At 56.4% G+C, this 339,965-nt stretch carries 280 protein-coding genes and 41 pseudogenes; 187 read left to right on the top strand and 134 right to left on the bottom strand.

The features are described 5' to 3' along the window. Positions 1 to 394 precede the first annotated feature (394 nt). The 3 genes and pseudogenes from NGM29_RS19970 to NGM29_RS19960 all read right to left on the bottom strand — a co-directional run bounded on the left by NGM29_RS19970 (position 395) and on the right by NGM29_RS19960 (position 2,954). Entirely contained in the window at positions 395 to 1,699 is a 1,305-nt protein-coding gene (locus NGM29_RS19970; protein ID WP_254160943.1) for a tyrosine-type recombinase/integrase, read from the bottom strand. 251 nt (positions 1,700 to 1,950) lie between these two features. After that, positions 1,951 to 2,076, bottom strand: a pseudogene (locus NGM29_RS19965) (IS6 family transposase); the annotation flags it as partial. 89 nt (positions 2,077 to 2,165) lie between these two features. Further along, on the bottom strand, positions 2,166 to 2,954 hold the full coding sequence (locus tag NGM29_RS19960; RefSeq protein WP_254160941.1) for an MOSC domain-containing protein: 789 nt from the start codon (positions 2,952 to 2,954) through the stop codon (positions 2,166 to 2,168). A gap of 150 nt (positions 2,955 to 3,104) precedes the next feature. On the opposite strand from NGM29_RS19960, the gene NGM29_RS19955 reads away from it, so the two are divergent. Together NGM29_RS19955 and NGM29_RS21380 are read left to right on the top strand one after the other, a co-directional pair. Next, positions 3,105 to 3,743, top strand: coding sequence for an alpha/beta hydrolase (locus tag NGM29_RS19955; RefSeq protein ID WP_343233707.1), 639 nt, complete (start codon positions 3,105 to 3,107; stop codon positions 3,741 to 3,743). Further along, positions 3,740 to 3,991 carry an alpha/beta hydrolase fold domain-containing protein gene (locus NGM29_RS21380; RefSeq protein ID WP_343233706.1) on the top strand — a complete coding sequence of 84 codons (252 nt, stop codon included), beginning with the start codon at positions 3,740 to 3,742 and terminating at the stop codon, positions 3,989 to 3,991. The genes NGM29_RS19955 and NGM29_RS21380 overlap by 4 nt, the downstream gene beginning before the upstream one ends. Before the next feature lie 316 nt (positions 3,992 to 4,307). Here the strand turns inward: NGM29_RS21380 and NGM29_RS19950 are convergent, their stop codons facing one another. Both NGM29_RS19950 and NGM29_RS19945 read right to left on the bottom strand, forming a co-directional pair. Continuing rightward, positions 4,308 to 5,540, bottom strand: a complete 1,233-nt coding sequence (locus NGM29_RS19950) for a Zn-dependent hydrolase (RefSeq protein ID WP_254160939.1) — start codon at positions 5,538 to 5,540, stop codon at positions 4,308 to 4,310. A 244-nt stretch (positions 5,541 to 5,784) separates the two neighbouring features. Continuing rightward, a complete protein-coding gene (locus NGM29_RS19945; protein ID WP_254160937.1) occupies positions 5,785 to 7,134 on the bottom strand; it encodes an aspartate aminotransferase family protein in 1,350 nt (449 codons plus the stop codon). A gap of 211 nt (positions 7,135 to 7,345) precedes the next feature. Here NGM29_RS19945 and NGM29_RS19940 point away from each other — a divergent pair, with 211 nt between their 5' ends. Beyond that, positions 7,346 to 7,813, top strand: a complete 468-nt coding sequence (locus tag NGM29_RS19940) for an MOSC domain-containing protein (RefSeq protein WP_254160935.1) — start codon at positions 7,346 to 7,348, stop codon at positions 7,811 to 7,813. 81 nt (positions 7,814 to 7,894) lie between these two features. On the opposite strand, the gene NGM29_RS19935 is transcribed toward NGM29_RS19940, so the two are convergent. The 5 genes from NGM29_RS19935 to NGM29_RS19915 all read right to left on the bottom strand — a co-directional run bounded on the left by NGM29_RS19935 (position 7,895) and on the right by NGM29_RS19915 (position 13,024). Beyond that, positions 7,895 to 8,914: an LLM class flavin-dependent oxidoreductase gene (locus tag NGM29_RS19935; RefSeq protein ID WP_254160933.1), complete on the bottom strand. Its 1,020-nt coding sequence runs from the start codon at positions 8,912 to 8,914 to the stop codon at positions 7,895 to 7,897. A gap of 235 nt (positions 8,915 to 9,149) precedes the next feature. Continuing rightward, the gene (locus NGM29_RS19930) at positions 9,150 to 9,977 is read right to left on the bottom strand and encodes a nitrilase-related carbon-nitrogen hydrolase (RefSeq protein WP_254160931.1); all 828 of its coding nucleotides are present in this window, start codon (positions 9,975 to 9,977) and stop codon (positions 9,150 to 9,152) included. A gap of 94 nt (positions 9,978 to 10,071) precedes the next feature. Further along, complete coding sequence (locus NGM29_RS19925; protein ID WP_254160929.1) at positions 10,072 to 10,503, bottom strand: GNAT family N-acetyltransferase; 432 nt, start codon at positions 10,501 to 10,503, stop codon at positions 10,072 to 10,074. Between the two features lie 44 nt (positions 10,504 to 10,547). Then, entirely contained in the window at positions 10,548 to 11,621 is a 1,074-nt protein-coding gene (locus NGM29_RS19920; protein ID WP_256548195.1) for an MFS transporter, read from the bottom strand. 236 nt (positions 11,622 to 11,857) lie between these two features. Further along, entirely contained in the window at positions 11,858 to 13,024 is a 1,167-nt protein-coding gene (locus NGM29_RS19915; RefSeq protein ID WP_254160926.1) for an MFS transporter, read from the bottom strand. A gap of 453 nt (positions 13,025 to 13,477) precedes the next feature. On the opposite strand from NGM29_RS19915, the gene NGM29_RS19910 reads away from it, so the two are divergent. Genes NGM29_RS19910 through NGM29_RS19885 form a run of 6 tightly spaced genes read left to right on the top strand, consistent with a single transcriptional unit; the run spans position 13,478 to position 20,648 of the window. Further along, positions 13,478 to 14,353, top strand: coding sequence for a branched-chain amino acid ABC transporter permease (locus NGM29_RS19910; protein WP_254160924.1), 876 nt, complete (start codon positions 13,478 to 13,480; stop codon positions 14,351 to 14,353). Beyond that, positions 14,350 to 15,372 (top strand): branched-chain amino acid ABC transporter permease, encoded by a 1,023-nt coding sequence (locus tag NGM29_RS19905; RefSeq protein ID WP_254160922.1) that lies wholly within the window; start codon positions 14,350 to 14,352, stop codon positions 15,370 to 15,372. Before NGM29_RS19910 ends, NGM29_RS19905 begins: the two co-directional genes overlap by 4 nt. Next, positions 15,369 to 16,085, top strand: a complete 717-nt coding sequence (locus NGM29_RS19900; protein WP_254160920.1) for an ABC transporter ATP-binding protein — start codon at positions 15,369 to 15,371, stop codon at positions 16,083 to 16,085. The genes NGM29_RS19905 and NGM29_RS19900 overlap by 4 nt, the downstream gene beginning before the upstream one ends. Positions 16,086 to 16,092: 7 nt before the next feature. Continuing rightward, on the top strand, positions 16,093 to 16,827 hold the full coding sequence (locus NGM29_RS19895) for an ABC transporter ATP-binding protein (protein WP_425499274.1): 735 nt from the start codon (positions 16,093 to 16,095) through the stop codon (positions 16,825 to 16,827). 48 nt (positions 16,828 to 16,875) lie between these two features. Continuing rightward, positions 16,876 to 18,882 carry a hydantoinase/oxoprolinase family protein gene (locus tag NGM29_RS19890; protein WP_254160916.1) on the top strand — a complete coding sequence of 669 codons (2,007 nt, stop codon included), beginning with the start codon at positions 16,876 to 16,878 and terminating at the stop codon, positions 18,880 to 18,882. Continuing rightward, positions 18,879 to 20,648, top strand: coding sequence for a hydantoinase B/oxoprolinase family protein (locus NGM29_RS19885; RefSeq protein ID WP_254160914.1), 1,770 nt, complete (start codon positions 18,879 to 18,881; stop codon positions 20,646 to 20,648). The genes NGM29_RS19890 and NGM29_RS19885 overlap by 4 nt, the downstream gene beginning before the upstream one ends. Here NGM29_RS19885 and NGM29_RS19880 read toward each other — a convergent pair whose 3' ends face one another. After that, a complete protein-coding gene (locus NGM29_RS19880) occupies positions 20,649 to 21,413 on the bottom strand; it encodes an SDR family NAD(P)-dependent oxidoreductase (RefSeq protein WP_254160912.1) in 765 nt (254 codons plus the stop codon). It lies immediately after the preceding gene. 16 nt (positions 21,414 to 21,429) lie between these two features. On the opposite strand from NGM29_RS19880, the gene NGM29_RS19875 reads away from it, so the two are divergent. Then, positions 21,430 to 22,269, top strand: coding sequence for an SDR family NAD(P)-dependent oxidoreductase (locus NGM29_RS19875; protein ID WP_254160910.1), 840 nt, complete (start codon positions 21,430 to 21,432; stop codon positions 22,267 to 22,269). A gap of 1 nt (position 22,270) precedes the next feature. Here the strand turns inward: NGM29_RS19875 and NGM29_RS19870 are convergent, their stop codons facing one another. Both NGM29_RS19870 and NGM29_RS19865 read right to left on the bottom strand, forming a co-directional pair. Next, positions 22,271 to 23,584: an ABC transporter substrate-binding protein gene (locus NGM29_RS19870; RefSeq protein WP_254160908.1), complete on the bottom strand. Its 1,314-nt coding sequence runs from the start codon at positions 23,582 to 23,584 to the stop codon at positions 22,271 to 22,273. A gap of 156 nt (positions 23,585 to 23,740) precedes the next feature. Further along, on the bottom strand, positions 23,741 to 25,039 hold the full coding sequence (locus NGM29_RS19865) for an ArgE/DapE family deacylase (RefSeq protein WP_254160906.1): 1,299 nt from the start codon (positions 25,037 to 25,039) through the stop codon (positions 23,741 to 23,743). A gap of 351 nt (positions 25,040 to 25,390) precedes the next feature. On the opposite strand from NGM29_RS19865, the gene NGM29_RS19860 reads away from it, so the two are divergent. The 3 genes and pseudogenes from NGM29_RS19860 to NGM29_RS19850 all read left to right on the top strand — a co-directional run bounded on the left by NGM29_RS19860 (position 25,391) and on the right by NGM29_RS19850 (position 28,396). Then, entirely contained in the window at positions 25,391 to 26,224 is an 834-nt protein-coding gene (locus NGM29_RS19860) for a polysaccharide deacetylase family protein (protein ID WP_254160904.1), read from the top strand. A 481-nt stretch (positions 26,225 to 26,705) separates the two neighbouring features. Beyond that, positions 26,706 to 27,482 carry an IclR family transcriptional regulator gene (locus NGM29_RS19855; protein WP_254160902.1) on the top strand — a complete coding sequence of 259 codons (777 nt, stop codon included), beginning with the start codon at positions 26,706 to 26,708 and terminating at the stop codon, positions 27,480 to 27,482. A 296-nt stretch (positions 27,483 to 27,778) separates the two neighbouring features. Continuing rightward, positions 27,779 to 28,396, top strand: a pseudogene (locus NGM29_RS19850) (transposase domain-containing protein). Positions 28,397 to 28,681: 285 nt separating this feature from the next. Here NGM29_RS19850 and NGM29_RS19845 read toward each other — a convergent pair. Then, positions 28,682 to 29,848 (bottom strand): NAD(P)/FAD-dependent oxidoreductase, encoded by a 1,167-nt coding sequence (locus NGM29_RS19845; RefSeq protein WP_254160900.1) that lies wholly within the window; start codon positions 29,846 to 29,848, stop codon positions 28,682 to 28,684. 323 nt (positions 29,849 to 30,171) lie between these two features. On the opposite strand from NGM29_RS19845, the pseudogene NGM29_RS19840 reads away from it, so the two are divergent. Next, positions 30,172 to 30,847 (top strand): annotated as a pseudogene (locus NGM29_RS19840) (IS6 family transposase). Positions 30,848 to 30,887: 40 nt separating this feature from the next. On the opposite strand, the gene NGM29_RS19835 reads toward NGM29_RS19840, so the two are convergent. Next, positions 30,888 to 31,064 (bottom strand): hypothetical protein, encoded by a 177-nt coding sequence (locus NGM29_RS19835; protein ID WP_254160898.1) that lies wholly within the window; start codon positions 31,062 to 31,064, stop codon positions 30,888 to 30,890. 330 nt (positions 31,065 to 31,394) lie between these two features. On the opposite strand from NGM29_RS19835, the gene NGM29_RS19830 reads away from it, so the two are divergent. Next, positions 31,395 to 31,616: a ribbon-helix-helix domain-containing protein gene (locus tag NGM29_RS19830; RefSeq protein ID WP_254160896.1), complete on the top strand. Its 222-nt coding sequence runs from the start codon at positions 31,395 to 31,397 to the stop codon at positions 31,614 to 31,616. A 292-nt stretch (positions 31,617 to 31,908) separates the two neighbouring features. Here NGM29_RS19830 and NGM29_RS19825 read toward each other — a convergent pair whose 3' ends face one another. Together NGM29_RS19825 and NGM29_RS19820 are read right to left on the bottom strand one after the other, a co-directional pair. Next, positions 31,909 to 32,247, bottom strand: coding sequence for a DsrE family protein (locus NGM29_RS19825; RefSeq protein ID WP_254160894.1), 339 nt, complete (start codon positions 32,245 to 32,247; stop codon positions 31,909 to 31,911). A gap of 214 nt (positions 32,248 to 32,461) precedes the next feature. After that, complete coding sequence (locus tag NGM29_RS19820) at positions 32,462 to 33,292, bottom strand: IS5 family transposase (protein WP_254160595.1); 831 nt, start codon at positions 33,290 to 33,292, stop codon at positions 32,462 to 32,464. Positions 33,293 to 34,434: 1,142 nt separating this feature from the next. On the opposite strand from NGM29_RS19820, the gene NGM29_RS19815 reads away from it, so the two are divergent. The 3 genes from NGM29_RS19815 (at position 34,435) to NGM29_RS19805 (ending at position 38,600) form a co-directional block, all read left to right on the top strand. After that, positions 34,435 to 36,774, top strand: coding sequence for a PAS domain S-box protein (locus tag NGM29_RS19815; protein WP_254160892.1), 2,340 nt, complete (start codon positions 34,435 to 34,437; stop codon positions 36,772 to 36,774). A 196-nt stretch (positions 36,775 to 36,970) separates the two neighbouring features. After that, the gene (gene ddfA / locus NGM29_RS19810) at positions 36,971 to 37,258 is read left to right on the top strand and encodes a DdfA family disk-determining factor (RefSeq protein ID WP_254160890.1); all 288 of its coding nucleotides are present in this window, start codon (positions 36,971 to 36,973) and stop codon (positions 37,256 to 37,258) included. A 1,006-nt stretch (positions 37,259 to 38,264) separates the two neighbouring features. Then, entirely contained in the window at positions 38,265 to 38,600 is a 336-nt protein-coding gene (locus tag NGM29_RS19805; RefSeq protein ID WP_254160888.1) for a hypothetical protein, read from the top strand. A 597-nt stretch (positions 38,601 to 39,197) separates the two neighbouring features. Here NGM29_RS19805 and NGM29_RS19800 read toward each other — a convergent pair. From NGM29_RS19800 to NGM29_RS19785, 4 genes are all read right to left on the bottom strand, one after another. Beyond that, entirely contained in the window at positions 39,198 to 40,268 is a 1,071-nt protein-coding gene (locus tag NGM29_RS19800; RefSeq protein WP_254160886.1) for a M48 family metallopeptidase, read from the bottom strand. Positions 40,269 to 40,849: 581 nt separating this feature from the next. Beyond that, positions 40,850 to 42,496, bottom strand: coding sequence for an outer membrane protein assembly factor BamB family protein (locus tag NGM29_RS19795; RefSeq protein ID WP_254160884.1), 1,647 nt, complete (start codon positions 42,494 to 42,496; stop codon positions 40,850 to 40,852). Continuing rightward, positions 42,474 to 43,157, bottom strand: coding sequence for an alkaline phosphatase family protein (locus tag NGM29_RS19790; RefSeq protein ID WP_254160882.1), 684 nt, complete (start codon positions 43,155 to 43,157; stop codon positions 42,474 to 42,476). Before NGM29_RS19790 ends, NGM29_RS19795 begins: the two co-directional genes overlap by 23 nt. A gap of 423 nt (positions 43,158 to 43,580) precedes the next feature. Further along, positions 43,581 to 44,930, bottom strand: a complete 1,350-nt coding sequence (locus NGM29_RS19785; RefSeq protein ID WP_254160880.1) for a cytochrome P450 — start codon at positions 44,928 to 44,930, stop codon at positions 43,581 to 43,583. 136 nt (positions 44,931 to 45,066) lie between these two features. Between NGM29_RS19785 and NGM29_RS19780 the strand changes: the two genes are divergently transcribed. The 4 genes and pseudogenes from NGM29_RS19780 to NGM29_RS19765 all read left to right on the top strand — a co-directional run. Next, a complete protein-coding gene (locus tag NGM29_RS19780) occupies positions 45,067 to 45,696 on the top strand; it encodes a helix-turn-helix domain-containing protein (protein WP_254160878.1) in 630 nt (209 codons plus the stop codon). Beyond that, a pseudogene (locus NGM29_RS19775) lies at positions 45,696 to 46,122 on the top strand (hypothetical protein). The gene NGM29_RS19780 and the pseudogene NGM29_RS19775 overlap by 1 nt, the downstream one beginning before the upstream one ends. 221 nt (positions 46,123 to 46,343) lie before the next feature. After that, positions 46,344 to 47,381 (top strand): ATP-binding protein, encoded by a 1,038-nt coding sequence (locus NGM29_RS19770; RefSeq protein WP_254160876.1) that lies wholly within the window; start codon positions 46,344 to 46,346, stop codon positions 47,379 to 47,381. Between the two features lie 132 nt (positions 47,382 to 47,513). Next, a pseudogene (locus NGM29_RS19765) lies at positions 47,514 to 47,681 on the top strand (IS5/IS1182 family transposase); the annotation flags it as partial. 115 nt (positions 47,682 to 47,796) lie between these two features. Here the strand turns inward: NGM29_RS19765 and NGM29_RS19760 are convergent. After that, positions 47,797 to 48,609, bottom strand: coding sequence for a CPBP family intramembrane glutamic endopeptidase (locus NGM29_RS19760; RefSeq protein WP_254160874.1), 813 nt, complete (start codon positions 48,607 to 48,609; stop codon positions 47,797 to 47,799). 260 nt (positions 48,610 to 48,869) lie between these two features. Between NGM29_RS19760 and NGM29_RS19755 the strand changes: the two are divergent. Then, positions 48,870 to 49,709, top strand: a pseudogene (locus NGM29_RS19755) (IS5 family transposase). 99 nt (positions 49,710 to 49,808) lie between these two features. Here NGM29_RS19755 and NGM29_RS19750 read toward each other — a convergent pair. Then, positions 49,809 to 50,159 (bottom strand): DUF7979 domain-containing protein, encoded by a 351-nt coding sequence (locus NGM29_RS19750; RefSeq protein ID WP_254160872.1) that lies wholly within the window; start codon positions 50,157 to 50,159, stop codon positions 49,809 to 49,811. 962 nt (positions 50,160 to 51,121) lie between these two features. Here NGM29_RS19750 and NGM29_RS19745 point away from each other — a divergent pair. The 4 genes and pseudogenes from NGM29_RS19745 to ribH all read left to right on the top strand — a co-directional run bounded on the left by NGM29_RS19745 (position 51,122) and on the right by ribH (position 54,072). After that, positions 51,122 to 51,667, top strand: coding sequence for a cupin domain-containing protein (locus NGM29_RS19745; RefSeq protein WP_254160870.1), 546 nt, complete (start codon positions 51,122 to 51,124; stop codon positions 51,665 to 51,667). A gap of 413 nt (positions 51,668 to 52,080) precedes the next feature. Further along, positions 52,081 to 52,452 (top strand): hypothetical protein, encoded by a 372-nt coding sequence (locus tag NGM29_RS19740; RefSeq protein ID WP_254160868.1) that lies wholly within the window; start codon positions 52,081 to 52,083, stop codon positions 52,450 to 52,452. A 167-nt stretch (positions 52,453 to 52,619) separates the two neighbouring features. Further along, positions 52,620 to 53,478: pseudogene (locus tag NGM29_RS19735) on the top strand (IS5 family transposase). Positions 53,479 to 53,667: 189 nt separating this feature from the next. After that, positions 53,668 to 54,072: a 6,7-dimethyl-8-ribityllumazine synthase gene (gene ribH, locus NGM29_RS19730; protein ID WP_254160866.1), complete on the top strand. Its 405-nt coding sequence runs from the start codon at positions 53,668 to 53,670 to the stop codon at positions 54,070 to 54,072. A gap of 192 nt (positions 54,073 to 54,264) precedes the next feature. On the opposite strand, the gene NGM29_RS19725 is transcribed toward ribH, so the two are convergent. Continuing rightward, the gene (locus tag NGM29_RS19725; protein WP_254160864.1) at positions 54,265 to 54,477 is read right to left on the bottom strand and encodes a type II toxin-antitoxin system HicB family antitoxin; all 213 of its coding nucleotides are present in this window, start codon (positions 54,475 to 54,477) and stop codon (positions 54,265 to 54,267) included. 48 nt (positions 54,478 to 54,525) lie between these two features. Here NGM29_RS19725 and NGM29_RS19720 point away from each other — a divergent pair. The 3 genes and pseudogenes from NGM29_RS19720 to NGM29_RS19710 form a co-directional block, all read left to right on the top strand. Further along, positions 54,526 to 55,608: pseudogene (locus tag NGM29_RS19720) on the top strand (phage NrS-1 polymerase family protein); the annotation flags it as partial. Positions 55,609 to 55,704: 96 nt separating this feature from the next. Beyond that, the gene (locus tag NGM29_RS19715; protein ID WP_254160860.1) at positions 55,705 to 56,007 is read left to right on the top strand and encodes a hypothetical protein; all 303 of its coding nucleotides are present in this window, start codon (positions 55,705 to 55,707) and stop codon (positions 56,005 to 56,007) included. Continuing rightward, positions 56,008 to 56,526: a PIN domain-containing protein gene (locus tag NGM29_RS19710; protein WP_254160858.1), complete on the top strand. Its 519-nt coding sequence runs from the start codon at positions 56,008 to 56,010 to the stop codon at positions 56,524 to 56,526. It begins immediately after the preceding gene. 229 nt (positions 56,527 to 56,755) lie between these two features. Here NGM29_RS19710 and NGM29_RS19705 read toward each other — a convergent pair whose 3' ends face one another. The 3 genes and pseudogenes from NGM29_RS19705 to NGM29_RS21350 form a co-directional block, all read right to left on the bottom strand. Beyond that, on the bottom strand, positions 56,756 to 57,157 hold the full coding sequence (locus tag NGM29_RS19705; RefSeq protein WP_254160856.1) for a PIN domain-containing protein: 402 nt from the start codon (positions 57,155 to 57,157) through the stop codon (positions 56,756 to 56,758). Beyond that, positions 57,154 to 57,402, bottom strand: a complete 249-nt coding sequence (locus NGM29_RS19700; RefSeq protein WP_254160854.1) for an antitoxin VapB family protein — start codon at positions 57,400 to 57,402, stop codon at positions 57,154 to 57,156. The genes NGM29_RS19705 and NGM29_RS19700 overlap by 4 nt, the downstream gene beginning before the upstream one ends. A gap of 40 nt (positions 57,403 to 57,442) precedes the next feature. Next, positions 57,443 to 57,613: pseudogene (locus tag NGM29_RS21350) on the bottom strand (DUF3006 domain-containing protein); the annotation flags it as partial. 97 nt (positions 57,614 to 57,710) lie between these two features. Here NGM29_RS21350 and NGM29_RS19695 point away from each other — a divergent pair. After that, positions 57,711 to 57,983, top strand: coding sequence for a PadR family transcriptional regulator (locus NGM29_RS19695; RefSeq protein WP_254160852.1), 273 nt, complete (start codon positions 57,711 to 57,713; stop codon positions 57,981 to 57,983). Here the strand turns inward: NGM29_RS19695 and NGM29_RS19690 are convergent. Next, positions 57,980 to 58,189: a DUF7979 domain-containing protein gene (locus NGM29_RS19690; protein ID WP_254160850.1), complete on the bottom strand. Its 210-nt coding sequence runs from the start codon at positions 58,187 to 58,189 to the stop codon at positions 57,980 to 57,982. The two genes, NGM29_RS19695 and NGM29_RS19690, sit on opposite strands and share 4 nt — an antisense overlap. A gap of 260 nt (positions 58,190 to 58,449) precedes the next feature. On the opposite strand from NGM29_RS19690, the gene ddfA (NGM29_RS19685) reads away from it, so the two are divergent. The 5 genes from ddfA (NGM29_RS19685) (at position 58,450) to NGM29_RS19665 (ending at position 60,904) form a co-directional block, all read left to right on the top strand. Next, positions 58,450 to 58,698 (top strand): DdfA family disk-determining factor, encoded by a 249-nt coding sequence (ddfA, locus tag NGM29_RS19685; RefSeq protein ID WP_254160848.1) that lies wholly within the window; start codon positions 58,450 to 58,452, stop codon positions 58,696 to 58,698. Positions 58,699 to 59,018: 320 nt separating this feature from the next. Next, complete coding sequence (locus NGM29_RS19680) at positions 59,019 to 60,233, top strand: MFS transporter (RefSeq protein ID WP_254160846.1); 1,215 nt, start codon at positions 59,019 to 59,021, stop codon at positions 60,231 to 60,233. 113 nt (positions 60,234 to 60,346) lie between these two features. Then, positions 60,347 to 60,529, top strand: coding sequence for a hypothetical protein (locus NGM29_RS19675; RefSeq protein WP_254160844.1), 183 nt, complete (start codon positions 60,347 to 60,349; stop codon positions 60,527 to 60,529). After that, a complete protein-coding gene (locus NGM29_RS19670; protein ID WP_254160842.1) occupies positions 60,507 to 60,737 on the top strand; it encodes a DUF8150 family protein in 231 nt (76 codons plus the stop codon). Before NGM29_RS19675 ends, NGM29_RS19670 begins: the two co-directional genes overlap by 23 nt. Further along, positions 60,737 to 60,904 (top strand): hypothetical protein, encoded by a 168-nt coding sequence (locus NGM29_RS19665; protein ID WP_254160840.1) that lies wholly within the window; start codon positions 60,737 to 60,739, stop codon positions 60,902 to 60,904. The genes NGM29_RS19670 and NGM29_RS19665 overlap by 1 nt, the downstream gene beginning before the upstream one ends. A gap of 152 nt (positions 60,905 to 61,056) precedes the next feature. Here NGM29_RS19665 and NGM29_RS19660 read toward each other — a convergent pair whose 3' ends face one another. The 3 genes from NGM29_RS19660 to NGM29_RS19650 form a co-directional block, all read right to left on the bottom strand. Next, positions 61,057 to 61,869 (bottom strand): DUF6036 family nucleotidyltransferase, encoded by an 813-nt coding sequence (locus tag NGM29_RS19660; RefSeq protein WP_254160838.1) that lies wholly within the window; start codon positions 61,867 to 61,869, stop codon positions 61,057 to 61,059. Further along, complete coding sequence (locus NGM29_RS19655) at positions 61,866 to 62,789, bottom strand: ArsR family transcriptional regulator (protein WP_254160830.1); 924 nt, start codon at positions 62,787 to 62,789, stop codon at positions 61,866 to 61,868. The genes NGM29_RS19660 and NGM29_RS19655 overlap by 4 nt, the downstream gene beginning before the upstream one ends. A 144-nt stretch (positions 62,790 to 62,933) precedes the next feature. Further along, positions 62,934 to 64,190, bottom strand: a complete 1,257-nt coding sequence (locus tag NGM29_RS19650) for an RNA-guided endonuclease InsQ/TnpB family protein (protein ID WP_311136856.1) — start codon at positions 64,188 to 64,190, stop codon at positions 62,934 to 62,936. A gap of 682 nt (positions 64,191 to 64,872) precedes the next feature. Here NGM29_RS19650 and NGM29_RS19645 point away from each other — a divergent pair. Then, positions 64,873 to 65,721: a DNA-binding protein gene (locus NGM29_RS19645; protein ID WP_254160826.1), complete on the top strand. Its 849-nt coding sequence runs from the start codon at positions 64,873 to 64,875 to the stop codon at positions 65,719 to 65,721. A 192-nt stretch (positions 65,722 to 65,913) separates the two neighbouring features. Here NGM29_RS19645 and NGM29_RS19640 read toward each other — a convergent pair whose 3' ends face one another. After that, positions 65,914 to 67,002, bottom strand: coding sequence for an AI-2E family transporter (locus tag NGM29_RS19640; protein ID WP_254160824.1), 1,089 nt, complete (start codon positions 67,000 to 67,002; stop codon positions 65,914 to 65,916). Between the two features lie 351 nt (positions 67,003 to 67,353). Between NGM29_RS19640 and NGM29_RS19635 the strand changes: the two genes are divergently transcribed. After that, positions 67,354 to 68,172, top strand: a complete 819-nt coding sequence (locus tag NGM29_RS19635) for a helix-turn-helix transcriptional regulator (protein WP_254160822.1) — start codon at positions 67,354 to 67,356, stop codon at positions 68,170 to 68,172. A 25-nt stretch (positions 68,173 to 68,197) separates the two neighbouring features. Here the strand turns inward: NGM29_RS19635 and NGM29_RS19630 are convergent, their stop codons facing one another. Beyond that, positions 68,198 to 68,503, bottom strand: a complete 306-nt coding sequence (locus NGM29_RS19630) for a nickel-binding protein (RefSeq protein ID WP_254160820.1) — start codon at positions 68,501 to 68,503, stop codon at positions 68,198 to 68,200. A 513-nt stretch (positions 68,504 to 69,016) separates the two neighbouring features. Between NGM29_RS19630 and NGM29_RS19625 the strand changes: the two genes are divergently transcribed. From NGM29_RS19625 to NGM29_RS19615, 3 genes are all read left to right on the top strand, one after another. Beyond that, on the top strand, positions 69,017 to 69,841 hold the full coding sequence (locus NGM29_RS19625; protein WP_254160818.1) for a winged helix-turn-helix transcriptional regulator: 825 nt from the start codon (positions 69,017 to 69,019) through the stop codon (positions 69,839 to 69,841). Between the two features lie 150 nt (positions 69,842 to 69,991). Then, positions 69,992 to 71,851, top strand: a complete 1,860-nt coding sequence (locus tag NGM29_RS19620; RefSeq protein ID WP_254160815.1) for a sensor histidine kinase — start codon at positions 69,992 to 69,994, stop codon at positions 71,849 to 71,851. A 139-nt stretch (positions 71,852 to 71,990) separates the two neighbouring features. After that, positions 71,991 to 73,175, top strand: coding sequence for an ATP-binding response regulator (locus NGM29_RS19615; protein ID WP_254160813.1), 1,185 nt, complete (start codon positions 71,991 to 71,993; stop codon positions 73,173 to 73,175). Between the two features lie 57 nt (positions 73,176 to 73,232). Here the strand turns inward: NGM29_RS19615 and NGM29_RS19610 are convergent, their stop codons facing one another. From NGM29_RS19610 to NGM29_RS21620, 3 genes are all read right to left on the bottom strand, one after another. Next, entirely contained in the window at positions 73,233 to 74,459 is a 1,227-nt protein-coding gene (locus NGM29_RS19610; protein ID WP_254160811.1) for an RNA-guided endonuclease InsQ/TnpB family protein, read from the bottom strand. Positions 74,460 to 74,673: 214 nt separating this feature from the next. Continuing rightward, positions 74,674 to 85,455 (bottom strand): right-handed parallel beta-helix repeat-containing protein, encoded by a 10,782-nt coding sequence (locus NGM29_RS19605; RefSeq protein WP_254160809.1) that lies wholly within the window; start codon positions 85,453 to 85,455, stop codon positions 74,674 to 74,676. A 576-nt stretch (positions 85,456 to 86,031) separates the two neighbouring features. Then, a complete protein-coding gene (locus tag NGM29_RS21620) occupies positions 86,032 to 86,277 on the bottom strand; it encodes a DUF8154 family protein (RefSeq protein ID WP_484549581.1) in 246 nt (81 codons plus the stop codon). Between the two features lie 62 nt (positions 86,278 to 86,339). On the opposite strand from NGM29_RS21620, the gene NGM29_RS19600 reads away from it, so the two are divergent. Further along, complete coding sequence (locus NGM29_RS19600) at positions 86,340 to 87,596, top strand: RNA-guided endonuclease InsQ/TnpB family protein (RefSeq protein ID WP_254160807.1); 1,257 nt, start codon at positions 86,340 to 86,342, stop codon at positions 87,594 to 87,596. On the opposite strand, the gene NGM29_RS19595 is transcribed toward NGM29_RS19600, so the two are convergent. Together NGM29_RS19595 and NGM29_RS21545 are read right to left on the bottom strand one after the other, a co-directional pair. Then, the gene (locus tag NGM29_RS19595; protein ID WP_254160805.1) at positions 87,580 to 87,981 is read right to left on the bottom strand and encodes a DUF8154 family protein; all 402 of its coding nucleotides are present in this window, start codon (positions 87,979 to 87,981) and stop codon (positions 87,580 to 87,582) included. The genes NGM29_RS19600 and NGM29_RS19595 overlap by 17 nt on opposite strands. After that, positions 87,982 to 88,272 (bottom strand): nucleotidyltransferase domain-containing protein, encoded by a 291-nt coding sequence (locus NGM29_RS21545; protein WP_254161249.1) that lies wholly within the window; start codon positions 88,270 to 88,272, stop codon positions 87,982 to 87,984. 426 nt (positions 88,273 to 88,698) lie between these two features. Here NGM29_RS21545 and NGM29_RS19585 point away from each other — a divergent pair. Then, positions 88,699 to 88,809: pseudogene (locus tag NGM29_RS19585) on the top strand (transcription initiation factor IIB); the annotation flags it as partial. A 110-nt stretch (positions 88,810 to 88,919) separates the two neighbouring features. On the opposite strand, the gene NGM29_RS19580 reads toward NGM29_RS19585, so the two are convergent. Further along, complete coding sequence (locus NGM29_RS19580) at positions 88,920 to 89,324, bottom strand: TRAM domain-containing protein (RefSeq protein ID WP_254161247.1); 405 nt, start codon at positions 89,322 to 89,324, stop codon at positions 88,920 to 88,922. A gap of 169 nt (positions 89,325 to 89,493) precedes the next feature. Here NGM29_RS19580 and NGM29_RS19575 point away from each other — a divergent pair, with 169 nt between their 5' ends. Both NGM29_RS19575 and NGM29_RS19570 read left to right on the top strand, forming a co-directional pair. After that, a complete protein-coding gene (locus NGM29_RS19575) occupies positions 89,494 to 90,429 on the top strand; it encodes an ArdC family protein (RefSeq protein ID WP_254160803.1) in 936 nt (311 codons plus the stop codon). Next, a complete protein-coding gene (locus tag NGM29_RS19570; protein ID WP_254160801.1) occupies positions 90,419 to 90,562 on the top strand; it encodes a hypothetical protein in 144 nt (47 codons plus the stop codon). Before NGM29_RS19575 ends, NGM29_RS19570 begins: the two co-directional genes overlap by 11 nt. A gap of 42 nt (positions 90,563 to 90,604) precedes the next feature. Here NGM29_RS19570 and NGM29_RS19565 read toward each other — a convergent pair whose 3' ends face one another. The 7 genes and pseudogenes from NGM29_RS19565 to NGM29_RS19535 form a co-directional block, all read right to left on the bottom strand. After that, the gene (locus tag NGM29_RS19565; RefSeq protein WP_254160799.1) at positions 90,605 to 91,087 is read right to left on the bottom strand and encodes a hypothetical protein; all 483 of its coding nucleotides are present in this window, start codon (positions 91,085 to 91,087) and stop codon (positions 90,605 to 90,607) included. 173 nt (positions 91,088 to 91,260) lie between these two features. Next, positions 91,261 to 92,118: an endonuclease/exonuclease/phosphatase family protein gene (locus NGM29_RS19560; RefSeq protein WP_254160797.1), complete on the bottom strand. Its 858-nt coding sequence runs from the start codon at positions 92,116 to 92,118 to the stop codon at positions 91,261 to 91,263. Between the two features lie 233 nt (positions 92,119 to 92,351). Further along, positions 92,352 to 93,683: a hemolysin family protein gene (locus NGM29_RS19555; protein ID WP_254160795.1), complete on the bottom strand. Its 1,332-nt coding sequence runs from the start codon at positions 93,681 to 93,683 to the stop codon at positions 92,352 to 92,354. Positions 93,684 to 94,344: 661 nt separating this feature from the next. Next, a pseudogene (locus NGM29_RS19550) lies at positions 94,345 to 95,672 on the bottom strand (RNA-guided endonuclease InsQ/TnpB family protein). A gap of 152 nt (positions 95,673 to 95,824) precedes the next feature. After that, positions 95,825 to 96,076, bottom strand: coding sequence for a hypothetical protein (locus NGM29_RS19545; RefSeq protein ID WP_254161245.1), 252 nt, complete (start codon positions 96,074 to 96,076; stop codon positions 95,825 to 95,827). A 334-nt stretch (positions 96,077 to 96,410) separates the two neighbouring features. Beyond that, the gene (locus tag NGM29_RS19540; protein WP_254160793.1) at positions 96,411 to 96,983 is read right to left on the bottom strand and encodes a PH domain-containing protein; all 573 of its coding nucleotides are present in this window, start codon (positions 96,981 to 96,983) and stop codon (positions 96,411 to 96,413) included. A 13-nt stretch (positions 96,984 to 96,996) separates the two neighbouring features. Beyond that, positions 96,997 to 97,686 carry a PH domain-containing protein gene (locus NGM29_RS19535; protein ID WP_254160791.1) on the bottom strand — a complete coding sequence of 230 codons (690 nt, stop codon included), beginning with the start codon at positions 97,684 to 97,686 and terminating at the stop codon, positions 96,997 to 96,999. Positions 97,687 to 97,840: 154 nt separating this feature from the next. Between NGM29_RS19535 and NGM29_RS19530 the strand changes: the two genes are divergently transcribed. The 3 genes and pseudogenes from NGM29_RS19530 to NGM29_RS21615 form a co-directional block, all read left to right on the top strand. After that, positions 97,841 to 98,350 carry a hypothetical protein gene (locus NGM29_RS19530; RefSeq protein WP_254160789.1) on the top strand — a complete coding sequence of 170 codons (510 nt, stop codon included), beginning with the start codon at positions 97,841 to 97,843 and terminating at the stop codon, positions 98,348 to 98,350. Next, the gene (locus NGM29_RS19525; RefSeq protein ID WP_254160787.1) at positions 98,347 to 99,279 is read left to right on the top strand and encodes a DUF6036 family nucleotidyltransferase; all 933 of its coding nucleotides are present in this window, start codon (positions 98,347 to 98,349) and stop codon (positions 99,277 to 99,279) included. The genes NGM29_RS19530 and NGM29_RS19525 overlap by 4 nt, the downstream gene beginning before the upstream one ends. Before the next feature lie 196 nt (positions 99,280 to 99,475). Further along, positions 99,476 to 99,586 (top strand): annotated as a pseudogene (locus tag NGM29_RS21615) (DUF8129 domain-containing protein); the annotation flags it as partial. 9 nt (positions 99,587 to 99,595) lie between these two features. Here the strand turns inward: NGM29_RS21615 and NGM29_RS19520 are convergent. Continuing rightward, entirely contained in the window at positions 99,596 to 101,731 is a 2,136-nt protein-coding gene (locus NGM29_RS19520; protein ID WP_254160785.1) for a DUF262 domain-containing protein, read from the bottom strand. 58 nt (positions 101,732 to 101,789) lie between these two features. On the opposite strand from NGM29_RS19520, the gene NGM29_RS19515 reads away from it, so the two are divergent. The 6 genes from NGM29_RS19515 to NGM29_RS19490 all read left to right on the top strand — a co-directional run bounded on the left by NGM29_RS19515 (position 101,790) and on the right by NGM29_RS19490 (position 109,162). Next, positions 101,790 to 102,545 (top strand): DUF429 domain-containing protein, encoded by a 756-nt coding sequence (locus NGM29_RS19515; RefSeq protein WP_254160783.1) that lies wholly within the window; start codon positions 101,790 to 101,792, stop codon positions 102,543 to 102,545. A 248-nt stretch (positions 102,546 to 102,793) separates the two neighbouring features. Next, positions 102,794 to 103,255: a 6-pyruvoyl trahydropterin synthase family protein gene (locus NGM29_RS19510; RefSeq protein ID WP_254160781.1), complete on the top strand. Its 462-nt coding sequence runs from the start codon at positions 102,794 to 102,796 to the stop codon at positions 103,253 to 103,255. Next, entirely contained in the window at positions 103,255 to 104,031 is a 777-nt protein-coding gene (locus tag NGM29_RS19505) for a 7-carboxy-7-deazaguanine synthase QueE (RefSeq protein WP_254160779.1), read from the top strand. The genes NGM29_RS19510 and NGM29_RS19505 overlap by 1 nt, the downstream gene beginning before the upstream one ends. Before the next feature lie 141 nt (positions 104,032 to 104,172). After that, positions 104,173 to 104,871, top strand: coding sequence for a 7-cyano-7-deazaguanine synthase QueC (queC, locus tag NGM29_RS19500; protein ID WP_254160777.1), 699 nt, complete (start codon positions 104,173 to 104,175; stop codon positions 104,869 to 104,871). A gap of 671 nt (positions 104,872 to 105,542) precedes the next feature. Continuing rightward, on the top strand, positions 105,543 to 107,762 hold the full coding sequence (locus tag NGM29_RS19495) for an AAA family ATPase (protein WP_254160775.1): 2,220 nt from the start codon (positions 105,543 to 105,545) through the stop codon (positions 107,760 to 107,762). Positions 107,763 to 107,767: 5 nt separating this feature from the next. After that, positions 107,768 to 109,162, top strand: coding sequence for a hypothetical protein (locus tag NGM29_RS19490; RefSeq protein ID WP_254160773.1), 1,395 nt, complete (start codon positions 107,768 to 107,770; stop codon positions 109,160 to 109,162). Positions 109,163 to 109,225: 63 nt separating this feature from the next. On the opposite strand, the pseudogene NGM29_RS19485 reads toward NGM29_RS19490, so the two are convergent. Then, positions 109,226 to 110,043 (bottom strand): annotated as a pseudogene (locus NGM29_RS19485) (transposase). A gap of 374 nt (positions 110,044 to 110,417) precedes the next feature. Here NGM29_RS19485 and NGM29_RS19480 point away from each other — a divergent pair. Next, positions 110,418 to 115,169, top strand: coding sequence for a DEAD/DEAH box helicase (locus tag NGM29_RS19480; RefSeq protein WP_254160771.1), 4,752 nt, complete (start codon positions 110,418 to 110,420; stop codon positions 115,167 to 115,169). Between the two features lie 18 nt (positions 115,170 to 115,187). Continuing rightward, positions 115,188 to 116,120, top strand: coding sequence for a hypothetical protein (locus NGM29_RS19475; protein ID WP_254160769.1), 933 nt, complete (start codon positions 115,188 to 115,190; stop codon positions 116,118 to 116,120). Between the two features lie 21 nt (positions 116,121 to 116,141). Here the strand turns inward: NGM29_RS19475 and NGM29_RS19470 are convergent, their stop codons facing one another. Next, on the bottom strand, positions 116,142 to 116,825 hold the full coding sequence (locus NGM29_RS19470) for a hypothetical protein (protein WP_254160767.1): 684 nt from the start codon (positions 116,823 to 116,825) through the stop codon (positions 116,142 to 116,144). A gap of 193 nt (positions 116,826 to 117,018) precedes the next feature. Here NGM29_RS19470 and NGM29_RS19465 point away from each other — a divergent pair, with 193 nt between their 5' ends. From NGM29_RS19465 to NGM29_RS19430, 9 genes are all read left to right on the top strand, one after another. Further along, positions 117,019 to 117,882: a hypothetical protein gene (locus NGM29_RS19465; protein ID WP_254160765.1), complete on the top strand. Its 864-nt coding sequence runs from the start codon at positions 117,019 to 117,021 to the stop codon at positions 117,880 to 117,882. A 1-nt stretch (position 117,883) separates the two neighbouring features. After that, positions 117,884 to 120,796 carry an ATP-binding protein gene (locus tag NGM29_RS19460; protein WP_254160764.1) on the top strand — a complete coding sequence of 971 codons (2,913 nt, stop codon included), beginning with the start codon at positions 117,884 to 117,886 and terminating at the stop codon, positions 120,794 to 120,796. Beyond that, the gene (locus NGM29_RS19455) at positions 120,783 to 121,475 is read left to right on the top strand and encodes a hypothetical protein (protein WP_254160763.1); all 693 of its coding nucleotides are present in this window, start codon (positions 120,783 to 120,785) and stop codon (positions 121,473 to 121,475) included. The genes NGM29_RS19460 and NGM29_RS19455 overlap by 14 nt, the downstream gene beginning before the upstream one ends. A 661-nt stretch (positions 121,476 to 122,136) precedes the next feature. Further along, a complete protein-coding gene (locus tag NGM29_RS19450; protein ID WP_254160762.1) occupies positions 122,137 to 124,341 on the top strand; it encodes a queuine tRNA-ribosyltransferase tRNA-guanine transglycosylase in 2,205 nt (734 codons plus the stop codon). Positions 124,342 to 124,343: 2 nt separating this feature from the next. Beyond that, positions 124,344 to 125,045 carry a hypothetical protein gene (locus tag NGM29_RS19445; RefSeq protein WP_254160761.1) on the top strand — a complete coding sequence of 234 codons (702 nt, stop codon included), beginning with the start codon at positions 124,344 to 124,346 and terminating at the stop codon, positions 125,043 to 125,045. Positions 125,046 to 125,142: 97 nt separating this feature from the next. Then, positions 125,143 to 125,520: a DUF7344 domain-containing protein gene (locus tag NGM29_RS21540; protein ID WP_425499273.1), complete on the top strand. Its 378-nt coding sequence runs from the start codon at positions 125,143 to 125,145 to the stop codon at positions 125,518 to 125,520. Positions 125,521 to 125,747: 227 nt separating this feature from the next. After that, positions 125,748 to 126,782: a tRNA-guanine transglycosylase gene (locus NGM29_RS19440; protein WP_254160760.1), complete on the top strand. Its 1,035-nt coding sequence runs from the start codon at positions 125,748 to 125,750 to the stop codon at positions 126,780 to 126,782. Beyond that, positions 126,779 to 127,678, top strand: a complete 900-nt coding sequence (locus NGM29_RS19435; protein ID WP_254160759.1) for a hypothetical protein — start codon at positions 126,779 to 126,781, stop codon at positions 127,676 to 127,678. Before NGM29_RS19440 ends, NGM29_RS19435 begins: the two co-directional genes overlap by 4 nt. Continuing rightward, positions 127,675 to 128,832: a BREX system ATP-binding domain-containing protein gene (locus tag NGM29_RS19430; RefSeq protein ID WP_254160758.1), complete on the top strand. Its 1,158-nt coding sequence runs from the start codon at positions 127,675 to 127,677 to the stop codon at positions 128,830 to 128,832. Before NGM29_RS19435 ends, NGM29_RS19430 begins: the two co-directional genes overlap by 4 nt. Positions 128,833 to 128,886: 54 nt before the next feature. Here the strand turns inward: NGM29_RS19430 and NGM29_RS19425 are convergent, their stop codons facing one another. After that, positions 128,887 to 130,095 carry a hypothetical protein gene (locus NGM29_RS19425; RefSeq protein WP_254160756.1) on the bottom strand — a complete coding sequence of 403 codons (1,209 nt, stop codon included), beginning with the start codon at positions 130,093 to 130,095 and terminating at the stop codon, positions 128,887 to 128,889. Between the two features lie 125 nt (positions 130,096 to 130,220). Then, positions 130,221 to 131,408: a hypothetical protein gene (locus NGM29_RS19420; protein ID WP_254160754.1), complete on the bottom strand. Its 1,188-nt coding sequence runs from the start codon at positions 131,406 to 131,408 to the stop codon at positions 130,221 to 130,223. Between the two features lie 465 nt (positions 131,409 to 131,873). On the opposite strand from NGM29_RS19420, the gene NGM29_RS19415 reads away from it, so the two are divergent. Both NGM29_RS19415 and NGM29_RS19410 read left to right on the top strand, forming a co-directional pair. Beyond that, on the top strand, positions 131,874 to 133,430 hold the full coding sequence (locus NGM29_RS19415; RefSeq protein ID WP_256548193.1) for an RNA-guided endonuclease InsQ/TnpB family protein: 1,557 nt from the start codon (positions 131,874 to 131,876) through the stop codon (positions 133,428 to 133,430). Between the two features lie 75 nt (positions 133,431 to 133,505). After that, positions 133,506 to 133,724, top strand: a pseudogene (locus tag NGM29_RS19410) (toxin-antitoxin system TumE family protein); the annotation flags it as partial. Between the two features lie 72 nt (positions 133,725 to 133,796). Here the strand turns inward: NGM29_RS19410 and NGM29_RS19405 are convergent. From NGM29_RS19405 to NGM29_RS19395, 3 genes are all read right to left on the bottom strand, one after another. After that, positions 133,797 to 134,309 (bottom strand): PIN domain-containing protein, encoded by a 513-nt coding sequence (locus NGM29_RS19405; protein ID WP_254160752.1) that lies wholly within the window; start codon positions 134,307 to 134,309, stop codon positions 133,797 to 133,799. Continuing rightward, the gene (locus tag NGM29_RS19400) at positions 134,310 to 134,600 is read right to left on the bottom strand and encodes a UPF0175 family protein (RefSeq protein ID WP_254161241.1); all 291 of its coding nucleotides are present in this window, start codon (positions 134,598 to 134,600) and stop codon (positions 134,310 to 134,312) included. Positions 134,601 to 135,234: 634 nt separating this feature from the next. Continuing rightward, positions 135,235 to 136,422, bottom strand: a complete 1,188-nt coding sequence (locus tag NGM29_RS19395) for an orc1/cdc6 family replication initiation protein (protein WP_254160750.1) — start codon at positions 136,420 to 136,422, stop codon at positions 135,235 to 135,237. A gap of 462 nt (positions 136,423 to 136,884) precedes the next feature. Here NGM29_RS19395 and NGM29_RS21225 point away from each other — a divergent pair, with 462 nt between their 5' ends. Both NGM29_RS21225 and NGM29_RS19385 read left to right on the top strand, forming a co-directional pair. Then, on the top strand, positions 136,885 to 137,388 hold the full coding sequence (locus tag NGM29_RS21225) for a transcription initiation factor IIB (RefSeq protein ID WP_256548201.1): 504 nt from the start codon (positions 136,885 to 136,887) through the stop codon (positions 137,386 to 137,388). A 275-nt stretch (positions 137,389 to 137,663) separates the two neighbouring features. Further along, positions 137,664 to 138,284 (top strand): annotated as a pseudogene (locus tag NGM29_RS19385) (RNA-guided endonuclease InsQ/TnpB family protein); the annotation flags it as partial. Between the two features lie 608 nt (positions 138,285 to 138,892). Here the strand turns inward: NGM29_RS19385 and NGM29_RS19380 are convergent. After that, entirely contained in the window at positions 138,893 to 140,242 is a 1,350-nt protein-coding gene (locus tag NGM29_RS19380; protein ID WP_254160744.1) for a PD-(D/E)XK nuclease family protein, read from the bottom strand. 183 nt (positions 140,243 to 140,425) lie between these two features. Between NGM29_RS19380 and NGM29_RS19375 the strand changes: the two are divergent. Next, positions 140,426 to 140,757 (top strand): annotated as a pseudogene (locus NGM29_RS19375) (DUF6788 family protein). A 275-nt stretch (positions 140,758 to 141,032) separates the two neighbouring features. On the opposite strand, the pseudogene NGM29_RS19370 reads toward NGM29_RS19375, so the two are convergent. Continuing rightward, positions 141,033 to 141,289: pseudogene (locus tag NGM29_RS19370) on the bottom strand (ParA family protein); the annotation flags it as partial. Between the two features lie 310 nt (positions 141,290 to 141,599). Further along, positions 141,600 to 142,802 (bottom strand): Cdc6/Cdc18 family protein, encoded by a 1,203-nt coding sequence (locus NGM29_RS19365; protein WP_254160742.1) that lies wholly within the window; start codon positions 142,800 to 142,802, stop codon positions 141,600 to 141,602. A 566-nt stretch (positions 142,803 to 143,368) separates the two neighbouring features. Between NGM29_RS19365 and NGM29_RS19360 the strand changes: the two are divergent. Continuing rightward, a pseudogene (locus NGM29_RS19360) lies at positions 143,369 to 144,663 on the top strand (RNA-guided endonuclease InsQ/TnpB family protein). A gap of 221 nt (positions 144,664 to 144,884) precedes the next feature. Here the strand turns inward: NGM29_RS19360 and NGM29_RS19355 are convergent. Beyond that, positions 144,885 to 146,276 (bottom strand): ATP-binding protein, encoded by a 1,392-nt coding sequence (locus tag NGM29_RS19355; RefSeq protein ID WP_254160740.1) that lies wholly within the window; start codon positions 146,274 to 146,276, stop codon positions 144,885 to 144,887. Positions 146,277 to 146,568: 292 nt separating this feature from the next. Between NGM29_RS19355 and NGM29_RS19350 the strand changes: the two genes are divergently transcribed. The 3 genes from NGM29_RS19350 to NGM29_RS19340 all read left to right on the top strand — a co-directional run bounded on the left by NGM29_RS19350 (position 146,569) and on the right by NGM29_RS19340 (position 148,199). Continuing rightward, on the top strand, positions 146,569 to 147,129 hold the full coding sequence (locus NGM29_RS19350) for a hypothetical protein (RefSeq protein ID WP_254160738.1): 561 nt from the start codon (positions 146,569 to 146,571) through the stop codon (positions 147,127 to 147,129). Between the two features lie 253 nt (positions 147,130 to 147,382). Beyond that, positions 147,383 to 147,646 (top strand): hypothetical protein, encoded by a 264-nt coding sequence (locus NGM29_RS19345; protein ID WP_254161253.1) that lies wholly within the window; start codon positions 147,383 to 147,385, stop codon positions 147,644 to 147,646. 265 nt (positions 147,647 to 147,911) lie between these two features. Then, positions 147,912 to 148,199: an amphi-Trp domain-containing protein gene (locus tag NGM29_RS19340; protein ID WP_253432771.1), complete on the top strand. Its 288-nt coding sequence runs from the start codon at positions 147,912 to 147,914 to the stop codon at positions 148,197 to 148,199. 432 nt (positions 148,200 to 148,631) lie between these two features. On the opposite strand, the gene NGM29_RS19335 is transcribed toward NGM29_RS19340, so the two are convergent. Continuing rightward, positions 148,632 to 149,849 carry a CBS domain-containing protein gene (locus tag NGM29_RS19335; RefSeq protein ID WP_254160736.1) on the bottom strand — a complete coding sequence of 406 codons (1,218 nt, stop codon included), beginning with the start codon at positions 149,847 to 149,849 and terminating at the stop codon, positions 148,632 to 148,634. Positions 149,850 to 150,586: 737 nt separating this feature from the next. Between NGM29_RS19335 and NGM29_RS21535 the strand changes: the two genes are divergently transcribed. The 3 genes and pseudogenes from NGM29_RS21535 (at position 150,587) to NGM29_RS19325 (ending at position 151,632) form a co-directional block, all read left to right on the top strand. Next, positions 150,587 to 150,694, top strand: a complete 108-nt coding sequence (locus NGM29_RS21535) for a hypothetical protein (RefSeq protein WP_425499272.1) — start codon at positions 150,587 to 150,589, stop codon at positions 150,692 to 150,694. A gap of 109 nt (positions 150,695 to 150,803) precedes the next feature. Next, a pseudogene (locus NGM29_RS19330) lies at positions 150,804 to 150,995 on the top strand (RtcB family protein); the annotation flags it as partial. 226 nt (positions 150,996 to 151,221) lie between these two features. After that, the gene (locus tag NGM29_RS19325; RefSeq protein WP_254160728.1) at positions 151,222 to 151,632 is read left to right on the top strand and encodes a universal stress protein; all 411 of its coding nucleotides are present in this window, start codon (positions 151,222 to 151,224) and stop codon (positions 151,630 to 151,632) included. A 149-nt stretch (positions 151,633 to 151,781) separates the two neighbouring features. Here NGM29_RS19325 and NGM29_RS19320 read toward each other — a convergent pair whose 3' ends face one another. The 3 genes and pseudogenes from NGM29_RS19320 to NGM29_RS19310 all read right to left on the bottom strand — a co-directional run bounded on the left by NGM29_RS19320 (position 151,782) and on the right by NGM29_RS19310 (position 153,333). Continuing rightward, positions 151,782 to 152,186, bottom strand: coding sequence for a universal stress protein (locus NGM29_RS19320; RefSeq protein WP_254160727.1), 405 nt, complete (start codon positions 152,184 to 152,186; stop codon positions 151,782 to 151,784). Positions 152,187 to 152,363: 177 nt separating this feature from the next. After that, positions 152,364 to 153,185: pseudogene (locus NGM29_RS19315) on the bottom strand (HAD-IC family P-type ATPase); the annotation flags it as partial. After that, positions 153,145 to 153,333 carry a hypothetical protein gene (locus tag NGM29_RS19310; RefSeq protein ID WP_254160726.1) on the bottom strand — a complete coding sequence of 63 codons (189 nt, stop codon included), beginning with the start codon at positions 153,331 to 153,333 and terminating at the stop codon, positions 153,145 to 153,147. The pseudogene NGM29_RS19315 and the gene NGM29_RS19310, both read right to left, overlap by 41 nt. A 423-nt stretch (positions 153,334 to 153,756) precedes the next feature. Between NGM29_RS19310 and NGM29_RS19305 the strand changes: the two genes are divergently transcribed. The 3 genes from NGM29_RS19305 (at position 153,757) to NGM29_RS19295 (ending at position 156,556) form a co-directional block, all read left to right on the top strand. Continuing rightward, complete coding sequence (locus tag NGM29_RS19305; RefSeq protein WP_254160725.1) at positions 153,757 to 154,251, top strand: pyridoxamine 5'-phosphate oxidase family protein; 495 nt, start codon at positions 153,757 to 153,759, stop codon at positions 154,249 to 154,251. Positions 154,252 to 154,350: 99 nt separating this feature from the next. Next, positions 154,351 to 155,595: a glycosyltransferase gene (locus tag NGM29_RS19300; RefSeq protein ID WP_254160724.1), complete on the top strand. Its 1,245-nt coding sequence runs from the start codon at positions 154,351 to 154,353 to the stop codon at positions 155,593 to 155,595. A 67-nt stretch (positions 155,596 to 155,662) separates the two neighbouring features. Continuing rightward, positions 155,663 to 156,556: a universal stress protein gene (locus NGM29_RS19295; RefSeq protein ID WP_254160722.1), complete on the top strand. Its 894-nt coding sequence runs from the start codon at positions 155,663 to 155,665 to the stop codon at positions 156,554 to 156,556. 96 nt (positions 156,557 to 156,652) lie between these two features. Here NGM29_RS19295 and NGM29_RS19290 read toward each other — a convergent pair whose 3' ends face one another. After that, positions 156,653 to 157,627 carry a nucleotidyltransferase family protein gene (locus NGM29_RS19290; RefSeq protein ID WP_254160720.1) on the bottom strand — a complete coding sequence of 325 codons (975 nt, stop codon included), beginning with the start codon at positions 157,625 to 157,627 and terminating at the stop codon, positions 156,653 to 156,655. Positions 157,628 to 158,015: 388 nt separating this feature from the next. Between NGM29_RS19290 and NGM29_RS19285 the strand changes: the two genes are divergently transcribed. Next, positions 158,016 to 158,819 (top strand): class I fructose-bisphosphate aldolase, encoded by an 804-nt coding sequence (locus tag NGM29_RS19285; protein WP_254160718.1) that lies wholly within the window; start codon positions 158,016 to 158,018, stop codon positions 158,817 to 158,819. Positions 158,820 to 158,889: 70 nt separating this feature from the next. Then, positions 158,890 to 160,275, top strand: a complete 1,386-nt coding sequence (locus tag NGM29_RS19280) for an ADP-dependent glucokinase/phosphofructokinase (RefSeq protein WP_254160716.1) — start codon at positions 158,890 to 158,892, stop codon at positions 160,273 to 160,275. 443 nt (positions 160,276 to 160,718) lie between these two features. Here NGM29_RS19280 and NGM29_RS19275 read toward each other — a convergent pair whose 3' ends face one another. The 3 genes from NGM29_RS19275 to NGM29_RS19265 all read right to left on the bottom strand — a co-directional run bounded on the left by NGM29_RS19275 (position 160,719) and on the right by NGM29_RS19265 (position 166,516). Further along, positions 160,719 to 162,074, bottom strand: coding sequence for a sulfatase family protein (locus NGM29_RS19275; protein WP_254160714.1), 1,356 nt, complete (start codon positions 162,072 to 162,074; stop codon positions 160,719 to 160,721). Between the two features lie 506 nt (positions 162,075 to 162,580). After that, positions 162,581 to 165,325: a cation-translocating P-type ATPase gene (locus NGM29_RS19270; RefSeq protein ID WP_254160712.1), complete on the bottom strand. Its 2,745-nt coding sequence runs from the start codon at positions 165,323 to 165,325 to the stop codon at positions 162,581 to 162,583. A gap of 294 nt (positions 165,326 to 165,619) precedes the next feature. After that, positions 165,620 to 166,516, bottom strand: coding sequence for a universal stress protein (locus NGM29_RS19265; RefSeq protein WP_254161237.1), 897 nt, complete (start codon positions 166,514 to 166,516; stop codon positions 165,620 to 165,622). Between the two features lie 102 nt (positions 166,517 to 166,618). Here NGM29_RS19265 and NGM29_RS19260 point away from each other — a divergent pair. Beyond that, a pseudogene (locus NGM29_RS19260) lies at positions 166,619 to 166,930 on the top strand (DUF2267 domain-containing protein); the annotation flags it as partial. A 234-nt stretch (positions 166,931 to 167,164) separates the two neighbouring features. Further along, the gene (locus NGM29_RS19255) at positions 167,165 to 169,849 is read left to right on the top strand and encodes a cation-translocating P-type ATPase (RefSeq protein WP_254160710.1); all 2,685 of its coding nucleotides are present in this window, start codon (positions 167,165 to 167,167) and stop codon (positions 169,847 to 169,849) included. A 44-nt stretch (positions 169,850 to 169,893) separates the two neighbouring features. On the opposite strand, the gene NGM29_RS19250 is transcribed toward NGM29_RS19255, so the two are convergent. Next, on the bottom strand, positions 169,894 to 170,751 hold the full coding sequence (locus tag NGM29_RS19250) for a universal stress protein (protein ID WP_254161220.1): 858 nt from the start codon (positions 170,749 to 170,751) through the stop codon (positions 169,894 to 169,896). A 202-nt stretch (positions 170,752 to 170,953) separates the two neighbouring features. Here NGM29_RS19250 and NGM29_RS19245 point away from each other — a divergent pair, with 202 nt between their 5' ends. The 9 genes and pseudogenes from NGM29_RS19245 to NGM29_RS19205 all read left to right on the top strand — a co-directional run bounded on the left by NGM29_RS19245 (position 170,954) and on the right by NGM29_RS19205 (position 179,096). Continuing rightward, positions 170,954 to 171,382: a universal stress protein gene (locus NGM29_RS19245; RefSeq protein ID WP_254161218.1), complete on the top strand. Its 429-nt coding sequence runs from the start codon at positions 170,954 to 170,956 to the stop codon at positions 171,380 to 171,382. A gap of 132 nt (positions 171,383 to 171,514) precedes the next feature. Continuing rightward, entirely contained in the window at positions 171,515 to 173,695 is a 2,181-nt protein-coding gene (locus NGM29_RS19240) for a heavy metal translocating P-type ATPase (protein ID WP_254161217.1), read from the top strand. Between the two features lie 560 nt (positions 173,696 to 174,255). Continuing rightward, a pseudogene (locus NGM29_RS19235) lies at positions 174,256 to 174,954 on the top strand (DNA-binding protein); the annotation flags it as partial. Between the two features lie 180 nt (positions 174,955 to 175,134). Next, complete coding sequence (locus NGM29_RS19230) at positions 175,135 to 175,416, top strand: PadR family transcriptional regulator (RefSeq protein WP_254161215.1); 282 nt, start codon at positions 175,135 to 175,137, stop codon at positions 175,414 to 175,416. A gap of 228 nt (positions 175,417 to 175,644) precedes the next feature. Beyond that, positions 175,645 to 176,310 carry a RidA family protein gene (locus tag NGM29_RS19225; RefSeq protein WP_254161213.1) on the top strand — a complete coding sequence of 222 codons (666 nt, stop codon included), beginning with the start codon at positions 175,645 to 175,647 and terminating at the stop codon, positions 176,308 to 176,310. Positions 176,311 to 176,350: 40 nt separating this feature from the next. Beyond that, positions 176,351 to 176,452, top strand: a pseudogene (locus NGM29_RS19220) (DNA-binding protein); the annotation flags it as partial. 227 nt (positions 176,453 to 176,679) lie between these two features. Continuing rightward, a complete protein-coding gene (locus NGM29_RS19215) occupies positions 176,680 to 177,606 on the top strand; it encodes a transcription initiation factor IIB (protein WP_254161210.1) in 927 nt (308 codons plus the stop codon). Between the two features lie 88 nt (positions 177,607 to 177,694). Further along, the gene (locus NGM29_RS19210) at positions 177,695 to 178,579 is read left to right on the top strand and encodes a biosurfactant protein 1 (protein ID WP_254161208.1); all 885 of its coding nucleotides are present in this window, start codon (positions 177,695 to 177,697) and stop codon (positions 178,577 to 178,579) included. Between the two features lie 277 nt (positions 178,580 to 178,856). Beyond that, positions 178,857 to 179,096 carry a hypothetical protein gene (locus tag NGM29_RS19205; RefSeq protein WP_254161206.1) on the top strand — a complete coding sequence of 80 codons (240 nt, stop codon included), beginning with the start codon at positions 178,857 to 178,859 and terminating at the stop codon, positions 179,094 to 179,096. A gap of 177 nt (positions 179,097 to 179,273) precedes the next feature. On the opposite strand, the gene NGM29_RS19200 is transcribed toward NGM29_RS19205, so the two are convergent. Further along, positions 179,274 to 180,482: a CBS domain-containing protein gene (locus tag NGM29_RS19200; protein ID WP_254161204.1), complete on the bottom strand. Its 1,209-nt coding sequence runs from the start codon at positions 180,480 to 180,482 to the stop codon at positions 179,274 to 179,276. Positions 180,483 to 181,042: 560 nt separating this feature from the next. Next, positions 181,043 to 181,558: a hypothetical protein gene (locus NGM29_RS19195; RefSeq protein WP_254161201.1), complete on the bottom strand. Its 516-nt coding sequence runs from the start codon at positions 181,556 to 181,558 to the stop codon at positions 181,043 to 181,045. 280 nt (positions 181,559 to 181,838) lie between these two features. Here NGM29_RS19195 and NGM29_RS19190 point away from each other — a divergent pair. Further along, positions 181,839 to 181,940, top strand: a pseudogene (locus tag NGM29_RS19190) (bacterio-opsin activator); the annotation flags it as partial. Positions 181,941 to 182,250: 310 nt separating this feature from the next. Here NGM29_RS19190 and NGM29_RS19185 read toward each other — a convergent pair. Continuing rightward, positions 182,251 to 183,267 (bottom strand): DUF7972 family membrane protein, encoded by a 1,017-nt coding sequence (locus NGM29_RS19185; protein ID WP_254161199.1) that lies wholly within the window; start codon positions 183,265 to 183,267, stop codon positions 182,251 to 182,253. Next, the gene (gene sp36 / locus NGM29_RS19180) at positions 183,264 to 183,470 is read right to left on the bottom strand and encodes a Sp36 family protein (RefSeq protein WP_254161197.1); all 207 of its coding nucleotides are present in this window, start codon (positions 183,468 to 183,470) and stop codon (positions 183,264 to 183,266) included. The genes NGM29_RS19185 and sp36 overlap by 4 nt, the downstream gene beginning before the upstream one ends. 138 nt (positions 183,471 to 183,608) lie before the next feature. Here sp36 and NGM29_RS19175 point away from each other — a divergent pair, with 138 nt between their 5' ends. Then, entirely contained in the window at positions 183,609 to 184,010 is a 402-nt protein-coding gene (locus NGM29_RS19175) for a hypothetical protein (protein ID WP_254161195.1), read from the top strand. A 144-nt stretch (positions 184,011 to 184,154) separates the two neighbouring features. Here NGM29_RS19175 and NGM29_RS19170 read toward each other — a convergent pair. Continuing rightward, a pseudogene (locus NGM29_RS19170) lies at positions 184,155 to 184,466 on the bottom strand (hypothetical protein); the annotation flags it as partial. Between the two features lie 213 nt (positions 184,467 to 184,679). On the opposite strand from NGM29_RS19170, the gene NGM29_RS19165 reads away from it, so the two are divergent. The 7 genes and pseudogenes from NGM29_RS19165 to NGM29_RS19130 form a co-directional block, all read left to right on the top strand. Next, positions 184,680 to 186,515, top strand: coding sequence for a multicopper oxidase family protein (locus NGM29_RS19165; protein WP_254161193.1), 1,836 nt, complete (start codon positions 184,680 to 184,682; stop codon positions 186,513 to 186,515). Positions 186,516 to 186,551: 36 nt separating this feature from the next. After that, positions 186,552 to 187,207, top strand: a pseudogene (locus NGM29_RS19160) (MarR family transcriptional regulator); the annotation flags it as partial. Beyond that, positions 187,204 to 187,436: pseudogene (locus NGM29_RS19155) on the top strand (hypothetical protein); the annotation flags it as partial. The pseudogenes NGM29_RS19160 and NGM29_RS19155, both read left to right, overlap by 4 nt. 230 nt (positions 187,437 to 187,666) lie before the next feature. After that, positions 187,667 to 187,930 carry an AbrB/MazE/SpoVT family DNA-binding domain-containing protein gene (locus NGM29_RS19150; protein ID WP_254161191.1) on the top strand — a complete coding sequence of 88 codons (264 nt, stop codon included), beginning with the start codon at positions 187,667 to 187,669 and terminating at the stop codon, positions 187,928 to 187,930. Beyond that, the gene (locus NGM29_RS19145) at positions 187,927 to 188,340 is read left to right on the top strand and encodes a putative toxin-antitoxin system toxin component, PIN family (protein WP_254161189.1); all 414 of its coding nucleotides are present in this window, start codon (positions 187,927 to 187,929) and stop codon (positions 188,338 to 188,340) included. Before NGM29_RS19150 ends, NGM29_RS19145 begins: the two co-directional genes overlap by 4 nt. Positions 188,341 to 188,692: 352 nt before the next feature. Continuing rightward, the gene (locus tag NGM29_RS19135; RefSeq protein ID WP_254161187.1) at positions 188,693 to 188,971 is read left to right on the top strand and encodes a ribbon-helix-helix domain-containing protein; all 279 of its coding nucleotides are present in this window, start codon (positions 188,693 to 188,695) and stop codon (positions 188,969 to 188,971) included. Between the two features lie 86 nt (positions 188,972 to 189,057). After that, positions 189,058 to 189,383: pseudogene (locus tag NGM29_RS19130) on the top strand (DUF6166 domain-containing protein); the annotation flags it as partial. A 70-nt stretch (positions 189,384 to 189,453) separates the two neighbouring features. Here NGM29_RS19130 and NGM29_RS19125 read toward each other — a convergent pair. Both NGM29_RS19125 and NGM29_RS21220 read right to left on the bottom strand, forming a co-directional pair. Beyond that, positions 189,454 to 190,677, bottom strand: a pseudogene (locus NGM29_RS19125) (RNA-guided endonuclease InsQ/TnpB family protein). Further along, the gene (locus tag NGM29_RS21220; protein WP_256548198.1) at positions 190,678 to 190,800 is read right to left on the bottom strand and encodes a hypothetical protein; all 123 of its coding nucleotides are present in this window, start codon (positions 190,798 to 190,800) and stop codon (positions 190,678 to 190,680) included. A gap of 204 nt (positions 190,801 to 191,004) precedes the next feature. Here NGM29_RS21220 and NGM29_RS21530 point away from each other — a divergent pair. The 6 genes and pseudogenes from NGM29_RS21530 to NGM29_RS21215 form a co-directional block, all read left to right on the top strand. After that, positions 191,005 to 191,172, top strand: a pseudogene (locus NGM29_RS21530) (DUF7389 domain-containing protein); the annotation flags it as partial. Between the two features lie 53 nt (positions 191,173 to 191,225). Next, positions 191,226 to 191,885 (top strand): RNA polymerase subunit sigma-70, encoded by a 660-nt coding sequence (locus NGM29_RS19120; RefSeq protein WP_254161185.1) that lies wholly within the window; start codon positions 191,226 to 191,228, stop codon positions 191,883 to 191,885. A gap of 60 nt (positions 191,886 to 191,945) precedes the next feature. Next, the gene (locus tag NGM29_RS19115; protein ID WP_254161183.1) at positions 191,946 to 192,197 is read left to right on the top strand and encodes a ribbon-helix-helix protein, CopG family; all 252 of its coding nucleotides are present in this window, start codon (positions 191,946 to 191,948) and stop codon (positions 192,195 to 192,197) included. Beyond that, the gene (locus NGM29_RS19110; RefSeq protein ID WP_254161181.1) at positions 192,194 to 192,664 is read left to right on the top strand and encodes a PIN domain-containing protein; all 471 of its coding nucleotides are present in this window, start codon (positions 192,194 to 192,196) and stop codon (positions 192,662 to 192,664) included. Before NGM29_RS19115 ends, NGM29_RS19110 begins: the two co-directional genes overlap by 4 nt. A gap of 126 nt (positions 192,665 to 192,790) precedes the next feature. Then, positions 192,791 to 193,012: a DUF8129 domain-containing protein gene (locus tag NGM29_RS19105; protein ID WP_254161179.1), complete on the top strand. Its 222-nt coding sequence runs from the start codon at positions 192,791 to 192,793 to the stop codon at positions 193,010 to 193,012. A 54-nt stretch (positions 193,013 to 193,066) separates the two neighbouring features. Then, positions 193,067 to 193,195, top strand: a complete 129-nt coding sequence (locus NGM29_RS21215) for a hypothetical protein (RefSeq protein WP_256548197.1) — start codon at positions 193,067 to 193,069, stop codon at positions 193,193 to 193,195. Here the strand turns inward: NGM29_RS21215 and NGM29_RS19100 are convergent. The 6 genes and pseudogenes from NGM29_RS19100 to NGM29_RS19075 form a co-directional block, all read right to left on the bottom strand. Next, entirely contained in the window at positions 193,183 to 193,938 is a 756-nt protein-coding gene (locus NGM29_RS19100; RefSeq protein ID WP_254161177.1) for a plastocyanin/azurin family copper-binding protein, read from the bottom strand. The two genes, NGM29_RS21215 and NGM29_RS19100, sit on opposite strands and share 13 nt — an antisense overlap. A 25-nt stretch (positions 193,939 to 193,963) precedes the next feature. Next, a complete protein-coding gene (locus tag NGM29_RS19095; RefSeq protein WP_254161175.1) occupies positions 193,964 to 194,272 on the bottom strand; it encodes a thioredoxin family protein in 309 nt (102 codons plus the stop codon). Between the two features lie 170 nt (positions 194,273 to 194,442). Next, positions 194,443 to 194,796, bottom strand: coding sequence for an SHOCT domain-containing protein (locus NGM29_RS19090; RefSeq protein ID WP_254161173.1), 354 nt, complete (start codon positions 194,794 to 194,796; stop codon positions 194,443 to 194,445). Between the two features lie 6 nt (positions 194,797 to 194,802). Next, entirely contained in the window at positions 194,803 to 195,219 is a 417-nt protein-coding gene (locus NGM29_RS19085; protein ID WP_254161171.1) for a DUF302 domain-containing protein, read from the bottom strand. A 96-nt stretch (positions 195,220 to 195,315) separates the two neighbouring features. Continuing rightward, positions 195,316 to 195,405, bottom strand: coding sequence for an SHOCT domain-containing protein (locus tag NGM29_RS19080; protein ID WP_254161235.1), 90 nt, complete (start codon positions 195,403 to 195,405; stop codon positions 195,316 to 195,318). A gap of 33 nt (positions 195,406 to 195,438) precedes the next feature. Then, positions 195,439 to 195,861 (bottom strand): annotated as a pseudogene (locus tag NGM29_RS19075) (permease); the annotation flags it as partial. A gap of 320 nt (positions 195,862 to 196,181) precedes the next feature. On the opposite strand from NGM29_RS19075, the gene NGM29_RS19070 reads away from it, so the two are divergent. Continuing rightward, positions 196,182 to 196,481 carry a hypothetical protein gene (locus NGM29_RS19070; protein WP_254161169.1) on the top strand — a complete coding sequence of 100 codons (300 nt, stop codon included), beginning with the start codon at positions 196,182 to 196,184 and terminating at the stop codon, positions 196,479 to 196,481. Between the two features lie 45 nt (positions 196,482 to 196,526). Here NGM29_RS19070 and NGM29_RS19065 read toward each other — a convergent pair whose 3' ends face one another. Beyond that, on the bottom strand, positions 196,527 to 197,795 hold the full coding sequence (locus tag NGM29_RS19065; protein WP_254161167.1) for an RNA-guided endonuclease InsQ/TnpB family protein: 1,269 nt from the start codon (positions 197,793 to 197,795) through the stop codon (positions 196,527 to 196,529). 172 nt (positions 197,796 to 197,967) lie between these two features. On the opposite strand from NGM29_RS19065, the gene NGM29_RS19060 reads away from it, so the two are divergent. Next, positions 197,968 to 198,501, top strand: a complete 534-nt coding sequence (locus NGM29_RS19060; protein WP_254161165.1) for an SRPBCC family protein — start codon at positions 197,968 to 197,970, stop codon at positions 198,499 to 198,501. Between the two features lie 127 nt (positions 198,502 to 198,628). Further along, entirely contained in the window at positions 198,629 to 201,406 is a 2,778-nt protein-coding gene (gene acnA / locus NGM29_RS19055) for an aconitate hydratase AcnA (protein ID WP_254161164.1), read from the top strand. A 69-nt stretch (positions 201,407 to 201,475) separates the two neighbouring features. Here the strand turns inward: acnA and NGM29_RS19050 are convergent, their stop codons facing one another. Both NGM29_RS19050 and NGM29_RS19045 read right to left on the bottom strand, forming a co-directional pair. After that, a complete protein-coding gene (locus tag NGM29_RS19050) occupies positions 201,476 to 204,082 on the bottom strand; it encodes a heavy metal translocating P-type ATPase (RefSeq protein ID WP_254161162.1) in 2,607 nt (868 codons plus the stop codon). A 94-nt stretch (positions 204,083 to 204,176) separates the two neighbouring features. Beyond that, a complete protein-coding gene (locus NGM29_RS19045; RefSeq protein WP_254161160.1) occupies positions 204,177 to 204,767 on the bottom strand; it encodes an AsnC family transcriptional regulator in 591 nt (196 codons plus the stop codon). A 226-nt stretch (positions 204,768 to 204,993) separates the two neighbouring features. Here NGM29_RS19045 and NGM29_RS19040 point away from each other — a divergent pair. The 5 genes and pseudogenes from NGM29_RS19040 to NGM29_RS21610 all read left to right on the top strand — a co-directional run. Continuing rightward, a pseudogene (locus NGM29_RS19040) lies at positions 204,994 to 205,308 on the top strand (biosurfactant protein 1); the annotation flags it as partial. Between the two features lie 43 nt (positions 205,309 to 205,351). Continuing rightward, positions 205,352 to 205,624 carry a maltose acetyltransferase domain-containing protein gene (locus NGM29_RS19035; RefSeq protein ID WP_254161158.1) on the top strand — a complete coding sequence of 91 codons (273 nt, stop codon included), beginning with the start codon at positions 205,352 to 205,354 and terminating at the stop codon, positions 205,622 to 205,624. Positions 205,625 to 205,828: 204 nt separating this feature from the next. Continuing rightward, entirely contained in the window at positions 205,829 to 206,101 is a 273-nt protein-coding gene (locus NGM29_RS19030) for a PadR family transcriptional regulator (protein ID WP_254161156.1), read from the top strand. 267 nt (positions 206,102 to 206,368) lie between these two features. After that, on the top strand, positions 206,369 to 206,617 hold the full coding sequence (locus tag NGM29_RS19025) for a HalOD1 output domain-containing protein (RefSeq protein ID WP_254161154.1): 249 nt from the start codon (positions 206,369 to 206,371) through the stop codon (positions 206,615 to 206,617). Between the two features lie 112 nt (positions 206,618 to 206,729). Further along, positions 206,730 to 206,852: pseudogene (locus NGM29_RS21610) on the top strand (DUF8129 domain-containing protein); the annotation flags it as partial. Between the two features lie 32 nt (positions 206,853 to 206,884). Here the strand turns inward: NGM29_RS21610 and NGM29_RS19020 are convergent. Then, entirely contained in the window at positions 206,885 to 207,304 is a 420-nt protein-coding gene (locus NGM29_RS19020) for a winged helix-turn-helix transcriptional regulator (RefSeq protein WP_254161152.1), read from the bottom strand. Between the two features lie 128 nt (positions 207,305 to 207,432). On the opposite strand from NGM29_RS19020, the gene NGM29_RS19015 reads away from it, so the two are divergent. The 11 genes and pseudogenes from NGM29_RS19015 to NGM29_RS18980 all read left to right on the top strand — a co-directional run bounded on the left by NGM29_RS19015 (position 207,433) and on the right by NGM29_RS18980 (position 217,129). Beyond that, a complete protein-coding gene (locus tag NGM29_RS19015; RefSeq protein WP_254161150.1) occupies positions 207,433 to 207,891 on the top strand; it encodes a DUF6069 family protein in 459 nt (152 codons plus the stop codon). Then, a complete protein-coding gene (locus NGM29_RS19010) occupies positions 207,888 to 208,490 on the top strand; it encodes an NADPH-dependent FMN reductase (protein WP_254161148.1) in 603 nt (200 codons plus the stop codon). Before NGM29_RS19015 ends, NGM29_RS19010 begins: the two co-directional genes overlap by 4 nt. Before the next feature lie 8 nt (positions 208,491 to 208,498). Beyond that, positions 208,499 to 209,497 (top strand): WD40/YVTN/BNR-like repeat-containing protein, encoded by a 999-nt coding sequence (locus NGM29_RS19005; protein WP_254161146.1) that lies wholly within the window; start codon positions 208,499 to 208,501, stop codon positions 209,495 to 209,497. Between the two features lie 2,579 nt (positions 209,498 to 212,076). Next, a pseudogene (locus tag NGM29_RS21345) lies at positions 212,077 to 212,796 on the top strand (thermonuclease family protein); the annotation flags it as partial. Positions 212,797 to 213,153: 357 nt separating this feature from the next. Continuing rightward, entirely contained in the window at positions 213,154 to 214,164 is a 1,011-nt protein-coding gene (locus NGM29_RS18995) for a PKD domain-containing protein (RefSeq protein WP_254161233.1), read from the top strand. Between the two features lie 262 nt (positions 214,165 to 214,426). After that, positions 214,427 to 214,714, top strand: a pseudogene (locus NGM29_RS18990) (DUF7567 family protein); the annotation flags it as partial. Continuing rightward, positions 214,710 to 214,910: a helix-turn-helix domain-containing protein gene (locus NGM29_RS21525; protein ID WP_425499275.1), complete on the top strand. Its 201-nt coding sequence runs from the start codon at positions 214,710 to 214,712 to the stop codon at positions 214,908 to 214,910. The pseudogene NGM29_RS18990 and the gene NGM29_RS21525, both read left to right, overlap by 5 nt. A 53-nt stretch (positions 214,911 to 214,963) precedes the next feature. Further along, entirely contained in the window at positions 214,964 to 215,521 is a 558-nt protein-coding gene (locus tag NGM29_RS21520; protein ID WP_425499276.1) for a TrmB family transcriptional regulator sugar-binding domain-containing protein, read from the top strand. Then, positions 215,434 to 215,673: pseudogene (locus NGM29_RS21515) on the top strand (TrmB family transcriptional regulator sugar-binding domain-containing protein); the annotation flags it as partial. The gene NGM29_RS21520 and the pseudogene NGM29_RS21515, both read left to right, overlap by 88 nt. 252 nt (positions 215,674 to 215,925) lie before the next feature. Further along, on the top strand, positions 215,926 to 216,690 hold the full coding sequence (locus tag NGM29_RS18985) for a pirin family protein (RefSeq protein WP_254161144.1): 765 nt from the start codon (positions 215,926 to 215,928) through the stop codon (positions 216,688 to 216,690). Positions 216,691 to 216,781: 91 nt separating this feature from the next. After that, positions 216,782 to 217,129 (top strand): DUF8013 domain-containing protein, encoded by a 348-nt coding sequence (locus NGM29_RS18980; protein ID WP_254161142.1) that lies wholly within the window; start codon positions 216,782 to 216,784, stop codon positions 217,127 to 217,129. A gap of 80 nt (positions 217,130 to 217,209) precedes the next feature. Here the strand turns inward: NGM29_RS18980 and NGM29_RS18975 are convergent. Continuing rightward, a pseudogene (locus tag NGM29_RS18975) lies at positions 217,210 to 217,378 on the bottom strand (arsenic resistance protein); the annotation flags it as partial. A gap of 40 nt (positions 217,379 to 217,418) precedes the next feature. Here NGM29_RS18975 and NGM29_RS18970 point away from each other — a divergent pair. The 7 genes and pseudogenes from NGM29_RS18970 to NGM29_RS18940 all read left to right on the top strand — a co-directional run bounded on the left by NGM29_RS18970 (position 217,419) and on the right by NGM29_RS18940 (position 224,802). After that, positions 217,419 to 217,817, top strand: coding sequence for an arsenate-mycothiol transferase ArsC (locus NGM29_RS18970; protein ID WP_256548196.1), 399 nt, complete (start codon positions 217,419 to 217,421; stop codon positions 217,815 to 217,817). A gap of 122 nt (positions 217,818 to 217,939) precedes the next feature. Further along, entirely contained in the window at positions 217,940 to 219,028 is a 1,089-nt protein-coding gene (locus NGM29_RS18965; protein WP_254161138.1) for a putative sulfate/molybdate transporter, read from the top strand. A gap of 123 nt (positions 219,029 to 219,151) precedes the next feature. Next, positions 219,152 to 220,081, top strand: a complete 930-nt coding sequence (locus tag NGM29_RS18960; RefSeq protein ID WP_254161136.1) for an ImmA/IrrE family metallo-endopeptidase — start codon at positions 219,152 to 219,154, stop codon at positions 220,079 to 220,081. A 72-nt stretch (positions 220,082 to 220,153) separates the two neighbouring features. Beyond that, the gene (locus tag NGM29_RS18955) at positions 220,154 to 220,477 is read left to right on the top strand and encodes a DUF6788 family protein (RefSeq protein WP_254161134.1); all 324 of its coding nucleotides are present in this window, start codon (positions 220,154 to 220,156) and stop codon (positions 220,475 to 220,477) included. 447 nt (positions 220,478 to 220,924) lie between these two features. Continuing rightward, positions 220,925 to 221,406 (top strand): annotated as a pseudogene (locus NGM29_RS18950) (transposase domain-containing protein); the annotation flags it as partial. A gap of 213 nt (positions 221,407 to 221,619) precedes the next feature. After that, positions 221,620 to 222,378 (top strand): IclR family transcriptional regulator, encoded by a 759-nt coding sequence (locus NGM29_RS18945; RefSeq protein WP_254161231.1) that lies wholly within the window; start codon positions 221,620 to 221,622, stop codon positions 222,376 to 222,378. A gap of 1,662 nt (positions 222,379 to 224,040) precedes the next feature. Continuing rightward, the gene (locus NGM29_RS18940) at positions 224,041 to 224,802 is read left to right on the top strand and encodes an SDR family NAD(P)-dependent oxidoreductase (protein ID WP_254161229.1); all 762 of its coding nucleotides are present in this window, start codon (positions 224,041 to 224,043) and stop codon (positions 224,800 to 224,802) included. A 116-nt stretch (positions 224,803 to 224,918) separates the two neighbouring features. Here NGM29_RS18940 and NGM29_RS18935 read toward each other — a convergent pair whose 3' ends face one another. From NGM29_RS18935 to NGM29_RS18925, 3 genes are all read right to left on the bottom strand, one after another. Next, a complete protein-coding gene (locus tag NGM29_RS18935; RefSeq protein WP_254161132.1) occupies positions 224,919 to 226,202 on the bottom strand; it encodes a TRAP transporter large permease in 1,284 nt (427 codons plus the stop codon). Then, positions 226,195 to 226,629 (bottom strand): TRAP transporter small permease, encoded by a 435-nt coding sequence (locus NGM29_RS18930; RefSeq protein ID WP_254161130.1) that lies wholly within the window; start codon positions 226,627 to 226,629, stop codon positions 226,195 to 226,197. Before NGM29_RS18930 ends, NGM29_RS18935 begins: the two co-directional genes overlap by 8 nt. 73 nt (positions 226,630 to 226,702) lie before the next feature. Continuing rightward, positions 226,703 to 227,758, bottom strand: coding sequence for a TRAP transporter substrate-binding protein (locus tag NGM29_RS18925; RefSeq protein ID WP_256548200.1), 1,056 nt, complete (start codon positions 227,756 to 227,758; stop codon positions 226,703 to 226,705). Positions 227,759 to 227,922: 164 nt separating this feature from the next. On the opposite strand from NGM29_RS18925, the gene NGM29_RS18920 reads away from it, so the two are divergent. The 4 genes from NGM29_RS18920 to NGM29_RS18905 all read left to right on the top strand — a co-directional run bounded on the left by NGM29_RS18920 (position 227,923) and on the right by NGM29_RS18905 (position 232,668). Beyond that, positions 227,923 to 229,338 carry a 2-oxo acid dehydrogenase subunit E2 gene (locus NGM29_RS18920; protein ID WP_254161126.1) on the top strand — a complete coding sequence of 472 codons (1,416 nt, stop codon included), beginning with the start codon at positions 227,923 to 227,925 and terminating at the stop codon, positions 229,336 to 229,338. Positions 229,339 to 229,533: 195 nt separating this feature from the next. Further along, positions 229,534 to 230,577 carry a thiamine pyrophosphate-dependent dehydrogenase E1 component subunit alpha gene (locus tag NGM29_RS18915; RefSeq protein WP_254161124.1) on the top strand — a complete coding sequence of 348 codons (1,044 nt, stop codon included), beginning with the start codon at positions 229,534 to 229,536 and terminating at the stop codon, positions 230,575 to 230,577. After that, positions 230,577 to 231,584, top strand: coding sequence for an alpha-ketoacid dehydrogenase subunit beta (locus NGM29_RS18910; RefSeq protein WP_254161122.1), 1,008 nt, complete (start codon positions 230,577 to 230,579; stop codon positions 231,582 to 231,584). The genes NGM29_RS18915 and NGM29_RS18910 overlap by 1 nt, the downstream gene beginning before the upstream one ends. A gap of 1 nt (position 231,585) precedes the next feature. Then, positions 231,586 to 232,668 (top strand): zinc-dependent alcohol dehydrogenase, encoded by a 1,083-nt coding sequence (locus NGM29_RS18905; RefSeq protein WP_254161120.1) that lies wholly within the window; start codon positions 231,586 to 231,588, stop codon positions 232,666 to 232,668. Between the two features lie 22 nt (positions 232,669 to 232,690). On the opposite strand, the gene NGM29_RS18900 is transcribed toward NGM29_RS18905, so the two are convergent. Together NGM29_RS18900 and NGM29_RS18895 are read right to left on the bottom strand one after the other, a co-directional pair. Further along, a complete protein-coding gene (locus NGM29_RS18900; RefSeq protein ID WP_254161118.1) occupies positions 232,691 to 233,176 on the bottom strand; it encodes a Rieske (2Fe-2S) protein in 486 nt (161 codons plus the stop codon). A 3-nt stretch (positions 233,177 to 233,179) separates the two neighbouring features. Further along, a complete protein-coding gene (locus NGM29_RS18895; RefSeq protein ID WP_254161116.1) occupies positions 233,180 to 234,274 on the bottom strand; it encodes an amidohydrolase family protein in 1,095 nt (364 codons plus the stop codon). A 175-nt stretch (positions 234,275 to 234,449) separates the two neighbouring features. On the opposite strand from NGM29_RS18895, the gene NGM29_RS18890 reads away from it, so the two are divergent. After that, positions 234,450 to 235,622: an MFS transporter gene (locus NGM29_RS18890; RefSeq protein ID WP_254161114.1), complete on the top strand. Its 1,173-nt coding sequence runs from the start codon at positions 234,450 to 234,452 to the stop codon at positions 235,620 to 235,622. A gap of 20 nt (positions 235,623 to 235,642) precedes the next feature. Here the strand turns inward: NGM29_RS18890 and lpdA are convergent, their stop codons facing one another. Further along, positions 235,643 to 237,046: a dihydrolipoyl dehydrogenase gene (lpdA, locus tag NGM29_RS18885; RefSeq protein ID WP_254161112.1), complete on the bottom strand. Its 1,404-nt coding sequence runs from the start codon at positions 237,044 to 237,046 to the stop codon at positions 235,643 to 235,645. A gap of 126 nt (positions 237,047 to 237,172) precedes the next feature. On the opposite strand from lpdA, the gene NGM29_RS18880 reads away from it, so the two are divergent. The 3 genes from NGM29_RS18880 (at position 237,173) to NGM29_RS18870 (ending at position 238,815) form a co-directional block, all read left to right on the top strand. Further along, positions 237,173 to 237,604 (top strand): universal stress protein, encoded by a 432-nt coding sequence (locus NGM29_RS18880; RefSeq protein WP_254161106.1) that lies wholly within the window; start codon positions 237,173 to 237,175, stop codon positions 237,602 to 237,604. Positions 237,605 to 237,733: 129 nt separating this feature from the next. After that, complete coding sequence (locus NGM29_RS18875) at positions 237,734 to 238,474, top strand: AzlC family ABC transporter permease (protein WP_254161104.1); 741 nt, start codon at positions 237,734 to 237,736, stop codon at positions 238,472 to 238,474. Further along, positions 238,471 to 238,815 carry an AzlD domain-containing protein gene (locus NGM29_RS18870; protein WP_254161102.1) on the top strand — a complete coding sequence of 115 codons (345 nt, stop codon included), beginning with the start codon at positions 238,471 to 238,473 and terminating at the stop codon, positions 238,813 to 238,815. The genes NGM29_RS18875 and NGM29_RS18870 overlap by 4 nt, the downstream gene beginning before the upstream one ends. A 29-nt stretch (positions 238,816 to 238,844) precedes the next feature. On the opposite strand, the pseudogene NGM29_RS18865 reads toward NGM29_RS18870, so the two are convergent. The 4 genes and pseudogenes from NGM29_RS18865 to NGM29_RS18850 form a co-directional block, all read right to left on the bottom strand. After that, positions 238,845 to 239,465: pseudogene (locus tag NGM29_RS18865) on the bottom strand (IS6 family transposase). Between the two features lie 90 nt (positions 239,466 to 239,555). Then, complete coding sequence (locus NGM29_RS18860) at positions 239,556 to 240,785, bottom strand: hydroxyacid-oxoacid transhydrogenase (protein WP_254161101.1); 1,230 nt, start codon at positions 240,783 to 240,785, stop codon at positions 239,556 to 239,558. Between the two features lie 152 nt (positions 240,786 to 240,937). Further along, the gene (locus NGM29_RS18855) at positions 240,938 to 242,014 is read right to left on the bottom strand and encodes a cupin domain-containing protein (protein WP_254161099.1); all 1,077 of its coding nucleotides are present in this window, start codon (positions 242,012 to 242,014) and stop codon (positions 240,938 to 240,940) included. A 5-nt stretch (positions 242,015 to 242,019) separates the two neighbouring features. Continuing rightward, positions 242,020 to 243,090 (bottom strand): zinc-dependent alcohol dehydrogenase, encoded by a 1,071-nt coding sequence (locus NGM29_RS18850; RefSeq protein ID WP_254161097.1) that lies wholly within the window; start codon positions 243,088 to 243,090, stop codon positions 242,020 to 242,022. A 139-nt stretch (positions 243,091 to 243,229) separates the two neighbouring features. On the opposite strand from NGM29_RS18850, the gene NGM29_RS18845 reads away from it, so the two are divergent. Further along, a complete protein-coding gene (locus tag NGM29_RS18845) occupies positions 243,230 to 243,478 on the top strand; it encodes an SDR family oxidoreductase (RefSeq protein WP_254161095.1) in 249 nt (82 codons plus the stop codon). Between the two features lie 38 nt (positions 243,479 to 243,516). Here NGM29_RS18845 and NGM29_RS18840 read toward each other — a convergent pair whose 3' ends face one another. The 4 genes from NGM29_RS18840 to NGM29_RS18825 form a co-directional block, all read right to left on the bottom strand. Then, positions 243,517 to 244,932, bottom strand: coding sequence for a four-carbon acid sugar kinase family protein (locus NGM29_RS18840; protein ID WP_254161093.1), 1,416 nt, complete (start codon positions 244,930 to 244,932; stop codon positions 243,517 to 243,519). 22 nt (positions 244,933 to 244,954) lie between these two features. Continuing rightward, positions 244,955 to 246,241: a ribulose-bisphosphate carboxylase large subunit family protein gene (locus tag NGM29_RS18835; protein ID WP_254161091.1), complete on the bottom strand. Its 1,287-nt coding sequence runs from the start codon at positions 246,239 to 246,241 to the stop codon at positions 244,955 to 244,957. Between the two features lie 42 nt (positions 246,242 to 246,283). Beyond that, complete coding sequence (locus tag NGM29_RS18830; RefSeq protein ID WP_254161089.1) at positions 246,284 to 247,090, bottom strand: hypothetical protein; 807 nt, start codon at positions 247,088 to 247,090, stop codon at positions 246,284 to 246,286. 103 nt (positions 247,091 to 247,193) lie between these two features. After that, a complete protein-coding gene (locus NGM29_RS18825; protein WP_254161087.1) occupies positions 247,194 to 247,607 on the bottom strand; it encodes a VOC family protein in 414 nt (137 codons plus the stop codon). 310 nt (positions 247,608 to 247,917) lie between these two features. Between NGM29_RS18825 and NGM29_RS18820 the strand changes: the two genes are divergently transcribed. The 3 genes from NGM29_RS18820 (at position 247,918) to NGM29_RS18810 (ending at position 250,364) form a co-directional block, all read left to right on the top strand. Continuing rightward, positions 247,918 to 248,718, top strand: coding sequence for an SDR family oxidoreductase (locus NGM29_RS18820; protein ID WP_254161085.1), 801 nt, complete (start codon positions 247,918 to 247,920; stop codon positions 248,716 to 248,718). Then, positions 248,715 to 249,377: an aspartate/glutamate racemase family protein gene (locus tag NGM29_RS18815; RefSeq protein WP_254161083.1), complete on the top strand. Its 663-nt coding sequence runs from the start codon at positions 248,715 to 248,717 to the stop codon at positions 249,375 to 249,377. Before NGM29_RS18820 ends, NGM29_RS18815 begins: the two co-directional genes overlap by 4 nt. 108 nt (positions 249,378 to 249,485) lie before the next feature. Further along, positions 249,486 to 250,364, top strand: a complete 879-nt coding sequence (locus NGM29_RS18810) for an alpha/beta fold hydrolase (RefSeq protein WP_254161081.1) — start codon at positions 249,486 to 249,488, stop codon at positions 250,362 to 250,364. Between the two features lie 129 nt (positions 250,365 to 250,493). Here the strand turns inward: NGM29_RS18810 and NGM29_RS18805 are convergent, their stop codons facing one another. Next, positions 250,494 to 251,576, bottom strand: coding sequence for a cupin domain-containing protein (locus NGM29_RS18805; RefSeq protein WP_254161078.1), 1,083 nt, complete (start codon positions 251,574 to 251,576; stop codon positions 250,494 to 250,496). Between the two features lie 198 nt (positions 251,577 to 251,774). On the opposite strand from NGM29_RS18805, the gene NGM29_RS18800 reads away from it, so the two are divergent. Then, positions 251,775 to 252,872 (top strand): zinc-binding dehydrogenase, encoded by a 1,098-nt coding sequence (locus NGM29_RS18800; RefSeq protein ID WP_254161077.1) that lies wholly within the window; start codon positions 251,775 to 251,777, stop codon positions 252,870 to 252,872. A 38-nt stretch (positions 252,873 to 252,910) separates the two neighbouring features. Here NGM29_RS18800 and NGM29_RS18795 read toward each other — a convergent pair whose 3' ends face one another. Beyond that, positions 252,911 to 255,079: an acetate--CoA ligase family protein gene (locus tag NGM29_RS18795; protein WP_254161075.1), complete on the bottom strand. Its 2,169-nt coding sequence runs from the start codon at positions 255,077 to 255,079 to the stop codon at positions 252,911 to 252,913. A 370-nt stretch (positions 255,080 to 255,449) separates the two neighbouring features. On the opposite strand from NGM29_RS18795, the gene NGM29_RS18790 reads away from it, so the two are divergent. The 3 genes from NGM29_RS18790 (at position 255,450) to NGM29_RS18780 (ending at position 257,769) form a co-directional block, all read left to right on the top strand. After that, positions 255,450 to 256,340, top strand: coding sequence for an NAD(P)-dependent oxidoreductase (locus NGM29_RS18790; RefSeq protein WP_256548199.1), 891 nt, complete (start codon positions 255,450 to 255,452; stop codon positions 256,338 to 256,340). 64 nt (positions 256,341 to 256,404) lie between these two features. Then, positions 256,405 to 256,806: a VOC family protein gene (locus tag NGM29_RS18785; RefSeq protein WP_254161072.1), complete on the top strand. Its 402-nt coding sequence runs from the start codon at positions 256,405 to 256,407 to the stop codon at positions 256,804 to 256,806. A gap of 3 nt (positions 256,807 to 256,809) precedes the next feature. Further along, positions 256,810 to 257,769: a 3-hydroxyacyl-CoA dehydrogenase family protein gene (locus NGM29_RS18780; protein ID WP_254161070.1), complete on the top strand. Its 960-nt coding sequence runs from the start codon at positions 256,810 to 256,812 to the stop codon at positions 257,767 to 257,769. A gap of 108 nt (positions 257,770 to 257,877) precedes the next feature. On the opposite strand, the gene NGM29_RS18775 is transcribed toward NGM29_RS18780, so the two are convergent. Further along, entirely contained in the window at positions 257,878 to 258,288 is a 411-nt protein-coding gene (locus tag NGM29_RS18775) for a VOC family protein (protein WP_254161068.1), read from the bottom strand. A 166-nt stretch (positions 258,289 to 258,454) separates the two neighbouring features. Between NGM29_RS18775 and NGM29_RS18770 the strand changes: the two genes are divergently transcribed. Beyond that, positions 258,455 to 259,969 (top strand): aldehyde dehydrogenase, encoded by a 1,515-nt coding sequence (locus NGM29_RS18770; RefSeq protein WP_254161066.1) that lies wholly within the window; start codon positions 258,455 to 258,457, stop codon positions 259,967 to 259,969. A 130-nt stretch (positions 259,970 to 260,099) separates the two neighbouring features. Here NGM29_RS18770 and NGM29_RS18765 read toward each other — a convergent pair whose 3' ends face one another. The 6 genes and pseudogenes from NGM29_RS18765 to NGM29_RS18740 all read right to left on the bottom strand — a co-directional run bounded on the left by NGM29_RS18765 (position 260,100) and on the right by NGM29_RS18740 (position 265,050). After that, positions 260,100 to 261,116 carry an alcohol dehydrogenase catalytic domain-containing protein gene (locus tag NGM29_RS18765; protein WP_254161064.1) on the bottom strand — a complete coding sequence of 339 codons (1,017 nt, stop codon included), beginning with the start codon at positions 261,114 to 261,116 and terminating at the stop codon, positions 260,100 to 260,102. A 121-nt stretch (positions 261,117 to 261,237) separates the two neighbouring features. Next, positions 261,238 to 261,582 (bottom strand): cupin domain-containing protein, encoded by a 345-nt coding sequence (locus tag NGM29_RS18760; protein ID WP_254161062.1) that lies wholly within the window; start codon positions 261,580 to 261,582, stop codon positions 261,238 to 261,240. An 80-nt stretch (positions 261,583 to 261,662) separates the two neighbouring features. Then, positions 261,663 to 261,758 (bottom strand): annotated as a pseudogene (locus NGM29_RS18755) (SDR family oxidoreductase); the annotation flags it as partial. A 324-nt stretch (positions 261,759 to 262,082) separates the two neighbouring features. Next, on the bottom strand, positions 262,083 to 263,378 hold the full coding sequence (locus NGM29_RS18750) for a TRAP transporter large permease (RefSeq protein ID WP_254161227.1): 1,296 nt from the start codon (positions 263,376 to 263,378) through the stop codon (positions 262,083 to 262,085). Between the two features lie 11 nt (positions 263,379 to 263,389). Beyond that, complete coding sequence (locus NGM29_RS18745; protein WP_254161060.1) at positions 263,390 to 263,857, bottom strand: TRAP transporter small permease; 468 nt, start codon at positions 263,855 to 263,857, stop codon at positions 263,390 to 263,392. Between the two features lie 107 nt (positions 263,858 to 263,964). After that, positions 263,965 to 265,050, bottom strand: coding sequence for a TRAP transporter substrate-binding protein (locus NGM29_RS18740; protein WP_254161058.1), 1,086 nt, complete (start codon positions 265,048 to 265,050; stop codon positions 263,965 to 263,967). A 145-nt stretch (positions 265,051 to 265,195) separates the two neighbouring features. Here NGM29_RS18740 and NGM29_RS18735 point away from each other — a divergent pair, with 145 nt between their 5' ends. The 3 genes from NGM29_RS18735 (at position 265,196) to ilvD (ending at position 268,952) form a co-directional block, all read left to right on the top strand. Further along, complete coding sequence (locus tag NGM29_RS18735) at positions 265,196 to 266,548, top strand: NAD(P)H-dependent oxidoreductase (RefSeq protein WP_254161056.1); 1,353 nt, start codon at positions 265,196 to 265,198, stop codon at positions 266,546 to 266,548. 224 nt (positions 266,549 to 266,772) lie between these two features. Continuing rightward, entirely contained in the window at positions 266,773 to 267,222 is a 450-nt protein-coding gene (locus tag NGM29_RS18730) for a universal stress protein (RefSeq protein WP_254161054.1), read from the top strand. After that, complete coding sequence (gene ilvD / locus NGM29_RS18725; RefSeq protein WP_254161052.1) at positions 267,219 to 268,952, top strand: dihydroxy-acid dehydratase; 1,734 nt, start codon at positions 267,219 to 267,221, stop codon at positions 268,950 to 268,952. Before NGM29_RS18730 ends, ilvD begins: the two co-directional genes overlap by 4 nt. Positions 268,953 to 269,892: 940 nt before the next feature. Here the strand turns inward: ilvD and NGM29_RS18720 are convergent. Continuing rightward, the gene (locus NGM29_RS18720) at positions 269,893 to 270,651 is read right to left on the bottom strand and encodes an IclR family transcriptional regulator (RefSeq protein WP_254161050.1); all 759 of its coding nucleotides are present in this window, start codon (positions 270,649 to 270,651) and stop codon (positions 269,893 to 269,895) included. 1,234 nt (positions 270,652 to 271,885) lie between these two features. Here NGM29_RS18720 and NGM29_RS18715 point away from each other — a divergent pair. From NGM29_RS18715 to NGM29_RS18705, 3 genes and pseudogenes are all read left to right on the top strand, one after another. Beyond that, on the top strand, positions 271,886 to 273,088 hold the full coding sequence (locus tag NGM29_RS18715) for an orc1/cdc6 family replication initiation protein (protein ID WP_254161048.1): 1,203 nt from the start codon (positions 271,886 to 271,888) through the stop codon (positions 273,086 to 273,088). A 252-nt stretch (positions 273,089 to 273,340) separates the two neighbouring features. Continuing rightward, positions 273,341 to 273,948: pseudogene (locus NGM29_RS18710) on the top strand (transposase domain-containing protein). 476 nt (positions 273,949 to 274,424) lie between these two features. Then, positions 274,425 to 276,398, top strand: coding sequence for an archaea-specific SMC-related protein (locus NGM29_RS18705; RefSeq protein ID WP_254161046.1), 1,974 nt, complete (start codon positions 274,425 to 274,427; stop codon positions 276,396 to 276,398). A 142-nt stretch (positions 276,399 to 276,540) separates the two neighbouring features. On the opposite strand, the gene rdfA is transcribed toward NGM29_RS18705, so the two are convergent. From rdfA to NGM29_RS18690, 3 genes are all read right to left on the bottom strand, one after another. Beyond that, the gene (gene rdfA / locus NGM29_RS18700; RefSeq protein ID WP_254161044.1) at positions 276,541 to 277,158 is read right to left on the bottom strand and encodes a rod-determining factor RdfA; all 618 of its coding nucleotides are present in this window, start codon (positions 277,156 to 277,158) and stop codon (positions 276,541 to 276,543) included. Between the two features lie 356 nt (positions 277,159 to 277,514). Then, positions 277,515 to 278,285, bottom strand: coding sequence for an IclR family transcriptional regulator (locus tag NGM29_RS18695; RefSeq protein WP_254161042.1), 771 nt, complete (start codon positions 278,283 to 278,285; stop codon positions 277,515 to 277,517). A 571-nt stretch (positions 278,286 to 278,856) separates the two neighbouring features. Further along, positions 278,857 to 279,207: a cupin domain-containing protein gene (locus NGM29_RS18690; protein ID WP_254161041.1), complete on the bottom strand. Its 351-nt coding sequence runs from the start codon at positions 279,205 to 279,207 to the stop codon at positions 278,857 to 278,859. 210 nt (positions 279,208 to 279,417) lie between these two features. Between NGM29_RS18690 and NGM29_RS18685 the strand changes: the two genes are divergently transcribed. Next, positions 279,418 to 280,512, top strand: a complete 1,095-nt coding sequence (locus NGM29_RS18685) for a dipeptidase (protein ID WP_254161039.1) — start codon at positions 279,418 to 279,420, stop codon at positions 280,510 to 280,512. Positions 280,513 to 280,598: 86 nt separating this feature from the next. Beyond that, entirely contained in the window at positions 280,599 to 281,588 is a 990-nt protein-coding gene (locus NGM29_RS18680; RefSeq protein WP_254161037.1) for a DUF7260 family protein, read from the top strand. A gap of 36 nt (positions 281,589 to 281,624) precedes the next feature. Here the strand turns inward: NGM29_RS18680 and NGM29_RS18675 are convergent, their stop codons facing one another. After that, on the bottom strand, positions 281,625 to 282,401 hold the full coding sequence (locus NGM29_RS18675) for an SDR family NAD(P)-dependent oxidoreductase (RefSeq protein WP_254161035.1): 777 nt from the start codon (positions 282,399 to 282,401) through the stop codon (positions 281,625 to 281,627). A 255-nt stretch (positions 282,402 to 282,656) separates the two neighbouring features. Here NGM29_RS18675 and NGM29_RS18670 point away from each other — a divergent pair, with 255 nt between their 5' ends. Further along, positions 282,657 to 283,661, top strand: coding sequence for a D-2-hydroxyacid dehydrogenase (locus NGM29_RS18670; protein WP_254161033.1), 1,005 nt, complete (start codon positions 282,657 to 282,659; stop codon positions 283,659 to 283,661). 49 nt (positions 283,662 to 283,710) lie between these two features. Here the strand turns inward: NGM29_RS18670 and NGM29_RS18665 are convergent, their stop codons facing one another. Next, positions 283,711 to 284,502 (bottom strand): SDR family oxidoreductase, encoded by a 792-nt coding sequence (locus tag NGM29_RS18665; RefSeq protein WP_254161031.1) that lies wholly within the window; start codon positions 284,500 to 284,502, stop codon positions 283,711 to 283,713. A 134-nt stretch (positions 284,503 to 284,636) separates the two neighbouring features. On the opposite strand from NGM29_RS18665, the gene NGM29_RS18660 reads away from it, so the two are divergent. Both NGM29_RS18660 and NGM29_RS18655 read left to right on the top strand, forming a co-directional pair. Then, complete coding sequence (locus NGM29_RS18660; RefSeq protein WP_254161029.1) at positions 284,637 to 285,707, top strand: dipeptidase; 1,071 nt, start codon at positions 284,637 to 284,639, stop codon at positions 285,705 to 285,707. A gap of 58 nt (positions 285,708 to 285,765) precedes the next feature. Further along, complete coding sequence (locus NGM29_RS18655; RefSeq protein ID WP_254161027.1) at positions 285,766 to 286,725, top strand: acetamidase/formamidase family protein; 960 nt, start codon at positions 285,766 to 285,768, stop codon at positions 286,723 to 286,725. On the opposite strand, the gene NGM29_RS18650 is transcribed toward NGM29_RS18655, so the two are convergent. Continuing rightward, positions 286,726 to 287,658, bottom strand: coding sequence for an alpha/beta fold hydrolase (locus NGM29_RS18650; protein ID WP_254161025.1), 933 nt, complete (start codon positions 287,656 to 287,658; stop codon positions 286,726 to 286,728). Positions 287,659 to 287,765: 107 nt separating this feature from the next. Here NGM29_RS18650 and NGM29_RS18645 point away from each other — a divergent pair, with 107 nt between their 5' ends. The 4 genes from NGM29_RS18645 (at position 287,766) to NGM29_RS18630 (ending at position 292,888) form a co-directional block, all read left to right on the top strand. Continuing rightward, on the top strand, positions 287,766 to 288,560 hold the full coding sequence (locus NGM29_RS18645) for a cyclase family protein (protein WP_254161023.1): 795 nt from the start codon (positions 287,766 to 287,768) through the stop codon (positions 288,558 to 288,560). Between the two features lie 63 nt (positions 288,561 to 288,623). Continuing rightward, complete coding sequence (locus NGM29_RS18640) at positions 288,624 to 290,138, top strand: carboxypeptidase M32 (RefSeq protein ID WP_254161021.1); 1,515 nt, start codon at positions 288,624 to 288,626, stop codon at positions 290,136 to 290,138. Positions 290,139 to 290,192: 54 nt separating this feature from the next. Next, positions 290,193 to 291,335 carry a pyridoxal phosphate-dependent aminotransferase gene (locus NGM29_RS18635; protein ID WP_254161019.1) on the top strand — a complete coding sequence of 381 codons (1,143 nt, stop codon included), beginning with the start codon at positions 290,193 to 290,195 and terminating at the stop codon, positions 291,333 to 291,335. Positions 291,336 to 291,406: 71 nt separating this feature from the next. Continuing rightward, positions 291,407 to 292,888, top strand: coding sequence for a M20/M25/M40 family metallo-hydrolase (locus tag NGM29_RS18630; protein WP_254161017.1), 1,482 nt, complete (start codon positions 291,407 to 291,409; stop codon positions 292,886 to 292,888). 95 nt (positions 292,889 to 292,983) lie between these two features. On the opposite strand, the gene NGM29_RS18625 is transcribed toward NGM29_RS18630, so the two are convergent. After that, complete coding sequence (locus NGM29_RS18625; RefSeq protein ID WP_254161015.1) at positions 292,984 to 295,008, bottom strand: hypothetical protein; 2,025 nt, start codon at positions 295,006 to 295,008, stop codon at positions 292,984 to 292,986. Between the two features lie 116 nt (positions 295,009 to 295,124). Between NGM29_RS18625 and NGM29_RS18620 the strand changes: the two genes are divergently transcribed. The 7 genes from NGM29_RS18620 to NGM29_RS18590 all read left to right on the top strand — a co-directional run bounded on the left by NGM29_RS18620 (position 295,125) and on the right by NGM29_RS18590 (position 303,937). Further along, positions 295,125 to 296,969 (top strand): ABC transporter substrate-binding protein, encoded by a 1,845-nt coding sequence (locus NGM29_RS18620; protein ID WP_254161013.1) that lies wholly within the window; start codon positions 295,125 to 295,127, stop codon positions 296,967 to 296,969. A 133-nt stretch (positions 296,970 to 297,102) separates the two neighbouring features. Next, a complete protein-coding gene (locus NGM29_RS18615; protein WP_254161011.1) occupies positions 297,103 to 298,074 on the top strand; it encodes an ABC transporter permease in 972 nt (323 codons plus the stop codon). 84 nt (positions 298,075 to 298,158) lie between these two features. Then, the gene (locus tag NGM29_RS18610) at positions 298,159 to 299,061 is read left to right on the top strand and encodes an ABC transporter permease (RefSeq protein ID WP_254161009.1); all 903 of its coding nucleotides are present in this window, start codon (positions 298,159 to 298,161) and stop codon (positions 299,059 to 299,061) included. Next, positions 299,058 to 300,116: an ABC transporter ATP-binding protein gene (locus NGM29_RS18605; RefSeq protein ID WP_254161007.1), complete on the top strand. Its 1,059-nt coding sequence runs from the start codon at positions 299,058 to 299,060 to the stop codon at positions 300,114 to 300,116. The genes NGM29_RS18610 and NGM29_RS18605 overlap by 4 nt, the downstream gene beginning before the upstream one ends. Next, positions 300,113 to 301,552 (top strand): ABC transporter ATP-binding protein, encoded by a 1,440-nt coding sequence (locus tag NGM29_RS18600; RefSeq protein ID WP_254161005.1) that lies wholly within the window; start codon positions 300,113 to 300,115, stop codon positions 301,550 to 301,552. Before NGM29_RS18605 ends, NGM29_RS18600 begins: the two co-directional genes overlap by 4 nt. Then, positions 301,549 to 302,586, top strand: a complete 1,038-nt coding sequence (locus NGM29_RS18595; protein WP_254161003.1) for a hypothetical protein — start codon at positions 301,549 to 301,551, stop codon at positions 302,584 to 302,586. Before NGM29_RS18600 ends, NGM29_RS18595 begins: the two co-directional genes overlap by 4 nt. A gap of 40 nt (positions 302,587 to 302,626) precedes the next feature. Continuing rightward, on the top strand, positions 302,627 to 303,937 hold the full coding sequence (locus NGM29_RS18590) for an amidohydrolase family protein (protein WP_311136855.1): 1,311 nt from the start codon (positions 302,627 to 302,629) through the stop codon (positions 303,935 to 303,937). Between the two features lie 12 nt (positions 303,938 to 303,949). Here the strand turns inward: NGM29_RS18590 and NGM29_RS18585 are convergent, their stop codons facing one another. Next, positions 303,950 to 305,650, bottom strand: a complete 1,701-nt coding sequence (locus tag NGM29_RS18585) for a S9 family peptidase (protein ID WP_254161001.1) — start codon at positions 305,648 to 305,650, stop codon at positions 303,950 to 303,952. 491 nt (positions 305,651 to 306,141) lie between these two features. Beyond that, on the bottom strand, positions 306,142 to 307,635 hold the full coding sequence (locus NGM29_RS18580; protein WP_254160999.1) for a carboxypeptidase M32: 1,494 nt from the start codon (positions 307,633 to 307,635) through the stop codon (positions 306,142 to 306,144). A gap of 442 nt (positions 307,636 to 308,077) precedes the next feature. Between NGM29_RS18580 and NGM29_RS18575 the strand changes: the two genes are divergently transcribed. The 4 genes from NGM29_RS18575 (at position 308,078) to NGM29_RS18560 (ending at position 311,200) form a co-directional block, all read left to right on the top strand. Further along, positions 308,078 to 308,368 carry a TolB-like translocation protein gene (locus tag NGM29_RS18575; RefSeq protein ID WP_254160997.1) on the top strand — a complete coding sequence of 97 codons (291 nt, stop codon included), beginning with the start codon at positions 308,078 to 308,080 and terminating at the stop codon, positions 308,366 to 308,368. 93 nt (positions 308,369 to 308,461) lie between these two features. Further along, positions 308,462 to 308,644 carry a hypothetical protein gene (locus NGM29_RS18570; RefSeq protein ID WP_254160995.1) on the top strand — a complete coding sequence of 61 codons (183 nt, stop codon included), beginning with the start codon at positions 308,462 to 308,464 and terminating at the stop codon, positions 308,642 to 308,644. A 543-nt stretch (positions 308,645 to 309,187) separates the two neighbouring features. Beyond that, positions 309,188 to 310,570, top strand: coding sequence for an ABC transporter substrate-binding protein (locus NGM29_RS18565; RefSeq protein WP_254160993.1), 1,383 nt, complete (start codon positions 309,188 to 309,190; stop codon positions 310,568 to 310,570). Between the two features lie 147 nt (positions 310,571 to 310,717). Next, positions 310,718 to 311,200: a DUF7974 family protein gene (locus NGM29_RS18560; RefSeq protein ID WP_484549582.1), complete on the top strand. Its 483-nt coding sequence runs from the start codon at positions 310,718 to 310,720 to the stop codon at positions 311,198 to 311,200. A 13-nt stretch (positions 311,201 to 311,213) separates the two neighbouring features. On the opposite strand, the gene NGM29_RS18555 is transcribed toward NGM29_RS18560, so the two are convergent. The 4 genes from NGM29_RS18555 to NGM29_RS18540 form a co-directional block, all read right to left on the bottom strand. Next, positions 311,214 to 312,581 (bottom strand): ABC transporter ATP-binding protein, encoded by a 1,368-nt coding sequence (locus NGM29_RS18555; RefSeq protein WP_254160989.1) that lies wholly within the window; start codon positions 312,579 to 312,581, stop codon positions 311,214 to 311,216. After that, positions 312,571 to 313,719, bottom strand: coding sequence for an ABC transporter ATP-binding protein (locus tag NGM29_RS18550; RefSeq protein ID WP_254160987.1), 1,149 nt, complete (start codon positions 313,717 to 313,719; stop codon positions 312,571 to 312,573). The genes NGM29_RS18555 and NGM29_RS18550 overlap by 11 nt, the downstream gene beginning before the upstream one ends. A gap of 1 nt (position 313,720) precedes the next feature. Next, the gene (locus tag NGM29_RS18545; protein ID WP_254160985.1) at positions 313,721 to 314,701 is read right to left on the bottom strand and encodes an ABC transporter permease; all 981 of its coding nucleotides are present in this window, start codon (positions 314,699 to 314,701) and stop codon (positions 313,721 to 313,723) included. A 295-nt stretch (positions 314,702 to 314,996) separates the two neighbouring features. Next, positions 314,997 to 316,001 carry an ABC transporter permease gene (locus NGM29_RS18540; RefSeq protein ID WP_254160983.1) on the bottom strand — a complete coding sequence of 335 codons (1,005 nt, stop codon included), beginning with the start codon at positions 315,999 to 316,001 and terminating at the stop codon, positions 314,997 to 314,999. A 176-nt stretch (positions 316,002 to 316,177) separates the two neighbouring features. Between NGM29_RS18540 and NGM29_RS18535 the strand changes: the two genes are divergently transcribed. Both NGM29_RS18535 and NGM29_RS18530 read left to right on the top strand, forming a co-directional pair. Then, positions 316,178 to 317,110, top strand: coding sequence for an alpha/beta hydrolase (locus NGM29_RS18535; protein ID WP_254160981.1), 933 nt, complete (start codon positions 316,178 to 316,180; stop codon positions 317,108 to 317,110). A 154-nt stretch (positions 317,111 to 317,264) separates the two neighbouring features. After that, on the top strand, positions 317,265 to 317,714 hold the full coding sequence (locus NGM29_RS18530; RefSeq protein WP_254160980.1) for an amidohydrolase family protein: 450 nt from the start codon (positions 317,265 to 317,267) through the stop codon (positions 317,712 to 317,714). A 491-nt stretch (positions 317,715 to 318,205) separates the two neighbouring features. Here the strand turns inward: NGM29_RS18530 and NGM29_RS18525 are convergent, their stop codons facing one another. Both NGM29_RS18525 and NGM29_RS18520 read right to left on the bottom strand, forming a co-directional pair. Further along, positions 318,206 to 319,081, bottom strand: a complete 876-nt coding sequence (locus NGM29_RS18525; RefSeq protein ID WP_254160978.1) for an alpha/beta fold hydrolase — start codon at positions 319,079 to 319,081, stop codon at positions 318,206 to 318,208. A 3-nt stretch (positions 319,082 to 319,084) separates the two neighbouring features. Next, positions 319,085 to 320,260, bottom strand: coding sequence for a M24 family metallopeptidase (locus NGM29_RS18520; protein WP_254160976.1), 1,176 nt, complete (start codon positions 320,258 to 320,260; stop codon positions 319,085 to 319,087). A gap of 121 nt (positions 320,261 to 320,381) precedes the next feature. Here NGM29_RS18520 and NGM29_RS18515 point away from each other — a divergent pair, with 121 nt between their 5' ends. From NGM29_RS18515 to NGM29_RS18505, 3 genes are all read left to right on the top strand, one after another. Next, positions 320,382 to 321,260 (top strand): SDR family NAD(P)-dependent oxidoreductase, encoded by an 879-nt coding sequence (locus tag NGM29_RS18515; protein ID WP_254160974.1) that lies wholly within the window; start codon positions 320,382 to 320,384, stop codon positions 321,258 to 321,260. A 73-nt stretch (positions 321,261 to 321,333) separates the two neighbouring features. Continuing rightward, entirely contained in the window at positions 321,334 to 321,717 is a 384-nt protein-coding gene (locus tag NGM29_RS18510) for a Rid family detoxifying hydrolase (RefSeq protein ID WP_254160972.1), read from the top strand. Between the two features lie 485 nt (positions 321,718 to 322,202). Continuing rightward, positions 322,203 to 323,597, top strand: a complete 1,395-nt coding sequence (locus tag NGM29_RS18505) for a dihydroorotase (RefSeq protein ID WP_311136854.1) — start codon at positions 322,203 to 322,205, stop codon at positions 323,595 to 323,597. A gap of 53 nt (positions 323,598 to 323,650) precedes the next feature. Here the strand turns inward: NGM29_RS18505 and NGM29_RS18500 are convergent, their stop codons facing one another. Beyond that, positions 323,651 to 324,472 carry a fumarylacetoacetate hydrolase family protein gene (locus NGM29_RS18500; protein ID WP_254160970.1) on the bottom strand — a complete coding sequence of 274 codons (822 nt, stop codon included), beginning with the start codon at positions 324,470 to 324,472 and terminating at the stop codon, positions 323,651 to 323,653. Between the two features lie 7 nt (positions 324,473 to 324,479). After that, the gene (locus NGM29_RS18495; protein WP_254160968.1) at positions 324,480 to 325,256 is read right to left on the bottom strand and encodes an SDR family NAD(P)-dependent oxidoreductase; all 777 of its coding nucleotides are present in this window, start codon (positions 325,254 to 325,256) and stop codon (positions 324,480 to 324,482) included. 123 nt (positions 325,257 to 325,379) lie between these two features. Here NGM29_RS18495 and NGM29_RS18490 point away from each other — a divergent pair, with 123 nt between their 5' ends. Beyond that, a complete protein-coding gene (locus NGM29_RS18490) occupies positions 325,380 to 326,918 on the top strand; it encodes a carboxypeptidase M32 (RefSeq protein ID WP_254160967.1) in 1,539 nt (512 codons plus the stop codon). Between the two features lie 25 nt (positions 326,919 to 326,943). Here NGM29_RS18490 and NGM29_RS18485 read toward each other — a convergent pair whose 3' ends face one another. Continuing rightward, positions 326,944 to 327,927 carry an aldo/keto reductase gene (locus NGM29_RS18485; protein WP_254160965.1) on the bottom strand — a complete coding sequence of 328 codons (984 nt, stop codon included), beginning with the start codon at positions 327,925 to 327,927 and terminating at the stop codon, positions 326,944 to 326,946. A 117-nt stretch (positions 327,928 to 328,044) separates the two neighbouring features. Between NGM29_RS18485 and NGM29_RS18480 the strand changes: the two genes are divergently transcribed. Beyond that, on the top strand, positions 328,045 to 329,127 hold the full coding sequence (locus tag NGM29_RS18480; RefSeq protein WP_254160963.1) for a phosphotriesterase family protein: 1,083 nt from the start codon (positions 328,045 to 328,047) through the stop codon (positions 329,125 to 329,127). Positions 329,128 to 329,143: 16 nt separating this feature from the next. On the opposite strand, the gene NGM29_RS18475 is transcribed toward NGM29_RS18480, so the two are convergent. Beyond that, positions 329,144 to 329,947: a creatininase family protein gene (locus NGM29_RS18475; RefSeq protein ID WP_254160961.1), complete on the bottom strand. Its 804-nt coding sequence runs from the start codon at positions 329,945 to 329,947 to the stop codon at positions 329,144 to 329,146. Positions 329,948 to 330,058: 111 nt separating this feature from the next. Here NGM29_RS18475 and NGM29_RS18470 point away from each other — a divergent pair, with 111 nt between their 5' ends. After that, a complete protein-coding gene (locus NGM29_RS18470; RefSeq protein ID WP_254160959.1) occupies positions 330,059 to 331,507 on the top strand; it encodes an amidase in 1,449 nt (482 codons plus the stop codon). A gap of 1 nt (position 331,508) precedes the next feature. Here NGM29_RS18470 and NGM29_RS18465 read toward each other — a convergent pair whose 3' ends face one another. Next, complete coding sequence (locus tag NGM29_RS18465; RefSeq protein WP_254160957.1) at positions 331,509 to 332,282, bottom strand: SDR family NAD(P)-dependent oxidoreductase; 774 nt, start codon at positions 332,280 to 332,282, stop codon at positions 331,509 to 331,511. 98 nt (positions 332,283 to 332,380) lie between these two features. Here NGM29_RS18465 and NGM29_RS18460 point away from each other — a divergent pair, with 98 nt between their 5' ends. After that, the gene (locus tag NGM29_RS18460; protein ID WP_254160955.1) at positions 332,381 to 333,913 is read left to right on the top strand and encodes a carboxypeptidase M32; all 1,533 of its coding nucleotides are present in this window, start codon (positions 332,381 to 332,383) and stop codon (positions 333,911 to 333,913) included. A 574-nt stretch (positions 333,914 to 334,487) separates the two neighbouring features. On the opposite strand, the gene NGM29_RS18455 is transcribed toward NGM29_RS18460, so the two are convergent. The 3 genes from NGM29_RS18455 to NGM29_RS18445 form a co-directional block, all read right to left on the bottom strand. Then, a complete protein-coding gene (locus tag NGM29_RS18455; RefSeq protein WP_254160953.1) occupies positions 334,488 to 335,627 on the bottom strand; it encodes an MFS transporter in 1,140 nt (379 codons plus the stop codon). 129 nt (positions 335,628 to 335,756) lie between these two features. Continuing rightward, entirely contained in the window at positions 335,757 to 336,137 is a 381-nt protein-coding gene (locus NGM29_RS18450; RefSeq protein ID WP_254160951.1) for a RidA family protein, read from the bottom strand. A gap of 69 nt (positions 336,138 to 336,206) precedes the next feature. Next, complete coding sequence (locus NGM29_RS18445) at positions 336,207 to 337,199, bottom strand: alpha/beta fold hydrolase (protein ID WP_254160949.1); 993 nt, start codon at positions 337,197 to 337,199, stop codon at positions 336,207 to 336,209. A gap of 112 nt (positions 337,200 to 337,311) precedes the next feature. Between NGM29_RS18445 and NGM29_RS18440 the strand changes: the two genes are divergently transcribed. Next, positions 337,312 to 337,779 carry a GNAT family N-acetyltransferase gene (locus NGM29_RS18440; RefSeq protein WP_254160947.1) on the top strand — a complete coding sequence of 156 codons (468 nt, stop codon included), beginning with the start codon at positions 337,312 to 337,314 and terminating at the stop codon, positions 337,777 to 337,779. 433 nt (positions 337,780 to 338,212) lie between these two features. Here the strand turns inward: NGM29_RS18440 and NGM29_RS18435 are convergent, their stop codons facing one another. Together NGM29_RS18435 and NGM29_RS18430 are read right to left on the bottom strand one after the other, a co-directional pair. Further along, complete coding sequence (locus NGM29_RS18435) at positions 338,213 to 338,644, bottom strand: DUF8160 family protein (protein ID WP_254161251.1); 432 nt, start codon at positions 338,642 to 338,644, stop codon at positions 338,213 to 338,215. Positions 338,645 to 338,658: 14 nt separating this feature from the next. After that, entirely contained in the window at positions 338,659 to 339,570 is a 912-nt protein-coding gene (locus tag NGM29_RS18430; protein ID WP_254160945.1) for a ParA family protein, read from the bottom strand. Positions 339,571 to 339,965 lie beyond the last annotated feature (395 nt).

The raw sequence follows: 339,965 nt of genomic DNA, 5'->3' as shown, positions 1-339,965 counted from the left end.
ATTCAGTGTAACCCTATAGGATTCTTGGAATCAAAGATTCTGTGATTCAGCTATTCAAGACTCCATGTAGTCCCATACTCACTGAATTATTGATTCATGGATTCAGTGAATTAGTGTTATGGCGCTGCAGCTATCTCGGAATCAAATAGTCCATGACTCTGGTATTCTTGATATCATAGAATCATTGATTCTCTGATTCATAACTTCATGGACTAATGGACCAGTGGGGGAGTTTGCTATAGCATTCACTCCTCCTGAGGGTCCTCGATCCATTTATTCGACTTCCAGTATTCATGGATTCGAAGAATCACTGAATCTCTGATTCATCGATTCATGAACTCCCTGACCCAATATTCCATCAGAGACTTTATTTGGCCAAGAGTATCGAAAGCAATTATCTCCCGTGGAAGGCCGCGCTCAATTGTTTCTGCATGAACTCTCTGCGCACTCGCCGAGATCTCGAGTCTGAAAGATAGTTTTGCATAACCACACGAGGATCGTTACTCCCTTGCTCAGAAGCGATTTCGTCGACACCTTCGAGAACGCCCTCAAGGACTGTTGTATAGGTATCGTACCAGAAACGACGACAGAGCTGTGGACTCGGCCGTTCTCCTTGGATCCGGTCAGGGAGACTCGCCTTCGATGCAAGAGTTTGGAACCAGTTCCGGATCGTATCCCGCGTTACGTGTGGTGTTTTCCCCTGTGAAGATGGAAACAGGTACCCTGTCCACGTCTCATTGTCCGCTAGCTCATCGATTCGGGAGCCGAGCATGTCCATCCCGAAGAGTAGAGACACTTCACCAGGTCCGTTCTTGCGGTTCTCGAACGCGATGAAGGGGACGTCGTCTGCAGGGACGTTACGGTGGAACTGCGAGATATGGAGTGCAGCGACCTCGCTTGCTCGAAGTCCCCAACCCGCTAATGCCACTAGTAACAGCCGCTCTCGCGTCGACGTTGCCGCCTGCATCAGTTTCCGAATATGGTCAGCTGAAAGAGCTGGAGTCGAGGAATCTTCAGCTTCCCATTTGAATTCGTCGTAGAGGCCGCTCGCCGGATTTATCGAGGCAATACGTCGTCCCACCAGATGCTGGTACCAGGCGTCGACGACCCGTCGCACACGCTGGAGGGTCTGGCCACTGTATTCGTGTTCTGCTCCTTCGTTCAACCAGTCGAATGCTGCATAACACGCGTCAACGGCTTCGTAAGCTGGTGTCTCCCGATCCCGTTGAATCGGTGTGAGGAGGTCGTCTGTGTCGTTCGCTTTCCTGTAGGCACGAACGTAGAGGTTCAGCCGCGTTCGGAGCGCGTCGACGGATGACGTCGCTAGACTGTATCGGGATTTTCGGCGCTCGAGGAACTGTTCGAGAGCGTCGATTGTTGCTTCATCTGCGGTTGCCCACGAGTAACCCTCATCATCGTTACCAAGCCCGAGATCCTCTTTCCAGAACTCCCCGAAGGACCGGTCGTGATGGCGCCGGAGAGCTGCGAGAAATGCCCGTGCGTTGTGATCCCGAAACCATTGATGGGTGGGCTTCTCGCTCGTTGAATCGATCCCGTTTGCCTCGAGGCATGGGGCGATCTCGTCCCAGTACAGGTCTGTAAAGTCCTCGAGCGAACACGACGTCCATCGAATGTCCTCGAATGAAGGCGCCCGATCTACGTCGGTCTCCCCTTCCTGCTCGGCATCTAATTGGCTCATTGGAGCGTTCTCTGCGAGTGTCGGCTGCTCGTGACCGTACTGGAGAAGAATTCAGCTATAAGCCTTTTCGCGGTCCGGTATTGGGATTCTAAGCGTGGCATTTTCAGCGTGTTTAGCGTTTTAGTTGAAATTCTTATTAATCTGTGGGTTCGGCCGACTGGCAGAGTCTGCTAAACCCACGCCAAACCGGGTGAGAAAATACGACGAGTGAATAAATCCTATAACGCGATATATTTTCTACCCATCGATGATCGAAGCACGGTCCCGTCAACCGCAACGCGATTCGGGCTTCGACCGTCTGTGAGCTGTAGATCGGCCTTCTGCACCCAATCGTACACAGCTTTGCGTGAGCGTTCGACACCCAGGCTATCGAGGAGTTATCGACCATGAAAACGGATGGAATTACCATCAATCGGAAAGAGTCCGTTCCCGGCGTTCGAGCGGTCGCCGAACTGCTGAGTCGGGGTCACTTGTCGAGAATCGTGACCGAATCTCCGACTCGAAGCGCATGCTCGCTACCGTCCAGTACCGACAGGCCGACCGTCAGCGTGAAAAAGTGGTCGAAGACGTCCTCCGATGCCCACTCGGGGAACGTCGCCTCGCGGTTCTCGACGAATATCCGCTGGAATTCCTCGTACTGTTCGCCGGTGTGTGGGTGTCGTGCCGGAACGATACAGCGAGGAATCGGCTCGGTCGCCGCGAACGTGATGTCACCGATCTGGATCCGTCGTCCGTCACCGGTGACCAAGCGATCCTCCCAGAACGGAGGGGTATCCGAGACGACTAAGTTCGGGCGAAGCCGCAATCGCATCTCCTCGGGGTCGATTCCGTCGAACCACGACGCCACTTCGCGGAGGGTGGCTTCGCTGACAAGTGTCGGCCCTGTTTTCACGTCGCCCCCGTAGACGGCACCGTCTGTCAGTCCGCCGCCAGCCTCCCGTTCCAGCGACACCGACATTTCAAAGTACTCGGACAGCCAGGACTCGAATTCGTCATCGTCGTCTTCAAGGTCGAACCGTCGTTCCCGGGACTGGGGGGTGTGGAGGATGACCGTCCCATCGTCCAAATCGTACTCGGTCCGTAAGCGGTGAACGCGATCAGTACTCTTTCCGTTGATGTAGTTCCCGTCCTCGTCGACGAGGGCGTAGGTCCGGTCGTTTTCGAGTCCGCCGATGCTGCTGATTCCGCTACGGTTGAGTTCGGTCGGATCGAGCGCCTTTATTGGGAAGGCTGCAATCTCAGAAAGTGTTGTCATACACCACATATTATCCTGATCGTACATCGGCGTTTTGGTGCCACGCCGGTCGCTCGACAAGCCACCACTGTTGAGGCGTGAACTACCCGATATCTTGGTAGACGTGTAGCCATCCATGGGTGAACGAGTCGCGACCCAACCTGAGCCACAATGACAAACACGTTACACCCACAGGCCCGCGCCGCGCTCGACGAACGCGAGGACGCCGGCATTCCGCCGGGGTACGCTCTTTCGACGGCCTGCTATCGCGAGCAGTTCCGTGAATCGATGACCACTCAGTCGACCGTGCCAGTCAAGACTAGCGTCGACGTCTCTATTCCGGGACCGGCCACGGATATCCCCGTTCGCACGTACCATCCTGGGGGCGACGACTCACTACCTATCGTGGAGTTCTTCCACGACGACGGGTCGATGCTCGGCGACCTCGACTGCTTCGACAGCCTCTGCACGCGACTCGCCGACCAGTCGGGGTGTCTGATCGTTTCTATTGGATACCGGCTCACTCCGGAACATCCGTTCCGCGCGCCGCTCCGCGATTGCTACGCGGCAGTCTCGTGGCTCTCCGTACACGCTGCCAACATCGGCGGCGACCCGAACCGTATCGCCGTGAGCGGCACCTCCGCCGGTGCAGACCTCGCCGCCGCCATCGCGTTGCTCGCCCGGGACCGCGACGGCCCATGCATCAGCCACCAGGCCCTCCTCTACCCGCCGTCTCGCCGCACGGCCTGGTCGAATTCGAGGGCCACCAGACGTACGCGACGGGGTACGGACTCACTGCCGAGAGCATGAAGCGGTTCACGGAAGCGTACGCTCCAGACCAGCTCGACCGCCGCAACGCGTACGCGTTCCCGCTGCAGGCACACGACCTCTCAGGTTTCCCGTCGGCGACGGTCCTCACCGCGGAGTTCGACCCAGTTCGGGACGAAGCGTTCGCGTTCGCCGACCGGTTGACAGCGAATATCCCGGTCGGCCACCACCACTATGACCGGATGATTCACGGTTTCCTCAGCTTCCCCGACGCAATCGACGCGGCCTAGGACGGAATCGAGATAGTGGCCGCAGACGTGCGTGCAGCGCTCCAAGAGTCTTGACACAGGAGGGTCACGGTTCGGACGTGTAGGCCACAATGGACGTCGAAGCACCAACAAATGACGGTCCACGGCCGTCGTCTGGTCGGCAGCATCGGCCTGTGAACGGCTGCGTTCAAGCGTGTAATCTATGATGCTGCTTGCTATAGGAATTAGGTACCTGATATGACTGTCGACAAGATGGTGGAGCGATCTTACCGACGTGAGAGCGGTGTCGACGATCTAGCGTCTGCTGGTGACGCAGATATGCGGTCCACTGTCGACCTTACTCTGTTGCGAGTTCGAACGCTGCGTTTGCGAGCGTGTTCGCCGCTTTGTAACAGTCTGCCCAACTGGTGTACTCTTTTTCACTGTGGCTCTTGCCGTTTTCGGAGACGGAGAACACCATCCCGGTATCCATCAACTTGTGCATGTGCGTCGCGTCGTGACCGGCTCCACTGAAGATACGCATGCTATCATAGCCGAGTCGGTCTGTTGCGCCCGCTACAGCGCCGACACACTTATCGGCGAAATGAACGGGATCGGTCCACATACGATCCTCGTACTCCCAGTCCACCCCTTCACGTTCGCTGGCGTACTCGGCTTCGGTGAGTACACGCTCTCGTGCCGCTTCGATGATATCCGGATCCGGATCGCGAATATCCCAGGTGAACGTCACCTCTTCGGGGATGATGTTGATCGAGTTGGGCTTCGCGTCGATATAGCCCGTCGTTCCAACGGTGCGTTCTCCGAATGTGCCGGGGATACGCCTGATTTGGGTGATGACGTCTGCGGCGGCGACGAGCGCGTCACTTCGATAGTGCATCGGGGTCGGACCGGAGTGGTCGGCCTCTCCGCAGAACGTTATGGCTCCCCACGTGAATCCTACTATTCCCGTAACGATTCCCACCTCGGCGTCGTGCTCTGCCAGATATGGCCCCTGTTCGATGTGGAGTTCGAGATACGAATCGTACTCCTTCTGTGGTTCGGCCGGGACCGACCCCTTGTAGCCGATTCGCTCGAGCTCTTCCTCGAAGACGTTACCCTCGGCGTCAGTCTGAGCGTACTGTTCGTCCAAGGCGTGTTCTCCGGCCCACACGCCCGATCCTTGCATCGCAGGTTGGAATCGGGAGCCCTCCTCGTTCGTCCAGTTGACGATCTCGATCGGGCGTTCCGTTTCGATGTTCTCTTCATTCAGTGTACGAACCAGTTCGAGAGCAGCGACGACTCCCATCGCACCGTCGTAGATACCACCGTACGGCTGTGAGTCTAGATGCGAACCGACGAGAACGGTACCCGCGTCAGGGTTCCGCCCCTCTCTGTAGCCGAACATGTTGCCGAACTCGTCGACAGTGACGTCGAGATTCTCTTCTTCCATCTGCGTAGTGAACCACTCGCGGATACGCTTGTCCTCCTCGGAGAGCGTAAGCCGGTAGAGGCCGCCGTCCTCTGTCCCCCCGATATCTGCCTGTTCTTTCATCGTCTCTACGAACCGCTCTCTGTCTACGTCGATAGACATGTGTTTCAGAGATGGTGAGATATGTTATAAAATTCCCCCACACCCGGCCGTTATCTAGACCATATCTTGCATTTACTCGGTATCTGTGGGTCGACGGTCATGACATGAGCGTCGAGCGATCGGAGTCGATAACCCCCTCAGGTACCCACTGTACCATCTGCAGAGTTTCACTACTGTAACTTCCAACCACACGGAGCACTCGGCCGATGGACGCCGACTTGGGAGGTGCGTTCGGTGTGGGCAACTACTGTGGGTCGACTGCGGACCGTATCGCTTCGCAGATCACGTTCATAGCGACTTCCGTTTGCCGATCGGTGATTACGAGCGGCGGAATCATCCGAAGTACGTTTCCGCCCCGCCCCGCACTCCAGACGAGTACGCCGTTCTCGTAGCACCGTCGCTGGATTTCTTCAACCAGCTCGCCTGAGTCGCCTCGGGCCCTGAATTCGACGCCGACGAACAGTCCCCTGCCGCGGACGTCGGTTATTTCGGTGACGTCCTCTGCGAGTTCGTCGAACCGGTCGCGAATCTGCTCGCCGAGTGTCTGCGCGCGCTCGAGCAAACCGTTCTCCTCGATGTACTCGATGGCTCGAATACCGCCGACCATCGCGGGAACGTTCCCGCGGAACGTGCCGACGTGGCCACCGGGCCCCCACGTGTCGAACTTCTCGTGATACATCATCGCGCCGATGGGGAGACCTGACCCACCCAGTGACTTCGCCATGGTGATAGCGTCGGGAGTGACTCCGAAGTGGTCAGCAGCGAACCACTTACCAGTACGTCCGATACCCGTCTGAACCTCGTCGAAGATCAACATCGCGTCGTTGTCGTCGGCGACGTCACGGAGGCCCTTCAGGAACCCGTTTTGCGGGACGACGACACCGCCTTCTCCCTGGATCGGCTCGACCCAAATACCGGCCGGGGTCTCGTGACCACCGTATGGGTCCTCGAACTTTCGCGCCACTGCGTCGAGTGCTTCCTCGACTCCGACGTCGTTCGAAGGTGCCGGATACGGCGCATGAACCGTGTCTGGAAGTAAGGGTGCGTACCCCGCTTTGTATTTCTTCGCGGCTGTGAGTGTGAGCGCTCCCGAAGTCGTTCCGTGATAGGCCCCCTCGAATCCGAGCATGCCGTGGCGTCCCGTGTTGTGTTTCGCGAGCTTAATCGATCCCTCGATGGCGTCACTCCCGCTCGGTCCTCCGAAGATCACCCTGCTGTTTCCGCTTAGGTTGCCCGGCGCTATCGAATCGAGTTTATCGATGAGGTCAAGTCGTGCCTCTGTCGGGAAATCGACGGTGTGGGTGTACCGGTCGAGCTGTTCGTGAACTCCCTCCAGGACGTACGGGTTCGCGTGACCGACGTTGAGAACGCCGATGCCGGCGAAGAAGTCGAGGAAGACGTTCCCGTCCGCGTCACGGACTGTCGCCCCTTTCGCGTCTTTCAGAGCGATCGGTACGCGATTCGGGTACGCGACAGCGCTGCTGTCGATTTGCTTTTGCCGTTCGATCAACCGCTCGGAGTTCGGTCCAGGGACGGTGTTGACGTCGGGTTCCTCTGAAAAGTGCAGTTCCTCGATAGGTGGACCTATGGTCATATTAACCATTTCCCGCCACGTGCTATATACTTTTTCTTGTGTGTAAAATTCACACACGCATAAAATAAACGGACGGTTATCGGATATTAGACCGCTTCTGGTGTTTTACCCCCGACACCTCCCGCCTTCTATCGCCACCGTATTCATAGTACTCAGCTGGATACAAGTCCGAACCGGAAGAATTTATTCGTTTCGGCAACCATGAGTGACTATGAATGGTATAGGGACCGTTGAGGCGATACACACGGCTCCAGAAGCTGAGCATCCGATGGAGTCGAAGAACGTCGTCAGAGCGGTTGCCGAAAAGGGTCTCCGAGGTGATCGATACTTCAAGCAAGCGGGAACGTTCTCTGACGTGCCGCGCGGTGGACTAGAAATCACGTTCACCGAGGCAGAAGCTATCGAAGCAATCGTGCGCGAGGCCGACATAGCGTTGGGATTCGCCGACCACCGACGCAATATCACGACTCGTGATGCGGCGCTCAACCACTTAGTCGGAGAACGGTTCCGCGTGGGAGACGCCGTCTGTGAGGGTGTGCGTCTCTGCGAACCATGCGATCACCTCCGGCGGCTGACCGCCGACGGCGTCATCGAGGCCCTCGCTCATCGTGGTGGTCTCCGGGCGGAAATCGTCGAGAGCGGCACTATTCGAGTCGGTGACGCTCTTGAACCGCTCTAAAGCTGGCGAGACTCCTTCGACGTCCGCGGCAGTGAAGGGCATCGGTCCGCGACTCTCTCCTAACTGAACTGTTTGGCCGATTTATACTACCTTGTCGATGACTTCCTCGCCGAACAACTCGACCGACCGACGAAGCCGTTGTCCGGACAGCCCCGGGAGCGTCAACCGCGCGACGAGGCGATAGTCGTCTCCAAGGCGGTCACGGCGCTCTCTAACTTGATCGAGGACTTCCTCGGGGGATCCCACGAGACACTCTTCACGCAGGTCTCCTTCCTGTTCCGGAGGTAATTCGGCCGGTTGTGGAGTTCCAGTCGCCCACTCGATGTACTGGCGTTTGATGTACCACGCGTGCTGCTTCGCCTGCTCCCACGGTTCGGGTTCTTCTGTGACATACGTGTACCGCCACTCCGCGAATCCGGTCTCCTCGGAACTATCGGCTTCTTCCTGATAAAGCGATTGTCGGCGGCTTAGTTCGTCCAAGGACGTTGGGGTCGCAAAGTACCCGTTTCCTATCGTCGCCGCTCGTTTCACCGCAGCATCGACTGTGCCGGCGATCCAGATCGGAACGTGTTCTTGGACCGGCTTCGGACGGACGTCTACTCCGTCGTACTGGTGAATCTCCCCGTCGTACGAGATCGGCTCGTCGCTCCAAGCCTGCCGTAGGACGTCAATAAGTTCCTCCGTATATGGCACCCGTAATCGCTTGGGAACGCCGAACGCCTCGAACTCCGGATCCGTCCAGCCGATTGCGAGACCAGGCTCGAATCGACCGTTCGAGAGGAGATCGATTACGGCGGAGTCTTCAGCGAATCGGAGTGGCTCGTAGAACGGCGCTAGCGCGATTCCGGTTCCGATACGCATAGTACTGGTCCGAGTCGCTAAGGCCGCACAAAAGGGGAAGACCCCCGGTAGGTATCCGTCTTCGACGAAGTGATGTTCGCTCACCCACGCCTTTTCGAACCCCACGTCCTCGGCGAGAGGAGCGAGGTCTAGGAGTTCTCTATACCGCTGACTCGGCGTTTGATCGCTTCCCGGTGGTACCTGACAGGTGAACAGCCCGATATCGAAATGCACTATGATACGACTGGGCTGGAGTGACATTAACATTTCCATCCGAATCATCAAAATACCGTCGTATTGTGGTGCGGACACACACACGAACGTATCAAACTACTCAATACCACGAGATCTGTTGAGGTGGAATGACGCACGGTTCCTCACTCGTACGCTCCCTCGATAGTTTCGATCACACGGTTTTATGCCACAGCTATTCTACGACCCAACTGTCCGACGATGACTGGGGTGGTAGCGACCGATACGCCCAACGAGACGATGGTTATTCGAAAACGAGTCGGTCACTGAACGGTCGCACCGATGCGGAACTCCGTGACTTACGGATCAAATCCACGTCGAGGCGCTGTACACCGACTGCGTGTTCGTCTGCTGGCAGCGTTAGCCGCGTCCCGTCTGGACCGGCGATATCGTCACATGGTGCGAAACAAGAAGCACGCCCCGTCCCACACTTCTGACCGTGAGGATGAGTCCCCACCAACGGAACTTGGAGGACGTAGGCTTGATTCTCGACCGCACGGGCCGCTGAACACCGGGAAACACGCTGATAGCCTGCCACGCTTCCGGTTAGGGACGGCAGCGCGATAACTTCGGCACCGCGTTCGACTACGTCTCGGACCACATCTGGGAACTCCGCGTCGTAGCAGATGAGTACGCCGGCAGAGACGCCGTTGTGCTCGAAAATAGGCCCTCCGTGTGACCCGGATGCGACCCCATCCTCTCGCTCGGCCGGTACCGGTCGCTGTTTCGTGTACGTCCTGAGCGATCCATCGGGCAACGCTATCGGTGCACGGTTGTACAGTTCACCCTCATCGGACACCCGATACGATCCTCCGACGATAATCGCGTCTCGGTCACTTGCCTCGCCTGCGAGTTTATCATGGAACTCCTCTATCTCGGAACTCCTCAGCTGGTACTCTTCGCGACTGTTCGACATGGCGACGTCGTAACCGATCAACTCCGGGAGAATATACATGTCAGCGGGGCCGCAACGCTCGAACAGACCGGTTATTCGCTCCCAGAACGCGTCGATCGTTTTCACACTGCCGAACGCATACTGACACAGTGCAACGTCGAACGTGGTTTGGCTCATGCGGCGAACCTTACTGTTAAGCAATGAAGTATTTATCTAAACCCCTTCAGAACCGCACGGGTGGCGTAGTACCTCCCGTAAGGGGCTCTGTCGATCAATCGAGCTCCTTTCGAAAACTGTAACAGAACTTTTCGTAGCCGTGATCTTCGTAGAACTCGTGTGCACGGTCCCGCCAGAGTCCCGATTCGAGCGCGACGTGGTCACACGATTCCTCCCGCGCCCACTCGTCTACAAACTTGAGGAGTTCACCTCCGAACCCCTCGCTTCGGCGGTTCTCGTCGGTTACCAGATCGTACACGAAGAGATGGGGGCCAGAGTAGAAGTTGTGGTTGCGTGTGCCGCCGACAACCGCGACGATCTGAGAGTCCTCGTACAGAGCGAAGAGTCGGTATCCCTCTTCACGCATCGTCTCGAGTCGGTCGAGATACCCCTCGACTGAGAGGTGATCACGAAGCTGAGACAGTACCGGGTACGCGTCGCGAAACTCGGATACCGTCGTCAGTTCTCGAATATCGACATCGTCCATGCACTGTCGTTAACACGGGCTGGCAAAGCTCTTGCTGAACACGGTTACCCCCGCCGAATCGTGTGTCGAACCGTGAGGGTCAGCCCCACGGCGATGACTCCGACCAGGGCAGCGACGAAAAACGCGACGCGGTATCCGAGCACGGTATATGTCCTCGATCCCGCCACCAACTCACCGGTCCAATATGCGTCGAGCACCCATCCAAAGAGGATCGGAAACACCGTACTGCCAGCGTACCCGAGCGCGTTCACCAAACCGATCGCGGTTCCGCTCACGTCGCCGGCGTGACGCTCTTTCACGATGGTGTACGAAAGCGAGAACCCGCCTACGAGCAGCATCTCGGTGAACAGCACCACACCTACGACTGTGAGGGGCGGCGTTCCGAGAACACCAAGGAGGGCGAACGCGGAGGCGAACAATATCCCGGTTACGAGAACGAGGTCTACCCGGCGACCGATGTGGTCCAAGAGACGGCCGATCCCAACAGAGCCGAGTAACAGCCCGACGTTTGCGACCAACAGGAGCGTCGATGCTCGTTGCACCGGGAGGTGATAAACGTCGACTAAATACGGAATCGCCCAAAGTCCGACGACCGTATAGTGGATACCGAGCCCGCAGAACACGATCATGCCAATGGTCCACGTGAGACGGTCAAATAGGACGAGACGGAGTGTCGAGAACAGATCCGATATCGACTGGCGCGATTCGTCGCTCGGGTCGGACTCGACGTCCGGAAACCCTGCACGGGCTGGCGTGTCATCCACGATACGGTACGCGAGGAGAGCGAACAGCACGCCGATGACCCCGAGACCAATCACTGAGAGGCGCCAGCCAGCCGCCTCGATTGCCACCGCAAGCGGTGCCGTCGCTAGCATCCCGCCCAGCGCGGACGTCGCGACAGTGAGTCCTGTAACGGTCGCAAACTCGTCAGCCCGAAACCAGTCCGCGGCGTACCGAAGAATCGGGACGTAAAGCAACCCGCCGCCGAGCCCAACGGCAAGGCGAGCGGCGAACGCCACCGCGTAGGTATCGGCCAACCCGAATCCGATTGCTCCCAAACTCATGATGAGTCCCCCGGCAAGGGTCGTCTGCCGGGGACCATACCGGTCCGCACACACCCGCGGGGAGTTGTCCTGCCGCGTACAGGTAGAAATACCCTGCGTGAAGAATGCCGAGACCCACGCCAGTACTGTCGAATGCGCGGGCGACGTCTTCTGAGAGCACAGCCATCGACGTCCGATGGAAGGCCATCAGGAGATACGGCACGACGAGCGCGGCCCATCCGACCCATCGCCTTTTCCGAAACGCCGTCGAGTACTCTTCGGCGTGAGAACCGTCCAAGCGGGACATAGACCTACTCCAACCTCGCAAATGCCACGCTGATGATCATGAAGGCGACTCCCGGGAGCGCGAGGATTCCGAACCCAGCGAACAGTGTGGTCGACTCGAGGGTTGCACCGACTAGAACAGGGCCGAGGAACCCACCGATAGCACCCACGCCAAAAATCATACTGATGACAGTACTCAACGTGTCTTGAGACACGAGTTCCATCGGAAGAACTCGGAGAAGCGGGGAGATTCCCCCGAGTGCAAGTCCTGAAACGATTCCGACGCCGACGAGCGGGAGGAGCCGCGTGGAGAACACTGCGAAGCTAACCATCCCGAACGTGAAACTGACGCCGGTCGCACCGATGAACGCCGCCCGGTGGCCGACACGATCGGACAACGCCGGGACGACGAGTGTCCCGAGGATCTGGCCCGCTATGAGAACCGCGACGAGTTGGGAAGCCGTCTTCGCTGAGAAGCCACGCGTCGAGAGCAAGGTGGCGAGCCATCCGAGGGTGCTGTGAGTCGCAAACAGATACATGAAGCCGGCGGCGACGAGTGCGAGGATACCCGGTTGGAAGAAGAGCCGGCGGACGGTGGCTACCGAAGGAGGACTGGATTTCTCGGCCGTTGAATCGCGTTCGTAGAACACGAGCCAACCAGCCGCAAAGACCATTGCAGGGATGCCTGATAGCGCGAATGCGGGCTGCCACCCCCCGACGAAAGAGGACACTTGTGGCATAACGCCGAATGCGGCCAGACTACCGAACTGCGCGCCGACAGTCACGATTCCGATCGGTGTGCCCACCTCGTCTGCCGGGAAATACGATGACAACGCCCGAGGAAGCCCGTAGGTGACTGTGGACCCACCCAGCGCGATGACTATCATCGATGCGAAAAGCAGTGGAAATCCGCTGGCGACCCCGCGAAATGCGGCCGCAAATCCGAGGACGGCAACACCGACCCCCATTGCAGGACCGGGGCCAACCCGATCGACGAGTGGTCCCATTACCATCCAAGTCAGCGCCATGACCGCCGAAACCGCGCCCAAGAGAATGCCCGTCGCCAGTGAGGTCATCGTCACCTCCTCGAGAACGCGGGGGAGGAGTGCGGCCAGAGTGTACCACGCGAAAGTAAAGGAGAAATACAATCCCCATCCGAAGAACGTCACGACCCAGCGGTGGTGACGGTTCATCCTTGGGCGACAGAATCGGTAGCGTTTGTAGAGACGTCCGATCCTACCGGGCAGTCTAACCACTCGGCGGACCTCCCTTCACTACGGGCTTTGCTGCCTACTGCCGAGACGGACAGGTCACGCAATGCTCCGTCCTCGGGCGTCAGTTCGAGTCGGTCGATCCTGCCGTTTTCTACCGTCTCAGCAGTAGGACGTCGCTCGAACGTATCTCGTAATCTCCTCCCGTCGGCCGTAATCATATCGGACGCAGGGTCACGAACGCTCTTAACTCCTCGGTGCAGCGGACATTCTCCGCGCTGTACCGACCGGCAAATTGGGTTCGAGGATTGCCGTGATGTAGGATACAATTCCAATATTCGGCTATAGAAAGAATAGTGCGAAGAGAGTGGATCAGTGTGTACCCCTGCCGGCGAGTAACAAGAATTATATCTATGCTAGGAACAACCAAGTAGCATGGTAGAAACACTGCTGTTACTCCAGCAGATAATCAATGGTCTCCTGTTCGGTGGCCAGCTCGCGCTAGTCGCCATCGGACTCACCCTCATTTGGGGGGTGACCCGGATACTGAACTTCGCACACGGGGCAATGTTCATGCTCGGGGGGTACGCTGGTTTCTTCGCGTACGAGTTCACTGGTAGTCTGCTCGTGGCCATCCCGGTTGCAGCGCTCGCCCTGTTCGTTATTGGGGTCGGAACGGAAGTTCTTGTCGTCCGTCAACTCCGTGACCGAGACAACACCGAGATTGCGGCCATTATCGGCACGTTCGCGATAGCGGTCATCGCCGAGAATCTCATGCGGTATCTTTACCAGACCGATCGTCGTTCGATTCCGACGCTGACGACCGGTATCTGGCAATTTGATCAGATCATCCTCATCAAAGAACAGGTGTTGATGTTCACGCTCGCACTCGTCTCTCTCGGAGTCCTGTTCGCCGTTATCCGGTACACCAAACTCGGCATGGCGATGCGTGCGGTCGCTCAAGACACAGATACGGCCCGCCTCATGGGTATTCGATCAGACCGCATCTACGCACTCACGTTCGGTGTGAGTGCGGCACTCGCTGGCCTCGCCGGAGTGCTCTTGTCCAACACGTACAGCATCTACCCGGGGGTCGGTTGGAGACCGTTCCTCTTCGCGTTCATCGTCGTGATCATCGGGGGTCTCGGGAGTGTCCGAGGCACGCTTCTGGCAGCCCTCTTCATCGGCGTCTTTCGCAGTCTCAGTCTCACGTTCATCTCGTCGCAACAAGCAGAGATGCTCCTGTTCCTCGTTATGATAGCAATCCTTATCGTCCGTCCCACTGGTATCGGAGGTGTCATCGATTCGTGAGCACCGTTGACGACATCAAACTCGCGCTCCGGCGTAGTCGAAAACAGGCCGAGGAAGACCTCTTCACCCCCCGTGGAATCCTCTTATTTCTCGGCGTCGTTGCAACACTCCTCGTGCCACTCTTCGCCGGACCCTATCTCCAAGGCGTCGTCCTCCAGATGTACATCTTCTTCCTCGCAGTGGCTAGCTGGAACTTCATCGCGGGCTACTTCGGGATGTTCAGCTTTACCCACGCCGCACTCTTCGGCATCGGCGGATACGCTACCGCCGTCTCCGCTCTCGAACTGGGCGTCAATCCGATCGTCGCGATCGTGATCGGTGGAGTCGCTGGCGGCTTGTTCAGCCTCCCTATCACCATACCGGCGCTCCGTCTCGGCGGGTCGTATCTCGCGATGGTCACGCTGGCGTACGCCGAGATTATTCATCTCGCAGCCATCTCCTTCCGCGACATCACCGGAGGCCCGACTGGCCTTACAGGTTTTACTGCGATGTTCGGCGGTAGCCGGTTCCAGTTTTTCTACTTCACCGTCGCCGTAGTTGGCCTGTTCCTTGCCGTTCAGTACGTGCTAACCGTGTCTCGGTTCGGGCTTATCGCACGCGCGATTCGTGAGTCAGAAGACGCGGCCCAGATGCTCGGCAATAACACTTACCGGCACAAGCTAGCCGGGTTCTTCGTCGGGTCGGCACTCGCAGGCGTTGCTGGCGGCCTCCAAGTCTACAACGTCTTGATTATCTCACCGCAGATGCTCCAGATCAACCAGATGATCCGGTTCATGGCGATGACCGTGATCGGTGGAATCGGTATCTTTAGCGGCCCGATCGTCGGTGTCGTAGCGGTGCTCGGCCTCTCGGAACTACTCCGCGGGTTCACCAGCATCCGTCTCCTGATCTGGGGATTCCTTCTGTTGATCATCATCCTATTCGCTCCGAACGGAATAATGGGCAGTAGCGTGCAGTCAGACCTGCTCAAAGAACAGGCCAACACCGTCCGTAATGCGCTCCGAGGAGATTCCAAATGACCGACGATACAATCCTCAAAACCGACTCACTCGTAAAAACCTTTGGCGGCCTGACGGCTGTCGATCAGCTCAGTTTCAGCGTGACCGAGGGAGAGGTCGCGGGTCTCATCGGCCCAAACGGCGCGGGGAAATCCACCACGTTCGACCTCATTACCGGCTTCCACAAACCCACCAGCGGTAGCGTGTCTCTCAAAGGTAAAGACATAACGGGCGGGAAGCCGTACAAGATTGCGACCAGCGGTATCGGACGCACCTTCCAGGATACGAAACCGTTCGGGAAACTCTCCGTTTTCGAGAATATGCTCGTGCCGCAGACGCCCGATGTCAGCGGCGATGACAAAATCGAGCGCGCAAACGCGATCATCAATAAACTCGATCTGAACGGCGTGGCCGACGAAAACGGCGAAGACCTGAGTGGTGGACAGAAGAAACTTCTCGAACTCGCCCGGGTACTCATGTTGGACCCCGACCTGCTGTTGCTCGACGAACCGAGCGCAGGCGTCAATCCCGCGCTCATGGACGACATCCTCGACCACATCAAGGCGCTAAATCGAGAAGGACACACTATCCTCGTCATCGAACATGACATGACCGTCATCGCCGAACTCTGTGATACGGTCGTCGTGATGAGTAACGGAGACGCCATCGCGGAAGGTCCCTTCAAGGAGATACAGCAAGACGAACGCGTGCGAAACGCCTACTTGGGAACATAATACTACCATGAATCAACACACGTCACCGGCGATCCAACTGAAGAACGTAGATAGCGGGTACGGCGAAAACCAGGTCCTTCACGACCTCACGATGGACATAGACGCGGGGCAGGTAAACTGCATAATCGGGCCAAACGGTAGTGGGAAGTCGACGGCCCTGAAGGCTATCAACGGCCTCATCCCCATCTGGGATGGGACGGTCACTATGTTCGGCGACGACATGACCCACGCGTCGCCTCGTGAAATTGTCGAATTTGGGATTATCACGGTTCCTCAGGGCGGTCGAGTGTTCGCGGACATGTCTGTCCGAGAGAATCTCCGACTCGGTGCGTATCTGGAGGACGACGACGAGTTCCTCTCGGAGCGATACCGTTATGTCTACGACATGTTCCCCATTCTCAAGGAACGGGAGTCACAGCTTGCGGGGTCGATGAGCGGCGGTCAGCAGGCGATGCTCGCGCTCGGGAGGGCACTCATGTCCGATCCCGAGTTTCTCCTCCTCGACGAACCGAGCGCCGGACTCGCTCCAAACCTCATTGACGACGTGTTTGATCACCTCACGACACTCAAGGATGCGGGGGTAAACATGCTTCTCATCGAACAGAACGTACGGAAAGTCCTGAACATCGCCGAGTACATTTACATCCTGGACAACGGCCACGTCAGGTTCGAGGGTGGCAAAGACGAACTGACAGACGAGGACGATCTCGTCGAGATGTATCTGGGCCGGCGGTCGACGTAACTTACCTTCCACAGAACTTTTTTAAAAGTGGGGGTTACCTCATAGTGTATGGGACAAACACCCACGGGTATCGATATCGGAGGAACTTTCACTGACTTCATCAGTGTCGACACCGACGACGACTCCTATCAGGTGGTCAAGACGCCGTCTACGAAGGACGCACCCGAACGCGCGGTCGGGGACGCGCTCTCCGTAAGTGGTGTGACGACTGCGAGTCGTATCTCCCACGGTACGACCGTCGTCACGAACGCGATTCTGGAACGGGCTGGCGCTCCGACCGCACTCGTCACGACAGCAGGCTTCGAAGACATGTTCGTGATCGACCGGCAGGATCGGACGGATATCTACGACCTGCACTACGACAGGGGTGACCCGCTCGTACCCCGGTACCGTTGTTTTGGCGTGGGAGAACGCATTCACTCCGACGGCGAAGTCGTCGAACCGCTCGACCTGGAAAAGCTAGACGAGGTCGTCGACGTGATCAGAGCCACCGACGCCGAGACGGTAGCAGTCAGCTTCCTTCATTCCTATGCGAACGACGAACACGAACGGGAAGCCGCGGACTACCTCCGCGACTGCCTCGACATCCCCGTCTCGCGGTCGAGTTCCGTCCTCCCGGAGTTCAGAGAGTACGAGCGGACGAACACGACCGCTGTCAACGCGTACACCCGGCCGGTCGCGGAGGCGTACCTCGAACGTCTAACCGACGAAATCGACGCCCACTGCGACGCCGCCGAGACCCTCATCATGCGTTCTGACGGCGGCGTCGTTCCAGTCGAAGAGGCGGCCACCCAGCCCGTGTATCTGGGCGTGTCTGGCCCGGCTGCCGGGGTCGTCGCGGCCACCGAGGCAGCCCAAAACGCGGGCACTTCAGACGTGCTCACCTTCGATATGGGCGGGACGAGCGCGGACATGAGCCTGGTTCGGAACGGCGAACCGGAACTCACGACAGAGGGCGCTATCGGCGAACAGTCTGTTTCCGTTCCAATGTACGATATCAGGACCATTGGTGCTGGTGGCGGGTCGATCGCGCATCTCGACGACGGCGGACTGTTGAAAGTCGGGCCGGAGTCTGCGGGTGCGGACCCCGGTCCGGCGTGCTACGGACGGAACGGACCCGACCCAACGGTAACGGACGCGAACCTCGCACTGGGGCTGATGGATCCGGAAGCGACCCTCGGTGGAGGGGCCATCAACCTCTCACTCGATGCCGCGATGGACGTCCTCGAGGAACTCGGAGCAGCCATCGACAAAGACCCACTCGCGGCGGCAGAGGCCATTTACGAACTCGTGAACATGAACATGGTCGAAAGCGCTCGCGTCATCAGCGTCCAACAGGGCATCGACCCGAGAGATTTCTCCCTCGTGGCTTTCGGCGGCGCTGGCCCGTTACACGCGCCCTACATTGCCCGCGAACTCGGAATGCGATCCGTGATCGTTCCGCCTCAGCCGGGTATCCTCTCTGCGGTCGGTCTCCTGTACTCCGACGTCCGCCGTACCACGAGCAAGACCGACATCCGGCGTCTCGAGGAGGTCACTCGCGAATCGCTCGCAGCGACGTTCGATCGGCTCGAGAGCAATGTTGGAACTAACATAGCCCTACCGGACGACGTAACCGTCACGCGGACCGTTGATGTCCGCTTCGCAGGTCAGGCCCACGAGGTCCGTGTCGAGGTGCCCGAGGAGATAGATGCGTCGGTCACCGAGCGGATCGAGTCCGAGTTCCGGACTCGTCACCGGGAAAAATTCGGGTTCGTCATGGGAAGTCCGATTGAACTCGTCACCTTTCGAGTCGCGGTTCTCGCACCCACGGACGTCCCACGCCTCGACTGGTCAACGACCGAGGACGCACCGACTCAGAAACGCGAAGTGTTTCTCGACGGCGAGTTCCACGAAGCGACAGTCCTCGAACGGAGAGCGCTCGATCCGGAATTCAAGACCGACGGACCCGCCCTCGTCGAGATGCCCGATAGCACAGCGGTAGTCCTTCCGGACCAGTCCGCACGCGTGGACGACTCCCAAAACCTCATCGTGGAGACGGGGGGTGAACGATGAGCAACCCGATGCGGGAATCGGACGATATCGACCCGGTCACACTCGAGATACTGCGAAACTCACTCCAGAATGCCGCAGAGGAGATGGGCGAGACGTTACTCAGGACCGCTTACTCGTCGGTCATCAGAGAGGCCAGAGACTGCTCGACGGCGCTTTTCGGTCCCGACGGTGATCTCATCGCGCAAGCCGAACACATCCCGATGCATCTTGGGTCGATGCCATACGCGCTCGATGCGAACTTCAAGCGAGCGGATGAACTAACCGAGGACGAAATCCTCATCTTCAACGATCCGTACCACGGCGGCCAGCATATCGTCGATATCGTCGCGTTCCAGCCCGTGTTTCTCGACGGAGAACGTGTGGGATTCGCGGGCAGTATCGCCCATCACATCGATATGGGCGGCGGTGGTGCGGCCAGCCTCGGACCGGAGGTTGCGACGACGTATGGGGAGGGATTTCGTTTCCCACCACTCACGCTCGATTTGAATAGCCGCGAGTTCGAGCACTTCGTGGATACGCTCGCGACTAACGTCCGCGCATCGGAGTACGTCGTGGGCGATTTCAACGCACAGCTCTCCGCGAGCCGGCGCGGTGTCGAGCGACTCGAAGAAATCGCGGGCAAGTACGGGACGGACCTGTATCTCGAGGCGCTGAATAGCCTCGACTCGTACGCGGAACGCTTCATGCGGTCACGCATCGCCGAGCTACCAGACTCGGCCGGTACCGGCACGGAAACAGTCGAAGTGGACGCGCCGGAGGCGGTCGCAGACGCCGACACGACGGTGCGGGTGGAAGTGCGTGTAAATGGCGACGAAATCGGCGTGGACTTCGACGGAACGGCACCAGAGGTCCCGGGGTACATCAACTCGCCGATCGCTTCGACGCACTCTGCGGCGTATTTCGCGATTCTCGCGGCTCTCGGCGGGTCCGACCTCCCGATAAGTGCCGGTATCTATCGACCTATCGAGTTAACGGTCCCCTCGGGAACGATCGTGAATCCGACGGAGCCAACGGCGACTCGCGCTCGGATGAAGACTGCAGGCCGGGTGTACGACGCCGTTCTGCAAGCGCTCGCTCAAATCGCGCCCGAAGTCGTTCCGGCGGGCGCGTTCAACAGCACAACCCCGATCGTTTTCGGGAAACAGTTCGAGGGTCACACGGAGGTGTTCATGGATCTCCCCGGCGGTGGCTGGGGCGGATACGCAGGCGGTGACGGCGCACCGGCTACCACGAACCCCCTCGAGAACGAACTGAACATCCCAGTCGAAGCCCTCGAACAAGACCACCCGTGGCTTTGCGTGAACGCGTATCAACTCCGGACCGACAGCGGAGGGCCCGGAGAGTTCCGAGGAGGTCTCGGCGTCCGCCGCGCGTTCGAAGTCGTCGACGGACCGGCTACCGGAACCGGCTACACGGGTCGTGTCGAGAACGGTGCGGGGGGTGTGAACGGAGGCAAGCCCGGCGGAACCGGCCGTGTACGCTGTAACCGATCGACCGGGACGTCAGAGGATCTCGGGACGACGTGGGAACTCGACCTCGCGAGCGGCGACGAGGTTGAAGTCGAAATGGGGGGCGGAGGTGGTTACGGATCGGTCGCCTACCGCGATATAGACGCAATAGCCCGAGACGTGGCCAGCGACTTCGTTTCGTTCAACGGGGCCGTCACCGATTACGACGTGGAGCCCGCTCAGGTTCGCGATGCGCTCGAATCACTCCTCGGAACCGGCTACGACGCCTTCGCCGAGTGGTACGGCTGGAGCGAGTGATTACCAACTCGTCCAGCCACCGTCGACCGGTAGGGTGTGACCCGTGATGAACGAGGCTGCGTCGCTTACGAGATACGCGATGGCCTCTGCAACGTCTTCCGGTACGCCGAGTCGCGGAAGCAACGTTCGGTTGGTGGCCGTCTCGTAGTCGATCCCACGCTGGGGGACGCGGTCCTTCCAGACGGCTTCGTTCATCGACGTCTGAATGAACCCCGGAGCCACTGCGTTGACCCGAACGCCGTCCCGCGAGTAGTCGACGGCGAGTTGCCGGGTGAGACTTGTGATCGCTCCTTTGGCGGCGGCGTAGTCGGCGGTCGCCGGGTAGCCTCGGATCCCCGCGATAGACCCGACGTTCACTATTGCGCCGGAGCCCCGGTCTGCCATCGACGGGGCGAGGACGCGACACACGTTGTAGGTCCCCTCGACGTGGACAGCGAGGGTCCGTTGCCAGTCTTCCGGCGAAATCTCGTGAATCTTTCCGTTCCCACCGACGCCGGCGTTGTTGACGGTGATGCTCACCGGCCCTTCTCTGGCAGCTACGTCAAGTGCAACTGCAACGTCTTCGGCCGAGGTGACGTCACCGACGACCAGTTCGCCGTCCTTGACGACATCGTCGAACACCGGGCCGTCGTCATGGGGTTCAGCGTTCAAATCGAGACCAACGACGTATGCGCCGTGCTCGGATAACGTGGAGGCCGTCGCCCGACCGATACCCGCGCTGGCCCCTGTAACAAACGCGACATCTTCACTAAAGTCGAATCTCATCGTACGCAGGTAACGTGTGATATACAATAAACATGCTCATACCCTTATAACGGCCGGGTGTGTGGTGAGACCTATGCCATCGGTTCCGAACATCGTTGATGGGATAACACTGGACGACACACACGCGATTGTAACCGGCGCTGGTACCGGCATCGGCCGGTGTATCGCGCGAACGTTCGCGAGCGCGGGCGCGGACGTGTCTGTCCTCGATATCGTAGAGCAACCGCGAAATGAATCTGAATCGACTGCGGAGGTTATAGAGCAGAACGGGGGAACCGCACAGTTCGTTGAAGTGGATCTCACCAATGCACACTCAGTGGAAGACGCAATCTCGAATGCAGAGGCTGCCTTCGGTCCGGTCGAGATCCTCGTGAACAACGCCGGAGTCAATCATCTCGGTAGCGTGACGGAAGTCGATATCGACGAGTGGGACGAGACGGTATCGGTGAATCTCCGAGGCGCATTCCTGACCGCGCGTTTCAGCGTGGAGTCACTCGTCGAGACTGAAGGCTGCATCGTCAACATTGCGAGCGGTGCGGGCCTCCACGGATCACCGGGGTACGCGGCGTACGGGCCGTCGAAAGCGGGCCTCATCAACCTGACCCGCCAACTGGCCCGAGATTACTCGTCGGATGGAGTACGGGTGAACGCCGTCGCTCCCGGAGTGATTGACGCCGGGATGGCAGGCCAAGAACTCGAGGATCCGGACACAATCGCGTACAAAGAAGAGAACACGCTGCTGACCTATTTCGGCGACGCACAGGACGTCGCGAACGCCGTAACGTTCCTCGCGAGCGATACCGCGTCGTTCGTAACCGGCGAAACCCTCGTCGTAGACGGAGGGTGGGACGCGTAGTCTAGTAGTACGACTCGTCGATTTCGTGCTCTCCCACGTTGAACGGCCACACGAACCTGTTATTCCCGTCCTGAATCTGATGACCCAACGCCGGGATCGTATCCTTCCCGTAGAGCGCCTGGTGGAACGGACCGTCCTCCGTCCAATCGAAGTAGCCGGCAGACCCTTTTATCTGATCGAGGCCGAGGACTGCCTCCGACCAGGAGTCGACCGTCAGATCGTCGAGGCTTCCGATTTCTTCCATCGCCGCCTTTATCAGCATGAGGTTGTCCCACGGAAGCGATCCGCTCGATCCGGGAACTTCCTCCCCGTACTCGTCGTCCCAGGCTTCCACGAGCCCGACGTCTCTGGCGAATTCCGGAACCACGCCGATGTTGGCCATCCACATGACGCCGTTGGCCGCATCTCCCGCCAAGTTGGCGAACTCCGGATTAGACGGGACGAACGTCTGCATGAAGTGAGTGTCTCCGAAACCCATCTCACGGAACTGACTGACGAGGTTCGCTGCCGGTGACGGCGCCGTCTGGACCGCCCACACCACGTCCGGCTCATTCGATTTAATTCGAGTGAGCAGAGACCGGTAGTTGGTTTCGTCGACGGCGACTTCGTCGGTCGAAACGACGTCCCAGCCGTTTTCTTCCAAATTCTCGGTGGTCGATTCCATAATCGGGAGTCCGTAGGACGTGTCTTCTGCGATCAACGCGATTCGCTTGTTCTCGAACGGGAAGTAGCCCACGCCCTCGTCTTGAAGGTCGTTGAGGAACCCGTTCCATCCGATGCCGTAGGCCTCGGACGGCGGAGACATCTTAAAAACGTTCTTCATGTTCTGGGACTCCATCTTCTCGTTGATGGACCCACTCACCGAATTCGAGATCATCTGGGGGACGTCTGCCGAGTACGTCACCTCCACGACGGCCAGGGAAACGTCGGAGTGGAACCCGCCGGCGATCATGTCGACGTTCTCTTGGTTGATAAGGTACTCAACCGCGGACTTCCCCGTCGATGGCTCGGATTCGGAGTCGCCGTATACGACTTCCACGTCGTAGCCGGCCATCCCTCCGTCGGCGTTGATCTGCTTTTGAGCCAGGTCGAAACCCAGCTTCATCGCTTGACCGATGTTCGAGGCGGGACCGGTAAGTGGACCGTACGCACCGATTTTGATCGTATCGCTGTCACCGCCGTTCGTACCGTTCGTGTTGTTGTCTCCGTCACCGCCGTTTCCGTCACTGTCGTCATTGCCGTTGCCGATACACCCTGCAAGACCGGCGATACCTGTGACACCTACTGCTTTGAGGATTTTGCGCCTGTTAGTCATTGTCTCGTCAACAACCTATTTTTACCCTCAGGTGTATATAAGTATGGTGGATGTTGTTCTCTCTCATACGGTGTTTGGGTTCCAGTTCGAGGAAGGATGTCGTACTGGGATGTGTATATTAGAGAAAATAGAACGAAAGAGTGTCTGGATTACGCGTTATCGTTCGCTGATACCACAGTAGTCCATGGCGGTGAAAGCGAGCGTTTGAGCGGTTTCTACGAGCGAATCCATTTCGACGTACTCGTCGGCACCGTGCAGATTCGTTCCTCGAGGTCCAACGGTCGGGCAGGGAATGTCGTAGTACAAGTTGTAGAAGCGCTCGTCGAGACCGGCGTCACCGCCGATGTATTGGCCGGACTCACCACAGATATCTTCGGCGTGCCCCTTGGCTAGCTGTACGATTTTGGCACTCGTATCGACTTCGTGTGGTTCGGCACTCCACCCGAACCATTCGATCTCCGGTGGGTTCGCCGCCAGCCAGTCGTCGGAGTCAGTCACCGAGGTGAGAGTTTTTTCGACCTGTTCACGGATGTTCTGTCTTTTCTCGCCCGGAGGCCATCCGATGCGGCACTGAATCTCCGCTCGGTTTGGTACCGTTGAAGGCCAGTCACCCGCTTCGATCGTTCCGATATTGAGGTTCGTCACCTCGCCTTCGGCGTCACTCGTTCGGTTTGTCACTGGTTCATACGACACGCGTTGTTTTCGCTGCTGGTCGAGTCGCTCGAACGCATCTACGATCTTCGACATCTTCACGATCGCGTTCACGCCTTTGTACCCCCGGGCGGCGTGCGCAGCCTTCCCCTCGACGGTCACTCGGAAGTACATCACACCTGCGCTCGCGATGCCGATGTTCGGAATCCGGTATGGTTCCGGAATGATGGCCGCGTCGGGTTGATATCCCCGCTCTAAGGCTGCGAGGACTCCGCCTGCGCCGCCCGCCTCCTCTTCGATAGTCGACTGGAGGATTAGGTCGCCCTCGAGTTCGATATCGAGTTCGTCGAGGACGCGGACGGTGTGGATGTAAGCCGCGATCCCGCCTTTCATGTCCGCTGCTCCTCGGCCATACATCCGGCCATCGATTTGGGTAGTGGTCCAGGGATCGTAGGTCCACGCGGACTCGTCAGCCGAAACTACGTCGATATGTCCGCTGAATGCGAGCGATTGTCCGTCGCCGAACCCTTCTCGCACGGCGACCACGTTCGGACGGCCGTCGTAACCGACCTCTTCCGTTGTCGAAGTAGTAAAGAATCCAGGGTGATCAGCCAGCTCAGACGGGTCTGGTTCCCAGATGTCCGGGTCTAGACCCATGTCTGTGAACTTCTTCGCTACAATTTCCTGTGCAGGCCCTTCGTTGCCGGTAATAGACGGCGTGCTCACTAGCTCGCCGGCGAGATCGAAAATATCCTCTTGTTGCTGCTCAATACGGTCGTGAACGGCTTCTTTCAGGTCATTCATTGTGTATCGCGTACTCAGACAGACCAGGTGTCTTGGCCACGTATCATTACACGGTACGTGGAGGTATATCAAGTTTCCTTCGTTCGAACTGCCGTCCGAAGGACGAACGGGAGTAGTCGTCGACGTCTGAACTACGCTGCATCCTTCGATCTGTCGTCACCTGATGGTCGAGGACTCAAATTTTCGTGAAAGCAGTATGGTATTCGCCGAAACGAATAACCCCGGCGGCCGGATTGTAACCTTCCGAGACGGGGGAGACCATCTACATGTGATCGTTCAATGCGTCCTCTCGAACGAACTATTTCAGTTGCAAATGCTTATGCCAGAGTCTCTGCATTGTGTGACTGTAGCATGACCGACTTAGACGCTTGGCCTGCAGGAAAACGTGCAGCAGCCGTCCTCACCTTCGATCTCGACGCGAACGAACTCTGGAGAGTGAAAAGAGAAAACGATTCGGAGTGGGACAAACCGCCGATACGGAACCGTGGCGAGTTCGGGCCCAAGGTCGGTGTCCCGCGCATTCTCGAATTACTCGATCGGTACGACCTCCGGGCGACGTTCTTCGTACCGGGGAAAGTGGCGGAGAATTGGCCGGATACGATACAGGCGATTCACGACGCAGGCCACGAGATCGGCCACCACGGGTACACGCACACGAACCCCGCGACAGCAACAGCGTCGGAAGAAAAAAAGGACGTCAAACGAGCGATGGACGTCTTCGATGATCTCATCGGTGACACTCCCGTCGGGTATCGAAGTCCTGCCGCCGATCTCGGTGACAATACGCTCGAGATCCTCGCGGACAACGGTATCGTGTATGAATCCAGTTTTATCGACAGTGACATGCCGTACGTACACGATGTCGACGGGACCGATCTCGTGGAGATTCCGTTTGAGTGGTCGCTCGACGACTGGCCGTACTTCGGGTTCCAAATGTATCCCCCGCTACCCTACCAAAGCGGGATATCCACCACGAGCGAGGTTTTCGACTCGTGGACGCGGGAGTTCGAAGGCCAGTACAAACGTGGCCGGTGCTTCATGCTCACCATGCATCCACAAATCATTGGACGGGCTGGTCGCATCGACGCCCTCGAGGAACTCGTTCAGACGATGATCCAAACCGGCGATACGTGGATCACTACCGGTAAGGATCTCGCGGAGTACTGGCTCAAGGCACAAGTGTAAGTGATACCTGGGCGTTCTCGGCGGGAGAGATTTCGAGGGACTTGTCGCACTTCTTTCGACGTATGAGGGATCATCAGAAACAGTGTTGGAGAAATCACTCACAGTCTGTTTTCGATAGCATTTGGAACGATTCAGCGTGTCAGTTCGGGCATTTCGAACTTTCCTCTGTTAGGTCACCCCATGGTTTGGTTTCTCAGGGTTGGTTCCCCGGATATGGGATTTACATTCCGTATAATCGAACAAGATGTGTTCTTATACGGGATAGAAGATCGATATAGTAATACAAATCGTATAGACAGTCACCGAACTACTGGGGAACGAAGGGGAATTCGCTAGTGAGTCCGTTACAACGCCCATGTCAGGATATCTACGAAGATACGATCCTAAGCATGGGTTATTTCCTTGATATATAGTTTCTCTAATACGGTAAGCATTCGAGCATACGGAATATTAATGGTTGTGGCTGTTAATAAAGCAACCAATGTGTTCAGATAACGCGGACACCAGGCGCGATCACGTCAAGACGACCGTAGCTACATTCGAAATGCTCGAATATCTCAGCCGTCAGAACGGAGCCACATTGACGGAGTTATCTGAAGAGTTCGAGTTAGCGAAAAGCACGGTTCATCGCCATATGACGACTTTAGCCGATCTGGAATACGTAATTAAAGACGGCTCCGAATATTTCATCGGGCTAAAATTCCTCCAGTTGAGCGAACAGGCACGGCATCGAAAGCCGGGATACCAGGTTGCGCGCGACAAGGTCTTCGAACTCGTCGACGAGACTGGCGAGCGCGCATTATTCTTAGTAGAGGAACTCGGTCGGGGCGTCTACATGTACCGGGCCGGTGGCACGCCACCGTTCAGGAACGACACAATGGTCGGTGAACGACGGCCACTCCACGCGCTCGCGGCCGGCAAAGCAATCCTCGCTCAGTGGGATGAAAATCGCCTCGACTCCTTTCTGGACAACCAAGACCTGTGGGAACTCACCCGTAACACGATCACGGATCCGGAGGCGCTCCTTGAGGAACTCACGGTAGTGCGCGACCAGGGACATGCAATCAACGACTCCGAACAGATCGAGGGGTTGCGCGCGGTCGGGGTGCCTGTTTTCGGACCATCTGGGTGCGTGATCGGTGGATTGAGCGTGTTTGGCCCGGTCAGCCGCCTCAACGGGGAGAAGTTCGATGCGGAGGTACCTGAAATCCTCAAGGATAAAGCACACGAAATCCACGTCCAGCTTTCGCTCGAATGATTCCGTCCAAATCGGCAGCATGGCTGTCGCTGATGTTGTGTTCTTCGAGGAAGCGGCCTCGGAGACCTTTATCGTTACATACATAAGATTGTAATGTCATCCATATGATCTCTTTGAACTCGACTTTCATACCATCTACCGACTCACATAATGTCCGCGTAGCGATATCGAATCCTACGACAGCGACGAATTCGTGTAGGTGCGTTTTCGCATGCACATTTTCCCCGTTTCACTAGCCCAGTCGGGACGTGTTTAGTGAAGGCTGAAGGGTGAGGAGAGGGATTTTCAGCTGTCCTATGGTGAAAAACACTCGCCTCAGTGGTCGTAGAGACTCGATCGAACTAGACGTTATGGAGCAAGAACAGACACCGCGTTAATTGATGGAGTTGGGTATTCGACTGCATCTTGCAGAATCATCATTTCTAAATACCATCTCTGAACTTGAAAAGTTCGGTGTCAAACGGTTGCGAAAAATCTGTCCACGGCTGGGTGCAAAAGACCGGTCTACAACTGGCCAGTGGGGCGAGTCCGAACCATGTCGCGCTTGACGAGACGGTAATCCGAATCGACGGACAGCAGTTCTGGCTGTACGCAGTCGTCGATCCGGAAACGAACGTATTTCTGCATATAAGGCTCTTTACGGCGACTACAACAGTAGTGATCCAGCGTTTCCCTACGAGATTCGTGAGAAACACGGCGTCATCGATGTTGTGTTTCTCATCAATTACGAGCATTATCTAGCGACTGAATTGTACCGATCTGGGCTCCGATCTCGACTCGATCAAACGGAAATCAGAACGTCATTAAACGTGTATATAAAATGAGGAAAATACAATTCTATTAGTTCAATAATATGTTTTAGTCACGTCGATCCAGCAACTGCCGAAACGCAGTTCCAAGTTTTTGTTACCTAGTTTACTTCGATTAACTTAACACGATGGTGTTCGTTCTCCCAAATCTTATCATAATTCATGTCTAAGTTCTTTCTGGGCAAGTTGGTGAGTGGCATGAACATTTCTCACCACCACCTCCTCGTCCCTCAAATCCCCAGCTAGATAATATCTACAGTTGCCGAAACAGTAACTGGAGAGCGTTCTACATTGTCGCCTTTGATATGGGTTTATTTCGCATGTTGTTTTGACATCTTATTATCTATATATTTGTGGCTAATGTATACATCCCGAGTTGGCGTGACATTGTCAGTGGTCACTGATGCTTCGGAATTCGAAATCCGGTGAACGCGAATCGAACCGATCGAGAGAAAACGGTTCGAGTGAAAACGGCGCATCCTCATCGGTCAGCAGCGATCGAACGGCGCGTGCTGCTGCGGGGGACGTCATCACGCCGCGTCCGTGGAAGCCCGTGGCTACGATTAACCCCTCGGGACCCTCGTCCGACGCGTCGACGATCGGCCGCTGGTCGGGTGTGGCTGCATCAACCCCCGCCCACCCGTTTACGAACTTCGCTCGGTCCATACCGTCGAAGACGTCAGGGATAACTGTTGCGACGTGCTGTCTGAACTCTTCGCTCGCGTCCGAACTCGCGGCCACAGGATCGTCGATCGCGAATGACCAGCCGCCAACGAGCAGGTGACCATTGGCTTCGGGCCGGAAGTAAATGTGTTCGCCACTGACCCACCCCATCGGAACGTCGCCGTTCAATCGTCGTTCCGGTTTGAGGACTATACATTGGGTTTGGTACGGCCGGACCGGTAACGTCATGAGATCCGACAACAGCCCGGGCGTCCGCCACCCAGAGGCCACGACCACCGTCGGTGCTCGAATTGTCCCTGACTCCGTCTTGACGCCTGTGACGGCGCCATCAGCGACGTCAATGTCGGTCACAACCGTTCCGGTCCGAAATTCGACGCCCGCCGCCTCTGCTTCTCGTTTGAGCGTCACTGCAAATGTGTAAGGGTCCAGCCAGCCTTCTCCGGGACGAGCACCGTATTCCACGGCACCAACTATTTCGGAGGTGTCGAACCGGGGATACTTCTCGCGCAACGCTGGCGTATTGAGGTACGTCGCTTTGACGCCCTGCTCAGCTTTCTCCTTCGCTTCCCTCCGGGCCCGTGATTCGTCTTCGGGCCGCACAAGACCGACACGAGCTCGTTTAGTGTACTGAAAATCACCCGTTCCGTCGAAAGCCTCGAAGAACGACGCGACATACCCCGCAAGGGTAGGGACATCATCGTAGACGTTCGTGAGACCGATAATTCCAGCAGCGAGTGCCGTCGCCCCACTAGCGACTTGCCCCTTCTCAAGGATGAGGACTTCGTGATCGGATGCGAGTTCGTGTGCGATCGCACAACCAACGACCCCACCGCCGATAACGATGACATCGCGATCCTCTGATTCTGTCCTCATTTCAACTGGTTCCCCTATATTTTACTAACATTTCAATCTTTCCCCAGAGGGTATATCGATTCTGATTGAACTCAGTCCGAATCGCACCAGCGACTCGAGAAGAAGCCGATCAACGACAAGGTTGAAACCGTGCTTACGGAAGCGACGAGCTTTAAATTTTCGTAATCAGTGTCGCCCCACGACGATTGGGTTGGTGATGTGTTATATATCAGGGGTACTTGTGTAGGTGGCAGTGTCTAGTTAGGCCAGTTTGAGGGACGAGCAGGCACTGTCTAGTTGAGCCAGTTTGAGAAGTGAGCAGGTCGTTGAATGAATTGACTAGAATGCTCGCAGACCTGCTCAACGAGAGCTATGAGTCCAGATTAGAAGAATCTTGGGAGAACGAGCGGACGGCGATTGCGTCAGGGCGTTCGCCGTTCGGCTCCACCAGACCGGTTGTTTGCCTCGGGAGACAACAGCGATTCTCGCTGAATTAGGCGTTTAACGCTCTCATGGCACGGTTTGGAATTGGGTACCTCGGCTGGCTGACAGTGAATGCGACCCGCGACGGCATCGCCGTCGCGGGTCGCTGTCGACGAGACCGCTGTCAAGATTAACGGCAACTGGTCTTGGTTGTACGCTGCAATAGACATCGAGACAAAGTTGATTCTCGACGTCGCGTTGTTCGGTCGGCACGGTACCGATCTGGCGACTGCATTTCTGCATGGACTCCGCGAGAAACACGGTCTCTCAGATGCTGAATTTTTCGTCGATCAATTCGAATATCGGACTTCCCTTGCTCGATTAGGAATGAACAATCGGGTGAACTACACCGACCGAAACCTCATCGAAAAGTGGTTTCACACCCTCAAAATGCGGACCGACCGTTTCCATAAATCGTGGGTCGGCAGTCAGGCCAGCGCACGCGAATTGATTGAACAGTTTGTACATTACTACAACCGCCAGAGGCCGCATCAATCTCTTGATGGAAAAGTGCCAGCCGAGGATGTTCAGAACTAGACAGTGCCACTGATCCACTAACGTCAGATAATAAGCTATCCTACCGCTTCGTCGACGACATAATCTCGAGCCATGCGTCTCGATTAGCCTCCTCGATCCGCTCGAGAGCGTGACGCTCACAGAAGTACTCGACGCGCTGGGTAACCCGTCGGCGGTTTTTGACGTTGAACCGGTAGTCGGAGGTCCGGTCGCAGTCACGCCACTCGCACGAGAGCATACGCGCTCGTTCGCTGTAGTGGGTTGAAACAGTCCGCCTCGGGACGAAAGTGGAGGTCACAGCTAATGGGAGACTATATTGGCCCGAATTTTGGTGGGTGAAGTGCATGATCAGACCTACAGCGGTAGGACCGCCCGGGCGACTATGCGAACGGGGTGTGGTCTGATACTAGTGCATCGATGAACACGAGCCAGGTTCACTTTCACCATACTACGCGAGTCCTTTTTGCCGTCGATGCCCTTCCATCTACATGGTCTCCGAGAGTACCTGCGTCGCTCACATCACGAGAGAAGTATGGTCTCCAAACCTCGAATGGGAGGGGCGGTAACGATGGTATCGCAGTCCTCCAATGACGTCATTCCCGAACCGGCTCACTCCCGCTTGGAGACCCGTCAGACGCTCGATCGGGTCACATTCCGTGCGACCGATGAACAGCTCGAAGCGCTCGTCGACGCCGATATCTACCACACCCGGAGCCAGGCGATCCGAGCCGGGATTCAACGGTTACTCGAGGAGCACACTCAAGCCGACGTCGACCACGAGAGTCGGTGACTTCGAGATTATACTGTTCAGCGCACCTGTGATATGGTACTCACGGGTGTCTTGATGACCGATATGCTGGCTAGAGAGCCAGTGCCTAACTAGGCCAGTTTGAGCCATGAGCAGGTCGTGTAGTTAGAGTGGATAGATTTTGTTGAAGCACTTAGAAATTGGCAGGAGGTGCCTGCTGCATATAGAGCATGTATCCATCACGACAGCGACTGCTTTTCACCCTGGGCTGAATAAGGTAGCTGTAGACGGCTGTTGTGAACCTACCCAAATCAAGTAGAGTTTCGCAAGCTCACTACGGCCGCATATAGGCGTATCCTTCTGTTTGCAACCGCGTAACTTCCACGGCGCCCTCTGGGACGGTCTCAACGCCGGTAACGAGGTCGGATTCGTCAAGATCCATCATTTCCAGTGTGTTGCTGCAGGCTTTGAATGAGACACCGTCGTCCAATAGGGCCTGGACTTGCTTCTCGCTCTCTTGGCCGGTTTGGATCGCCTCCACTGCACCTGCCTGAACGACAACCGCAACGTCGTCGATACTGCCAGTCTCATCGTCTAAGATGTTTCTGGCAATAGCCAGTGCTGTTTCTTGTTCGCCCTCGTCACCTGAAATGAGATGAATAACTGTTTGCATGTGTTTCAACGAAGGGGAAGTAAGGGCTACTGCCTATTGCTTGCAAGTGAAAAGATCTGCGAAGGGTGTGATTCCGGGAAGAACCGAATAATGAGACCCCCGAAATCGTTACTTTGTCCCTCTGTCTGTCCCGGTTCAGTTGAGACTGGAACACCGTCTCCTCCGTGCCAAATATGCGCTCTGGGTCTTGTTTAGACGCGCGAAATCAGTGGTTTCAGAGCCTCACGGCTTGCTCAATGTTTCTGACGGCAGCCTTTAGGACGAGCTCTCTGAACTGGCCAAACCACGTTCTCGCCCGCACCGTCTCGCCGAACCGATGCTTCAGCGCAAAGAAGATCGCTTCGACGATCGAGCGGCGGTGATAGACGTTCTCGTCGTGGCGAGCGTTGTGCGCTTTGTCAAGTCCATAGAACTCACGATGTTTGATCACCGGGCGGATGCCAGCCTCTCTGAGTTCGTGCCGGAGCGCGTCCCAGTCGTAGCTTTTGTCGGCGGTGATCGTGGTCAGTCGTGCCAGATTTCTCCTGAGCACTTGCCGTCCAACCTGTGTGTCGTGTGGCTGTTTCATCGAACAGTGAATGTCGAGGATAGCACTGGTGTCACAATCGACGAGCGCCGTCGTTTTGATGTCGTCAAAATTGTAGCCCACGCGGAGGACGTAGTGACGGCTGGCTTGATGGCGTTTGAACCCGGTCGCGTCGATCGCTTGAACATCGCCGAGGTCGTGCAGTGAGACAGACAGCCGCAGTAACACCCGCCAGATCCGCATTTTGAGATCCTGTTTCCGCGTACAGACGGTCGTGAAATCCGGTAGCTGATCCACCGAAAGTCCGAGTTTCGCGGTGATTCCGGGCATCTCGTGCAGCATGTCGAGCAACCGGCGGTAGGGCTGGTTCAGGTACTCTCGGAGGCAGTGGATCGAGACGATTACCCAGTCAGCGTAGCCGCCATCACCCTTCTCAATCGCTGGCGCTGGCTCGTCGATGACAGCGTTCTGGGACAAATCGACGCAGCAGTCGGTGAAACGGGCGAGTTGAGACGGCATACTCGCTACTTCCTCGCTCAACTCCACATAATCCCGGTCGAGACGTCAACTGAGCGGCGTCTAAACACGGCCTGCGCTCTGTATTCAGCACAGTCACAGATACCTATCATCGGTCAAGGATTTCAACAGAGTCAATGGATAGGAATAACGCGGAGGAAACAATGATGTGGTAGCTGGTTGGCTATGAGGGCGACGTTGGCAACGACTAACCCCCTCCCTCGCGCTGGTAGAGAATTGGTCTCAGTGAACGTAACCGTATTGGCCGTCTTGGCTCGCCTTACCCAAACTCACCAATCTCTGTTATCAAGGTTCCACTGCCATCAACAGGAGGGATGAGGGGACGAAACGTCCGTTTTCAATCTATCAACCAACTCTTGAGCGTGGAGCGCGTTCCTTGCGCCGCAAGATTACCTTGCCCATTAACGGCACTTGCTGGAGGGAGGCCTGGCAACTGTAGAAGGCGAATGACGCATGTGTCGTCCAATTCGTGACTGTCGACGTGTTATTCGGCGGTCGATACATGGGCTCGACCTCGATTGAAACTCGAGATGACGGTATCCCAGCTCAGAAGTGAAGATCGGTTCCAATGACCCCGTTTCACCACTCCGTACACCTCCGGAACCAGTGTCACGCCTATGGCTCGGCGAAAAAGCATTTCAGAAAATTCAAACCAGCGTGTAACGGCGGCAACACTTCCATTTTCGAGCGCTCGGCGTGCGGCGAGCGTCAGCTCCGTGAGTAAAACTGCTTCTCCGTGCTGAAATCGAGGGCATGACACCGTGAGTAAGCAGTGCATGAATACGACGGGCCAACAACCTTGTCACTCATTGGTGGAGGTCAGCCCGGTCTGATACCTTTCCATGCCAGAGGATACAGACCGTTAGGCATCGAAGCGGACGGAAATCGCACCACCATAACCCGGCTACTCCCCAGGTGGCCGTCCTCTGTTACCGATCCACGTACCTGACCCCTCGAGTCACCGGCTTACTCGTACAGTTTCCCGAGGAGATACACGGTGGCTCCCATCACGAAAATGGCCAGAACCAATTCAAAAGGGTGATGTAGTATCAAAATGATTTAATGAAGAATTCGCAAAGCAATATAGAAGGCTTTACCCTCGTCACTTGAGTAACACACTCAAAATGGATTCGACTTCCGAGACCGATACGGGACCCACCCCACAGATACGTCAACAGGAAGTCGTCGCCGAACTCGGACAACAGGCCCTCCGGACGAACGATCTCGACCAGTTGATGCACGACACTGCGGTCGCCGTCTCCGAGTCTCTCGACGCCGAGTATGCGAAAGTACTCGAGTTGTACCCCAACGGCGATGCTGTCCTGCTCAGGGAGGGTGTCGGCTGGCATGATGGGGTCGTAGGTTCAGCGACCGCCACCACCAATCTGGATTCACAGGCGGGCTATACCCTGCTTTCCGAAGCGCCGGTTATCGTCGACGACCTCCGTACGGATGAGCGCTTTTCCGGCCCTGAGCTGCTGACCGAACACGACGTCGTGAGCGGAATCAGCGTCATTATCGGGCCTGTCGACGACCCGTGGGGTGTCTTTGGCGTCCACACGACAAGCCACCGCGAGTTTACTGACAGTGACGTTACTTTCGTCACGAACATCGCAAACGTCCTCGCCGCGGCGATCGATCGTACTGAGACGGAACGTCGACTGCGTGAGCGCGAACGACGGCTCGGGCGATACAAGGAGTACACCGACGGCATCCTCGCCGCTGTCGACGACGTATTCTACGTCATCGACGAATCCGGCACGTTCCAGCGCTGGAACGAGGCCCTGACCGAAGTGACCGGTTATTCGGACGCAGAGATCGGATCTATGCATTCGGTGGAGTTTTTTAGCCAGGAGGATCACGAGTCGACCGCGGCCGCGATTGACGAAGTGTTCGCAACCGGGCGTACTCGCGTCGAGGCAGGAATCCTGACCAAAGCGGGTGACCGAATCCCGTACGAGTTCGTCGCAACAAGACTCGAGGACCCCGACGGAACGCCGGTGCTGGCCGGGATCGGCCGCGACGTCACGGAGCGAAAGGAACGGACCCGAGAGCTCGCTAAGTACGAGCGCATCGTCGAAACGATCAACGACGGCATCTACGTGGCCGACGACGACTTGCGGTACACGATGGTAAACGACGCGTTCGCCTCGTTGACCGGCTACACTCGCGAGGAACTACGCGGCGCCCACGCCACTCGTCTTATCGACGAGGCGGCTATCGAGGAGGCCGCTGAAATGCGGGCAGCGATGGCCACCGACGAGACAGCCAATCCGACGCTGGAAACGACCGTGGAGACGGCAGACGGCGACCACGTCCCTGTCGAAGTGACGTTTGCGTCGTTCAATGCCGACGAGGGGGAGAACCGCGTCGGCGTGGTCCGAGATATCACCGAGCGCAAGGAACGTGAGCGAGCTCTTGTGGAGAGCGAGCGCCGCTACCGGACGCTTGTCAAGAACTTCCCGAACGGGGCGGTCGGTCTCTATGACGAGGACCTTACCTACACCGTCGCCGGCGGCGAGCTAATGAGCGAACTGGAGATTCCACCGGACGAGATCGTCGGCGTCTCGATCTACGAACGCTACCCCGACGACCTCGTCGAAGAGATCAAACCCCATTTCCGCGCCGTGTTCGACGGCGACTCGCGAACGTTCGAAGTGGAGTACCACGACCGCCACCTGCTGGCGCACACCCTTCCCGTTCGAGACGGCGCCGACGACATCTACGCGGGGATGTTGCTGATCCAGGACATCACCGAACGCACGGAGTACCGTCGGCAACTCGAGGAATCGAACGAACGCCTCGAGCAGTTCGCCTACGCCGCCTCCCACGACCTCCAGGAACCGCTTCGAATGATCTCGAGTTACCTCTCGTTGCTCGAGCGACGGTATGAAGACGTATTTGACGAAGATGGTGAAGAATTTCTCGCGTTCGCTGTTGACGGAGCCGATCGGATGCGCGAGATGATCGACGGCCTTCTCGAGTACTCGCGGATCGACACGCAGGGTGAGCCACTCGAGCCGGTTGCACTGGAAGATGTCCTTGACGATGCAACCGACAACCTGCACGTGAAACTCGAAGAGAGTAATGCCGAACTCACAGTGGCCCCTCTCCCTCGTGTACGGGGTGACGAACGCCAACTCCAGCAGGTCTTCCAGAACCTCCTGAGCAACGCGATCGAGTACAGCGGCGATGAGCCTCCGCGAATCCATGTCGACGCTGAAGCGGCTGGTCGAGAGTGGGAAATCTCCATTCGCGACGAGGGAATCGGCATCGACTCCGAGGAGACCGACCGTATCTTCGAGGTGTTCCAGCGTCTTCACAGTCGCGACGAGCACGCCGGGACGGGGATCGGACTCGCCTTGTGCCAGCGAATCGTCGAGCGTCACGGCGGCGAGATCTGGGTCGACTCCGAGTCCGGCAAGGGGACGACTTTCCGATTTACGCTGCCGGCGACTGAGTAGGCGCTGTGATGGCCCAGCTATCCGGGTACGGGCTGTGACATCACGGCTGAATTATCGAACCGTTGACTGGCTGCAGTGTCTGGATTTTTACCAAGGGCACGAACAATTGATTTGTACAACCCAATCTGCTTTGGCAAACCTTTTACGACAAACCGGTATACGAGGGGTTATGTCAACTGATAGTGCATACGTAACCATGAGCGAGTCTTCATCTAACAAGAGAGTCTCAGCCAGTACGACGTGGGGAGAGGACAGTACAAACACGCCAGTCTATGCTGTCGTCTCTGCGGTTGCAGAGGTCACTGGCACGGGTCCGATTGACTTGCCGCCACTCCAGACAGCAATTGACCCCGACGCGCTGAACGCCCTGTTTACGTCGCAATCATCCTCTGCACTCGATCAGGTTCAATTTCAATACGCCGGATTCGAAATCGCTGTCTTCGGTGATGGGGTGGTTCGAATTTACGCTGACTTCGGCGACTAACTCGGTTTCTCGCATACTGTCTCACTGGGCGAGATAAGCCTGTATCGAATTCGGTATCGAAGAGTCAATTTCACACTTCTTCTCTTCAAAGTCTGTACTCACGTTGAGCTGCTTCCCAGCGGATCAACGACTCTTCTCTCTTCTGGCCTTGACTAGAATGAGTGTGATTGAACTTTATGGAGACTCATCGCCGAGTGCCGTATGCGTGGGTAGCAACAGATGCCTACCGAATCACATACTTGCTCCCTTGAGTGTACCTAATCGACTGACCAAATTCAGGTGATTACTCAAATGACCTGATATTGCAAGGGAAATACGCTTGTTTGTCACAGACACACATTCAATTGATCTGTTCCCATGAGAAGTCACCTAGCTTGTACCAGCTAAAGAATTACAGGGAGCAGATCCGACAGATCCACGAAGAGCCGACGACACCCCACTAATCCAGAGCCAGAGTACGCGTCGGGGCTGTGATAAAATACCTTTCAGATCGGCTGTTACTCAGCGATCTACGTGTCTGTGCCTGCGAGCCACTGGTTTGTAGAGAGTTGCATTTTCACACCGGCCTTGAATATGACAGGTCAACACTCTTTGTATGTAATATTGATCTTAACTCTGGTCTGATCCTCTTGACAGGCGAGGAGACAGACCGTTCGGACTTTAGCCCGATCCAGTTGACAGCTAGCCACCTCATCCCCTCGAGGTGGCCACTTTCACGTACCGGATACGCTCGAACAGTTGCTATTCGTGGTCTAACTACTTAATCGCGAGTAATGTCGATAACATCTGTAAACTCAAACCGTATCCCACCAGTCGCACTATCGGTTAAGATAGAAGAATCGGTAATGAAGCGCTCTATGGCATCCGCTAATAGTGGTTCGGATTTGTGGGATTGTTTCTGCTACCTCTCTAAAACCGTCTCATTGGGCGAAACGTAGCGTGAGGCGGTGCAATTCTGTGCTATCGTTTTGGGGGTTTAAATGTGGATTCAAAGTAGCGCCCAATAATGAGCAATTCACGATATCCTACTCAACTGAACGAAAGCAGCCAATCTGTGGACGGGACGAAACAAAAGACAGCGGCGGATAGTACTAGTTCTCTAGCCAAATCCGATAAGGTAGCCGTTTCTGGCCGGGAAATTGAGCGGGGAGAATCCTATGATCACACAGGGCATGGGCTGGTCGAAGTCTCCGGGATTTGGAAGGGGACCAAAACCCTCAAGAGTGTTCCGTACACGGACGAGGCGGGCATGATCATCGTCAGATTCACGGTCCGTAACTCCGGTGAGCAAGCAGTTGAACTTGCCGAGACACTCCCCGACTTTCTTAGAGGGCTCAGATGAGATGTGATATTCATGTTGATTCCTCCTATCTATCCAAGATTCCGTCTCTAACAACTTCTGTGTAATTCATTTGTTGAAGCACTCTATCTATCTACTGCAACAATCCTTGAAAACGCAGGAGTTGTATGTCACTCTGTTACACTGGAATACGGCTCTGTTAAAACTCTCAATTGATGAGAAGTATCGATGGATGCGCTACGTGCAGGGCTCAACGACAACCATCCGTTCCACACTCCACCGGACTGTAGGGGAGTAACCGCTACAAGACTGGCGCTCCTATCAGTAGCATGAGCGTCATTCTGAAGTTCTCAATTCCGGCCCAGGTAAACAAAATTCTTTTCCAAATATTCCTGTATAACTCTGGTTTTATAGAAATCAAGTGCGTTCCGACCACCTATACTGAGCGATCACTACCTTCGTAGATCGGCTCTCGTCTTGTGGTGCATTCGCGCTGCCTATGCAGCAGCGTTGGTGAAAACCTAGCACCGACTGAGGGTTTCAACAAGGCCGATTCGTTCTACCTTGTCTGCCAAAGAATCCTTGAGTCCAACCCGTGCTCGCCGGCGACAGTTTCGGCGAGAGTCATCGCCCGGCCTATTAACCAGAGATACGCTTCCGAAGACGCTCGAGTCTAGTCTGGGTGGGGGGATGGGTACCGAACAGCCGGCGGCGGACGAACCGACGACTCCGGTCGAAAAAGCGATACTCCTCCCACGGAGGCGGAACGATCGAAAACGCCGCCGTCGAACGGTGGCTCCGGAGGTCGCCATCTGGTCGCCGACCCGTCTCTCGATCGAGCGTTTCGAGAGCGCTTGCGAGCGCGGCGGGATCGCCGGTGAGCGCGACGGCTCCCCGGTCGGCGACGTACTCGCGGTAGCGCGCGAGTGAGGTGACGGCGAGGGAGGTGACGAGCATAATCGGAACCGCGAGGAAGAGTAGAAATCCCGTGTGAGGTCCTGCCACTCTCGGGTCGGGATCCTCCTCGGCCAGCGGTTCAACCTTCGCCGCGGGAAGCGACAGCGCCGTCAACACTGCGGCGTCGTGGTTGATCACGTGGGTGAGTTCGTGGGCGAGAACGGCATCGAGTTCTCGATCCTCGAGTCGGTCACACAGCCCGCGGGAGACGACGATAGTTGACGACGAGGGACGGTAGCCGACGGCGGCCGCGACTGGTGTTCGCGAGCGGCCGAGTTCGACCGTCGGGGCTGGCGCAGCTGCCTGCTTGGCCAGCCGGTCGATTCGCTGCTGGAGGTCGGTTCGAGCCGTCATTTGATTACCGCCTCGATCACCGTTTTGAGCGTCGGTTTCGGGGACATCAGCGAGGTCCGCGAGGTCGTCGTGGACAGCCCCGTCAGCGGCCCACTCGTCGTACACCAGCCGTGCGGTCCCATAACCGACGGCGATAACACCGGTGGTGATCCCTAGTATGACCGGCGTAACCGGCGGGAGGGCCTCGATCGCGACGTAGCCGGCGAACGCCAGGAACGAGCCACCGATGGCGATCGGGACCCTACGTCGCGAAAGCGGCATCGGTGGGTCGGCTAACCGGCGTACAACCGGCTCGAACGCCTCTGCCATCCCGTCGTGGTCGATTCGACCGACTACCAGGGGAGCGGGCATCAACCGTCGATACAGGGCCCCGACGGCGGTCCAGGTGATGAGTACCATAGTCGAGAGAACAGCGAGTACAAAGATGGCTAAGGCGAACTCTGGCAGTACTATGATGAACGCAGCTGCCATCAACGAGGCGATGACAAACTCAGTTGTGAGCAATGTCACGATACCAACAACGGCAATGACACTCGCGACGCATATTCGCAACCATAGGCCGAGAGTAAGTCGATTGACGGGCATTGGAAGGCACAGCGGGCGGTATTTACACGACACGTTGGAGACCAGTTAGAAAAAACCACTGTTCGGAGCCCGACAATGTTGCCGTTCCGGTGGCGACACATCGAACTCGCGTGTGCGGCCTGATCGCATCCGTGTATCATCGGTATCGACTTTAAATCCGTACTACATTCGCGCCTTATATCTTGCATCTCTCGCCAAACCTACTCATCAAGTATCACAAATAGCGTGCAAGATACAGAGGATGGCTGGGCCACCGTCAAACCGACGAGCCACCGTGGCTGATCGTATGGGAGACCGCGACTGGTTCCAAATCCGGATCCAGCGAGGCGGTGCCGACGACTGCAGTACGTCGCTGGCCGGGTTTGTGGTCGTTTCGGGGCCCGCTTGAATCGTCGTCAGTTCGAGGTATCTTCGTTTGACCCCTCTACGCCCGCATCCAGTGCGTGCACTGTTGCACGGTCAGCTGAAAAGAAGACGGAACCATCAGCGAATCTCGGCTCGCTTATGTTGGAATCGGTAACGAAGTTCCACTGTTCCTCGCCGGTGGCCGTATCCAGTGCGTTTAACCGATAGGCGTCCTCGTAGTCTGTGTTAGTTTGGGTGGCAGTAAAGAGGGTATCTTCAACGACGGTTATCGGCGACAACAAAAAATAACCGGCGTGGAAACTCCATCGTTCCGTCCCCGTCTCCGGCTCAATCGCGTGAACGACGCCTTCGTCGCCTTCCCCGAGCGCAGTTCCGACGAAGAGCGTGCCATCTGCCCTGGTCACTGTGTCGACGGAATTGTCCGCCGCGAATTGCCACTTTTCCTCTCCCGATTCCGCGTCGATGGCGTACAGGTTTGCACACGTGGGATGGTCGTAGCAATCGTCCGTCCCGACATACAGAGTGTCGTCGAACACGGTCACGAACTCAAGTTCCGGCCTTTCGGTGTCCGGTTCCGAATTCACCGTGAATCGCCACCGTTCCTCGCCGGTGGTCGCGTCCAGCGCGGAAACGTAGTACTGGAAGTTGCTCGGCTGATCAGTTTCACTGTCGACCGCTCCGAGGAACAGCGTGTCATCGACCACCGAGAGGTCGGTCGTCACTCCCATGCCGACGTCGGCGCGCCACTCTTCCTCGCCGCTAGCCACGTCCACGGCAAACACGTTCCCCTCGATATCAGCGACGTAGAACGTGCCGGAGTCCGTCTCGGCGAAAGAGTCCATTTTGACTTTGAGACGGGTTTCTATCCCGTACCCAACCTTGAAGTCCCATCGGTGGTCTCCGGTGTCCGCGTCCACTGCAGTGACGCAAAATTGCTTGGGGATGAAGACGGTGTTCTCCGCCACGTGTATCGGTGCGACGGTCACATCGTAGTCGTCGAACTGCCACTTCTGTTCGCCCGTGTCTGCATCCAGCGCGTACACTGCAGTGTCTTCTACGTCCCGATCGGAGAAAACGTGACTCGTAGCATAGACGGTGCCATCGACCACGATGGGCTGATCGTGAAACTCCGTGTCGTCAACGCCGAATTGCCACTCTTCGTCGCCCGTCGATGCGGACAGTGCATGGACGGTATCGAGGTTACTCACAAAGAGGGAACCATCCGCTACGGATGACAAGTACGGTCTACCAAGGGGATCCGGAGTTTCGTAATCGACTCGCCACAGTTCTTCACCTGCACTCGATTCTGTGTCTCCGTCACTTTGGCCACCGGTAGCTATCCCGGTGCCGATTCCTGAAAGGAGGCACGTACCCGCAGCACCGGCCAGGAACCTGCGGCGAGGAGTTGATTCGAACGCCTGTTCCCCGAGTGACCCACTATCGTGTTCACCCATACGCTCGCAGAACTCATTGTCGACGTTTTCATCGGGCCTGCTGTCGGTTTGACCGTGATCAGCAACAAAGAGAAGTAACGTCTCTTCGGCAACATCCGTTTGGAGACGATCACAGAGTTCACGCTGGAGCGTTGCCGAAAGGCAGTTCAGTTCGGCGCTGTGCAGTTCCGAACGTGTGCCTTCAGCATGCCCGGCGGCGTCAACGAGGGGGGGTGTAGCCATAACAGTACGTCGGGGTGGAGCCGTGTTCGAGGACACGCCGCAGCCGAAGCGCGAACTCAGCAGGAGAAGTGTAGGTATGAGTCGTCGCGCCGGCCGTCTTAGGGTCGTCGCTGGAATCGAACGGTTCGATGACGTGCGTGTCAATGCCCGCTGCTTCGAGTTGAGGATAGATCGGCTCACCAGCGAACAGAAGAGTCTCGGCGAGGTCAATCTGCTCGCCACGTTTTGTCTGGAACAGCAGCGATTCGACAACGAGGTCACGCTCAGGAAGATAGATATTCCAGCCTAATTGGCCATGCTCGACCGGTTGGAGCCCGGTGTGAAAGGTCGGGACACAGGCAGGCGTCTCCGAGGGGTAGACACTCGTCACGGGCGTCACGCGACCTCGGCGTGCTATGCGGTCAAAAAACGTGTGATGAGTGTACGTCTCTTGGAACTGCTCAAAGCCGTAAGCATCAACGAACAGAACCACGACATTAGAAACGTCCGTATTGACACCGATGAAGACGTCTTCGGGCAATGTTGGACCCACGGAGGCGTCGAGTGCGGCGGCTGCCGTGCCTGGAACACGGGTGATACAATACCCATCGTAGTCCGGGTGCATGAACCCGGGACGAACCGTCTTTGCTCGGAGGTCAGCCGCGTGGTCAGTATTGATCATATCCGATTCCGTCAACAAAACAATAAAAACGCTCCTTCTATCACTTGATATGTCGTGGAACGTAGGGTTCGCGGATCTCCTATCGACTATCTCCCGTTGATGTTCTGGAAGGGAGGATAACCGTCGTTGACTACATCCATTGAGCCGGTCACGTCGACTCTGACATGACCGCGTAGTTCATTTAGTGTGTGCTGAACTTCGCCTGTCCGACTGGATTGCCGGGTGCGGAGTAGACGACGATTGAGGCCGCAAAAATAACAACAGGAACCGCGAATTTGCTGACCTCGGTCACCAATCCGATCCACGCTGAGAGATCAGCGACCGCGGCAGTCAGTGGAGCCCAGATTGCAGTCACAACGGCGAACGCTACCGCGAATCCGGTCACTGTCCGCCAACTGCCTCGAAACACAACTCGGTTCTCAGTCAGGGGATCACCTCGTTAGCTTCACTACGCTCACGGAGTTTGAGTTTGATCGGTCCACTGGGCTTGAGGTTCGTACTGGCGATCAGGTCTGGCTCCGGCTCAGACACAAGTTCGAACGTGTATTCGCTGAGGATCGTTGCAAGCACGGTTTTCATCTCCATCCTCGCAAACCGCATCCCGATGCAGTGACGCGGCCCGCCGCCGAACGGAAAGTGCGCATACTCTGGGCGATCGGTGTCGCCGACGAACCGATCTGGACGAAATGTTTCTGGGTCATCCCACCATGCTGGATCACGGTGGACGACCCACTGAGGCAAGACCAGCGTCGTCCCCTCTGGAATCTCGTATCCCTGTAGCTTCACGTCTCGCATCGCTTCTCGGAAGAACATGTACACGGGTGGATAGAGGCGCAGCGCCTCATCGATCACATTTGCTGTTCGGTCGAGTTTCGGGAGGTCGTCGGCAGTCACTTCTCCATCGCAAACAGCGTCAATTTCCGCACGGAGCGTTGCTTGTTCCTCTGGATGCTGGGCAAGACAGAGGGCCGTGTACGTCAGGCCGAGTGCCGTCGTCTCATGACCGGCGAAGAGGAACGTGATCATGTTGTCGCGGAACTCTTTTCGGGTCAGATCATTCGCTTCGACGAACCCGACGAGGATCGACAACAGGTCGTCGCCGCGGTTCTCGGGCTCTTGGGCCTGCCGCTGTGCGGCCAACTCATCAACGAACGCTTGGAGCTGTTCGAGTTCTCGCCTATATCGCTGGTTCGTCGGCGTTGGGAGTTGGTCTGGAAGGAACGACCAGAACCGGCTCGTATCGAACCGGGCGAGAATCGCGTCTGAGGCTTCAGTGACCACTGAATTCTCTGTCACGTCTACCCCGAACAACGTCCGACCGAGTACGTCCATCGTCGTCGCCGTCATCGTATCGATGACGTTGATGATTTCTCCATCACTCCATTGCGTGACCAGCTCGCCGGCAGTCGCATGCATCTCGGGAACGTACGTGTTCAACCGATCTCGGTAGAATGCTGGTTGCATCTGTGTGCGTTGGATCTGCCACTGGTCGCCGCCTGCCAAGAACAATCCTTCACCCATCGCATCATCCAGATTCCGTGTCACGACATCGCCTTTCTCGAACGCCTCATGATCGTCCAGAAGAATCTGCTGAATCGCGTCCGGATGGGCGACCATACATGCATCCGTCCCGAACACCTGATAGCTTGCGACTCGACCGTACTCGTCGCGCAACTGCTCGAAGAACGCGAAAATGTCGCGGCTCAAATCGACTGTGTTCCCGATGACTGGCAGTCCCTGTGGACCAGGTGGATAGCTCGCTTCTCTACTCATATTTACTCATTTTCGGTACTCGAACTCCGGTGTTCTGTCGGACAGGTCCGCCCCTTTTTATCGGTTCTCGACGATAACTCCTCTAATGCGACACTTACAATTACAGCTTCACTTCCCGCCTGAAGCGCGACACCCAATGCACCAGTTCCTCGTTGATCAGGATTCGATTCAACGAGCGTACCTGCGACACTGGAACTTCTCGAATCCCGAGTACATCACAACCTTGCTGCAAATCGCCGGAAACGTTGAGGAAGGACGTGATGAGTACCTCGCAGCACTCAACACCGCGGAATCCGTTCAGGAGTACGATGTGACGCCAATCCACGACCGCAGTTTCTACGTCTATATTCGGGAGAGTGCACAAGGATTCGCCAGTCGCCTCCGCGCCCTCCTCACTGATACAGACCTACTTATCGTCCCACCGATTGAGTACGGCACTCATGGTGAGATGCTATTCGAGGTTGCCGGCGAACAGGATGCCCTTCAGAGCCTAGTCGCCAACCTCCCCGATCACCTCTCTGTGTCGGTCAACCGACTCAGTGAATACGACGCGTACCGAGAGTCACAAGTCACAGCACTAACTGATCGGCAAGAAGAGGTACTCGACGTTGCACGAGAACACGGGTACTACGAAATCCCTCGACAGACTAGCGTTCGAGAAATCGCTGATGAACTGGGCTGTTCGAAAAGTACCGCTGCAAATCATCTCCGAAAAACAGAGGCACGACTTGTAGCGCTCTACGAAGACCGTTCCGCTAAAAAATGATGCAGGAACGATTCAGTTGGGAAGGGGCAGCCAGGTCGTTGCTACTATCTCCTCGTCGAGTTGAAGAACGGGATCGCGTGTTCAAGGCCCTCTCAGCTGAACCTCGCCGCCAACTCATCGTCTCGTTATTAGATGCCCCATCAGACAATCCCGTGCCGTTACCAGAGAGTGCAGTAAACCCCCAACATCCCTGCTGATTCTGAACGCCTTCGGCAGGAGTGATACCATCACCATTTGCCGATGTTAGCTGATGAGGAGTTCATCTACTGGGAGACTGACCCGTTGATTGCAGATCGAGGCTCACAGTTCGACCACGTCGCTGGCGTCCTTGAAGCGTTACACGCAGCTTCGACCGAGATCCCCGATTCGTTAGTGATCGGTTGTCAACGTCTTGAACGGGAACAACAAGGAAATACCAGGGGCTGATTTCGTATCAACTTTGATCAGTTCGCATAAGTAGTGATCGAATCGATCGGTCTAATTCAGAACTCATTGTGAGGGACTACTTGGACGAAATCTGCTAATGCCACCTCATGTTATTTCTTTCATCACTCAAAATGTGATAATTGGTAGAACTTATCTCTCAAATTCGAGTATTTTCTACCGATTTCTATGAGCTTATTCGTTGTCATTTGAACTTATTCACTATGGAGAGTGAGGGAGCACGGTTACCATCGATATTCAATGATTTGGATGTTGGAATTATCCTCTATCAGCCACACACAGGGAAGATACTCGACGTAAATGACTACACAGAACGTCTATTTGGGTACTCCGCTGCCCAACTCCGGGCGATACAGGTCGACGAGTACACGGCACCGTCAACCCCGTTTACCCAGGCAGAGGTTGTCGACTTCATCCAGACAGCAGCCAGCGGCGAGCATCCGTACTTCGAGTGGCAAATCGAACGCGTTAACGGGGAATTCCGATGGACTCACGTCTATCTTACTGAGACGACGATCGATGGGTCGCAATATGTACTCGGACAAATCAACGACATTACTGAATATAAGTCTCGAGAAAACCTGTTACAGTTGCTCACGCGGATAATCCGGCACAACCTCCGGAACGATATGTCGGTACTGATCGGATATGCCGAACAACTGCAAACGGCAATTGAAGACGACCGCCTCGAAGAGGAGGTACAGACGATTCTGGATGTCGCAACCGAAGTCGGTAACCTGAGCAATTCTATCAAGGAAATCGAACAAGTCACCGACCCTGACGTGACCAAGCGCTATTCGAGAAATCTCCGACGCGTCGCTCGAGAGCGTGTCAAAACAGCCCAAGCTGCGTATCCTGACTGTGAGTTAACTACTGACGCCTCAGCGGACGTGTGGGTAACTGCTGACGAAGGACTGACCTATGCACTTGATCACGCAATCAGGAATGCTGTCGAACACAATGATTGTGATACGCCTAAGGTCACTGTAACTGTCGATGACGATAACGTCAGCGGATTAGGTCAGATTCAAATCGTCGATAATGGGCCACCGATTCCTGAGATGGAAATCGACGCAATCGATGAACGGATCGAGACATCCAGCACCTATCACGGTTCAGGGGTCGGTTTGTGGGTCATGAAGTGGTGTGTTGATTCGTTGGGTGGGAAACTCACCTTCAAAGAGCGCTCGCCTCGAGGAAACATTGTCTGTTTTTCACTTCCTAAAACGGATCAACGGTAGGAATAGCTGTATCGGACATGTACTAGCAGATTATCGAGCTACTCTGAGGGTCGGTCGATGACTCTGGCAATTCTAATATCCTTCCACCGCTAAAGTCGTGGGGTTCCCCCACTGGGGTTGAACCCACGGCAATCGAGAGGTGACGAAACCTACCATCAACGTTCTATCGCAGAATCAATATTCTTCGCGTTACGCAAACGGTTCGGGCCAACACTTAAGCTGAGAACGTGATTTGGACAGTTCCGAGAACTCATCTTTAAAATAGTTGTCAGAAATATTGAGAAATCGCTTACGTTCTAACTCGGATGATCTCGAGCGTCTAAACAAGATCCAGGGCGCGTGGTTAGCAACTGTCACCAGAGCTGACAGGGCGTAAACCCGAGAAAGAGGCATTCGTGAGTCGATCACACGCGAGTCACGATACTGGTTCGACTGAGGATTTCGGCACCATCGTCCGTCCGTACCGGAGTACGAGCACGGCGATAGTCAACCACCATAATCCCGAGCCGACAACCAAGGGGACCAATTGGGAACCGGCCAGCAGACCGCCATCGCCCTCCAAGAGCGCCCCTACGTTGACCGTCGCATGCATCAGCATCACTGGAAGTACCCTGCCGCCGGTGACGTTGACGAACGCGCCGAGTACAGTCGCTGCTCCGACGATGAAGGTTGTGTACGTCAGTAGCGATACCAGATCAAGAGAGTAGGCCGCTTTGCCACTAAAGAACAGCGGAAAGTGCCACGCCCACCATAGGACTCCAATTCCGAGCCCCGCGGTCAAGACTGACGTGCGCTCTTGTAGCCGTGGCTGGAGGAAGCCTCGCCAACCGAGTTCTTCCACCCCTCCGAACAGAACGACGTTGGCGAGAAGGAATAGTGCGATAGCGAGCAGTGACGCCGGAGGGGCGTAGGCCAGCGTTCCGCCACCGAGTGCCCGGACGACTTGTTGTACGTTCGTGATCACGAACGGGACGAGCAGTGCGACGAGATACAACCCAGGATGAACCCGCCAATCAAGCGTCCTCTCACTCCACGTCTGTAGTGATCCGTCACCTGCCCACAGAACGATGACGGCGGCTATCGGGAGTCCCCACTGTCGAGGGAAGGTGACCGGAAGGATTTCCCACCAACCGAGAAGATAGTAGATGGCGTCCCAGGTCCACGTCCATCCGAACGCCACAAGAACGAACATCACCAGTTGATGCCGCCAAATCAGCGCTCTTATCATCGCTGCAAATTACTCATCTAAGCGATATAAATCGAGGTGAATATCAGCTGACCGCACCAGTTCGCTGTCACCGGTCGTGTTCTGCTTGCTCGTAGCGCTGCTTCTGTTGAACTCGGGCTCTGGATTCAGCACGTCGTTTGTGACAGTAATATGGAGGTTCGATCAGGTCTTACTGAATACTCTGCTCTGGCCGTGTTTAAACGCCGTTCAGTTGACGCCTCGCCTGGGATTATGAGGGATTGAGTGAGGAAGCAGCGAGTATGCCGTCTCAACTTGCCCGCTTCACCGACCGATGTGTCGATTTGTCCCAGAACGCTGTCACTGGCGAGCCAGCACCGGCGGTAGAGAAGGGTGACGGTGGCTATGCTGATTGGGTAGTCGTCTCGATTCATTGCCTCCGAGAGTAGCTAAACCAACCCTACCGCCGACTGCTCGATATGCTGCACGAGATGCCCGGAATCGTCGCGAAACTCGGCCTTTCGGTGGATCAGCTGCCGGATTTTACCACTGTCTGTACGCAGAAACAAGATCTCAAAATGCGCGTCTGGCGGGTGTTACTGCGGTCATCTGTCTCGCTGCACGAACTCGGTGACGTCCAGGCGATCGACGCCACTGACTTCAAACGTCATCAAGCCAGCCGTCGCTACGTCCTCCGCGTCGGCTACAACTTTGACGATATCAAGAGGACGGCTCTCGTCGATTGCGATACGAGTGCCATTCTCGATGTCCACTGCTCGATGAAACAGCCCCACGATACACAAGTTGGACGGCAGGTGCTCACGAGAAATCTCGCCAAGCTGACCACGACCACCGCCGACAAAAGCTACGACTGGGACGCGCTCCGGCACGAACTCAGGGAGGCTGGCATCCGCCCGTTGATCAAACATCGTGAATTCTACGCACTCGACAAAGCGCACAACGCACGACACGACGAGAACGTGTATTACCGCCGGTCGATCGTCGAGGCGATCTTCTTTGCGTTGATGCATCGATTCGGCTAGACGGTGCGGGTGAGAACCTGGTTTGGGAAGTTCAGAGAAGTCGTCCTAAAGGCTGCCGTCAGAAACATCGAACAAGTTGTGAGGCGCTATCACCACTGATCTCGCACGTTTAAACAAGCCCCAGAGCGCGAATGGGGCAGTGGTTGGTGGCCAATCAGGTGAGGGACGATCGATCAATACAGGATATGTACTACCCATTTACTGGCTTTCGCACCCCTCGCCCGTATACGTTAACAGTACGTGTGTCTTGTTTTGGTAGGTGACATTGTAGACAGTCGTTGTATCCCAGTACCGGAATTCCGTCGGTTCGAGGTTTTGGTCCGTGGTTGTATAACTTCCATTGGTGACGGCCTCTTCAACAACCTGCTGTGCGTCACTGCTCAACTCTTCATATTTGTACGTTTCAACGACCTCACCGTAGTCCTCTGACGACTCTACGACTTCGTGCATTAAGTGGCACTCTGGTTCTGCAGACCCATCCGAGGTACAGCCAGCGACGAGGCTGGAGAAAGTAAGACAGCCGGCAACAAGATACGAACGGCGGTTCATAGTAATCCGTCTGGCAGTAATATGTAAATGTCTTCCCTAAGGTCAAGCGTTGATTTGACCTACCCTAATTGGTTAGTATATATCAGTTTATTCCACACATGACGTACCATATATGAAATGACTGTGCTGCATACATCCTCTGTATCTTGCACGCCGCTTCTGACAACAGATCGGTAGTTAATCGAGTCTCTGCAAGAGACACAGCGAAAGTGCTGCATTCGATGAAAGTCGATTACTGAGGTGATGATCGATCAATACAAGAGGGAACTGACCGAGACAAGTTGTTCTCGATTCGAAAAGTGAAGGTGTAGTCGCTCCTTTAAACGGGAGGTGGCAGTGGTGGTGTGTCGTTCTTGAGGGGCGACTCTCAAACGTTCATCCGCGTTTTCAGAACTATTTCGGGCTCATATAATCCATTCCAACGATGGGCTGTTTTGCCGACATCCTGAGAAGTGAAATATCGATCTCTACGCACAGTTATTGATTACTCTGCACATTTTTAGCCGGCCGAAAACCCTGACTTACGCCAGGGTTTTGCCGGCGATAGCTGAGTACGTCACTGGAGAGCCGTTGGATCGTATGCAGGATGCCACAGTGGGTCTCCAGGACAGGTGATGATACCGGCTCAAATCCGTATAAACCCACACCACTGTGTCAATTATTACCATGGCCGGGCCCAAAGTTCTGCATTCAGCTCACAGTGAGCGTGTCATAGAACTCTTCTCGTACCCTTCGAAGTGACCGAAGTGATAGATACAGGTAAAGGCGTTACCGGAGCAGCTATCAACCTCTCGGATAGGCGTCAGAAACGGTCTGCTGAATATAGAGGATCTTTGCAGCAAGTTGGTTTCCTTTGGTTCTCATTAGCACGGTGTAGATCATCTGTTCGCAGACTCTGCAAACAGTATATCATTTTTCTGTTGTATGTATAAGTATAAGGTCATTCTACATAACGGTCAGTTATGGTAAAGGACGAGGTTCCTAAATCAGAACTGACCCCCGAGGAACTTTCCCGAACTCACCTTCCCGACCAAACAATGTACAAGATCGGGACTGAGCACTCCGAGGATACGGATTCCGAAGGTGTTCGGAGTACTCCACTGGTTATCAGAACGAACGAGTTCAGATTACTCTACTTCGAGATGGAGCCCCCCGAAAAGATCGATTGGCATACACACGCCCCGGGTCTCGACGAGGTAAATCTGTGTCTCGACGGGCGAGCCAGATATACCCTCGAACGGGGAGATGGAAGCCATCAAACGCTCGAAATCGGGCCGATGGAGTTCGTCTACGTGCCGGGTGGAGCACGACACAAAATCGAGGCAATCGGCGAGCGGTGTCACGAATCGCTCTCTGCGGCCAAATTCGATACCGTCGCCCGACTCGAAGCTCTTGAAGACGATACGGATGCGACGGATTCCGACGAGAGTGAATGGCAGGATGCGCTCTTCGTCGATCGGAAACGGAACGAAGTCGTCGCTCTCGATGAGAACTACGTTTCAAAGTAACATCCGAGTCCCTCGATGGCCCACCAGACCTGTTCAATTCGCATCTGGACGCTCGGTGAGCCGTCTGATTGAGCGAACCGGAGCATTCGTTTTGAACGTCCTTTTAATGCGAGATACGAACCCTGTATTCAGCATGATTCTCTCTACATCTATATTAGCTGATGGAAGAAACGGCGTTAGGTTCGCACGTATAGTGAGCAGACGGTTCATCGTCCTCGGCGTGAAACAAACAGAGCCGTTGTACTGCACTCATGCTCTGTATCTTGCATACCGTTTCTGACAGTGATTCGGTAGTTTGCTGAGTCTTTGCAAGATACAAGCCGCGTATCGGTCATCCACTCTTCCGCTAGTCAACCGCTATACACTCTTTTGTAATCGTAATACTTGTAATGCTTTCAATTATCTAAACAAATATGGTGGACGATTCATCTGACTGGCCGTGGCCCCAATCACTCGACGCAGTTACGGCGGCCCCCGACTCGCATATCGTTCTAATGGAGAATGAACAGGTTCGTGTCGTTGAAGTCGTCATTCTACCCGGCGAAAAGGAGCCGATGCACACCCACCGGTGGCCGAGCGTGATGCTCGTTGATCGAGCGGCTCGAATACGATACTACGATGAAGATGAGAACGTCGCATTCGAATCACCAGAACGAGAAGCAAATGAGACCGCAGAGCGATCCCCACCAGAGACCGAATGGATGGAGCCAGAGCCCCCCCATGCAGTCGAAAATATTGACACGATTCCCTATCACGCTCTTCGAGTCGAATTAAAGAACGGATAGGGGATGAGCGGCCCCATCTCGGTAACAGTGTGCGTCCATGACGTTGGTCATGCTGAATCCATCCTCTGGGCCTTGTTTAGACGCTCAAACGTTAGCAGTGTAGAGCTGATCGAATTCTTATCGCCGTGCTAGTAGCTCGGAGAAAATACCAAATCTACTAGGAAGTGATGCGGGACGGGTTCGTTGTGCACACGAAGGCCTCCCGCTTCACAGAGATGGTCGTATCGCTCGCCCAAAAAAGCCGTCGTTGGAACGCCAGCACCGGCCTACCGTCCGGGAGAAGAAGGTTACGCTGACTGGCTGATTCTCGCCGTTCAGGGATTGAAAGAGTATCTCGGCCATCCGTACCGGAAGCTGATGGACGTCCTCCGCGAGATGCCGAGAGTGACGAAATCACTCGGATTGATGCCTGAAACGGTCCCACACTTCTCGACGGTGTGTACGCGAAAGCAGGCGATTCCGATGAAGCGGTGGCGAGCGATCCTTGATCAGTCCGTCGAACTGTATGATCTCGGTGATGTGCAGGCGATCGACGCAACCGGTGTCGATCGCGTCCAGGCCAGCCAGCACTATACAAAACGGACGGACTATACGTTTGAGGCGGTGAAGACGACGCTGCTTATCAATTGTGAAACTAGTGTGATTCTCGATAAACACTGCTCGATGAAATAACCGCACGATATACAGGTCGGCTGGCAGGTGCTAGTGCGGAATCTCGACGAGTTGGCGACTGTCGCTGCCGATAAGGGCTACGACTGGGAAGAGATTCGCACGAGGTTGCGTCCAGAAAGTATCACGCCGCTGATTCCGAAGCGAGACCCTGGAATGCGGGGGTGGGCGAAAAATTTGCTCATCAAGGATCGGGCGTATAACCAGCGATCGAACGCTGAATCGGTGTTTTTCGGACTCCGATGCAGATACGGCGATACGCTCTGGTCAAGAACCTGGTTCAGTCAATACCGTGAACTTGTCATGAAATCCGCCGTCCGCAACATCGAACGCACAATAGAGGACTCACACCCGTGAAATCACGCGTTCAAACAAGGCCCAGAGGATGGATTCAGCAGTTGGCCATCATTGATTGCACGTCGATTCGGATGAATCAGGTGTTCGGTTGCAACTGGTAACGCAGCATATCTCCTGTCATTTGATTACTGTATAACAAATTTGTTATCCATAACGAATATATGGGGTTACGGTAAGTCAAAAACTGCAATGACATCGCTTGGATTAGTCATCACACAATTTTACGAGGAGTTGGCTGAAGAGATGGAAGCAGTGGCACTTGAAAAGCTCGATAGTCGGACGGCCGAACTCGCGGAAACAGTCTACGTTCGGGGAGTCTACGACACTCCGCTGGCAGCTGATCGGCTTGCACGCCGAGAGAATATCGACGCAGTCGCCGTGTTGGGTGCTGTAATCACGGGTGATACCGACCATGATCAGGTTGTCGCTCGTACGGCGGCTTCCAAACTAAGTGATGTGAGCCTCAACCGTGACACTCCTGTGACGTTCGGTATAATCGGTCCCGGAATGAGTTCCCCAGAAGCATACGAACGAATTGAATACGGTGCTGAAGCTATTCCAATTGCGCTCAAACTAGTCTCGGAACTTCCGTAGATTTGCCTCTGTAGCGTGGCTTCAAATTCGATATGTGCCGTTCCTCGATTAACTGATCTTGATTACCTCGCCCGAACCGTCGTGCAAGACTCGCGCGCTGTATTCAGCACAGATACTAAAAGCTGTCAAGCTGCGTGGAGTTCAACAAAGCCAAGGGAACACCTTAGAAAGGTGAAAGTGAAATCAGTCGAGTCACGGTGCCGAGGACGACTCCAAGTTACCAGCGTCTGCCGGCACCGGACGCCCGTGAAACTCAAGCGACTCGGCGATATTTTCGAGGGCGGCGGCTTTCGTCTCGCCCTGGCTGGCGATCCCGGTCGTCTCGTCAGTCGCGACGTACCACTCGCCCTTGTGGGTGAGCATGACCGTCTCGTCGGCTGACTCCCGCCGTGATCGCGTTCCCATGCCTGTGATGACTGTGCCCGACGGAAAGCTTGTGCAACGCGGGGGCCCGACCTCGAGACAGCCCTCGAGTATCAAGCATCTGCTCGAGCAGATGGAATCGGATTCGTGTTTACGAGCACCGATCCGCTCGTTGGGATCGACCTGGACAAATGCCGTGATCCAGAGACTGGCCGACCAGACAAAGAGGCAAAGGAGATCGTCAAGCACCTGGACTCATACACCGAGGTCTCCCCGTCGGGAACGGGATATCACGTCCTCGTTCAGGGAGAACTCCCACCTGGACGAAACCGTCGAGGTGGGATCGAGATGTACGATCAGTCTCGTTTCTTTACCGTCACAGCGGAGCACGTGCGTGGCACACCGACGGTGATCAACGAACGCCAAGACGCCCTCGAGGCTATCCACGAAGAGTTCGTCGCTGAAGCTGACGATGACGAAGACGCTGTCGTCGACATTAACCAGAGCGAAGACACACCACAAAAGCAGGTACTCGGCCTCGAGGATTCAGCCCTTCTCGAGAAAGGCCGCTCGGCGGGCAACGGGGAGAAGTTCGATCAGCTGTGGCGAGGGAATACTAGTGGATACGACAGCCAGTCAGAAGCTGATATGGCACTATGTTGTATGCTTGCGTTCTGGACGGGTGGGAATCGCGTACAGATGGATCGGCTGTTTCGACAATCAGGGCTCATCCGAGGGAAATGGGACGACGTCCACCACGCCGATGGATCGACATACGGAGAGAAGACCCTCGAGCGCGCAATTGCTGTGACGGATGACTTCTACGAGCCGACAACGTCTACTGTGGAGACGTCAGTAGGTGTTGCTACTACTGACACCGATACTGCTTCTACTCTCGAAGGTGGTATCGCGGAACCGGACTCGATAGGGATTGATCGGGTGTACCTCGAAGAAAAGAACGACCTTCTCGAGACCCGTATCGACGAGTTGGAGCAGACCATTGCTGACCAACGTGACCAGATCGAACAGCTCACAGCAGAGCGCCAGCAGTTGCGACCAATCGTTGAACAACAGGAGGACGACCTCGAGGGAACCATTGAGACAGCTTCCGAGAAAGATGAGGGTTCGTCATCACTCCGAACACGGATGCAGCGATTGTGGCGGCGCAATTGACGTGCGGTGCCATTTTTCGTCCTTCCTACGAACCCATTTGGGCTCACATTGTACACACGACAACGGCTAAGTGCGTTGGCTCACAATGTACACATAATGAGTACCGACAAAAAGCGCGTGCAGTTTCGGGCCCCCAACCGACTCATTGACCGGGCTGACGCACTCGCTGCGGTCCTTGGAGAAGATCGAACAGACATCCTCGTGACAGCGCTTCGTGAGTATCTCCAAGACGCCGCTCACGACGACGCACTCACCCAGGAAATCGCTGCTGCCTATTACGACGACGAGATTAGCTACGAGCAACTCAAAGCGCTTGTCGGGGCAGAGGAAGCCGCCAACCTCCGTGTGTTGAAACAACAGCTTGACGAAGGCTTCGTCGACGAGGTTGCCGAGCTATAGATGACGAGATTAGTAGCAGACACATCCGCACTGGTGAGTCTCGGAATCGCCGCGGACTCCAATCCAAATCCACTCTCGCTATGTCTGAATATCCACGACGTACTCGTACCAGAGATGGTCGTCGAGGAACTACAGGAGATTGCCTCGTACGATGACGACCACGGTCAAGCCGCTAGCACGGTTCTTGCTCAAACCACCGAGATGACGGTGCAGTCAGTTGATCTTGATGCTGAGTTCCCACTCGACGATGGTGAGAACGCTGCAGTCACTCTTGCAAACAATATTGATGCCACGCTGTTTCTCTGCGATGAATTCAACTGCCTCGGTCTGATCCACGCATCTCTAGCCGATACACGACTCGTGACGACACCAACACTACTCTCAGTGTTTGTTCGAACTGATCAGTTGACATCCAATGAAGCACTCACACTCCTCGACGACATCAGCGCTGCCCGAAGTTGGGACGCGAATAGCTACGTCCAGCGAGCCCGCTCACTACTTACTGAAGAGGAATCCTAAACCTTCGACCTCTTCCCTGCATCACTCCGAACACGGATACAACGTTTGTGGCGGCGAAGCTGACCTCCGTAGGGAACGCAGCTATTTGGACGAGTAGTCGTCGTTACTGCCAGTGGTCCTCGATTTCTGATCTCCCATGTGGTTACCCCACGAGTGAAATTTCTAACCGATCGTGGGGTAATCAATTCCCGCGGATAGGAACGAAGATAATCTGGAAAAGAGTGGTGTATCAGTTTTTGTACTCTTCGACCTGGATGACTTTTTTCGTCTCTGCATGAGTGAGATCTCCGTCTCCAGAGACGACAGGCGCGTCCAGTTCGCGGCCTACGGCTGCAATTAGCGCGTCTGGTCCATCGAGGTAGGGACCTCCAGGCGCGATTTCGTCTGCGACCTCGCCCGCAATTGTTGCCGTTCGCTCATCAACAGTGTAGACTTCGGCCCAGGAGAGGTCTGCACGAGCCCCATCGACGTCCCCGTTCGGAAGATTCCCTTCACCAACAAGGACCTCTGCGTACGCTGGGACAGGCATCACCCAGCGGACATCAGCACCGCCTGCGGATTCATAGAAGTCGCGAGTCTCCTCAAGACCATCCAGATAGTCGATCAGAAACGACGCATCAAGGACCTTCATGCGCTATTGTCTGCCCGTCGTCGCATCCGTTTTTTCCGCTTCTCTTTGGCTTTCTGGCGCGCCTCACGGACGCTCTGAGATTCCTCATCGGACCAGCGGCCAAATCCGTCGTAGAAGTCGCCCATGACATTCTCGCCGAGCACACGCTCAAGGACATCGTTGTAACTCTCGCCTTTGCGCTTCCGTTTCTCCAGTTCGCGTTTCACTGTGTTACTCACACGGATCTGCTCATCAGCCGTTCCCATCTCGCGTTGACATTCGCGTTGACGCTACTTTGGTCTTTGGTCAGCCTCGCTCGGATACTCGTGTCGAGAGACGATCGAGACGCTCCTGTGCAGACTCTTTGCGAGACTGTGTAACTTCAGGCAGATATGCGGATTCACAGAGTTCGATCGCTTCACCAGCGATATCGAGAACTGCCCCTTCGTGTTGAGCTTCTGGTGGTAGCGTCGTTACACAGATTCGAGGAGAAAGCCCACAAGTACGACCAATTCCCCTAACAATTCATACGCCGGATATAACAAACATATCATGTGTTGGACTGTCCCTTGAGATGGACGACCTCACAGGGTTCCAACGAGACCTCCTATACGTCATCGCCGGTGCCGACCAGCCATCTGGCCAGGATGTCAAAGAAGAGGTGGAGCAGTACTACAGTAGCGACATCAATCATGGGCGGCTGTATCCGAATCTCGATACGATAGTCAACAAAGAGTTAGTCGAAAAGGGCCAGCTAGACCGGCGGACGAATTACTACGTGATCACGGACTCCGGAGAGCGAGCAATTGAGGAGCGACGGGAGTGGGAATCACAGTATGTCGATTAGCTGACGGAGACCTCGTAGTAGTTCGTGTACTTCACGAGGTCACATCCCTGGAGTCCATCTGCAACTGAACAATCGACAGAAGCACCAGTTGACTCTGTAAGGGTCGGAAACTCCTCCTTTGCACCTTCTTCTAGTTCGTCATAGTGGCAAACACGGGAGTCAGCGGGCACATCGTCTACTGGCTTGAGCATGAGTTTTGGTGTCATGCTAGTCTATAGCAACCACAACCTCTTCAATATTTTTGCGATGAAAATCTATGATCGTTCATAATCAAACCCGTTCAAATGCTGATGACTAAACAATCGTACACCGGTGAGCAGACGCAACTGAAACAAACCGAGGCGAGGAGATAACTTTCGACGAGTCACGCGTTAACACCACTCAAAATGGAGTTACTCCGAGCCCATAACTGCTGGTAACAATAATATCGAAAAGTATTACCAGAGTGCTGTGGCTCGTAGTATCAATGACTCAGTCTCTTGCGAGCAAGAGCCATGAGATACGCGAACAGATCGTAGACGGAGTGGCCGCTCTTGAAGGCACGGACCCACTAGAGCTTCCACCACTCTATGACGTCGTCGAACCAGATGCACTGGAGTCAATCTTTTCTCCAACCATTAGTGGGACTGCCCGAGTTGGCCGGATAGAATTTCCATACGCAGGTCACACGATTACAGTGGAGGTTGAGGACGAGCCGGTTGTGAGGATTGAGTGAGAACAGCTGAAACGTCGATGTTAACTGAACTCACCAGATCATTTGACTCTAGTTAATCGCCGTGCTTCGTCGGGTTATGGCGGATCAGGCGCAAGATCATGGCGTTACGCCATGGATACACGCCGTCAGTTGGGAATCTCTACGTAACGCAGCAAAGCCGAGTTGTCAACGCGAGCGTTCAAGAAGGCAGGCCATATCCCTGTGAAAGAGGAATCAGGCTAGGAACGGAGCGCTTCCCGCCTAGTCCTACGACTCTGGAATGGTCATACTAAAGGCGTTCAGGAACGACCGTCTCGAATGTGAATATTCGGCTCCCAGAGGTGAAAAACGAGGGGCGACTTGTTCTCGGGTCGGTTATCGTCAGCACGTTTTTCATCGGCTTCGGCGGTGGCGTGATCTTCCCCATCTTGCCGAATCTGGGTGCTGTTCTCGGGATCTCCCCGTTTCTCGTCGGGCTTATCTTGAGCGCGAATCGATTTTCACGACTGTTCGCGAACGCACCGGCCGGGAGTCTCGTGGACCGATTCGGGACGAGAAAACCGTTCGTCATCGGCATGTTCATCCAGGGAATCTCCACGTTCGGCTACGTTATCGCAATGCTCGCACCACTTCCCGAAGTGTGGTTTATGGCTGCCCGCCTCCTGTGGGGCGTCGGGAGCGCGCTCGTCTTCGCGACCGCGTACACGATAGCCGACGACATCAGCGACGGTAGCTCACGCGGATCGAATATGGGGCTCATCAGAGGCGGGGTGCTTTTCGGATTTCCAACGGGCGTGGTACTCGGCGGCCTCGTCAGCGAACTCGCCGGGAACGTCGTCGCGTTCGCGGTCGCTACTGTCTTCGCGTTTCTCGCCAGCGCCATCGCCTACCAGACGGTGCCCGAAACACACATTGAAGGAGGAGTGAATCAGTCGGTCAAGCCGTGGGACATCAATACGAGTCTCCCCGCGGTCACGGTCGGCCTCGTGAACTTCGCCGTACTGTTCGTCTACATCGGAGCGCTGTTCGCGACGCTCGTCCTGTTCCTTGATCGAAACCAACTCAGCGTCTTTGGATTCGATGCCCAGGGCTCTTCGGGCCTGTTTATGGGCCTCACCGTTGTCGCTGCGGGCCTGTCGATGTATCTCGGTGGGTACGTCAGCGACCGGACTCAGTCACGAGTCCCCATTTTGCTCCTGTTTCTGGGCGTCACGTCAATCGGATTCCTGTTGCTCGCACTCGCGGATTCTGTGGTTACCCTGGCTATCGCCTGCGTATGCATCGGGCTCGGACAGGGCGGGACAAGCGGGCCACTGATGGCGCTATTAGGCGACCTCGTCGTCGACGGCGAGATGGGTCGTGCCGTGGGGACGAACAACGTGTTCGGGGATATCGGCGGTGGGTTTGGGCCCGTTGTCACACTTCCGATCGTCGAGACCGTTGGTTTTTGGCCCGTATATTTCTGCTGTGCGGCCATGCCACTCATCGCGGCTGTGATCCTCCTAGGTGGTGTCCGACGAGAGACCGGTCACTTTCTCCCGAGTGTCGGGTCCTGACGCGGTATCCGCTGTGTCGCCCTCAGAAGCGTTTCGAGACGAGGCTTTCGATCACGACGCATCTCGTACTCGAAACAATCCCTGGCAGGACCCGTTGATGGCGTGAGAATGCCATGCGATCTGACGGCCAGTCAGAACCGATTGCGGTTCCACTGGTGTCAAATCGGGCGGCTCAACCTTCAGCTTCGCTCGGGGATTACGTTCTCTTCGAGGAACGATTTAACACGGAGCAGCTCGAAACGTACGTTAAAGAGCTTGGAGTTGAGGACTACTATGCTGAACTCACAAGAGTTTGAGGACGACCAACGCCGGAACACGGAGCAACGGCGTGCGATGATCAGGCGCTGGGCCGAGTACGTTCAGACGCACGACGATCGTGAGTGGTCACGCCAGCAGAATCGCCTCATCGACTCCCAACTCCAGTCAGCAAACGAGATGGCTGCTGCTGGGGATACAGATCCCGTTCGATTTGCGGCCGCTCGAGATCGGCTGCGTGACCGGTGATGGCCAACAGTACTCATTCGGAGGCAGTCGACGACGAAGTCAGCCAACTGTACGAGCGCTACCAGGCGGCCGAAAACGACGAGGAACGCCACGAGATTACCCTCGAGATGGGGAGACTCGACGGACGCCGCCACGCCGAGATCTATGCGGCACTCGAGAACGAGTAATTCGAATAATCTTGATCAGGCCGTCAAAAAGGGCGTGAGGAGGCGTCCGGGCGGGTGTACGGATCGGAGGCGAAGGATCTTGATACGAATCTGTGGGTCTTCAGAACCCATATCTCGTAGGCGTTACTCACAGACTCCTGAATTCCTCGCCGTCAGATCGTTGTCGAAAGACGCTCAACGCGATCATGGTTTTCTCTGACGGCGCCTTTCTCTTCGAGACGACTCACGATCTCCTGTAGTTCAGCCCTGGAGTACTCGAGTTCCTGCTGGAGGTTGAGCATTGGTTTCGGTTCATTGAGGGCGTGAAGCACTTCGAGTTCCTCGTAGACGCGCTCGGTAATCTTCGCAACGGGGTCGTGCAACGGTGTCGTCACGTTGTGCTTTTCGGTGAGATCGGTCAACGCTTCGCTCACGTACGTCACGAACAATTCCTGATCCAATAGTTCGACCTGCGTCTCGAGTTCCGCTTCGGCGACGTCGAACTCGAGGCCGGTCTGCATCAGCGAAAACATATCCTCGATGTCGTCCACCCGACCGGCGACCGCTTTGAACAGGAAGATGTCTTCTGGACTCACGAGCTCGACAACGAGATTTCCCGGGTCGAGATAGCGTTCGCTCCGCTCACGAATGCCTGGAGCCAGAATCAGCTTGCCGATCACCTGCTGGTTGAAGACGTCGATTCGACATCCATCATCGTTCTCGAGGATTCGCTGGGCACCGAGTTCTTCGTACTCTTCGTCCGGTTCCCGGACGATATTGTATCCCAATTCGAGGAGCACCGCGTGTAGCTGACGCAAATCGTCGCCGGAGGAGACGATGAGGTCGATATCTTTGGTCGTCTCTTTGAGACCGCGAAACGCCATCGATCCCCCGCCAATTAAGAAGACGGTGAGCGGGTTGTCCAGCTGCTGGCCGATGCGCTCGAGTTCTGAGCGAATGTATGCGCTATCGAACCGCGCCCTCATAGCGTCACCTCGTACTCTTCAGCCAGTTCCTGGAAGTCCTCCCACTCAGGGAGTCGAGACGTCCGCTGGTCACCGCTGGTGTCGAGATACGTGCAAAGCTCGTCGACGGCATCTTCGACGTCGTACTTGGTGGCATGGGCTCGGAGCACGTCGCGGTCGATGTCGACGTGACTGAGCAGGAGCAGACAGTATGACTGAGCCCGTGCGCCCGAATCGATCACGAGCATGTGGCAGCACAACATCTCCGGGGAGAGCTCACTCGTCGTCTCCGAATAGAGGTAGTATCGACGGTCACGTGCCAACAGCGGGAGGTCATATCGCTGGAATTGGTCTGGCCCTGTCGGAATGAAGTGTTCCTCGATGATCTCAGTCGTCGTCTGGACAATGAACTCGTCGAGGGATTCCCACAGAATGGTGTAGGTGTCGGTCTGTTCTTCGGCAGTCTGGCGGTGAACATGATGGGCAAGCTCACGAGCGAATGTACTCAGCTGTTCGAAGCCGTCATTCAGTGTGTACGCGCCGTCGTCGGTTTGGTAGACGATTCCACGATGTTGAAGTGGGGCAAGCGCTCGGTGGACGGTACTTCTGTGGACGTCGGCGTGGCGTGAGAGATCGGTCACGGTCCGTGGGGTATCGAGGTAGTAGCATACACGGAGGGTTGCACCTGACAACAGCTCCGGCCAGTCGATGTGTGAATACTGCTGCGTGAGGTCCGTGAGTAACTCGAGTGCCTTTGCGCCCGACGGTCGAATCTGCTTTGTTTTCCCCTGTCGGCGTGTCTCGACTAGGCCAGCCGTTTCGAGCCGTTCAACGAGTTCGGAGGTGTAGCTGAGACTCCGATCGAGATTCGTTGCGAGTTCAGAGACCGTCTGCTCACCGTGGAGGGCAGTAAGGGCGCGAACCTCGCCTTCTGTGAGCATGCTGTTGCATACTAGCGAACCCATATATAAATGATTTCGGTATTTTGCAACACTCGACGGACGCCATCGAGACGGGAACGTACAAAGTCAATAACCCCGACCTCAAGGGTCGGGGCTTGTCAGTGGACTCCCGTTCTGCCGCTCCTAAGCGGAGGCGTTGAAATCGCCGTTCACGTTCAACGTCCCTGACTTCAGGGCTGATTGACACGCAGCCCATCCACCGCGAGACTTCTGCCCGCGATGAATATACCCGCAATACCGCACGGCAACGTTCTTCGCCGCGTTGTAATCCGCATTCGCCTCGTACCCACACTGCTGACACACGAACGCTTTGTCGTCGCGGTTGTCCTCGTGGGTAAACCCACAGCACGAACACCGTTGGGACGTGTACGCTGGACTCACGAAATCAACGAACAAGTCACGGTCTTCGACCTTGTACTCCGCGAGTTCAACGAACTTCGCGTAAGCCCACTGCTGAAACTTCGACCCGTTCGCAATGTTCTCGCGGATGTGTTTCAGGTTCTCGAAGATGATGCTGTCTGCGCCGACTCGTTCGGCTTCTTCGAGTAACTCGTTCACACAGTTGTGGAGCCAGTCCAACGACCAATCACTGAACTTGCTCCCAATTCTTTGGATAGTCAAGTGCGCCGAGCGCGTGCCTGTCTGTTGCAGGCGACCTCGACGTTTCTCGAACTCGTTGCGTTTGTGGGTGAGGTAATCGGCGCTACCGACGAATTTGCCGGTAGAAGTGACGGCGAACGCGCCAGTCACGTTCAGGTCAACGCCGAGAACCACTCCGTTCTCGGTACCTTCACCATGTGACGTGGCTTCTTGGCGTTCTTCGTTGTCACCACGGGGTTGTTTCACCGTGACGTGCAGGTAGAATTCCTCACTGTGTTCATCGTACTGGAGCGTGGCGTGAGACGCATCCCATTCATCGTTCTCATAGTAGCGACCAAACGGCGTGTCTTCACGCTCGTTTTCAGGTGGCAACACGTAGTCAGTTTTGACTCTACCGTTAATCGTGGAGAGCGTGGCGTGGTCAGCGTTGAACGTTGCACTACGCTTGTCGTACACGACGCTCCACGACTCGAAAACGGGTTGACTCGTCTTCTCTCCTTTCTTCAACTTGTCCACGCCTGAATCAACGGCTTCGATAGCACGACGAATGCCTTTCTGGACGAGGTTGGCCGTGAGGTCGTGTTCTTCTTTGAGGTCGTTGTAGAGTGCGTTCTCGGCTTTATTTTTCGACGTGATGCAGTAATCGTCGTATCGCCACGCCCATTCGCTCGTCTGGTTGGCGCAGTCGAGGAACTGGTTTTTAGTGTGGTGGAGGTCGGCTTCGCGGTCGCTGGACACATCGAGTTTGATGAGTACCGTGCGGCGCGGAGCGTCGTCCACCATCTACTTCACATTATAGAGTGTTGTCTAAAAAAGGTCCGTGTTTCGTGGGGGAGTCGGGTTGTCTTTGTTGCGTGGTCTGATTCCCACGTGTCGGCTTCCTCCCCCAGGTCAAGCCTCGGGGCATCTGCCTCGACCGCCTGTGAAAGCCCTCGGCCGCTCGGCGTCCCGCGACCACCGCTGCGCTCTCGTGCCTGCGGTGCTTGCGGGGTCGGGGGACGACCGAGACGGCCTCGCCCTTTATGGGTCCGCCAGGATGTTGGCTGTGTCACTGAGCGTCGAGAGTGATTTAACGGTGTTTCTCTTTGGCCCGCCCCGCTCGCCGCTGGCCGCCCTCCGCGTCGCTCGCGACCGACCATTCCGGGCGTGCGGACGCTCTCCACACCGCCCGCGCCCGTTCCGGGCTAAAGTGAATATGGCCTCGGCGCCAGCATTAAGCGCGCTTTCGGTCTTCGCTCACGCTCAGACCCGTAAGCGGCTTAAAACTGGACGCTCGCTCCGGTTGAAGCGTCGCGCGTTACTGGTCGGGTCTGTTATCGGCGCGTCTCGCTCGCGCCCTGACGGGCGCTTGCGAAGGCGCGAGCGAGACGCGTGTGATGAAAAGTTGAACGACGAAGAGAGCCAGGGCTGGAGAGTCGTGGTGTCGGAAAGACGCCGAGTGAGCGCCTTTGGATGAAATCCAATGTCTAGTAAGCAGTCGGTTAGCAAGGTTGTTTCGGTCGATGAACAGGCGTATGAACAGGAAACGGTTCGAGCGGAACACGAGGACGTTGTCGACGAGACTCCAGAGTTCCGGGCCACGGTGGAGATGGAGATTCAGGCGAAAGTCGATGCAAACCACCCAGACGGGATCGTCGATACAAGCGAGGATCGGATCTATGGTGTGACCCTCGCACAAGAAGAGCGTATTCGAGCCAGAGAGGAAGAACTCGAGCGAATTAGCGTCCAGGCGGCGTTCGGTCGACAGGAAGGACGAGCGGAGCGAACGAGAGCAGTGATTGAACAGGCACGACGTGATCAGCGGCCAGTCAAAGAAGTCGATCCTCGAGAGAAACTTGGGCGAGCGGAGTTGGGACAGGTCAATCGGCAGGCACAGCGGTTGTCAGAAGACATCAACGGTGGGTACACGCGAGCGGTCATCGCGAAGCGGATCGCCAGTCGGGTTCTCGAGGGTTCGGATATATTCGAGGCGGTGATGAATACGAAAGAGGAGCTACACCACGAGGCAGGGACAATCGTGCCGATCGGGGCCCTTGAGGAAATCAGAAGAGGCGAGGTCAGTGTCGAAGGTCGTGTGATCGAACTGTGGGAACCCTCAAGCCCGAGTATCCAACAGGTGGGACTGATCGAAGATGAGACTGGTCGAACGAAGTTCACGATCTGGGAGCGATCTAGACAGACGATGGTCCGCGAGGGTGAGCGAGTACGATTCAGGGCGGCGGCGAAGAACTGGTACAATGGTCGGTGTTCGATCGCGCTGACTCACTGGTCGGAAATCGTGTTCCCAGAGCGCGATCCCTGGTGGGAGTAGCCAATCGACTTCTCTTTTTTTGCTGGTGCCCGATCACCCACTACCCACCGCACCCACCCACCTCCACGTTCCGGGCTGCTCACGGCCGACGGCCGTTTTCGTTCGAAAGAGCTTCGCTCTTTCGTGATGACGAAAATCTTCGATTTTCGAACCACGCTGCCGGGCTTTCGCTGAATCTCCAGTTCTGGACGATCAGTTTGCTTCGCCGTGAAGCAACCGGGGTAACTCCGTTTGCACGAACAACGTCGCAACGACCATCAAAAGCGGTCCAAGAAAGATACCGTACCAACCGAACGCAAGTGGCCCGAGGATATACGCGAAGAGAACGAGTCCCGTTGGGAACATTCGGCCTGAAAGTGATGGCCGAACGTACGTTCGAATAATACCATCGAAGAAGACACCCATGATGATGTAAAACGCAATGGGAAACCACAATGCCGTCAGGCCAATCTGAATAGCCATCACTGCAAGGTAAACGACAACAGCTGCGTACACGATAGATCGACCAACAAGTGGAATAACCGAAGCGAGACCAGTGACGATAGCTAGCAACAGCACCTGTGGAATCGCAAGTCCGGGGGGTGCTATTGCATTAAGCAGCGCATAGATGACTCCAGTGAGTATCATGATAGCGAGAATAGTCAAGGTATATCCGAAAAACACAGAACTTAATCCCTTGTCAATCGCTCGAGCAAACTCGTCGACACGGGTTCCCTCACCGACAATATCGGATCGAAACCACCTAGCAAGTCGTCTCTCATCACGAACGAGAAAGAACGCAAAAAGAAGTGTGATAAATAGATTGTATGCTGCTGTGAGGAACGCACCCAATACGCCACTTCCCCACTCGATTATCGATCCAACGGTTGGATCGGTGGTGAAGTCCTCCACAAATGGGTAGACCTCCTCCTCGGTCTGGGGTACCGTTTCCGGGAGTCCGTCAGGAAACAACGTTTCGACAATCCGTTCAAAATCAGTTGCCTCGAGGGTTGCAAGTTGTATAATAGCAATGGAAGCGAGGACGATGAGAATACTGACGAAGGGGAGAATAACGAGCCCAAGGGTGATGACTGCAGCCGTACTTTCTGAAAGCCCACGCTGTCGGAGCTGTCGGGCCACTGGTCGGGCCATATAATAGAGAAATACGCCAAAAACAGCCCATCCGAGATATCCGCGAAGTGCGTACACTAAAACGGTTGCAAGAACAAGCCCGAAAGCCCACCAGCCAAGTCTCGAAAGAAGTTGATTATCGATCAAATCACCGTCTGAATCCATGGACATGGAACGAACACCTCTCGAGAACAAGCCCCTTGGGGTGAACCGCCTCAGGGTCAATCCCCGAGGCTTCGCCGTTTTGTCAGTGTCGTCCAGAAACGGGCGAATGGACGCAGGCGAATGTAATTCCCCTCGGACTTCCCGCGATGGGTCGTCTGGAATGAACACCCGAACGCTCGGTGCGTCCGTGAGGGTCGGTCGCTCCACCACGACCCGACAACACCCGTCTCACCTGCCGTATCAGGGTGTTGAGAGGTGTCGCATTTCCAGGAGCCAAACGACCGCTGATGGAATTGAGAATTACCACTACCATCACCCTAGTGAATTCTTTGTATAGGCCCAACGATGGTTACAGTCATGGACGAAAACGCTCCGCCGGGCCCCGACCTCCGAATCGAGGTCGTGAAACGAGCACCGATGATCGCGGCCTTGCGTGAGGGGGCAATGGATCGACGCGCCTTGGAGCAGCGACTCGAGATATCGAAATCGACCGCTCATCGTAACACTAACTTTCTCGATGAGCAGGGCCTCATCGAGCGATCGGACGGAGAATACAACCTCACTGCGTTCGGCAAGGCAGTCGCGGAGGTCGTTGCAACGTTCGAGGCAGATATGCAGACGACCGTCCGACTCGCCCCACTGTTCGATGTCATATCCGGCATCCAACCACAGTGCCCGATCGAGGCATTCTTCGACGCGACCGTTACCACCTCGAACAACGGCGATCCGTTCGGACCGCTGGCTCGGTTCGTCTCACTCGTGCAAGAGACGGAGACGTTGCGGATGTTCGATTCATACGCCGTCGCCCCGACGTATATGGATGAGATTCATGGACGCGTTCTCGACGGGTTGACGACGAAAGTCATCGAGCGACCGGATATCGCTCTGGATATCATGGAGAATTACCCACGGAAGTGCGTCGAACTCTGTGCGAGCGAGTTTCTTACAATGCGGTTGCACGAGGCCCTCCCTTTCGGGCTCGTCATCTTCGACTCCCGAATAGGCGTCGGGATTCGTGACCCAGTATCTGGAGCTCCTCGGGCGTTCGTCGATACTGACACACCGGAAGGACGGGCGTGGGCCGAGACGTTGTTTGAATCCTATTGGAACGAAGCGACGCGATTAGAGCGTTTTAATCCGAAGGCGCTACGGGAAGCAATCGAGTCTGACGCCTAGTACTGTACCGGAGTGGACGACAGCCCTACCGATCCGGACCGTCTACAGGCGATCCGCGACGAAAGACACGTGACACTGGAATCCCAGCACAGTCGGCGTGCTCGTACAATGCCTCCTCCGTCTCGGCCCTAAAGTGACAGAAGGTTCCCGTCACCATGTCGTCCTCGTTAGTCATGATCTCCGATTCGACCCAGTCGATACCTGTGCCGTTGTCTCGCACCGTCCCTAGGGCCGCGATTGACCGTTCGCTGGCACGTTCACGCTCGGCATGAGTTACCGGTGGATTGATCTCACGGAGGATGAGATAGTCCGTTAGTTCTCGATCGCTCATCGGGCAACCCCTCTCTTGTCCACTAGGGTCTCTCTGTATTGGTTCGTCGCTGTCGGTCTGTCTCGAAGAGACATAGACGATCATACGGCGGTTTGGAATTTGTAGTTACCTGGCGGAATTTTCCCTCGATATGGGACGTTCCAGCCACGTGAAACTGGGCCGGTCTGGACTGAGGGAGTCTTGAATCGCTACGCCGCGTCGGGTTGCAGCGTCTTGCAGTCTTCCTGAGACTGGCCAAGCGGTTCGTCACCGGCGGATTCTTAGAGATTGCAGTCACGATTGGTCCAAACGGACGCATCGAGCGACGTAATCTCCAAGCTGAGTCGCCGCTTAGTGATTCGCAGAATAATCGAGGCGGGTGCCACGGGGCTTGACACCCAAGGCAGTTGACCAGAGCCCTATGGACCGAAATACTATCCGTCGCGGTCGAATACATCGACGCCCCCTGTACACGTCCCTTTTGAGGGGGTTACCCCAGGATTTTTGGTTCGTCCCTCAGAGTGAGAACCGACGATGTCCCAACCGGCGCGCCGATCAGAGACGATCTTCGCAGTGCTCTCGGTGCTCTCGAAGAAGTGGCATCCTCGGATCATCCTCGTGTTACGCGCCGACGGACCGCTCGGCTTCAACGACCTCCAGGAGCACCTCCCCGGAATTTCGAGTAAGGTGCTCACCGGAAATCTCGAAGAATTGCGAGATCGCGGTCTGGTTGACCGCGTCGTCGTCAGCGAGTCGCCCCTGCGCGTCCAGTACGACCTGACCGACGCCGGCAAAGAACTCGACGACGTTTTCGACGCACTCGTCGGGTGGGGTGAGCGACATTTCGAACCTGATCGAAAGACGGTGATCGTCGCTGAGAGCGACCGTCGACTCGCCAAACTGTACCGCCAGTGGCTCGCGCCGTCGTACACGGTTCGAGTCGCGGTCGACGCCAACGATATCTCCCGTCACTTCGACGATTCTACGCCCGCTGTCGTCCTCTACGATCGGTACGTTCCTGGTGCCGGTTCACACGAGGTCACCCGGCTGGTCCGATCACTCGACGAGTCGTGTCGGATCGTGTTGCTCACGGCGGATCGCCTATCGTTCGACGTCACCGACCTCGAGTGCGACGCCATCGTCCGAAAACCGGCCGCAAGAGAGGTCGTCCGACGGACGGTCGAGACGCAGTTCGAGCGCTACGGGGAAGACCCCGACGTTCGCGAGCGTCACGCGCTCGTGGAGAAACGGGCCGCGCTCGAAGACGTTTACTCGGCGACTGTCCTCAAGGAAAGCAGCGAGTATCGACGGTTGTGCGAGCGCCTCGCGGCAGACGACGGTGATTCGAGCGTGCCTTGACGTTAGCCGCCGTGTTCGAACGCGGATTCCGGGCCGTTGACCGGGCGGACTCGACTCCGGTAGACAGCTCCAAAGCAACAGTGGCGAGAGCGATCATCCCGCTCGACGGGGAGCAATTAAGACACCGGAGCACCTCCAGACGCCGTATCCGTGTTCTCGACGTTCGGCTGGCAGTGGCAGTTCACGCCGTTTTCGGCGGCACTCCTTGCGGCGGGGTTTGTCACCGGATCCCTAGCGAGTTACGCCTGGCGCAATCGTGAGTCCGCCGGCGCGGAGGCGTTCGCCGTCCTCATGGGAGCGACGAGTCTCTGGGCGGGCGCGTACGCCCTGCAATTGGCGGGGGCGAATCTGGCGACGAAGGTCTTCTGGGCGAACGTCGTCCACGTAGGCGTCGCGATCGTGCCTGTTGCGTGGTTCTGTTTCGCCCTCCAGTTTACCGGCCGCGACCACTGGATAACTCGAAAGACGATCGTCGGGCTCTCTGTCGTCCCCGTGATTTACGTCGTCCTTGTCTGGACGAACGACGTTCACCGACTGGTCCGCGAACCGCTTGGTCTCGAGCCGAGGGTTGACGGATCGATTCTCATTTTCAGACAGGAGTTCGGTCCGGCCTTCGACGCCCACGCGACCTACGGGTACGCCCTCATGGTCGCCGGGCTCGTGGTGCTCGTCCGACTCCTGTTTTGGTCGCCGGCCGTCTATCGACAACAGGTCCGGCTCCTGTTACTCGGGGCGGTTGTCCCCGTCGTGACGAACGTGCTCCACCACGCGGGTTTCAATCCGATCACCAATTTCGATCCGACGCCGTTCAGCTTCACTGTCGCCGGCGTCGCGTTCTTTTTCGGGATCTATCACGCCCGCTTGCTGGACCTGTCGCCGGTGGCCCGCGAGTTCGTCGTCGATACCCTCCACGAGGGCGTGCTCGTCGTCGACCGAAACGACCGCATCGTCGACGTGAACGCGTCGGCACAACGCCTCCTCGAGATGGACGAATCGACGGCGGTCGGCAGCGACCTCGAGACGGTACTCCCGGGCACGCGACTCACCGACCCGGACGAAGGGGCGGAAACGATTGAGGACGAACTCGTCCTCGACGGAGCAGTGACGCGCCACCTCCATTGTTCGTCTTCGCCGGTCACCGACGTCCGAGGTGAGGCGCTCGGTCGATCCATCGTCGTTCACGACGTCACAGAAACCCGTACACTCGAAGCCAATCTCGCTGCGACGGTCGAGCGCTTGCAGCGATCGAACGCGGAACTCGAGACGTTCACTAGTGCCGTCTCCCACGACTTGCGAGCGCCCCTCAGGACGACTGACGGCTATCTGTCGCTGCTCGAACGGCAGGCCGGCGATGCGCTCGATCCAGAGGATCGCGAGCTCCTCGCCGTCGCACGAGCCCACACGAATCGACTCCAGGGGATGATCGCCGACGTCCTCGCGTACTCGAAGATAGGCAATGACGACGGCGACGAGCAGTTCGAACCGGTTGACTGCGATCGAGTGCTCGAGCAGGTCATCGAGACGCTTCGGTTCGACGTCGAAGAGCGCGATGGGACAGTCGTCGTTGGCGAGTTACCGACGGTCTGGGGCGTCGAACACTTGCTTCGACGGCTGTTCCAGAACCTGGTTTCGAACGCGCTGACGTACTCCAACGGGCCGCCGACGATCCGCGTGTCCGCGACGCGAGCGTGTAAGTGTGAGTACGAGTGCACCGAAAGTGATCGTGGCTACACCTGCGACTGCGACTGTGATTCCCCCGACCACGCCTACTGGGATATCACCGTTTGCGACGATGGCGTCGGGATCGAGGCAGGCGACCTCGAGTACGTCTTCGACCTCTTTACCCGCGCCGATCGATCGGATTCGACGTCGGGAACCGGAATGGGGCTCGCGATCTGTGAGAAAATCGTCGACTACCACTCGGGGTCGATCGCCATCGATTCGACGCCCGATGTCGGAACGACCGTTACCGTGAGGCTTCCCGCAGACCGACGAAGCCGAAAAGAATAGGCTGGACGACACCAACACGATGGAAAATGAACGACGGTCGATCGGTTCGCGTGGTCGTCGCGTTCGCGCGCAAGCGAGGGGGGTTTGAGAGCCGAACGCAAAGACGACACCGCACCCGGCCGACGCCGGGGTGGCGACGGTGACCACGGTGAACGGGGGAACCGGCGTCGAGGTCCTGCTCGTCGAGGACAACGAGGACGAGGCCAGACTGATCGAACGGGTCGTGAGCGAGTACCAGACGCCCGAATTCGACCGGCAAAACCGGGACGAGGCCGCCGACCAGTATCCCGTCTCCCTCGAGATCGGACGAATACACCACGTCGGTCGCCTGGAAGACGCACTCGAGACCATACGAACGGGATCGATCGAAAGCGACACCGAACGTGATGACGTCACCATTGACGTCGACGTCGTCCTCCTCGATCTCATGCTTCCAGACAGCCGGGGCGTGGACACGGTCAGTCGGTTCGTCGCCCGTTCCCCGGCGGTGCCGGTCGTCGTCTTGACCGGTCACGATCAACACGCCGTCGGCGTCGAGGTGATTCGTCGGGGCGCGCAAGATTACCTCACGAAGGGGTGTCTCGACGGCGAACTCATCGTCCGTTCGATTCGGTACGCGATCGAACGTAAGCGCCATCAGCGAGTACTCGAGGAAACCAACCAGAAACTCGCGCTCCTCAACCGGATCATCCGAACGGACATCCGGACCGAGACCAGCGTCGTCCTCGGATGGGCGGACGTCCTCGAAGACCGACTCGACCCCGCTGGCCGAGAGGCGTTCGACTCGATGCTGGCCGCGACGCGAAACGTCGTCGAGTTCGCCGACATGGCTGCCGACCTTTCGATGGCTCTCGAGAGCGACGCCGACATCTCGCTCTCGGTCGAGCCACGGTCCCTCGAGGCGATTCTCGAGAGCGAAGCGGCGGCGTTTCGCGAGGCGTATCCGACCGTAGCACTGGCAATCGACGTCGATGACAGCTCGATGACGGTTCTGGCGACGCCGATGCTGGGAGCGGCGTTCGGTCACCTGTTGTCGAACCTCGGTCGTCACGGCGTGGCCGAACGAATCTCCGTTACGGTCGACGTGGCCGACGGCCACGTCACCGTCCACGTCATGGGTCGGGGCGCGACGCTGTCGGCCGAACAGCGGCGGTTCCTGACCGGGACCGATCGTTGGTCTGCCGTCGACGGCGGACTGAACACCGAACTCTACCTCGCGAAAACGCTCTTTGAGCAGTGTGGCGGAATGATCGACATCGGCGACAGCCGAGACGGAACGACCGTATCGATCACCCTCGAGCGAGCGCTCGAGTCGTCAGCGTAGCGTCGTCAGTCAACAACCCCGACCTCAAGGGTCGGGGCTTGTCAGTGAACTCCCGCTCTAACTGCTGAGTGCAGCAGGTCTAAAACGGCCGTTCGCGTTCACCGTTCCTGACTTCAGGGCTAGTTGACTGGTAGCCCGTCCAGACCCAGACGTGAGCCAGTTCTGGACGAGACGCCACGCGACGTTCCGCGCCGCGTTGTAATCTGCGTGCAACTCCTTTGCGCACTTCAGACACTCAAACTCATCACCATCGCGGTTGTCCTCGTGTGTGAACCCACACTTCCCATGACTACACCGTTGCGACGTGTACTGTGGTGCGACGGTATCCACTTCGATTCCGTACTCCTCGGCCTTGTACTCGACCTGTCGCTGGATCTCGCGGAACGCCCACTGCTGGAACTTCGAGGCGTTCGAGATGCGTGTCCAGATGTACTTTAGCCGCTCGAACGCGATGTGCGTACAGCCGTTTTCGCGGGCTTCTCGGACGATGCCGTTCGACACGTCGTGTAGGCGATGACGGCTCCACTCGGCAAACCGATCACCGATTGACTGGAGGGTGAGGTGCGCCGAGCGAGTGCCCGTCTGTTGCAGGTGTCCACGACGTCGTTCGTACTCGTCTCGTTTGTGGTTCAACTCGTCCGCGTTCCCGAGGAACGCTCCCGTGCTGGTGACGGCGAGGTAACCATCTACGTTGAGGTCTACGCCGAGAACCACTCCGTTCTCGGTCTTCTCGTCGCTAGAATCAGTGTCTTCTACGTGTTCGACGGCAACGTGGAGGTAGTATTCACCGTCGCGCTTGTGGAGCGTGGCTTCTCGCTTCTCCCACTCATCCTCGTTCCAGTATGCCTCGAACGGTGTTCCCTCGTCCCCGTGTGGGAACACGTACTCTGCACGGATTCGTCCGTCTACCGTGGAGAGTGTGCAGTGGTCGTCGTTGTACGTTATCGTGTTTGAGTTGTATGTGACGACCGTGCCTTTGAACTCGGGCTTGCTCGTGTTCTTGCCGTCTTCGAGCAAATCCTTACAGTTCGAGAGGGCGGTGGCTGCGAGGTTTCTGGCGGATTGGACGTGTCCGCCTGTGAGTGGGCTGTCTTCGCGGATGTCGTGGTAGGTGGCGTCGTTGAGTCGGTTTTTACTGGTGATGATGTCGTCAGGGTTGTCGTTCCAGCCGTAGTCGATGACTGGTTCGGTGACTCGTCGAAACTCGTCAAACGTGGCATCCACTACGGGGTGGTGTTCCTCGGGGATGTCGAGTTTGACTTGAATATTCCTGACGGCGGTCACGCTCTATTAGAGGTCGTGTTATTATTTAAAAATATTTATTGGGACAGGTGGAGTTGAATTACGTTGTGTGTGTCATCCTGTGACGGGCTTCACCCCCGAGGTCAAGCCTCGGGGTTCTCGCCCTGCACCGCCTATAGAGTTGGAAATAGCCGCCGGAATAGACCCGGAACCCGAGCGCGATGCCCAGTTCTGGACCGGAACGACGATGCAGGTTTCAGCTCGAACGTCGGCCGAATCTGCGTCCGAGCACCCCGATCGAGAGGGCGACGAGTGTGACCGCAATTCCGAAGCCAGGGATCGAGTCGCCGTCGTTGTCCGGCTCGTCCTGCTCCACTACATCGCCATCGTCGCCGGGTTCGTTCGAGTCCGCAGGATCCGTCGGCGAGTCGGACTCGTCCGGATCAGTCGTCTGCTCTGGGTCCTCCTCTCTTGACGGCGTGTCGGATGGTTCAGGTTCGGGTTCAGGTTCGGGTTCGGCTTCGACCATCACCGTGCCGAGCGATTCTCCGGACACGGACACGCTGTACGTTCCTTCATCGGAGAATCGGTGGTCGAACGTCACGACCGCCGTGTCGCCGCTTGCGAGCGTCACGTTCGACGTGTCGACGACCCCATCGTCGACGAGCAGTTCGACGATGGTGGAGCCGTCTCCGTCGCCGTCGTTGGTGACGTTCGCGGTGATCGTCACGACGTCGCCCTCGGGGATCGTCGTCTCGGCCAGCGGCGTCGCGGCGACGGTGAACGCCGGTTGCAGATCAGGTTCGGGCTCAGGATCCGGCTCGGGTTCGGGATCCGGCGATGGCGAGGGTGACGGAGAGTCGTCCGACGCCCCGTCGTCGATCGCGACGTCGAAACTCGTCGCGGTCGTCGCCTCGTACCCCGCCCGGTCGGCGAGGGCCACGCCGACCGTGTAGGACTCGCCGGCGTCGACGTCAAGTGTGCGCTCGGCCGCCGTCGAGGTGATCTGCGTTCCGTTCGTGTCGGTGACGTCGCTCCCGTCAACCGTCAGGTGCACCGACCCCACGTCGATCCCCGACAGGTCGTCGTCGTACTCGAAGCGAACCGTCACGGTATCGGTACTCGAGTCGAGCGTCTCTCCGTCGATCGGTGACGCGCTCGTGACCGTCGGCGGTTTCTCGTCGACGACGAGCGCGCCGTAGGTCGAGAAGCCGTCGACGGTCGCGACCACGAATGGGTCGTCGTCGACGTACTCGACCGTCGAGTCGACGTCGCTCCACTGCCCGTCGCCGTCGTAGTGGTATAGCCCCACGTCGGAGGCGTCCGTACCGTCGGGAAGCGCGTCCTCGTCGATCGCCATCGTGATCGTCGCACCCTCGATCACCCCCTCGTCGAGCAGATAGTCGAGGAAGTCGTCGAGGTCGGCGCTCAGGAACCCGGCGCCGACCGCGCCGTCGTCGACGTTCGCGTCGACGGTGTTCTCCGAGAGTGCGAGGTACAGTTCCTCGGCTTTGATCGCCTCGTCGGCGTCGTCGGCCAGGTCGAAGTCGATCGACGTTCCCGTTTCGGCGATCACGATTTCGCCGTCGGCGAGCGTGTAGGCTGTGTCGATGACGACCGACGCGGTTTCGGTCACTTCGTTGCCGGCACGGTCGTTTCCGACAACGGTGACATTGTACTCGCCCGATTCGTCGAACTCGAGCGTGCCCGTAAAGCTCGTATTCGAGCTGTCACTTCCGTCGAGCGCCACAGTCACAGGCGAGGTCGACCCGTTGGGTTCGACGACGACGGCTGATACGTCGGGCGTCGACTCGAGCGATTCATCACTTTCAACGACGATCGTCGCGTCGTTTCCGTCGACACCTTCGAGCGCGACTGAGGTTTCGGGCCCCTCGCGGTCGATGACGAGGAGTTCCGCGGTGTCCGCGAATCCGTCGTACCCGTACTCGTCAATGGCGAGTACCGACAGTTCGTAGACGCCGTCGTCGGGAATCTCGGTGACGGGAACCGTGGCGGTCCAGTCGTCGCCACCATCGTGGCTCGCCTCGGCACCGATCGAGTAGGTGGTTTGGCGCGAGGAGACGAGCAGCGTTACCTCCTCGAGGTCGTGGTCCGACTCGATGTCGATCTCGACGTCCGTGTCCTCGCTCGCATAGACGACTTCCGTCCCGAGGTCGAGGTCGTAGCCGCTCGAGTGGCCGTCGATCTCGCCGATCGAGGGCGCGACGGACGGGGCGTACACCTCGAGTTCGCCCGCGTGCGTATCCTCGAGATAGAGGTCGTAGGTGCCGGGTTCCGCGAGCGAGAGGTCGATCTCGATCCCGCCGACGTCGTACCACCCCGGATCGAGGGAGACGTTCTGGCTGCCGACCACGATCGTTTCACCAGTTTCCTGATGGGTCGCGATGAGTTCGACTGTCTCCGTCTCGTTCGTCGTCCCGTTCTGGTAGACGCTCCCGGTCACTGTCAACTCCTCGTGCAGTGCGATGTCGATGTCCGACAGCGACGCCCCAATCACCTCGAGGTCGGAGTACGCCGCTTCGGCTTCGACCGTTCCGACGTGGTACTCCTCGAGGTGAAGGTCGTACGTACCGGGTTCGTCTGGCTGGAACGTGATCTCGATCCCGCCTACGTGGTACCAGCCGGGGTCGAGGGAGACGTCTTGACTGTCGACCACGGTCGTCTCGCCGGTCCCTTGATGGGTCGCGGTGAGTTCGAGCGTCTCGGTGTCATTGGTGGTCCCGTTCTGGTAGACGCTGCCGGTTACGGTCAGCTCGTCGCCCTCCAGAACCTCGAGGTCGGACAGCGATGCCCCAATCACCTCGAGATCAGAGTACGCAGCCTCCACCTCGACGGTGCCCGCGTGGTACTCCCCCAGATAAAGGTTGTACGTGCCGGGCGCAGCCAGGGAGAAATCGACCCCAATCCCGCCGACGTCGTACCAGTCCGGATCGAGGGAGACCTCCTGACTGCCGACCACGGTCGTCTCGCCAGTTCGCTGATGGGTCGCGGTGAGTTCGACCGTCTCCGTCTCGTTTGTCGTTCCGTTCTGGTAGACGCTCCCGCCCACCGTCAGGACCTCGCCTTCGGTCACTTCGATGTCAGACAGCGACGCGCCGACCACCTCGAGGTCGGAGTACGCCGCCTCCACCTCGACCGTGCCCGCATCGAGGTCGCCAAGCGTCAGGTCGTACGTGCCGGGTTCGGCGGGCTGGAACGTGATCTCGATTCCGCCGACATCGTACCAGCCCGGGTCGAGCGTCACGTCTTGACTGCCGACCACGGTCGTCTCGCCGGTCTCCTGGTGGGTCGCGGTGAGTTCGATCGTCTCGGTCGCTGGATCGCTCCCGTTCTGGTACGCGCTGCCGGTCACGGTGACGTCCTCACCCTCGAGAACCTTCACCGTCGAGAGCGACGTCCCGATCACCCGGATGTCGGTGACGCGTTCGTCGACGGTGACCGTTCCGACGTACCAGTCCCCGAGCGTTAGTTCGTAGTCGCCGGGTTCGTTGAAGGACGTCGAGATCTCGATCCCGCCGACGTCGTACCACCCCGGATCGAGGGAGACGTTCTGACTGCCGACCACGGTCGTCTCGCCAGTTTCCTGATGGGTCGCGGTGAGTTCGAGTGTCTCCGTCTCGTTCGTCGTCCCGTTCTGGTAGACGCTCCCGCCCACTGTGATCACCTCGCCCTCCAGGATCTCGACGTCGGACAGCGACGCCCCAATCACCTCGAGGTCGGAGTACGCCGCTTCAACATCGACCGTCCCGGCGTGGTACTCCTCGAGGTGGATGTCGTACGTCCCCGCTTCGGGTAGCGTGAAGTCGATCTCGATCCCGCCTACGTGGTACCAGTCCGGGTCGAGGGAGACATTCTGGGTGCCGACCACGGTCGTCTCGCCGGACTCCTGGTGGGTCGCGGTGAGTTCGAGTGTCTCCGTCTCGTTCGTCGTCCCGTTCTGGTAGACGCTGCCACCGGCCGTCAGCGTCTCGCCTTCCAGTACATCGATTTCTGACAGCGACGTCCCGATCACCTCGAGGTCGGAGTGCGCCGCTTCGACCTCGACCGTCCCGGCTTGGTACTCCTCGAGATGGAGGTCGTACGTGCCGGGTGCGTCCAGACTAACGTCGATCTGGATTCCACCGACGTCGTACCAGCCCGGGTCCAGCGAGACGTCCTGGCTCCCCAGGACGGTCGTCTCGTTCGTCTCGAGGTTCGTCGCCGTCACCTCGAGTGTCTCCGTCTCGTTCGTCGTCCCGTTCTGATAGACGCTCCCGCCGACGGTGAGTTCCTCACCCTCCAGCAACTCGATTTCTGACAGCGACGCGCCGATTACCTCGAGGTCGGAGTACGCCGCTTCGACTTCGACGGCGCCGGCGTGATACTCCTCGAGGTAGAGATCGTAGGTGCCGGGTTCGGCCGGGGCGAAGTCGATTTCAATCCCGCCAACGTCGTACCAGTTCGGGTCGAGGGAGACATTCTGGGTGCCGACCACGGTCGTCTCGCCGGTCCCTTGATGGGTCGCGGTGAGTTCGAGCGTCTCGGTGTCGTTTGTCGTACCGTTCTGGTAGACGCTGCCGGTTACGGTCAGCTCGTCGCCCTCCAGAACCTCGAGGTCGGACAGCGATGCCCCAATCACCTCGAGATCAGAGTACGCAGCCTCCACCTCGACGGTGCCCGCGTGGCGATCCTCCAGATAAAGGTCGTACGTCCCCGCCTCGGCGGGTATGAAGTCGATCTCGATCCCGCCGACGTGGTACCATTTCGGGTCGAGCGAGACGTTCTGACCACCGACTACGGTCGTCTCGTTTGTCTCGAGGTTCGTCGCCGTCACCTCAAGCGTCTCCGTCTCGTTTGCCGTCCCGTTCTGGTAGACGCTCCCGCTCACCGTCACTGTCTCCCCTTCGAGCGCCTCGACATCGGACAGTGACGCCCCGATCACCTCGAGATCTGAATAGGCGTTCTCGACCGCGAGCGTCCCGAGGTCGTAGCCGCTGAGCGAGAGATCGACCGTCGCGGTGGGTTCGCCCGTGGGCATCTCGAAGACGGTGGAATCCCACTCGAGTGTGGTTGCACCGCGCGCGAGGCCCGGATCAACGGTGACGTTCCGTTCGTCGACAACCTCGCCGTCGACGAGCAGTTCGATCGTCTCGGTTCCTGGAACGTCTCCGCTGTTATAGAGGTTGGCGGTGACCGTGACGGTATCACCGAACGAGAGCGGTGTGGGATCGACGTCGGCACCGTAGACGACCACGTTCGTCACGGGTATTTCCTCGACTGTGATCGTTCGAGTCGTCGTATCGGACGCTCCAGCATCGTCCTGAATCGCGAGGAAGACCTCGTACTCACCCGGTTCGTCGTAGACGTGTGTCGCTACCGGATCGGTCGTGTTCAAGTCGACCGATCCGTCACCGGTGAAATCCCAGTGGTAGGTGAGCGTCTCACCTGCTGGCGGCGTCGACGCGCTCGCATTGAACGTCACCGCGTCACCGACGGCCGGATTGGCGGGATCGACCGAGAAGATGGCGTAGTCCATCGCCTCGAGGGCCGCGTCGAGGTCGGTCGTCGCGGCCTCGGTGACGGTTACGTCCTCGACGGTCGTCGACTCGTAGCCGTACGCGGCGACCGTTACGTCGTAGCTTCCGACGGGCAACTCGAGGTCGTACGAGCCACCCCAGTTCGCCGAGGTCGAGTGCTCGTATCCGGTATCGCGCTCGGCCGCGACGATCTGGGCGTTGGAGACGGGCTCACCCGACTCGTCGTCGGTCACCGTACCCGAAAGCGTCCCAGGGTCGGGTTCCTGCTCGAGGTCGACGGTTTCGACGGCCGTCTCGTCGGCGGCAATCTCGACGCCGGTGACGTCGCCGTCGAGGTAGCCGTCGGCGCTCACGGTCAGGTTGTAGCTGCCGGCCGGCAGCGTGAGGGCGTAACTGCCGTCTGCGTCCGTCTCAGCGAGCGCGCCGAAGCCATCCTCGTCAAATGCGAGTACCTGTGCGTCCCCGAGCGATGAGCCGTTGCCGGTGACGGTCCCCTCGAGCGTGCCGGTTTCGGGCGCCGATGCGTCCGTCTCGCCGACGACGCCAAACGTCGAGAAATCGGTGACGCCGTAGGCGACGACGTAGTCCTCGTCGGTGTCATAGCCCGAGACGAATTCGTCGGGGGCGGGCGCGTGCCACTCGTCGTCGTAGCGCCAGACACGAAGCGACGTCTCCTCGATCGCGCCGAGATCGCTCTCGTCGTAGTGCAGTCGTAGCTGGTCGAGTTCGGCCCAGTCGCTGGTGTTCGTCACCTCGACGTAGTCGCCAATGGCGTCCACTCCCGTAGGTGTCTCGCCGGATTCGGCCGTTTCGTTCAGGCGAACGTCGCTCCCGGTAGCGGAGATCGTCGCGTTCCCGAGGGTGATCGATTGGACCCAGTTGTTCGTGCCCTCGCCGAGTTCGACTCCAGCTTCGCTGTCGATGATCGTCGCGTTTTCGATCGTGTTGTCGGTGCCGTAGACGACGACACCGGTCCCGGTCTCCTCGATCGAAAGGGTGGAGACGACGTTGTTCGTCGGGGAACCGTACAGCGTGACGCCGGTGCTGGCGTTTCGAACCGTGACGTCGGTGAAGACGGCCTCGGAGGCCGACCCCGAGACGGAGAGTGCGGTCCCGGGAACGTTGTCGACGGTGAGGTTCGAGACGACCGTTCCCTCGGCGTAATTCATCACTCCGCCGAGGCTTCCGTCGATCGTGACGTCTTCGAGCGTGTTGTCGGCGTTGTCGTTCGAAGAGATGGAGATGGCGTTGTTACTCCCGCCGACGACCGACAGCCCGGAGACGGAGGTGCCGCTCGATCGGCTAGCAAGGTTGAACGAACTCCCGGAGTTGTTCTCGAGCGTGAGGCTCGAGAGGACGGAGTCGTCGGCGTTGCTCAACTGGATTCCGCTGTCGGCGTTCTCGCTCGCGTACAGCCCGCGAATTTCGTTGTCAGTGATCCCCTGTGCGCCGCTGAGCATCGAGCCGATGAGGAGGACGCCGACGCCATCGTTCGCGGTCGCGGTGACGTTCGACAAGACGTTTCCGTCGCTCTGGCTGATTCGAATACCGTTCCAGCCATTCCCGGAAACAGACACGGCATCGACAGTAGTGCCGACGTTGTTCGTATCCTCGAGGCTCACTCCATACTGGCTGTTGTCGTCTGCGGTAACGTTCGTGAGTGTGTTTTGGGCGGTGGTAGTTCTGACACCGATCTCGTTTGTGGAGGCGTTGACCCCGTCGAACACGTTGTTCGAACCGGAAGAGATCCAGATCCCCTCATCCCCGTTTCCGGATGCGGTGACGTTTGTGAACGTGTTGCCGTTACTGTAACCGCCAGCCCAACCGACGTCGATTCCGCGGAATCCGTTGTGGCTGACCGTGAGGTTCGATACCACGTTGTCGTTCGCGCTGCCGAGATAGAGGCCACCGTTATTATACTCGCTGATTACTTCCGCGATCGTTCCGTCGTCGGCCTCGTCGTAGTAGACGCCGACGTCCCACCCGGTGACCGTCACGTTCCTGACGGTGACGTTCGTGAGCGCGTCGTCGGGCCCGACGTGGATTCCGGACTGGGTGCCGGAACCCAGGTTCTCTCCGATGATCGTGTGGCCCATTCCGTCGAACGTCACGTTGCTCGCGGTGATTTCGATCGCCGTGTCGTCGTGGGTTAAGCTCTCACCAAGCACGTACGTCCCGGACGTATTGATGACCGTCGGTCGGTCTATCACAGTGACGCCATCGGCCTGAACGGCGACCGGCGTGACTTCCGAGTCGTCCTCGCTCTCGACCGTGACGCTCCCCGTCCCGGCGTCGCCCGCCTCGGTCGCCCAGGTCAGCGTCACTGACTCGGTCGCGCCCGGCTCGAGGGGCACTTCGCTCGAGTCGACGACGACACCCTCGAAATCGCGGAGCGTCACTGTTTGGGTTCCGTTCTCGATGCCGCTGTTAGTGACGGTCATCTCGACGATGAGGGTCTCGCCTTCGTCGATCGGTGCGTTTGTTCCGTCGATCACCACGTCGAAGAACTGATCCTCCGGGAGCTCGCCCCCGAGCCAGGGATCGAAGCGAACGTTATCGGTGACGGCGTCACCGCTCCCCGTCGCAGTTTCGTTGGTCACGGGGTCTTCGTACCCGCCGCTTGGACCGGACTCGTGACCCCACCAGTTATCCGTCGCGTTCAGGGGACCGTACCCGCTCCAGCCACCTCTGTCGTAACCGACGCCGACCGCGTTACCGACGATTTCGTTGTCGTGGATCGAAATGCCGTCCGGTGAGGAATCGACCAGAACCCCGCTCTCGGTGTTGCCGGTAACGCGATTACGCCGAACTGTCGCGTACTCTTGGACCTCGATTCCAACCACGTTCCGGTTGACCGTGTTGTCCGAGACCACGGCGTCTTCGATCCGGACGTCGATGCCGTGGCCGTCGTTGTTGTTCGCCTCGACATCCGTAACCAAGGTGTTGTCGAAGCTTCCGTACCCGCCGCCGACCAGCACACCGTTGTCGTTGTACGAGAACTCCCCGGCCGTCACGGCCGTATTGTCCGACGATTTGATCCTGAGCCCATAGCCCTCGTTGTTCGTACCAATCGCATTCGCCACCGTTGCGTTGTCCGAGTTGTCGACGTAGATGCCGTCCGAGCCGCTGCCCGTTACCGTCACGTCGCGGATCGCGATCCCGTGACTGTTGGAAACGTCGAGGCCGCGCAACGCTGAGTCGCTGACGGTGAGGGTGTCGACAGTCGCATCGGCTGCGTCTTCGAAGACAACGCCGTAATCGTCGCCACCGTCGACGTCGGAGTGGGTGAGTGAGACCTCGTCGCTCCGGATGACCTCAATACCGCGACCCGCAGGATCGGCGATCGAGGCGTTCGAGATGCTCGATCGATCTGAGTGCCAGAGAGTGATAGCGCCGCGGTCGGAGGTGCCCGGCGTCGCGTTGGAGATCGTGTTGTCGGTGACGACGCTCTCGTTGCTGAAAGCGATCTGGATACCAGCGGAGACACCGTCGAAGGATAGTCCGCTCACCTCGACGTTCGTCGAGTCGACGATGATCACCTGGCCGGGGTCTGACGGTACGTCGGGATCGGTTACCCCGCGTGCGTAGAATAGTTCTTTTCCGTCCACCGTGTTGTTCGCGAACGAGTGGGTGGCGAGTTGCTCGAACTCCGGCGGATCAACGGTGGTGCTTCGCAGGACCACGCCGGTCTTGAACTCGTTGTCGATCACCGTGACGTCGGTCGTCTCGTAGACCAGCAGATCGGCGTCGTGTCCAGAGACGGTGTTGTTCTCGATGGTCTGATAGCCGAAGTACCTGAGGAAGATACCGTCACCGCCGTTGTCCCGTATCGTGTTGTCCCGGACGGTCGAGTCGTTGTTGACCGAGATGCCGTGCCCGTTGCCCTCTGTAACGAGATTGTTTTCGACGAGGGAGTTGTGGGAAACGTCGATCCCGGTCCCGCCGTTATCCGTAAGTATATTGTTATTTACCGTGGCGCCGTCGGGGCCGTCGATCCCTCCACGACCGTTACCCTCGATCCTGCTGTTCGTGACTGTCAGTCCATCGCTGCGAGTCCAGTAGAGGGCCTGCTCACTGTTCCCCGAAATGGTATTCTCGACGATCGTCACCCCCGTCGAATCGTATCCACGATTGTCGTAGAATCCGTTCCCGGTGTTGTTGACGACCGTATTCGCCCGGAAGACGGCGTTCTCGCTGTTGATTACGAGGACGGCTCCGTCGAGTGAATCGCCGTTTCCTCCGTGATGCGTCCCGGCGACGGTATTGTTCTCTACCTCACTGCGAGCCGAATTGACAAGCGTGAGGCCCTCGAAGTTATCACGGATGGTATTGTTCACGAGCAGCGAGTCCGGAGAGCCGTCTAGAGTCAGCGCGCGTCTCTCGTTGTCGGAGAGCAGGTTGTCCGTGACGACGGCATTCGGAGAATCTTCGAGAGCGATACCGGATCTCGTACCGGTCATCCCGTTGTGCGTCACCGTGTTGTTCGAGAGTGTCGCATCGTTCGAAGCCCACACGCGGAGGCCCTGACCGGAACTGTTCGTGACCGTGTTCTCCGAGACGGTTGCGCCGCCGCTGTAGGCGATCTGAATACCCGAGGCGACACCGTCGAAGGTGAAGCCGCTCACGTTGACGTTCGTCGAGTCGTAAATCACGATCTGTCCGACGTTTGCGGGAATTGCGGGATCGTCTTCACCGGAGGCGAAAAAGAGCGAGTCGCCCCCGACGGTATTGTTGCTGATCTCGTGGTCGAACTTATCCCGTTGCGTGTTGCCGACGTCGAAGACGATGCCTTTCTCGAAGACGTTGTCGACCAGCGTGGCCTTGGTCGCTTCGAAAAATTCGACGTCGACCTCACCACTCGTGATGGTGTTGTTCCGTATCTCCGTGTTGTCAACGTTCGACAGTCGGATACCGATCTCGTTTTGCTCGATGGAGTTGCTCTCTACGATCGCGTCGTCCGCTGCCTCCCCCAGACCGGTCCGCAGCGCGATCCCCGTCGAGTGGTCGGTAATCGTATTGTTCCGAATCGTCGGCTCGGCCGGATAGACGTAGATCCCAACGCCGTCGTTGTCGACGATCGTGTTGGACTCGATCAGCGCGTTAGTCCCACCCTCGCGGAAGTAGATGCCGTAGCCTTGTCCGGACGCCTGATGCCCGTTCCCTTCGATATGATTCGCCGTAATCTGGACGTCGTCGCTCGCCCGGATATAGATGCCACGGATCCCGTTTTTCTCGATACGGTTGTCCGTGATGACCATGCCGTGAGACATCGTCTCGGAGTCGCGAATTGCCCAGTCATTTTCGGTGATCGTGTTGTCCACTATGGTCGCGTTCGGGCTGTCCTCGACCCGCAGTGCGGTGTTGTACTCCCGGATCTCGAGCCCTCGAATCGTGACGTTCTCGACACCGTCGACCGTCACCCCCGTCCCGCTCCCTGATCCCTGCAGTACTGGTTGTGCCCCGTCGACTCCAACCAGGGTAAGGTTCTCGACGCCAACCATCAGTGATTCGTCATAGGTTCCCGCGTCGATGCAAACGGTATCGCCAGGTGACGCCGCGTCGATGGCGTCCTGAATTGACGACGACGATACGACGACGTCACAGTCTCCACCGTGATCCGTTGCAGCGGCATTGCCGACGGCGACAAACGGAACGACGGTTGAACAGACTAGAAGAATCGAAAAGAGCACGGCAAACGAACGGGTCCCAAACGTACCGGAGTTCGACTGCGAACTCGAATATCCTCGTATCATGTACTGTCTGTCTTTTGAGACAGTATAACGTCGCGCTGAGTCGACGGTAACCTATGCGCTTACGTCGAGGTAAGTCCCTGCCTCGGGGTGGAATCGTCGACGGAACCGATTTGAGGGCGATCGCCCCGGGCTCGGTAACTCGGTGGTCGGAAATCATCTTCTCAGAGAGCGAGCCCTGGTGGGAGTAGCCAAACGGGTTCTCTTTTTTGTTTTTTGTTGGTGCCCGATCACCCACTACCCGCGGCCCCACCCACCTCCACGTTCCGGGCTGCTCACGGCCGATGGCCGTTGCACTGCCAGGCCTTTCGCTCTGTCTTTTACCGTCTATTGATCTGGATGTTTTGAGTTGCAGATACACTCGTGACGAGAAGAGGCAAAATCAAGGATGTATCCGTGGATTGCATTCGCGAGTTCGAACATTGCGTCGGCCTGTTCGGCTGTTGCAGCCGCCTCTCGATAGTATACTGCAGCGCGGTTAGCTGAAAGATAGGGCGCTAAGCCCCCGTCCTCAAGGAGCGAACGAAGCAACGCGGAGTGAACGAGTAGGGCGGGGATACAGCGCCCGCACACATATCAAACGATTCTAATCAAAACGCTTAACTAACCACAACCACTAGCAGGAGACAAGTCACATGGAGTACAGTCCAAAATATCGACTCTTCCCGACGAGCGAACAGCGGGAGAGACTCGACTGGACTCGTAACACCGTGCGACAAGTCTACAACCACGCACTCCACGAATTCAACAAGATACCAGAAGACGACGGAACGCTTCGACAGCGCGTCTGGCAAGTCCGAGACGACCTACCCAGACTCAAACAACAGTGGATCGACCTGAAACAAGTCTACTCCACAGTGTTACAGAAAGCCGTCGAACGCATCCGAACCAACATCAACAACCTCGGCAAACTGAAAGCCAAAGGATACAGCGTTGGCTCGTTGAACTGGAAGAAACCGCGTGAATTTCAGAGTTTCACGTATCGGCAATCGGGCTTCGAACTCGACACGAAGAGTGGCCCGAGAGATCGAGCAATTCTGAGACTCAAAAAGGTTCGCGGCGATACACTTGAAATTCCAATCCGACTCCACCGAAACCTCCCAGAGCACGACGCTATCAAAGAGGTCACGGTGAAGAAAGAGCCGACTGGCGCGTGGTACGCCTCGTTCTGCATCAGTAATGAGGAACCTGAGAAACCAGACCCAGAAGACATCGATGAGGAGGACACTGTGGGATTCGACCTCGGTGTGCTCAACTTCGTTCACGATTCTGACGGGCTTTCCATTGGGCGAATCGACTTATCAGATGAGCGAGAGCGACTCGAACGCGAGCAACGCTCGCTCTCTCGCAAGCAATATGAGTCGAACAACTGGGAGAAACAACGCCGTCGAGTGGCCGAGGTTCACGCTCGGATGTCGAACAAGAAGCGCGATTACAAGCACAAGCTCGCGCACTTCTACGCGACAGAGTACGACGCTGTGTTCGTTGAGAACCTCGACGTGAAGTCGATGCTCGAATCCGAGGGGAACGCTCGGAACAAATCCGAGGTCGGATGGAGCGATTTCCGTTCGATTCTTGAACACCACTGTGACAAGCACGGCACACACTACGTGGAAGTGACTGCTCGCGGCACGACGAAAGAGTGTGCGTGTTGTGGGGTAGAGACTGCGAAGCCGCTGTGGGTTCGGGAACACTCGTGCCCATCCTGTGGGTTCGAGTTGGATAGGGATTGGAACGCGGCGCTGAACGTCAAATCGCGTGGTCTGGAGAAACTAGGAGTGGTTCACTCCAAAGGTACGCCTGTGAAGACTGCGACCGCTGTGGACGCTCGTTCTGTGTCTGCAAGTCGTGTCGTTGAAACAGGAAGCTCCTGCCTCAAGGAAGCCGTGTAAGCGGCTGAGTAGGCAGGAGTAGTTCACTCTTCCAGAGATGGAGTAGTCGATCTCCAAATTCATCACTAAAAAGTCCCATCTCACCCCCTCGTTCATAGACCGCAGAGTGATCATGGCGAAGATCTTCTCCACCTGCAATATTTCGATAGAGGAGGTAGAACTGGATGCTCCGTTCAATTGCGACGAACGAGGTTTCGATGACAACAGTGTAGTGTCCATTCCGCTCGCGTAACGTATCGGCAGCCTCGAGGAGCCGGCACGCTTTTCGGAGCTGGACGAGGGCTTCATCATTCACGTCGAGCCCTGTCTCGAGTGACTGTCCACGCGTGTCTTCGAAAACTGACTCTGTTACCTCTAGCGCCCGTTCGACATTGCTCTCGTCCATCTAGGCTAACACCTCCGTTTTGACCTCGCTCAATGTATCCGTCTCATAGAGCGTGACCCCATCAGCAACGATTTCTCGGAGTCTATCTGCCTGCCGTTTAGCGGATTCGTGAGATTCGACCAGAACCTGGAATTTGTATCGCTCACCGTCGAATCGTTGTTCAACCAGTTTTTGACTAATCTCATGTGCGCGCCGCTGATTTGTCGCCCTATCAGTTCGAACGAGGACGAAACAATCGATATCACTTCGACGGTCTGCCTCACCTCGAGCGACACTGCCGAACAGAAGCATTCCTGTAATGTCCACTAATTTCTCGAGAAGTTCTGATCGGAGTGTTCGGACGGGATCACGAAACTCTTTCTGTGGGATTCGAAAAATCGGGTCACCCGGTCTGGTGAGTCGGTCGTGATTGATTTGGACGAGTTTTTTCCCTCTTTCAGATGAGGTACTCACTAGCTCGATTGACTCGAGGTCGTCGACTGCGAGCGAAACACTTCGATGGGGGCGATCAATCGCACGACCGAGTTCTCGAATCCCAAATGTGTTGTGTGGGTTGTCAGCAAGCAGTCTGAGAATCGGACCACAAGCAGTGTGTCTGAACACACCCTCATTTGGAACAGGGACCGGGAGATCTATCGCCGTGGAAACTTGGCTACTATTATTATCCATGGATATCATTATTATCCGCTCTGGTAAAGAGATTGTGTTCCGCCGAGGTTCAACGCCACAGAGCGAGAGAGCAAATCTCGCGTTGGCGCACCGGCAACCCGGGCGATGCACAATAAAGGACTAACCACTACTATCGACTGGAAAAGAGAAAAAGACGCAGACCGAAGTGGCCACGGTTGCCTAGGGAACTGAAGTCAGGATTTGGAATCGATACCAAGAGCAAATCAGTGCTATAGGTCTCCCTCACTAACGGCCGTCCCGAACAAATTTCAGGGGTAGTATTCTTCTCGCTCGAGAACTTCAGCGAAGGCGACGGTCTCTTTGACATCAGTGATTTCGATGGTTACGCGCTCTCCTTTCTCCGTATCGGGAACGATCACCACATACCCTCGTTCGACACGTGCAATTCCATCACCTTGCTCTCCGGTACCTTCGATATCGACAGTGCGGGTCTCACCAGTTTCGACTGGTGGGGTAGGTCCATCGCTCTCCCGCTGTGGTGTACGGTCTGTTTTGGCTTCGGCTCCTGATCCAAGCAGTGCGGCTCGATACACTTCTCCAACTGTGACGTCTCCGAACGCCACCTCTTGGTTGGGTATCTCGATAAAATATGAACCGTCTTCTTCCACAATCTCGGCATTGAATAGGCACAGTAAGTTGTCGGGAATTTCCATCAGTTGATCTTCTTCCCAGAAAAATGGGAAGCACCATATTGAGTCCACCGGTGACTCCATCATCCAATCAGCTCACCTATTTACTGCGATCGCCTCCCGGTGACCTTTTTGAGACCCGCTGACGGGCAGCGGTCTTCTCGAGTTTGCCTCGAGATGTCCCGATTCAATCATGAGTCTGAGCAGTTGCACCCGAGAAACGTTCGATGATTCGGACACCCGACACGATGAGATGCACAGCACGATCGAGATGTGGCTTGAGGACTTGATCGAAGAAGTCGATGACGCAGTCTCGAGCGACCAGTTCAGAGAGTGGCTCGACATCCAGAGTGAGTTCCACGACTACTCGCCTCGAAACACTCTCTTGATCCAACTCCAGTGTCCGCACGCGACTCGAGTCGCTGGCTACCGAACGTGGCAGAACGAGTTCGATCGACACGTGAGTGAAGGCGAGAAAGCAATCTGGATCTGGGCACCGATCATCGCGAGGAAGTGCCCCGAGTGTGGAAACTCATCGTCGTACCACGAACGAAGTGACTGTGAATACGACGAAACTGAACCCGACGGGTGGTCAAAGGGACTGGTGGGATTTCGACCAGCACCTGTGTTCGATGTTTCACAGACAGAAGGGGAGCCATTACCCAAACTTGAGACGGAAGCGACGGGAGACGCTGAGGAGCTGGCCCCAGCGCTCCTCGAGGCAGCAACTTCACTCGAGATCGAGGTTGAGGTCGTCTCTGTGAAAGAATGGGCTCACGGGAGAGCGAAGGGCGTCTGTCAGTATCGATCAGATGCAAATCCACTCGTCGAGGTTCACGACCGCGAGAATCAGGCCGATCTCGCAGTAACGCTCGTCCACGAGTATGCACACGCTATGTTACATGGTGGTGTCGACGATGAAACCGAGCGGTCGAAACGTGAACTCGAGGCCGAAGCCGTCGGCTACATCGTCGGTCGTTACTTTGGGCTGGATACGAGTGGGTCGGCGTTCTACGTTGCTGCGTGGCAAGGTGAGGATACAGACGCAATCCTCGATCGTCTTCAACGGATTAGCTCGACCGCCCAGACGATCATCGACATCATCGACGTGGTGATCGATGGCGAGTGACGGCGAGCTTATGCTCGAGATCGTCGAAGCACTCGAGGAGGAAGGACTCAAGCACATGATGCGTATCGGTGGGATGCGTGATCGACGTCGAAGCGCTCGAGAAAGTTGTCGACTCAGCGAACACCGACGTTGAAATCAGCTTCTCGGCTGGAGATTCCGCGTGCTTGTTAGATTGTCAGCTAATTTTCTCACTATAGCGTTCAAGTGCCAACTTGATCGACGCCGGACGCTTTTCTACGTTGTCATCACTCACCCGCATCAGTCCTTGAGGGTAGTACCCGTCTGTGTAGTCGAAAATCGCGTTCACTTTCTCTCGGGGAATTGCTATCGGCTTGAAATCCGTCAACGTATAAACTAGGTTTGATTTCCCACCTCGCCAAAATGTGGTGCTAGCCCAACCCTCTTCATCCTCGAATTTGGATTCAACCCACGCTGTACCCACATAGCCCCCTTCCTGATAGAATAGAACAAGGTCTCCACTTTGCATTTTCTCGAAGTTTCCTTCATTTCGTGCACCTGTACGTACTCCCCAGAACCGTACCTCTTCTCTCCCATTCAATGCTTCTGGGTGATTTGAATACTCGTTAAGATCGACAGTGGACTTTACCGTGTCATCAAAATTCGGTGAATCACAAGGTGCTAAAAACACGTTTGTCATATGGATAAGCTGACAATCGATCTAAATTGTTATAAACCAAACGTTCTCTGAGTACTCTCCAACTCAATAGGCCTTGTTGAAATCCTCAATCGAGGACATATTTCAGCAGGCGTGCTGAATAGAAAGCGCGTATCTCGCAACAGGTGAATTCTGGAGCGCGATCCTGTTAACACTCAGGGATCGAAATCGGCGATGAGTGCGGCGTGGTCGCTGTATTCGAATGACTCTCGGTCGTAGAAGCAATCAACCGGGTTCAATTCCTCGGAGGCGATGATGTGGTCAAACCGGCTGTTGCCGAAGCTTTCGTCAAGCGTGTCCACGTCACCGTATCCCCATTGATACCGAAACACGTCCACCATCCCTACGTGGCCCAGTCCCTTGAGGATATTCAGCGCCGCATTTCGCCACCGATCGCGGATTTTTGGGTCCTTATCGTCGATGTAGGTGACCGCCTGGCCATCGGCCAACTCCTTATCGGGTGAGTTGAAATCACCCGCGAGAATCCGGTGCCGCTCTTCACCGTTGAGAATCCGCTGGAAGACTGTCTCGAAGATTTTGATTTTCTCTTCGCCCTTCATACTCCCCGGGACAGCCCGCACATTCCAGACTTCGATCTCTAAACCCGCGAGTTCACACGTTGTGACGAGGATCTTTTCGGGGTAGTGTGTGGACAGATGCTTGATATCCTCGTTGTCGTACGTTTCATCGAAGAGTTCCAAGGGAGTGTGCTCGATGCAATCAGGGTCACGCACAGCGGTTAAATTCCCATTCGTATGACCGATGCCATGATGTGGGGGAACCTCACTGTCACGCAATTCGTTTGCCCACGAGAGTGTGTCTACGACTCCCTCGTACCCTAATTCGTCGGTAACCAGGTTACGGATGAACTCCCGCCTGTACTGGTTCACCTCGTTCAGCATTAGCAAATCTGGCTTTTTATTTAGATTCTTGAGATACTCAAACTGCGCCGCGATTTCATCCTCTGCTTGGTATGGGAACGCCCCCTTGACGTTCCAGGTGAGTACTCGCATATGTCATCTGTGTTGGCCGACGACAAATAACCAGACTTTAGAGAGAATTGAACAATAGTACCCGCTTCCACTGCCCGGAAGTAGTTGAGCTCACGGTGACCGAGCGTCTGGTTCACTGATACCGATGTGATTAAGACCCACTCTGCTGCGTAAATCCTCTAAGTCTTGCAGCCGATTTCAACAGATTTGTGATCTCCTACACTGGAAAGTATGAGGATCAACGCTTATCGCTATCAGTCCACTGCTGGATCGTCGATATCTCTTCCGTGGACCCATACCGTCGAAATTCGGGCCCCCTCGACGCTCGTCACCTCAACGACGTGACCGTCGATCTCGACGCGGTCGCCAGGTTCTGGCGCGCGATTGAGTCGTCCCAGCACCAGCCCACCGATCGTTTCGACCGCTTCGCTATCGAAGTCGCCATCGAGGGTGTCGGAAACTTTCGACAATGGGACTCCGCCGTCAATGTCGTACCCCCCATCGTCACGCTGGCGTATCGAATGTTCGCGCTCATCGAGATCGAACCCGTCCCGAAGATCCCCGACGAGGGCCTCGACGATGTCTTCGACCGTCGCAATCCCCTCGAACGCTCCCCACTCGTCGATGACTGCGGCCATCTGCTGCCGATCCTCCCTGAACTGTATCAGGAGATCGCTAATTGCCATCGTCTCCGGGACGATGAGAATCTCGCGGGCGATGTCACCGACTATCTCGGCATCCCCATCGTCCACCTCTGCTCGCAACACGTCCTTGACATCGACGAATCCAATCACCTGGTCACCGTCGTTGGCGTCAAGAACCGGATAGCGCGTGTGACCGGCCTCTAAGACGGTCGAATGTAGTTCGGAGAGCGTGGCATCCGCCGGAACGCTCACCACGTCCGGCCTTGGGACCATGACCTCCCGCACCACGGTGTCGTCAAGATCGAAGACGCGCTCGATCATCGTCACTTCTGCCACGTCAATGTTCCCGCCCTCGCCCGATCGTGTTAGTACCCGAAGGAGTTCCCGCTCACCGAGTGTCTCATCCGTTTCGGAAGCGGGTGGCACACCGAGCGACCGCGTGAACGCGTTGGCCGCCCCGTTGAAGACGACAATTCCCGGATAGAGTATGTAATAGAAGGCCTTCATGGGCGGGGCGAGGAACAGCGAGAGTCGCTCGGTCTTGGCAATTGCGATCGTCTTCGGCGCGAGCTCACCGAAGACGACGTGGAGAAACGTGATGATACTAAAGCCGACTGCGAACGCGACGAGATGGATGAGATTTGCGGGGAGAACCGGTTCCAGTACGGGTTCGATGAGCGCCGCCACGGCGGGTTCGCCGACCCATCCCAACCCGAGCGAGGCGATGGTGATACCGAGTTGCGTCGTGGCGAGGTAGTTGTCGAGATTCGTCATCACTTCTTGGAGCGTTCCCGAGCCGGGCCGCCCCTCCTCGACGAGTTGGTCAACCGACGTTCCCCGAATCCGAACGAAGGCGAACTCTGCTGCGACAAAAAAGCCGTTGAGCGCCACGAGAAACAGCGCTAAGACGATTTGTGCCGCTGAAAGCGCGACGTTTACCATCGGTACCCCCGGAACGTACTGCCGTTCGATTGTAGCGAGTCCATATTCATGCATCTCGTTCCATCGACTAAAACCATCTAATGAATTCGCGGGTGACTGACTGCTGTCAGTAGTGAATTGGTTCTGTGGATCTAGAGGCCATCGACTGTCCTCCTCGTTCTACCGACTGCCTACGAAAACGGGCTCCGACATTTAGTAGGCGCATCAGCGTCGGATCCTGCTGGAGAGAAGCTCTGTACCTTGCACGACGTTTCTGACAGCAGTTTGGTAGTTAGTCGAGTCTCTGCAAGATACACAGCGCGAATGTGTCACGGGGTGAAAGTCGATTTTCGAAGGTAGCGAATGCTCGGTACTGGAAGTATACACATCATTACACAGAGTCGAGGAGAAACCCACGACTTCAGTCGTGTGGAGGATGTCAATTGAACACTCGGATACTGATCGTCGATGGATTTCCCAGCCCGAGACATATGCCAAGGCCGGTACCTATCCAACGGCATACGCAGTCCGTGACGTACCGGATCAAGACGCGATCGCCATCACTATTGAGGACTTCGAGCAGTTCAGAGGGGACGAATAGCGATCAGACATAGAGTTACGTCCCTTTTCGATTTTGACATCCACCCACGACTTCAGTCGTGGGATTCCTCTCGTGGGAGTCTCAGTCGTCCGAGTCCCCGAGAGCGACATTCCCGCTCGATGCGGTACTCAGGTTTGTGTACGCCTCGTTGGCCATTGTCTCCGCGATGGAGGGCGGGCTGTGGTGTTCCCGCCAGTCGTGATTGTTCCACTTGAGGTACACGGGTCGTGCCATCGACCCGACTGCTGTTTGCCGTCTCAGGAACGACCCCGACGCGACGAGGTCGGCGTGTCCCTCGAACCCGCATGGGCACGTCAACGAATCCTCGTGACGGCGTGTATTGTCGCGTTCACCGCACACAGGACACTCCTGACTTGTCCACGCTTCGGATTCTTCCGCGACCATGATACCGTACTCTTTGCATACGTCTTCGAGGCGGTTGATGAACCGTCGGTACGCCCAGAAGGTGTGCGTCTTCTCGTTCACACGCGGCGACCAGTGCGTTGAGAGAACGTCTTTGATATCGCCTACGTACAGCGTCGAAACACCCTCGGCATACAGAGTTCCACAAGGTCTCGGACGAGGCTGTCTTGTGCGTGGTTGCGGCGATTCGTGCGCGTTCGATACAGGCGGTCGATGCGCTTGCTGGAGTTGCGTTGGTCTTCGAGGAGCGACTGATAGTACACGATTCGTTCGGTGGTTTCACGAAACTCCTTGAACAAATTGCGTCCGTCGTACAGGTATTGGGAGCCGGTCGTTGTCGTGCAGGCGACGAGATTGTTCGCGCCAACGTCCAGAGCGGCTTCTTCCGAAGCCAGTGGTGAATCCAGTCGCGAACTGTCGATGGTGACTGGTTGGAAAGCCCTGAACGTCTCTGCGAGTTCGTCGTACACGAGTTCTAATCGGCCCTGCTTGCCGCTCCACTTCGGGTCGCCCGCAATTTCAACGCGAAGGCGCTGGTTCCGACTCAGCCCGAGTTCGTCCTTGAGCTCGGAGCCAATCGGGACTTCGAGGCGGGAACGCTTCCCGTATTCGAGGGTGTACTGGTCGTTTCGGACGTAGGTACGAAGCACGCGTCCGTCCTCCTCGTTGCCCCAGTACCCCGGCGGCGATGGGCGTTTATCAAGTTTCCCGGCGTGGTACGTCTCGTTACTGGCGAAAAACGACCGCCATGCCTTCGAGTTCTTCCGAATGAGTTGCTGGGCAACCGAACTACTGAGAATGCCCTTGTATTTGCCTTCGAGCCTTCCGGTGTCGGCGTCCCAAACACTTTCGTCTGTGAGGAAGGCTTGGCGACGAGCGTAATTTATCTCATTCCAGAGACTCGCAGAAGCGTCCAACCAGCGAACGAACACCTCACGCTCCTTTTCGGAACGAGGGCGAACGTCGAACTGGTTGGTTCGCTTCATCAGTACGTACTACGTAATATTGGTTCGTAAAAGTATGGATTAGCGTGGGAGACGGAGACCTGCCATCGCACGTGGTTCGGGTATCGGAGTGTCGGATTCATCCCACGACTAAAGTCGTGGGCTTTCTCCTCGAATCTGTGTAAGAGCTGGGGCTACTCAGACGGAGTGGTCACTCGCAGTTTATCATCGACCTCATAGAGATAGCCACGCTCGAGAAGCCGAGTGAGTGCATGGTTCACGTCTTCAGGCTCGAGTTCTAATGTTTGAGCTTCCAAGAGGGAGTCCAGGGCCTGTTCTCGAGAGAAGGAGGATGCATCTTCATCGACTTCCTGTTCACAAAGGAACGTATAGCACTCGAGGATCCACTCTGGCAGCGGCGGACGTGGATCGGTTGTATCGTACATCTCAATTTCGTACTCGAACAGTTTGCCGTCCAACCGTTTAAGGATATCTCGCTGGCGCTGGATTTGTCATCGTGTTTTGTCGTAACGAGGAGCGGGCAAGGAAGACAACGGAAAGTTGAAATGCAATACTTGCCCGAAACCACCGTGAAGAACGTCTCTCGCACACTTTTGGCCGTTAGAATAATGTCCACTCAACTCAGAAAGTCAACTGCGCGGGGAGGGGGAACATCGCTAGCTCAGTAGCCCAGTAGCTTTCGCGAGTTCCAGCCACCAATCATCATTTCCCCGCGTTTGACACCCACTCCGTTACCAGCGTCTTTGACCCTGTGGCCAGTTATTCTTCGATCGTCATGCGGATCTCACGGATTTCATCCCGGATCCGTTGCCACTGAGCCAAATTGCCTGGAATATCTGGCCCTCGTCGATCATTCCCACTGAGTCCGTCATTGTTCGATGCTGTCCGATCGACGAGTGCTCGGATTTCACGGGGATCTTCTATCGCCCGAAATGAGAGATCATTCCCACCGGCTATCTCAAACTCAACGGAGCCGTATCCAAACATCGATCCCATAATATCTTGATTATAGGAACTGTTCTGAATCGTTTCGAGGTTTGCCTGTGTAACGTGTCGAGTCAATACGCCACGTTTCACGTAGAGTGCTTGGTCCGTTATCACGTACTGCGTGCCTTGTACAGCCAGATACTGCCAGAGTGGGATTACTACACCGATTGGAATGACTGCGAGAAGGAGTAGCGTCTCTTGTGCTACACTGCCGACAATTCCGAAGGCGACGAGCAGCAATCCAGTTGCGAGTGCTGGAAGTACGGTCGTAATCCGCGGACGACCAGTCCACTTGACCGATTCGGAGCTGTTGAGGGGAACGGCCGGGTCGATCGACTCCGTCATTGTTGTCTGCGGTTCATCGGCTCGTCCCTTGGTCGGTTTCGGATGGTTCAGCAGCCTGTTTGGTCCTCTTAGATTCGTTCAATTCAGAGTCGCCCTCGCTAGTCGATCGCCCCTCCTGTGAATTGCCGATATTGGACGTTTTGGCTGAAGTGTCGCCTGCTGTCCCCTGTTGTGTCTCAAGAGTAGAACGGATCTCCCTAAGCTCAATGAGGATCTCATTAAGCACATCACGCTTTCCTTCGCCGGATTCCGTAGCCGGTTCATCACGACTAGTCTTCACGCGCTTGTTGATGAGCTCCTGGACCTCACGTGGTTCGGGCACTGACTGGAACCGCATCTCGACACCAGATCCACCAGCAGTTGAGATATCGATGTTTCCGTAGCCGAACTGGGTGCCGAAAAAACCCTGACTGTAGGAGGTATTCTGGACCTTTCCGAAATCGATACGCTGGACATCACGAGAGACGATTCCCGTCTTCTTATACAGCCCATCAGTTGTCACAACATACTGCGTATTCTCACGGTGAAGGTAGGATCCGGCAATAATGAATAACCCAATGAGGACGAGAGCTAGGGGCAGACCAATAATGAATGCTGGAATCAGGCTGCTCTTGTGAGGTTTACCGGACCAGATAATCTCTTCGTCCCGATCAAGGGTTAACCAGTCGCCAGTTTCAGAGCCGATAGTGGGAGACTCGGACATACGTGACTATTCAAGATTCGACAGTTGAGTATATTAAAGCCTCGACAGGAAAGGCTACATCTACAGGAAAAGCAGGCCGAGTGCCTCGGGGCTTGACCCCGAGGCGGTTCACCACGCGTTCCGGTCACACGGCTGATGCGAATCGATGCTATGTATGGAGGATAGATTCAGCACGACGGTGTCGTTCGGTTCGTGGTGGATTACTGATTTTAACATAGTTCCAAGCAGGTTCTGTGCTCTCAGACTGCACAGGTATCTTTTCGCGTGTGACAGCGATGTTACCGCTGACGGATTTTACCTGACCGGGCCTGCCCTGTTCGAAGCGTTCGATGTCCCGCTTCTCACCAGAGATCGGCGACACTACTTCCGGACGGACCGACTTTCAGAGATCACTCCCGCAGAATTAGTCTGTCACACACTGCTGATCGATGACGGTCCCCGGTACCGAACGTACTGTCTCTTATTGATGCAACAACAGAACATCAAGCGAACGGAATTGCGGGAGCGTGTTGAACACTATCTCCCTGAGGCGACAATCGATCTACGCACTATCGTCGATGAACTCATCGAATACGTAGAGACAGAAGGAACCACGACAACGGAGCAATTGCCCAAATGGGAAGAGTTCAAACAAACAGCCAGCGAATATGAGATCACCGTATGAATTCTCGTGAACGATTCGGTCGCAACTATATCGAGGCCGAACTCCAGGAAATCGCAGATCACCTCCATACAGACGTTGATGCCTATCTCATCGGCGGTGGCGCAATGTCACTTCATGAGTCGTCTCTCAAGGACACGACCAAAGATATCGATCTCGTCGTTGTGGATGAGGCAGCCCTTAGCCGTCTAATGGGTGTACTCGACGATCTCGGCTATGAGGAAGTGACTGATCTCGGTGACGAGTACAATCGGTTAGGAGCGCGCCACTGCGTTCAAAACGATGCTGGCTGTCAGTTTGATGTCTTCTGTCGACAAATTGTTAATAAGCTGTATTTCAGTGACGGAATGCAAGCGCGGAGTGAGGCATTTCTTTCAGACGAGTCCTTCTCAGTCGGCCTTGCTTCGTTCGATGATATCTTTCTCTTCAAAGCCGTCGCAGAGCGTCCGGACGATATCGGAGACATGGCGACCCTCGTCCAGACGGATCTTGACTTCGATGTGATCGAAGACGAAATCGAACGTCAAGTAGAGCTCCTCGGCGGTGAACAATTTGTCACGGTGGTCTCCGAATCGCTGGAACGGCTCGATCAGAACGAAGGTATCCAAACACCCCTCGACGATGTCGTTCGGGGGTACTACCGGCACGACGTTTACGACGAAGACCAGGTTACAGCCCTACTCGAGAGGGCCGAGAACGATGTCTGGTTGGTACCAGCAATTGCACTCCAGCGTGCCGTCGACAACGAGCACTTCGAGAATCGTCAACCCAGCGTTCCCTCGAAAACACGGCTTGACTGTCGCACGTGCGATCGAAAGACTGACCATCAGTTCCAGGAGTTCAAGTCTCTCCCAGATGAGACGTGGTCTGGCCAGCCGAGATGGGAGTGCCAGGTATGTCAGTCGCCTCGTCACGGACCAAATCCCCGCTGAGATGCCCAGCAGAACATTATCTTAACCAACAAGGAATGTAGTCACTCGAAGTTGTTGGTTAAGTCTGGACAGGGCCTGGCGGAGGACATCAGCGCACCGGTCTCATTTCTCTGCGTCAGAAGTCGGCGAGAGCGCACATAATTGACCCATGAGACACACCTGGCTACCGACTGCATCTCCTGCTAAATAACCACGAGACGCTGGCATCGCGACGATCCACGATATGGAGACGCTCCGAGCGTGCGTCGCCTACGAGAACGCCCACCAGCAGCGCGTTCAGATCCTTCGCCGGCTCGAAGAACGAGCCGCTATGAGGCTACGTGTGCGTTGGATCCGCAATCAAGCGGTCACGGAGTTCCTCTTCGTACCCGTACTCTGCATTCAGACGGTACTCCCCTTGTTTCCCCGTCCATCGAATATCGATGAGGTCGCGGGTGAACCCCTTCCCGTACTTTCGGCTGAATCCAGAGAGGATACCGGCCATCGCCCCACCTCCACTACCCATGGAGAGGCCGTATTCGTTCTGTATCTCCTGGCGGATATCTTCACTTAGGACCCACTCGTCCGCATCCAAGAGAATTCGGAGAAACGCCTCCTGTCGATCAGTCAAACGTTTGAAAAAGTCGCTCGGTAGCTGCTCGTACTCCGATTCGCGAGTCGCGGCCTCAGTGTCCGAGACACTCGCGCTGTCGCGTTCAGTGGTGATCGACCACTCCTTGAGTGCGAAGTCAATGATGTCCTGTTCGCGCGCTTCGAGTTCGTCTCGCCCGAACTCCTCATAATTGGCCAATACCTGCTGCACCCGTAGGATAGAGGATTGATATTCTTTTTCTCGGTCGCCTTCTGCAGTCTTCTTCTCTGCAAACGGGAGATTGCCGTAGGAGCTATTCCAGTAGGTGCTGGCGATCGTCAGGTTGCCGAGTCGATGGACGTTGTCCTCGAACTTCTCGCGGAGGTTTTCGGGTATATCCTCGTCGGCGAGGTTTTGCGCGAGGATATGTTCGACGCCGAAGTCAGTCGAGAGGACATGTTCGAGGTCGTGTTCGACGTACTCCCCCACCTCAATTCCGAGTTCCTGGCTGTAGTGGGACAGGAGATATCGGACGTCCCGACTGGACATCGACTTGTAGAACTCGGGATCACGCAGCAGCCGTTCGAAGCGATCATCAGCGGTGTAGATCCGGGTGATAGACGCAAGTCGATTGAGGATATCCTCGACTCGCATCGCCCCGTCTGAACGGATGTCATGTGCGAGGCGGACGAGCCGGCCGCGTCCGGTATCCGAGCGCCGATTATCGACGGCGTACATCCGAAACACGAGCGTCTCACAGGCGTGAACGATGTCCGCCATCTCCTTCGGAGCCTCGTCACCGTACTCCAATTGGGCCGCCATCAGGACGGGGAGGACATTCGCGAGCCGTCCAAGTGCGAGTAGTCGTTCTAGCGCAGTCTCGACGGGAGCAGGGCGTTGTGCGGGATGGAACAGGGCAGCAAAGGCTGACCCAGCTTCTCGCAGATCCGTCGTGTACGCGTTGATCTCTGTCTGTACGCCCTCATAATCGCCCTCTCGATACGAGCGTCGAAGTCGGGCTTTGAGCGTCCCGAGACTGTCGAAATACTCGTTGGCGTTGTACCCGTCATAGAGGCCCCAGTGAAAGCGTTGGAAGCTGTCCTCGTCGAAGTCGCTGACGCGGTCGTGGCCGTTTGAGAGGACGAACAGTTCCTTATAGATACTCCCAAACCGCTGTTTGATCTTCTCCTCGAGTGCACCGCGATTGCTTGACCGGTCATCCATGTACATCAGGAAGCTCTTCGTCTTATCGAGTGTGGAGAGCGGCTTCCCGCGATCGTTCAGGCTTTCGAAGATGGACGCCGCCTCAGAGTCGCCCTCGATCTCGACGACGTTGATTGTGCAGTTGTAGCGCAGTCGCTCCGAAATTTCTCGCACCGAGACGTCAACCGGCGGGTCCTCGAACGCCTTCTCGAAAAACGTGTATGCGTAAGCAAGTCGCTCTTGGGAGGGCGTCGTCTGCTCTAGTGTCGCGTCGCCAAACAGGCTATCGCGAAAGTATTCCTCGTCTTGATCTTGTGGCAGCAGTCGCGGCCGTTCCTCGACTGGGAAGATTAGGTTGTCTGTCTCCACCGACTCCTCGACGACAGTATCGAACTGTGTTGCGACGTGCAGCAAGATGAGCGCCGTCGTCAATCGCTGTTGGCCGTCCACGACATCGTACACATTGAGCTGGCGGCCTTTGTCCGTCTGGTACGGCTCGTCTCTCATATCCAGAATGACGTTTCCGAAGAAATGATTCGAGCCCTCGGGAAGATATTGAAGGTCGACCAGAAGGTCCTCTAGCTGTGATTGTTCCCACGAATAGCTTCGCTGGTATGAGGGGATATCGAACAGGCCGTCCTGATACAGAGACGCAAGCGTCTCGGTACGTGTTTGCATAGTTCATACAGCTTTACTGACCCAATAGTTCTTGTGATGGTTCCTTTTTACTAGAGCAATGAGCTATATTGGCGTTGACTGGGCGTCGAAGGGATGGTTTGCAGTCAGCGTAAACGAGGGCTGCATCGAAGAACTCGGGTTCTATCCAACGATTTTCAATCTCTGGAATCAGCATTCGACGGCTGACCGGATACTTATCGATATCCCGATCGGGTTGTGTACCGATCAACGGCGGGAATGCGATGTAGAGGCCAAAGAGATGCTGAATCCCCATCGTGGAAGCAGTCTATTCTATACCCCTATCCGTGATGCCGTTCAGGCAGAGAATATTGAGGCGGCAAAGGCTGAGCAATCAGACCTCGATTTCAGTGTTCAGAATCAAGCGTGGGCACTCGTGCCTCGGATTCGAGAGGTGGACGAGTTCTTGGCAATGTTCGCTGACGAACTTGAGCCAACGCAAATAAGAGAGACGCATCCAGAGGTTTGTTTCGCTGCGCTCAACGAGGGTGAGCCGGTCTCGAGTAAGAAGAAATCGAAGGATGGGATTGATGCTCGCTTGGACCTTCTCGAGTCACACCTGACGAACCCTCGCGGGAAATTCGAAGAAGCTGTAGAGACGTACACGGAGCCAGCGTACGCACCCGTCATCGGAAAGAGCAAACGTGACGACATTCTCGATGCAATGGTCGCTGCCCTCACTGCAGAACAGTGCGGAGACGATCCCTCTCGACTCCCCCGGAAGACAGAGCCTCAAGTTGACGAGGCTCGCGAAAGGGAGATCGAAATAATCTACTATCCAGAAGTAACGCAGTAGCTCAGACAATAGCCAGCGGAGGTGTGAGGACGGTTTTCATCGATCGAAGGCCAATCAACTCACGAATGGCTTTCCTGGGCGCGTGAATTCCGATTGCCAATAGTATCAGATCATAGTTAGTGGTTTCACAACCGATTCTATCAGTCCATCGTCGTTCTACCTTGCGTTCTCCCTTATATAGACAGCACCATATTATGAAAATCATTCTGAAACCGTAAGCTTATATGCTCTCCAAGTATGCTCCAAGTATGACTCATAGCATATCTCAAGAGGATCCAGATGGCCTTCCTCTTCACGCATCTGGTGAGAGAACTCTTCTAATCGGCGAAGATAGACCGATACGAATCAGCACGGGTCATCGAATTCTACATCACGATGGTAAATGTGCACGGCCACATGGTCACAACTACGAAATCACCGTTGAAATCACCGGTCAGCTCTCCGATGAGGGCTGGGTTGTAGATAAAGGAGCCGTGACTGACGTCATCGACCACTGGGACCATCGATTTATCGTCCAAAAGGGAGATCCTCTAATCGAGGCGTTTGAAGCATCAGGAGACGCTGATTCGCTTATTATACTCGAGCACCCCCCAACGGCCGAAGTGATGGCGGTTCTCCTCGAGGAACGGATGCTCGAGACGTTCCCCGATAATGTATCGGAAGTTTCGGTGACCGTTCGAGAGACGAGTGAGCTCTGCGCTACGTACTGATGCCGGTTGCAAGTGATGTTTCAGGGCTCGCTTCTGATGACGACGTCGAGGGAGAGGGTCTGCCGATAAACGAACTCTTCTACTCGTTACAGGGAGAGGGTAAACTCGCCGGTGTCCCTTCAGTATTTATCAGGACATCCGGCTGCAATCTCAGGTGTTGGTTCTGTGACTCCTATCACACCTCATGGGAACCGACCGGAGCGTGGCTTTCGATTGACGATATCGTCGACGAAGTCCGTGGCTACGAAAATACCGACCACGTGGTTTTGACTGGCGGAGAGCCGATGATCCACGAGCAATCCGTTCGCCTCTTAGATGAATTAGCGGAGTACGGCTATCACACAACTGTCGAGACCAACGGCACCGTCTATCGAGATGCAGCGATTGATTTGGCGAGTATTAGCCCGAAACTCTCGAGCAGTACGCCCATACCAACCCGTGATCCGAAAGGAGACGGCGAATGGGAGATGCGCCACGAAAAACGGCGCATCAATCTTGAGGCGCTCGCAAACTTGATCGACGAGTACGATAGCCAATTGAAGTTCGTCGTTACCGACCCGGATGATCTGTCCGAAATTGACGAACTGTTCGACCAAATCCGAGAGGAGGCCGACACGAGCGTTGCCAACGACGATGTGTTACTGATGCCGGAAGGGATGACGCGAGAAGAATTGGACGAGAAACGAAACGACGTGGCTGAGTTGGCGATTGAACGTGGCTATCGCTACACGCCCCGATTGCACGTCGATTTGTGGAACGACGAACCAGGAACATGACGAGACAACAGCATCAGCCGAATACAGAGAACAGCGAGTCATCCGGTATTACCCGGCAGAAAGCCCAACGCGCCACGCGTATGCTACTTGAGGCGCTGGGAGAGAACCCTGATCGAGTAGGGCGTTCGGCAGTTGATACTCATGAGTAACAACAAACGTGCAGTGATTCTGGTCTCCGGGGGTATGGACAGCGCAACCGCAGTCTACGAAGCGATTGCCCGTGGATACGAGCCATATTTCTTGCATACGTCATACGGACAGCGAACCGAGACCAAAGAATACGAGTGTGCAAACGCATTGGCGAATGAAGTTGACGCAGCGGACTTCCTCCATATTGAGACGGGCCATCTCTCGAAGATTGGGGCGTCAAGCCTTACTGACGAGAACATGGAAGTTACAGACACTGACCTCAAAAGCGATGAAATTCCTACGTCGTACGTCCCGTTTCGGAACGCGAATCTGGTAGCCATGGCTATCTCGTATGCCGAAGCAAACGACTGCGCAGCAGTGTTTATGGGTGCTCACTCGGAAGATTTCGCGGGGTATCCGGATTGTCGGCCAGCATTCTTTGATGCCTTTCAAAAGGTCATTGACGTCGGGACAAAACCCGAGACAGAAATCGACCTCGTCGCACCATATGTCAAGTGGTCGAAAACAAATATCGCCGAACGCGGTCTTGAGCTCGACGTCCCGTACGAACTCACGTGGTCGTGTTATCGGGACGACGAACCAGCGTGTGGGACGTGTGATTCCTGTGCTTTACGACTTGAGGCGTTCCGTAATGCTGGCTCGAGGGATCCAATCACGTACGCTGAACGACCTAGTTTCTCATCAGATTAGATTAGTACCATCGGAAGGCATTACAGTTGAGTCGGTTTGAAGCCAGATTTTCTTGTAGGTCACAGTGATTGATTTGATGCTCCTCGATGATCAGTGAGGGAGCGTCGTCGTCAGAGGTGAGTTGCGACCGACGTAATAGTGTCACAACTCACAAAGGGGTACTCGGTTGGAGGTTAGCGATGAAATCTATTTCCTGGTGATAAATTTGTGAGAAGGGATCGACGCACAGTGAGGATCGTCCAAGTAGCCCGTTGATCATATTGATGAACTCTTTGAATGATTAGGATAATCTATTCTACATAGGATAACATGCAGACGCTGACCGGGACGTTTAGAATATCAACTCTATGAAGGATTGGACGAAGGGCGTCTTCTCATCTTTCTCTTTGAGGAGTACCTTATATGTGAGATTGATGTAGAACGCAACGTCGTTCGCAATTGGTATGACGAGTAGCCGCTATCATTTTGTCTAATACTTGTTTGTAATGGATTGATCTCGATGGAAGCAATTTTATTACGATCTTTCTAACCACTAAAGGTCCTAATTAGGATTTGTAATCTTTTTTCACGGCGACCAACGACTGTAATCGCGCATGCTTCGGTTCGACGAAGCCAAGGTACACTCTGAATAGAGTATACGTATATGAGGGTAGGTAGAAAATAAAGGAAGAATGAGTGGATCCGATGACGTGATTGGGTTTAAAAAGATTGACAAACTGCTCACACGGTTCGAAGACGTGTGGAACGAGGGAGGATACAAGCAAGAGGCGGACACATCCGTAGGTTGGGAAACGTGGAAGTGGGACTATCACGAGTATATACAAACCGAATTTTTAGATGAGTTCGAAATTACGGAATTAGATTCAGAAGACATTGAGCAATTACTTGCCGTTCTCAATGAGCCAGTGAGTATTGACAGTCGGATTCCGGTGTATATGCTTGGTGGCGGTGCCAACGGCGGAATTGCGTGGAGGGACTTCAAAGAAATCTCTCGGGATAATCCAACTGTAACAGCCGAGATACTCTCGTTCTTTTTTGATCCCAGTGAGGATATCGTGGAGAGGCTCGAAACTTTTCATGAGCACTATGATGCCATTGAAACGGCCCCAGGTTCTCTTCTCGCGCTCGCAACGTGCCTGCTGATGTTCGTTCATCCAGATCGGCACGTTCACTATAAATGGACGGAAATGCGGGAGTTTTTCGACGAGTTTGCGGGATACACGGTTCGACAAGGTTTCAACAAGAGCCAGTATCGGCAATTGAACGAGGCCTGCGAGCAAATCCGAAAACAACTCATTGGACGGGTGGAGGATGCCTCGATGCTTCATGTCCAGACGATGATCTGGAGTTGGGAGGAACTGCTTTCACTGGATGATCTGTTGTCCCGGGTTGATTCGGAGAGTGACCCGGAGATAGGAGGCGAGGATACAAAGCGCTACTTTTGGGTGAATTCCGAAGCGACAAACTGGCATCGAGAAGGTCAACAAACGTTCTACAGTCTAACGAACGAGAAAGGAGGTGACCGTAGGAACCTGACGGCGTATCGGAACGCTAGTTCCGGCGATGAGGTTCTAGTGTATCAGATCTCGCCAACGAGGCAGATTGTGGGTCGAGGCCACGTTGCAGAAGGAGTACACGAAGAAGCTAGAAATGAGAGTGAGGAAACGATTGAGGGGATCACGCTTCAGTGGGACAAATCGTTAGATGGGGCGAGTTGGAGTGAAATACAATCTGATGGCGAACTAGAATCCAGCAGACTCGTCAATTCCGGGAATAGTTTTGTCGTCACAGAACTCACTGAACAGGAGTTCGAGCGTATTCTGAAGTTGAGCGAGAAAACAACGTTTGCGGACTACGAGGAGGACTTGTCAGTCCCGGAATCGGAGATCAGAGTTGAGCGAAAGAACCTGCATTTCCCGGACGAGGAGTGGGAACGCATTCGCTCTCGAATATACCAAGCGCTGGAGTCCGGGAATCACGTTCTCCTCTTCGGCCCACCTGGAACGGGAAAGACGAAATTGGCCAAGCAGATATGTGAGGGGACGGTTAACGAGAAGTACGAACTCGTCACGGCATCGGCAGATTGGTCGACGTTCGACACCGTGGGTGGATACCAGACAACTTCCGAGAATACTCTAGAATTCAAACCGGGAGTAGTATTAGATCGATTCAAGAACGAGAAAGATGGGGCCCCTACGAACGAGTGGCTAATAATCGACGAACTTAACCGAGCAGATATTGACAAAGCCTTCGGATCGCTATTTTCGGCGCTGACCGGCGAGACTGTCACACTCCCGTTTAATGGATCGGATGGTGAGCCGATACAAATTCTGGATGCATCGCGGTCGGATCAGGAGATCGGGCCTAGTCGATTCTACATTCCAAATGATTGGCAGATGCTCGCGACAATGAACACGCTCGATAAAACCTCACTCTACGAGATGAGTTACGCGTTCATGCGTCGGTGGGCGTTCGTTCCGGTCGGAGTTCCCGAACTCCCGCCACAAGAGGATGGTGACGATGCGGCGCTGCAGGCGTTGGTGGGAGAGTACGTTAGTGTGTGGTCGGAAACCAGCGATATACCCGAGGTTGAAGACCATTACGAACTAGTCGGTCGTATCTGGCGTGCAATTAATGAAGAGAGGGTGATTGGACCGGCAATTATCGAGGACATCTACACACACGTGGCGACGGCTTCGTCCCGGGACACTGCAGATTACGTCTCTCCACTCATTATGTATGTGTTTCCGCAACTGGAGGGGTTGCGACGAAATGAGTTGGAAAGATTACTCGGGCGATTAGAATCAATTGTGAGTGGAGATACGGAAGAGTTGTGGACGGTCGCACGCGATTTCTTCCAGATGGATCTCCAGCAAAACAACGAGGGATAAACAGGATGGCCAAAGCAACTGTAGAGAGGCTGCTCGAAGAGATTGCCGACAGCTTCCATACCTATCTCCGGAAGGGAGTCCGATTCGACCGAGTAATCGGATCGGCACATAAGGAGCTCGACATCGACGACATCGAAACACTGCTCCGGATTCATTTCGTGCTGACTGATGCCGAAGGTGGCGGAAATGACGTGGGAGTAGTGGATTTTATGCGAAAGTTAGAGGCGCGTATCCGCCGAATGAAGACCTCCACGTCGCCACAGTCGTCCGAGCATCATGGTGAGGTTCGTGGGCAGCTAAATTGGTCTGAGACGGTGAAACGTCGTGCCCGAGTAGGTCGACTTGACGAGCCGATTTTTGTGTGTGACCGTCCAAAGGTTCACTATGATATCGACGAGAATCTGGTGTTGAAGCGATTATTGAGCGTCGTCTATGACACTGTCACAGAGGATTTGGCATATGCCCGCAACAACCCTAATGGTTACGAGTGGCTCGAGGCGTGGGTTCAGTCGGATTTCAGTCCTACCGGTCGCAAACAAGAATCCACCGCGGATATGTTTGATCGAATCTACCAGAAGAATATCTATTTGCAGCGGATTAAGGTCGATGAGACGGAGATCTCGAAACGAACTATTGAGTCGGTCAAGCGGTCACGGTCTAAATTCTATCGAGAGGCAGCGATACTTCTGGATCGATATCGTCAGTTAATGAGTCACGAACTGGATAGTGTTGAAGCTCGGGACATTCTGGACCACACGCTTATTGCCCCTGATAAAGCCGAGATTCTCTTTGAACTATACTGGGTGTTCCGGGTGTTGGACGCCTACGAAGGCGTCGAGTATCGGGTGTTGACCGATAACCAGAACGATACCTCGACAATCGCCACGTGGGAACATCGAGACTCACGATTCGCCCTATATCACGATGCGACGGGAGAGAATCTCACGTTCGAAGAGTCGATCGATGCAGAAAATGTCAAACCAGATGGGTATCTCTATCGGATGAACGAAGTACTCTGTCGGAGGAAGTCACTATCTTCTGACATGCTGGATCACGGTGGAAGAGACGTTTTGTGGGGAGGACGTCCCGATATTGTACTGGAACAATATAAGGAAAAGTCGGATGGTGAACAGGAACTCGCTCAGGTATTCATCGGCGAGGTAAAATACACGCAAAGTATCGATTATGTGGCGACTGGCCTGCGTGAGTTACTTGAATATATGGCGTTCGTTAAGCACCAGTCGACAAGTGAGTACGTCGAGAGGGCGGAGAACGTCCTCGACTCGGTGAACGTCAAAGGGGTACTGTTCGTTGACGAACTCGACCAGGAAACAGTGTCGCCACCCAACGAGGAAATCAAGATAGTCCAATATCCGGATTCCCCGGGTCGGATCCTGTGATTGTTACAAGCATAGAAAACCACTTGCCAACATCCATCACGATGTAGGGGTATGGCATAGGGATCATAGTGGTTCACGGAGTAATTCGATGTTCAAGATGGCGAACATGAGGACGATTTCACGGAACTCTCGATACCATCTCGCGCACGTAGGGCTTCGCCAAGCGAGCGCTTGACAGACGAGTACGATGTTTCAGCCATCCAGCTGGGTGTAGTCGTGTTCTCGGATGAGCGTGTTGTTGACAGCGTTCGCAGACGAATCGCTCCGTCGTCGGCGATGGGTATTCGATCAAACCCCACTGTAGTGAATCAACGGCTCAACACCGACCTGTAAAAGTCGCACTCGGAATGCCAGTCCTGAAAGCTATTGTCAGCAGCGACAGTATTGCAGATCGTCCGCATTCCGGCGGACGACGCCGCCCAGTCTTCGTATCGTGATGCCACTGGGCGTGGCACTGCACGCTAAGGACGGCTATCGACGTTGTATCGGTAGTATCGTCACTTTCATTGTTTCGACCGTTCGGTCAGACCGGCCGAGATAGTGCACGGAATCGTACCCGCGATCAAAGAACGTGCTGTCAAGAGCGGCGTATTTAGACTACGAGTGTTGCTGCGCCGAAACGCGCAGCAACGCCCGCCAGACCCACATCTTGAACCGATCAAACGGCTTGTTCAGAGTTGTGTAATCCGGAATATCTTCCTTCTCCAGTTCGAGTACATCCCGAATTTCACTTATATACTTCAGCCGGTTCTCGGTTTCACGAAAGCTACGTTCCTCCTCACGTCGAAATCCGTGAATGACGACGTGCTTCCAGTGAGCTCGCCCGCTTGTTTGGCTAGCCGCTTAAATATCTCAACGAAGCCGAGGATATCGACTTCCACCATAATCGATTTCCTCAGCTTCATCTTTACTGATTTGACGGCCTATCCCGACGCCGTCAGTCTATTCAACACAGCACATCACTGAGGTATCTAAACCCATGGCTCTATTGAATTACTAGGAAGTGTCGACTTTCAGGGCTGAAATCCAGGACTCAGAGCGTCATAGTGGAAGGATTTTGGCCGCAAATCCGAGCAATTCGTATCATCAGAGAGCTAAACGCCATCAAAGGGAACCTAAAGATACCTAAACTCAACGTTATATGGCGACTCACGGGGCCATTGAATGGCAAAATGGGAAGTTGCCGCTAATCAAATCCGTAACCGCAACAACACTAATGTACTGTTAGTGGTTTCATTCACGTAACCTCTCCATCATGGATTCACCTCGTCAAACGTTAGACGGCGCCCTTGACCGTGCAAACGAAATTATCTGGTGGAACCGCTCTCTCACAAAGCTGAACCAATTCGACCAGTTCGGAAATGCAAAAGCCTTTGTCGACGATCAACTGGTTGAGCAGAAAGGGCCATACGTCGAGTACGTTCGAACCCCGAAATCACATACTCAATCCGCTGAAGCATTCCTATCCGAGTTGAACTACGATCCATCGGCTATCAATGCGGTCGCTAATGTTCTATTCGATGGCGATCCCACACTCCCGCTATATCAACACCAGGCAGAGATGATCAAGGCGATCGAAGGAGACGAGAATGACAATATCCTCGCGGTACCAACAGCGACCGGGAAGACGGAATCGTTCTTTATCCCATTACTCAACGATTGTATTCAAATCGACAAAGATGGGCTCAAAGGCATCATCATCTATCCAATGAAGACGCTTGAGGTCGACCAACTGAACAGATTTATCAAGTATCTTGATGCAGTCAATCGAGATCGGCCGGCCGGAGAGAAGATCAAAATTGGAATCTGGGATGGTGATACCGACAACACTGTTGGGGATCAACCAAACGAAGTTGAGCCAGGATCCCCGATTCGTGGGCTTGTCTGTCCACGAACCAAGGAAAAACTCCGTGTGTTCGACGACTACCGAGTCGGTACCGATACCGAGGAGTATTCGTGGATAAGAGTTACTCGGAATGGCATCCGAGCAGATAACCAGAGTCAGAGTGTCGATATTCTGATTACGAATCCAGAAGCGCTCGATTTCCTCTACGTGAACGACCGCCGTGACTCGCGGAACATCATCGGCGAAAATCCAGGAGAGCACCCGCTTCAGCACATTGTATACGATGAGGCACACGTATGGAGTGGGATCAAAGGTGCCGCAATTTCACTTCTATCACAACGATTGAAGCACTTTTACGAGGATAGCGATCCGCAAATCTCAATGGTATCTGCAACCGTTAAGAACCCTCCCGAGCTTGCTAGCAAATTGACAAGAACCCCAATGGAAGAAATCAACTCGGTTGGATTCACTCCCGAGCCGCTTCCATCAGGTGGAACGGCTGACTTTACTAAAATTCATCCATGCACGTTAGACGAAATCGTGGCGACGCTCTACGTCGTCTCTAAAGGAGAGTACACAGTGAATGCGTTTGAGGCAAAGTTTCCTAAAATGGCCAGCGCACGGGCAACGCTGGCGGCGGTCAATCTTCTGACGATACGATCGAACGCTATATCGATCCCATCAGAGGTTCGATCGTGGCTCGTCAGCCCCATTTTAGAGGAAGTGGACTCCTTAAAAGAGTCGTACCCACAGGCCGAAACAGGGCTGGACGTAATCGAGAATCAAGAGACACTGGATCTGGTGACGGAGACACTATTGGATTCAAATGGTCTCACGGCCCGATGGCGCCAGCATATCGAACGACACGTCCCAGAGGTTGCCGAACTTGCGTCGAAACTCGAAGGGGACACTGGAGAGGTCAGATTTAGACGATACGATGGGTTACTTGCAGATGTTCGGTCGGAGTTGGACGAGTCGCAGGATCCTGAGTTAGTACTCAATACCCTGCTGTTGTTCGGCCGGTTAGCCGGATTATTGACCGATAAGTACCACGTCTTCTTACAACCGCCGTCGAATGCATATTGGTGTCGAGATTGTAGTGCTGTTAGAAGACAGAAGGCGTGCCCGTCATGTCACTCGAATCTGCCGGAACTGGAATTCTGTCGAGAATGCCACTATCCCTACGTCGTTGAAAATGAGGAAGATGGGGGTCGACCACTCGAGCATCCAACTGCATCCCTCTGTCCGGGTTGTGAAAAAACGCATAACACGCAGGACATTAACGTCCCAACGTCGACGCTGCTCACGTTCATGCTTACCGAACTTTGCCGGTTAGCACCCTCAAAGAAAACGCTTGTATTCTCGGACTCGCGAAGTACCTCCGAAAGCGTTGCAAGGAACATCCGAGACCAGGAGTACCTCCTGATGGCGGAGACGCTGTACGTGAAACACCTCGTGGAGAACAAGGGTACCAAGGAGACAACCCAGTTGTTCTACGATATCCGTGACGAACTTCGAGAGGTCTACTACGAACCCCTCATCTCGAATGCACCAGATGGTTCCAATGTAGAGGATTATTTGAATGACTTGTTGAGTTCGATTCGGAATAACGCGTCACTTCACAATTGTAACCATCTTCTAAATGCAGCACTCGTGACACCGGAGACGATCTTCCAGTCGTATTCGGGTAGGGAACTGGCGCTTGCTCACGTGGTCTACCGTACCTTCGCGCAGGATCCAGGATACAAATTTACTCGAGACGGGAGAAAGATTCAAGGATGGTCGTTCGAACGACTGGAATCGAGAATCCACCGGAACTACCGATTCGAAGAAGAATTTGTTCAGCAGTCTCTCCCGAGGATATTGGACGACCTCAATGAAGTGAACGCTATTCGCGCCCGAACCGACGACGAGGTTCACGAAGAACTCCAAAATCAATCCGGAAATGCGCCCGTGGAGACGACGAAGGCGTATCTTGAAAAACAGCAGGCGGTTTTAGACCAGGTTGACGTTTTCAAGGGGGAGATTGGAAGTGGTGTGTTCAAGCGAGAGTTGCAGAACGACGAGTCCCGACTTCGTCTGGTACCTTCCGTCGCGTACTGTCTAAACTGTTATACGGCGATGCCTGCAAAGCAGATGGATACCGACATCGGTATCAACTGTCCCAAGTGCCGGCAGGCGACCGATGTATACGACCGGTTCGAGGTTAGGGAGGGAGAATACGTCGGAAAAGGATATGCCGATATTGATACTGGATGGGACTACGCGGTCGATCACTGGGGGCACGATATTTCCTCACCATTCACGGAAAACGAGGAATTGGAGCCGGTCGTCGTCGGTCAACACAAGGGTGATATGCCAGCTGCACTCAGAGGATCAATCGAAGAGGGATTTCGGCAACCGGATCCAGAGATAAACATCGTCAGTGCGACCCCAACGATGGAATTGGGTGTCGACATCGGAACGCTCGATACGGTGACACAGGTCGGAATCCCGCCTACACTGACGAACTACGTACAGCGAAGCGGTCGGACTGGCCGATCTCAGGGGAGTGCGTCACTCGTTACAACCGCAGTACGATCATCGAACCCAGTAGATACGCATTACTTCGCGAACCTGGATGCTTTTTTCTCCTCGTATGATCCGGTGAGAGTTCCGAATCCAGTTGAGTTCGACGAACTTCTCGCTGGGCAAATCGTCACAGAAGCAGTTGGATATCTGGCGCGGAATCAAGGGGGCAAGTCAGTCCTCGATAAAGTGTATCAACTGACGGAATCGACGAGCAGCCCAAGAAATTTCAGCACTAACGTTCTGAAACGACTCGTTACGCTTCGCAGATACATCAAGGAAGAACGCCCCGATGTAAAAGACTGGGTTGTGGAAGCGTTCGGTCCAGAAGCAAGCCCCATTTTTGACGAAGTGTTCAGCACCGACAGTCGATACAGCATGAAGCAGCGTGGTGAACGGACGTTTGGCGAGATGGAGGGATTAGATGTATCGGGAAAATCCGCGGAAACCCTCTCCTCCAATCTCAATCGACTCGATCTCTGGTTGAAGGAATTAGGCTATCTCGCGAACTACCGATCCTTTGGAGGCCAATTCCCAGTCAATTACCGAAGCAGCAGACAAGCTGATATCCAATTCGAGGGGAGTGGCCGTCTCTTCGAGATGTTTCCAGGTCCAGAAAACGATCGGGGAGGTGAGGTTGTCTATTTGGGCACGAAATACATAGTCGATGACGTCAAAGCCCGAGAACGATTAACGAGAGTCGGGCTCTGCACAAACGAAGAATGTGAGCGCCCATACGGAGCATACAAAGAAAGCCGGGGGATATGTCCGCTGTGTGGAGAGGAGTTGGAACGTACAGCCGTCCATCGAATCGGATCCGTGCAGTGCCGGTCGGCCGCTCCTTTCGAACAAGACTATCGCACGTATCCCATCGTGACCACGTATCTCGAGGAGATTCGATCGACCGCGGATCGTGAAGTCACGGAGGCGACGCTATTCGGGTTGGACTGTTCGCTGATCTCATCGCAGTTTGAAACGCTTTCGTTTGTGCCAGCCTTCGAACGCGCCCACAATCGCGGGAGTGACCTGCAATTGGTCGAGTCACAGGGAGTTATCGATGTTGAAAATGAAGACGAGGCGAATTTCGACGATATGGATCTTGACGACCTGATTGAAGAGTCAAGTTCTGAGCAGTATGCACCAGTAGGTCAACAAATGCGGACGAATGGGATCAAATTGGAGTTTGATTTGGAACCGATCGAAGAACGATACCAACAATTTGCCAGTACAGAACCCACGGCATCGTGGTCACAAGCCATGGTGAGTCTGGAACAAGCATTCGCTAAAACGATCGCGGTAATCGCCCAATGTGACCTTGGGGACTTTGATGTGAAGGCCGTGAAGACAGATTCGTCGCTGGATTTCTACGTGACCGACGGGCGAGAGGGTGGAAACGGCATCTCGTGGCAAGTCTCACAGGCGATCATTGAATCGAACGAACTCGAAAAGCGGGTGCGAGAAGTTGGCAACTGTGATGAATGTAATCAATTCTGTAACCAGTGTCTACTCTTAGAACGGACGCCCGGTTTCTACCTTAAAAACGACCTCCTCCACCGGAAGATGCTCCTCGCTCTATTGGAAGCGCAACAATAAATATTGACAAGATAGCCAATGAAATGGAAAACTCTGAATCGAGCATTGCAGGAACCAGGAGTGTATTTCATCTATGACGAACTGTATCGGTCGGAGAAGCGAGAAAAACTATGCGCCCTCCGCAAATACCCTGCTCTGTTTCGACTGGGTTGGGATCGGATGACCTGTCCTAAATCCTGGCAGAAGGTCGACCAGTGGGAGACGAATCAATTCGAACTCGAAGCACCAGAGTTCGTTCATATGGATGACGTCGAGATTCCACCGAAACGTGACCTCGTTGCTATCAGCGACCAATATTATGAGGACAAACTTCCCCTCTTTAGTCTCAGCTCGATCATCAATTCCTACACCCGAAGTAGTGCTCGCATGATCGTCGGTGCGGGGTCGAAGGATTTCCAGATGAGTGGCACGATCCGGCCGCTTCGAGAAATGGATTTCCTCAAACGAGAGTTGAACTATTATCGGGTCTACGAGGCATTCGAGACGAGATACGAAGAGTTTGGCTATCAATTTCCTGTGAAGCACTCACTAAACATATTCGTCCAAGAGAATGCATTACTGTTTGAGGAAGTGACTGGGAGACGAGTCAGTTCACTCCCCAAATTTTTCGAGATACTTCCAGAAGCGCCGTATCTACCGATATGGAGAACGTTCTCGGATATCTTTATGACCGATGTGCAACAAGGAACGCGCCTCCTTAATGAAGACCAACGAATCGAATTCGCCAAATGGCTTCGGCGTCGAGTGGAATTGGATTATCATCAGGGACGAGAGATTGCCACCTACTTCAATGGCCTCGCTCGTAGAAAAGAAGGGTTATTCGATCCGCATTTTCGACAGGAGATGGCCGCGATGGACGACGCCCGATCGTATCTCAATGTGCTGGAGGTGTCGAATCCTGTGGAAAGACGGTTAGCCAGTTGGTTGGATCAAGCCACAGGAGAGAAATAGGGTTCCCGGTAGTGACCGCCCCTAGTTCGCATCGGCCAATTCACGCGTGAGATGCCGACGCTCCATCGCCTTTTGAAGGCGTTCGCGGTCGATCTGCCTATCGGCGGCAGGGGTGTCGTTATTAGCAACCTCATCAGAAGTTACATCCGCTCCAGATTCGAGTTCGTCAAGCAACGGTGAAAGTGCTTCCAGATCATCTTTCCAGTCGCCTGGGCGCTTCACCGCGTATTTCTGGCGAACCTTCCACTCGTCGTCCGATCGTTGCCAGACGTAGAGGATGACCTCGGTCGTCTCGTACTCACCTTTCGCATCAATTACAACTCCCGCTTTCCACCACCGGTTCGTCTTGAAGACGGTTATGCCAGTGGAGACATTGTAGTAATCACTCACCGGAAGCTCAGCATTTGGATCGGTGAATTCGCCCGAAATGATCTCTCCGTCGAATGCGTTCAATAACTGTTCCAACACTTCCCGGTCTTCCTTCCAGCCGTCAGCGGTTCGGATCGAGTATTTTTGCTTTCGTCCCCACTTCCCATCCCGTTTGTGCCAAAGATAAATTGCGAGTTCGGGATCAGAGAAATCCGAATTTTTATCCTCATGGGTATAGAGCACGGCTGCTTTATGCCATTCGTCAGTCCGGTAGATCGTCTCCCCATCCAGTACAGTCAGAGAATCACTGATTGGGAAGGATGCCGATTCAGACACATCCAAATCGTTGGGTGTGGCAGAGCATATATTTGTCCCCATCTTGATGTTTGTTTGACAATAGTATCGTCATAGTATTAAGCAATAAACATAAGTTGATGGTCTAATATAGAGAAGATATGGCTGACGGATCCGGATTGTCGATAGATATTGTCCACCGCCCCCGATCGATCGCGGTAGCGAGTCGGATCATATGAGCAGTGGGGAAACTAATGTGTCGATGCCGACAGGGGCGTACGCGTTGAACGAGGTGCAAAATCTCACGCTATTGGAAGTCGCCTATCGTGCGATTCAAAACGGTTCGAAGACTGAATCGGAGTTGAAAGACATCCTTTGTGTCGAAGATGACACGGTCGAGTTAATCACGAAAGGATTTCGGATCTTTAACTTAGGAGGGAAATCTGAATTTGAATATACGTTAACCCCTCTGGCGTTCGATGCGGTGGATTTTAATCTCCAGTTCCGTCTTCACATCTTAAACTCAGTTGCAGCGGAGTGCTCACCGCAGCAGTGGGGATTGCAGTCCTCAGTACTGCTGAATCTCGAATATTTGTTGAAAGAAGGGACAAATCGCTTCGTACAGACCGATGAGGGCCTTATTAGGAAAATTGACAACTGGCACGTCGACGTTGGATACGAACCGCAATCCCAGAAAGGGAGAATGAAATTGAATAGTACGAAATTTTCTCACTGGACAAATCAAGCCGAATATCTGGGTCTTATTCGTGGCTACAAATCCGGCCGACGAAGCGCATTCATCGTTCGGTTCGATCCAAACCTCATCGAGCGGACTATCACGCTCGCAGCCGAAGAAGTGGGCGAAAGCGACGGAGTTGGATTTTCTGAATATCTGGAATGGCTTGAGGACAATTGTCTACGAATCCCGACTTCCTCAGAGAATGCGCTCCCCGCTCCTTTCGCCCGGACGTTGTACGAATTGGTTTCGGACGGAAAGCTGAAAGTCACCAAACGTGGCGATCCTTCAGGATTCGAACTGCCGGGAATTCCGTCCCACAGTGGGATCTCGAAGGCGAAAAACTATCTAAGGATAACTTAACATGACTACTGAAATTACAGAGGTCTCACCGCCTGACGGGAGTTTGTGTCCTCACTATCAGAAAATCGATGAAGAACTCTTTGATGATCTGTTTAGTGAGGTCGCGAAGGTTCGGTCTGATCGGCCAGATCTGTTCCGGTTCACCCATCGTCCGATCACAGTATTCGAGAAACACAGCGGAGAGGAGAGGGAAGTCAAGGAAGATAAAATTCTCTCCGAGTTCTTGAAGCAGCGTCGACGGAATCTCGTCACGATAATCGACGGGAACGTCGGCACAGGGAAATCCGAACTCTGTGCGTATCTTTCGTTAGAACTCAAAGAGGCGGGGCGGAATGTCCTCCACATCGATAAGAATGCGGATTTGCTTACAATCATGGCTGAGGAGATCCCGGACTTCTATGAGCGGGTCTCAGGAGGGGACACGTTAGAGGAGAGGGATCAACTGGAGAAACTGAGGCGACAGGTTCGACAGCACCGAGGTCTCGTCGCAAAGCGTATCACGTCAGGGGCGATGCTCACGATTGCAGATCTGGATAGTAGTACAGTCGACTTGACCAACGACCAAGAAGACGACGTCATCGACTTCATCGAGAAAAAAATCACGAAGTTAGCTCAACGGGGAGAGTTCGCAACGAAAATTGAGTTCATTACCGTCTCCGACGAAGCCAACGAGATAGCACAATACAACTTCCTCAACGTGTTCGAGGACGTGGATGACGAAACCGCAGCTGAACATTGGAATGAGGCTATCTGGACAGCAATCCGTCAGGACTACGGAACACCAACAATGGATTCACTTTTAGCTGAAGTTGCTGAAAATCTCGACGAACGCCCAGTTCTCGTCTTCGAAGATTTCTCTGTCTCGGCGCTCGATGCTCAACGACTACAGGAGTACATCGAACAGGACTCCCCCGAGAACACGTGGGATTTCATCATCGCAGGAACACAAGAATCGACACGCACCCTAGAGACGAACACAGCAAAGGATCGTGAGTGGATCCGGTTCTACCGAACCAATAAGCGCGATTCCAATCATGTCCTCTTCTTGAATGAGGACTCGGCAGTGGATTTCGCCCGACCGTTTCTCGGCTACGTAAAAAATCGTGATAACAGCGTCAGGTACGTCGACGAAGATCGGAAAAGTGAACTTCGCCAACCTAAGAATCAAAGTATCTGCGCTCGGTGTACGTTCTGCGACGAAACGTTTAGGGACGTATTCCCATTCAACGAGACGTTCATTGATCGGATATATGAAGGGTTGCCCGATGAAGAGCAGCGACCCCGAATATACATCCAGACGATCTCGAAGATTCTGAGTGCGTACTATCACGGAGATGTGACCGTCCCTGCTGCATGGAGTGAGATCGATGACGTGCTGTCCAACTCGATTGTACTTGACAACGAGGACATTTACGAAAACGAACCCCTTCGACGGCTTGCACAGTGGTACGGGGCACAGCAAGAGATGGACGGCAAGAGCGTAGTGACTGTCGATCGGCGATTCGCTAGAGCGTTCGGAATCGACGAGCCAGAACTCTTTGAAGAGTACGATATCACGAGAACTGAAATCGACGGAGTTGACACTCTTGTTATCCCGTTGACGGAGGGAGCGATATCTGGCGGCGGCAATGGCGATATAAAGGAAAACAAAAAGGATCCGGTTCAGGAGCGCTACGATGAAGCCAGAAAGCACATCGATACGTGGCAATCGGACACGCAGAATCAGAAGGCCTCAGAGGTGGATGTGTACATTAAACGAGGGTTAACGGACGCGATTGATCGACTTACAAATGGATTCGAGATGTTTCCTGACGGCGATTTGGAAGTGTTAGTAGGGAGCGAACGCCACCCCTTCACCTTCACCGATGGTGGACCAGCGGAAACAGATCAAATTCAGATCGATCCAACGGAATTCACCCATCCACAGCTTCTGAAACTACTCAAGTTCGGTATCACGCGAGATCTGGATCCGAGCCGAGCCGATTACAAAGAGTTGTTTGATCGAAACGGATCACAACTCGCCGGCTACGCTCAGCAATGGCAGGAACACGTTCGTGGCGCGTATCTGGCTCCAAAATACTTCTACGGGACAAGTCATCGGAATAGTACTTTTGAAGAGTTCGTCGCGAGCGCATACGGAGTACTGGCGATTCTATCTGATCCGAGCCAGCAAGTTACTGGTAAACGACTTTCGTCGCTCTATACCGCCAACACACGACCTGAGATAGACGATGACCTAGATGAAATGCTGAAGGATTTTGCCGACAAGGAAACCTATGACGGAATTACGAACATTTTCGATTTCATCGATCCGATCGAGTCACTGTTTGGGGACGTATTCGCGATCAGCAGTAACGTTGTCGATGTACCTCGATTGAATGAGATCCTTAAAGGATCTCACCCGTTCGATATCGGAGGGCGTCTCACGAAGAGTGCACTTAGTGATCTTCCAGCGAAAGTTCGATTTGACACGGATACACATCTCCGAGAAGTGGGGTTGCAGGTATACAGAACTATCCGGAAATTGGATGACTTACCAGCGGGCGAAGAAGCAGATGTTGCACCTCGTTTCGTCAACGAGCAGTTGCGTGGGATCGATATGGAAAATGTCCGTGATATAACGAAGAAGCTCAAAACATACGATAGCGTCGATTCGGGTGTCCGAGAAAATCTGATTACCTTTTCAAAGGTATCTGATCAGAAGATCGAGAACCTACTGGAGTCCTGTACGATCCACGAAGATCTCGATCAGGCCAGCTCCAATAGTAAACAGCAACAGGCACATCTTCTTGGTCTCGCAATATTCGGACACGAAGCTACGAAACGAATCCTAGCCCTAGATCTAGAGACGGGGTCTAGTGAAATCGAATCTGATAGCTTCTTAAAAATGAGCGAAATATATGCCAATCAGTGAACTAGAACGTCAACTCGAAGCGTACTACGAGCAGCATCGAAACCAGCAGCTGGCCTCGCGACTGGAAGACGCTGTTCAGACAATGCGTAAGACGGTACTTCTCGGGGCGAGGTTTGAGGAGTTGTCTGGTGGAAAAAAGAGCAACATCGAGGGTTTCAGTCCGAGTGACGAAACGGTACAGAAAGTCGAACAGGTGAAGACAGCGTGGGAATCCAATCAATTCGACCGAACCGAAGACAAACTGACCGGGCTAACGGAGGCATTGGACGAAGAAGAACAGCGAATTCGGGGCGAGATTCAGGGGGTAAAACATAAATTGAGTTCACATCTGAAGGGACTCAATTCACTCAACCAGCGAACTAATCGTATTCCACCGGATCGCATTCGGATAATTGAGGAGGAAATTGAGGATCTAGATGAAGTGAGTTATCAAACTGATAAACAGTTTTCGGAGCAAGAACAATCGATTCGGAAGCAGGTGCGTCAAAATGTAGTCATAGAGTTAGAGAATATTGAGAACAAACTCATGGAACCGTTCCGTGGCTCGGGAGCCGAAGAGCACGTGCGATCCCTCATCTCTGGGGGTTCGGTTCAGTTGTCGTCTCTATCCGACAAGGAAATCGACGAACTGCAGGGATCGTTAGGTGCGCATCTGAGTCTTCAACTGCGGGGTGAATAAGGTCGGTAGGAGATCCGACAGTATCCAAAGGTTCAGTAGTCCGATTAGAGCGTGTGGTTGTCTCAGTTAGTCTTAATGCTTCCCAAAACGACTCTATTAAAGAATCAGATCGGTGAAGCTGTGTCCAAAAACAGAGCTATATAGTTTAGCCCCTCTCAGCAGGTTTGTCCATGAAATACTGATTTGGCCGACCTCGGTTGTAGTGGTCTCTGGAGCGCCTCAACTTCGAGAGTACACAATAAGTAATCCAACGAGAAATCGGCTGAGCACCAGGTACAACATTTATATCTGACTCAATTCAGGATTGTCTGCAGGCGGAATACGCCACATCACACGTCCTGCAGGCGAGCTACATCTTGATAGTAATTCAAAATATCGTAGGGAATGTGGAGTTCACATGAACGATCGACAACATTTAACCCATATTAGAACGGGACAGGATTCGGTATGACAGAATCCAACAATCATCCTTATAACACTTGTTCGGAGTGGATGTCAGGCGGTAATTGTTTCGCACGACCCAAGTATACGGAACAGCATGACTGCTAAGCCCCACCTTGGGAGCATGTGGGCCAATAAAATAACTATGACAAGTGCTTAAAAATCGGATGGAGAGATTCATATGCGAGAGCAAACAATCACATCGTGGTGAATACTGTCTGTGAGGTTTTACGTTCCTGAATGGGATGACAACGTCGACGCTCACTACGATTTTGAGCACGACGAGCATTCGGAACTCGGAAAAGACGAGCGCCAGTTGCAGTATATTTGGGACATCTTTGACTATGAGACCACCCCGATCGACGGGGTTCTAATCTCACGTGAACAGGTCGAAGAGAGCGCGACGAAGTTCGATCGGCTTACGTCCCACGGTGTTTACGACGAACAGTCCAATCTCAATATCCCCAATTGGCTTCCGACGATTAGCGACTGCGGCGCCTGGGGATACAAAACGCTCCCATTCCCACCCTATGACAACGACGAAATGTTGGCGTTTTACGAGAACCTCGATGTTACAGTTGGGGTGACGATCGATCATCTCGTACTTGGCTCCGGTCACGAGACCCGTCTATATCTCGACAAACGTGCGTTCGCTGATGCAGAATTCACACCCAGTGAACTCCCCAAAGAGTTGACTGATGAGGTCGATGTGATGATCGATGAATGGCCGTCGGAGTGGCCTGCATATGTCGAGGATTACGATTCAACGATTTGCGATGCCCCTTCAGTAAACCAGTTCGAGCCGGAGGACTTCGAAGGTGATCCAGTCGCAGTCCTCGAGCGGCTCTGTACTGATCCTCGTGCTGTTTACCGTGAGGACGACACAGAGTTTCGGTATCAATTGACCCTCAACAACGCCAGGGAGATGAAGGAACTGTACGACGCTAACGACTACTCATTCCGTCTGATGGTCGCTATTCAGGGATGGGATCCAATATCGTACGCCCGTGCTGCTGAACAGGTGCTTGAACGTGGATACCAGTACATTGGAATCGGTGGCGTCGCAGGAAGTAACGCTGCCAGAATCCGTGATATCGTCACAGGCGTCGGAAACGCAGTCAAGGAGCACGAACGTACTCGAAAAACGAGGGTTGACACACACGTATTCGGGTTTGCCAAAACGGATGCATTCGATGCAATCGGACAGACCGGAATGTCGAGCTTCGACAGCGCAAGTATGCTTCGGTCAGCCTGGACCGGTGGCGACAACTACCACCTCGATAGCGAACGACGATACGATGCACTTCGTGTTCGATTTGGATCGAACCGAGACTCACTCGAAAAGCGGATTCAAATTGCCCTGCGTGGTCAGGAACTCCTTCATTCACTTCGCGCCTTCGACGAGGGGGAATTGATTTCTAAGGCCATCCGAGCGTGGGTCACAGACGCAGAACGCGCACTGGACGGACTGGCGCCATACTTGAAAACGCATAGACACGACGACGCGTACGATCAACGCCTTCTCCGTGACATCGAGGAGCATTTCCGGGACGACTACGAGTACGGTCGCGAACTCCGGGCGAGTTTCAGTCGCCCTCTCCGTAATGCCGTAATCAAGTTGCTTAGAGACGACAATCCCAAGTCACCACTAGACTTCGACAAATACCAATCATTGATCGATACCGCTCGAGAGCAGTTCGACGGAACCTTCCCCAGAATGGCAGAGACCATTGAACAGCGCGAAAAATACTCGGGCGACACCGGCACGTTCGATCAGATTTGGCTACTCGTGGAAGATTACGCGTCGTGGATAGGCGACGAGCGATTACTCGAGGAGTACAAGCGACTCCTTCGAGAGGAGCCGTGGAAAGAGTGTGACTGTCGGATCTGCAGAGAGCATGGCATCGAAGTGGCGATCTTCCGGGCGAATAACCGAAACCGGCGCCGTGGGTTTCACAACACGAAACGGTTTTATGACCAATTTCGGGAAGCGCTTCCAAAGACTCTCGTCGCGATGCCTGCCTCCGACTCCCTGACGTCGTGGAGTTCTGTGGAGGGATACTTCCTCACCGAGCAGACGGACTTCTGGTCGGATGTCCACGATCTTCCTGTAGCGGAGGTCGGAGTCATAAGCGCTGAAGGAATTCACGAGTGGTGGTCGGAACCACCGACGACGGTTTCGCTTGATCCGACCGAGATGGCGGCGTCTGTCGGCGAGTTCTGTGCACGATATCAGAAAGTGTTCCTGTACGACCCTGACAAGACTATTCACCCTGACGTCGTTGAACGGATTGAACAACAAGGATGCACGATAGCGTCGTACCAAGTGCCGTCGGAGTTCCGAGCGGCCGTTCTCGACCAGCTTGGATACGACAGCGAGTTTCTGCCTGAGTTCATGGTGCAGAAAGGGTTAATGGAGTTTTAGTCATGAAAATCCTCATCGTCGATCAGTGTTCGAACAGTAAATCATATCCGAACGATAGTGCAGTATACGATGCGCCGGAACTTGATGAGTCGAGTCTCGACTCACTCCGTGCTCGTGAAGGAGTAGCCAGCATCCCAGCACGGAAACTCTACACCGGTCGTCAACAGCAGTACATCGGTGATGCGATCGACTCGCTCCGTGCCAACGGACACGCCATCAATCGGTACTTCATCAGCGCTGGGTTCGGAGTCGTCGAAGAGGACGAAGAACTCCCCCCGTATAACGTCACGTTCGCGGAGATGACGGCGAAGGAGATTGAATCCCGCTCCGAGACTCTCGGGATTTCCCGTCGAGTCCGAGAACTGGCGACTGCTTTGACGTACGATCTCATATTCTTCCCTCTTGGAACCGACTACTACCGAGCGTTAGACATGCCCGACGTGGTGTCTTCACTGCCACCCGAAACACTGGCAGTGGCTTTCAACCAAGAAGAACTCGCGGAGCAATTCGACAATGTTGTCTCGATCCCTGCTCGCACCAAACAAGCGAAAGAACAGGGTTCAATTGTTGTCGCGTTAAAAGGAGCCTATCTGAAGAATTTCGCCGATAATCTCGCTTTGGGGGCCGAGTTCACATCATCCGATGACGTAAAAGCGGCGTGTCTTGGTAGCCCGACCTCGCAAAGAGACCTGAGTGAATTTTGACGTGAGTAATTTACAGTCGCTTTGATGTAATTACCAGTTCGCTCCATGGTATTTTTTCTCCCCCAAAGATGGGTGAGGGGTCACCCTCAGAACGATAATGACAACAGAGAAGAGAGATGAAGCGACTCAACCGGTGTCGGATACGTATCGTCTGTTAGGAAATCAACGTCGACTCTTGACGATTACATACCTCTCGCTGTTCGATTGTGGTACTACGGTCGACGTCCGTCAAATTGCCCGTATTATTAGGGCCGTCGAACTTGAGCGGCCTCCTCGAGAAATCAGTACTTCAGAATACGAATCAGCGTATAACAGCCTTATTCAAGTTCATCTACCAAAATTGGCGACCAAGGGGATACTTGAATACGACGCTGATCGAAAAACGGTGATGGTAACTCGAAAAACTTCCTACCACGCTTGTCTTGTAGCGATTGGAAGAATGTTTTCCAGCGGGTTACTTGAGTCCGTTAATTGAAAGGAGTTGAAACTACCGTTCTATTCTAATGAAAGCATATCATACGAACCTCACCGAGATTATAACAAATATATGACTCATATATCATGTTTTCCGTTGAAACGCCTTCTACTCCACTTATTGGACTAGTGCAATTTGGCAAATTTTGAATATTCTCATTATCAGTTGAGTTATTCGTAATAGAGGGCTATTACCTATCTGACGGAACAGCTTAGTCGAAGTTGAGGATGTTGTTTCGACAACAAACGCTTGATCTCCCACATGGGGAGTTGCAAACTCCAATTTTATTCCCGGTCCGAAATCTGGGAAAACGATCGAGCGACAATACCCCGCAGTACATCGATTCTATTCCAGATCTACCGACAGCGATGATCAACGCCCGAGCGATTAGGAATAGAGATCCGATGTGGGATCGGTTGACCAACGGTGTATCGCTTCGAGAAGAGATGAACGTCCCGGAACACACGATCGTTTACGCTGATAGCGGAGGGTTCGATTTCACAAACGAAGACCTGGATACGACTCCCGAAGAAACCCTTGCGACGCAACGACAACTCAAGGCGGACATTATTGGGACGGTCGATATCCCTCTCTCGAGGCAAAATCGATCGACAGAAAACCAGCGACGGATCGATCAGAGTATCAACTTCGCACTGGCGGCGAGTGAACAACACAACGGAGAGGCGTCACTCTTCGCGAGCGTCCACGGGTACGATCCAGAGACGATTCGAAACAGTATCCGATACCTCGAGAAGCGAGGGAATTTCGACGGGTATGCTCTGGGAAGTCTTGTCCCCGTTAGGACAGATTATACGAAAGTCACGAAGTTGGTACTGGCAGCGCGAACGGCAACAGACAAACACTTGCACGTATACGGACTCGGCGGCCTCGTCTACCAACCCCTGTTACTCTATCTGGGTGTCGATAGTTTCGATTCCTCGGCGTTCATTCGGAGCGCTGGAAACCGGAACTATCTGATACCGGGATTCGGCGGTGAAGAACTGTGGAATATCGACGACCTCGAGTACCTCCCGTGCTCGTGCCCAATCTGTGGTGAGCGGACTCTTGAGGAGATCAGAGCGGACCGTAATGCACTCACGCAACACAACCTGTGGGCGTTAACGACGGAACTCCGTCGGTTTCGGTACGTATCGTCGTCCGGAAGAGACATCGAGGACTACCTGGATCTTCGGTTTCGGGGAAACGAGGTCACACAACGAGCCTACAGGACCGCTAAACAGCAGGTACGGAGGTTAGCGTGACATCCGAACGTGCGACGGTCCGTCCCGTTACACTGGCCCGCCTCACTGAACTCACACACCTGTGTGAAGGAACTCGAAGAACAACCGATGACATCGAAGAAACGCTCTCCATAACGCATAGACGAGCACGAGAGACGATTCTCGAGGCGACGCGAATTGCTCTCCTCCGCGAAGATGGCGACCAGGAGGAGCCAACCTACTCGACGACTCCGATCGGTGAACAATTCTTAGAGGCGATCCGATCCGAAACGTGGTCGGAAGCCGACGACATTCTTGCCGTTCGTAGCCCACACTACGGAGCGTTTCTCGACGCACTCGCTGAACGTGGGCCAACGGACACTGATTCGTTACTCGAGTTCCTCAAAGCCGAATATGAATTCTCGCTGTATTCGTTCAATCAAACGGGAATCGAAGTTGTCGGCGATTGGGGAGAGCGACTGGGAGGAGTCCAGCGGAACGCATTTACTGGCGACTACTATGTTGCCTCTCGAAACAGCGTGCCAAAGAACTTCCAATACATCCTTCTCGAGCTCTACGACGAACTAGAGGAAACCGCCGGTGTCAACCTCCGCCAGCGGTACCTCTCAATCCCCAAGCTCCGTGAACGAACTTGTGAGCGACTCGGGTGTACTCGAGACGCGTTCGATCAAGGACTGGCCACACTGTGCAGCGAGAACGTTGGCAAACTCGAACTCTCGGGTGCACCGTTAGATACGACCGCCAAAAATTCTGTATTGGGGATCAAACGAATCGAACTTGCTGACGGCGAATCGTTGGTTTCGACGTCACAATCGACCCAACAGGTAATGGCCGGGCTCGAACAGTTCGACAAGCAGTACTACTACCTCGCGGTGTACGACCGCGACATCACGTTCACACCAGACACAAACCCATGAGTGAAGCATTCAATATTACCGACCAGCAGCAAGACTACTCGAAATTCGGCCTCGAGGCGAACCCATTCCCGTACAGTCCAGTTCCCGCAGAGAATCCAGAACTCTACTGCGGCCAAGAACACGCAACTAATGAGATCAGTTCGACGGTGTCTACGACACTGTCGACGGGAAAGTCGAAGCATCTCGTCATCACCGGGAAGTACGGAAACGGAAAGTCGCACACGCTCAAATACACCCGATCGCTTGTTCAGGATCGAGAGGATGCGATTGTCGGATATGTCGCACAACCTGGAGAAGGGTTCATCGACATCTACCACGAATTCGTCTACGATCTCGGATTCACCCAGATACAGGACATCGCATACCAGTACCTCGCGAAAATCACGTGCGATGTGACGGATCGGAACCCAATGAGCGCGAACACGATGCGGTCGCTCATCAACGACGGCGACGTACTCCTCTCGGAGATCGTCCCGACGGCGATCAAGCGGTTGAGCGATACAACACGGTTCGCAGATTTTGCGAGGGCAATCGTCCACATGGTCTACGAGGACACGAACCTCTACGCCTGGCAGTGGCTGACCGCAGAGGGTATTCGATACGAGCAGCGCAAGGAGATGGAAATTCATACTGCCTTGGACGACGATACGATGGGTGTCAGAGCGTTCACGGCCCTGAAGAGCCTGTTTTTGGAGTTGGGGTATACTGCCGTCTTCGTGTTCGTCGACGAATTCGAGAGTATTGGACGGTTGTCGTCGAAAGACGAGCAATCGACGCTCAACAGTATTCGGCACCTGATGGACCAGAACAGTCACGGACTTTGTATGCTGTTCGGCTGTGCACCCGAAGTCTGGCAGGACGTGATGAGTGAGTACCACGCGTTCAGCGAGCGCATTGGGCAGGAAGTTGCGCTGCGGCCATTAACGAACGAGGACCTGTACGAACTAGTTGAGCGGTACCTCGAGCGAGAACGGGGGGAGCTCACTAACTCATCGGACATTTCACCGTTCACGGAAGAATCGCTCGACCTGATTCTCCAGCGGTCGCAGGGGAATATTCGTCAGGTGCTCTCAGTCTGTAGTCGGTTGCTCGATACAGCCTCGAGAGAGCAACGCACTACGATCACTAACGAGTTCGTGCAGGATTCGCTCTAGTAGTTAGTCGACATCCGTACATTGTGGAAACTACCTGTTCGATTTCCCGTCTACTCAATGGTCAAATAGGCGAGCGTTTCGTACTGTTGATCGACGATACCAAGGATACTCATCGGGATAATATTCGTCGAGACGTACTGTCGTCGACGATGTCCGCTTAGAGAGGAGTCCGACATGTTGGAGTTGCCGGGAGAAATTTTGAACGAGGTTTTGGCGGATTATTTGGCGAAATAAGTCAACGTCTTCGTAAATCCGTTCTACGTTTCCTTTTAAGAGTAGTTTTCGTGCTTGATCACAGGATTCGGTCGAATCAGTGCAAAACATCTGAAGGAAAGTGTTCGGATAGTCTCGAATTAACAGTTCTACGAGTTCGGTAAGCAGTATTGGTACCTCCGGATCGAACGATTGTATCGTACGATATAACGCTTCAAAATCGGGGTGTTTTCGATACTGATCAAGTAGCCACACTGCGAGCAAAGGGGCGACATCGTACAGAGTACCGCTATTCGACGTCTCTTCTTTCAACCGTGTCAACTCTGATAACGTACCGACGCCGTAGTTGTTTAAAATCACGAGTCCGATTCGCCCCCTGTCCGTTAGTGTAACCGTCGACCCAGATTCGATAATTCCGAGTACTGTCGCGCCGTCGATCGCCGCTTTCGATGCATCCCCGTTGAGGAGATACTCTCGTTCAAATTCAGTAACAAATTCGTTATACCCCATCGTTTTTTGATAGCTATCAATGTTCTCCAAGAATATCGCCGGTGCGAGGAAGTGAATCGGGTGGGCGAGGTCTAGTCCAGTTATCTTCGAAATCGGTTCGACACCTCGAATACGAGCTGCGAGACGGTCTCGTATCTCCGAAAGTTGTGATTTGTTCGTTATTGCAGGCGGTTCTTTCCAATCCTGAACACCATCAGTGGAGACCGTGATAACGCCTAAGCCATCGTCACGAACGGTCTTACGATATCCTTCAAATGTATCTGAATCAGCTGCGAGATACGAATAGTTTGCTCCCGCTTTGTAGTCGTACGCCTGTCCTTTTCCAGTTCGGAGGTCTCTACTTCCTTTTACTTCGATCGCAATGACTGAGCGGTCGGGAGCTAATCCAAGAACATCGGGATATCTTCCGGATATGGATTCTGTATGCGATCTGAATTTCGAGAGAATACTATCATAATCACAGTGAACGAAGAACTCGTATCCTCGAGTCTCTAATTCTTCCGTGACCTTCTGAAAGACCTCTTCTTCGGAAAGTCCCATCTGTTACACTATGACTTCATTCTGAACCGATCAATCTTCCTATTATATGATGTCCGTCAATACACGAGCTAACTCTCTTTCTGGTAAAGTGCTTCAGTTCGCCGATACCGTTTAATCGAGTACGATCACTTCAATTGAAACTCGCGAGGGTACCAGTAGTCGGTCGCCGGGTTCAACGCTGATTTGGGCTCAATGACGGGTGAATCCGACGCAAGCACGCCGAGGCTCTTGAACTGGCTGGCGGTATTCGAGATGAACTGGCTGTGGACGATCCGCTTCAGATACTCGGGGTTATTGTAGATCTCGTGACCGCGGCCCTGTTCGATGAGTGTGGGCCCCTCGTCGTCTTCGTGATCGGTGTACACTATATTTATAAACGTACTTGGGTAGTTATCTATCAAGGTTCCACACAGTTCTTGAATCGAGATGCCACCGTTGCCGTGACGCAGTAGTACTTCGAAAAGTGTCCGGAAATCAGGATTGGACGCGAACCGATTGCGAAGGTACGTTGCGATGGGAGGATGTTTCTTCCAAAGTTGCCCACCGCCCTTCAGTGCCTTCAGATCAGAAATTGTCTCGACATCATATCCCCGAAGTACGATCTCTCCCATCAAACCTTGTTCCGTTAGTTGGTACTCACCGGACTTGAGACGGATCATCCCAAGGTACTCTGCGAGTCGAATCATCCGTTTATACGCACTGCGATATGGGTACGATTCGTCCTCACAGAGATCGCCGATCGCCTCCTCCGTCGTGTGATCGTGATTGGCGATCGCGACGATGGGCATTAATTGATTTAGCGGATCTGCGTAGTTCGGGAGTCGCCGTGAGCACTCGTTGGTAGTAACGAGCATGTTCTCGAGTTGGTGGCGTGTGTTGTAGAGGAGATCCTTCATTTCGGCTGATGATGGAAACTCCTGTGAGATCGAACTCGTTTGGGGATTTACGCCAAGCGTTCCAATTCCCTTGCTGACGGCGATATCTTGAACGCGCGTCAGCACGGTATCGTCCGCTGCGAGGTAAGCGTGGTCGACGCCCCGCTGGTAACTTAGCGCCTGCCCGAGTCCCTTTCGAAGATTCTCCGTTCCTTTGACTTCGATCGCAAAAACCCGGTTTGCGGGGGTGAACCCGACGACGTCCGGTTTGTACGGCCCGATCGTGATCGAGTGCGATGGATACCGTTCGTAGAGTCGAGCGTATCCGTTGATCGAGCGGTGAGAGCCTGGGACATGGATGAAACACTCGTATCCCTGGCCGTCGAGCCACTCTACCAGAGGCGCGAATACATCGGCTTCTGCGGTAGAGTTCCCCATCTATCCAAAACCAACAGACCCACTTATCAAGAAAGTTTGTAATTAACAGGTCCACCCCTTTGAGCAGTTGAGTAGAAAGACCCCCTTGAGGGAGGATCCAAAGACGACGGCTGTCCACGAAAATCATCTGTTATCATACGGCCGATCCGACAGTAAGTCACTTGTTCATGACTCACGAACCGACCGAATCAATCGAATTCTTTGCGTTCTTGTTCGAAGCGACGACAGTTAGTCGTCTTCTTATAGGAGTCGGACATGATAGACCTCGCAATACGCGTCAGCATAATCAATCCATCATCATCGAGGCTGCAACTACGAGTGCTACTTCTCGCACCGCCATCGAAACCACCAAATCGTCGGCGATCAGAGCGTCTACTTCCCGCCCGCGTGACGCTACGAGTGTTTTTCGCGCCCCGAAGAGGGCGAGGGCTCGATCCAGAGAGTCCTCCGAGAAGGTGATTTTCCGTGAGTCAACAACATCGTTCGACCGACAGCTCGATTGATGCGATTCCAGTCGACGTAGCGAACACCCAATCAGGAGAGGTGGATCCCGCCGAAGTGCCCGAGAAGATCACATCGCTCACCCGGAAACTCGCGAGTGAGCAGCCACCGACGAACCCGCTCGTCGTCCTGAAGGCAGCCCGCTGGTGGTACATCCATGGAAAGGGCGGAACCGACCCTGCGTTCCGATGGGCCATCGAGTGGGTACGCCACCTCGCGACTGACAGGCCCAGTGACGTCGAGCGGTTCGACGAGTTCCTCGAATCCCTTGTCACAGTCGGCTTCGCTGATGAGAACGCCGTTTCCGACGAGCAACGCGACGCACTCTGCCGAACTGTCGAGCAATACCTGTACTGTGCGAACCGAACCGCCGACTACTGTTGGTCCGATGCCTCATACACCGAGTGCAAGACCAACAAACGGCAGGTTCGTGACGCACTCTACTCCGAACTTCGAGAGGAGACGGGCCTACAGGCACAACTCGCCCAAGCCGCGATACGTCGCGCCGTCGAAGCCATCAAAGGTGTTGTCGAACGCTGGAAGAAGGGACAGCGTGTCTCTTGTCCGACGTTCACCGCCGAAACGATGGACTACGACATGCGGAGCGCGACCTTCTACCGACGCAAGGTGTCGCTGGCAACTGTTGAGGGTCGGGTCGAACCCTCGTTCGTTCTTCCGGCAGACAGTCCGACGCCCTACGAGCGGTACGTCCTCTTCGAGGACTACGAGTTCCGTGAGAGTACACTTCGGTACGACGCGACGACCGACGAGTTCTACCTCAATATCTCGACCCGGCGGTGTGAGGTGGACGGTGACGACGCGGAGGTTCCGGCAGATACTGGGCACCCCGACCAAACGGTCCTCGGTATCGACCTCGGCGTCAACAGCCTCGCAGTAGCCTCGAGTGGTACCTTCTGGCAGGGAGACGAGTACGACCACTGGTGTCGTGAGTTCGAGAAGCGACGTGGTGAGATGCAACAGCGCAGCACGCAGGCCGCACACAACGCCTTGCTTCGACTCGGAAAACGCGAAGAAGCATGGCGGAAACAGTACATCCACACCGTCACCAACGAAATCGTCGCGGAAGCCGCCGAACGCGGTTGCGACGTCATCGTGTTCGAGGACTTAACCGACATACGCGAACGGCTTTCACGGGCGAAGTGGCACCACGTCTGGGCGTTCCGACGCCTGTACGAGTACGTCTCCTACAAGGCCCCCGAACAGGGTATCTCCGTGGAGCAAGTCGAGCCGAACCACACCTCCCAACGCTGTTCTCGAACGGACTGTGGATTCACGCACGAAGCCAACCGCCACGGAGAACGCTTCTGTTGCCAGAAGTGCGGATACGAGGTGAACGCGGATTACAACGGCGCGAAGAACATCGGGCTACGCTACGCCCGGAAGCGGACACACAGACTCCGATCCTCGCCCACGTCGGGGAGCGGAGACGCACCAGTAGACGTGCGTGTGAATGGTGGGACGTTGAACGGCGAGAGTCACCGGCCTATTGCCGGGGACTGATTGCCGGGAGTCCACATCAAAGCCCCACCCTCGAGGACCGAGGCACGTATGCGCCGAGGGAGTAGGGTGGGGTAGTTTACCATCCACTACTCCGAACAATATCCGACAGAAGACTCGTGGGAATGTCGATGGGACCGCCACCCGAACGATCATAACACCCGCGAGCATTTTCATCGGTCCCCAGCTGCACCGACACCTGGAGAGGACGCTGATTATCCCGACGAATGGCGAGACGTACTCGCAACCGTGCTTACCCGTCTTGATGACCGAATCAAAGCTTTCTGGGGCGATTGACATCCTCCCGTGTCTAAAGGCGCTGGAATTCACGAAGCTGTTCTCGATCTTCGACTGTGATGTGTAACGTGGTCATTGGTCGAATGACTCGAGTTTCCGAACGAGCTTTGTGTACAAATCCGGCGCACAGTACCAGCCTTCTTCGATCATCGAATCAATCGTCTCACGCCCTTCGGAAACGGTGATGTGCCCCTGCTTAGCGCATAAGAGGACAATGTAGGCTGTCCCGCGAGTCTCAATTCCTTCAATTTCTGCAGCTGTTCTTCCATACGCTTCGTCCATTACAGCGATTGCATCACGTGATGCAGCACATCCAAGGACAGCCACATCAGCGTCACTCACGTTCGGATTTTGCTGTAACCGGGCCACAAGTTGAGAGTCATCGACTGAGATGACCTCGAAAAGCCCAGTATCAGTGCATTGTTCAATACGGCGAGCATCGGTATACCCCTCTTCAAGACCGATAGTAACGACTTCCGAATGAATTTGTTGAGGAAGATAACACTGCCCCTCGAGGGTGGAGACAAGCTGGAGCTGGTTAACCTTCGCGAGGTAAATGAGCGGTGTCGCGTCGAAAACCCACATTCACAGTTCCTCGAGGTCGTCTTCGAGGTGATCGCCAGAGATCCACGTGATGTCATGCTCTTTTGCGAGTTGGGCAAACTCCCAGACAGACATCTTTGCAAGCTGGGCGGCTTTCGTGAACGTAACCTCATCAGCAGCGAGTCGTTTGAGCGCTTGCTCTCGACGCCACTCCTCGAGCCCTTCTGAGAGGAGTTTTCGGACTGCTGTACTTCGATCCAGACGTTCTTCCTCGAGGTATGCTTCGAGTTCCCCTTCGAGATCATCCGGAACCCGCGTCGATATCGTTCCCATGACGTATGCTATGTTTGCATTGCATACATACGTTTCGCTCGTTCTAGTTGCCAGCGATTCCATCACTCAAAATGGTTTGTGACCCCAAAAGGGATAATGAGGTTAACAGACAGTTGCCTCGTCGGAACAAGATGGCTACAAACGAGAGATTCAGCAGTCACTTCACTCAAGAGACAAACCTGAAGTAGTCCACCCACACCACTACTTCCGCTGTTAGGAGTGAGAACAACTGCATCACCCCTCTTTGAGGGGGATGATTTGAGTTCGGTGATAACAGCGTACGGTTTCGGTTATTGTGGAAACTACTTAAACTTATCCCTAGTATCTAGAAAGGTGCCAGCAACGATTGACCTGCCGCTCTCTCGACCGGGCAACACAAACAGCGGAAGTAGTGGTGTGTCTCCCCCACTAGTATCCCCCGAACAACTCGTTGCTAACAGCGGAATTCGTGGTGTGGGGGGGTCCTCTTTCACCAATCGAGTCACTGAACAACTCTAACAGCAGTATTCACGGTGTTGTCCAGGCTTTCCTAACGCCCTCATTTAACAGCGGAAGTAGTGGTGTCTCTGTCCCCTGCCGCTCGAGTTTCACCGCCCCTCGAAAATACACCACGCTAACAGCGGAAGTGGTGGGGTCAGGCCTCGGTATCCAACAGTTCTGACAATCCGGCTTTGACACTCGCAACCGACTGTTCTAACTCGTGTTCTTTGTACTTCCCGCCGCCTTTTCCACGGTTGATCTGATTCGAACTGATGATACCTAGTGTCTCGAGTTCGGCCAGATACTCGCGAACGGCCCGATCGGAGACCGGATCACTCATCTCTTTCTCACAGAGCACTTCGTATGGCTGGCGAACCTCTCGAGTCCTGGCGGGCGTCTTTCCTTCCTCGGCGAGCAACGTCAACGCCCACAAGACGAGTTGTCCGTGCCTGGAGTAGTTCCGGATACCCTCGATAATCTGGTCGCGTTGCAGGCGCTCTCTGGCTTTCTGAACGTGGGATTCCGTGACCATCTCGACATTGTGCTCTCTGGCGATATCACCACTCTCGAGTAAGAGGTCGAGTGCCTGACGAGCGTCTCCGGAGTCTTTCGCCCCATAGGCCGCACACATCTGGATTACGCCATCGTCGAGAACGCCATCCTCGAAAGCCACGCTCTCGCGCTGGCGTAGTACTTCACAGAGTTCGTTCGCGTTGTAGGCGCTGAATGACACTCGTTTCTCACACAGACTCGAGCGGACCTTCGAATTGAGTTGGTCTTGAAAGTTGAGATCGTTTGAGATCCCGACCACGCCGAGTCGTGCCTCCTCAATATCGCCGTTTGATCGTGCTCGAGGCAGTTTGTATAGCAGGCTATCGTCCTGTATGTGATCGACTTCGTCGAGGACGATCAGAATCGTACCGCCGAGTTTGTCGAGTTCCTCGAATAGAAATTCGTACACCGACGCCTGGGGATAGCCGGTATTGGAGATCTGCTGTCGCGGGTCGCGCAATTCGTTCACCAGCGTAACGGCTGTCTGGTAACTCGAGTTGAGCCCGTCGCAATTGATCTCGATGGTATGAAGGTCGAGCCCGTCGACGCCCCGAGAATCGCGTTCGAGCAACTCAAGGAGAAACCGGGTTGCGGCGGTCTTCCCAACGCCGCTTTTCCCATAGAGGAAGATATTGGATGGCGTCTCCCCCTCGATCACAGGTTGGAGGGCAGCGTGGTACTGTCGTAACTCCTCGTCCCGACCAACCAGTTCGTCGGGCGTCCACTCCTCAAGCAGCGCCTCGCGTTCGCGGAATATGTTTCCAGTGGGTTGGAAACCAAACTCGGCCATTATGTCAGGATTCTCGAGGCAATCCTCTTAACCTTTGCTTCCGCTGTTTCCGATGATCGGATTTGTATATATACGTCAGAGACCACCACTTCCGTTGAAAATGTACGCGATTACGCTTGTTGGAGGGGTTTCCATAGTCTCAAGACGGTTTTTGACCCCGAAAGGGGTGACGGGGCAAACAGACAGTTGCCTCGTCGGAGCAAGATGGCTACAAACGAGATATTCAGCAGTCGAATCAGTAGAGAGACAGAGCAACCAACGTGATCGACGACGTCGTGCGCTGAGTGCAGGGGAGAGATCATCGCAGCGAACCACGAAACACGTTGTCGAGAGTGTGGCTTGATTGTCGATGAAGACCACCTCGATTACGGACCCGAGTGGTTCGACTCACCTGAGAACTCGAGCCAGCGTCGAACAGGTACTCCTCTCACAGCAGGCCGACACGACCGTGGACTGTCGACTGTGATTGGGTGGCAGAAGGATGGTCGAGGGAATGTACTCCCCGGACGGAAGCGTAGTCAACTTAACCGCCTACGACGGGAGCATCGTCGCAGTCAGTGGCGTTCAAAGCGTGAACGAAATCTTAGATACAGTCTCGGCGAAGTCCGTCGGATCGTGAGCGCTCTCGAGTTACCGGACTCATTGTGCGAACAGACGTGTATGCTCTTTCGGCGTGCCCAAGGAGAGGACCTCTGTCAGGGACGGTCACTCGAGGGGGTTGCAGCAGCGAGCGTATACGCAGTGTGTCGGTGCAATGGTCTCGGACGGACCCTCGAAGAGATCAGTCAGCTGGCGACGGATTCACGGTCAGACCTCGGGTGCGCGTACTCGGCGATGAACACCGAACTCGAACTTCCAACAATGATTCCATGGCCACAGAATTTCCTCCCCCAGGTCGCAGCCACGCTCGAGATTCCAGATGAGATTCGACACCGAGCACTTGAGTTAACTGAAAGTAGGCGCTAAGCCCCCTTTCTCAGCGAGCGCCGACCGAATGGGAGGCGCGAGCAGGGAGGGGATAAAGCGCCGCCCAGTTCTTAAACACGTTCGCCACTCGGCCCACAGGCCAACGCTTCACTGAAGTTATTATACGTGTGACGTGCATAGTGTGCATTACGGTGAAACGTAAGACAATTACCATCCGAGAGGACCAAGACGAGTGGATAAAGGACCAACACCTTAACCTCTCGTCGTTCGTTCGTGAGAAACTAGACGAACTAATTGAGGAACGGGAGTAACGGATGTACTACGCCTACAAGTATCGTCTCGAGCCGTCTGACGCCCACCGTGAGGAGTTGGACCGGCACTGAAATATTTGCAGGCAACTGTACAACCACACGCTCTACCGTCTCACAGAGTACCAAGACGAATACGGCGAACTGCCGTCTATGACCACGCTACGGTCGGAGCTACCCGATCTCAAGAAGTGGTGGGACGTCCTCTCGGACGTGTACTCGAAGGTTCTCCAAACCGTCGTGGAACGCCTATTCGACAACCTCAAAGGCCTCTCCAAACTCAAGGGGAACGGCTACGGCGTCGGTCAACTCAAGTGGAAGCCGCCACGCGAGTTTCGCAGCTTCACATACAGTCAGTCTGGCTTCAAGCTCGACAAGAAGAGCGGTCAGACTGTGCTGTCACTCTCGAAACTTGCGGCCATACCGATTCGGCTCCACCGCTCCATCCCCGCCGACGCCCAACTCAAACAGGTCACGGTCAAGAAGGAACCGACAGGTGAGTGGTTCGCCACGTTTGGTGTCGAAATGGACCGCGACCCGCCCGAACCAACTAAGAATCCCGAGCGGTGCGTCGGTATCGACGTGGGAATGCTCAAGTATGCTCACGACACCGACGGCCTTGCAATCTATAGAGACCGTGAGAGAACGGGCATTACGAATGGGACACAACCCGGATACAATGACCAACAGTCAGACGATCCAATCCGTAGGGGAAGAGATCGGAATCACTCGTGACCTCGAGCAGATTTTTGCCGACGGATACGATCTCATTTTCGTCGTACTCGGAAAGTCGTATCTGATCGCTTTGGAATCGGCCCTCAACTCGATTCCGGATGATGTTCGTGCCTTTGCTTTCGCCGCCGAAGGAAATAGGGATCTTATCGGCAACTGTAGGTGGATCCCTGCAACCGAAGATGAGCGTGCTCACTTCGCTACAGTTTGGACGGAGCTTCGAGGCCGACAGTTCCGGGAGTTTGCTGACAATATCGACTCGAGTAGCGATCTGAGAGGCATTGATGCCGACTCAGTACACGACCTTAGTCTCGGTCGAGATTAATACGTATCTCTGTGGAGGGGGAGTCCGTTGAGTAGCGAAAAGTGCTGCATGCCAAATCGAATTTTTCGTTGTCTCCGCTAATACCTACCAATTTGAGGAGCATGAGTACGCGCTTCGTGAGCGGGTTAAGAGGATATGAGGTGATGGCTCGGGCTGTACACCGAGTACTATTGCAGTCTTACAAGTCTTCCTCGCGCGTTTCCTGATAGAGTTCGTCGATGCGTTCGACTAAATCGTGATTCGATACGATGTGTTCGTCGACGGCGGTCGCTAGCGCAGCGACGTAGCCAGCGAACAGGTCGCCATGCTCGTCAAGATCAATTTCGTAAGTAGCCTCAAGGGCGTTCGATTTCCGACCACGCCGCTCAGTTCGATCCGGAAGAGCAGCCAGAATCTCGTCATCGGCGTTAAAGCGCTGCGCGAATCCTGGGTAAAAGTCGTCATTTCCGGACGGGGCGTTCCGGAGATAGAATGTGAGTTCGTGGTTTTCGAGAACGGTCTCTCGGTCGGAGGACGGACGGTGGAGAAATCCGACGCGTGCATTGGGCTTCTCGTTCCGGTAGACCGGTTCGTCACGCTCTAAGTGCGTCCACCAATCAGTCGGGAACAGCCACGACCAGTTCCCGTTCGCCTGTCGACACAGCCAGTATCGATGGCGATCTTCGCCGTCTGGGAGTTCGAGCAGGACGTCCTCCTCAGGTACTGACGGAACGCCCTCAGGATCTTCGACAAGGCGAGCCGCATCAAGTGTCGCCGCGAGCCGGCGGCCCCAGTTGTCGATGAGATCGTCCCACTCGGTTTGGAACGCGCTTGTGACCTCAGCTAGTTCGTCGTAGTAGTCGACGTACAGTTCGGCCTTCGCAGCCTCGTTTTGCTCGTGTTCAGTCATCGTAAGTTCTGTTTCGATCGTATCGACAAAATCGTCCAGTTGGCTGGTCGTTCGTACTGGATAGCTTCCATAGTCTGAATCCAGAACAGCCCGCAGCTGTGACGCGATCCACGACCACTCGACTGCAGTAAAAGCGTCCGATTCCGGTGGTGAGCCATCTGGCGTTATAAACAAATAGTGCTGGCGAGGTTCAGTAATTGCCGTAGGATCGAGGTCGACATTCTGGAACGTCTCCGCGGCAGCGTATTTCATGGTCTGTCCATCCCCTTCGGAGGCGTCGATTTTCAATTCACAGAGGATGAACCACTTCTCTTCGCACCACAACAAGAGATCAATCCGACCGTCTGGAATTGGGACCTCAGTCGCGACTTGGATGTTCTCAAGATCGAACCGTGAGAGCTCGAAGTGGACATCGTCGCGGTTTCGGAGCCCACGCAGAAACTGTTCCAATGCGGCGTGGTCAAGCCTATGCGGTGCGTCTGGATCCAAAAAATACGCGAGGAGCTGCTGCCAGTCACCTTCTTGCCGACTTCGATTCAGGAGTTGGAGTGTCGTTGGTGGGGGCTCTTCTGTTTCTGGAAGTCGATCCAGTCGCCGACCCATATCATCAAGGCGACGGGTGAGGTCTTCTAAAGTCATATTTCTTCTTCAAAGTGAGATCCTATCAAATCTGGGGTCACCTCTGAAGTGAGGTAAGAGGTGTATTAGCGAAAAAGCCGCCAAACACCCGAATTATCCAACTCACTTGGCCATGAAGATATAGAGAGCGAATGACCACATTCGCTATCCAAAATTACGATCACCCCCTCGTAAGATAGAGGAATTGGAGATTCGTTATGCAACTTTCGACCGACACCCCCACAGGAACTTTCCACCGACGGCGTCGACACACTCGACGACTATTTGCCCGAACTCTTTCGGCACGTCGCCAGGTACACCGAGGATCTCGCGGAATACCGTGAACGTGAGGCACGACTGGCGGAAAACAAAGAGAACGGGAGGTTGAGGAGCAACCAGAGGACCTCCCAGATGACGTCCCATCGAAGGCGACGATCACAGTGAAGGAGATTAACGACAACCGCTACTACTGGCAGTGGCGAGATGGAGAAAAGGTACGCTCAAAATACAAAGGCCCAGTCGACCCAGAGAACTAGTCCTCGTTCACGTCGGTTGGTCGAAGGGACGTCGATTTATTGGAAATAGTGGTGTGAGGGAGTGTCCATCATTCTTATCCACCGATACCCACTGCCGTCTACAGATAAGCAAGGCGAGTGCCTCGTAGGGCGAGGCAGGTTGATACTCAGGCACTCATATCGATGCCGGGCAATCTCCCTACAGCGTTCCTGATTCAATGAATCAATGATTCACTGATCGGTGTCTTGCTCGCGAGTTCGCGTATTTTTCTTCGTCTGAGGAATCCTCGAATCGCTCATCCATCTCTCGAGGCATACGTACACTCCACCTGCGTTTTGTCGAACGCCCGTCCCATCGTCTCTGCAATCTCGAAGAAGATATCGCGCTCTACCTGTTGGTCGTTCGCATCTTCCTGTTCGAAAATATCTTTCTCATTGTCCTAGGCACGCTGAATTGCCACTCGCATCGGGAATTTGAAATCGGGGCTATCGATGCGAAGGACTCATCAAATGCATTGAGGAAATTTTGCGACTGATCGCCATCACGATACATACATTATGAACAGTACCCCTCAATGCCGCTGTATAGTGTTTGGAAAACGCGTTACAAGCCTTCAGGCCCGCTTTTTACAACTTCCAGTATCGCTTTCTCTACTTCGGATATCGCAGTACCATGCCCTCCCATCAATCGACCAATCTGTTTTCCCAGCCAATACTTAAACAGAGTCACATTCGCTAGTTGAAAGCGTACAACACTCGTGAAATGTGGGGGGTGTCGATCAAGAGTGAATGAATAGAGGCGTAATTACAGTCGCACCTTTTGCAGTCAAAACAAGGATTAAGGAAGGTTCCAACTTGGAGGGTCAATCAAATAACTCGCCTACTCGAGAGTCCTCAGAGAGTGCCTCCGTAACAAGTTCAGGCCGAATAGAGAACTGATATTGGTAGTAAGAGCCGCCCTTTGGACCTTTGTTTTTCTCTTCAACTTCAAGGAATCCCTTGAGCGTTAGCTGGGATAGCCGGTCATGTACCGTTCGATCCGTCCGCGGATCGATATCAATGCGATTAGCAGCAATACGATATCGCTTGTAGATTGCCGACCGTTTAGCTGGGAGTTCTCCCTCGGCTTCGAGCATCAACAACGCATACAGCGTAAGCTTCGAATGCGTGGGCACGCGAAGTAACTCCTCCCACACTTTATCGCGTTCAACTGCACGATCGGCGAGACGAATATGTCCTTCAGTGACGAGAGTTGCACCCTGGTCTCGAGCGATGTCGCCCGCCTTGTACAATCGACGAAGGGCTTGCCGTGCTGATCCGCTGCTCTGGCCTGCAAAGGCTGCCGCCAGCGGGATCACATTGTCATCGAGGACGTCGTCATGGAACGCCTGTTCAGCACGCTGTTCGAGGATCCGTCGAAGTTGGTTTGCGTCATACGGCGAGAACAGGATCTCCTCATCGCAGAGTGAATCTTTGACTCGAGCGGAGAGGTTATCCCGGAACGTAAAATCGTTAGAGATGCCGATTACTCCAACTTGAGTGCCATCGACAAGACCGTTGTCGTTCGATCGGGGAACCTGGTAGAGAATGTCGTCGTCGTTCCCAATCGAATCAACTTCGTCAAGCACGACGAGACAGTGAGAGGCATCAAGTTCGTTCAAATGATCCCAGAGCATTTGGTTGATCATTCCAGATGGGTAGCCAGTGGTCTTGATCTGGTTGTCAGGCTCGCGAAACTCGTTGACGAGGTTGGCTGCTACCTGATAACTCGAGGAGAGTGATTTACAGTTGAGGAAGACAGTGTGAAGATCGACGTCATCCATCGGCTCGAGGTCAGTAGAGAGCCGTTCAAGGACCAATTTGGTAGCCAGCGTCTTTCCAACACCTGTCTGGCCGTACAAGAAGAGGTTCTTTGGCTGTGCACCATTTACCACGGGACGAAGAGCGGATTGATAGGCTGTCAGCTCCTCATCCCGTTCGATCAGTGTCTTTGGAGTGTGACTATCTCGAAGGACATTCTCGTCACGGAAGATCGTCGAGTCTTTGGTGAACGGTTCCAACCCCATTGCAAGTCATATTCAACCAATGGATGATAAAACCACTAGTTCACGAGTTTCATGGGTTTCATAAGATTCCTCAGTACCAAAGAGAACAGAACCCCCTCCCCCCATATTTCACGAGAGTTTTGGAGAAGAGGTGAGTGGGAGATCTCTGACGGAGACTACTAGTAGGGGAAACTATAAGTCACTCCAATCGTAACCAATACCGCAATAGAGCTAGAGTCGTTCTATTCACACTATTCTCCCTCTAGCGGAACGTCAGACCTTGTTTCTTACATTCGTCTCTGTCCCAAACACTCGTGAAAAGTGGGGGGTGGGGGTACTGTTTCCCTAATTTTCTTAATCTCTAACCTCGGTCAATTTGGCCGATAGACATACTCTTACAAACACTCGTGAAATGTGGGGGGTTCCGAATGATTGTCTGCCTTCACAGAAATCCGAGGGGGAAGCCCACGGCTTTAGCCGTGGGAGGAATCCGACAAGGCTTGAACCAATCGCGGACGATAGCAGTCCGATTCCCCCCATTGCAATCCAGATTGTATTAAGGACATAGTCCAATATGTGAACTACCGATGGAGGTGATTCGCACCGTCAAAGTCAAACTTGACGTGCCTGACGAGCGGTGCAACGACCTCCATCAAACGAAAGGCCAGTTCCTCACTGTGCGAACATCACCGCAGAGTGGGCATGGAGACACCCCCACGACTACTGTGTGACCTCGAAACAGAACGCCGAGACCGCCCTCTACGAGCGACTCCGCAACGAGACGGAGTTGACTGCGAACCTCGTGCAGAAGGGGATTCGACGCGCTATCGAAGCCACGAAAAGCGGTGTTTCCCGACTCCAGAAAGGCGAGAATACGAGTCAACCCCACTTCAGTGCGTGGAGTGTCGTCTATGACAAACGAAGCGCGACGTTCTACCGCGACCACGTTTCGCTCTCAACGGTAAACGGTCGCGTCGAGTGCGACTACGTAATTCCTGACAACCCCGAGGGAACACCGTTTGGCGATTACCTGATGAACGAGGACTACGAATTCCGTATGTCCACGCTACAGTACGATCGTCCCACAGAGTCATTCTATCTCCACGCACGGATGCGCCGAATCAGAAATGACGAGCAGTCCACGACTCCTTCTTCCAACTCCAAGCACAGAACAGTCCTTGGTGTTGACCTGAATGTAGACGGCTCGCTCGCCGTCACCTCGTCAGGCGTGTTCCTCGGAAACGCCGACGAGATGAACCATCGACGCCGGGAATTTGAGAAGACACGCGGGTCAATGCAACAGGCGGGAACGCGGTCGGCGCACCTATCGATTCAGTCGATGAAAGACCGCGAACACCGCTGGATGCAAGATGAACTTCACCAGGCCTCGAACCAGATTCTCGAAGAAGCCCGCGCCCACGGCTGTACGCACATCGCATTCGAGAATCTGACGAATATTCGCAAGCGAATGGGTGGTGCAAAGCGATTCCACGCATGGGCGTTCCGCCGGCTCTACCAGTACGCCGAATACAAAGCCGAGATGGTCGGTATCAAGGTTGAACAGGTGAGTCCTGCGTACACGAGCCAGCGGTGTTCGTCGTGTGGGTTTACGCATGAATCGAATCGACGGTCGAAGCACCAGTTCGTGTGTCAGAAGTGTGAGTATGAACTGAACGCGGATTACAATGCGAGTAAGAACATCGCTCGCAAACTTCTCAAGCGACTCCACTCGGGGCAGACGTCTTCTGGTGGAGGCGCACCTTGTCAGTGTGCGCTATCGTCAGGGACGCTGAACCTGAACGGCGATTACGATGCCTCCGTCAATTCGACGGTAGAAGGGGAGCCCACTGACAAACCCACGACTTCAGTCGTGGGTAACTGACAATCGGATCAAAAACACTCGTGAAAAGTGGGGGGTGTGGAATGCCGCCAATTATTCATGAAAAGAATTCTGGTTAGATTCCTATACTGCGAACGATCAATACTTTCTTATCCATTCAATGGTCCGCTGATCAACATCCTGTTCTGAGTCCTTGCGTTCATCCTGATCAAATCTTTTCGAGGTTCGGATAGGCTACCCTTGCTTATGGAACTTGAGGCGATTCACGATTTCAGCGCTGTCAAGACGTCCTCAACGGTGAACAGTCGCAAATCATCCCGTTTCTCAGCAGCGTCCTCTACGGCCTGTGCAAAGCCGCTTCGAGAGAACAACGCGTATTCGTGCTTCCGCTCTCCCCCTCCGGATGGCGTCCATCGAAGCTCATTGACGTGCGTTTGAAGCTTCGATAACGCATCGTAATCCAACGGTGATCGCTGGAATTTGCACTCGCCAGTGATCAGCGCGTCCTCGTTCGTTAGACCCACGACGTCAACCTCGTGCTCCTGATACCACCATTGACCGACGTCTGTGATCGTATACTCGGGATACAGCGTTCGAAGAGCGGAACCACAGAGATCCTCGAACGAGTCGCTTACGAAGTCTGCGAGTTCCGGCTCGATGAGCGTCTCGTATGCTTCATCCCCAAAATCCTCGTATCTGTCACCGCTCCCATAGACGAAATGGAACCAAAATCGGAAGAACTGGTCACGGATGCGGTATCGACTTCGCTTGGTTCGCTCCTTTCGTTCGGTAATTGGAACGTGTTGATCGACCAGTCGCAGCCGAGAGAGGCGGTTCAAGTATTTTGAAAGTTGATTGTAATCGATACCCGTCGAACCGGCGATTTCGTTTCGGCTCGTGCTTCCGCCTGCGATCGCTTCCAGAATCGAAAAGTATCGCGTTGGTTCCGTGAGCTCCATTCGGAGAACGTAGTCGGGTTCGTCGTGCAGCGTTCCGTGCCGTGAGAGGATCGTTCGCTGGATGTTTTGGCCGAGACTGCCCTCTGGATCCACTTCTTCGAGATAGTACGGAACACCACCGAAGACTCCCCACGTGAACACCTGCTCGTCAACCGTATAGCTTTCCGGAAAAAACTCCATCGCTGCATCGAATGGAAACTGCCTGATATCCAGTTTTAACGACGAACGGCCGTATAAGGGGCTGTTTCCCAGCAATGCAGCTTCTTCCATCATGCTGATCGACGAGCCGACGAGGACAAACGTCGCACTGGAGTCACCAAGCTCGTGATCGAACATCGCCTGCAAAACGGAGGGGAGGCTTTCATCTTGTTCAACCAAATACGGAAACTCGTCGAGGACGACGATCGCGTCCTGATCTGCGAGATACCCAAAGATAGACTCCCACTCTTCGCGGATCCGCATGATTCCTGGATATTTGTCCGAAGCGGCCTCGACGAACTGCTGGAGCTGTAACGCACTTGTTTTTTGCTTCGCCTGATAGACGATGGCATCGTCGTATCCTTTGAGAGACTGCTTGACGAGTTCGGTTTTTCCGAGTCGCCGTCGTCCGAAAATCACCGCCAACTCCGCCTCATCTGAATTGTAGAGTTGGTAAAGGCGCGAGAGTTCCTCCGTTCGGTTCACGAACCCAGGCATATTCTCTGACACAGTAGTATCAAATATAATACTTGCGATAATCATACTTCAGAGTATCGTACTTCAGAGTACGTTACTTGGGGTCGACCCTATTCCAGTCATTCCAGGGGTCCCTAATTACTCAGCCACGGGATGAGATGTGGTTACCTCACGAAATGGATTGATAGACCGTTGTGGGGTAATTCTTGTTTTGATTTCGCCACGTGGAACCTCTCAAACTCTCGGAACCACACAGCGTTTTTTCTGCGCCTGAGAGGCTCGAGGCGCAACTCAGTGTGCCTCGAGATCACTGATGAGTACAGACCAGCCACTCCAGAGCGAAACGCATCGAGACGACCAATCCCAGACGGACACGAGCGGCCGGGATCGCAGCTACCCAGGTGACGTTGCCCGCCTCAACGGACATGCACTCGTAGCCATCGACGAGTGGCTTCCCGGAAGTGAGCCATCGCCGTACGAGATCGACTTCACAGAGGGCTCCGAATACCGCACCCGCTACTGGCGCTGCAGAAAATGCGGGCAAGAACGCAACCGTCGCAACGACTTTACCAGCCTCTGTACGGATCCACAGCCACCGACTCCACTCGAGGCAGGCGGCTACTCGATCGACGAACCACGAACCCATCGGGCATTGAGCGAGGATATGAATGTCCGCTTCGCCAGTGTGGGTCCAACCTACGAGGTCGGCAGCGAGAGCGGGAACACATACGCGGTCGTTGTCGAGGCGGAGACGTGTACTTGCCCGGATTGTGAACAACGTCAGCCTGTCGGTGGCTGCAAGCATCTCCGACGCGTCGACCTCGAGATTCAGACTGGGATTACACCCGCCCCGGATGGGACGTTCAATCGATGACTGGCAGATGACCTGAATGTTCGCTCGAGATAGTTTGTCGCCCCCGGAAGGTGTGCGGGGGCTCGACTGAAGCCCACCGCAGCAATCCATGCGAACAAGTAATGTAGCACCAGCGTCGCCCGACGCTGAGACGATAGGGGTCCTGAAGCGAGGGATCGCCAGATGACCAGGTGTACCGAGTGTCGAGTACCGACCTGTACGAGACGTACCCGCGATCGGGCCGGATACGCTGGCCGATTCTGTTCGGACAGCTGTGAAGTCCGCTACGAGCACCTGCAGGCAGACGCGCGAGACGCAGTTCGGGAGGACGCGTACTGATCTCGAGCAGACCGATCACCGTGGCAAGCGCTTCACAATCGAAGACGACGACGTCGACGACGATCGATTTTCCGTCCGTCGTCGGCGGGTAGTTGCCCTCGAACAACAGGCCCAGCGAGAACGCCGCGAACTCGAGCGAGCGAAAGCGGTCGCTGGGTCAGCCGGGGCGAATCCCGACGTCGAAGTGCTCGACCGGTGACGCCATCGAATCCTGAGCCACAGGACGTCCCTGCGTTCGACCGAACTGAGTGTCGAGATAGCGAGAGCAAAACATCGTACTCAGTGCAGTCGCTCGATAGAGGCAGATCCCTGTCTTTCGGTATTGTTGAAATCCTTCAGCCCTGACAAGAACTGCGTGCTGAATACACAGCGCGAATGTCGCATGAGATTTGGCTCGATTGTGCCGGTAGTGATCGTTCAGTACAGGGGATTCACTTATCGGTGCAGGCAGCGTATCGTTCATTATGCCTGAAGAAGTCCTGTTCAAATCAGAGAGTGACCAGACCCGAGAAGACATCGCCTCGTATCTCCGCAGTGTCGCTGATAAGCTTGAACAAGGGGATACAATCACACTCAAATCCGGTTCCGAGTCCGTGACAATGGAACCGCCATCGCGCCCGACGTTTGAGGTCAAAGCCGAACGCGAGGGGCCAACGGACGGCCCCGGAGAATTGAGTATCGAGTTCGAACTCGAATGGGACGAGAACGGCAATGAGGGGGACGGCGGGAGCGGTCAGTTAGAAATCGAGTGACTAGTTCGCAGCCGTATGTAGCGGTTGGTTCCGGTTTGAGTGCGTGAAATAAATGGCACCACCGTGCTGCATCCATCCTCTGTATGCAGCAGCCCTGAACTGACAGTGTCACGATAGTCTGCTAGGCTGGTGCTGCATACACAGCGCAGGCCGTGTTTAGACGCAGCTCAGTTGACGTCTCGACCGGGATTATGTGGAGTTGAGGGAAGAATCGGCGAGTATGCCGTCTCAACTCTCCCGTTCATTCAGCAAACCTGTCTTAAAGTTGTTTAATCCGAGTTCGCCAAGACCCCATCTGAATCCATTCGTGCCGGGTAAGTCTTACCAGTCCAAGGGGAAAGGGTGGAGCCGATAGTAAAACCAACTTCTGTAAGCAATCGAGGCACGTTGGTCGTCTCGGGCCACGTTGCTCGGTAAGTGTGCCTAATACCGTTATCCACCGAGCCACCAGCCGTAGAGCTTCTCCTGCTCCTCGGCCTCGGTGTGCTTCTTCGATTGGCCGTACGTTTTTCCCTTTAGGAGTTGTCGTTCCACTGCATTCGCGGCGAGACGGAGCGCATGACTAGCGCCGTAGCCCTCGCCGTCGGCGGTGAAGTAGCCCCGATCAGTGACCAGCCGGATTCGTGCCAGCACGAGCGGCACGCCCCGGGTCTGTTCCTTGTGCTCTTGCAGTTCGATACTGGCCTTGATCACCTGCATATCGCCGTACTTCGAGGTCATGCTCTCGATCAACGCGGAGACGCCGTCGTAGTCCATGCCATCGAGCAGGTCGAGACCAAACACTTGCACAGGCTGGCGCCCATTGTCTTGTTCCCAGGTGAGTGCCTTGATGACATCCGTTTTCGTGACGATCCCGCTGGGCTCGCCCGTCTCACTGTCAGTGACGACGAGCGAGGAGATTTCCTGCTCGAACATCGTCTCAACCACCTCGTCGAGCGTTGCGTCTCGCCCGATGGTCACGACCGCATCGGACATCAGGTTCCGGACCGGCAGATCGAGCATCCGGTCGGACTCCCCCTCGCGCGCGCCGAAGCCCCCGTGGCTCCCACCGGCAGCTTTCCCACCGCCGCCGACGTTGTCGCCGGAGGAGCCGCCCTGGCTCCGACTCCCCCCTCGGGTTGTGAACTCGATGACGTCGTAGAGACTCAACATCCCCACTACTTCGTCGCCCTCGACGACCGGGAGATGGGCGATGCCCGCTTCCCGGAACGTGTTGAGCGCTTTCCCGATACCGGTCTCAGGGGGCACGCTGATCAACTCGGTCGAGTACGCCTCATCGACGGTCGCCGCGTCGAGGAACGGACGGACAGCCGCGAGGACGGCATCTGCGGTCACGACGCCGTAGACGCGTTCGTCGTCGAGGACGGGAAGTGTCTTGGCGTCGCTCCCGATCATGAGCCGGGCGACCTCGCGGACATCCTCGGTGCGTTCGACGGCCGGGACGTGTTGGACCTGCGAGCCGACCTTCGCGGAGGGCTGATTGGACGACGATGTCAGCCGTTGACGGCTGACAACGCCGCGATACTCGTCGCCGTCCGTGACGACGACGGCATCGAGTTCCTGGTTCTCGAACGCACCGGCGACCTTCGAGAGAGGTGTCCCAATGTCGAATTCGGTGAACGATGTGGAAACGATCTCGGTGATGTCCATGTTGACTCTCTCTTGGTAGAGGATCGCCGTACGGTTATGACTGTCCCACCGGCCGGGGGTGAGGAGCCGTGAGCTCGAACTCAATTCCACTGGGCTGATTCGATTACGGAACAGGAGTTGGTAGAAATCGACCGCGAGATAGAGAGGGTGAGGGCACCGTAAGAAAGGGTGGAATCGAAATTTACCCTTGTAATTCGGCAGTAAGGCGTTTGATACCTCTATTCTAATATGGAATGAGTAGCTTTACTGCGCTCTCAGAGGGTAGATCTTGTAAGGCAGACAACTCCAATTTCGTTGGTGTTATACGCAGAGCAGGCGCAAAACCCACGACTGCAGTCGTGGGAGACGCGCCGTAAGCTTGATTGAACAACCGCTCGTCGTAGCCTTTGTGCGCGGAAACCTGGCAGTTGACTCGGTGTTTGCCACGGCGAGAGCCGAAATCAAACAGGGAAGCCGACCGCGCCAGCCGACGCAAACCAAGCAGGTAACTCGCTACCCCTTCCGGGGGACGAGTATCGGTAGCGTGGCGCTGCCAGTGGCTCGTCGGCCCACGAAGCGTAGATTCCCAACCATCCGAATTGACGGGAGTAACAGAGGAACCTCGGGAAGCCCACGACTAACGTCTTGGGAGCACGTCACTACCTGACAACGGTGACCGGAACGGTAGCATGCTCGACGACGTCTGTCACAGCATCGCGAAGGAGGAGCAATAAGAGGTTGACGGGAAGGGGAAGGCAGTGCTCGTCCACCGAAAAGAGGCGACGCGGGCGTTTCCGGCGGGGCGACCGGAGATTGCCGACGCGTATCGCGACGTCGGGCAACCGACCTCATTCCCGATAGCATGAGTTCCAGTTTGTACGCTCTTTCCGGCGACGACCGATCCATCAAGTTGCGTTTGAATCGACCGCGTACGGTGCCGGCCGAGCGATGTCTCGCACCTAAGCGAAGAAGACCTACGGGCCCAGCGAACTCCAGCGCTCGTTCTGGGGTCAGCACATCTACGTCAAGGTGCGTTCACGGGGAACGTTGATTGAGGAAGCACCCGGCGCCTATAAGAACGTCGACGAGGTGATTCGTGTCAGTGACGCACTCGAGATCAAGAAGAAGGCCGCGAGAATGCGGCCGGTTGTCAATATCAAAGACTGATTTGTCTGCTAAAAGCAAGTCCCAAACATGGTAAACGACGCCTTCGTCGGCTCTGATCGTCTCGACGTTCGACTTCGGCACGGAGCAGTCGTCCGTTCTCGACGTGAAGATAACGTCGGGGTAGACATCAGCGGATACTCGCGGAAGAGGTGCCCAACGACGACCTCGGCCAATACTCGACTTTCAGCCGACAGACCCAATCGGATAGGAATGCAAGTGATGCGGGATGGCAAAAAATATCCTCGTACCGATAGACGGATCGGAACAGGCAGAACGGGCGCTCGATTACGCACTCGAATCATTCCCCGACGCGTCCATTACGCTGCTAAACGTGTTCACGAAGGGACCGCCCGAAGTTCATCTCGAACGGAGAGGGAAAGATTACGCCGAGTTGCGAGCGAGACGAGGCGAAATGCTCGATCGATTGGTCGAGGAGCGAACGTTCGACGACCAGATCGAGACCCAGGTAGTCGTTGGGAGACCGTCGCGTGAAATTGTCGACTACGCCGAGGGACACGAGATCGATCAGATCGTCATGGGGAGCCACGGCCGCGACGGCGCCTCTCGGGTTCTCCTGGGAAGCGTCGCCGAGACGGTCGTCCGTCGTGCGCCGGTTCCGGTGACCGTCGTCAGGTGATCGCGACTGCGCCGTCACGGTCACACTCGCAGTCCAGTCGGTGGCGCACTCGAGAATTCGCGTTTCAAATACTTGGTCCCGCTCCGACGGTCACTCGGCCGAACCCGCGAATGTAGCGGGATCGATCGTTCCGTTCCCCGCTCTTGCAGTTACCGGACGATCGTCACCGACACGGGAGAGCGACGCGTTACCGCTTCTGCGACGCTTCCGAGCAGCAGCCTCGAGACGCCGGACCGTCCGGTACTCCCCATCACGACGTGATCGACGTTGTGTTCGTCGACGTATTTAACGATCGTTCGCGGGGTGTTCCCGTCGACGAGTGCGGTCTTGATGGGACGACCGTACTCGGCCGCCATCTCCCTCGCGTCCTCGAGGATATCTTCTCCCTCCGCTTTCGCGAATTCGTACGGCGACACATCGGGATCCGACGGGATCCGAGTGACCTGTACCACGTGCAAGACGACGATCTCGGCGTCGGGGAACAACTCGATGGATTCCTCCAGTGCAGTTTCGGAGTGAGATGATCCGTCGACCGGAACCAGTACTCGGGTCATGGTCGATGTAGGCGGTGGACGACAAAGTTCGTTCCTCTATGTAGTGAGTAGTTGATAAGTCAGCGTTCAGGTGCGGGTTACGATCGGACCGGGAAGCGAGCTGGCTGTAGCCTGCGGTCGGCGACCGGTTCAGTATCGATCGTAGTTTCGATCGAGGACGCGCTCGAAGAGAGCTAATTACACGCCGAACGCGAGCAACGCGACCCCGATCTGGACCCAGTGAACCAGCGTGAGCGGAACGACATCGAACAAAACGCCCACCGGCGTGTAAAGTAGGACGAACTTGAGTGCGAGCGTGATGGTCACTCCGATCACGAGCCGCCGGTTGGAGAACGGGCCGTGGCCGTATCGCCATCGTACCGCTTGGATACCTGCGATCTCGAAGACGACGAGGGAGGTAAACACCACTGTCCGGGCGAGATCGGTATCGGCGCGGTGGAGGTAGTACAGCGGCAGGGTCGTCAGCGCGATGAGGACGCCGACGCCGAGTATCGAGACCATAATTCGATCCGTGATCACGCCTTCGTCCGGCGGCCGCGGATCGCGTTCCATAACGTCGTCCGTCGCCGGGTCGACGCCCATCGACAGGGCTGGGAGTCCGTCGGTCACGACGTTGATCCAGAGGATCTACACCGACGTGATCACGAGCCCTAGGCCGAGCATCGACCCGGAAAACACCAGCAGCACCTCGCCGGCGTTCCAGCACAGCAGGAAGTTGACGAACTTACGGACGTTGTCGAAGATTCGCCGTCCTCCTTTCACCGCGCACAGGATCGTCGCGAAGTTGTCGTCGAGCAAGACGATGTCGGACGACTGCTCGGTGACGTCGGTGCCGCGGATCCCCATCGCAACACCGACGTCCGCGTTCTTCACCGCCGGCGCATCGTTGACGCCGTCGCCGGTCATCGCCACCGTGTGTCCGCCTTCCTGTAACGTCTGCAGGATGCGCGTCTTTTGATCAGGCGAGGTCCGCGCGAAGATGTCGACGTCGTCGATGACCTAGCGCGGATTCGGTTTCGGCCACCGATTCGAGCTGGACGTACACCTCGCCGTCGGGAAACAGTCTATACTCGTTCTGTGGATGCGGATCCAGTCGTGCGGCGTCGAGGTCGAGATGCTCTGCTGTTGGTGTAACGATGGTATCCATGGCGGCGAGCCGTTACTTCGACGTTCGATTCCGAGTATCAAGTTCGTTTCCGTGGTTTCGTAGCACTTATATCTTCTAAAATTCAACATGATCTTACCTATCAGAATGGGAAGGTTCCGGGTGTCTATGGCGTGGATGGGGTCGAACCAAGCGAGGGTATTCGCGAGGCGGTAGTCAAGGGATACACGCGCTGAAAAGCCCACTATTGGTTACAACACGATGGCGACTATTAACGGGTCACGGGAAAGCATACTTATACTCCGAGGAAACGCGCACTTGAATACCGTTTTGGGGAACCGTCGCCCTTTAGCACGGGGAGGATGTCAAGATAGAAATATTCCACGCCTCCCCTTCGTCTGGTGGTTCTTCCGGTTCACCGAGGCCGCCCGGCGTTCGTTATACACCAATTTCCGTGTTCGGTTTATGGAGGTTGGAAACGTACCCCGAGTCGGGATGACCGTCGACGAACTCGATACGTACGGAATCGAACGGATGGACGACGAAGCCATCGAGCGGTTTCTCTCGATTCGGAACGTGGGCATTCTCGGACTCTCCACGCCGGGAGCGCCGTATCTCCTCCCCATGTCGTTCGGGTACGACGGGGGAGCGAGCCTCTACTTCTCGTTCCTCGTGGAAGGACAGAGTCGAAAAGCGGAGCTCGCGGACCGTTCCGACGTCTGTAGTTTCCTGGTCTACAACGCCGAGACGATGTTTCACTGGCGAAGCGTCTTCCTCGAAGGGACGATTCGACGGCTGTCGGAAGAGGAATCGTCTGACCTCTCAGCGACACAACTCCCGGCGTGGCAACCGGAACTGATCCAGACGGCGAGCGAGCAGGGCGAAACCGGGTTTTACGAGTTCGAAATCGACGAGCGCACAGGTATCAGTCATGCTCATTCGACCGCCCGCGTATTATGAGCGCTCGAGTAGAGACGCCACGAAATGAGATAGTGTTCTCCTCAATCGCTTCCTACCCCCTCAACTGATACCACGGCCGTTGTACAACGAGTACGGACAATGCATAGCCCGTCACTTCCGAACCGATCGATCGAAATGTACGGCTCCGTGATAGATAGCGATCAGCTCGAGCGACTTCGATCGCTCGCCGAATCCCTGCCGGACGTCCGAGTCCTTCACGTTAACTCGACGGCGACCGGTGGTGGCGTCGCGGAGCTGCTCCGGTCGATCGTTCCCGTCTGTGACGATCTCGGCGTCCAAACCGACTGGGTCGTCATGGACGCCACCGACGAGTTCTTCGAGGTGACCAAGGCGATCCACAACGGGCTTCAGGGAGATAGGAGCCCGCTCACCGAGTCGATGAAATCGACGTATCGTGCGGTGACCGAGCGAAACGCGGCCGAAATCGAAGACGTGTACGATCTCGTCGTGATCCACGATCCCCAGCCGCTCGGAATGCTCGAGCGTCTCGAAGAAACGATGCCGAATGCGACGTACGTCTGGCGCTGTCACATCGACATCACCGACCCGTCTGAGGAGTACCTCGCGTTCGTGTCCGGATATACGAGCCGGGTCGATCACGCAATTGTCAGTCGGTCCGCGTACGAGGCGAACGTCGAGGCGCCGAAGACGAGCGTCGTTCATCCGTCTATCGATCCCCTGACGAAGAAGAATCGATCGATCGACGAGGAGACTATCGAAACCGAGCGAGACCGGATGGATCCCCTCTCGTTCGACGCGCCACTCGTGACGCAGGTCTCGAGGTTCGATCCGTGGAAGGACCAGTTCGGCACCCTGGAGGCGTTTCACCGCGCCCGCGAGCACGTTACGGGGCTCCAGTTGGCGTTAGCCGGCGGGATGGCCGGCGACGATCCGGAAGGGCTGGAGATCTACGAGCAAGTCGCCGAAGCGGCAGCCGACGATCCGGACGTACACGTGCTGACCGATCTTCCCGATACGAGGGTGAACGTCTTGCAACGAGGGTCCGACGTCGTCGTGCAGAAGTCACTGCGCGAGGGATTCGGTCTCGTCGTTTCCGAGGCGCTCTGGAAGCGCACACCCGTCGTCGGCTCGAACGTCGGTGGCATCCCGCTGCAAGTCGAGCACGGTCAGAACGGTTACCTCGTTGAACCCGACGACGTCCAGGGCGTCGCCGATCACCTCGTCACCCTCCTTGAAGACGAGGATCGGCGAACGGCGTTCGGCTCGAACGGGCGAGCGCACGTCCGCGACCACTTTTTGCTCCCCCGCCAACTCGCGGATCTCTTCGGGGTTTTCGTCACCGTCTTGGAACGCGATAGCTGACGTGACAGCGTCCGTAGCTGGGTCACAGACCCCACACAATTATCCACGGGGGCGGTGAATCACTCCCATGAGCGGGTTTATCGATTCGATGTTGATACCGACGGACGGCAGTACAGGGGCGCTCGTCGGAGCGAACGTCGGGATCGCACTCGCGTCGCAGATTGGCGCCGACGTGCACGTCCTCTCGGTCGCAGAGTCGCGGAACGGCGCTGTCGATTCCGACGACACGGTGCGCTCGTCGCTCGAGGAAAGGGCGGAAGAAGCGGTGGAGGCGGTCGTAACCGCGGTGGAAAACCACGATGAGGAACTGGACGTCACGACCGTACTCGAGTGGGGGACCCCGTTCCAGGCGATCAGGGAGTATGCCGTCCGCCACGAGATCGACGTCATCACTATGGGGACAAAGGGTCGAACGGGACTCGACAGGATACTCCTCGGGAGCGTCACCGAGAACGTTCTCAGGACGGCACGAACGCCCGTCCTCGCCGTTCCTCCGGAGGCGGGCGTGGAAACGCCCGGCGAGGTCACGTTCGAACGGCTGCTCCTGCCGACGGACGGCAGTGAGGGGGCTGCGATCGCGACGGAGTGGGGAATCGCACTGGCAACCCGGCTGGAATCGATAGTACACACGGTATACTCCGTCGACATGAGTCGTTTTTCCGGGAACCAGGAACCACCGGACCTGATTAGTTCACTCGAGCGCCGCGGCGAGGACGCGCTCGAAACGGTACGAAACCGTGCAAGAGCAGCGGACGTCGGCGTCTCCGGATCGCTCGCGACCGGGCCGCCGGCGCAGGTGATCCTCACGTACGCGAGCGACCGAGACATCGATCTGATCGTCATGGGAACGCACGGCCAGACGGGAATCGGGCAGTGGTTCCTTGGGAGCGTCACGGAAAATGTCGTCCGTCAGGCCGACGTTCCGATATTTTGCGTTCCCGTGAGCGCCGAAGCCCCGTAACCGCGAGATGGTGGCCGAGTCGTTTTGGTCGAGACCGTCACAACTTGCTCGAGCGTCGGAGATCAATGGTCGGCGGACGACCGGCGCCGCTCAGCGTCACCCCGACGATGTATCGGGAATTCGAGTGTACGCGCCGATCATCGCGTCGTGAAGGTCGATCCCGGCGATAGTGGCCCCCTCGTCAACGACCGATCCGCGCACGGTCGTCGCTTCGAGCGTTACGTCGGGGAAGATCACCGCCCGTTCGACGTCCATGTCCACGAGCGTCGCGCTCGACATCACGTGAACGGCGCTCCCGACCGTCGTATTTTCGAGACGCGCGTCGTCGGCGATCAGCGACTCGCCATCGAGTCGCCAGGCCACAGCGTCGAGGTAACTCTCCAGGGTACCGACGTCAAACCACGTCCCGTCGAACGCGTACGCGTACGTCGGCTCGCGAGGGTGCAGCCACTCGACGAACCAGCCCGGTTCATCCGGGTCGTTCCCCGCCTCGAGGTACGTCGAGAACAGGGGCAGCGTCTCTCGTGAGAATGCGTAACACCCGACGGAAACACGCGTCCCCACCGGCTCGTTGGGCTTTTCTTGGAAGTCAACGACCCGGTCATCTTCGAGTTCAACGACCCCGTAGGAAGTAGCCCGTTCCGGCTCGTCGACATCGTACGCGGCTATCGTCAGCCCATCCCGTCGCTCGAAGTACTCGAGGAAGTCTCCAATGTCGAAGTCAAAGACGTTGTCTCCAGCGATCACCAGCAGATCGTCGTCGATACCCTCGCGCTCGATCAGTTGCTCGAGTCCGCCGACGACGCCGAACTTCTTGGCTTCTTCGTGCGTTTCTTCGACAGACAGACGGGGTTTGTCGTACCCGGTGTCCACTAGGTGGGCCTCGAAGTCAGCGAGGAACCGCTCGTTCGTGCTGACGTACACCTCGTCGATCCGCTTTTCCGCCTCGAGTTTGGCGTAGATTCTATCGACGACGGTGGTGTCTCCGAGCGGGAGAAACATCTTCGGTCGGCTTCTCGTAATCGGCCATAGCCGGGTCGCGTAGCCGCCCGCGAGTACCACGGCTTTCATGAGTTCAAGCGACCGTTCAGTTGGCGCCAATTGTCTACGACGCTGTGGCGGTCGTACATCGGTGGAACCGACTCGCCGACGCAGCCGTAACCGTCGCATACCGTGAATGAATCGCTGATCGTATTGGTGTAACTCCGGGGCATTTTCCGATTTCGACTCCCACTGCCTCGGTGGTAAACCTTACAGCGTGGGCGGCCTCGGCGACGGGGGTTGATCGCTCCTTAAGTCGATAGTTGCGGCGAAGAGTGCGCTAGAGGCGCTGATCGGTGCATTGGGAACAGTAGATCGATGACGAGTGAGGACAACAGCGTTCGTAATACTCGTCTCGTGATCATTCAACCTGATCGGCGATCAATCATATATGTGCCACCGGTGGAGGGTTCGTTGAATGATTCCGATCGACAACTCCGCGATCGTTCGGGACGGGAAAGTGGTACTCCTGGCGATGGATCACGGTCTCGAGCACGGACCGAGCGACTTCGCGGACGTGCCGGACAGATTCGATCCGTCCGCCGTCTTCGATATCGCGACACACGACGCGGTCACCACAATCGCCGTCCAGAAGGGCGTCGCAGAGAGATATTATCCGAGTTTCGAGGACGACGTATCCCTGTTGATGAAACTCAATGGGACGTCGAACCTGTGGATGGGTGAGCCCGATTCCGCCGTCAACTGCTCGGTCGAGACGGCCGTCGACATCGGGGCGGACGCCGTCGGGTTCACCGTATATAGTGGTTCGAACCACGAAGTCGAGATGTACGAGGAGTTCCGCGACATTCACGAGCGGGCCCGCGAATACGACCTCCCCGTCGTCATGTGGTCGTATCCCCGGGGTCAAGGAGTGAGAAACGACACTGCACCCAGTACGGTTTCCTACGCGGTGCGCATTGCGCTCGAATTAGGTGCCGACGTCACGAAAGTGAAGTATCCAGGTAGCGTGGAAGCGATGGCCCACGCCGTCCGGTGTGCTGGGGACGTGAAAGTCATCATGAGCGGCGGATCGAAGACCGCCGAGTACGAGTTCCTCTCCACCGTCGAGGCCGTGATGGAAGCCGGCGCGAACGGGCTTGCCGTCGGACGAAACGTCTGGCAACGGGAGGATCCGATCGAATTGCTCGATGCTCTCGAGCGAATCGTCTACGAGGGCGAGACCGCCGACGCCGTCCTCGAGCGGGACCACCCCGGCGGGTAAAGCGGTTCGCTCTCGGCCGGTGGACGAACGCCCGAACAGCATTAACCTGCTGGGTCTGGGAGTCGGCTCCATGTCATGTATCGACGCAAATATTGAATCAGATGTCCGAGCGCTGGAGGGGCTGTCGGTGTTCGTCGCGTACAACGCGAACGTAGACGCAATCGTCCAGATCGACGACGAGTTGGAATCGTACCTCGAGCGGCCCGCAGCGCCCGGGGAAGAGCCGCCCCCGAGTCCGCTGGATTCGAAACGCGATCTCGCCGCGGCGATCACGCACGCGATGGCGGCCGGACGGGGCGACGAAATCGCGATGACGGACGCGTTCGCCGGCACGCTCGAGTCGGAGTTCGAACCCGACAGCCAGCAGCTAGGCGGGCAGACGGGAATCATGACTAACCTCGCCTCTTTGCTGGGGGCCTCGCCGATCATGTACACCTACTTGCTGTCGGACCGACAGATTTCGGCGTTTCGACGACCCAGGGCGGTGCGGTATCCGAGCGTCGAAAACGGCCGGGTACGATTCGTTCCGCTCGATGACGCCGTCAATACCGAGCGAACGAAGATAAACTGGGTGTTCGAGTTCGCTGTGGGTAACGAACTCTTCGACGTTCGCGCCACCGAAAACACCCGATTCATCGCGGCATCGAGGCCGCCGGAGTTCGACCTGCACGCCGGCGATCTCGACTCGCAGATCGACCAGATTGGCGAGGCCGTCGACGGGGCGTTGCTGGCGGGCTACCACAACCTCTCTTCCGAACACCTCGAGGGAAGCTATGAACGGACGCACCGTCACGCGCGGGACGTCATCCGCCGGCTTCGATCCGGCGGTGAGCTACCGATTCACGTCGAGTACGCCGTCACGCACGACGACGACCTCCGGGCGAGCATGTACGAGGTGATCCTTCCGGAAGCGAACGTCCTCGGTACGGACACCCGCGAACTCGCCCTCCTCCACGACGACGCCGGTCTCGACGCCCCGAAGGAGAGACCGACGGAAGAGACGCCGTTCGAAGCCACCGAAATCCTCACCCACTACCGGATGCTCTCCGCGCTGCGAGAGGACCTCGGCGTCGACTGCATCCGGTTACACGCGATGCAGTACCACCTCGCCGTGATGGACTCCTATCTCCCTCCGGAATCCATCCGACGTGGATTGGCGTTCGCCGCCGTTAACGCCGCGACCAAGGCGGCTCGAGGCGACGTCACGGCTCCCGATGACCTCGAGACGGGGCTGGCGTACGAGCCGTCGACGATGGGGCGGGACGCAATCCAACTCCTCGCAGACCACGTCGGCGAACCGACCGACGACGGCACGCTCTGTACGCCGACGGTCGTCGCCTGTCCTAATCGCGTCGTCGACGACCCCGCGGGGACGGTCGGTATCGGCGACGTCGTTTCGGCCTCGAGTTTCCTCCTCGAACTAGCCGTCACCGACGGTATCGAAGGGGAACCGTGAACCGGTCTGGAAACTGCTCGTTGTGCTTGCGTTGACCGTCAATATCCAAGTTCCTGCCACCGACCGCAGTCGACCGTGTGAGTCACTGGAGTATCTCGACCGCATCGGCACTGATCTCGTTCCCGGTTGGACTATAGACGCAAGGGAGATGTTCGATCCAGTATGGGGAAAGAATGAGATTGGGTTGGCACTCGGCAGGAATCGCCCCGTAAGTCTACCTACTGTGATTGGAAATCGGATGGTTCGAACGGTTTCGCTTCCGTGAACAAATCGCCGACGGCTCCGCATGCCCTTCGCCATCCGTGCGTGAGCTTCTCGACGCGGAGATATCGGTACATCACGTGATCCATCTGTTCGACCTCCAATCACTCATCACGACCAGAGTCGTACCGGTGTTGAACGAAGGGGCTCAGGGTTCCTGATCGCTCATCGGACGACGCCCCTCACGAGTTATCGTGCGGCCACGACAAAATCTCGCCATAATCGCCTGGAACAACGGGTCCGTCGAGTAGTGGATCCTCGGTTTCGTCCATCCACCCGTAGAGTTGCCTCGAGAGGTCTCGTCTAACATCCTGATACCGGGGCTCATACACGACGTTGTCGTCCTCCTGGGGTGCGTCTCGGAGATCGTACAGTTCCTCGTACTGCCTGGACGGCACCCCGTCCGCTTCGCGGACCTCGCGACCGGACTCGCTCGCGAAAATATCCGTTGGCAGATAGACGGTGGGAAGATGCCAGAAGTTCCGGATGTACTTGTAGCGGTCGGTCCTTATCGCGCGGATCGGATTATACACGTCGTGCCAGGTCATCTCTGCGAAGATCTGATCCCGCTTGTCATATTCCCCCGCGTCATCGGCAATCAGGGCGGCCACGCTCCGGCCGTCGATCGCCGCAGAGTCATCTACGTTCACGAGATCAAGAACCGTGGGTAAGACGTCGATGTTGCTCACCAGGTCGTCGTACCGCCGACCGGCATCAACGACGCCCGGATAGCGTATCACCAGTGCAGTCTCGATTCCGGCGTCGTAGCATGTGCCTTTCGCGCGCGGAAACGCGATGCCGTGTTCGGTGGTGAAGATCACGAGCGTTTCCTCGTCGATACCGGTGGCAGCGAGCGCATCGAGGATGGTCCCGACTGCGTCGTCGACGGCGTACACCATGCCGTGCATTTCCGCGAGGTCCTGTCTAATCCCCCGGCGGTCAGGAAGGTATGGGAGTGGGCGGACCGATTCAGGTTCGTCGCCCTGGTAATAGTCGGCGTCGAATCCGAATCGACCGTTCTTCTCTTCGACTCGGTGACACTCGAAGAAGCCGATTGACGCGAAAAACGGCGCGGCGTACGCCGACTTTTCAAAGAACGACGCGACGACCGACGCGACGTTACGGGCTCGATTGGCCTGGTGGACCGACGGAGAGACGCCGGGATACAGGTTCCCCTCGGAGTGAACGTGATCGTATTCGAGCCGATCTGTATCCTGCGTGATGTGCTGGAGGCCGAACAGGTGCGTCTCGTAGCCAGCGTCGCTGAGATACTGCGGGAGAATCCGTTCGTCGTCATGGAGTTCCCAGTTACCATGTGCGAGTCCCATCAATCCGTTGACGTGCGGGAACCGCCCGGTCATGAGGCTCCCCCGGCTCGGTGAACACTGCGGAGCGGTCGCGAAGTGTCGATCGAACAGCGCTCCTTCGTCCGCGAGTGCGTCGATACGCGGCGTGTCAATGTCGACGTCGTAACACCCGAGATACCGTCCGAGGTCGTGTCCGTGTATCAACAGCACGTTCGGTCGCGAATCTTTCATATCACTGGTGTACCACGGCCCGATGGATAACTACTGGCCACGGTACTCTGTCCCCATCGAACCGAGTGAACAGGGACTGCCTTCAGTCCGTACTGCTCGTAGGAGAGGTGGGCGACTCCACGTTGGAGCATAAATATCACCGCGGTTCTCGGCCCCTCCGACGTCTATTAGGTACTCGGCGAGAGATCACATCTCTAGCCTGACAAAGTCATCACATGGTCCATCGAATTTCGTATTCTAATTCATATCGTTCTGCTCCCGTCTCCGAGTCGGTGAGGTGTTCGAGTTCGACTTCAAACCGTGGATTCTCGGGGATTGTAATATTTCGTCTCGGTAGCGCTTTCTAAGCGAACGGTACCAGGTTCTATCACATTGGCAGCTTCGACAAGTGATTCGGCGATTTAGCTCTTGATCCGTGGCCCTCGGTTTCGAATAGGTCTTCTTCAGGCATCGATCACTACTCTCTCGGATTATAGTCCAAGGATCGGCTAGATCCTCTGTAACAGTTAGTCAAACAGTGAGTTTTTGAGCGTTGTCCCAAGTTTGGGTGTCCCGAATCGCCGCCGGAACTCGCGTTCGACCTGTCCCAGGCCGAGCGGTATCAAGCTCATCCCGAACACTACTAGCCATCCCTCCAAGCCGATAGGGGTAGTACTCAGCGCCAACGAGACTCCCGGCAGGTAGACTGCGCCGAAGAGGATCAGGGTCGAGAGGCCCAAAGCACCCCATATGTAGAGGTTCTCAGTGACTTCGTTCCGCAGGATGCCAGAAGTGATTTCCCGGACGTTGAACACGTGCCAGAGTTGCGCGAAGGCTAACGTGAGAAACGAGATCGTGACGGCTTCTTCGGTCTCCAGACCGCCAGCGTACATCCTCCCACCAATCACGAACGCGCCGATCGTAGCGGCCGAAATCAGCCCTCCATAGAATCCCAACTCGGTCCAATGGGTTCGCGTCATGATCGGTTCGTTGGGATCCCTCGGCGGACGATCCATGATGTCCCTGCTACCGCCGCAGGCGCCGAGCGCGAACGCCGGGAAAACGTCAGTCACGACGTTGAGAAACAGGATCTGCAGAGGAAACAATGGCAGGGGAAAGCCCAGTAGCGCGGCGATCAAGATGGCCAGCAGTTCGCTCAGGTTGCAGGACATGAGGTATAACACGAACTTCCGGATGTTGCTGAAGATGATCCGGCCTTCCCTGACGGCGTGATAGATGCTCTCGAAGTTGTCGTCCTGCAGGATCATGTCCGAAGCCTCTTGAGCCACCTGCGTCCCTCGCTGGCCCATTGCGACACCGATGTCGGCACTTTTCAGTGCCGGCGCGTCGTTGACGCCGTCCCCAGTCATGGCGACGATAGAGCCGACCGTCTGATGAAGATCGATCAAGTCGAGCTTGTTCTCGGGACTGACTCGCGCGAAGATTGGCGCGTTCACGAACTGCTCTCGTTCTTGCTGGGAGAGTTTGTCGGGGGCGTCGAGTTGTTCACCCTTGACGGCCTCGGTGTCATCCGAGGCCACCAACCCGACGCTCTGGGCAATGTTTTTGGCCGTTCCCGCGTGATCGCCGGTCACCATCACGACGCGCATCCCCGCATCTTGACACCCCTGGATGGTTGCCTTGACCTCCTCGCGTGGCGGATCGATGAAGCCGACCAGCCCGAGCAGCGCTAGGTCTTCGTACGGCGGTGCTTCCGGATCATCGACTTCTTTCCGGGTGAGTGCGAGCACACGTAACCCCTTTTCAGCCATTTCATCGCTCTTCTCGATCCACTCGCTCTTCTCGTCAGCCGATAACTCTTCAGTGCCGTCGCTCGTTACCAGTCTGGAGGCCGAGTCGATGACTGCCTCCGGTGCACCCTTCACTGCAACCCTGTACCGTCCGTCCAGGTCGTGATACGTCGCCATCATCTTGACGGACGGGTCGAAAGCGACCTCCCGGGCTTCCGGCAGCGATTCGAGAAGTTCGGTCCGGTCGAGACCGCCCTTCAAGCCCGCTATTAGGAGTGCGACCTCCATCGGATCGCCCGTCACGGTCGGTTCGCTATCTGCCTCGGTCACGGAGGCGTTGTTACAGAGCACACCTACCTCGAGGGCCTCCCCTAGGACGGGGTCTTCCGGCTCGTCCAGCTCTTGGCTGCCGTGCTGAAACGCCCCCTCGGTGTCGAGCCCGGTCCCAGTGACCTCGACCGAACCGTTGGACAGTTCGTAGGCTGCCACGGTCATCTCGTTCTCGGTTAGCGTACCTGTCTTGTCGGTACAGATAATTGTCGTGGAGCCGAGCGTCTCGACGGAAGCAAGGTTGGTAATGAGCGCGTTGCGGTCGGCCATCCGCCACATGCCCCGTGCCAGTACCAGCGTGGCGACGATGGGGAGTCCCTCCGGGACGGTTGCGATGGCCAGCGCGATAGCTGTCTCGACCATCAGGAAGAAATCTTGGCCTCTGAGCCAGCCGGACACGAGGACGATGGTCGCCACCACGAGCAGGAACGGCACGAGCTTCTGGCCCAATTCGTCGAGCTTCTCCTGGAGCGGCGTTTTCTCCTGGGCCGTCTCCGCGAGGGACGCCGAGATCCGCCCGAGTTCCGTATCCGGCCCCGTGTCCACAACGACGGCTTCCACGGTCCCTCGCGTCAGGTAGGTTCCCTTGTAGAGCATGTTCTCCCGCTCGGCCAGCGGGACGTCATCATCGAGCGATTCACTCGTCTTGCCAACAGGGACGGATTCGCCAGTGAGGGCCGATTCGTCGACCTGAAGTTTGGCCGGGTCGAGTACCCGTAGATCGGCCGGAACGACGTCGCCGGCCTCGAGGATGACAATGTCGCCCGGCACTAGCTCTTCTGCGAGAATCTCCGTCTCCTCGCCGGTTCGCCGGACTCTGGCTCGAATTTCCGTGATCTCCTGGAGACTTTCCATCGAGTTGACCGCACGCTGCTCAGTGATGAAGCCGATGACGCCGTTGATGACGAGGACGGCGAAGATGGCGATCGCCTCGATTGTGTCGCCCAGGAGGAACGCGCCCACGCCTGCGGCGGCGAGCAACAGGATGATGAAGCTCGTAAACTGAGCTGCCAGAATCTCGAACCAGCGTCGCCGTTCGGCCTCACGCAACTCGTTGGGCCCGTACTGGACTCGTCTGCGCTTGACGCCGTCTTCGGTCAGCCCCTCGTCTTGCGAGACATCGGCCTGCTCCAACACGTCGCTGACCGACCGCGACCAGGGCGTCTGACCGTCGCTCGTATCTCGTGCCATTGTTTAGTGCGGGGATTCGACACCTGTCAACAGGCTCACCCGGATCTGCTGCGTTGCCTGTCAGCTGTTTCACGCGCCAGCAAATTTGATTTGGGGGGTGTAAACGTAGGCGCGTCAAGAACTCGGGCACATTATTCTTCTCTACCAACCAGCCCATGGTCGTACGCACGGCCGAGTGAATCGGTTACAATTGAGGCGATCAGAAGGTGACGAGAACAGTCGCAATGCAAATAGCGGAATTCTTACGTAATAGTGTTTGTACGGAAATAGAATTGAACTCTCTCGATGAGGACGTCAATCAGACCGCTTGACCACGAGGACAGGGACATCGACAATTCGAATCACGGTGGATGCAACACTGCCGAGAAGTTGCCGCTTGAGATTCGACCGACCGTGCGAACCCATGATGACGAGATCGATCTCATTTTCCTCGACGTATTCACGGACACCGGCAGCTGCCCCCTCGAACGACTTCGTGCGTTCGACGGCGGTCTTTACAGTCAGGTCCAGGGCAGATTCCTCGATCTCGTTCGCAACGCTGTCAACGGCGTCTTGTCCTCTCGCGTCGAGCCGTTCAAGGAATTCCTTTTCGAGGCCCCCCGCGTTGAACACACCGCCTGCAGCCTGAAGATCCACGACGTTCAACACGTGAACGTCTGACCCATAGCGCTGCGCGATGGCTGTCCCATGGGGAATCGCCACTTCAGCATTTTCACTGCCATCCGTCGTGATGAGGGCTCGTGAATACTCGGCGTCCATCTCACCTTCGTTGTCCTCGCCCGAGACGACGAGCACGGGGACGTCGCTTCGGTGGAGCACCTGTTCGGTAACACCGCCCAAGAGACGCCGACTGACCCCAGTCAATCCCTGTCTCCCGACGACTATCAGGTCTGCATTCTGCTCGTCAGCGTATTCGCTGATTCGGACAGCGGGCTTTCCTTCTAGCAGTTTCGGAGTCACAGAGAGGCCAAGCTCTGACGCGAGTTCCTCGATCTCTGTGAGAGCCGCCTCCCCACGTTCGTGCAGTTGCGTTTTCTCAGCAGACGTCTCTGTGAGCTGGAGTGCTTTCTGTTCGACGACAGAGAGAACGGAGACGGTCGCGTCGAAGGCCTGAGCGAGATGGAGTACACGTCGTGCTGCTAGCCTCGCTTCGTCACTCCCATCCACAGCGATTACAATACGGTCATACATCCTGGGTAGGATTTTGGGAGTGACTCCCTTCATCGTTTGGCAGAGTGACCTCAACGGGCCAGATGTTATTACAGCTTGTCCCGTGGTTCAACAGAAAAATCCATGAACTTCGATGAATTCACTGGAGAGGTTCAGCACCACCTCGAACTTCCAGGAACCGGCGAAACCGTTCGTGCGATCCGAGCGACGTTGATGACGTTGGGTTAGCGAATCCCCGAGGAAAACGCCGAGGACCTCGCCGCATCGCTCCCAATGGAGATAAAGTGGTACATGACTGGAGCCGTCCACGAGCACGGCCAGCGGTTCGACTGGAAGGAATTCGTTATGCGCGTCAGTGAGATCGAAGGTGCGGATCGACCGGAGGCAGCCTACCACGCACAGGTTATCGTTGATCTCGTGAGTACACTCGTTCCCCATCCGACCTCCAACAACTCCTTCTCGGATTTTTAGGATGAGGCTGGTTGAACCTCCTCCTGCTATCCTTGATACCACTCAATCTGCATACATCAAGAGACAACGACTAGCTGGTTCAATAGTGGAGTCCTGTCACTCGCTAGTACGTGAGGTTCCCCTGGTCAAAGAAAAGACGCCCAATGAAACCCACTCCACCACAGAATTTTGGCCGTCCCTTCCGATTGTTTACGTAGAATGGATGAGACGGCGTGGCACGCGGCCACCTTGGACGAGACGCTTGACGAATTAGCGTCAAGTCAGAATGGGCTGGCCAGTGAAGAAGCTGCGCGTCGTCTCGACCGATACGGACCGAACACCATCGGAGAAGGCGAGGTAATTAGTCCGGTACGGATCTTCCTCCATCAGTTCACGAGTCCACTGATTTATATCTTGCTCGTTGCATTTGTTATCACGGTTGCTATCGACCATTACGCTGATGCAATCGTCATCGCACTTGTTCTCGGTATAAACGCCGTCATCGGATTTGTTCAGGAATACCGGGCGGAAAACGCAATGGCAGCACTGGCGTCACTTGTCACGCCGAAGGCACAGGTCCGCAGAGATGGAGAATTGTCCAAGATAGACAGCACGGATCTGGTTCCAGGTGATATCGTTCTATTAGAATCTGGTGGTGTCGTTCCGGCAGACCTTCGGTTGATTCGGACCACCGAGTTACAACTCAACACTGCGATTTTGACCGGAGAATCCGTACCCATCTCTCGTTCGACAGAACCCGTCGAACCGGAACACACAGTCGTTGATCGACGGAACATGGCCTATATGGGGACGTCGGTTGCCTCAGGCCGGGGTGTCGGTGTCGTGGTTGCAACTGGCGGAAATAGCCAAATTGGGACGATCGCCGGGCAGGTTCGAGAGACAGAACGTGCGGCGACGCCGCTTCAGACGCGGATGCACCGGTTTGGAAACCTGATCAGCGTCGCCATTCTTGGAATTGCGGTCGCCCTATTCGCTATCGGGCTTTGGCAAGCGATCCCGATCGCGGATGTCTTCTTGCTCGCAGTCGCCACGGCGGTCTCTGCCATCCCCGAGGGGTTGCCGGTCGTGATGACGGTAGCGCTTGCAGTCAGTGTTCGCCGGATGGCCGGCCGCAACGCCATTATCCGGCGGCTCCCCGCCGTCGAAACACTCGGTTCCTGCAGTGTCATCGTCTCGGACAAGACCGGCACAATTACCGAGAACCGCATGACTGTCCAGCAGATGTGGACTGCCGATGGCTTCGTGGACGTGACTGCCGATGGGAATCCGGGGGTAGGCGAATTTCGGCAGAGCAAGGAGACAATTCCAATCGAAGAGGGGACCCGGTTGCACGGGACGCTGCTCGCCGCGACGCTGGCAAACGAAGCAATTCTCGACGAAACGGACGACGGGACGCTCAAAGCAGTGGGCGATCCCATGGAAACGGCATTACTCGTCGCTGGCAGAAAGGCGGGCCTCGATCAACACGAACTGATTCGGGCCTATCCACAGATTGATCATCTGCCGTTCGAATCAGATCGCCGTTACACCGCATCCACACATGTGATGGACGATGGCCCCGTTACCTACGTCAAGGGGGCTCCCGAGCGCGTCATCGAAATGTGTGACACAATTTTGACAGCGACTGGGCAAACATCACTTGACGCCGAGGAAGTGCTCACGAAAGCCGACGAACTCGCTGGCGATGGACTCCGGGTTATCACAATGGCCCGAGGAGACGGAGATCTAACGGATACGGAGGAGCCGGACGGTTTGACGTTTCTCGGATTCGCGGGCATGATCGACCCCCCACGATCGGGCGTGCCCAAAGCAATTGCTGCGTGTGACCGTGCTGGAATACAAGTCAAGATGGTTACCGGCGATCACGCGGTCACTGCGAAAGCCATCTCGGAACAGGTTGGAATCGAATCCGACAGAGTACTCACCGGCGAAGAAGTGGCCGAGCTCTCCGACGAGGAACTGACTGAAGCTCTCAGGAACACGGCCATCTTCGCCCGCATCAGCCCAGCGCAAAAACACCGGATCGTCACGTTACTCCAGGCTGACGACGAGATCGTGGCTGTTACTGGAGATGGGGTCAACGACGCTCCAGCGTTGAAGGCGGCACACATCGGTGCAGCGATGGGAATCACTGGAACGGACGTCGCTAAGGAGGCCAGCGAAATGGTCCTCACCGACGACAATTTCGCTACCATTTACGCCGCAGTTGAGGAGGGACGCACCGTCTTTTCGAACATCCGGAAGGCGACGATGTTCCTCCTTGCAACTGGCGTCGCGCTCGTCTTGGCGATCCTCGCAGCGTTCTTCCTCGCTATCGTCGGCGTGCTCCCGCGCGACGATGCAGGCCTCTTTCCGCTTCTCCTCTTACCTGCACAGGCGCTGTGGTTGAACGTCGTCAATAACGGCATTCAGGACGTCGCGCTGGCGTTCGAGCCCGGCGAGCGAGAACAGTTTGAACGCCCGCCTCACCGACCTGACGCGGGATTGCTTTCGCGCCAACTGCTTGAGAGAACCATAACAGTCGGCATCTGGCTCGCAGTCCTCGCACTCGCCATCTTCTGGTACGAGTTCACAAACGGGGCGACGCTCGGATACGCTCAGACAGCTGCTCTCACGACGATGGTCGTTTCGATGGCTCTGTTTCTCGGGACGTGTCGGTCCGAATCGCGCTCCTTTGTCGAGAAGAGCCCGTTCTCCAATCCGATACTCCTTGGCGGGACGCTCACGGCACTGGTGGTGCATCTGATCGCTATTCACGTCGGTCCAACGCAACTGCTGCTCGGGATCGAGCCGATTGCGGTAGAAACGTGGATTCGCATACTCTTGATCGCACCGACAGTACTGATAGTCGCTGAAGCGCACAAATACTGGCGGACAGATTAAAGACCGTCGAGAGTTCTTTCGAAAGTCGAAGACCAAGGAAGCGGTCATTCTGGCTGACGGACGGTCATTACAGGAACTGGTGACGTGCGCACTGTCTTTTCGGCGATGCTTCCCAGGAGGTATCGCTCGATTCTACTGCGTCCGTGCGTCCCCATAACGACGAGGTCGATGTCGTGCTCCTCAACGTAGGAACGAATCCCTCGGTAGGGACTGCCGTGTTCAATCTTGGTTTCGACCATAGACACGGAGGCCTGGGTCGCTTGCTCTTCGATGGTTTCTACCGCTGATTGAGCGGACTCTTCGAGTGTTTCGACGATTGCAACAGATCGGACATCGACGCCCAACACCATCGAATCGATGACAGAGAGGGCATGTAGCCGAGCATCGTATGTGCACGCAATATCGACAGCGGGGTCAATAGCGGCCTCAGCTCCCTCACTTCCGTCGGTCGGAACTAAGATATCGGTGTAGGGGTACGTAATTTCACCGTCACCTTCCGCTTTCACCGTCAACACTGGCACATCTGAGAGCCGGACCACCTTTTCGGTGACACTCCCGAGTAGATGCCGTTCGACGCCGGTTCGGCCGTGCGTCCCCATGACGATGAGGTCGATGTCCTGTTCGGTTGCGTATCGAAGAATCGCCTTGTGGGGGATGTCAGTACGGACGGCTTGTTCAGCTGGGACGCCACTCACAGAAAGGTCGTTACAGGTTCTTTCAGCGAACTCCTCGCGTTCTTTCTTAATCTGGTCGTACTGTGGACCATTTTCGAGTGTCCTGTAATCGACCACACAGAGCGCGTGTACTTTCGCGTCATAGCGTGTAGCCAAGTCTGCGGCGTACCCGACAGCTGCCTGTGCACAGTCACTTCCGTCCGTCGGGACGAGGATGTTATCGAACATCAGTAGATAACACCGAGTTCGTCCGGGAACCACATCAAGGATAGGTGTGCATTCTGTTTCCAGCGCCCTATTGGAGTTCAACAGAACTAGGGAATGCAGGGGCCAGCTGTTTCTGACCGTAATATGCTAAAGAAGGTGGTTTCAAAAGACCCTCCGCGTCCGGAACAGTCCCTCATGTCAATCCACCACGTACTCTGTCCGTATGCCTGACACCGTTCTCGTCGCGTTCGATGGATCGCCGCTCTCTGAGCGTGCCCTCGCATACGCGATCGAGAACTGCCCGAACGCAACCATCACCGCGATGTACGTCATCAATCCGATTGACTCGATCATCGACGTTGAGGCTGGCGGCCTTCCAGTCGCAGATGACTGGTACGACAATGCCCAAGAACGAGCAACGGCCCTTCATACGTCAGCCACGGACCTCGCAGCAGATTACGACATCGACCTCAAGACTGTCACGGAAGTCGGCAAACCGGCGCGAGAGATTGTCGAATATGCTGCGGAACACGACATCGATCAAATTGTCATGGGAAGTCACGGCCGATCAGGAATCGACCGCGCGATTCTCGGAAGCGTCGCCGAGACAGTCACCCGCCGATCACAGATTCCAGTGACGATCATTCGATGACCCACTCGGACCGGGGAATGGTATCAACACAACAATAGCGTTGCCAGGAGAACCCCCTGTTCACAGACGAACAGGCAACGACTTATTGCTGTACCCCACCTGCAAAATACGCACCATCTATAGAGAGAACACGTGACAGTTACTGAACAATCCTCACTATCGACATGGACGGTCCAGATCGAGCGGCGAGGCGGTCGTGGCGAAGCTGGTGCACGAGCTTTCGAACAACATCTCCGAAACACTCCCGGTGTCCACGATGTCGAAGTTTCGTTCCGAACGGGGAGCGTCCGGATTACCTACGACGAGGGTACAATCTCGGAGGAAACACTCAGACAAGCGGTCCGTGATCGTAATGTCGCACTCAATGAAGACTCTGAGACAGTAACCGACGACGGAAGTACTCGCTCGGAACTCAGATGGGAGGCAGTGTTCGTCGGCCTGACTCTCGCCGGCATGATGATCGGCCTGGCGACGGGGTGGCTCAACGGACCAGAACTTCTGTTGTGGACCGGCTACGGCGCCGCATACATCTTCGGCGGGTGGTACGGGCTGAAAGGCGCAATCGAAACGCTCCGCCACCGCGCCGTCGATATCGACCTCTTGATGATCGTCGCCGCGCTCGGTGCGCTCTCGATTGGCGCACCGTTTGAGGGCGCGATGCTCCTCTTCCTGTTCTCGCTGTCGAATACGCTACAGCATTACGCCATCGGGCGCTCGCGTCGGGCGATCAAATCCCTTGTTGAGATGCGACCGGACGAAGCGCAAGTCCTGCGTGACGACGAGGAAGTCATAGTCCCCATCGACGACGTGACCGTCGGCGACGTGTTCGTCGTCCGACCCGGTGACCGAATTCCACTCGACGGCGTCGTCACGTCCGGTGAGGGGACGGTCGATCAAGCGTCACTCACCGGCGAGTCAGTACCCGTCCCGAAGGAACGCGGCGACGAGATTTTCGGCGGGACGATCAACGAGAGCGGGAGTCTTGAAATCGAAGTCACGCGGCAGGCTCACGAATCGGCGATTACCCGCCTCATCCACATGGTCGAACGCGCCCAGAGCGAGAAAGCCCCGACCCAGCGCCTCATCGATCGTCTCGAACAACCGTACGTCCTCGGCGTGTTCGCACTCACAATCGCAGCGATTGCGATTCCACTTGCGGTCGGTGGCGAATTCACCAGCACGTTCTACCGTGCGATGACACTGATGGTCGCCGCCTCTCCGTGTGCAGTCATCATCTCGACGCCTGCGGCAGTCCTTTCGGCAATTGCCTCCGGTGGCAGACAGGGCGTCCTATTCAAGGGTGGCGAGCATGTGGAGGCGGCAGCGAATATCAACGCAGTCGCGTTCGACAAGACAGGTACGCTCACGAAGGGCGACACGCAGTTGACCGACGTCTTCGTCCGTGAGGGCGTGGATGACGGTGCCCTAACTGTCGACGATTTGCTCTCACTCGCAGCCGCGGTGCAAGCCCGGTCGGAGCATCATCTCGCTCGTGCGACTGTGACGGCGGCGGAAGAGCAGTCACTGACGGTGCCCAGCGCACAGCGGTTTCAGTCAATCGCCGGGAAGGGGGTTCAGGCTGATGTTGAAGGCGGAACCATCCACATTGGGAATCGAAGTTTCTTCGAGACCGTGGTTGGAGACGCACCAATCGATGGTCTCGAACCAGGGTTAGACCGACTCCGGACACTTGAGAAAGAGGGAAAAACTACCGTCCTCGTCGCCCGAGAGGACGATGACGAGATCACCGTGTTGGGATGGCTCTCGTTCACTGACACGGTTCGGCCGGACGCTGCTGAGATGATTGACGACCTCCGCTCGCTCGGGGTTGAGCATATCGTGATGTTGACGGGCGACAACGAGCGCGTCGCACAGCAAATCGCTGACGAGGTCGGCATTGACGAGGTCCAGGCTGAACTCCTACCGGAGGAAAAGGTGGCTACCATTGAGGACTTGGTCGAGCGATATGAGAACGTAGCGATGGTCGGCGACGGTGTCAACGACGCACCGGCGCTCGCCACAGCGACCCTCGGCGTTGCAATGGGTGGGGCGGGGACCGACGTTGCGCTCGAAACCGCCGATGTGGTGCTGATGGGCGACGATCTCAGCAAGATACCGTACGTCCTCGGACTGGGGCGGAAGACTCGCCGGACACTCACTGTCAATCTCGCCATCGCGTTCGGCGCGATTGCACTTATGGTCGGCACGATTCTCCTCCGAGGCATCCCGCTTCCGCTTGCAGTAGTCGGCCACGAAGGCTCCACCGTGCTCGTTTCGTTGAACGGTCTTCGATTGCTCGGCTATCGAGAATAGCGCGCAGTTGAAGAATGGGTTCGAATTAATTGACGAGATTACGTGACCTGGCCGAACGGTTCAGACAGAGTATCCTCTAGAGGTCATCTATATATTCCCTCCGTTGTTCCATCTTTTCACGCTCCGTACGTCGGTCGTAGTGCTGCTCAATGACTCGCTGACTAACGTTCGCTCGGTCACTAACCACCTTATCCGGCATGTCGCTGTTCAGACTGTGGGTGATGCTTCCACGGCGGATCGCGTGTGGGCTTACGCTTGACGGACACGCGTGTGCCGCATCGTGCGCAATCGCTTCACACTCTCCCAGACCTCGGTCGTGTGGGCACTCAGAGCTGTAGGCACAGGGCCGAGTCCAACGGTAAACGTAAGCACGAAGCGTAGTCTTGTTCGTTCGTCCTTGACGCGATGCTAAGAGCGGCTCGCGTCCATACTCATCTGCCACCGATGGTCGCTGAGTTTTCAGCCAGTCATCGAGGAGGTCACAGATCTGGTCCGAGAGTGCGACCATCCGTTCTCCCTCACCCTGGTTCTTGATCGGTGTGCCGGTTTCTGGCCGGTGACGTACCTATGGTGTGACCCTCGAACAGGAAGAGCACATTCGAGCACGGGAAGCCGAGCTGGAGCGCATCAGCGCCCAGGCGGAGATTGGGATGCAAGAAGGTCGGGAGCAACGGACGCGAGACATTGCGGCGAAGCAGAGCGCTGAGTGGCGTGCTGCGTTCCAGAAGCGGGCGGCGAGCGTGAACCCGATGGCAGATCCGGAGCGGGACGATCCTCGTGCAGAACTCACCCAGGAGCAGTTGGCGGCGGTGAACAGACAGTCAATGCGGCTGGCCGAAAAGCTGAACGGGTGGTCGCGAGCGGCGATTGGCCGGCGGCTAGGTGAGGCCGTAGTCGGTGGGAACGACCTGATGAGCGCAGTCGTCAGCGTGTTCGAGGAACTGGAGACGGCACCAGGACAGGTGGTTCCAATCGGGAAACTCGAGGAGGTCAATCGCAAAGAGGTGAGCATCGAAGGGACGGTGACGCAACTGTGGGAGCCGTCAAGTGCTGCCATTTCCCAGGTGGGGCTCATCGAGGACGAGAGCGGGCGTACGAAGCTGACGTCGTGGGTTGCGAGCGACCAACCCTGGATCGAAGAAGGCGAGCGCGTTCGCATTCACGGGGCGGCGAAGAACTGGTACAACGGGCGCGTCTCCGTGGCCCTGACCGGGTGGAGCACCGTTATGTTCCCAGAGCGCGGTCGGTGGTGGGAATAGCCGGGTCGACGCCCCTTTTTTGCTGATGTGTACGCAGTCACCGCCACCTCCCACCACCTCCACGGTCCGGGCTGCTCACGGCCAATGGCCGTTACGCTGCCGGGCTTTCGCTGAATCTGTCTGTGGCAAGGGTATTCAGTATTCCAAGTCTTTAATTGTCTATTCTACAAAGTATCGACAATGTACGACCTGACCGGGTTCCAGCGTGACCTCTTGTATGTGGCCGCCGGACTAAACGAACCGCATGGACTCGCAATTAAAGACGAACTCGAGAACTACTACGAGAAAGAGATCCACCATGGCCGTCTCTATCCGAACCTTGACACTCTCGTCGAGAAAGGACTTATCGAGAAAGGTGAGGCCGATCGCCGGACGAACATCTATTCCGTGACGCGCCGTGGACATCGTGAGATCGAAGATCGGCGACAGTGGAAAGACCAGTACGTTGGAGACCTTCTGTAACCTTAGTGGAGTCCGTTCGATAAAGCTACCGAGTCATCTCATTACCTATCCGCCATCTCAACGCTGACCGTGCAGTTGTATTGTGAGACCCACTGATGGCCAGCGGTCTTCTCTGTTCTTCGGCGACACCGATGGCATAGATCCGACGTTCACAAACTAGAGGAGCCGCTTCACGACCGTCTCGAATCGCCCAAAGAGGGTCACGAGGACGCTCGCGAACGCAAAATATTGAGGGAACCGATCCATTCATTATCTCAACAGGAAAGACTGAAACGGGTCCATCGTTCCCAGACGTACCAGAGGCACCCACCTCGGACCTCTTCTCTCATCCATCCGGACTCACGCCTCAAGACCGACGAGGTCCTGGTGATCGACCGCGGCACCAGAACGGCGTACATCACGCCTGTGAGCGCTAACGCTGACGTGCCCTACGTTTCCGAAACGGTCGACGACATATTGACCGCCATATACTTCGAGTCCCACACTGACTGCTATGATATGGCACGGAAACAGATCGCTCCAGACGGGCTCATCGACGCCTCGAGCATCGGCTACAGTCATGGTATCGTTGTAGACGGCACCCTCTTTATGTCCGGGCAAGTCGGTTGGAACGAGGAATTCGAACTCGCGGGGGAAGATATTACAAGCCAGACGCTCAAAGCGTTCGAGAACGTCGAGATACTCCTCGAGAGTATCGATCGATCGCTGGCTGACGTGACGAAAGTGACTGCGCACGTCGTCGAGCTACAAACGAACCGGGACGCGTTCTTCGAAGTGTGGAACGACGTATTCGCCGATCCACCGTATCCATGTCTCACGCTCCTCGGGCCACAGCAGCTCGCACAGGACGGGTTACTCGTCGAACTCGAGGTCGAGGTTCCGGTTGAGGAATGAATTAGAAATAGTTACTCCCTTTTGGAATCGAGGGCTGATGTCGATGCGGCTGGCGGAGAAGCCGGATGGCTGGTCGCGAGCGGCGACCGGCCGGCGGCTGGGTGAGGCCGTAGCCGGTGGGAACGACCTGAAGAGTGCAGTCGGTAGTGGGAATAGCCGGAGCGACGCCCCAGTTTTGCTGATGTGTAGCGGTCACCGCCACCTCCCACCACCCCCACGTTCCGGGCTGCTCACGGCGCAAATGCGCCGCTTCGCTGCCGGGCTTTCGCCACCCCATAGATCCGTGCCACCACCGTATCGTGCGGTGTTTGTTTGCCCCAGAGTGGCTGAGGGGCGTCCTGAGCAGTGCGTTGTCCCCTCGTGAGCATCATGGCAACTAGAGAGATTTACGAGATGCCATTCGACGAAGACGTCCAGACCGAAACAGAATCGAACCAGTGCCCTGAGTGCGACGGCCAGGTCACCACCAACGCTATCGAAACGATCTGCGAGGACTGTGGGCTCGTCATCGACGAGCAAAGGATCGATCACGGTCCGGAATGGAGACCTCACGATCAGGACCAGCGAAAGCGGACGGGGGCTCCACTGACTGCGGCACGTCATGACCGAGGGCTGTCGACGGAGATCGGTCGGAGGACCGATGCAAACGGGAACGAACTCTCCGGGCAAAAGCGCCAGTGGCTAGCCCGAATGCGGCGTGAGCAGTCTCGTGGGCGGTTCCAGTCGAAAGCTGAGCGAAACCTTGTACAGGGCCTGGGTGAAGTCCGAAGAATCGTGAGCACACTCGAATTCGCAGAGTCGGTTCGCGACCAGGCGTGTCAGCTGTTCCGGAATGCACAGAACGAAGACCTGCTACGCGGCCGATCGCTCGAGGCTATCGCGGCAGCAAGCGTCTACGGGATCGGTCGCTGTAACGGTCTCTCACGAACGCTCGAGGACATCGCCGATGCGGCACGGGTCGGACAGTCGAGAGTCAGGAGCGCCTACAAGACACTAAACAGAGAACTCGGACTCCCGGCTCAGCCCGTTCGTCCGAGCGAATTCATCCCCCGACTTGCAGCGGAACTCGACGTCTCTGACTCCATTCGACAACGAGCTCGAAAGATGACTAAAGAAGCTGAATCAACAGGTGCTACAACGGGCGTCCGGCCATCAGGCTTCGCAGCGGCCTGTCTCTACAAGGCCGGGCGTGACGAAGGACGGTGGCTGACGCAGATGGAGGCCGCGGAGGCTGCGAACGTCACGACTCCGACCATCCGGTCACATCAAGCCACACTCGCTGAACTGGCCCTCTGAAGCATCTGACTCGAAATGTTTAGTCTGTACTGGGTGTGGGGCTGATGTTTAAAAGTGAAGACGAAGGAACGTGCTGGTAGACGTCCCCATGACCGACCGTTACGCTGATTTCGAGGAACTCCGACCGCTTGGCGAGGCGACGCAGATTCCCGACGATGAACTCGCCAGAGACCGTCGTTGCGAGCCCTTTCGAGACCGAACTGAGGAGACACTCGTGGAATATCCAAACGACCCAGTCCCACCAGCGAGCGAGTGTACTTCCTGTGGCGCGTCGATCCCCGCCAGCCAGACCAAGTGCCGGTTCTGCCTCACGAACCATCTCGGAGTAGCCACCGACAAGCAGCAGCCCTTAGACACCGAGTGGACACTCCTGCACGTCGTCCATCTGCTCGTCGAGGCCTCGACCAATTATCACGCCCTCGCGAAGGGCGCTGCGGCAGCCACCCTTCTCGCGAAGCCCGATAGGGATCCAGCCGTCAACGACTGCCAGTTGATCTACGATTTCGATACGAAGCCCGCCACACAGCTGACCGACAAGTGGCCCTCGCTGCCCGAAGCAGTACAAGTCACCTCCGAAAGCGGTGAACAGCTACTCACAGCCGCTCGTGAACGAACGGGACAGACAGAGTCGACGCAGTCGCGGCATGAGGGGGCGCACACGACATTCCTCTACGATGAAGGTGGGCACGACGTTCACGACGAAGATCAGGTTACAGCCCTACTCGAGACCGTCGAGGACGACATCTGGCTGGTGCCAGCGATTGCACTCCAGTGCTTCATCGACGACGAGCACTCCGAGAATCGTCAACCCAGTGTTCTCTCGAAAACGCGGCTTGACTGTCGCACGTGTGGTCGAAAGACTGAGCATCAGTTCCAGAGGTTCGAGTCTCTCCCAGATGAGACGTGGTCTGGTCAGCCGATATGGGAGTGCCAGGTGTGTCAGTCGCCTCGTCATGGACCTGCTCCCAAATAGGATAATCGGTTGGATAATATCTTAACCAACAGAGAATGTCGACACTAAAACTGTTGGTTAAGGCTGGTGCAAGACTTCGGTAAGAGGCATTAGCGTACCTGCTTCGCTTTTCTGGGACCCCAGAACGCAAAGCGTTCTGGTGTGCGAACGAGACGCAACCCGCGTCTCGTTAACGCCAGAAGCCGGCGGAGGGGACGAGAATCATCCCGAATCAGAGAAACAATCCCTCTCCATGAGACATGAAGATAGTTATTCCAGTGGAGCACCAACCACGAGTATGTCCGACTACGAGGCTTCCTTCGAGATAGACTCGAAGACTGATTCGTACGCCGCTCGACGCATTCTGGAACGGGTATATGATACGATTCGAGAGGAATCGCAGAGCGTTCGAGAAGGGGCAGACAATGCCGATGAACTCCTGCGAGAGTTCCAGGCGCTTCGAGACGCAGCGAAGCCTCAAACGCCAGGACGACTGACCATCACCTACGAACGATACGACGACACATTCGAGGACTGATGTCGCAAACCACCGTCACGAGCGACCTGACGACTGCTGGATGCACGCGTTTAGCCGTGTCGTCCTAACTGGACGAACTCGACCAATGTTCGTCCGTCTGCACAAGGGACAAGAGACGAGAGACGAGTGGGTAGCGCCACTCGGAACCGACTACCATCATTGGAGACATCGATCCGATTACCCGCCAAGCCACCAGCCATAGAGCTGCGCCTGCTCGTCAGTGTCGGGATGCTTCTTCGACTGGCCGTAGGTCTTCCCCTTGAGGAGTCGGCGTTCGACAGCGTTCGCTGCGAGACGGAGGGCGTGGGAAGCACCGTACCCCTCCCCATCGGCAGTGAAGTAGCCGCGGTCGGTGACCAGTCGAATCCGTGCCAGCACCAGCGGCACACCCCGGCTCTGTTCCTTGTGCTCCTGCAGTTCGATGCTGGCCTTGATCACGCTCATCTCACCGTACTTCGAGGTCATGCGCTCGATCAGCGCGGAGACGTCGTCGTAGTCCATCTCCTCCAGCAGGTCGAGCCCGAACACCTGCACGGCGTTCCGGTCATCGCGCTCCCAGGTGAGCGCCTCGATGACGTCCGTTTTCGTGATGATACCGATCGGCTCGTCGGTGTCGTCGGCCGTGACGACAAGTGAGGAGATTTCCTGCTCGAACATCGTCTCGACCACCGCGTCGAGCGGTGCGTTCCGCTCTACTGTCACGACTGCGTCGGACATCAGGTTCCGTACCGGGAGATCGAGCATCCGGTCGGCGTCGCCCTCGCGTGCGCCGAATCCACCACGGTTCTGCCCGCCACCGCCACGGTCACCGAAGCCGCTCGACGAACCACCTTGGCTCTTGCTGCCGCCTCGCGTCGTGAACTCGATGACGTCATACAGGCTCAGCAGTCCCACGAGGTCGTCCCCGTCGACGACTGGGAGATGGGCGATCCCGGCGTCCCGAAGCATATTGAGCGCTTTTCCGATCGAGGTTTCAGGGGCCGCACTGATCAACTCCATTGTGTAGGCATCGTCGACGGTTACTGCGTCGAGAAACGGACGGACAGCCTCGAGGACCGCATCGCCGGTCACCACACCGACAACACGGTCGTCATCGAGTACGGGGAGTGTTTTGGCGCCGCTACCGATCATGAGCCGCGCGACCTCGCGGACATCCTCGGTGCGCTCGACAGTTGGGACGTGCTGTGCCTGTGAGCTAACCTTCGCAGACGGCTGGTTGGACGAGGAAGCCAGCTGTCGGCGACTAACGACACCGCGATACTCGTCGCCGTCCGTCACGACGACGGCATCGAGTTCCTGATTCTCGAACGCCCCGGCGACCTTCGAGAGCGGTGTGCCGATGTCGAACTCCGTGAATTTTGGGGAGAGGATCTCAGATATATCCATGTGTGATTTCCTAGTAGAAGGGTCGCTGGACGGTTATGCTTGTTCCACCCCCTATTCATTCTGTCCGAGCCAGTCTAAGTAACAATCTCTTGGGATTCGATACAGAATTTGGAGTTAACGGCCCTGGTAAATCGCCATACAGCGTCGTGTTCTAGTGGTTCGATGGAGTTGTGAGAACGTATACTCTCTTCGTCACTGCCGGAATTCTCGACGTCACAAGCAATTTCGTCCCAGCGTGACGCCTCGAGCGACGTGAGTTCTCACCGGGAATCGTCGCCGTCTAGCGATTTACCAGATCCGAGTTAACATGAGTAAGCGAATGTGATGCCTTCTGGTTCAATTATGACTTGAACGTCTTCCCCATCGCGTGAACAGATGTCCACGTCGGGGTCATACTCTTGTCTTATCTCGTCTTCGCCATTTAGGGCGCGTATCTCGCACAGCAGTCCCAGAGGAATGCGGTATATCGGCGTGATCAACGCCGGTCTGGTGACGTACGGTCATTTCTGAAAAAACGCCATTACAATCGTCATTTCTTCCGATAAAGGCTGGTGTTTTGTTTACCCACACCGCTGAACAGCCGTTATGAGTTGGCTTTTTGGAAGCCAGTCGTCAGAGAGGGTAGGAAGGTCATCTCGGTTGCCAAACTGTTGGTAATGGTCTCGAAGACGATTCTCTGACCGCTCGTGTCGGTCGGTGTCGACCTCTGTATTTTCAATACCCTTCTCGAGTGAATGAATTTTGTGTGCGAGTCCCATCAGTGGCCGAGCCGCTGCGGACTCTTTGAAGAGAATTGCGTCCTCGGTCTCTCTGGAGATGCATCCAACGAACATTGTGGGAGTGGTTCTGGCCGTGTCCTCAACCTTCTCGTTGGCCAACCAATCTGGCAGTTGAATAAAAAGCTCATCGGTGCCAAGGAGCCCTAACAATTGCCATAGTTGCCGGGTTTTCTGTTCGTTGAGAAGCCCCCGTTCCCGGGCTTCTTCGAGAGAGACATCGTAGTCAGCGAGGGTATCTGAATGCCACGCACGAGCAAATGAGTCGTAGTCGGCGTATTCGGTAATCAGGTCAGCCACTCCGTCTCGAGAGGGGGTGCAAACACATAAATATTCCACCGATTCTGACAGCTGTTCTGATCAGAGGGGGCGAAATACCCGGAGTCGTCGTGCTGAACTCATCCGCTGGATCTCGCACGCTATTCCTGACTGAATTCGAGTTGTTCATACTACTCTGCTGCACTCAAAGCGCGTAGTCAACAGATCGAGATCTCTCAAAAACGGGTTAACCGAATTGTTCGTCCCCCTTTCACATAGCTCCATGGAAGGGTTTCCCAGCCAGTATAACATCGTTCGAGTAATGGCGACTGCGGCGACCTTTACCGTTCCATCCGATCAGCTCCTCCTCGGCACCGTGTTCGCACAACTCCCGGGCGTGAGGGTCAAACTGGAGCGACTGATCCGGAAGTCCATTTCCACTCAGTGGGAGTACGAGACGCTCGAGCCGTCGAAGGGATTGACCCAGCAGAGGGCAGTCGATGCGACGACCTTCCTCGAGGGTGGGATTATCCTCGGGTCGCCAGTACCGCCTTTGCCATCTCAAATCTACCAATTCTCTTGTTTATTCGTCCATCTTGCGGTTCGCGACGCTCGCCAATCAGACCCTCCAATGGGGCCGCTCATCCTCAGTTGAGTCGGTTCTGGTATTCGAAACTTAGGACGGAACAATAGATCAAAAACCCCAGACGGGCGCCAAGCGGAGCCGTAACCCCTTAGCGTTGTGAATCACGGAGGATCAACGGCTCGATGGCAAGTGTCCGTTTCGCTATGGTGACGATGCGAAGGACATACGAGACGAACAGCATGAATGGAACGAGCGTCACTGCAAACGCACCGCCGACGACAAGGATGATGTGATCGAAACCGAGCGTGCTTCCCGGGAACGTCCCCGCATCGACGATCGCGACCATGATACCCGCAATAGCCAATGCAGGGACTGCAGCATAGAGAATCAACTGAGACAGGTTGATGAGTGCCCATTGGAAGTACAGCGTCTTGATGTGCTCGCGTGCTGGTCCAAACAGTGACAGCGCTGTTTTGAGATCGTCAAGCAAGCCGTATTCTTCCTCATTGAGGCTCTCTTCGTATTCGTTCGCGAGACGTTCAACTTGGAAGATTTTCCAGCTGTAATTGAAATTCAATGCGGCAAATAACACGTCGAACGAGCCGAACTGCGCACCCTCAAGTTGGTCACGTACCGTGTCAGCGTTCCCAGTGACGCTTTCAGCAAATTCATCGACCTCTTCTCGGAGGTTCTCGTCATCATTCTTGCCAATAGAGTCTCGAAGAGCCGTAGTCCGTTGTGCCGTGACTCCGATGATCTGCCGGAGGAATTCGGATGGATCGGCAGGACTCGGAGATCCAATTAATTCTTCAGTGAAGTCCCGGAAATCCATTGAACTGGCCATCCGCTCGCGTTGATCGCCAAGCGGGCCGTTCTCCTGGGAGAGGACGAGCTGACCGATCGTGACGACGAGTGTCGTCCCAGTCACGATGACCGTGATCATCGTCGAGAACATCGTGTCGATCATGTCGCCGGACTCGATTTGCCGTGAAAACGGTGGATAGAGGACAGCGACGGCGATCACGAATGCGACGAACACGGCACTGGTCAGGACGAGGGAAACGAGAAGGCGGTTCGCGCGCAGCAGTACCCAGAGTTTTATCCGACTCTCGCCCGAGCGCTCACGCATCGTGTTGGCCGTGCTGATGTCGGTCTCGTCAGTCATACTGACTCACTTGATTGGGCAGGCCGCTTGAAAACGAGGTACTTGGTGCCGCCTCCCTCATAGTCGATCGTCTCCATAAACTCCCAGCCCTCTGCACCGAGTTGATTCAACTCTGCTTTCGGATCCTCTGCTTCTTTTTTGGTCTCACCGCGCGGCGGGCGAAGCGTCTCGTACTCCCAGTGGGTCGCTTCTGATTCGGACATCACTACTAGTAGGTACTGCAGCCCTCTATACCCCGCTCCACCCCCAGATGGAGGGAATATTTCTTGATCGAGAAGATGGGCTGCTTGGACGCTTAGCAGTGCAACGCTCAAGCACTCGGGCACCGAAGAGGACAAGTAATGACTGGCACTCCCTCACGCCACCGCGTCGTTGCGACGATAGCCCTGCTTGGGCTGGTTGTTGGGAGCGGCTGTCTGACGCTCAGCCCCACAGTCACGATAGAGACGACCGAATCGACAGTGTTCGAGCAACTCTCGGTGACCGAGCCCTGGGCCAGCAAGAGTGTCGAGACGACGGTGACGTTGACGCCGGCAGCAACCACGACGAATGGCGTCACGCAACTCGTCGTGATCGCCGAAAGCGGGAGTACGTTCGACTCGACGACGATAGATAGTGGGCAGACGAGTGTGACAATGTATCTCCCTACGAATCAGAACGCAACGATCGTCGCAGTGAATGCGGTTAACGGGACAGTCGTGGAAAGACGGACGGTCGCTACCGATGGGAACAAACTCTTCTAGACTCGGACGTCGGGAGTGTACTCTGCCGATATGACGACGGCTAGACCAGCCAGTGGGCCACGGCTATAGACCCACAGGATTACCCGAGAGCAGGCCTTGACATCCACCCACAACTGAAGTCGTGGGATTCCTCTCGTGGGAGTCTCAGTCGTCCGAGTCCCCGAGAGCGATATTCCCGCTTGGTGCGGTACTCAGGTTTGTGTACGCCTCGTTGGCCATTGTCTCCGCGATGGAGGGCGGGCTGTGGTCGTCCCACCAGTCGTGATTGTTCCACTTGAGGTACACGGGTCGTGCCATCGACCCGACTGCGTTGTTCTGCCGTCTCAGGAACGACCTCGACGCGACGAGGTCGACGTAGTAGTATTCGCCGCTCGAGCGCTGGCGGCGATCGAGTCGGCTTCCAGGATCGTTGACTCGAGGACGCCCAGTACGTTCGTCTCGACGGAACGTAAGGTCACCGCAGCCGCTCTGATCGATATATTTCCGCTCGAGTTCCTTGTGGGTACGCTCGTGAGCACGGATCATACGCCGAATGTAGGCGCCCCGGTGTCGATTCGGGCAGATGTTTATTTGCGTCGCCAACAATGTTCTAACGTGTATCGACAAGATTCCCAGTCGGTAGGAATCGGCTTGTTCTAGATAAGGGAGGGTTCCATACCTTCAGATGAAATGGTGGACCACGACGAACGATCCAATTCTGGCCTCTCTCGGCGGGATCTCATGGTTATCTCGAGTGCGGTTGGGGTTTCGGGACTCGCTGGTTGTTCAACCCCCTCAGCAGACATAGAACCAGAGGAACGTCCACCAGAGCAATCGGATGCACGGACGATCCTCGATCATACGTCGCCTACGCTCGAAAAGTGGGTCACGGACCTACCGAAGCCCGGTATCGTTGAACCGGTTGGGAGCAAGGACGACCGGCCATACTACGAGCTGGAGATGCAGGAGTTCGACCAAGAGATGCATCCCGACCTTCCGGCGACCACCGTCTGGGGGTACGAAGGACAATTCCCTGGACCTACGATCGAAGCTGAGAAGGGAGAACCAATCTACGTCCGGTGGGAGAATAAATTGCCGGACGAACATCTCTTGCCCGTGGATACAACGATACACAGTGGTATGGTCCCGTATGATATCCCTGGTGTGCGGGCCGTTACGCACCTCCACGGGGGGAACATCGAACACGAGAGCGATGGCAAAGCTCAGGGGTGGTATACCCGTGATTTTGCGGAAACCGGTCCAACTTTCGAGAAGAAAGATTACTTCTACGTGAATGACCAACCGGCATCGGCGCTCTGGTATCACGACCACTCGGTCGGCATTACCCGATTGAACGTCTACGCCGGTCTGGCCGGATTGTATATCCTTCGAAGTGACGAAGAACGGGAACTCGGCCTTCCCAGCGGCGAGTACGAGATTCCACTCGTCTTGCAGGATCGGAGTTTCAACGATGACGGGTCGTTGTTCTACCCAACTACCGTTGCCGACGCGCCCGACGACGAGTCGTTCCCCGATCCGAGCATCATCTCGGAATTCTACGGAGATACATCAGTCGTCAACGGAAAAGCCTGGCCTCGACTGTCAGTTTCTCCCCGAACGTACCGGTTCCGGATATTGAACGGATCGAACTGTCGGTTCTACAATCTCGACCTTCGTGAGTACGACGAGTCCTCCGAAACCGTTGGCGACACCGGTCCGTCGTTCGTTCAGATCGGTAACGACGGCGGCCTCCTCTCGGAACCTGCCGAACTCGACGATCGACTCGAACTCGGCCCTGGGAAACGCGGTGACGTCGTCGTCGACTTCTCGGAGTGGGAAGGGGAGACGCTGCTCCTCCACAATGACGCTCCTGCTATGTATCGTGCTGAATTCAGCAGTGAAGACGATGATGTCGTTTCACTTCCCGAAATCCTGCTCGTCGACGTCTCGGACTCGGCCGCTGAAGAGAATACGAGTCCTATCCCGTCGAACCTGGCAGATGTACCGGAGATTTCACTGGATACCGTCGACAACATCCGGTACCTCCCGCTCTTGATGCAGAGAGACGAGTACGGGCGAAATCTGCACAAGCTCGGCAACGAAGAACACATGTCCGGACTCGCACTGGATGATCCGGTAACGGAGGATCCACGGCTCGGGGACACCGAGATCTGGAGTATTGTCAATCAGACCGGGATGTCTCACCCAATCCACCTTCATCTAGTGCACTTTCAGGTCCTGGGACGGCAATCAGCAGGAGACTACGATCCGGCAGAGGACGACGTCGATCTGGACTCGCTCGAGGATCCCGAACCCTACGAACTGGGATGGAACGACGTGGTCACGGTTCACCCGTCCGAGGTAGTCCACGTGGCGGTCCACTTTGGGGAGTACGAAGGTCTCTTCAACGATCAGACGGGGACGTACATGTGGCACTGTCACATGGTCGAGCACGAGGATTACGACATGATGCGTCCATTCGTAGTGAGACCACCGGAAGACGATGAGGGGAACGACACAGAATAGTCGGTCAGGCATTGCGTCGAACTGACGGTGAACGGCGACAAACCTCGTCGAGTATCCGAGATTACAGAGCGACTGGAGATTACTCGACAAGGCGTTCACAAGGCGCTGTCGCCACTCAAACATCGAGCAATGCTGTCCCCGTCTGGCCCCGAGTACGCGGTGAGTGAGGACCTCGCGCCGCTGCTGGCGTTCGCCCAGGCCGTCGTGACCCACGAGCACCGGTCGCGAGCCCGGGAGCTCGCCCCGAGTGCGACGGTTGAGTGGTGTGATCCGAAGCGCGCCCTCGTCCGTGTCCAGACAGCCGAGGATACGGACGCATTAGATGCAGCCTCCGACTGGCAACCGACCGGGCTCACTCGGTTTGAGAAGTACGGCCTGCAGTTCTTCCTCGCAGGCGAATCCGTGTTCTGGTATGCCCCTGATGAAGCACTCACACCTGCCGAGGTGGTGTGCCATACGCTCATCCTCGATAGCGGGTCCCGTCGCGTCAGCTATGCAATGCTCCTGATCAAGAAGGAGGAAATCGATCGGGAAACGCTCACCGAGACTGCGCAGTGGTACGACTTGGAGCCCACGATCACTACGATGTATCGGCCACTTCAGGGAGAATTCGACGTCTCAGAGGAGTCCCCTGTCGTCCTTCCAAGTGAATCAGATTTACAGCGCTCAAAGACCAGTACGGTGTCGCATGACAGTGTTCAAGGGTGGCGAGGCGATCAAAGAGTTCCTCGAGGAGTTCGATAGCTGGCTGTCGGAGTCGGTGACGGTGTATCTCCTTGGCGGATCTGCGATGACGGTCCGGGGGTGAAAGACCAAACCGAAGATATCGATCTCGCGGTGGGTATTGTTTCTGAGTTCGAGCACGTCTACCAGACGCTCACGTCACAGGGATTCACGGTTGTCGACGAACCAACGGAGTCGTGACGAGATAGATCGAGAAACGGTGGTCGAACTCGTTGGACGTGACCGTGTCAGGCGTGCAGAACGCGAACTGCAGACAGTCGAAGACGATGTTCGGTGGGGGCTAAGTGCGTGATTGTTTCGGTCGCTAATTCTCGACAAGGAAGCAAACGATGCACGAAGATACCGTGGGCTCGAATTGACTGGTGGGTTCAAGACGCTGCGTAAGGAATTCTTACATAGAGCCATTCATGAGTACTGACGACCCTGAAGTCACGACGGTGACGTCGAAGGGGCAGATCACCATCCCAAGTCGGCTACGCAAACAGTTCGGCCTCGAAAAGGGGACGAAGCTGATGGTCGTCCCAACGGACTACGGCCTCGTATTGAAGAAACTCGAGTTGCCGTCCGTCGAGGAGTTCCAACAACGAGTCGAGGAACGCGCTGAGACGGTCGACCTCTCAATGGAGGAAGTCAACGAGTTGGTGCATGATGCGCGGGGCGCTGATGAATGAGAGTTGTTCTCGATACGAACGGACTCATTTCGAGCGTCATCGCGACCGGCGTGCCCCACGAAATCGTCGTCGAGGGGTTTAGCAACGAGTATCAGATCGTCGTCTCCGTCGCGACGCTCACAGAGTTTCGAGACACCCTGCTCAAATATCCGGAGAAGTTTCATATGGACGAGGGAGACGTCCAGCAGGAGGTCGAAACGATCCGCTATTTCGCAGAATTCGTCGCTCCGGATGAAGATATTACCGCGGTCGAGGCCGATCCTGACGATGACAAGTTCCTCGAAGCTGCCGTAGCGGGCAACGTCGACTACATCGTCTCCGGGGATCGCCATCTCCTCGATCTCGATTCGTTCCGAGGGATCGATATTGTCGAGCCAAGAGCGTTCTACGAACTTCTCACGTCCCGGTGATCCATTCGTGACTAATAGGGAATAGGCTAAGCTCCGAGATCTCTCCTCGAGGGCGATCGTCCGACATAGTTTGTTGACCCCAAGGTGGGGTGCGGGGGCCACCGAACCTCCCGCGAGCCACGAATGAACGGGAATGTACCTCTGGCCAGTTCGGAATCGGTTCCAGTAGCATCGCCCGGACAGTCCCACCGAGACACGATCGAATACGTCAGCTTTCGTGTTGACGACAACACCGTCGTCCTGAACCTCTCAGGTCATCGACGGCTCTCCCTCGAGCGCAGTCTGGACCTCATCAATCACAGTCCACAGATCCAATCCAAGGTACTTACGTGATACAAGCGTATCACAGCTTATGAGCACTGACAGCGACAGCGGTGGCGAAGGTGAAATGGAGAAGATCAACGTCCGGGTGCCACAGTCGCTGCTGGCACAGGTCAACGAGGTCTGGGAGGAGCGGCGGTATGCTAACAAATCCGAGTTCATTCGCGATGCACTCCGGGATGCCGTCAATCCTCCCACACAACTGTCCGCGGAAGCGCTTGAGCATCTGGCCGAGAGCCGCAAGCAGCGCGAACAGGGCGAGACGGTGTCACAGGACGAAGTGAAGAACCGGCTGGGAATCGATGACTGAAGTCGAGTGGACATCGAAAGCACTCGATTTACTGGAGGGGGTCGAAATGGAAGCCCAAGAGCGACTAGTCAAGAAACTTGACGAGGCGAAAGACTGGACGTCCCATCGTCGAGAAACCCCCCAGCCAAGAACAACTCACGCCGGAGCGAAGTCTCGAACTGGCGAAACACAGTCCCTTGGGCTCTGAATGGGGATACGGTAGCAGCGATCCAGCCCAATTCGCGCTCTCCCTCCTGCTCGAGTACACCGACGACGAGAAGGTGGCACTGACGGAGTACATGTCCTTCAAGATCGAGGTCGTGAGCCAGCTGGAGTGCACAGGTCCGACGGCTACTGGCGAGTCACCGAACGCGAGACCGACGCCACTCTTCGCGAACCATCAGGTGACACAGTCGCACCGTCCGTCAACTAACGACCAGAGAACAATCCATGTCAGCAACCCGCAGTCTCATACGAACACCGAATCGATGGAGAACAGTGAACTACCCCACTCTACCGCTCGGGCTGACGCCCTCGCGCTTGAGGGTGGGGCTTCCTGTTTCCACGACGCGCTTTGCAGATACAGGCGTATCCACAGGGAGCGCAGTCTCCACAGGCGTTGATTCGGAGCATCCCGCTCCTACGTCTTCGAGGCCGCGAGAAAGAATGTTCCACGCCGCGTTCGCGTCTCTGTCCGCTTCGAAACCACACGCCGGACAGGAGTGTTCGCGCACCCATAGCGGCTTCTCCGTCGAGACACCGCAGGAGGCACACTCCTTCGTCGTTCCGCGCGGATTCACGGCGACGAAGTACGTCCCTTCGCGTTCGCACTTGTACTCAAGCATCCGAAGGAACGTCCCCCGCGCCGCCCCTGATCGGTTCCGCGAGTTTCCGGGCAGTTCGACTAAGCCCTTTGCGTCAAGGTCTTCGACCGCTACGAAGTCGTACTCTCTCGCGTAGTAGTTCGAAAGTTTGTGGAGGAAGTCGCGGCGTTTCTGTTTCAGTTCGGCGTGACGTTCGGCAACGATCCGACGTTGCTTCTCCCAATTCGCAGACCCGTGCTGTTTCCGCGAGAGGTCGCGTTGGGCGCGTTCCAACCGTTCGCGCTCGTCGGACAGGTCGAGCGATTCGACAGCGGTTCCGTCCGTGTCGTGAGCGTACTTGAGAATCCCCACGTCGATACCGACACACCGCTCAGGCTTCTCCGGCGGGTCCTCGGGCGTTTCGAGGCCAAGAATGGCGTACCACTTGCCCGTGGATTCTTGTTTGACCGTGACGGTCTTTGTCTCGGCGTCTTCAGGCAGGTCGCGGTGGAAGGTGAGTGGGATTTCTCCGAGTTTAGAGAGCCACAATCGAGTCCGACCGCTCGTGTTCTTGAGCTTGAAGCCGGATTGACTGTAGGTGAAACTGCGGTACTCGCCCGGTGCTTTCCACTTGAGCGTCCCGATGCGGTAGCCGTTCTCTTTGCGACCGCGAAGCGTCGAGAGGTTGTCGTACAAGCGTTGAACGACTCTCTGAAGAACCTTCGAGTGAACGTTTTTCAGGTCGCTCTACCACTTCTTGAGACTCGGAAGGAGTTTCTGCTCGGAGTACGCCGAGGTTTCGTCGGTCCGGTTGAGGCGGTGGAGGAAGTAGTTGTAGACCTGTCTACAGGTATCGACAGTCCACGCTAACTGCTCTTCGAGAGCGTCGGACGGTCGGAGTCAATACCTGTAGTTGTAGTTCATCTACGAGCGTTCTTCGATGAGTTCGTCAAGTTTCTCTTGGACGAACGAGGACAGACTCAGGTGATTCTTCTGAATCCACTCCTCTTGGTCGTCGCGGATAGAGATGGTCTTGCGCGTTGCCACACCATAACTTATGTAAACAACGTATTAAACAGTTGTGAATGCGTAGGCCTGTGGGTCGAGCGTCGAAGGTGTTCGACACTCGTGCGGCGCTGTATCCCCTCCCTACTCACTTGCTTCGCTCGTTCGTTGAGGAAGGGGCCTTAGCGCCTCAATTCCGGTAATCAACATGCGCCAGTAGAGTACGTCGAACGGAGCAACGTTGGTATCTCCCTCAACGTGAAGCTCAAACGTGGAACCGGAACGAGGGATGAGGACCCGATCACGGCCAAGGTGAAAGCGAAAACACTCGAAGACGCCCGTGAGGATATGGAAACCCTCCGCGAGTACATCCACGGTCTTGCCGAAGACGCTCGGCAAATCCAGCCAGCAGACCTCACACGAAAAGTAATCCCTTTGAGTGTTACACATATTTGTGTAATCATAGAATGTACGAAGTGTGTAGTGAAAAGGAACTCAAGGTCATCCTCGCGCTCGAACCGAGTGATTCCATATCCGGCGTCGCGCGGAAGATCGACGAGAACCGAGAGACGATCCGCCGCGTCGTAAATCGCCTCGAGGAAGCGGGATACGTTGCGTACGACGATGGGCTCCATCTCGTCGACCAGACGCTCCGAGATGTCAGTCTCGAGTTCCTAATCGCAGCAGCAGACACCTCGCCGCCATCGATTTCGGAGGCGTACATCCTCCCACAATTCGCCAGCATGGACTACGCCTTCACCGCCATCGATGCAGTCTATGTCTGGACTCGCGGTGGCTACCAAGTCGCTCGCGACCCAGAGGACTATCCGCTGTTCATCGCAATCCACGAGACCGATCTTGACGCCTGGGCGGCGTTCTTCGATCGGTTCGGAATCCCGACTGTGGAGGAACGCCAACCCACCGACGGCTTCGATGGTGCGATACAGGTCGTCCTCAAGCTGCGAACACAAATCGAAGTTGAGGTGGTCGGCGGACGGCCCGTCATCCCGCTCGAAGAAACCGTAGCGTTTGCAAACGAGCACTACGCGCATTTCCAGTCGGCACTCGACATGCTCGGTCGGATGTACGACGACGTCGACACTGACGCGGCCTACCGTCCGAATTGACGAAGATTCCGTTTAAACCATCCACAGATGTTTAAGTCATCGCAGTGCAATTGTGTAGACATGGCTGTGGATCTCACTGAACGGGTGCAAGAAATCGCGGAAGCGCGAGGCATCCCCGAGTCGGAGATCCTCAAACAGGCGCTGGAACGCGGTGTCGAAGACCTCTGGATAGACCTCGTCCTCTCGCGGTACGTGAACGACGAGATCGATCGAGAAACGGCGATCGAACTCGTTGGACGTGACCGCGTCAAGCGTGCGGAACGCGAACTGCAGGCAGTCGAAGACGATGTTCGGTGGGGACTAAGTGCGTGATTGTTGCGGTCGCTGATACAGGCCCACTTATCCATCTTGACGAAATTGATGCCCTTGACTTGCTCTCGGTAGTCGATAAGCTCCTCATCCCACAAACCGTATACGACGAACTCAAGATAGATACAGTTCCGGCGGCACTCAGTACCATCGGGTACGAACTCGTCGAGGCAGAGGTTACTGAACGCACCGATGATTTAGACCCCGGCGAGACTGCCGCTCTTGCAGTCGCGTCTAAGCACTCAGCTGTCCTTTTGACTGACGACCTCGCTGCAAGAGACGCCGCTGAGGATGTCAATGTCGAGGTGCATGGCTCAATCGGTGTCATTGTTCTCGCATACACTCGTGGGGAACTCACCAAATCGAAAGCAGCCGAGCTGATGCGGGCACTCCAGACAGAGACAAGCCTGTTCATTACTGATGCCGTGGTTGAACGGGGAATCGCACTGCTCGATGAACCATTCGAGTAATTATGAGGCTATTCTCGCCTCTCAGTTGAAGATTTACAACGAGTAGAAGCGGTGGAAGCTGGTCAAGGAAGTAGCCCATAACTAGAGCAGTTTATCGTCGCCTCCAGAGAGCTGAGGCGAACACAAGTGGCTAACACGTCAGATTCATCCATCGAATCAGGTGGTCTCACACCGGAACAGCGTCTCGACCCACCGAATACGCGACTCATCAACGCTGGTATCGCGACGATTCGCGACATGAAGACGCTGCGAGCGTGCGTTGCCTACGAAAACGCCCACCAGCAACGCGTCCAGATCCTCCGCCGACTCAAAGACCGGGCCAGCGAGATTCGGTCAGAAGATACCTGAATGGGTGCTCACGGGCTGTTTGTCGGCGCCGCCATGGGTGGAGGCTCGAAATAGATGAGCGATCGACCCAAGATCAAGATTCAGCGACAGACCGCGTTCGGAGACGATGGCCAACTCGAAGTAACCGAGACGAGCGTCGGGGCCTCAACCGCGCCAGACCCCGACAGGCTTCAGTTCTCTTGATTCTTCATCAATTGCTCACGGCGTCGCTGGAACTCCGCTTTGTCGATCTCGCCTCGTGCGTATCCGCGTTGGAGAGTTTCCATCGCGGAGTCGTCGCTCTCCGGAGGTGCGTCACCTCGACCTGTTGCCCAGTAGAGGAGTCCGCCGACCAGCCCCAGCATTCCGAGTGCCCCGCCGACGAACGGCAGCCCACCGAACCATCCACCGTTCCGGCCGTTCATCATCCCCGGGCCAGACCCCCTCCCTGGACCCATCATTCCGCCATCGGAGTTCCCGTCACCTCCGGTGCTAGATCCATACGCTATTGCGCCCTGTTCGACGATCGCGTCGCTCTCGGGCACGTCACCGTCCGGAATCGGACTGTCTTCGGCTGGACCGCCAGGGCTGCCGATGACGATACGACCGACCATCCCGACCGACTTGTGCGGAATGCAGTAGTAGTCGTACGTACCCGGTTCTTCGAACGTGTACTCGAACTCTCCCGACGAGATAGTCCCACTATCGAATACGCTGGCGTCGGATGGAATCCGGTTCTCGTAGGCCGTTGCCGAGTGTGCACCGGCTGCTATCTCGAAGCGGACGGTCGTGCCGGGTTCAACGTGGAGCCCAATCGGATCGAAATAGTTGTTGCCCATCTTCACGACGGGCGTCTCCTGTGCGCTGGCTGGCTGAGAGAGGCCTGTACTGGCGACTGCGCCGGCACCGAGCACTCCCAGGAACTGACGTCGATTATAGTTCGTCATATGAGTTGAATCGGTCGCTGGTTCGTTATCCACGCACGACATCGACGAGGCGCTGGGCGAATCCAGATGACTTCTGGCTCGCGCTCTCGATAGCCGACTCCAGGTCCTCCCGGTCGACGATACCAATGAATTCGGCGGTCTGTTCACCGTTCGCGTAGACGAGTGTCGTCGGCGTCTTCCGGACGCCGTACTCCTCGGCCGTTTCCAGATCTTTCTGGATGTCGACCTCCCGGAACTCCACGTCCGGATACTTGTCCTCGAGGCCGTCGTTTTTCTCCCGTTGTGTTGCGCATGCTCCGCACGTCTCTTGGGTGAAGAGGATGACTTCGGTCACATAGTATTCTACGTGATTGGGACTTAACCACATTACTATTTAGAATCGTAAGCTGAGAGAACTCCATCTCTTCGATTCGAAGGCGTGCTCACACAGTGGTGATCGGGAGTAGCATCATGAATTCGATCACACAGGCGTGGGAATACACACCTTGGTGCGTACTCGTTGGCTCACTCCGATCGTTCGAGTCTCTCGCGGCGGGATTCGAACTCTTCGTCGGTGAGGTCGCCGCGAGCGTACGCCGTGCGGAGTTCCTCCATCGCGGGATCTCGAGACGTCTGGCTTTCGTTCGCGCGCCGGAGGACGAGGTAGCCACCGCCGAGGAGGATAAGGAGGAAGATGAGCGGGACGAGCATCCCAACGAGCGGCCACCATCCACCAGTACCGCCATACTGCCCCATCATCCCACCGTACCCCATCATCCCGCCGAATCCCATCCCCATTGTGAGCAACGGAAGCAAGATGATCGCTCCGAGTATCAGGAGAACGATTGTCGTGGTGTCGAGTTGGTTCGATGAAGCCATCGAAGATCAGGCCTCCGACGTGAACTCTTGTTCGTCGGTGACGGCCGAGAGAACACGCTCGAAACGCTCGTTGACCTCGGTCGCGATGGAGTCGAGCGCATCGTTGTCCGCGATACCGACCAATTGCTTTGGATCAACGGCACTCACAACAATATCGCCGTCATCGGTTTCGTAGACGATGACGTTACACGGAAGGAGTGCGCCGAGTTCGATTTCTTCGGTCAGTCCCTCGTATGCCAGCGGGGGATTGCATGCACCGAGAATGCGATACTGGCGGTATTCTTCGCCGATCTTCTCCTTGAGCGTCGCCTGGATGTCGATGTCACAGAGAACGCCGAATCCTTCGTCTTCGAGCGCTGCGATTGTCGTGTCGACGACGTCGTCGAACTCGCCGGTGACTGAAGTCTGTATTGTGTATTCCATGAAATATCATACTCCGTCCACGGGGTTAACGCTTGGGTACCCCAACGGCGGACGTTGGGGGGTGTGGTGCATCTGCTGGAACAGCAACTGTTCCGATCATCCGGTGCGTTCGAGCTGTTTTTGCCGTCGATCGAATTCGTCATCTGAGAGTTCCCCGCGGGCGTAGCGCTCGCGGAGAACCGACACCGACTGCTCATCGTTCTCACCGGATCCTCGGTTGAGGAGTGCATAGACGAGGTAGAGCGGGACGGCGATGAGAATGACGCCGCCAAGGAGTTCTGCAACCAGAAACTCCCACCCGAGGAGGATGAGTATCATCAGCCCGAGTTCGACGATGAGGTTCGTTGACGCGAACATGAACGCGAAGAAGTTCACTGTGTGCGCTCCCTTCTTGAACAGCCCCTTCCCAATGGCGACCGCGCCGAAGCTACAACCACTACTTGCCGCGCCGAATACGGTTGCTTTCGTGAGGCCACTCAGATTCCCCTCTCCGAGTACGTTGGCCATCCGCTCTTTCGAGACGTAAACCTGAACGAGACTCGTAATGACGAGCCCCATGATGATCGCCCACGCCGCCGTCCAGAGGAAACCGACGCCGATCCGCAACGACTCGAGGATTCCGTCGATGAGGGCGGCTTGCATATCTAAACTATCGCAGCCATCGGCTTTGTTATTTGTTCTTAAGAAACCGAGGCAGTGGGTGGCGTAAATCTTGCATTCAAAGGTGACTCATATTACCAGCTATGGTCAACCGTTCGAGAACTGCGTTCGGGTATATCAGTTTCTGCGTGTCACTGATTCCAGTCGGTAGTTGCTGTTTGATCTTCCGACGGACCGGTCACACAGATATGGGGGTTGTACCGCTGTTTCCCCACGATATTCTTGCGCCGTGTTACCAAGGGATCGCTCCCTTTCGAATTGTAAGAGAAACCCGATTGAAGGAGTAGAGCGTATCTCTAGTCATGAGCACGACTACCACAAACCAAGACGCGTACGAAATGGACTCCACGGCCAACGTGATGCATCTCGATTCGTTGGCACTGGCGGGCGCAGCAGCAGTCATCTCTGCCGTCGCGATGCTCCTGCTCGGTGTGTTCGGAGCGATCGGCGTCTACGAGGGCGCAGTCGAAGCGATGGAGCAGTGGCACCTGTTCTTCGAACCGACCGTCGTCGGGACTGTGGCGGGTATGGTCGAGGCAGCGGTGATCAGCTTCGTCTTGATGTACGCCTTCGCGTGGCTGTACAACGCCTTCGCATCTTGACATCCTCCCGCGCCTGAAGACGCGGGAATCCCGAGCGTTGGGATATTAAGGTTCGCAGCGCGCCTGTTCCCTCGGGTGGAACGACCCAGAGGTTTGGTTGAACAAGCGAACTGCTGGCCGTGCCAAACGACCGTTACTCATATCCTCCGTAGGAGGATTCTGAGTTATCTTTCTGCGAATATTCACCGCCCCATTCACGTCCGCGTTCATCGTGACACCACACGAGTTACAGACGTACAACCCACGCTCCACACGATTCGCGTCTCGCTTCCGACCACAACACGAACACGTCTTCGATGTGTCTCGCTCTGAAACTCGGTCAACGAGGATGCCGTGTTCTTCGGCTTTGTATTCAAGCAAGGTGGTGAAACGGTCGAACTCCCACCCGTGGAGTTTCTTGTTGTCACTCCGACCCCAGTTCTGTGACTCGCCGTTCTCGTCTTCACGAATTCCGGTGAGTTTGCCAATCGCAACACGACCGACTTCGTGTTTGATGAACTGCTCAACAAAGTGACTCGCTAACGAATGCAGGAAATGGTCTTTCCTCCGAGACAACTTCTGACGAGCGCGTAATGCACGGCGTGACGGGCCATTTTCCCCCTCTGTGTCGTACTCATCACGAGTAAAGTAGTGCTTGTCCTGCTTCAGCACGTTCCCCGGATACAACGTAGTAGCACCATCATCATACGCGAGTGAAGCGTACTGGCAGATTCCAAGGTCTATTCCTGCGGTGTTGTCTCCGGGTGCATCCTCGGTTGGAACCTCGACGTTGCAGACGAGGTGGAGTTCCCAACGGTCTCCGTTCCACACAGCCCGAACCTGTTGGAGACTGTCCACTGCCACGTCTGGACGTGTTTTGTATTCACAGAGGATGAAATCTGAGCGGTACTGTTTGAGGTTGAAGCCTTTGGAGAGGCGGAGTTTGTTGTGTTTGTTATCGTGACGGATGCCGTTCTGCTTCCACGTCACGGTAGAGCGTGGGTGATTGTCGCCTCGTTTTCGGTAGCCGGGTGGGTTGGCGTCCTCGTCTCCGCGTTGGCGTGCTTTGTACCAACTGGTGAACGACTCAGCAAGCTCTTCAAGAACTCGCTGACTGGATTGAGAATGTAAGTCCCTGTATCGTTCGTGTTCCTTGAGTTCGGATTTGAGTTCGCCATCGTCGGGGATTTCCCCGTCGTCATCCCATCGGCCTTGAGAGTAGTATCGGGCGACGTTCCACAGTTTCGACGCGGAGAATCCGCAGTCATCGAGGTCGTCACTCACCTGAGAGTGGTTGACGATTTTCGCTCGATAGGTGCGGGTTGTCTCCAGCATCGAACTGCTCCCATAACAAGTTATGAGAATTGTTGTATTAAAGATAGTGATTGTAGCGTGGAATATCCTGCTGTGCTATCGAGCGGTGGGCGGTGTAGTATATTGTCGGATTCATCCTGCGTCTAAAGGCGCAGGTATTCTCCTTGTTTTGTATAACTCAGGGAATCAATCCATGTACGTCACCGACAAAGCCGAAATCGTCATCGACGCCTCGTCCGAGGAAATCTGGGAGTACGTAACCGACCCAGTCCATTGGACGGCGTCGAACCCCGAGGAACACTATGGGCTCGAATACGACACGCCCGATAACCGTCCCCGAGAGGGCGCAACGTTCCACCAGGCCGAAGAGGTCGCCGGGATGTACGCCGACCTGCATGGCCGATTCCAGTATATCGACCATCCCAACGTGGCGGTCTGGACGGGGACGGCGTACTACCCGCTCCTTCGAGGACTCGTCACCGTTCGGATTCCCGAAGGAGGGACTATTCGACTCGAAGAGATTGCAGACGCGACTCGGATGTCACACGCCGTCTGGATGGACTTCCCGAACAACCGACGGGGTCGGGCGCTGAAATGGGTGTTCACGACCGCTCTCAATGGGAAGGCGAAACTCTACGACCACACGAACAAGGAACTCGTCTTCTTCAGGGATCGCATCGAATCGGCGGCACCTGAGAAACCGAAGCCGCAGGGGACGAGTTCGTAGCAGAATCAGTTGTCAACCGAATCATGGACACCGACATTCTCATTCCAACCGATAGAAGTGACTTTCCACATCGTCACCCCGTCCATGGGGGAGACGATTCAAGAGCCACGTCACCGTAGAACAAGGTATGAACGAACCGTCTCCATTCGACGCAATCCGCGAATTCGAGTTCGACGGTACCTCCTACAAGATGGCCGATCTCACAGTCCTCGAAGACAAGGGTCTCTGTGAACTCGACCAGCTCCCCGTCAGTATCCGCGTTCTCCTCGAGTCCGTTCTCCGCAACGTCGACGGGGAAACGATAACCGCCGAGGACGTTCGCAATGCCGCCTCGTGGGAACCAGAGGTCCCAAACGTCGAACTCCCATTCACGCCCTCCCGAGTCGTTCTACAGGACCTCACCGGTGTCCCTGCCGTGGTCGACCTCGCAGCACTCCGATCAGCGGTCGATCGCAAGGGTACAGATCCAACCATCGTCGAGCCGGACGTCCCGTGCGACCTCGTGATCGACCACAGCGTGCAGGTCGACTACTTCGGCTCCGAGGATGCCTACGAACGCAACGTCGAACTGGAGTACGAGCGCAACGGTGAGCGGTACCGTTCCCTCAAGTGGGCCCAACAGGCGTTCGACGACTTCCGCGTCGTCCCGCCGGGGACTGGTATCGTCCACCAGGTGAACCTCGAGTACCTCGGCCGGGTTGTCCACGCCCGCGAGCGGAAGGGGAAAGAGTGGCTCCTGCCGGACACGCTCGTGGGGACAGACAGCCACACGCCAATGATCGGCGGTATCGGCGTCGTCGGCTGGGGTGTCGGCGGCATCGAAGCTGAAGCCGCGATGCTCGGCCAACCGATCACGATGAAACTCCCCGAAGTGGTCGGGGTCCGGCTCACCGGCGAACTTCCCGAGGGAGCGACCGCGACCGATCTCGTCCTTCACGTTACTGAGCAGCTTCGGGAGGTCGGCGTCGTCGATCGGTTCGTCGAATTCTTTGGCCCCGGTGTGTCGAATCTCACCGTTCCAGACAGGGCGACCATCGCGAACATGGCGCCCGAACAGGGCTCGACCATCAGTATGTTCCCCGTCGACGAAGCAACGCTCGAGTACCTCGAACTCACGGGCCGCGACGAGCAGCACATCGGACTCGTTCGCGAATATCTCGACGCACAGGGACTGTTTGGTGAACAGAATCCCGAGTACACCGAGGCGGTCGAACTCGACCTTTCGACGATCACTCCCAGCCTCGCCGGGCCGAAACGCCCCCAGGATCGCGTCCCGATGGGCGATATGAAGACGCACTTCCGGGGACTGGTCCACGGCGAATTCGAGGACGAACTCGACGATATCGACGAAGATGCGATCACACGATGGATCAGCGAGAGCAGCGGTTCCGACGACGACCGACCCGACCCCGATCTTCCGGAACCGGACGTCGGCGATCTCACCGATCGAGTCGAAGTCAACGTGAACGGCGAGAAAACCGAAATCGGGCACGGCAGTGTTGTCGTCAGCGCCATCACCAGTTGTACGAACACGTCGAATCCGTCGGTGATGCTCGCGGCGGGGCTACTCGCCCGCAACGCTGTTGAGTGCGGGCTCGACGTTCCGGCGTACGTCAAAACGAGTCTTGCACCGGGCAGTCGAGTCGTCACCGAATACCTCGAAGCCTCCGGACTACTTCCCTATCTGGAAGACCTCGGCTACAATGTTGTCGGCTACGGCTGTACGACCTGCATCGGAAACGCTGGACCGCTTCCCGAGCCGATCGAACGCGCGATCGACGCCGAGGACCTCTGGACGACGAGTGTCCTCTCTGGCAACCGAAACTTCGAGGCACGTATCCACCCAAAGATCCGGGCGAACTACCTCGCCAGTCCGCCGCTCGTGGTCGCCTACGGTCTCGCTGGGCGCATGGATATCGATCTCGAACACGATCCACTCGGCACTGACGATGACGGCAATCCGGTCTATCTCTCTGATATCTGGCCCGACACCGACGAGATCCACGCGGCAGTCCACGACAGTGTCGATTCCTCGATGTTCAAAGAGAAGTACGCCGAAGTGTTCGAAGGTGACGAGCGCTGGGAATCGCTCGATGCGCCGACTGGCGACGTCTACGAGTGGGACGACTCTTCGACGTACATCCGCGAACCGCCGTTCTTCAGGGATTTCCCCCTAGAGAAGCCGGGCGTCGAAGATATCGACGGCGCTCGCACGCTGATGCTGCTCGGTGATACGGTCACGACCGACCACATCAGCCCGGCCGGACCGTTCAGCCGTGAGCAACCGGCCGGTGAGTGGCTCGCCGACCACGGCGTCGAACCCCACGAGTTCAACACCTACGGCGCCCGGCGCGGGAACCACGAGGTAATGATGCGCGGCACCTTCGCCAACGTCCGCATCGAGAACGAGATGCTCGACGATGTGGAGGGTGGCTACACGATCCATCACCCAACCGGCGACCAGACGACGGTCTTCGAAACCAGCCGTCGCTATCGCGAAAACGACACGCCGCTGGTCGTGTTTGCGGGTGAAGAACTTGGAACAGGGTCGAGTCGTGACTGGGCGGCAAAGGGAACGGATTTGCTGGGTGTCCGTGCGACGATCGCCGAGAGCTACGAGCGCATCTTCCGAGACAACCTCGTCGGTATGGGTGTCTTGCCGCTCCAGTTTGTCGACGGTGACTCGTGGGAGTCGCTCGGCCTCGACGGCTCGGAACGGGTCGCGATTCACGGACTCGACGACGGCCTAGACGTGAACGACGAGCTCACTGTCGTCACGGAACGTGCCGATGGCTCGACCGTCGAATTCCCGGTCACGGCACAGGTTGGGACGCCTGCAGCCGTTCGATACGTCGAAAATGGCGGAATCCTTCATCTGGTGCTCCGTCGATTACTCACCGAATAGTAGCCACCTCTCTCCAGAGAGTCGTCTTTTCCGGACACGGCGAAGAATGCTGCTGGTGAAACCAGCTGATTAGCGGAGTCGGCCGAGCAGCTCGTAATCGTGATCCGGAGTGTACCGACGGAACAGCAGACTGTTTGACAACACCGACACACTCGAGAAGGCCATTGCGCCGGCGGCGAGGACGGGCTGGAGCAGACCGAGTGAAGCCAGCGGGATCATCGCCGTGTTGTAACCAAGCGCCCACACGAGGTTCTGCTTGATCTTCTGGAGTGTCGCGTCCGAGATGCGGATGGCCTTCACCACGTCGAGTGGGTCGTCGCGCATCAGCGTCACGTCCGCCGCTTCGATGGCGACGTCCGTCCCGCTCCCGATGGCGGTCCCGACGTAGGCGACAGCCAGCGCGGGCGCGTCGTTGACGCCGTCGCCCACCATCATCGCCTTGCGGCCTTCGTCCTGGATGGCCTCGACGGCGTCGGATTTGTCCTCGGGGAGCACCTCCGCGCGGACGTTCTCGGGATCGATCCCAACCTGCTCGGCGACGGCACGAGCAGTCCGCTCGTTGTCGCCGGTGATCATCATCACGTCGACGCCGCGCTCCTGCAGTTGGCTCACGGCCTCCGTCGCACTTTCTTTGATCGTGTCGGCGTCAGCGACCACACCGACGAGTTCGCCCTCGTAGGCGACGAGCATTGCCGTCTTCCCCTCGTTCTCGAGGCGCTCCATCGTCTCCTGTGCGGGCGCAGGGTCGATCCCGTTGTCCCGGAGGAGCTTTCGGTTTCCGACCAGCACCTCGCTGTCACCCACGGTCGCTTTGATGCCGTGGCCGGGGACGTTCTCGAAGTCGTCGGGGTCGCTCACGTCGACGCCGCGCTCTCTGGCTCCGTCGACGATGGCACGGGCGAGCGGGTGTTCGCTCCCGCTCTCGGCTGTGGCTGCGAGCCGCAGTACGTCGTCCTCGCTGAGGCGGTCACGTGCGGTTAGTTGGCCGCCATCGGCAGCGGTGTCGCCGCCATCTGTGATAGGCTGTCCGTCGCCATCGAAGACGACGACATCGGTCAGTTCCATCTCGCCTTTCGTCAGCGTGCCTGTCTTGTCGAAGACGACCGTGTCGACGTCTTTCGCCCGTTCGAGGATGTCACCGCCCTTGAACAGGACGCCGTTCTGGGCACCAATCGTCGTCCCAACCATCGTTGCCGCAGGCGTCGCTAACCCCAGCGCACAGGGACAGGCGATCAACACGGACGACGCGAAGACGATGAGCGCGAACTCGAAGACCGAGACAGTGCCACCAGCCACGGCTGGTCCGCCAGCGACCGCCCCCCAGAGCGGGAGCCAGTCGACGAATCCGGCGAGTGCTTCGGGGAACAGGAACCACACAGTGCCCCACAGCAACGCGTTCGCGATGACCGCGGGGACGAAGTACGCCGAGATACGGTCGGCAAGGTTCTGGATGTCTGGCTGGCGGGACTGGGCCTCCTTGACTGTCTGAACGATCTGCTGGAGGGCGGTGTCCTTTCCGACCTTCGTCGCCTCGACGACGAGCACACCGTTCTCGTTGATCGTTGAGCCAACGACTTCGTCCCCTTCACCTTTCTCGACGGGGACCGACTCGCCGGTGACCATCGACTCGTCGACAGCACTCTGTCCGTCGACGACGACGCCGTCCGTCGGGATCTGTTCACCAGGTCGTACCTTCATGCGGTCGCCAACGGTGACATCTTCCAGTGGCACTTCCGTCTCGTTGCCGTCCTCGTCGACGAGGATGGCCGTCTCGGCCTCCATTTCGAGGAGCTTCCGAAGGGCGTCGCCCGCCTGCCCTTTCGAGCGGGCTTCGAGATAGTTCCCGAGGGTGATGAACACCAGGATGAGCGCGGCAGTATCGAAGTACAGGCTCCCCGCGATCAGTCCGGCAAGTACCGCGACTGAGTAGAAATACGCAGTGGACGAACCCAGTGCGATGAGAACGTCCATGTTGGCGCGCCTGTTGTTGACCAGCGCGTTGTACGAGTTCTTGTAGAACGGCCAGCCGAGCACGGCCTGAACGGGTGTCGCCAGCAGGAACTCTACCCACCCGAATTCGACGCCGAAGACCGTCTCCGGAAGAATTCCCCCGCCGAGCAGAAACTTCTCTGCGAGGAAAAACAGCATCGGAGCCGAGAGCGCGGCTCCGAACAGCGTCAGTCGAAGCTGTTTTCGAATCTCACCCTGTCGCGCGGCGTCCCGAGCATCTTCACCCGATTCACCGCTGTCGCCGTCTTCACGGACCGGCGAGTAACCAGCGTCCTCGATAGCGTCGTAGAGCGCGTCGAGGGACGTGTCCGCAGGGTTGTACCTGACCTGCGCTTCGTCGGTGGCGAAGTTCGCTTCGGCCGCGATAACACCCGGCGTGTTCTCGAGTGCGGTCTCGTTCGTCTGCACACAGTTGGCACAGGTCATATCGGAGATGCCTATGGTCACCGTGTCAGACACCGCACCGTAGCCAGCGTCCTCGATCGTCTCGTATATCTCTGCGAGCGATACCGTCTCGGGGTCGTACTCGACGGAGCCCTCGTCCGTGGCGAAATTGGCGTTCGCCTCGATGACGCCGTCGAGTGACTCCAGGGCGTCGCCAACTGTCCCCGAGCAGTTGGCACAGGTCATTCCTGTGATGTCGAGATGTACTGTGCGTGTTTCCATTGTCATACTATAGGGGCTACTCCGTTAGGTGAGTTACTACTTCGAGAGTGGGGGTAACCAACGACCCTTACTTTCGATTCTAAACCAATACCAGCTACACGCCCTCTTCGAGACGCTGGTGTCGCTCTTCGAACCGACCCTGACACGATGGACAACAGAAATGATAGATCTCTCCGCCGATACGACTCGTTTCCCCTTCAGAATCTACAGTATTACTGCACTCGGCACACGTGATTGCAAATTCGACGCCGTCGATCGATGGCGTCCACTCGACTTCGTCAACTAATGTAACGGTGTAATCAACCGAGTCAGCGCCATCGAGGAGCCCATTCACCCACACCCGGACGTTCTGTGCTTCTGCACGTCCGTAGAACCAGAGATCTCCCTCAGACGTAATGAACATGTGTTCGACGGCGTCATCATTCCTGACCCGCCCACGAACCGCGTCGAATGACTCAGATGGGATATCAAGCTGGACAAGTACCGGCACACCATCTCTGAGTTGGCTACGGTCGAGATCGATAGTGAACTGGTTGATGACTCCGGTCTCTTGGAGTCGTGTGACGCGATCTGAAACCGCTGGCCCTGAGAGGCCAATTTCCTCGCCGACCGCGCTGAACGGGCGGCGGGCGTTCTCGGCTAACAGCGAGAGAATTTCCATGTCGGTTTCGTCCAAGTCCCGCATACTGGCCGAAAAGGACGCAATATACAATACTATTTCCCTGAAGACACTTTGGAATGCGTCGTTTCACGGCCGTTCGAATAGCAGTATCGAAGCAGCAAACAACAAAGAGGAATCGTCCGTATCTCTCACTGGAATGAGTCAAACGATCACCGTCGAGGGAGTGACCCGCGACCATTGTGAACAGACAGTCTGGAAAGCGACAACCCCGTCGCCAAATGGGAGGGTACACACAACGTTTCTGTACGACGAGGGAGGAGACAGTGTTCGTGTCGAATCTCGGCTTTCAAGCCTGCTTGAGAGCGCCGACAACGACGTCTGGTTGGTGCCAGCGATTGCACTTCAGCGCGCCGACGACGAGCACTCCGAGCATCGCCACCCCAGTGTTCTCTCGAAAACGCGGCTTGACTGTCGCACGTGTGGTCGAAAGACTGAGCATCAGTTCCAGAGGTTCGAGTCTCTCCCAGATGAGACGTGGTCTGGTCAGCCGAGATGGGAGTGCCAGGTGTGTCAGTCGCCTCGCTACGGACCAAACCCCCAGTAGGACACTCAGCTGGACATCATATTAACCAACGCAGACCCAGAAGATGTTGATTAAGTCAGGTGCAGGGCTTCGGCGGGAGACATCAGCGTACCCGTTTCGTTTTCCTACGCCAGGAGTCGACGAGAGCGTGCATAATGACCCACGAGACACATCAAGACCCCAACTGCGTCGCGGCGAAGCAACCACGAGACGCTATAATCGAACAACAGTACACGACCAAACCGAACGACGAGAACTGTTAGAAGCACTGCTTGGCTCTTGCGGCGAGGACTGCGAAATAGTGCCCTCTGAAGACAGGCAGAATCGATCGACATAACCAGAGCCGAATTCCCTTTAAAGGATGAGTTTTGAAGGTAATGCCCACATTGTGATATCGCAGCCGATGAATACGCAGTGAAGTGATGGGAGTGTGATGTACAGGTAAGCCTACCAAACACATACTGAGAGCGGCAACCAGTTCCCCCTACTAATTCATATGCCGGATATAACAATCATATCATCTGTTGGACTGTCCCTTGAGATGGACGACCTCACAGGGTTCCAACGAGACCTCCTATACGTCATTGCCGGTGCCGATCAACCGTCCGGCCAAGATGTCAAAGAAGAGGTGGAGCAGTACTACAGCGCCGACATCAACCATGGACGGCTGTATCCCAACCTCGATACGATAGTCAACAAAGAGTTAGTCGAAAAGGGGCAGCTAGACCGAAGGACGAATTACTACGCAATCACGGAATCCGGAGAGCAAGCAATTGAGGAGAGACGAGCGTGGGAATCGCAGTACGTCGATTAGCTGACGGAGACCTCGTAGTAGTTCGTGTACTTCACGAGGTCACATCCCTGAAGTCCATCTGTGACTGAACGATCGATAGAACCGTCAGCAGATTATGAGACTATCGTCCATCGGGGAAATAGCAACAACTGAACAAATCGAGATAGCGCATCACTTCCAACAGATCACGTTCCAATACCACCCAAAGTGGATTTACTCCAAGGCCAATTACCACTGGTAACAATATGATCGAAAAGTATTACCAAGAGTGTGTGTCATAGAATATCAATGACTCAGTCTCTTACGAACGAGAGCAATGAGATACACGAACAGATCATAGACGAAGTAGCAGCTCTTGAGGATAGGGACCCGTTAGAGCTTCCTCCACTCTATGACGCCGTCGAACCTGACGCACTGGAGTCGATCTTTTCTACAACCGTTGGTGGGACTACCCGAGTTGGCCGAGTAGAATTCCCATACGCAGATCACACGATTATTGTAGAGTTTGAGGAAGAGCCGGTTGTTAGAATCGAGTGAAAACAGGTGAAGCTTCGACGCTATCTATAGTAGCCGTCACTGAAATCAAACCGCACAGGAAGTAACCTGGCCGCTGTTTATCGGCGCCTCCAGAGAGCGGAGGCGAACACAAGTGGCTAACTCGTCAGATTCATCTACCGACTCAAGTGGTCTCACACCGGAACAACGTCTCGAACCACCGAATACGCGGTTACTCGACGCTGGCATCGTGACGATCAACGATATGGAAACGCTGAGTAGTTGATAGGTTCCGGATCGCGTCGTTTCTTACCTCCTCCTGTCAGCGGCGGAAACCGGTTCGAGGTCGTGCCGTTCGGTCCACACACCGAGATACCAGAAGACCGGGGCGAGATCCTGTGCCTTCTCCGTGGCATTGTATTCGACGCGGGGAGGTATCTCATTGTACGCTTTCCGCGTCAGTAATCCGACCTCTGTCAGTTCCTCGAGCCGATTCGAGAGGGTGTTTGGCGCGATATCGACTACTTCCTCCAACTCACTGAATCGCAGTGGCCCTGCCCCGGTTGCAAACTGGTGAAGGATCACGATGGTGTGTTTCTTCCCCAACAGGTTCAGGAGTGCAGACATCGTCTGATTGTCTATCGCTGCCTGTTCGGACCCGGGGGGTCGTGCCTGCTCGTTGGAGAGGATCGTCTCAAGAAACTCTTTAGCATTCGGTGGTTCAACCATGCCACGACTATACCAGATGAAGCCATATAGCTTGTTCCTTCGAAGTCCCTAAGTAACGTAGCATTGAGTGAGCTACTTCATGACTTCGAACTTGATAGTATATTACTTCATCCGGTGTAGTTCCAAGTATGGCCTCAATCGAAGCCACCGACAACCCAGCCATCGAACCGTCGATCAGTCTGATCCGAATCGCCGTCTACGGACTACTGACGATCATCCTCACCAGCCTCGTCAACGGGCTCATCCGCGTCCTCGCGGTCATCGTGTTCGACGTTCCGAACGTCTTCGCGCTCTGGTGGGAGCCAGTCCTCATCGCCTCGACAGTCGGGGCGATCGGAGCAACCCTCGTGTACGGCGTTCTGACTCGGCTTTCGAGCCGACCGAACCGGACCTTCACAATCATCTCGATAATCGTGCTTGTCCTCTCGTTTGCCGGCCCAGTGAACGCATACCTGTCTCCGCCACCCGACCTCACTGACGCACCCTGGACCGTGTTTGCCACGCTCGTCGTCATGCACGTCGCCGCCGCAGCCACCATTATCAGCGTGCTGACCCGCACCACGAACCAGGAGGTCGCATCCCGATGACGCCGATCGGTCTATCCAACCGGTCCGCAGGCAAGACCCGGCCACACGTCGTTGCCGTGCCTGGCAGTCGACGCGACGGGAGTTACACCCGGAGAGCGCTCGAGGAGGCACTGGATGCAAGTGAAGCAGCTGGCGGAACAGCTGAGTTGCTAGACCTGGCAAACTTACAGCTCCCTCCGCTCGACCCGAGTACGGATCCACCGGAAGACAGTGAGACAGTGAGACGAACGATCCGTGAGGCTGATGCAGTCATCCTCGGGACGCCTCTGTATCACGGCTCGTACTCGGGTGTGTTGAAGAACGCCCTCGACTACTGCGGGTTCGACGAGTTCGAAGACACGACCGTCGGCTTGCTCGTCGTTTCCGGTGGGGCATTTCCCACGCCAGCACTCGATCATCTTCGCGCCGTTTGCAGGTCGCTGAACGCCTGGGTGCTCCCGCATCAGGCAGCAGTCCCGCGGGCACGCTCCGCGTTCGACGAGAGCGGATTCACCGACGACGATCTTCGAGATCGTGTTCGGACACTTGGTACACGTGCCGTCGAGTTTGCCACAATCGAACCGGGACGGGCCCCGCCAATTGTGTGTCAGGAGGTGTGACCCGAATCATGACACTGCTTATCGCCACACAGGACGGCGTCTACCGCTCACAACGCGGTGATCTCGACGATGTCGAGCGGGTGCTCGATTCAGGGGTCACACTCGGCGTGCAGTCGTTCGATGATCATGGAACGTTCGTTACATCGAAAACTGGCCTGTACCACTCTACAGATAGTGGGAGTACCTGGCGCCAGCTGGATGTACCACGACCCGAGGTGTACGCCGTAACGGTCAGCCCCGACGGCACCCGGCTGTACGCGGGCACACATCCGGCTCACCTCTACGTCTCGACAGATGAAGGGCGCACGTGGACCGAGCTAGACGGATTTCAGGCGCTTCCCTCCCGCGATCGCTGGCACACGCCTCGTCATCGGGGGGAATCCCACGTCCGAAGCCTCGGTGTCTCCTCCGGCGCTCCGAATCGCGTGGTCGCTGGCGTTGAAGTCGGCGGCATCCACGTCAGCGATGACAACGGTGAGACGTGGACCGAACGACGTGACGATCTCCAAACCGCGCGAGAAGACGATCTCCAGTACGACGTCCACCATCTGCTCGTCGTATCCAGCGACGAGTACGTCGTATCGTGTGGCGGCGGCCTCTATCGAACCCGCGATACTGGGTACTCGTGGACGCGGCTGGACACCGGACTGGATCAATCGTATTTCCAGGAGGCGTTTGCCCATCGGGGGACGTTGTACGCTGCTGCTCAGACGCTCCCGCCAACCCTGCCAGCAGGAAGCAGGTACCGGAAACAGGACGTGAACGCTTCACTGTTCGAATCCACGGACGGTGGAGACACGCTCGAGACCAAGTCGTACCCCGGTGGACCAGACGAGTTCATTTACGCCTGGACAGCAGTCAACGGTCGGGTACTCGCTGGGACCACAGAGGGACGAGTGATCATCCGTGACGACGGCACCTGGACCTCGCTCGGCCATGTTTCGAGCTGGATTCGGTCGCTTCACACGGCTCGTGGCAGTGATAGCGAAGTAAGTAAAGAGCGCTGATGGATGCCGCCGAACCATTCTACCAGACGATCCACACCTAATAAAGCGATTCGTCCACTCTCTTACGAGCTATCGAAAATGAAAAGTGATCAATTTTAGCATAAGTAGAATCTTGGAACAAGTGTTTTGTACCCAACCTCAAGAGTAAGGGATGCATCATCGACGAACATTCCTAACTAGATTGGGAATTACGGGTGGCGCGGCACTCTCCGGAACAGCCATAACCGCGGCGGAAACTTCCGATGACAAAGAGACGATTCAACCACTGGCGTTCGACTCGACGGCGAGCATCCTCGACGCCAAGGGCGAACCACTGACCGACGCCTCGCTCGTCGCGGTGTGGGTCGAGTCGACGGCCTACAACGGCGACGAGGACGGAAACGACGATGCCGTCTCCTACCCCGAGGAGACCTCGATTCCGCTCGTCGCGACCTCGGGTACCCTCGTTGGGTTCGGCGCGCCGATGGCACAGAACGACGCCGATTTCAACGCCGGCAACGAGGAGTTCCTCCTCAACGTCTTCGACGCGAAGTTGGACGGCGAGGGGACCGTCCTCTGGGATGAGGGTCACGGCCAGTTCCACGAGCTCACACTCTCGAATCACAGCTCGTTCGAGCAGTACGCCGAGAACGCGGGATACGATCTCCAGGCGACGACTGACCTCCTCGGTGGGACCTCACTTACGTTTCCCTCGACGGCGAGTCAGGTCGCCCCCGATGGCGGAGCGTTGACCGAACCCTCGACGGTCATGGTTCGGGCGGAGCCCACGGCGGCGAACGTGGACAATGCCGGCGACGCAGCGTCCTACATCTACGGCGACGACGAGGAGATTCCGCTGGTCTCAACCGACGGCGACGTCGTCGGCTTCGGAACGCCGGAGCTGATCGCCGACGGCGAGCTAGATGGCACCAACGAAGAATTCGCGCTCTCGCTTCTCGCGGAGATGATCGACGACGGCGGGACGCTCCTCTGGGACGACGCTCACGACACCTACTACGACTCCTCGAGGTTCGCCTCGTTCGCGGACACCGTGGAGAGCGCGAGTTACGAGTTCGAGGCGACCACCGAGTCGCTCGCCGGGGGATCGGGCGAGAACCCCGATGTCGACGGGGGCGTGCTTACGGCCGAGCCGGCGACGCCAGGCGAGCCTTCGGTCCACACCTGGACGCTCGAGGACGTTTCCTTCGGCGAGTCGGGCGCCGACGGTGACGAGGTCGATACGATCACCGTCGCGTACGAGTCGGCGAGCCTGGACGGGCTGAACCAGGACGACGTCACGGTGAGGATGACCCGGAGCCTTTCGGACGGCACGGACGAAAGCGAGATCAGCGTCAACCAGGGGAGCTACGGCGGATCGTCGGCGACGTTCGACCTCTCCGGGCACTACCAGACCGACGTCGCGGGTCCCGTCGTCGTCGAGATCGACGGCGCCGAGAACCCCGCGTCGAGCGAGACCGCGACGATCACCCTCGCCGGCGACGCCGAGCCGGTCACGGTCGAGGCCGACCTGGCCGTCGGCGACGAGAGTAGCGCTCCGACCGGCCCCGCGATCGACGAACTCGAGTTCTACTCGACGGCGAGTCTCGTCAGTGCCGACGAGACCCCTCTCACCGACGACTCGTTGGTCGCGGTGTGGGCCGAGTCGACCGCCGAGAACGTCGACGAGGCCGGCGACGGCCTCGTCTCCTACCCCGCGGACGTCGACATCCCGCTGGTTGCCGCAGACGGCGGCGTGGTCGGCGTCGGCGCCGCCCTAGCGACCGACGACAGTGACCTCGATGCGAACCGAGAGTTCCTCGTCAACGCGTGGACCGACCGACTCGGTGGAAGCGGATCGGTAGTCTTTGACGAGAGCCACGGCCAGGCGCTCGCACTCGGCGACTACTCGGGGCTCGTCACCCATGCAGAGGGCCGCGGGTTCGACGTGACCGCGAGTGACGACCTCGCAGCCGACCTCTCGGAAGCCGACCTCGCTATGGTGACGACACCCGGCGAGTCGTTTTCGAGTGCCGATCTCGACGCGCTTGCGGAGTTCGTCGACTCCGGCGTCGTCGTCTTCGTCCACGACGAAGCCGACTACGGCGGCCATTCGACGGCGGAACTAAACGAGATTGCGGCCGCGCTCGACGTAGCGTTCCGGTTCAACTCGGACCAGATCGTCGACGAGGAACACAGCACCTGGGCCCCCTTCGTCCTCCGGACGACGAACTTCAACGGCTCGTTCGGCTTCTTCGGGAGCGACGGGTCGGACCCGGGCGCCGGTGCCTCCCCGCTCGAGGGCGCTGACCTCCTCGCGATCTCCTCACCGGCAGAGCCGTACACGGACGCCGAACTCGCGGCCGTCGCCGACCACCTCGCCGATGGCGGGACCGTGTTCCTGTTCGACGAGTCCGAGTTCACGAACGAGGAGACCGCGAACCTGAACGCAATCGCCGAGAGCCTCGATCTCTCCTTCTGGTTCAACGCGGACCAGGTCGAGGACCAAGAGAACAACGCCGGCGCCCCGTACGTCCCGACGACGTCGAACGTGAACGAGGCCTTCTCCGTCTTCGACGGCCTCGGCTCGCCGGCGCTATCAGATGCCGACGGCCTCGTCGTCGCCTCGCCGACCGCCGCGTTTTCGGGTGCCGAACTCGACGCACTCTCTTCGTTCGTCGATTCGGGCAGCGCGGTTTTCCTGTTCGACCAGTCGGACTACGGCGACTACGACGAGACGGCGAACGTCAACGAAATCGCGACGGCGATCGACGCGCCGTTCCGGTTCAACGACGACCAGGTCTACGACGACCAGAACAACGCCTACGCGGACTTCGTTCCGACGACCGAGAATTTCAACGACGACTTCGAGTACTTCCACGAACGCGAGGGCCTCGGACTCGAACTCGACCGCGACGAGACCTGCCAGGTCGAGGTCGTTTCGGTCACCGATGGCGACACTATCGACGTGGCGTTCGAGGACGGCCGGGAGCGATCCGTCCGCACGCTCGGCTTCGACACGCCCGAGACGGGAAGCGCGACAAACACCGAACGCGCCGAGGAGTGGGAGGGGCATCGACTCCTACAGCTACCTCGAAGCGGCCGGCGACGCCGCGACCGCGTTCGCCCAGGGAGAGCTCTCGTCGGGCGACACAGTCGATCTCACCTTCGACGCGACCGAACCCGTCCGCGACCAGTACGGACGCATCCTCGGGTACCTCACTTACGACGCCTCCGGAGACGGCAGTCGCGATACGCTGTACAACCGCCGGGTCGTCGAGGCGGGTCACGCCCGGGTGTACGGCTCCGGGTTCGCTCGCCACGACGAGTTCCTCGCCGCGGAGTTCGCAGCTCGCAGCGCTGGCCTCGAGGTCTGGTCCGAGAGCGATCCTTTCGGCTCCTCGCCGATTCGGGACCGACCCGTCGAGGAGCTGTTCTTCCCGAACCCGGCGGCTATCGTCACCGAGTCAGGTCCCCTTTCTTCGGATCGCGTCCCGGCGTTTGCGGCCCCGACTGCGGGACGAAGCGGCGTCGAGACGACCTACGAGGGCGACATTCCCCTGGCCGGCGTCGACAACGACGCTCGGTTGGCGTATCTCGGCGCCCCGATCGTAGACGAGACGTACGAAGCCGCCGAGGGCTATCCGGTCGACACATCAGTATACGACAACTTCGCGTTCGTGACCGAGCTCATCACCGATCTGAGCGACCGTGAGGACGGTCCGATTCTGATCGAGGGTGGTCACGGCCAGTTCAACCTGGGCTACTCGCTATCGAACGAGGACGCGGCGTACTACCAGCGGTACCTCGAAGGCCAGGACATCTTCTTCGAGCAGGTGAACGACGTGACGACGACGGCCGCTGGCGAGCGACTCGCTGCGGCCCGTGCACTCATCATCACGACCCCGGCATCTGCGTTCACCGAGGACGAACTCGCCGCAGTTGCGTCGTTCGCGGCGGCAGGCGGCACGGTTGTGCTCATGGGGAGTGCGAACGCTCCCACCGTCCAGCGTGGGTACCTCGACGACATTGCTGCAGGGATCGACTCCGATCTGCGGCTCGGGGCAGGGTCGGTCACCGACACCGAGTCTAACCTCGATGATGAGCCATCGATTCCGGTGACGACCAACCTCAACGAAACGGAGGCGCCTCCGGACCAACCGCCGATCGCGCGTATCAATCCCGACACGACCGAGGTCACGATTGGCGAACGGCTCAGTTTCGGCGTCGAGGACACGTCGGGCAACGAACGGTGGATCGACTCCTTAGAATGGGATCTGGGCGACGGCACCACCGCGACGGGATGGTGGACGGACCACCGCTACGACGACCCCGGCAGATACTCCGTCACGCTGACCGCCACCGACAACACGGGAACAGAGACCACCGACACTGTCACCATCGCCGTTGAGGATCTGACGGAGCCGGTCGCACGTCTCGCCCCGAGTACGACCGACGCGTCGGTCGATGAGCGCGTTACGTTCCAGGTCGAGGATACGTCGGGCAACGAACGCTGGATCGACTCCCTGGCGTGGTCCTTCGGCGACGGAACGACGGCAGAGGGCTGGTGGAACGCCCACCGTTACGACGATCCCGGCGAGTACACCGTGACGCTTTCCGCCACCGACAACACGGGAGCGGAAACGACCGACACCGTCACTATCACCGTGAATAGTCGTCGGCATCTCTAGCCGCGTCTTAAACTCCTCTTCAGGATTTTTACCTCGACCCCACGAAAGCGGCCGTCGTATCAAGTACAACGAGCCCGGATTGACCGCGAGTGAGAAGCTGAGGCATCCTTACCCGTGGAGTATCTGGCCGTCGGCCCCGAAGATGATGGTGATTTACGCTCTCATAGTTTACGGAGCTGAACACTGAGGGGTCAGAACGTCTATTGGTAGTGTTTTTCTCGGGCAGGAAGGGCGGTCCGAGTCATATGAGCCAGATCCACAGATGAGTCTGGAAGTCATCGATCGCCACAGCGAAGCACTGTTCGAGTTCCTCTGGTGTCCGGTTTGCGGGCACGAGGTATTCAGCCACATTCCCTTCGAGGGAGTGTTCTGCAAGAATTGCAACACGTGGGTCGAATTCCAGGAACCGATAGAGGATCGTGGCTACGAGGAGGCAGTGATCGCCTGCTTCAACACCGATACGACCTGGAATCTTCACATCGACGAGAAGTTGCGTCGCGATCTCCCCGATGGGTCGGTGCGAGTGAAAATTCTCGGTGCACCAGATGCCTCCATCGGATATTGTAGAGGAATCAGGAGTCCCGCAGGCCCGCATCTACGATGTCATCGACTACCTGAGCGACATGGGGCTCGTGGAGATACACGAACAGAGCGGTGGAAAGACCGTTTCTGCCCCCTCTCCGGAGGCTGCACTCGAATACATAAGGAACGCCACGTCGGGCAGTTTTCGAGTACTGTCGAGTTAGTCTCGCGAGAACTCGAGAAAACTCATGAGCAGGAACGGATTACGGAGGGGTCTGTGACGGTCCTGAGCCACGAAAAGTCCGCAAATCGCCACATGCGGCGTGCCATCGAAGAGACAGAGTGGTGGCTCTCACTGTCTCCTGATCGCTACGCGTTGTTCGAGTCCGAAATCCGTGACGCACTTGATAGAGGTGTCACCGTTCGCCTTGTCGTGGCGACTACGGACAGTGAGGAAAACGTAGGGACCAACGGGTTTCCTGATGGACTCCGCGTTCGAACGAGGCAAATTTCAGGCGTTCTTGTTGCGGCAGACCGTGCCTATAGCGTCTACAGCGGTGGTATGCCAACCAATAGCGGCCGATCCTATCATGTCGTCGCCAATCAGAGTCTCACGCTCCAGTTCCAGCACTACTACGAACAGATCTGGTCGTCATCTCGAATCGTTCAAGAGGCCATCTCGCTCCCTGCTCGATACCTCAACCCCTGGCGTGCAATTATTGATTCCAGTCGGAGTTCGATAATGGTCACCCGCTGGAGGTGCGGGTCGTTGGACACGAAACAGATTCTCGAATCGGCAATGCGTGGACTGGTCGGCTGGTCGATTACGAATTAAAAGGCCCGATACAAGCCGATTACACCGTCTCAATCCCCGTTCAAGCCTCGCTCGTAATCGATACGGGTGAGGAGACGCTCTCAGTCGGTGGGTGGAAGGCGCGCGTTGAAGATATTGGCGCAGACGCTCTCGAGGTTTCCAGAGCTGAATGAGATGACCGAGTCAAGGTCTCTATCGTCGAGAAACTTGGACAAATGACCCACCGGCACAATCGTCGGCATCGACCGAAACGACTTCGTCGTAGCACGCAGTTCGAGGAAATTGGACATCTGGTGGCTGGGACGATAGCGGTCACAACGCCATCAGGGAGGATGTCAATGGGTTCCGTACAGGACCTCCTATCCAATTGTTCAAGTGGTCCTCGCGCAGAACCCATTTAGCGCCCGAGGGACTACTAGCTGTTAATGGACGATTCTACATTGACACAGACACAGCCGCGAATCTATACCGCTCCACGAACAGCCGTCTCACAAAATCAGGGCAAATTCAGAATCCACTTCAACTTCCCCGGTCGTGCTGTTCCGGGTCACGACGACCACGGCTACGGCCCGCTCGCGACGGTCGTCGAGTCGTTCATGGATCCGGGCACCCTGATCCGAATGCACCAGCATCGTAATGAGGAAATCATCTCCTGGGTGCCCGACGGCGTGATGCGCCACGACGATGGCGAGGGCAATAAGCTGGTCACGGACTCCGAGCACCTGATGGTGATGAACGCTGGTAGTGAATTCTGGCACGCCGAGGAGACGCTCGCGGACGACCCACCGCTGCGGATGCTCCAGATATTCGTCCGGCCGTACAGTCTCGATCTCGAGTCCGACATCCAGCACGAATTGATCCCCGACCCGGTCGCCGGTGAGTGGCGCCACCTGTTCGGCCCCGAGAAGACTGACGCCCCGTTGTACGTCCGCAACGATGTCGACTTCTACGACTGTCGACTCGACGCCGGCGCAACGACCACGCTCCCGTCGCGGCCGGGCTGGCACACCTACCTCTATGTCTTCGACGGAGCAGTCGACGTCGGCAATGAGCCAGTGGGGTGCACCGAGAGCGCACTCGTGCCCGACGACAGCAACATACCCGTCACCGCAACCGAGGACTCCACCATCGTCGCGTTCAACATCAACCCCGACGCTCCGGTCACGCGTCAAGGCACTATCGGCCGCTGAAACTCCGGAGAACCAGCCGACGTGAGTGTTTATTTGCCCTCCAAAGAGGGCGAGGGCTCTATCGAGAGTCTTCAGCCTGAGATGACTTCATATGAGTCAACAACAAAGTGCCGACAGCGTCTCAATCGACGACATTTCGATCGATATCGCGAACACGCAATCAGGCAATGTCGATCCCACCGACGTTCCCGACAAAATCGAGTCGATCACCCGTGGGCTTGCTAGCCAGTATCCACCGACGAACCCGCTGGTCGTTCTCAAAGTTGCTCGCTGGTGGTACGTCCATGGCAAGGGCGGAACGGATCCCGCCTTCCGGTGGGCCATCGAATGGGTGCGTCACCTTGCGACCGACACGCCCAGCGACGTCAAGTGGTTCGACGAGTTCCTCGAGTATCTGGTCACGGTTGGAATCGCTGATGAAACCCACGAACTCCGCTGACCCAAATCTGCGTTCAGTATTGACGCCTTGAGAGTGACTCAATTACTCCGTCCAACGTCGAAATCGAGGATCTGATCAGGTCACTTCAAGACCAACCAGGCCGGGGATGACTCATGCGAGAACAACCATTCTAATCAGTTCAACGAGCATCTGGATGAAGACAACCGCCGGTGCGAGCGCGTTGCCCGACAGGAGCGCGAGCGCCAGTGGGAGGATGACCAGTGAGTTTCACGTTGCGGAGGTGAACACTGGAACCGAGTTCATATGCGTCTATGACGTAGTAAACCTGATGATGAAAATCGTGTTCGTCTGTGTCGGAAACGCTGGGCGAAGTCAGATGGCGACAGCACTTGCCGAACGCGAGCGAGACAACCGAGGGCTCGATATCGAGATTGCCACCGGCGGCGTGGATCCAACCGACTCCGTCCACGACGACGTTATTGAAGCCCTCCAGGAGGAAGGAATCGACATCAGCGATCGCAAGCCCCGTGAGATCACTCCCGTAGACATCGAAGACGCGACGCACGTCGTGACGATGGGCTGTTCGGTCGAGCAGTTCCAGCCAGACGGATGGTCGGGAGAGAGTGAAGTCTGGGACCTCGATGCATCCGATACCGGAGCGCAGTTAGATGAACTCAAACGCCGGGTTTCCCGATTCTTCGACGACCTCAGCGAAGAAGAGCGGTAGTGAATCAGCGTCGGGTGTGGGCAAACTGAGTACGTAACCAGTTTTAGTTATGAAGAGAGAACTGGTCACCGGATCTCGTTACTGGATGGATTAATAAGTTCAGAACCCACATCCCCCTGATAGTGGCTCATTCGAGCGATTACGAACAGACACCCGCCATCGATTTCTCAGTCGGTGAGTTTACTGGCGCGTTAGGAGATTCCGTTACAGTCTTCCCCATCGTCGTCGCTATCGGTGCGCTGACCGACCTCTCGCTCACCCAGCTCCTTCTCGGATTCGCGGTATTCCAGGTCGTGTGGGGACTCTACTACGGGTTGCCGATGTCCGTCGAACCGATGAAGGCCCTCGCTGCACTGGTGATTGCTGGGTCACTTACCGCAGGCGAACTCGCGGTCGCAGGCCTTTTCGCCGGAGGTATTCTTCTCGTCGTCGGATGGACCGGAACACTCGGCCGGATTACCCAGTACATCGGCCAGCCCGTTATTCGCGGTGTCCAAGTCGCGGTCGCGCTTATCCTCCTCGAGACAAGCATTCAACTCAGTCTCAACAGTGTTCCGTTCGCACTCATCGCGGTTGCTACCGCCGGTATTGTCATCCTCGCTGGGTATCACCGAGCGAGCGCACTCGTTGTCCTCTGCGTCGGTGTTGGTATCACCGTTGCTCAGACAGGCCTTCCAACACCGGTATATCCATCCGTCGCAGTCGGCCTTCCAGATGCACAGGCACTCTCGATCGCAACTGTAGAAGGGACGGTCGCCCAGCTTGCAATGACGGTTGGGAACGCGGCCATCGCGACCTCACTGCTCCTCTCAGATTTCTACGATGCAGACGTCTCAACTGACGAACTCGCATCCAGTATGGGTGTAATGAACCTGGTTGCAATCCCGCTCGGGGCGATGCCGATGTGCCACGGGAGCGGAGGCGTGGCCGGAAAGTATGCGTTCGGCGCACGCACCGCCGGGTCGAACCTCATTCTAGGGGTGATCTATGCGATTACCGCCGTGGTCGCAGTCGGGATCGTTGCCGCGTTCCCCCTGTCGATGCTCGGCGTGGTCCTCGCTCTGATCGCCGTTGAACTCGGACGAGCAGGACTCGATTCCGATCACCTGGCGCTCACGATTGGAATCGGACTCGTAGGGCTGGTGGCCAACGTCGGAATCGCCTTCGTCTTAGGAGCACTTGGGTACCTACTCCTCCAACGACTCCAGTAGCGGCACGTCCAGCCTGCTACCGATTACTGTTCGCTCGAACTCTCCGACGTTTTTATACGCCCCTGAGGGGTGCGGCGAGTTCAGAATCGACGCAGTCGCCGTGAATTCGATTCGGTGAACACAATGGCTACGACCAGTAATTCGTCGGCCTCCTTTGAGGAGACCGACACACGAAAAGACGAGATGTACAGTACGATCGAAGGATGGATCGACGAACTCGTTGACGACGTTGATGCGGCGCAGGCCAGCGAGGAGTTTCAGGAATGGCTCGATGTCCAGAGTCGGTTCCACGACTACTCCTATCGCAACACGTTGCTCATCAACCTCCAATGCCCCGAAGCGACAAAGGTCGCCGGCTTCAACACCTGGCGGAACGAGTTCGACCGACACGTCCAGGAGGGGGAACAGGCGATCTGGATCTGGGCACCGATCATCACGAAGCAATGCCCGGACTGCGAGAACTCGCCGAGCTACCACGAGAAAATCGGTTGTGAGTACGACGAGACGCCACCCGAGGAATGGTCGAAAGGGCTCGTCGGATTCAACCCGGCCGCTGTCTTCGACATCTCGCAGACCGAGGGAGAACCGCTTCCTGAGCTAGAAACGGAGGCGACGGGCGACGCCGAGGGCCTCGTCCCTCTACTCAGAGCGGCAACGGATGAACTCGGCGTAACGGTTCGCATCGTCGACGCTGCTGAGTGGGCCCACGGCGACGCGAAAGGCGTCTGCAAACAGCGGGATATCCACGATTTCACGCCGATCGTGGAGGCGAAAGCCCGCCCGAACCAGGCCGATCTCGCGGTCACGCTGATTCACGAGTACGCTCACGCGCTACTCCATTTCGACGTCGACGATGAGGACGAACGGTCGAAGCGCGAAGTCGAAGCGGAAGCCGTCGCGTACATCGTTGGTCGGTATTTCGGGTTGGATACGAGCGGCTCGGCGTTCTATCTTGCTGCGTGGCACGGCGACGACCCTGAGGTGATTCAGAATCGTCTTGGGCGGATTAGTTCGACCGCCCAAGAGATTATCGAGACAGTCGCCGAGGACTGAAGACACCATCTCCGCCAATTAACCAACAAAACTATGCTCATTGCGTCTGTGTTGGTTAACACAGATCGGCCCATGTCCTACGAGCCACCGACGCCCCCAGCGGACCTCCCCACCGACGTCATCGACACACTCAATGACTACTCGCCCGAACTCCTTCGGCACGTTGCCCAGTACGCCGAGAAATTCGCTGAATACCGAGAACGAGAGGCACGACTAGCGGAAAACAACGAGAGCAAGGAGGTCGAAGAGCGACCAGCGGACCTTCCGGGTGACGTCCCGTCGAAGGCGACGATTACGGTGAAAGAAATCAACGACAACCGCTACTACTACTGGCAGTGGCGAGATGGAGAAAAGGTGCGTTCTAGGTATAAAGGCCCAGTAAACGCTGACAAGTAGGCTAATTTCCTCTGACATTCATCAGTGATAGGGTTTCTGATGGCTGGCGTAGGACTGAGCCATGCCTGTCGAACTGGAATGGGAGTCCTGCGGGAAATTGTTGCTGAAGCCGCCATCACAAGCTGAGCGATCAGAGAATCACTTCTGTGATCGCGACTGTTATACGAACTAGCGTGGAGGGCGAGGAAAGAAGCAGCAACGGTCGGATGTGACTACTGTAGAGAGGACTTCGAACAGTTCCAGTCACTGTCTGTTGCCGAGCACGATGTTAACCCACACACGGCGCAGAGATACCAGACCGTTGGTTAACACGCCAGATTCTTCTCCATGTCTTTTAATCAGTTTAGAGATTTTATGATTAGGATAGTGCCATGGGGCCAATTGATCTGGAGTGAATGTTCGTCGTGTTCACTTAAGGATGAAGGGTGAGACAAGACGATTTTCTGAGTGTCTAGGCGAGAGCGGACACCGCGTCGACTGATGAAGCTTGGTATTCGCCTCCACCTTGCTTAATTATCGCTTTAAATACTATCTCAAAATTTGAGGGATTCGATATCGAACGGTCGCGAAAAGCTGTCCACGACTGGGTGCAGAAAGCCGACCCACAACCAGCCAACAATGCGAGTCCGAATCACGTCGCCCTCGACGAAACCGTGAGCCGAATCAACGGCCAACAGTTCTGGCTGTACGCTACTGCCGGTCTCGAGACGAACGAAATCTTGCACGTACGGCTCTTTACAATTACAACGACGGCAGCAACACAGCAATTTCTTCGAGAATATTGTGAGAACCACGGCGTTTTTCTCACCGGCCATGCGCATCATTTAGCGGCTGCATTGCAACGAGCTGGACTCCCATTTCGACCCGAATGACACGGAAATCGGAACAGCGCTGAACATGTCGTTCGAAAGATGAAACGACGAACAATATAGTTCTGTAATATTTTCAGTCCCGTCCATCCATTAACAGTTGAGACGGGTTCCAAGTCTTTGACGCTCGGTGGAATTAGCTTAACTAATCACGATGACTATAGCATAGACACGAACTTCACCAACTCACGCTATACAACGCTATTCTGAACAACGAAATTCACTTAATGCGAATCTTTATATGTGCACGTCTTGATTTTCCATTAGTTGACGATGTCACGGCGGGTCAAAACTACCGAAACCTCGTTCAAGATCGTTGAGCTTCTAAAGAAATTCAATGGAGCCACGATGAACGAGTTGAGCGACCAGTTGGAATTGGCTAACAGTACAGTTCATGGGCATCTCAAGACGCTTGAGGAGAACCAATTGCTCGTTAAGGAAGGGGACAAATACCATCTCAGTCTTCAGTTTTTCTACTATGGTAATTACGCGAGACAGCGGAAACCTGAGTATCGGTACGCCGAGGACCATGTCGAGAACCTTGTATCAATGACCAAAGAGGGGGCTAATTTTGCCGTCGAAGAACACGGGCGAATAACCATACTCTATGGAAACAGCATTCCAAACGATCCGACGTACGACGTCGGTGGCAACTATTCCATGCACGACACGGCCAGTGGAAAGGCGATACTAGCCGAGATGTCGGACGAGGAGGTTTCATCAGTGATCGATCAGTGGGGACTGTCAGAGAGAACGGAGCACACGATTACGAACGAAGAGGACCTGTTCGACGAACTGGAGACGATTCGTCGCCAGGGATATGCGTTGAACCACGATGAACTCATGCCCGGTCTCTCTGCCGTCGCCGTGGTCGTCGAGCGGCCGGATTCGTCCATTGCCGGGGCCCTTAGCGTCGGGGGACCTACGTATCGCGTCGCGAGCACTCGCCTTGAGGATGAGTTTCTCGAGGCCCTCCAACAGGTAAAGGCCGAGTTCGAAGACGATGTTCGCTCGTTATATCGCCCGTCATGATGCCCGTCGGTTGGTGGTTTGAACGAAAAATCCGGTACAGTCGAGCTATGCTGTGTCTGCAGTCCTCGTTACTGAGTGCTCTGGGTGCGATAGCGGTGCGAGAAACGAGGCAGTGCTCCTCAGGCGAGGCCGCATTCGAACTTGCTAACGTCCGAATGAGTATTCAAAAACAGTTCGAAGACATCTCAGAGGGAGAGATATCGATACGAATTGATAGTAAGGAGAGGAAGAGTACGCTCATTGTCGTAAACGGGATACTGCTGAGGCCGGACCGCATCGTTGGCTCTTTCGAATTCGTTTGTAACGAGAGTCCCAGCCGCCCAGAGTTTGGGATTCACCACTGCCAGATTTTCACATAATATTCCTGAAGTAGAACCGCAGCCGTCAATGAATCTCAGGATTCAGCCCTATATCATTTGATTATCACTTATAGATACTGATCGGGATATCGATAGATAGGTGATAAAGACGCTGTATAGTGGAGTCAGTTTGAGGACTTCCTTGACTGGAATCGGATTGGAAATCCACAGTGACGACAGTAGCACCTTGTTCTACCAGAATTCGACTGATCTCACGTCTGTTTCTGCTTACGTCATTAGTAGCTATCGCGACGTCATCACGCAACCATGTAATGTCTCGAATTTATCATGATCTTATCTCCTATCAACGATTTTCACTTGGAATTCCAAACGTGTCATGAAGAAGTTAGGACCTATCCTGGGCGATGTTCGGGGTCGTAAATGAGCGACGCGACACCGAAGGGCGGCCAACGGACCGGCTCGACTCTCGGACAACACATCGACATGGACTCCGCGCGACATGAGATTTCAACCGACACGTATTCGTTCACTCTTGCCGAATACTTATAATCCGATAGCAACGGTGATAGCCGACATCTTTAGGTAGCCTTTCCCAGGGGCACGCATCCTACTCACTGCCGCCGACATCATTACAAACATAAATTTGTAATAGAAGGGGCGCCATGATCGAACCTGTGTAGCGCGGTGTAGGACCATTTTAAATGAATCCGTCACGTCGCGGTCTGGATTCACAAAACACGAATTTTTATGTAAGCCAGCTGTGTGACCATCTGTTGATCGATTTATCGAGCGTCTCGAACAGTCCTAATGTAGAATAAAGTATCATTTTATCGTCTAACGGGGTTCACGACAAGAGTTTTTAGGAATGTCTGATGAGTGCTCGGTAGTGACGCACGTTCACAAAAAACTATAAGGGGCGTTGCCAACCGACACAGACCAACGTAGACCATTCGAATAGGTCCGGTTTCGGAATTCAATAATGAACGAAAGAGTTATATTATTGTTGTAGAACTTTTATTCTTTCTTATAATAACATTGGATATAATGCCGGTGATTTTGGACGTAGAATTCACATATATCGAATATAATTTGGTTCTGTCCGACAGTATTTGTCTGAGAGTGCCACGTTGTGAGGTACCAGTCGAATGGTGCCGTCTACAGATAAAAGCGTCAAGCCACGGAAATCAGGGCGATAAACGACCGCTCTCCTCCGTTGATATCGGGGGTGTCGTGGTCTGGGCCACCCCCGATCGAACACCCAATCGGCTTCGAGATCACCATCAAGTGATGAGATGATGCCACTGTCAGTAATACTAAATACGGGTGTGTACAACAATTGACGATGGCAAAGTTACTTACTGATGACGTTGCGCTCGTTACGGGAGCAGGAAGAGGAATCGGACGTGGAATCGCCACTCGTCTAGCCGCACACGGTTGTGACGTCGCGATCAACGACATTGACAGCGAAGCAGCCGATACCGTGGCGATGGCCCTGCACGAAGAGTACGGTGTCGAGACGACAACCGCGATCGGCGACGTCTCAACCGTGGACGACGCTGAACGCATTGTTGATGAAACGGTGGAACGGTTCGGTGCACTCGACGTATTGGTTAACAATGCGGCGATAATCTCGCCACAGCAGTACGATGAAATCGACGAACGGACCTGGAGGCAGGTACTCGACGTGAACGTGACCGGCGTTCAGAACTGTTCTGCGGCGGCGTTTTCCGAGATGAAAGCACAGGGTGGTGGCCGGATCGTTAATATTGCATCGACGGCTGGTTTGCGTATCAGCCTTCTCGCCGGCGCACACTACACGACATCCAAATGGGGTGTCGTGGGACTTACGAAACACGTTGCACAGGAGGGAGGTGAATACGGTATCCGCGCGAATGCGGTTTGCCCTGGGCCAACGGAGACCGAACGGATCAACGAAATGACCGACGAGAAGCAACGCTTAGAGACTGCCGAAGCGGAAATCCCGCTCGGTCGTTGGGGACGACCTGACGACGTTGGAAAGGCGACGGTGTTTTTGGCGTCGGATCTCGCTGAGTACGTCACCGGGATCGCGCTTCCGGTTGACGGCGGGTTCACGGTCCAGTAACGAATCAGCATAGTATGACGGTGCTATCTCCTTACGGTGGACAAATCGGCAATACCCGAATCGAACGACTCGATGGGCAGATTTCCGTTCGAGCCGAAAAACGGTGACAGCCTAAGTCAGGTGAATCGGAGCATATACAAGCTGATTTCTGGGATATAGGCGATGACGAAGAGGCCGGCCAAGAGCATCCCGTAGAATGGAACGCTCGACCGGAAGACCTCAATCGGATCTGCACCCGCGATGTCGGCCGAGAGATAGACTGACAACCCAAGCGGCGGCGTCAGGAGACCGATCATGAGCCCGTAAACGACGACAACGCCCATGTGAATCGGATCGTAGCCGACTGAGGTGAGCGGCGGCACGACGATGGGAGTGATCATTACGAGAGCAGCTAACGGGTCGAGCACTAAACCAAGTGCGAGTACGAGGAGAATCACCATGAAGAGAACGATGGCCGGTGTCTCAGAGATACTGAATAGGAACTCCGCGAACTGCTGATCGATCCGCTCAACGGAGAGGACGTATGCGAACAGTCCGGCAGCGCCAAGGATGACGAGGATGACGCTTGTGGTCTTCGCTGTTTCGACCGCGGCGTCCCAGATGTACCGGAGGTTCGTGATTCGGTAGACCGTGAGGTTGATGAACAGGATGTAGATGACGGTAACAGCCGCGGCTTCCGTCGGCCCGAAGTACCCCGAGAGCATCCCAACGATCAGGACAACCGGCGTCACGAGTGCCGGAAGTGCGACGATGAACGAACGACCAATCGACTTGAGTGGCGCCCGGTGATCATTTGCTGGGAAATCATTCCGGTAGGCGATGATGAACGTCCCGACCATAAGGAAGATTACGGTCGCAATTGCGGGGAGCGCCCCGGCAATTAACAGATCGAGAATCGACTCCTCTGCAAGGATTCCATAAAGGATCAGCGGGATACTTGGCGGGAACAGCGGTCCGATCGTCGCCGAGGCGCTGGTCAACGCAGCCGAGAAACTGTTGTCGTAGCCTCGGTCAGTCATCGTGTGTATTAGCACCTTCCCGACCCCGCCGATATCCGCAAGTGCCGACCCCGAAATACCGGAGAAAATGAGGCTCGTCAGGATGTTGACCTGAGCCAGGCCGCCGGTCAGGTGACCAACGATATCGTCTGCAAAGTCGAAGATTTTGTCGGTCACCTCACCATGGTTCATCAACGCTCCGACATAGATGAAAATGGGTACCGCGAGCAGCGTGAATGAGTCGACCGTCCGAACCATTCTGTTGACAGGAAATTCCATCGGCGAACCGAAAAACACCAACATGTACACCGACGCTGGCAAGCCGAGCGCAATGAATACTGGGACACGCAGCAATGCGAGAACGAAAAAGAGAACGACGACTAGGACTCCTTCATTAATCATCCGCGGACACCCCTACCAATTTCTTCGTTGAATCGAACGAGGCGGCGAACTCTAGGATGTAGGCGCTGAGCAACAGCGTAAACCCTAGTAAGGGTGCAAGGAAGTAGACCGCACTCGGGACACCGAGACCGGAAACTGTCGAGTTAAAGCCCTCGATAAACGCGATCATGGCGCTGTAGGCGAATATCACACATGCGCTAATATTGACAATAAGAAGGCTAATTTTGTGCCATCGGTCCAGCGGTGTAGGAAGCTTGTCGGTGAAGAAACCAATCTGGATGTGACGCTGTTCCCTCCCGAGCATTCCCAACAGCAGAAAGACCACCCAGACTCCAATGATTTGGGCCAACGGGAGCAATCCGCTGACTCTGATTCCGGCATTCCTAGTAAGGATGATAGCCAAGATGACGACTGGGATTGCGATCACACCGACACTCGTCACATACAGTGACAACTTTTTAAGGTGTTTGGTGAAAGACATGGTCAGTCAGTTAGGCCGTTTATTCGTACGTTTCGCCACTGATCTCTTCAATCCGTTCTACGAAGTCTGGGAATTCGTTGCTGATGTGTTCTCGTGTTTGTGAGACGAACGCATCGTACTCAAGTTCGTCCTTAGTGATTATCTCAGCACCCTCGTCAAGGAACGCGTCTCTCGATTCGTCAATATTAGTCTCGAGTTGCTCGACAGCTTCTGGCTGGGCTTCGTGAATCGCTTCGTAGAAGAGGTCCTGCTGTTCATCGGAAAATTCCTGCCACAGATCGTCGTTGATCCAGAACGCCAGCGCCGGGTGCATGTGGTTAGTCTCGAGAACGTAGTCGGTGTGCTCTTGGATTCCCGCCCCGACCATGATTTCGTACGGGTTCTCCTGTCCGTCGACAGATCCCGTCGAAAGCGCCTGAGGTACTTCGCCCCAGTCTAGTTCCGTGACCTGTGCACCGAGTCCGACAACCGTTTCTTCGAAAATTGGCACCGGGACGCCCCGAAGGAGAATGTCTTCCATGTCGTCTGGATGGTAGACAGCGTCGCCGGAGATGCTGACCCTTCGCGTACCCTGTGGGAATGTTCCGAGTGAACGTAGGCCCGTTTCCTCGGCGATAGCTTCGATGAGTTCTTCGGCACTTTCGGATTGGGTAGGGTCCGTCACCTCTATCATGTGTTCGTATGGATCATCGTCATCGTACATGTATGGCGCGTCGAATATCTGGGCCTCCGGGTAGAAGCCCGCAGCCAGTCCGTACACATTGACGTAAATGTCGAGCGCACCTGACGCGACGTTCTCCATCGATTCGTTGAGCCCACCGAGTTCGTTGTCGGTGAAGGCATCGATTTCAATCTCACCATCGGTCTTCTCGGAGAGCCGCTCGCCCACCATCTTGGCTACGTCGCCGTGAACGGTTCCATCAGCACCCGCCGCGTTCGCTTCCAACGAGTACCCACCGTCGTCATCGCCGAGACAGCCTGCGAATCCGGCGGCCCCAGCCGCAGAGAGTGCAGCGACCGATTTGAGGTACTGTCTGCGCGACCGACTGGACAAATTATGACCTATGTTTGCCATAGTCGATTGAGTACACCTATCATACAAAGTCCTTTCGGCACCAGAAACAAACGTACATATTGTACCATCCCGTCCGGTTGTAGTTGCATACCTCATCCAGACTGAAACGCCCAAACGACCTCCAACAGAGTATTTTTTAAGATAGGGACGAACAGTACTGGTAGATGTCGTATATCGTTAGGATGCCAAAGCTCGGTGTAGAGATGCAAACCGGCGTTCTTCTCGAGTGGTTCTTCGAGGAGGGAGAGGTCGTCACCGACAACGATGTGCTCGCCGAAATCGAGTCCGAGAAGACCGTCGCGGAAGTTGCCTCGCGCGAAGACGGTGTCCTCCGTCGCACGATACTCGGAGAGGGCGAAGAGGTCGAGCCGGGTGCTCCGATGGGAATCGTCGCTACAGCCGATGAGGACATCGATGAGTTGCTCTCGATGGTTGAGTCCGAGGGGGTAAACCTCGATGGCGAATCGGGCGCAGCCAGTAAGGAGTCTGGGGCCGAAGGGTTGGAATCAGCGGACGAGACTACGGTTGACGACTCGACAGCCCCGTCCGAACACGTCCGGGCGACGCCAAAAGCCAAGCAACTGGCCCGCGAGTACGACTGTTCTCTCGAGAGACTTTCGGGGACCGGACCGAAGGGCGCGATAACTGCGAACGACGTCGAACGAGCAGTTTCGGGTAATACCGCCTCGGTTACGCCGCCCCAGTCTGGAGCGAGCGTAGAGACCCGTGAATCGGATCTCGTTACGCCGCGGGCGAGGAAACAGGCTGCCACCCTAGACATCCCGCTGGGGTCAATCTCAGGAACGGGACCACACGGGTCTATCCGCGCAGGAGACGTCGAGGCGGCCGCTGAACGCGACATCACAACCACAAGTGACGCGAGCGAATTACCGACGACAACCGAGTCCCTGACCGTTCGGGAGGAACGACCACTGACGGGAATGCGATCGACGATCGCGCGTAGACTCAGTGAGAGTTGGGAGGCACCCCACGTCACGGTCGATCGGTGGGTTGATGCTGAAGCCATGCTTGATGCCGCCGATGAAGCCGGCGATGTCGTCTCGGTTACCGATATCCTGCTGGGGGCTGTGAGCGAAACGCTAGCAGCGCATCCGGCGTTCAATGCGACATTTGATGGGGAGACTCACACCATCTACGAGGAGCACAACATCGGGTTTGCGGTTGACATCGATGCGGGACTAGTGACGCCAGTTCTTCGGGATGTCGAGCCGATGTCAGTGACCGAAATTGCCCACCAGCGAGGCGCACTGACTGATCGGGTCCTAAACCAGCGCTACTCCTCGAGCGATCTTCAGGAGGGGACGTTTACGATCTCGAACCTTGGCGTATTCAGTGTTGATTCGTTCACGCCGATCATTAACCCACCCCAAGTTGCAATTCTCGGCGTCAACCGCATTAAAGAGGAAGCGAAACAAACCGAGAACGGCATCGAGTTCCGCAAGCAGATGGGCTTCAGTCTCTCGTTCGATCACCGGGTGATTGACGGCGCTGACGCCGCCCGCTTCTTGCAGACGTTAGCCGATACCCTCGAAGCGGCATCGGAAATAATCAATAGTTGATGGATTTAGCAGTGCGGTGAGGGTGCTAAGCTCCCGTCCTCAAGGAGTCGCCCTAGACGAGTAGGGCGGGGTAGTTCACTCGGCCCTATTCAGGTTTCTACGTCGGTAGTCGTAACTGCTGGAAACGATCCGGGAGAAACGCTCCCCATCCAGAACGAATATGTATCCGTAGTGGCTTTGTGTGAACAGTCACGAATGACTTTCCTGAACATCGATAGCCCAGAAGGAAGACAGGAGGCACTTGAAAAGATGCTACTCGCACGTGCCTTTGAGGATACCGTACAGGATCAGTTTGCCGACGGAGAGATTCCGGGGTTCGTTCACCTCTCGCAGGGACAGGAGGCGGTCGCTGTCGGTACCTGTGGCGCACTTCGCGAGGGAGATTACATTACGAGCACGCACCGTGCCCATGGCCACAGTATCGCGAAGGGGCTTGAGCCCGACCGATTGCTCGCTGAGCTCTACGGTAAAGAGCCCGGACAGTGTCGGGGCAAGGGTGGCTCGATGCACGTTGCGGACCTTGACCAGGGGATGCTCGGTGCCCAGCCGATCGTCGGCGCGAGCGCCCCTCTTGCTATGGGTGCCGGAATCACGGCCCAATACGGCAATGAGGACTGGATTTCGCTGGCGTTCATAGGCGATGGTGCCGTCGCGGAGGGGCAGGTTCATGAGTCCTTCAACCTCGCAGCGACGTGGGGACTCCCAGTTGTATTCGTCATCGAAAACAACCTATACTCTGAGGGGATGGTATTTGACGAACAACACAACATCGAGGACCTCGCGGACATGTCCGCTTCCTACGGCGTTCCCGGTGTCGTTGTTGACGGCCAAGATGTAGAGGCCGTTCACGAGGCCGTCTCCGAGGCGCGCCAGCGCGCACTCGAGGACGAGGGTCCGACAATCATCGAAGCTAAGACGTACCGATATAGAGGGCACTTCGAAGGCGACCAGCAGCCATACCGGTCGGACGAGGAGATCGAGGAGTGGCGCGACGAGCGTGATCCGATATCGAACTTTGCCAGGAAACTAATCGAGGCGGGCGAACTGACTGAGTCGGGGCTAGAAGAGCTTCGTGAGACGGCCGAGGCCAAGATGGCTGACGCGCTCGAGTTCGCCCGCAAGGCCGACGAAGCCGACGCCGACGAGGCATACGAGGACGTTTTCGTCGAGACGGTACCGGAGATCGAACAGCACCGCGAGCGTCTAGCGCGTGAACAGCCACATTGGGGTGAGTACTGATGTCAAAGACTGGAGCGACAACCGAATCCACTGAGAGCACCGAGACGATAACGTTCCGCGAAGCCATCCGCGAAGGACTTCGTGAGGAGATGAAAAACGACGATGCGGTCATGCTGTACGGGCAAGACGAGGAGGATGGCGAGTCCTTCGAGGTGACCGCCGGCCTGTATGAGGAGTTCGGCGGACGGCGCGTCCGGAACACGCCGATCAGCGAGGCTGCCCAAGTAGGCGGTGCAGTCGGTGCCGCCGCGACCGGACTTCGACCGGTCGTCGAGTTGAGTTTCTCCGACTTCATCGGGGTCTGCTTCGACCAGATCATGAACCAGGCAGGCAAGACCCGATACATGTTTGGCGGTGCCAGCGAAGTTCCGCTCGTCCTGCGTGCGACCGAAGGTGCGGGACTAAGCGCAGCCGCCCAGCACTCTGGCACCGTACACACGCTCGTTTCCCATCTTCCCGGGATTAAGACCGTCGCACCGTCAACGCCGACGGCCGCGAAGGGGCTGATCAAATCGAGTATCCGTTCACCCGATCCCGTCGTATTCTTCGAGAACAAGACAATTTACGACGAACGCGGTGAGGTGCCGACCAGTGACGACCACACTATCCCGATCGGTGAAGCCTCCATCGAACACCTTGGTGAGGATGTCACCGTCGTCGCGACACAGCGACTGTTCAGCGAGGCGATGTCGGTCGCACAGGATCTCGAGGGCGACGTCAGCGTCGAGGTGATCGATCCACGGACGCTGTACCCTCTTGACGCTGAGACGATCATCGAAAGTGTCGCCAAGACGGGCCGACTCGTCATCGCGGACGAGAGCCCAATGTCGTATGGATTCCACGCCGAGGTCTCCTCGAGAGTCGTCGAAGACGGCTTTTTCACGCTCGATGCGCCGCCACAGCGCGTCGGCGTACCAGATACGCCAATTCCGTTTGCGCCCGGACTCGAAAAGGAGGTGCTTCCCAACGGAGCCGACATCAAACGTGCAATCCGACGGGTCGAGTAAAATGCAGACAACCGAATCAATGGTCCTTCACGAGCCCGGGCGCCTCGAACCCGAGACGTTCGACGTCCCGGACGTCTCGGACTACGGTGCTCTCCTTGAGGTCGAAACAACGTCAGTCTGTGGCTCCGATATCGGCATCTACAAAGGAAAGTCACCGTTCGACTCGTTCCCCCTGCTACTCGGCCATGAGGTGGCCGGACGCATCGTCGACGGTGCTGAGGAGACCCTTGAGCGCTGGGGACTCGAAGTCGGCGACCGCGTCATGCCCGAACCCTACATCCCGTGTTTCGACTGCCAGGACTGTCAGCGCGGTCACTACCACATGTGTGATGAGAATCGCAGCTACGGAGTCACGCTCTCCGCAACGGAGCCACCGCACCTGTGGGGAGGCTACGGCGAATATATGTACCTCGACCCGGACTCGCGCCTCCACCCCATCAGTGACGACGTCTCGGGCCGTGCAGCGTGTCTGGGCAGTGTCATCGGAAACGGCGTTCGCTGGATCCTACGGAAGGGGGACGTTTCACCTGGCGACAGTGTCGCCATCGTTGGCCCAGGTGCGCAAGGGCTAGCCTCGACCATCGTCGCCGCGGAGGCGGGCGCCGATCCGGTGGTCGTACTCGGACTCGAACAAGACGACACTAAACTCGATCTCGCTGCGGACATCGGGGCGACCGAAACGTTGTATTCCGATCAAGACAACATCGCCGAGCGCGCACTCGAGCCGACCGATGGCGAGGGGTTCGACGTAGTCGTCGTCACCGCTCCGGCGTCACCAGCGATTCAGCTCGGGATCGACCTAGTGCGGCCGCGCGGTACGGCCGTCCTCGTCGGTCTGACTGGAAGCGAGACCTCGGTCGAGCTAGACCGAATTGTCGTCGATGAAATCTCTGTCTTGGGTGGTCGTGGGCAGGCGCTCGATGTCGAACGCGCAATGGCGATTCTCGAACGCAACGCTGACGACGTCGAGCGGATCAATTCACATGTGTTCCCTGTTTCGGAGGCCGAAACGGCAATCAAACGCCAACTTCCAGGAGACGCGTTCGATCCGGAGATCGTTCACGCCGCACTCTCTCCAGAATAAGGGGGGATACGATGAAATCCGGTCAGATGTAGACGACGACCGTCTCGGATTCGACTTCGACGTCGTAGGTATTGACCGGCGGTTCGTCGCCGCGTAACGTGGTTCCCTCGCGTTGACACTCAGAGGAGACAGCCTCGTCAGTTTTCACGGCTGCTTGTGAGTCGGCATCGTTACCACCTTCGACGGCAGTCTCGAACGTTCGCGTACGCACACCGTGAGGATTGAATACCGACTCACCGGAGGAGATCTCGAACTCCCAACCGTGCCACGGGCAGCGGACGATTTCTCCGTCGCACTCCCACTCGTACTCGCCAACGGCCGGTGCGCTCGTTGTCCCTGTTACCTCACCTTCACACAGTGGCGCAAGCTGGTGGGGACAGACATTTTGCATCGCGTGGTACTCGCCCTCGATGTTGAACACGCCGACCGGAATGTTGCCAAGCTGAACGAGCGTTCGTTCACCCGGTGGTAGTTCGTTCGCCGGACATATTTCGAATCGTTCGACCATGGATTAGGCGCTCAGCCCGTACAGTTCCGCGGCGTTCTCGTAGTAGATGCGGTCGGTGAGATCATCGGGAAGGTTCGGCAGCGCGTGTTCGGGTGAATCCGAATCCCAATGAGGGTAGTCGCTGGCGAACATTAACGTCTCGTCTGCGTGCATCATCTCGAGGATCTGTTTGAATTGATGTGGCCTCTCTGGGGCGTGTACGGGTTGAGTCGTAAAACGAACATGCTCCCTGATATACTCGCTTGGGGCTTGCTCTAACCACGGTACCTGAGCCCGCGTGGCTCGCCACTCCTCGTCCATACGCCACATGAAAAACGGCACCCAGGTGTAGCCACATTCGGTAAAGACGAATTTTAAGTCGGTGAACTCTTCAAACACCCCTTCAGCGATGATACTCGCGAGTTGCCCCATGAAGACGGCCGGAAACGTGGTGTGCCACTCGAGGTAGGTATTTGGAAAGCCCGCGCCGGTTGGCGACCCTGTGTTCGCCTCCCCTTCTGAGGAAACGTGCAGGGCGACTGGGAGGTCTAGCTCGGCTGCAGCTTCGTAGACAGGCCAATACTGGGGGTCACCCAGCGGGACCTGTGTGCTACCGCCCTGAATGAGGATCTGGACGATGTCCGGGTGCGTCCCCTGTTCACGGATCATCGCCGCGGTCGCCTCGGGGTCTTGCATCGCCACGTGCAATGAACCTCGGAACCGGTCATCCTTCGGAAGCCAGTCATTGATCAGCCACTTGTTGTGTGCTCGAGCGAGTTCGACCGCATAATCCCTGTTCGGAAGGGCGTTAATATTGAAGTGGGCGTGACCGGTGAGGAGCGCATAGTCAATGCCGTACCGGTCAAGGTGGTTCTCCTTGAACTTCGAGTACTCGGAGCCTGCATACTCGAAGTCGTCTGTATCATCAGGGAGTGCATCCTCTCGACCGAACCCCGCTGGGTTTCCATAGGTCAGTGTTGGGATTCGAACCCCTCGATAATCGTACCGTTTCGGCAGGTATCTGGAAATTTCATCCGGCGACCTGTAGCTCTGGTGAAGGTCGCAGTCGATAATCATCTGGCTATTCGCTGTGGATTCGTCCACCTGCTCTTGAGACATCAGGTGTGTTGTCTGTCAACAAGGTACTTAATTATTTATCTAATCATCATTTGTTCAACTATTCTCGACCATCGGCTACTGTCGTAACCGACCGCAGCGATGCGGCTCAGTCTGCCGGAACCGGTATGCTCTTTCGGTATCCATAGAGAGTGAACACATCTCAAGTACACCTCAGATGCAGTGGCAGTACCGACATACTGTCCTCACGCTCTGTACACTCGCGTTTTTCGTCACGATGGTGGCGCGGTTAGCCATCAGCCCGGTCGTACCTGACATCGTTGACGACTTCGGTGTGTCGAACGCGATTCTCGGCCTCGCACTAACACTGCTATGGCTATCGTACTCGCTCGCACAGTTTCCGAGCGGCGTTCTCGCGGATCGGTTCGGCGAGCGGCCAATCATCTTGCTCGCCATCGGCGGTACCGGAGTTGCAACGCTTCTCATTGTTATCTCGCCTGTGTTCGGCCTCTTCCTTTTCAGCACACTTCTGCTGGGGTGCTTCGCTGGATTGCACTACAGCGTCGCGACCACACTATTGACCAGAACCTATGACGACATCGGGACTGCGATTGGACTGCACAATACGGGCAGTCCAGTCGCGGGTGTGCTTACCCCGGTCGTCGTTGCTTGGATCGCCGTTCGCTACGGCTGGCGACCCGCTGTTGCAGTCGGAGCTCTCATTGCCTTCCCAACTCTCGTGCTGTTCTTCTGGCGAGTACGCCCGACGCCGCCCCGCCGACCGTCCCAACCGATGCGGGACCGCGTCGACCTTAAGTCGGTCACTGACCTACTCTCGCGCCCGCCGATTGCGTTCACAGTCTTTGTGGCCGTCGCCTGCGAGTTCGCTTGGCAGGCGACCGCTTCGTTTCTACCTGCGTTTCTCGCCGGATATCACGGACTGTCGACAACGCTGGCGGGTATGGCGTTTGGGGCATACTTCGTGATCCAAGGTGTCGTACAGATCGTCGTTGGGAACGCTTCCGACCGGGTCGGCCGGGACCCGACGATCATCGGTTGCCTCGTAGCCAGTATCGCTGCCTTCTCGGTCCTCGTGGTCGGATCCGGCCCTGTCGCCGTCGCTGTGGGCGTCCTCCTGCTTGGAATCGGAATGAGCTTTATGTCGGCACTGTTGCCCCGATTCCTCGATCACCTCTCGAGCGAGGAACAGGGAATGGGGTTCGGACTTGTTCGTACCGTCTACGGCGTCCTAGGCTCTACGGGGTCAGTAGGCGTTGGCCTGTTGTCTGACGGTTTCGGCTGGGGTATCGCGTTCGGTTTTCTGGCCGTCCCAACCGGGTTTGCGCTTTGTGCGCTCAGCCTCAATGCTGTTCTAGACTGGGGTTACTGAGAGGGCTTTCGACACCTCGTCTATGTGGTGTGAATAGCCTTTCCGAGTGCGGCGGCACACGCTTCCATTACGCTCTCCGAGAGGGTAGGATGAGCATGGACCGTCTCCGCGACCGCCTCGGCCGAGATCTCTGCGGTGATCGCGAGCGTGAGTTCGCCGGCAAGTTCGGAGGCATGCTCGCCGACGACCTGCGCACCAAGGAGCGTTCCAGATGGTTCGTCGACGACGACGCGAACGAAACCCTCTGGGCTATTTGTCGTCAGCGCGCGGCCACTCGCCCCAAACGGCATTCGGCCGACGACCGGCTCAAACCCGGCTTCTGCGGCGGCCGTTTCGGAGAGTCCGACTGTCGCAACCTCGGGATCCGTAAAGACGACCGCTGGAATCACATGGTCGTCAATGCTCGCATCCAGCCCGGCGATTGTTTCGGCGGCGACGATGCCCTCGGCACTGGCCTTGTGCGCCAACATCGGCTCGCCGGCGACATCGCCCACCGCAAAGACGTGTTCTAGGTTCGTTCGACAGCTGCCGTCGATGGCGATAAATCCGGCGTCAGTCACCTCAATACCGGCGTTTTCGAGGTCGACCGAATCGGTGACTGGTTGCCGACCGACGGCGACAATGGCCCGGTCGGCCTCGTAGTAATTCTTCTCGCCGCTGTCGAGTTCGGTCGTCACCGTGACCTGGCTGCTGTCGACCGTGCAGTCGGCGGCTAATTCCCCGAATACGAACGTCACGCCGAGCGATTCGACATGCGAGCGGATCATCTGTCGGAGGTCGTCGTCCCAGCCGGGAAGTACGTCGTCCTCGTACTCGAGGACGGTTACGTCGACGCCGAGTTTCTGGAACAGGGTCGCCAGCTCGAGCCCGATGTATCCCGCCCCTATAATGACCAGTCTTCGCGGCAGCTCCTCGAGTGAGAACACGTCTCTGGAAGTCATGACACGGTCATTCTCGAACGGAAATCCGGGGAGCTCGATCGGCCGGCTTCCGGTGGCGATGATGGCGTGCTCGAACGAGACGGTCCGTTCATCACCGTCTGATGTCTCGACCGTGAGTTCGGTTTCATCGACGAACGTCGCACGGCCTGCAAGGAGGTCGACATTAGCAGCCTCACAGAGCTGTTCGACGCCGCCGGTAAGTTGGTCGATAATGCCCGACCCCCACTCGAGGAGTTCGCTCCACTCTACGTACGGATCGGCATAAATTCCGGCCGACTCTCGGTGGCTGGCCTCATGGACTAATCCGGCGGCAGACAACAATGCTTTCGACGGAATACATCCGTAGTTGAGACAAGTTCCACCGAGCGCGTCGGCATCGATAAGTGTGACGTCTATCTCAAGCTGTGCGGCTCGGATTGCGGCAACGTAGCCCCCAGGGCCTCCACCAATCACTACCAGGTCTGATCGACTGGATGCAGTCATTTCTCAGTCTAGATTTGGATGACTCCCGATTAGTTATGTATATACCGGCGAATTAAGCCGAGATATAATATCAAAATGCGTTCAATAAGGCGGAGTCTTATTACCCGTACTCTCCAACTGTGAGCCATGTATTCGGTACTCGTACCGATTGGAACGGCTGACGCTGGCGTATCACGCGCAGTAGAGACGATTGCATCGTTTCCTGGACGAGACGAACTTTCTGTGGTCATCGTCCACGTGGCTCGAGACGTCGACTTCATTGGATCGGACGGAAGCTACGTCTCGCTGGATCAGGAGGATCTCTCGCTCCCGTCTGCGGTCGAGTCGGCAATGGAGGCGTTCGAGGACAGAGGTATCTCGGCGCAGTTAGTCGTTCGCGAGGGTGACGAAGTCGACGAAATTCTGGAGACGATCAACGACGAATCGATCGACCAGGTCGTCGTCCCCGACAAGCGGCGTTCGCCGGTCGGGAAGGTCATTTTCGGAGGAACAACACTGTCCTTAATCCGGAACTCGCCCGCACCGGTGACTGTCGTTCCGTCACCGAATGTGAAATGACGGTTCGATTATGAGGGGTATCTCCGAACCGGTAGACAACAGCGAGGATGCCGCATCAATTCGCTTCGCCGAGGGCGAGCAGCGTGCCATCCGAGGACACGTCGACGAACGACGCTGGACGGTGACAGGATGAGCGCACGCACTGATTTCGTCGATGGGCTGCGAGCATGTGCACCGTTGATGCTTGGGATGGTTCCATTCGCCATCATTACGGGGGTGACTGCGGTCAACGTCGGTATCTCGCCGATACTCGCCGTAGCGATGTCGGTAGTCGTCTTCGCGGGAGCGGCCCAGCTTGCTGCAATAGACCTGATCGGACAGTCAGCGCCGATTGTCGTCGTGGTCTTCACCGCGATTATCGTCAACCTCCGGTTTATGATGTACAGCGCTTCTATCGCCCCCTATCTCAGTCGTTACTCCACGTTGTCGAAATGGTTCAGCGCGTACGTACTCACGGATCTTGCCTACGCTTTGTCGGTTACCGAATTCGCTGAAACCACTCCCGACGAACGGAGCAGAAAGTGGTTCTATCTCGGCACCGCGATGATGCTCTGGATTACCTGGCAGGTCGGAACCGTCGTCGGCGTCCTCCTCGGCGCAAACGTTCCGGCGGGGCTCTCACTCGAGTTCGCAATTCCATTGACGTTCATGGCGTTGCTATTCCCCGTGTTAAAAGGTCGACCGACTGCGATTACCGCTCTCGTGGCCGGCTTTTTCGCTGTTATCACCGACCCGCTTCCGTTCAATCTCGGGCTCGTGGTGGCCGCGGGCATCGGTATCCTCGTAGGAGTCACCGTTGAATGCTTGAACGGTGAATTCCCTTCGACCCAGGAATTCGACGACGCCACTGACGGTGGTGAATCGGCGTGACGGGCGGCTACAACTCCCAGACTATACTGCTAGTTATTCTGACCGCAGGCGTAGGGACTCTGGTACTTCGTCTTTCGTTCATCCTGTTGTTCGGTCGCCTCGATCGGATCCCACCGCAGGTTATCGGTATTCTCAGGTTTGTTCCTGCAGCCGTGCTGGCGGCGTTGATCGTCCCCGCGATAGTCGTGCTCTCAGTTGAGCCATCGTTCGGACTCAGCTTCGAGTGGCCGATGCTTCTCGCAGGGGCCATAGCGGCGATCATCGCCTGGCGAACCGAGAACGTTCTGGCGACGATTGGGATTGGTATGATCGCACTCTGGACGTTTCAGATCAGTCTGTGATTTCGCCATCGGGTTTAGTTACGCGAATTCTACCAGACGGCGAAGGCCTGTAACCACGCTTCGGTGGTCGCTGGATCGACGTGGCTAAAACTATTGCTAAACGAAGAAGTGCGTCGTTTTATCTCTCTAAAGACACGTTCGACGGCGTTCTGATTTCCGTGTCGTTCGGGATGAAATCGGAGCCCAGTTCGTTGCAATGCAGTCGCTGGATCGTGTGCGTTATCGACGAGAAACACGGCGTCAGCGACGTCGTGTTTCTCATGAAGCTCTCGCAAAAACCGTTGCGTCAATGCCGTCGTAGTCGTCGTGAAGAGACGTACATACAGAAATTTGTTCGTCTCGGGATCGACAGCGGCGTACAGCCAGAACTGTTTGCCATTGATTCGGATCACCGTCTCGTCGAGCGTGACCTGATCCGGATTCGCATTGCTGGCGGGCTGTAACTCTGCCTTCTGCACCCAGTCATGGACGGCTTTCCGCGACCGTTCGACACCGAACTTCTCATGTTCTAAGATGATATTCGAAAGCGATAATTAAGCAAGGTGGAGCCGAATACCGAGCTTCATCAGCTGACGCGGTGTCCGCTCTCGCTCCACAACGTCTACTTCAATCCAGTCGCTACGACCACTGAGGCGAGCTATTTTCGCCATAGACCAGCTGAAAATCACCTCGCCTCACCCTGCAGCCTTAACTAAACACGACCGATTTCGCTGAGGACGTCCGCTAGGGAACCACGATGATCAGAGGGACCGCTCGATCATCGCCTCAATATCAGCGAGCGAGAGGCCGCGAGGGTTCCCGGACGTCAACCGTTCGAGTTGCATCGTCCGTTCAGCGAACGGCGTCACATCCGCGGGTGTGGCGCCGAACGACGAGAGGCCGTCGGGGAGGTCGAGGTCGGAGGCCAGGCGTCTGACGGCAGTCGCCGCTCGCTTGCCAGCGGACTCCTCGTCCCCAAAGCATTCGACGCCAAGACGTTCCGCGATTCGCTCGTGGCGCTCAGGCAGGCCTGCGGCGTTGTATTCGAGGGACGCCGGGAGGAGCGCCGCGACAGTTACGCCGTGTGGACTGTGTAACTTCCCGCCGATGGCCATCGCCATCGCGTGGTTGACCGTCACACCCGCATTCGTGTACGCGAGTCCTGCGAGAAAGCTCCCGAGGAGCATCCCGGAGCGAGCGTCAAGGTTCTCGCCGTTTCCGACCGCCGAACGAATGTTCTCAGAGAGGAGGTCGATCGCCTGCAGGGCGAACGAGTCAGTCAGTGGCGTACGGCCGCCGTAGTCGGGTCGTTCACCAGGACTCTGTGCACGCGGCTTCTGGTCGAACCGACGGACGGTGTACGCCTCGATCGCTTGTGCGAGGGCGTCCATTCCCGACGATGCCGTCTGTGCCGGCGGAAGGGACACGGTCAGTGTCGGGTCGAGTAGCGCGAGGTCTGGATACTGGTAGCGGCTAGAGATGCCGACCTTCGTATCCCGATCTGGGAGCGAGATGACGGTCGCCGGTGACGTCTCCGCGCCGGTGCCTGCTGTCGTCGGGACGCATACTGTGGGTCGGCCCGATTCCGGGACGGCCTTCCCGTCGCCAGTTGGCGGTGCGACGTAAGAGAGCGGGCCGTCGTCCGCCTCGATGAGGGCACCGATTGTCTTCGCGGCATCCATCGCGCTCCCACCACCAACGCCGACCACGACGTCCGGTCCTACGTCGCGTGCGTACTCAAGGGCGTCGCGGAATACGTCAACATCGGGTTCCGGCTCGACCTCGCCGTACACCTCGTAGTCGAGGTTAGCGGGGAGTTGCTCTGTCAGATGCGAGACGATGCCGGCGTCGACGACACCAGCGTCCGAGACGAACAGTACGCTCTCCGGCTTGAACGCGTCGAGTTCGTCACTCAGTTCCTCTGCCGCCCCGACGCCGAACGAGACGCGATCAGCTGCGTCGAACGTCCAGACTGTCTCCGGATCGAACATGGTCTTCCTGAGACCGGAAGTACTGTATCTCTTTCCCAGGCGCGGCCGTCCGCAGTGGTGTCCGCGTGAGCTCGCGGAGCGCTCCGCCGGCACGCCGCCGGTATTCCTCCGGTCCGCCACCAGCAATTCGCCGGTTCGCAGCGGCCGAGTGTTTACGCGTCGTCGACTTCGACGTTCGGAGGAAGCGAGAGCCCGCGGTGCTTCCGGGCGGCCATTACGCGTTCGTACTCCTGGGTCTGTCCGGGTCGGTCGGATATCTCGAGGTCGGAGACGTCGAACTCGCCCTCGATGCCGCCGCGGGCGCCCCACGCCCCGACCCACAGCGTGTCTGTACCGACGTTCCCAATGGCGTGTGGATTCCCGGTTGGGAAGAACGCGGAGTCGAAACGACACAGCCGCTCGTCACGGTACTCCGTCACGAGCCGCGCCTCGCCCGCCATCACCCAGTAGAGCTCCTCGTGAGGGCCCTCATTGTCGAAGTGCGTATGGAGGCTCGTGTATCCGCCTGGCTCCAGCTTCATTACGGAGCTATCCGATATCCACTCGAGTACGTCGAAGTTCGTCATCCATGCCAGCCAGTCGGCGTTGCAACCAACCTCCGGCGCTTCGTATCGTGTCTTGGGCTGGGCGTCGGCGAACGCTTCCACCGTCGGGTCGGGTCGGTCTACGTTCGGAGAGTCGACGTCGTCACCGTCGTCGCCCGGCGGGGTCGAGAGCCCGCGCTCGTCTCGGACAGCCATGATTCGCTCGTACTCCGCCCGGGCACCAGTCCTATCGGCGGGTTCGAGCATCGTCTCCGGCGATGCGCCGTTCCCGCCAGTGGAGTACCACGAGCCGACCCAGAGTGGCTCCACACCGGTGTTCCCGAGCTGGTAGGCCGCGCCTGTCGGCACGGCGACGTGGTCGAAGCGCTCGAGTGGTTCGTCCCAGTGCTCGGTCCTGATCACGGCGCGCCCGGAGAACACGCGCAGCACTCGCTCCAGGGGGCCTTCCACGTCCTCCCGGTGGGAGAGGAAGTCAGTATATGTCCCCGGGTCGACTTTGAGGAGTTCCAGGCCGTCGAACCACTGGGAGCCGTGGAACTCGTACCGCCAGACGAGGTGCTTGAAGTTACACCCGACATCGGACGAGTGACGGGTCGCCGGGGTTACTTCGTTAAACCGCACGACGCTGGCCTTCGGTCGCTCCTCGAGCGAGTAAGTCGGATCGGAGTCGTACTCGATCCGCATCGTGATTAGCGCTCGTCCGGGACGAGTACCGCGTGCACAATCTCGGAATCGAACTCGTCGCCGGGAAGCTGCCGGTTGATCGCTGTCTCCGCTTCGGAGATACCGAACGTGTGCGAGTTGATTCGGGCGACGTCCTCGGCGTTCCGTTCGAGAACGTTCATTGCCTTCTCGACGTCCCCGGCCTGGCCGCGGCCGCCGAGGAGCGTTATCTCGTCGCTGACGATGGCGTTGAGCGGGATGGTCGCGTCCTCCCCGAGGAGGCCGACCTGGACGAGTCGGCCGCGCGGACGGACGAGGTCGATAGCCATGTTGACGGCGGGTTCGGCGGGGGCAGTGACAATGACGACGTCGAACCCAGAGCCGCCCGCAACGTCCTTCGCACGCTCGGCGGCGTCGGGGTCGTCGCTGTAGAGCGTGTGGGTCGCGCCGATATCGGAGGCGACGTGGAGATTTTCGTCGTCCGACGACAGCCCCATGACGACGAGTGGGTCGGCGCCAGCCTCCTTCGCGACGATGGTCGACGCCAACCCCTGCGCACCTGGGCCGACGATAGCGACGCTCTCGCCCGGGTCGACCTGCCCCTTCCGGCTGACCCAGCGGACGCCGTTCCCAACGACACTACTGAGACATGCGGCCTCCGGTGAAACGTCGTCATTGACGGCGTGGACGCGCGACTTCGGATGGAGGTACATGTACTCGCCATAGCCGCCCCAAATGCCTGGGTCGACGTCAGTCGAGAGCGTGATGCCGTAGAGGCGGCCCTCGGAGCACATGTGGTAGTGCCCCTGGAGACAGTCCTCGCAGTCGTTGCAAGGGAGGTATGGCTCGGGGGAGACGCGGTCGCTGACCTCGACACCCCACCTATTGAGGGTTTCCTCGGCGCCGTCGACAACGACACCGGCTACCTCGTGGCCGAGCACCATCGGGAACTCCCCCATATCATTCGTACCCTTATAGAGGCTGAGGTCGGTCCCGCAGACCGACGCCGCTTCTACTTCGATTACCGCGCCCTCATCGGGCGCTTCGGGGACGGAGAACTCCTTGGGTTCGAGACGACCTGGTTCGGATAACACCATAGCAGTTGTCTTCACGCTAACTCACATCGTGTGATACACTACCATTGCCCATAAAGTCACGGTTCGAGGGTGCTATTCCGCACCGAGGGCTCGTTTGACAGATGGGCCGGCAATCGGGGTTTGGCGAACGATAGTTATCGTGAACGGCGTCGCCCTGGTCGTCGTCGCTACGAGCGTAACCCACGACGATCTCGGGATGCTCAACGCCGGTGGCACGGTGAAGTTCCGGAATACGATCCCAATTGGTCGCGTCGGCACACCGCAGGGCATCGGCGACGCAGTGTGCTACCTTGTCAGTTCGCTCGCAGACTTCGACAACGGCGAGAGGCTCGTCGTCGACGGCGCCACTACGAACACGCAGGGCATCGGATCGACGGACGACGAATAGACCCATCGTCGTCGCCGACGGTGCATGGCGTCGCGCGATTACCCGTCGACGGCGACGCCGCCGTCGCGAACCGCGCCAAAGTAGTCGGCGTCCTCGTTTCGCGTCCCGATCTGTCCGCCCTTGAGCGCGAGTTCGAGGCCATCGAACGTCGACTCGTCGGCGTGCACGCGACACAGCGGCGCGCCCGGGCCGACGGGTGCGATCGCTTCGAGCGCGCGGATGTCGAGTTGCGGGATGGCGTGACTGCTCGTGTCGCCGCCGGCGACGCACGCCCGGGTCAGTCCGGTTCGTTCAAGAACCTCACGGAGTATCGCGCCCTGTTCCCGCCCGAGTCGAGTCTCCAGCGTACCGTCTACATCTAGCGAGTCGTAGTGCTTGCGGGTGTTCTCCAGAGCCAAATCGCCCGGGCCGTGAGCGGAGTAGAGGACGACGCTCTGCCCGTCCTCGATGGCATCGACTGCTGTCTTCACCGCCGACGAGCGCGCGTTCGTGGCCGCGTCCGGGTCGACCAGCGCCTCGGTGTCGAGGCGGATGTCGAGGAAGCCGTTCCCGCTCGCCCAGTCAATCTGTGCGGCCGTCGTCGACGACGCACTCCCGGCGACGACGAGTAACGTGTCGACAGAATCGCGCTTGCGGTACAGTCGGTCTTCGCGGTCGATGAGGTCGTCTTCCTCCCATGCGTGCACCAGAGAGTGATGCTGGACACCGGAGGATCCGACCATGAACAGCGGGCCGAATGCTTTGTTCGCACGGTCCCAAAGCACTCGACCGATGACCTCAAGATGATCGGTATCGAGCGCGTCGAAGACAACTATTTCGCCCTCCTCGCTCGCGTCCTCAAGCGCCGACTCCGCTGTAGTGACTGAATCGAGATCCTTGATGTCGACTCGGCCGATAGAGCGGTCGGTCTGCTCGGCGAGGTGTCGGCGCAGGTCGCCCTCCCGCATCGGAGTCACAGGGTGGTCGCGCATCGTCGGATGGCGGTCAATCCGGTACGTATCGCCGTTCTGGACGGCGAAGAGATTCGAGAACGCGACGTACCGGCCGTGGGGGACCTCGGTGCCCTGCGTGACGGGGACGATCGAGGAGTCGTACTCGGCCTGGCCGATGTCGATAGCGTGTCCGATGCTGCCGACGTCGGGTGCAGAGTCGAACGTCGAACAGACCTTGTAGTGGACGATTGGGACGTCGAGATTGCTGAGCATCTCGAATGCCGGTCGGAGTTCCTCGGTCATCTCGGGCAGAGTCATCGACCGGCTCGCGCCAGCAACGCCGAGTGCGTCCAGGTCGTCGAATTGCTTCAGCTCCTCGGGCGTCGGTGGATCGTCGACGAACAACAGTGCGCGGACGCCGTTGTCCGCAAGGCCTTCTAGTGCGTCAGTCGACCCCGTGAAGTCGTCCCCGTAGAACGCCATCAGGAGGTCGTCGTTCGATCGGGTCGTCTCGTCTGTCATCGCTTTGAGTTGCGTGCGTTCATCATTGTTCGTAGTAGTCAAGTGCGGTGCTGAGTGCGTCGTGGTCGGTCGCGTACTCCTCGAGCGGGATTCCCTCCATCGCGGCCTCCCAGCCCTGTTTTAAGTGCGCGACGCCTGCGGCGGGGCCGTCAGGGTGCCCGAGGATGCCGCCGCCGGCGAGATACATGAGGTCGCAATTCCCGAGGGCGTCGTACGTGTCTGGCGCCTGCGCAGCCCACTGGCCCGAGGAGAACACCGGCATCGCGACATCGTCAGGGAAGGCGATGGGACGCTGGACGGCCTTCGCCGACTGGATGACGGACTCGTCGGACTCCGTGAACTTGTTCCGGAGGCCGCTTACGTGGAGGTGGTCGACACCGGCGAGCCGCCAGAACTGCTGGTACGCCACGTAACTGAACCCGAGCTGGGGACACCGAGAGAGTGCGCCCCAGCCGTTCCGGTGGCCGTGAATAGGGAGGTCGGCTTCCTCGCGAAGTGCCTGCACCGCGGCGAGCCCAACGCTCTGGAGGCTGACCATTACGCAGTTCCCACCGGCGTCCTTAACGGCGTCGTGGCGCTCCAGCATCTCGTCGACGGTACCCGTAATGTTGCACGCGTACATGACGCGATCGCCGGTCTCGTCCTCGTGTCGATTGACGACGTCCATCACCGCTTCGACACGCTCCTTGACGGGCGAGTACGGCGGGCTCGCGATGAGTTCGTCGTCCTTGACGAAGTCAACACCCGCGTCGACGACGGGCTCGAGGACTTCGGCGGTGTCCGCGGGCGAGAGGCCGACGTTTGGTTTCACGATTGTCCCGATGATCGGCCGGTCGTGGACATCGACGAGCTCGCGCGTCCCCTCGATTCCGAACTGTGGGCCGGGGTTCTCGGCCGCGAACTCGTCGGGTAGGTCGAGGTCGACGAGTCGAATCCCGGAGAGCGGCTGGAGCTCGTACAGGTTTCCCGCGACGGTCGTCATGAGGTTTGGGAGCGACGTCCCCGTGTTCTCGAGCGGGAACGAGAGGGCGACCTCCGCACGCGTGTACGAGACGTCATTCGTATTCGCGTCGGTTGCGGGCTTCGACCCTGGGAGCGAGGGTTCGGGGACGGTCTCCAGTTCGGTTGTCGCCTCGATGCGCGCGGCGTGATGCTCTCGGAGCGCGTCGGTCTCGCTGGGGACGTCGACGAACGTACCGGAGGACTGTTCGTCGGCTATCATCTCTGCGACTCGTTCGACGGGCTGGGGCGTCTCGATCAGGTACGTTGCCTCCGTCCGGGAGTCGCTGCGCGTGGTGCCCTGGGTCATGGGTCCGGTCGCTCCGTCATGGATCTGGTCGGTCAAGCACGGTCATGCTCCGCGGTCCTCGCGCACGGCTTTCGCGAAGTCCTGTGGCGTGTCGCCCGGTTCGACGCCGAGGCTCGCAGCGCTGTCGTTGACGTGGCTCAGCACACCGTCCTCCCACGCGGAGACGGCGTCTCCGATGTGCGCGGAGTCGACGTCGACCGCGGCGGCGGGAATCCCGCGGTCGTTCATCGTCGCGAGTCGGCCGATGCCAGCGTCGTCCTTCCCGACGCCGGCGTCGAACAGCGTGATGCCCGCAATTTCGGTCGGGACGTATGTCTCGAACTCGCCGGCCAGTCGCTCGCCGTGACTGCCGGCGATCGTGATCGCGCCCTCGTGCCGGCCGGCTATCAGCCCAATCGAGTCGACTGCCCAGACCGGGACGTCGCCGCCGTCCAGTTCGACCTCGGTCAGGTCGGTGTCGGCGTCCGCGGATACGGGTTCGATGTCGCCGTCGTGCATCGTGACGGCACAGTCAAGCGCATTCTGACCCTCCTCGCAGCCAAGGTCCGCCGCGATGTCGTTTACGCGGCTGATCGATCCGTGCTTCGCCATGTCGACGCCGTCCGCGATTCGAGCGGTGTCGTTGTCGACGACGGCGGCCGGACAACCGAGGTCGTCAAGGTAGGGAAGTGACCTGATGCCGGCCTCGTTGCGCCCAATGCCCGCGTCGTTGAAGACGACGCCGGACACGCTAAGGCTGGCAGCGTATCGCCCTGAGGAGATCCCGCCGTGACTGCCAGTTATCACGGTCGTCCCGGTCGCGTCGTCGGGTTGCGTCATGCTGTCGACGATGCGTATGTCTCTTGGCATCCTATCACATGCTGTGTGCGCGAGGATTAATAAAACGTTCCATGGACGCAACGCTGGCCCGTCGACGCGAGCGGTTTTGTGTGCGGTCGCGGTATAACCGACGTCAGTCGGTCTCCTCGACGAGCTGCATCGGGACGAGCGTGTCCTCGGGTTCGAGTGTGACAACCTTCCACGCAAACCCCTGCGACGGCTCGTCGTCCCAGATACGGATGCCACGCGACTCGAGTTCGGCCATGCTCTCGCGGATGTCGTCGACGGCGAACGCGATGTGGAACCAGCCGTCGCCCTGCTCCTGGAGGACGTCGTACGTCCAGCCCTCGTCGCTGAGGGGCTCGATGAGTTCGACGATGTTATCCCCAGCCTGGTAAAGCGCGACGTCTATCTCCTGGGGAATCTGGTACTGCGCGGTCATCTCCCCGCGTGTGAGGAGTTCCATCCCGTAGTTCTCTTCGAAGCTAGTCATTGACGATTCGATGTCTTCGACGACGAACGCGATGTGGTGGATCTTGGTGAACATTGGTAGTGTGGTCGCTGGCAGCGATTCGCCATCCCGAACCGAGTTCGGTCGCTCCCGAGTACGAGGTCGCCTGTCGATCGACGCACGGTGGGTTGCTCGAACGACTTGCCACGTGTGGGAGTCGTGCTTGAACCATCACAACCATGGACCTTAGGGTTTACTCACATGGAAGAGGTGGCGAACGCGAATCCTCCGGGCCGCTCGTTGTCATAGCGGGTATGCCCGTGTGACTCATTTCGGAAAGACGCCGAAAATGCTGTCTCTAAGAGTAATAGTTAACAAGGATCACACTGATAGTACAAATGGTACAATGACCGATTGGTTAGCGGACGACGTAGCAGTAGTCACTGGTGGCGCGAGCGGGAACGGCCGAGCGATCAGCACCACTCTCGCCGAACACGGCGCCGACGTGGTCGTCGCAGACATCCAGAAGGAGCCCAGGGAGGGTGGCGACCCGACGCACGAACTCGTCGAATCCGAGTACGGTCAGCGCGGCGAGTTCGTGGAGTGCGACGTCACGAATATGGACCAGCTCGAGAACGTGTTCGATGCGGCCGAGGCGCTCGGTGGCGTCAGCATCCTCGTCAACAACGCCGGCATCACGGAAGATACGCAGTTTCTCGACGAAACCGAAGACGACTTCGACCGCATCATGGACATCAACGTGAAGGGGCCGTTCTTCGCTGCTCAGTTCGCCGCAGAGCGGATGGTCGACGCGGACCGCGAGGGGAGCATCGTGAACATCGCGAGCATCTCCGGAATCGTCGGCCGCGGGAACGGTGTCGTCTACAGTGCCTCGAAAGGCGCGCTCCGCCTGATGACGTACGCGCTCGCAGCGTCGCTGGGACCGTACGGCATCCGCGTGAACGACGTTTCGCCAGGAGTCGTAGAGACGAGCATGACCCACGACGACCTCGGCATGTTCGAAACCGACGCGGCCGAACAGTACGCCGGGCGAACGCCCCTCGGTCGCGTCGGCAGACCCAAGGACATTGGGAACGCCGTGCTCTACCTCGCCAGTCCGCTTGCGGACTTCGTCAACGGCGAGAGCCTCGTCGTCGACGGCGGCGCGACGAACTCCCACGGTATCGAGTCGTCCGAAGACGAATGACGCGCGTCGCGCTCTTCCACACGGTCGCAGCCCTTACGGGTCGGTTCGAGGAACTCGCCGATGAGTACCTCGCCGACGCGGAGTGGTACCACGTCGTGGACGAGAGCGTCCTCGACGACATGCTCGACGCGGGCGAACTCACACCGAACGTCACCGAGCGCATCTGTACACAACTCGCACTTGCACAACGCGGCGGGGCCGACATCGTCCTCGATACGTGTTCGAGCACGTCCCCAGCGGTTGACGTCTCGCGGAAGCTCGTCGACGTCCCTATCGTGAAGATCGACGACCCGATGACTGAGCGAGCCGTCGAGATCGGCGACCGAATTGTGGTCGTCGCGACGGCCGCCTCGACGCTCGGCCCGAGCAAGGACCTCGTCGAACGGAAGGGCGAAGAAGCCGGCCGCGATGTAACGGTCGAGACAGTCCTCGTGGACGAAGCGTTCGAGGCTCGACGGGCAGGCGACCTCGAAATGCACGACGAACTCGTCTCTGAGGCCGTCGAGGACTTCGCCGACGACTTCGACGTCGTCGTACTTGCACAGGCGTCGATGAGTCACCTGGAGTCCTCGCTGTTCGAGCGCACGAGCGTGCCGGTGCTTTCCAGTCCAGATCTCGCGATGGAACACATCGCCGAACTCGTCAGCGCGAGTCCCTGACGCCGTAGGCACCGCTTCTCGACGCAGCGGGTCGTCGCGTCGTTTTCAGGTGAACAGTTGCGTGGGGCACACAGCTATACGCCCCCTGGTCGTGTAGTCGAACGCGAAATGTCGTTTAACCACGAGTACGCTCAGGCGAACGGTATTGAACTGCATTACGTCCGAGAGGGGTCGGAGTTCCCGCTGTTCCTAGTGCACGGCTGGCCGGAGTTTTGGCGTGCGTGGCGAAAGAACGTCCCCGTACTCGCGGAGTCGTTCGACATCATCGTCCCGGACCTCCGCGGGTTCGGTGACTCCGAGAAACCGGACGTTCCCGCCGAGGAGGGGTACGGTGTCGACGCGCACGTCGAGGACATGCTTGCGCTCGCGGATGAACTGGAAATCGACGAGTTCGGGTTCGTGAGCCACGACCTCGGCGCGTACGTCGGACAGGAGATCGCGCGCCAACACCCCGACGTGCTCCGCGGTCTCTTCCTCTTCGACACGCCGTACCCGGGGATCGGCGAACGCTGGCGAGACCCCGAGCACATCGACGAGATCTGGTACCAGTCGTTCAATCAGCAGCCCTGGGCTGCGGACCTCGTCGGCTCCAGCCGCGAGGCCTGCGAGGCGTACATCGGGCACTTCCTCGATCACTGGGCGGGCGACCCATCGGCGTTCGGCGAAGAAGACCGCCAGGCCTGGGTCGACACGTACCTCCAGGAAGGGAACCTCCAGGGCGGATTCAACTGGTACATCGCTGCCGACGACGCCCGGAAGGAGTTGATGCGCGAGGGTGCCCCGGAGATGGACCCCATCGAGGTCCCGACGCGCATCCTCTGGGGCGAGCTTGACCCGATAGTCAACGCCGAGTGGGCCGACCGGATCGGCGAGTACTTCGCCGACTACGAACTCGACACCGTCCCCAGCGCCGGCCACTTCCTCCACCACGAGAAGCCCGAGCAGGCGAACGCCGAGATCGAATCGTTCTTCGAGGGACTCGACTGAACGACGCGGTCGCGTGGACGCCCTACTAGCGCGCGAGACTGCTCGTACATCGTCGACACGATTACGTCGCCTCACACCGTCGAACCGCTCGCCAGTGGTTCGCACACCGCCGACGCGCTCGCCCTCGATTCACTCGTCGTCGAACGACACCCACGAGGGCGTCGAGAGTCCTCGCTCCTTCCGCGCCGCCATCACACGCTCGTACTCCTCAGCCTGCCCCGGTCGCTCCGAGACCTCGAGATCGTCGAGTTCGAACTCAGCCTCCCGCCCGCCGCGGGCGCCCCACGCCCCCACCCAGAGCGTGTCCGTGCCGACGTTCCCGATCGAGTGAGGGTTGTTCGTCGGGAAGAACGCGCAGTCGAAGCGACGCAGTCGCTCGTCGCGGTACTCCGTCACGAGCCGTGCCTCGCCCGCCATCACCCAGTAGACCTCCTCGTGGGGGCCCTCGTTGTCGAAGTGCGTATGCAGACTCGTGTACGTCCCGGGATCCAGCCGCATGACGACGCTGTCGGAGAACCACTCTAGGTCTTCGGTCGTCGTAATCCAGTCGGGTCGGTCCGCGTTACAGCCGACCGCAGGCGACTCGTGGAATACCTTCGGCATCGACTCCGCGAACCGCGTGACCGTCGGCTCCGGGCGGTCCTCGTCCGGGTCGCCGTCGTAGTCGCCGGCGTACCCAGGAGCTGTCTGCAACCCCTCGTCCGTTCGTGCGGCCATGACGCGCTCGTACTCCTCGCGAGCCCCAGTCCGTTCAGCCGGTTCGAGCGTTGACGCCTCGTGCAGGTGGTTGTCGCCGACCGACGTCCACGACGCGAGCCAGAGTTCATTGGTGCCGGCGTTCCCGAGCTGGTAGGCCGCACCCGTCGGGACGGTGACGAGGTCGAAGCGCTCGAGCGGTTCGTCCCGGTGTTCGGTCCGGAGCACGCCGCGGCCTGAGACGACGCGGACGACCTTCTCAACGGGACCCTCCACATCTTCCCGGTGCGACTGGAAGTCGGTGTACTCGCCCGGGTCGAGCTGCCGAAGTTCGCCGCGATCGAACCACCGCGACGCCGGGAGGTCGTACCCCCAGACGAGGTGGTCGAAGTTGCAGCCAATGTCTGACGCGTGCCGGGCCCACGGTTCGACGTCGTCGAATCGGACGACACTCGCCTTCGGACGCTCCTTGGTCGGCCTGAAAGGGTCGCCGTCGTAGTCGATATCCACGGACATTCGACTCCATCGTTGACACCCGTCGCATTAAGCGTTCGTACAGATTACTCGCATACCGGTCTTCGCAGTGACCGCTCGATGGCACGTGCGCACCGAGAGGTTGGTGATTTCGAGCGGCCGGCAGGGCGTGCAGTCGGGGTCCACTGCGTCAGGCTGCCAGTGCGAAGAATAATCACCCCCCGTGACACACGCTAGACCATGCCAACCTCCGAGATGGGTACGGTCGCATACCTCGCCGAACCGGGACGCGTCGAGTTCAGGAAGTATCCGGTTCCGGAGCCGGGGCCCGGGGAGATCGTCACGACGGTTGACCGCGCGAACGTCTGTGGGTCGGAGCTGCACATCTGGCGGGGGGACCACCCTGAGATCAAGGAGGGATCACTCGGCCACGAGGCGCTCTGTCGCATCGACTCACTCGGTGAGGGCGTCGAGACCGACTACGCCGGCGAACCAGTCGAGGAGGGCGACCTCATCGCGCCCGTTTACTACTTGACGTGTCGGAATTGTACCGCCTGCCTGCACGGACAGTTCCACCTCTGTGAAAACGTCTACGAGTACTGGTCGCGGTCGCCTGAGGAACCGCCGCACTTCCACGGGACGTTCGGGACACACTACGTCGTCCACCAGGACCAGTACTTCTACAAGATACCAGAAGGACTGGACCCTAGCATCGCCGCGGGCGCAAACTGCGCGCTCTCCCAAGTGATGTTCGGCCTCGACGAGACCGGCGTCGAGTACGGCGACAGCGTCGTCGTCCAAGGCGGCGGCGGCCTGGGGCTGAACGCCATTGCGTACGCGAACGAGCGGGGCGCGGAGACGATCCTCGTCGAGGGTGTCGAGGGCCGCATCGACCGCGGCCGCGAGTTCGGCGTCGATCACGTCGTTGATTTCCGCCAGTACGACTCGGTCGACGCCCGTGCGGAGCGCGTCCGCGAGCTCACGGACGGCGTCGGCGCGGACGTCGGCGTCGAGGTCGCAGGCGTTCCGGAGGCGTTCACGGAGGGCATCAGTCTCCTGCGCGACGGTGGGCGGTACCTGGAGATGGGAAACGTCACGCCCGGTGCGATGACCGACTTCGACCCGGGGCTCCTCACGCGCAAGTCCATCGACATCACATCCGTGGTGCGGTACGACCCGTGGTACCTCCACCGCGCACTGGAGTTCCTTGCTGAGCAGACCGATACGTATCCCTACGAGGACCTCATCGACGCAGAGTTCAATCTGCTTGACGTCGACGAGGCGCTCCAGCAGTCGGACTCCCGAGAGGTCACGCGAGCGACGCTGCTCCCGCACTGACCCAGTCTCGTTCTTTCTCCGTCCCCAACGCGAGTCGGTCAGTTCGTCCGGACGAGTACGTCCACAATGGAGACGCCGTCCTCGTGGACGACGACCGGGTTCAGGTCCAATTCGGCGACGCCGTCGATCACCGCGGCGAGTCGACCGACCGCCTCAAGGAGGTCGACGAGCGCGTCGACGTCGCGCGGCGGGTCGCCGCGGTATCCGCCGAAGCGTTCCTCGAGTGTCGTCGCCTCGATGGCGTCGTACGCGTCTTCCTTCGAGAGCGGCGCGAGGCGAACGGCCGTGTCGTCGTGGAGTTCGACGGCGACACCGCCCGACCCGACAGTGACGACCGGTCCGAACGCGTCGTCGCGAGTGGCGCCGACGAGCGTCTCCACGCCCGCGTCGACGTATGGCTGGACGAGCACGCCCTCGATCCGTGCGTCGGGGGCGTACGCTCGCGTGTTCGCGACGATGGTCTCGTACGCGTCACGGACGGCAGCGGTGTCCTCGAGGCCAACGCGGACCGCGTCGGCGTCGGTACGATGGGGGACATCCGGAGAATCAATTTTCAGCACGATCGGGAACCCGAAGTCTGCAGCCGCGTCCGCGGCCTCGCTCGCGTTGGTCGCAAGCGCAGTCGAATGCACGTCGATACCGAAGGCCTCCAGCAGCCTGGCGGCCCGCGTCCAGGAGAGCACGTCGTCCGAAGGGAGGTCGATGCCGTAGTCAGTCGCGTCGGCCGCGTCTACCGCGTCGGGGTCGTCGGATTCGACGCTCCAGCCGGCGTCACGTTCGAGCGCCGCACGCGACGGGCGCTCGGCGAGCCGGTCCGCGTTCTCGCCGGCTTCGAAGAGGGAGGCGACGGCGTCCATGCAGCGCCCCGGGTCATAGTACAGCGGCATCCGCTGGCGGACGCGCTCGTAGGGCTGGGTGCCGCCGGGCTCGAACGGTTCCTTCCGGCCGGTCCAGAGTAAGAACACCGGGTCGGTGGCGGCGTCGGCGACCGCGAGCAGCGAGTCGGCGATAGCGTCGGCGTCCTCGCCGACCGCGGGAAGCCCGATCGCGAACACGTACGCGTCGAACGCGTCGTCGGTGAACAGGACGTCGGTGATTTCCGGGAGGACGTCCGCGCCTTGGCCGCGGATATCGGCGGGGTTGTGGAGTTCTCCGAACGTCAGGAGGCCGTCCATGTTGAGCAGTGCGCGCTCGGTGTCGTCGTCGATGTCGGGGAGTTCGAGGCCGCGTTTGGCGGCCATGTCGGCGAGTAGGCTCCCCATCCCACCGCTGGTGGATGCGATGCAGATACGGTTTGACGCCGGTGGGTCGAACGCCGCGTGAGCCTTCGCGCGACCGAGTAGGTCGGGGATGTCCGGGACGCGCTCGACGCCGACCTGTGAGAACGCACCCGCCCAGGCGTCGTCGCTCCCGGTGACCGAGCCGGTATGTGAGAGGATGGCGGCCTCGGCGACCGAGGAACGCCCGACCTTCACGGTCAGGACCGGTGTCCCGTTCCGGGCGGCATCGTCGGCGACGCGAACGAACCGCCGCGGGTCGTCGAGGCCTTCGACGTACGCGCAGACGACGTCGACCGCGTCCTGCGAGCCTAGGTACTCGACGATGTCGGTCGCCGAGAGCGCGGCCTCGTTCCCCGTCGAGACGACGTGCGAGAACCCGACGTCCTCGTCGGCCGCCCGTTCGAAGAACGTCGTGAACGCGAGCGCGCCGGACTGGCTCACGAGGCCGATGGAGCCCGGTTCTGGCTGGCGCGAGCACGTGCTCGTCAGTACCGTTCCCTCGACGACGTTCGCCAGCCCGATGCAGTTCGGTCCCGCGACGTGCATGTCATACTTGTCGGCGACGTCTACAAGTTCCGCCTGGAGGTGTTCGCCCTCCGCGTCGGCCTCGGCGAACCCGGCAGTGATGACGAGCGCGGCGGGCACGCCGCGTTCACCAACCTCCCGGAGGACGTCGACGGTGACCGCACGCGGGACGCAACAGACGACCAGGTCGACAGTCTCGGGGAGCCCGCCGACGTCGTCGTAGCAATGCATCCCCCAGGCCGTGTCGCGCCCAGGATTGACGAGGTAGACATCACCCTCGTACCCATACTCGAGGAGGTTGTCGACGAGCTTTCCGGAGTACCAGTTGTCCGGGCTCGCACCGACGACGGCGACCGAGTCGGGCGCGAGTAGCGGGTCGAGGTCGGAGCGATCGTCGCTCATCGCGACCTCTGCGGGGGGTGGACGACGGGGCGTCGGTGTGCGACGCCCACGGGATTCTCGGACCGTAGGGGAGCGAACGTGCACCTGCGAACAGGGGCGAGGAGCGTCCACCGGTCGACGATGCTCGCCGCGGGCAGGTCGTGAATACTGCTCGACATACGCCACTCGACGGCGGCGGGCATCGTAAAAGTACCCCGTGTCGGCCGATATCGATCGACCACGCGACAGCGAGCGGGAACCCGAATATCCACTACAGTAAAATTTATTAGTCACGATGGTATCGTATCGTACGTTCGTACCGAACCACTCACACGGTGGAGTGTGGACCGCGACCACGGCGACGTGCTCGCGATAGCATATCAAGAACTAGATTAATGAGTATGAATACCAAGAACCACGAACCAGGACGAATCCACAGATGACCGTCGGATTCGTTGGCCTCGGCCGAATGGGGCTCCCGATGGCAGTTAACCTCGTCGAGGCCGGCGTCGACGTCGTCGGCACCGATCTCGACAAAGAACGAAAACGCGCGCTCGAAGACGCCGGGGGAAAGACCGCCGACTCCATCCCGGAGACTATCGCCGACGCAGACGTCGCGATAACAGTGCTGCGAACGCCAGATCAGGTTCTTGCGGTTGCGGAGGACCTGCTCGACGCGCTCGACGAGGGCGACCTCTACGTCGACATGAGTTCCATCGACCCGCTGACGAGCGAGACGGTCGCGGAACTCGCCGCGGAAGACGGTATCCGGACAGTCGACGCACCGGTCAGTGGCGGCGTGTCCGGCGCGGAAGCCGGAACACTTTCTGTCATCGCCGGCGGCGAGGAGGACGACATCGAGGAAGCCAGAGAACTGTTCGAGCCGATGGCGGACACCGTGTTCCACGTCGGTTCGACCGGCGCCGGACAGACCGTCAAGCTCGCGAACCAACTCCTCGTCGGCGCACAGACCGTGCTCGTCGCGGAAGCGTTCCGGTTCGGCGACGCGAACGGAATCGACCGCGAGACGCTGCGCGACGTCCTCGTCCAGAGCGCGGGGTCCTCGTGGGTCCTCGAGACGTGGGGCGACCGTTACATCGAGGAAGAACATGAACCCGGGTTCGAGATTAACCTCCAGCACAAGGATCTCAGACTTATGACCGAGGCCGCCGTCGAACTCGACGTCCCCGTGCCGCTCGGGGCAGCAGCTATGCAGAAGTACGTCGAAGCGAAACGCGAGGGGCTAGCCGACAGGGACGTCACAGCCGTCTTCCAGTTGTAACACCTCTCGCCATGACCCCGAATAGAATCGATCACTGACCGACCACCGAAACTCACACGACACAATGTTCACCAAGATTCACCACATCGCGTTCGTCGTCGCAGACATCGAAGATGCAATGCAACGGTTCGAAGACAACTACGATATGACGCTCGTTAACCGCGACGAGGTCACCGGCGCGTTCTCGATGGACGTCGCGCTCTACAACGCTGGCGACAACATCGTCGAACTCATCGAACCCCTCGGCGACTCTGGCTGGACGTACGACGTCCTCCAGGAGCAGGGGGAGGGCTGGTTCCACATCGCGTTCGAGGTCGACGACATCCGCGAGAGCATGAAGGAACTGGAGTCCCGCGGCATCCGAGTGAAGGACGACGAACCCCAGGAGGGCTACGACTGGGAGGTCGTCACGCTCGACGAACGAGACACCATCGTTCCGATGCAGATCGTCGAAGAGTACAACTAAGCGATGGCTGACAGACCGACCGTCGCCGTCGTCGGCGCCGGTATCATGGGGAACGGCTTAGCGACACACTTCACGCTCAAGGGCTGCGATGTCGTCCTCATCGACCACCGCCAGTCGAACCTCGACGAGGCGGGCGCCAGGATTCTCGACGCCGTTGAATTCCTCCGTGACGCCACTGGCATCGACGCGAACCCCGACGACGTACTGTCATCGATCGAGTTGACGCTCGACCAGGACGCCGGCGTCGCCGACGCGGACATCGTCCTCGAGAGCGTCTCCGAGAACCTCGATATCAAACACAAGCTGTTCGAGGCGGTCGCCGCGGCTGCCCCAGACGACGCGGTGTTGGCGTCGAACACGTCCAGCATCCAGATCACGAACATCGCCGATGCGGTGCCTGACGCGGCGGACCGCGTCGTCGGCTGTCACTGGTGGAACCCACCGTACCTGATGCCGCTCGTCGAGATCGTCCGCGGCGAGGAGACGTCCGACGAAACCGTCGACCGCGCCGTCTCATTCGTCGAGTCCGTCGACCGGAACCCAATCGTCGTGAACCGCGACGTCCCCGGGTTCGTCTGGAACCGCATCCAGTTTGCGGTGCTGCGCGAGGCCATGCACATCGTCGACGAAGGCATCGCGTCCATCGAGGACGTCGATGCCGCCGTCCGCGACGGTTACGCGCTCCGGACGGCCGTCGTTGGCCCGTTCGAGACTGTCGACCTCAGTGGCCTCGACCTGTTCCGGGACATCTCGAACGACCTGTACCCGCACCTCAACACCGACGAGGAGGCGAGCAACCTCTTCGACGAGTACATCGACGCCGGACGGAACGGCGTCGAAGACGGCGCTGGGTTCTACGAATACGACCGGCCACCGCAAGAAGTGCTGGAGGACCGAGACCGCACCATCCTGGCGCTACGCGAGGCTCGCGGTGACTCGTCGGCCGACACCCAGGATAACTGAGACCGGTATCGACCACCGAACTGACGACATCTCACTCCCGCCGGCTGCTGCTGGCGGGGCGCTTCTTACGTTCTCGAGTGCAACGGAAAAACAGTTCGAACGGGGCCGTCAATCCTCGGAGCGTTCCTCGACGAGCTCGATGGGCATCCCGGGGACCTCGCTCGGTTCGACAAACGCGCGCACGTACGGGCCGAGGCCGTCCACGGGTTCATCGTCGTACATCGAGTAGCCGGCGTCCTCGAACGTCGCCATCGCGGCGGCGATGTCGTCGACGACGAGCGCGACGTGGGACTCGGACTTCTCGACGAGCTCGTCGAGGAGGTCGTCGAGGTACGTCCCACGTTCGTGTCGACAGATCAATTCGGTCCGGAACTCAGGAAGCTCCACGAACGCGACGTCGACCTTGCCGTCGACACTCCCCGTGCTCGTGACGGTGCCGCCGAGCACGTCCTCGTAGAACGCCTTCGTCTCCTCGATGTCGTCCACTATCTGTCCGACGTGGTGTACGCCCTCGAACATACCCGTAATTTCGCGCCACCCCACTTGATAGTTCGCCAGGAGGCGAGAGTTCCCCTCTGACGAACGCCGACCGGATTCGGTCCACGAACGGCGACGTACGGGCACGACGTCCGGCGTTGATCACCCGGGGGGCTGGTTTTATCTCTCTCCGGCGAGACACTGACCTATGTCCGAGGAAACCACCGAGCAATCAGGAGCGCCGCTCACGAAGTACGACCTCTTCGTCGACGGAGCCTTCCAGGGGTCGACGGGCAGCGAACGCATCACGGTCACGTCGCCGTACGACGACGACGCGTGGGCGACGGTGCCGGACGGGGCCGAGGCGGACATCGACGCCGCGGTCGGGGCCGCGCGCGACGCGTTCGAGCGCGAGTGGCGCGACACCCCCCCGAGCGACCGGGCCCGCATCCTCCACGAGATCGCGGACGTACTCGAAGCGTACGACGCGGAACTCGGCGAACTGGAGACCCGACAGAACGGGAAGCTCCTCCGAGAGATGAAGCCCCAGATGACCGCGGCCGCGGAGTGGTACCGCTACTACGCGAGCCAGTGCCGGACGCTCGAAGGCCGGACGATACCCGTCGAGAACAAGGACGGCGAGGTCCTGAACTACACGCAGCGCGAACCGCTCGGTGTCGTCGGCGCCATCACGCCCTGGAACTCGCCGCTGTTGCTGCTCACGTGGAAGCTCGCGCCCGCGCTCGCTGCGGGGAACGTGTTCGTCCACAAGCCCAGCGAGCAGACGCCCGTCAGCGCCCTCCGGTTCGCTGAACTGCTCGCCGAGGAGACGTCGCTCCCCGACGGCGCGTACAACGTCGTCACGGGACGCGGGGAGAGCGCTGGGACCGCGCTGACGAACCACGACGACGTCGACAAGCTGTCGTTCACCGGGAGCACGGCCGTCGGCCGACAGATCGCGAGCACCGCGGGCGAGAACCTCACGCCGGTGTCGCTGGAGCTCGGCGGGAAGAACCCGAACGTCATCTTTCCGGACGCCGACCTTGAGGACGCGCTGAACGGTATCGTGAAAGGCATCTTTGCGGCGACCGGCCAGACGTGCGTCGCCGGCTCGCGCGCGCTCGTCCACGAGGACGTCTACGACGAGGTCGTCAGCGGGCTCGTCGACCGTGCGGCGTCGGTCGAACTCGGCGATCCCCTGGAGGAATCGACGCAGATGGGGCCGCTCGCGTTCAGGGATCAGTTCGAGCGAGTGAAGGGCTACGTCGACCTCGCTGTCGAGGAGGGCGCGACCGTCGCGTACGGCGGCGAGCAACCCGCCCACCAGCCGGGGGCGTCCTTCATCGAGCCGACCGTCCTCACCGACGTCGAGAACGACATGCGGGTCGTCCAGGAGGAGATCTTCGGGCCAGTCCTCGCGGTCATTCCATTTTCCTCGGAGGAGGAGGCGGTAGCGATTGCGAACGACACGGACTATGGGCTCGCGGCCGGCGTCTGGACGAACTCGGTCGCCAGAGCTCACCGCGTCGCCGGCGATCTCGAGGCGGGCACCGTCTGGGTGAACGAGTACCGGATGGTCTCGTACGCGTCGCCGTTTGGCGGGTACAAGGACAGTGGTATCGGCCGCGAGATGGGTGAAGAAGGCCTAGAGGAGTACATGCAGACCAAGAGCATCTGGATCGACCTCTCCGAGGAGGTCTCGGATCCATTCAAGCTTGGGTGAACGATCGAAACCCGATGAGCGTGGCGAGATCCTACCCACCGCCGCTCTTTCTACCATATCGGCGTTGGTCTCGCAACAGCGAGTCCCGGTCACTCGCGTCGATGACGTGATCTCGTGACGAGCGTTCCGGTCACTCCTGGGGCTCGACGATCTGCTTCCCGAATGCCGACCGGTCCCCGATGGCCTCGAACGCCTCGATGGTGTCCTCGAGTGCGTACGTCTCACCGACCTCGGGCTCAAGCTGGCCGTCCGCGAGCAGTTCGACGAGGCGCGCGAGATCAGCCTGCGTCCCCATCGTGCTTCCAATGACGCGCTTGTGGTCCCAGTAGAGGTCACGGATGTCGATATCCGAGCGCCGCGAGACGGTGCGCCCACAGATGACCATCTTCCCGGCGCGGTCGAGTACCTCGAGGCCGACCGCGGTGTACTTGCCGCCCAGGTGGTTGAGAGTGACGTCCGGCGCACCGATGGCCTCGACGCCCTCGCGGAGTTCCTCGACGTCGGCCGACTGAATCGTGTGGTCCGTGCCGAGCGCCGTGAGGCGGTCAAGCTTCTCCGCGCTCGTCGACGTCGCGATCGAGCGTGCGCCGATGACGTCGAGCAACTGGATCGCGGCGACGCCGACACCGCCAGTCGCGCCAGGGACGAACACGAGGTCGCCAGGTTCGACGTTGGCCCGCCGGATCATGTGGTACGCGGTCATGTACGCGATCGGGATGGCAGCGGCGTCCACGAGGTCGACGCTGTTGGGGACATGCTCGAGTCGCGTCGAGTCGACCGCCGCTAGCTCACCGAACCCGCCGTCGTAGATACCGAAGTTCTCACACTGATTCTCGGGGCCGTCCCGGCAGAAGCGGCACTTCCCGCACGACTTCACGGGGTTGAGGACCACGCGGTCGCCGGTCGAGATATCGTTGACACCGTCGCCGACCGCTTCAACGACGCCAGCGACGTCGGACCCGCCGACGTACGGCAGGTCGGATTCGCCGACCCCCTGGGCTCCCTCAAGATTCCAGAGGTCACGGTGATTGACGCTACACGCTTCGACTCGCACGACCACCGATCCCGGTTCCGGGTCGGGGTCCTCGAGATCTATAGCCTCAATCGTACCCGACTCTCCAAGCGACGTGTATGCTGCGGCTCGCATAGCATGTCGTACACACGTTCCGTCGATAAAGGTAAGGGTATCGTGGCAACGCAAACCCGGCATCGCAGCCGACTTCGCCCCGCTACCAGCGTCGGTCGGTCGTTCGATGCGGTGGGTCGGCTCAGTCCTCGGCCCAGTCCGGCGAGTGCCGCGGCGGACTGAACACGTCGATGGCGAGCATCTCCTCGTCGCCCTGGTTCTCCGCGGCGTGGACCTCATGGCTCTTCAGCCAGTAGGACTCCCCGGGGCCCGCAGTGACTTCCTCGCCGTCCTCAAGGATGAACGTCTGCTCGCCCTGGTAGACGAACCCGAGTTGCTCGTAGTGGTGGCTGTGCTCGGGCACGCGGCCATCGGGTTCGATGCGGACGTGCTGAATGCTCATCTCATTCCCGGCGGCGAGCTGCGACAGGTACACACCGGGCTTGACCTCGACTTCTTCGGACGGATCGCCAGTTACTAGGTCCATATGAGTACATCACGAGCCAGCATTATATCGGCACCGACTCTGACAGACCGACCTGTCAGGTCAATAGTCGGGTGACGCGGTCAGCGGATGGTGGACCCACCGTCGACCGGGAGCGCCACGCCGGTCACGAACGCCGAGGGGTCTGACGCCAAGAACACCGTCGCCTTCCCGACATCCTCGGGCGTCCCCTATCGGCCGAACGGGAACTCGTTTGCCGCGGACTCCACACGCTCCACATCGGTGGTCATCTCGACGATGCGCTCCGTCTCGGTCGCACCTAAATGACATCAGTAACGAACACGCCATCCCCACCGAGCAGTTCCATCATTACAGCACTTCCTTCTCCCTTTACCGTCACTATTATTCTGTACTGTCAGTTCGGCCTGTTCGCAAATGGTGCGCTGGAGTTACGTGAGACATGAGAACAGGATCGCGTGTCGATCTAGCAGAAAATCGGACCGTGTACTGGTCTAGCAGAACGCCGCAAAAAAGAATTCGGGCTACACGAACCCGAGCATCCTAGGCACGAATAGGACGACTTCAGGGACGAAGATGATGAGCACCAGTACGCCGACGAGCGGAATGTAGAATGGCGCCACTCCCTTGATTATGTCCAGTAGATCTAACTCGGTTACCCGCTCGATGACGAACAGGACCACCCCGAACGGTGGCGTGATCAGGCCAATCATGAGCGTGATCATCATCACGATACCGAAGACCAGCGGGTCGATACCGAGACCTGGGAACGTTGGTGCGAGGATCGGAACGGTGATCAAGATAATCGCGAGCGTCTCCATGAACGTCCCGAAGATGAGGAGTACGAACACGAGCAGTATCGTGGCGACGAGTGCGCTGTCCGCGACAATAAGGAGCGTTTCGGTCAGGTACTGAGGGACGCCCGAGATCGTGACGAGGAACCCGTAGAGATTTGCGAGCCCGATGATCAGGATGAGCGCGGCCGTATCCACGAACGTCTTCTTAATGACCGAGTACAGCGTAGGTCCGTCGAGTTCACGGTAGTAGAACGCGCCGAGAAAGATGGCGTAGACGACCGCCACGACCGCAGACTCGGTGGGCGTGAAGTACCCGGAGATGATGCCACCGATGATGATGATGGGTGCGACGAATGCCGGGACTGCTCGTAGCAGCGTGCTGAACAGCCGTCTCGCATTGTACGCGTCTCGTGATGCGAATCCCTCGCGGATGGCGATGTACGTTACCATCCCCATCAGAGACAGCCCCATTAGGATTCCGGGAACGATACCGGCAATGAACAGCGCGCCGATTGACACTTGCGCCATCACTCCATAGACGATCATCGGGATGCTCGGCGGGATGATAGGTCCGATCGTCGAGGATGCTGCCGTAATGCCGGCCGCGAATCGTGGTTCATAGCCACGTTCGGTCATCGCGTTGTATTCGATCGTTCCGAGTCCGGCGGCGTCAGCGACTGCTGCGCCGCTCATCCCCGAGAAGATCATGCTGACCACGACGTTGACGTGGCCGAGGCCACCTGGGAGAGGTCCGACCGCCTCCTCGGCAAAGTCGAAGATGTCGGACGTCATCCCGATAGAGTTCATTATTCGTCCCGCGAACAAGAAGAACGGGATGGCTAGAAGGGTGAACGAGTTCATCCCCGTGTACATCCGCTGTGCGATCACCTGTGCGTTGAACGGTGGTCCCATCGGGAGCACCATTACCACGACGGCGCTCAGTCCAATTGCGTACGCGACGGGGACCCCGAGTACGTACAGCGCGAGGAGTACGAAGATGAACGCCGCCGTCAGCGTGAACATTTCGGCCACGGTCAGCTCCCTCCCTCGTTGCCATTGTTATTCGCCGTAATCGGCGCTTCGTCGGACTGCCACATGTTTATCGTCTCCTCGATGGCAAACAGGATAACGATGGCGAACATGATACCGAGGACGACCTGCGCATGGCCGACGGTCAACCAGTCCACCGTCGCAAGGGTCACGCCGAGCGTCCGCTCCGATACCTCGTACACCGCGTAGATGACGAGGACGGAGAACGCGATAATCATGACGTTCGAGAACGTGATCAGCACCTTCTGGACGATTGCCGGGACCAACCGGAAGAGCGGCCGGATCGAGATGTTGTCGTCATTACGCATTGCGTACGGTGCACCGACGAACACCATGACGACAAGGAGGTACCGTGCGACCTCTTCCGTCCACGTTGTACTGAACCCTAAGTCGACGAATCGCATGAATATCTGGAACGCCGCGATGAGATTAATGAGAACGAACAGTACCATACCGACGAGTACGGTACCATCCTCTAGGTAGTCGAATCCTCGTTCTATTGTCGAAAATAGTTTGGAATCGGTCATAGATGGGTGGAGGTCTTTGCGGTATTGGGTAGCTAAGCGAGGTCCTGGACTTCCTGGAAAGACGGATCCCAGCGGTCCTCGAAGAATCGTTCGAGTTGAGGAGTGCCTGCCTCAACGAACGCCTGTTGGTCGACATCTTCGGCACGTGTAATGGTCGTGTCGTGTTCCTCTTCGGCCTGCGTGAGGAGTTCGTCGACTTCGGAGCGTGTCGTTTCGTTCGCCCACTCGACAGCCTCCTGCAGGCTGTCCTGGATGATCTGTTGGTCGTCGCTAGAGAGGTCCTGCCAGAGGTCCTCGTTGATAAGCCAACTGAGGCCCTGAAGGAGGTGCTGGGTCTCCGAGAAGTGCGACTGGACCTCGTAGAGGCTTGTGTCCATGAACTGCTGAATTGGACCTTCCGAGGCTTCGACGACGCCGGTTTCAAGTGCCGAATACAGCTCATCGAACGCAACGGGCGTTGCGTTCACCCCGATCTCCTCCCAGGTCTTGACCCACGTTTCGAACTGCGGGAGGCGCATGTCGACATCCTGTACGTCGTCGGGGTGTTCGACGACCATGTTTGAGGTTGTGCCACGGAGCCCGCGGAAGGACTCGCTGAGTTGACGCTGGTTTCCCTCGTTGATGATCTGGGAGTTGAATCCGTCGTCCCCATACGTGAACTCGTCTTGCATCGCCCGAAAGTGCTCCCAGTTCTGCGCGACGAATGGCGCTTCGAGGAACCCGTATTCGGGGCCGTATGCAGCGGCGACCGACGAAACACTCGTCCCGTGCATGTCGACCGTGCCAGATGCAACTGATTCGATCTGGTCCTCTTCACCACCGACCGATGCTGCGAGTACGTCAAATGTGATTCGGCCGTCAGTCTCGGAGTCGACGTTATCGGCGAATCGACTTGCGAGTTCCGTTTGCGTGTGCTCGGGGTTGAACGGCGTGGCGATGGACAGACTCCGACTCTCTCCGCCGTTACCGCCGTTACCGCCGTTACCGCCGTTACCGCCGTTACCGCCGTTACCGTCGTCTCCGTCGCCGCCTAGACACCCTGCGAGGCCTAAAAATCCGGCTACGGATCCCGTGCCGACGGCTTTCAAGTAGCTACGCCGACTGTTTGGTGATACCATGACCCAATCTTACGAAACATTCATTATCAATATTGGCAGAGCGGCAAGTGTTGCCTCCACATATAGGTATAAAAATTGGTGTGCCATCGTCTGACACGAACCGGCGCAGGGACCGAGCAGCTCTGCGATCAGTGGTAACTTAGAAATGATTAACATCCACAGCAAGCTACGGAAGTTAGACGAACCAATCGACGTCGGAATCATCGGAACTGGTCTCTTCGGGACCAAACTGATGGACCAGATTGCACGAGTACCCGGGATGCGAACGGCCGCGGTTGCCGACCTCAACCGTGATGCCGCCCAGCGAGCGTTGTCGGAAGCTGGCCTAGCAGGTCGTAGTACGGCTGCGAACGGGACGGAAAGCATCAACGAAGCGATTACGAGCGGGTCTGTCGCGGTCACGGACGATTCGATCGCGCTCACCGAGGCCGACATTGATGTGGTCGTCGAATCGACTGGCGTGCCCACGGCCGGTGCGCGACACGCGTACAACGCGATACTGGAGGGGAAACACGTCGTCATGGTCACTGTCGAGACGGACACGGTCGTGGGGCCGATACTGGCAGACATGGCAAAGAGTGCCGGCGTGACGTACTCTTTCGCGTACGGTGACCAGCCAGCGCTCATCGTTGAACTCTACGACTGGGCCCGAAGCGTCGGCATGGACGTCGTCGCCGTCGGCAAGGGGAACCCCTACCGCGAGGAGCACAGGTTGGGAACCCCTGACGACGTCTTCGAACGCTACGGATTCGACGACTCGTTCGTCGAACGGCACGACCTAAACCCACGGATGTACAACTCGTTTCTCGACGGTACGAAGGTCGCCGTTGAGATGTGTGCAGTCGCGAACGCCCTCGAACTCGAACCCGACGTCTCCGGAATGCACCTCCCGACCTGCGAGATTCCGGAGATTCCGGACGCGCTCCGTCCCACCGAAGACGGTGGTGTGCTCGAGAAGACGGGCGTCGTCGACACCGTGAGTACGCTCCACTCAGATGGGAGTAGCGTCGACCACAGCATCAGTTTCGGCGTCTTCGTCGTCACCGCGACCCCCAACGACGCCGTCGCCGAGTATATCGAGCAGAACAGCGGCGACGGTCTGTACGTCTCCGATGACGGTCAATATCAGGTATTTTACCGTCCCTACCACCTGCCCGGCGTCGAAACGACCATCAGCATCGCCACTGCGGCGCTCGACAACGAACCGACAGGAGTTTCCCGCGCGCACGTAGCCGAGGTCGCCGCCGCAGCGAAGCGCGACCTCGAACCGGGCGACGAACTTGACGGCGGCGGTGGGTACACCATCTATGGGACGCTCGAAACCGCGGACCGTGCGGCGCGCAAGAACCACGTTCCATTCGAACTGCTCCACGGCGCCGAGGTCGTCGAGGCGGTCCCCCAGGACGATGTCATCACGTACGACGACGTCCAGCTCGACGAGGACTCGTTCATCTACTCACTACGCAAACTTCAGGAAGAACGGTTCGCCGAGTCCTGACAGCGCTGCAGAGGACGTCCACCTCCCTTTCGGCGAGCAGCGCCGGCACGACGTGTTCGACCGAGGTGCTTCAGACTCACTCGATGAGGACTCGATAACCGCCATGTGCTCCGGCGCGCTCATCCAAACCGCTTCAGGACGCACTCCAGTGCGTTCGGTTCGAGGGTCGCTATCGGTTGAAGCAACCGTTCGATATTTATGCTTCCTCACCATCGCTTTCTTCCATGGCAATCCTTGTCGTAGTGGACGATGACGAAGACATCGAAGGCATCGAAGAGACCATCACTGTCGCCGCGGATCTGGCGGAGAAGTACGGAGAAGAACTGATCGCGCTCAACGTAGTCTCCCAAGACGAGTTCCTCAAGGAACAGCAGGGGAAGACGTCTATTGCCGACGTTAAACCGGAACCCATCGAGCGCTACGAGAGCGAGGCCGCTGACCGCGCGAGGGAGATTGTGGGACAGATCATAGACGCTTCAACCGATGTGACGTACATGGGCCGCGTCGCGGACCCAGCCAATGGGATCGTCAAGACCGGACGCGACGTCGACGCTCGATTCATCGTCATCGGCGCTCGTCGACAATCCCCAATTGGGAAGGCAATCTTCGGGTCGACCACCCAGTCCGTCCTCCTGAGCGCCGACCGCCCCGTCCTCACGGTGATGGAAGAATGACAGCCCCGAGTAAAGACCCGGACCTGCCGAGCACGGACGTGACGGAAGGAATCGAGCGCGCTCCGCATCGTGCGATGTTCCGCGCGATGGGGTTTGACGACGAGGACCTCGCCGCACCAATGGTCGGCGTCGCCAATCCCGCCGCCGATATCACGCCCTGTAACGTCCACCTGGACGACGTCGCCGACGCCGCCATCGAGGGCGTCGGCGACGCCAACGGCATGCCCATTGAGTTCGGCACCATCACCATCAGCGACGCCATCTCCATGGGGACCGAGGGCATGAAGGCCTCCCTCATCTCACGGGAAGTCATCGCGGACAGCGTCGAACTCGTCGCGTTCGGCGAACGCATGGACGCACTCGTCACCGTCGCGGGTTGCGACAAAAACCTCCCGGGGATGCTCATGGCGAGCATCCGCACCGACCTCCCGAGCGTCTTCCTCTACGGCGGCTCTATCATGCCCGGCCAGCACGACGGCCGCGAGGTCACCATCCAGAACGTCTTCGAGGGCGTCGGCGCCGTCGCCGAAGGCTCGATGAGCGAGGACGAACTCGACGACCTCGAACGTCACGCTTGCCCCGGCGCCGGCTCCTGCGGCGGGATGTTCACCGCGAACACGATGGCTTCAATCTCCGAAGCCCTCGGGATGGCGCCGCTTGGCTCCGCAAGCCCGCCGGCTGAAGCTGACTCGCGGTACGACGAAGCTCGACGCGCGGGCGAACTCGCCCTTGACGCCGTGCACGCCGACCGACGCCCATCTGACATCCTCTCGCGCGAGAGCTTCGAGAACGCGATTGCGCTCCAGGTTGCCATTGGCGGGTCCACGAACGCCGTCCTCCACTTGCTCGCGCTCGCCGCCGAAGCCCGCATCAACCTCGACATCAACGATTTTGACGACATCAGCAAGCGTACGCCGAAGATTGCGAACCTTCAACCCGGCGGGACGCGCGTCATGAACGACCTCCACGAACTCGGCGGCGTCCCCGTCGTCCTCCGCCGTCTTCACGACGCCGACCTGATTCATGGCGACAGTAACACCATCACCGGCCGGACTATCGCCGAGGAACTCGAACACCTTGAGGAGACCGGTCGCCTCCCTTCCCGGAAAGTCGTCGCGGCCTCGGACGCAGACTTCCTCTACACCGTCGACGACCCCTACCAAGCAGAGGGCGCCATTCGAATCCTCCGGGGGAACCTCGCGCCGGACGGGAGCGTCCTCAAGGTCACGGGCGACGACGCCTTCCACCATGAGGGGCCGGCCAGAGTGTTTGAGAGCGAGGAAGACGCCATGCGGTACGTGCAGGAAGGCGATATCGAGAGCGGGGACGTGATCGTGATTCGGAACGAAGGTCCGCAGGGTGGTCCCGGGATGCGCGAGATGCTTGGGATCACCGCGGCCGTCGTCGGCGCTGGCCACGAGGACGACGTCGCACTCCTCACCGACGGCCGCTTCTCGGGGGCGACCCGCGGTCCGATGATTGGGCACGTCGCACCCGAGTCGTACGTCGGTGGCCCAATCGGCCTGCTCGAAGACGGCGATACCGTGACCGTTGACATACCCGCTCGTACCCTCGACGTCAACCTGAGCGACGACGAGATTGAAGCGCGCCGGGACGCGTGGGAGCAGCCCGAGCCATCCTACACCGGTGGCGTGCTCGCGAAGTACGGTCGGGATTTCGACTCGGCGGCAATTGGTGCGGTGACGAATCCAGGGTACACGGACCGATAGACGTCGAGTCCTTCGTCGTTCGGAATCATCGATCGCCACTGTCCGTCTGCGCCTGAGAGACCTTCAACGTTGGCCGGTCCGCGTCTCGGACCGTATCTCGACCGATGCGAGTGCTATCGTGCTCTGCTTCGATGCTCAAAGTTATCGTCTTCGCCGCGAGCCCTCGTTTAAACGTTCGGGACTGTCGAGGGTATATATCCACCAACGAACGAGTACGAGAAACCCGATGCAAACGACCGCTGATGCCGGTGGTTCACGAGGGGTGAATACGCCACGAAGGGACCGTCGAAACGCTAGCGTATCTCCGGGATGTTGCGAGAACCGTCTGGGTGTCCGTGAGTAGTGAGGATGCCGAGACCAGCTCGCGACTGGTACCAGTCCGAGGAGGAGGTGTCGGGCTCTTTTCGTACGAGTGGGCCGTTCTGTGATGCAACTGCGAGTGTGCGGGGGTTGTGAGACGGGCGAAGACGCCATATCGACTGCCAACGAGGGCCGTCGACTGGTCAGTCGGTACACCGGTCTATACGCCTCGAGCCAGCATCTGTGGTCGGTCCACCCGGCATAGATTCACGAGTGGTGAATGTATAAACGATAAGGAATCATCTATGAGTTTCTCTCAGGACAAGCGGTTACACCATAGACGCGACACCGAACAAACGGTTACGCCACACATCTGACTGATATAACCGACTATCTTCATATACTGTTACAGTATTACGGATGTAACGACATAGGGGTTCGTGGTGCGAACTGTTGCGCCACGTTCGCATCAATCCTGTTTCGTGGTCCGTAGTGTACGCGAGTGCGTCGAACATGGAAAGCTAGTCCGTCGGCGAGCGCCTGGTCCAAGTACCAAATTTTGCACGGAGCGAACGTGTTCCTCCGACTGGGACGCCTCGGTGGCGTGAAACGACCGCCCAAAACGGTAGGAACGAACGCATTACGAAGGGTGATAGAAAGATTCGATATCCTCCTCGAACCTACGCTTCGCCTCCAAGATAATCTCAGGGAACTCCTCGCGGAGCTTCCTATCCGAGATACGGTACGAGGGACCGCCGACGCTAAGTGCTCCGAGAACAGACGAATCCGGCCGTTTCACCGCGACGCCGACGGCAGCGAGTCCTTCAAGCATCTCACCGTCGTTGAACGCGAGACCCGTTCGACTAATTTCTTCGAGTTCGTCGAAGAGTTCTGCTTCGTCCGTTATCGAATCGTCTGTGTGAGCCGGAAGCCCATGCTGGGCGACGATCTCCGATACCTGCTCGTCGGACATCTCCGCCAGGATTGCTTTCCCCACGGCTGTGATGTGCATATCGAAGACGTTCCCGATGTCGTACGCTGGGTCCTCTGCCGAGCTCGCCCCGTTCAGGACGATAACCTGCCCGTGCTCTTCCACGCAGAAGTTTGCTCCCTCGTGCGTCTCGCTCGCGAGGTACTCAACGTGTTCTTGAGCAAACTCGTACTCCGGCTTCCGCTGCTTCGTCACGTTCCCGTAGTGGAAGAATCGCAACCCGAGGTGGTATTGGTTACCCTCCTTGACGACGAGCCGTTTATCCATGAGCGTGCTTAGGTGGCCGTGGATCGTGCTATTAGCCAAGCCCAGGTGTTCGCTGATTTCGGGCATCGTCGCTCCCTGAAGTTCCTCCAGTGACTCAATGATTTCCAGGGACGTTTCGGTCGCCTGAATTCGTCTTGCCATCTCTCTACCTCACACCATCGAACAGCTACTACTTAAACATTCGCCACTCGTGAACAATTATATTGAGGAAGGGTAACAACCCACGCATAGCTCGCCACATTCACCGATACAGGTACGGGACGTTCGTAATGCGTTGGGATCGTTCGTCGGAGTCTCATCTTCCGACCAGCCATTGGTGAGGTCGTAATTAGCCACATACAACTGGAAGTCAACGCCGAGCTGCAGACAACCGTGAAAAGCACGGAGAAGGGAAGTTCTCGAGAGAGACGATTGGACCTGCCAAAGGTTGGAGCCGGAATCGGCGGAACTCGGCAATATATCACATTCGCCCGTTCAGTAACTTTAGAAACGGTGTTACGCCATATGGGCCGGAGATACCAAATCGCTGGTTAACGCGCCAGGTTCTTCGCCATATTTTTAACCGGTTTAGCGATTTCTAGTTAGGATATTGCATGAGGCTAGTTGATCTGGAGTGAAAAGTTCTGGAGAGGAATTGCTAAGAGACACACCCCTCATTGCCGCTGTATAGATTCAAAGAAGGAGGAAGGTAGAAAGAGTCAACTAGTTCCAGAGTAGCGATCAAATGAGGTAACTAAATTAACTAAATGGTATAAAGCCATCCCCAGTAACTATAAGTAGACAGGCTGAGTATAGCCCACTAAGTATATCGAACACAAAGTTCGATTCGTATCGAACAATTTTTTCTTTCCACCGGAGGCCCTCATCGAGCCAGCTTTGATCTTCTTCGCTCCTTCTATGGGTTTCAACGCTTATCCTCAAGAATTGCTTCGTGTGAAGATATCTCGCGTCTCGTTTCATCTGGAGTCTCTCTCGAGTTCTATACAGCGGCAACGTGGGGTGTGTGTGTCCAGTTACAGCGGCACTCCGGGGTCTCTATCTTACTTCTCTCTCTTTCTCTCGGGGTTTTCTCCTCTATACAGCAGCAAGCCGGTCCCCCGAATTGCATGCGGAGGGTCCGTCTGACTTCTGGCATACAGCGGCAATGAGGGGTGAATCGTTCAATATGCGTGTAAGTTACATTCTGCCATCCTTGGTATTCTCTTTCAATTTACTGGGCTATACAGCGGAAATGAGGGGTGGGTATCGTTACTTACAGCGGCACTCTGGTGTGGGTATCGGCTTTCTGAGCCGTTGTGTGGTCTATATTCTACCCATACAGCGGCAATCTGGTGGAAAGAGTTAAGCCACTCTCTGAGAATACATCCTCAAGAGAATGCCCGATTCCCGCGACTACTTCACTCGAGAAAACGAGATCTTCCGAAACAAAGATCTCTTGCAGGTGTCCCACCTTCCTGATGGCGATCGAATCATCGGTCGCGAACAGGAACTCACGAATCTTGCCGGCGCAATTCAGCCCGCCCTTACTGGAAATACGCCGAACAACGTACTCGTGTACGGTAAAACAGGTACTGGAAAGTCCCTTTGTTCTAAGTTCATCACGAACCAGGCAATCTCCCGAGCAGCGGACAACGACATCACGATCGGTGTAGCCTACGTCGACTGTCTGCAGGAGTCGACTGAGACACAGGCTGTCCAGTCACTCGCTCATCAACTCAACGACAAAGATACAACTGGTATCTCGATTCCCCACTCTGGCTTGAGCACGTCGGAATACTACCGCCGTCTGTGGCAGATAATCGACCAACAGTTCGATGCCGCACTCGTCATCCTCGACGAAGTCGACAAAATGGAATCGGATGACATTCTCATGCAGCTCTCCCGAGCGGTTGAATCCGGAAAGCTATCATCCAGTACCATCGGGACGATCGGTATCTCGAACAAGATCCGATACAAAGAATCGCTCGACGAACGCATCAAATCGAGCCTCTGTGAACGCGAGTACGTCTTTCCTCCATACGATGCGACCCAGATCCAGGAAATCCTCCATTCGCGATCGGACGCGTTTCACGACGGCGTCCTGGAAGACGGTGTTGTTCCTCGAGTCGCTGCGCTCGCTGCACGAGAACACGGTGACGCACGCAAAGCGATCGACATCCTCCGGTTTGCCGGTGAAATAGCTGAGGAACAGGACCTCGAGATCGTTTCTGAAACCTGTGTCAACCTCGCACACGAGCGTGAAGAGACGAGTCGGCTGGCAGAGCTAATCTCGAAGTCGCCCAGTCATGCGAAGCTCGTCCTCGAGGCAATGGCTTTGCTCGTCAAACAACCCGATAGAGCCAACGACGCAGTGCAGACGACGGAAGTCTACGATCTCTACAAACGTCTATGTGAACGGGATGATTCTTCGCATTTAAAACTCCGGCGTGTCCGTGATATCCTCTCGGAACTCGAGTTCCTCTCTATTATCGAGCAAGAGCGCAAGTGGGCCGGGAAAGGGAAGGGGAACTATATGGAAAACCGTCTCGTTGACGACCCAGACGTGATTATCGCAGCCTGTGAAGAGTCGAGTCGTTGAGTAAGTGCTTAGGGGGGAGCAGACGCAGGGTGTGTCCCAAGCGACTCTGTTTACTAGGCTAAGAGCAAACGAGGAAGAAAAATTTCCCCTTCAAGCAACTCGAGTTCCGTCTGCCAGAAAGTGAAATATTTGACCTTTGCTAGCCATCACGTGTAATTCACATGTATGATTTAAACTATAGAAAGATAATTGACTATTACACTGAAAGAAGTATATAGTTAGGCCATTTTAAGGAACGGGCAGGCTATTGAGATCGTTTGGAATAATCTTGCAGACCTGCTCAGCGAGTCTAACGTAGCGGAATTCGATGACTGTGAGAGCAAGAACGGACGACGACGCCTACCAGGGTGTTCGCCGTCCGCGTTTACTCACTTCGAGAGATACAAACAATATCCCGCTTGATCGACGTTGAGCGGTCTCACAAGCGAACTGGATTAGGTACATCGGCTGTTTGACAGCGTTCCGAACCCTCCGAGTGTAAAGTCCTATCGGATCGTGATTGATGTAACCGCTGTCAAGACCAGCGGCGACTGGTATTGTGTGTATGCTACATCACCTCTCAATTTTCGTTGATCCTCGATGTCGAAGGCTTTGGCCAATAAGGCCCCGGTCCAGCTTCCACGTTTCTGCATCAATTGACCAAAATACACGGTTTTTCTGAAACGGTGTTTTTCGTCGGCGGCCACGGCTCTTTGATTGCATTCTGTCGATTAGGGCTGAGCGATCGGCTCGACTATACCGAACAAAACCTAGTCGAGAAGCGGTTTCATACTGAAGATTTGGGTTGCCGCTTTCACAAATTGTGGGTGAGAACTCGGGAACGTGTCAGAAAATATCTTGTACAGTTCGAGCACTACTAAAACACATAACGGCTGAACCAGTCACTCAACGGACAGACGTCAGCAGAGGAACCAAACTAATCAGTGCCAAACCAACTCTTATGTAAACATAATTTATTGCTGTGGGTATTATCGCTCATCTGATGTTCAACAGGATGACGAATCTGTCGATTGTGCCGCAGTGAGCTTATTTGTTTTAGTTGCAGTGATCTTCCATAGTGATCATATAATTGAATATTGAGAAAGAGGATTGTAGTGATCAGAAATAGACACTCGAATATATCTTTAAAAACCACTAGGCCTTCATTCATCGATATGGGTGTGTAATCGCTTATGGTGCCATCGAATCGACCGACACAGTATTCTCGCCAGTGTTCGAATCACATTACGACTAGTGTGCTGTTGACTTTGAGGAGGAAAATTCACTCCCGTTGACGTAAGTACATCTTCTTGCGGATCAAGTAACTATTTTATACGAAGCACACATGTGAAGACGTATGTCATCCAAACTGTTACAGTCGGCCACGCTCGAAGTCGAGAACGTGGGTGGAATCGATCAAACTGAGGTCGGAATAAAACCTGGAATCACAGTTCTCTCTGGACGCAACGCGACCAATCGAACATCACTATTACAGGCGTTCATGGCGGCTCTCGGAAGCGAGCGGGCTTCACTTAAGGCTGATGCAGACACTGGTCGTGCCGCACTAACGCTTAACGATGAGACGTATGTTCGACGGCTGGAACGCTCTGGGAATCATATTCGAATGGAGGGAAACCCGTTTCTCGATGACCCCACACTTGCCGATCTTTTCGCATTTTTACTCGAGTCCAACGAGGCTCGTAGAGCCGTTACTACGGAAGGGGATCTTCGTGAACTTGTCTTACGACCGGTTGACACCGAGGCAATCGAACGCGAGATACAGCAGTTGAGTGACGAAAAAGACGAAGTTACCACAGAACTCGAACGTCTCGAAGAACTCAAGCGTGACCTCCCCGACCTCGAACAGGAACGAAACCAGCTTATCGAGCGAATCGAAGCGAAACGTACTGAACTCGATGAGGTAAAATCTGAGATCGAAGAGACTGACGACACGAACGAGCGATCGGCGGAGGAGGATGAACTTGAGGAGCGTTTGGATGAATTGAGCAAGCTTCGATCATCACTTGAGGACGTTCGATTCGATATTGAGACCGAACGTGAAAGCCTTGATGCCTTGCAATCTGACAGAGAGTCATTGGCAAATGAGAAAGACTCATTGCCCGCAGCCGACCCTGACGCTAAGGCGGCGATTGAAGACGAAATCGAACAACTCCAGTCGCGTACGAAGTCGCTTGACCGAGCGGTTCGCCAGTTACAAGATATCGTCCAGTTTAACGAAGAAATGCTCAAAGGAACCCATCCCGAGGTTCGAGAAGCGCTTGCGAACGTGGATGTAAGCGCCAACAACACGGAAGCGGTGACCGATCAACTACTTGAGAACGACGACTCCGTTCTATGTTGGACGTGTGGTAGTGAGGTAGCCAGCGAACAGATCGAAACAACCGTTGATCAGCTCAGATCTCTTCACACCTCGAAACTCAGTCAACAAAAAGACCTCGAAGAACAGATGCGCGATCTTCGCGCAGAACGGCGTCAGCTGGCTTCCACCCGCGAACGACGGCACTCAATAGAATCACAACTCGATGAGATTTCAACCGAAATCGTCAGTCGAGAGGAAAACCTTGAGAAACTCGAATCCCACCAAGAAGAACTCAAATCGAAAATTGAGGAGACTGAGGCAGACGCCGAGGCACTGGAAGCGAAAGTCGCTTCAGCGAGTGATGACGATCAGTCAAAGTTGGTTGAGCTCAATAAGCGAGCAAACGACCTTGAGTTCAAATTAGGTCGCCTTGAACGTGATCGCGAAAGCATTGGTGAACAAATCGAAGAAATTGAGTCAACGTTGGAGCGGGAATCCACGCTTGAGGATCGTCGTGAGGAAATCCGGGAGGAACTCGAGGGATTGCGAACACGCATTGAACGGATCGAGCGGGATGCTGTGGACTCGTTCAACGAACACATGGAGACAGTGTTAGACGTTCTCGATTACTCAAACATTGAACGCATTTGGCTCGAACGAGTCGAGCGGCAAGTTCAACAAGGTCGTCGCAAAGTCGATCGCGCCGAGTTCGATCTTCATGTCGTCAGAACCTCAGAGAATGGGCGAACGTACGAGGATACGATTGATCATCTGAGCGAGAGCGAACGGGAGGTAACGGGGCTTATTTTTGCCTTGGCAGGCTATCTTGTTCACGAGGTGTATGAAGACCTCCCGTTCGTTCTGTTGGACTCGCTTGAATCTCTTGACTCCGATAGAATTGCCTCGCTGGTCGAGTATTTTGGCGAGTATTGCGATTACCTTGTTGTTGCGTTGTTGCCTGAGGACTCTCAAGCGCTCGCCGACGATCATCAGTTCATCGAATCGATCTGATCACCTCGACTAACCCATATCATTCGTACTGTTGTGATGGGTTGTTCTCCATAGTTATGACCCGTGATTTTCGTCAATAGTACCCTTGTATAGTAGTCACAGGAGTACTGTTGTGACGTGTTCGGTGACGGTCGAAGATGGATTACGAGCAGTCACAGCCACCGATTTCGAGCAGTTCGTCGATGTCATATTGTCTACCGCAAGTCTCACAGAAAACACGTACGTCAACTCGCGTCCGAACGTCTCCGACATCCAGCTGCGCGTTCCGCTCAAGTTGCTCAATTTTGCTTGTTGTGACTACTGCTGTCCGCTCGCGAAGTTGGGCGATGGTTTCGGCGGCGGTCTCACGTAGATCAGAATCGGTTTTCTCTGGTGGATTGACACCACGAACATTTGTCAGGTATGACCTGATTGCCTGGTAGGTGACGAAATCATCACAAACGGCATCAACGTCCAGTCCAGCGCGCTCAAGCCGCCGCTTTAACTGGGTTTGTTCGCCGCTCGTGCCGATTTTCCCGGTCAACAACTCGTATGCTCGAGAGACGTCCTCAGTAAGCGGTTCGACCGATACATCGGCAAGGGCTGCTTCGAGGATTCGTTGATTGAACGCCGTTTCGAGATCTCTAAGACTGACACGGTCTTCACGCCGAATCCACTGATCTTCGAGCCAATCGCCAGCGTTCTCAAGTTCGTACCGTTTGATTACGCGGACGACTTTGGGTTTTGGACCTGGTCCTGAATTAGTGTTTGCTGGAGACATTATGATGGATAGACGTAGTCGCAGACCGTAAAAAATAGTTTCGATAGACGGTTTAGAGCTTCTTGTTGATAATGTTAGTTATCTGTTTGTCATCGTAGGTAGACAATTGAGTAGTTAGACCGCTGATAGCGAACGAAACCATATTGAAAAGCACTTATAGACCTTCTTAATGCGGATAGTTAGCCGTCATTCATCTTTTGACGAGGCAGTCTATACAGCCTGTGAAACATGAGACGTTCAGATCCCGCTACGACGACTGGTACAATGCCTTAGAAGCTTGTTCTGAATTAGATAGTCCCACTCCAACTAAATCCACTTCGAAAAATAAGTGATGGACAGTACCTCAAACACGGACGTTAGGAATAGAAGGCGTTGATACCGATGACTGTCGCGACGTGCTGGACTTTTTCTGGGATCTCTTGGTGGAGTCGATCGCCTTTGAGTCGTGTTGATGGTCCAGAGATACTCACACCACCCAAGAGGTTGTCATCGTTGTCCGTGATTGGTGCTGCGACACAACGAATCCCCTCTGCCCGTTCTTCGCCATCGAACGCGACACCTCGATCACGAATCTCATCGAGTTCATCGAGTAGTTTCTCTTTGCTGGTCACGGTGTTTGCCGTTTCAGCCGGGAGACCGTGTAGTTCGATGATTCGCTTGAACTGCTCGTCACCCATCTTCGAGAGTATTGACTTTCCGACGGCAGACGTGTGGAGGTACTGGCGCGTTCCGACATGTGTGTCTAAATTGACCGCCTTATCTCCCTTCGAGATATAGATGTATATACCTCGCCCGTGTTCCTCTATCATCAGGTTCGCAATTTCCCCAGTTTCATTGGCCAGATCGTCAATTTCTGCTTTCGCTACTTCAAAGAGCTTTGTCTGCTGTCTCGTGTACTCCCCTAAATCCAGGAAGCGAAGTCCGAGTCTGTACGTCGAGTCCTCCTTCACAACGTACTCGTGTTCTTCTAGTGTACTCAGGTGGTTGTGAACCGTCCCTTTCGATGCATCCAATGCATCAGCCAGTTCTGTAATCCCAGCCCCGTCACGCTGTTTTAATTCATCTATGATTTTGAGCGACTTGCTGGTCGCCCCAACCGGGTTTTTTGCTTTTTTCGATCGTGCCATACACCCACGTTTGGTAGCCAACCACATAAGTTTGTTCACTCATTCCAAATAATCTGGCACCTTCTGCACTCTCCCACTTATTATTCTCCATTGGATGGTGCGAGTATAAGTCACAAACACTGAGATAAGGCTCTGTATTTGATGTTATGCCGGTATTCAGAGTTACTGAACGCTACCCGAATGTGTTTAGGAATACTGAACGACGGTCGTTATAATCATTCATATAGTTCTGATCTTTATATAACCTATCTATGCTAGATTTGCCGTATACTGATTGGGACTTAAGCCCTGGTAACCAACACAAGCAGGATATTCAAATCAGCACATTACCTGGGACACCATTAGTTTGGAAGCAATGATGTTTCTGGGGATGGCTGAGAGTTCACCTGAGAATTCTCGGTTATTAGTGTGATCCACTGCGTATTAGCTAATCTCACTACTTTTCCGGAGGGAGGTACACAGATATCACCTTCCTATGAGTGTGTCAATAACTAACGTGGGTTGTTTAGCCATAATGAATCCCACTACTGGGTGGGGATTCTATATAATTATGGACTATTTCGAATTGGTTTTACTCCTCTCGGTCAGTCCAGAAATCGAATGAACGTCCTGGAGCGAACACGTCGAGACCGACAGCCACCTCGTCACTCTCATTGGCGACGCGATGCGGTTCCCAGGCATCGAGCCAAACAGAGTCATGCTGTTCTAGCGTCGTCGACTCACCGTTCTCATTATACACAGTCAACTCGCCCTCGAGGCAGAGACAAACCTGTTCGTTTTCGTGGTCATGCATTGGTGATGTATGCCCTGGTGGTTTCTCGAACCACTCGAATGTGAATTTCTCGCTACCCGCGAGCGATACGCGGCGCCACCCATCTTCCGGTTCGTACGTTTCCGCTTCTGCAAAATCGATGGATTTCACGATTCAAATAACAGGAAGCGTCATCTTATCTCTTGTGGTCCCACTCTCGTTGACTCGTTATACGATCGCCTATTCAGCAGCTTAGAACCACACGAGGTCTCGTCACGACCACTAGGATCACGATCTCACGCTTCATCAGGTATCTTCGAATTCATTCTGCTTTCGGTAATACACACCTTTACATATCTACCCTCTCTGTTGAGTAACTAGATGTTTGAGGAATCTAGCGCCACAGCCGATGAACCGTTTGACTTGGATGACCAGCAACGTTCTCGCGCAGCGAAACTCCACGAAGTGTGTGAAATTATCGATGGGCTCGTCGCTGGGACATACTATCTCGACGACCCTGAGTACCGCGACCGTCTGCGAGATGCGGATATCACGGCTGGGAATCTAACAGTCGGCGGTCCTTCGTTCGATTACACAGATACAATACACAGTGTCACCGACACCCGTACACAAATTAGGGAGAACGACGACAACTACCTCCTTGTCGAGTCAATCGATGACATCGATGTAGCATCGGAGTCGGATCGGACGGGAATTGTCATGGGGTTCCAGGGGGCGAATTGGGTCAAGAACGACCTCTCGCGGATTGTGACTATGGCCGAACTCGGGGTTCGAGTTATCGACCTTACGTACAACCGGGGTAACACGCTGGGTGATGGCTGCTGTGAACGCCGTGACGCGGGACTGACCATGCTTGGTCGGGAGGCTGTTGGAATCTGTAACGATCAAGGTATTGTGCTCGATGTCTCTCACTGCAATGACGAAACGACGATGGACGTGGTCTCATATTCGGACGATCCGGTTATCGCGTCACACATCGGTTGTCGGGCTCTTGCCAGCTCCCAAGGGAGAGCGAAGACGGACGAACAACTCCGCGCTATTGCAGACAATGGGGGCGTCAACTGCATCACACCATTTCCGCCGGTCATCAAGCAGAATCCGGAGACACATAAGGTACAACAGGCGACTATCGCGGACGTGCTCGATCACATAGACCATGCCGTTGACGTTGGCGGTGTCGAGAGTGTCGCGTTCGGCGGTGACATGAGTGATCGAACGCTCGACCAAGGCTCGATCTCAAAAGGTTCGAATCTTAACGTGTGGCGTGAGACTCACCCCGAGGTTTACGGCGAAGGGCCCACGGATAGAATGGATTCCTACCCTGAACACCTCTCCCGTTACACGGAACTTTCCAACCTCACCCACGGACTGGTTGACCGAGGATACAGCGATAATGACGTATGCGGTATACTCGGTGGAAATCTTCGGCGGGTCTTTGAGGAAGTCTGGAAGTAGCCCGAGAATATCGGATATTTTGCCGCGATTCGAAGTGTATTTTAACATACCAAAAAATTATCTAGCATCACGTCCGCTTTGTAGATATGAGCGAGTCTGCCAGTAGAGTGCGCCGGGAGATTCAACTATTGACCATCACCAGTTCGGGCAAGGACGGAATTCTTCGCAGAGAGATATTGTCGATTTTCTTTCTCGTGATCGTCTTTGTTGTACTGGCTATACAGAACGACGTTTCGATATGGGGGGACGCATCCGTTGGGAGTCTGTACCGTGATGCAATAACGATTGTCTCTATTGAGATGGATATTGTTGCAAAGACGGCTTCGGGAGGACTCCTCCCGATTGCACTTAATGCAGTAAGAGATGAGAAAGATCACATCGAAACGGAACAAGAGATGTTTCAGGAGTTCGCAGAGAAAATCCAATCGCTCTCAACTACGAACCAGTCGATCATGGGTGTGAAAACTCAGACCGTCAATATCTCTTCTGGAAATTGTGTCCTGATGCAAGTGCGTGACACGTACCGAGAGACGGTGATGTCAACACCTAATTTCGATTGCGAGTACGGCGAGTCGTTCCACGAACACGTTGCCGCGGAGTTCGGTGATGGCGCAGCGTCGTTACTCATCAACGGTCATCATCTAAGCGAACCGGGTAAGCGATTCCTCGTCCAGCAGGCGAGTCAGTCTGCACGAAAGCGTGGGCACCTTCTGGGTGGCCATACTATCGAGGAGCGTTCTCTCCAAGAGGCAAAGTCGGTACTCAAACCGGTGCAGAAATTCCTGACTGATATCGAACAGACGGACCTTTTCGACCTTTCGTTGTCTAGACTCATCAGTCTGGATACTGAGCTGCGAACATATAGGGAATGCTGTGAAACCTTGATAAATGAGCGCCAGCAGGCGATGAACGTCGTCAATCGTCGAATCGAGGCAGATTCGAAGACGATCGCTCAGGAGTATCTCTACAGAAATCTCTCCGTGAATTTTCCAGTTCTCTCGGTGACGCTTGACTGTATAAGCACGCTCGAAAACATCCGCTCAATGATCATCCAGGCAGTCTGTCAACCACGCTGAATCGTTGTTTCTTTCACCTCATCAACTCTTCTTCACTCAACCGAAAAAATCACCAGCCAACCACCCTCCGTCGACGACGAGGTTATGACCGTTCACGTACCGGCCTGCGTCACTAGCGAGGTAGACAGCCGCTTTTCCGATATCTTTCGGTTCGCCGACGAACGACGTGAGCGTCTTTTCATCGTACCGGTTTTTGATTTCGAAATCGGCTAGCGAATCTTTCATCTTTTTCGTCTTTATTGGCCCAGGGCAGATGGCGTTCACTGTAATCTCATCGGGTGAAAGATCAACCGCCATTTGTCGAGTCAGATGGGAGACAGCGGCCTTCGAACTATCATACGCTGCATTCCTCGGCCATGCGACGAAAGCTACCTGCGAAGAGATGTTGATGATGCGTCCGTGTTCGCTCTCTCGAATGTGCGGAATTGCGAATTTCGAACAGAGGAAGACTCCGTCAAGGTTTACAGAGAATACCTCTCGCCATTCCTCGTAGGTCTGGTGCTCAACCGTTCCCTCGCGGTTAGTGCCCGCGTTGTTGACTAGAATGTCGAGGCCGCCAAGTTCCTCTGCTGCAGTTTCTATCATTGCTTGTGCTTCTGCCTCATTGGAGACGTCCGTTTCAATGAAACAGCTTTCGCGCCCCATCTCTGCGATACGTTCATGGGTCGGTGTTTCCTTAAAATCCATTAGGGGCTCTTCACGGACGTCTGCAACAGCTACATCCGCCCCTTCTCTGGCGAGTTCGAGAGCGATACCACGACCAATGCCTGCCGCTCCGCCGGTAACAACTGCTGCCAGCCCTTCTAATTCCATACTCTTCGTTCATAGTGACCTCCAATAAAGATACCCTTCTCGGAAGCAATATTGTGACTATTTGGCGCCTTTTCAATTAGGCCAATAGAGTTATCTTAATCTGAATGGTATGGACGCTTAATGGCGGGACTAAGTGAACTGTGTCGCCTGAACATGACAAACACCAACCAAAGGCGTTAATACTCATGACATCACAACTCAATCAACCGAACAACTTATGAACAAGACTTACCCATTCAATCCTGCGAGGATTCCATGAACAAAGCCAATCCTGACGTCGTTGTATTACGAAAAAATACAGAAGGGCTGTCAACCCGCGCGTATACTGAGATACTACAAGAGAAGCTTCCGGACTACACTGTCGTCCACGCCGACACACCCAAGAAAGAACGGGAATTAATTCAGAACGCGCCTGTCGCGACTGGTGTGACGATGAACACAGAACTCCTAGATTGTGCTGAGAATCTAGAGCTGTTTGCTGTCGCGTCGTCAGGTTATAATCATCTTCCAATGGATGAGTTAACTGAGAAAGGTGTTGTCGTTTCCAACGCTGCGGGAATTCATGCACCAGGGATTGCAGAGCAAGCACTCGGGTACTGCCTCATGTTTGCCCGGCAGCTCCATACCGGCTGGCAAAGAAATGTAAACCACGAATGGCGTCACTATCAGCCCGGGGAGTTGAAAGGAAGTACTGTCACTATCGTTGGATTGGGCGCTATTGGAACCGAGTTCGTTAATCGGCTTGAAGGAATGGATGTCGACACGATTGGCATCCGATACTCGCCGGAGAAAGGCGGCCCAACTGACGAGGTGTATGGGTTCGACGAAGACAGTATTCACAGCGCACTCGCACGAACTGACTATCTTGTGCTGTCAACCCCGTTATCGGAGACAACCCGGAATCTGATTGATGAAGCTGAACTCAATACACTCCCACCCAGCGCATACGTTATTAATGTCTGCCGAGGCGGCGTAATTCACACAGACGCTCTCGTCGCCGCCTTGCAAAAGAACGATATAAGCGGCGCAGCACTCGACGTTACAGATCCCGAACCACTCCCGACCGACTGTCCGCTTTGGCGTATGGGAAATGTTCTCATCACACCACACGTAGGAGGCCATACCCCGAAACACTGGGATAGACTGAGTGACATCGTGGTTCACAATGTTGAACAACTCGAGCGTGGATCAAAAGCGGAGTTCCACAACCGGGTAAACGACCCGAGGACCGTCCCCTCACCGAAAGTCAACGAAGATTGAGGGTGTCTCTACACTGATATTGAAGAGAAAATAGGAGAAACCTCCGTATCTATAGGTTCGACCTGCCGGAACCGCCGTCAATGACTACCGCCTGTCCGTTAATGTATCCAGCTCTATCCGAACACAGATATGCAACTGTATCGCCTAACTCCATTGGATCACCGATTCGACCGACTGGAATCGATTCACCACGAGCGTCCATTCCTTCCTCGTAGGAGTCGAACTCACCGCGTTCCACTGCTGCCTGCACAAGGTTTTCGACGCGCGATGTCTCGTGTGAACCTGGCAAGATCGAATTCACCCGAATCTCTGGTGAGAGTTCGCGTGAAAGCGTCTTTTCAAGCCCAATGACCGACATTCGAACGGAGTTCGAGAGTACGAGTGAGTCGAGTGCCTCTTTTGTGCTCCGTGAAGTGATGTTTACAATCGTGCCGCCGCCGTTGTCTCTGAGCGCCGGTTCTGCCTCACGTACCAGCCGAACAACACTCATGACGAGCAGGTCGAAAGCGTGATACCAGTCCTCGTCTGTCGTCTCCAGGAAGGCACCGCTTGGTGGGCCGCCAGCGGAGGTAATGAGGTGATCGAGGCCACCGAATTCTGAGACAGCTGTTTCGACGAGTACCTTGACATCGTCTTCCTCAGTCAGATCACCTTGTTTTGCGATAACCTTCCCGGTTGCAACCTCGCTGATTTCTTCTCTCGCTTCTTCCAGTCGCCCTTTGTCTCGACCGTTAATGACAACATTCGCCCCCTCACGAGCGAGTGCGGTTGCAGATGCCTTACCGAGACCGCTGCTTGATGCCGTTACTAGCGCCGAATCTCCCTCTAGTTCGAGATCCATATGGTCACAATCTCAACACCGGTGTAAATAAATTGTGTAATCTCCCGTGTGAGCAATTGACGTCCACTCTTGAGCGCTCTCAAGAGCGTGCATATCCGGGAGAACTATAGGGGAATGCACAATGGTTGTTCTTAATGACGGCTGATTACTTTGAGTTGACCGAACAGGAGCGTCGTCACGCCGATATACTTCACGAGGAAGTTGTCGTTGTTGATGGGCTCATTGCTACGGATGCGTATCTGACGGACCGGGAGTATCGATCACATCTCCCTCGCGGCGGTGTCGATGCAGCGAATTTCACAGTAGGCAGTTACCGCGACAATTTTGAATCGACCCTCCAACAGATAACTAAGATACGTGGCCTAACAGAGAGTATCGATGCATGCGTTGTCGAAGAGTACGGAGACATTCACAAAGCGATCGAGGAAACCGACACCGCCATTGTCATGGGGTTTCAGGATACGAAGCCTATCGAAAATGACCGATGGAAGCTGGATTTGTTTGCTGATCTCGGCGTGCGAGTCATCCAGTTGACCTACAACGAACAGAACTACATCGGGGCAGGGTGTTGCGAGGACGAAGACACCGGCCTCTCATCGTTCGGTCGCGACGTCGTGAACCACTGCAACGACCGGGGTGTACTTATCGACCTATCCCACTGTGGCGACAGGACGACGATGGATACAATCGAATACTCCGCCGATCCGGTAGCATTCACGCATATCGGGATCCGAGATCTCTGTGACGCACCGGGGAGAAACAAAACAACTGAACAACTCGAAGCGTTGTCTGACGCTGGCGGCGTCGCCGGCATCACGTTTTTTCCACCACTGATCAAGCGGGAGGCCGGAAGTCACTACGTTGCCGAGAGCACCGTTGAAGACGTGCTAAACCATCTCGACTATGCAGTGGACGTAATGGGTGTCGATCATGTCGGTATCGGAACTGACCTTGACGGCCGTTCGCTTGATCGCGAAGAGACGCCCCCCACGTCCGCACTCAGACATTACCGACCGAACCATCCGGAAGTATACGGCGCCGGAGCAACCGATGTGTATGATCCGTATCCCGAGGGAATCAACCGACACACTGGCCTCCGTACTCTCACACGAGGGCTTGTAGTCCGAGGCTATACCGACGAGGAGATTTCGAAAATACTCGGTGGGAATTTTCTTCGATTGTTCGAAGAGGTCTGGGCGAGCTGACCTCCGCCTTACTTCATACTAACTTATAAGACGCAATCGGGTTATCGTACAGACGTTCATGACCGAGTATACAATCGACTATTCGATTCCCGCAAAGGACAACAACGTCCATTCGAAGTGGAGCCAGACACTCGACCCGGTAGTTGAAGCCAAACCGGGCGATGTCATCTCGTTCGAGTGTCGAGATGCCTGGAACGGACTCATCGATAAAGACACTACCGCCGAAGAGGTTCCAGACGCTCTCGCCGAAAGGGAGGGCGGAATGCCGATCACCGGACCTGTCGCAGTTGAGGGTGCGAGCCCAGGAGATGTACTGGCTGTCGAGATTCTCGATGTAGAACATGATGACTGGGGTTGGACTTCATTTCGTCCTCGAGAGGACGAGTTCGGTTTGCTGTACGAGGAGTTTGAGGAGTGGGGGTTACACTACTGGCATCTCGAAGGTGGCGTCGGCGAGTTCGTTGACGGCATCGAGATTCCGCTAGATCCTTTCCCTGGGACAATCGGACTCGCGCCGGCCGACGAGACGGAGCAGAACATGGGCCCACCTCACGACGCCGGCGGAAACATGGATACGAAACACCTCACTGCCGGGACAACGCTGTACCTTCCGGTAGAGGTTGAGGACGCATTGTTGAGCATTGGTGACGGTCACGCTGCGCAGGGTGATGGGGAGATTTGTGGGGGCGCCATCGAGACACCAATTACACTCAACGTCCGTCTCGACGTTCTCCCCAATTGGGACATCTCACAACCGCAATACCTGATGTCGGATGGTAATTCCTCGCGTGAAGATGTCCCCACGTACGCGACGATGGGAATCAGCGACGACCTTATGGAGGCAGCACGAAAGGCTACGCTTGCGATGGTCGAACATCTACAGGTGGCTCGAAACCTGTCGGCACATGACGCGTACATTCTCACGTCGGTTGCTGCCGATCTGAAAATCAATGAAATCGTTGATCGGCCGAATTGGGTGGTTTCATCGCACATTCCCGAAGATATATTTCCGAAGTAGTCAGGTCTGTACGAACGACGTAACAACTTCTATGAACTCGGGTGCTTTGTCGGTTTGAACGTGGTGTTTCGAATCGCTCCAGATGTGCATTTGGGCGTCGTCGAGTTGCTTGTAGAACTCGTAGGCATCGTCTAGCGGTTCGTGGGGATCTTCCCCGCCTCTATCATGTCCGGGATCGTCGTACTGTCCAAGTGAAAAGAATGGATTCGTGCTCCAGGGTAGTAATACGGGCAGCTCGAAGTTCTCGGGTTGTCTGGAGATTGGTATACCTTCGTATGCCAGCGTCTTATTGTATAGGTGCGCCGTACCACGAATCACCTCGTCGCGCTTGTTGTTATACTCCCAATTTCGTTGCTCTATTTCATAGAGGCGCTCTATTTTCTCGTCGGTAATCTCCCGCCAGAACGGGTGGTACTTTGTCTCAGTGAAATAATGTTCTCGAAACTTCTTAACTTCTTCGCGAACGTCTTCGATTGTTGGTTTGTTGGTCTTCGTACTTGGCGCAGGCGTTCCGAACTCACGGATGGTCATGCCGCCGTTGACAGGGATCACGTGATTCACGAGGTTTGGACGCCGAAGCGCCATGTGACACGAGATGGTTGCGCCCTCGCTATTACCCATGACCGAGACCGAATCGAGGCCAAGTTCTTCGATAAACTTGATGATGAATTTTGCCCGCTCCGCCGGGTAATAGTCTACTTCGCCGCGGGGGTCGGTAAAGCCGAAGCCAGGCTGGTCGAGCGCAATGACACGAAACTGTTCGGCGAACCCCTCCAGGACTGCCCCCCAGTTCATTTCGGCTGACGAACTGAGGCCACCGCCGTGAATCAACAGCAGGGGATGTCCTTCGCCGAGGTCGAAGTGGTGGACGTCAGTGCCGTCTACTTCGACATATGTCCCCTCCTCTATCAGTGATTGCCAGTCAGAGTACATCGTACTGAGAGTATATGAGCCTCCACTTATAGTTTCCTCCACTGATACGTTCATCTCGCGAAACAGGTAAGACTTAAGAATACTTCTACCAACTACATACTCGTATCATGGCAGAGCTTATCGACCTCTCCGGTCACATAGAGGAGAACCAACCGATGGCCGGATCGGCAGACGAGACGCGACTGTTTACGAACTTAACCCATGAGGAACGTGGCTTCCAGGTCAAGAAGGAACTCGAAGAAAAGGGCATGGATAGCGAAACAGAGTACGTCCGTCGCCACCTCCGAGCAGAACGTGAGGGATACGAGGAGGAACAACCGATGAACCGTACAATGATTGTTAGCGAACACGGGCCAACACACGTCGACTCTATCGACCATCTTGACCCAACGTCAGATCTCTCCATCGACAAAATGCCTTTGGAATGGTTCTACGGTGACGCTGTTGGTGTCGACGTCTCCCACGTCGAGTACCCCGACCCGATCACGATTGAGGACATTCAAACCGAACTCGACAAACACGGTCTCGAAATCTGTGAAGGCGACATCGTCACACTTGAAACTGGGAATCGCGAATCGAATTATTCTACGACTGATAAGGAGAAGAAACACCGGTACAACTCAAAGTTTGTGGGCCTGAACGAGGAAGCCGCTACATGGCTCGTGGACAACGGTGCGAAGGGCATTGGAATAGATTCTATTAGCGTTGATCATCCGCCCAATATCTACCCAAACTACAATTTCCCGGTTCACGCAATTGCATCGCGAGAGGAGATCGTTATCTGGGAGAATCTCGCCAACCTTGCTTCTGTCGCCGGAATGCGGTACACGTTCTCTGGCTTGCCGCTCAAAATTCGTGATGGGACCGGCTCACCCGTCCGTGCAATTGGAATTATCGAGTGAGTAGTCGCGGCTACTTGTACTATTGCCTATGATTTTATACCCCGATAGCGAAAGCATCGAACTGTGAGCCAGAACACTTCATACGAGACGATAGTTGAGCACGCCAAACGGATACACAACCTGGAACAGATAGACCACCTACTCCGGTGGGACTCGGATGTGATGATGCCACCACAGGGGACAACTGCTCGATCGGGTCAGCGGGAGACCCTTTCCAAGATGATGCACGACCTTCGAGGTTCCGACGCTCTCGGAAGGGCACTCGACCGGGTTGACGAACAGGAGATGAGTCAGGATGAGCGAGCTATCGTTCGAGAGACACGCCGTGAGCACGAGGTTACGACTTCGGTTCCGGACAAACTCCACGGCGAACTTGCAGACGTGACTGCGCGCGCACATGAGGCGTGGAAAAGTGCGAAGCAGAACAACGACTGGGATACCTTTGCCCCAGTGTTCAAGGAACACATCGACCTTCGTCGGGAATGGGCCAACTATGTCGATCCCAACAGCGATCCCTACGAAGTTCTCTGGAAGAACAAACTCGGCTACACTTCACAACCATACATTGAACTATCGACAGTAAACCGGGTATTCGACCGCCTCAAATCGACCCTTCCCAGCCTTATTGAAGACGTCCAAAAGAGCGATACTGATCTCGAGACGGATGTATTCAAAATCCGGGGCCCATACACTCGGGAGGTACAGAAAGACGCATTTGAGGATGTATTGACCGAGTTGGGAATAGACTGGGATCGAGCCCGATTCGACACTGCTCCACACCCGTTCTCCTACGGCAACCCCTATGACGTCCGCCTTACCACCCGTTTTGATGAGGACGACCCGACTAGTGGCTTTACGGCAACGATGCATGAGTTCGGTCATACGACCTATCACCATGGCCTTCCTGCTGAACAATACGGGACGCCCCTTGGTCGCGCACGTGGATTGACGATTCACGGCTCGCAGTCCGGCATTTGGGAAAATCATATTGGCCGGTCTGAGCCGTTCTGGGAGTTCGTGTTACCTATATTCCAGAACCACTTTCCACAGTTGTCAGATGTCACACCCAGTGAGGCCTACGAGGCGGTCAACCAGGTCAATGATTCGAATGTCATTCGAACTGCTGCTGACGAGTTGACCTACCACATGCACATTATCATTCGCACCGAGATCGAGCAAGCTCTAGTCGGAGGGGAGATGACCGTCAACGAGGTCCCTCAGGTTTGGAACGAGAAGTATGACCAGTACCTCGGCGTAACGCCAGACTCGTATGGTGAGGGGCCGCTACAGGATCCGCACTGGTCGGGCGATGTGCCCGGCTTTATCAACTACACACTCGGCCACGGCGTTCTCGCCGCACAGGTTTGGGCAGCTGCGGACCGCGACCTCCCCCTTGATGATCAGATCCGTCGTGGTGAGTTCGAACCACTTCAGGAGTGGATGCGTGAGAATATCCACCGCCACGGTCAGTGCTATAAATCACAAGAGCTTGTCCGCCGGGCGACCAACCGGGAAATTACTGCTGATCACTTCCTTGCATATATTGAGGACAAGTATAGGACGTTATACGACTGTTAGATGGATTAGTACGCTACTTTTTTAAACGCAGCCGGAGACGACCAACTATCGCTGATGAACTATTCACAACGTGCTCTACAAATCGAACCATCTGCGACCGTCGCAGTCGGTAACTTAGCCGCTGAACTCCAGAGTCAGGGAGTTGATATTGTCGACCTCAGCGTCGGCGAACCTGATATGGGGACACCAAAACACATCGTCGACGTTGCCCAGCAGGCCTTAGCCGACGGCCACACTGGTTACACCGCTTCGAACGGAATCCCCGCCCTCCGAGAAGCTATCGCTGACTCACTTCGCGAACGTGGGGTCCCTAATAACGCCGAAGACATCATTGTCACTCCCGGTGCAAAGCAGGCAATCTTCGAGGCTGTTCAGGCACTCGTCGACGCCGGTGACGAAGTCGTCCTCATCGATCCCGCATGGGTGTCTTATGAACCTATCGTGAGGCTCGCTGGCGGCTCGGTCACTAGAGTTGATACAACACCCCATGGTTTTCAGCTCGAATCAGCGTTGGAGAACCTAGCAGGGGCCATCGATAATAACACGGAACTTGTCGTCGTCAATTCACCGTCGAACCCGACAGGTGCAGTCTATTCCGAGACAGCTCTGAAAGGACTCCGTGACCTCGCGGTTGATCATGATGTAACTGTCATCAGTGACGAAATCTATGGTGAACTCACTTACGACGGCAATTACACGAGCTGCGGTGCGATCGATGGGATGGCCGAGCGTACCGTGACTATCAACGGCTTCTCGAAGGCGTACGCAATGACGGGCTGGCGCCTCGGCTATATGGCTGCACCCTCAGGTCTCGTTGAGCAAGCGGGGAAGATTCACACGCACTCGGTAACCTGTGCGTCGAATTTCGCACAGCATGCGGCCATTGAGGCACTCGAAAATGGTGACGCCGCAGTTGGTGAGATGGTTGACACCTTCCACAAACGCCGCGATTTTCTGGTTGAGCGCCTCACTGATGAAGATGTAGCCGTCAGCTTACCTGATGGTGCGTTCTATCTAATGGTCCCCGTTGACGAGAACGATCAGCAGTGGTGCGAGCGTGCCCTTTCGGAGGCCCACGTTGCTACGGTTCCTGGCAGCGCGTTTGGAGCGCCTGGTTATGCTCGTTTCGCCTACACATGCAGCAGAGACCGGCTAGCTGAAGCAGTTGACCGCCTTGCAGACAGCGGATTCATTTAAATTAGCGCCACTGGAAAACGGTGACATTGCGGTAGAAACCATTTTATCGTCGGCTACTAAACTGGTAGCTAATGTCAGAGAGTGACAGTGCCGCAGTTCGTGAGTCAATCGAGTCAAATCTCGATTCACACATTGATCGTATCCAGCGTGCAGTACAACAACCGAGTATCAGCGTTGAACAGCGTGGCCTTCGCGAGATCTCGGAACTTATGGTCGATTATCTAAACGAGTTGGGCTGTGATGAGGCGACACTCGTTGAAACCGATGGTGCTCCAGGCGTTTGGGGGTATTACGACGCGGGAGCAGAAAAGACACTCATCAACTACGGCATGCTCGACACCCGGCCTGTCAACCCGGATGACTGGACACACGACCCGTTCGGTGGTGAGATAGAGGAGACTGATGAGTACGGCCGTGTCATCTACGGCCGGGGTTCAGTCAAGGTTAAGGGTGCATTCGTTGCCTGGCTGAACGCACTGGAAGCGATGAAAGAGGCACTCGGTGAACTCCCGGTTAACGTAATGTTCCTACTCGAGGCTGAGGAAATCAATGGGAGCCCGCACTACTACGATATGCTCGATCAGTATGAGGATCGTCTCAAAGATGCCGACGCTTGTTTCTGTCCGCTTGCGGGACAAGGGGGTGACGGGAATGTTACTGGATCGCTTGGCTACAAATCGGCGCTCTATTTCACGCTCGATGTTTCCGGCCGTAGCTGGGGTCGCGGACCACAGGGTGGTAACGTCCACGCGATGAGCAACGTCACCGTCGATAGTCCTTCCTGGCGGATGGTTGACGTCCTTTCTTCATTGACTTCAGATAACGGTACACACATTGATATCGAGGGTTACTACGACCAGTACGAACAACCGACGGAGGAAGAGCGGGAGGAGATTCGAAAATTTGTCGAGACACTCGACGAGCAGACCGAGACGCCGTATGACGAACTATGGAAGCACTTGCCTGGTCTCGCGCGAGGGGCCGGTGAAGTTGAAAACCTTACAGATGACCTTCAGGAGGACGTCGTCGAAGCTTTCGTTCAGCATTTCTACGGCCCTGAGTCATTTAACATCCAAGGGATTAACACAGGTTATCTCGGCCCCGACACGGGCACGAAACCGTTCATTTTACCAGGAGACGCTCACGCAACATTTGACTTGCGAATGCCACGTGGTTACGATCCTGAGATTGTTCGCCAGCAACTCCGCGATCACCTCGACAACAATGGTTTCGAAGATGTCGAAATGGAGGTTTCCGGTCAGCATAGTTGGTGTAAGACTGACCCTGATTCTGATCTCGTTCAGGCTGCACAAACCGTCATCTCGAACCACGGGTGCAACTTGACACTCTGGCCATTCTCTGCGGGTGGTGTCCCGTGGGCTGTCTTTGGGAGCAAATTCAACATCCCCGTTCTCTACGGTGTTGGACTCGGACATGGTGCGAACTCCGAAGGTAGCGACGAATTCTTCGTCATTGACGGTAACGACACCGTCGCCAGTCTTGTTGACTGCGAACTTTCCCACGCCGAGATAGTAATGGAGTACGCGAAGTAAACTTTCTATCGACCAGTGAATAGGATATCTGAACGCAAGCGGAAACGGGTTGGTCGATTACCTGGCTGGTGATTTTCTCTCCGTTCGGTACTCTTCTATTCGAATCGAAGATTGCCCCCGTCTTCGTGGCCTTTGAGTATTCGGTGGACCGGTTCCGGGTGGATTGTCATCTCGAACTCAAATCCGACTGCGTCGGCGATTTCGCCGACAGTCCGCTCACCGTCGACGAAGTTCCACGCCTCGTCGGAGACGACTCTGAGGGAACGCCATCCTGCATTTTCGTCGGCGTCGGCCAGTTGGTCAGCTATCTCGAGCAGGTCGTTATATTCGAGTCCGACCCACCGTGCCACGAGGTCGTCGGTCGTTCGAACAGGAATCAGTTCTGCAATTTCCCCACGATTCGATTCCTTCGTGTCATTGAAAGAATCGACGACCTTCTCTGCAGTTTGCTGAATCTGTAATTCCAGATCATCGATAGTGTCGGCAGCGCCGTCGGAAAGTTCTGTTACCGAGTTGAGCGCCTTGATATCACGTTCTTTGACGTACTCTACGTGTCTGCGTGCTCGGGGTGTTGCCTCCATTGCGTAATTTGCACCGAGACTCTGTAACCGCTGTAGCGATCGGCCAGCCACGATTCGGCCAATTGCAGCAGCTTCGTCTTTGTCTGCGATTGCGAGTTCCAGTGCTGCAACCCCCGATATGAGCGCGGACCGTCGGAGTGCGGCGGGGTCAATTACATCCGCCGTCAGAAGCTGACTATGGAAGCACTTGTCTGGCCAGGACATGAACAGTGGTGCTGGGATCTCGTGTTGGGCGAATCGACTATTATCACTCCACGGCGTGTAGTAGTGCTGTGAAAGGTTGAGGAGAGGCAATTCCTGACCTCCTTCCTTACCAATCCAGTCAGCCTCTTTTGGTGATTGGTCAGCTAATTCGGCCAGATAATCGTTCGTGAAGTGAGGAACGGAATCTGGTGAGGAAGAGAGCAATAGACACGATTCGGTCTCGGACTGCTTGTGCCCGGTTGAACAGTACGTCAGCGACGTAATGACGTCCTCTGTGGCGTCTGGGTTCTGTTTCAGGTATTCCTCAGAAACTGGCCCTTCGACACCAACAATGAACTTAATGGAGCGCTTGAACTTGTACTGGTCTGCAAGTTCATTGAGCGCTCGCGCAAGTTCGACCACCAGACCGGTTCCTTCAGCACAGTTCGCACCGGGTTTGATACCTGACGCGTGCCCACAGAATAGAATCGTTTCATCGGTAACTTCGCCAGGGATAGTCGCCTCCAGATACGGAGCCGTAGCATCGAAGACTTCGACGTCGATGTTGGCCTCAATAGTAACGGAGCCTCTTTCGAGTAAGTCGTCCAGAACGATCGCGGAATCGTGAGGGATCGACACCGCCCAAACATCTTCGTCGATAAATCGCTCGGCTGGACGAAGTCTGAGCAATTGCGCTGCTTCTGGAACCAACTCAGGTTCTCGTACACCTGGTGTCTGATAGAGCATGTAGTCAGTAATAATCCCACGTGCTCCCGCGTCTACTGCGTTACCTGCTGCTTCCCACCACCCCGGCCTACGCTGAGTTCCATGAATGTACACTACCTTTCCTTCGACGTTTTGCTCTTCGAAATCGTCCGGAGATTCGCCAGTTCCAACGTTGACGATCTCGAACTCTTCCTTTCCATTGGTGGATGAGGATCCCCAGGCGAGGCAGGCCGGTGCGTCATCGAAATCAATCAGCGATTCGTGTACAGGGTCGACGACTGACAGAGATGCTTCGTTTGGTTCCCAGGCGTCTTCGATGACCGGTTCGTCGACGGTAACGTCTAACCCTGCATCACGAAGCGCTGACTCGACTTGATCCATTGCGATCTGGAACCCGCTGGTTCCCGGTGCTCGATAGTAATCGGTTAGTCCTACCGCAAAGTCGCGTGCCGATTCGGGTGAGAACGTGTTATCGAGTACGTTGAACAGTTCGTCTCGTGAGTTCATCGCTGATTCCTCCATTGAGTAAGGGTACTCATCGTACCAAAGTTGCTTATCCGCATCATACACCGATTTATTTGGTATTGCTAAGAAGGTTCCGGCGTAGAACAAGAGTATGGAAAGCGCCATTATTTCAGACGAATACGTTCGGTAGTTACTATGGGTTCATGTATATGTTCTCAGTATCTCACACCATAGTTCACCTCATACGAAAGTTTTATGCACTCCCCAAAATAGTATGTCATATGGTGTCGCAAGACAGTACAGTCAGTAGTAGTCAAGAAAATGGTTGTGGGGCAATTTCAAACGGCAGACGGAACTTCCTCCGACTGACGGCTGGTGCAGGATTGACGACCGGAACGACGATGCTCGCGGGTTGTTTCAGTGGCGGTGACGGCGGCAATGGTGAGGACGGCGACGGTGGCAACGGCGACGATGACACGGGTGGAAGCGGCGGAAACGGTGATGTACACGGTGGCACACTCAACGTTGGCTTAAGTGTCGGTGTAACGAGTCCGCTGCACCCGGCGCTGGCATCCGACCAATCCTCGGCACAGATGCTGAACCACGTTGGCGATAACCTGACGCGGGTCACTCCCGACCTTGAGGTCGTTCCCGAACTCGTTGAAGAGATCCCCGAGCCGCCAGACGCCCAAACGTGGACGTTCAAACTAAGGGAAGGCGTGATGTTCCACCCGCCAATCGATCGGGAGATGACGGCTCAGGACGTCGTTGATACGTACCATTTCATCTACGACCCCGAACTGGTGGGTTACAGCAGTGACGATTACACGACGACGGGTGCGTGGCCGTTCCCTGGCCTGCTTTGGGGCGACGGTATTGACCCGATGGAAACGATTCAGGCGACTGGCGAGTACGAGGTTACTTTCGACCTTGCAGCACCAGCGGCCCACTTCCCAGCATTGCTCGGAATCGCTGATCAGAAAATATTCCCGTTAGAGAGTTTGGACGAACTTGGCGATGATCTTGCCTCACCCAGTACTGGATACGTCGGAACTGGTCCTTTCATGTGGGCCGACGGTTCTTCAGGCGGCCCCTATCGCCTCGAGCGCTTCGACGATTACTGGGCCGAAGGGGAGCACGGCCAACTTCCGTACGTTGATGCGATTGAATACACCATTGTTCCCGAAGCTGGAACGAGGCGGACACAACTCGAAGTCGGCGACATTCACATCAGTGACCTGGTTCCACCGCGAGACATCAGCGCATTGGAGGGCGTCGACAGTGTCGAGACGATTGTCTCGGGTGGTGGTGGGCACATCAATCAGTGGGTCAACCTCCGCTACAAAGACGAATTTAGTCTGTTTGAGGCGATGCCCGGAACACCCGGTGAGGACGAAATATCGGAAAGTGGGAAGGCAGTCCGCCAGGCACTTCGTTACGCGACCAACCACGAAGCAATCGTTAACGTTCAGTTCGATGGGATGGCGTCCCCGAGATGGGGGCCGCTTCCACCTCACGACAAGTTCTACGACGAGGACGCAGTCAACACGTATCCGTACGATCCAGAGCAGGCACAGCAGATGCTTGAAGATGCAGGAATCGAGACGCCGTGGGAACTCGATCTGAGATGCACGAACGAGTCGCGATTCGTCGACGCGGCCGAAATTGTCCAGCAGAGCGCGTCGGATGCAGGAATCGATTACGAAGTTCGACCACTCGAAAAAGCCGCTTCCTGGGGTGGAATCATCAATTCGGATGCAGCCTGGGAAGCCGGCGGTGTGTCTGACGAGATCGACGAAGGGTACGAGACGCACATCGAATCTATCGGCGACTCTGTGGAGGCCGGTGCGTACTTCAACGCCTATGAGGGCGGATCCGGAACAAACTACAAGTACATTGACGTTCCCGAGCTCAACGAGCTTCTCAATGACGCTCGAACGACGACCGATCAGGAAGCAAGACAGGAAGCCTATTCCGAGGCACAGTCACTCGCATCCGATCTCGCACCAAACAACGGGCTGGTCTGGCCTGACGTGACCCAAGCGATTCGTACGGAGGTTAAAAACTTCGTTCCGGCAAATGCGACATTCCGCTTCCGGCTAAACGAGGTCTGGCTCGACCAGTAACTGCCCCTCCACCTTTCCGAAGATCGGTAATCCGTCCTTCGTTACGCCACCTATAGACACTACGATACCACCATCTATAAGTAACTGAACAACAACAACTGATTCAATACAGCTACACGTCAACCTTACACAAATGGACAGAACAAACTACCTACTTAAACGGCTGGCAAGTTTGATACCCGTTTTTATCGGGGTGACTCTTGTCGTGTTTCTGCTCGTCAGACTCACTCCAGGTGATCCAACTACTGCAATGATCCCTCCACAAGCTCGTACGCCAGAGACGGTAGCGGCGCTTCGGGCTCGCTTGGGATTAGATGACCCTCTTCCAGTTCAGTACCTGAATTGGCTCACTGACGCAATAACACTTGACCTCGGGATGTCGTATTCACAGGACAGACCTGTTACATCAGTGATTGCAGCCCATATCTGGCCGACAATCCAGATCGCCTTCGTGGCGTTCATTGTCTCAATTCTTATCGCAGTACCGCTCGGTGTCCTTTCGGGCGTCTATAAGGACAGTTGGATCGACCAGATAAGTCGCGTCATAGCGTTCACCGGAATCAGCATCCCTTCGTTTTGGCTCGGCTTGATGACGATTCTATTTGGAGCGCTGTTCTGGAATCGCTGGTTCGGATATCAATTGATTCCCGCCGGTGGATACGTTTCACCGTTCGAAAGTTTTGGGGGGTGGCTATGGCATGTCCTCCCTCCAGGAATTATCCTTGGTGTCGGATTTTCAGCGATTACCATGCGGCTCACTCGGTCATCAATGGCCGAGGCCATGCAGGAGGACTACATACGCACTGCACGGTCGAAAGGGGCGAAAGAGCAGGCTATCATAGTTATTCACGCTCTCAGAAATGCACTTATTCCGGTGGTTACGGTTGCTGGATTACAGATAGGGTATCTCTTGAATGGCGCAGTCGTTGTTGAGGAGGTATTCGCTTGGCCAGGAGTCGGACGACTACTCTTCCAGGCGGTTCAACAGCAAGATATGCCGCTCATCCAGGGCCTTGTCTTGTTGTTTGCCACCGTCTTCGTGGTAATGAACCTGGTTGTCGACCTTCTGTATACGGTACTAGACCCGAGGATTGAATATGAGTAAGCTACCTCGTATAATCGAATATACGTTCAAACAGACTCTACCGAGGACAATGACCCAGGCAAAAACGGATCAGAGGGTGCCCTAATGGCGACAGAAAAAATCAAACAACCGACGATAAAGGATCACACGATAGCTCAGCTCAGACGTGCTGTGCAGGTGTACTCCAACCTCGATTTTGCCGCGAGAGTTTCGATGTGGCTGATAGTTGGCATCGTACTCGTCGCGGTATTTGCAGATTTTGTTGCACCGTACGAACCAACTGTTCCTGACTACGGCGCTTCAGTCCAAGGTCCATCAATTGACCACCCGATGGGAACAGATCTTACCGGCCGGGATATTCTATCAAGAGTAATTCATGGAACTCGGATATCGCTCTTAGTTGGGGTGGTTGCCGTGTCTATCGCGGTTGCGCTGGGAGTTACTATCGGTTCGATTGCCGGATACCGCGGTGGTTACGTTGATGAGGTATTGATGCGTGGCGTGGATGTTATGATTTCGTTTCCATCGCTCATCCTGGCGCTGGCACTCGTTGGTGCCGTAGGAGCGAGCCTTCAAAACATCATCATTGTCATCGCGATCGTATATACTCCTCAGTATGCACGGCTGATACGCGGTGACGTGCTTTCAGTCAAGGAAGAGGAATTCGTTGAAGCGGCCCGCGGTACCGGGCTCTCAGAGCTGAAGGTACTCTGGAAACATGTCATCCCAAACGCATTCACACCTGTGTTTGTCCAGGCGACATTCCACGTTGCGACGGCAATTATTTTCGAAGCTTCGCTGTCGTTCCTCGGTTTGGGCGTCCAGCCGCCGACACCGACGTGGGGAGTTCTCATTGCTGATGGCCGACAGTACCTTCCAGAGGGGTGGTGGATTTCCACCTTCCCAGGACTAGCGATAATGTTCACAGTACTCGCGTTCAACATCTTCGGCGACGGACTCCGTGACGAAATCGACCCACAGACAGAAACCACACAGGAGGGAGCATGAGCGACCTAGAAATGAATAAACAAGAGCAAAACATCTCTGAAGCCACAATAGGTGGTGAAGAGGAAGCTGAGCGCATTAGCCGTAATAACGAACCATTGTTGTCCGTCCAGAACCTCCATACCCGGTTCGATACGGACGAGGGAACCGTTCGAGCAGCTGATGGCGTTTCGTTCGAAGTGGAGAAGGGAGAAATACTCGGTATTGTTGGTGAATCCGGTTGTGGAAAGAGCGTCACAAGCCTTTCGCTAATGGGTCTCGTAGACTCACCAGGGTATATCGCTGATGGCTCAGTTATGTTTGATGGTGTCGACCTGACGGAACTCTCACAGAGCGAACTCCGTAAATATCGTGGCAGCCGAATTTCCATGGTGTTTCAAGAACCTTCGACGGCGATGAACCCCGTCTACAACATCGGCTGGCAGGTTGGTGAACCGTTGCGGATTCATGAAGATCTGCAGAAGGAAGCCTCTCGAACACGTGCGATTGATCTCATGCGGCAAGTCGGTATCCCAAGCCCCGAAGATCGCGTTGATGATTATCCTCATCAGTTCAGTGGCGGGATGTTACAGCGTGCCGTCATATCGATGGCCCTCGCGTGTGAACCGGACCTGCTCATCGCGGACGAACCGACAACGGCGCTGGACGTAACAATTCAGGCCCAAATTCTTGATATTATCAAAGAACTCAACGAGGAACTCGATATGAGCGTCGTCATCGTAACACACAATCTGGGTGTCGTCGCCGAGACTTGTGATCGCCTGGCGGTGATGTATGCGGGCCGCATCGTCGAATATGGTACCGTTGATGAGATATTTAACGACCCTCGACATCCATACACGCAGGGGTTGATCGAGGCGGTTCCCGATCCCACGAGAGATGGACAGAAACTCTCACCCATCTCAGGTACAGTTCCAAGCCTCGCGTCGACACCAAAGGGTTGCAACTTCGAATCTCGCTGTCCGTACGCAACAGAAGATTGTTCGAAGTCCGACCCCAGGCTACGTGAGGTCGACGACAGACATTTCAGTGCCTGCATCTTTGACAATCCAACATGACTCAGACCAACCAACAGGTGACGACGGAAGAATCGTTCGCCCCAGTTGTTCGTACAGAATCGCTCACGAAGCACTTCACAGAAAACGATTCCTGGCTCAACCGTATTCGACCAAATCGTGAGGTCAGAACTATTCGGGCCGTCGACGGGGTTGACTTGTCGGTTCAGAGTGGTGAGATTCTCGGACTGGTCGGGGAGAGCGGATGTGGAAAATCGACGCTAGCACGAACAATTCTCCGGCTCATCGAGCCGACTGACGGTAAGATCTACTTTGGAGATGAGGAAGTAACGTCGTATTCGGGTTCAGAGCTTCTAGAGTTCCGAAGCAAGGCTCAGATGATTTACCAGGATCCTTTCGAGTCGCTTAACCCCCGGTACACTGTCCGAAAAACACTCGTTGAACCCATGGAAATTCATGGAATTGGTGATAATAAACAGGAACGGATACAACGCGCGGGCGATTTGCTCGAAGAGGTAGGGCTCAGTAAGGAGCATCTCGACCGTTATCCCCACGAGTTCTCCGGGGGTCAGCGTCAGCGTATCGCGATTGCCCGAGCGATGTCCGTCGAACCTGAACTCATCGTCGCGGACGAGCCGACGAGCGCACTAGACGTTTCTGTCCAAGCTCAGATCCTCAACTTGATATTCGATCTCCAGCAAAAACGGGACTTAACGATGTTGTTTATTACGCATGATCTGGCTGTCGTTCGCCAGATTTGCGACAGAGTCATTGTCATGTACCTCGGACAGGTAGTCGAACGAGGACCAACGTCTGAGCTGTTCCAGCACGCAGAACACCCCTACACGCAGTCGTTACTCTCGTCTATCCCCCTCCCGGATCCAAATCTACAGCGTGAGAGCATTCGACTCGAGGGTGACGTTCCGTCACCAATTAACCCACCAAGTGGCTGCAACTTCCATCCGCGTTGTCCCAAAGTAATCCCACCAGAAAACTGGGCACACAGCCATGAAGAGTGGCGACGTGTTCTTCGGTACAAGACACGGCTGAAAAATGGTGATGTCCAGCCTGAGGCAATGCGTCGGGAGCTCGAAACCCGCCAGAACTCAGTCACAGATGATGATATTCTCGATGCACTCTATGAGGAACATGTAGGAGAGTGGACCCCATCCCACTTGGGCTCTCAAGAAGGGAAGAAGAATTCGACGCAAGAACTCCCTCCTTCGGTCGAAGAAGAGATCCGACGCTCCCTGAACGTCGCAATTACTGATTCCAATACCAAGGCGGTGAAGCTGGTTGACGAACTCTGGAATACTGTTTGTGCGACAGACATCCCGGATGAAATAGTGACGGCAGATATGCGGTCTGCTTCTTGCCACCTATATGACGAAACCATGCCTGGACAACCCGATCGTGCTATTGGTGTCGTCGGTAGTAAAGCGAAATCTTCGGCACCAAACCTAGAGGAGCGAAAATGACTGGCAAACTTGACGAGATGAAGTGGGATATTCACCCTGTCGATCCAATTCTCCTCAACGCACTCGCCGAACGGGATGGGGATGACTCACCAGCATTGGCCGACGACTCGTCACAGGCGCTCGTTAGGGAGGCGTTCGAATCTGCTGTTGATGCGGAGAGTCAGGATCGATTTGATGAGGCTGCTGAGGGAGTTCAAACTGGCTCACATTCCATTGGAGATGACCAACAGGACATAATCAAAGCAGTGGTCAGCAGTGTCCGAGAGAGACTCGCTGCCAACGATGTTTCGGTGATCGTTACACACGAAAACAGTCTCTCTCTTTCCAACGAGGAGGCACTAGTGTACACCTTCAGTATGACGCGGGAGGCGGAACCACTCACGCGACTGGATGTCTCGGAAACAGTGATGGATGCTATGTCCAAAGCACTGGATGCAATCAATGGCCAGGAGTGGGAGCGGGCAGCTGACGAACTAAAGGATGCAGTGAGTGCTGCTCAAACCATATCGGACAGTGTCATCACTCGAACGGTCAGGGCACTGTGCTGCCACTGGGCAGGAGCAGATCAACAAGCAATTGACCTTGTGGGCGAGGCGGTTTCACTCGACTCAAACACGTGGCTCCCTTGGTTGCCGGGATACAGTGCAGATGCTGACCCGGCGTATGCAACTACTGACGAATTCCGGGCAGACAAATACTCTGTTGCGGCGTTTCTACGGCTCATTGCAAAAGTTCCGGAGGAAGCAACCATCACTCCCGCAATCGGCTACTCGATGGATGGGGACATCGAGTGGACGACGGTGGATCCGAGTGAAACGTGTTTCCCAATTAGGCGACTTACTTCTGAGACGTTCATTCGTTTCCAGATTGAAGGGCCAGTCGACGCATTCCCGGCGTTCCAGGCCTACTACATCGGACTCGGGATCGTCGACCTCGAAGTGAACGAGATACGCGACGTACTAAATGTTCTTGAAGATGGGCCAACCGGTGAGAGAGTGACGGAGACAGTTCAGTTCGTACAGTCGGGCAAATAACCGACCTCAATTTATTATAACTCCAGCCGACTTGCTGTGCATGACCGATTTTATACTGACAAATGCGGTTCTCAGGAACGGAGACGCCATTGATATCGAGATTCGTGACGGACAAATCGATCAGATTGTATCTAGAGGAGAGGGAGACATCGATGCATTCGACACGAGTCAGCGATTCCACGCTGATGGACGCCTTGTCACGCCTCCGTTTGCTGAACCCCATACCTATCTTGTAACAGCGAACACGTTTTCAGGCTTACTCAGGGACGGATATGAAATGCCGAGGCCGGATCGGTTCGGCGTCGGATGGGAGATGTACGATGATCTGGAAGAGGCTGGTATGCTCGAACCGAAATCTATCGTTGAACGCACTAGCTCGCAACTCAACTGGTTTCTCGCACACGGCGTTACGACGGTTCGAACTCACGTGGATACATCTTCCCGCCACGGCAACAAACTTGTTGAGGGTCTGCTCGAGCTCTGTCGCGTCTACGAGGGGGTCGTCGACGTCCAGATTGTCGGCCTCCCGCTCGATTCGCTCGTCCGTTCCAACGCGGAGGTGGAGGCATTGTGCAACGCACTTGATGCAGGCGTCGATGTCGTCGGCGGAATCCCACACAAGGAGGCGACCCGCGAAGACGGTGTCGAGCACGTGAAGACGATAGTCGACCTCGCAGATAGCTACGACCGACCGTTGGATCCACACATCGACGAGTCCGATGACTCGTACTCTAGGTTCACTGGCGTGCTCGCTAGTGAAGTCGAAAAACGGTCGCTCGACACTCAAGTCACGGCAAGTCACCTCACAGCGATGCACACCTATCCCAATGCGTACGCCGACAAACTTCGCGGCTTGCTTGCCCGGAATGACATCTCCGTTATCACAAACCCGACGACGAACGCCGAACTGCAGGGACGACGCGACGACTATCCGCGCCGTCGCGGACACACTCGGGTCGACGAACTCCTCGAAGCAGGAATTACTGTCGGTATCGGGCAGGACAACATGGTTGACAAGTACCACCCGTATGGCGACTGCGACCCGCTCGGTGAGGTACTGTTCCTCGCGCACTTCGGTCACCTGACGAGCTGGTACGACGTGCCGACGCTGTGGGAGATGGTAATTGAAAACAACGCGTCGATTCTCGGCCTCAACTCGGGACTCAAACCCGGCAACGAGGGCTCGTTCGTTCTGTTCGACGCGCCGGACTCCTACAACGCGCTTCGGACCCGTGCTCCACGCCGACTCGTCGTTCGCGAGGGGAGGCCAGTCACTCGTCGTGAGTTGGGTACGGTCTACGTTCGAACGAATGAACAGTGGGAGTCGGTTGATTTTGCAGTATCTGTCTAACTGTGGTTCGGGTTACCCAACAGTCGGCTTCCAGTCTCTTTCCGTCTCCTCGGTTTCCACCACTGGTGGCTCATCATGGTAGTCTGAGTACCCGTTGAACCATCGCAGGATTCGTTCGAGGCGGTCGACGACGTGACCCGGCTCGCCCGAGCGCGACAGTTCGTGGCCTTCACGTGGATACCTGATGTAGCGTGTTTCGACGCCGTTTTTCCGGTAGAACCGGTACAGGGTGTCGGCATTGTGAACCGGGACGCGGTAATCTTCTTCACTGTGGATTATGAGAGTCGGCGTCTTGACCCGGTCGGCGTACGCGACGGGAGAAGACTCCCAGTACTTGATCGGGTCTTCCCACGGCAGCCCGAGCTGCTTTTCGTTCGAGTGATAGGTGTCGGTAGCCCCGTATTGGGCAATCTGGTCGTAGACACCGCGCTGTGTCACGGCTCCGCTAAACCGGTTGGTGTGGCCGACGATCCAGCTCGTCATGAAGCCACCGAAGCTCCCGCCTGTGACAAAGAGGTTCGAGTCGTCGACGTACGTTTGTCCGGCGATTTCATCCATGAACGCCATCAGATCTCGGTAGTCCGGCCCACCCCAGTCGCCGCCGATTGCGAGCGTGTGGTCTTCGCCGTAGCCGGTCGAACCCCGTGGGTTACACCAGGCGACGACGTACCCCATAGACGCGAGCAGTTGGAACTCGTGCCACATCGTACCGCTGGTCGTCCACATGATAGATGGGCCGCCGTGAATCTCCAGAATCGCGGGATACGTCTCATCTTCGTCGAAGTCAGGTGGTGTGAGCATCCAGCCCTGAACATCCGTTTCGTCCTCGGATTCGACCCACACCTCTTCGGGAAGCTGTACATCTCGCTTGGCGAGGTACTCGTCGTTGAGCCGGCTCACGCGCGTCGGCTCCCCGCCCTCTGTCGTCGCGACGAACACGTCACTCGGTGCCTTCGACGTGCTCTGGACGAACGCCACGTGGTTATTGCTAACCGACATCGACTCGATGTGTTCTGTCTTGCCTGTGTCGACGAGAGTGGGTTCAGATTCGTTCTGGGGGTCAAGTTCGTACAATCGAACCACACCTTCATTGGGGACGAGCACGTAAATCGACTCCTCAGCGTCGTCCCACACCGGAGTACACCCACGGTAGACCCGCCGTGAGAGACCTTCGGTCGCCGTCCATTCTTCACCCGTTTCGCGGTCGACGACACGGATCTCCGTCAGCCGCATCGACGGACCCGGCTCCTCGTCGTCGCTATATCTGAACGCAATACGTCCGTCAGTCGTCGCGCTGAACGACGGATCCCAGCCTGTGGTCTGTGTCACCGTCGTCTCGTCACCGGAGTTGACGTCGATGGCTACGATATCGTGGACGAGGTTGTCGTCCGGGTCGCCCGTCCTTCGCACAGTTCCGTACAGCGTCCCGGCATTGCCCCAGTCCGGATTCGCCCAGTCGAACGCTCCATCGGTTACTCGCTCGACGTTGCCGGCCTCGATATCGTATAGATACAGGTGCTGGCGACGACCGTCGATGTAGCCACCGTGTTCGCGGTAAACAAGTCGCCCGATGACTCGTGGGCTCGGCTCCTCGCGTTCATATTCGGGGTCGTTCTCCCACTCGAGGTCGAGCTCGGCATCTCGTTCGTCCACCGTCGTCTTCTGCGTGAAGGCGATGTATCGACCGTCGGGAGACCATGTGGGATCGCTCACACCACCAACGACGTCGGTCAGTTGCTCCGCCTCACCACCGTCGATTGGGAGTAACCAAAGTTGCGGCGTCTCATCATCGCCTCTCGTGCTGACGAAGGCCAGTTTGTTCCCCTCTGGTGACCAGCACGGACTGGAATCAGCTCCTAACTCTTGGGTGAACCGGATACTCTCCTCGTCTGAAACCGACGAGAGATAGATAGTTGAATCGTACTTCTGCTGGTCACTGGGAGTTCGCTTGACGAAAGCAACCTGCTCTCCGTCTGGTGAGAGAGCCGGTTCACTCGCTTGGCTGATGTCACAGTAATCGCTCGGTGTAACGCGCATTACGTGGACAACTCTCAAGGAAAGAGTATTACTGTTTTGGTAGCCTACCGACGGCGTCTACTCTCACGAAACTGCTTTGCGAATCAGCAATTCGCAGACGGTGACCGTACGCCATGTGGCAACCTCCTTGTGCCACGAGGAAATAGGAGATAACGTGGGCGCGATCTCTATTCTATTTGTGCTCGGATATTCGCTTCGAGATGGTCTAGGAGCGGTTCTGCAGAAAGCGGTTCACCGGTTGCACGTTCGATGAGTTCGCCGGTCGTATCGCGCTGACCTCGCTGGTGGATGTGCTGCGTGAGCCAGTTGTGAATCTCGTCTAGTCGATCTTCCCTGATCAGGGTATCGACGTCGGCAACCCCTCGATCGATGGCGTTCGCTACCTGTGCGGCCAGCATACTTCCTAGCGAGTAATTTGGGAACATACCGAACTTGGAGCTCCAGTGGACGTCTTGGAGCACGCCGTCGACAACACTCTCTGGCGGCTCACCAAAGTACTCCACCGCACGCTCATTCCATACCGTGGGAACCTCCTCGACTGCAATCTCCCCTTCGAGAAGCTGTTGTTCAATCTCATGGCGCAGGGCGATGTGGAGGTGGTAGGTCACTTCGTCAGCCTCAACGCGAATTTGGTTCGACCTGTTTATTCTGTTGACGTGGGCGAGCACCTCGTCCAGCGACACCGACTCAAACTGCGGGAAGATTTCGCGCATAGTCGGGAGGAAACGCTCCCAGAACGCTCGCGAACGCCCGACATGATTCTCGAAGAAGCGCGACTGGGACTCGTGGATTGAGTGACTTCGTGCGCGACCCAAGGCAGTTCCGTAATGCTCGTCGGACAATCCGAGGTTGTAGACGGCGTGTCCGAACTCGTGAATTGTGCTCAATAGCGCGCTAAACGGCTCGCTTTCGTCGAACCGCGTCGTTATCCGGGCGTCGTACTGGCTCAGTCCGTCGAAGGGATGCGGGGCGGTGTCGAGTCGCCCACGGCTCCAGTTATACCCTAGCATCGTGAGCGCACGCTCACAGAGCTCCTGCTGTTTGTCCTCTTCGAACGGTCCAGAAACGTTGAGATGATCTGGTTCGGTGAGGTCATCGCCGTATTCCTCAAGTAGGTCAAGCACGCCGTCTCTGAGCGTCGTCAGGAGTCTGTCGATATCCTCCGGTTCCATATAGGGCTCCGTATCTCCAAGCAGGACGCCGTACGTGGTCTTTGAGGCGTCGATGTAGTCCGTTCGTTCGCGCTGCAGTTGGACAAGCTCACCGAGCGATTCCGCGAACGGATCGAACGACTTCTCGGCACGTGCGATCTTCCAGTCTTCGAACGCCTGCGTCTGCGTCACGCTTATTTCTTCGACCAGCGGCCCCGGCACGCTTCGCTTCCTGTCTATTTCGCGACGTGCCTCGCGGAGAATCACATGCTGCTCGTCGTTAAGGGCGCTGTCATCGATAGTCTCTAGCAATTCGAGCGTTTGTTCGCCGGTGAACAACTCGTGTCTCATCGCGGAAAGTGCGCTGAAATGCAGCGATCTGGCGTGACTGCCCTCCTCGGGCATCACGACCTGCTGGTCCCAGTTCAGGACGAGTGAGACGTCGTCGAGTACGTTGGCGTTCCGAATGCGGTGAGCAAACTGCTGGTACGGGTCGTCTGTCCCGGACATACTTGTTAGTGAACTAGGATCGTGATAAATGATGTGACACTGCGTGGTATCGTACCACTCTCGCAACTACAATAGTTTAACACCATTGAACGCATGTATAAATTGTAATAACAATCAACTCACCTCCGTTTCTCGAGGCGAATATGCCGCAGGTACTTCCAGAGGATTACTACGATATCTCGCAAGTGGATCGTCCACGACTCTCGCCAGATGGGTTGTCTGTTGCTTTCCTCAAACGTGACCCGGTTTCGGACGACACGTACGAACAGACCGTCTATTTCGCGCCAACAGGTGGGGATACGCAACAGCAGTTCACGATCGCAAGCGACATGGAAACTGAAGCCGAGTGGAGTCCAGACGGTGAACCCTCGGGTTCGTGAGCGATCGAAGCGGGAGCAGTGAGGTATGGGTACTCTCGACGAGCGGCGGAGAGGGCCGGTAGTTGACCGATGTTGTCGGAGACGATCGCTCAATAGTCTGGAACGCTAAAGGGACAAAAGTCGCGTTCGTCCAGGAAGTGAGTGAAGCAGAGCGGGAAGAGAATCTTGACACCGAGTGCGAACACGAGTCACCTGATCCACGTGTCATTGACCGGATCGTCTACCGCTCCGCAGGCGGTTACATGGACGGAAAATGCAGTCACGTTTACGTTGTGGATATAAAGACTGGCGACGTGGCTCGAATCACGAGCGAAGATGTTGATTACGACTGCCCGGGGTGGGATTCGGATTGAACGCTCTACTACACGAAACGACTCACGTATCGGACGCTCTATCACGAGATTTTGGCTACTGATGTCGAATCCGGCGCAACTAAGACGATCACGATGACCCACGATTGGAGTCCAAGACTCGCCGTCAACGACGATGGAGACGTGGCGTATACCTTCTTCCCCGAAGAGGGGGCGAACCTGGCGCTCAACCAGACCGAGGTGCATGTAACTGACGGGGAGACCGATAGCGTACTCACAACCTCGCTGGAGCGGGCCGTCGAAGGTGGTCCTGTCTAGGGCCGAACGGGGCCTTCATGTACGTCCAGACGCCAGACGAAGGTGAGGACGTTATCCGGCGAATTAGCCGAGATGGAGCGAAGATAATCGACGTGTTCCACGAGCACGGCGGCCGAATTTCAGGAAATCATCCCCCTATGCGAAATCGCAAGACAAAAAGATGGTTTCAACAGATCCTGAATTTCCTATTCAGCAGGCGAACTGTAGTGGTTGAGTCGTGTGTAATACAAACCCACCCATACATTTATTTATTCACAACTGAGCATTGTTGACATGGCAAGAAAGCCAGGGGTTAGACCCAGTAGTAGCGACAGCGACAGGAAGATACCATCTGTCCTCGGCAGACGTTCGGTTATGGCGTCTGGGCTTGCGGCAGGAACTGCTATGATGGCTGGATGTATCAGTGGTGACGATACTGTTGACGGCGGAGGCGACGGAGGTGCTGGCGATGATGGGCGTCTCCAGGTCGGGCTGGATAATTCACCGATCGAGTTTGACCCAATCATTCTTAACGACATCCCGTCTAGCCAGGTCTGTGCCCAGATGTACTCAACCCTGTACCGGTACGACGAGGCGCTCGGGTACGTCCCAGAACTCGCAGCTGACGATTTCGAAGTTGTCGACGACACGACCTACATCGTCGAGATTCGAGACGATGCTGAGTTTCACAACGGAGATCCAGTCACTGTGGACGACGTCATCTACTCGATGACAGCCCCTGTTGAAGAGGAAACTCCGAACGCACCGTACTTCAACAGTATCGAGGAGTTCGAGGTCGACGGCAACACGCTCGAGATTCACCTCGAGGAACCCGACCCGGTCTTCCCGATCAATGCGTTGATGACTTACATCGTTCCTGAAGGCGTCCGTGAAGATGATCCGGATGGGTTCATTACGAACCCGGTCGGTTCTGGTCCGTTCCAGTTCGAGGACTGGTCAGAGGGGGACTTCGTTCGCATTGAACGCTGGGACGATTACTGGGGCGACGAACTCCCGAACCTTGCAGAGGTCGAGTTCGAACCCATCGATGAATCCACGACACGTGTCACGTCCCTGGAGACGGGTTCTACAGACGTCATTCAGGGCATTCCCCCGGATCTGTTCCCTCAGGTCGAAGATATGGACGACGCGTCCGTCATGTCTACGGAGGCGCTCGGCTACTACTACATCGGGTTCAACTGCAACGAAGGGCCGACTGCGGATCCACTCGTTCGCGAAGCAGTCGACTACTGCTTCTCAATGGATCAGGCAGTCGAAAACTTCGTCAAACCTGCTGGACAGCGTGCGTACGCACCGCTCAACCGACCTATCATCGAGGAGTGGGGCTTTCCGGAGGACGAGTGGGCCGATATCCAGCACCAGGACCCTGATCTCGACATGGCACAGGAATTACTTGACGAGGCGGGCGTCACACCGGATGACTGGGAGCCCCTGGTCATCGTTCCCCCAGACGAAATGCGTGAACAGATTGGTGTCTCGGTGACAAACGGCCTCGAGGAACTCGGGTTCAACACCCAGGTTCAGCGTCTCGAATGGGGAACGTACCTCGATACGTTCACCACTGGTGACCCCGACGACTACCATATGTATGCGCTCGGTACTGGTGGCGGTCCAGATCCGGAGAACATCCTTCCCTGGGAGTTCTCGCAGGACACGCAGGGAACGAACTCCGGCCTGTTCTACTTCAACGACGAGATGGACGAGCGACTCACCACTGCCGGGGAAATCACTGACCGTGAGGAGCGCAAGGAACATTACGAGTTCGTTATCGAGACGATTCTCGAGGATCGTGTCCATCTTCCGGCGTACACCCTCGACAACAGCTGGGGTGTCCACAACGTGGTTCAGGACTTCAACATTCACGCATCGAGCCACTATAATCCGCGACTCCATTCGCCTGTGAGCAACACCTCGGTCGACAGATAATCGAACTCACCTCCACGATCTCTTACTCGTGGGAACCATTCTGACGCACCGTGGCCACGTCCTCGCCGAGGCTTCACATCTTCGTTCGGCTGGGGCCGACCGTCAGTTTAATTATGGCGCCTACTTAGTCCTTCTACGAACGATACCATGTCACGTCGGCAGACCCAACTGGAGGGTGACCGATTCGGGTTCGACCAGACTCGGAACTACACGACCGAGATACTGAACAAGCTACTGCCACGGTCTGTCGTCCGTCGCTCGATACGGGTCTCCGTGAGTACTGACGCCGAACGGTACGAACAAGGTGAACCGATCGTAATCACGCTTGAATTCAAGAACAGGCTTCCGATTCCAGTCACGGTGTATACGGAGATGCTCAGGCTGTGGGGCTGGACAGTTGACGGAGAACTTGAAGCCAGCGACGAACCCCGGTACGATGACGGCCAGTCTGGTCGATTCGACTTCAGGGGCGGCGAGCGAAAGACTTACCACATCGTCTGGGACGGTCGGTTCAAACGGTTCGGCGAACCTGACAGATGGGAACTTCCCGACCCCGGTCAGCACACGATAACTGGTTTCATTACGGCCAAGAACCGACCGCAGGATTCGGTCGTCGTAGAAATCGTATAGCCCATCCGGGACGTTAGTCGGTCTCTTGGGCGACGTTTTTGTTGTGAAGATGGCAAGCAGCGATGTGGGTCGAAGTCCCGTACTCCGTCTTGACCTCGTAGTACGGGTCTTCACGTGCACAGATGCTCTGGTTGATGAACCTCTCTTCCAGCAATGCTTCGGCCTCGTCTAGCCTCTCGTCGTCGGCCAGCGAGAGTGCCTCGGAGACGAATTGCCCGGCAGTCCCATCCGGAACCCCGTCCTCGAAGAACTGATCTCCGAGGAAATCGCGGTCATACTGTTCGAGACTCCGATATGAGATTGAGCGGATGAATGCTCGGATTTGCTCCCACTCGTTCTTCGTCATCCCATACTCAATGGTTTCATCACCGTTGGCGTATCGGTCCGGCTTCATCAGCCGTAGACAACGCGTCCTGAACCGACATCCGCTCGGTGGATTCAGCGGACTCGGCACGTCACCGGGAAGAACCCCACGTGTCCCGCTGTTTCTGGGGTCCGGAATCGGAATAGAGTCGAGTAGCGCCTTTGTGTAGGGGTGTTGTGGGTTCTCGAACAGTTCCGCCTTGTCGGCGATTTCGACGAGTTTCCCGAGATACATCACCGCGACCCTATCACTAATGTGGCGGATAACTGAGAGGTCGTGCGTGATAAACAGGTACGTGAGGCCGAACTCGTCTTGGAGTTCTTGGAGCGTGTTGAGGACTTGAGCCTGAATCGAGACGTCGAGTGCGCTTACTGGCTCATCGCAGACAATGAGATCCGGGTTGACCGACAGCGCACGGGCAAGATTGACGCGCTGGCGCTGCCCGCCGGAGAACGCGTGCGGATACCGATTATAGTGTTGTGGGTCGAGTCCGACCTTCTTCAGTAGCTCTTTGGCGCGCTCTTCTCGGCCCTCGCTGTCGTACAGGCCGTGTGCTTTCATCGGCTCTTCGACAATACGGCCGATTTTCATCCGTGGGTTCAGTGACGACTGCGGATCCTGGAAGATAATTTGTATCTCCTGGCGCTTCTTCCGGAGCGTCCCGCTCGACATATCTGCGAGGTCTGTCCCCTTGAACCGGATAGAGCCGTCTGTCGGCTCGATAAGTCGAAGAATCGTACGCGCAAGCGTCGACTTGCCACAGCCCGACTCGCCGACCAGGCCCAGCGTTTCCCCCTTCAGAATCTCAAAGGAGACGTCGTCAACCGCTTCGACCTTTCGGGGGTTACGTCTCACCGGTGGCACGTAGCCATCGGTGTTCAACTCAAAACTCCCGAGCACACCGTCCGACTGGGTAAAGTGTTTGGTCAGGTTCGCTACTTCCATCAGCGGTTCGCCGTACGCTATCTCGTCGGGTTGGCTATTCTGATAAGTTGTCATGTCCGTCTCAGTTACCATTTGCGTCACCTCTTGATTCGGGTTCGGCCCTATCTCTATCCAGTCCGGCGTCGAACCCGCTCCCGACCTTCACGTCCAGCGGTTGACTCTCCTCATATCCTACATCGTACTTTTCGTGTTTGAAACAAACCACGCGATGTGGCGGCTCCTTCTCCCTGACGATGCCGTCGCCCGGGTCGACATCCCTGCACACCTCGCGGGCGTCGGGACACCGAGGGTGGAACCGGCAACCCGACGGCGGATGGATTGCTTCGGGCATGACACCCTTGATAGGGTTGAGTTCCTCAACGGTTCTGTCTGGGCGCGGTATCGAGTCCAGTAGCGCCCCAGTGTAGGGATGCTGTGTGTCGTAGAACAGGTCGTCGACGTCTGCGCTCTCGACAATTTTCCCGAGGTACATCACGTTCACTCGGTCACAGATTTCTGCGACGACGCTGAGGTCGTGAGTCACCCAGATAAAGCTCGTGTTGTACTTTTCCTGCAGGTCATTTACGAGGTCGAGAATCTGTCCCTCGACGGTTACGTCGAGCGCCGTGGTCGGTTCGTCGGCGACGATGAGCGAGGGTTGGCAGGCGAGAGCCATCGCGATGAGCACGCGTTGGCGCATCCCGCCCGAGAACTGGTGGGGGTACTCGTTGTACCGTCCCTCCGGGTCGGGAATGCCAACCTCCCGAAGGATATCGATTGCCTCTGCTTTCGTCTCCTTTTTCGAGAGGTCGCGGTTCAGTCGGATGAACTCACTGAGCTGCTCGCCGACGGTGTACACCGGATTGAGACTCTCCATGGGATCCTGGAAGATAATCGCAATCTCGTTCCCTCGTATCCGCTTGCGCATCTCATCGTTGCTCATCATCTCGTCGCTCTGCCGGAGATTGCCATCAGGGCCTTCCTCGAAGTCAATCAGGTTTTCACCCTTGAACTCGACGTGACCGCCGACAATCTGGCCGGGATTATCGACCAGTCGGAGCAGGCTGGAGATTGCAACGCTCTTACCGGCACCTGATTCGCCGACGAGTCCGACGATTTCGCCTTCCTCGACGGTGAAGGAGATGCCGTCGACAGCGCGAACGACGCCGTCTTCCGTGAAGAACTGCGTCTGCAGGTTCTCGACGCTCAGCAGTGGTGTATTCCGGGTCATGTTAGTTCTGAATCCGTGGGTCAAGTGCGTCCTGGAGCCCGTCTCCGAAGATATTGAAGCCAACAACGGTAATCAAGATGGCCAGGCCAGGCCAGATACTGAACATCGGCGCTGGCAGCATGTACTGCCGTGACTCTGCGAGCATCTGGCCCCACGAGGGTGTGGGTGGCTGGACACCAAATCCGAGAAACGACAGCCCTGCGATAATCAGGATGCTGAATCCGATCTGGAGGGTGGCCTGAACCAGCACCGGGGCGAAACTGTTCGGGATGATGTGGCGGAGAATGATGTTGTGGTCTTTTACCCCCGCGGCCTTGGCGGCCTCGATGTACTCCTCTTCACGGACGCTTACCACCCGTGAGCGAATCAACCGGTTAAACACTGGGATCGAAGTGATGCCCACGCCAATCATCGCGAACGTCAGATTCCGACCGAAGGCGGACATGAACGCGATGACGAGGATAAGAAACGGAATCGCGTAGATGGTCTCGGTGATGCGCTGGAGCACGTCGTCGATCCAGCCACCGTAGTAGCCTGAGACCGCACCGATAATCGAGCCACCGACGAGCCCGATAACGGTCGCCATGAAACCAACGGTGATGGCAATCCGCGTACCGTAGATGAGACGACTCAGGACATCACGACCACGATGATCTGTCCCGAGTGGATGAGCGAGGCTGCCGGATCCGTACTGGTTCTCCATGCCGACGGGCGGTAAGAGCCGATCCGCCATGAGTGGATCCTGTTCAGGATGATAGAGAATCCGCTCCGCAACGGCGTAATCTAAGGCGTAGTAATCTATCGAAACGAGAACTGCCACCGCCGTGAGAAACGAGATTATGTACATCCCGATTCTTGCGGTCGGGTCTCGCTTGACCTGTGCCAGCGTATACTTTAGTCCGACCCGTGTTTCGACCTCGCTCTCTCCAGAGGTGTTGGAACTAGAAATATTTTTGTCTATTTGTGTTTCTGATGTGGCCATTCTTTTGGATCAGTTACTGTCGGCCCAGTATAAAGCTATGGGAGGGTATCACCCTACGTGTTGATGTTTTACTCTTTTCGATCGGGTGTGCAGACAGTGCAGACCATTTATTTAGACAGTTATTCGGTTTGAATCAGTAATCCAATTGTTCGATGTAGGCTTTTGGTTCGAGCTGTGGACACTTGTTTCGAGCAGAACTGAAAGCAGGCGACGGTTCTCCATGTCTGTAACCTATTATCGATTAATAATGGAAGGAATAATGGTCGATACGAAGGCCGCTTGTTTGAGGGAGAATTCAGTCTGCGTTCCCGTAACTAACTCGCGGGTCGATGTATGCATAAGCAAGGTCAGTGATGATAACTCCAATGACAAAGGCGAATCCGAAGACGAATGTTGTCCCCATAATCAGGGGGTAATCCTGTGTATTGATAGCCTGGATAATTAGGCGGCCGAGGCCGTTTATCTCAAAGACGGTCTCGATGAGAACCGATCCGCCAAGGGAGGTACTCAGCCCCAGTCCGACGATGGTAATCACGGGCAGCAGCGACGGACGAAGTGCGTGGCGCCACGTAATTCGTCGTTCGGAAACACCGTAGGCTCGCGCAAGTTTCACGTAATCGTTCTGTAGCGTGTCAACCATCGATGAGCGTTGAATACGTGTAATCGATGCCATCTGGAGTGTCCCGAGCGCGATCATTGGGAGCATGAGGTGGTGTATCGCCATCTGCAACACGTCGATCCTCGTCTCTGCTCCACGCACGCTCTCAGGGTCAGCCCACGGATAGACAAGTCCCCGCTCTGGGAACCAGCCGAGGTGGAACGCAAAGACGATAATCAGCAGCAGTCCAATCCAGAACGACGGCGTACTGACGCCGATGAGCGCGACGACGCGGGAGATGTGGTCGACCGGCTCGTTCCGTCGTTTGGCGGAAATGATGCCGAGCGGGATGGCCATGGCGATGGCGAACGCGAACGCAGAGAGCATCAACAGGAGCGTCACCGGAATCCGTCCGGCAATCACCTCAGTCACCGGCATGTTGTAATGGATGCTCGTTCCGAGGTTGCCCTGTGCCACCTCGAATATGTAGTTGACATAGCGCTCGTGTAATGGCCTATTGAGGCCATACTGGGCACGAATCTCCTCTATCATCTCCGGATTGTTCGCCTGTTCTGGCCCGAGCATTATCCGCACCGGGTCGCCCGGAATCCTGTTCGCTAGATAAAACGTTATCGTCAGTATTCCGATGATGACGGGAATTGCCTGTAGTAACCTCCGAATCGTGTATCGAGCTAAACTCATTGTTTGTGAGACGGCCGCACTAGTGGGCGGTTGATCACTTGCTCAATTGGCAAGTGGTCACTTTAACTTACTGGTGATTTTACGGTCGGCTTCGCTGCTTTTACGTTCTCTACCAGTCCGTGCACTTTGGTAGCAAGAGTTATTCTCCTTGCACTATACCTCTAACGTGAATCATCATGACTAACGAATGGGCAGAACTACTCGAACAGGAAGCGTACGCTGACATCTCGGGAACGCGAACCCACTACTTCGATGTTGGGGAGGGGAAACCGATTTTTTTAATCCACGGCGGCGGATTGACGTCGTCGGCCGAACAGAACTGGGGAGCCGTGATTCAGCCGTTGAGTGAGGAGTGTCGCGTGGTCGCGGTCGACCAGCCTGGGTTCGGCTTCACCGATTTACGCGACGAAGAGGACTACAAGGTACAGAACCGGGCGGACTTTCTCATCGATGTTCTCGAATACTTCGACCTCGCCCCCGTCACGCTTGTGGGGAACAGCGAAGGACTGTTCGGGACGATTTATATCGCGCTTGAGCGATCCGAACTGGTCGAGAAGGTCATCATCGTTAACTCCCGCACCCCTCGTCCGGAGGAGCCCTCAGGGGATCTGTTCGCTCCGGAACCCAAGCGCGAGGGCCTGCGCGAGAAAATCAAGGAGATACGGGAAGAACGCTACGTTACGTACGAACATCATCCGTTCTATAGGAATCCGATTACGAAGGAGAAAGCCGACCGGTACTACGAGTTGAAAGAGCGGAACTGGGAGCATAACCAGGCACGCGCCGAGCTGTACGCGTCGGACGAGTACACGGCAGAGTACAACGGACAGGTCATCGACTATTCGGCCCCTGAGATGGACGTTCCCGCGCTGATTACGTGGAGTACCACGCCGGAAACGTTCCCACGGGTTCACTACCAGGAGAACGAGGAACTCGCCCAGGAAATCGAGGCGTACTTCGGAGATATGGATCCGGTCGAACCGGCAATCTGGTACGTCAAGGAGATGGACGACGCGGAACTGCACCTCTGGGACGACGGAAAACACCACGTGATGACTGACCACACGCCCCGCTGGGTCAATGTCGTGACAGATTTCGTCTACGCCTGATACTCGTTAATGTCGTCAAATCCTACGTTGATCGTCCGAAACGGGCGGCTGCCGACCTGGACACTCTCCGGGATTACTAAAGGCGAAAGAAGCGGCCTCCCGACCTCGCAGGCGCCCAGATTGTGCCATACGCGTCGTGCGGAACCCTCGCCTAGTGAACGGCGAACTGGTGGAGGAGGCCATCGACCTCGCGTTCGACGGGGCCGGTGCCGACGACATCCGAGTCGGTGGCATGAATCCCGCGGGCCGAAATCGAACAATCGAACGCATGCTGGATCGGTGGTTCGAAGTGGCGACTGAGTACGGCGTTGAACTCGATATTCACCTCCAATATGGTGGGGCTGCAGGGACGTACCTCCTCGAGGAGTTCCTCGACCACGTTGAATCGCTCGACTACGAGGAGCGGGAAACCGTGAGCCACGGCTTCTGTTTCGGTCACATCTCTGAGTGGCAATCGGAAGGGTTGGTGGATCGACTGGTCGAACTCGACGTTGGTAACGTAAGGGATGGCACCCTCTCGCTGGAGGTGACGACGATGCTACCGATGCTCGAAGAGATGGCCGGCTCGCCACTGGAGAACAACTTCGACGCGATATGTTCCTGAACGGGAACGGTGGGAACGCCCGTCGTCAACGCGGCGGTGAAGACGGTTGGAACGGCACATCCTGATGTGGAGGTGCTGGCGACGACGCACTACTACTTGGCAGAGCCGTTGCGGAGGAACTCTGGGAGAGCGACTACGGAGGGATGTCCCGCGCCGAGGGTTTGAAACCTCGATGATGTTGTACATCGGACCGGCCCTCGTCCGGAAAAGAGGTGTACGCTATCGACTATCGTGAGGTGCCAAAAGGCGGTTATGAGGGTGCCTTTCACGACTTTTTTGCTAAGAACTCTTGTCGGTCTACCGTGCCGAGGACGTCTGGTAGGTGCCGAGACCGACCGGCGACACGACGCTCGCGAGTCTGTCGAAAGGCGAAGAAATCTATGAGGTCTTGATTGACAAACTCATGACAGACATCGAGCAAATCAGCGATAGCAACGTCGCGAAAAATCGCTCCTGACCCCCCCCCCCCTGGCGGAACTACCAAGACGTTACTAGTCGCGCTCGAGAAACCGCTGCACGACATTCGTCCAGGCATGGGGATACTCCGCCTGAACGTGGTGCTTTGCCCCACTAAAGATGTGCATCTCAACGTTATCGATACGGTTGAACAGCGGCATCGCGTCTTCTGGTGTGGCGCCGCGATTCTCTCGACTCCACGTGAGCAACACCGGTAAGCTCAGTTCGTCGGCATGCTCGGAGATGTGATCGCCACGGTACGAGAGGTTCTCGTTCGCGTCCCCGATGGTCGAGGTAACCGCTGCCGAGCGCTTCTCTGCGAATTTGTGGTTTCGTGCGGACATCTCGTAGAACAACTCTACGCGTTCGTCGGTCACCAGGCCCGTATCGGAGTAGAACTCCATGAGGTTCTCGCGCACATCTTCTAGTGTGGGCTCCTTGTGTGCGTGACCTTCCTCGTGATAGATGTACTGATACCCCTCCGGCGCGGGTGGTATCGGCATACAGCCGTTCAGGCTGTTTATTATAATCATTCGCCGAACCAGTTCTGGCGCTTCGTGAGCGACGTACTGCACGAGCCAGCCACCATGGGAGTTGCCCCCGAGGTGAACCGGCTCATTAAGCGTTTTGAGGAATTCGATGAGAAAGTCACCCTGCGCCTCAGCCGGGTAGTCCTCGGGACAGCGACCAGGTGTCTCTCCAAAACCGGCGAGATCCGGGGCGATGACACGGTAGTGTGCGCTCATGGGCTCCATGACGTCGCCGTAGTTCACCGCACCGCAGGAACCCATGCCGCCACCGTGTACCAAGACGACTGGCTCTCCTGTTCCTGCTTCGATGTAGTGGGTCTCGACACCGTCTATCTGTATGTACCTGTCTGTCCAGGGTTCGTCCGAGAGTGAATAATCCATCTACTATACGGGGATAATATTCGATTCGAGGTCTCGACCCCAGTAGTTCAGAATTTCCGTGCCGTCCTCGGTGATAAGCACGGGGTCGGAGTGACGGTACCCACCGTGGCCCTGGATGTAGATGCCGGGTTCGACGGTGAAGATGTGGCCTGGTTTCATCGTCACGTCGCTTCCGCGGTCGACGTACGGTGGCTCGTGTGTCTGCATTCCGAGATTGTGTCCGACGTGGTGGTACGCGTGTTCTTCGACACCGTGTTCGACAAACACATCCCACACAGCCTGTGCAACATCAGCATATTTTACACCAGGCCCACTTTCTTCGATACCGGTCGTCTGAGCTTTGAGCATGATGTGGAAGTACTTTTGTTGCTGTTCATCAGGTTCGCCAAGAAACATTGTTCGCTCGATTTCTGAGAGGTAGCCGTCGACGTTTGCCTCCGCCGCTGTAACGATACCGTCACCCACCTCCAGTTTTCGGTTCGTGGGATACGGATGTGGCTCGCCGGTACTCTCGGCGCTGTGCATCCCGGTATGAGCAGGGCCCATGAAGTAGATGCCTGTTCGAGGAACGTACTGATCACCGAGTGTGTCAGTCATCGCTTTGGAAGCCTCCTTGCTTGCGTCTTGGCTGATAGTGGCCTGGGATGCACCGGGCTCCATCCGATCAACAAGGTACTGGTGTGCGAGGTGCGCCCACTTTGATGCTTCATTCATCACGGCCACTTCGGCGTTAGATTTGACCCATCGCATTTGATCGACCCAGGACTGCGTTTCGATCGATATGAAATCAGAGAGTGGCGGCCCCTCATAGCCGTATGCGCCGGGAGGCCCATCCATGTCCACAGCTGCCGTCTCGATCTCGAGATCCTCGACCATTTCTGTAATCGTCTTCATTGGTCCTCCACCAGGGAAATCGAAGAAGTAGTAAGACTCGTCGATGACCGGATTCTCGTCGACGCGCATTATCTCAAGCTTCGGAACGGTGATGGCTGTTTGCTCGGGAGTGATTGCGAGGGCTACAGGGCGTTCCGTTTGAACATGATAGAAGTGGGAAAGATATTCGATGCTGGTGGCATTGAACCAGATACCCGCGTCCAGATCTGCTTCGTTGATTTTCTCCCGCACGCGCTTGATGCGGTTACGGAACTCCGACTCCGGGAGTGATGGGCTAGCTAGCATTCCGATCACCTGTTCACAACTATGTACGAAAAATGTTTGCCTCGGGAGAAGCATCGTATTGTCCGGTCGGACCTGCGTTTCACTCCGTAACATTAAATCCCTGGCGCTCATCTTGACAGGTATGCTTAGCGGGAAAACAGTAGTCGTAACCGGCGCCGGCCACGGTGTTGGTGAAGCAGTAGCTATCGAACTTGGGCGGTATGGCGCAAATGTCGCGGTGAACGATCTAGGGACAAACCCTGAAGGCGATGGATCGGACCCTGAACCAGCGGAGACAACCGCCGAAGCGGTACGTGAAGCAGGCGGGAACGCCATCACTCACTTTGGGGACGCATCCTCAATGGAAGAAGCTGAAGAACTCATCACCCGCACGTATGAAGAGTTTGAGCGGGTCGACGGAATCGCTAACTTCGCAGGTATTGTCCGAAATGACCGCATCGCTGATCTCTCGCGCGATGATTGGAACGCTGTCATCGATGTCCATCTCGGTAGTCACTTCGCACAACTTCGGGCATTAGTTCGGCATGCAGAGAAGCATGACCTTGACTCGGAGCGGTCATTCCTCGGTACATCTAGCGGAGCAGCGGTCGGCGGCTATGGGCAACTCGCCTACTCAACTGCGAAGGCCGGCGTTCTCGGCTTTGTCCGATCGGCGTCGGACGAACTTCGCGACAGTGGAATCCGGGTCAACGCGCTTGTGCCTGGTGCGGAGAGCCGGCAGAACTCGTATTTCCCGGCTAGTGACAGTGAGGACCGTAGCATTCCCGGCCCAGAGCATATCGGCCCAACCGTAGGTTTCCTGATGAGCGACGAGGCCGAAGGCGTGAACGGACTCACCATCCGCGCCTCGGGCGAGATGATCGGACTGGTTTCCGATCCCCAGGCCACTCGGCTCGCTTTCCGGGAAGATGGCTGGACGCCGGATACCATAGCAGAGCGGTTCCATACTACGTTTGGCGAGTACGAAAGCCTCGACCGTAAGCGATATCCTCTTGAATAAACAACGGATTTGCGGCAGTGTCGCCCCATGAGCCGTAGTTTCATTAGCCCAGCAGTCAACGAGGCAAACGCAGATGGATCTAGAGCAAATCCAAACTGACGAAGCGTACGAGAGCAGTGCACCCCTTTCTCAGGCGATTCAACACGGCAACACTGTCTACGTCTCTGGTAACGTCCCGGTCGACCCCGAGACAGAGGAGCTCGTCGAAGGTGGCGTCGGGCCACAGACCCGACAGGTTCTGGAGAACGTCGAGGCGATTCTCGAAGAAGCCGGCACGTCCATGGATAATGTCATTCGAGCTGGTGTGTTCATGACTGACATGGACTCGTTCAGCGAGATGAACGAAGTGTATACAGAGTTCATGAGCGAACCGTACCCAGCACGGACCGCCGTCAAAGCTGAGATGGCCAATCCCGATATACTGGTCGAGATCGACGTCATCGCCGCCGTCGAGTAGTCCCAGAACACACCCGTTTTTTGAAATCGCGTCTGCGAGTCCCGATGCGCACCCAGCATCTGGGCAACGGTCGGTGATACTATCTATTTCGTTCTAATCAATTTTCGAGGGTGCTGTACAAAGCGAATCTTATTGGTAGCAGGTCGCTTCGAGCGAATTTTGTAGACAAGTGCCGGTGAGACAAATATATTGAAGAACACACTCACTAAAATCGACTTAGATTTGTATAATAAGATCTTGGGTGCGTGAGGAATCAATCAGTAACACCGGCCCCGGGGAGTATGATGTTATGATGAATATCATGGCGGGCCAGGGACGGATGGTCAAGACGAGAATACCTATCCATGAAATTTATGAACAGATTGTACTGGCAGCAACCATGCCAATGACGGTACTTCTTAAAATTGAGATGACGGATGATGTCAACCAAATATAGTCAACTGCCGAACGCATACAATTTTATACATTGCCTGCACATTTGCGTAATGATGACTGTGGACACAGTTATCGCCGGCGGGACAGTCGTAACTGCCGACGATATGTTTGAGGCCAGTGTTGCAATTGATGGAGAAGAAATTGTCGCGATAGGGTCGCGTGAGTCACTTCCTAATGCCGACGAGGAAATCGACGCGACCGGGAAATACGTCATGCCTGGGTTGATGGACGCACAGACTCACGTCCACGACCGCTCGTCGATCGACACACACGAGACGGCAGGGATGGCTGCGGCGGCTGGTGGAATCACCACGTACATGGACTTCTCGTGGATGTACGTTGACCACCAGCCCTATAATCCACCCCAGTCGCTTATGGAGGGGATTCGCGCGAAGCAAGAGAAAGCCGATGGAAAAGCCGTCGTTGATTATGCGCTCCACGGCGGCATCACTGACGACCAGGAGGGCGTACTGGACGAACTGGAGGAGGCACATGAGGCGGGGGTCACGTCATTCAAGATGTTTACCGGAGGTACATTTCCTGTCGGCTACGGCCTCATCAACCTCGTCATGGAGCGCCTTGGCGAACTTGGGGGTGTCGGCGTTTTCCACACCGAGGAAGCCGACGTATGCGATCGACTTCTCGAACGATTGAAAGATGAAGGGAAGGGCGAACCAAAATACTTCGCTGAATCTCGTCCAGACTACGCAGAAGCGATGGCTGCCGACACGGTACTCCGCTCCGCTCAAGCTCATGGAGCCAAGTACTTTGGTATCCACACCACCTCTCGCGCCGCCGCTGAGGTGATCGAACGCTACCGCGACGACGGGTCATTGGTTCGGGGTGAGACGTGCACACATTACCTCATCTACGACAAATCTGAGTTTGACCGACGCGGCAACCTCGTTAAGATAGCGCCACCGCTACGCGAGGCTGATGACGTCGAAGCGATGTACGAACATCTTGAAGACGGAACCCTGGACCTCATCTCGACGGACCATTGTTCATACCCGCGGGAGAAGAAGGAGGAAGTTGAGAACTTCTGGGAGTCCACCTCTGGTGCGAACCAGCTTCAGACCTCGGTCCCGGTGTTCTTCGACGAGGCGGTCAACAACCGCGGCTACTCCCCATCGTTCGTTGTCGAGAAGATGAGCACGGCTATCGCTGACACCTACGGGATGCCGAACAAGGGGACGCTCGACCCCGGAACCGACGCCGACATCGTCATCTTCGACCCCGAGGCGACCTACGAGGTTAACCCTGCGGACAACTTCTCGAAAGCCGACTTCAGCATCTACGAGGGCCGCGAGATTACGGGACGGGTCGACCAGACGTTTGTCCGCGGCGAGCTCGTCTACGATGACGGCGATATCCTGGTCAACGCTGGGTATGGCGACTTCGTCGCGCGCGAAATACCGAACTGGTCGGACAAGACCGAAGAGTAAGCACGGAAAAGCAGCGTCGGTTTTCCGGCCTGCGTTCGACAGGAGTGCCTGGATTAGCGCGTCACTGACGCCTCGACCGCCCCGACGGATTCCACGTAGGATCGTACCTTATCACCGGGTTCGATCGGTGCTGCGCCAGGCGTCCCGGTCGAGAACAGGTCGCCTGGCCGCAGCGTCATCACGCCCGAATGGAACGATATGAGTTCCGCCGGTGGGAACAGCATGTTCGCAACTTTATTCTCGGCTGCAATCGCGCCGTTTACTTCCGTCCGGACGGTCAAGTCGGCGAGGTCGAACCCATCCCCGGGGACCATGATAAGCGGTCCGGGGACGAGGAACGTATCGAAGCTCTTGGCGCGCGTCAGAAAGCGGGGGTTGCGCTGGAGAATATCCTCGGCAGTCATATCGATGATCGGGAGATAGCCCGCGACGACCTCGCTGACCTCGTTTTCGTCTATGCCGTGGCACTCTCGGCCCACGAGCACGCCGAGTTCGGCCTCAGCGGTCACTCGGTCCGTTCGATCTTGCGGAGGCAGTCGGATCGGCCCGCCCGGACCCGTGAGGGCGGTGTTTGGCTTCATGAAGCTCGCGGGCTCGTCGGGGCGCTGCTCGCCGAGGTCGCCTGCGTGTTCGGCGTAGTTGAGACCGATACCCCATATCTTCCCGAACTCGGCTAGTGGCGGGCCGAACGTCAAATCCGCGCGGTCCACGGGCTCGGCGAGCGCGTCGGCAGGGTCGCCGAGCGTCCCAGCCGCTGCGTACGAAAGCGCGTCGCGGACTGTTTCCGTGTCCGGGTGGACGGCGCCCAGTGGGACGAACCCCGACTCGTCCCCGAGTAGCGGCTGAGCATCCATCGTTCGTGCGAGGTATTTCATATCCACGTCAGTTGACCAGCCAGCCGCCCTCGGCTGCCACTTCGTGGCCGGTGACGTAGCGTGAATCCTCGCTCGCCAGGAATACGGCGACACGACCGATATCTTCCGGAACGCCGTAATAATCGACACACATCTGATCGAGGTACGTCTGCCGCTGTTCAGGATCGTCCAGCACATCGGCCATCATCTCGGTTCGGACGGGGCCCGGCATGATTCCATTCACGTTGACGCCCTCGCTGCCGAGTTCGGCGGCGAGAGAACGTGTCAAGTGTGAGATTCCGGCTTTCGATATGCAGTAGGCGGTGTTCGTCCCGCTGGCGCGTTTCGATCCCTGCGAGGAGATGTTGATGATTCGACCTTGGTCTGATTCGACGAGGTATGGAATCGCGTGTTTCGCACATAGAAATGGCCCCGTGAGATTGACAGCGAGCACCTTGTTCCAGAACTCAAGCGTGGTTTCGCTCGCTTTTCCCCGCCCGGCGATACCGGCGTTGTTCACGAGGATGTCAATACCGGCGAACTCCTCTGCCGCCACGTCCATCAACGATGAAACCTGATTTTCGTCGGTTACGTCCGTCTTGACGAACTCAGCCTCGTGTCCCATCTCTTCAACCACTTCAACCGTCGTCCCTCGTTCTTTCTCCTCGGGCAGCGTTGGTTCGTCATCGAGATCGGCGACGACGATGTCTGCTCCTTCGCGGGCGAGTTCGATAGCGATTCCGCGACCGATACCTGCAGCGCCGCCGGTAACGACGGCTGTCCTGTCCGTAAGGTCGATTCCCATGAACCTCAATGAGCGTGGTCTCAAAATAAAAGTTCGTATCTAAGTACCGCTACAACAGCAGAACAACCCAGTGCAATTCGGGAAGCCACTGGCTTTATATCTAGCAGGTGAGTAGCACCTGGTATGGCGGCAGACACTGATAAGTCAACCATGTCACCTGAAGACGCATACGACGTAGTACTTGAGAAGAGCCAACGGATACTCGATCTAGAGAAAGTGGATTTCCTCACCCGATGGGATTCTGACGTGATGATGCCAGTCGGCGGAGCACCCGCGCGGGCATCCCAGCGCTCGTCGATTGCAGCGGCACAGCACCGCTACAGGACCGACGACGACCTTGGTGAGGCGCTTGACTTGCTCGAAGATGCCGATCTTACGGAAGACCAAGATGCAATCGTTCGCGAGATGCGCCGGGAGTACGACGTTGAAACCAGCGTTCCCGAGGCAGTGAATGGCCAGATTTCGACAGTCATGTCACGTGCACATGAGGACTGGAAGCAGGCGAAAGAAGCCAATGACTGGTCAATATTTGGTCCAAGCATGGAGGATGTCGTGGACGCATGGATCGACTGGAGTGAACACGTCAACCCTGACGGCGACCCCTTCGAGACACTCTGGACGAAACGCTCGGGTTATCACGCTCAGCGCTACATCGACCTAGAGACCGTTGATCGCATCTTTGATGAACTGCGCGCGGAGTTGGTCCCCCTCATCAACGACATTCGTCTCAGCGACGCCGACCTCGCAACCGATGCGTTCACCGCTCGAGGACCGTACGATATCAATACCCAGCGACAACTCTGTGAGGACACGCTTGATGTCCTTGGACTTGACTGGGACCGCGCACGGCTGGACACTGCGCCACACCCGTTTTCCTACGGAACGCAACACGACGTTCGTATCACGACACGGTACTCGGAGGAGACGCCGATGACAGCGTTACAGGGAATCGTCCACGAGTTCGGACACACGGCCTACACACACAACCTTCCGCAGGACCACTACGGCGACCCGATCGGAGAGCCACGAGGGCTCGGAGTCCACGAGTCACAGTCCCGTTTCTTCGAGAATCACATTGCTCGGTCGAAACCGTTCTGGGAGCACTTCATGCCGACGGTGCGTGAACACTTTCCGCAGCTCGAGGATATCACATCACAGGAGGCCTACGAGGCGGTCAATCAGGTGTTCGAGGACAACCGGATCCGTGTCTCTGCCGACGAACTAACCTACCACATGCACATCATCCTCCGTACCGAAATCGAGCAGGCACTCGTTGCCCACGAAATCGGCATCGACGAGGTCCCCGATGTGTGGGCGGACAAGATGGAGGAGTACCTCGGTGTCCGGCCCGAGTCCGACGCCGAAGGTCCGCTGCAGGACCCCCACTGGGCCAGCCAGATTCCGGCATTCATCACCTACACCATCGGGAGCATGCTCGCAGCCCAGCTCAACGCGGCAATGCGCAAAGATCTGGCCGTCGACGAACTCGTTCGCGAGGGTAACTTCGAGCCGATTCACGACTGGCTCGAGGAACGGATTCAGCGACACGGCCAGCGGTACCGAACCGACGAGCTCATTGAGCGTGCGACCGGCGAACCTCTCACCGCCAAGTACTTCGTCGACTATGCCCGCGAAAAGTACGGTGAACTATACGCTCTCTAACCCTGAAAGGCAGAAAATCGACTGCTCAGTATGGTACGGATGTGGCCTCGCTCAGCCGCTCGAACGCGTCTTCCGAGAGGTCAACGTCCGTGGCGTCGATGTTCGCCTCGAGTTGGTCGACGGTCCGCGGTCCGATGACCGGGGCCGTTACCGCCGGATGTTGCAATAGCCAGGCGAGCGACACCTGAACCACTGAGGCATTGTACTCGTCTGCAACCTCGCGAACGGTGTCGAGTACGTCGAAGTTCTCATCGGTAAGGTACATTTCGCGGAAGCGATCTTCGTGAGCGCCGCGGGAACCCTCAGGTGGGGACTCGTCGCGCTCGTACTTCCCGGTCAGGAAGCCGCCGGCTAAGGGCGAGAACGGCATCAAGCCGAGACCGTACGACTCCACCATGGGCAGATACTCCGGTTCGATCTGCCGGTCGACGAGATTGACTATAATTTGCGTGTTGGTAAATGGCTCCCAGCCCTCTCTTTTGGCGATTTCGTTCGCCTTAACGACCTGCCAGGCGTTTGGATCTCGGTTGGACGCGCCGAGGTAATGGACACGGCCGTCATTGACGAAGCCGTTCAGAGTTCGCATGAACTCCGCGACCGGTGTCTCGTTGTCCCACCGGTGGATGTAAAGCAGATCGACGTAGTCAGTTCCCAGACGATTGAGAATGTTGTCAATTTGAGTGCGGAGGTGCTTGCGGTTGAGTCCCTGCGCATTCGGGTCGTCCTCACGTGTCGGCCAATAGATTTTCGAGGCGAGAATGAACTTGTCACGATCTTGTTCTCCGAGCCAGTCTCCAACGTACTCTTCAGCACGGCCGCCGCCGTAGACGTCCGCCATATCAATGAAGTTGCCACCAGCCTCGGCGTATCTGTCAAGCAGCCTGTGTGCCTGATCGCGGGAAATTTCCTTTTCTCCGTCGGAGCGCTGGCTTCCGAACCGAGCGGTACCGAGTGCAAGTTCGCTGACATTCAGGCCTGTCTTCCCAAGTTTGACTGTGTTGATTCCCATGACCATCACCTCTCATGCTCAGATGAAAATTCCGTCGATACCTGCAGTTCAGGCACCGCGTAGCCCCCGACGGTTCTAACACTCACAGTTATACCATGAGAGTGTGAGATCCTAACCATGTCAGATGCAGGCAAAGCCATCACCGCTGAGGGACCGGTAAACCCTGAAAACCTGGGCATCACACTTCCACACGAACACCTGTTTTCATCGTGGGGGCCAGAGAAATTCGACACACCCGAGTCCGCCTACGAGCGAAAACTCGCCCGTGAACCGATTTCTCTCGACAATCTCTGGTACGTCCGACGCAACCCGACCCAACACCAGGGGAACCTCCGATTAGAGTCAATGGAGGACGCCGTCAAGGAGGTCATGCACTTTTACCGGGCAGGTGGCGACACCATTGTTGACGTCACACCCAAGGGCACCAGTGCTGACCCAGTACGTGTCCGCGGCGTGGGTCGTGAAACGGACCTCAACTTCGTTCACGGAACGGCCTTTTATACCTACGACTCTCACCCCGACCGAATTGGCGACATTACGATCGACGAACTCGCAGAGGAATTCGTCAGTGATGTCAGCGAGGGAATCAACGATACATCCGTCCGAGCCGGTATCATCGGCGAAATCGGCACTTCCGGTGACATCCACGAGCAAGAAAAGAGAGTACTCCGGGCTGGGGCTCGGGCCTCGCTGGAGACCGGTGCTCCAGTAAGTGTCCACCCGCCCTCGAATCGCAACCCCGAGTGGCCACCGTCTAGGCGGGCGCTGCAGGTACTCGATATTCTTGAAGAGGAGGGACTACCGCTGGACCGAGTCGTCATCTGTCATATGGACCAGTCGAAGTGGCTCGGAGGATCAATGGAGTATCAACGACAGATTCTCGACCGCGGTGCGTACGTCGAGTTTGACCTGTTTGGGCATGATCTGTACTTCGCGCACGCTAAGGACGCCCAGCCATCGGACGTTGACCGGGCCGGTTATGTCGCGGAGCTAGTCGAAGACGGATACGCGGATCAGTTGTTACTCTCGCACGACATCTTTCTCAAACACCTCCTCCGAACGTACGGCGGTCACGGTTACGCGCATATCCTCACGAACGTGGTGCCGATGTTTGATGGGGCAGGCGTTCCTGACGAAGTCGTCGAACAGATCCTCACGACCAATCCACAGCGAATGCTGACGTTTGCGAAACCGCAGTAACAACAGTTGTCTGGTCTCAGTTCGCATTCTGTTCGTAAATTTCTTCGAACAGAATTCTCATCTCCGTACAGAGTTTTTCGAAGATTTCCTTGCCCTTCTCAGCGCTAGCGAACTCGGGGTTGCCGACGGCGCCGTTCTCTGAATACTCTTCTTCGAGCCGGTGGACTGAGAGCGGTCCACCGACAAACATATCATCGTATGCGTGTGTGTATGGTTCGTCGAGGTTCGCGCCCTCGATGAGATCACCTCGGACGAGGTCGGGGCGCAGGTGCATCATTATCGAAGTCTCCAGTTCTCCCGCGTGGTTCATTCCGCCAGGTTTGGAGTCTCGAATCTCGTCTATGAAATCCGCGGCAAGCCCAAAGTAAGTAATCGCCAATACCTCGATATCAGGGTGGTCGAGTCCGATGGCCTTGCTCGCGCCGCCGATAGCGTTGTGGTTGCCGCCGTGTCCGTTCAGGAAGAGCAGAGCATCGAACCCAGTTTCGAGGGCGGAAGACGCCATTTCTTCGTAGAATTCGACGAGTTTGCTGAACGTGACGTCGATGCGACCTGGGAACCCCACGTGGTACGGGGAGTTACCTGCCCACTGTGCTGGACCGATCAGGATCGGGATTTCGTCCATGACCAGCTTCGCGCCTTCGTGTGCTAACGCGTCGGCGCAGATGGTATCGGTCGAGACGGGCAGGTGTGGTCCGTGCTGTTCGATGCTTCCTACAGGGAGAACGAGAATCGAACCATCTTCTTCAGCAATTGCTTTGATTTCGGCGGCAGTCTTTCCGGCCCATGCGGTCGGTTGACTACCGAAACACTCGTACATACTTCGGGCGATGTCTGAATCCATCTTAAGGGTATCCCTGTACCAGCTGTGCCGGCCGCCACCCACTCACCTGTGATCTCCTATATAATACGTCGAGACATATGTGATGTCATGGCCGAAAACGTGACCACCGCCTCAGCAGTATCACTGGCAGAGAAAGTCCGTACGGGAGATCTATCGCCCGTCGATATCGTCGACGCGTACCTCGACCGTATTGACGAGCGGGACGATTCGCTCGGTTCGTACATCACAACCCTTGAAGAGCGTGCGCGGGCCGCCGCCCACAAGCAGGCCGCGGCTATCGCCGACGGATCGGATCCCGGTCTGCTTGTGGGGGTACCCGTTGGGGTGAAAGACATCGTCGATGTGGAGGGTGTGGCGACCACTCACGGTATCTCGTTGCTGACCGACAACACTGCCGAAGCAGACGACCCGGCAGTAGCTCGGCTGCGGAGCGAAGGCTCGATAGTGCTGGGAAAGACGAACACGCCGCCGTTCGCCCGGAGCGCGGTGACGGAGAGCGACCTAGTTGGGTACTGTTCGGCCCCCTTCGGCGAGGATTTCAATGCAGGTGGGTCATCGGGCGGTTCGGCGGCCGCTGTCGCGGCAGGGTTGGCGGCGATTGGTTACGGAACCGATGGTGGTGGCTCGATTCGAATTCCAGCATCCCTGTGCGGTGTCGTTGGATATAAACCGACGTTTGGGCTCATCCCGTGGGTGAATCGACCGGACGCGTTCGCCCACGCTCGTGGAAATCACGCCGGCCCGATAACCCGGACGGTGCCCGACGCTGCGCTCGTACTTGATGTTGTCTCGAATCCCGACCACAATGACCCGTTCTCACACCCCAAAACAAGCGAGAGATACCTGTCGGCGACCAAGGAGGATCCCCTCAACCTCGATATCGCCTACAGCCCGGACTTGGGGGTGTTCCCGGTCGCCGAAGCCGTCGAAGCAATCGTCGAAGATGCAGCCTCAGTGCTCGCGGACAAAACCTCTTCAACTCTTCACCGCCCTGATATCGACTTCGGCCTGTCGCTGGAAGAACTGGTCGCTCCCAAGTATCACAACTGGGGACCCGTCCACAACGCCGTCCTGACCGAGCGCGTCGCCGAAGAACACGGCATCGACCTCACTGAACATCCAGATATTCTTGGCAAATCATTCGTCGAATCCACCGAGAAGGGGTACGATATAGACGCAGTCTCATACAAACGAGTGAATGAAATCCATTCGAAGATTTACGACGTCCTCCAGGACGTGTTCGTGGAGTACGACCTACTCGTGACGCCGACGCTTTCGGTGACCCGCGTCGAGAATGGGACTGTCGGCCCGGAGATCATCGACGGTGAAGCCATCGATCCTGCGACCGACTGGTTCCTAACGTTCCCGTTCAACTTTGGCGGGCCGCCGGCGCTTTCCATCCCTGCTGGTACTGTCGACGGGCTCCCCGTTGGCCTACAGATTGCTGGACAGCGCTTTGCCGACGGTCTAGTCCTTGCAGCGGGCGCCGCACTCGAACGTGCCCAACCGTGGCACTACCTGTACAACAACCTCTGAGCTACCTGCTCGCTAGCCAGCCACCGTCGATTGGGATGGCTGTCCCAGTGATGTACCGGGCGGCGTCTGACGCCAGGAACCGGGTCAGTTGACCGACGTCCTCCGGTTCTCCGAAGTAAGGGAGCAGGACGTGTTCCTCATAAACCTCACGGCGTTCGGGGTCGTCGAACGTTCCTTGTGACATGCTAGTGTAGATGGGACCTGGGCAGAGGGCGTTGGCCGTCGTGCCGTCAGATCCGAAGTCGACGGCCAGTTGGCGGGTTAGGTTGACTACACCGCCTTTCGTCGCACAGTACCCGGCCCCCTTTGGCGTTCCCTCGAACGCGGCCGTCGACGCAAGGTTGACAATTCTTCCTGCTCCACTCTCGTTCAGATGAGAGGCCGCGTGCTTTGTCGTTAGGTACACGCTGGTGAGGTTGACGTCCACAATTTGCTCCCAATCCTCCCACCCGAGTTCGGTCACGGAACCGGGAACCGAGATGCCCGCGTTGTTGACCAGAATGTCGATGCCACCGAACGCTTCGACAGTCTCGCCGACTGTCGCTTTGACCGATGATTCATTTCCGACATCGCACTCGCTGAATAGGGCGTCGCCCCCGAAGTCCTCGATGACTTCGGTCGTCTCACCCCGTTCCTGCTCCTCCACCAGTTTCGGTTCTTTCCGGAGGTCTGTGACGGCGACGTTTGCACCGCCCCGTGCGAGTTCGATTGCGATTCCCCGACCGATACCGGCAGCTGCGCCAGTGACAAGTGCGGTTCTCCCTGTGAGGTCCATACGGTGCATCTGGGGAAGGGGAAGGTATAGATTGGGGGTTTGGCCGTCTGGGGTTTGATGTGCATAAATTTATCAGACCACGACAAGAGAACATCTATATGGCAGTTCAATCAGCTGAGGAGGCCTATCAGATAGTGCTGGAGCAGTCACAGCGCGTTATCGACCTCGAGAAGACGAACCAGCTCATGCGCTGGGATTCCGACGTGATGATGCCACCCGGTGGTGCTCCGGCACGGTCCAGTCAGCGAACGACACTTTCTGCCGCTCGACACAGGTACCTCACCGACGACAGGCTAGGGGAGGCGCTGAATGTGCTCGATGATGCAGACCTCGACGATGGACAGGAGGCAATCGTCAGAGAAGTACGACGCGAGTACACCACTGCGAGTCGGATTCCCGACGACCTGAACGATGAGATCAGCGCGATAAATTCTCGCGCTCATGAATCATGGAAAGAAGCACGCGAAGCGAACGACTGGTCGGCGTTCGGTCCGCTCGTTGCCGAGCACTTCGAGGTGAAGAAACAATGGTCGAACCATGTCGATCCGGACGGTGACCCTTACGAGGTAATCTGGAGCCAGCGAACCGGCTACCTCGGCCAGCCTCACATATCTCTCGAAACGGTCGATCGAATTTTCGATACACTCCGCGAAGAACTCGTTCCACTCATCGAAGATATTCATGAGAGCGGCACAGACCTTGCGACCGACGCCCTGTCTAGCGAGAGTGGCGAATTCGACACCGCAACGCAGAAAGAGTTGAACAGAGCCGCCCTCGATGCGGTCGGACTCGATTGGGATCGTACACGGTTTGACATCGCACCCCACCCCTTCTCGTTCGGGAATCCGTACGATGTTAGGATGACGACTCGGTACGACGAGACGGATCTTACCGAGGCACTCACCGGGACCCTCCACGAGTTCGGTCACACGGCGTACGCTCACGGACTTTCCCAGGAACAGTACGGGACACCGCTTGGGGAGCCGCGCGGAATCGGAATTCACGAGTCACAGTCTCGTTTCTTTGAGAACCACGTTGGTCGAACCCAGGCGTTCTGGGAGCACTTCATGCCGACGGTTCGTGAGCACTACCCCCAATTGGAGGATGTCACCGCTCGTGAGGCCTACGAGGCGGTCAACCAGGTGTTCAAGGATAATTTCATCAGGGTCGAGGCTGACGAGCTGACATACCACATGCACATCATCCTCCGAACTGAGATAGAGCGTGATCTCTTCCACAACCGGATCACCGCCGATGAAATTCCGGAACTCTGGAACGACAAAATGGAAGACTACCTTGGTATTCGACCATCGACCGACAACGAAGGCTGTCTACAAGACCCACACTGGTCGCGGAGTCTACCAGGGTTTATTGGCTACACCATTGGCAGTGTTCTCGCCGCACAACTTGACGCAGCAATGCGCGAAGAACTAAATGAGGATGTTGATGAGCTCATTCGTGATTGTGAACTCGGCCCGATTCGAGAGTGGTTGACCGAGAACGTCCACAGTCATGGGCAGTTCTTCCGCGCCGATGAACTGGTTAGGGAGGCGACCGGCGAGGACCTGACCGCCGACTACTTCGTCGAATACGTCAACGAAAAGTACCGTGACCTGTACGACCTTGATTGACCATCGGAGAATCTGAACAGGGGAACACCCCACGGTGGTTTCAAAGGGTAATATCGTGTTCGCACCGAAGTCGGGGAAGAGCCTTTCTCCCTCGATGACCCTCCTAGGACACTGACGCTCTCTACACCATCCTTCCAGAGTGAATTTGTGAAACGATTTCAGTCACGTACCTGCTCGATGCACAACTACGTATCCTTGATGACACCACCAGACGTATCTCCGAGTGATACGCTCGGTGATAGGAACCTATGAGGTATAACAGTTTAATAGAGGGAATCGATGCGTCTCAGAAACAAACTCGAACGGCTCGGCTCAAATTTCAGGAGAGGGAGTAGGCCGAATCTCACTACTTCTTTCCACTCCGTGATCGAGATGTACTGGTGAACTATTCACAGCGTATCACGTTCCACACAAAGTAATCAAAGAGATGACATTCGTGCAGGCTCAACGTTCGAGATTAGTACCCCCCCCCCCCCCACCACCGTTCGTTTTGAAGAAGAAATCAACCAGTTCAAAATCGGCACGGTTGACAGCGCGGGCAGCAAGTTCGCTGACGATCCTGTTCGCGAATTCGTCAGGGAGTTCGGTGACTAAGGTCATCATTTCGACGAGCAACGCCGAGGGCCAGAAGTGCACTGACGAGGAGACAGACCACGAGGCCCATAAACGCGACAGTGAAATCGAATTTGTCAGAGATGAACCCGACGATACTGGGTCCGAGACTCGCGAGACCGACGTATCCGGCACTAAATGCGCCGTAGTCTCCGCCTTTAGTCTCTTCCGGGAAGAGGTCCACCATGTACGACTGGAGAGCGGGCCAGATTGCGGCGAGCCCTGCACCCAGGATACAGATACTGAAAATGATCAGAACGATTGTTTCGACAAATATCACCATCACTAACCCGACGCTCGTGATTCCGGCGACTACGGCGACAATGTACGGAACAGGATACAGGTCAGATATCCGCCCGGTGAGTAGATTCGAGCCGGCGCCGACGAGAAACAGGAGCGCAAAAAGATTATTCGCAAACGTCGCCGAAATCGCCTTCTCGGCCTGAAGGAACATCGGGAGGAATGTTATTACGCCCTGCCAAGCAGTCCCAAAGAGTGTTCCGACGACGAGCATTCGTCGAACCTGAGCTGATTGAAGTAGTCGAAAAACCGTGTCACGGATGTCGAATTCGGGTCGAGAAATCTGGTACTGTTCGTAATTCCAGTAGTGCAGCGCTGGCAAGAGAATGCAGAGAACGAACACGATAGGGAGAAATGCCGAGCGCCACGACTCTGAAGCGATGGCGACGTTGCCTAGACCGGCACCGAGGATCCCTGCGAAATAAATCGAGCTGTTGTTGATGCCGAGCGCCTGCCCTTGTTTCGATGTGAACAGATCCGACAGCCACGCAATCACAGCCGTCGAGTAGAGACCGATGCCGACCCCGACACCGATAATGGCGAGCAGAAAAGTCGAATAATTCCAGACCATTGTGAGGATTGTGAACCCTCCTGTCGTGATGACCAGTCCAACTACCAGCACCGTCTTTCGCGAGAGCTGGTCGGAGAGTTGTCCGCCCGGATACCGGACGATAGCTGTGAATCCGAACATCATGGTCATTGCAATTCCTGCAGCGAACGACGAAATATTGAGAGAGTCCGTAATCGTCGGCAATAGCGGCGAGAGAGCGAACCTCCCGGTTGTGAACGTTATAGTTCCCACAGTCACGAGCCACAGCTGTCGTCCAGTTCGCCCCCGAATTAACGACTCACGAGGGGTTGTCGAGGCGCTCACAGTCGACTCCACTCAGGCACACTATTCAAACCACCCGATTTCGTGAGAAGTAGTACGTTACTCCATCGGTACTTCAGCTTCGATCTCTATCATCACCGGCGAATCACCGAGCGGTCGCGTTCCGATGACCGTCTGGCACGGATACGGTTCCGAGAACACCTCATTATAGACCTTTTTGTATCCGTCCAATGTCTCCTGTTTCCCCATGATGTAGACAGTAATCTTCGCAATGTCGTTGAAGTCCTTCTCCACTTCTTCGAGCAGTATTCCTATGTTCTCGAAGGTCTTTCGTGACTGCGTCTCGAGGTCGTCGCCCACGATGTTCCCATCGCTGTCCCGAGGAACCTGCCCCGCCATGTAAATATTTCCACCGTCAACGATTACATGATTGTATGGTGTTTCTGCGAGTTCGTCTGGACTGATGGCTCTACGTACCATATGTGGTCATCCCACCCTTGACAAATAAATCATACCCTCTATTGAAAGAACGGTGTATCCACCGGAAGCTTAGATATTGGTTTCGGCCGTAACGAAATCAGCTACAACGTCAGACCAGCGCGCTGCCTTGTCAGTCATCACGTGATGTTTAGTATCATGCCAAATGTGAATCTCGCTGTTTGGAAGTTGTTCGAATAGGCGAACGCCCATGTCGAATCCCTCGTCGCGCTCATAGGCAGGGAGTGTTTCCGGATGTATCTCGACAAGTTTTTTGTCTGGATTGTCCGCAGGCTCATCCGCCTGTCGTGGCCAGCCCTCGTACGGTTTTGTTCCCCACGTGATAAGTACAGGCTGCTTGACGTTCGAAGCAGCCTCAGTGATGTGTGTTCCATTGTAGCTCAGTGCTTCATTGAGCGACTCAGCGGAGGTCTGTATATTTCGACTCCGTGCGTTAGTAAATTTCCAGTTACGTTTCTGGATTTCGTAAACTCGTTCGATCGCTTCCTCGGTGATTCCAACTTGGAAGAGTGGATGATTGTCGGGCCGGACAAGATGGTTTTCTTCGAAATCTTCTAGGAACTCACGAGCGCCTTCTAGGGTGGGTTCGTCCGACTCGAGGTTGCCTGGGACTTCCCCCTTGACTAGTTTCCGAGAGGCAGACCCGGCGTTAACGACAACGAGTTTCTCTACGAGGTCAGGGTACTCTAGGCCGAGATAGACTGCTTGGTACCCAGCCCTGCTATTTCCCGCGACAGTGGCGGTATCGATGTTGAGTTTCCTCAGAAAGCTCGCGATGAAATCCGCGCGCTTCCGAGGCATGTAATCACGTTCATCACGCGGAGCGGTGAAGCCGAACCCGGGCTGATCAAGCGCGATTACTCTGCAGGATTCACTCAGTAGGCCGATAACTGCACCCCAGTTAAGTTCGGCACATGAGGTTAGTCCGCCGCCGTGAAGGAGAACAATGGCGTCTCCGGAGCCCTCGTCGTAATAGTGGACATCTGTGCCGTCAACCGTTACATACTGGCCGCTATCGATAAGTTGCTCCCACTCTGTTGGCATGTGAACGTTTGTGATACGGACGAGGGGAGTTCTAAGCTTTTCGGCTCTCAGAGCTGTTAACCGTTACAGCGTCACCATAACAGTTAATCGCTGTGCAAGTAATGTGCGTGATATGGATCTCAGGCCGATTCGAGCAACCGAAATCCAGGAAGTCGTGAGAAATCTCTGGCGACCGTTCGCTGAAGACATGGAGTCGCGAAACAAACGTTTTGAACTCGCTGACGACGCAGAACAGGCGATGGCATCCAACTTCAGCAACGGATTACGCCAAGACGATGTGTTCATTTTCGTAGCTGAGGTGGACAACGAGGTGATTGGCTACCTCCTTTTTGAGATTCGGGACGCTCCGCCAATTTTTACTCGCGAACGCGACTGTGCACTCGACCAATTGTACGTCAAACCGGAATATCGTGGGGAAGGAATTGGCCAGGCGCTAATTGACCGAGCAGTGATGATTGGTGAAGAGAAGGGTGCTGAGACCATTGTGCTCACGATTGATGCAAAAAACGAGGGCGCGCTCAAGTTTTTTGACGATCTCGGATACAATATCTGGCGCCACCATCTTTTCAAACCTATTTAAACGTCTTTGCGGAGATATCTCGTTTTCATACACCAGCTGGCTCATCCTTTCCACGAATATATCATATAGCTATATATGGTTCATCATACGTTGAACGGGGGCAGGTCTGTATAATGTATTTTGATTTTCGCTTTCAAAACAGCCAGGAATACAGCTGTATAAAAATGTCTGGACCGGTCCCCCCGTCCGAAAGTTGCGACATCAATAACCAACCGAAAGTCGGGATATATTGTAGTATCTGACCAAGGCCAGTATCAACTGTACTTGACAGGTTTTTCACTAATCACGACTCGAGATGCCTTTGCCCTCGGCGAATCTAACACGCTGTCAACTAGCCGATGTGCAGTTTCCAACATCAAAAGGTGAAGGGGAAAACTGAGAACTTTGTGTTGGCGCCGCATCAACTCCGTATCAAATTCAGTGAATCAATGATTCACTGATCGGTATCTTGCTTGGCGAGTTCACGTATTTTTTCCTTCGTTTCGTCTTGGTGCTCGCCGAATGCCACCTCGAAGACACCGCGATAGAAGTGCTTGTTCTTCTCCAGGGTGACGTCCTCACGCTTGAGTTGCTTTTTCAGGCGGGTGAACGTGATCTCGATGTCCTCACTTTGCTCAGGTTCAACGTAGATCGTGGCTGAATCCCAATCCTTGCGGATGTTCAGCGGTTCGTCGTCTATTCCTTCTATCTCACTGGTTGAGGGATCTGTATTTGCCGTAGAAGTGGTCCTCTGCTGTTTCGTATCTTGTTCGGATGCCGCAATTGCTTTGCGACCTTGTCCTTCTGATTCCGACGTTCTCGTGGTCTCTTCTTCAGTAACAGCATCATCTTCTTCACCTGAAGGATCCTCGAAACGCTCATCCATTCCTCGAGGCATATTTACACCTCCACCTGCGTTTTGTCGAATGCCCGTTCCATGGTCTCTGCAACCTCTACGAAGAGGTCACGCTCTACTTGTTGGTCGTTCGCGTCCTCCCATTCGAAAATATCTTGTCCATTATCCCAGGCGCGCTGGATTGCTACGCGCATCGGGAGTTTGAAAATCGGGGCCATAGATGCGAACGACTCGTCGAATTCATCTAGGAATTTCTGTGATTGACCGTCGTCCCGGTACATATTCGCCAGGAGTCCGACGATTGCGATCTCTATTTGCTGGTTGTCCTCTATCGATTCCAGTTGATCCCACAGGTCGTCCAGGGCATCTCGTGACGTTGCTTGGGTTTGTGCAGCTAAGAAGACGTTTTGTGCTGCAATGAACGCTGCATCCGTCAAAACCGAGAGGTCAGGAGGGCAATCGATGAGGATGAAATCGTAGTCGTACCCGTCCTCAACCAGTCCCTCGAGGGCGAGTTTCAACGAGAGACGGGCGTTCGCATCGTCCATCCAATCTCGAGCGAGGCCCATGTCCTTGTGGCTCGGTACGATATCGAAGTTCAGGTGGTCATATTCGTCGGCTTCAATTACGATCTCTGAAAGGTTTGTATTGTGCGTACGCGGGTTGTCGACGAGAACGTCCAGGAGGTTCGCATCATCCGTAACAAGCGTGTTTGGAAGGCCGTTCTTTGGGCTCGAGGGGTCGTTCTCGTCGCCCGGACCCAGTCCAAGTCCCTTCGTCATGTCGGCCTGTGGATCCATATCGATTGCAAGAACGTCGTGGCCACGTGTGCCCAACGCCGCTGCGCTGTTAATTGTCGCCGTTGTTTTTCCGGTTCCACCTTTCTGATTCCCGAAGGCAATTGTCGGGATGCCAGTCGATGGCGTAACGCCCCATCCGCGAGGTAATTCGGACATGATTGGATCATTGAATCAATGACTCATAAATCCACGTCAGACATTTCGCTACGGTTCTATTCTCCCTTTTCTGTTGAATATCGGGAGTACGGGCATTGTATGCTGTGAATTCAGGAATTGAATGTATCTCATTGATTCATGGATTCAGTGAATCAGAGCTTCCTAAACTCATTGCATCATGTAATCGTTCACTCCCTGATTAGCGTTCTTGGGAGTTGCTGAGCTCTCGATCTATGGCTCCACACCATTCTCAATTCATAACATCAGTGATTCATGGAATCAATGAGTTCAGCCTAAGTCTATCGGAGTCTTTGAGTCAGATGCTCTGCGAATCAGTTATTCATGATCTCTGGGAATATCTGAATCACTGATTCATGGATTCATGGACTCAGTGA

This window comes from Natronosalvus rutilus (genome assembly GCF_024204665.1).
GTDB classification, from domain to species: domain Archaea; phylum Halobacteriota; class Halobacteria; order Halobacteriales; family Natrialbaceae; genus Natronosalvus; species Natronosalvus rutilus.
The sequence above is the reverse complement of the archived record's forward strand: the minus strand, read 5'-3'. Positions and strand labels throughout refer to the sequence as shown.

What these genes read in the sequence shown, in the direction of transcription:
- NGM29_RS19580 (WP_254161247.1), bottom strand. Translation starts at nt 89,324, where the DNA reads ATGGAAATTCCCGACAACTTACTGTGCCTATTCAATGCCGAGATTGTG.
- NGM29_RS19870 (WP_254160908.1), bottom strand. Translation starts at nt 23,584, where the DNA reads ATGACTAACAGGCGCAAAATCCTCAAAGCAGTAGGTGTCACAGGTATC.
- NGM29_RS19570 (WP_254160801.1), top strand. Translation starts at nt 90,419, where the DNA reads ATGGCGAGTGACGGCGAGCTTATGCTCGAGATCGTCGAAGCACTCGAG.
- NGM29_RS19475 (WP_254160769.1), top strand. Translation starts at nt 115,188, where the DNA reads ATGAAATGGAAAACTCTGAATCGAGCATTGCAGGAACCAGGAGTGTAT.
- NGM29_RS18610 (WP_254161009.1), top strand. Translation starts at nt 298,159, where the DNA reads ATGGCGACAGAAAAAATCAAACAACCGACGATAAAGGATCACACGATA.
- NGM29_RS19270 (WP_254160712.1), bottom strand. Translation starts at nt 165,325, where the DNA reads ATGGCACGAGATACGAGCGACGGTCAGACGCCCTGGTCGCGGTCGGTC.
- NGM29_RS18485 (WP_254160965.1), bottom strand. Translation starts at nt 327,927, where the DNA reads ATGGGAATCAACACAGTCAAACTTGGGAAGACAGGCCTGAATGTCAGC.
- NGM29_RS18925 (WP_256548200.1), bottom strand. Translation starts at nt 227,758, where the DNA reads ATGGCAAACATAGGTCATAATTTGTCCAGTCGGTCGCGCAGACAGTAC.
- ilvD (WP_254161052.1), top strand. Translation starts at nt 267,219, where the DNA reads ATGACAGCCCCGAGTAAAGACCCGGACCTGCCGAGCACGGACGTGACG.
- NGM29_RS18980 (WP_254161142.1), top strand. Translation starts at nt 216,782, where the DNA reads ATGAGTCAACAACAAAGTGCCGACAGCGTCTCAATCGACGACATTTCG.
- NGM29_RS18730 (WP_254161054.1), top strand. Translation starts at nt 266,773, where the DNA reads ATGGCAATCCTTGTCGTAGTGGACGATGACGAAGACATCGAAGGCATC.
- NGM29_RS19555 (WP_254160795.1), bottom strand. Translation starts at nt 93,683, where the DNA reads ATGGTAAACGTCGCGCTTTCAGCGGCACAAATCGTCTTAGCGCTGTTT.
- NGM29_RS19010 (WP_254161148.1), top strand. Translation starts at nt 207,888, where the DNA reads ATGACGCCGATCGGTCTATCCAACCGGTCCGCAGGCAAGACCCGGCCA.
- NGM29_RS18850 (WP_254161097.1), bottom strand. Translation starts at nt 243,090, where the DNA reads ATGGTGTTATCCGAACCAGGTCGTCTCGAACCCAAGGAGTTCTCCGTC.
- NGM29_RS18945 (WP_254161231.1), top strand. Translation starts at nt 221,620, where the DNA reads ATGTCACGGCGGGTCAAAACTACCGAAACCTCGTTCAAGATCGTTGAG.
- NGM29_RS18760 (WP_254161062.1), bottom strand. Translation starts at nt 261,582, where the DNA reads ATGGACCTAGTAACTGGCGATCCGTCCGAAGAAGTCGAGGTCAAGCCC.
- NGM29_RS19250 (WP_254161220.1), bottom strand. Translation starts at nt 170,751, where the DNA reads ATGTTCGATAACATCCTCGTCCCGACGGACGGAAGTGACTGTGCACAG.
- NGM29_RS18720 (WP_254161050.1), bottom strand. Translation starts at nt 270,651, where the DNA reads ATGGCAAGACGAATTCAGGCGACCGAAACGTCCCTGGAAATCATTGAG.
- NGM29_RS18840 (WP_254161093.1), bottom strand. Translation starts at nt 244,932, where the DNA reads ATGACAGACGAGACGACCCGATCGAACGACGACCTCCTGATGGCGTTC.
- NGM29_RS19445 (WP_254160761.1), top strand. Translation starts at nt 124,344, where the DNA reads ATGAAAATCCTCATCGTCGATCAGTGTTCGAACAGTAAATCATATCCG.
- NGM29_RS18805 (WP_254161078.1), bottom strand. Translation starts at nt 251,576, where the DNA reads ATGTCCGTGGATATCGACTACGACGGCGACCCTTTCAGGCCGACCAAG.
- NGM29_RS19305 (WP_254160725.1), top strand. Translation starts at nt 153,757, where the DNA reads ATGGAGGTTGGAAACGTACCCCGAGTCGGGATGACCGTCGACGAACTC.
- NGM29_RS19835 (WP_254160898.1), bottom strand. Translation starts at nt 31,064, where the DNA reads ATGCTCTCGTGCGAGTGGCGTGACTGCGACCGGACCTCCGACTACCGG.
- NGM29_RS19145 (WP_254161189.1), top strand. Translation starts at nt 187,927, where the DNA reads ATGAGAGTTGTTCTCGATACGAACGGACTCATTTCGAGCGTCATCGCG.
- NGM29_RS19525 (WP_254160787.1), top strand. Translation starts at nt 98,347, where the DNA reads ATGAATTCTCGTGAACGATTCGGTCGCAACTATATCGAGGCCGAACTC.
- NGM29_RS18525 (WP_254160978.1), bottom strand. Translation starts at nt 319,081, where the DNA reads ATGGATTATTCACTCTCGGACGAACCCTGGACAGACAGGTACATACAG.
- NGM29_RS18820 (WP_254161085.1), top strand. Translation starts at nt 247,918, where the DNA reads ATGACCGATTGGTTAGCGGACGACGTAGCAGTAGTCACTGGTGGCGCG.
- NGM29_RS19700 (WP_254160854.1), bottom strand. Translation starts at nt 57,402, where the DNA reads ATGGGAACGGCTGATGAGCAGATCCGTGTGAGTAACACAGTGAAACGC.
- NGM29_RS19800 (WP_254160886.1), bottom strand. Translation starts at nt 40,268, where the DNA reads ATGGTACTCATCACCTGGACCGCCGTCGGGGCCCTGTATCGACGGTTG.
- NGM29_RS19785 (WP_254160880.1), bottom strand. Translation starts at nt 44,930, where the DNA reads ATGAGTAGAGAAGCGAGCTATCCACCTGGTCCACAGGGACTGCCAGTC.
- NGM29_RS19115 (WP_254161183.1), top strand. Translation starts at nt 191,946, where the DNA reads ATGGCTGTGGATCTCACTGAACGGGTGCAAGAAATCGCGGAAGCGCGA.
- NGM29_RS19465 (WP_254160765.1), top strand. Translation starts at nt 117,019, where the DNA reads ATGAGCAGTGGGGAAACTAATGTGTCGATGCCGACAGGGGCGTACGCG.
- NGM29_RS19490 (WP_254160773.1), top strand. Translation starts at nt 107,768, where the DNA reads ATGGCCAAAGCAACTGTAGAGAGGCTGCTCGAAGAGATTGCCGACAGC.
- NGM29_RS18465 (WP_254160957.1), bottom strand. Translation starts at nt 332,282, where the DNA reads ATGGACCTCACAGGGAGAACCGCACTTGTCACTGGCGCAGCTGCCGGT.
- NGM29_RS19005 (WP_254161146.1), top strand. Translation starts at nt 208,499, where the DNA reads ATGACACTGCTTATCGCCACACAGGACGGCGTCTACCGCTCACAACGC.
- NGM29_RS19945 (WP_254160937.1), bottom strand. Translation starts at nt 7,134, where the DNA reads ATGACCATAGGTCCACCTATCGAGGAACTGCACTTTTCAGAGGAACCC.
- NGM29_RS18495 (WP_254160968.1), bottom strand. Translation starts at nt 325,256, where the DNA reads ATGGGAATCGACCTTACGGACAGGACAGCCGTCGTTACCGGCGGCGCT.
- NGM29_RS18905 (WP_254161120.1), top strand. Translation starts at nt 231,586, where the DNA reads ATGCAGACAACCGAATCAATGGTCCTTCACGAGCCCGGGCGCCTCGAA.
- NGM29_RS18780 (WP_254161070.1), top strand. Translation starts at nt 256,810, where the DNA reads ATGGCTGACAGACCGACCGTCGCCGTCGTCGGCGCCGGTATCATGGGG.
- NGM29_RS18505 (WP_311136854.1), top strand. Translation starts at nt 322,203, where the DNA reads ATGATGACTGTGGACACAGTTATCGCCGGCGGGACAGTCGTAACTGCC.
- NGM29_RS18500 (WP_254160970.1), bottom strand. Translation starts at nt 324,472, where the DNA reads ATGAAATACCTCGCACGAACGATGGATGCTCAGCCGCTACTCGGGGAC.
- NGM29_RS19200 (WP_254161204.1), bottom strand. Translation starts at nt 180,482, where the DNA reads ATGGATATATCTGAGATCCTCTCCCCAAAATTCACGGAGTTCGACATC.
- NGM29_RS19060 (WP_254161165.1), top strand. Translation starts at nt 197,968, where the DNA reads ATGTACGTCACCGACAAAGCCGAAATCGTCATCGACGCCTCGTCCGAG.
- NGM29_RS18460 (WP_254160955.1), top strand. Translation starts at nt 332,381, where the DNA reads ATGGCAGTTCAATCAGCTGAGGAGGCCTATCAGATAGTGCTGGAGCAG.
- ribH (WP_254160866.1), top strand. Translation starts at nt 53,668, where the DNA reads ATGACATCGCTTGGATTAGTCATCACACAATTTTACGAGGAGTTGGCT.
- NGM29_RS19185 (WP_254161199.1), bottom strand. Translation starts at nt 183,267, where the DNA reads ATGACTGACGAGACCGACATCAGCACGGCCAACACGATGCGTGAGCGC.
- NGM29_RS18475 (WP_254160961.1), bottom strand. Translation starts at nt 329,947, where the DNA reads ATGTACGAGTGTTTCGGTAGTCAACCGACCGCATGGGCCGGAAAGACT.
- NGM29_RS18795 (WP_254161075.1), bottom strand. Translation starts at nt 255,079, where the DNA reads ATGAGCGACGATCGCTCCGACCTCGACCCGCTACTCGCGCCCGACTCG.
- NGM29_RS18510 (WP_254160972.1), top strand. Translation starts at nt 321,334, where the DNA reads ATGGATCTAGAGCAAATCCAAACTGACGAAGCGTACGAGAGCAGTGCA.
- NGM29_RS19350 (WP_254160738.1), top strand. Translation starts at nt 146,569, where the DNA reads ATGAGTACAGACCAGCCACTCCAGAGCGAAACGCATCGAGACGACCAA.
- NGM29_RS19960 (WP_254160941.1), bottom strand. Translation starts at nt 2,954, where the DNA reads ATGACAACACTTTCTGAGATTGCAGCCTTCCCAATAAAGGCGCTCGAT.
- NGM29_RS18735 (WP_254161056.1), top strand. Translation starts at nt 265,196, where the DNA reads ATGATTAACATCCACAGCAAGCTACGGAAGTTAGACGAACCAATCGAC.
- NGM29_RS19230 (WP_254161215.1), top strand. Translation starts at nt 175,135, where the DNA reads ATGTACGACCTGACCGGGTTCCAGCGTGACCTCTTGTATGTGGCCGCC.
- NGM29_RS19460 (WP_254160764.1), top strand. Translation starts at nt 117,884, where the DNA reads ATGACTACTGAAATTACAGAGGTCTCACCGCCTGACGGGAGTTTGTGT.
- NGM29_RS19655 (WP_254160830.1), bottom strand. Translation starts at nt 62,789, where the DNA reads ATGCTCACAGAAGGCGAGGTTCGCGCCCTTACTGCCCTCCACGGTGAG.
- NGM29_RS19035 (WP_254161158.1), top strand. Translation starts at nt 205,352, where the DNA reads ATGTTGATTAAGTCAGGTGCAGGGCTTCGGCGGGAGACATCAGCGTAC.
- NGM29_RS19300 (WP_254160724.1), top strand. Translation starts at nt 154,351, where the DNA reads ATGCATAGCCCGTCACTTCCGAACCGATCGATCGAAATGTACGGCTCC.
- NGM29_RS18515 (WP_254160974.1), top strand. Translation starts at nt 320,382, where the DNA reads ATGCTTAGCGGGAAAACAGTAGTCGTAACCGGCGCCGGCCACGGTGTT.
- NGM29_RS19455 (WP_254160763.1), top strand. Translation starts at nt 120,783, where the DNA reads ATGCCAATCAGTGAACTAGAACGTCAACTCGAAGCGTACTACGAGCAG.
- NGM29_RS18750 (WP_254161227.1), bottom strand. Translation starts at nt 263,378, where the DNA reads ATGTTCACGCTGACGGCGGCGTTCATCTTCGTACTCCTCGCGCTGTAC.
- NGM29_RS19910 (WP_254160924.1), top strand. Translation starts at nt 13,478, where the DNA reads ATGGTAGAAACACTGCTGTTACTCCAGCAGATAATCAATGGTCTCCTG.
- NGM29_RS18765 (WP_254161064.1), bottom strand. Translation starts at nt 261,116, where the DNA reads ATGCGAGCCGCAGCATACACGTCGCTTGGAGAGTCGGGTACGATTGAG.
- NGM29_RS18555 (WP_254160989.1), bottom strand. Translation starts at nt 312,581, where the DNA reads ATGGTAACTGAGACGGACATGACAACTTATCAGAATAGCCAACCCGAC.
- NGM29_RS18605 (WP_254161007.1), top strand. Translation starts at nt 299,058, where the DNA reads ATGAGCGACCTAGAAATGAATAAACAAGAGCAAAACATCTCTGAAGCC.
- NGM29_RS19595 (WP_254160805.1), bottom strand. Translation starts at nt 87,981, where the DNA reads ATGGACGAGAGCAATGTCGAACGGGCGCTAGAGGTAACAGAGTCAGTT.
- NGM29_RS19045 (WP_254161160.1), bottom strand. Translation starts at nt 204,767, where the DNA reads ATGCGGGACTTGGACGAAACCGACATGGAAATTCTCTCGCTGTTAGCC.
- NGM29_RS18785 (WP_254161072.1), top strand. Translation starts at nt 256,405, where the DNA reads ATGTTCACCAAGATTCACCACATCGCGTTCGTCGTCGCAGACATCGAA.
- NGM29_RS19670 (WP_254160842.1), top strand. Translation starts at nt 60,507, where the DNA reads ATGCTGAACTCACAAGAGTTTGAGGACGACCAACGCCGGAACACGGAG.
- NGM29_RS19530 (WP_254160789.1), top strand. Translation starts at nt 97,841, where the DNA reads ATGGAGGATAGATTCAGCACGACGGTGTCGTTCGGTTCGTGGTGGATT.
- NGM29_RS19515 (WP_254160783.1), top strand. Translation starts at nt 101,790, where the DNA reads ATGAGCTATATTGGCGTTGACTGGGCGTCGAAGGGATGGTTTGCAGTC.
- NGM29_RS19705 (WP_254160856.1), bottom strand. Translation starts at nt 57,157, where the DNA reads ATGAAGGTCCTTGATGCGTCGTTTCTGATCGACTATCTGGATGGTCTT.
- NGM29_RS19715 (WP_254160860.1), top strand. Translation starts at nt 55,705, where the DNA reads ATGAGTACCGACAAAAAGCGCGTGCAGTTTCGGGCCCCCAACCGACTC.
- NGM29_RS19395 (WP_254160750.1), bottom strand. Translation starts at nt 136,422, where the DNA reads ATGGCCGAGTTTGGTTTCCAACCCACTGGAAACATATTCCGCGAACGC.
- NGM29_RS19015 (WP_254161150.1), top strand. Translation starts at nt 207,433, where the DNA reads ATGGCCTCAATCGAAGCCACCGACAACCCAGCCATCGAACCGTCGATC.
- NGM29_RS19265 (WP_254161237.1), bottom strand. Translation starts at nt 166,516, where the DNA reads ATGTATGACCGTATTGTAATCGCTGTGGATGGGAGTGACGAAGCGAGG.
- NGM29_RS18675 (WP_254161035.1), bottom strand. Translation starts at nt 282,401, where the DNA reads ATGGAATTAGAAGGGCTGGCAGCAGTTGTTACCGGCGGAGCGGCAGGC.
- NGM29_RS19025 (WP_254161154.1), top strand. Translation starts at nt 206,369, where the DNA reads ATGACTCAGTCTCTTACGAACGAGAGCAATGAGATACACGAACAGATC.
- NGM29_RS19135 (WP_254161187.1), top strand. Translation starts at nt 188,693, where the DNA reads ATGAGCACTGACAGCGACAGCGGTGGCGAAGGTGAAATGGAGAAGATC.
- NGM29_RS19030 (WP_254161156.1), top strand. Translation starts at nt 205,829, where the DNA reads ATGGACGACCTCACAGGGTTCCAACGAGACCTCCTATACGTCATTGCC.
- NGM29_RS19280 (WP_254160716.1), top strand. Translation starts at nt 158,890, where the DNA reads ATGTCATGTATCGACGCAAATATTGAATCAGATGTCCGAGCGCTGGAG.
- NGM29_RS19830 (WP_254160896.1), top strand. Translation starts at nt 31,395, where the DNA reads ATGGTATCGCAGTCCTCCAATGACGTCATTCCCGAACCGGCTCACTCC.
- NGM29_RS18815 (WP_254161083.1), top strand. Translation starts at nt 248,715, where the DNA reads ATGACGCGCGTCGCGCTCTTCCACACGGTCGCAGCCCTTACGGGTCGG.
- NGM29_RS18580 (WP_254160999.1), bottom strand. Translation starts at nt 307,635, where the DNA reads ATGTCCGGGACAGACGACCCGTACCAGCAGTTTGCTCACCGCATTCGG.
- NGM29_RS19400 (WP_254161241.1), bottom strand. Translation starts at nt 134,600, where the DNA reads ATGGGAACGATATCGACGCGGGTTCCGGATGATCTCGAAGGGGAACTC.
- NGM29_RS21380 (WP_343233706.1), top strand. Translation starts at nt 3,740, where the DNA reads ATGAAGCGGTTCACGGAAGCGTACGCTCCAGACCAGCTCGACCGCCGC.
- NGM29_RS18705 (WP_254161046.1), top strand. Translation starts at nt 274,425, where the DNA reads ATGTCATCCAAACTGTTACAGTCGGCCACGCTCGAAGTCGAGAACGTG.
- NGM29_RS19420 (WP_254160754.1), bottom strand. Translation starts at nt 131,408, where the DNA reads ATGGGGAACTCTACCGCAGAAGCCGATGTATTCGCGCCTCTGGTAGAG.
- NGM29_RS19790 (WP_254160882.1), bottom strand. Translation starts at nt 43,157, where the DNA reads ATGATCAATACTGACCACGCGGCTGACCTCCGAGCAAAGACGGTTCGT.
- NGM29_RS19940 (WP_254160935.1), top strand. Translation starts at nt 7,346, where the DNA reads ATGAATGGTATAGGGACCGTTGAGGCGATACACACGGCTCCAGAAGCT.
- NGM29_RS18970 (WP_256548196.1), top strand. Translation starts at nt 217,419, where the DNA reads ATGATGAAAATCGTGTTCGTCTGTGTCGGAAACGCTGGGCGAAGTCAG.
- NGM29_RS19310 (WP_254160726.1), bottom strand. Translation starts at nt 153,333, where the DNA reads ATGGATACCATCGTTACACCAACAGCAGAGCATCTCGACCTCGACGCC.
- NGM29_RS19625 (WP_254160818.1), top strand. Translation starts at nt 69,017, where the DNA reads ATGTCCCAACCGGCGCGCCGATCAGAGACGATCTTCGCAGTGCTCTCG.
- NGM29_RS18600 (WP_254161005.1), top strand. Translation starts at nt 300,113, where the DNA reads ATGACTCAGACCAACCAACAGGTGACGACGGAAGAATCGTTCGCCCCA.
- NGM29_RS19935 (WP_254160933.1), bottom strand. Translation starts at nt 8,914, where the DNA reads ATGTCACTCCAGCCCAGTCGTATCATAGTGCATTTCGATATCGGGCTG.
- NGM29_RS19295 (WP_254160722.1), top strand. Translation starts at nt 155,663, where the DNA reads ATGAGCGGGTTTATCGATTCGATGTTGATACCGACGGACGGCAGTACA.
- NGM29_RS18545 (WP_254160985.1), bottom strand. Translation starts at nt 314,701, where the DNA reads ATGGCCACATCAGAAACACAAATAGACAAAAATATTTCTAGTTCCAAC.
- NGM29_RS19335 (WP_254160736.1), bottom strand. Translation starts at nt 149,849, where the DNA reads ATGGACATCACCGAGATCGTTTCCACATCGTTCACCGAATTCGACATT.
- NGM29_RS18880 (WP_254161106.1), top strand. Translation starts at nt 237,173, where the DNA reads ATGTATTCGGTACTCGTACCGATTGGAACGGCTGACGCTGGCGTATCA.
- NGM29_RS18480 (WP_254160963.1), top strand. Translation starts at nt 328,045, where the DNA reads ATGTCAGATGCAGGCAAAGCCATCACCGCTGAGGGACCGGTAAACCCT.
- NGM29_RS19640 (WP_254160824.1), bottom strand. Translation starts at nt 67,002, where the DNA reads ATGTCCATGGATTCAGACGGTGATTTGATCGATAATCAACTTCTTTCG.
- ddfA (WP_254160890.1), top strand. Translation starts at nt 36,971, where the DNA reads ATGAGCGAGTCTTCATCTAACAAGAGAGTCTCAGCCAGTACGACGTGG.
- NGM29_RS18620 (WP_254161013.1), top strand. Translation starts at nt 295,125, where the DNA reads ATGGTGTCGCAAGACAGTACAGTCAGTAGTAGTCAAGAAAATGGTTGT.
- NGM29_RS18890 (WP_254161114.1), top strand. Translation starts at nt 234,450, where the DNA reads ATGCAGTGGCAGTACCGACATACTGTCCTCACGCTCTGTACACTCGCG.
- NGM29_RS19880 (WP_254160912.1), bottom strand. Translation starts at nt 21,413, where the DNA reads ATGAGATTCGACTTTAGTGAAGATGTCGCGTTTGTTACAGGGGCCAGC.
- NGM29_RS18940 (WP_254161229.1), top strand. Translation starts at nt 224,041, where the DNA reads ATGGCAAAGTTACTTACTGATGACGTTGCGCTCGTTACGGGAGCAGGA.
- NGM29_RS19150 (WP_254161191.1), top strand. Translation starts at nt 187,667, where the DNA reads ATGAGTACTGACGACCCTGAAGTCACGACGGTGACGTCGAAGGGGCAG.
- NGM29_RS18670 (WP_254161033.1), top strand. Translation starts at nt 282,657, where the DNA reads ATGAACAAAGCCAATCCTGACGTCGTTGTATTACGAAAAAATACAGAA.
- NGM29_RS19795 (WP_254160884.1), bottom strand. Translation starts at nt 42,496, where the DNA reads ATGGCTACACCCCCCCTCGTTGACGCCGCCGGGCATGCTGAAGGCACA.
- NGM29_RS19665 (WP_254160840.1), top strand. Translation starts at nt 60,737, where the DNA reads ATGGCCAACAGTACTCATTCGGAGGCAGTCGACGACGAAGTCAGCCAA.
- NGM29_RS19865 (WP_254160906.1), bottom strand. Translation starts at nt 25,039, where the DNA reads ATGAATGACCTGAAAGAAGCCGTTCACGACCGTATTGAGCAGCAACAA.
- NGM29_RS18450 (WP_254160951.1), bottom strand. Translation starts at nt 336,137, where the DNA reads ATGGTACGTAGAGCCATCAGTCCAGACGAACTCGCAGAAACACCATAC.
- NGM29_RS19210 (WP_254161208.1), top strand. Translation starts at nt 177,695, where the DNA reads ATGACCGACCGTTACGCTGATTTCGAGGAACTCCGACCGCTTGGCGAG.
- NGM29_RS19355 (WP_254160740.1), bottom strand. Translation starts at nt 146,276, where the DNA reads ATGCCTGGGTTCGTGAACCGAACGGAGGAACTCTCGCGCCTTTACCAA.
- NGM29_RS18835 (WP_254161091.1), bottom strand. Translation starts at nt 246,241, where the DNA reads ATGACCCAGGGCACCACGCGCAGCGACTCCCGGACGGAGGCAACGTAC.
- NGM29_RS18630 (WP_254161017.1), top strand. Translation starts at nt 291,407, where the DNA reads ATGTCAGAGAGTGACAGTGCCGCAGTTCGTGAGTCAATCGAGTCAAAT.
- NGM29_RS18665 (WP_254161031.1), bottom strand. Translation starts at nt 284,502, where the DNA reads ATGGATCTCGAACTAGAGGGAGATTCGGCGCTAGTAACGGCATCAAGC.
- NGM29_RS19505 (WP_254160779.1), top strand. Translation starts at nt 103,255, where the DNA reads ATGCCGGTTGCAAGTGATGTTTCAGGGCTCGCTTCTGATGACGACGTC.
- NGM29_RS19695 (WP_254160852.1), top strand. Translation starts at nt 57,711, where the DNA reads ATGGACGACCTCACAGGGTTCCAACGAGACCTCCTATACGTCATCGCC.
- rdfA (WP_254161044.1), bottom strand. Translation starts at nt 277,158, where the DNA reads ATGTCTCCAGCAAACACTAATTCAGGACCAGGTCCAAAACCCAAAGTC.
- NGM29_RS19760 (WP_254160874.1), bottom strand. Translation starts at nt 48,609, where the DNA reads ATGATAAGAGCGCTGATTTGGCGGCATCAACTGGTGATGTTCGTTCTT.
- NGM29_RS19545 (WP_254161245.1), bottom strand. Translation starts at nt 96,076, where the DNA reads ATGTACGATACAACCGATCCACGTCCGCCGCTGCCAGAGTGGATCCTC.
- NGM29_RS19635 (WP_254160822.1), top strand. Translation starts at nt 67,354, where the DNA reads ATGGACGAAAACGCTCCGCCGGGCCCCGACCTCCGAATCGAGGTCGTG.
- NGM29_RS18715 (WP_254161048.1), top strand. Translation starts at nt 271,886, where the DNA reads ATGCCCGATTCCCGCGACTACTTCACTCGAGAAAACGAGATCTTCCGA.
- NGM29_RS19925 (WP_254160929.1), bottom strand. Translation starts at nt 10,503, where the DNA reads ATGGACGATGTCGATATTCGAGAACTGACGACGGTATCCGAGTTTCGC.
- NGM29_RS19745 (WP_254160870.1), top strand. Translation starts at nt 51,122, where the DNA reads ATGGTAAAGGACGAGGTTCCTAAATCAGAACTGACCCCCGAGGAACTT.
- NGM29_RS19340 (WP_253432771.1), top strand. Translation starts at nt 147,912, where the DNA reads ATGCCTGAAGAAGTCCTGTTCAAATCAGAGAGTGACCAGACCCGAGAA.
- NGM29_RS19065 (WP_254161167.1), bottom strand. Translation starts at nt 197,795, where the DNA reads ATGCTGGAGACAACCCGCACCTATCGAGCGAAAATCGTCAACCACTCT.
- NGM29_RS18655 (WP_254161027.1), top strand. Translation starts at nt 285,766, where the DNA reads ATGACCGAGTATACAATCGACTATTCGATTCCCGCAAAGGACAACAAC.
- NGM29_RS19740 (WP_254160868.1), top strand. Translation starts at nt 52,081, where the DNA reads ATGGTGGACGATTCATCTGACTGGCCGTGGCCCCAATCACTCGACGCA.
- NGM29_RS19895 (WP_425499274.1), top strand. Translation starts at nt 16,093, where the DNA reads ATGAATCAACACACGTCACCGGCGATCCAACTGAAGAACGTAGATAGC.
- NGM29_RS19955 (WP_343233707.1), top strand. Translation starts at nt 3,105, where the DNA reads ATGACAAACACGTTACACCCACAGGCCCGCGCCGCGCTCGACGAACGC.
- NGM29_RS19365 (WP_254160742.1), bottom strand. Translation starts at nt 142,802, where the DNA reads ATGGGGTTGGAACCGTTCACCAAAGACTCGACGATCTTCCGTGACGAG.
- NGM29_RS19900 (WP_254160920.1), top strand. Translation starts at nt 15,369, where the DNA reads ATGACCGACGATACAATCCTCAAAACCGACTCACTCGTAAAAACCTTT.
- NGM29_RS18920 (WP_254161126.1), top strand. Translation starts at nt 227,923, where the DNA reads ATGTCGTATATCGTTAGGATGCCAAAGCTCGGTGTAGAGATGCAAACC.
- NGM29_RS18685 (WP_254161039.1), top strand. Translation starts at nt 279,418, where the DNA reads ATGTTTGAGGAATCTAGCGCCACAGCCGATGAACCGTTTGACTTGGAT.
- NGM29_RS18955 (WP_254161134.1), top strand. Translation starts at nt 220,154, where the DNA reads ATGTCCTACGAGCCACCGACGCCCCCAGCGGACCTCCCCACCGACGTC.
- NGM29_RS19660 (WP_254160838.1), bottom strand. Translation starts at nt 61,869, where the DNA reads ATGAGGGCGCGGTTCGATAGCGCATACATTCGCTCAGAACTCGAGCGC.
- NGM29_RS18895 (WP_254161116.1), bottom strand. Translation starts at nt 234,274, where the DNA reads ATGTCTCAAGAGCAGGTGGACGAATCCACAGCGAATAGCCAGATGATT.
- NGM29_RS18490 (WP_254160967.1), top strand. Translation starts at nt 325,380, where the DNA reads ATGGCGGCAGACACTGATAAGTCAACCATGTCACCTGAAGACGCATAC.
- NGM29_RS21215 (WP_256548197.1), top strand. Translation starts at nt 193,067, where the DNA reads ATGAGCGATCGACCCAAGATCAAGATTCAGCGACAGACCGCGTTCGGA.
- NGM29_RS19915 (WP_254160926.1), bottom strand. Translation starts at nt 13,024, where the DNA reads ATGAACCGTCACCACCGCTGGGTCGTGACGTTCTTCGGATGGGGATTG.
- NGM29_RS19690 (WP_254160850.1), bottom strand. Translation starts at nt 58,189, where the DNA reads ATGACACCAAAACTCATGCTCAAGCCAGTAGACGATGTGCCCGCTGAC.
- NGM29_RS19430 (WP_254160758.1), top strand. Translation starts at nt 127,675, where the DNA reads ATGAGTGAAGCATTCAATATTACCGACCAGCAGCAAGACTACTCGAAA.
- NGM29_RS19215 (WP_254161210.1), top strand. Translation starts at nt 176,680, where the DNA reads ATGGCAACTAGAGAGATTTACGAGATGCCATTCGACGAAGACGTCCAG.
- NGM29_RS19820 (WP_254160595.1), bottom strand. Translation starts at nt 33,292, where the DNA reads ATGCCGTCTCAACTCGCCCGTTTCACCGACTGCTGCGTCGATTTGTCC.
- NGM29_RS19290 (WP_254160720.1), bottom strand. Translation starts at nt 157,627, where the DNA reads ATGAAAGCCGTGGTACTCGCGGGCGGCTACGCGACCCGGCTATGGCCG.
- NGM29_RS18770 (WP_254161066.1), top strand. Translation starts at nt 258,455, where the DNA reads ATGTCCGAGGAAACCACCGAGCAATCAGGAGCGCCGCTCACGAAGTAC.
- NGM29_RS18900 (WP_254161118.1), bottom strand. Translation starts at nt 233,176, where the DNA reads ATGGTCGAACGATTCGAAATATGTCCGGCGAACGAACTACCACCGGGT.
- NGM29_RS18775 (WP_254161068.1), bottom strand. Translation starts at nt 258,288, where the DNA reads ATGTTCGAGGGCGTACACCACGTCGGACAGATAGTGGACGACATCGAG.
- NGM29_RS18565 (WP_254160993.1), top strand. Translation starts at nt 309,188, where the DNA reads ATGTACTCAACCCTGTACCGGTACGACGAGGCGCTCGGGTACGTCCCA.
- NGM29_RS18440 (WP_254160947.1), top strand. Translation starts at nt 337,312, where the DNA reads ATGGATCTCAGGCCGATTCGAGCAACCGAAATCCAGGAAGTCGTGAGA.
- NGM29_RS19535 (WP_254160791.1), bottom strand. Translation starts at nt 97,686, where the DNA reads ATGTCCGAGTCTCCCACTATCGGCTCTGAAACTGGCGACTGGTTAACC.
- NGM29_RS19565 (WP_254160799.1), bottom strand. Translation starts at nt 91,087, where the DNA reads ATGACAAACGTGTTTTTAGCACCTTGTGATTCACCGAATTTTGATGAC.
- NGM29_RS21525 (WP_425499275.1), top strand. Translation starts at nt 214,710, where the DNA reads ATGCCTCCATCGGATATTGTAGAGGAATCAGGAGTCCCGCAGGCCCGC.
- NGM29_RS18435 (WP_254161251.1), bottom strand. Translation starts at nt 338,644, where the DNA reads ATGGATGAGCGTTTCGAGGATCCTTCAGGTGAAGAAGATGATGCTGTT.
- NGM29_RS19510 (WP_254160781.1), top strand. Translation starts at nt 102,794, where the DNA reads ATGACTCATAGCATATCTCAAGAGGATCCAGATGGCCTTCCTCTTCAC.
- NGM29_RS18615 (WP_254161011.1), top strand. Translation starts at nt 297,103, where the DNA reads ATGGACAGAACAAACTACCTACTTAAACGGCTGGCAAGTTTGATACCC.
- NGM29_RS19090 (WP_254161173.1), bottom strand. Translation starts at nt 194,796, where the DNA reads ATGGCTTCATCGAACCAACTCGACACCACGACAATCGTTCTCCTGATA.
- NGM29_RS18645 (WP_254161023.1), top strand. Translation starts at nt 287,766, where the DNA reads ATGGCAGAGCTTATCGACCTCTCCGGTCACATAGAGGAGAACCAACCG.
- NGM29_RS19600 (WP_254160807.1), top strand. Translation starts at nt 86,340, where the DNA reads ATGGAGTACAGTCCAAAATATCGACTCTTCCCGACGAGCGAACAGCGG.
- NGM29_RS19100 (WP_254161177.1), bottom strand. Translation starts at nt 193,938, where the DNA reads ATGACGAACTATAATCGACGTCAGTTCCTGGGAGTGCTCGGTGCCGGC.
- NGM29_RS18660 (WP_254161029.1), top strand. Translation starts at nt 284,637, where the DNA reads ATGACGGCTGATTACTTTGAGTTGACCGAACAGGAGCGTCGTCACGCC.
- NGM29_RS19285 (WP_254160718.1), top strand. Translation starts at nt 158,016, where the DNA reads ATGATTCCGATCGACAACTCCGCGATCGTTCGGGACGGGAAAGTGGTA.
- NGM29_RS18595 (WP_254161003.1), top strand. Translation starts at nt 301,549, where the DNA reads ATGACTGGCAAACTTGACGAGATGAAGTGGGATATTCACCCTGTCGAT.
- NGM29_RS19780 (WP_254160878.1), top strand. Translation starts at nt 45,067, where the DNA reads ATGCACCAGTTCCTCGTTGATCAGGATTCGATTCAACGAGCGTACCTG.
- NGM29_RS18540 (WP_254160983.1), bottom strand. Translation starts at nt 316,001, where the DNA reads ATGAGTTTAGCTCGATACACGATTCGGAGGTTACTACAGGCAATTCCC.
- NGM29_RS19770 (WP_254160876.1), top strand. Translation starts at nt 46,344, where the DNA reads ATGGAGAGTGAGGGAGCACGGTTACCATCGATATTCAATGATTTGGAT.
- sp36 (WP_254161197.1), bottom strand. Translation starts at nt 183,470, where the DNA reads ATGTCCGAATCAGAAGCGACCCACTGGGAGTACGAGACGCTTCGCCCG.
- NGM29_RS18650 (WP_254161025.1), bottom strand. Translation starts at nt 287,658, where the DNA reads ATGTACTCTGACTGGCAATCACTGATAGAGGAGGGGACATATGTCGAA.
- NGM29_RS18800 (WP_254161077.1), top strand. Translation starts at nt 251,775, where the DNA reads ATGCCAACCTCCGAGATGGGTACGGTCGCATACCTCGCCGAACCGGGA.
- NGM29_RS18740 (WP_254161058.1), bottom strand. Translation starts at nt 265,050, where the DNA reads ATGGTATCACCAAACAGTCGGCGTAGCTACTTGAAAGCCGTCGGCACG.
- NGM29_RS18915 (WP_254161124.1), top strand. Translation starts at nt 229,534, where the DNA reads ATGACTTTCCTGAACATCGATAGCCCAGAAGGAAGACAGGAGGCACTT.
- NGM29_RS19205 (WP_254161206.1), top strand. Translation starts at nt 178,857, where the DNA reads ATGTCCGACTACGAGGCTTCCTTCGAGATAGACTCGAAGACTGATTCG.
- NGM29_RS19950 (WP_254160939.1), bottom strand. Translation starts at nt 5,540, where the DNA reads ATGTCTATCGACGTAGACAGAGAGCGGTTCGTAGAGACGATGAAAGAA.
- NGM29_RS19275 (WP_254160714.1), bottom strand. Translation starts at nt 162,074, where the DNA reads ATGAAAGATTCGCGACCGAACGTGCTGTTGATACACGGACACGACCTC.
- NGM29_RS19630 (WP_254160820.1), bottom strand. Translation starts at nt 68,503, where the DNA reads ATGAGCGATCGAGAACTAACGGACTATCTCATCCTCCGTGAGATCAAT.
- NGM29_RS19245 (WP_254161218.1), top strand. Translation starts at nt 170,954, where the DNA reads ATGCCTGACACCGTTCTCGTCGCGTTCGATGGATCGCCGCTCTCTGAG.
- acnA (WP_254161164.1), top strand. Translation starts at nt 198,629, where the DNA reads ATGAACGAACCGTCTCCATTCGACGCAATCCGCGAATTCGAGTTCGAC.
- NGM29_RS19325 (WP_254160728.1), top strand. Translation starts at nt 151,222, where the DNA reads ATGGCAAAAAATATCCTCGTACCGATAGACGGATCGGAACAGGCAGAA.
- NGM29_RS21545 (WP_254161249.1), bottom strand. Translation starts at nt 88,272, where the DNA reads ATGCTTCTGTTCGGCAGTGTCGCTCGAGGTGAGGCAGACCGTCGAAGT.
- NGM29_RS19970 (WP_254160943.1), bottom strand. Translation starts at nt 1,699, where the DNA reads ATGAGCCAATTAGATGCCGAGCAGGAAGGGGAGACCGACGTAGATCGG.
- NGM29_RS19520 (WP_254160785.1), bottom strand. Translation starts at nt 101,731, where the DNA reads ATGCAAACACGTACCGAGACGCTTGCGTCTCTGTATCAGGACGGCCTG.
- NGM29_RS18520 (WP_254160976.1), bottom strand. Translation starts at nt 320,260, where the DNA reads ATGCTAGCTAGCCCATCACTCCCGGAGTCGGAGTTCCGTAACCGCATC.
- NGM29_RS19540 (WP_254160793.1), bottom strand. Translation starts at nt 96,983, where the DNA reads ATGACGGAGTCGATCGACCCGGCCGTTCCCCTCAACAGCTCCGAATCG.
- NGM29_RS19890 (WP_254160916.1), top strand. Translation starts at nt 16,876, where the DNA reads ATGGGACAAACACCCACGGGTATCGATATCGGAGGAACTTTCACTGAC.
- NGM29_RS18745 (WP_254161060.1), bottom strand. Translation starts at nt 263,857, where the DNA reads ATGGTACTGTTCGTTCTCATTAATCTCATCGCGGCGTTCCAGATATTC.
- NGM29_RS19165 (WP_254161193.1), top strand. Translation starts at nt 184,680, where the DNA reads ATGGTGGACCACGACGAACGATCCAATTCTGGCCTCTCTCGGCGGGAT.
- NGM29_RS18635 (WP_254161019.1), top strand. Translation starts at nt 290,193, where the DNA reads ATGAACTATTCACAACGTGCTCTACAAATCGAACCATCTGCGACCGTC.
- NGM29_RS19440 (WP_254160760.1), top strand. Translation starts at nt 125,748, where the DNA reads ATGTTGTTTCGACAACAAACGCTTGATCTCCCACATGGGGAGTTGCAA.
- NGM29_RS18875 (WP_254161104.1), top strand. Translation starts at nt 237,734, where the DNA reads ATGAGCGCACGCACTGATTTCGTCGATGGGCTGCGAGCATGTGCACCG.
- ddfA (WP_254160848.1), top strand. Translation starts at nt 58,450, where the DNA reads ATGACTCAGTCTCTTGCGAGCAAGAGCCATGAGATACGCGAACAGATC.
- NGM29_RS19885 (WP_254160914.1), top strand. Translation starts at nt 18,879, where the DNA reads ATGAGCAACCCGATGCGGGAATCGGACGATATCGACCCGGTCACACTC.
- NGM29_RS18985 (WP_254161144.1), top strand. Translation starts at nt 215,926, where the DNA reads ATGGACGATTCTACATTGACACAGACACAGCCGCGAATCTATACCGCT.
- queC (WP_254160777.1), top strand. Translation starts at nt 104,173, where the DNA reads ATGAGTAACAACAAACGTGCAGTGATTCTGGTCTCCGGGGGTATGGAC.
- NGM29_RS18810 (WP_254161081.1), top strand. Translation starts at nt 249,486, where the DNA reads ATGTCGTTTAACCACGAGTACGCTCAGGCGAACGGTATTGAACTGCAT.
- NGM29_RS19675 (WP_254160844.1), top strand. Translation starts at nt 60,347, where the DNA reads ATGCGATCTGACGGCCAGTCAGAACCGATTGCGGTTCCACTGGTGTCA.
- NGM29_RS18960 (WP_254161136.1), top strand. Translation starts at nt 219,152, where the DNA reads ATGGCTACGACCAGTAATTCGTCGGCCTCCTTTGAGGAGACCGACACA.
- NGM29_RS19380 (WP_254160744.1), bottom strand. Translation starts at nt 140,242, where the DNA reads ATGACTTTAGAAGACCTCACCCGTCGCCTTGATGATATGGGTCGGCGA.
- NGM29_RS19855 (WP_254160902.1), top strand. Translation starts at nt 26,706, where the DNA reads ATGTGTTCAGATAACGCGGACACCAGGCGCGATCACGTCAAGACGACC.
- NGM29_RS19405 (WP_254160752.1), bottom strand. Translation starts at nt 134,309, where the DNA reads ATGTGGGTTTTCGACGCGACACCGCTCATTTACCTCGCGAAGGTTAAC.
- NGM29_RS19070 (WP_254161169.1), top strand. Translation starts at nt 196,182, where the DNA reads ATGAGCACGACTACCACAAACCAAGACGCGTACGAAATGGACTCCACG.
- NGM29_RS19725 (WP_254160864.1), bottom strand. Translation starts at nt 54,477, where the DNA reads ATGGGAACGCGATCACGGCGGGAGTCAGCCGACGAGACGGTCATGCTC.
- NGM29_RS19605 (WP_254160809.1), bottom strand. Translation starts at nt 85,455, where the DNA reads ATGGTTGGCGTCGAGAACCTTACCCTGGTTGGAGTCGACGGGGCACAA.
- NGM29_RS18570 (WP_254160995.1), top strand. Translation starts at nt 308,462, where the DNA reads ATGACCCACGATTGGAGTCCAAGACTCGCCGTCAACGACGATGGAGAC.
- NGM29_RS18695 (WP_254161042.1), bottom strand. Translation starts at nt 278,285, where the DNA reads ATGGCACGATCGAAAAAAGCAAAAAACCCGGTTGGGGCGACCAGCAAG.
- NGM29_RS18560 (WP_484549582.1), top strand. Translation starts at nt 310,718, where the DNA reads ATGTCACGTCGGCAGACCCAACTGGAGGGTGACCGATTCGGGTTCGAC.
- NGM29_RS18445 (WP_254160949.1), bottom strand. Translation starts at nt 337,199, where the DNA reads ATGCCAACAGAGTGGGAGCAACTTATCGATAGCGGCCAGTATGTAACG.
- NGM29_RS18855 (WP_254161099.1), bottom strand. Translation starts at nt 242,014, where the DNA reads ATGCGGATCGAGTACGACTCCGATCCGACTTACTCGCTCGAGGAGCGA.
- NGM29_RS18625 (WP_254161015.1), bottom strand. Translation starts at nt 295,008, where the DNA reads ATGGCGCTTTCCATACTCTTGTTCTACGCCGGAACCTTCTTAGCAATA.
- NGM29_RS19825 (WP_254160894.1), bottom strand. Translation starts at nt 32,247, where the DNA reads ATGCAAACAGTTATTCATCTCATTTCAGGTGACGAGGGCGAACAAGAA.
- lpdA (WP_254161112.1), bottom strand. Translation starts at nt 237,046, where the DNA reads ATGACTGCATCCAGTCGATCAGACCTGGTAGTGATTGGTGGAGGCCCT.
- NGM29_RS19020 (WP_254161152.1), bottom strand. Translation starts at nt 207,304, where the DNA reads ATGGTTGAACCACCGAATGCTAAAGAGTTTCTTGAGACGATCCTCTCC.
- NGM29_RS19175 (WP_254161195.1), top strand. Translation starts at nt 183,609, where the DNA reads ATGACTGGCACTCCCTCACGCCACCGCGTCGTTGCGACGATAGCCCTG.
- NGM29_RS19575 (WP_254160803.1), top strand. Translation starts at nt 89,494, where the DNA reads ATGAGTCTGAGCAGTTGCACCCGAGAAACGTTCGATGATTCGGACACC.
- NGM29_RS18550 (WP_254160987.1), bottom strand. Translation starts at nt 313,719, where the DNA reads ATGACCCGGAATACACCACTGCTGAGCGTCGAGAACCTGCAGACGCAG.
- NGM29_RS18535 (WP_254160981.1), top strand. Translation starts at nt 316,178, where the DNA reads ATGACTAACGAATGGGCAGAACTACTCGAACAGGAAGCGTACGCTGAC.
- NGM29_RS21540 (WP_425499273.1), top strand. Translation starts at nt 125,143, where the DNA reads ATGACAACAGAGAAGAGAGATGAAGCGACTCAACCGGTGTCGGATACG.
- NGM29_RS19845 (WP_254160900.1), bottom strand. Translation starts at nt 29,848, where the DNA reads ATGAGGACAGAATCAGAGGATCGCGATGTCATCGTTATCGGCGGTGGG.
- NGM29_RS18860 (WP_254161101.1), bottom strand. Translation starts at nt 240,785, where the DNA reads ATGTTCGATCCGGAGACAGTCTGGACGTTCGACGCAGCTGATCGCGTC.
- NGM29_RS19860 (WP_254160904.1), top strand. Translation starts at nt 25,391, where the DNA reads ATGACCGACTTAGACGCTTGGCCTGCAGGAAAACGTGCAGCAGCCGTC.
- NGM29_RS19320 (WP_254160727.1), bottom strand. Translation starts at nt 152,186, where the DNA reads ATGACCCGAGTACTGGTTCCGGTCGACGGATCATCTCACTCCGAAACT.
- NGM29_RS18470 (WP_254160959.1), top strand. Translation starts at nt 330,059, where the DNA reads ATGGCCGAAAACGTGACCACCGCCTCAGCAGTATCACTGGCAGAGAAA.
- NGM29_RS19930 (WP_254160931.1), bottom strand. Translation starts at nt 9,977, where the DNA reads ATGAGCCAAACCACGTTCGACGTTGCACTGTGTCAGTATGCGTTCGGC.
- NGM29_RS19255 (WP_254160710.1), top strand. Translation starts at nt 167,165, where the DNA reads ATGGATGAGACGGCGTGGCACGCGGCCACCTTGGACGAGACGCTTGAC.
- NGM29_RS19750 (WP_254160872.1), bottom strand. Translation starts at nt 50,159, where the DNA reads ATGAACCGCCGTTCGTATCTTGTTGCCGGCTGTCTTACTTTCTCCAGC.
- NGM29_RS18830 (WP_254161089.1), bottom strand. Translation starts at nt 247,090, where the DNA reads ATGCCAAGAGACATACGCATCGTCGACAGCATGACGCAACCCGACGAC.
- NGM29_RS19120 (WP_254161185.1), top strand. Translation starts at nt 191,226, where the DNA reads ATGTACGAAGTGTGTAGTGAAAAGGAACTCAAGGTCATCCTCGCGCTC.
- NGM29_RS19805 (WP_254160888.1), top strand. Translation starts at nt 38,265, where the DNA reads ATGAGCAATTCACGATATCCTACTCAACTGAACGAAAGCAGCCAATCT.
- NGM29_RS19050 (WP_254161162.1), bottom strand. Translation starts at nt 204,082, where the DNA reads ATGGAAACACGCACAGTACATCTCGACATCACAGGAATGACCTGTGCC.
- NGM29_RS19560 (WP_254160797.1), bottom strand. Translation starts at nt 92,118, where the DNA reads ATGCGAGTACTCACCTGGAACGTCAAGGGGGCGTTCCCATACCAAGCA.
- NGM29_RS19815 (WP_254160892.1), top strand. Translation starts at nt 34,435, where the DNA reads ATGGATTCGACTTCCGAGACCGATACGGGACCCACCCCACAGATACGT.
- NGM29_RS19710 (WP_254160858.1), top strand. Translation starts at nt 56,008, where the DNA reads ATGACGAGATTAGTAGCAGACACATCCGCACTGGTGAGTCTCGGAATC.
- NGM29_RS18935 (WP_254161132.1), bottom strand. Translation starts at nt 226,202, where the DNA reads ATGATTAATGAAGGAGTCCTAGTCGTCGTTCTCTTTTTCGTTCTCGCA.
- NGM29_RS18825 (WP_254161087.1), bottom strand. Translation starts at nt 247,607, where the DNA reads ATGTTCACCAAGATCCACCACATCGCGTTCGTCGTCGAAGACATCGAA.
- NGM29_RS18680 (WP_254161037.1), top strand. Translation starts at nt 280,599, where the DNA reads ATGAGCGAGTCTGCCAGTAGAGTGCGCCGGGAGATTCAACTATTGACC.
- NGM29_RS18430 (WP_254160945.1), bottom strand. Translation starts at nt 339,570, where the DNA reads ATGTCCGAATTACCTCGCGGATGGGGCGTTACGCCATCGACTGGCATC.
- NGM29_RS18590 (WP_311136855.1), top strand. Translation starts at nt 302,627, where the DNA reads ATGACCGATTTTATACTGACAAATGCGGTTCTCAGGAACGGAGACGCC.
- NGM29_RS19480 (WP_254160771.1), top strand. Translation starts at nt 110,418, where the DNA reads ATGGATTCACCTCGTCAAACGTTAGACGGCGCCCTTGACCGTGCAAAC.
- NGM29_RS18910 (WP_254161122.1), top strand. Translation starts at nt 230,577, where the DNA reads ATGTCAAAGACTGGAGCGACAACCGAATCCACTGAGAGCACCGAGACG.
- NGM29_RS19495 (WP_254160775.1), top strand. Translation starts at nt 105,543, where the DNA reads ATGAGTGGATCCGATGACGTGATTGGGTTTAAAAAGATTGACAAACTG.
- NGM29_RS19645 (WP_254160826.1), top strand. Translation starts at nt 64,873, where the DNA reads ATGTCTAGTAAGCAGTCGGTTAGCAAGGTTGTTTCGGTCGATGAACAG.
- NGM29_RS19085 (WP_254161171.1), bottom strand. Translation starts at nt 195,219, where the DNA reads ATGGAATACACAATACAGACTTCAGTCACCGGCGAGTTCGACGACGTC.
- NGM29_RS19425 (WP_254160756.1), bottom strand. Translation starts at nt 130,095, where the DNA reads ATGGGACTTTCCGAAGAAGAGGTCTTTCAGAAGGTCACGGAAGAATTA.